Consider the following 365,814-nt stretch of genomic DNA (forward strand, 5'->3'; position numbering starts at 1 on the left):
CTCGGCCCAGAAGCCGTCACGGTCGGCGGCTGCCCGCTGGTAGAGGGTGGCATCGGCATTCGCCGCGGCAGCGAACTCCGCACTCGGCGGGTAGGAGCCCCCGTGGTCGGCGGTGGTTTCGGTCATCTCGTCTCTTCTTTCCACGTAGCCTGAGCACACGAATCAACGCAGCCACGTTCGACAGTAATCAACTCGAACCTGGGCCGCGTCGGGCGTGTCCGCCCGGGTTTCGATGCGGTCATGTTGTCGCGCGAGGCACATCCGGTGGTCGACCGTGGTGCCACCGTATGACCCAGGTAGAGGCAATACTGTGGTCAGTAGGTCATTTTTGTGCAAGATTTGGCGTGTTTCGGGGATGTTTCCGGACTGATACAAGTGGAATGAACTTGGGTCAGTTCAGTGACAGTTCTTGTTTCGATGGATACTCTGCGAACCATCTAAAGCGGATCGTGCCGGCGTGCGCTGATGGATTTCGTGCGCGTGTCGGCAGGTCCCCCCTTCTCGGACCGGGAGAATGCGTTGAGATTCCCCAGAGCAACGGCGCTGACCGCTGCTGTACTTCTGGCAACAGGCCTCGGGCTTGCCGCCTGCTCCTCGAATGACGGCGCCGACGCCGACCTCGTCACCGTGAACGGCGGCGAGCCACAGAATCCGCTGGTACCTACGAATACCAACGAGAACATGGGCGGGCGTGTGGTCGACCGACTGTTCGCGGGCCTGAAACACTACGATGCCAGCGGCACGGCGCACGACGAAGTGGCGGAGTCGATCCAGACCACGGATCGGCAGAACTATCGCGTCACCCTGCGGCCGAACTGGAAGTTCAGCGACGGCACCCCGGTCACGGCCGAGTCGTTCGTCAACGCCTGGAACTACGGTGCGCTCGGCACCAACGCCCAACTGCAGAGCTATGTCTTCGCCCCGATCATCGGCTTCGACGAGGTGTCTGCGGAAAACCCGACAGCACGGACGATGTCCGGCCTGAAGGTGATCGATGACCGTACCTTCACCATCGAGCTGAAGGCGCCGTCGATCGATTTCGAGTCCGAGCTCGGGTTCACACCGTTCTATCCGCTGCCAGCGGCGGCATTCAAGGACATGAAGGCGTTCGGTGAGAACCCGATCGGAAACGGTCCGTACAAGTTCGCTCGTGCCGGGGCGTGGGAACACAACGTCAAGATCGATCTGGTGCCCAATCCGGAGTACCACGGCGGTCGCCCGGCCAAGAACAAGGGCCTTCGATTCGTGATGTACCAGTCCTTCGATACCGCCTACGCCGATCTGCAGTCCGGCAATCTCGACGCACTGGACACCGTGCCCGACAGTGCCCTCACCTCCTACCGGCAGGACCTCGGCGACCGAGCGATCACGAAACCGACGGCACAGAATCAGCACGTCGGCATCCAGTCCAATGTCGCGCACTTCGCGGGCATGGAAGGGCTGCTGCGGCGCAGGGCGATTTCGATGGCGATCAACCGAGAACAGATCTGCGAGAACATCTTCCACGGCACCAGGATTCCAGCTCGCGACTTCACCGCGAGCACGCTTCCCGGCTTCGATGGGAACCTGCCCGGCTCGGAGGTACTGGTGTACAACCCCGACGAGGCCAGGAAGCTGTGGGCGCAAGCCGACGCGATCGCACCGTGGTCAGGACGCTACGAGATCGCTTACAACTCCGACGGCGGCCACCAGGCATGGATCGAGGCGGTGGCGAACAGCGTGAAGAACACCCTTGGCATCGATGCCGTCGGCACGCCGTACCCGACGTTCAAGAACGTTCGCGATGAAATCAACGCGCGCACCATCGGCAAAGCGTTCCGCTACGGCTGGCAGGGTGACTACCCCACCATGCTGCAATTCCTCACCTCGCAGTACTACAGCTATTCCGACACCAACAACGTCGACTACAAGAGCCCCGAACTCGACCATCTGCTCGACGCCGCCCAGGCCGCGCCGACGCAGCAGGAGTCCTACCGGATCGTCGCGCAGGCGCAAGCCCTGCTGATCAGGGACTTGGCCGATATCCCGGTGCTCGACTACGTCGCGGCCGCGGGTCGCTCGGACAAGGTGCGCAAGGCCGAACTCGCTTGGAACGGTCTGTTCGACTTCGAAAACATCGTGAAGTAGCCGCTCGGCGATCCGCGTCGCCTCGAGCTACGCGGATCGCCGCTCACCCAGGAGGCGAAATGGCCTGGTACGTCGTGCGGCGTCTGCTCCAGATGATCCCCGTGTTCCTCGGGGCAACGCTGCTCATCTACGCGCTGGTTTTCTTGATCCCCGGTGACCCGATTCACGCGTTGGCGGGCGATAAACCGATGACACCGGCGGTTGAAGCCCAGTTGCGGGCGCGTTATCACCTCGACCAGCCCTTTATTGTCCAATACCTGCTGTATTTGAAAGGGATCGTCACGTTGGACTTCGGCACGGCGTTCTCCGGAAGACCGGTGCGCGACGAACTCGCTCGTGCCTTCCCGATCACCATCAGACTCGGGTTGCTGGCGTTGCTGATCGAAGCCGTGTTCGGCGTGGTCTTCGGCCTGATCGCTGGGCTGCGCAAGGGAAAGCTCTTCGACTCGACCATGCTGGTGATCAGCCTGATCGTCATCGCGGTACCGGTTTTCGTCGTCGGCTTCCTCGCGCAGTTTCTGCTCGGCGTGAAATGGGGGATCGCGCCGGTGACCGTGACCGGGAAGGCGAGTATCGGCGAGTTGCTGGTACCCGCCTTCGTACTCGGTTCGCTGTCGTTCGCCTATGTGCTACGTCTGACGCGGAACTCGGTGGCGGAGAACATGTCTGCCGACTATGTCCGCACCGCGACTGCGAAGGGGCTCAGCAGACCGCGGGTAGTCACCGTGCACATCCTGCGTAATTCGATGATCCCGGTGGTCACCTTTCTCGGCGCCGATCTCGGAGCATTGATGGGCGGTGCGATCGTCACCGAGGGCATCTTCAATATCCCCGGCGTCGGCGGCACGCTCTACCAGGCCATCACCAGGGGCGAGCCACCCACGGTGGTCTCGTTCGTCACGGTGCTGATCGTGATCTTCCTGATCTCGAACCTGGTTGTCGACCTGCTGTACGCCGCACTCGACCCGAGGATCCGCTATGCCTGATCTGGATAACGGCGCCGGTCCGGAGCGCGGTGGGCAGCAGCACTTCGTCGCGCCACCCGACGAGGTCGAGGTGCTTGCGACCGACGTCGTGGTGGATTCCGGTGTGCCGACGAGCATCTGGCGGGACGCCTGGCGGCAGCTGCGGCGCAATCCGATCTTCGTCGTCGCGGCATTGCTGATCGCGTTCGTGCTGATCGTCGTGATCTGGCCGGGGTTGTTCACCGGCCAGGACCCGAGATACTGCAACGGCGATTTCAGCATGGACCCACGCGATGCCGGGCACCTGTTCGGTTTCGACAAGCAGGGATGCGATATCTACGCCCGAACCGTGTATGGCGCGCGGGCTTCGGTCTTGGCGGGTGTCGGTGCGACGGCGCTGTTCTTGCTGGTCGGTGGCACGCTTGGGGCGCTTGCCGGCTTCTATGGTGGGCCGCTGGACTCGATCGTGTCCCGGGTAGCCGAGATCTTTTACGCGATCCCGCTGATGCTGGCTGCCATCGTGCTCATGCAGTTGCTGGATTCGCGCACGATTTGGACCGTCATCGTCATCCTCGCATCGTTCACCTGGCCCCAGGCGGCACGGATCGCTCGTAGCGCGGTGATTCAAGCGAAGAACAGCGATTACGTCACGGCGGCACAGGCTTTGGGGGTCTCCCGAATACAGACACTGTTGCGTCACGTGCTGCCGAACGCGGCGGGACCGCTGATCGTGGTCACCACGCTGTGGCTCGGGGTCTTCATCGTCACCGAGGCGACGCTGTCCTACCTTGGTGTCGGCCTGCCGCGCACGGTCGTGTCCTGGGGTGCGGATATCGCCTCCGGACAGAAGGAGATCCGCACCTCGGCGATCCTGTTCTATCCGGCGACGGCGCTGGCACTCACCGTGCTGAGCTTCATCATGCTGGGCGACGCGGTGCGTGACGCCCTCGACCCGAAGGCGAGGAAGCGATGAGCGATGCGGCGCAGACGCAGGCACCGCTGCTCGAGATCACCGACCTGAATGTGGCTTTCACCGCCAACGGCGAGCGGGTCGCCGCAGTCCGCGATGTGAATCTGTCGGTGTATCCGGGGCAAACCGTGGCGATCGTCGGTGAATCGGGCTCCGGGAAGTCCACCACGGCGCACGCCATCATCGATCTGCTGCCCGGAACCGGTCGGATCACCTCCGGCTCGATCAAGTTCGACGGCACGGATCTCGCCGCGGCCTCGAGACGGGACATCGTCGCCATACGCGGCAGCGGTATCGGTCTGGTGCCACAGGATCCGATGTCGAATCTCAACCCGGTATGGAAGGTCGGCTTCCAGATCCGGGAAACGTTGGAGGCGAACGGCATCGCGAAAGGCAGGGCGGCACGACAGCGGGCTATCGAGCTACTGGCGGAAGCGGGGATGCCCGATGCCGAGCGACGGATGAACCAGTACCCGCACGAATTCTCCGGCGGAATGCGCCAGCGCGCGCTGATCGCGATCGGGCTGGCCTGTCGTCCCAAGCTGCTGATCGCCGACGAGCCGACCTCCGCGCTGGACGTCACCGTGCAGCGGCAGATCCTCGATCACCTCGACGGGCTCACCACCGAACTCGGCACCGCGGTCTTGCTGATCACACACGACCTCGGCCTCGCCGCGGAGCGGGCGGAACACTTGGTCGTGATGTATCGCGGCCGGGTCGTGGAATCCGGTCCAGCCCTGCGGATTTTGCGGGAACCGCGGCATCTGTATACCCAACGGCTGGTGAACTCGGCGCCGTCCCTGGCTTCGCAGCGGCTGTCATCGGTGCGGCGACGGGCCGAGATCCGCGCGCAGTCGGTGCAGGTCGCCGAACGGACGGCCGCGGCGGACGAGGACTTGGTGGTCGTTCCCGACGAGGTGGTGGTGGCCGAACATCTCACCAAAGTGTTCCGGATTCGTGGTGGCGCGCCGTGGAAGACGACCGATTTCGCCGCGGTCGACGATGTGTCGTTCCGGCTGCGGCGCGGCACCACCATGGCAATTGTCGGTGAGTCCGGGTCGGGCAAATCGACCGTCGCACAGATGGTGCTCGGGCTGCTCGAGCCGACCTCCGGGTCGGTCGGCTTCGACGGCAAGGAGGTGGCAACGCTGGATCGGCGCGGTGTCTTCGCATTCCGGCGGCGGGTGCAGCCCATCTTCCAGGACCCGTACGGCTCGCTGGATCCGATGTACTCGATCTACCGCACGATCGAGGAGCCGCTGCGCACGCACAAGATCGGGACGCCGGCGCAGCGCGCGGCGAAGGTCCGGGAGCTGCTCGACAAGGTGTCGTTGCCGTCCACCGTGCTGCGGCGCTATCCCAATGAGTTGTCCGGTGGGCAGCGCCAGCGAGTCGCCATCGCGCGGGCGCTCGCGCTACAGCCGGAGGTCGTCGTGTGCGACGAGGCCGTCTCCGCGCTCGACGTGCTGGTGCAGGCCCAGATTCTGCGGCTGCTCAATGACCTGCAGGCGGAACTCGGACTGTCGTATCTGTTCATCACCCACGACTTGGCCGTTGTCCGGCAGATTGCCGACGATGTGCTGGTCATGCAGCGTGGGAAGGTGGTCGAGGCGGCACCGACGAACGAGGTGTTCGACGATCCGAAGCAGGAGTACACCCGGCGGCTCTTGGACGCGATCCCAGGACGTGACCTGCTGGCCGGATAGGGCAGGCCATTCGATTCGCGCGGCCGCAAGTAGCCTCGTATGCCGTGACCGATCCGCTCCAGTCCCTCGTCGATCTGCCAGGTGTCCAGGACGCGGCCGACCGTGCCCGCGATGCCCTCGCCGAGGTGCACCGGCACAAGGCGAACCGGCGCGGGTGGCCGACCACGGCGGCGGAAGCTGCGGTGCGCGCGGCCCGATCTTCGGCGGCCCTCGACGGCGGCAGCACCGAACTGCCCGCCGACGGCCGAGTGGCTGATCCGGTTCTGGCCGGGGCTCTGCGGGTCGGGCAGGCATTGGACGGTGATGCGCTGCGGAACTTGGTCGGCACCTGGCAGCGGGCGCCGTTGCAGGCGTTGGCGCGGCTGCATCTGCTCGCCGCCGCCGACCTCGAGCCCAGGACGGACTCGCTCGGACGGCCGCGCAACGACCCGGGAGTGGCGCAGCGGCTGGATCTGCTGGTGCAGACGGTGCTCGGATCGAGTGCGCCCGCGCCGGTGATCGCCGCGGTGGTACACGGTGAGCTACTGGCGTTGCGACCGTTCGGAACAGCCGACGGTGTGGTGGCGCGGGCGGCCTCGCGCCTGGTTGCGGTGTCGAGCGGACTTGACCCGCACAGCCTCGGTGTGCCAGAGGTGTTCTGGTTGCGTCGACGACGAGCGTATGTAGAAGGAGCCGACGCGTTCGGGACGGGCGATCCAGATGCGGTAGGCGGCTGGGTGATCCTGTGTTGCGGCGCGCTCGAGGATGGGGCGCGCGAAGCAATCTCGATCGCCGATTCGGCGGCGGGATAACAAGTCCGTACACGTCAAAGCGGGCGGCGTTGTCTTTCGACCTCACCGCCCGCTGGCACGGACTACCCGGTTACCAAGCGTGCTGGGTGGGTTGTGTTCTGCGGCCTCGGCGACCATCCGGACGTCGCCGGTTCATCCCCGCAACCTGTGCGAGGCCCTCGCCGTCGAATACCCGGATTTCGCAGGCCCACAACGCTGTTGCCCTTGTCGCGGCGCGCTCCGCGTGGGTGCCTGGTGTCCGTGCACGGAGGGATGGATGGGAGACAGTACCTTCTCTTCCGGTTCTGCCTTGGCCTTCCGGCCTTCCGTAATTACAGTTTTACACTGTGACCGCACTCACATCAAGAGGTCGGGAAACATTCAATAACCGGCATGTTGTTCGGCATTTCGTGGTTAAATCCCTGGTCGCGCGGCCGTTGTGTGTCATCGGCAAACATTCGGCTGACACTATGCGGAGGCCGATGGGCACGTCGAACGTCAGCGCCGACGGCGCAGCAGCCGGTAGCTGATCGCACCGGCCAACACCGCGCTCACGCCGAGCGCGACCGTCGCCGCCAGCGTGGTGGATGACGGGGCTTGGAAACGTGCCCACAGCGATACCGGGTTGGAGAAGGTCAGGATCGGCCAGCTGCGTGCCGTGGCTTCGCGCCGGAGGTTGCGATCCGGATTGACCGCGGTGGGATGGCCTACGGCGCTCAGCATCGGGAGGTCGGTGATCGAGTCGGAGTAGGCGTAGCAACGAGACAGGTCATATCCCTCGTCGGCCGCGAGCTTTTCGATTGCGGCAACCTTGCCCTCGCCGTAGCAGTAGAACTCGACCGCACCGGTGTACTTGCCGTCCGCCACGACCATTCGGGTGGCCGCGGTGCGCGTGGCGCCGAGTGCTTCCGCGATCGGGCCGACGACCTCTTCGCCGGAGGCCGACACGATCACCACGTCGTGGCCGCGAATCCTGTGGTCGGCGATGAGATCGGCCGCCTCGGCGTAGATCAGCGGATCGACCAGTGCGTGCAGCGTCTCGGCCACAATGGATTTCACTTGTTCGACATCCCAACCTGCGCACATGTTCGTCAAATGGGCGCGCATCCGCTCCATCTGGTCGTGGTCGGCGCCCGACAGCAGGAACAGGAAGTGCGCGTAGCTGCTCTCCAGGACAGCCCGTCGGTTCAGGAGTCCCTGCGCGTAGAAGGGCTTGCTGAACACGAACGTGCTCGACTTGGCGATCACGGTCTTGTCCAGATCGAAAAAGGCGGCAACGCGTCCGTCGGCGGTGGCTGGATTGTCCACCCGACCAGGATAGGCATGCGCGAAATCCGACGGGGGATGGGCTGTGCTGAGCGGCCCGGGTGGCGAGTTTGCCCCACAGACGCCGAGGCCCTGATGGCCGCAAAGACCGCCTACGGCAGACTTGCGTTGTGGGCGGTGCTTGGGTGTAGTATTGCTGGCACCTGGACATAGTCCAGGCGCGTTCAGCCCGACCCCCCGGGGCTGAACCCGACGGCCCCAGCCTCCTCCCCCCCCGGCTGGGGCCGTCCTCTATTTCGGAGACGTTTGCGCGGCCGGAGGGGCGTCAAGTTTTCCACAGGCCGCGAGTTATCCACATTCGGCGCCCCGCGCCTTTTTTCTTTAATCGCGTTCAGCCACGCTGACCTGCATGAATATCGACGCTGCACCGACGGACGGTCCCGCACCGGCGCTCGTGCTCATCCACGACGATCGTCTGCGTGACGAAGTCCGGAGTGTCGCAGCCGCTGCCGTGCGGAGTCTCGACGAACGGCAACACCCGGTCGGCCGGCACGCGTGGACCGGGGCGCCGCTGGTGATTCTGGATACAAGCGCCGCACGGGACGCCGTGGCGACCGCCTACGGGCGCCGGGCGGGTGTGGTTTTGGTAACCGACGGTGAGCCAGGATTGCTCGATTGGCAGGCGGCGGCGGCGATCGGTGCGGAGCGGGTTATCGCGCTGCCCGGTGCCGCGGTGGGCCTGATCGAGATGTTTGCTGCGTACGGCGAACGCCGGGCGGGCGACGGGATCGTCGTCGCCATCGTGGGGGCGAGCGGTGGTGCCGGCGCGTCCACTCTGGCTGCCGCGACCGCGCTGCGCGCCGCCGCCGAGAGGTTCCGGCGCGACACGTTGCTGGTCGATGGCGCGCCTTTCGGGGGCGGTCTCGACCTGCTACTCGGCATCGAGACCACGGCAGGGACACGCTGGTCAGACCTGGTCGTCGAGGACGGCCGCGTGTCTGCCGCCGCACTGCACAGCGCGCTGCCCGCCGCCGCTCCCGGCCTGGTGGTGCTGTCCTGCGGGCGCAGCGGTGCGGGCAAGTTGCCACGGGAGCTCGGGCCGGCTGCCGTCCGCGCGGTGATCGAAGCAGGCCGCGCGGCGGGTGATTTGGTGGTGTGCGATATCTCGGCTGAGCGCGGACCGCATGCCGATCAGATGCTCGACGCGGCGGATCTCGTCGTTCTGGTTGTTCCGGCGCGGCTGCGAGCCGTCGCGGCCGCCGAGGCGGTGTCCGCTTACATCACGCGGCGAAACCCCAACCAGGGTTTGATCGTACGTGGGCCCGCGCCTGGCGGTCTGCGCGGAGCCGAAGTCGCCGAGGTGCTCGATCGTCCGCTGCTCGCGGCCGTTCCCGGCCAGACCGGACTCGCGCACCACCTGGAGCGCGGTGGGCTCTCGGTGCGCCGCAGGGGACCATTGCGCGATGCCGCCGATGCTGTGCTCGCAGTGCTGAGCGCCCCGACGGCACAGCGGCGGTGAACAGGCGATGACGAGTGCGTTGGTGACCGCCGAGCTGCTGGATCGGGTGCGGCAGCGATTGGCCACAGCGACAGGCGATCCGGATCCGGCGCAAGTTGCCGCCGCTATTCGGGCCGAGGCCGGCGGGGTACTCGGCGACACCGACTTGCTGCGCGCCCTTCGGTTGTTGCAGACCGAGATGACCGGCGCGGGTGTGCTCGAACCGCTGCTGCACGATCCGAACGTCGCGGATGTGCTGGTGACGGGCCCGGACGCGGTATGGATAGATCGGGGTCACGGACTCGAGAAGACCTCGATCAAGTTTCCGGACGAGAGCGCGGTTCGTCGGCTCGCGCAGCGGCTGGCGCTGTCGGCCGGGCGGCGAATCGACGATGCGCAGCCATGGGTGGACGGGAGACTGTCCGGGACCGGTGCGGCGCTGGGTGATTCGTTTGGGGTTCGCCTGCATGCGGTGCTCGCGCCGATCGCCCACAGCGGTACGTGTCTGTCACTGCGCGTCCTGCGTCCGGCCACCCAAGGACTTGCCGAACTAGCCGCCACGGGTGCGGTGACATACGACGCGAAACTGCTGCTGGAGCGGATTGTGCAGGCGCGCTTGGCTTTTCTCGTGGTCGGCGGTACTGGCGCGGGCAAGACGACGCTCTTGTCCGGCCTGCTCGCCACGGTGGGTCCGACCGAACGGATCGTCTGCGTCGAGGACGCGGCCGAACTCGCTCCTCCGCATCCGCATGTGGTTCGCCTGGTCGCCAGGACCGCGAACGTGGAGGGCGTCGGCGAAGTCACGGTCCGCGACCTGGTCCGGCAGGCGCTGCGTATGCGGCCCGATCGAATTGTGGTCGGCGAGGTGCGGGGAGCTGAGGTAGTCGACCTGCTGACCGCTTTGAATACCGGTCACGACGGCGGCGCCGGCACCGTGCACGCCAACTCGCCGCGTGAGGTGCCCGCACGACTCGAAGCCCTCGCGGCGCTCGGTGGAATGGACCGTGCGGCCCTGCACAGCCAACTCGCCGCCGCCGTGCAAGTCGTCCTGCATGTGCATCGCCGAGCGGATGGATCACGTGGGCTCCGCGAGATCGGCCTTGTGCGCCGCGACGACGCCGACCGCGTGCGGATCACTCCCGCCTGGGACGCTACCGGCGAGGCCCCGGCCGCCGCGGAGTTGTCCCGGCTACTAGCCGAACGGCTCGACCGATGAGTGCGGCGATGGTGTGCCTGGCACTCTCGGTGCTTGCGCTTCCGGCGTCGCCCGCACGCCGGCGGTTCACGCGAATGTCCACCGCACGCGAGCAGCATCGAAAGCCGCTACAGCGCATGGTGTTCGCAACAGTTCCGCCCGTGGGCGCCGCCGCGGTAATCGCTTTCGGGCTGGGGCCGGTTCTCGCGGCGGGGTTGATCGCGGGGACCGTGGGCCTTCGCGTCCACCGGGCGGCACGGGACCGGCGCGCGCACACCGAGTGTGGGTTCCTGCTAGATGCGCTGGAGGCCATGATCGGTGAGTTGCGGGTCGGTGCGCATCCGAGTGCCGCGGCGGAGATGGCGGCGAGAGAATCGCAGGGTGACTCCGCACGCATGTTCGCCGTCTGTGCCGCGCGCAGCAAACTCGGCGGTTCGGCCGCGGATGGTCTGCGGCAATCGAATTCGACCGTTGCGGTGGAGCTGTCCCGAATCGCCGATGCCTGGCAGGTCGCCGAACGGCACGGTCTTGCCCTGGCGGAATTGCTGTCCGCGGCACGCACCGATCTGGCGGGCCGCATAAGGTTTCGCGGTCGCACGACGGCGGCGTTGGCAGGTGCTCGCGCGACCGCCGCGGTTCTCGCGGGTCTGCCGTGTCTGGGGATCGCCCTGGGAGAGCTGATGGACGCGTCGCCCCTTCGTGTCCTCTTTGCCTCGCCGGCCGGGACGGTGTTGCTGCCGCTCGGCGCCGGCCTTGCCTGCGCTGGTCTGCTGTGGACGGACATGATAACTCGAAAGGTGCTGGTATGAGGGAATGTTCGTCGATGGTGTCACGCCGGGAACTGATGTGCGTCGGGCAGGTACGCGCGGTATCTCGTCGCCACCGAGCAGCATGCGGAACGGCCCAATCGGATGCAGGTCGAGATCGACGCGCCGATCACCGGTCAGGTCTGGTTCGCCGGGGAGTTCGGTCGTCGGCGCCCACGGGGCGCGCTCCAATCGATGGTCGATTGTGCAGTGTGCGAAGTATTTTCGCGCATCGGTTCTCGTGACGGGGGTTGGCGATGCAGTTCACCACAGAGAATTGGGCCTTGCCGCTGTTGTTGGCGGCGGTCGCCTCGGCGCTTCTGCCCGGACGGGTTGCGGTGAGTCGCCGCCTACATGCCCTCGGGCATCCAAATAGCGGACGGGACAAGTCGGCGCGCGAGGCAGGCCGGAAGACCGATGATCCGCTGACGGTCGCGTCGGTCTTCGACCTGCTGGCCGCCTGCCTACGGGCTGGGCTGCCGATGACGGCCGCGGCGCGAGCGGTGGCGCCCGTCGCGCCAGGATCACTGGGGGAGGCTTTGCGGCGGGCGGCAGATCTCCTCGCACTCGGCGCCGACGCGGCCACGGCGTGGGAACGAGTCGGCCGGGACGGTGTCGGGCGCGCGGGAGGCGAGGAGATCGAGTCGCTGGCGCGCATGGCACGGCGCTCAGCGCGATCCGGTGCCTCCCTGGCGGTCGCGGTCGGGGAGTTGGCGGAGCAGCGCCGGAGTGCGCTCGAAGACGTGGCCGCCGCGAAGGCAGCGCGGGCGGGGGTGTTGATCGGTGGTCCCCTCGGGTTGTGCTTCCTGCCCGCCTTCGTCTGCCTCGGCATCGTGCCCGTGGTAGTTGGACTGGCGGGCCGGGTGCTCGGAGGTGGTCTGCTGTGACGCCGCGGCGAACCTGCCGTACGGGAACGCGCTCGTGCGGAGGGACCGCGCGGGCCGGAGTGAGAGGGGAATCAAGTGCGAATCGATCGGGTCACCAGGTCCGCGGGCAAGGGGCTGCGGGCGGTATATGTGGGCTTGCGTTGGCGCGTACTGCGGGCTGCGGTCGCGGAGGACGGTATGAGCACAGCCGAATACGCGATCGGCACGATCGCGGCGGCGGCGTTCGGCGCCGTGCTCTACGGCGTGGTGACGGGCGACAGCATCGTGAACGCGTTGACGAAGATCATCGACCGGGCGCTCAACACGACGGTGTAGGTACCGGTGCGGGTGGCCGACAGCGCCGCGGTGGCTTCGAGCGCGCCGGGGAGCGTGGGGCGGTGACAATCGAGGCTGCGATCGCGCTCACCGCGGTCGTCGTAGCGATCGTGTTGTGTCTCGGTGCCCTGCTGGCGGCGTCGGCGCAGATCCGCTGTGTCGACGCCGCTCGCGAGGCGGCTCGCCTTACCTCCCGAGGTGATCGTGTGAACGCCGTCCCGGTAGCAGAACGTATTGCCCCGCCCGGTGCGGAGGTCGCTGTCCGCATCGAGAGCACCCATGCCTTGGCCGTGGTCTCCGTTCGTACTCCGTTACTGCCGCTACTCACACTTCGCGCCGAGGCCGTCGCAACCCTCGAGCCCGGGGTAACACAGTGAGCGCGAAATTCCGCGGCCATTCGGCAGCGGGCAGGCTCCTGAGCAGCGCCGTGAGTATGCACGTCACATCGATGGGCAGAGGTTCGGCTGGGCCGCGCGCGGACGTCGGTGATGGAGTGGATCACCGGAACGTCACAGTGAGCATGAACGACATTACGTCGATCGTGGGTGGTGTGGTTGGAGACTCGGTCGACCGAAGCGGCGTCGCTGCTGCTGACGCCGAGGTCGACGCCGAAGCCGAGGTCGAAGCCGAGGTCGACGCTGACGCCGACGCTGTAGCTGCGGCCGCCGGTGTTGCTGGCGTCGCTGTTGCTGTTGCTGTTGCTGGCGTTGACGCCGCCGCCGACGCGGCTCAGCACGCGCGACGGCGGTTTACGGCGCGAGCTTGGGCGGTGTCCGGGGAGGACGGCGTGGCGACCGTGTTCGTGTGTCTTGGGCTGGTGGCGCTGATCGCAGCGACGTTGACGATCGGAAACGTCGGGACCGTGGTGGTAGCACGACATCGGTCGCAGGCGGCGGCGGACCTGGCGGCGCTGACGGCGGCAGGAGCATTGGTGGATGGAGTGGAGATCGCGTGCGCCGAGGCGGAACAGGTGGCGTTGCGGATGCAAACCCGAATCAAGGTCTGCGAGGCCACGGAGTGGGACGTGACGGTCACTGTGGAACGGAATATACCAATAGGTCTGTATAGCGATCGGGTCGTTCGCGCAGTGGCGCGAGCGGGGCCCGCCGAAGAGTGAACAGAGTGCGCTGCCGCTCGAGTAGGTCGGTGTCGAACTAGCGGAAATCGGGAATTGCGCTGGCTGAATAAATGTGGGTCGCACAATTACCCGGGCGGGCGCGGACAGCCGAAACAAATGAATGCGCGTGTTCGCAAATCGCCGCGTGGCAATAGCCTAGTTAACATGAATATATTCCTTTTTATTCGGAAGGGGTGAAGTGGCTCCATTCCACTCTCGATCCACTCTCGAATCTGGTCGAGTTATCGCGACGACGTGCCGGTCGGATAGCAGCCGGCCGGGTGCGACGATCGCGTCGTCACCCGCTCTATTCAGCGGTTTCGCTCGACGTCAGTTCTGACAGCACCGCCGTGAGCAGGCGTGCCGAGCCGGCCTTGTCCAGCGGATGGTTCCCGTTGCCGCACTTGGGCGATTGGACGCAGGAAGGGCACCCGGCCACACACCCGCACGACTCGATGGCCGCGAGCGTCGCCGAAAGCCAGTGCCGCAGTCGGGCGAATCCACGCTCGGCGAAACCCGATCCCCCTGGCTGGCCGTCGTAGACGAAGACGGTGGGCAGCCCGGTGTCGGGGTGCTCGGCGGTGGAGACGCCACCGATGTCCCAGCGATCACAGGTCGCCACCAGGGGCAACAGACCGATTGCCGCGTGCTCGGCCGCGTGCAGCGTGCCGGGGACGTCGTCGAATTCGACTCCGGCCTGCGCCAACAACTCCGGCGTCACGGTGTACATGACTGCTCTGGTGTGCAGTGTCTGCGCGGGTAGGTCGAGTTCGACCAAGTCGAGTACCTCTCCGGTGACCAGCGTGCGCAGGTAGCCGACCACCTGGCTGGTGACCCGCACCTGGACCAGTGCAGTCGTCACGTGACCGTGGCTGTGTTGGTCGACCACCGCGTCGATGCCGATCGAGGTGACCTGCCGGGCGCTGGTGGTCCATCCTGGTTGGGCTGCCCGCACGAAGGCGACGCCGTCTTCGAGATCGAGGTCGTCGACCACGTACGTGTCGCCTTGGTGCAGGTGAACGGCGCCTTGGTGCAGGGTTGCCGATACTCGTCCCGCGTCTGCGGTGCCGAGCAACCTGCCGGTCTCGCCATCCACGATGGCCACGGGAGCCCCGATGCCGCCGCGCACGTCGACCGCGTCGTGCGGCTGCGTCTCGGCGGTCACGTACCACCGCCCGCCCTTCTTGCCGGCCCGCCACCGGATCAACCCTTGCGCGGCCAGGTCGCGCAGGACCGCGCGCGCGCCGAGTTCGTCCGCCTCGGTGTCGGTGAGCGGCAGTTCCAATGCGGCGCAGAGCAGTTGCGGCCCGAGCACATAAGGATTGCGCGGATCGGTGATGGTGGCCTCGACCGGCTTGTCCAGCAGCGCCGCCGGGTGGTGCACCAGGTAGGTATCCAGCGGATCGTCCCTGGCCACGAGCAGTACCAACGATCCCTGAGTTCGGCGGCCCGCGCGTCCGGCCTGCTGCCAGAACGACGCGACGGTGCCGGGGAAGCCGGCGATCACCACGGCGTCCAGGCCAGCGATATCGACGCCGAGTTCCAGGGCGGTGGTGGTCGCGGCGGCGAGCAGCGACCCGTCGGACAGCGCTGTCTCCAGATCACGCCGGTCCTCCGCCAGGTACCCCGCGCGATAGGACGCCACCCGCTCGGCCAGGGCCGGATCGATGTCGGCCAACAGCCTGCGAGTCTCCAGCGCAGTGAGTTCGGCGGCGCGCCGCGAACGCACGAACGTCAAGGTCCGTGCCCCTTCCGCCACCAGATCCGCCATGATCCGGGCCGCTTCCGCGGTGGCCGACCGGCGCACCGGCGCACCGTTTTCGCCGGCAATCGTGGTGAGCAGCGGTGGTTCCCACAGCGCGACGGTCCGAGCTCCTCGTGGCGAGCCGTCGTCGGTAACCGCGGTGCAGGGCGCGCCGATCAGCCGCGACGCGGCCGCCGCGGGTTCGGCCGTGGTCGCCGAGCACAGCACGAACACCGGGTCAGCGCCGTAGCGTGCGGCGATCCGCCGCAGCCTGCGCAACACCAGCGCCACGTGCGAGCCGAAAACTCCCCGGTAGGCGTGGCATTCGTCGACGACCACATAGCGCAATCTGCGCAATACGCGGGCCCAACGTTGATGCGACCGCAATATCCCCAGGTGAAGCATGTCGGGGTTGGTGCAGATCCAGCGCGCGTTGGCACGCACCCACTGCCGGATTTCGGCCGGGGTGTCGCCGTCGTAGCTCGCCGGATGGACATCACGCAGCGGCCCCTCGTGCGTGAGTGCGCCGAGAACGCGCAGCTGATCGGCACCAAGCGCCTTGGTCGGAGCCAGATACAACGCGGTGGCCTTCGGATCCGCCTGCAGCGCGGTGAGTACAGGAAGCTGGTAACCCAGCGACTTCCCCGATGCGGTTCCGGTGCTGACGACCACATGCCTTCCCTCGAAAGCCAGGTTCGCCGTCTCGATCTGGTGCGTCCACGGTGTATCGACCCCGCTGTCTTTCATCGCCGCAACCACTTCGGGCGATGCCCAGGTGGGCCAAGCAGTGACATCGGCGGCACGCGCGGCGAGTTCGACGACATGGGTCAACCTCGGATCGTTATCCGGGAGCCCGGCTCGGACACGATTCAGCAACGATGTCCCGTAGCTGGGGTCGGTTGGGGGTTCGGATCGGGGCGCAGACTCCGGTGGATTCATGAGGCGGGCTCCGCGATGCACCCGGATAGTGTGAAACGTGTGCGCTTGGGAAGTCCTACCTGCCATTTCGATACCCAATAGCGACCTGGGTCACAGCCTGTTTGCCGAACGCCGACTCGGTTATCAGGGGGCAAACGAACCTCAAGTCTGGATTCCGCCATTGTGTCCCTCACCTGCGCATTCGCAAGATCAAGTTTTTTGCAAATTGTCGGTAACGCGACTGTTGAATTGCCCGAAGACATGGTTCACTGGTTCCTGGTCGCAAGCTTCTGTGTTCGAGGGACGGATCCAAAGTCCAAACCGTCAGCAGGATCGATGTTGCGAACGCTGTGCTTGGTGCTTTCCTGCAGGGGGAACCAACAGTACAACGGTCGGAACGGACCCGGTGGACGAACCCAGTTGTCCGCCGTTCCGGTAAGAAAAGAGAAGGAACAGAATGGCACAGGGAACTGTGAAGTGGTTCAACGCGGAGAAGGGGTTCGGCTTCATCGCGCCCGAGGACGGCTCCGCTGACGTCTTCGTCCACTACTCCGAGATCCAGGGTTCGGGCTTCCGCACCCTCGAGGAGAACCAGAAGGTCGAGTTCGAGGTAGGCCAGGGCACCAAGGGCCCACAGGCCACCGGAGTTCGCGCGCTCAGCTGAGCGACGCAACTACTATTGCCCGTCCCTCACCACCGGTAACGGGGGTGAGGGACGAGCTATATCCGGGGTAGGAACACGACACGCGCAATCGGCGGAAACTCCCGCCGCGGATGCCGCGGCGTCGGTGTGGGCCACGAGACAAGGCATACTGACTCGAACCGACGCGCGTACGCTCAGTGGTTCGAGTCGCAAGCACTCGGCCGCATGCGGTGTCGAGGTATAAACGGTGTCTGGTGGCAACGTCCAGCCGTCGTAGCCGCTTGCCCCAGCCGCGCACAGCGCGAAACAACGCAGCGCGGGTCGATAAGGAAAGGTGTATTCGCCGGTGGCAACACGAGACCGCGGTGCAGCCGACCAGGGCCGTCCCCTGCGTCGTCTCGTGATCGTCGAGTCCCCGACCAAGGCCCGCAAGATCGCGCCCTACCTCGGTCGTAACTACACGGTCGAGGCGTCGGTCGGCCATATTCGAGATCTGCCGCGTGGCGCGGCGGATGTTCCGGCCAAGTACAAGGGGCAGTCCTGGGCGCGTCTCGGTGTGGACGTGGATAACGACTTCGAACCCATCTACGTCGTGAGTCCGGACAAGAAGGCCAAGGTCACCGAACTCAAAAGCCTGCTGAAGGACGCCGACGAGCTCTATCTGGCCACCGACCCCGACCGCGAGGGCGAGGCCATCGCCTGGCACCTGCTCGAGACACTCAAGCCCAAGGTGCCCGTCCGGCGGATGGTGTTCCACGAGATCACCGAGCCCGCTATCCAAGCCGCCGCCGCGGACACTCGCGAACTCGACAGCGATCTGGTCGACGCGCAGGAGACCCGCCGCATCCTGGACCGGCTCTACGGCTACGAGGTCAGCCCGGTGCTGTGGAAGAAGGTCATGCCGCGTTTGTCGGCGGGCCGCGTGCAGTCGGTCGCCACCCGCGTGATCGTGCGGCGCGAACGGGAGCGCATGGCGTTCCGCTCGGCCGAGTACTGGGACATCGCCGCGAAGCTGGATGCGGGCAACGGCGCCGACAGCGACGCCACCAACCCGAGGACTTTCGGCGCGCGGCTGGTCACCATCGACGGAGCCAGGGTCGCCTCCGGCCGCGATTTCGGCTCCGATGGACAGCTCAAGGTCAGCACCGGTGTAATCGTGCTGGACGAGGGGTACGCGCGGCGGCTCGCCGAGTCACTGGACGGCGCCGACCTGGTGGTGTCCTCCGCAGAGGCCAAGCCGTACACCCGCAAGCCGTATCCGCCGTTCATGACCTCGACGTTGCAGCAAGAGGCCGGGCGCAAGCTGCGCTTCACCTCCGAGCGGACCATGCGGGTCGCGCAGCGGCTGTATGAGAACGGCTATATCACCTACATGCGTACCGACTCCACCACGCTGTCGGAGTCGGCGATCGCCGCGGCGCGCGCGCAGGCGACGCAGCTCTACGGCGCCGAGTATGTGCACCCGACCGCGCGGCAATACAACCGCAAGGTGAAGAACGCCCAGGAAGCACACGAGGCGATTCGGCCTGCCGGCGATACATTCGCTACGCCGGGCCAACTGCATTCGCGGCTGGACAACGACGAGTTCCGCCTCTACGAACTCATCTGGCAACGCACCGTCGCCTCGCAAATGGCCGACGCACGGGGCACCACGCTGACGCTGCGCATCACCGGCGTGGCGGCCACCGGCGAGGAGTGTGTGTTCTCCGCTTCCGGCCGCACCCTCACCTTCCCCGGCTTCCTGAAGGCCTACGTGGAGAGCGTGGACGAGGAGGCCGGCGGTCAGTCCGACGACGCCGAATCCCGCCTGCCAGCGCTGGCGGAGGGGCAGGGCGTCACCGCCGTCGAGCTGAATCCCGATGGGCATAGTACGAATCCGCCGGCGCGCTACACCGAGGCGTCGCTGATCAAGACACTCGAAGAACTCGGCATCGGCCGTCCTTCGACATATTCGTCGATCATCAAGACGATCCTCGACCGAGGGTATGTGTACAAGCGCGGTAGCGCGCTGGTGCCGTCCTGGGTGGCGTTCGCGGTCATCGGCCTGCTGGAAGAGCATTTCGGCAGGCTGGTCGATTTCGACTTCACCGCCGCGATGGAGGACGATCTCGACGCCATCGCCGGCGGACGCGAGCAGCGCGGAAACTGGTTGTCCAGCTTCTACTTCGGCGGCGAGCACGGCGTGGAGGGTTCGGTCGCGCGGTCGGGCGGACTGAAGCGGATGGTCGGCGAGCGGCTCGATGACATCGATGCGCGAGAGATCAACTCGATCAAGCTGTTCAGCGATTCCGAAGGACGCGATGTCGTCGTCCGGGTCGGCAAGTACGGACCATACCTGGAGCGCCTGGTCGCCAACTCCGATGACCCCGAAGGGGATTCGGTATCGCAGCGAGCCAACCTGCCCGACGATCTTCCGCCGGACGAACTGACGCCCGAGGTAGCCGAAAAGCTGTTTTCGACGCCGCAGGAAGGGCGTTCACTCGGTGTGGATCCCGCGTCCGGGCACGAGATCGTTGCCAAGGAAGGACGCTTCGGCCCGTACGTCACCGAAATCCTGCCCGAGCCTGCCGTCGAGGACAGTTCAGCGCCTGCCAAGAAGACTACGAAGAAGGCCGCCGCGCCGAAACCCCGGACGGGTTCGCTGTTCAAATCGATGGACCTGGCGACCATCACGCTCGACGACGCGCTCAAACTGCTGTCGCTGCCACGCGTGGTCGGCGCCGACCCGGCGAACGGCGAGGAGATCACCGCGCAGAACGGTCGATACGGACCGTATTTGAAGAAGGGTACCGACTCGCGGTCGCTGAATACCGAGGACCAGATCTTCACGGTGTCACTGGAAGAGGCGCTGAAGATCTACTCCGAGCCGAAGCGGCGCGGCCGGCAGGCATCCAGTGCGGCTCCGTTGCGTGAACTCGGGGACGATTCGGCCACCGGCAAGCCGATGGTGATCAAGGACGGCCGTTTCGGCCCGTACGTTACCGACGGCGAGACCAACGCGACACTGCGTAAGGGTGACGAAATCGAGTCGATCACGCCCGAGCGGGCGATGGAACTGCTCGCTGATCGGCGGGCGCGCGGCCCAGTGAAGAAGGCGGCGAAGAAGACCGCGGCGAAGAAGACCGCCGCCAAGAAAGCCACCGCGAAGAAGACGACCGCGACCAAGGCGACCACTACGAAGACGGTGGCCAAGAAGACCACGGCCCAGAAATCGGCGGCGAAGAAAACCGGGGTCGGAAAGTCGTGAGCACTCGGCTGGTGGCATCGGCCATAACCTGATCGACTGGAAGTCGGTGCGCTGCACGGTACGGCACCTCTGGCGCACCCATTCCAGTCACGTCGATATCATCCGTACGGCGCTCGACGGCGCGACCAGCGCGTCAGCCTGCCTCGTAAACCGCATATCGGGTGTTCGCAACCAGGGCCGATGTCCGAACGGATGTGTCGGCGCAGACGGCTAGGGTGTATTGCGTGGCGGGTGTCTTCGATCGGTTGGTCGGCCAGGATGCGGTCGAGTCCGAGCTGACGGCTGCCGCGATCGCGGCCCGCAACGGCGTGGTCGAGGGGGCGATGACGCATTCCTGGCTGTTCACCGGCCCGCCGGGATCGGGCAGATCCGTTGCGGCACTGTGCTTTGCGGCCGCATTGCAATGCACCGACACCGGAACGCCCGGGTGCGGCAGGTGTCATGCCTGCACGACCACGATGGCTGCCACGCACGGCGATGTGCGTCGGGTGGTGCCAGAAGGGCTGAGCATCAGCACCAAGGAGATGCGCGAGATCGTGCAGGTCGCCTCGCGCCGTCCGAGCACAGGGCGCTGGCAGGTGGTGGTCATCGAAGACGCCGACCGGTTGACCGAGGCCGCGGGAAACGTGCTGCTCAAGGTGGTCGAGGAGCCGCCGGACCGGACGGTGTTCCTGCTGTGCGCGCCCTCGGTGGATCCGGAGGACATCTCGGTCACGCTGCGGTCCCGCTGTCGACATGTGCACCTGGTGACGCCGTCGGTCCCGGCCATCGCGCGGGTGCTCCACGAACGCGACGAATTGGACGAGGAGACCGCGAACTGGGCCGCAGCCATCAGCGGCGGACACATCGGTCGCGCCCGGCGGCTCGCCACCGACCAGGAGGCGCGCTCCCGCCGCCGGCGGGCATTGGCCCTGGTCGCCGCGGTCGGCAATCCGGGGGCGGTCTATGCCGCCGCCGACGAGCTGGTGCGCGCGGCCGACGACGAGGCCAAGCAGATGAGCGCCGCCCGGGACGAACGCGAACGCGAAGAACTCGCGACCGCGCTGGGTGCGGGTGGTACCGGCAAAGGCGCGGCCGGCGCTACCCGCGGTTCCGCGGGCGTGCTCAAGGACTTGGAGCGACGACAGAAATCTCGCGCCACGCGCACTGGACGCGATGCGCTCGATCGTGCCCTGATCGACGTGGCAGGCGTCTACCGCGACGCCTTGGCCGTCCGGTTCGGCGCCGCCCACAGCGGTTCCGGTGTCGCGCTCACCCACCCGGACCTGTCCGACCAGATCCACGGCCTCGCCGCACGAGTACCGCCCACCGGCCTGCTCGGCTCCATCGAGGCCGTCCTCGCCTGCCGCGAAGCCCTCGACCTGAACGTCAAACCCCGCTTCGCCCTCGCCGCCATGGCCGCGGCCCTGATAGCCGCCCAATCACGCTGACGATGACCACCCGTTTTCGCGATCCGGCGACGAGACGATAGACTCGCGTGGCCGAGAGGCACGCCGCCTTAGCTCAGTCGGTAGAGCGCTTCACTCGTAATGAAAAGGTCGGGGGTTCGATTCCCCCAGGCGGCTCCACTCGAAGGGCCTCTGACATGCGTAATCGTGTGCAGGGGCCGTTTTCATCAGATCAACCCTTGACAGGATCTGGTTGATCGGAAGGTTGGCGCCGCGGACCGCGAGGCCTCTCGCGACCGCTCTGTAATGCCGAATGGCGCGCGTTTCTCAGCGGTCATCTCCGAGCCGGCCACTACGGTCGTTCGGCTGATGGTGACGTTTGCTCGCGAGCGCCTTCGAGGGGAGCGTGCGTCGGTCGGTGATTCACGGTGCGACCGGCTTTTTCCGGCGGTCTGCCGAGTTGGAGACCGATTACGAACGCAGTGACTTCCGTACCCGCGCTGCCTCGCGGGTGAGGTGGTCGCGCTCCGGAATGCTGGTGGCCGCGCTGGATGCCGCCGCGTACAGTGCGGCGGCCTGCTCGAGGTCGCCGGCGCGTTCGAGGAGGTACGCGCGAACCGCAGCGTACCGGGGCAGGTCGGGGTCCGACTTGCTCAGTTCCGCCAACCCGGCCTGCGGACCGTCGGCCTCGCCGACCGCGACTGCGCGGTTGAGTCGCACCACCGGACTGCCTGTGAGGTCCAGCAGCTCGTCGTACCACTCCACGATCTGTACCCAGTCCGTCTCGGCGGTGCTCGGGGCATCTGCGTGCAGGGCGGCGATCGCGGCTTGCGCCTGATATTCGCCCAGCCGGTCGCGTGCCAGCGCCGCTTGCAGAATAACCACTCCTTCGGCAATAAGGCCGGTGTCCCAATGGGATCGGTCCTGCTCGGCGAGCGGAACCAGGCGGCCGCCCGGGCCCGTGCGCGACGCACGGCGAGCATGATGCAGCAGCATCAGCGCGAGCAGCCCCGCGACCTCGGGGTCGTCGGTCGAGGCGGCGAGCTGACGGGTGAGGCGGATCGCTTCGGCCGCCAGGTCGATGTCTCCGCTGTAACCTTCGTTGAAGACGAGGTAGAGCACGCGCAGCACCGTCGTCAGATCGCCGGGTCGGTCGAGTTGCCGCCCCGCGATACGCCGCTTGGCCCGGCTGATCCGTTGTGCCATGGTCGCTTCGGGCACCAGGTATGCCGTCGCGATCTGCCGTGTCGTCAAGCCGCCGACGGCGCGCAGCGTCAGCGCGACGGCTGAACCAGGGGACAGCGACGGGTGCGCACACAGGAAGTAGAGCCACAGTGAGTCGTCAGTGCCTGGCACCGGACCTCCCGCCGGCTCGACCTCCACGGCGAGTTCCCGTCCCCGCCGCGCGGTTTCGGCTCGGGCGGCGTCGAGGAACTTGCGCCAGGCGGCTGCGACGAGCCAGGCTTTCGGATCGCGCGGTGGATCGTCCGGCCAGCTCTCCAACGCGCGAATCAGGGCCTCCTGCACGGCATCCTCGGCCGCGGCGAAGTCGGCTCCGCGGCAGACGAGGACGCCGATCACCGCGGGTGCGAGTTCGCGCGGCAGCGACTCGTTCACTCGGTCACTGTGGGCATCGCGCTGAGGAACGGCCGTATCTCGAGCCACTCCTGGACCGGCTTCCCGCCCGCACCGGGCGCTGCGGACAGCTGCGCGGCCAGCTCGAGCGCCCGCCCGTAGGTCTCGACATCGATGATCATCCAGCCGGCGATCAGGTCCTTGGTCTCCGCGAATGGCCCGTCGGTGACCGGCGGGCGGCCCTCGCCGTCCGAGCGGACGAACGTGCCCTGCGGGGAGAGCGCCTGACTGTCGACGAACTCGCCGGTAGCCTCGAGTCGCGCGGCGAAATCCGCCATGTACCGCACGTGGGCCGTCAGCTCCTCCGGCGTCCACCGGTCCATCGACACCTCATTGACCGGTGTCGGCGCGCCCCGGTAGTGCTTGAGCAGCAGATATTTGGCCATGATGTTCTCCTCGGTTCGGTACGGCCCATTCTGGTCGCGTTGATCGGTTCAGGAGTGCTGACGCTCGGCCCGCTGCTGGATCAACTCCTCGACCGCGGTGGGGAGGGTGGTTTCGAAGTCGATGAGCTTGACCCAGGTCGGGGTGATGACGATCCGGACCATTCCGTCATAGAGCGAGCGGACCTCGGCCTCCCACTCGATGCGCTGCTCGGGAGTCATTTCGTAGCTGCCGTTCAGCTGTAGGTACTCCTCTGGGATGCCATCCACCACGTCCAACTCCGCTCGACCGCGGATGAGCAGGATCTTCGGAGGGTGTACAACGGTGTCGATCGTCAGCGCGACCTGGGGGTTGTGCCGCAGGGAGGGCAGTTTCGGGGCGTTCTTCGTGGTGCAGAGCACGATCTGCGATCCGTTCCAGGTGAACCCGATCGGGATGTTGCGGGGTGTGCCGTCCTTGGCAACGTAGGCCAAGCGGGTCAGGTCGCAGGCCAGCAGCTGCTGGCTGATCGGGTGGTTGAGGATCTCGGTGATCGCATGCTGTTCCATTGCTGTCTCCTGTGTCGGTGTCCGCGAGCGGTCCGTTCTCGGCTGCTCCTCCTCATGGGACGGAGCCGGTCCCGCATTCTCGACATCCGCGGCGACGAATTTTTCGGTTCTTTTCGGACCCGACGGAGCCGGAGCCTGAGGTCAACCGAGATGGCGCCAGGCAAGCACAGCTGCGACGCTGATTCGGAACAAGCTGACCGCGTCTGACCAGCGCGCACGCACTGCCGGATTGCACCGCTGATCGTTTGGAATTCGCTGAGGTCTGTTGCCGGACCCGGTTGCGCGGCGGCGGCGGATAATGAAACCCACCGCATCGCGGCATCACCCACGAGTCACGGTCGGCGCGATACCTACGCGGTGACCGTGCCGCGATGCGCAGACCGGGCTTTCGTCGCGATGGGTGGAACTGATTGCGGCCGGATGATGACACCCGGCATCGGTGAAGGTAGCGATTCCGGATCAATGTCGTTCGGTAGTCCGGTAATCCCTTGTCGCGCAGATCCGCGAGCTGGTGTTCGGCATGAACTGTTTGATTGTTCTACGATCCGGGTACGGTCTAGTACACCAGGAAGAGTATGCGCGGGACATCTATCGGCACGCGGCTGGTCGAAGCTGTCGAAGCGATCGACGCGGTGGAATGGGATGGCCTGGTTCCGGCTGGTGAACTGTTCTGTAGTCATGCCTGGTTGCGCCACCTCGATGAGGCGGCTGGCCCGCAACCGGTCCTGACGATCGGTACCGGTGAACGGATCACGGGCGCGACGGCGATCTGGGATGGTGAGCAAGCTTCCGGGTTGTTCTATTTGCCAGATTTCTTTCCCGAGTTGGCCGGGCCTTGGCAGCGCCCGTTCGTCTGGCTCGGCGCCCGTCGCTCGGTGCGCAACGGGCTGATCTGCACGACCGGGTCGCAACGGTCGGCGTCGTTGTCCGGCCTGCTCGCCGGCGCGCTCGATTATGCCCGGGAGCATGGGCGTGCCGGGGTGGTGATGCCCTATCTCCCGGTCAGTGCCGCACGAGAATTCGGGCGCGCGCATCCCGCTGCACACGTGCTGCTGCATTCGGCCGAGGCTACGGTGGCGGTCCCTGCCCAGGGAGCCGCCGAACTGCTCACGCGGTCGAGCGGGCACAACCGCAAGCGCCGACGGCGAGAACTCCGGGATTTCAGCGCCGCCGGCTTCACCCTGGAATGGGTCGACCTCACTCCCGAGATCGAGGCGGCGATCGCACCGTTGATCGCGGACAACCGCCGCAGATATGGCAATGGCGACGGTGTTTCGTGGATGCATCGTGTTTTTGCCGCCCAGCGGCGAGTGGGCCTGTTCGGCAACGCCAAGGTCTTGCTGTGCTCGCGAGACGGCGCGCTGGCCACCGTCGCGGTGTGTTACCGCCATGGCGACAGCCTGCACGGCCGGTATTTCGGCTCGCATGGTTCGGTGAGCAGGGACGGCTACCCGTATTTCGTCACCACCTGTTATGCCCCCATCGATTACGCCGCGCAGCACGGGTTCCGTCGACTTTTCCTGTCGACGTCCGCTCTGGAAGCGAAGATCCGCCGTGGTGCTGTGGTGGAACCGCTCGCCGCTGTGGTGCTGCTCGATGATGATGAACTCGACGGCGAACGCGTGCGCACGCACAATCGGGATCTGGCGCGCGGTTACCGCGACCGATTTCCCGGGTACTTGTCCTCGTTGAGCCATGACTGGCTCGAGTTCCTGTTCTGACTTCGAACGAAGGGTTCGGCGAATGCTCCATCTGGTCTACCGGTTTCGGCCGACCGCAAAGGCCCGAGCTGATCTGCCAGGGTTCTGGCGGTGGATCGCAGACCGCCAGCTCTGGTTCTATGCCGACCTGGACATGGTGCTGGGCACCCGGTGGTACACGGTGACCATCGGTGACGACGTGCACTGCCTCGAGCATCACGTCACGTTCGCCGATGAAGCCGAATGGGGCCGCTACCGCCGGGAAATCAGCGCGCGGTCGCGAGACCAGGAATGGGAGAAGCGGCGGACCGGTCAGGACGAGTGGTATGAGATCCTCGACGCCCGAATCCTTACCGACCCACCGCATCCAATCCCGCTCCCCACACTCGAGCCACCCGGCCCGCGATCGGATGCGGCGGTTCTCGCGCAGCGTAGCCGTGCCCTGCTCGATCGGGCCCGGTTCGTCAGCCTCGCCACCAGCGGGCCGGCCGGTCCGTGGTCGTCCACCGTCAACTACGTTGTGCTGTACCAGCCGCTGCGGCTGCTCTGGTATTCGTTGCGGGACGCCCGGCACTCGACGAATATCGCCCGCTCGCCGCAGGTCGCGGGATCGATTTTCCGGACCGGGCTGACCGGCTCCGACGCACCGTCGGGCATACCGATCGACGGAGCCCAGTTCACCGGCGAGTGCCGCGAGGTCACGGCCGAGGAACTGCCCGCCTATTACGACCGCTACTACGAATCGAACTTCCCGGATCCCACGGTCCGGGCCGAGTGGATGCTGCCGCTCGAGGAATTCCACACCGACGGTCCACGCCGGTTTTATCGCCTCGACATCGACCAATGGTGGCTCTACGACGCACAGCGCTGGACCGAGGACAAGCACGACACCAGGATCGAAGTCCCGGTCGCCGCCATCGACCGTTGACCGTCTCGGCATGGGCTACCCGGATCGGGCGCAGCGCCGATGCGCCTCCGGCGGTCGAGCCTCGGTGCCGCACCGGCTCCCGTGGTGACGGCGTCATCGCCGTCATGAAGGTGACACCCGTCCGGTTGTTCAGCCGCGATGCCGTCCTGGGCTGAGTAGAGGCTCGACAAACCACAAAGAATTTAGGTTAGCCTGTCCTGTATGACGGGAGTGGATGCGCGCGACGCGAGGCGCGCCGAGGCGCGCCGCGAGCCGTCGCCGCGGACGCTGATCGTCGGCCACGCGGACACGAACCGTCCCGTACGTCGTCGTCAGCGCGCACCGTTGCGTCGCGCGCTGATTGTGATCCACCGTTGGTCCGCACTGACTCTCGGTGTGCTGCTGGTTGTCCAGTGCACCTCCGGCGCGATACTGCTCTATCACGGGGAGCTCTTCCGGGCGAGCCACCGATCCTTCTATCAGCACACCGACGCCCAGACGGTCATCACGACCGAGCGAGCCGTCGACATCGTGCGTGCGGCGGACCCCGACTTCGATGTCGGGTGGGTCGGCTCTGACGGCGGTGTCATCGCCGTTGGTGATCACGCCCGCAGAACCGCCTACTCGGTGGACCCGGGCACCGGTCGAATCAACACGTATGCGGGAATCACCGAGGGCCCACTCGGCCTGCTCGTCAATCTGCACGACTGCGCGTTCGGCTGCCCGCGCTATGCGGGGATGGCGCCAGTGGTCACTGCGAAAGTGCCCGTCCTCGGCCTTACCTGGGCGCACTTGATTCTCGGCACCGTCGGATTGTTGCTGGTGCTGCTCGCGGTATCCGGCGCTTTCGTGTGGTGGCCCTCGCTGAAACGCTGGCACCACGGCCTTCGCGTCCGGACGAACAAAGGCCGCTACGCCCGTGACCGCGACCTACACAATGTCATCGGCATCATCAGCGTGCCGTTCCTGCTCATGTGGGGTGTCACCGGCGCCGCGTTCGAATTCCCTGTCGTGGAGCGGGTCTGGCTCGTTCTCACTGGCGGCGAAGCAGTCAACGCGATGCCCCAGGACTCGTTCACGCCTCGGCCGGCGGCACCGGGGCAGCCACCGGTGTCTGTCAGTGCCGCGAGCGCTATTGCACTACAACATGTCCCAGGTCGGCTCGCCTATCTGATGCTGCCGAGCGCCGACGCGGACTATTACCGGGCCGCGATAGCGGGCGCGTATTCGCCTTACGAAAACCGTGCCTTCTACAGCGGTGACATCTTCGTCTACATCAACGCCAAAGACAGCGCCGACGTCCAAGTCGTCGACTCCAGCCACGGCCGGCCGGTGGCGAACACCTTCTACGACAAAGTCTTCCGTCCCGCGCATTTCGGTTGGCTGGTCAACGGCTGGTGGCGAATACTTTGGTTCCTTCTCGCCCTCACGCCATTGATGCTCGCTATCACCGGTGCTTCGACCTGGCTCGTCGCACTGAGAACTCGACGAAAAGTGCGTCTCCGCCAGGGACCAGCGGCGTAGGCTGGCCGACACGTCGTGCTCGGGAGACTTACAGTCCGAGTTCGGTCAGGCCGGGATGGTCATCGGGGCGGCGCCCCTGTGTCCAGTGGTATTTGCGCTCGGCTACCTTGATCGGGAGATCGTTGATGCAGGCGTAGCGCACACGCATCAGCCCGTTGTCGTCGAATTCCCAGTTCTCGTTCCCATAGGAGCGGAACCAGTTGCCGGAATCGTCATGGCACTCGTATGCGAAGCGCACCGCGATCCGGTTGCCGTCGAAGGCCCAGAGTTCCTTGATGAGTCGGTAGTCGAGTTCCCGACGCCATTTGCGGGTGAGGAAGGCGACGATCTCGTCGCGTCCGTTGACGAATTCCGCACGGTTGCGCCAGCGTGAGTCCACGGTGTACGCGAGGGCGACCTTTTCCGGATCGCGGGAGTTCCAACCGTCTTCTGCCTGCCGAACCTTCTCGATGGCGGTTTCTCTGGTGAAGGGGGGTACGGGAGGGCGGGCTTCGTCCGTCATGTCATCTCCTTGGTCGGTCCTTTCGCCGTGGTATGGCCAAAGCGATGAGCACCATTCGTGGTCGATGGCAACCTCATATGAACGTTTGCTGGTGCGGAAGGAACGCGTTGACGACGTACCCGCCGGTCGCGTAGACAAACGATGCCGTGTGCCGTTTCCTCGCCACACGGCATTCCGGGGCCGGCGGTGCCTGTCGAGCAGCCGCTCGTCACGACGTCCAAGGGCCGATGCCGCCGATTTTGTCGATGCGGATGCGGGTGAGCAGGCCAGGGGGTGAGCCGGCGGGCGGAAATTCGACGTTCGAGTCGGTCAGCGTTTCGGCCAGCTCCGCGAGAAGTTCGGGTGCGCCGCCTTCGACGATGCGGGCGGTGCCGGTAACCGACAGGTAGGGCCGCATCGTCTCGCCGCGTTCGGGCGCGAGAATCGTCACCGCGACGCGGGGGTCGTGGCGGATATTGCGGACTTTCTGGTGTTCGGCGAGGTGGGCGGAGACGAGTTCGTCGCCGTCGGGTGTGGATTGCAGCGCTACCCACACGACGGATACCTGCGGGCTACCGTCGGGGTTGATCGTCACCAGCGTGGCTTCGGCGCCGGCACCGATGAGTGTGCGAGCTGCGTCGTCGAGTTCCATGTTCTGGTTCTACCGCCGGGACGGCCCTTTCATTCCCTGTATGCCGTCTCCATCGCCGACCCGGTCCGCTTTTCGTTCCTGCCGGTAAACCTCGCCGCGACGCGTCTTCGACAAGGGCCTGGCTGTGCTGCCCATCGGGCTCGCGCTGCGCGTCGTCCTCCGCCCGGCTGGGGCTGACTACGCGTCGATAAAGGTTCCCTTGCCGGGCACGTGTAGGAAGTTCGTCGCGAGCAACACCTCGAGTCGACCATGACCGGCATCGATGGTGATCGGCACCCACTGGCCGTCGGTGTTCTCACCAGTGGCGGTATTGTCGCCCACCGAGACGGGGCTCGCGGCAGCAGTGCCGATCGCATTGGTGTCATTGTTGCGCCAGTACAGGGTGACGTCCACGCTGCAGTAGCCGCCCGGGACGGTGGGAACGAAGGTGAATTCCGGCCGGATCCAGATGGTCGTCGTGCCGTCCAGGTTGCGGGCCGGGTCGAAATACGCCGCCACCGTTCCGCCGCCGAAACCGCCACCACCGCAGAGTGTCCGCGCCGGTGGGATTCCGATCGGAAGGGCAGACGCCGAGGTGGCCGTCACTGCCAGCGCGCCCACGGCCAGAAGCAGGGCCGATATACCGCGAAATACGTGCACTGTGCTCCGTTCGAAGAAACCGATCCGTCTGTCGGATCATCGGTTCACGGTAACTCTGTGTTAGTGCCGCGCGAATGGGCGCAGGCCGATCCGTTGGCCGGCGATGCTCCGCGAGTTCGACGAGACCGGATTCGGGTGGTCAGCGGCGGGCCGGGGCGATGCCGCTGAACTGGACGTCGATCACCGACTCGAAGCGTCTCGCGGATCAACCCGCAGCAGTGTTGTGCCTGTCGGCGCATCCGGCGATGCGCGCCAACTCTCGGTTGAAGAGATCGGCGGCTTCGATGTTGCCGAGGTGGCCGGTGGGCCATACGTGGTAGGCGGCAAGCTGACCGGTGTCGGTGAGTACGTCGGCGATGCGGCGCGACATACGTTCGGGCAAAAGATGATCGTGCGCGCCCGCGATCACCGTCGTCGGCACAGTGAGCTGTGCGGCGGCGCCGGTGAGATCCATGTCGGCGAGCGCGGCGGCGTGCCTGCCGCGGGTGAGTGGGCGACAGGACCGCACGATCCCGAGCGCGAAGTTCACCTCGTCCGCCGTCGCCGTCGCGGACATCACGCGCGCTTTGAACAGTGTGCTCACCGGCCAGCCTCCTGGCATCGGCACCGGGGCGGAGAGAATGGTTTCGCCAACGATCACCGGCATACGCACGGTGGCTCCGAGCAACGTGATCGGCCGGTTCGCCAGGGTCAGCGGTTTGTTCAGCAGCGGGAGCAGGTCGGTGTCGTAGCGAATGTTGCCCGAGGTGGTATTGAGCAGGATGACCGAGGCGGCGCGCCTGTCCACCTGCTCCGGATACCGTTCGGCCCACGCCTGCAGCGTGATTCCGCCCATGCTGTGACCCGCGAGCACCGCACGCTGTCCGGGGCGAAGTGTGGCGTCCAGAACGGCCGACAGATCCTCGGCCAGTGTCTGCTTGCTCGGGGCGAGACTGCCGAGTTCGCTGGCACCGTGCCCGCGCTGGTCGTAGCAGACCACCCGATACCGGTCGGCGAAGGTGTTGATCTGAGGATTCCAGTATTCGATACTGCAACTCCAGCCATGGATCAAGACGATGACGTCACCGTCGGCTGGACCGTAGGCATGCACCCGCAGGCGGGCGCCGTCCGAAGTGGTGACCGGGATGACCGCACACGGGGCAGTGGGGGCGTTCAATGACGTGGTCTGGTAAGTGCGGGATCGCAATCCGGCGCGGTATGCGGCAGTCAGCGCGCCATTACGCGCGTCGGCCAGCGTCCTCATCGACTTCACCAGCATCGAGCACTCCTTTGTGTCCACCGCCACACTACGTCGCAAGCTCGGGTGCTTGCTAGTGCAAGCACCCGAGGGTGAAATCCTGGCCGACACCCGGAATACCCCGAAATCAGTTCGGTCAAAGATCGAATCGCGAACCTAGGGGCGCAGGGAGCACTGCCCGGCGAATATGCGGCGCGAGATTGTCGAGACGGCTATCGCCGCGGGTCAGCCCGCCGAGTAGAGCGCTGCGGCGATGTCGGGCATCACCAGGCAGACCTCATCGTCGGGATGGAAATCGCCGGGTACGTCCCGACGATTGGGGACGCGAACAAAGACGACCAGCGACGATCCATCGCCGGGGTCGATCTCCACCGCGACGGTTCGCGCGGCGTCGTCGACCGCGTGATCACCGTCCTGGGGTGTACACCAGTGGCCCACCTGCCCGTACTCGAGCTTGCGGGCCGCACTGATCCCGAATCCGTCGAGCCAGGTACCACCAGCGGCATCCACGTCGACAAATTTTACGCGGCCAGCGAAAACGGCGGAGGCTTTCGATCTTGTCGGAGGGCTGGAGCCACGATCGTGGCGTGGCCACCGACGCAATCGGTTTCGCGTCACCCGATACCCGCGCAGCGCAGGCTCGATGACGCGTGGTCGCTCGGTTCCTGACGCGGCCGCCTCGGTTTCATCGGCGCCGGACCGCGGCCACAGGAGCGGCCCGGTACCCCGAACGCGGTGGCGGACGCGCATCGCGATTCGAGTTCATGGCAGTTGGGTGTGCGAGCGTGGCGGTACCGACCGGCCCGGGGCTACGGTTGATCTGTGGAATTCGCGCACATCGCCCCCGAAGCCGCGGCCGATCCGACGACGGAATCGAGGTCCGGGTGGCGCGGCGTGGCGGTGCCATCGCTGGTCGCGGGTGCCGGCATAGCGATCGGCGTGCTGCTGCACCTGCGGGATCCCCATGTCGACGGCTCGTACGGCACCTGTCCGGTCTACGCGCTGACCGGCTGGTATTGCCCTGGCTGCGGCGGCATGCGTGCGGTGCACAACCTGACCGACGGGCAACTCGTCGATGCGCTGCACAGCAATCTGCTGGCGATTCCGCTGGTTCTCGCGTTCGCACTGTGGGTGGGGGACTGGACCATCCGGGCCTGGCGTGGTCGGTCGATGCGACTGCCCACCGTCAGCCGCACGACGATGTGGACGTTCTTCGTTCTGCTGGCCATCTATACCGTGCTGCGCAATACGCCGTGGGGAACGCTGTTGACCCCGGTCTAGCGGCACACGCGAATTCCGCACGGCACCAATGCTCGACCGAATTCGGCTGGCCCGGGCGATCCGACCCGTCGTGGACCCGGCAAGCTGCCACTATGAGCGATTCACTGAAGGACAGGGTGCGAGCGAAGTTGCTGCGCCAGCTCGAAGAGGATGGCACTCCCGACTCCGAGCACGACGACCCACGGCAGATCGCCGTCGAAACCGATCTGGACACGCTGGAGAGCGTCGCCGACGACGACCCGCTGGTCGAAGAACTCGCCGTGCGCTATCTGGTGTTCTGATCAGCCGGCTACCTGCCGCCGTACGGCGGCAGCTGGGGTAACGGCTCGGCGAGTAGCCAGCTGTCCCAGAGCGGGCGTAGGGGCATCAGGCTGTAGTGCCCGGCCAGATCGGTGAATTCCTCCGTGGTCACCAGAGCGTGGCGAAAGCGCACCGTCCACTCCCGTAGCAACTCGAAGAAGCCGGTATCGCCCAGTTCCAGACGCAATGCGTGCAAGGTCAGCGCGCCACGCTTGTACACGCGGTCATCGAACATTCGGAGCGGTCCTGGGTCACCGACCACGATGTCCTGCGGCTCGCGTGCCAAATTGTGCCGCGCGGCCCTGGCCAGCTGATCAGCGCTCGGTCCGCCCGCCGCCTCCGACCAGATCCACTCCGCGTAACAGGCGAAGCCTTCGTGCAGCCAGATGTCGCGCCACTGCCGGATGGTCAGGCTGTTGCCGAACCACTGGTGGGCCAGCTCGTGCGCGACCAGCCGCTCGGCGCCGCGACGGCCGTCGCAATGGTTGGCGCCGAAGACGGAGATGCCTTGCGCCTCGATCGGGATCTCCAGTTCGTCGTCGGTCACCACCACCGTGTACCCCTCGAACGGGTAGGGGCCGAACTTGTCGGTGAAGACCTCGAGCATCTGCGGCTGACGGGCGAAGTCATGGTCGAAGTTGGCGCGGAGCCGGGGCGGGATGACGGCCTGCATCGGTACCGAGTTGTGCGGGGGGTCGATGCGATGCTTGCGGTAGGGGCCGATCTGGATAGTCGCCAAGTAGCTCGACATCGGCTCGGACTGCTCGTACACCCACGTGGTTTGGCTGGCCTTGGTCTGCTTCCGCAGCAGAATGCCGTTGGCCAGCGCGTAGTAGGGCGAGTCGGTGGTGATCGAAATCCGGTAGCTCGCTTTGGAACTCGGGTGGTCGTCGCAAGGGAACCAGGAGGCGGCGCCGTTGGGCTGATTCGCTACGAGCACGCCCTCGGTCAGCTCCTCCCAGCCGACCTCTCCCCATGGGCCGCGCACCGGTCGCGGGATGCCGCCGTACTGCACCACCAGCGACAGCACGCCACCCGCCGGAATCCGCTGCTGCGGTGTGATCACCAGCTTGCTGTGCTGGTGAGTGTATTTCGCCGCCTTGGCTCCATTGACGAGCACCTTCGAGACGACCAGCGACTGGGAAAGATCGAAGGCGAACCTCGGGCGCCCGGCGGTGGTCACCGCGGTGATCGTGGCACGGCCGGTCAGTCGGTTGCTGGTTACCTTGTAACTCAACTCGAGTTCGTACCGTGATACTCGATAGCCCCGATTGCCGTTCTGCGGTAGGTACTCATCGATGGGGGCCTCGTAGAACTTGCCCGGCATCAGCGTGCCCCGGGGTCGCCTGTGAACCAGGGCGCGATCGGGTTGCCCCACCAGCGCGTCGAGGCAGGCACCGCGTCGCCGCGCATGACCAGGGACGCGGGACCGATGGTCGCGCCGTCGCCGAGGGCGGACGCGGGCAGCGCGACACAGTGTGGACCGAGCGTGGCTCCCGCACCCAGGCTGACAGTGTCCATGGCCATGATTCGATCGTGAAAAAGGTGGGTCTGCACCACGCAGCCGCGTTCCACGGTCGCGCCGTCGCCGAGAGTCACCAGGTCCGCCTCCGGTAGCCAGTAGGACTCGCACCATACCCCGCGGCCGATCCGCGCGCCGAGACCGCGAAGCCAGAGGTTCAGCACGGGAGTTCCGGTCGCGGCGCGCGCGAACCACGGCGCGGCAACGGTTTCCACGAAGGTGTCGGAGACTTCGTTGCGCCACACGAACGAACTCCACAGCGGATGCTCCTCGGCGTGAATGCGCCCGACCAGCAGCCATTTCGCGGCTATCGCGCTCGCCCCGGCGACCGCACCGGCGGCGAGCAGCACCAGTCCGCTCAGTAGCCCGGCGGCCGCGTGGCCGAGGGCCTCCGCGAGCCAGGCCAGGGTGAACAGCACCCCGAGGCCGATGGCGAAGGTGACCAGAACCGGGATCAAGCGGCAGGTTTCGATGATGCCGCGGGCGACGCGCAGCCGCGCGGGCGGGTTGAACGTGCGCGAGGTGTCGGTGTTCTCCGCCGCGCGTCGAAGCCGGACCGGTGGGCTGCCCAGCCAGGACGAGCCCGCCTTCGCCTTGGACGGCGCCGCCGACAACACCGCGACCAGTCCGTTCTTCGGAACTCGGCGGCCCGGCGCGGTCATCCCGGAGTTGCCGAGGAAGGCGCGCTTGCCGACTTTCGCTTCGCCGACGCGCAGCCAGCCGCCGCCGAGTTCGTAGCTCGCGATCATGGTGTCGTCCGCGAGGAACGCCCCGTCGGCGACCGTGGTGAATTTCGGCAGCAATAGCACCGTGGACACCTCGACGCTCTTGCCGATCCTCGCGCCGAGCAAACGGAGCCACAGCGGCGTGAGCAGGCTCGCGTACAGCGGAAACAGGAATGTGCGTGCGGAATCGAGCAGTCGCTCGGTGGCCCAGGCCTGCCAACCGACCCGGCTGCGCACCGGGTGATACCCCTCGGCCAGACCGATACCGAGTAGTCGGACGGCGATGATGGTCACCACCGCGTAGACGCCGAGGCTGAGCAAGGTCGTGATCGGGAGAATCGCGAAGGCGCGCACCGAACCGTCCGCCAATGTCCGGGTGTCCCGGATGAACCAGGCGATGAACGCACCGCCCGCGCCGAGGCCGAGGATCGGCACCGCGGCCAGCAGTACCGACGTGACGCCGAAGATGCCGACCCAATGCGCGGCGCGGTCCGGCGTGGTCGGCGGCCAGCGATGTTGGGCCCTACCGACCTTCACGGCGGGCGAGCCGGCCCACTCCTGCTCGGCTTTCACCTTGCCTGACACCGCCGAGCCGGGTGCTATCTCGGCATTCTTGCCGATCTTGGTGCCGGGCAACAGGATTGATCGGGAACCGACGACCGCGCCTGGGCCGATGACGATCGGACCGAGATGGACCACATCGCCATCGATCCAGTAACCGGACAGGTCGACCTCCGGTTCCACGCTGCATCCGTCGCCGAGTTCGAGCATGCCGGTCACCGGTGGAAGGGTGTGCAAGTCGACGCCTTTGCCGATCTTCGCGCCGAGCGCGCGCGCGAACGGCACCATCCATGGCGCGCCGGAGAGATTCTCGGCGCCGCTGGCCTCCGACAGGCGGACCGCCGCCCAGAGCCGCAGATGGACCGAGCCGCCCCGACGATAACGACCGGGGTGGACGCCACGCAGCAGTAGCCTGGCGCCGCCCACACAGATCGCCATGCGGCCGGGCGGAGAGATGAACAGCAGGAACGCCGCTAGCGTCCACCACCAGGACAGCTGCGGCAGCCAGGGCAGCGAGCCGGACCAGCTCGCGACGTTGCCGACGATCGCAAGCCAGGTGAGCCACTGGAGACCGGTGAGGGTGGTCAGCGGGACGGTGGCCAATACCTGCGCGGTCTGGGCGAGTAGCGGCGTCGGGCGTACGACGCGCTCCGCGACGGCGACCGTGGGTGTCGTCTGTTCGAGCAGCTCGACGAGCGCGCCGAGGCGAGGATGGTCGTAGAGGTCGGCGACGGTGATTTGGGGATAGCGTTCGCGCAGGGCGGTGACCAGCTGGGCCGCCGCGAGCGAGCCACCACCGAGGTCGAAGAAGTCGGCGTCGAGGTCGCCGACCTCGGCCCCGAGAATCGAATCCCACAGCCCGCCGACCCAGTGGGCGGTGCCGGTCAGGTCGTTGTCGTCATCGTTGTCGTCGGTGTTGGGCAATGGCCATGGCAGTGCGTCCCGGTCGACCTTGCCGGAGGTCCGGGTGGGTAGCTTGTCGACCACGACGAGTCTCGGGACCAGTGCGGCCGGAAGTTGTTCGGTAAGCACGGCCCGGGCCGCTTTGCCGTCGAAGTCCGGCCCCGGCCCGGTCAGGTAGCCGACCAGAAGCCGGTTTCCCGCCTCGGTGGTGCGGATCGCGGCGGCGGCTCCGGTGACACCGGGGAGATGCTGCAACGCGCTGTCGATCTCACCGAGTTCGATTCGGCGGCCGCCGAGTTTGATCTGATCGTCGGCGCGGCCGAGAAAGACCAGTCCGGCGCTGTCGTTGCGGACCAGATCGCCGCTGCGGTAGGCGCGATCCCAGCCGACCGACGGTAGCGCGGCAAACTTCTGCGCATCCTTGGCCGGATCGAGATAACGCGCGAGGCCGACACCGCCGATGACCAGTTCGCCGGATTCGCCCTCGGCCACGGGGTTTCCCGACGCGTCCACGACGACCAGGTCCCAGCCGTCGAGTGGAAGCCCGATCCGAATCGGCCACCGACCGTTCAGCAGCGCCGCACAGGCGACCACCGTTGTCTCGGTGGGGCCATAGGTGTTCCACACCTCTCGGGGCGAATCACCGCTACCGGCGAGGCGTTCGGCGAGTTCGGGCGGGACGGCCTCGCCGCCGAAGATCAGCAGACGCACCGCGTCCAGCGCCTCGACCGGCCAGGTCGCGGCCAGGGTCGGTACGGTCGAGACGATGCTGATCTCGCGCCGCAGCAGCCAGGGGCCGAGATCGGCGCCGGTGCGGACCAGGTCACGCGGGGCGGGCACGAGGCAGGCGCCGTTGCGCCAGGCCAGCCACATTTCCTCGCAGGAGGCGTCGAACGCTACCGAGAGACCGGCGAGGACCCGGTCACCGGGACCGATCGGTGCGTCACGCAGGAATAGTTCGGCTTCGGCGTCGACGAACGCGGCGGCGTTGCGGTGGGTGACCGCGACGCCTTTCGGTGTCCCGGTGGAGCCCGAGGTGAAGATGATCCACGCGTCGTCGCCGGGGGCGGGCAGCGTGGTCCAGTTGTCCTCGCACGTGGTTCGTTGCGCGGCGCGGATGCCCGCCGCCGTGGTCTCGATGGCCTCGGTGGTCACGATCGCGGTGACTTGGGCTTCACCGAAGACCAGCTGGGCGCGCTCGTCCGGGTCGTCGGCGTCGACCGGCACGTAGGCGGCGCCGGTGTACAAGACCGCGAGGATGGTGACGTAGAGCTCGCGGGCGCCTGACGACATCCGCACGCCTACCCGGTCGCCCGGGCGCACACCCGCTGTGGCGAGCCTCGCCATGATCTTCTCGATCTCGACGACCAGCTCGAGGTAGGAGAGCACCACCTGACCGTCGTCGATGGCGGGGGCGTCGGGGTGCGCGAGCGCCGTGGCGGTCAGGATGTCGACGAGCGTGCGGGCCTCGGAAGCCTGGCCGCCCCGCAGCAGCGGGCTCGCCGTCGCGTCAACCTGTGGTTGGAGCATGGTGCTCTGCGCACCTCCCATCGACCTGCCTCGCGCTTCCGGTAGTTGTGTCATAGCGGGGTTACCAAAGGGCAAACACCACGGTGGCCAGTTGTCCACGGTACCCGCGGTGGTCATCGTCGGTAGTTCACCGAACCGGTTGCGGGACCATCTGGTGCCGTGTGCGGTCGGGTCGAGTTTCGACCCGCGCGGCCCGGTAAACGCCAGGTCGTCGCAGTTAACGTAAAGTTTGCCGAATGATCGCTGGATGCGTGGACAACGCACCCGATTCCGCCTCGATCGCCGCCGTGGGGCGGCGGTCGAGGTCGGTTGCCTCGTGAACAGCGCGCGCCGCACTTCGATGGCGAACCCAGTTGACAGTGCGGGGGCGCGTCTGCCAATCTCGGGTCAGGTCATGAGTGCCAGCGTGAAGCCCCGGCTTGCTGGCCGGCAACCCTCCTCCGCGGTGGGGTGCTCCGGGTGACGACCGGGCCGACGCCCGACTGGGTGCGGCAAGCGCGGACTCGACGAACACCATCGCGGGTCCCAGAACCGACGGGATTTACGTGATGACCTCTGCTGTCGACAACACTTGTGCCGTACTCGCCCGGGTCTCCGGTGACGACCTCCAGGTGCCGCTCGTGCAGGGCGGGACGACCACCTACGCCAACTTCGACTACGCGGCGAGCGCGCCCGCGCTGGCGCAGGTCACCGATCGGGTGCAGCAGCTGCTGCCGTTCTACGCGAGTGTGCACCGCGGCGCGGGCTACGCCTCGCGGATCAGCACCGAGTGCTATGAGGCTGCCCGCGGTTCGGTGACCCGGTTCCTCGACGCTGCCGACGATCAGGTGGTGGTGTTCACCCGCAACACGACCGACTCGCTGAACCTGCTCGCCGCGTGCGTTCCCGGCGAGACGGTGGTGTTGGACATCGAGCATCACGCCAATTTCCTGCCCTGGACCGAACACGGCCGCCGTGTCGTTCGGGCCGCCGACACCGTCGAAGACACCATCGGCAGGCTGGTCGCCGAGTTGTGCAGCAGGCCGGCCGCGTTGCTCGCGGTGACGGGCGCGTCGAACGTGACCGGTGAGGTGCTTCCGCTGGACCGGCTGGCCACCATCGCGCACCAGTGCGGTGCCCGGATCCTGGTCGACGCGGCACAGTTGGCGCCGCACCGGCGAATCAGTCTGCGTGAGAGCGACATCGATTATCTGGCATTTTCCGGACACAAGCTGTACGCGCCGTTCGGTGCGGGCGTGCTGGTCGGCCGCTGTGACTGGCTCGATGCGGCCGAGCCGTACCTGGCCGGGGGCGGGGCGGTGCGCGAGGTGAGTGCGACCGGCGCAGAGTGGGCGCCGGCTCCGCAGCGGCACGAGGCGGGGTCGCCGAACGTACTCGGCGCCGCCGCGCTGGCCGCCGCCTGTGACGCGTTCTGCACGATCGACGCCGAAACCCTTGCCGCCCACGAGCATCGGCTCGCCGACCGCCTCCGCGACGGCCTTGCCGCGATCGATGGTGTGCGCTTGCTGCGTATCTGGACCGATAGTCCCGACGTTGTCGGCATTGTCGCTTTCACCCTGGACGGATTCGTGCCAGGCCACGTCGCCGCCTACCTCTCCGCCGAACACGGCATCGGCGTCCGCGACGGACGCTTCTGTGCGCACCCACTGCTCACCCGCCTCGGGCTGGGCGGGGCCCTGCGCGCCAGCATCGGTCTCGGCACTACCGCCGCTGATGTGGATCGGCTCGTCGGGGCCGTCGCCGCTCTCGTTCGCACCGGCCCGGCCTGGGAGTACGCCGCCACCAACGGTTTGTGGAACCCCACCCCCGAAACACGCCCCTTCCGCTCCACCGCCCCTGCCGGCGCCGCCCCCTGCCTGATCGGCTGAGGGCCGCGGTGTCCCGATCAGGGCAATGCGAGCGGATATTATCGGCGTACTGGTACCCGACCTCGAGGTGGACGCATGAGCACGCTCCCTGCCTGGGCCGTCGACCCGGGTGCGCTTCTGATCACGGAGGAGGGCTACGCGGCGCTTCCGGACGACATCCAGCGGCAGATCGAGGTGGTCGACGGCCACGTAATCGTATGCCGCAGCGGAACCTTCCAGCACAACAATGTCGCCCGGCGACTGGCGAATGCCCTGGAGCGGGCAAGCCCGGCCGAGCCGTGCACCGGCGTCGTCACCGATTTCGAGATGCACTACCTCCGGAGTCGCCCGGCGAGCCCCGGGTTCTCGTTCCGCCGTCCGGATGTCGTGCTACATCGCTGCATCGAGGGTGACCGGAAGTTGACGACCGCGGACGTACTGCTGGTGGTCGAGGTGGTCTCGCCGGGATCCGAGTACACCGACACGGTGGACAAGTGTGCGGAATACGCGAACGAGGGAATTCCGATCTACCTGATCGCGCACTTGGACGCCGATCGAAAAGTGAAGATTATCCAGGAATACCGCCTGGATTGGGCCAGTCGCAGTTACCGGCTCTCGGAAACGCATCAGGACGTGCTCAGACTGACCGACCCATTTCCGGTCGAGGTCGACTTCGCCGCCTTGGACGGTGCCTGAGTCGGTCAGTCACCCAGCGACGTCGGGCGGTAATAGCGCCCGTCGTAGTAGAGCAGCGGGGCGGCGGCGGGCTTCTGATCGGTGTTGTCGTGCACTCGGGTCACCAGGCCGGCGACCACGGTGTGGTCGCCGATGGGGATGAGTCGGTGCACGGTGGCGCGCAACCAGATGGGGGTGCCGTGCAGGACTGGTTCGCCGGTGTCCAGCGTGGTCCACAGCGAGTGGTCGCTGAAGCGCTTCTCGGCGTTCCTGGAGAAGCGGTGAGCCAGGTGCTGCTGGTGTTCGCCCAGGAAGTGGATGACCACGGACTCGGCGTCCAGCAGTGCGGGCAGGCTGGAGGAGGTGTGTGCGATGTTGAACGAGACCAGCGGCGGCGCCAGTGACAGCGAGGCGAATGAGGTCGCGGTGAAGCCGATCGGGCCCCCCGGGGACGACAGCGTGACGACGGTGACGCCCGCGGGGTAATGGCGCATGGAGGTGCGGTACTGCTCGGCGGTGATTCCACTCAGATCATCGGGGATCTGGAATGCCGTCTCGGGCCGTGGTGCTTCGGTCACATGACGAAAATACTCGCGGACCAGGGCTGGTGGGCCGAGTACCTGGTCGTTCGGTGTCGCTGCCCGCGCGCCAACTCAATCCATGTCGATCGCAAGGCCCGCGGTGATCCGCACCAATTCGCGGAACGACGTGCGGAAAATGGTGTTCGGATGCCCGCCGGCCGCCCAGACCTCGCGGTGCGCGGACAGTGCGTTGTCCACCCAGGTCGGCAGGTTGGTCGGATGGCCGACCGGTGCGACTCCACCGATCGGCTGTGCGGTGACCGCACGGACCAGGTCTGCCGGTGCGCGGGTCAGCTTTCCTTCCAGGCGCGCGCCGGTGTTCGACAGGTCGACCTGGTGTGCGCCGGAGACCAGCAACAGCACCGGTTCGTCATCGAGCAGGAAAACCAGCGATTTCGTGATGGCCCCCACATCGACGCCGAGCGCCCGCGCGGCATCGAGCGCGGTATGCGTCGGCGTGGGTTGAGCGATGATGAGGCCGTGATGCCCACGGGCGATGAGGGTGTCCGCGACCCGGCAAGCTACCGGTGGCAACAACGACCTGCGCATGGCACCAGGGTAGAGCGATTGCGCGTCGGACGCCGGGTGCGCCTGAATGCCGGTCAGTAATCCGGGTAGCCCTCGACCGGACCGAGCATTCCCCCGATCCGGGTGCGGGTGACCCGTGCTAGTTCGGTCAGGTTGTGCTTCGAGACCCGTTCGTGCACAACCGCTTCGAACGCGCGGTCGATGTCCCGCTGGGACAGCGCGAGCAGTTCGACATCGGCCTTGCTCACCAGCGCGTCCCGGTTGGCGTAGGGCCGGGCATCGGCCAGCGTCGCCGCCCACGTCACATTGCTACAGCACTCGTAGAGCGCGTGCATCGCGCGACCGCGCGATATCTCGTTGAATCGGTCGAGACCGATTCCCTGGTGCAGCAGCATGGTCGTCTCCGAACCCGAGGATCGCGATGTGTTGACATCACCATGATCCGTCGCGCCGTGACCTGGAACCAATGCGTCGCTACGAATTTGCGCAGGATTTACACGCTCCGCGGTCTTCTTGGCGAGTCCGATACGACGGACGATCCCGGTAGCCGGGGTACCGGCGGCGCGCCGTCTCGATACGCTGTACGAATGACTGACTGGCAGGCTTTCACCGTCGAAGCGAAGGACCACGTCGCGCAGGTCACGTTGCTCGGTCCCGGCAAGGGGAATGCGATGGGCCCGGATTTCTGGCGGGAGTTGCCGGAGGTCTTCCAGGTGCTCGACGCCGACCCCGAGGTGCGTGCGGTGGTGTTGACCGGTTCGGGCAAGAACTTCTGCTACGGGCTCGACCTGCCCGCGATGAGCGGAACGTTCGGGCCGGTGCTTGCCGACCGGGCGCTGGCACAGCCGCGCACCACCTTGCTGCACGAGGTGCGCAAGATGCAAGCGGCGGTCACGGCGGTCGCGGACTGCCGCAAGCCGGTGATCGCCGCGGTGTCCGGCTGGTGCATCGGTGGCGGCCTCGACCTGATCGCGGCCGCCGATGTCCGCTACGCGAGCGCGGACGCCAAGTTCAGTTTGCGGGAGGCCAAGGTCGCGATTGTCGCCGACATCGGGTCGCTGCATCGGTTGCCCGGCATCATCGGGGAGGGGCATGTGCGCGAACTCGCCTACACCGCCAAGGACATCGACGCCGTGCGCGCGGAGAAGATCGGTCTGGTCAACGACGTCTTCCTGGACCAGGAAGCGGTCATGGACGCGGCGCACGCGACCGCGCGCGAGATCGCGGCGAACCCACCGCTGGTGGTGCAGGGCGTCAAGGATGTACTGGATCAGCGGCGTAAGGACGAGGTCGCCGCCGGGCTGCGTTACGTCTCCGCCTGGAACGCCGCGTTCCTCCCCTCCGAGGACCTCACCGAGGCGATCAAGGCGGTGTTCGAGAAGCGCGCGCCAGAATTCAAGGGCCAGTAGGCCGTCTCCAGGTTTGCCCCGGTACTGACCCCCTCGCATACTTGCGTCGCGCAACTAATCGATGGTGCAAATGAAGGTGTGATGGCGTGGATGCTGCGGATGATCAGTCGATCGACACGATCGCTGCTCAACTTATCCGGTTGGGTCGGATCCGTGACCGCACGGCGGCACAACTCAGCGGGCTGACCAAGGGAGGACTCGACCCGGCCGCGTTCGAGACCCTGTTCCGGCTGTTGTGCGACGGGCCGATGCGGTCGGGAACGCTGGCCGAAGCGCTATATTCCGACGCGTCGACGATCAGCCGCCAGGTGGCCCACCTGGTCGAGCGTCGGCTGGTCGAGCGGCAGGCCGACCCGGCCGACGGCCGCGCCACCGTGCTCGCCGTGACCGATCACGGCCGCGCGGTCGCCGAACAGATCCGTCGCCGCCGCAACGAGGGCCTCACCACTGTGCTGGCGGCCTGGAACCCGGATTCCAAAGCCGCCTTCGCCGATCTGCTGCGGCAGTTCGTCGACGACTTCGAGCTCGCCCGCCCCGGCATGGTGGCCGCGATGCGCCGCCGCTGGGCCGACCACAGCAGCACGGAGCCCGACTCGTGACCGGGTCGGACACCACACGGCACCGGCCGCCTTCACCCACCGGCAGATCATGGCGATCCTCGGCGGTCTAACGCTGGGCATGCTGCTGGCCGCGCTGGACCAGACGATCGTGTCGACCGCGATCCGCACCATCGCCGACGACCTCGACGGCTACTCGTTGCAGGCATGGGCCACCACCGCCGCCTACCTGATCACCGCGACGTTGGCGACACCGCTCTACGGCAAGTTGTCCGACATGTATGGCCGCAAACCGTTCTTGATGGCGGCCATCGCGATTTTGGGGCTCGGTCGTTGCTGTGCAACTTCGCGGAGTCGATGTACCAACTCGCGGCGTTCCGCGCGTTCCAGGGGCTCGGTGCGGGCGGACTGATGTCGCTGGCGCTGACCATCATCGGCGATATCGTCGCGCCGCGCGAGCGAGTGAAGTGCCAGGGTTACTTCCTCGCGGTGTTCGGCACCTCGAGCGTGATCGGTCCGGTGCTCGGCGGCTTGTTCGCGGGGCAGGCCAGCATCCTCGGCGTGAGCTGGCGCTGGGTGTTCCTGCTGAACGTGCCGATCGGCCTGGTCGCCCTAGCGGTCGTGTCCCGAGTGCTGACACTGCCCGAACGGGCACGGTCCACTGACCGGGTGGACTGGTGGGGCACGGCGGTTTTGGCGATCGGTCTCGTCCCGCTGCTCATCGTCGCCGGACAGGGGCGTGCCTGGGGCTGGGACAGTGGGCGGTCGGTCGCCTGCTATCTGATCGGTGTCTCGGTGTCCTCCGCTTCGTCCTGGTGCAGAAGACGCTGGGGGATGCGGCGCTGATCCCGCCGCGGATCTTCGGCAACACGACGTTCGCGCTCGGCGTGGTGATCTCGTTCGTGGTCGGCGCCGCGATGTTCGGCGGAATCTCGCTGCTGCCGCAGTATTTGCAGGTGGTACGCGGCGCAACCCCGACGCTGGCCGGTCTGGAGATGCTGCCGATGGTGCTCGGACTGATGGCGGGCTCGGTCGTTTCTGGACAGCTGATCTCGCGCACTGGTCGCTACCGTGCTTTCCCGCTGATCGGTGCGACGATGCTGACGGTCGGACTGCTCCTCCTGCACTACCTGGACGCCGACAGCCCGCTGTGGCTGGTCATGATCTTCATGGTGTGTATCGGCATCGGGCTCGGCAATCTCATGCAGCCGCTCACCCTGGCGATGCAGAACGCGTTGCCGCCCAAGGATATGGGAGTCTCGACCGCAGCCGCCACGTTCTTCCGGCAGATCGGTGGCACGTTCGGCGTAGCGGTGTTCCTTTCGATCCTTTTCGCGCAGCTGACCCCCAACATTTCCGCCGAGATGCGTTCGGTGGCCACTGATCCGACCTTCCAGCACGCCGTGCTCGCGGGCGCGCGCAGCGCGAACCCCGCCGATGCCGCGCTGCCCAAAGGGCTACTGGCGCACAACACTTCGGCGGCCGGAGAGGTGCTGCACGAAAGCTCGATCATCCAGGAGCTGAACCCGGATCTGGCTCGGCCTTCAAAATCGGTTTCGCCGAGTCGATGTCCACGGTGTTCTTGTCGGCGACCGGTGTCGCACTGCTCGGACTGATTCTGGTGCTGTTCTGGCGGGAGGTGCCGTTGCGTAAGGTCGGGCGGCGAACGGCGATGCCGACACGGCGCAGGACGGCGAGGGCGAAAGCTGATCGAGCGCGGTAGGACGCGGTGCGCCCGCAAACGACGGCGCGGGTAGCCGGAAAGTACCGGACTACCCGCGCCGCGCAGTTCGGGACGGTCAGTGTCCGCCGTGCTCCTTCAGCCGTTGGATCGATGCCTCGACCTCGGCCTCGGCCTCGGCGCGGCCCACCCACTCCGAGCCCTTGACGAATTTGCCGGGCTCGAGGTCCTTGTAGCGCTCGAAGAAGTGCTTGATCGCAGCCAGCTCGAACTCCGGGACGTCCTTCAGGTCCTGGATGTGATCCCATCGCGGGTCGCCCGCGGGCACACACAGGATCTTGTCGTCACCGCCTGCCTCGTCGGTCATCTTGTACATCGCGACTGGACGGGCCTCCACGATCACGCCGGGGAAGACCGAGTCGGGCAGCAGGACCAGCGCGTCCAGCGGGTCGCCGTCATCGCCGAGGGTGTTCTCGATGTAGCCGTAGTCGGCGGGATAGACCATGGAGGTGTACAGGAACCGGTCGAGCCGGACCCGTCCGGTTTCGTGATCGACCTCGTACTTGTTACGGGAACCTTTGGGGATCTCGATAGTGACGTCGAACTCCACGCCATCTCCTTCAATGCATCGGTGCCGAGTCCCGACGACTCGGCTTCTCATCGGCGGCTGTCGACTCGGCCGCTGTGGAGTGTGCCGACTCGCCAGGTTGTTCGGGGGAACGGTTGCGCAACGAGGATAGTGTGATCGGCGGGGACATGGGTGCGGCAGGCGGCTGCCGCGGAAATCAGGAGAGCAACGTCGACGTGTCTGGTCGGAACAAGAACATCGGTGGGCTGGCCGCCCGGCGGCGACGGAAGACCTGGATCGCAGGCGCGACCGTGTTGGCGGTGGTGCTCGGGGGCGGCATCGGAGCGTTACTCGCGCTGCGGCCGTGGACCGACGAGTTCCGCCACGGCGGACTGACTATTTCCGCACCGCCCGCGGCGGTCGAGTCATCCCCACAAGTCGGCCCGGCCCGCTCCAACGCGCCCGCACCGAGCCCCGCGGGTGTCGCGGCCGCGCTCGCCCTCGTGGTCGGTAACCCGGACCTCGGCGCGTTCGCGGGCCAGGTGACCGATGCCGCCAGCGCTACAGTGCTGTGGAGTGGTGACGCGAACACACCGATGATCCCGTCGTCGACCGCCAAGATTCTCACGACCGCGGCCGCGCTGCTGGCGCTGCCCGCCGATCACCGGGTGACCACTGCGGTGGTCACAGGGTCGGCACCGAACGAGTTGGTGCTGGTCGGCGGTGGTGATCCGACGCTCACCGCACAGCCCGACGGCAAGGGCTACTACCCGAACGGCCCACGGTTGTCCGATCTGGTGGCGCAGATCAGATCCGCGGGCCGCCCGGTGGACACGATCGTGGTCGATACGTCCGCCTACGAGGGCCCGACCATGGCACAGGGGTGGGACCCGGTCGACATCGGTGAGGGGTCCATCGCTCCGATGGAGTCGGTGATGATCGACGGTGGTCGCCTGCAACCGCTCGTGGAATACTCCCCGCGCACCGGGACGCCCGCCTTGGATGCCGGGCGGCGACTGGCCGGGGACCTCGGTATCGACCCGGCCCGGGTCAGGGTGGGGACCGCGCCGCCTGGCGCGGCCGAGGTCGCGAGCGTGCGGTCGGCACCGCTGCGCGACCGGCTGCGCGACACGATGGTTCACTCCGACAATGTGCTCGCCGAGGCGATCGGCCGGGAGATCGCGCTGGCGACCGGCGGCGAGGCGTCGTTCAGCGGCGCGGTCGACGCCACGAGCGCGGCGCTGAACAAAGCCGGTTTCGACCTGACCGGCCTGGTCATGCACGACAGCAGTGGGCTCTCGGTCGACGATCGGACTCCCGCGCGGTTGCTCGATCGAATCATCGCTACCGCGGCCGAGCCGAACGGCGCCACCGCGGTGCAACCGGTCGGCACGAAGGCCAAACCGCAGCGCGACCACCTCGCGACCACGCTGGCCCCGATGCTCGACTACCTGCCGGTCGCGGGCGGCACTGGCTCACTGACCAGCCGCTATGTCACCCAGAATCGCAATGGCGCCGGCTGGGTGCGCGCCAAGACCGGAACTCTGTCGGTGTCCAGCGCGTTGGTCGGGTATGTGCTGGACGCCGATGGGCGGGTGCTGACCTTCGCTCTGATGTCGAACGATCGACCGCCAGAGGCGAGTAGGCCCGCGCTGGACGCGATCGCAGGCACGCTGCGTAACTGTGGATGCTCATGACGGGTGGATGATCATGGACCAAGAAGGTTCCGACACAGCCGAATCCGGCCCCGTGGCTGCGCTGGAGCGGCACCAGGGACGGTCGGTTCTGTCCGGGGTGATCGACTGGCAAGTGGCCGCGAAAACCGGCTCGGCGCTGGTGCCCTCGGGGCCGCGCACCTCGCGCTACTCGGCCGAGCAGGTTGTCGCCGAACTGGCGGTCGCCTCCGAACGCGCCGAAGGACCCGTCCGTGCGGTGACCGGGCTACTGGACGACCGACCGGTGCCCGCCGCCAGGATCGTCGACCGGCCCGGCTGGATCGGGGCCGCCGCCGATTCCATGGCGCAGCTCACCGGAAGTGACACGGCGTCGGCGACACGCAAGCGGTTTGCGGGCAAACCCGCGGGTGTGCAGGCGGGCGCGATGCTCGCTTTCCTGTCGACCGCGATCCTCGGCCAGTACGACCCGTTCACCGGGCCGGACGGCACGCTGCTGCTGGTCGCGCCGAACATCGTGGCCGTGGAGCGCGCGCTCGGAGTGTCGCCGAGCGATTTTCGGCTCTGGGTCTGTCTACACGAGGTGACCCATCGGGTGCAGTTCTCCTCGGCGCCTTGGCTCGCCGACTACATGCGCGCCAATGTCGAGGTGCTCGGCGAAGTGGGTGACGAACCGCTGACGGAGATGCTCTCCCGGCTGGTCGCCGAAGTGCGCGACCGACGCCGCAGCGCTATCCCCGACGATCCGGCGGCGCGCGGCATAGTCGGACTGCTGCGCGCCAGTCAGGCGCCGCCGCAGCGCGAGGCGCTGGATCGCCTGCTCATGCTCGGCACGCTGTTGGAAGGGCACGCCGATCACGTCATGGACGCGGTCGGTCCGTCGGTCGTTCCGTCGGTCGAGCAGATCCGAACCGCCTTCGATCAGCGGCGCAAGCGTCCGACAAACCCGGTCCAGCGGATCCTGCGCGCCCTACTCGGTGTGGATGCGAAGGTCGCGCAGTACGTGCGTGGCAAGGCCTTCGTGGACGAGGTGGTCGGCAGCGTAGGCATGGCCCGGTTCAACACCGTGTGGACCGATGTCGACACGCTGCCCAGGGTCGACGAGATCGAGGATCCGCAGCGCTGGATCGGCCGGGTGCTGGGTAGCGGCAGGTAGTCGAGCTGCTGAGCGGGGATGCCTACGAACGCCTTCGCCGACGTCGTGCGCGGGGCGGGGACATACGGACGGCATCGCCGAGTGCGGGTACTCGAGGCGCCGGCCGGTCGGTAGGCTTCGGCGCATGGGTCGTGCGCCGAAAACCACACCCGGGCGCTTCGGATCGGAGGCCGGGTCGGCGGGGTCGGCCCGCACAGTGGAAGGCGTCAGCCGCCTGCCGGAGACCGCGGCGGTGCTCGCGGTGCGCAGGGCGGTGCGCGGCTGGCTGACCCGGTTCGGGCCAGCCGATCCCGACCCGCCCGTGGTCGCGGTGGCGCTGTCCGGCGGGGCGGATTCGTTGGCACTCACGGCCGCGGCCGTCGTCGAGGCCGCCGCGGTCGACGCGCTGGTGGTCGATCACCGATTGCAGCCGGCTTCCGCCGCGGTCGCCGCCGAAGCCGCGGCGCGGGCACTGGCTCTGGGGTGTCGGTCGGCACGAGTGCTCGCGGTCGACGTCGGAACCGACGGGGGTGTAGAGGCGGCCGCGCGCCGGGCCCGATACGCCGCACTGGACGCGGCGCGCGACGGACTTCCGGTGCTGCTCGGGCACACCCTCGACGACCAGGCCGAAACGGTCCTGCTGGGGCTGGCCCGCGGGTCGGGTGGCCGCTCGATTCATGGGATGGCGCCGTTCACCGAGCCGTGGGGGAGGCCGTTGCTCGGGGTGCGCAGAGCGACGACCGGGCAGCTGTGTGCCGACCTCGGCCTGGCGCCACATGCCGATCCGCACAACATCGCGCCGGAGTTCACCAGGGTGCGGTTGCGCACCGAGGTATTGCCGCTGTTGGAGGAGGTCCTCGGTGGTGGAGTGGCGCCGGCGTTGGCTCGCACGGCCGAACAGTTGCGCGAGGATGCGATCGTGCTGGACACGCTCGCCGACGAACTGCTGCGCAGCGCGACCGATGGCAGCACGCTCGTCGTCGAGACCCTCGCCACTGCCCCCGCAGCTTTGCGAAAACGGGCGATTCGGACATGGCTCTTGTCGGGTGGTGCGAAAGCGCTGACCAACAAGCACTTACAGGCAGTCGACGAGTTGATTACCGGATGGCGCGGTCAGGGCGGCGTCGCGATCGGAGGCGGAAGGCCGGGCAATAGGTTGGTCGCCGGGCGGGAACGTGGCAGGCTGACACTGCGGCTGGGTAATGACTGCCATCGGACCGATGACACATCCTGAGCCGGCCCACCGGGCTCACCACCCAGGAAGGAATTCAGCTGACGTGTACGGGGACGACATCGCGTCGGTGCTGATCACCGAGGACCAGATCGCCACGAAGACCCAGGAGCTGGCCGAACTCATCGCCAAGCGCTATCCCGCTGATGCGCCCGAGGGCGACCTACTGCTGGTCGGTGTGCTCAAGGGCGCGATTTTCTTCATGACCGATCTGGCCAAAGCCCTGCCCATTCCGACCCAGCTGGAGTTCATGGCGGTTTCCTCTTATGGCTCGTCCACCTCATCCTCCGGTGTCGTGCGCATCATGAAGGACTTGGACCGCGACATCGCGGGCCGCAATGTTCTGATCGTCGAGGACATCATCGACTCCGGGCTCACCCTGTCCTGGCTCAAGCGCAACCTGTCGACCCGCAACCCGGCGTCGCTCGAGGTGGTAACCCTGCTGCGCAAGCCGGACGCGCTGCGCACCCCGGTGGACGTCGCGCACGTCGGTTTCGACATCCCGAACGAATTCGTCGTCGGCTACGGCCTCGACTACGCGGAGCGCTACCGCGACTTGCCCTACATCGGGACCCTCGATCCCAAGGTGTACGGCGGCGCCTGAGCCCGGTCCGGCAGGATGCCGAAAATCGTTGCGGGCGAACCGGAACCGCCGCGGTACAGCGGTCCGCCCACCAGGATCCACGCGCCGGTGTCGGGTAGCGCGGCCAAGTCGGCCAGGCATTCCAGGCTGATTCGGTGGTCGTGGTAGAGCAGTTTCGATACCGTGTACGTGTCGTCGCTGCCCAGGTCCGGACCGAACGTGTCGATACCGAGTGCGCCGCGCCGGCCGAGTCTGCCGGTGTCCAGCAGCCACTTCACCGTGTCCACCGCGAAACCCGGCTGACGGCCCTCGAATTCGCCGGTGCCGACGAAATCCGCGGTGCCCCACTTGGCGTCCCAACCGGTCCAGGCGATCACCGCGGCGCCGTCCGGGATTCGGCCGTGCCGGTTCTCCCACTGCCGCAGGTCGGCGACTGTGATCGCGTAGTCGCGATCGTTCGCGCACTGCCGCCGAACGTCGATCTTCACCGCGGGCAGCAGCAGGTCATCCAGATCCAGCTCATCTGCGGCGAGCCCCTCGGAATGGAAGTGAATCGGTGCTCCCCAATGTGTTCCGGTGTGTTCGCCCTGCTGGAGGTAGCGCAGCTGGTAGCCATCGTTCGCGATCGTGGCGACGAGGTCGGTGCGGAATGTCGGGTCGCCGGGGTACCGCGGCGTGGTGGCCGGATCGTGCACATGCGACAGGCTCACCAGCCGCCCGAGCGGGCGCGGCGAGGTCATCGCTTCCGCTGGGGAATCGCCCTGGCGAGTGCGAGCAGATCGGCCTCTAGCAGCCGGAACATTCGGTAGGAGAGCACGAATGCCAGAATGCCACCTACGCTGAGCACCCGTACCGGAACGATCACCAACTCCAGATCGGCGGCGTTCACAAACGTCGCGCTCGCCACGCCGAGCAGCGGAACCGAGGCGGCGACACCGAGATAGAAGTTTCCCCGCCTGGCCAGGGCGCGCAACTGACGCGCGTCGTCGCGGCCGATGCCACCGCGCACCAGTAGCCGTGGATACACCGACCGCACCGAATACACCATGATCGGGAAGAACGGATAGGCGAGAGCGATCGCCGCGCATACCACCTGCGCGGCGAAGAAATGCAGGAAGGTCCCGGACGGGAGGTCCACGCCGGACGACGCCAGTCCCAGCGGCCAGATGATGCCCGCGACCAGCCAGAAGCCGAACGGCAACCACACCGCCCAGTCACCCATCAGCAGGGTGTCGCGGCGTGCTTTGGCCAGCGTGCGCGCGGAGAACGCGTGGCCGCGGTTCAGCCGGTAACCGACGGTGAGAGGTCGTCGGGTGAGCAAAAGCAGCAGCAGTGCGGCCACCGGGAAGGCGATCAGATTGTTGATCAGGCCGACCGCGGCGAACTTGTGCTGGTCGGCGGTCGACATCCGGTCGATGATCAAGGCCTGGTTCAACTGGATGTTATAGAAGCTCGCGAGCACGTTCGGCACACCGATACACAGTGTGGCGAGCGGGAGCAGCCAGCCGCGGGCTCGGTAGGCGAGACTGCGCGGCGAAGGATCGACCAGGCCCCGCGCGCGAGGATCGAGACAGAGGTCGAGTTGTGCTGCTAGTTCGGCACCATTGCGCCAACGCTGTTTCTGGTCGATATGCAGGCATTCTCGCAGCACCCGGAGCAGCGCGGGCGGTGTGTCCTCGGGCAGCCGCGACAGTGTCGCCGAGACGCCGCCGCGCCGCGCCGCGAGCGCGCCGGCGAACGTCTCGGTGGCGGCGCCGTGCTCGACGGAAGGCGGATCGACGAACGGTCCCGCACCTGTCAACATTTCCCAAAGCAGCACCCCGAGCGAGTAGATGTCACTGCTGGCGCCGGGCGTGGGCGTGGCGGGATCGAGCAGCTGTGCCAACTGCTCCGGTGAGTGGTAGCGCAGCGAATCCGCGTCGACGACGGTATGTTTCGGAATGGCCGTCCGCGCACCCGCCTCATGGATGGCGAAATCCGCCAGTTTTGGTATGCCCTCGGCGGTGAACAAGACGTTCGTCGGTTTGATGTCGTGGTGCAGCACGCCGTGGTGCTCGGCGTAGTCCAGCGCGTCCGCGAGCCGCCTGCCCACCCAGGCCACCGTTTCGGGCCAACTCAACCGCGCGATCTCGGCACGCACACTCGAATCCGAGGGGCGGATCTCGCCCCGGGCTTCCATAGCGGCGTCCACCGCGCGCAGTAGCAGCGCACCGCCGTCGGTGACCGGTCCACGGCGACGCTGTTCGAGTACGCCGGAGGCGGTGCCCCCGGGCAGATATTGCATGTAGACCAGGCGGGGGAGTGCGGCGCCCACAGTGGGTACAGCCGAGATATCCGCGTGCCGCTGTGGTGTCTGCGCAATGGTTCGTTCGTCGGCGAGGTTGCCGGCGGCGGTCGCCAATCGGTTGCCAGGTGGGCTCTCGATGGTGGCGGCGGGGTCGTGTGGTGTGGCTGTGGCGATTGTGGTGTCGGAGTTGTCGGGTGCCCGCGCGATGGTCGGATCTGCGTTCTCGTGCGTGGTCGGCGCGCCGCGGTCGCCGGTCGAACTCGAAACTGCAGGAGACTGCGTGTCACCGGCATGGAATATCAACTGGTCGAAGACCCGGACGATGTGCGGGTGGTCCAACTGCGCCATAGTGCGTGGCGCACCGGCGCGTCCCGCCGAAAACCGCACGGCGACAAGTCGTTGCATGGAACGTTGCCTGGCCAGGAAGACGCGGCCGAGTACGCCGCTGCCCAGGTCGGTGATCAGGTCGAAGTCATCGAGACGTTGCCCCGGTGCCAGGTCGGCCACCGCGGCGACGGCTTCGCTCGACTCCGCGGTCCCGATGCCCTCGACTTCCACGTCGGTGAACTCGGTGAGGCGCGTACGGATCTCGTCGGCCAACTCTGGATACTCGGAGAGGAAGTCCGCCATCGGCAGCGGACCGTTCCTGCGGCGTGCCAGGAATTCCTCGCACACCAGATCCACGAGTTCCTCGCTGAGTTCCATTTCTGGAAATTCCTTGCAGTACTCGGCGACCCGCTTGCCGAGCCCCGCCCGTTCCCAGCGCTGCCGCAGGTCGATCCGCAGCAGATCGGTGAGTACGGCCAAGCGCACCTGCGTCCCGTCGGGAACATAGTCCGTGATCTGTGGCGGGCGCCGGTCGTCCCGGAGGCTGTGCTGCCAATCGGCGGCGAACCGCGCGACGGCGTCGGTGCGCGAAGTTGTCACGTATCGGTCTCCGCCGCGTCCGCTTCCGCACGCGCCGACCGACCCGTGGACGCGCCCGAGCCGGTGGATGCTGGTGCGACCACCCGCTCCAGTGCGCGCAGATCTGCCTCCAGTGCGCGGAACAGGAGATAGGAGCCCACGAATGCGATTATGCCGCCGGCGCATAGCAGTCGCACCGCGAAGATCACCGACGGAATGTCGGTGGCGGGCAGGAAAGTCACACCTGCCACAGCCAGCAGCGGTACCGAGGCGGCGACGGCCAGATACCCGTTGGCACGCCGGTCCAACCCGCGCAGCCATACCGCGTCCTCGGGACTGATGTCCCCGTGCCGAAGGAAGAGCGGATAGACGCACCGCACCATGTAGAAGTTCAGCAGGAAGAACGGATACGCGACTGCGATCGCACCACATACCACCAGCGAGGCGAGGAAGTGCACTACGGCCGGTGTCGAGATGTCGCCAGTGGATATCTGTAGCGCGATCGGGAACACGATGCCCGCCAGTACCCACAGTGAGAACGCCACTGCGACAGAACGATCGCCGAGTAGTAGCGCGTCGCGTCTGGCTCGCCGCAGGGTGTCCGGGTCGTATCGTCGACCCTTGCGCAGACCTCGCGGCACCGTGATGACGTATCTGGACATATACAGCACGATCGCGATGCCGGTCGGGAAGAAGATCGAGTTCACCACGCTGGTAATGATGAGGAAGGTGTGCTGGGCATCCTCGGTCATCCGGCTGATGATCAGGGTTTCGTTGTGCTTGATGTTGTACAGCGAGGCAAGCACATTCGGAAGTGCCACCGACAGCAGCGCCACCAGCACGAAATGCGGCCGCAGCCGCCGCCGCCAGCTGTTCGGCGCAGGGTCGACCAGCTCCCGTGCGCGCGCGTCCTGGCACATCTCCAGCTGCCTGGCCAGGGTCGCGCCGCTGGACCAGCGCTCGGTCCGTTCCGGTGCGAGGCAGGTCAGCAGGACGCGGCGCAGCGCGGCCGGGCAGTCGGGGGGAACTCGTTGCAGTGCCGCCGCCTCCACGCCGGAGGTTCGGCGCTCCAGCATGGCTTCCAGGGTGGTGTCGTCGCTGTGGTCGCCCGCGCCCGCGGTGCTGTCGTCGAACGGCTTGGCGCCGGTGAGCAACTCCCACAGCACCACGCCGAGCGAGTAGATATCGGCGCGGGTGTCCAGGTCGGCGGCGCCGCGATCGAAACCGGGATGGCAGGCCTCCAGTTGCTCCGGCGACATGTAGGCCAGTGAACCGCCGAAGTAGGCGACCGGGCTGGTACCCGCCACGTTGCGGCTGAAACTGATGTTGAAATCAGCCAGTTTCGGCACGGCCTCAGCGGTGAGCAGCACATTGGCCGGCTTCACGTCACGGTGCAGCACGCCGTGCGAGGAGGCGTAGTCGAGTGCCTCGGCCAGCCTGCGCCCCAGCCAGGCGACCGTCTCCGGCCAGCTCAGCGCGGCGATCTCGGCGCGCACGCTGGAGTCGGTCGGCCGAATCTCGCCTTTCTCCTCCATCGCCGCGTCGACGGCGTCCAGCAGCAGCCTGCCACTGCGTTCGGCGGGCGGGGTGGCGCGCACCCAGCGCAGCACGCCCAGCAGTGTCCCGCCGGGCAGGAACTGCATGTAGAGCAGCCGCAACCGGTGCGCGGTGCCCGCGGCGTCCTCGAGCAGCCGCTGGTCGAACACTCGCACGATGTAGTCGTGGTCGAGTTGGGCCAGGGTTTGCGGCTCGGTGCCCCGGTCGGCGGAGACCTTCACCGCGACCAGCCGCTGCAACGAGCGCTGCCGCGCCAAGAAGACTCGGGCGAAGGCGCCGCTGCCCAAACCGGTGAGCAGGTCGAAATCATCTATCCGCTGGCCGATTTCGATCCGATCGAGCACGTTGGAACCACCTGGTTCTGTTCCGATCGTAGTGGGGACGACGGTGGCTGCCTCCGTGCGATCAGCGGTCGTTCTGGTCACCTCAGAACTACGAACTGCCTGGGTGGTTTGGTTCAATTCGGTAGGCACCGGAGTGGTTCGAGTGCGTGCGAGAGCGGTGCGCGTGGAATCATCCTGCACCGCACGGCGGGTGCTCTGGTCCACGTCGTCGGCGTTCAACAGGTCGCGGAGCTCCTGCGCCTGATGCGGATATTCCCGCAGACATTCGCGCGGATCCACGCGTTCTCCGCTGTGGCGGCGGATGACGAACTCCTCGTACACCAGACCCGCCGGGATATCGGCGGGGGAGAGTTCGGAAAATTCGGCGCAGTAATCGGCGAGGCGTTTGCGCATGGTCGGTTCGGGAGTGGTGCCTTCGCCCGCCGCGGGCGGGCGCAGCCAGCGATGTCGCAGATCGATGCGGATCAGGTCGAGCAGGGCATCTCTGCGCAAGGTGGCCGCGTCCGGCAGGTACTCGGCGATCTCCGGCGGGTGTTGCGTGGATTCCCAGGCCGCGGAGAAGGCTTTCACCGCGCTGAATTCACTCCACGACATGTCGTCGCGATAACCGGCACCGGAAGGGCGACCCGTGTCGGAATCGGAACTTCTCTCAGTGTTGGCACTCATTATCAGGCCTAGTGGTTCGGCGGACGCCGCAGAATCCGCACCGGTCGGTCGGTCGATGTGTCGGAGAAATTCCGCCACACCCCTCGCCATCATCCCCCGCGCAGTATTCGAAATGATAACTTGCGGCTCAACAGCGGATCACCCGATTTCGACAACGAAGCGACGGGGGACGACGAGCACATGCACGAGGATGCCGCAATGGCGGCGAACGGCTCGATCTCGACGAAAACCGCCGTGCCACCGACAGTAGTCCGGAACGCGAAGGCCGCCGATGCGGTGGCCGCGACCACGGACTCGACCGGTACCGACGATCTGCCCGGTCGCCGTAGGGAAACCGAAGCTGACCCACCGCGCGGCCCGGCTACGGCCATCGCGACCGGTGTTCGGGACGGCTCGCTCATCGCCACCCGGGTGGTGGCGGAGGCGGTGGCACGGATCTCGGCGGTGAATCGGAAGGCGAAAGTGTTCAGTGTCGTCCGTGCGGAAGAGGCGGTGGCCGAGGCTACCGCGCTCGAGCACGGGGCCGACCTCGATGTGCTGCCGTTGGCCGGTGTACCGGTCGCGATCGAGTCCGGCATCCCGATCGAGGGAGCGGGTGAGCCCACGGCGGTCGCGGACCATTCGCTGGTACGCAGACTGCGCGCCGCGGGCGCGGTGGTCGTCGGGCTCGCCGCGGTCACCGAACTCGGTCTGTGGGGCACCACCGGCGCGGATCGTCGTATCCGCAACCCGTGGAACCCCGCTCGCGGCGCGGGTGGCGCCTCCGGCGCGGCAGTCGCGGCCGGGCTGGTTCCGGTGGCGCACGGTTGCGACGGGCTCGGCTCGCTGCGCGGCGCGGCGGCCTGCTGCGGGGTATTCGGCATCAAGCCGGGTCGTTACACCGTGCCCGCCGAGTTCGGCTCAGACGCCTGGTCGAGCATGGCGGAAAACGGTGTGCTCGCAACGACGGTCGGTGACGCGGCGCTCGCGTTGTCGGTAATGGCGGCGCGTCCGGACCTGGCCGAGGTGGATCCACCAAGCCGACTACGGATCGGATTGGCCGTGGATCCACCGTCTCGTTTCTTTCGTGTCGACCGGCACTGGACCGCCGCTGCCCGCACGGCCGCGTCGATCGCCGCAGCGGCGGGACACCTCGTCGAACCGACCGTGCTGCCCTACGGCACCGCTCTGCTCTCGGTCTATCTACGTAAGCTGAACGCCGCTGCGCTAGCCGACGCCGAGTACCGGGGGCATACCCGCCCCTATCCGGGTCTAGGCCGGTTCGTGCAGCGGCTGCGCTTGGTGCGCCCGGCTCAGATCGATCGGGTGGAAGCGCGGCTACTGGAATTCTTCGACGACTACGACGTGGTGATCACACCTACGCTCGCCGCAGCGCCGCCGACAGTGCGGGCCTGGTACGCCCGCGGCTGGCTGGCCTGCGTGCGATTTTCCCCGTTCACCCCACTGTGGAACCTGGTCGGCTGGCCGGCCGTCTCCGTGCCGATGGGCATGCATCCCGGCGTCGGGACACCGGTGGCCGCGCAGGTCGCGGGCCCACCGGGCAGTGAATCCACCTTGCTGCGGCTGTCCGCGCAGCTGGAGACCGCTCACCCGTGGCAACGCACCGCGCCCTGATCCGGATCGTCCGGAGCGCATACCGACCGCGGGCTGATCCCCGACCCTGCGTGGACTGATCAGACGCTGACGGCGGACTGCGGGGTGGCGAATCCCCCCGCGACGGCGCGTCCGGCGAATTCGAGGATGGTCGGCCGGTTGTCATCGGCCCGCCACGCCACGGCGAGCTCGCACGGTGCGAGCCCGGACAACGGTCGCGCGGTCAGACCCGGCCAGCGGTACATCGGCACATTGTTCTCGGCGAGCAGACAGACACCCAAGCCGAGGCTCACCGCTTCCAGTTTGTCCTCGGGCGTCGCTGCCTCGGCGCCGATCTTCGGCGGGCGGCCGCCCCGTCCGTCGTTGCCGAGCCAGAAGTCGCGTACGGCGCCGGCTTCGGGGGGCAGCGCGATGAATGGTTCGTCGCGCAGATCGGTGAACTCGATGGTCTCCGAGCCGGCAAGCGGGTGGTTCTCCGGGAGCAGCACCCAGCGCGGCTCGGTGCGTAGCACCTGCCACCGGTAGCGGTTCTGGTCCGGCAGCGGAAGCCAGACCAGAGCGAGGTCGGCTTGGCGACCCGCGAGCCCGCTGGACGGGTCGGTCCAGGACGCCGCATGCAGAGCGAGGCGATGTCCGCTCGCGCTTTCCAGGTCGTTCAGTAGGCCGCGGCCGAGTGCGGACTGGATTCCGACCCGCAGCACCTCGCCGGCTTCCTGCAACGAGACGTTCGTGACCTCCCACAGCTCCAGGATCTTGCGGGCGCCTTCGAGCAATTCCTTGCCCGCGACGGTCAGTGCGACGCTGCGCTGGTTGCGGTCGAACAGGACCACGTCGAGCTGACGCTCCAACTGGCGGATCTGACGCGACAGGGTGGGTTGTGCGATGTGCAGCCGCTGAGCGGCGTTGGTGAAGTGCAGTTCCTCAGCGACGGCGACGAAATACCGCAGGTCGCGCAAATGCGGGTCCATAGCCCCTTGCTATCAGAATCAGTCCATATTTTCCAGCCTTATCAGGCCGAAAAGTTCGGATACGGTGACCGAAACGGTCGATGGGTTTGTTAATGACAGCATATTGCGTGCCGTGGTGTTGCGCACTGCCGAGTGGCGAATGTGTGGCACCTAACGGTCATTCCGAAGGTTTCGGATTATTGGGGGCTTGAACAGCGGAGATGGCAGTTGGCCTGCTGGGTCGGACGGCGATTGTGCGCACGTCGATGGTTGCTGAGTCGGCCGCGAATCAGCGCCGACCGACTAGGTGAAGTGACCGAGCTCTCTGGTGATCTTCGACACGATTCGGTTTATGGCGCTCGCGCGGTGTGTCGGCTGCCGCACCGCCGCGCCCGAGGCAGTCCCGGCCGCGGCGGCTGCCACAACAATCACCCGCGGCGAGCCCGCTCCTCGTAAGCTTTGCGCTTTTCGGCATCGACGTCGTCGAGGAACACGTGCCCGGAGCCGAGAGCTCGGCCGACGCGGTCTCCGAGCGCCTCCGGCAGCAGGCCGACCACTCGGGATATGAACCCGGCCAGCGCGGTCACCCGGACCTTCGATTTCGGCGAGATGATCAGCTTGACGACAGCGTCGGCGACCTCCTCCGGCTCCGCTGCGCGGAGCAGGGCGGGCGTGGTGACGCCCGAGCCGAGTTCGGTGTTGGTCAGCGTGGGCAGCACCGAAGAGAAATGCACGCCGCTGTCCCGGTACTCCTCGCGCAGCGTGTCGGTGAACCCCAGTACCGCGTGCTTGCTGGCGTTGTAGGTGGCCAAGCCCGGGACATGCGTCTCACCCGCGAGCGACGCGATGTTGATGATGTGCCCGCTCCCGCGCGCCAGCATTCGGCTCAGGACCAGCTTGGAGCCGAGGATCACGCCGAAGATGTTGATGTCCAGGATGCGGCGAGTCAACTGGTCCGGTTCGTCCACCAGCTTGCCGGTCGGCATGATGCCCGCGTTGTTGATCAGCACGTCGACCGGGCCGAGGGTGCGCTCCACCTCGTCGAGGAAGTTTTCGAACGAACTCGGATCGGCCACGTCGAGCTTGCCGCAGAACTCGAACCCGCGCGCGGCGCCCGACTCCTTGGCCGCGGCCTCATCGATGTCACCGATGGCGATCCGCGCGCCAAGGGCCTGCAGTGCGGTCGCGGTGGCCAGCCCGATGCCGCGGCCGCCACCGGTGATGACGACAACCTTGCCGCGAATCCTCGTCGATTCGGTCATTTCTCGTCCCCCTCGCGACTGCCCCCCTGGAGTTTCAAGATGGCGGAGAGGTCGATGCGGCGCAGGCCGCGCGCGCCCGCCGCACGCATGGCGCCGAGTGTGAACAGCAGCTTCGGCATCGAGTACGGGTACCAGAACAGTTCTTTCTGCTGCGTCGGCAGGATCGGTGTGGTAATCGCCTGCTGACGGCAGTACTTGCGCACGCCGTTCGCTCCGCCCCAGCGCGTGCCGACGCCGGAAAGGCCCCAGCCACCCATCGGCAGCGCGAAGCTGAACAGGTTGGCGAAGACATCGTTGATATTGACCGCCCCTGTGTTCAGCTGCCTGGCGATCCGTTCGCCGCGCTTCTTGTCGCCGGTCCACACCGACGCCGACAATCCGTAGCTCGAGTCATTGGCCAGCCGTACCGCTTCGACCTCGTCGGCGACCTTCATCACCGGAATCGTTGGACCGAAGGTCTCCTCGGTGACGCACGACATAGTGTGGTCGACATCGACGAGCACGGTCGGTTCGAACGCGGTGCCGAAACCGGCTCGCTTGCCTCCGGTCAGCACTTTCGCGCCCGCAGCGACGGCTTGGTCGACGTGACGCTGCACGATGTCGACCTGGTTCTCGTTGGCCAGCGCGCCGAGGTCGTACTGCGACTCGCGGCCGTCGAGGCCTTGGCGCAGCGCCTCGACGTTGGCAGTCAGTTTGGCGACGAAGTCGTCGTACACCGGTGCTTCGACGTACACCCGCTCCACCGAGATGCAGACCTGGCCGGAGTTGAACATGCCGCCGAACGCGATGCCGTGCGCGGCGCGATCGAGGTCGGCGTCGGCGAGCACGATGGCCGGGTCCTTGCCGCCGAGTTCGAGGCTGTAGGGGACCATCCGCTCCGCGCAGGCGGCGGCGATTTTGCGGCCGGTCGCGGTGGAACCGGTGAACTGGACGTAATCGGCGGTACCGACCACGGCTGCTCCGGTCGCACCGGCTCCGGTGACCACGGCGAAGACCGGCGGAGCGCCGATTTCGGCCCAGCCTTTCGCCAATTCGAGCGCGGACAACGGAGTCACCTCGGACGGTTTGAGGACGACCGCCGCGCCCGCAGCAAGCGCTGGGAATGCGTCCATCACCGGCATGGCCAGCGGAAAGTTCCACGGTGTGATGACGCCGACCACCGGATACGGTCGGTAGACCGTGGTCAGCTTCTTGACCCTGGCCAGTGGGCTGTGTGGCGACGGGTGGTCGTCGGCCAGAAACTTGGCGGCGCGGCGCGCGTAGTAACCGATCACGTCGGCCGCGAAGCCCGGGTCGATCAAGGCATCGACGCGCGGCTTCGCGGTCTCCGACTGCAGCACGGTGGCGAGACGGTCGGTGTTGTCGATCAGCCAGTCCTGAAATTTCAGCAGCCAGGCCTTACGGCCGTCGGGGCCGATGGCCTCCCATTCCGGCTGGTACATCCGCAGTTCGCGGACCGTGGCCGCGACCGCGTCCGCGGTTTCGTCCGCAACCGTGCCGACGACTTCGCCGGTGCCGGGATTGCGCACCTCGATGACGGCAGGGCCGTCCTTCGTCGTGGTCGTCTCGCGCGCCGGTTCCGTTGCGCGCGTCGACTCCGTCGTGGTGGCTGTGGTTGCGGCGGTCGCTGGTTCGGTGTTGGTCACTGCTGTTCTCCCACTGACATTGTGCGGTGCACTGCTGTGAATCAGATCACTGAACTATGATGGTGACACAATCGAATCAGACTTTCTTGGCCAAAATGGTCAAGGATCATCTCAAAATTTGTGCCCAAAGTACAAGCCATGCCGAGGGCCCGACGACAAGTGCCCGACTGCGAGCCGAAGGAGTCGAGGAATGACCGCCCCGCAGTCGTCAGGTGCCGCACCGCGCGCCAACCATGTCGGTCCAGACAGCGGTGACGTGCGGGACTGGCTGGCCGACTACGTCTCCGAGACGATGCGCACCGAAACGCTCGAACAGATCGTCACCCGGCTGGACGACGCGATCGTCGCGCGCATCCCCGAACTCACCGACCGCGATATGCGTCGCGACCTCGCGGCAAGTACGCGGGCGCACGCCAGGGTCGTGCTCAGCGGCCTGGCCAGTGACGCCTTCGGTTTCATGCTGCCGGAGGAGGCGCACACGTTCGCCCGCAGCGTGGCTCGGCGGGGATTCGAACTGCGGTTGTTGCTGCGCGTCTATCACGTCGGGATGGCGGCGGTGCTCGATTACATGACCGAGGTAATCGAGCACCGACAGGCGCCACACGAGATCGAGCGCGCTGTGCTGCTTCGATTGTTCGAGCGGGCGACGACGTGGATCAATACATCGGTCGAATTGCTCACCGACACCTACATGCAGGAGCGTGAGGGCGTTCTGCGTGCCGCGCTCAATCGTCGTGCCGAAACCGTCCGCGCACTGCTCGCGGGCGACGACCTGGATATCGAGCAGGCATCGGTGCGGTTGGGATACCGCCTGGCCAAGCAACACCTCGCCTTCGTGCTGTGGACCGACGAGCCGACCGGGGTCGACACCGAGGCGACCGGTATGCTGGACCGGGTCGCGGCGAAACTGGCGACGGCGCTCGGCAGCGGGCACGCGCTCACGGTTCCGTCGGGCGCCAGCGGTATGTGGGCATGGGCGGGGCTGGACGACGGTGTCCGCGCTGCCGAACTCGCGGTGCCCGCGGAGCTGCAGCGGTTGGCATCCGTCCAGGTGGAGGCCCCGGTCCGGGTCGCGTTCGGGGTGCCCGCCGCGGGGATCGCCGGATTCCGGCGCAGTCACCGTGAAGCGGTCGCCGCGCGGCAGGTCGCCGAGCGTGATCCCGCGCGCGGGCGTCGAATCACCGTGTACCGCCAGGTGGAGATCGCCTACCTGGTCGGTGCGGATGATCTGGCCATGGGTGGGTTGATCGAGCGCGAGTTGGGCGCGCTGGCGGGCCGAGACGCCACCGCCGCGCGGCTGCGCGAGACGTTGCACGCCTATCTGCGTAGCCACCGCAGCCCGGAGGCCGCGGCGAAATTGCTGGGCGTGCACAAGAATACGGTCCGCTATCGGATTCAGCGGATCGAGGAAGTGCTGGGATATCCGATCGAAGAGCGTGGTCTGCCGCTCGAGGTCGCGCTCGCCTGCGTCGCCGTCTATGGCGCGGACGCGCTGCCCTGAACCGTGCGGTTCGCTACCCTCCGGCAGCAGCGTCGCGCGCGGCGATGCGGCGTAGCGGGGGTTCGGTGGTCGGGGCGACCCTGCGGTCGGGCAGTTCCGCGAGCAAGGTCGTCGTCGCCGCCGCGATGGCCGCGACGGCCTTGTCGACGGCCGGTTTGGTGGTCGAGCTCAGGCCTGACACACCACCGACCTTGCGCACATACTGCAGTGCGGCGGCATAGATTTCCTGATCGGTAGCGGCAGGTTCCAGGCCACGCAAGACGGTGATATTTCTACACATGCGAGAACACTAGCTCCCGAGCGCGACATGCGTCAGGGCAAGAAACCGCCGATGCGACATACCGTTCGGCCGGTCCGTGCGACGGCGCCGCGCAGGAGACGGACACGCGGTCGTGTCGGTCATTACGTGGCCCGCTCCACGGTCGATGGGGAACAATCGGGGTATGCCTTCGCGCGGTGTACCCACCTTGACGACTTTTCCGTACGCGGAACTGGACGAGCGGGAGGAGGACCACTGGTCCGGCGCCGCGGTCTCCGACGACGAGTTGCGGGCGCTGGCCCTCGGTGCGTTCTACTCGTCACGCTGGGATGCTTTCCACGACGCGCTGCTCCTCGGGCCGGAACGCGAGCATCCGCTGGGTGACCGTCGCGAGCTGGCTATCGATACGCTCACCGGCGCCTGGGGCATCACCGACGGAACCGAGGCGCGGGCCTCGATGGAACAGCTGCTGGAGGGCATGCACGCCCCGTTGTACGCATTGGTCCATCCGCTCGTGACGGCATCGATCAATGCGAACGAGCGCGACCGCTTCGGCGAGCGGGCCGACCGGCACCGCGCGTTCCTGCGCCAGGTCGGCGCGTTCCGCGGGATGGACAATCCCGAAGCGCTGGTCCGCGACTACGACATCTGGTCGCAGGCGATCAAGATCGGATTCACCGATCATCTGGCCCGGCCGCTGCCCAGCGACATCCACGCCTGGGACCTGGCCAGGGTGGTCGCGGTGGCCAGGATGGCCTACACCGCGGGTTATCTCGAAGCCGACCTGGCTTGGGATTATCTGGCGCGCGCGTTGCCGCTGGCGCAGAGCAAATACCGCAACTGGCGCCAATTCGGCGACGCCTACCTGACCGGCTGGACCTACTGGCAGGCCTGCGAGGACCTGGCCGAACTGAAGAACGGCGGCGTCGACCGCCGCAAGGAGCTGCTTCGGCTGTGGCTGCGCCCGACCAGCCCGTGGCGACGGGTCACGCTGAACTCAGCTCCCGTCGGGGAGTGAGCGCAGGATGCCGCGGCCGTAGCGCTGGAACTGCGCGTCGTCCACCATCCCGAGCGAGTGTCGCTCGACGAGCAGCTCCCACTCCGAATATAGTTGGGCCACACCGGGGTCCGCGGGACCCGCGGCGCCATCGGCGGAATCGCGGCGCATCGCGAAGTTCAGCGCACAGGTGACCCGTTCGGTGTCGGCGCGGTCGGTGCCCGTGAAACGAAGCGTTCGATTGCCGTCGTGCACGTCGATGCCGGCGCTACCACGTGGCGCGCCGATCTCCCCGGGCCCGACAGCGGGGGTGTCGGTCGTGCGTGCCCACATGACCGCCGGAATGGGTAACTCGTGCGCGTACCGCTCGTCGTTGCCGACGGAGATGAACAGCAATCGCTCCGTGGTCGCGGCGAGCAGGCCGGAGCCAGTGCCGGCGGGCGGGTGCGCGATCGCGACCGCGGTCTCCAGCACGTACTCGTCCGGTGTCACATACCGATGCAGTGCGGCGATCGCCGCCTTGGCGTCGCGTCGCGGCGTCATCCTGCGAGTCGCCCGGTCCACATCCGCGCGCGTCGGGCCGATCCTGTGCCAGGAAGGGGTGGGCGGGCGCAGGTCAGGGGCCGCCACGTCGATGCGCTGAGTGGCCAGGATCTGGGAGTTGATCCGGTCGACGATCTCGGTGGCCGCGGGGAAGTCGTGCTCGGCGATCAGGACCGGAAGCGCCGTGCGGTCCGCCGGAACGCCGGTGAGCACCGGAGTCGGGTACCGCAGATAGATCTCGATGACGACGGCGTCGTCCGCACGCCGGTTCAGCCGAACTTTGAGCAGGTCCGAGACCGGCACATCGAGTACGCGCTCGCCCTCGGAACCCGGGCGCAGAACGATCAACCTGCCGCGACCGTGCCGCACTATCGCTGTGGGTGTCCGTAACTCGACTATGTCCATACCCCCTGCGCTCTTGTCTGATGTGCGGCGGCGCCGCCAGGGCCGTTCGTGGCTACGCGAGCTACCGCTGTCCTGCCCGTCGCGCGCCGCGCCGGTCGGTCTGATAAGCGGTATTTCCGGTGCCGTTCGTGGTTACGCAAGCTGTCGCCTCCGTGCCCGTCGCTCGCCCGCTCGGTCTGATGAGCGGTGTTCCCGGGGCTCTTCGTGGTTACGCAAGCTACCGCCTCCGTGCCCGTCGCTCGCCCCGCTCTATCCGATGAGCGGTGTTCCCGGGGCCCTACGTGGTTACGCAAGCTACCGCCTCCGTGCCCGTCGCTCGCCCCGCGATGTTGTGTCGTCGCTCACGATAGGCCGAACATGCCATGATTGTTGCCACTTGGAGTAAGCCGGACGGGAGACATCGGGAACCACCGTCGGTCCCCGGCCGTTTACCTTTTTAACTGCACCTGCAGCCGAACTGCGCGATGTATCGATTAGACCGTACGCGGTAACGTGACATGTCCGCATCCGAACCCCTCGCGGAACCGGAAGCGCCAGACGCATCGCTCGGCAAGAACCGGAGACACCGGAAAGGACTGGCCGCCCCGGCCGACGCTCTATGAACCGCAAGACTGTCTTTCGCACCCTGGCCATAGTGTCGGGCATTTTGCTCGTCATCTATGCGTTCAGCTACTTCGGCAACGACACGCGCGGCTGGAAGAGCGTCGATACATCGGTTGCTCTCAGCCAGCTGAACGACAAGAGCAATGTTCAGAACGTCCAGATCGATGACCGTGAGCAGCAGCTACGCGTCGAACTGAAGAATGGCAACGACGCCACCGGCGGCCAGGCCAAGATCATCGCGAAGTATCCGGGCGGCAGTGAAACCTCCGCGCAGATCTTCGACGCCGTGCGCAATTCCGGCGCCAGCTACAACACCGTGGTCAAACAGGAGAGCTGGTTTACCCAGATCCTGTTGTTCGTGCTGCCGATGGTGATCTTGCTCGGCCTGTTCATCTTCGTGATGGCGCGCATGCAGGGTGGCGGCCGCGGCGGCATGATGGGTTTCGGTAAGTCGAAGGCGAAGCAGCTGTCCAAAGACATGCCCAAAACCACGTTCGCCGATGTGGCGGGCGCGGACGAGGCGGTCGAAGAGCTGTACGAGATCAAAGACTTCCTGCAGAACCCGGTTCGGTATCAGGCCCTCGGCGCCAAGATTCCCAAGGGTGTTCTGCTCTATGGACCGCCGGGTACCGGTAAGACCCTGCTGGCCCGCGCGGTGGCCGGTGAGGCGGGTGTGCCGTTCTTCACCATTTCCGGTTCGGATTTCGTGGAGATGTTCGTCGGTGTCGGCGCCTCCCGGGTGCGCGACCTTTTCGAGCAGGCCAAGCAGAACAGCCCGTGCATCATTTTCGTCGACGAGATCGACGCGGTCGGTCGACAGCGCGGAGCCGGCCTCGGTGGCGGCCACGACGAGCGCGAGCAGACACTCAACCAGTTGCTCGTCGAGATGGACGGCTTCGGTGACCGCACCGGAATCATCCTGATCGCCGCGACCAACCGGCCCGACATCCTCGATCCCGCGCTGCTGCGCCCCGGCCGGTTCGACCGGCAGATCCCGGTCGGCAACCCCGACCTGGCGGGTCGGCGCGCCATCCTCCGGGTGCACTCGCAGGGCAAGCCCATCTCGCAGGACGCCGACCTGGAGGGTCTGGCCAAGCGGACCGTCGGGATGTCCGGCGCCGACCTGGCCAACGTGATCAATGAGGCTGCGCTGCTCACCGCCCGCGAGCACGGCGCGGTGATCACCAGCGAGCAGCTCGAGGAATCGGTGGACCGCGTGATCGGCGGCCCGCGCCGCAAGAGCAGGATCATCAGCGAGCACGAAAAGAAGATCACCGCCTACCACGAGGGCGGTCACACCCTGGCCGCTTGGGCGATGCCGGACATCGAGCCGGTGTACAAGGTCACCATTTTGGCGCGCGGTCGCACCGGCGGCCACGCCATGACGGTGCCGGAGGATGACAAGGGCCTGATGACCCGATCGGAGATGATCGCCCGGTTGGTCATGGCGATGGGTGGACGCGCGGCCGAGGAGTTGGTGTTCCATGAGCCGACCACGGGTGCCTCGTCCGACATCGACCAGGCCACCAAGATCGCCCGCGCGATGGTCACCGAGTACGGCATGAGTGCCCGCCTGGGTGCGGTCCGCTATGGCCAGGAACAAGGCGATCCGTTCCTCGGCCGATCGATGGGTATGGGTTCGGAATATTCGCACGAGGTCGCGGGTGCGATCGATGAGGAGGTGCGCAACCTGATCGAGGCCGCGCACACCGAGGCGTGGGCCATTCTCAACGAGTACCGCGACGTCCTCGACGTGTTGGCCACCGCGCTCCTGGAGCGAGAGACCTTGCATCGCAAGGATCTCGAACAGATTCTCGACTCGGTGGACAAGCGCCCGCGGATCACCGCGTTCAACGACTTCGGCGATCGCGTCCCGTCGGACAAGCCGCCGGTGAAGACCCCTGGCGAGTTGGCCGCCGAGCGCGGCGAACCGTGGCCGGCGGAGCCGGTCGCGCCGCCGTTGGCCGCAGCCGCGAAGCGTGAACCGCACGTCGGCAACGGCTACCCGCACGAGGGTGGTTACGACGCGCCGCCGCAGTACGGCCGCCCGACCCCGACCCAGGGCGGATACCCGGCGCAGCCCGTGCCTGCCCCGGCTTACCCGCGTCAGGGCACGCATGGTTCGCGGCCGGACTACGGTGCGCCCGCGGGCTGGTCCGCCCCCGGCTGGCCGCCACGGGACGAGCCGCAGCAGGGCCAGTCCGGCGGCTGGGGCGATGCCCAGCAGCCGCAGCAGGGGTACCAGCAGTGGGGTCCGCACGGCGGACCCGAGGGCGGCTATGAGCGGGGTGGTTACGGCGACCGTCCGGGCTATGACGAGCCGGGTCGCACGAACCCGAACGGCGAGGCCGAGAACGACTGGGATGGACCGAACGGTCGGCACTGACCAGTCACGATTACGCTCGACCTTCGGGGTGCCGAGTAATTGTCGGCACCCGAGATTTTGGAGGTGTCCTCGATTGTCGGCCAACAATCACGGCGGTGGCCACACCCTCGCCGAGTCGGATGGCGCCGGACGCAACGGTGTCGACATCAATGCGACCGAGTCAGCGCCCGTCGCATTGGAAACCGGTAGGTCGTTCGACCAGGCCAGGGCCGAGGCCGCCGTGCGGGAATTGCTGATCGCCATCGGTGAGAACCCGGACCGGCCCGGTTTGCTCGAGACACCCGCTCGGGTGGCGCGCGCCTACCGGGAGACGTTCGCGGGGCTCTACGTCGAGCCGGACTCGGTGCTCAACACCACCTTCGACGAGGGTCATCAGGAACTCGTCCTCGTCCGTGACATCCCGCTGTACTCCACCTGCGAACATCATCTGGTGTCGTTCCACGGTGTCGCTCATGTCGGCTATATCCCTGGCGAGCACGGCCGGGTCACCGGATTGTCGAAGCTGGCCAGGTTGGTCGACCTGTATGCCAAGCGTCCACAAGTGCAGGAGCGTCTGACCAGTCAGATCGCCGACGCGGTGATGCGCAAGCTGGATCCGCGCGGTGCGATCGTGGTCATCGAGGCCGAGCATTTGTGCATGGCGATGCGGGGCATCCGCAAGCCGGGCGCCAGCACCACGACATCGGCCGTACGCGGGCTGCTCCAGTCCAACCCCGCTTCGCGTGCCGAGGCCCTCGATCTCATTCTGCGGAAGTGACAGGGCCGGCGGTGTCGGGACCGGCGAACGAAGACGCCGCCACCATGGGCCGGCGCGCGACCCAGGCGGAGGCCGGGCGACAGGAAACGGCGCCCGCGGCCCGGTTGACCGGACATGGACGGATCAGCCCGCGTGACGGCCGCTCCTGCGTGGTGATGGGCGTGGTCAATGTCACCAGCGATTCGTTCTCCGATGGCGGCAAGTACCTCGACCCGGACCTAGCGATCGCGCACGGTGTGCAGTTGTACGCGGCGGGAGCGGACATCATCGACGTCGGCGGCGAGTCGACCAGGCCCGGCGCCGTACGAATCGATTCGGCGACCGAGATCGCGCGAGTGACACCCGTCATTCGCGGACTGGTCGCGGCAGGCGTTCCGGCCAGCGTGGACACCATGCGCGCCGCGGTGGCCGAGGCGGCAATCGCTGCTGGTGTCGACGTGGTGAACGACGTCTCCGGTGGCCGCGCCGACCCCGACATGGTGAAGGTGGTCGCTTCCGCGGACGTCCCGTGGATCCTTATGCATTGGCGAGCCGGCGCCGACTATCGGCACACCGGCCCGGCCGACCATTACCACGATGTCGTCGCCGAGGTACTCGCCGAACTGACCGCTCAGGTGGACTCGGCCGTCGCGGCGGGTGTCGACCCGGCCCGACTGATCCTCGACCCCGGGCTGGGTTTCGCGAAGAACGCCGACCACAACTGGGCCCTGCTCGGCGCGCTGCCCGAACTCGTGGCGCACGGGTTACCGATCCTGATCGGCGCCTCACGCAAGCGTTTTCTCGGCGCGCTGCTCGCCGACGACGCGGGGCCGCGCCCGCCGGACGGACGTGAAACAGCCACGGCTACCGTCTCCGCGCTCGCCGCTCTGCACGGTGCCTGGGGGGTGCGCGTGCACGACGTGCGCGCCTCGCTCGATGCCATCGCCGTCACCGCCGCATGGCAGAACGCCGCATGGCAGAACACCGCATGGCAGAACACCGCATGGCAGAACGCCGCCCGGCTCCGAGTCCCCGGGCACGACACGATCCGACCGAGTGCGCAAGGAGCTCACCGATGAGCCAGTCCCCCGTCCATGCCGAAAACGGTGCGCCGACACAGGATTCGCCGATTCGATGCGGCGCCGACCGGATCGAGTTGCGCGGTCTTCGTGCGTACGGGTATCACGGGGTGTTCGATCACGAGCGGCGTGCTGGCCAGGAGTTTTCGGTAGACGTGACCGTGTGGGTGGATTTTGCGGACGCGGCGGCCTCCGACGATCTGGTGTCGACTGTGGACTACGGCGCGCTGGCGGAGCGCGCGGTTCGGATCATCCAGGGTCCGCCACGCAACCTGATCGAGACGGTGTCCACGGAGATCGCCGACGACGTGATGACCGATCCGCGGATCAGATCGGTGGAGGTGGTGTTGCACAAGCCGTCCGCGCCGATTCCGCACACGTTCGCCGATGTCCGGGTGGTCACGACGCGCCACCGCCTGGGGTCCGCGAAATGAGCGATCGACACGGCCACGCGGCGTTCCTGATCGTGCTCGACCTGGCGGAGGCATGCCAGTGAGTCGCGCCGTGTTGTCCATCGGTTCGAACCTGGGCGACCGCCTCGGGCATCTGCGTAGCGTGGTGGACGGATTCGGCGATCGGGTGCGCGCGGTCTCGGCGGTGTACTCGACAGCGCCCTGGGGCGGGGTCGCACAGGATGACTTTCTCAACGCTGTTGTGTTGGTGGACGACCCGGCATTCGGATGTGCGGACTGGCTGGGTCGTGGTCGAGAACTGGAGCGCGCCGCGGGCCGTATCCGCGATGTGCGCTGGGGTGCGCGGACACTCGATGTCGACGTGGTCTGGTGCGCTGAGCTGTGCGACGGCAAGCCGGTTGCCTGTCGCAGCGCCGATCCGAATCTGACTCTGCCGCACCCGCGGGCGTCCAGCCGTGCTTTCGTGCTCGTCCCGTGGTTGGACGTGGCGCCGGATGCGGTGCTGGAGGTCGACGGCACACCGCATCCGGTGGCGGACCTGTTGGAGCGGCTCGATCCGGCTGAGCGCGCGGGTGTGCGGCGCACCGAGTTCGCACTCACCGGTGCGGCGTCATGAAGCTGAAGCCGACGCGCGTCCTCGATCTCGTCGCGAACGTTCTCATCGCGGCGATCGTGGCGTGGATCGCCACTCGGATGGCCTACGACAATTTCCCGCCGATCTCGGCCTTCGCAGGCGCCTCGCTCTATCCGGTGGCGGCTATCGAGGGCGCGCTCGCCTTCGTGATCCGGGCCAGGGTCGGCGACCATCAGATCGGGGACGCACGGCACCAGCTCCATCCGATTACCGCGGCACGCGCCGTCGCGTTGGCCAAGGCGTCCGTGCAGGTGGGTTCGATCGCCGCAGGTATCTGGCTCGGCTTCCTGTGCTGGGTGTTCCCGCAGCGCGGCACACTGCACGCGGCGGCCGCCGACAGCCCCGGTGCGATTGTCGGGATGCTGGCAGGGGTGGCTTTGGTTGCTGCGGCCCTCTGGCTGGAGTACTGCTGCCGGGCTCCTGATGATCCCACCGATGATCCGGCAACTACATAGCTAGTTTTATGAACTTAAGTAATCAACCACATTCTGGGTCCGGCTCGGCGTTCAAGCTACCCTGACTGGCATGGTGTCACCCTCCCGGAGCAGCACTTCCCGTACGCGGCGGGAAGAAGCGGGAAAATTCTTCCTCGGCGTCTTGATTCTGCTCGGTCTGGTTGCCAGCGTTTTTCTGGTCTTCAGTAACAGCGTGCAATTCGTACGGGTAGGTCTGGTCGCGGCGCTGTGGGCGGCGGCGATCGGCGCGCTGGCCGCGACGAAGTACCGCAAGGAAGCGACGATCGATAAGGCCAAAGTCCGCGATTTGCAAACGGTCTACGAGTTACAGCTGGAGCGGGAAGTCACTGCGCGGCGTGAGTACGAGCTCGGTGTCGAGGCGCGGGTGCGCGAGGAAGTGGGCGCCGATGCGGCTGAACTCGCGGCGCTGCGCGCGGAACTCAGCGTGCTGCGGCAGAGCCTGCAGCGGCTTTTCGACGGCGATCTGCCGATGGATCGCCCGGCGCTGCGCGCCGATTCGACCCGGATTCAGGAGCTGACCAGCTCGAGCACGGAATCGGCGAACAATAGCTCCGCGAATGCCGGGATGTGGTCGGTCTTCGCGGACCAGCAACCGCGCAGCAGTGTGACGCCGGTCTTCGTCCCGGAGCATCCAGAGCCGCCGGTCTTCGCCAGTCCGTTCGATGAGCCGGTCACCGCCGAGACCGCCGTCGTCTCGCTGGAGGACGAGGACGTCGATGCCGCCGAGTCCGAGGTGCCCGCCGACGAGGGCAGGTACCCCGAGCTACGAGGGTGGGCAGACGCTTTCACCGAGGCACCCGCCGATGAGCCCGCGACGCTGCCCGCGAAGCGCCCCGCTCCCCGCGCTGATTCCGCTCCCCGCGCTGATCCGGCTCCGCGCCCTGATCCGGCTCCGGACGCCGATCCGACTCCGCACCCTGATTCGGCTGTGCGTTTCGATCCGGCTCCGCGCCCGCATCCCGAGCCGTGGCCGACCCGGGAGCCCGCGGCCGGGTCGCAGAGCGCACGCAGACGCCGCAGGGCCGAGACTGCCGACGACAAACCGACGCGTCGACTCTCCGTCGCCGAGATAATGGCCAACCTGCAGTCCGAGGAGAGCGAACGGGACTGACCGGCACCGCGGTCGGACAGCTGCGTTCTACATCACGACGCCACCCCATGGCATCGGTGAACCGTGTCCCGATATTGTCGTGGAGTACCGTCCGGTACCCGCATAGCGGGACTGGAACGACGTCGAGAGGACAACGTTGACCTCGAGAAGCGTGAATTCCGATAACGCGACTTCGGGCTACCCCGGTTCCAGCGACCCCCAAGCAGTCGCCAGCGCTGACCCCGCGCCCGCCCGCCTGACGGTGGGCATCGTCTCCGCGGGACGTGTGGGTTCGGCCCTGGGCGCGGCGCTCGAACGCGCCGGGCACGTGGTGTTCGGTGTCGCCGCCATCTCCGATGCGTCGGTGCGCCGCGCGCGGACTCGGCTGCCCGACTCGCGGATCCTCCCGATCGAAGAGGTGGCCGCCCGCAGCGAACTGCTGCTACTCGCCGTTCCCGACACCGAGCTGCCTGGTCTGGTGCGCGGACTGGCCGAGACGGGTGTCGTTCGGGCTGGCACCATCGTGGCGCACACCTCCGGCGCGAACGGAATCGGTGTGCTGGCTCCACTCGCCGCGCTCAGCGCGTTGCCACTGGCGATCCATCCCGCGATGACCTTCACCGGACACGACGAGGACGTGTTGCGGCTGGGCAACGCCTGCTTCGGCATCACAGCCGCCGACGAGATCGGCTACGCCATCGCGCAGTCGCTGGTGATCGAGATGGGCGGCGAGCCGGTCCGGGTAGCTGAGCAGAACCGCACGCTATACCACGCCGCGCTCGCACACGGCAGCAATCACTTGGTCACGGTGATCGTCGACGCGCTGGCCGCGCTGCGGGTCGCGCTGGAGGGCCCCGGCCTGCTCGGACAGCAGGTCGTCGACGACCAACCGAACGGCCTTGCCGAGCGGTTGCTCGCCCCGCTGGCCTCGGCTGCGTTGGACAACGCGCTGCGCCGCGGCCCGTCCGCGCTGACCGGTCCGGTGGCCCGCAACGACGCCGATGCGGTGGCCGCCCACCTGGGTGCGCTGGCAACCGTCGATGCCCATCTTGCCGCGGGTTATCGCGCGTTGTCGCTGCGCACGGCGGAACGGGCGGGTGCCGACTCCGCCGTCATCGAGTTGCTGAAAGGGCGCTGATGTTCGACCCGAAATTGCGTGGCGCCTACCGGCCGGGTGAGCTGACCGTGCACCACGAGCCCGCGGTGCTCACCGCCGTCTCCCACGCGCTGCGCGGTGTCGGCCGCACTGTCGCACTCGTGCCGACCATGGGCGCGCTGCACGAGGGTCATCTGGAGATCGTGCGACTGGCCAAGCGGACCAACCAGGTCGTCATCGTCTCGATCTTCGTGAACCCCTTGCAGTTCGGCGCGAACGAGGATCTGGGCACGTACCCGCGCACCGTGGACGCCGATGTCGAACTGCTGCGCCGCGAGGGCGTCGAGCTGGTGTTCGCGCCGAGCGTGTCCGATATGTACCCGGACGGTCCGCGAACCACGGTGCACCCCGGTCCGATCGGCGCCGAACTGGAGGGGGCGAGCCGCCCGACCCATTTCGCGGGGATGCTGACCGTGGTCGCCAAGCTGCTGCGGATCGCGCGACCGACCGAGGCATTCTTCGGTGAGAAGGACTATCAGCAACTCACGCTGATCCGGCAGATGGTCCGTGACCTGAATTTCGACGTGCGAATCACCCCGGTGGCCACCGTGCGTGAGCCGGACGGCCTCGCGCTGTCTTCGCGCAACCGCTATCTCGATGCGGCGCAGCGTGAATCGGCTGTCGCGCTGTCCGCGGCGCTGTCGGCGGGCAGGCACGCGGGCGGTCTCGGCGCAGCCGCGGTACTCGCCGCCGCGCGCCAGGTGTTCGACGTCACAACCGGCATCGACCTCGACTACCTCGAGTTGCGTTCGGCCGATCTCGGCCCCGCACCGGCCGCCGGTAACGCGAGATTGCTGATCGCGGCCCGGGTCGGTGGCACTCGGCTCATCGACAACATCGCCGTCTCCCTCGGCGCTCCGATTGATGGCCACCCCACCGTCGCCGGTTCGCGGCCTGCCGCGGACGGCTCCCAGCCTGCTGCGGCGGTGTCCGATCCCGTCCGGCTCCCACCGGTGAATTAGAAAGGGCGACGCAATGCTGCGCACCATGATGAAGTCGAAGATCCATCGCGCCACGGTGACGCACGCCGACCTGCACTACGTCGGTTCGGTCACCGTGGACCAGGACCTGCTCGATGCTGCCGATCTGCTGGAGGGCGAACAAGTCTGCATCGTCGACATCGATAACGGCGCTCGTCTGGAGACGTATGTCATCGCGGGTGCGCGTGGTTCCGGCGTGGTCGGGATCAACGGAGCTGCGGCTCATCTGGTCCACCCCGGCGACCTGGTCATCTTGATCGCCTATGGTCAGATGAACGAGCAGGAGCTCGCGGCGTACGACCCGAAGGTGGTGTTCGTCGATGCGCGCAACCGCCCCGTCGAGCTGGGTTCGGACCCAGCTCACGCGCCGGAGGGCTCGGGTTTGACCTCGCCGCGCTCCCTGTCCTTCAGCTGACGGCCGGCGGGCCGAGTCATGCTACTGACCATCGATGTCCGTAACACCAGTATCGAGCTCGGTCTGTTCTCGGGCAGCGCGGCTCATTCGAAACTGGTGCGACACTGGCGAATTCACACCAATCCGCTGCTGACCGCCGACGAATTCGCTATGCAGGTGCGTGGGCTGGTCGGTGCGCAGCTGGACGAGGTGATCGGTGTCTCCGCGCTGTCCACGGTGCCGCCGGTGCTGCGCGAACTGCGCGGCATGCTGGCCCAGTACTGGAGCCACGTTCCGCACGTGCTGGTGGAACCCGGTGTGCGCACCGGTATTCCCCTGTTGGTGGACAACCCCAAGGAAGTGGGCGCGGACCGCATCGTGAACTGCCTCGCGGCCTATCAGCGCTACTCCTCGCCCGCGATTGTCGTGGATTTCGGCACAGCGATCTGTGTGGATCTGGTGTCGAACAAGGGCGAGTTCCTCGGTGGGATCATCGCGCCGGGTGTGGAGATATCCACCGAGGCGTTGGTGGAGCGCAGTGCACTGCGGCGGGCCGAGTTGACCAGGCCGCGTTCCGTGCTGGGGAAGAACAGCATGGAATGCATGCAGTCGGGCGCGGTCTTCGGTTTCGCCGGGCTGGTGGACGGGCTGATCGATCGGATTCGCGACGAGTTCGACATGTTCGCCGGCAACGACGTCGCGGTGGTGGCGACCGGCGCGACCGCGCCGCTGATCGTCCCGGAATCCGAGACTATCGAGGACCATGACCCACATCTGACGCTGACCGGACTTCGGCTTGTATACGAACGCAACCAGCGCCGCAAGGGGCATGCCTGAACTACCCGTGTCGGCTTCGTCGCACACCGGGCGCTTGCCAGCACCGTGCTCTGTGCTGTTAAACTCCGACTCGTGTATTTCCGCATGAACACCCAGGAGTGTTGTCGAGGCTGACATTGCCTCGACCGATCGAGGCTGCGTACCCGCCCTCGACCGATACCATTCCGTGGAGATTCGCTCATGCGTTCTTCTGTAATTCGCCCTTCTTCCGCGCGTGATCCTTTTTCGGCGACCCTGTCGAAAGGCCGCTCGGTGGCGCCCGCACTGCCGACCCGGCTGCGTCCGGCTGATCTGCTGCGGCTGACCGACGAAGGCGCGGAGGATGTGCTGGCGGGGCGCTACAACCATCTGCTTCCCGCGAACGATATGTGGCCGTCGGACGAGCGTTGGGCGGCCCGATTACGCGCTGACGACGAAGTCGATATCTGGCTGATCAGTTGGACGCCCGGAAAGTCCACTGAACTGCACGATCACGCCGGATCCCTCGGCGCGCTAACCGTGCTCAGCGGCGCACTCGCCGAATACCGCTGGACCGGGACGGAATTGCGTCTGCGCACCCTCACCGCCGGTGATCAGGCGTCGTTCCCGATCGGTTGGGTGCACGACGTGATGCGTGCGCCGGAGCTGTCCTTCGGTGACGGCGAATCCACCGGCCCGCTCGATCCGACGTTGAGCGTGCATGCCTATTCCCCGCCGCTCACCGCCATGTCCTATTACGAGGTCACCGCTAACGGAACACTGCGGCGCACCCGAACCGTTCTCACCGACGAGCCCGAAGGTGATATGTAATGTCCCGTTTGACGATCGATCAGATGCTCGACAACGCGCGGGCGCAGCTGGAGCGGATCTACGCCTTCGAATTGCCAGAGGCGCTGGACGGAGGCGCCATTCTGGTGGACATCCGGCCGCAGGCGCAGCGTGACCGCGAGGGCACTTTGCCCGGCGCTCTGGTGATCGAGCGCAATGTTCTGGAATGGCGGCTCGACCCGACCAGTTCTGCCCGACTGGCCCTGGCCGGCGATCACGACGTGGCGTGGGTGGTCGTCTGCTCGGAAGGCTTTACTTCCAGCCTGGCCGCCGCGGCCCTGCAACAACTCGGACTGCATCGGGCGACCGACCTGGTCGGCGGGTATCAGGCATTGAAGGCGGCTGGGCTGCTGAACGTTGCCGTGCGGGCTCCGCACTTCGCGCGCGCAGCCGACGCGCTCGCCGCACTGTAATTCTCTCGATCACTTCCATGTCGAATTAGTCGGGCGCTCAGGTCTTTTCGCGCACCTGATGATGTGTACCGGCTTTTTCGGCTGTCTGCGGTACCGGCAAACCGGCCCGCGGGCGGCCGGGGGACCGATGCTGATTCCTTACTCCGGAGTAGAGTGCGGGCGGCCCGCAAAACGATTTCCGGTGCACGCTAGGGTTGTTCGATGTGAGCCCTCGCAACCCCGCATCCTCCAGCGCATCCACATCGGATTCGCAGCCTGCTGTGGCGTCCGACGCCGGCGATGCTCCGGAGCAGATGCGGATTCGCCGGGAGAAGCGGGACCGGTTGCTCGCGGCCGGTGGTGAGGCATATCCGGTGGTCGTGCCACGCACACATGCCCTCGCTGAAATTCGGGCCGCATATCCCGACCTGGCCGCGGACACCAACACCGGGCAGCAGGTGGGTGTCGCCGGACGCGTCATATTCATGCGTAATACCGGCAAGTTGTGTTTCGCGACCCTGCAGGAGGGGGACGGCACCAAGCTGCAGGCGATGATCAGCCTGAACGGCGTCGGCGCGGACTTGCTTGCCACCTGGAAGACCGATGTCGACCTCGGCGACTTCGTTTACGTGCGCGGTGAGGTGATCTCGTCGCGAACCGGGGAGCTGAGTGTCATGGCCGATTCCTGGTTCATGGCGGCCAAGGCCCTACGCCCGCTACCGGTGGCGCATAAGGAGATGAACGAGGAGTCGCGAGTTCGGCAGCGTTATGTCGATCTGATCGTTCGTCCTGAGGCGCGGGAAATGGCTCGAACCCGTATCGCTGTTGTACGCGCGATGCGCAATGCGCTGGAACGCCGGGGTTTCCTCGAGGTGGAGACGCCGATGCTGCAGACGCTGCACGGTGGCGCGGCGGCGCGGCCGTTCGTCACCCATTCCAATGCGCTCGATTTGGACCTCTACCTGCGTATTGCTCCTGAATTATTTCTGAAACGCTGCGTTGTCGGTGGCTTGGAGCGGGTCTTCGAGATCAACCGGAACTTCCGAAACGAGGGTGCCGACTCCACGCATTCTCCGGAGTTCGCGATGTTGGAGACATACCAGGCATACGGCACCTATGACGATTCGGCGGTGATGATTCGGGAATTGGTGCAGGAAGTGGCCCAGGAGGTGTTCGGTACCCAGGTTGTGATGCTCGCGGACGGCACCGAATATGATCTCCGCGGAGAGTGGGCGACTGTCGAGATGTACCCCTCGCTGTCGGACGCGCTGGGTGTCGCGGTCACTCCGGATACGTCGATTGCGGAATTACGCGCACTCGCGGATCGGGTCGGTCTGGAAATTCCGGAGGACAAGGGCTTCGGACACGGGAAACTTGTCGAGGAACTGTGGGAACACCAGTATGGTGACAAGCTCTACGCACCGACTTTCGTGCGAAACTTCCCGGTGGAGACCTCGCCGCTGACCAGGCAGCACCGCAGTGAACCGGGTGTCACGGAGAAGTGGGACCTCTATGTGCGCGGCTTCGAGTTGGCCACTGGCTATTCGGAGTTGGTCGATCCGGTGATCCAGCGTGAGCGATTCGTCGATCAGGCGCGGCTGGCCGCGCAGGGCGACGACGAGGCGATGGCGCTCGACGAGGACTTCCTCGCCGCGATGGAGCACGGCATGCCGCCGACCACCGGAACAGGTATGGGAATCGATCGGTTGTTGATGGCCCTGACGGGATTGGGAATCCGAGAAACGATACTGTTCCCAATTGTGCGTCCGGTCACTCGCTGAGCATCGGATTGCATCGCAGCGACTCCGTCTTGGAATTTCCGGAATTCGAGGTATTCTTGCCTCGGGTAATCGGCCTAGTATGCGGGTCGCACGATTTCGAGAGGACGTTCATCTCATGGCAAAGAAGGTCACCGTTAGCCTGATCGACGATGTCGATGGTGAGTCCATCGCGGACGAGACCATCGAGTTTGCGATCGACGGTGTGTCGTACGAGATCGACCTGTCGTCGGCAAATGCGTCGAAGCTGCGCGACGGTTTGGAAGAGTGGGTTTCGAATGCGCGCCGGGTCAGTGGCCGGCGCCGGGTCAAGGCCGCCACGGCGGCGGCGGGCACCCCGAAGGGTCGGGTCTCCATCGACCGGGAACAAAGCGCCGCAATTCGCGAGTGGGCACGTCGGAATGGACACAAGGTGTCCGCGCGGGGCCGTATCTCCGCCGACATCACCGACGCCTACAACAAGGCCGCGAAGGGATAGTTGTATTTTTCGGCCGCCGTCCCGGCGAATCGTGCGACGTCGGGACGGCGGTCTTGTTTTGTGATAGGGCTTCGATATAGCTGCAGCACCGGATGGCACGGTGGCCACGGATAACGGACGAATCGGTCTTGCTCGCGGTAACCGAACGCGGCACCATGGAAACGTGCGATGGTCACTGGCGGTATGGAGAGGCGAGGTATCTGCGCAGTGACAGGATTCGTCGGATCATTCTTGCGGTTCATCGATGACACGGGTCGGCAGCAGGAGTTGACGCTCACCCCCGGCCAGGAGCGCGTCACGATCGGCCGTTCTCCGCACGCCGACTTGGCGCTGAGCTGGGACGCGGAGGTTTCGCGACTACACGCGGCGGTCGAGTACCTCGGCGCACACTGGACCATCGTCGACGACGGGCTTTCCCGCAACGGCACTTTCGTCAACGGCGACCGCCTTGTCGGCAGACGAAGGCTGATGGCGGGAGACGTCATCCGGGTCGGCACCTCGCGGGTTTCCTTCCACGACTTCGGCGGCGTCCACGACGACATCACGCGTACCTCGACCGGCTCGATTCCCACTGCCCGATCGCTCACCGACACGCAGCGTTCGGTGCTGATCGCGTTGTGCCGCCCGTACAAACACGGGGCGGGTTTCGCCACCCCCGCCTCCAACCAGCAGATCGCCGAGGAATTGTTCCTCAGTGTCGACGCGATCAAGACTCATCTGCGCGCGCTGTTCGCCAAATTCGGTGTGGAGGATCTTCCGCAGAATCAGAAGCGTGTGCGCTTGGCGGGTCTGGCCATGCAGAGCGGGCTCATTTCTGATCGGGATCTGTGAGGTCTGCGTCGTAGACGCTCGCGCAGCAGGCCGAGATTCTCGACCATGGAGCGTGACCGGGAAAGCGGCTTGACTCGGAGAAGAGCAGCCGGAGCGCCATCGACTCCGGCCGGTTTCCGAGCAGGAGGAAGTCATGACCGCCGCACGTCTCGCCGCACTGGTGCTTGCCACGCTGGCCACGGGCCTGATCGCCGGCCTTTTCTACGGGTACGCCAATTCGGTGCTGCCCGCGCTCGGACGCACCGATGATCGCGTCATGATCGACGTGATGCAGAAGATCAACGTGGTGATCATCAATCCATGGTTTATGAGCGGGTTCCTCGGCACTGTCGGCGGCACGATCGTGGCGGCGGCGCTACATCTGGGCAAGGAGCACCGCGGCATCCTGATCTGGATCGGGGTCGGATTGGTGCTCAACGTGATCGCCTTCGCGGTGACCTCCGGGTTGAACGTCCCGCTGAACGACCAGCTGGCCGCCGCGGGCGATCCCGCGTCGATCACCGATCTCACCACGGTTCGCGCCGATTTCGAATCCGCTTGGGTCCGTTGGAACATCATCCGTGCTGTGTTCCATACCTTGGCATTGCTGGCTCTATGCTGCGCGCTGTTCACGGCGGGCGTCCAGCACGGAAAATCGAGCATGGCGGGGGCTGCCGTCGCCGACCGTTTCGCGGCGTACAAGTACCCTGACCAGGTCGGCACGTCGGTACGTCAGCAGAATTAGTCTTACGGGCAACACGCCGAAATCGGCCCCGCCCGGGATACGCCCTGCGGTAGCTTCGCTGCAACCACATCTTCCGGACTTGGAGGCTATTGTGCGGCGTGTCTCAGGCTTGTCATTTCTGATCGTCCTGCTCGCCGCGATTTGCGCCGGCACGGCGAGTTCGGCGCACGCGGAGCGGTATCCGGTCGTTTACAACTTCTTCGAGGGCATCCCTGCGGAGCTGGCGAATCCCGGTGGTTCGCTGCCCGGCACCAACGACTGGTCGTGTCGGCCGAGCGCGGCGCACCCGAATCCCGTCGTCCTCGCGCACGGCACCGGTGGTGGCGCACAGACGAATTGGGGCGTGTACGCGCCTGTGCTGGCCAATGAGGGGTACTGCGTCTTTTCGGCCACCTACGGCGCCTACGACCTGCCGTGGCCCATGTCCGCTGTCGGCGGGATGCTGCCGATCGAGCAGAGCGCACCGCAACTCGCCGACTTCGTGCGCCGAGTGCGGGCCGCGACCGGCGCGGCAAAGGTCGATATCGTCGCCCACTCACAGGGCAACTTCATCGGCAACTACTTCATAAAGCGGCTCGGCGGCGCGGCCGAGGTGGACAAACTGGTCGGGTTGGCTCCGCCGTGGCAGGGCTCGAATGCCGGGGGTTTGGCCGAACTCGCTGAGTACAGCGCCCGGATGGGCGCGAAGCCGGCCTTCGACGCGGTCGCCGGGTTCGTGTGCCAGGCATGCCGCCAGGCTGTTCGGGGATCGGATTTCGTCCTCGCGATGAACTCCGACGGCGTCTACCACCCGAGCGTGGCCTACACGAATATCGCGACCGGTCTGGATGCGTCGGTGGTGCCGTACACCTCGGGGCTGGTTCCCGGGCCGAACGTGACGAATATCGTCGTCCAGGACGGCTGCGCCGCGGACCACTCCGATCATGTGGGCATCGCGGGAAGTCCGAGGGCCGCCGTCTACATGCTCAACGCCCTCGATCCCGTGCATCCGCGCCCGGTACCCTGCAGTTATATCGCGCCGTTCGCCGGGTGACCGCCGGCAGCGGCGGGCGGCACGGGCAGTGGCTGTCAGCCACCGCTGTTCGCTGAGGGCAAAACCCGGTCGGAAACGAATACCGCAATCCTCACGTTATGAGTGAATGACCGTGCTGTCGCCGGTCGGCATAGGGTGGACTGGCGGCGGCAACATTCCCCGCCAACTAGAGTGGAGGCGGGGGACGCAACCCCCGGGCTTCATGGCAGGTTGACGCCCACGGTTGTTACACAGCACACTGCGGCGTCTGTTGCCAGAATGTCGGAGCAGGAGAGTGAGGGAGCGATGTTCGAGAGGTTCACCGACCGCGCGAGGCGTGTCGTTGTCCTGGCCCAAGAAGAGGCCCGGATGCTCAACCACAACTACATCGGCACCGAGCACATCCTGCTGGGGCTGATTCACGAGGGTGAGGGCGTCGCGGCCAAGTCGCTCGAGTCGCTCGGCATTTCCCTGGAAGGCGTACGCAGCCAGGTGGAGGAGATCATCGGCCAGGGCCAGCAGGCTCCGTCCGGTCATATTCCGTTCACCCCGCGCGCCAAGAAGGTGCTCGAGCTGAGTTTGCGCGAAGCGCTGCAGCTCGGGCACAACTACATCGGCACCGAGCACATCCTGCTCGGGCTGATTCGCGAGGGCGAGGGCGTGGCGGCCCAGGTGCTGGTCAAGTTGGGCGCCGATCTCAACCGCGTGCGTCAGCAAGTCATCCAGCTGCTGTCCGGGTACCAGGGCAAGGAGCCGGTCGAGTCCGGTTCGCGTGGTGAAGCGGGTACCCCGTCCACCTCGCTGGTGCTCGACCAGTTCGGCCGAAATCTGACCCAAGCCGCGCTCGAAGGCAAGCTCGACCCGGTCATCGGCCGGTCGAAGGAGATCGAGCGGGTCATGCAGGTGCTCAGTCGCCGCACCAAGAACAACCCGGTGCTGATCGGCGAGCCCGGTGTCGGCAAGACCGCTGTGGTCGAGGGCCTCGCGCAGGCCATCGTCAACGGCGAGGTTCCCGAGACGCTGAAAGACAAGCAGCTCTACACCCTCGACCTGGGCTCTCTGGTCGCGGGAAGCCGGTACCGCGGTGATTTCGAAGAGCGCCTGAAGAAGGTGCTCAAGGAGATCAACACCCGTGGCGACATCATCCTGTTCATCGACGAGCTGCACACGCTGGTCGGGGCGGGCGCCGCCGAGGGTGCGATCGACGCGGCGTCGATCTTGAAGCCGAAACTGGCTCGTGGCGAGCTGCAGACGATTGGCGCCACCACTCTCGACGAGTACCGCAAGTACATCGAGAAGGATGCCGCCCTGGAGCGCCGGTTCCAGCCGGTCCAGGTGGGCGAGCCGACTGTCGAGCACACGATCAATATCCTCAAGGGCCTGCGGGACCGCTACGAGGCGCACCACCGGGTCTCCATCACCGACGGCGCGTTGGTAGCCGCCGCGACGCTGGCCGACCGCTACATCAACGACCGGTTCTTGCCGGACAAGGCGATCGACCTGATCGACGAGGCCGGCGCGCGGATGCGGATTCGCCGGATGACCGCTCCGCCGGACCTGCGCGAGTTCGACGACAAGATCGCCGACGCGCGCCGGGAGAAGGAGTCCGCGATCGATGCGCAGGACTTCGAGAAGGCCGCACGGCTGCGGGACAAGGAAAAGCAGCTCGTCGCCAAGCGGGCCGAGCGCGAGAAGCAATGGCGCTCAGGTGATCTGGACGTCGTGGCCGAGGTCGACGACGAGCAGATCGCCGAGGTGCTCGCCAATTGGACCGGTATCCCGGTGTTCAAGCTCACCGAGGAGGAGACGACCCGTCTGCTCCGTATGGAGGACGAGCTGCACAAGCGGATCATCGGTCAGGAGGACGCGGTCAAGGCGGTCTCCAAGGCGATCCGCCGTACCCGTGCCGGTCTGAAGGACCCGAAGCGGCCGTCCGGCTCGTTCATCTTCGCCGGGCCGTCCGGCGTTGGTAAGACCGAGCTGTCCAAGGCGCTGGCGAACTTCCTGTTCGGCGACGACGACGCGCTCATCCAGATCGATATGGGCGAGTTCCACGACCGCTTCACCGCCTCACGCCTGTTCGGTGCCCCTCCGGGCTACGTCGGCTACGAGGAGGGCGGCCAGCTCACCGAGAAGGTGCGCCGCAAGCCGTTCTCGGTCGTGCTGTTCGACGAGATCGAAAAGGCGCACCAGGAGATCTACAACACGCTGTTGCAGGTCTTGGAGGACGGCCGCCTCACCGACGGCCAAGGTCGGACCGTGGACTTCAAGAACACGGTGCTGATCTTCACCTCGAACCTCGGTACGTCGGATATCTCGAAGGCCGTCGGCTTGGGCTTCACGCAGAGCAACGCCGAGGGTTCGAACTACGAGCGGATGAAGCTCAAGGTCAACGATGAGTTGAAGAAGCACTTCCGGCCCGAGTTCCTCAACCGCATCGATGACGTCATCGTGTTCCACCAGCTGACGACCGACCAGATCGTGCAGATGGTGGACCTGATGATCAACCGTGTCGAGAAGCAACTGAAGAACAAGGACATGGCGCTCGAACTCTCCGAGCAGGGCAAGGCGCTGTTGGCCAAGCGTGGCTTCGACCCCGTGCTCGGTGCCCGGCCGCTGCGCCGGACCATCCAGCGCGAGATCGAGGACCAGCTGTCGGAGAAGATCCTCTTCGGCGAGATCGGCCCCGGCCAGACCGTCGTCGTCGATGTCGAAGGCTGGGATGGCGAGGGCTCCGGTGAGAATGCCAAGTTCACGTTCACCGGCAAGGCGAAACTGACCAAGGCTCCCAGTGCGGAGAAGCCTGAAGTCGTGCTGACCGGCGCGGCCGAAGGTCCCGTCGAGTCGGCGTCTGGCGAGTAAGTCATACGACAAGGCCCGTGCACACCGAATCGGTGCGCACGGGCTTTTTCGTGTCCAGGGCCGAAATCGCGGCGCGCAGAAGTCCGACCATGGGCGCCACCGGCCGTCGTAATGGTCGGTGGCGGGCGCGTACTGGCGTGCATCAGAGCGTCTGCTGACATCAGCCCGACCGCTCTGTCCTGTCCGGTGGTGTGTGCTATTGCTTCGCGGGCTGGTCGGATGCGCTTGGCTGCCCTGCGGCAAGGTGGTGCGGAGAGTTGTTCGGCGCCGTCGGTTTCGGCTCCGCCGCGTGCGCGGGCAGTCGGGCCGCGACCCGGAATCCGCCGCTCGGGCGCGGGCCCGCCGTGAGCGCGCCGCCGAGCGCGTGCGCCCGCTCCCGCATGCCGATGATGCCGTTGCCTCCGCTCGTGCCGGACCTCGGCGTTGGTGCTCCCGTAGGCCGGGCGTTGTCGACGGTGATGTCGATCGAATCCGCGGTGTAGCGCACGGTCACCATGGCGTCAGCGCCCGGCGCATGCAGTACTACGTTGGTCAGCGACTCCTGGATGATCCGTGCTGCTGCCACGTCGATCACGCTGGGCAGCGGCTGCGGAGTGCCGCGAACCTGGGCGCCGACCGTCAGGCCGGTCGCGCGGGGGAGTCGAAGCAACTGTTCCAGGTCGCCGATGCTCGGTGTGGGAGAACGTGGCGCCGGTGTGGGTTCGACGACCCCATCGCCCCGTCCAGCACGGTTGTTCGCGGTCGAATCTCGTTCGCTCGCTGCCGATTTGTTTCGGGTTGGTTCGGGGCCGCGGCGGGTGCGCCGACGTCTGACCTGCTCGTCCTCGGGGGAGTCGCGCGCCGACTCGTCCGCTGTGGCCACCGTTGCGGAACGGATCGTGTGCAGCAGCGAATGCATATCCGCCAGCGCATCGCGGCTCGCGGTCTTGATTGCCGTCAGTGCGGACTCCGCCTGCTCCGGTTTCTTGTCGAGCAGTTCCAGTGCCACCGACGATTGCACATTGATCAGCGAAAGGCTGTGTGCCAGACCATCGTGCAGCTCGCGCGCGCCGGCGAGACGTTCCTCGCCGGTCCGCCGTTCGCGCTGCGCGACCGCTTCCCTGCGCGCGGCCTCGGCCTGCTGCCTGCGTGCGACGAAGACCGCCTTGCGCTGGCGAACGACCTCGACCACCAAGACCAACACCGCCAGCCACGCCAACAGCGCGAATACCCGCCACGTGGTGGCAGATCGGCCCAGCAGGGCGGGCAGCGGCCAGATCAGAGCCAGAGCGCAGAGCGGGACGAGTGGGTAGGTCCACCAACGGGATCCGGTGCTCGCGGCAGTGAGAAACGCGGTGACCAGCGAGACGGCAATCGGCCCGTCCCCGTAGCCGAGCAGGACATATGTCAGGCACACCGCGAGGGCGACGACGAATACCGGCACCGGGTATGCCCGCCGCCAGATCAGCGCCACCGGCCCGGCAAGCAACAGCAGGTAGCCGATGATGTCGAGCGGCAGCACCCCGGTCTGCTCCATGTTCGCGAACGTGCCCCCGACCAGCTGAATCGCGGCCACGACAAGCGCGACTCCGCGGTCCAAGCCGACCGAACTCCGATCCGTCATCCCTGCCACCCGCACCCCAGTAGCCTATGCGGCTCGGCATTGATTCGAGGCCCGCCTCGAAACGTATTTCTCGGATATCTCAGGCGGCGCTGTCCGTTGGCATTGCTCGGCGGCGTTCAGTGGTATCGGCTTGATCGGCCTCGGCGTGTCATCGACGTAGGTCCAGCGCGGGCGCCCGTTCGCGCTGCCCTCGAAGACATCCTGCGGATCAGGGTGACGGATTCGCGGCGATCCGAGCGCGGCGGCGGTGTGGTCGGGCGTCGCCCGGAATTCGCTTGGTGTGCGCTGGATTTGCCGATGCGGGGTGATACGTGCGGAGTGGTCGATGCGGGACGGAGCATGCGAAGGATCGGTGCGGCTCGGCCGATGCGCCGGTGCGATCGACGTACCGGTGCGCCTGAGCGAGCCGACCAGGGTAGGTTCGAGGTGAATCGTCACACATCATCGGCGAAAGGACCGTGATGCCCACACGTACCGCTCGTACTGCTTGGACCGGCACTCTGCAGGAAGGTTCCGGACAGGTTGAGCTGGCCAGTTCGGGGGTCGGCAAGTACGACGTGTCGTTCCCCAAACGTGCGGCGGAGGACGCCGACGGCACCACCAGTCCGGAGGAACTGATCGCGGCCGCGCACTCGTCCTGCTACGCGATGGCCCTCTCGGCGCAGCTCGGTAACGCCGGCAGCACCCCGGAGAGCCTGGATGTCACAGCCGACGTGACCCTGGGCCCCGATCCGGCAGGCGGCTTCCGGATCAGCGGAATCAAGTTGACGGTTCGCGGGCGCGTCCCCGGCGTCGATGCCGAGGCCTTCCAGGCTGCCGCCGAAGCTGCCAAGGCCGGCTGCCCCGTGAGCAAGGCACTCGCGGGCGTGGACCACATCACCCTGGATGCGACCCTCGCGTAGTTCGCGCAGTTGTTTGGTTCTCCGCACACTCCGTGGGTGTGCGAGGAGCCATGCGGAAGTGCGAAGAATCAGCGTGAGTTGCGGGCCGCGCCGAGCGGTGTAGCGGGCGCGATGGCGATCAGGATGGCATTCGTCTTCGCCGATAGGCGCTGTCCGCGAGCAATGCAATGGCGAGACCGACGAACGCGACAAGAATGGCGGCGTCCGGCGACGGGGCTGCGCGGTAAGCGCGCAACGGTACGGGCCAGAACGAAAAAGGCAGCGCCGACACTTGCTGTTGCGATCCGGACGCCGATCAGCCTGGGGAAGCGACCGAGTCCCGTACCTGAGCGGCAGTCCGCGTCGCGAATTCGGTGAGGGCCGCGAAACCGAGGGTCAAGGCGGCCCATAGCGTGGCCGTCTCGGCCAGCGACGACACCCGGAACTGCCACAGTAGAGTGGCGGGGAACTCGTTGCTCACCTCGTTGACGCCGGGCAACAGGATGTAGCCGAGCGTCGTCACCGAGACGAAGCCGACGACGCCCCCGATCAGCCGCACCGTGAACAGTTGTCCGCGCAGCGCCTTGAATACGGATGTCGCCGCGGCGACGGCCACGATGCCGAGCAGCACCGCCGCCATCCAGAGCAGGGTCCGTTCGTTGATGGTGTCCGGATCACCCACGGCGGGTGGGTTGGCTGGGTATTTGAAGAACGGCACCGCAACGATCGCGAGCCAACCGCCGACGCCGAGTGTCAAGGCGAGTCTCGGCCCGGGCAGCGTGGTGTAGCGCCGCGCGACATGCGCGACCGAGGCGTAGATGGCGCCGAGGGCGAGGCCTGCCAACCCGAGTGCGAGAAATTGGCCCGCCTTCTGTCCGGTGCGGCTCACCAACGGCGCTTCTTCGGCACCGTGCGAATGCCCGCCTGACGGTTCGGAATCCTCGCTGTGCGCGTGTCCGCCCGCGGAGTGGGCTTCTTCGATGGCGATCGCGGCGTCGACCTTGGGCTCACCGACGAAATAACCTACCGTCGCGGCCAATAGCCCGGCGATCAGGCCGGCGAGTAGACCGCGCAACAGCAGGGACGTGAGCGAACCGGTCAGTGGCACGGAAGCCCCAGCAGGTGGCGTCCGTCATGCATCAGCTCATGCAGGTACATCCCGCTGCGCGAGATGGCGCCCTGGTCGAATCCGACCAGATACAGCGTGAGCAGTGCGAGAAGAACGACACCGACCGTGACGAGCACGGTGGCCAGGGAATCGGTTGCCCGGCTGGGTGAATGCGCGATGGCCATTCGAGTCCTCCTTGGGATGCGCGTCCCATCGGGTGGTGGCGCGACGATGCCGGTGTCTGGCTTTCCGGCACCGATTACCCGGTGCCGGCAATACAGTGGCGCGACCGCTCCGGAATCACACCGGAATTACCGCATCACCATCGCGTTTGTCTTTCGAACTGTGACACCTGCGGACGCCCGACGTCAATAGGATCGGGACGCCCGTACCACGGCGTCGGGCGAGTCGCCGGGCAGAGCGCGCTGCCCGGCGGTGGTATTCGGTATCAGCCCGCCGGCTTCGCGGCGACGTCGAGTACGACCTCGAACTCGAGCAGCGATGCGCCCGTCGAGACTGGCTTCTTACGCTCGCCCGCGTGTGCCTCGCGCGCGGGTCCGTCGCGCCAGGCCGCGAAGGATTCCTCCGAATCCCACTGGGTGACAACGAAGTACCGATTCTCTCCGGCGACCGGGCGCAACAGCTGGAACCCCAGGAAACCCGGCGAATTCTCGACCGCGTGCGCACGATGGGCGAAACGCTTCTCCAGTTCAGGACCCGCGCCCTCGGGGATCTCGATCGCATTGATCTTCACAACAGCCATGGAACCAAGCTAGCGGTTCGCGTCGAGTTGCCGCTCGGGGCCTCAGTATTGTCGAGCCGATGTTGCACGACGAGGGCGGAGCAGGCGCGCCGATCCTGCTGCTGCACGGACTGATGGGCAGTGCGCGCACCTGGCGCGATCAGCTGGGCTGGTTACGCGAGTACGGGCACGTCTACACCTTCGACTCGGCAGGACACGGCAGGCCCGCCCCCGACGAGCCGACCACCGAGGCGTTCGTGGCGGATCTGGCCGCAGGCACGGTGGAGATCGCCGAGCCGATGGTCCTGATCGGCCATTCGATGGGTGCGCTGCACGGCTGGGTATTCGCCGCGACGTACCCCGAGCGGGTGCGTGCGCTGGTGATAGAGGACATCGCACCGGATTTCACCGGCCGTACCGCCGCGGACTGGGCCGCGATGATCGAGGCATGGCCGCAGCCGTTTCCCGACGCCGAGGCCGTGCTGTCGTTCTTCGGCCCGGTCGCCGGGCCGTACTTCCTGAATTCGTTCGAGCATGGACCGGACGGATACCGGCTGCACGGCTCGGTTGCCGCTTTCCGCGAAATCTCCGAGGAGTGGGGCATCCGCGACTTCTGGCCGCAATGGCGCGCGATCCGGGCGCCTGCCCTGTTGCTGGAGGGCGAACATGGCATCACTCCGGCGGGGCAGATGCGGCAGATGGCCGCCACGCACCCTGGTGCCGACTACGTGCTGGTCCCGGACGCGGGTCATCTGGTGCACGACGACCAGCCGGAGCGCTACCGGGCGGAAGTCGAGCGCTTCCTGGATCGCGTATTCGGTGGCGGCTAGCCTTTCGACACGACACGACACGACACGACACGACACGACACGAGCCGTTTCCGGCTTTCGGTGGGTTGCCGGTTGCGCGACGGTCCGTGGTTATCCGGACCTACGGACCGATCGGTTCGATGTCATTCTGGGCGGATGACCTGACCGGCGCCCGCGAGGCGGTTCGTTCAGCCGGTGCGAGTGGCCCGGTGTGCCGTTGCAACGCGGGTGCCCGTCATGCGGTCTCCGTGCTGAGCCCGCCCTCGCCCGCGAGCGCGAACAGCCCATCCGGGGTCTGTTCGATCAAGCCGTCCACCAGCAGCGAATCCAGGGCGCGAGCGCGCTGGCCGGAGTCGCGGGTCCAGGCGAGATCGAGGCGTATTCGTTCGACCGGCCCGCTGGCGGCGCGCAGCACGTCCAGTAGGCGACCGCGCGCTTGGCGGTCGGTGCCCTCATACTTCTGGGTGCGGCGGACTACCTCGGTCACCGGGCGGCCCGCGTCGACCCAGGCGCATCGCGGCAGCGGGCAGCGCGAGCACACAGGGGTGCGTGCGGTACACACCGTCGCTCCGAGTTCCATCAGCGCCGCCGAGAACACCGCGGCGTGGTCGATCCGGCGCGGCAGCAGAGCCTCGGTCTCCGGCAAGTCGCGCGAGGACGGGTTCCCCGCCTCCGCGCGCCCGTGCACGGCCCGGGCGACCACTCGACGGACATTCGTATCGACCACCGGGACCCGCTGGCCGTAGGCGAAACAGGCGACGGCGCGCGCGGTGTACGCGCCGATGCCGGGCAGACCGAGTAGTACGTCCACCTCGTCGGGAACCGCGTCACCATGCTCGACCGCCAGCACTCGGGCGCACTCGTGCAACCGCAGCGCGCGGCGCGGATACCCGAGCTTGCCCCATGCCCGCAGCACCTCGGCCTGCGAGGAAGCGGCCATCGCGGAGGGGACCGGCCAGCGCGCCACCCACTCCCGCCAGACCGGTTCGACGCGCACCACCGGAGTCTGCTGCAACATGATCTCGCTCATCAGAATCTGCCACGCGGTGACACCGGGTCGGCGCCACGGCAGGTCGCGCGCCGTCTCCTGATACCAGTCCAGCAACGTGTCGGTGTCGATACCGTTGCGTGCGCCGTTCTGCACTGTCCTCACTATTCCTATCCCACCGCCGCGGTCGCTATTTGCCGACCTGTAACCGACCGAACTCGCTGGTAACACCCGTCACGTGCACAATGGTCGGTATGCCTGATTCCAACCCGATCAGCGCCTGGAAGTCCCTGCGGGAGGGCAACGAGCGCTTCGTCAACGGTGAGCTGCTGCATCCTAGCCAGGGTGCAGCCGACCGGGCCAAACTCGTCAGTGGCCAGCATCCGCACGCGATTTTGTTCGGTTGCGGTGACTCGCGAGTCGCGGCCGAGTTGATCTTCGACCAGGGTCTCGGTGACATGTTCGTGGTGCGCACCGCGGGCCATGTGGTCGACAGTTCGGTGCTCGGTTCGATCGAGTACGGGGTGCAGGTGCTCAACGTGCCGTTGATCGTAGTGCTCGGGCACGACAGCTGCGGCGCGGTGAAGGCGACCATCGACGCGCTCGACGGTGGCGAGGTTCCCGGCGGATTCATCCGCAGCGTGGTCGAGCGAGTCACGCCGTCCATTCTGATCGGGCGGCGGGAAGGCTTGTCCACCGTCGACGAGATGGAGGCCAGGCATGTGGTGGAGACCAGTCGCCTGCTCATGCAGCGGTCGATGATCATCTCGCAACGAGTCGCGACCGGTGAGTGCGCGATTGCCAGCGTGACGTACAAACTGGCCGAAGGCCGGGTGCAACTCCACCGTGTCGTCGGCAATATCGGCGAGCTGGCCTGACCAGGTAGCGCGAATTTTCCCAGCGTGTGAGCCAGAATCGGCTGAACCGAGTCTGCCCACCGCCGACACGCCGTGCCCCTGAGGCGTTGCACCCGACCGTGCCCTTACCGTTGAGTCGTGCTGGAACCGCATGGACCGCTGCCACCGGAGATCTATTGGCGTCGACGCGTATTCGCCATCGGTATCCTCATCTCGGCGCTCGCGCTGGTGATCTGGCTGGTGGCGATGGTCGCGCACGGCGGTAATTCGCCGGGCGACGGCACCGCGGCGGCGTCGAGTTCGACCACCGTGGCGCAGAAATCCGGTGGCGGTTCATCGGTCAAGTCGTCGAGTAGTTCGGAAAGCCCGAGGCCGACCGGCAGTGCCATCGCGACCCCGAGTGAAACGCCTGCCGTGGCCGCGGGGCAGTGTCCGGACCAGTCGCTGGCCGTCAAGATCAGCGTTGATCAGCCGTCCTACAAGGTCGGCGATCAACCGAATCTTCGGATCGTCATCACGAACATTTCCAGCACCCAGTGCCAGCGCGATATGAACCTGTCCTCCATCCAGGCGTCGGTGTTGTCACTGGATGGATTGCGCCGATTGTGGACGAGCTCGGATTGCTCGCCCACCGAGGAGTCCAGCACGCGGATCCTCAAGCCCGGCGAGCAGGCCTTGTTCACCGTGCAGTGGTCGGGTATGACCTCTCAGATCGGGTGTCGCGGTGAGCGCGTGCAGGTTCCACCGGGCGCTTATCAAGCCGTCGCTCAATTCGGCCCGGTGCGCAGCGCTCCCGAACCCTTCAACCTGACCCCCGCCTGACGCCCGGCGGGTGCGAGCGCGACCCCGTCCTGGCGGCTGAGCGCACGCACCTCCGACGATGCTCTCCGCACCGGGATGACGCCGCGTGTGACGAGCTGGCGGTTACTCGCTGGCCTCCGGTTTGGCGTACGGCGCGCGTAACTTGGCCATCCGGATTGCCGAGCCCACATCGGTGACCTCGTGAATCCGTATACCGCCGCCGCTGACTCGATCCAGCCCCGGTGGCACCAGGGCGGTGGTGAAGCCGAGCCGCTCCGCCTCGGCCAACCGGCGTGCCAGCCCGGTCACTTTACGCACCTCACCGGCCAACCCGACCTCGCCGAGTATCACCCAGCCCGCGGGGATCGCCCGATCGGTTGCGGCACTCGCGAGGGCCAGCGCTATGGCCAGGTCCGCCGCGGGCTCGACCAGCCGCATACCACCAACGGTGGCGGCATAGACGTCGTGCTTGCCCAAGTACACCTTGCTGCGGCTCTGCAGCACGGCGAGCACCATGGCGACCCGGTTGTAGTCGAGCCCGCTCACCGCGCGGCGCGGGGCCGGAATCTGGGTCTCCAGGGTGAGTCCTTGCACCTCGCCGACCAGTGGCCGCTTACCGTCCATCGCCACGGTGACGGCGGTGCCGGATACCGAATCGGTCCGGTGGTGCAGGAACAGGCCGGACGGGTCGTCGACGCAGGCGATGCCGTCCTCGTGTAGTTCGAAACAGCCGACCTCGTCGGCGCTGCCGAAACGGTTCTTGAGGCCGCGCACCATGCGCAACGTGGAGTTCTTATCGCCTTCGAACTGCAGCACTACGTCGACCAAGTGCTCGAGCGTGCGCGGGCCCGCGACATTGCCGTCCTTGGTGACGTGCCCGACCAGCAACACCGCGATACCGCTCGCCTTGGCCAGCGAGGTCACCGCGGCGGTCACCGCGCGCACCTGGGTGACGCCGCCGATAACGCCGTCCACGTCCGGGGCGAGCATGGTCTGCACCGAATCGACTACGAGCAGTGTCGGGCGAACCTGTTCGACATGTCCGAGCACGATCGACAGATCCGACTCCGCGGCGAGATAGACCCGATCGTGCACCGCGCCGGTGCGATCGGCGCGCAGCCGGACCTGGCCCGCGGACTCCTCCGCGGTGACGTACAGCGACTTCTCGCCGGTCTGGGTCGCCCAGCGGTGCGCCACCTCGAGCAGCAGCGTCGACTTGCCCACTCCCGGCTCGCCCGAGAGCAAGACCACCGAACCGGGTACGATCCCACCGCCGAGCACTCGATCGAGTTCGCTCACCCCGGTCGGCCTCGCTTTGGTGACCTGCGAATCGATCCCCGAAATCGGGGTAGCCGCCGTACTCGGCAGCATCGCCTTGCGACCAGGCGCCCCAACGGCTCCCGCCGAGACGACCACCTCGCTCACGGTGCCCCACGCGCCGCACTCGGAACACTTGCCTACCCATTTCGCGACTTCGTGCGCACACGCGGAACACCGAAAGATCGGCTTGGTCTTGGCCACACGCGCACCTTACGTACCGCATCCGACAAGCAAGACACGACGCCGAAAAATGGCCGCCGCTCCCGATGCGTCAAGAGGTCGACATGGCCTCACCCAGCGAAACGACGCCGAACTCGCCATTCCTCCGTTTCCGGCACCCCCGCTACCGGGACCGCTGCGCCAGCCGCCAGCCGCCAGCCGCCAGCCGATCGCGATCGAGGTGGTGGTCGGCTGGAGAGTAGCTACGTGATCTGGTGCTCGGCGTGCTGTGCGGCCGCGGCGGCCGAACGCCGGGCGAGTCGCGCCCGTGCTGAATGTCACGACGCCGACGATCGTCACGATGTCCAATCGCATGACCGAGTCCGGGCTGCCGAACAAACACAGCCGCACCCTCAGGATTCGTGCCGTTCGGTCTTTGTTCCGGCGTCGACTGGGACCTGGACCTGGACAGTGCCGTTCTGCTTGAAGTCGAACGAGACGCTGTAGGTCAGGCCGGGGATGATGTCTTTGTTCAGGCCGGTGATCTCGATCAGGATCGGGTTGGCTTCGGGGTCATCGGAGGCAGGTTGGGCGCCGTGGTTGCCCGCGTCGTGCGCGGAGGCCGCGGCCGGCGCGTTGTTCGTCGGCTCGGCGGTGGCGACCACGGTCTGCTGGGGGGTGACCTGGACGGTGGATTTGCCCGCCGTCGGGGTGATCTTCACCGTGCCGAGGTCGGTGTCGATGCCGGTCAACTCATCGGCGACGGACTCGCTGGTGTTGATGATGGACAGCGCGACAATCGCCTTGCCGCCTTTGCTGTTGGTGTACGCGCCGCCTTCGGAGGGAAAGACGATGTGCACGTTGCGCAGCGCGATGCTGTCGGCCTCGGCGTGGGCGCCGTTCACGGCGGAGGCCTGGTCCGCGGTCTGCGAGATCTGGCCCGCGCCGCAGCCGGACAGTGCGATCGCCGCTCCGGCGGCGAGTGCGGCAACTGTCACCATGCGACGTCGCGCCCCCTTGGGGGCGGTCACAGTTTTCAGGGCAGTCACGGGTTGTCCCTCCATGTCGACCGGGCTCGGCTCCACCGGGGAGCGTAGTAACTAGGGAGCGTAGTAGTTCTGTTCGCGGCTCGGGCGCGCGGGCTGTGCCAACTCGTCCCCCGCTGTCGCTCGTCTTCCGCGACCGCGCGGTTTGTTCCGAAATGCCGCGGGCGTGAAGTTGTGGCCAGTTCGGGCCACGACACCCCGGTGTTGGATAACAGTTCGGTCGAGCTTCGGAAGTGACACGGAAAACGCCCGGTCGCCGCAGGTGCTGTGACCGTGACCGAGCCTGCCGATAACTCGTTCTGGCACAACGTAATGCACACCGCCTAGCTTCTGTCAAGCCCCGCGGTTGCCTCGTTGTGGCCCTGACCTGCACAGTTGATCGCGCCGTTATCGAGTCGCATGTTAAACTGTGAACATCGAAAGGGGCACGGGACACATGATTTTTAAGGTCGGAGACACCGTCGTTTACCCCCACCACGGAGCGGCGCTGATCGAAGCAATCGAGACTCGCACCATCAAGGGTGAGCAAAAAGAGTATCTGGTCCTGAAGGTCGCCCAAGGCGATCTGACTGTTCGGGTTCCCGCGGAAAATGCCGAATACGTCGGCGTACGGGACGTCGTCGGCCAGGAGGGTCTCGATCGGGTCTTCCAGGTGCTGCGTGCGCCGCATACGGAGGAGCCGACCAACTGGTCCCGCCGCTATAAGGCCAACCTGGAGAAGCTCGCTTCCGGCGATGTGAACAAGGTTGCCGAGGTCGTTCGCGATCTGTGGCGTCGGGAGCAGGACCGCGGCCTGTCCGCTGGCGAGAAGCGCATGCTCGCCAAAGCTCGTCAGATCCTCGTCGGTGAGCTCGCGCTCGCCGAGGGCACTGATGATGGCAAGGCCGAGACGCTGCTCGACGAGGTGCTGGCAGCGGCTTCCTGACCGTGAACACACCTGACCACGGTGTCCGTTCTGACGGACCCGTCGTTGCTTTGGTGCCTGCCGCCGGTCGTGGCGTGCGTCTGGGTGAATCCATACCCAAGGCGTTCGTCACGGTCGGCGGCACGCCTATGGTCCGGCTCGCCGTCGAAGGCTTGATCGCCTCCGGCGTGGTCGATCGGATCATCGTCATGGTTCCCACCGAACTCGTCGACAGCGCCGTTGCCCTGCTGCCGCCTTCGGGTTCGGTGCAGGTGGTCGTCGGCGGCGCCGAACGTATCGACTCGGTACGGGCGGGTGTGGCCGCAGCACCCGACGCCGCCTATTTCCTCGTGCACGACGCCGCGCGTGCGCTCACACCACCCGAGCTGATCGCCCGGGTGGTAGCGGAGTTGCGCACCGGCCATCGCGCCGTGATCCCGGGTCTCCCGGTCACCGACACCATCAAGGCCGTCGACCCGACCGGCACGGTGACCGGCACGCCGGACCGCGCGCAGTTGCGCGCCATCCAGACACCACAGGGTTTCGCCGCCGAGCTACTGCGCTCGGCCTACGCGGCCGAGGGAGTCCAGGCGACCGACGACGCGGGACTCGTGGAGAGGTTCGGCGTCCAGGTCCGCACGATCCCGGGCGACCCGATGGCGTTCAAGATCACCACTCGGCTCGACCTGGTGCTCGCCAACGCGGTGCTGGACGGCGCGGGCATCCAGGCGGTGGCGCCGTGAGCATGCGCGTCGGCATCGGCAGCGATGTCCACCCGGTCGAGTCGGGCCGTCCCTGCTGGATGGCGGGTTTGCGGTTCGACGGTGAAGACGGTTGCGCGGGCCACTCCGACGGCGACGTCGCCGCGCATGCGTTGTGTGACGCACTGTTGTCCGCGGCCGGTCTCGGCGACGTCGGTGCGGTATTCGGTACTGGGCGTCCCGAATGGGAAGGCGTCTCCGGTGCGGCCATGCTGGAGGAAGTACGCAGGCTGCTCGGCGAGGCGGGCTTCGAGGTGGTCAACGCGGCGGTCCAGGTGATCGGCAATCGGCCCAAGATCGGGCCGCGACGCGCCGAGGCGCAGCAGGTGCTCGGGGAGCTGCTCGGCGCACCGGTTTCGGTCTCCGGCACCACCACTGACGGTCTCGGGCTGACCGGCCGGGGCGAGGGAGTTGCCGCGGTGGCGACCGCCCTGCTGCAACCCTGTCGTTGATCCAGCTCCCGCGGATCAGAGCCGGTCCGTGAACGCCCTTATATACCAGCTAGGATCGACTGCCGTGACTCTGCGCCTCTTTGACACCGACACGCGGACCATGCGCGACTTCGCGCCTTTGGTCCCCGGCCGTGCGTCGGTGTACCTGTGTGGCGCCACCGTGCAGGGGAAGCCGCACATCGGCCATGTGCGCAGCGGAGTCGCGTTCGACGTGCTGCGGCGCTGGTTGCTCGCGCACGACTACGACGTCTGGTTCATTCGCAACGTCACCGATATCGAGGACAAGATCCTGACCAAGGCCGCCGAGGCGGGCAGGCCGTGGTGGGAGTGGGCCGCTACGCACGAGCGCGCTTTCGACCGCGCGTACGAACTGCTCGGTGTGTTGCCTCCGTCCGCGGAACCCCGCGCCACCGGGCACATCACCCAGATGGTCGAGATGATGCAGCGGCTGATCGACCGGGGCCATGCCTATGCCGCGGCCGGCAACGTCTACTTCGACGTGGTCAGCTACCCGGGCTATGGGCAGTTGTCCGGCCACAAGCTCGACGACGTGCACCAAGGCGAGAGCGCGGGTACGGGCAAGCGCGACCCGCGCGACTTCACGCTGTGGAAGGCCGCCAAGCCCGGCGAGCCGACCTGGCCGTCGCCGTGGGGTCCGGGCCGTCCCGGCTGGCATCTGGAGTGCTCCGCGATGGCCGAGTTCTATCTCGGCCCGGAGTTCGATATCCACTGCGGCGGTATGGACCTGGTGTTCCCGCACCACGAGAACGAGATCGCCCAGTCGAAGGCGGCCGGGGACGACTTCGCCAGGTACTGGCTGCACAACGGCTGGGTGACCATGGGCGGTGAGAAGATGTCCAAGTCGCTGGGCAACGTGCTCTCGGTGCCGAACGTGCTCAAAAAGGTTCGCGCCGTAGAACTGCGTTTCTACCTGGGCAGTGCGCACTACCGCTCGATGCTGGAGTACTCGGACAAGGCGCTGTACGACGCCGCGCAGTCCTACCAGCGCATCGAGGCTTTCGTGAATCGGGTCATGGACCGGGCGGGCGATATCCCGGTGGGCAAGTGGACCGACGCGTTCGCGGCCGCCATCGATGACGATCTCGCGGTGCCGAAGGCGCTCGCCGAAATTCACCGGGTGACGCACGAGGGCAACAAAGCTCTGGAGGCGGGGGCGATCGACACGGCGTGCGACCTGGCCGGCCAGGTGCGCGCCATGCTCGGCATTCTCGGTGTCGACCCGCTCGATCCGCACTGGTACGCCCCTAGCGACTCGTCCTCCGCACTCGGTGCCCTGGATGTGCTGGTGCGTGCCGAACTCGACCGCCGTCAGCAGGCGCGGGCGGCGAAAGACTGGGCGAGCGCCGACGCCGCCCGTGACCGCCTGCATTCCGCGGGCATCGAGGTCACCGATACGGCCAACGGTCCCGAATGGGCGCTTGGCGCAGCGCAATCCGGAAAGGCCGACTGATGGCAGGCAATTCGCAGCGCAAAGGTGCGATTCGCAAGGGCGGAACCAAGAAAGGGGCTGTGGTCGGCTCCGGCGGCAAGCGTAGACGCGGGCTGGAGGGTCGAGGTGCGACCCCGCCCGCCGAGCAGCGCACCAAGCATCCCGCCGCCAAGCGAGCGGCCGTTAAAACCAAGGCTGCGCAGGGCCGTTCGACGGCTACGCGCGGTGGCGCGGGGTCTCGACCCGCGGGCCGCAAGGGTGACGACGGTCCGGAGTTGGTGCTGGGACGCAACCCGGTGGTCGAGTGCCTGCGCGCGGGTGTGCCCGCCACCGCGCTGTATGTCGCGGTCGGCACCGAGAACGATGACCGGCTGACCGAGAGCGTGCGGATCGCCGCCGACGCGGGCATCTCCATCCTGGAGGTGCCCCGCACCGACCTGGATCGGTTGAGTGCCAACGGGTTGCATCAGGGTGTCGCGCTGCAGGTGCCGCCGTATCGCTATGCCCATCCGGATGACCTACTCGCCGAAGTCCACAACTCGGGTAGCCCCGCGCTGCTCGTCGCGCTGGACAATATCTCCGATCCGCGCAACCTCGGTGCGGTGATTCGCTCGGTTGCCGCCTTCGGTGGCCAGGGCGTGCTGATCCCGCAGCGGCGCAGCGCGAGCGTCACCGCGGTGGCCTGGCGCACCAGCGCCGGCGCAGCGGCGCGGCTTCCGGTCGCCCGCGCGACGAATCTGACTCGTACGCTGAAGGATTGGGCGTCCAAGGGCGTGCAGGTCATCGGCCTGGACGCGGGTGGCGACACCACGCTGGACGAGTTCGATGGTCGCGGGCCCACCGTCATCGTAGTCGGTTCGGAGGGGAAGGGCTTGTCTCGCCTGGTCCGCGAGACCTGCGACGCGATTGTATCGATCCCGATGGCGGGACCGGTGGAATCGCTCAACGCCTCGGTCGCCGCCGGCGTACTGCTCTCCGAAGTCGCCAGGCAACGCCGGACCTGACCGCGTCTGTTCCACGTTCTGCGTGGAATCCGGACGTACCGATCGGGTGCGCATACGTCGTGTTCGGGTCCCGCGTCTGACGCCACTCGAGTTCCGGCCGTGTCGGATGAGTATCGTGTTAGCGGCGAAATCGGTTGTTGCGCATCAGTTTCAGTTGTGTCACGGATCTGCCGAGCGGGCGAAACGGGCGCGGCGCCTTGGCGTCGGGTCAACTCATCGGGTGCGCCCCGTGCTCGATCGGAACGCGTCCACCAGTTCGTGACGCACGCCTGGCGGCGCCGAACGAACGAGTGAAAAACGCGCGGCGGCAGGGGAGCCCGGCAAAATACGCGGAGAGGTGGGGGGAGCACCGTAGAATTCAGCTGGTGGTGATACCCAACCAGCCCATCGGCCAGACGATCGAGCATCCGAACGCGACGGCGGTGTTGTTCCTCGGCGCGGGGAGCCTGCTCTGCTGCGGAGTGCTCGGACCGGTGGCATGGGCACTGGGTAAGCGGGCGCTGGACCAGATCGATCACTCCGGCGGTGCGCTCGGTGGCCGCACCCAGGTGATGGTCGGGTATCTCCTCGGCATCATCGGCACCGTTCTGATGGTCATCTTCGCGGTGTTGTTCCTGCTGATCCTGTTCGGCGGCAACGCCTAGTCCAGACTGGGACGTTCCCGTTCACTCTGCACGTCCCACGCGGGCCATTCGGAGCTGATACTGCCGGTCCAGTTCGGCTGCCGACGTTCCCGGAACGCCGCCATCGCCTCGCCACCGTCGATGCTCTTGGTGACATGCTGGTTGAGGTCGGTTTCCAGCTGGCCGACCATGGTCGAACTCATCCCGATGCCCTCCCATAACAACCGCTTGGACAGCGCTACCGGTAACGGTGCCGACCCGCTGGCGAGGTCGTGCGCGACCGACAATGCCGTCGGTAGCACCTCGCCCGCGAGGAGGCAGCTGTTGGCCAGGCCCATCGCCTTCGCCTCCTCGCCGTCGAAGGTGCGGCCGGTCAACATGATGTCGGCAGCGTTGGCCATGCCGACCAGGCGCGGTAGCGTCCAGTGCGCGTAACCGTCGGCCATGACGCCGCGGCGGACCTGATTGAGGCCGTACACCGCGTCACGGGCCATGTACCGCAAGTCGCATTGCAGGGCAAGAGCGAGGCCGATACCGACCGCATGCCCGTTCACCGCCGCGATCACCGGTTTGCGCACCTGCCACGGCGGCGGGTCGATGGTGGCGCTGACCTCACCGACTCGATGGGACAGGTCCGCGCCCGCACAGAACGCGGGTGGGGTGCCGGTGATGACCACGGCACGAACGGCATCTTCCAGATCACAGCGCTGCAGTGCGGCACTCAGTTCGGCGGCCATCGTGGGGGTGAAGGCGTTCTGCTGAGCGGGCCGGTTGAGCGTGAGCACGGCGATGCTCCCAGAGACATCGACGTGCAGTTCCGAACTCATGCCAAAGGATGGTAGCCGACTGTGGCCGCCCAGGCCCCCGGGCGAAACCTCTGCCATCAACTATCCCCGCAGGACCTTGCGTCCGATCGCGTACTTGTGCACCTCGGTGGGCCCGTCGTAGAGCCGGAACGCACGCATGTCCCGGAAGATCATCTCGACCACGGTCTCGTCGCTGATCCCGATACCGCCGAGCACCTGAACACACCGGTCGGCGACCCGGAACAGCTCCTCGGAGACGAACGACTTGGCGATCGAACTCTCATGTCGTGCCTTCGCGCCGTTGTCCATCAGCCAGCATGCGTGCCAGATGGTCAGCCTGCATTGGTGCAGCGCGATCTCATTGTCGGCCAGCATGAACGAGACGCCTTCATGTTCGCCGATCGGCTTGCCGAACGCGGTGCGGGTCCGCGCGTGCTCGACCGCGATGCTCTGGGCCCGCTCGGCCGCGCCGAGCCAGCGCATACAGTGCGTCAGGCGGGCCGGCGCCAACCGCAACTGGGCATAGCGTTGCGCCTGGCCCGCCTCGCCGAGTAGCGCCCCCTTGGGCAGGACCAGGTTGTCGAAGCGGATCACGCCGTGCCCCGCGACGTAGTTGCGGTCCATCGTGTTCATCGTTCGTTCGATGATGATGCCGGGCTGGTCGCCGTCGGTGAGGAACAGGGTGGGGCCTTCGGGCAGGTGTGGGTTGGCCGCCAGCCGGGCCATGATGATCCAGGTCTTGGCGCCGTTCGCGCCGGTGATCAGCCACTTGCGCCCGTTGATGGTGAAGTTGGCGCCGTCGAAGGTCGCCTCGGTGGCCAACTGGGCGGGGTCGGAGCCCGCGCCGTCCGGTTCGGTCATGGCGAACACCGAACGCTGGTGACCGGCGACGACCGGGGCGAGGTATCGCTCGACCTGGCCTTGGTCGGCGACCCTGGACAGCAGCATCATGTTGCCCTCGTCCGGCGCCGCGCAGTTCATCGCGATCGGGCCGAGCGTGGACCAGCCCGCCGCTTCGTAGATCACCGCCTGCTCGACGTGGGTCAGCCCGCGTCCACCGAGTGACTCGGGTGCTTGCACGGTGAGCAACTTCTCGGCGCGGGCCAGTGCGACCAGTTCTTGCCGCAGGTCATCGGTCGGGCCATGCGCGGTCAGGCGTGCGTCCCGCTCGTACGGGACGATCTTGTCGATGACGAACCGGCGGACTCGGTCGCGTTCGGCGGCGAGTGCGGCGGGGATCGCGAAGTCGATCATCGTTGGTCACCATTCGTTCGGGGAACCGATGCGTCGAGCATACGAAACTGAGCGGCAGCGACTGATGTCGGCCGCCATCAAAATGTCAGGTGGACCGCGGAAACATCGTTCGGGCCGCGTTCCGGCGCACCGGCGATCCGACGTTGGCGCATCGACGTGCGCGACCTACTCGCGGCGGACGAGGGCGCGTTTCCGCGCTGGGTGGTGCGGTACCTGCGCAACGCCCGGCAGTCCGTGGTGTTCGGCGGTTCGATCCTGGTGTTCATCGCACTGCTCGCGGGCTGAACCCACGGGTACCGGCTCGGTGGCGCGGGATAACCGGACCGAGCCGAGCGGTCGGCGGGAGCCTGCCCTGCTCAGCGGGCGCGGGCGACCTGTCGTCGCCGGGTGCCGACCACCCGGCTGCCGAGGTAGATCAGGAACGAGATCGTGGTGACGAATGTCGATACCGGCACGCCGGGAGCCAGCGACAGCAGAATGCCGCCCACCGCGGCGATCTCGGCGAACACCACCGCGAGCACGGTCGCTCGCATCGGGTTCGCGGTGAGCTGTGCCGCGGCGGCCGCCGGGGTGATCAGCAGCGCGAGTACGAGCAGCGCCCCGACGATCTGCACCCCGAAGGCGGCGGTGATGCCGAGCAGCACGGCGAACACGATGGACAGCGCGCGCACCGGAACCCCGCGCGCCACCGCCACCTCCGGATCGGAGCTGGCGAACAACAGTGGGCGGTAGACGAACGCGAGTACCGCGAGCACGCCGGCGGTGCAGGCGGCAAGTAGTCCGAGGCCGTTGTTGCCGACGCTGACCACCTGTCCCGTCAGCAGCGAGAACTTCGATCCCGCGCGATCGGGGCCGAGCCAGAGAAACAGCACCGAAAGTCCGAGTCCGAACGAGAGCACCACCGCGATCACCGAGTCACGTTCCCGCGCGCGGGTTCCCAGCAGACCGAAGAGCACTGCCGCCACCACCGAACCCGCGATGGCGCCGAGCCCGACCCCGACTCCGGCCAACAGGGCGGCAGCGGCGCCGGTCAGCGACAGTTCGCTGGTGCCGTGCACGGCGAATGACATCTGTCTGCTGATGATCAGCGGACCGATCACGCCGGACAGTAGCCCGAGCAGCGCCGCGGCCAGGATCGCCTGCTGCACGAAGTCATAGGAGAGCAGGTTCACGGTGGTGGCCAGATCGAACATCTTCGTGACGATGCCGGAGAGCTTGTCGATCACGAGCGCACTCCGCTCGGATCCTGATCGACGTCTGAAAGCAACGCGGCGTCGATGGCTGCGGCTCCGGCACTGTCGAGCGGGCTTGCGATGAGGTCGTCGGTGCTGTCGGTGGGCAAAGGCGGCAGTGTGCCGTCCGCCGCGGTGACACCGGGCGCGAACCCGTCAACCGCCGCGCCGTGGCAGTGCCCGCCGGCCGGCCCCAGGGCGTCCATCGTGTCCCCGGTCCCGACGACCACCAGCCGCCCGCGCACCCGTAGCACGTCCACCTCGGTCTGATACAACTCCGAAAGTACCTGCGAGGTCATCACCTCGTCCGGCGTCCCGATCCGAAATTTGCCATCGACCAGGTACAGGACCCGATCCACCAGCGGCAGAATTGGATTGATCTCGTGGGTCACAAAAAGCACCGCGGTGTCGTGGGTGCGGCGTCGTCGATCGATCAGCTCCGAGACCAGGCGCTGGTTGGCCAGATCCAGGCTCAGCAACGGTTCGTCGCACAGCAGCACCTTCGGATCGCCGACCAGCGCTTGTGCTACCCGCAGGCGCTGCTGCTCGCCGCCGGACATGGATTCCAGTGGCGCGTGGGCGAATCGCTCCGCGCCGACGTCGGCGATGGCCGCCGCCACCTTGCGCTTGCGTTCGGCGCGCGAACGCAGCCCGAGTCCCCAACGGTGCCCGTCGACGCCGAGCCCGACTAGGTCGACGCCGCGTAACTGTACGCCCGCATCGATCGTCTTCTGTTGCGGTACATAGCCGATGTCCGGATTTCCCGTCCGGGCCGGGGCGCCCGCGATCTGTGCCGTGCCTGCGCTGAGGCCGAGCTGGCCGAGCAACACTTTCAGTAGCGAGGTTTTTCCGGACCCGTTCGGCCCGAGTACGGCGACGAATTCACCGGGGGCGACCGTGAGATGCAGCTCCTGCCAGAGCGTACGGTCGCCGAACGACAATCGGGCGGCATCCAGCCGGACGGCGGCCGAACCACCATCGAGGCTCGATGTCCGCCGCTGGTGCACTGCTTCGACGTGTTCGGTCAGCGCGGCTCCCTTGTTCATGGGTCAGTTCAGCGCGGCAGCGAGTGCCTGCGCGTTACCCGTCTGCCACTGAATGTAATCCAGCCGGTCGGGCAGGGTCTCGGTCACTTCGACCACGGTAATGCCCGCGCTCTGCGCGGTCGCGCGCAGATCTTTGGTGATCTTGTCTTGGGTCTGCACGTTGTAGACGAGTGCGCGCACCCGTTTGCCGGTCAGCAGATCTCGGGTCGTCGCGACGGCCGTGGGCGCCGGGTCGGTCTCCTGCTCGATGGCTTCTTGGAATTCGTGCGGAGTCAGATCCTCGGCCCCCGCGGCGACCAAGAGATAGTGCGCGAGTGGTTCGGTTTGCAGCACGGGTGTTCTGGGGTGTTCGGCGGCCGCCGCGGCGGTGATCGCGGTGATCGCGGTGAGTTGGTTCTTGAACGCCATCGCGCGTTCGGCGTAGGCCGCGGACTTGTTCGGGTCCAGTTCGCCGAGCTGGGCGGCGATCCGGTCGGCGACCACGCCGACGGTGCGCACGTCATACCAGACGTGCTCGTTCTCGTCGCTCTTGTCGATCCGCGACTCGAAGGCGTCGACGGTGCGTTTGTCTTTGCTCGTCACCGCCTTCTCGGCGAACTCGTCGTAACCGCCGCCGTTGTAGACCACCAGGTCGGCATCGCTGATTTCAGCCGACTCCACCGCCGAGGTTTCGTGCGAGTGCGGGTCAGCGGCCGGGTCCGCGATCAGAGATCGGACCGTGGCGTCCGGCCCCGCGATGGCGGCGGCGATAGTGCCCCAGACGTTCGTGGAGGCGACGATGATCGGCTGGTCCGAGTCTTTCGAGCCCTCGCAGGCGGTGACCGTCAGTGCGGTGGCTACCCCCACGGCGATGCCTGCGCATTTCATGGTGAATCGGGTTCTCACGCGGGGGTACTCCTGGCAGTGCTCTAGACCATAATGGAAATCGTTCTCGTTTGACTCTAGCAGTACCGGTTACCAGGTACGACTCGGCGCCGACCTCGAATAGGAACACGACGGGCCCGCGAACGATTCCCTGTTCGCGGGCCCGGTGTGGTTCACGTCGCTAAACCATGGCTCCCACCGGCTGTCCGAGCAGCTGCGCGCAGCGCAGCAGGCCGAGATGGCTGTAGGCCTGCGGGTGGTTGCCGAGCGAGCGTTCGGCAACCGGGTCGTACTCCTCGCTGAGCAGCCCGGTCGGGCCGGCTACATCGACCAGCTGGGCGAACAGCGCCTCGGCATCCGAGCGCTTCCCGATCAGCAGGTACGCCTCGACCAACCAGGCCGCGCACAGGTGGAAGCCACCCTCCCCGCCGGGCAGGCCGTCGTCGTGGTGGTACCGGTACACCGTCGAACCGCTGCGCAGCTCGGCCTCGGTCGCCACGACAGTCGCCGCGAAGCGCGGATCGGACGGGTCGATCAGGCCGCTCAACCCGATGTGCAAGGTCGCGGCGTCGAGGTCGGTGCCGTCATAGGCCGCTGTGTAGGACTGGACATCGTCGTTCCAGCCTTTGGACTTCACCTCGTCGGCGATGGTGTCGCGCAGCACCGCCCACGCCGGGTCCACCTGGCGGTCGAACTTCTGCGCCAGGGTGAGCGCCCGGTCGATGGTCAACCAGCCCATCACCTTCGAGTACACGTGGTGGCGCGGGTTGCCGCGGATCTCCCAGATGCCGTGGTCGGGTTCTTGCCAGCGCCGCTGTACCGCGGACACCATGGCGCGCACCAGTTCCCAGTCGGCGTCCGGCAGTGCGTGCGCCGGATCGCTGATCCCCTTCAGTTCTCTGGCGTGGGCCAGGCTCGCGATGAGATCGACGATCGGACCGAAGACGTCCAGTTGCACCTGCATGTTCGCCGCGTTGCCGACGCGCACCGGGCGCGACCCCGCGTAGCCGGGCAGCTGGTCGATCGAGGCCTCCGGCGGCAGCGTCTCGCCGTACAGCGTGTACAGCGGGTGCAGACGCTCCGGACCGGGCAGGGTCTCCAGCACTCGGTGCACCCAGCCGAGGAAGTTCTCCGCTTCGGCCAGCGAGCCGAGCGAGACCAGCGCCTGCGCGGTCAGCGACGCGTCGCGCAGCCAGCAGTAGCGGTAGTCCCAGTTGCGCACGCCGCCGATGTCTTCGGGCAGCGACGTGGTCGCCGCCGCGAGGATCGAACCGGATGGCGCGTGCACCAGACCGCGCAGCGTAAGTGCCGAGCGCTTCATCAGGTCCGGCTTCAGCGGCGGCAGCGTGAGCTGCGCGGACCACTGCGCCCAGTAGTTCTCCGCCTCCCGCCGCCGCTCCGGCTCACTGGTCATGGCGGGCGCGAGATCGTGGGTGCCGCAGCGCAATTCGAGCACGATGGGGCCCTGCGACGGGTCGACTACGGCCCGGGCGGACTCGTGCGTTCCGTCGGAGACGATTTCCCACCGCACGCCGGGCGAGCGCAGCACGATCGGATCGTTGGTGCCGTGCACCCGCAGCCCGGTGGCCTGCGCCTCGAGGTTCACCGGTACCTGACCGAATTCCGGCCGCGGTGCGAAGGTGACGACGGCCTTCGCGTCGCCGGTGATCACCCGGGTCAGGTCGGTGCGGTTCGACGCCACGTCGTGCGGCAGGTAATCGACCACTTGCAAGCTGGCCCACCGGGTTTCGACGGTCATCGTGCCGTCGACGTAACGCTGTGAGAGCGGAAGGCCCGGCCGCTCCGGCTCGATCGTGAAGTGACCGGCCTGCGGGCCGCCGAGCAGGTGCGCGAACACGGCGGCCGAATCCGGTTCCGGGTGGCAGAACCAGGTCACGGTCGCTTCCGGGGTGAGCAGCGCGACCGAGCGCGGACTCGACAGCATGGTCAGCCGCTCGATGCGCGGCGCGCTCGCGCCGGCCAGCCAGGTGCGCCGCTCCTCGAGCAGGAAGGCCAGTGCGTAGGCCACGTCCTCGGTGTTGTTCACCCGGAACTTGGCCATGCTGTCGCCATCGCCGACCTTGATGCCGACGTCGGGACCGGACAGCATCCGGAATGCCTTTTCGTCAGTGACGTCGTCACCGAAGAACACCGCCGCCGACGCGCCGGCCTGGTGCCGAACGGTGTCCAGCGCGGTGCCCTTGTCGGTCTGCACGACGGCGAGTTCGATGACGGCCTTACCCTCGGTCACCTGCACGCCGAACCAGCACGCGGGGCCCTGCCGGACCTGGGACAGCGCGCGATGTCCGATCTCGGGACTGGCGTTGCGCACGTGCAAGGCGATACTCGCAGGTTTGATCTCGACGCTGACGCCCGGATTCTCCGTGGCGATCTTGTTCAGTGCCGTCTGCACCTCTTGTAGCAGGTGCTTGGCGTCGCTGTCGATCGCGTGCACGAAGCCCACGTCGAACTCCGAGCCGTGGCTACCGATCAATTGCACCTCGACCGGAAGCCGGGACAATGCCGCGAGATCTCGCAGTGCCCGGCCGGAGATCACGGCGGCGGTAGTCCCGGTGAGGCCGGCGAGTGCGCGTAGCGCGCTCACCGACTCCCGATGGGGGAAGGCTTTGGCCGGCTCGGACACGATGGGCGCGAGCGTCCCGTCGTAGTCCGAGGCGACCAACAACCGTGGCACGCGCGCAACCGTCGACAGTGCACGGCGAAGTTCGAGGGGCAGATCCTGTGCGCTCACGCATCCAACCTAGTGATCGGAGGAGTTTTTTCCGGGGGCGGCCAAAACAATACTGTGTTGTATTGGCCGTGCAGAAGAGCGCTGGTCAGGCTACGCACAATATCGTACGACCGAACCGTTGCCGGGAAGATCCGTCCAGCCGACGGATTCGGGACCGGTACCGGCGAGCGGGCCGGCGCGGGCGCGCCGACCGGCCCCGGCCGGGTTGCCGTGACTCGAATTCGCTGGCGGTGCACCGGTGCTCAGGCGATCGTCAGCGACTGCGATCGCCCAGGAGGAGATCGACGGTCAACTCCAGTCGTTCGGTCACGTCGGTGGCCGAGGCGCGCCGGGTCAGCCAGGCGACCAGATTCGACAACCAGACGTCGCTGATCACCCGCGCGATGGCCAGTTGGCGCTCAGTGGGTTCACCATCGTTCATGGCGCGCGCGAAGACCCGGTCCATCACCCTGCCGACCCGGTCCACCTCGGCGGCGGCCGAGGCGTCGGCGAACATGAACGCACGGGTCATGGCCTCGGTGAGCAGCGGGTCACGCTGCATCATCCTGGTTATCTGGGTCAGCAACAGATGCATGCGTTCGCGCGGCGACTGTCCGGCCAGAGGCTTGCGTTTGCCCTCGATCTGCTCGAATTCGCGAGACAGCGCGGAGACCAGCAGATGTACTTTCGACGGGAAATACCGGTACAGCGTGCCGACCGCGACATCGGCGCGTTCGGCCACCGCTCGCATCTGCACCGCGTCGTACCCGCCCTTGGAGGCCAACGCCAACGTCGCGTCCAGGATTCGCTTGCGCCGGTCTCGTTGCGCCGCCGAACTCAGTTCGTCCTCACTGAGCGTGGTGACGGTGGCGGTGGGCGGTGCCGCGCTCGAGTCGGCTGGCTGCGATCGGGACGGGCTGGCCATTGATCGAGAGTCCTTTCCGGAAACGTCGGTGTGTTTGCTGCGCGGGCGGGTCGGCCGCGGCCGGGATCGTGTCTTGACTTCCGCCCAGCTAGGATATTAGAACATGTTCTAGGTGTGGGAGTCACGCCGGAAAGGCGGTATGGACTGTGACCATCGCCACCACTGACGAGCATAAAGCCGTCCAGGAGTCGATGCGCGGGTGGGCTTCGTCGGTCCGGCCGATTGCAACAATGCGGTCCGACCCGGCGAACTTCTGGCACGTGTACTGGCCCGCGTTGGCCGACATCGGGATCTTCCGGGTCGCGGTGGCTGAGGACGCGGGCGGTGCGGGCGGTTCGGTCGGCGATCTCGCAGTGCTGGTCGAGCAAGCGGCGCACGATTTGGTCGGCGGCCCGGTGCTGTCGACGGCTCTGGCCAATCTGATCACCGTGGGACGACTCGACGGGGATCGTCCCTGCGGCGTCGCGCTCGACTTCATCGTCGGTTCCGAGGTGAGCGCATTCGCCGCAGGCGAGGCGTTGGTGCTCACCGGTGTCTGGGATTCCGTGCTCGGTGGCGCGCCGGGAACCGCGGTTTTGCTTCCGGTGTCGACCTCGCGGGGGCGGCGTTGGTGCATGATCGCGCCCGATACCGTCGGTTTGCGGGTGGAACCGCTGGCGCCGCTCGATGTGAGTACACCGCTGGCTCGGGTGCACTGCACCGATCTGCGCGTGCCCGCCGCACAGGTGTTCACCGCGCCGCACGCGGCCGAGGATCTGCTCGTGGCGCTCGCCGCCGCCGAGCTGGCTGGACTGGCCGGCTGGTGCCTGGAAACCGCGGTCGAATACGCCAAGGTGCGTGAGCAATTCGGCCGCAAAATCGGATCTTTTCAAGCGGTCAAGCACATCTGCGCCTGGATGCTATGTCGGACCGAGCTCATCCGCGCCGTCGCGGCCGACACCGCGGCCGCCGTGGACGAGGGTGGAACGGAACTGCCGATCGCGGCGGCGATCGCCGCCGCGATCGCACTCGACGCGGCGGTTCGGACCGCCGAGGACTGCATCCAGGTGCTCGGCGGCATCGGCTTCACCTGGGAGCACGACGCGCACCTCTACCTGCGCAGGGCGGTGGCGCTGCGCCAGTTGCTCGGCGGCTCGGCGCGCTGGCGGGCCAGAGTCGCCGAACTCACGCGTGCGGGGCAGCGCCGTAGCACCGGTGCCGACCGGGTGTTCGCCGCCGACGGCGTGGCTGTGGATGGCGACAGCGCGCACGAACTGGCCACCGAGGTCGCGCGGATCGCGGCGCTGCCGGCCGACGAACAACAGGCCGCGCTGGTCGAGGCCGGACTGGTCATGCCGCACTGGCCGCGGCCCTACGGCCGCGCCGCGGATCCCAAGACCTGCCTGATGATCTCCGCCGAACTGCGTCGCGCCGGGCTCACCGCCCCGGACTTGGCCATCGGCGGCTGGGCGATCCCCACTCTGCTGCAACACGGCACGCAAGCGCAGATCGATCGGTTCGCCTGGCCGACACTGCGTGGCGAAGTGGTGTGGTGCCAGCTGTTCAGCGAACCGGAGGCGGGCTCGGACCTGGCCGCACTGCGTACCACCGCGAAGCGGGCTGATGGCGGCTGGGTGCTGCGTGGCCAGAAGGTGTGGACGTCGCTCGGCGACACCGCGAGTTGGGCGATATGCCTGGCCCGCACCGATCCCGACACGCCCAAGCATCGCGGCATTTCCTATTTTCTTGTCGACATGCGCAGCGTGGGTCTCACGGTCCGGCCCCTGGTGCAGATCACCGGCGAGGCGCACTTCAGCGAAGTATTCCTCGACGATGTGTTCGTGCCGGACGAGTGTGTGGTCGGCGCACTGAACAACGGATGGAAGATCGCCCGCTCAACCCTGTCGACCGAGCGCGTCGCCATGGGCGGCAACGGCATCGGCCCGATGCTCGAGGAGCTGATCGCGACATCGCCCGGCACGGGTGTCGGTGCGGAATTGGTGAACGACCGACTCGGCGAATTCGTCGCCGAATCGATTGCTGGACTATTGCTAGAGCAGCGCGCCGCGGCGAAGGTGCTTGCGGGCGGCGACCCCGGCGCGCAAAGTAGCGTACGCAAGTTGGTCGGAGTGCGTCATCGCCAGGCGGTCGCGGAATTCGCTGTCGAGATGGCGGGACCCTCCGGCGCGCGGGATGCCGGAGTGGCGAAGGAATTCCTGCTCACGCGCTGTTTGTCGATCGCTGGTGGAACCGAGCAGATTCTGCTGACCGTTGCCGGTGAGCGGATTCTCGGCCTGCCTCGTGACGCGGACAGCTAGTCGTCGAGACAACTGGGAGAAAACCGTGGACTTCACCAGAGACGAAGGCCAGGATGCTGTGGCCGAAGTTGTCGTGAGCCTGATGGAACGCGAGCTGGCGCGTGATATGGATCTGTGGCCGAGCTTGGTCGACTCCGGACTGTTGGCCCTCGCGCTGCCCGAGCGGCACGGCGGCGACGGTATGGGCCTGCAAGAGGTGTCGGTGCTGCTCACGGAGTTGGCTATGGACGCCGTCGCGGTGCCTGCTCTTCCGACACTCGGCTTCGGTGTCCTGCCGCTGCTGGCCTGTGCGCCGGAGAAGATCGTGGCACAGGTGCTGCCAGACGTCGCCAAGGGAACTGTGCTCACCGCGGCACTGAGTGAGCCGGCGGCACCGTTCACCATCAAGCCGGAGACCACCGCGGTCACCAGCGGCGACACGGTGCGCGTCACCGGGCGCAAGGTCGCCGTGCCCTATGCGGAGCAGGCGCGGTGGCTGCTCGTGCCGACCAGTTCCGGCATCGCCCTTGTCGATTCGGACGCCGACGGCCTCGTCAAGACACCGTCGCCGGTCTCCGGCGGGATTCCCGAATGCACCGTCCTGCTCGACGATGTGGAGATACCCGTTGCCCAGCTCTGGGCGACCGGGCTGGTCGAGTTGCACCGCCTCGCGCTTGCCTCGATCGGCGCGGTGGCTGATGGTTTGCTCAAGGGAGCGATCATCCTCACTGCCGAGCACCTGCGCACCCGCCGCCAATTCGGCAGGCCGCTGGCGGAATTCCAGGCTGTCGCCCAGCAGATCGCCGATCTGTATGTCGTCTCGCGCACCCTGCACGTTGCCGCGGTGTCGGCGAATTGGGCACTGGCGCAGAATGATTCGAGCCAGCGGCAGAGCGACCGCATCGATGACGACTTGGAGATCCTGGCCTACACCGTCACCGCGGAACTGCCGATGGCCATGCAGAAGTGCCATCACCTGCACGGCGGTCTCGGCGTGGACATGACGCACCCGATGCACCGCTACTACTCACAAGCCAAGGACATCGCCCGCTGGCTCGGCGGGGCGTCGTTCCGACTAGATCGATTGGGTGCCCGATGTTCATCGACCTGACGACCGAGCAACGCCGACTGCGTAACGAATTACGCTCGTACTTCGCCGATCTCGTGTCCCCCGCGGAGGAGGCCGAGATGGCGGTGAACCGGCACGGCGACGCCTACCGCGCGGTGGTACGGCGGATGGGGCGAGATGGTTGGCTCGGCGTGGGCTGGCCTAAGGAATATGGCGGCCAGGGTTTCGGGCTGGTCGAGCAGCAGATCTTCCTCAACGAGGCGGTCCGGGCCGATGTGCCGCTTCCGCTGGTGACCTTGCTGACGGTCGGGCCGACGCTGCAGCAGTTCGGCACCGAGGAGCAGAAGCGTCAGTTTCTGCCCGGAATCCTTTCCGGTGATATCCATTTCGCGATCGGTTACTCCGAGCCCGAAGCAGGCACCGATCTGGCCTCGCTGCGCACCTCCGCCGCGCGGGACGACTCCGGTGACTGGATCGTCAACGGACAGAAGATCTTCACCACGGGCGCGCACGAGGCCGACTACGTCTGGCTGGCCTGTCGTACCGGATCGGTCGAATCGCGTCACCGCGGTATCACCATCCTGATCGTGGACACGAAGGACCCCGGCTACTCGTGGACGCCGATCATCACCTGCGATGGTGCCCACCACACCAACGCCACCTACTTCGACAACGTACGAGTTCCGGCGAACATGCTGGTCGGCGCGGAGAACCGGGGTTGGCAGCTGATCACGACGCAGCTCAACCACGAGCGGGTGAGCCTCGGTCCGTCCGGCAAGATCGAGCAGCTCTACGACCGAGTGCGCGACTGGGCGCAGGTGCGCGGCGTGCTCGGTGAGATCGACGTGCGTCGCTCGCTCGGCCGCATACACGCCATGGTGCGGCTCAACGAGCTGCTGAACTGGCAGGTCGCCGCCGCGTCCGATCAGCGGCGTTCACAGGGCACCGCGTGGTCACGTTGGGCTACCGCCTCCGGGCCCGTCGCGACCGCCACTGCGTCCGATCAGCGGCGATCGCGGGACCCGGCGTGGTCACGTACTGCGTCCGTGGCCGGACGTGTGGCGCGCGTGACCGACGTCGACGGTGACCGGTCCCAGGTGATCGCGGACGCGTCGGCCACCAAGATCTACTCCACCGAATCGCTGCAAGAGGCGGGCAGGCTCGCGGAGGAGGTCATCGGGCGCTACGGCGACCCGGCCGAAGCCGGCACCGCGGAGCTGCTCAGGTGGCTCGACCGCAGGACCAAGCAGAACCTCGTGGTGACTTTCGGCGGTGGGGTCAACGAGGTCATGCGCGAGCTGGTCGCCTCGTCCGGACTGCGGTTGCCGCGAGTACCCAGATAACGAGCGAAGGAGCCGCGCGTGCCGGAAACCAGTACTCCGGAGGCGATCGTCGCCGCAGCCGAAGCAATTCGGGCGATGGGTGAGTGCGCGCCCCGTTTCGGCCGCGACCCGGTGAATCAGCCGATGATCCGAAACTGGGTGGAGGCGTTGGGGGATACCAATCCCATCTATGTCGAGCAGGAGGCGGCTCGCGCCGCGGGACATCCCGGCGTGGTCGCTCCGCCCGCCATGGCGCAGGTGTGGACCATGTTCGGGCTCAACGGTTCCCGACCTGCCGACGACCCGATGGGCGCGGCCACCGAACTACTCGACGCCGCGGGCTACACCTCCGTGGTGGCCACCGACTCTCAGCAGTCCTATCACCGTTACCTCACCATCGGGGAGGAGGTAGCGGTCACCACCAGGCTGTCGGATATCCAGGGGCCCAAGCGGACGGCGTTGGGGGAGGGTTGGTTCGTCACCTTCGAGACCAGTTGGCGCGTGCGTGACGAGGTGGTCGCCGAGATGCTGTTTCGGCTGTTGAAGTTCGCACCGTGCACCGGCGCGGTGGCGAAACCCGACGCTGGTGCCCGGGTCAAGCCGTTGGTTTCGCGGGACACCGAATTCTTCTGGGCTGGAACCGAGGTCGGCGAACTGCGCATCCAGCGGCTGCCGGACGGATCGCTGCGGCACCCACCGGTCCCCGCGATCTGGCAGGACAAGTCGAAGCCGACCGACTACGTCGTCGCCTCCGGGCGCGGCACCGTGTTCAGTTACGTCGTGCACCACGCGCCGCAGGTGCCGGGCCGGCAGCTGCCGTTCGTGGTCGCGCTGGTCGAATTGGACGAAGGCGTGCGCATGCTCGGTGAACTGCGCGGCATCGACCCGGCCGAGGTACGGGTCGGTCTGCCGGTCGAGGTGGGCTTCGAGAAGCTCGACGACGAGGCGACGCTACCGATCTGGCAGGCGAGCGGACCGGGCATGACCGGTCCGGGCCCGGAGGAGGTAACTCGCGTAGCCACGCCGGGCCCCACCGAGGTAGCTCGGGTGGCCACACCGGACCGTATCGCGAAACCAGGTGCGGCGCAGGTGGGCACAGTGCTACCGGAGCTGGTGATCACCGCTGATCCGACCTTCGTGATCAGTACCGCGCTGGCGACACGGGATTTCCAGGATGTACACCATGACAGGGACAAAGCCGTCGCGCGCGGTTCCGAGGACATCTTCGTCAACATCCTCACCGACACCGGGTTGGTGCAGCGTTTCGTCACCGACTGGGCGGGCCCGCGTGCGATCGTGAAGTCGATCGCGCTGCGCCTCGGCGTGCCACTGTACGCCGGCGACACGCTGACGCTGACCGGCACGGTGACCGCGCTGGCGGAGGACGACATCCACATCGACGTGGTCGGCACGGACAGCCTGGGCGACCACATCACGGCAACGGCCGTGATCGCGCTCCGGAGGGCCCATGACTGACCAGACCATGTCCGGCCGTGCGGCCATCGTCGGCATCGGCGCCACCGATTTCTCCAAGGACTCCGGCCGAAGCGAACTACGCTTGGCCGCCGAGGCGGTCACCGCGGCGCTCGGGGACGCTGGGCTCACCCCGGCCGACGTCGACGGCCTGACCACTTTCACCATGGACACCAACACCCAGGCCGCGGTCGCCAGGGCGGTCGGCATCCCGCAGTTGACGTTCTTCAGCCACATCGGATATGGCGGCGGGGCGGCCTGCGCCACCGTCCAGCAGGCCGCCATGGCGGTGGCCACCGGCATCGCCGATGTGGTCGTCGCGTACCGCGCGTTCAACGAGCGTTCGGTGTCGCGGTTCGGGCAGTTCGCGACGGCGCTGGCGACGGCGCCGACCTCCTCGGGTATCGACGCCGGCTGGTCCTACCCGCAGGGCCTGGGCACACCCGCCGCGCAGGTCGCGATGGTCGCCCGTCGCTACATGCATGTCTACGGCGCGACGAGTGCGGATTTCGGCCGGGTCGCGGTCGCCGACCGCAAGCACGCGGCGGTCAACCCCGACGCGTTCTTCTACGGCAAGCCGATCACGTTGGCCGACCATCAGAATTCGCGCTGGATCGCCGAGCCGTTGCACCTGCTGGACTGCTGCCAGGAATCCGACGGCGGCGTCGCGATCGTGGTCACCAGTGTCGAGCGGGCACGCGACCTACGGCAGCGGCCCGCCGTGATCGCCGCGGCCGCACAGGGTTCCGGCGCCGACCAGTACGTGATGACGAGCTATTACCGCGACGCCATGACCGGGCTTCCAGAGATGGGTCTGGTCGGTGACCAGCTGTGGGCGCAGAGCGGGCTGCGCCCACAGGACATGCAAGCCGCCATCCTCTATGACCACTTCACGCCGTTCGTTCTCATGCAGCTGGAGGAGCTCGGCTTCTGTGCCCGTGGCGAAGGGAAGGACTTCATCGCCGATGGCGCCATCGAGGTCGGCGGCCGTTTGCCGCTTAATACCCACGGCGGACAGCTCGGCGAGGCCTACATTCACGGCATGAACGGCATCGCCGAGGCGGTGCGGCAGATCCGCGGCACCTCGGTCAATCCGGTGGCGAGCCTGCAGCACATCGTGGTCACCGCGGGCACCGGCGTTCCGACCTCTGGACTCGTCCTCAGCGCCGACTGAGTGCCGCCGCCGTACGCTGGGTACGTCTTCGGCGGATCTACGCAGGTGCCCTGCGGCGTCTGTGCGGAGCTGACGGCCAGGCCTACGGTGGCGCCAGAAAGAGGAGGCCAATGACGGCTCGGCACCTGGTCGACGTCCATGTTCTGCTTCTTCGCGGTGACGAACTGCTGCTGAGCAAGCGCCGCAGCCACGACGAGTTCGACGGTTGCTGGCATCTTCCCGCGGGAAAGCTCGAAGCGGGCGAATCCGGTATCGCCGGCGCTATCCGTGAGGCGTGCGAGGAGGTCGGTGTGGTGATCGATCCGGCTGATCTCCGCCACATCCACACCGCGCACGTCATCGGCTCCGGCCTCGAACCCCGTCTCGGTCTCTTCTTCGAAACCCGTCACTGGTCCGGCGAACCGGTCAACCGCGAACCCGACAAGTCCTACGAGCTACGCTGGTTCGCGCTGTCCGCCCTTCCCGAAGCCACTCTCATCTCCTACTCGACGGCGGGGATCCGAGCCCACCTGACCGGCGCCACCTACAGCGAACAGGGTTGGCGCCGTTGAGCGGCCGATAACCGCGACACAAGGCGAGAGCGCCGCCATGGTGTGCCACCCGTCAGAGGCCACGCTGCGGGTTTGCCAGCACAAATTCGTTCGGCCGATCGATCTCCCGTTGATTGTGGTAGAAATCAGCCTGACGGTCTCAGAGTTCGCCGATCGTCCCAATACTCGAGGAATTCGCCTGACATGCTCGTAATCGATGACGACCTTGCCCTGGTGCCGGTTTACGACAGCCGACACGTCGCCGCGCACCTGCGACGCCACCGGCCGCTGCCGCAGGAGGTGTCGGTCCGATGAGCGTTCTGATTGTCGGCTCCGGCCATAACGCACTGGTAGCTGCATGCTATCTCGCTCGGGCAGGGCAGCAGGTGGAGGTGCTCGAGCGGGACGAGGTGCTGGGCGGCGCGGTGTCGACGGTGGAGCGTTTCCCGGGACATCTGGTCGACCGGGGCTCGTCGGCGCACCTGATGGTCCGGCATACCGGGATCATCGAGGACCTGGAACTGCATCGCTTCGGTTTGCGCTATATCGACTGTGACCCATGGGCCTTCGCGCCGGCACCGGCCGGGAGCGAACAGCCGCCGATCGTGTTCCATCGTGATCTGGATCGCACCTGCGCGTCGATCGAAGCCGCCTGCGGTGCGCGCGACGCCGACGCGTATCGCCGATTCGTGCGGATATGGGGCCCGCGCAGCCGGCAGCTGATGCGGTCGTTCTCGGGCCGGCCGGGACCGAGCGGGCTCCTGCGCGCGTTCTGGCGACTGGACATCCGCGGCGGCGACGGGGCGGTTCGCGGTCCTGCCGCCATGTCGCGGGATTTCCTGCAGACCGGGGATGCGTTGCTGGACAGCATGTTCGACGATGAGCGGCTGAAGGCTGCCCTGGCTTGGTTCGGGGCGCAGTCGGGACCGCCGATGTCGGAACCGGGAACCGCGCCGATGGTCGGGTTCGCCGCGCTCATGCACACCCTTCCGCCGGGGCGTGCGGTGGGCGGCAGCGGCGCGTTGAGCGCGGCGCTGGTCGCGCGCCTGAAGTCCGACGGCGGAACGGTCTCGGCCGGCGACGCGGTCACCGAGCTTCGGCGCGACGGCGACGGCTGGCGGGTGCGCACGGCGTCCGGACGAAACCTGCGCGCCAGCACCGTGATCGCGGGCGCCCACATCCTCAACACGTTGGACCTGCTGGAAAACGGCGGATTCGATGTCAACACGCTGGACGGCTGGCGCCGCCGCATCCGGGTCGGGCCGGGCATCGGCATGGTGGTCCGGGCGGCCACCGACGCCCTGCCCGTCTATCCCGGCGCCTCGGCCGCGGAGTCGGCGCATGGACTGCAGTTGCTAGTCACCGACCGGCGGCAACTGCGGCTGGCACACGGCGCCGCGTTGGCCGGCGATCTACCGCCGCGGCCGGTGGTGCTGGCCATGAGTTTCAGCGCGCTCGACCCGTCGATCGCGCCGGCCGGGCAGCATCAGCTGTCGCTGTGGGCGCAGTGGCATCCGTACCAACTCGCCGACGGCAGTGACTGGTCCGCGCACGCCGACCGCGAAGGTGATCGCATCATCGGCGAAGTCGACGCGCTCGCACCGGGATTCGCCGCGTCGGTGCGGGAGAGGTTCGTGCAGACGCCCGCCGACCTCGAACGGGAGATGGGGTTGCGCGGCGGCAACGTGATGCACGTCGAGATGTCGCTGGACCAGATGTTCTTCTGGCGACCGCTGCCGGAGATGTCGGGGCAACGGGTTCCCGGCGCGCCCGGGCTTTACCTCACCGGCGCCTCCACCCATCCCGGTGGCGGAGTGTCCGGGGCGAGCGGGCGCAGCGCAGCCAACCTCGTGCTGCGCGACCTGCGGCGCGGCCGGACACCCCGGCTCGGCCGGCGGTGACGGGTCGAATCAGCTATCGCGCCCCGCGCCGGTGAGATCGTCGATGGCGTCGAGGTCCGCGGCGGCCACCCAGCTGCCGTGGAACCCCGACGGCACCCGATGGGGCAGGGACACGACCGCGACCGGCGGGCCGGCGAAGTCGCGGGCATCGAGGATGACCAGATCGCTGCAGTCCCGCGCTGGGTCGTAGACGTAACTCATGACCCAGCCCTGACCTTCCTGCGGTCCGTCGGGCACGAATACCGGCTGGCTGGGTACCATTCCCGCGCCGAAGTCGTGGGTGAGCACGGCATTGGTGTCCAGATCGCGCTGCATGAGCATGACCGGGACGCTGAATCCGTCCGCGTCGTACCGGTCGCGGGGCCGGAACATGGCGGAGTACACGTACCGATGCCGCCGGCTCACCCGCCTGTCATCCACGGACGGAAGCTCCTCGTATCGATCGTCGAGCTGGGATTCGGCTACCGTGCCGGTGTCCAAGTCGAGCACCCAGCGCCAAGACACCGCTCCGCGGGCGATCGGATTGGGCGGGGCGTCGTCGAACATGCGGTCGTACCGCATGGCCTCGACAGTCACCTTCCGGCCGACCTCGTAGGCGTTGACGATGTGGAAGACGAAACCCGCGGACACCTCGAACCACCGGATGTCCTGTCCCCGTCCTTCGCGCGGCAGCACACCGAAACGGCTGGTGTGCTTGGGCTCCCAGCAATAGGGCACCCGCCCCAGAACTATCCGCGTCGGCTTGAATACCACCGGGAGGTCGAGTACCACGATATGGTTCTCGGTCAGCGCGAAATCGTGCATCATCGGCCGTTTCGGCACGTCGATTCGCTCCACCTTGCGGACCCGGCAGTTCGTGTCGACGATCAGATATTCGGCGTAGGACAGAATCGGGTTGTACGCGATCGCGAACAGCTCCCCGGTGACCGGATCGCGCTTGGGATGCGCGGTGAACCCGTGCGGCAGCGTCCCGCCGAAGTTCGTGTACTCGACGGTGTCCAGCGTGGTGGACAGCCGCGCGGGCATACATCCGCCTTCGACCAGTGCCAGCAGGCTGCCGCCATGCGCGATCACATGGGTGTTCACCGCATCGTTCCACACGCGACGCGGCGGCCCCGGTGGGCGAGACCCGCCGAGGGACTTCGTCACGGCCTTGGACCGAACCCACCGGCTGCGGTACCACTCGGCGCGGCCGTCGGACACACGCACACCGTGCAACATGCCGTCGTCGAGGAATCCGAGTATCTGGCGAGACGGGCCGGCATCGGGTAACCGATTGGGCCCGATCCGAACGAACAGCCCGTCGAGTTGTGGTGGAATCGTGCCGCGCACCGGCAAGTCGTATGCGGTCGTCTCCTTGTCCACCGGTTCCCAGGCTCCCCGGTAATACGGGCTCGTCTGTGTCATGTGCTGGTCTCGCTTCGAAATCTATTGTCGGACAATCTTTTTCGGAACAAATGTGCGCAGTCGCGCGGGCAATGCCGGATGGGTGGCGAGCACGAGACTGTTGACGATCAGCAGACTCGTGACAGCGAAGAACAGCGCTTCCTCGAGCGGAAGTCCCAGAATGCTGATTCCGGAGGTGTAGTCGGCCGAGATGTGCCAGGTCCCGGCGGCGATGGCGATCCGATCGGCGACCCACAGGTAGGCGACGACCGGCACCAGGGTGCGTAACCGAACGGCTCGCCGCATGCGCAGCAGATCCGCTCCCACCGCGCACTGGACGGCCAGCAGCGGACCGAACCACATCAGCATCGAACCCAAGTAGAGGCCATGCGAATTCGTCACGGCGACAAAGGCTCCGACCATGGCGGCGACGCTCCACGCGACGGCCCCCGCGATACGGCGAAGGGTGCCGTTGGACACGGCCGGTTCGAGTGCGTCGACGCGGCTGGTCTGCCACAGCGTCCACAACCCGGCAAGGCAGGTCTGCCCCGCCATGAACAAGTACTCTTCGAGCGGCACCCGGGCGAGGGTGGCGACGACCCCGCCCTCTGGATACGTCCAGACTCCGACTCGGATGATCCAGCTGTCCCACGGTGTCGTCCACACCCAGGCCACCAGCAGGAGCAGAGCGAGAATCCGCAGCCCGACATCGTACGGGCGGCGGGGGCGATCGGGTTGCCGCAGTGTGTATCTCGTGACCGCCAGGACGCCGATCAGGGGAGGCAGCAGAAAGATCGCCAGAAATTGCAGATATGTCATAGCTCTTCGTCGAATCCAGTGCGGGTTATGGTCTGCTCGTCCAAGCCCTGCGCGCTTGTGCGTAGGCCGGCACGGCGATCCGCAACCGGGTGGGAAGACTCACCGATACGCGGCGGCCGAGCACCTCGTATTCGGCGTCCTCGACCGCTTCGAGGATCCCGCCGTAGAGCCGATAGGCGACCTCGATGCAGGGCCGGCTGGCGGGGTCGAGCATTCGGATGCCGCCGACGGAGTATGCGTAAATCTTTCGGGTGCGGTCGATTTCGAATCGTACGAGTTCACGCACTGCCGAGTTGATTTGTGGCTGGGCGAGATCGTGCCGGGTGACGCCGAACTGCTCGAGATCCGTGCCCGGCAAATAGACCCGGCCGCGGACGAGATCCTCGGCGACATCGCGGATGAAGTTGGTGAGTTGAAAGGCCTCGCCCAGGGCTCTCGCGCGGGGGTAGGCCTCCTCGTCCAGCGGTCCGAGGATGGGCACCATCTGCAAGCCGATGACCGCGGCCGAGCCGTACATGTACCCTACGAGATCCTCGTAGGTCGGATAGTCGGTCACGGTGAGGTCGGCGGCCATCGAATCCAGGAAAGCGCGGACGGTGTCGAGCGGGATATCCCAGCGGGACAGGGTATGCCGCAGCGCCGCAGTGACCTGGCCACCCGGGGTGGTCGGGTCGGTTTCGGCGCTGTCGGCGAGCTGTGTGAGCACCTGCTTCGACCAGACCTCGAATTCGGCCGCGCGTGCGTCGGCGGGCCCGCTGTCGACGATTTCATCGGCGTAGCGGGCGAATCCATACAGCGCGTGCACGTACGGCCGCTTCCATGGCGGCAACAGCAGGGTCGCCAGATAGTACGTGCGTCCGTACTGCGAGTGCAGGCGGCGGCACCGAGCATACGCGCTGCGGAGCGCGGGATCGGTGATGCCGGCAGCATCGAGGAGACGGCGGTCGGTGGCGTTCATCGGGACACCACCGACCGAGTCCGCGTCCCCGGCTGTCCGGTGATCCGCTGGGTGGCGAGTCGGCCGCTGATCAGAGCCATGGGCACGCCGACGCCGGGATGTGTTCCCGCCCCGGCGAATACGATGTTCTCGCCGACCAGATTGGAGGTGCGAAAGGGGCCGGTCTGGCGCATGGTGTGGGCGGCGCTGAAGGGGGTGCCGGCCGGACAGTCGAGTTGCTGCCAGTCATCCGGTGTGAGCACGTGTTCGTACTGGGCATTCTGCGCGAGTTCGGTATAGCCGTGTTCGTTCAGGGTTTTCATGACCTGATCGCGATAGCGCGGCCCGTCTTTGGCCCAATTTTGCTGTCCGATAACGGAATTCGGAGTGGGGAAGAGCACGTAGTAGCTGTGGGATCCGTCCGGCGCCAGCCCGGGGTCGGTGACCGAGGGCACGCTGACCAGGAAGGCGGGATCGCTCATCAGTTCCCCGTCCCGGATGATCTCGTCGAAGCATTGCCGCCACGCGTCACCGAAATGGATGTTGTGGTGGGCCATCGCCGGCTTGTCGGTGTCACCCCGGGCGGCTCCTGCGAGAAGCAGGAAACACGAGGGCGAGTACTTGATTCGTCTCAGGCGGCGGGGCTCGCGACCGAGCAGCCGGGGAAATGCCAGCGCTGGGTCGGCGGTCACGATGACGGCGTCGGCGGGGATGCGTTCTCCCTCTCGGGTGATCACCGCGCGTGCCCGCCCGTGCAGCGATACCTCGATCCGCTCCACGGTGGTGTTGTACCGGAAGTTCACGCCGTGGTCGGCCGCCGCGTCCGCAAGTGCGACGGGCAGGGCGTGCATTCCGCCTTTGGGCAGGAATACTCCGGCTTGGGTGTCGAGGTAGGAAATGATGGAGTACAGCGCGCGCGCCTGATGCGGTGCGACGCCCGCGTAGAGCGCCTGGAACGAGAACAAGCGGATGGTGCGCGGATCGCGAAGATACTGCCGGACTTTGGCGTCCATGTTCCGGAACGCGCCCATCGCCGTGAGCCGGGCGATCGCCGGCAACGACAGGTCGAACGGCCCATCGATATTGCGATCGATGAAATCGGTGAATTCACAGTCATACAGGCGTTGCAGGAACGACACGAATTGCCGATAGCCGTCCGCCTCACGGGAGCCGCAGACCCGGGTGATCTCCTCGGCCATGGCATCGAGGTCGGTGAGGGCGTCCAAGGTCGACCCGTCGCTGTAGTGCGCCCGGTAGGCCGGGTGAACTGGGAGCAATTCGAGCCTGTCGCCGATATTCTCGCCGACAGCCGCGAAGGTATCGGCAATGAGATCCGGCATGGTGAGCACGGTCGGCCCGTTGTCGAACGAGTACCCGCCGGCGGTGAACACGCCCGCTTTGCCACCCGGTTGCGCACTCTGCTCGAGGACGGTGACCGAGCGACCCGCGCCGGCGAGGTGAACTGCGGCGGACAGACCGGCGAGGCCGGCGCCGACGATCACGACATTGTCGACGTGGCCGGCCACAGTACGTGGTGAGCGCATTGCGCCCTCCTCCAGGGAACAAGAACGCCGGGGTACTCCCCCGGCTGGTGATTTCACATAGTAGGGCGCTCGACGGTAGCGCGCTCGACGAGCCAGTGCCCCGTTCCGGCCGAACCGAACTCTGTTGCGGCTCACCTGTGCGAATCGTCATGGCGGCGCGAGTCCGACCCCGGTCGAGGCCGTCGCCGCGAAACCCGGCACCCGGCGCGGTGGGCCGCCGGTCCACCCGAGGACGGGTCCAAGTCACCGCCGTCGCCAATCAGCTAACAGGCAGGGAACTCCGGTACGCAGTACACTCCCCGTGATCGAGACAACGGGTCGCCGGCTGTCCAGGGCCCGCAGCCGGGCCATGAAGAGCCGCAGCTTCCCGATCACCAGCGAGAATTGAGACCGGACCGATGACGACGGTGCCCCTGACCACAGTCCCGGACCCCCACGCCACGGGCATCCTGGCCACGGCCCGCGCGGCGTGTGACCCACTGCTACGGCGTGTGGTATCCGAACTGCCGCAACCAATGCAACTCATGGCCGGATACCATTTCGGCTGGTCGGACCCGCAAGGACAACCGATTGACGGACCATCGGGTAAAGGACTGCGGGCCGCACTGGTGTTCGCTGTGACCGCCGCCTGTCGGGGCGACCGAGCTGCGGCAGCGCCCGCGGCAGCGGCACTCGAGCTGATGCACAACTTCACTCTGATCCACGACGACGTCATGGACGCCGACGAACTCCGCCACGGACGCGCCACCGTGTGGAAGGTCTGGGGCCGGGACGCAGCCATGCTGCTCGGAGATGCATTGCACGCATCGGCCATTCGTATGGTATTGGATGTCCCCGCGCCCGCGGTGGGCCAGGCGGTGGCTCGGCTCGAAGACGCCGCCATCGAGCTGTGCCGGGGACAATTCGAGGATTACACCTTCGAGTCTCGTCAACACGTCGACGTCGACGAGTACCTGCACATGGCGATGGGCAAGACCGGATCGCTGATGGGGGCCGCCTGCGCGCTGGGCGCACTCTGCGCGGGCGCCGACGCCGACCTCGTCGCTGCGTATGACACCTTCGGCCGCGAACTGGGCATGGCATTCCAATTTACCGACGACATCATCGGAATCACCGGAGACGCCGCGGTAAGCGGCAAACCAGTGGGCAACGACCTGGCACGACGCAAGCGAACCCTGCCGGTCATCGCGGGTTTGCAGACCGGCCATCACGCCGCGGCCGAATTGGCAGACCTCTACGCGTCCGGTAAACCCCTTGGCACCGAGGACATCACCTACGCCACCGAACTCGTCACAACCACCGGTGGTTTGCACCAGACCCAGCAACATGCCGACGCGAGAATGCAAGCGGCGATCGACGCTTTGCCTACCGCGCTCGCGACCCCGGAACTTTATGCGCTGACCCGAGCCATCACTCGCCGAGATCGATGAGAGCGCCGAAAGTCGGCGTACGCCTTCGTTGCGGAGACAGGTCTTTCGATTACACGATGCGCGAATGAATTTCGCGGCCTGTCTGACCACCGGATCGATTTCCGTTCAGGACTGCCGCATACACCACTACTTCGATGCTGTGACCGTGATCCCCGGCGGCGCCGACGGACTACCGCGCTTGCCTGACGAGTGCCTCTACCGGGCAGTAACGCTGCCGTCCTCAGGCCGGCAGGAAGCGCAGCGTGACGTCGCCGAGTATCGGTGCGTCGTCGCGTTCGACAACGGTCGCGACGAGGGTCAGTTCGTCGTCCTGCCGCCAGATCCGGGTCCGGATCGTCTCGCCCGGAAAGAGCACGCCCGCGAACCGGGCGCGGAAGCTGGCGACCCGGCTCGCGTCGGCGCCGAGCACGGTGTCGGTCGCGGTCTTGCAGACGATGCCGTAAGTGCACAGTCCATGCAGGATGGGTGCGGGAAACCCCGCGGCGCGGGCGAATTCCGGATCGGAGTGCAGCGGGTTGCGGTCGCCGCACAGTCGATAGAGCAGCGCCTGCTGCGGTAGCGTCGGCGTGCTGACGTCGAAATCCGGTGCGCGGTTCGGCAGTTCGGACTTGGTGCTCGGTCCCCGCTCGCCGCCGAAGCCGCCTTCGCCCCTGGCGAAGATCGACGAGCGCGTAGTCCACAGCGGTGCGCCGTCCGAGCCGGTGATGGTGTGCTCCTGCACGACCACCGCGGCCGAGCCCTTGTCCCAGATCTCCGAGATCCGCCCGGCGCCGGTCGCCTTTCCCGCCGCCGGGATCGGCCGGTGCACCTCGACCTCCTGGTGGCCGTGCACTACCTTCGCCAGATCGATGTCGATGCCGGGGAAACTCACCTTCGGGGGGCGGGTTTCATGCAGCGTGGGCGCTACAGTCGCGAAGCTCGGCAGCACCTGCGGTGCCCGATCGTCCAGGTAGCGCAACTCGGCCGCGTCGGTCCAGCGCGTGCCCGCGCCGAGACCGAGCTGGTAGAGCTGGACATCCGACGGTGTCCAAGCGAACTCCCTGCTCGGTAGTTCCGCGCCGAGCGCGATCTTCGGGTCGATGGGCATCAGCACTCCTTGTGCATGGTTGTGGACAGCTGGCAACTGTCCGCGCTGCGCCGCCGGATCGCGGCGGACATCGATGTCGCCGGAACCGACTGCGAAGCCGGGGTTCGCGACATCACGTCACGCCCCAGCCGAGGCCGCCGCGGGCTGCCGCTTCTTGCGATCGGCGATGTCGAGCACCGCCAGATAGCCGAAGGTGAGCGCGGGACCGATGGTGGCGCCGGGGCCCGCGTAGGTGTGACCCATCACCGGGGCGCTGGCATTGCCCGCGGCGTAGAGGCCCTCGATGACGGTCTGGTCCGCGCGCAGTACCCGACCCGCGGTGTCGGTGACCAGGCCGCCCTTGGTGCCGAGATCGCCGGGCACCATCTCGGCCGCATAGAAGGGTCCGGCCACCAGCGCGGCTAGACACGGGTTCGGCTTGACCGTGGGGTCGCCGTAGTACTTGTCGTAGGCGCTGTCCCCGCGGCGGTAATCGGCGTCTACGCCGGTGGCCGCGAAGCTGTTGAACCGTCGCACGGTCGCGGTCAGATTCTGCTCCGGCACACCGATCTCGGTGGCCAGTTCGGCCAGGGTCGCCGCCTGTACGATGCGACCGTTCTCCATCCACCGGGACGGAAACCGCTGACCGGGTTGCAGCCCCGCGAAGATGTAGCGGTCGCGGTAACGCTGATCGAACACCAGCCAGGCAGGCACGTTCTCGCCGGGACCCGCACCCTGCCCGTGCTCGCCGCCGTACATGGTGTGGACCGCCTCGACGTAAGGCGCCGACTCGTTGCCGAATCGCTTCCCGTCGGTGTTGACGATGATGCAGCCCGGCAGATTCCGCTCCGCAAGGCAGAACCAGGGTTTGCCGCCTTTGAAGATCGTCGGCCCCCACCAGGCGTCGGCCATGATGTCGACGGCCGCGCCGAGTTCCAGACCGGCGCGGATGCCGTCACCGGTGTTGGCGAGCGCGCCGGTGGTCCATTCGGTGGTGATGGGCTCGCGCTGGTAGGTGTGGCGCATCTCGTCGTTGTGCTCGAAGCCGCCGCTGGCCAGCACTACGCCATAGCGGGCGGTGAAGCGCACGGTCCGTCCCTCGTGTTCGGCTTCGACGGCGGTGACCCGGTCGTCCGCGACGATCAGCCCGGTCAGCGGCGTGTTCAGCAGCAGGGGCACCCCCGCGTCGAGTAGACCTTTGCGGAGGCCGGCGGCCAGCGCCTGCCCCATGCCGAGCAGATGCTTGCGGGTGAGCCGGGCCCACGTGGTGCGTGCGCCGACCCGCATCGCGCGCAGCATGCCGCGCGGGTGTCGTCTGATGAGGTTGAGCTGCTTGAAATCCGCCTGGGTGACCACGACGTTCAGCGGAGCCTTGCTGTAGGGCGGCTCCAGGTCGAAGCGCGCCGCGCCGAGGATCTTGGCGTCGAACGGTTTCGGTTCACACGAACGGCCCTCGGCGCGGCCGCCGGGCGCTTCGGGGTAATAGTCGGAGTAGCCGGGCACCCAGCGCATCTTCAGTGGGGTGTGGTCGAGCACGAAGTCGAACGCTTCGGCGCCGCGGTCGATATAGGTGTCGATCCGATCCTTGGGGACGACGTCGCCGATGATGCTGTGCAGGTAGGTCCGGGCGTCCTCGCGGTCGTCGGGCCGACCGGACGCCCGCAGCGCTCTGTTACCGGGGATCCACACGCCGCCACCGGACCGCGCGGTCGACCCGCCGTAGTGTGCGGCCTTTTCGATGAGTACTGCGCTCAGCCCATGGTGGGCAGCGGTCAGAGCAGCGGTCATGCCGGCGGCGCCACTGCCGACCACCACCACGTCGTATTCCCGATCAGTCATGTAGAACACGTTATAGAATGGACGCGCAATTGGTCTATGTTGTGTGGCAGAAGACTTACTCGGCGTGCCATTTGTCGAGGTAACTTGTTTCAATTTCGGACCGGAGAGAAGTATATGGGGCACGATTGGGACCTGACCACCGATGTTGTCGTGGTCGGATACGGCGCCGCCGGCGCGGCAGCCGCGCTGGAAGCGACCGCGGCGGGCGCACAGGTGCTCGTGCTCGAGCGGTTCGCCGGGGGAGGCGCGTCGGCGCTGTCCGGCGGTGTCATCTACGCGGGCGGTGGAACCTCGGTGCAACGCGCGGCCGGAGTGGAAGACACGCCGGAGGCAATGCTCGCCTACCTGGAGCGTGAGGTCGGCGACGCGGTGACACCCGAGACGCTGCGCCGGTTCGTCGACGAGAGCCCGGCCATGATCGAGTGGTTGCGAGGCCATGGCGTCCCGTTCGGGGCGTCGCTATGCCCGTACAAGACTTCCTATCCGAACGATCATTTTTACCTGTATTACTCCGGCAGCGAGATTTCCGGGGCGTTCCGGGACATTCCGGCCGCCCAGCGCGGACATCGGGTGAAGGGACGGGGCACCTCGGGCAAGAAGCTCATCGGCCCACTCACCGCTGCCGCGTCCCACCTCGGCGTACGGGTGGAAACTATGACGCGGGTAACGCGCTTGCTCACCGACAGCACGGGTGCGGTGATCGGCGTCGAGTGCCACACCCTGCGCGCGGCGCCGGGCCGGATCCGGGACCGATACACCCGCATGGCGCAGGTCGCGGCCAAGCCGGGCATCTACTATCCACGGCTACGCCGGGCATTGGAGCGGCGGCTCGCCAGGATGGAACGCCGGTACGGCACGACGATCCGGGTTCGCGCGCGCCGAGCCGTGGTGGTCAGCGCCGGCGGGTTCATCGCCAACCGGGACATGGTGCGCCAGTACGCGCCGCGGTACCGCGGTGGTCTCTTACTGGGGACCACCGGCGACGACGGGAGCGGAATCGTGATGGCGCAGCAGGCCGGCGCCGCCGTCGACCGGATGGACAACATCTCGGCGTGGCGATTCCTACAGCCGCCCAGCGCATTCACCAGCGCGTTGCTGGTCGACGCGGACGGCCGCCGAGTGATCGACGAGACTCGCTACGGCGCCGCGGTGGGCCACACGCTGATCAACGAGCACGAGGGCAAGGGCTGGCTGCTCGCCGACGACGCGTTGATGCGCACCGCCATCGGCCAGATCGGTAAGCAGGGCACCTGGTTTCAGCGCGGTCAGTTCGAGGCCATGCGACGCACCGCAGTTCGGGGCGGCACGCTCGAGGAAGTTGCGGCGAAAGCGGGGATCGATGCGCGCGGTCTGCGCGCGACGGTCGAGGCGCACAACTCCGCGATCGACAGTGGTGCACCCGATCCGGTCGGCAAGCCGGTCGAGTTCACCACCATGCTGCGCACCGGCCCATTCTGGTTGCTGGATGTGGGTGTCAAACCGAGTTTGACCAATCCGTGCGCGATGCTCACCCTCGGCGGTGTCCTCGTGAACGAGCGCTCCGGCGCGGTGAAATCGACCGAGGGAAGCGATATTCCGGGACTCTTCGCGGCCGGTCGGACCGCGATCGGCCTCTGCTCGAAGTCCTACGTCAGCGGCCTCTCGCTATCCGACTGCATTTTCTCTGGTCGCCGGGCCGGTCGGTCCGCGGCGGGCGAGCGGGTTCCGGCGCTCGACCGAACAACAGCGGAAGGAAACTAGCGTGCTGTCCGATGCGGTACGAATCGAACTGGCCGATGAGCTCGAACTCGCCGAACGCGACCGGGTGGCGGTCGATCCGCTGGCGGCCCGGTATCCGGGTATCGACGTGGTCGATGCCTATGAGATCCAGCTGATCAACATCCGGCGCAGGCTCGACGGCGGCGCCAAGGTGGTAGGTCACAAGGTCGGCCTCTCGTCGGAAGCCATGCAGCGGATGATGGGCGTGGATGAGCCCGATTACGGGCACCTGCTCGCGGAAATGGAAGTCCACGACAATGTTTCGGTCCCGGCGGACCGCTATCTGTTCCCGCGGGTCGAAGTGGAGGTCGGCTTCGTGCTCGGCGCCGATCTGCCCGGCACGGACTGCACCGAGCAGGATGTGCTCGTCGCGACAGTCGCGCTCGCGCCCGCGATCGAACTCATCGACTCACGGATCAAGGACTGGAACATCGGCCTGGTCGACACCATCGCCGACAACGCCTCCTCCGCCGGTTTTTTGCTCGGCGCACAGCGCGTCGCGCCGCGAGACATCGACATCAAGACGATAGACGCGGTGCTCACTCGTAACGGCGAGGTCGTCGCCGAAGGTCGCAGCGATGCCGTGCTCGGCGACCCGGTGATCGCGGTGGCCTGGTTGGCACGCAAGGTCGCCGGCTTCGGAGTCCGGCTGAAAGCGGGCGACATCGTGTTGCCCGGTTCCTGCACCCGCGCCATCGACGCCCGTCCGGGCGACGCGTTCCATGCCGAGTTCGCCAGACTCGGTTCTGTCCATCTGCAATTCAGCTAGGAGGCATGTCGTGTCCGTACCAGGGACCGTCGCCGCCGCGATCGTCGGGTCCGGCAATATCAGTACCGATCTGCTCTACAAGCTGCTGCGCTCAGCGACCATCGAGCCGCGCTGGATGATCGGCATAGATCCCGACAGCGCGGGTTTGCAGCGTGCCCGCGGGCTCGGGCTGGAAACCTCGCACGAAGGCGTCGACTGGCTGCTCGATCAGGGGGACCTGCCCGACCTGATCTTCGAGGCGACCTCCGCCGCCGTGCACCGTGCCGCCGCGCCGCGCTACGCCGAGGCGGGTATTCGCGCGGTGGACCTCACGCCCGCCGCCGTCGGTCCCGCCGTGGTGCCGTCGGTGAACCTGGATGCGAATCTCGAAGCGCCGAACGTCAATATGATCACCTGCGGAGGTCAGGCGACGATTCCGATCGTCGCCGCGGTGTCGCGGGTCGTCGCGGTGCCCTATGCGGAAATCGTCGCCGCGGTGTCGTCGGTCTCCGCCGGCCCCGGCACCCGCGCCAACATCGACGAGTTCACCAAGACCACCAGCCGTGGCGTCGAGACCATCGGGGGTGCGCAGCGCGGCAAGGCGATCATCATCCTGAACCCGGCCGAGCCGCCGATGATCATGCGCGACACCATCTTCTGCGCCATCCCCGAGGACGCCGATACCGACCTGATCGCCGACTCCATCCACCGAATGGTCGGCGATATCCAGCAGTACGTGCCCGGCTACCGACTGCTCAACGACCCGCAGTTCGATGAGCCGTCGGTGGTGTCCGGAGGCATGGCGAAGGTGTCGGTGTTCGTCGAGGTCGAAGGCGCGGGCGACTTCCTGCCGCCGTACGCGGGCAATCTCGACATCATGACCGCCGCGGCGACGCAGGTGGGCGAGGTCATCGCCGACCAGATCCGCGGCCGAGCGCACCGAGGCGACCAATCAGACACCGAAGCACGGGTGTGAGGAGCGAAACATGGCCTACTCAGCGGAACTCGACATCCGCGTCACCGACACCTCGCTGCGCGACGGTTCGCACCACAAGCGCCATCAGTTCACCACTACCGAGGTCCGTGCCATCGTCGCCGCGTTGGACGGCGCGGGCGTCCCGGTGATCGAGGTGACCCACGGCGACGGCCTCGGTGGCTCGTCGTTCAACTATGGCTTCTCCGGGACGCCCGAGCAGGCACTGGTCGCCATCGCCGCCGAGACAGCGAAACGGGCGAAGATCGCGGTGCTGATGCTGCCCGGCGTCGGCGTCAAAGAAGACATCAAGGTCGCCGGGGACAACGGGGCCGCCATCTGCCGCATCGCCACACACTGCACCGAAGCGGACGTGTCGATCCAGCATTTCGGGCTCGCCCGCGACCTCGGCCTGGAGACCGTCGGCTTCCTGATGATGTCGCACACCCAGCCGCCGGAGGTATTGGCCGGGCAGGCGCGCATCATGGCCGACGCGGGCTGCCAGTGCGTCTACGTGGTGGACTCGGCGGGAGCACTTGTCCTGGAACAGGTCTCCGATCGGGTCGCCGCCCTCGTCGCCGAGCTCGGTAGCGACGCTCAGGTCGGTTTCCACGGCCACGAGAACCTCGATCTCGCGGTCGCCAACTCCATCTGCGCCATTCGCGCGGGCGCAAGCCAGATCGACGGCAGCGCCCGCCGTTTCGGCGCGGGCGCGGGCAATACGCCGGTCGAGGCGTTGGTCGGGGTGTGCGACAAACTCGGCATCGAGACCGGCATCGATTTCTTCGCGATCGCCGATGCCGCCGAGGACGTGGTCCGGCCGACCATGCCGCGGGAATGCCTACTGGACCGCCAAGCGCTGATGATGGGCTATGCGGGCGTCTACTCCAGTTTCCTCGAGCACGCGCAACGTCAAGCCGAACGCTACGGCGTCTCCGCCGCCGAACTGCTCGTCCGCGCGGGCAAACGGAAGCTCGTCGGCGGACAGGAGGATCAACTGGTCGATATCGCGCTGGAATTGCGGCGGGAGCAGGCAGCAGTCTCTACCTGACCGGCCGTTGACCACGGGTCGGCACAGTGTGCGGCCACCGCTCACGCCCCGCCCGAAAGACGGCAGGTTTACAGGCTGAAAGCGATCGAGCGCAGGATCAGCGCCACGATGAACACCGCGGTGAACGCCAGATCGATCGACAATCCTCCGGCACGAACCGGAGGTAGTACCCGCCGCACCGGCGCGATCACCGGCTCCGTCCAGGCTCGAGTCAGCGAGCGCGCCCGACTCGCCCAGGGTGGGCTGTCGGCCATCACCCCTATCCAGTCGAGCACCATCCGGGCGATCAACAGCAAGATGAACACTGTCAGGGCGTACCCGAGCAGGGTTGCGATCAGGCTCATGCCAACTCCTTGTACCGCTGAACGTCTCACCATTCTCAACGCGGCAGATCGGGTCGAAAGTGTCGCCTGTGCAGTGTTCTCAGCCGACTATCAGGTGGCAACCAGCGCGGGCAACGTTGGTCTTCGACAACAGTGCGGACGCTCCGTATCGGTTAGACCGAAACGACCTCGACCATGCTTTCCAGCCCACGGAAGTCTCCGCTGTTGCGGGTGTACAACGGTAGTCCGCGTGGAAACACGCGGCCTTCGGCCCGAGGGCGCGCCGATCCACTACAGCCAGGTGTCGAGCGTGGTCGTGGTGAGGAAGTGCTCCAGATCGGCGCGCCATGGCGCCGGGGTGGTCTTGTCCGGCTCGATGGCGGTGTATTGGCCGCGGTAGAACAGCAGGGGACGGCCGGAAGCGGTCGATTCCGAGAGGGCTTGGACTCGGCCGATGACGATATAGTGGTCGCCGCCGTCCACGACGCTGTCCACCGCGCACTCGACGGTCGCCAGCGCGTCGTTCAGCAGCGGGAGTTCCAGGTCGGAGGCGTGCCAGGTGACTCCGGCGAACTTATCGGGCTCGCGGGAGCCGAAACGAGCACACAGCTCGCGCTGCTCCTCGGCCAGGACGTTCGCGCAGAAGCGCCCGGTTTTCTCGATCGCCGCCCAGGAGCGGGACGCCTTGGTGGGGCAGAACAGGACTAGCGGCGGTTCGAGGGAGAGGGCGGCGAAAGACTGACAGGCGAAGCCAATCGGGGCTCGGTCGCCGTCGAAGGTGGTGATCACGGTGATGCCCGTGCAGAACTGTCCGAGCACGGTTCGGAACTGCCGTGGATCGATCTCCGCGGTCATCGTTTCGCCAGCCCTCTCGGTCACTGCTGCCGCTGCCCGACGGAGAAGTCGTGGCCCCACAGGCTCACGGCGGTGGACTCCCTGGCAATCCACTCGGTGTCGTCCACGGCCAGGCCCTCACAGCCGAATTCGACATCGAAGCCACCCGGCGTCTTCATGTAGAAGGAGAGCATCTTGTCGTTGACGTGCCGGCCCAGCGTCGCCGACATCTTCACCTTCTTCCGCAGCGCGCGATCAAGACACAGCCCGACGTCATCGGCCTCGCCCACCTCGAGCATCAGATGCACGATGCCGCTCGGGGTCGGCATGGGCAGGAAGGCCAGCGAATGGTGGCGCGGATTGCAGCCGAAGAAGCGCAGCCACGCGGGCTCCCCGTCGGCCGGACGTCCGACCAGCTGCGGTGGCAGTCGCATCGAGTCGCGCAACCGGAAGCCGAGCACATCGCGATAGAACTCCAGCGCCGCCCTGTCGTCCTTGGTGCTGAGCACTACGTGCCCGAGCCCTTGCTCCTCGGTGACGAACCTGTGCCCGTAGGGGCTGACCACCCGGCGATGCTCCAGCGCGGCGCCATGGAACGCCTCCAGCGTGTTGCCGGAAGGATCGTCGAAACGAATCAATTCATGCACCCGGCGATCGGCCAGTTCCGCGGCGGCGCCTTCCTTGTACGGCACCCCCGCCGCCTCGAGCCGATTGCGGATGTCCTGAAGCTCTTCGGCGTCAGCGGTCTCCCAGCCGGACAGTTGCAACTGGTCCTTGGTGCCCGGAATGATCACCAACCGGGCCGGAAACTCGTCCATGCGCAGGTACAGCGATTCCGAGTCGGAGCCTTTGCCCTCGACCATGCCGAGCACCTTCAGCCCGTACTCTCGCCAGGCGGCCAGATCGGTCGCCTCGATACGCAGATATCCCAGTGAGCGGATTCCCATCACTTCTCCTCTGTCCTGCGGGTGTTCCCGCACCCCGTCGGCGCGATGAGGGCTGCGCGAGTATTTCTCATCGCGCCTCCTGTGTCCTGCGGGTGTTCCCGCACCCCGTCGGCGCGATGAGGGCTGCGCGAGTATTTCTCATCGCGCCTCCTGTGTCCTGCGGGTGTTCCCGCACCCCGTCGGCGCGATGAGGGCTGCGCGAGTATTTCTCATCGCGCCGCCTGGACGCCGGCGAGGAAATTGACGGCCAGCCGGTTGAATTCGTGGAATTTCTCCAGCTGTGCCCAATGTCCGCAGCCGCCGAAGACGTGCAGCTGCGCGCGGGGGATCACCTTCATCGCAACGAGCGCGCCGTCGAGCGGGTTGACCCGGTCCTCGCGTCCCCAGATCAGTAGCACCGGCTGACGCAAGGTGTAGGCGTCCCGCCAGAGCATGCCCTTCTCGAAGTCCGCGCCGGCGAACGACTTCCCCATCGCGCGACTCGCGGCCAGTGCTTCCGGCGTGCACGCCGCCGCGAACCGCTCGTCGATCAGCTCGTCGGTGATCAGCGACTGGTCGAAGACCATGATGCGTAGGAATGCCTCCAGATTCTGCCTGGTCGGCTCGACATTGAACTTGGCGAGCAGTTTCACGCCCTCGGTCGGGTCGGGCGCGAACAGGTTGGTACTCAGCCCACCGGGACCCATCAGGATCAGTTTTCCCGCCAGTTGCGGATAATCCAGCGCGAACCGTACGGCCGCGCCGCCGCCGAGCGAATTGCCGAGCAGATGCACGCGCGAGGTGATCTGCAGGTGGTCGAGCAGATCGTGCAGCGCCGAGGCACTGTGCACGAAGTACTGCGGATGCTCGGTCGGTTTGTCCGAGCGGCCGTACCCGGGCTGATCCACGGCGAGCACATGGAAATTCTCCGCCAGCACGGGGATGTTGCGGGCGAAGTTCGACCAGGAGGACGCGCCGGGCCCGCCGCCGTGCAACAGGACGATCGTCGGCCCGTTGCCGACCCCGGCCTCGTGATAGTGCAGCCGCAGGTCGGGGCGCACCTGCGCGTAGCGCGAGGTGGATTCGGCGGTGATGAGTTCCGCGATTGAGGTCATGATCTCCCTTACACCATGCCGTCGGTGACGGGCAGCCCGAACTCATGTGTGCCGTACATCAGGTACGCCCGCTCGGGATCGTTGGCCGCGTGCACCCGTCCCGCGTGCGCGTCGCGCCAGAAGCGTTGGAGCGGAGTGTCGTTCGCCAGCGCGGTGGCGCCGGAGCTTTCGAACAGCTTGTCGATGGCGGCGATCGAGCGTCCGGTGGCGCGCACCTGGTCGCGTCGCGCCCGCACGCGCAGGTCGAACGGAATCTCCTCGCCTGCCATCAGCAGCGCGTACTCATCGGCTACATTGCCCGACAGTTGCCGCCATGCCGCGTCGATATCGCTGGCCGCCTCGGCAATGCGCACCTTGGCGAACGGGTCGTCCTTGGCTTTCTCGCCCGCGTAGGCCGCGCGCACGCGTTTACCCTGGTGCGCTACATGCGCCTCGTACGCGCCGTATGCCATGCCGACGATTGGGGTGGAGATGGTGGTGGGATGGATGGTGCCCCAGGGCATCTTGTACACCGGATCGGTGTTCTTTTCCAGGCCAGGCGATTTCAGTTCGCTCATAGCGCGGAAGCTCAGAAACCGGTGCGACGGCACGAAGACATTGTCGACCGCGATGGTATTGGAGCCGGTGCCGCGCAGACCGACCACGTTCCAGACATCATCGATGCGGTAGTCGTCGCGGGGGATCAGGAAGCTGCCGAAGTCGACCGGCCTGCCATCCTTGATCACCGGGCCGCCGAGCACCGCCCAGGTCGCGTGGTCACAGCCGGACGACCAGGCCCACGCGCCGTTGACGAGGTACCCGCCGTCGACGACCGTGCCCGCACCCATCGGCGCGTAGGACGAGGAGATCCGTACCTCGGTGTCCTCGCCCCAGACGTCTTCCTGTGCCTGCTGAGCGAACAACGCCAGATGCCAGTTGTGTACGCCGACAATGCCGGACACCCAGCCGGTGGACCCGCACGCGCTGGCGATCTTGCGCACGATGTCGTAGAAGACCACGGGGTCTGCGGCATGGCCACCCCACTGTTTGGGCTGGAGCAACCGGAAGAAACCGGTCTCTTGTAACGCTTTCATGGTTTCGTCGGGGATGCGCCGCAAGTCTTCGGCTTCCTGCGCGCGCTCGCGCAGTGTCGGCAACAGCGCATCGACCCGTTCGGTCACTTCTTGCGTCATCTCGGGACCCGCTCCTGCCTGGTCGATGGATAACCCGGTAATCTCATTTGCTTCTGAGACTAGAACAGGTTCCTATTTCTGTCGAGAACCTGTGTTCACCCCAGTTCGTTGGTGGACTCATGCAGGAAGTGCGGTGAATCGCTGGCGTCCCGGGCGCTGGTTTTGTAACGTGTTCTAGTACAGAAGGAGGAGGATTCGCCATGGCAATTACCCCACTGCCGCCGAGCGACGGGCCCGCAGGCGGCAGCGTGCCCAACCACGGAGGGGCCCGCGCGGCGGCCGATCCGACGGCGCGCGGCGGTGCGAAGGTCCGGGATCTCGATGTCGGCACCGCACCGAGCCGGTATGCGCGGGGATGGCATTGCCTGGGTCTGGCCACATCGTTCCGGGACGGCAAGCCGCATGCGGTCACCGTGTTCGGAACCAAGCTCGTCGTCTGGGCCGACACCAACGGTGTTCTGCGGGTCCTCGACGCCTACTGCAGGCATATGGGCGGCGACCTGACCATGGGCGAGGTCAAGGGCGACGACATCGCCTGCCCGTTCCACGACTGGCGCTGGTCGGGCAGCAATGGCAAGTGCACCGCGATTCCGTACGCGCGCCGGGTGCCGCCGTTGGCCCGTACCAGGAAGTGGACCACGCTCGAGCGCAACGGTCAGCTGTTCGTCTGGCAGGACCACGAGGGCAGCCAGCCGCCGCCCGAGGTCACCATCCCGCACATCAAGGGCCCCTACACCGACGTGGATGGCAACCCCACCGAGGAACTCGACAGCGGCTGGACCGACTGGACCTGGAACTCGATGCTGATCGAGGGCGCCAACTGTCGCGAGATCATCGACAACGTGGTCGACATGGCCCACTTCTTCTACATCCACTTCGCCTTCCCGACCTATTTCAAGAATGTCTTCGAAGGTCACATCGCCACCCAGTTCCTGGAGACCAAGGGCAGGCCCGACATCGGAATGGCCGCCAAGTACGGCGGCGACACGCTGCTGAAGTCGGAAGCGTCGTACTTCGGGCCGTCCTACATGATCAACCCGCTGGTCAACATCTACAGCGGCTACGAGGTCAAAAGCGTCCTGATCAACTGCCATTATCCGGTCACCCAGGACTCGTTCGTCCTGCAATGGGGTATCACGCTGGAGAAGCCGCGAGGCGTCGACGGCGATATGGCCGACCGACTCGCGGAAAAGATGACCGAGGGCATCAGCGTCGGCTTCCTGCAGGACGTCGAGATCTGGAAGCACAAATCGAAGGTCGAGAACCCGTTGCTGTGCGAGGAAGACGGTCCGGTCTACCAGTTGCGTCGCTGGTATGACCAGTTCTACGTCGACCTGGCCGACGTGACCGAAAAGATGACTCAGCGCTTCGAGTTCGAGGTGGACACCACCAAAGCGAACGAGGTGTGGGAGGCCGAGGTCGCTGACAATCTGCGGCGCAAGCGCGAAGCCGAGGCAAACGCCTGATGGCGACCTGGGCGAAGGCGCCGGATTTCGCCGACCAGCCTGCTCGGCGGGCCGAAGTGCGTGCCCAGACCGTGATCGACAGGCAGCGTTACCTGGAAGACGGCCTGACCCCGCTGCGGTGTCACGCCTGCCGGAGTGAGGTGCTGGTGCGCAAGAGCAGTTCGCACCAGACCTCGGTGCAGTGGCTCGGCGATCCGGCCGAACGCTGCCCGGTTTTCGCCGAACTGAGGGCGAACGGGCTCGGACCGGGCCGTCCTGACTCCTGCCCGAACCTGGAGCGCACCATCGAAGGGGCGGTAGCGGAGGGCGTGCTCGAAATCGCTGAATAACTCAGTGCGGCACGATATTCGGATCATCGAAATGTCGGCCGAAGGCGCGCACGGGCACCGTGCTGTCGCGGCCATGCCCCGATCGGGCTACGTTGGCGGAAACAGACAGACCGGCGTGCCGGATCGGATCCGGCGCCGCAGGAGGGAGTTTCCGCGATGCTGGTTCGGCATCTGGACTGCGCGACGATGTGCCCGATCGGCGGGCGCGCGCTGCTCGGCAACGGTGGCCTACTGACCGGCGCGCTGGTCGGCCACTGCCTGCTCGTCGAGACCGTTGACGGGCTTGTGCTGGTAGACACCGGGTTCGGCATGGCCGATGTGCTCGATGCGAGCAGGCTCGGCGCCGGCGCGGGGCTGCTGCGGCCGCGGTTGCGTCCGGAACAGACCGCGTTGCACCAGATCCGATCGCTCGGCTATCGGCGCGAGGACGTCCGGCATATCGTGTTGACCCACCTAGATCTCGATCACGCGGGTGGGTTGTCCGATTTCCCGGACGCCGCCGTGCACGTCTTCGCCGACGAGCTGGACGCGGCGATCCAGCCTGCGACACTCGGCGAGAAGTTGCGCTATCGGCAGTGCCACTGGGAGCACGGCCCGCGCTGGCTCGCCCACGAAACCGGCGCGGACTCGTGGTTCGGCTTCACCGCGGTACCGGTGCTCGAGGACATCATGTTGATTCCCTTGATCGGACACAGCCGTGGACACAGCGGGGTCGCGGTCCGGCAGAGCGACGGTTGGCTGTTGCACTGCGGCGACGCCTACTTTCATCACCGGCAGCTGTACTCGGCGAAGACACGGCCGCCACTCGGGCTCGGAGTCTTCGAGGTGCTTGCGAGCACCTTGGGCCGGGCACGGGTGGAAAACCTAGAGCGATTGCGCACTCTGCGTGCCGAATTCGGTGACCGTGTGCGGCTGTTCTGCGCGCACGACCCGCACGAATTCGCCGATCTGGCTGCGGTGGCGGTGCGCTGAACTCCCGGGAAGCTCGGTGGGGATCTGTCGAGTCACAGTGCGGTATCCGGCGGCAGAACAGGCTCCCCGGCAACGCCCGGAGGGTCGGCGGAAACCGACTCCGCAACGAACGCACGCCGTGCTGTCATGATCATGTCGGCCGTGACAGCCGGATGGGCCAAGGCGATGGTGACCAGCGCCGCATCGGTATCCGGCCCTAATCCCACGTGCATGCGCAGCGGTCTGCCGGCGACCGCCGCCGCCAATTCGGTCTCGAATGTGTCGTGCTGCTCCGCCGCGGACCGCGCACCGACGAACCTCACGGCTGCGCCGTCGACGATACCCACGCCGTCTCGACGACCAAGCGGTGCAACACCTTCGCGGCCGGACTCGCGTCCCGCCCGTTCAGTTGGACCTCGGTGAACGCATCGGCCAGCGCCATCCCGGGATCGAAACGGCCGCTGTGCAGCCCATAACCACTCAACTGAGCACGCCATCGCTCGAATTCGGCCGTCGGCACGGTGGCCGAGTCTCCCTGTGCTCGAGTACCCCGAATTCGCGTGAACTCGGCGATCAGCACGTCCTGGGCCGCCGGTCTGGCGCGGAAACCCCCTGCGATATCCAGCGCATGTCCGAGTTCGCGGATCACTGTCGAATACACCGGTCGCCGATCCGATCCGCGCGCCAGCTTTCCCGACTGTGTTGCGTTGCGGACGAATTCGATGAACTTTCCCGGGCTGCGGGCGACAGCCGCGTCGAACACGATACGGCGGGTGAACGGCTCCGGACCCGCCGCTCCGGTGACCCAATCCCATTCCAGGCGTGTCGCCGCGTCCGCGGATTCGGCGATCGCGATCTGCCGCACATCGGCATGGGGGTACTGCGTGAGCACATCGTCGAGCGCAGCCGCAAGTTCGCGCACCGTGTTCCGGTCGATACCGGGGGTGTCGAACCCGATGACTTCCAGATCATGGCGCTCGGCTAGTTCCCGCGCGATCCGTATGTTCTCGCCGACGAGTGCGCTATGACTGGCCCATGGGTGATGACCGGTGGATTTCGATTCGGCACGGGGGACCTTCCCCGCCACCTGCTGCGCGGGCCGGCGATCGTGCCGTTCAGGAAAGGGTGGCGCGGACAGTCCCGAAAGGTTCGAGGGCACGCACACTTTGGGCGGAGCGCTGCCGGGCATCGATGCCTGCGGCGGGCTGTGCGATACAGCGGCGTTCGACGGGCTCAGGCCGGACACCCTTTTCGACCACGGCGTATCGGGCGGTTTTCGGGCGGCCGCCTGGACATCGGTGACGACGCGTGTGGAGGTGGCCGGCGTTGCGAAATCAGGTGCGGCCGTCGGTGCGGTGCCTACGAGGGTGAGTTGGGCGCCCGGCCGGCTCTCGCCGCTGCCGTACCCGTCTGTGGCGCCGACCGGATTGCTCGGTCCGGCAGCGTTGTCGGCGAGTCGGCTGATCAGGACAGTCAATTGGTCCGGCGGTGGGTAGTGCTGCCTGGATGTCTGGGCCGCACGGTCGTTATCCCACCAGTTTTCTTCGTGCCCGATCGCGGCTTTCAACTGATCGAGCAGACGCTGTGCTTCGGTGCCGATGTTCTCGAATTCCGCGACCATTGCCCGAAGCTGCTCTTGATCGACCCGCACCGACTGCCCCACACCGCCTCCTAGCGCCTCCCTGTGTCCAATTTCTCATGCCATGCAGATGAATTCTCAACATTGGGAAGTAATTTGTTGGCTCGCTGATTGCCATCGCCGCATGATTTGCCAAATCTTGGCAGTTCAGCGCTTAGGATGCGGAGTTTGCTATTTTGGGGCCGACGCGCTGGCAGTGAACCGCCCTTCCCGGTGCTGGGCATGTATATGGTGATCTTGGTGAATGGCCTGCTTACGCATCTCTAGGTATATTTCGTCGGGTTTTATAGGTGGCGGATTCGGCTATCTGTCGGGTGAAAAAAACGAACAATTATGTTCGCTGTGGAATGGATCTGATCGTCGATGCTGTGTCAGCGGACAAACCGACATGATCACATCGCGCTTTACCCAAAAATGGCCGGAATAAACACCGGCGCGCACGGCCCGGTGCGTGCGCCGAGCCGGCGGTGGTAGCGGTGCGCTGAGTTTCAATCCATTCGGAAGTCGGCGAAGTCGAACCCCGGCGAGACGATGCAGCTGACCAGCGCATAGTTCTCGCCAACCAGTCGAGCTGCCTGGCTGACACTGCCGGGCACCACGACTTGCAGCAACTGTCCGTGCTCCACGTCCGGGCCGAGTATCACCACCTCGCCGCCGATGCTCAGCGCCAGCGGGCCGCCGCGATGCCAGAGCCACAACTCGTCCGAGCGCACCGTGTGTGGTCGCGACTGCTCGCCTGGCAGCAGCAGGAAGTAAATTCCCGTCGCGCTCGCGCGCGGACCGACGTAGCCTTCCGGTACGAATTCCACAGCGCTGCGCCAGGTCTCGCGGTACCAGCCGCCCTCGGGATGTGGGGAGAGATCGAGTGCGACGGCGAGCGGCGGTCGGTTGACGGTCATTGCTCGACTACGCCCGCCGAGCCGTCCTCGATGCGCCAGGTGATTCCGAACGGTGCCAGCGCGTCGAGGAAACCGGTCGCGTCGAAAGCCTCGGCGACCGCGAGCGCCCCCGCTGCCGCCGATCCCTCGGCGAGTCGCATGGCGGTCTCCACCGCCATCAATGCCGAATCGCGGTAGGAATCGACGCCGCTGAGCACGCCACGCACCTTGCGGCCGTCGATACCGAACGCGTCCACGACGAGGTCGTAACTCAGATCGGAGTCGGGTTCGTCGGGCAGGGTCTCGATGATCTCGGCGGTGAATCCGCTGAGTGTGTCGAGGATCGACGTAGCCAGCACTCCCTCGACGTACGAGACGTCCGAGTGGCGCGGGATGGTCAGGACCGCTGGCTGCGGGAACTTGGCGACCGGTGTCGGCCGGGTGTCGCCGGGAAATGTCATCGCGTCGTGGCGTGCGGCAGTGCCGGTCCGCCACTCGCCGTCGGCGTAGTTCCAGCCGCCGCTGCGGAACCAGTGCAGGCTGGCGAGCACCGTCTCGGCGCTACCTTTGGAGCCGTTGCCGCCGCTGTTGCTCAGATGGCTCAGTGTCACCGCAGCCGGTCCGGCGACCCGGCGGGTGGTGAGGTGGCCGAGCAGGTCACCGGGCAGATTGCTGTCGGTGACGCCGGCGACCACGGTCACGCCCGCCGCTTCGGCGCGTGGTCCGAATTCGTCGAAGACCCGCCGTAGGAACAGCTGTTCGCCGGACATGTCGGTGTAATGCGCGCCCGCGTCGATTGCCGCCGTGAGCACCGCCGCCCCGTGATTCACGTACGCGGGCAGGCTGCTGATCACCGCGTCGACGCCGGTGAACGCCGCGACGAGAGCCCTGTGATCGGTCAGTTCCGCAACTCGCACCTCGGCATCCGGCAGGCCCGCGACGGCCGCGGCGGCTCGGATCCGATCGGCATCGCGGCCCACCAGGATTGGGGATGTGCCGCGGCGGCGCAGTTCGGTCAGGAGGTAGCCGCCGGTGTGGCCGGTGGCGCCGTAGACGGCGATGATCCGGGTGGATGTGGCTTTCTGCGATGTCATGGATGCGAATCTATTGCTACATGCGGAGTGGTTGAATGGCCGCAATGCGCAATTGAATGTCTGAAACGCTCAAGTGCGGAGTGTTACGGTAATCGGCGTGGACATTCTGAGCGAGGCTATCGCGGCCATCCGCACCGGCGGCCCGACCTCTGGTCTGTTCATTCGACACGCCCCCTGGGGCCGTCGATATCCCGTAGTCCCGGGCGCGGGCTTCCATGTGGTGCTACAAGGTTCGTGCTGGGTGGTGCCGCCGAACGGCGAACCGATGGCACTCGGCGTCGGTGACGTGTTGTTCATGCCGCGCGGCGCCGATCACGACCTGGTCGACAGCCTGGACAGTCCGGTCACCGAGCGGGCGCTGCCTGGGGAGCCGAGGGAGATCGTCGGGCCCGGCGTGCGGACCGTGCTGCTGTGCGGTGCGTACGAACTCGGCAGACGGCACAGTGTGGTCGGTCGTAGCCATCCGCTCCTGGATGAGCTGCCCGAATTCCTGCATCTCCCAGCGCGTCCCGGTCGGCATCCGGCACTGCGCGGCGCCGTCGATCTGCTGGCCGCCGAGATCGCCGAGCCACGGCCGGGCAGCGACGCCGCGGTGCCCGCGCTGTTGGAGATGCTGCTGCTGTTCATCCTGCGTGCGTGGTTCGACGAGCAGGCTGATGCCCGATCCACCGGCTGGGCAGGCGCTTTCGCCGACCCCGCGGTCGCCGCGGTACTGCGCGCGGTGCATGTGGAACCGGCGAGGGCGTGGACCGTCCCCGAACTCAGCGATGTCGCCGGTGTCTCGCGCGCTACGCTCGCCCGAAGATTCACCGCGACGGTCGGCGAGCCACCCCTGGCGTACGTGACCCGTTGGCGCATGCTCACCGCCGCTCGTCTGCTGCGCGAAACGGACAGCGGGTTGGGCGCGGTGGCCCGCCGAGTCGGCTACGCCTCGGAGTTCGCCTTCGCGAAGGCCTTCAAACGCGAATACGGGCTGGCTCCAGGCCGATACCGTCGCGCCGAGGACAACCCGCCCTTGGTCGCGGTCTGATCGTCGCTCGTGGACGTTTCCGTCGGCCCCGTCAGTTGAACGGGGTGCGTGGTCGTTCTTGAAGTTCGCCGTCGAGGTAGATGTCGACCTTTTCGTTGTAGAAGCAGGTCAATCCGGCGACTTTCTGGCTCTCCGGAAGCGGGGTGCGGTAGCCCCAGACGTAGTCGAGGTACTCCTTGTCGTCGATGCGGACTGTCCAGTAGTCGGCGGTGCCCTTGTACGGGCAACTACTGTGCGTGGCCGACGGGTGCAGCAGATCCATTCGGACGTCGGTCATCGGCAGGTAATACCGTGGCGGCAACCCGGTTTCGAAAAGGATGCGCGGCGAGTGCGAGTCGGCGACGGTCGTGCCGTCGATCTCCACCCGCACATGGCGGGAACTGGCCAGAATGTCGACCCGCGAGTACGGACTGCGTGGGTGGACGTACACCGGCTCGTCCTCTTCGAACCATTCGTCCATCGCGCTCCATTCCAGCCGGACCAGGTCGCGCAATTCGGTGAGCGGTGAATCGAGATACCGCAGTGCTGCTCCGCCGGCCGCGGTGCCATCGACGATGACGTCATAGCCGGTCGCGTCGCCTCGGCTGGGGGAATGCCGGGTGGTCCCGCTCGGTTCGAGCTTCGCGCGCAGATCTGCGACGGGCAGGTAATAGGTCGGATAGTGCGGGTTCTCCCACACGAGCACCGGCCTGACGGTGTCGGCCACCAAGTGCCCGCCCAGATAGACCCGCACCCTCTTATGGCCGGTCTCGACATCGACGCGGCCACGCTTCGATTCGGTCATACCTTTCGACCGTACTCCGCGCAGCGGCCGGCGCCAGTGCCGCGAAAGCGGCGATCGCCAGACCGGCCAGCAACGTCGTCCCGGCCCCCCGAAGCGGCTGAAGTCCACGCCGGTGATCAGCATGGCCGCGCCGGTCACCACCATGTAGCTGCTGAAGCCGATCGGCTCGAGGATCGGGGCCACCGGACGGATCCCCATGGACGCGACACGCTGGTGACCGCGACCGTCCACACGGCCTTCGGCTGCTTGGTGTCCTCATCCACCACACGGGTGCGAGCGAGAGCGCTCAGCGTTGTTCCCTTGGTGTCGGAACATGCTGTGGTGCAGCCAGTTTCAGGATATCCAACAATTCGTGCAGTTCTCCGTCCAACCGTGCGAGCCGCGCGGTGTCGAAACCGGGCAGGTGTGCGCCGATCGCGTTGGCGAAGGCTTGACGGGACCTGGCCAGGCGGGTGCGTCCGGCGGGGGTGAGTTCGACGACGACGGCCCGGGAATCCGCCGCGTCCTTGTGTCGGGTCGCGAATCCCTCCGAGACCAGCTTCCCGATCAGCGCCGTTGCCGCCGGCTGTGAGCATCGGTCGATCCTGGCGAACTCGCTGACCCGCACGGCGCCGTGTTCGTCGAGCACCGCGAGTGCGCGCAACACGGCACGTGGCAGGTCGTCGCCACTGATCACCCCGGCCAGCCGGGTCAGCCGGCCTGTGGTGACGAGAAGGTCGACGACGATGTCGTCCATTGCGTTCGTCTGAGCCCGCTGCACGGCGGTATTCTTACATAAACTAATTATCCATTGAGGGCGGGTTCGGCAGGCGGCCGCCGGGCCGCCCCGAACAACTGGGCATCGCCGTGCGCGCGCTTGAAGAACAAGTGCGCGTCATGCTCCCAGGTGATCGCGATGCCGCCGTGCAACTGGACGGTCTCGGCCGCGATGGTAGTGAGCGCCTCCGAGCAGTGCACCCGGGCGACCCAGACGTCTTCGGCCGCCGAGGGGCTGTTCGTCGCCACGGCGGCCGTCGCGGCCTCCGACACCGACCTGGCGGATTCCAGCAGCACATACATGTCCGCCATGCGGTGCTTGAGCGCCTGGAAGCTGCCGATCACCCGGCCGAACTGCACCCGAGATTTGGTGTATTCCACCGTCATCTCCAGGCAGCGCTCGGCGGCGCCGACCTGCTCGGCAGCTACTGCCGCCCAGGCGATGTCGCGCAACCTGGTGCGGACTGCCATCAGGTCGCCGGAGCCGAGGCGGCGGGCGGGCGCCGCCGCGAAGGTGATCTCGGCGAGCTTGCGGGTGGGGTCCATGGTCGCGGTGGTCCGTCGGGTGACACCTGTCGCGGTGGGCTCCACCTCGAAAAAGCCGGTCGGGGTCACCGCGACCAAGGTGTCGGCGGACATTCCGTCCAGCACGTAGTACGCGGTGCCGGTGACGGTTCCGTTCGTCTCGTGGATGTCCTGCTCATCCCAACCGCCCTCGCTCGCCCAGCAGACCGCGATCGTCCTGGTGCCCTCGGCGACATCGGGCAGCAGCCGCGCGCACGCTTCGGCATCGTCGGACAGCAGCACTGCCTGCGCACCGAGCACCGCCGAGCCCAGCATCGGCACGCCCGCGAGCGTTCGGCCCAGTTCGCCCACCACGGACAGGGATTCGACCAAGCTGGCGCCGAACCCGCCGAACTTCTCCGGAATGGCCAGCGCGCCGACCCCCATCTGCTGGGACAGCAGCCGCCACAGGGCAGGGTCGTAGCCGAGCTCGGTGTCCATCGCCGCGCGGACGGCGGCCGATCCGGCATGCTTGGCCAGCAGCGCCCGCACCGCTGTGGTGAACTCCCGTTGTTCGGGCGTGCTCATGCGGTGCCTCGCAGTGCGTGGGCGATCCGAGCACGATGCAGATCCGGTGTACCCCAGGCGGAACGCAGCGCCGTCACCTTGGTCAGCCACAGCGAGAGGTGGTATTCGGCGGTATAGCCGATTGCCCCGTGCACCTGCAGCGCCGCGCGCGCCGCGCGGTACGCCGCGTCGCCGCAGGCGATCACGGCGGCGGAGACGTCGCGACCGCGGGTCGGTTCGGTCATGGTCAGCGCGGCGCGGTAGACCAGTGGTTCGGCCAGATCCAGTGCGATCAGTACGTCGGCGAGTTTCTGCTTCACCGCCTGGAACTCGCCGATCGGTGTGCCGAACTGCTTGCGCTGCTTGGCGTATTCGACCGCAGCTTGCAGCAACGCGCGTCCCGCGCCGAGCAACTGGGCGCCGCAGGCCAGCGCGCCGGTGTCGAAGCCGACCGCGGCGGCCGCGCGTACCTGCTCGTCCTCGGCGACCACATCGTCGGCGATGACGGCGAACAGCCGGCGGGCGGGATCGACCGAGCGCACCAAGTCGGCGCGATGGCCGGTGCACAGCCGCGCGCCATCGGCGAGCAGCACGACCTCGGCGGTGTCGGCGTCCAGCGCGACGCTACTCCGGTCGGGTGTCGCGAAACTTACGGTGCCCAGCGCGACTCCCTCGGCGAAGCCGGGAAGCCATCGGTCGGCCAGGTTTCGGTCCGGAAGTGCTTGCAGCAGGGCGGGTATCGCGGCCGCGGTCTCCACGATCGGACCCGGCGCAGCAGCCCGTCCGATCTCCTGAAACGCTACGACCAGGTCGATCGGGTCGGCTCCGATGCCGCCGTGCTGCTCGGCGACGGCGAGACCGAGTACACCCACTTCCGCCAGCTGCCGGATCAACGCCCGACCGGGGCGGGGATCGCCGGCGGCCCAGGCCCGCGCGGCGGTCGGCGTGCGGCCCGCGTCGAGCAACTTGCGCAGGCCGGCGCCGAAGTCGGATTGTTCGGGACTGAGCGCGAATCTCATCGGCTGCTTCCCCTCGGTAGTCCGAGCAGCCGCTCGGCGATGATGTTGCGCTGAATCTCGTTGGTACCCGCGTAGATCGGTCCGGACAGCGCGAACAGGTATCCGTCGGTCCACGGCCCGGAACGCTCGGCCGCCCCGCCGAGCACCGCCAGTGCGGTCTCGTGCATGGCGATGTCGAGTTCGGACCAGAACACCTTGGTGAGGGAGGATTCGGCGCCCAACTTGCCGCCTTCGTCGAGCCGGGTGACGGTGCCGAAAGTGTGCAGGCGGTACGCCTCGCTGCCGATCCAGGCGTCGACGACCGCGTCGCGCTGTGCGGTATTGGTGTGGTCGCCCTTGTCCCGCCACAGATCGATCAGCCGCTGCGCGGTGGCGCTGAACCGGCCAGGGCTGCGCAGCGATAAGCCGCGCTCATTGCTGGAGGTACTCATCGCGACCCGCCACCCCTCGCCGGGCGCACCGATCACGTCGCGGTCCGGCACGAACACATCGTCGAGGAAGATTTCGGCGAAACCAGGCTCGCCGTCCAGCTGCGGAATCGGCCGCACCTGTACTCCGTCGGCGGTCAGGGGGAACATCACATAACTGAGGCCCTTGTGCCGCTCGGCCTCCGGGTCGCTGCGGAACAGCCCGAACGCCCAGTCCGCGAACGCCGCGCGCGAACTCCAGGTCTTCTGGCCGCGCAGCAGCCAACCGCCGGTGGTGCGCCGGGCGGTGGAGCGGATACCCGCCAAGTCGCTACCGGCCTCCGGTTCGGACCAGGCCTGTGCCCAGATGTCGTCGCCGCGGGCCATCCGCGGCATGATCCGTTCCAGCTGTTCGCGCGTACCGTGTTCGAACAGCGTCGGCGCCAGCAGGAAGATGCCGTTCTGGCCGACCCGTCCAGGCGCGCCCGCGGCGTAGTACTCCTGCTCGAACAGCACCCACTCCAGTAGCGATGCGCCGCGGCCGCCGAACTCCTCCGGCCAGGCGACCACCGAGAGGTGCGCGTCGGCGAGGGTGCGTTCCCACGCCCGGTGCGCCTCGAAGCCCGCTCTGGTGTCCATCGAGGGCAGCGGTGGGGTGGGTGTGCTCGCGGCGAGGAATTCGCGGACCTCCCGCTGGAATTCCTGGGTCACCAGGTCGAGGTCGAGATCCACTACGTCGTTCCGTTCTGCTTCTGCTCCGCGGTACTCGCCGTGGCTTTCATCGACTCGGCGGTCATGCCGCCCAGCGAATCGGCGCCCACCTCCGCGTTGTGCGCATGCGCGAAGTGGTGCAATCCGAAGACCGAGTCCATGCCCGAACGCATGCCCATCAAGTCTTCGGCCTGGTTGACCGCCTTCTTGGTCAGTGCGAGGCCGAATTGCGGCATGGTGGCGATCTTCTCGGCAAGCGCGAGGGTCGCGGCCTCGAGTTCAGCTCGGGGCACCACCCGGTTGACCATGCCCCACTCCTTGGCCTGCGCGGCACCGAACCGGTCGCCGGTGAACAGGAACTCCTTAGCCGCACGCGGGCCCATCACCCAGGGGTGCGCGAAGTATTCGACGCCCGGAATGCCCATCCGGACAACGGGATCGGAAAAGAACGCATCCTCGGAGGCGATGATCAGGTCGCACACCCAGGCCAGCATGAGTCCGCCCGCGATGCAGGCGCCCTGCACCATGGCGATGGTCGGCTTCGGGATCTCGCGCCAGCGACGGCACATGCCGAGATAGACTTCGAGTTCGCGGGCGAAACGCTGATCGCCGCCGATCCGGTCCACGTGGTCCCACCACAGCGTGGCCTTGTTCTGGTATCGCACATGGTGGTCGCGGCCCGGGGTGCCGATATCGTGCCCAGCGCTGAAGTGTTTCCCGTTGCCTGCCAGAACGATCACCCCTACCTCGGGGTCGTCCACCGCGCGCTCGAAGGCGGCGTCGAGCGCGTAGGTCATCACCGAGTTCTGTGCGTTGCGGTAATCCGGCCGGTTCATCGCGACAATCGCGACCCGCCCGCGACGCTCATAGGTGACGACGTCACCTTCGGGCTGCTGCTGCCCCTGTGCTCCAACGGAATTCACCGGTTCCGACATCGACGACATCTCCTCCCGCAGTTGACGCTTGAGCACTTTCCCGGCGGCGCTGTAGGGCAGTTGGTCACGGAATTCGATGAACCGTGGCACCTTGAAGTTGGCGAGCACGGTGCTGGCGTGCGCGAGCACCTGGTCGCGGGTGAGCGTCGAGCCCGGCTTGCGCACTACATATGCTTTGCCCACCTCGCCCATTCGGTGGTCGGGCACTCCGACGACCGCGGAGTCGGCTACTCCGGCCAGCCGGGCCAGCGCCTGCTCGATCTCGGCCGGGTACACATTGAAGCCGCCGCAGATGTACATGTCCTTGAGCCGATCGGTGATCGCGAGGTACCCGCGTTCGTCGAGCGTGCCGACATCGCCGGTGTGCAACCAGCCGTCGGCGTCGATGGCCTCGGCGGTGCTGTCCGGATCGTCCAGATAGCCGAGCATCACGTTCGGCCCGCGCAGCAAAACCTCGCCTGCCGCGCTGAGGCACAGTTCGAAACCCGCGATGGGTCTGCCGCAGGTGTTCGCGATGGTCTCGGCGTCGTCGTCGGTGCGGCACATGGTGCCGAAGCCCGCGGCCTCGGATAAGCCATAGGCGGTGATGACGACATCGAATTCGAGTTCCGAGCGCATCCGCTCGATCAGCACCACCGGCACCATGGCCGCACCGGTGACGGCCACCCGCAGCGTGCTCAGGTCGTAGCTGTCCCGGTCGGGGAAGTCGAGGATCGACTGATAGATGGTCGGCGGCCCGGGCAGTACCGTGACCTGTGCTGCGGCGACCAAGCGCATCGTCTCCGGCACATCGAATCTCGCCTGCGGGATGATCGTGGCACCGGTGACCACACACGCGAGGATACCCGCCTTGTAGCCGAAGTTGTGGAAGAACGGGCTCACCACGAGATAGCGGTCGTCGCCGCGGAGCGTGGCGCACGCGGCCCAGGCCCGCACCACCGACAGTGCCTGCCGATGCGCGATCAGCGTGCCCTTGCTGCGACCAGTGGTGCCGGAGGTGAACAGGATGTCGGAGATGTCGTCGGGGGCGACCGCGGCCGCACGTTCCTCCGCCGCGTCCACCGGCACCGGTTCGGCGACGGTGGCGAGTTCGGACCAGTCCAGCGCGGCGATGTCGGTGTTCTGCTCGCCCGCCTCGACGGGAATGACGACCACCGTGTCGATGGCGAGGTCCGGCGCGGCAGTGCGCAGTTCGGCCAGGCGGTCGCGGCCGAGAAAGTTCCCCGCGATGAACAGCGCCTTCGCCTCCACCCGGCGGAGCGCGTCGGCGGCTTCGTCGGCGACATAACGGGTGTTCAGCGGCACCAGTGCGGCCCCGACGTAGTGCGCGCCGAGCGCGGCGACGACCCAGTGGTGGGTGTTGGGCGCCCAGATCGCCACTCGGTCGCCCGCCCGCACACCGCGCGCGATGAGCGCCCGCGCCACCTCCTGGACGGCTCCCAGCAGCTGCGTCCAGTCCAGTCGAATCGTGCCGTCGACGACCGCGGGGGTGGTGCCGAACGTGCGGGCGGCGTGCTGCAATGCCCTCGGTGTCGTCTGTGCAGGGGGTGTCACGGTTGTCCTCACCGTCCGTGCGAGCCGCTGATGTCTGTGCTGGATAGATTCCGTGGCTGGATAGATTCGGGGCTCTACAAAGCAAGTGCTTGGTAGGTTATCCTACCGGCGTGGGTGCGATCCAGACCTCAGAATCCGGCACCGCCGCGCCGGACGGGCGGTTTTCCGCGGCGCAAGACGCACAATTCGCCGCCGAGGTGCGCGAGTGGCTGGCGCAGAACCTCGACGGAGAGTTCCGCGGGTTGCGTGGCCTCGGTGGTCCCGGTCGCGAACACGAGGCATTCGACGAACGTCTCGCTTGGGACCGCCACCTTGCCGCCGCGGGGTGGACCTGCCTCGGCTGGCCCGAGCAGTACGGCGGTCGTGCGGCGAGCGTGCGGCGGCAGGTGATCTTCCACGAGGAGTACGCCAAGGCCGACGCGCCCGCTCGGGTGTCCCACGTCGGCGAGGAACTGCTCGGGCCCACCCTGCTCGCCTTCGGCACCCAGGCGCAAAAGGATCGCTTCCTTCCCGGCATCCGCACCGTCGCCGAGCTGTGGTGCCAGGGCTATTCCGAACCCGGCGCCGGGTCGGACCTGGCCGCGATCAGCACGGCGGCACACTTGGACGGCGACGAGTGGTCGATCGACGGGCAGAAGATCTGGACCTCACTGGCGCACGTCGCGGACTGGTGTTTCGTCCTTGCCCGCACCGAGCGCGGCTCGAGCAGGCACAAGGGCCTGTCCTACCTGCTCGTTCCGATGAAACAGCCGGGTATCGATGTGCGTCCGATCCTCCAGTTGACCGGAACCTCGGAGTTCAACGAGGTCTTCTTCGACAACGCGCGCACCGCGGCCGATCTGGTCGTCGGCGCGCCGGGTGCGGGTTGGCGCGTCGCGATGGGCACACTGACCTTCGAGCGCGGCATCTCCACGCTCGGCCAGCAGATCCGGTTCGCGCGCGAGCTGGCCGGCATCGAGGCATTGGCTCGCCGTACCGGCGCGGCCGACGACCCGCTGATCGTCGACCGAATCGACCGCGCCTGGGTCGGACTGCGGGTGCTGCGCGCGCACGCTATGCGCACGATGGAGGGCGCAAACGTCGATGACGGCGGACAGGCATCGGTGGCGAAATTGCTGTGGGCCAGCTGGCATCGCGGTCTCGGCGAGCTGGCTATGGCGGTGCTCGGCGCCCGCGGCCTGGTGGCGGGTGTGGACGACCTCGACGAATGGCAGCGGCTGTACCTGTTCACCCGCGCCGACACCATCTACGGAGGTTCGAACGAAGTGCAGCGCAACATCATTGCCGAGCGAGTGCTCGGCCTGCCGCGCGAGACGCGTCCGTGACCGGGCCGCTGTCGGTCGCCCCCGAGCCTATCCCCGGGCATGGCCTGTTGACCGGACGCTGTGCCGTGATCACCGCCGCCGCGGGGACCGGCATCGGCTCGGCCACCGCGCGCAGGCTGCTCGCCGAAGGCGCCGACGTGGTTGTCTCCGATTGGCACGCGCGGCGTCTCACGGAGACGGCGACCACGCTTGTGGCCGAGTTCCCGCAGCGGCGAGTCGCCTCGATCGTGTGCGATGTCCAGCGCACCGACGAGGTGAACGAACTGGTACGCGGCGCGGCCGAAGTCATGGGCCGGATCGACGTCCTGGTCAACAACGCCGGGCTGGGCGGCGAGACGCCGGTGGTCGACATGACCGACGAGCAGTGGGCCCGGGTCCTGGACATCACCCTGAACGGCACCTTCCGTTGCACCCGCGCCGCACTCGGCTACTTCCGCGACGCGGGCCATGGCGGCGTGATCGTGAACAATGCCAGCGTGCTCGGCTGGCGCGCCCAGCACGGCCAGGCGCACTACGCCGCGGCGAAGGCGGGCGTGATGGCGCTGACCAGGTGCAGCGCGGTGGAGGCCGCCGAACTCGGCGTCCGGATCAACGCGGTAGCGCCGAGCATCGCCAGGCACGCCTTTCTGGACAAGGTCAGCTCGCCCGAACTGCTCGACCGCCTGTCCGAGCGTGAGGCGTTCGGCCGCGCCGCCGAGCCGTGGGAGGTCGCCGCGACGATCGCGATGCTGGCCAGCGACTACACCTCCTACCTGACCGGTGAGGTGGTCTCGGTCAGCAGTCAACGCGCCTGAGCTGTTTCGGCCGAGATGGGTTTCGTCCGCCCGCTTCGGCCTTGGTGACTTTCGGGCAATCGTCGGAATGTCACCCGGGCTGTGTGCCAACCGAGGGTTGCGCGCAGCATTGCGATCGCCTTCCGGCATACCGGCGAAGTCTGACGCAAGGGGGCTGATCAGGAGAAAAAGGCCGCGCCGGACCGGGGTCGGGTGTGCGATGCTGAGTGGGGTCGGATTTCGCACTCGCCAAGGGGGCGGTGGCTATGGACCAGGGTTGCCCATCTGCCCGCGAACAACTGGAACTCGATGTGGTGCGCGAAGTCGTGCTGGCCAGGCGCAGGCTGGACAGCTTGATACGTTCCGCGCTCGCGCTGGGCGCCGAACTCATCGAACACACCTCCGAACACGCGACCGCGATGCGGGCCGCGCAGATCCTGGAGCAGCACGCCGTCGACGAGACCGAGGTCGCACGCGACCCGCGCGGTGCGTTACGCGCCGATCTGCTGCGCGATCGAGAGCGTGCCAGACGTCTCGGGCTCAGCCCCGAGGCTGAAACGTCGGACATCGGGAACACGTCGGACATCGAGCGGTGCATGTCGGACACCGAACAATATCGGCGCAGACAACGTCAGACCGCGCTGTTGTGCGAAGTGCGCGCGGATCTGCTGGCGGTCATCGCGAAATGCCGGAATTTCCGGTTCGACCGGGCGGCCTTCGCCGACGAGATCGCACAGGGTCTGTGCGCTGCCACCGACAAGCTGGTGCTCGGCGCCGATAGGAACACCTACCACGCCTGGCAGCGCGGCATGGTGCTCAAACTGATCGAGGAACCGGTGCGCTACGGCCCACCGCGGGTGATGGCCACCGTCGACGCCGGACCCGATCGTGGCCAACTCACCGTCGAGTGGGACAGCTGCGAGCGCCGTCTCGCGCTCGTCGCGCGGATGGCAAGGGCCGGCCTCTCGCCCGTGGTGATCTGTGATCGGCTGCTGGCCGACCTATCGGTCACGTCGCCGCTACGCTACTCGGCGCGCTGAAAAGCGACTCGACCAAGCAAATGCTTGGTTGTATCATGGGGCCCGTGACCGCACCGGACCCCTCGAAATCAGCCCGCCGCACTGAACTGCTCACCGTGGCGGCCGAGTTGTTCGCCGAGCGGGGATCGCGCGCCACCACCGTGCGTGACATCGCCGACGCGGCCGGGATCCTCTCAGGCAGCCTTTATCATCACTTCGACTCCAAGGAGTCGATGGTCGACGAGATCCTGCGCGGCTTCCTGGACGATCTGTTCGGCCGTTACCGGGAGATCGTGGCCACCGGGTTGAGTTCCCGAGATACCTTGGAAGCCTTGGTACTCGCATCCTACGAGTCGTTCGACCGCTGGCACGCCGCGGTCGCGATCTACCAGGCCGAAGCCAAGCGGCTGCGCCGCACGGAGCGTTTCAGCTACATCGCCGACTACAACCGCGAATTCCGCGAACTCTGGCACCGAATACTGACCAACGGTGTGCAGGACGGCACCTTCCGGCCGGAATTGGATGTCGAACTGGCCTACCGGTTCCTGCGCGACACAGTGTGGGTCGCGGTGCGGTGGTATCGCCCAGGTGGCGCCATCACCGTCGATAATCTCGCGAAGCAGTATCTGACCATCGTGCTAGACGGACTCACCGTCCCTGACCGCACCACGTAGGAGTCCTTTACATGTCAGCACCTTCCGCGTCCCGCCGACCATATGCGCCACTGCGGGACGCCTACGTGATCGATGCGGTACGGACTCCGGTCGGAAAACGCGGCGGGGCGCTGGCCGCTGTGCACCCGGCCGATCTCGGTGCGATCGCATTGCGAGGTCTGTTGGACCGCAACCCGATCGACCCGCAGGACGTGGACGACGTCATCGTGGGTTGCGTCGACAATATCGGCCCGCAGGCCGGCAACATCGGCCGCACCATGTGGCTGACCGCGGGTTACCCGGAACAGGTTCCCGGTGTCACGGTGGACCGGCAGTGTGGGTCCAGCCAGCAGGCCATCAATTTCGCGGCCCAGGCCATCATGAGCGGAACCGCCGAGGTGGTCATCGCGGGCGGCGTGCAGAACATGAGCGCCATCCCGATCTCCGCGGCGATGCTCGCGGGTAAGGAGTACGGGTTCGAGTCGCCGTTCGTCGGCGCGCAGGGCTGGGACCACCGCTATGGCACCGGCGAGGTGTCGCAATTCCACGGCGCCCGATTGATCGCCGAAAAGTGGGGAATCAGCAGGGAAGACATGGAGCGCTGGGCGCTGCGCAGCCACGAGCGGGCGCGCGACGCCATCAAGAACGGTCGCTTCGACAACGAGATCGTGCCGGTCGGCGACTTCTGGATCGACCAAGGCCCGCGCGAGACCAGCCTGGCGAAGATGGCCGCGCTGCCCGCGCTCGTCGACGGCAGCCCCCTCACCGCGGCCGTGGCCAGCCAGATTTCCGATGGCGCGAGCGCCACGCTGCTCGCCTCGGACTGGGCGGTGCGGGAGTACGGCCTGCGGCCCAGGGCCCGCGTCCATCACCTCAGCGCCCGCGGCGCCGACCCGATCTGCATGCTCTCCGCACCGATTCCGGCGACCAAGTGGGCGTTGGAGAAGACCGGCCTCACCATCGACGACATCGACGTGATCGAGATCAACGAGGCCTTCGCGCCGGTCGTGCTGGCCTGGCTGCGGGAGACCGGCGCCGACCAGGAGCGGGTGAACGTGAACGGCGGTGCCATCGCCCTCGGCCACCCGCTGGGCGCAACAGGCGCAAAGCTTTTCGCGACGCTGCTCAACGAGCTGGAGCGAATCGACGGCCGCTACGGATTGCTCACCATTTGCGAGGGCGGCGGTACCGCCAACGTCACCATTATCGAGCGCCTGTCCGAGTGACCCGCACACGGCAAGGGCGTCGCGGTGAGCGGTACGGCCGATACGCGCTGTCGACCCGCCGAGTTGCCAGCGACCGCACCGGGGTGTCGCACGCGTGGTGTTGATCCTGACAGGCGAAGCATGTGAACTTCGGTTTGTGCGAGCCGCGCCGATTAGGGCATGTGGGGTACGCGGCTCGACGAACTGGGTATCGAGCACAGCGGCATTGTGGACGCGCGCTACGGCTCAGCAAGGAACTTCCGTGACCCGGATGGCATCGCACTCGAGTTCTTCGCGCCGCGTTCGTGAGGGGCGTCGTAGCAGCTGGTCGAGGCGGTTTCGGGCGATGTGGCCTGGAGGTGGCAGAGGGGCTGTGGCACAGAACTGGTCCACTACTAGAAACCATTGGGGAGACCTGATGTGGACCTACGAGCCGACAGTCCTGCCGCCCGGCTGGTGACGTAGTGCCACGGTTGATCGGCTGGTGCACCGCAACCTGCCGCGGCAGTGGACCGTTCGCTATCGCTGGGAGCGCAGGTATTCGTCATGCTCGCGGTCTTCGCGATAGTAGCGCTGAGTCAGGACGGTGAGGCGCTGTATTTCGGCCGCCATGACAGTGGATTGCATGGGTTTGGCGATGATGGGGTCGCCGGTTTTCACGTAGTAGCGGCCGTCCACGTAGTCCATCCACCAGAAGCCGCGCCCGAAGCCGGGACGAGCGTCGACGGCAGAGCCCGCGAACACGGTGATTTCGCCGAGGGCGAGGCGTTCGCGCTTGAAGATCTGGTCCAGCTGCGCGACGACGCCGATCTCGTACGGTCGGTGGATGTGACGTTCACGATCGGCGGTCACTTCCGCCCGTCGAACTTCGATCGGGGGATGAGTGCCGGCCGGCGCCTTGGGCAGGGCGGCAGCCGCATGTTCGGCGACTTCACTTGCAGTGCAACATCTTACGATCACATCACCGCCGGTGTCCGACGCGGTGCCCGGCAGCTGGATCGCGGTGGCGCCGATTCGGCCACGCACCGCCCCGTAAAATCGGAACACGGTCGACATATCCGCGCCGCCCATCGCTTTGGACTCGACGCGGACGTCCGGCTCGAGCAAGACATCGAGCGCCCGCTCCAAGTCGGCAGCGTATCGGCCGAGCAGTGCCGTTACCGCGACCTCACGCTGCCGCTTCAGATCGGCGAAATCCATTTCCTCGGGCCGATATCGAATCGGATACGGTAGCCGGTCGCGCCCGTACGCCGACCACAAGATCTCGAACTCTTGACCGGAGAAACGCCAGTCAGCCATGGTCGCCACCGATGACCGGAGGCACGGTCTTCGGCAACGAGTCCAGACCGGTGACCACCTCGCCATTGTACTGGTTGATCAGGTAATCCTTTGTGCCGGATTCGCCTTCGTCGCCCTTGCCTCGACCGGCCGCACCCGGCGCCGCCATTCCGGGCATCCCCGCGGCACCCGGCCGATTTGCCGCAGTGCTCGCGGCCGTCGCGGCGGGCACCGCACCCGGGTGCAGTGGACCGCCTGGAATGCCGCGGCCTGGTGCGCCGGGCGTATTCGAGGTGCTGGGAATGCCTGGGCGTCCAGGCACGTTCGGATTGCTCCCAGTGGAACGGCCCGGCATCGTCGGGGTCGGGGTCGGGGTCGGGGTCGGGTTGAGGTTCGGACTCGGAGCGTTGATGTTGCTCGGGGTGGTCGGTGTGCCGGGGGTTGTCGGCTGAGCGGTCGTCGGCTGATCCACTGCGGCCGGTGTGACCGATTGCGGTGTTGTCGCGGGGGGAATGCCGGGCTGCGGGCTGTCACTCGGTGGCACGGCGGTCGTCGGCTGCGCGCCCCGCGGCTCGATCTCGCCGGAGTCGGAGACCGGTTGTAGCCCAGTCGAATTCGGTACATCCGGCGAGGTGCCCGCTGGTTGCCCGGGGTCGGCGACGATTTGCGGTGCTGAAGGGAGGACAGGCACCCCGTGGTCGGTCTGATTCGCGACCTGGCCGTATACAGTGCGCAGAATCCGTCGCGCCTCCTGCGTCGCCTCCTCCTCGGTGTAATCGCCCGCCTTCATCACGCCGTCCTTCGGCAGGGTTTTACCGAGTAAGTCGGGGCGTTCGGCAACCTGCGGCATCAACGCCTGCGTCTGATTCAGGCCCGTATGCATCTCGGACAGTTTGAAACTCACCAATGACGCAGACGAAGCGAGAGCCTGCGACTGCTCGCTGTAATGGATGACCGCGTCCTTCGCCGCCTGACCGGACTGCCCGGTCCAGCCACTGTGCATGCCGTCACCGGAGAGGGTGCGAGCGAACTGCTGGTTGAACATCTCGATCGCGCCGGTCAAATTCATCCCAATATTCAGCCAAGCCTCAGACGCCTCCCGAACAGTACCCGGCCGCATCGCATCGACCGCATCAACCATCTGAGCCAGCGTCATGCTGTCGTAGTTGTCCGGGCCGGGAATGCGCGGTAGCTCGAACTCGCCATGGAAGCCCTCGGCCAACCTGGTGGTGAAGTCGTAGATGGTGTCGCGTTCGCGGTTCCACTGCTCCTGCGCGGCGATGATCCTGCTGCGGTAATCGTCGTAGGTCATGGTTGGGTGTCCAGGGCGGTGAATTGGTCGGCGTGTGATTGGTCTTGCTCGGTGAAGTTCGAGATGGACTTGGCGACGACTTCTTTTGCGGTCTTGACCGCATCGATGTGCTTCATCAAGATCGCATCAAGTGACTGATCGGTGCCTGTGGCCTTCCACTTGAACTTCTCTTGCAGGGCTTTTCCTGACGGGAATGGGCCGAAACCATCAACTATCTTCACTCGGTCCGCCAATCTTGAGATTGCGTCGAGCCGATCGAGATAGTCGTCGCACACCTTGTCCAGCCCTTTGCCGATTTCGGGATCCAGTCGTACGTGGCCAGAATTGGCCATGTCGAGAACTTTGCGCCATTCCGTTGGGTCGACACCTACATCCACAGTCCCCTCCTCAACCTTCAGGCAGGTACTTCGACAAATCGCTGGCATGGCGTAGGACCTCTACGCATGGATCGCCCTGCTTGCCGATCGAGTATCGAGTGGCAACGCGAAAGAGAATGGTGCCCTGCGGCGATTCGACCGCAATACTGCATTTAAGTTGCTTTGTGTCGCCAACATCGCGAAACTCGACTGCCTTACGGGCATCAATAGTCTTTACTACGAACGACTCAAAATCTGGACGCTGTTGGACAGCCTGGAGAGTGGGTGTCCCAGAGAAAACTGTCATGTCGTACCAGCGTGTGTCGGCTCGCCAGCCACAGACCTTCCATCCGGTGAAATCAACGCCGGCGACATCCTTCTCTTTGGTAGCCGGATCTAGGCCGGTTCCGGATATCGCAGACTCCGGCAGATCACACGGGTTCCACAGTGCTGCATCAGGATCGGCTGACCTCGTTGCAGCGGATGTTGTGAGCGCATCGGTGGCAATCGGGCTCGCCGCACCATCGGCCGAGTCTTTGCACCCGGTCAGCGCAAGGACAGCGCCGACCGCGAGCGCGGTACCGCGCAGAGTATTCCCCCAGCTCGTCATCGGTTCCTCGCCGCCGGTGCCGTGCCATAACGATGGGGGTCAGACCGGCTTCTCCGCCCCCTGCAAGCTGGTCTCGACGCTACTGGCCGGGTGTCAGCGGTGCAACCATCTCGGCGGGTCCGCACACCTTCTTGTCGCATCCACCGGGATGCGCTTCCGTGACTGCGGGACGGACTCACTGCCGGGTCGCAGGGTCGCCGTGCCGGTGGAGGTTTCGCCCGACTTAGTGAGATGGTGGCTCCGGCGGGCCTCAGAGCAGCCATTTGTGCACCGCCACCGTAGTTTTCGCGGGTGGGCGGTCCGCTGGGGGATCGGTGGTGGAGCGCTGTGAGTTGCCGAGTAGGCGGCGGTGGTCGGGAACTTCGTCTTTATAGTTCGTATCCGAGCCGGTGGGAGTGTCGCCCAACGTAGTGGAATGGTGGTTGCGGGCCGGTTCCGAGCAGCCGTTTCTCTACCGCCGCGGCTTGTGTCGAGGTGGGTGTGTCTAGGGGTAGGTGGCGGAGCGCTGTGGGTTGCCAGGTGAGTGGTGGTGGCTGGTCGTTACATTGTCTTTCAGGCTTTCGTGTCCGAGCCGGCAGGAGTGTCGCGCAACGTAGTGGAATGGTGGCTGCGGGAGGGTTCTGAGCAGACATTTCTCTACCGCCGCAGGGGTTGTCGAGGGTGGGTGCGCAGGTGCGCCGGTGGAGGAGCGCTGTCGGTTGCCCAGCGTCCGAGGCGCCGCACCCGGTTGTTGGCCAGGCGCGAAGTGGTCACGCACTGCGCGAGAATCTCTAACCGTCTGTCTCACAGATTGTTTCGATGGATCGGCATCGCCTGGACCGATCGACGGCGGTCCGGTCGAATACGCATTAATCGTGGACCCGTAACTGTCTGTCTCACAGCTATCTCGATGGAGCTGCCATGACGGCGCGAGTCGATCGCTCCGGGGAGACCGCACCGACAGTCGATCAGGGGGAGAAGCGCACGCTAGGTGCGTCCCCGTGAGTTTCTGTCTCACAGAATTTCCCGGTGCAGGGCGTAAGGTCGCCGTACTCGAGCCTGTGTCGGCTAGGCCACAGACCGACTGTCCCTCTCTGCCGTCACTTCAAACTCACTGTGCACGCGGCCGTCGCCGCTCGTTGCGCTTGGGGCAAGGCTTCTGGCAGATGGACTACGTGGCCGGCCGGCTGTGCCGCCGGCCGGCGCGGAGAGATCGATGACGTGCTCGCGGCGGTCGTCGCCTCCGAAGCGGTGGGCGTGACACCGAAAAGGTACCGGCGTTCCCGGGGATGCTGCCGAGACACCATCGCCGCGAGTGCGCCGCGCATTAAATTTGTTCGATACCACCATCTTCCGCGCGCATTGGTGTCAAATCTCCTTGAGCGACGGTGCAGTTGACCGATGTCACCAGTCAGGAGTTTGTGCGTGCCCCGTGAATTCGATTCCGCCGTCTTCCCGCATCTGGATGCGGACCTGGACCGCGTCCGTGAACTTCTCGGACCCATACGGTTCGAAGGCAGGCCAGAACTGACCGCCCTCACCGACGAAGGACCCGACACTTCGCGTCGGCTGGTCCGCCCCACGCTGACACTGCTGTCGTACTATCTGCTCACCGATCCCGCAGCCCCAGCCGACGACCGGGCTGTCCGGGCGGGCGCCGCCGTGGAATTGCTGCATCTGGGCTCGCTCTACCACGACGACGTGATCGATCACGCCTACCAGCGGCGCGGCCGTCCCAGCGCCAACGCGGTGTGGGGTCCGAATCTGGCGGTGCTGGGCGGCGACTCCGTGACCTCCGCCGGCACTCGTATGCTGGCCGAACTCGGCATGCGTGAAGTGCTCGCCGGGACTACCACGAGTGAGCAGATGTGCGCGGGGATGGTGATCGAGGCCGCCGACCGGTATGTGGTCTCCCGCAGCGAGCAGGCCTATTTGGACGCGATCGACGGCAAAACGGCGGCGCTGCTCGCACTGGCATGCCGGGTCGGCGCGATGCAGGCAGGACGGGAAGGCGATCAGGAACACGAGGCTTTGGCCCGGTTCGGCCGACACCTGGGCCTGGCCTACCAGCTGTATGACGACATCCTCGATTTGACCTCGACCGCTGAGGAAATGGGCAAACCGGTCAACTCGGATCTGCCCGAGGGCATTTACACACTTCCGGTGATCCGAGCGGCCGCCCGCGATCATGAACTCGGTCGGCTGCTGCGCAGCGGCATGACGCGGGAGCAAGCGGTCCGTGCGCGTGAACTCGTCATCGCCTCCGGCGCCGTGGTCGAAGCACAAGCGGTGGCCGATGAATTCATGGACCAGGCCGCCGGTCAGCTCGCCGTGGTGGCGGCCGACCCACGTGCTCGCCATGCGATGACCTCTTATGCTCGGTCCATTCTCGACCGGCGGACTCCGGCGCCCGCGGCTCGCCCGCCTTCGACGCAGCCACTCGGAGTCCACGGTGAGGCGTTCTCCCAGGAGGCGATGTCCTGGGTGCGGGGCTGGATGGCCGATACCGGCCTCGTCGTCTCGCTTGCCGAGGCGGACCACCACCGGTGGGTGGGTGCCTTGCGGATCCCGGCGCCGCAACTCGTGGCGCCAGCGGACGCGGCCCGAGAACAGACCGCCTGCGCCCTGCTGGTGCTGCTCGCCGTCTGGGATGACCTTTTCGAGGATCCGCGACTGGAGGATCCGCAGGCTGTCACCGCGCTGCGGCGGGGGCTGGTGGCAACCTTGCGCCAAGACCCGCGGGCGCCGTCGCGGCCCGGCGCGATCCCGACAGCATGGGCGAGTTTGTGGCCGCGTCTGCGCGAGGGCCGCAGCACTCGCTGGCAGGAGCGGTTCCTCGACAACCTCCAGGAGTGGTTCGAAGCCTGCGAGCGCGAGGCCCACCATCGCATCAACGGTTTTGTGCCCGCTGTCGCCGACTACTTGCCATTACGGAAGTCGACCGGGGCGTGGGACATCGGCCTCGCCGCCCTGGAGGTCCATCAGCATCGGGAGCTGCCGTCGAAACTGCGCAGCCACCCCGTGATCCGACGGCTCGAGGAGCTGCTCTTCGCCATGGCGTGCGCGGCCAACGACTTGGTGGGTTTGGCTCGAGACGAGGCCGATCGGGTCCCGTACAACCTGGTCAGGGCGATCCGGCAGGAGACGGGGTGTACCCGCGGCGAAGCCGTCGAGCAGGTGAACCGCCAGATTGCCGAGCAACTCGCCCAGGTCGACGCGGTGACCCGCTATCTCCCTGCGCTGTTCCGCATGATTCCGGGCCTGTCGGGGCAAGGAAAGAACGAGTACGAGTTGATCTACTCGAGCTTGACGCGCTGGGCGCTGCGGGCGAATGACGGTGAGCGATATACCCGAACCTCGTCCGCCGTACCGCCGGACTTGGAACGCTTGCGCCGCGAGATCTACCGCCCGGCCGCCGACCCAGCTCCCGCCGCACCATGAACTCGCAACCATTGCGCGGTGGGCATCGGGCACTGAAACCGCGCATCGTCGGCGAGTGCGATAAGCATGGTCGGGATCCGGCGGAAGCGAACCGATCGGTCGGACCGAATGTCCGGCTCCGGGTATCCGCTCGGTGAAGTCGCCCCTGACGGGTCCGGATCACCGGCTCACCGTGGTCTCTTCCCCGACCCGCGACAGCTTTTCGGGGTTGCGCACGACGTAGAGGCCGGTGATCAGGCCGTCGTCGATTCGCACCGCGACGACGTCGTCGATCTCGCCGTTGATGCGGACGATCAGTGCGGGGCAGCCGTTGATCTGTACCGGCTCGGTCGATACCGTGCCGTCGATCCTGGGCAGGCCGGCGGCCAGCAGGCGTCCCACCCGGTCGGCCCCCACAATGGGCCGCGGGACCGCCTGCACGACTCCGCCGCCGTCCCCCAGGAGAACGACATCCGGTGCGAGCAGGTCGAGCAAGCTCTGTAGATCGCCCGTTTCGATCGCTTGTCGAAATGCCTCCAGCGCGTCTCGGGATTGCGCCGGCGAAACGACTCCGCGCGGTCGGCGCGCGGCCACGTGCAGCCGTGCTCGGTGCGCGATCTGGCGAACGGCGGCCGGGCTCTTGTCGACCGCCTGCGCGATCTCCGCGTATTCCAGATCGAACACTTCACGCAGCACGAACACCGCCCGTTCGGTCGGTGCGAGCGTCTCCAGCACCAGCATCATCGCCATCGAGACGCTGTCGGCCAACTCGACATCGTCGGCCACGTCGGGCGAGGTCAGCAGGGGCTCGGGCAACCATGGTCCGACGTAGGACTCCTTGCGCCGGCTGAGGGTGCGCAGCCGGCTCAGCGCCTGGCGAGTGGTGATCCGGGCCAGGTACGCGCGCTGATCGTGCACCGTGTCGAGATCGACACCCACCCAGCGCAGCCAGGTCTCCTGCAGAACGTCCTCCGCGTCGGCGGCCGAGCCCAGCATCTCGTAGGCGACGGTGAAAAGGAGATTGCGGTGGGTGACAAACGCCGCGGTCGCGGGATCCTTCTCGCTCATCGGTGGCTCCCATCTGGTCGTTCCCACGCTGCCATGCACAAGACGCCGGGACCATCGGCTTTGTGACACTCACGATCGGTGGCGCACGTCACACCCGGTCCCGCTGTCACAAACGCACCATCACCGGCATCCCATGTTCGTCCACCGCTATCCGCACAACACGAGTGAGGACGACATCATGACTGCCCGATTCAACATGTTCGACAACGAGATCGCGACGAAGTTCGCCAAGCGGTTCGCCGCCGCCAGCCTGGTGATCGACGGATCACCGCTACCGAAGACCACCCGGGAGCTGGTCAGCATCCGGGCCAGCCAGATCAACGGTTGCGGTTTCTGCACCGACATGCACACCAAGGACGCCGCGGCCGCCGGAGCGACGCCGGTCCGGCTCCATCTGGTCGCCACCTGGCGCGAAGCGACTGTGTTCACCGCGGCCGAGCGGGCCGCGCTGGCACTCGCCGAGGAGGGTACCCGCCTCGCCGACGCCCACACCGGCGTGTCCGACGACACCTGGGCCCAGGTGTGCGAGCACTACGACGACGATCAGATCGCGGCGTTGATCTGCCTGGTCGCCTTGGTGAACGCGGCCAACCGGTTGGGCGTGATCACGCGCAACCCGGCGGGTTCCTACGAGCCCGGAATGCTCGCCTCGTTCAGCTGATCGGCGGGCGAACCCTGGCCAGCCCAGGACCATTCGATCCGGGCCGGGCTCGCGCGGGGACTCTCGAGCGTGCCCGAATCGCGACCCGTCGATGGGTGCTGGGTAATCGTGCACCGAGCGTTCGGGTCGATCATCGACTGTGACGGGTCGCGATCCGGTGGTGTGACGCGGACGGGTGTTCGGCGTGCTCTGGTGAAAGTCGCGTGAGGTCGCCGGCGCAGGCGCACTTGGTTGCGGTGTCGGGGTTCTGGGCCGACCGTGCCGTGGCGAAGTGCCATCGTCGGCGAACAGGACTGGTCATGCGCCCGCGAATCCATTGTGCGACAGCGGCCACGGCCGACACCACCGACAGCGCGCCGGCGAGCCACGCCGACGTGGTGAGGCTGGCGGTGGAGTAGGTCACCGGCCGTAGTCCCGGGATCGGGAAGGCGCCGTTGCCGGCGGCCCAGCGGATAGCCAGCCCGATCTGAGTGCCCATATCCCGATGGGATCCGGGCGTGACCATCGCCCGGATCTCTTCCAATTTGCTGTTCATGTGAACCACGGCGGTGACTGTGAACGCCGCGATGGCCAGCGCGGAACCCACCGCCACATGGGCAAGCACCGCAGTGCGTGCTCGAAGATTCAGCAGCACGGTGCAGAGGGTGACGATGATGGCGACGCAGGCGAGCACAGCCCATGTGCCCTCGACTTTCGCGGCGGGTGGTGGCGATCCCGACCAGATACTCGTGAGGTTGGAGCTGATTTGGAAACCCCCGAAAGCGTCGGCGAGGATCTTGCCGTCATTGGCGGAACCAACAGCCCACGGCTTGAATAGTAGGAACAGTGTGATGATGCTCCCGACTGCGGCGCACAGATAACCCACGTTGCCGCGCAGCGGGCCCGGCAGCGGCCGGGGTGCGGTCAGGACTTTCGCGACTTTGCCCCGCCGTCGCGGGGACACACCTGCTACCTGGCTGAGTGGGCCGGACAGTGACTGTCGAATTCTGCCTGCTTGCCAGGGAGTTGGCTGCACCATCGTCGCAGCGTAGGCACCGGAAGGCGGAAGTATTTCGGTCCTTAACGGTACCTTTTCGGTTCTTGACCATTTTTGACGGGACGTTGATGGGAGCGCGGGCATTCCAGCCGGCGATCCGATTTCGGTCACCCCCGTGGCCTTCTGACGACCGACCGCGACCGACCAGGTCCAGCAGCAGCATGTGGACGTCATCGACCGTCATGGTGGTGTAGCGGTTGCGCCGCTGCGCTGAAGACGGTATCGACTTCTCGCGTCACCCACGCGGTGCTGAAGTCGACGGAGTCCAACACTCGAGGCCAACCTATAACTGGCGTTCAACTGGCCTTATGGCGTCGATCGAGGTCATTCGACGGCGGTCGGAGCCGCAACGAGGTCGGGCACGGGAACACCGGGTGGGCTACAGCGCGTACTCGGATCTCAAGATGTCGGCAGCGCGTTCGCCGATCACCACGCAGGAAGCCATCGAGTTGCCGGTTGGCACGCGGGGCATGATCGAGCCATCCGCGATTCGAATTCCCTCCAGCCCATACACTTTCAGCTTCGAGTCGACGACGGACATCGGATCGCGGCCCATCTTGGCGGTGCACGTCTGATGGAAGTAGTCCATGGCCGCGTCCCGGACGAACCGCTCTAGGTCCTCGTCGCTGAGGTTTCCCGGCATGACTTCGCGTGTGAAATAGGGACGCAGCGGGCCGACATCGGCGATCTCGCGGCAGATCCGTACCCCCGCGACAGCGGCTTTCACGTCGTCGGGGTGCGTCAACATGTTCGCCTCGATCTGTACCGGATCCATCGGATCGCGGCCGGTCAGCGTGACCCGACCACGGCTGTGTGGGCGCACCAAACCCATGCACATCGTGAATCCGGCCGTCGGCAGCGTATACCTGCCGGCGTTCTCGGGGCTGCAAACCAGGGACTCGACCAGGCAGATTTGCACATCGGGGGTGTCGATGTCTGCTCGGCTCTTCCAGAAGAAGGTGGCTTCGCCGCCGTTGTTGTGCACGTTGACGAGGTCGGGGTCTGCTGGGTATTGCCACACGAGGTCGATCCGCGGATGGTCCTGGAAATTCTGTCCAACACCCGGCAGATGCTGCATGACCGGAATCTCCTGGCTGCGCAGCTGGGCCTGATCCCCTATCCCGGAGTACATCAGTACCTTTGGGGTGTTGATCGCTCCCAGGGATAGCACCACCTCGGCGCGAGCCCGGGCGCGGTACTCGGTGCCGTTCTGGCGGAATTCCACGCCGGTCACCCGGTGGCCTTCGATCACCAGACGACTGACCATCGCGCTGGTGAGTACAGTCAGGTTGGGCTGTCGCAAGATCGGCTCGACATAACCGCGATAGACCGAGTGCCGTAGTCCGGCCCGCATGATCAGATCGAACATCGCCGCTCCCGCGTCGTGCTCCATCATCGGGCCGTTGTTGCTGGAGAAGGTAGGAATACCCACCGAGCGGGCAGCATCCACCAGTGCGGGCGCGATGGGATGCGGATCGGAAGCCGGTTCGATCGACATCGGCCCGCCACTGCCGCGGTACTTCGGATCGGGTTCGCCGTGCCAGTCCTCGATCCGCCGATAGATCTCCAATACGGAGTCGTAACCCCACGCATCGTCGCCGGCTTCGGATGCGAAGAAGTCCCAGTCGCGCTGGTGTCCCCGGGCCCAACCCAACACGTTGATGCTCGACCCGCCGCCGAGCACCTTGCCCATCGACAACGGGATCGACCGTTGGTTCACCGCGGGACTGGGCTGGGACTGGAAGCCCCAGTCTCTGCTACTGCCCAAATTGGTAAACCATTGCGCCGGTTCCATCACTTCGGGGATGTCGTCGGTGCCGCCCGCCTCCAGCAGCAGCACCTTCACCTCGGGATGTTCGGCGAGGCGTCGCGCCACAACCGATCCCGAAGAACCGGAACCACAAACTACGAAGTCGTACTCCTGTGCGGTAGCCGACACGCTCTCCACTCCTGTCTCGTCGATCCGATCTGTTGTGCGAATTCGGACATTCGTCGATGGTTGGCCGCTCGCGAGAAGAGCCTTTCGATCGTCGGCGCCGCGCACATGCGGCTCCCCGGAATTCCGGCATCGGCACGTTTGTCGAACGGGTGGTACTACGGGTCGCGGCGAATTGTGGGTTGACGACCCAACTGTGGTCGAAGAGCACGGACATCCAGTCGGCGGCAGTCGCGGCCCGATATCTTGGCGTGACAACAGCGGATTGCCGGCCCGATGGCACTTCGGTTTCACCGTTGCCGGGTGGGTCGAACAACAGCGCATTGTCTTTCGCGGTGACGGAACAGAGGCGCCCCATGCGCATCCGTCATGAAAGAGTTCTCCTGATCTCATCACCGAACGGGACTGCGCGGCCGGTAATGCTCCGCACCTGCACCGTCACAGTCAGCTTAACGAAAGGCGCCACATTGTCGATCGACGTGTCTACAAATGAGAAAGTTTCACCCGCCGGCTTTCGCTGCCTGTGAGCAAACGACGCCGAGTGCTGATCGTCCGACAACCGATATGCCCGGCCGCGACTCGCGGATCTGTGGGCTGTGCCTACCTACCGCGACGTTCGTGTTCCTGCTTCTCGGCTCGGGAGCGAGCGTGATGCTCAAACCACGGGAACATGCTGCGGCCGGAGCGAGTCATAAGACCGATTCGGTTGTCAGCGCAGGCGCAGACGATGATGCCTGTTCCATGTCAGATACCGGCGGGCGTGCTCGGAGGGATTCCGAATCCGGATTCCCGTTCACTCACGTCGCGACGAGGTCGAACGTGTGTCTCGAGCCGGCGAGCGAGGCGCAGACGCGTGCGATGTTGTCATGCGCGGAATATCTTGTACCGCTTCATCATTCGGTGCGAGATATCGGTGATGTGGGTCGGTGAGTGAACCCGGTACGCGCCGAGTGGTGAGATCGGTGTGGCTTCGGTCCGTTGGCACTCTGCTTTGAAATCTTTCTTCGAAAGCGATGTGGTCCAGCTCCGCGTATATTGCCCGTGGACTTCTATAACGGTGAATCATCAGGAGATCGAAGGCCAGTTACGAATTGGTCGATGTGTTGACATCGCAATATGGCTGGGTAACATCGCTATTTGTACTGCTCTCGTATATGCCGCCGGCAAGTCGTTCCATATCTGTGGCACACGGTGCAAGAAAAGTTGTGTACGGACCAGACGACACATCGGGGGGCAGTGTGCGTGGTTTGTCGGTATCTGGCGGCCGAAGGAGCGGAGTACTTGTCATGAGCGCGAAATCGACTGTCCACAGTGTGACCTACGATTTGTTGAGGTCGCTCGGCCTCACCACCGTCTTCGGTAATCCGGGATCCACAGAGGAGACGTTCCTCCAGAACTTCCCGAAAGACTTCCGGTATGTGTTGGGTCTGCAAGAGGCATCTGTCATCGCTATGGCGGACGCCTTCGCCCAGACCACCCGCCGTCCGGCATTGGTGAATCTGCACTCCTCCGCTGGGCTCGGCAACAGCATTGGCAACCTGGTGGCGGCCTACCACGCGCACACGCCGCTGATCGTCACGGCCGGCCAGCAACATCGTGAGTTGCTGATCGGTGATCCATACCTGAGTAATCGGGACGCCGCGAACATGCCCAGGCCGTGGGTTAAGTGGTCCTACGAGCCGGCTCGTGCGCAAGACCTGCCCGAGGCGTTCATGCGTGCCTACGCGATGGCCGTGCAGCCGCCGGCCGGCCCGGTGTTCCTGTCCATCCCGCTCGACGACTGGAACCATCCGCTCGAGGGGCCCGCCGTCGTTCGCGACGTCAGCAGGATCTACGCGCCCGATCCCGAGCGGCTGCGGCACTTCGCCGAGCGCATCACCGCGAGTCGACGTCCTGCCCTGATTCTCGGGCCCGACGTGGACCGTGCCCGCGGATGGCAAGCCGGTGTCGAGCTGGCGCAGAAAATGCAAGCGGCGGTCTACAGCCCGCCGCTTGCCGACCGTGCCTCGTTCCCCGAGGATCACCCGCTGTTCCAGGGGCCGGTGGGGATGTCGGTCAAGGCGATCAGCGACCGGCTGGCCGGACACGATCTCGTTGTGGTCATCGGGGCCGAGGTCTTTCGCTACTACCCGTATGTGCCCGGTGACATCCTGCCCGCGGGGACCGAATTGCTGCAGATCACCGACGACCCGGCGGTCGCCGGTGCGGCCCGTGTCGGGGACAGCCTGCTCGGCGACTCCCGATTATCGATCGAACTGCTCACCGAGATGGTCGGCGACGGTAGTGGCCGTGCCAAGCCCGAACCCATGGCGCGACGGCACGAGCTGCCGGACACCGAGCGCAGCCCGCTGACGCCGGACGAGGTCTACGCGACGCTCAGCAGGGCCCGTCCGCACCATGCCGTCTTCATCAACGAGTCCACCTCGACCATGGCCCAGCATGCCGAGTGGCTGCCCGCCGTCGAGCCCGACTCGTTCTTCGCCACGGCCAGTGGTGGAATCGGCTGGGCGGCGCCCGCTGCCGTCGGCGTCGCCCTGGGTGACCGGGACCGTGGTGTCACGCGTCCGGTGATCGGGTTGATCGGGGACGGGTCGTTCCAGTACTCGGTCCAGGGTCTGTGGACGGCCGTGCAGCAGAACCTGGCGATCGTCTATGTCGTGATGCGCAACCACGAGTACTCGATCCTCAAATCCTTCGCCGAGTTGGAAGAGACGCCGGGCGTGCCTGGGCTGGATCTTCCGGGCTTGGACATTGCCTCGGTGGCACGAGGGTTGGGGTGCCATGCCGTCGACGTCACTTCGACGGGAGACCTCGAAAAGGAGTTCATCCTCGCGCTGGAATCCGGCACCACTACGGTGATCGTGGTGACCACACAACCGGAGAAGACCATGCTCTGACTGGGCGGTTGCCGTCTCGGCACCGGCAGAAGCCGTCGGTCGATGCCCGCGTTACGCCGAGCAGTGTTCGGTCCCCGCCGTTGCGCGTATCCGGCGCGTTCTGTTGCGGCCGCAGAATTCCGCATCACGACCCTCCACCTCAGGAGCAGATGTGCCCCTCTACACCTGCACCACCGCCCGGGGAACACTGAGCGCGGAAACCAAGGTAACGCTGGCCGATCAGATCACCGCGATTCACGCGGCCATAAACCATGTGCCGCCTTCCTACGTCAACGTGGTCTTTGTCGAACTGCCGCCCGACAGCGTCTTCGTCGGCGGGGAGCCGGGTGCACCCCTACTGATCACCGGCTGGGCGCGCCGCGGCCACCCGCAGGAAGAAACGACCCGTCTGGCACTCGAGCTGTCCGCGGCGGCGGCCCATATCGCTGGGGTGACCCAAGAGCGTGTCTTGGTCGTGATCCAGGACAGCCCGGCACGGTCCGCGGTCGAAGCCGGTCGGGTGCTGCCCGAGCCGGGCGCGGAGCAGAACTGGCTGGACGAGAGCGGACCATGAAATTCCGAACTTTCTCTCTGACCGGCGTCATGCTGCCTGTCGACGGCGGAGAACTGCGGATGCTCTGACCTGGGCGGCTGAGCAGGAGCCTTTTCGTCCGGGGTGAGTCCGTGCTGTCAGGGCGTACCGGATCCGTTCGACGGTGACCACCTGTCCGTATCCGACGGCGACCGGGCATAGTTCGCCATCGGCCCCAGTCCCACCTCGCTCATTCGGAGTTGCCCGCAGCGGAGTTCGCACGGTCGGCGAGCGCGCCGACCGCCTGGATCCGCGCGACCGCGTCGGTGACGATCCGGTCGATCAATTCCTGACAGGTGGGCAAATCCTCGATGATCCCGGTGACTTGGCCGGCCGCGAGCACCCCGGCCCGGGTGTTGCCTTCGACCAGGCCCGCACGCAACAGCATCGGCGTATTGGCGGCCATAACGGCCTGAGACCAGCTGAGGCCCGCGGTCTTTCGCATCGCGAGGCCATCGCGGACCAGGGTGGACCACTTCATGCCGGTCATTTTCTGGAATCGGGCGGCATTGGCCAGCGCTGCGGCTAGTCCACGCCATCGGCCCGAATGCTCCAGGCGCTGGACCAGTTCGGTGTTCAGCACGCGGTGTGGCATACCGTCGACTTTCAGCGACACCACGGTGTCGTGCAATTGCCTGCTCAAGTACTCCTGCTTTACCGCGTCGGGCACGGTGCTCTCCTGCGTGAGCAGGAAGCGGGTCCCCATCGCGACACCCGCCGCGCCATAGGCCAAGGCGGCGGCGAGACCGCGCCCGTCGAAGAATCCACCGGCAGCGACCACAGGGATGTCCACCGCGTCCAGCACCGAGGGCAGTAGCAGGGTGGTAGCCACCGGGCCGGTGTGTCCGCCGCCCTCGCCGCCCTGCACGATCACCGCGTCCGCGCCCCAGGACGCGACTTTGACCGCGTGTTTGGCCGCACCGACCGACGGGATCACCACCACGCCGGCATCTTTCAGCTTCGCGATCAGATCCTGCTTGGGTGCGAGCGCGAACGAGGCGACGGCTACCTTCGTTCGGATCAGCAGATCGATCCGTTCGGCGGCGTCGGTCGCGTCGGCGCGGAGGTTGACGCCGAAGGGTTTCGACGTGTGCGCTTTGGTTTTCGCGATCGCCGCCTCGAGTTCCGCGAAGGTCATGGTGGCGGAGGCGAGGATGCCGAGCCCGCCCGCCGCCGCGGTGGCCGCGACCAGGCTCGGGCCCGCGACCCAGCCCATCCCGGTCTGCACGATCGGGTGCTCGATGCCGACCAGGTCGGTCAGTGCGGTGCGTAGGTGCGCGGTCATGACGGGACCTCGATTTCGCGAATCTTGCCGGGATCGAGCACTTCTCGGATCAGCCGTAGTTCCTCGGCGGTCGGCAGCCGGGAATCGCTCGCGTCGGCGAGGCCGACGATCTCGAACGAGGTGTTCTCGGCAACCTCGTCGGCGGTGACCCCGGGGTGCAGGCTGCGGGCCCGCATGGTGTGGCCTGGACCCTCGAAATCGAAGACACCCAGGTTGGTCACTACGCGATGCAGGTGCAGGTATCGGAATGCGGGGTTGGTCCCGTCCACTTTGTCGTAACCGACGCCGGAGACGATATCGACCCGCTCGGTGAACACCCGCGTGGTGTGTCGCGAAACCCAATAGCTGGTGGCGTGATTGACGGTGTTGCCGGGCGCGCCGCGCACGCCGAACATCTGCCGGGTCGGCCGCTGCGGCGGGCCGAATGCCGAAATGTTCTGGTTGCCGAATCGGTCGATCTGGTTGGCGCCCATCACCACGTGCCTGCGGCCGGAGGCCACCACATCGAAGACTTTCCGGAACGGGATCCAGCCCTCGATCGGCGCTTTGCCGCCCAACGGGGGTGTCTCGGCGAGCAGCAGTGCCGCACCATCGGACAGCAGCAGATCCGGCTCGGTCGTGAGTTTGGCGAGGCGGGCGCCGAGGATGGACATCGGCGACATCGGGCTGGCCATGATTTCTCCCGCGCCGCGGAAGATCTCCGCGCAGGCGAGCGCGCAGACCTCGGCGCGAGTGATGGCTTCGGTGCTGGTCATCGTGACACCTCCAGTGTCATGCGGGACACTCGGTTTGCCCTCAGCACGCGCCGCCTCCCGTGAACTCACGCACGGCGTCCTGATACTGCTTCTCGGAGCCGGCCAAGTATCGATCGACGAATACCTGCCATGTCTCCGGAGACTTGGCGGCGTGGACGTAGTGTTGCTGAAACTTCTCATCCCGGCCGTAGCTGTCCTCGGCCAAGGTGAAGTGCGCGCCGTTCGGGGCCTCGACGACGCCGTCGACCATCATGCGATTGAGCAATAACGATTGCAGCGGAACAGTTTTCACCAGTTCCTCGGTCTCTACCACGCGTTCCACCGAGACATAGCGCCGCTGCGCCGCCAGGCAGAACAGGTCGTCGAAATAGGGGTCGACGCCGGTGTAGGCGGCGTTGCCGTGTGGGTCGCCGAGGTTCAGATGCACCAGCGCCGCATCGAGATCCAGTGCGGGCATGGCGATCAGCGTCTCCGGTACGCCGTCGGGACCGGGGTAGGGCGACTGGACCGTCCGCAGTTCGCCATCCCAGAAGTTCGGGACATCCGAGCCGAGACCGGCGCGGATCGGCAGAAATGGCAGCCGTGCGGACGCTGCCTTCAGCCCGCACTCGAGCATGCCCTCGTCCATCTCGCGGGCGATGAGCGTGCCGGCGGTGCGCGCCTTGGCGAACCACGGGTCATAGAACGGCGCCGAATCCAGCGATACGAAGCCGTAATACGCTGTGCGTACCTTGCCCGCGGAGCACAGCAGCCCGATATCCGGCCCGCCGTAGCTGACCACCGTGAGATCGGTGATATCCGAACGCAGGATGGCGCGCACGAGTGCCATCGGCTTGCGGCGCGAACCCCAACCGCCGATGCCGACGGTCATCCCACTGCGCAGTTCGCCGACGACCTCGTCGAGCGTCATCCGTTTGTCTCGCATGGCTTTCGCTCCCTTTCTGATTGGCGGCACTCCCCGGGCTCATCGCGGTGGCGTAGGCTGCCCGTCCGGCCCGTGGCTGGCGCCAGGTCTCACTGCCCGGCTTTGCGCGCCGCGAGATCGTCGTCGAACCGGGCGCGCATCTCATCGGCCACACCGGCGAGGTTGAGTTCGAAGGTGAAGCCCTGCTCGTATCGGTAGTCGCGGTGCACGTCCTGCGGGTCGATGCCGTTCAGCGCCAGCTTCGCCGCCCGGATCACGCTGCCGTCCTTGGCCGCGATGTTCTCGGCCAGTGCCATAGCCGCGGCGTCGAGTTCGGCGCGCGCCACCACCTGGTAGACCGATCCGTGGTGGTGCAACTGCTGTGCGGTGATGGAACTCGCGGTATAGAACAGCGCGCGCATCAGGTGCTGCGGCACCAGGCGGGACAGGTGCGTCGCCGCGCCGAGCGCGCCGCGGTCCACCTCGGGCAGGCCGAAGGTAGCGTCATCGGAGGCGATCACGATGTCCGCATTGCCGACCAGTCCGATACCGCCGCCCAGACAGAAGCCCTGTACCACCGCGATCACCGGTACCGGGCAGTCGTAGATCGCGCCGAACGCCTCGAAGCAACCATGGTTCGCGTCGATCAACGCCTGGTGGCCCGGCTTGCGCTGGATCTCTTTGATGTCGACGCCCGCGTTGAAGCCGCGGTTCTCGGCGCGCAGCACGACCACCCTGGTGCCGGGGTCGCGGCCGGCCGCCCGCACCTCGTCGGCGATCGCGAACCAGCCGTCGGTCGGGATGGCGTTGACCGGCGGGTAGTCGACGGTGATCACGGTGATGCCGGTCGATTCGGAGTGGCGGTTGATCCCCATCGCGAGTCCCCTCGTATGTTCCAAGGCGTCTTGGCGAAGCAAGCAGTTGCTTGGTAGGTTAGCACGGTGGCACTCGACATCGATCTGGCCGGACGCGTCGTTCTGGTGACCGGCGGCGTTCGCGGTGTGGGCGCCGGCGTGAGCAGGGCGTTTCTCGCCGCCGGCGCGACCGTCGTGGCCTGTGCGCGCCGGCCTGCCGAGGTCCCGGTCGACGTCGACGGGCGGGCGATCGAGTACCTGCCGTGCGATGTGCGCGACGCCGACGCGGTTCATCAGCTCATCGAGACCATCGTCGAGCGGCACGGCCGCGTCGACCATCTGGTGAACAACGCAGGTGGCGCCCCCTTCGCGCTCGCCGCCGAGGCCAGCAAGAACTTCCACGCGAAGATCGTCGAATTGAATCTGCTCGCCCCGCTGCTGGTGGCGCAGGCGGTCAACACGGTGATGCAGCAGCAGCCGGAGGGCGGCTCGATCGTGAACGTTTCCAGCGTCAGCGGGCATCGCCCGTCGCCGGGTACCGCCGCCTACGGCGCGGCGAAAGCGGGCATGGACAGTCTCACCGCCTCGCTGGCCGTCGAGTGGGCGCCGAAGGTTCGGGTGAACTCGGTGGTGGTCGGTCCGGTCGATACCGAGTTGAGTCGGCTGCACTACGGCGACCAGGACGGGGTCGACGCGGTGGGCCGCACCATCCCGCTCGGCCGCATGGCCCGCCCGGACGACATCGGCCGGTGTGCTGCCTTCCTCGCCTCCCCGCTGGCCGCCTACGTCAGTGGCGCGACGCTGCTGGTACACGGCGGTGGCGAACGGCCCGCCTTCCTCGCCGCCTCCACCGCGGCCGTCGGTCGACAGCAGCCCTGAACAACCCGGACCCCAAAGGACACAGGTATGAGCGTTCAGGCCCGGACGTCAGAGCGCAGCGTGACTATGGCGGGCCCCGCTGATGCCGGAAAGGACACAGCATGGACACCGAGCGGATCTGTGCCGGACGCACCGTCATCGTCACCGGCGCGGGCCGGGGCATCGGCCGGGCACACGCCCTCGCCTTCGCCGCCGCGGGCGCCCGCGTCGTGGTCAACGACCTCGGCTCGGCGCTGGACGGTGCGGCCACCGCGGAGACGCCCGCCGACCACGTCGTCGCGGAGATCGAGGCGCTCGGTGGCGAAGCCGTGGCCAACGGCGACGATGTCGCGGACTGGGCGGGTGCGCACAGACTGATCCGCCAAGCCGTCGGTACTTTCGGCGGTCTGCACGTCCTGGTCAACAACGCGGGTTTCGTCCGCGATCGGATGTTGGTCAACTTGGGTGAGGACGAGTGGGACGCGGTGATCCGGGTGCATCTCAAGGGCCACTTCGCCACCATGCGGCATGCGATCGAGTACTGGCGCGGGGAGTCCAAGGCCGGACGCCCGGTCGACGGCCGCATCATCAACACCAGTTCCGGCGCCGGACTGCAAGGTAGCGTCGGACAGGGCAATTACGGCGCGGCGAAAGCGGGGATCGCTGGTCTGACACTCACCGCCGCCGCGGAGTTCGCTCGTTACGGGGTCACGGTGAACGCGATCGCCCCGGCCGCTCGGACCAGGATGACGGAGACGGTGTTCGCGGCGGCGATGACGAAGCCCACCGACGGCTTCGACGCGATGGCGCCGGATAACGTATCCCCGCTGGTCGTTTGGCTGGGCAGCGCACAGTCCGCGGACGTGACGGGACGGATGTTCGAAGTCGAGGGCGGCAAGGTGGCACTGGCCGAGGGGTGGCGGCACGGGGTCGCGATCGACCGTGGCGCGCGGTGGAATCCGGTCGAACTCGGACCCGTGGTGGCCGACCTGATCAGGAAGGCGACCCCGCCGGAGCCGGTGTACGGAGCCTGATCCGGGGTGCGTTCGCCGCGCGTTCACGAATCGGCGCGGCTGGTGTCCAGGTCTCCCGGGGCCGTCCACGGTAGGAAATGAGCTGCCGCAAGGCGCTCAGCGGCTCGATTTTCTATCACCGGGTCCCCTCGCGGAGTCGACGCGATGTGCGTGGTCTACTTCGATCCGACCATGGTTGGCGCGGTGGTGTCCGCGGTCCGGGACGAGCGACGACGCGACGTCGAAAACATGAGTACGAGAGCAGGTGTCGACGTCTGCGGGCAGTGCTGGTTTTCCCGCCCGGAATCGACTGCATGGAATTGATCAATCCGACCGCAGCCTGATCGGAATGGTGCAATACTGATCGGCCGGTCTGATATTCGAGCCGACCGGTCCGACAACGAATCCGCTCCGGCGCGTGAAGTCGGACTCCGCGTCGCCCGAAAGCTGTTACATCGGTATGCGATCCATGCCGAATGGCTGAGCAGCATGCGAAGGGCCCGCATTATTCGGTCACGACGCGGCGGTGGTCGTGTCCTGCACCGCCTTACGGGCATATAACGCAGCACAGTGCGGCCCGCCGGGCCGCACTGTGCTGCCGTGCAAGAACCTATTCGGTGCCGTCCGGAGGAATTTCGGGCAAGCCTTCGCTGGCCCGCAACTTCTCCGCCATAGATGTGAGTAGATTCTGAGATTCTTCGGACAAGTCGAACGCTCTACTCGACAGCCGCCGCAGTCCGTAGCCCTGCAGCTGGGACAGCAGCTCGAGATCGTGATCGATCTTCGCGGCGTAGATGTCGTTGAAGAAGTAGTCCGGTTTGACCTTGAAGAACTTCGCCAGGGCGGCCACCGTCTCATCGGACGGGTTCGTCCGCTGTCCCGATCGCAACTGCGAGAGGTACGGTTTCGAGATCGGATGCCCGGAGGCTGTCAGCGCAGCCGCAACCTCCGCGTTGGTGTGCGGCTTACGCCCCGGGGGATGCACGGTTTCGAACAGCTTGTTCAGCCGCGCCGCGAAATCAGCCATTGTGAGCCGCCCAATTCCCTTCGCTGTACTAACACTTGTTATCTCGGATACGTATCATTGATATTAGCGGCTCAGTAACTGAAAACCTACGCCTGATTCAGGATTTCCTTGAAGCTTCTAGGCTCCAGGGCGGCGAAGACACTGGGATGGTGGCGTTTGCGGGTCGCCCCAAGGGCTCTCGAGAAGGCGCGGTGCAGGCCGGTTCTGGCCCGTCGTCGAGGTCTTGCCAGAACCCCCTATGGTAGCCCTAAGATAGCTGACATCTCATCGAGTTCGCGAAATCTGGACGTGTGTGGCGTACGACACGTTTTCGACTCTGGGGGATGAACGTTCAACAAAACGGCTCGAAATGGTTGAAGATCCTACAACCGTTCGATGATCGTTCCTGTCGCGAGTGCGCCACCGGCACACATGAGAACCATCGCGGTGCCGCGCCCGGTGCGCTCCAGTTCGTGCAAAGCCGTTGTGATGAGCCGAGATCCGGTGGAACCGACGGGATGTCCGAGCGCGATGGCGCCGCCGTTGACATTCACGCGATCCATGTCGGGCCGATGTGCCGACGCCCAGGACAGCGCGATCGATGCGAAAGCCTCATTGATCTCGAACAGCTCGATGTCGCCGATGGTCATACCGGACCGCTCGAGCAGTCGGGTGCACGCCTGCACCGGGCCGTCGAGGTGGAACTGCGGCTCCGAGCCCACCAGTGCTTGGCTGACGATCCGGGCCCGCGGCCGCAATCCGGCTCGCAGTGCGGCCTTTTCGTCCATCAGGAGGACCGCGGCCGCGCCGTCGGAGATCTGCGAGGAGGAGCCCGCGGTATGCACGCCACCTTCCAGGACCGGCTTCAGCGCGGACAGGCCCTCGACGGTGGTTTCGCGCAGGCCCTGGTCCCGTGTCACGTCCAGCTTCTCGCCCGTGAACTCGCCCCGCTTATCGACCACGGGTGCGGTGACGGCGAGTACCTCGCGGTCGAACCGACCCTCGGCCCACGCCTGAGCGGCGAGGCGCTGTGATCGGGCGCCGAACTCATCCACGTCGGCGCGGGTGATGCCGCGCCGCTTGGCAATTCGCTCGGCGGCCTCGAACTGGTCGGGTAGGTCGATGCTCCACGAGGCGGGTCTGCGCGGACCGGTGTGCTCGCCGACGTTGGCGCCCAGGGGAACTCGACTCATGGCCTCCACGCCGCAGGCTATGCCGATCTCGATCGCGTCGGTCGCGATGAGTCCGGCGATCAGGTGGTTGGCCTGCTGGGCCGAGCCGCACTGGGCGTCGATGGTGGTGGCGCCGACCTGCCACGGCAATCCGGCGTGCAGCCAGGCGACCCGGGTCACGTTGTTGGACTGCTCGCCCGCCTGGGTGACGCAGCCGCCGATGACCTGCTCGACCTGGTGGGGGTCAAGGTGGGCGCGCTCGAGTAGTCCGCGCTGTGCGAGGCCGAGCAGTTCGGCCGCGTGCAGGCCCGACAGCCAGCCGCCGCGCTTGCCGATGGGGGTGCGAGCGGCTTCGACGATCACGGGTGTGCCCATGTCCAACCTTTCCTGTGGAGCAGAAAACTGAAACGCGTTCATGATTCTTTCGCAGGCGGATCCATCAGGTTTCTTTCTTCGTTCTCGCGCCTGTGCTTCAATGATTATAGAACGTGTTTCAGTTTGTCGAAGGAGACATCTGGTGGTAGACACTCGGAGCGCTCGGCCGGATCTGCCGGCCGGGTTCGACGTGACGGACCCGGCCATCTACGCCGAGCGTGTTCCGATCGAAGAGTTCGCCGAACTACGCCGGACCGCCCCCATCTGGTGGAATCCGCAGTCGCCCGACGTCAGCGGATTTCATGACGACGGCTTCTGGGTGGTCAGCAAGCATGCCGATGTCAAGGAGGTGTCGCGGCGCAGCGACGTGTTCTCCAGTTCCGAGAACACCGCCATTCCGCGCTTCAACGACGACATCGCCCGCGAGAAGATCGAGTTGCAGCGGATTGTCATGCTCAACATGGACGCCCCTGAGCACACCAAACTGCGCAAGATCATCTCGCGCGGCTTCACACCGCGCGCGATCAACGGTCTGCGGGCCGAGTTGTCAGCCCGCGCCGAGTCGATCGTGCGGGCTGCGGCCGAATCGGGTTCCGGGGATTTCGTCGCCCAGATCGCCTGCGAGCTGCCGCTGCAGGCGATCGCCGAGCTGATCGGTGTGCCGCAGGAAGACCGGATGAAGGTCTTCACCTGGTCCAATGAGATGACCGGCTACGACGACCCGGACAGCGATGTCGACCCGATGGCGGCCACCGCCGAGATCTTGGGATATGCGTACCAGATGGCGGCCTCTCGTAAACAGTGCCCAGCCGACGACATCGTCACCACGTTGATCGAGGCGGACATCGATGGCGACAAACTCTCCGAGGAGGAGTTCGGCTTCTTCGTGATCATGCTGGCGGTCGCGGGCAACGAGACGACTCGCAACGCCATTTCGCACGGGATGATCGCGTTCCTGGACCACCCCGACCAGTGGGAGCTGTTCAAGAAGGAACGTCCGGCCACGGCCGCCGACGAGATCATCCGGTGGGCGACCCCGGTCACCTCCTTCCAGCGGACCGCGCTGGAAGACACCGAACTCGGCGGCGTGCAGATCAAGAAGGGCCAGCGGGTAGTCATGCTGTACCGCTCGGCCAATTTCGACGAGGACGTTTTCGCCCACCCGGAGACGTTCGACATCACCCGCGCGGACAACCCGCACCTGTCCTTCGGCGGCACCGGTGCGCACTTCTGTATCGGAGCGAACCTGGCCCGGCTGGAGATCGACTTGATCTTCAATGCGATCGCCGACCACTTGCCCGACATCACCAGGCTCGGCGACGCCCGGCGCCTTCGATCAGGCTGGCTCAATGGAATCAAGGAGTTCCCGGTCGACTACAAGACCTGTCCAGTCGCGCACTGACCCGAGCAGAAGGCCCTCGCACCCGGAGCGGTGCGAGGGCCTTTGCCATGGCGGGCGGGCGAGACCTCAGCTGACCGGTCGTGCCGTTGCCATGGCCCGTTCGACCTCCCAGAACGCGCGCAAGGCGGTGATCTTGCCGTCGTCGTCCACCCGGTAGGTGAACACACCGTCGGCGTCGATCCGATGGCCGCCGATCGTGCTGCGGATGGTGCCGGTGAAGGCGACCTCGTTTCCGCAGGCGAACGAGTCACCGAAGCGGAACTCGATCAGATCGGTCTTGGCGATCGCCTTGTCCCAGAACGTGGCAATGGCCTCGGTGCCGCGATGGCCCGTGCCTGCCGGGTCGAGGCCCGAAGAGCCGATCGGGTCTTCCACGACGCCGTCCGCGGCGAACAGCGCGAGCCACGCCTGCTTGTCGCGCGCCCGCACGGCGGCCTGGGAGGCCAAGCCCGCGGCCCTGGCCGGATGTTCGGTGCTGGTCATTCTCGCCTTCCTCGACCGACGGGCACGATGGGCGCCGTGATGTTCTGCTCCGCGAACTTGCGCAGCGAGTCCTGTTTGGCGGCGAGCTCGCCATCGAAGCCGATACCGTCGGCCAGCCAGGGCACCACGATCGCGTCGGTCACGCCCGCGTCGGCGAGTTCCTGGTACCCGGAGCGCCCGAAGCGGTCGATGCACACCGCCTGGATCTCGAACGGCTGCTCGGCCCTGCCGTACTCGGCACGCAACGCGTCGAGCTTGCCGATGGTGGCGCGCAGTTCGTCATAGGTCATCATGGCCGAGGTCCAACCGTCACCCACCCGGGCGGCGCGGCGCAGCGCGGGCGCGGTGTGCCCGCCGATGTAGAACGGCACCGGTTCGCTCGGCGCCGGGCTGATCTGCAGCGGATCGAAGTCGAAGAACTCGCCGTGGTACTCGACCATCCCGCCGGCCAGCACCAGTTCGAGGACCTCGATCATCTCGTCGACTCGAGCGCCCCGCCGCGCGAACGGCACGCCGCACCACTCGAATTCCTCAGGCGCCCAGCCGATTCCGATTCCGAATCCGAAGCGATTGCCGGACAGGTTCGCCACCGAACCGACCTGTCTGGCCAGCAGCAGCGGATTGCGCGAACCCAGCTTCAGCACGTTGGTGTAGAAGCGGATGCGGGTGGTCACGGCGGCCATCGCGGCCGCACCGATGAGCGGATCCACCCATGGCGTGTCCGGTCCCCAAAACCTGCTGCCGTCGGCGGTGTAGGGGTACTTCGCCGTCGCCGACTTCATGTAGAACAGCGAGTCCGGCAATGCGATCGACGAGAATCCACATTCCTCGGCGGTTTTCGCCAGCTCAGGCAGTTGGTTCAGTGGACTCAGTGCGATGCCCAGGCTGAACTTCAGCGCGTTCACGGTCGCTCCGATCCGACGACCCACATCGAAAAGTATTGTGATCCACCGCCGTACGCGTGTCCCAGCGCTCTGCGGGCATCTGGTACCTGGTAGTCGCCGGCCCGGCCCATGACCTGCTTGGCCGCCTCGGCGAAGCGGATGAGTCCGGACGCCCCGATCGGATTGGATGAGAGCACGCCGCCGGATGGGTTGATCGGCAGGGTGCCGCCGATCTCGGTTTCGCCCTTGTCTGTGAGCTTCCAGCCGTCACCCTGCGCGACGAAGCCGAGGTTCTCCAGCCACATCGGCTCGAACCAGGAGAACGGCACATAGATCTCGGCCACGTCGATTTCACTGAGCGGGTCGGTGATGCCCGCCGCCTGCCAGAGCGCCGCGGCGGCATCTCGGCCCGCCTGCGGATTGACCTGATCGCGTCCGGCGAAGGTGGTCGGTTCGGTGCGCATCGCGGTGCCGTGCACCCACGCGACTTTCTTGCCGGTGGCCTCGACGGCGCCGGCCGCGTCCGCGTCGCCGATCACGATCGCACACGCTCCATCCGAGGAGGGGCAGGTCTCGTCGAAGCGGATCGGATCCCACAGCATCTGCGAGGCGAGCACCGATTCCACCGTGATGTCGGGCTGCTTCAGGTGGGCGAGCGGGTTCTTGGCGCCATTGCGGCGATCCTTGACCGCGACCATCGCGCCGATATGGCTCGGCGCGTGCGAGCGCCGGATGTAGGAGCGCACGTGCGGGGCGAAGTAGCCGCCCGCGCCCGCGCCGACCGGCATGGTGAACGGCACCGGAATGGACAACGCCCACATGGCGTTCGACTCCGACTGCTTCTCCCATGCGATCGCGAGAACCCGTTTGTGTACGCCGGCTTGCACCAGGTTGGCCGCGACGATGCCGGTGGAGCCGCCGACCGAACCGGCGGTATGCACCCGCAGCAGCGGTTTTCCGGTGGCGCCCAACGCATCCGCGAGAGCCAACTCGGGCATCATGACACCCTCGAACAGGTCCGGCGCTTTGCCGACGACAACAGCATCGATGTCGGCGATGGCAAGCCCCGCATCGGCCAGCGCTCGATCGATGGCCTCCCGGCACATGCCGGCCATGGACACGTCGGTGCGTTTTGTCACGTGATGGGTTTGTCCGGTGCCGAGCACCGCGGCCGGGTAACTCATCGGATCTCCGATCCCAGGACAGCGACAAGGTTCTGCTGTAGTGCGGGTCCGCTGGTGGCATGGGCGAGCGCGCGATCCGCCGAGCCCGTGATGATCGCCTCGGCGGCGAAGCCGATGCGCTCCAGGCCGGCGGCGAACATGGGGTTCGCCGCGAGCGCGCCGCCGGACGGATTCACCGCGGTGCCATCGCGCAGACCGATCGCCTCGGCGAGGATCAGCTGCTGATGGCTGAACGGCGCGTGTAGTTCCGCGAGGTCGAAGCCGCCGATGTCGTCGCCGGTGGCCGCTCGAGCCGCGGCCGAAGTCGAGGGGGAGACGGTGAGGTCGCGCGCGCCGAGCATCGGGGTGTCCACCCGGTGCGCTATTCCGGTGATCCAGGCCGGTCGCTCACACAGTTCGCGAGCGCGATCGCCGACGGCGAGCACAATGGCGGCCGCGCCGTCGGTGATCGGCGCGACATCATGCGCGCGCAGCGGATTCGCGACATACGGCGCCGCCAGGAGACCGTCCACGTCATCGGAATCACCTGCGGCCACGGCGGCCATGTCACGCTCGGTCCAGCGACCGGCGTCGAGTCCCGCGCGGGCCTGTAGCCCGGCGATGGACAGCGCGTCCGGCCACAGCGGCGCGACCAGATACGGATCCAGCTGCAGGGTGAGGATCTGGTGCAGGGTCCCCGCCGAGGACTTGCCGAAGCCGTACACCAGTGCGGTATCCGCCTGTCCGGAACGAAGTTTCACCCATGCCTCGTACAGCGCCCACGCGGCGTCCATCTCCACATGCGATTCGTTGATCGGTGGTACCGCGCCGATGGCGTCGACCGCCGAGATGAAGGAGAATGCCCGTCCGGCGAGGTAGTCGGAGGAGCCGGAGCACCAGAAGTCGATATCGGACTTGGCGATGCCGAGTCGGTCGTAGAGCTGCTGGAAGCAGGGCGCCAGCATCTCGACACCGTTGGTGGTGCCGAAGGTCTCCGAGACATGCGGTGCGTGGGCGAAACCCACGACCGCGATGTCGGTGGCGTTGTCAGTCAACGTGCGCCTCTCTCAGAGGTGGTGCTGGTAGGTCTCGTAGTCGGCATCCGGCTCTCCGGTGGGGCGGAAGTGGTCCACGTTCTCCAGTCCGTAGCCCCACTCCTCGCGCGGCCGCCACACCGCTTCCACCCGCATGCCCATTCGGACTTCGCTCGCCTCGCACCCGAGCACCAAGTGCAGGAACGGGATGTCCGCGCCGTCGAGCAGGATGTAGGCCGCCACGTAGGGCGGCTTGATCCGCTGGCCCAAGAACGGCACGTTCACAATGCAGAATGTGGTCACGACGCCGCGGTCGGGCAGTTCGATGAAGTCGTCGGTCGGCCTGCCATCGGTCGGGTTCGCTCCGCGCGGCGGGAAGTACACCTTTCCCGCGGCGTCGGTACGCGCGCCGATCAGCTTGCCTTCGGCGAGCCCGCGCAAGTAGACCGACTCCTGCGGCGAGGCGGTGTGCTTGTAGGACAGGTCGACCGGGGTGGTGATCATCGTGATCGGCGCGGCTCCGTTGCCGAGTTCGGCGGCGGCGCCGGACTTCTCGCCCGGCTCGAAGCAGACGATGTCGTGAATGCTGCCCTGAGTGTCGACGGCCCACCGGGCAGTCACGCGCAATCCGGTCTGGATGTCATCGGAAGTGGCCACGTCGACCGCGTGCAGCAACGCGGTGTCCGCGCCGTCGAGCCGGATCAGCGCCCAGGCGAACGGGCGCTCGAACGGCTGACCGGGCAGCGGCTGGTGTACCCAGGTCCACGATTGGACGGTGCCGGTGTCGGCGACCTCGACGAATTCGGTCAGCGGTTCGGCGGTCATCGGGTCGTACTCCGGTGGCGGCACGATCACGCGCCCGTCGGCGCCGCGCACGCCGACGATCCTGCGGTCGCGCAGCGCGGTCAGGAAAGTTCCGATGGTGGTTCCGACGGACCGGGTGTAATCGAAACGCATCCGCAGCGGCGCGCTGAGTACCTCGGAGGCTGGATTCGATCGGCGGTGCTCCCGGGTCCCTTCGTGGTCGCCGGCTACCGCCTTCTTCGGGCTAGTCGTTCGCGCCGCGGTGTTCGATCCCGCGCCACTGCCACCGGCGATCGCCATGGATGCAGTATTCCGCTGAGTCACGTTATCGAGTAGAACAGGTTCTTATTCTGGTGGCAACCCGCAGTGCCGCCGAGGATCATGATTGATCGGAAAGGGGTCCGATATGAAGTTCGGATTGCAACTCGGGTACTGGATGGCACAGCCGCCCGCGCACGCCGGTGAGTTGGTGGCGGCGGCGGAAGAAGCCGGATTCGACGCCGTGTTCGCCGCCGAATCGTGGGGGTCGGATGCCTTCGGGCCGCTGACCTGGTGGGGCTCGTCCACGCGACGGGTGCGCCTGGGCACCTCGGTGGTGCAGATGTCAGCGCGCACGCCCACCGCCACCGCCATGCACGCGCTCACGCTCGACCATCTCAGTAGTGGCCGCGCGATCCTCGGCCTCGGTGTCTCCGGGCCGCAGGTGGTCGAGGGTTGGTACGGCCAGCCGTTCGCCAAGCCGCTGCAGCGAACCAGGGAGTACGTCGGGATCGTTCGGCAGGTTTTCGCGCGAGAGGCGCCGGTCACCAGCGATGGCGCGTACTACCCGTTGCCCTACACCGGGCCGGGTTCGGTCGGACTCGGCAAGCCGCTCAAGCCGATCGTGCATCCCCTACGTGCGGATTTGCCGATCTGGCTGGGCGCGGAGGGGCCGAAGAACATCGCGCTCACCGCGGAGATCGCCGACGGCTGGCTGGCCATCTACTATGCGCCGAGGCTGGCCGGGATGTACAACGACTGGCTCGATGAGGGGTTCGCGCGCGCGGGCGCGCGGCGCGGCAGGGACGACTTCGAGATCGCCGCGACCTGCCAGGTGGTGATCACCGACGACCCGGCGAGTGAGCTGGACCGAATGCGCTGGATCATGGCGCTCTACATCGGTGGCATGGGCGCGCCGGAGTTGAACTTCCACGCTCAGGTATACCGGCGCATGGGATACGAGCGGGAAGTCGACGAGATCGGCCGGCTGTTTCGGTCGGGCAAGAAGGCCGAGGCCGCCGCTTTGGTGCCGGACGAGCTGATTGAGGACACCGCGATCATCGGCGACGAAGAGCATGTCCGCAAGCAGCTCGGGGTATGGGCGGCCGCAGGCGTCACCATGTTGCTCGTGTCCGTGCCCGATCTCGCGCAACTGAGGTTGCTCGCACCCCTTGTCGAACAGTAGAACGCGTTCTAGATTCAATGGGTGACGACGCCTGAGCCAGTGAAAATTCTCGGTCTGTGGAATATCGCCGAAGCCGAACCCCATCGGATCGCGATGGTCGATCCATCTGGCCGGGACGTGACATATCGCGAATTGGCCACGCTCGCCGATCGTTACGCCACCGGCCTGCGTGCGCTGGGCCTGACAACGGGTGACGTACTGGTCAGCATGGTGCACAACTGCGTGGAGGCGATCGCCGCCTACTTCGCGGCCTATCAGGCAGGGTTGTACATCGTCGCGGTGAACTGGCACCTCACCGGGCCGGAGGTGGCCTACATCCTGTCCGACAGTGCGGCGAAGGCTTTCATCGCCAGCGACCGCTTCGCCGCGGCCGCCCGAGCCGCCGCCGAGGAGGCGGTACTGCCCGCGTCGGCGCGCTTCGCGGTGGGCGAGATCGACGGCTTCAAGTCGGTGGGCTGGCTCGGCGCCGCGGACACCGGACGTCCGTCCGACCGCAGCACCGGTGCGCCGATGCTCTACACGTCGGGGACCACGGGGCGTCCCAAGGGCGTTCGACGCCCACTGACCAACGCCGACCCGGATGTCGTCCCGCCGCACACCACCGCGTTCTTCAGTCTGTTCGAACTGGCGCCCTACGACGACCATGTGCACATCTGCGGCTCGCCCCTTTATCACACCGCGGTGCTGAACTTCGCCACCATCTCGATTCAGCTGGGTCACAAGCTCGTTCTGATGGATCGCTGGGACGCCGAGGACATGCTGCGATTGATCGACAAGTACCGGGTGACGCACAGCCATATGGTGCCGACCCAGTTCCACCGGCTGCTCGCGCTGCGGGAGGAGGTGCGCGCCAAGTACGACGTGTCCTCGCTGCGCAGCATGGTGCACGGCGCCGCGCCGTGTCCGCAGGAGACCAAGCGGAAGATGTTGGCATGGTGGGGCCCGACGGTCACCGAGTACTACGCGGCTACCGAAGGTGGCGGCACGGTGATCAACGGCGCCGATTGGCTGCGCAAGCCGGGCTCGGTCGGCAAGGCCTGGCCGTGGTCGGTGATCAAGGTGCTCAGCGAGAAGGACGGCTCCGAGGTCCCGGTCGGCGAACCGGGGCTGGTCTATATGCGGATGGGCGCTTCGAATTTCGAGTACCACCGGGACCGGGCCAAGACCGAGGAGGCGCGCGTCGGTGACCTGTTCACCGTCGGCGACATCGGGCACCTCGATGAGGACGGCTATCTCTATCTGCACGACCGGCGGTCGGATCTGATCCTGTCCGGTGGGGTGAACATCTACCCGGCCGAGGTGGAGAACGTGTTGATCACCCATCCGAAAGTCGCTGATGTCGCGGTATTCGGTATCCCACACCCGGATTGGGGTCAAGAGGTCAAGGCTGTCGTGCAGCCGGCGGCCGGTGTGGCGGGTAACGACGAACTCACCGCGGACCTGCTTGCCTTCGCCGCGACGCGGCTGGCCAAGTACAAGATGCCGAAGTCGATCGACTACCTACCTGAACTGCCGCGTGACCCGAACGGCAAGCTGTACAAGCGCACACTGCGCGATCGCTATATCCCCGCACCTTAGTTCTATTCGTCAGCTATGTCCGCCGATCGGGGTGCCGGACTCCGGCGTGGTAGCTCGGTGCGACCCGCGGCTTCAGACGGCGAGACTCGAATCGGACTGGTTGTACTCCGACAGGAGCCCCGCCGCGTACTCGCGCCGATCGTTGATGGTGGATCCGGAGCTCTTTTCGTAGTAGCGGTCGAAGGCCTCCGCGACCGCGCGGGGGTCGTTGCGGTTCGCGTTGACGGCGGTGTTGGCCCGCTGATAGTCGCCACCGCGCAATTCCTGAACCATGTAGTCGAGATGGGTGCGCCAGTCGCCGATATTCTCGCCCTCCTTGCTCGCGAAATCGTGCAGCCCGGACAGTCGACCGAAACGCCACTGGAACAGGCCTTTGGCCGTTCCGTTGTCGCCCGTGGCCGAAAGGTCGAAGCCCGATTCGAACTTCGCGTTGGCTACGATTCCCGCGGCTTGTGCCGGGGTGAAGTGGTATGTGTCGATGAGGTATTTCATCATCGACAGCGCGTCGGGCTTGTCCCCGGTGGGGATGATCGCCGTGCCCATCGAACCCGACCGGCCGGTCCACGGGGTGGTTCCGCTGTACCCCGACCCGGTGGTCCCCGACCCGGTGGACGTCGAGGTGGACGTCGAGATGGGCGTCGTACCACCGGTGGGGGTATAGGCCGGCTGGTCGCCGTCGATTTTGAGCGCCGTGGCCGCCGCCTGGTCCGAGACGCCGTTGACCTCTTTGTATGTTGTGTCCACCGTGCTCCAGACGCCCTTGAACAGGCCGTCGATGATCTCTTTCGGCAGTTCCTGGTGGGTTGTGCCGTCTTTGTCCGTGACGGTCCGCACGGCCTTGAAGGAGGCATCGATCTTCGTGTTGAGTTCGCCCACCGAGGTATCGATGGCACCGTAGGCATTCGTCACGGCGTCCCCGATTCCTGCGGTTTTCATTATGATGCCGTCGTCCTGCCGCTGGATACCCGACGTAGCCTTCTGCATCTCGTCCTGGTGATCCTTGTATTTGTCGATCATCACCGCCTGATCCTCGGGATTGGCGATTCCCTGGCCACGCAGCATCTCGCGCAGATCAAGAGCCTTGGACGGTGTGCCTGACCCGAGCAGCTGGATCTGTTCTTGAATGATGCCCTCGGATGCCTTGAACAGATCTTTCAAGCCCGCTGGCGCGCAGCCAGGAAGCTCGTGCAAATCGCCCAGTCGCTTGCTGTCATCGCCAGTCATCAGCGCCTCGCTCTCATCCAGGCAGGCAACGTCGACACAAGTCGATCATCGGATGTTCCCGGATCTGGGAATGTCCACGGGTCGACGATGCCCCGTCATGGCGCTCCAGCATCGCTACGACGGGTGTCTCAACTGGTTGCGATCCGTGCGGGGCCTGTGTCGGAATGAGTTGTGCCGCAAGATGTTCGACTTTTGGGTAATGAGTTGTCGAAACGTCTTGCGCCGGAGAAGTGGTGGGTTCTCGCCGAGCCGCAGCTTGCCGGAGTTCGCCGTGCACCCGCAGGGTGGTGGCACCGCCCCGGTCGAGGAGTGCGTGGCGTTCACTGCGGTGGTCTTCGTGCTGACCGTGTTGCGCGTGGCGGATGTTGCCGCCGTCGTTCGGTGTTCGACGCTGCTGACGCGCGTCGCCCGTCCAGTGTGTGAAATGGGGCGGCCGACAGTGGCCGGAAGGTCCAGACAGATGCGACAGGCTAACGCAGTTCGGGTGCCAGGCCGAACAGTGGAAATAGCTTCGCGGTGTCGAGGAAGAAGTTCAATCCGGCGATCGCGCCGCCCTGGAGCTCCAGCACGGTGATCGACCACGGCACCCACACACCCGGCTCGTCGCCAGGCTTGTAATGGCCGAAAGCGGGCAAACCGTTGGCGCCGTCCAGCCGGATCAGACGGGAATCGCGGCAGCCGCTTCCGGTGCCGAGCATGAACGCGGCCACATTCTCCGGACCGGAGATCCACAGCTCGAACGGCGGCATGGACAGTGCCACATCGGCTTTCAGTAGGGTGGTGAGCGTATCCATGTCGTAGGCCTCGAACGCCGTGACGAAGTTGTCTACCAGTTTGCGCTGGTTGTCGTCGGTCTCGTCATAGCTGTCCGTGCTGGACGGTTGGACCTTGGACATGGTGGCTCTCGCCCGTTGCAGGGCGCTGTTCACCGACGCGGGCGACATGGTGAGCGCCTCGGCGGTCTCGTTGGCGGAGAACCGCAGCACCTCGCGCATGATCAGGATCGCGCGCTGGGTGGCGGGCAGGTGTTGGCAGGCGGCGACGAAGGCGAGGCGCAGTGCGTCTTTGGCACTGGCATGTTCAGCCGGGTCCGCGCCGAAGGCGAGCGCGTTCGGAATGGGCTCGATCCAAACGTAGTCCGGCTGCGGCGCGGGCAGCGGGGAATCAGGTCGGGACGGGCTGGACAGATCCATCGGCCGCGCTCGGCGCTGTGGGCCGTCGAGCATGTCGAGGCAGACATTCGTCGTGATCTTGTACAACCAGGACCGTAGGCTGGCGCGCCCCTCGAAGGAGTGGTAGGACTTCCACGCCCGGGTGAAGGCTTCCTGTACCGCATCCTCGGCTTCGAACGAGGAGCCGAGCATTCGATAGGCGTATGCGCACAGCTCCCTGCGATGCGACTCGAATGAGGCGAGTACATCGGGAGCGAGGCCGACGGGGGAGCCGGACGAGTCGTTCATGGCAGTCACCCTGCCACAGGCCACCGACACACAACAGATGTTGTGGTCCCGTTCCGCCGGGCCTTAAACCTGTTGAAAATGTGCGTTCGGTCACGTCGTGTCGGGCGGTGACTTCGGCGCACACGGGTCGTCCTACTTAGCGAACCCACCTGGCATGCTCGAGAGGACGGCGCCCATGAGCAGCGCAATGATCTTCATCAATCTTCCCGTCGCCGACCTGAACCGATCGAAGAACTTCTATGCGGCGCTGGGCTGGAAAGTCGACCAGGAGTTCATCGACGACAGCGCCGCGTGCATAGTCGTCGACGACAATATCTGCGTAATGCTGCTGACCAGGGACTACTTCACTACCTTCGGCAAACGGCCGGTCGCCGACACCATCGGGACGGTCGGCGCCTGCTACGGACTCGCGCTCGGCAGTGTCGAGGAGGTGGACGGCCTCACCGTCGCGGCGCTCGCGGCCGGCGCCGTCGAAGAGGTCGACGAGGACAAGCGGGCGCAGGAGGCGCGGGTCGGCATGTACAGCCGAACCTTCCTCGACCCGGATGGTCATCAGTGGGAGCCGTTCCGGATGGACTGCGCGAAGGGTAGCTGAGGCCCGGGTGCGGATCGCCGCGTGCGCGGCGTTCTCAATTGCCGGTGAACGTGGGCTTGCGCTTCTCCGCGAAGGCCTTCGGGCCCTCCTTGGCGTCGGCCGACCGGAACACCGCCGTGCCGAGTTCGGCGTCGATCTTGAAGGCGTCCTCCTCCGGCATCGCCTCGGTCGCCCGGATCGTGCGCAGGATGGCCTGCACCGCGAGGGGGCCATTGGCGGCGATCTGTCCGGCGAGCTCGAGTGCCTTGTCCAGTGCCGTGCCGTCCGGCACCACGTGCCCGATCAGCCCGATCTCCTTGGCCTCGGCGGCAGTGACGTGCCTGCCGGTCAGCAAGATATCCGCGGCCACGGTGTACGGGATCTGTCGAACCAGCCGCACTGCTGAGCCGCCCAGCGGGAACAGGCCCCACCGTGCCTCGGAGACGCCGAATTTCGCGCTCTTGCCGGCTACCCGAATGTCGGTGCCCTGCAGGATCTCGGTGCCGCCCGCGATCGCCGGACCCTCGACCGCCGCGATCAGCGGCTTGCTCAGCCTGCGGCCCTTGAGCAGCGCCTCGATCGTGGACAGATCCCAGCCGCCGCCCGCGAAGGAGTCGCCGGGGTGTTGAGAGGTCATCGCTTTGAGGTCGGCGCCCGCGCAGAACGCGCCGCCCGCGCCGGTCAGGATCGCTACCCGGATATCCGGATCGTGGTCCGCCTGGTCCCAGGCGTCTCGCATGATCGCCATCATCTCCGCCGACAGCGCGTTGCGCGCCTCGGGCCGGTTCATGGTGACGATGAGGACATGGTCGCGCTTCTCGACGAGGCAGTGCGGCATTGCTGATTCTCCTGACTTCGAGCCTTGTCAGAAACAGTAACACGTTCTATTTTTATGCTGTGAGCTACAACATAGCGGACTTAGTCGAACATGCCATCGATCTGATGCCCGACCGTGTCGCGCTGGCCGACGACGGCCGCGAGGTCACTTACGCCCAGTTGGAGGTACGGTCCAATAAACTTGCTCACTACCTGCAAGATCGGGGAATCCAACCGGGCGACAAGGTAGGGATATACGCCCGCAACACGATCGAGGCCGTCGAGGCCATGGTCGCGATCTTCAAGGCGCGTGCCGTGATGATCAACGTGAACTACCGATACGTCGAGAACGAGTTGCAGTACATCTTCGAGAACTCGGATATGGCCGCGCTGGTCCACGAACGTCGGTACAGCGACAAGGTGTCCGCGGTTCGCCCGGAAACACCGAAGCTGCACACCGTCATCGTCGTCGATGACGATACGACCGGGACAATTCCCACCGCAGCGGATTCGGGGGAATACGAAGCGGTGCTCGAGCAGTCCTCGGGCGAGCGCGACTTCGGCGATCGTTCCCCCGATGACCTGTACATGCTCTACACCGGCGGCACCACCGGTAAGCCCAAGGGGGTGATGTGGCGCCAAGAGGACGTGTGGCGCGTGCTCGGCGCGGGCATCAATTTCCTCACCGGCGAATATGTCCAGGACGAATGGGAGTTGGCGAAGGTGGGTGCCGGCAGCCCGCCCATGGTGCGGTGCCCGATTCCGCCGATGATCCACGGCGGCGCGCAGTGGGCCATGTTCCACAGCCTGTTCGGCGGCGGGAAGATCGTGCTGCTTGCGGAGTTCTCCGGGCACGGCGTGTGGCAGGCCATCGCCAAGCACAAGATCAACCTCATCTTCATCACCGGCGACGCGATGGCACGCCCGATGCTGGACGCGCTGATCGAGGGCAACCCGGAAACCGGTGCGCCCTATGATCTTTCGAGTCTGTACGTGATGGCCAGCAGTGCCGCGCTGTTCTCGCCCGCGCTCAAGGATCAGTTCTTGGAACTGCTGCCCAACCGGATGATCTCGGACTCGATCGGCTCTTCGGAGACCGGATTCGGCGGGTTGTCGATCGTCGCCAAGGGGGCGACGCACACCGGCGGCCCGCGGGTGAAGATCGATGCGTCCACCGAGGTGCTGGACGAGGAGGGCAACCCCTTGCCGCCCGGTTGCGGTGCGGTCGGCATCCTCGCCCGGCACGGTCACATTCCACTCGGCTACTACCGGGACGAGGCCAAGACTGCGGCGACCTTCAAGGAATTCAACGGGATTCGCTATGCCATCCCTGGCGACTTCGCCAGGGTCGAGGAGGACGGCAGCGTCACCATGCTCGGCCGCGGGTCGGTCTGCATCAACAGCGGTGGTGAGAAGGTCTACCCGGAGGAGGTCGAGGGCGCGCTCAAGTCGCACCCGGAGATCTTCGATGCGCTCGTGGTCGGAATCGAGGACGAGCGCTGGGGCCAGCGGGTGGTCGCGGTCGTGCAGTGCCGCACCGACAACCGGCCCACCCTGGAGGAACTGCGCCCGATGCTGACGCACGAGATCGCGTCCTACAAGTTGCCGCGCAGCCTGTGGTTCGTCGACGAGATCAAGCGCTCGCCCGCGGGCAAACCGGACTACCGCTGGGCCAAGGAGCAGACCCAGGCACGGCCCGCGGACGACCACGCCGAGGCGAGTTCGAAGTAGGACCTGTGAAGTGGTCGGCTGTTGCACAAGGAGATCGGCCCAGCCCCGTGCTGCGTTCGGGTCGTGCAACCACTTCGGATGTGTCGATGCGTGTCGGCGCGGTTCAGCGGTTCGCCAGTTCGGCGAGTTGGAAGGCCAGGCGGTAGCGGAAGGCGGGGATTCGGGCCAGCGTCGAGAGCATCAGATTGCGCAGCATGCGTGCCGGACGCGGACGCACGGTCGCCATTGTCGTCATTCGGTCGGTGAACGAGACAACGCTGAGTGCGATGGGACGGCGGATGGTTTCATAGGTGTCCAGCAGCGTGTCCGGCTCGCCCGTCAGTACGCGCGCCAGCAGCGGGCCGAGCGTAGCCGCGTCCTGGATGCCGGTGTTCATACCTTGGCCGCCCGCCGGGCTGTGGACATGTGCGGCATCGCCCGCCAGCAGGATGCGGCCCGCGCGGTAGTGGTCGGCCACCCGGTGGTGCACTCGGAAGCGTGAACTCCACAGCACCTCGCGAACTTTGCCATCGCTGCCGGGGCCGCGCAGGTCCAGGATGGCTTGGATGTCCTCGACGGTCGGGTTTTCGGGAGCCTCGTCGACGGTCGCCACGACGCGGTAGCGGTTCGGCTCGGTGTCGTCGGGCAGTGGTGCGACTACCATGACGCCCTCCGTCGAAAGATACAGCGCCACTTCGTCACGCGCGATCGGCCAGTCCATTCGCACATCGGCGAGTACGAACGAGGCCGGGTAGGTGTCACCGGTGAATCCGATGCCCGCCTGCTCGCGGACGATGCTGTGCATACCGTCGGCGCCGATCACGTAGTCGGCCCGCAGGCTGCCCGGCACACCAGCGCCATCGGTGTATTCGACTGTGACGCCGTTGTTTTCGTCGGCGATTCGAGTCACTCGATAGGGTCGGCGCACCTCGCCGCCCGCCTTGTGCAGCCGGTCCAGCAGTACGGACTCGGTGGTGTCCTGCGGCGTCATCAGGGTGTATGGGTACCTGGTCGGCAGTCCGCCGAACTCGATGGCGGCCAACGTGCGCGGTCCGTCGTGCACCGTGAACCGCGGCACCACGATGCCGGCGCCGATGAGTTCGTCTGCGATGCCGAGTTCCTCCAGTACCTCCAGGGTCCTGGCGTGCACAACGGCGGCACGAGACGTGTTGGCGCCTTCGGCCAGCCGGTCCAGCACGACGAAGTCGACACCCGCGTCGGCCAGCGTGACGGCCGCGGTCAACCCCACGGGCCCGGCGCCGACGATCACTACCGCGGTGGTGTCCGGTAATGGGTGGTTCGGGGTGGCACTCATGGGAACTCCTCAGGTCAACATCTGTAGGCCAACGCTTGTTGGCATAACCGTAGCCAGGGTTCGAATCGAAAGTCAACAGCTGTTGGCCTACGCTTGTTGGCATGACTGCCGAGTCCAACCACATCGCGGTTCGCCGCTCCGATGCGACGCGCGCCGCGATTCTGCAGGCCGCACGCGCCCGTTTTGCCGCCGAAGGCTTCCGTAAAGCGACCATCCGCGCCATCGCGGCCGATGCCGATATCGACCCGTCCATGGTCATGCGTTATTTCGGCAACAAAGACGGCTTGTTCGCCGCCGCGGTCGACATCAGTCTCGATCTGCCCGACCTGGCTGCCACGGATCAGCGCGACCTCGGTGAGCTTTTGGTCCGCCGATTTCTGCTGCTGTGGGAGGGGCAACCGAACAATGCCGTCCTGCTCACCCTGTTGCGTTCCGCTATCACCGACGAGGCCGTCGGCGAGCGCTTCCGCACGGTGTTCGCCGAGCAGGTGCTGCCCGCAGTCCTACACTGCGGGGATCCGGTCGATGCCCCCCGGCGCGGCGGCCTCATCGTCACCCAACTGCTCGGCGTGGCCCTCTGTCGATACGTCCTGCGGATTCCGCCGGTCGTCGCCATGACCGGCGACCAGCTCGTCGCCGACGTGGCTCCCACGCTCCAGCGCTACTTGACGTCGATTCCGGCCGAGTAGAGCCGATCCGTATTACGCGGAACCAAGCGATATCGTCGAGCGATGTCCAATCGGAACATCCGGTTTTCCGGCGAGGAGCTGGTTGCCGTGCGCGCGTGGCGGAGGTAGCACTGTGCAGCAGTTCGTTCACGATGCCGTCATCAAGTCGATGAACGAGCATTCCAGACTGTTCGATGAGGCTGCTGACCATGTCTTGCGCGTCAGTGCGGAGTTGAGCCAGAGGCTGGCCTGATGGCGTATCCGACGCTGCCCCAACTGCTGATCTCGCTGACCGCTCAGGTGTTCCGGCGGCTGGTGGGCGCGATCAGTTCGACGGTCGGGAAATAGCCGCGGTATCGTGCGACGTCCCGTGTCAGCAATCGGTAGCCCGCCACTGCAGCGTGTGCTCCGATATAGAAGTCGGGAAGCGGTGAGCGCTTCTCACCGCTGTTGCGGCGATAACGCTGATACGCCTTACCCGCCAGGAAGCCCGCTCGAAACGGCAGCGCTTCACGCTCGAACTCGTCGAAGGGCAGCAGATGATCCAGTTCTTCGACTGTGTCGTACCCTACCGAGACCTCCGCGTAGATAACCGGATTGATGACGACCCGGCCGGAGTCGAGTGCGTCGGTGATCTGATGTGCCGACCATTCCGCCCAGTGCTTGTCATTGGTCATTACGTCCAGCAGGACGCAGGAGTCGATCAAAATGGCACGTCCACGGATTGGCGCCGGGCTACTCACCACGAAGCAGATTCATGATCTCGTCAGTGCTCATGCCCTCGATGTCCTTGCCGTCCGCAGTGCCCCGCAGACGGCGGACGAGCCGTTGGCCGCGAGTCGGGGCGCCATCGGCCCGCACGATCCGCAATGCGCCACCGACTTCGATAATCTCGACCTCGTCGCCCTCGTGAAGATTGTGCTTGGCGCGAAGGTGGGCCGGGATGGTCACCTGCCCTTTGCTGTTCAGCAGCATCGCCGCCTCCATATCGCCCGTAGTACACGTATTACGTAATACTACTCCGGGCGGGAAGCTGTCCCGTTCAGCTCGGGGTCCCGGCCAATAGTGCGCCGAGTGCGCGCAGGTGATCGGTGCCCGCGCCGAGGGCGAACTCATTGTGCTTCGCCGCGGTGAAGTAGTTGTGCACGATGTGGTCCCGGTCGATACCGACACCGCCGTGCACATGGACGACGGTGTGCGCGACACGATGGCCCGCGTCGGCGGCCCAGATCTTGGCGGTGTGTACCGCCTCGGCCGCGGGCAAGTTTTCCGATAGCAGCCAGGCGGCCCGGGTGACAGTCAGGCGCAGGCCTTGGACGTCGATATAGGCGTCGGCCAGGCGCTGTGCGACGGCCTGGAAGCTGCCGACCGGCCGGCCGAACTGCTCCCGCTCCCTGGCGTAATCGGCGACCAGCTGGAGTGCCCGTTCGACGGTCCCGAGTTGCAGGGCGCTCAGGCCCAGCCAGGCGCGGTGCAGGATCCAGTCCAGGATCTGCGCGCCGTCCGCCACGGTGCCGACCAGTTCGGCAGGCGTGTCGGTGAATTCGACGGCGAACTCTGGGCTTCGGTCGACCACCTGCTGGGCCGTCACCATCGCGGCGGCCGGATCGACCAAGAAGACCGCCGTGCTGCCGGACACCGTGGCGGGAACCACCATTCGCTCGGCGCGATCGGCGAACGGAACAGTGGTCTTGGCGCCGGTCAATCGCCACCCGCCGGGTGTCTCCACCGCGGCGGTGAGCGGCTGGGCGGGCTCCCAGTTGCGCTCCTCGGTCAGTGCCGCGGTGAGAATGACGCCGCCGACACCGGCTCGCTCGGCCAGATTCTGTTGCGCCGCGTCGCCGAAGCGAGCCAGCGCGCCCGCGCTGACCACGATCGACCATAGATACGGCACGGCTGCGACGTGCTTGCCCAGTTCACGCAAGATGGCGGTGTGTTCGAGCGGACCAAAGCCACTGCCACCGACGGACTCGGGCAAGGTCGCCGCGAGCACGCCGGTTTCGCCCAGCGCGCGCCACAGCGTCTCGTCGAATCGGTCGGTGTTCGTTCCCGCCTCGCCGGCGGAATCCAGTTCGCGCAGCCGGTCGGCGGTGACCAGTTTCCCGCAGACCTCGCCGGTCAGCCGGGCAAGGTCCAGTTGGGCTTCGGTGGGAGTGAAATCCATAGTGGTCTACCTGCTTTCGTTCAGCGCGCCGAGGCAGGCTGCGCGAGGGCGGTCATAGCGATGATGTCGCGTTGGATCTCGTTGGTACCGCCGCCGAAGGTCAGGATGAGCGCTGCCCGGTGCATCCGCTCCAATCGTCCGTGCAGTTCGGCGCCTGGGGAGTCTTGGCGCAGGTACGCCTGCGGTCCGAGGACCTCCATGAGCAGCCGGTATGCCTCGGTGGCCAGCTCGGTGCCGTACACCTTGCAGGTCGATGCGTCCCACGGCCGCGGCGCCGCGTCGCCGCCCGCGTCGGCCCGGCTGGCGATCTCCCAGTTCATCAGCTGGAGGTACTCGACCTTGGCATGCACCTTGGCGAGATTGAGTTGCGCCCATTCGCGGTCGATCACCCGGGAGCCGTCGCCGGCCTTGGTGTCGCGCGCCCACTCGACGGTCTGGCGCAGCGCGAGCGCCAGCGGCGCGGCCGACGTGAGCGCGACGCGCTCGTGATTGAGTTGGTTGGTGATCAGCGCCCAGCCGCCGTTCTCCTGGCCGACCAGCGCGCTCGCGGGCACCCGGACGTCCTGGTAGTAGGTCGCGCTGGTGTCCGGGCCTGCCATGGTGCGCACCGGGGTCCAGGAGAAGCCCTCGGCGGTGGTCGGCACGATGAGCATGCTGATGCCTTTGTGCTTCTTGGCGGTCGGGTCGGTGCGCACGGCCAGCCAGACGTAGTCGGCGTAGGCGATCAGGCTCGTCCACATCTTCTGGCCGTTGATCACGTAGTCGTCGCCGTCGCGCTCGGCTTTGGTGCGTAGGCCGGCCAGGTCGGTACCCGCGCCCGGTTCGGAATAGCCGATGGCGAAGTGCAGTTGACCGGCCGCGATCTTGGGCAGGAAGAACTTCTTCTGCTCCTCGCTGCCGTAGTGCATGATCGTCGGGGCGACCGAATTGATGGTCAGGAACGGCACCGGCGCGCCGGCGAGCGCGGCCTCGTCGGTGAAGATCAGTTGGTCCATGGTCGGTCGATCCTGGCCGCCATACTCCTCCGGCCACCCGAGCGCCAACCAGCCGTCTTCGCCCATCTGTCGGACGACCTCGCGGTAGACGTTGCCCTGCCCGTACTCGCCGGTCTGTGCGTTCAATGCTTCGCGGCGCTCCGGAGTGATCAGCCGCGCGAAGTACTCGCGCAACTGCGCGCGTAGTTTCTCCTGCCGCGGCGTGTACGCGATGCGCATGGCACTACCTCATACCTTCGTCGGTTCGGGTTCTCCCGATCATTGCATATCGACTGAAACATGTTCCAGTATTGAGAGTGGAGCCGGTGGGAGGCGCACCGGGCGGTCGGGTCGGCTCGGCAGGCTCCGATCACAGCGGCGGTAAAGGAGTTCTCATGAAGGTCAGCGTCGATCCTGATCAATGCGAAGCGAACGGAATCTGTGTCGGAATCGCCCCCGACGTGTTCGAACTCGATGACGATGACGAGCTGCACATCGCGGAGGGCGAGGTGGCGGCCGATCGGCTCGCCGAGGTCGAGCAGGCGGTCGCGCAATGTCCGAAGGCGGCGCTACGTCTCCAGTAGTCGCCTCTTGCCGAACGTTGGAACACGTTCTAAAGTCGGCCGCGTGCGCAAAGAGGTGAGCTTGGCCGGCCGGGTGGCGATCGTGACCGGCGGCGGTGCCGGACTCGGACGGGCCGAAGCGCTCGCACTGGCCGGTGCGGGTGCTTCGGTGGTGGTCAACGACCTGTCGGAATCGGAGGCTGTGGCCGATACCCTCGCGGAGATTCGCGCAGTGGGTGCGAAAGCCGAGTTCGTCGCCGGCAGCGTAGCCGAGCGCGCCACCGCGGATGCCTTGATCCACACCGCCCACGAATCCTTCGGCGCGGTCGACATCGTGGTCAACAATGCGGGGATCACTCGCGACCGAATGCTGTTCAACCTGTCCGACGAGGACTTCGACGAGGTGCTCGCGGTGCACCTGCGCGGCCATTTCCTGTTGTCGCGCAATGCCGCCGCGTACTGGCGCGGCAAGTCCAAGCAGGCGGGCGCGCCGGTCTACGGCAGGCTCATCAATACCTCCTCGGAGGCGGGGTTGCTCGGGCCGGAGGGGCAAGCGAACTATGGCGCCGCGAAGGCGGGCATCACCGCGCTGACCCTCTCGGCCGCGCGGGCGCTGTCGCGCTATGGCGTGCGGGCGAACGTGATCGCGCCGCGCGCGCGGACCGCGATGACCGAGGCGGTGTTCAGCGCCGCCCCGGACGGTGTGGTCGACCCGCTGTCGCCCGATCATGTGGCCCGGCTGGTCGCCTACCTGGCTTCGCCCGCCGCCGAAGGGGTCAACGGGCAACTGTTCGTGGTGTACGGCGGGATGGTCGCGCTGATGGCCGCGCCGGTCGTCGAGCGTCGGTTCGACGCCGCCGGCGGGCAGTGGTCGTCGGATGACTTGGCCGACACGCTCGGCGACTATTTCGCCGGCCGGCCGGCCGGGCAAACCTTCTCGGCCTCCTCGCTCATCGATCTGGAGTGAGTCGCTACGCGGCGACGACCGTCGCCGATGTGCTGCTGATCAACAGTCAAACCGTTGATCAGTGGTTCGGCACTTGGTAGACATGGTGCTGCAGGGTGTGTGACGCCGCACGAAGGTGGGAGCTTTCCGCATTTGACACCGGTTCTAAATTGATGCGCCGAAATTGAGAATAGGTGCACTTCAAAAGTGGCAAAATGCTTACGACGACACGATGAACATGTTCTAATCGTTGCGGCGGTGTGGCCACGGCGGACATGAGCGCCGTGAGCTGCACATGCCGGTTGAGCAAGGAGGATCGCGATGAACGAGGTCCTTGCTGTGCCGTTGCGTGCTGTCGGTGGGTTCTTCGAACTCACCGCCGAGGTTGCGCGTTCCAGCATGCGGAGACCATTTCAATGGCGTGAGTTCATCGACCAGTCCTGGTTCATCGCGAGCGTATCCATTGTTCCCACATTATTGGTCGCCATTCCATTCACCGTGCTGGTCAGCTTCACACTGAACATTCTGTTGCGCGAGATCGGAGCAGCAGACCTGAGCGGCGCGGGCGCGGCATTCGGTTCGGTCACCCAGGTCGGACCGATCGTCACCGTCCTCATCGTCGCCGGCGCGGGCGCCACCGCGATCTGCGCGGACCTCGGTGCCCGCACCATTCGCGAGGAAATCGACGCGATGCGGGTGTTGGGCATCAATCCGGTACAGCGCTTGGTCGTGCCGCGCGTGCTCGCCTCGATGTTTGTCGCGCTGATGCTCAACAGCATGGTGTGCACCATCGGCATTGTCGGCGGGTTTCTGTTCTCGGTATATCTGCAGGATGTGAACCCGGGCGCGTTCGTCAATGGCATCACGTTGCTCACCCATCTGCCCGAACTGATCATTTCCGAGGTGAAAGCCGGTTTGTTCGGGCTGATCGCCGGGCTGGTGGCATGTTATCTGGGCCTGAATGTCAAAGGCGGGCCCAAGAGTGTCGGTGATGCGGTGAATCAGACCGTAGTCTTCGCATTTATGGCCTTGTTCGTAGTGAACGTGGTGGTCACCGCCATCGGTATCAAGTTCACGGTGCGGTGACGCGATGGCCTTCGTGATCGAGTCCCGCTTTCCGCGGACCGTGCGCCGCGTGCGCCGGATGTCGGACTCGTTCGATGCGATAGGCAGACATGCCGTGTTCTACGCGCAGACGCTCGGCTCGCTGCCGCGCGCGATCATGCATTACCGGACCGAGACGATCCGCCTGATCGCCGAGATCAGCATGGGTACCGGTGCTTTGGCAGTGATCGGAGGCACCGTGGTGATCGTCGGCTTCCTCACTTTGTTCGCGGGCGGCACTATCGCGGTGCAGGGCTACAGTTCGCTCGGCAACATCGGCGTCGAAGCGCTCACCGGGTTCTTCGCGGCATTCATCAACGTCCGGATCGCGGCGCCGGTGATTTCCGGCATCGGCCTCGCCGCCACCATCGGAGCGGGCTCCACCGCGCAGCTCGGCGCCATGCGGGTGGCCGAGGAAATCGACGCTCTGGAGTCGATGGCAATTCGGCCGGTGCCGTATCTGGTCGGTACCCGGGTGCTGGCCGGGATGATCGCGATCGTCCCGCTCTACGCGCTCGCGGTGATCGCCTCCTTCCTCGCCAGCCGATTCGCCACCGTGGTGATCTACGGGCAGTCGGCGGGCGTGTACGACCACTACTTCTCCACCTTCCTCATCCCCAGCGACATCCTCTGGTCGTTCGCCCAGGCGATCTTCATGGCCTTGGCGATCATGATGATCCACACCTACTACGGATTCAACGCCGCGGGCGGGCCGGTCGGCGTCGGTGTCGCGGTGGGTAACGCGGTGCGAACCTCGCTGGTCGCGGTGGTCACGGTCACTCTGCTGATCTCGCTGGCCATCTACGGCACCTCCGGCAACTTCCATCTCTCCGGATGAGCGACATGGCGGAAGTGCGGCGAGCGGGAGGCGGCCTGACGAAGGCGCTGCGCGGCGGACTCGGCCTGAAACTGGCCGGGGCCGCGATGGTGCTCGTGTTGGTCGCCGTCGTCGCCGTGGCGCTGACCATGTTCGTCGGCGGGTTCACCTCGACGGCCACCGTGACGGTGCAGGCGCCGCGCAGCGGTTTGGTTCTCGACCCGGACGCCAAGGTGAAGATGCGTGGTGTGGAGATCGGCCGGGTGGCGGCCGTTGACTACACCACCGACCACGCCGAACTGCGGCTGGCCCTCGATCCGGAACAACTGCATCTCGTGCCGTCGAACGCGAACGTCGATATCCGGTCCGCCACTGTGTTCGGCGCGAAGTACGTCAACTTCACTGTCCCCGAGCGCCCTTCGTCGACCTCGCTACAACCGGGCGCGACGGTGACAGCGCAGCGGGTGACCGTCGAGTTCAACACGCTGTTCCAGCATCTGACCGACGTGCTCGCCAAGATCGAGCCGGAGAAGCTGAACGCGACGCTGTCCGCGCTGGGCACGGCGTTGGAGGGCCGGGGCAAGAAGCTCGGCGACCTGCTCGACCAGAGCGACGCCTACCTGCGTGACATCAACCCGTACCTGCCCGCGCTGCGCCAGGACCTGGCCGCGACCGGTGATGTCACGAACCTGTACGCGGACACGTCGAACGATCTGCTGCGCACCTTGCACAACGCGACCGTTACCAGCACGACTCTCGTCGAGGAGCGCGACAGTCTCGACGATGTGCTGATGAACCTCATCGGGTTGGCCGACACAACCGGTTCGGTGTTGCGCGACAATGAGAATCAGCTCGTCACGGCGCTCGACCTGCTCCGTCCCACCGCCGGACTGCTCGAGCAGTACGCACCCGCGCTGTACTGCCTGATCGGCGGTCTCGGCAAGGCGCTTCCGTTGGGTGAGGCGGTCTTCGGCGGCCTGCAGGAAGGCGTCGCGTTGAACACCGGTTTCATGTACGGCGCAAAGCCTTACACCGATCCGGAGGATCTGCCGAAGGTGAACGCGACCGGCGGCCCGCAGTGCGCGGGGTTGTTGGATCGGATGCCCGGCAGCCACGCCGACTATCTCGTCACCGACACCGCGCAAGGCCATGTGTACACGCCATCGACGACGTTGACTGTCAACCCGCCCAAGATCTTCCAGCTCCTGTTCGCCGGACTGCCGGGGGTGCCGCGCCCATGAGGAACACCGCGACAACCGTCAAATTGGCCGTCTTCACCCTGGTGATGTCCCTGGTCTTCACCGGATTGGCGATCGTGTTCAGCCAACTGCGCTTCGCGCGCGCGAACGCCTATCACGCGGTGTTCACCAGTTCCTCCGGCATATTGCCCGGCGCGAAGGTTCGCATCGCCGGCGTCCCGGTCGGATCGGTCGGTTCGGTGAAAGTCGGCAAGGACTACCTCGCGCACGTCGACTTCGACGTCGATCGCAAGTACGCACTGATGACCAGCACCCGCGCGATGATCAAATACGAAAATCTGGTGGGCGACCGATATCTCGAACTGGCCGAGGGGCCCGGGTCGAACCGGGTGTTGCCGAAGGGCGGCACCATCGGTCTGACACAGACCGCGCCCGCGTTGGATCTGGACATGCTGCTCGGCGGGTTCAAGCCGCTGCTGCGTGGCCTCGATCCCGACCAGGTCAACGACCTCACCAATGCGCTGCTACAGATCTTCCAGGGCCAGGGCGGCACGCTGGTGTCCCTACTGAACAGCGGTGGTTCCTTCGCCAAGACGCTGGCCGATCGGGATGCGCTGATCGGCAGCGTGATCGACAACCTGAATATCGTGCTGCGGACCATCGATGAGCGTGGCGACCAATTCGCCACCACGATCGACGAGTTGCAGCGGCTGATCAGTGAATTGGCCGCCGACCGGGACCCGATCGGCGACGCGATTCCACGCATCGCGGGCGCCACCGGTGATCTGACCGACCTTCTCGCCCAAGCCCGCCCGGACTTGAGAAGCACCATCGAGCAGACCGGGCGACTCGCCACCAACCTGGACGCGGGCTCCGACACCATCCAGTGGGTGCTGGATCGGCTGCCTTCGACCTATCGGCAGCTGATCAGGATCGGTTCCTACGGCTCTTTCCTCCAGCTCTACGTCTGCTCGACGAACTTCCTGGTGGACGGTCCGAACGGGCAGACAATGAAGATCAACATGCCCGCCGCCCAGACGACCGGAAGGTGTGCCGACGACCGATGAACAAGCAGCGATCACCCTCCATCACCCTCGGCATCGTCGGCCTCGTGCTGGTGGTGGCGGTGGCGCTGGCGGCACTGCAATTCGACCGACTCCCGTTCATCCGGTCCGGCGCGACGTTCACCGCCTACTTCGCCGACGCGGGCGGCCTGGTGCCCGGCGATCCAGTTCAGGTCGCGGGCGTGCGCTCCGGTCGGGTGGACGACGTCGGCCTCGACGGCGCCAAGGTGCTGGTCCGGTTCACCCTGGCCGAGTCGATCGTGCTGGGGCAGCAGACGTCGGCGGCGATCAAGACCAACACCGTGCTCGGCCGCAAGTCGCTGGAGGTGACCCCGTCCGGGGCCGGCGCGTTGCGCGCCCAGGACACGATTCCGCTGGACCGCACCACTTCGCCGTACTCGCTCAACGAAGCCCTGAGCGACCTGGCGGGCACGGTCGGCCGACTGGACCTGGACAAGGTCGACCAGACGCTCGACGCACTCTCGGCGACCTTCGCCGACACCCCCGCGCCGCTGCGGTCGGCACTGGACGGGATCACCGCGCTCTCGCGCAGCATCAACGTGCGGGACGAGGCATTGTCGGACCTGTTGCGGCGGGCGCAGAACGTCACGAAGATTCTCGCCGACCGCGGCAACCGGATCAACGCGCTGCTGCTGGACGGCAACGCGTTGCTCGGCGAACTGGACCGGCGTCGCACCGCGCTCGGCCAGTTGATCGTGTACGTGAACAGCTTGACTCAGCAGTTGTCCGGGCTGGTCGCCGACAACGAGGCACAGCTGAAACCGGCCCTGGACAAGCTGAATTCGGTGCTGGCCCTCTTGCAGCGCAACCAGCAGAACCTCGCCGACGCGCTCGATGGACTGGGTCCGTTCTCGGCCGCGCTCGGCGAGCAGGTCGGCAGCGGCCCCTACTTCCAGGCGTATGTGGTCAACGCGTCGAGCAAGTTGTTGCAACCGTTGGTGGACGCACTCGTGTGGCCGAACCATCTGCCGGACGATCTGCGTAGCTACCTGGAGCCGTTCCCCTCGATCGAGCCCGCGACCCAGGAGCCGCCGCGATGAGCGCGCGATACTCCCTTTCCGACCCGTTCGGAGGGGTCGATGGCGCGGCCCCGACGGTGCTGCAGTCGTGTTCGGGGGGATGTGCATGAGCGCGCTGAACGCGATACGGAATGTGCCCCGCTGGGTGCTCGTACTGGTTGGCGTGCTGGTCGCCGCCCTCGTGGCGGTCGGTGCGTGGAAGAGTTTCACCCGGATCGCAACGACCCGTGTCACCGCCTATTTTCCGTCCACCTCCGGGCTGTACCAGGGCGACGATGTGCGGGTGCTCGGGGTGAAGGTCGGCAGGATCGATTCGATCGAACCAGGCGGCGACCGAGTCGAGGTGAAACTGACGATCGATCGCGGCATCGATGTCCCCGCCGACGCGCGGGCGGTGATCATCTCGCCCTCGCTGGTCTCGGCGCGATTCATCCAACTCGCGCCCGCCTACACCGGTGGACCGAAGCTGAACGACGGTGGCGAGATTCCGATCGAGCACACCGCCGTGCCGGTCGAATGGGACGACATCAAGGCGGAATTGTCCAAGTTGGCGACCGCGCTCGGCCCGGTCGGTGACGACAAGCAAGGCTCGTTCGGCCGCTTCGTCAATACCGCCGCCGACAATCTCGACGGTAACGGGCAGCGGTTCCGCGACACGCTTCATGAGCTGTCCGCCACGCTGAACACGCTGTCCGACGGGCGAACCGACCTATTCGGCACCATCCGCAACCTGCAGAAGTTCGTCGAAGTGCTCTCCGCGAGCAACGAACAGATCGTGCAGTTCGGCGGTCGACTGGCGTCGGTGTCCGCGGTGCTGGCCGGTGTCTCCTCGGAGCTCGGTGCGGGACTGGACAATCTGGACGCGGCGCTGGTCGACGTGCGCCGGTTCCTCGACGGCAGCGGCACCGAGCTCACCGAGGGCTTGCAGCGGCTCGCCGACGCGACCCAGGTGCTGGTCGACAAGCGGCCCGCGCTGGAACGGGTGCTGCATTCCGGGCCGACCGCCCTGGCCAACTTCTATCAGATCTACAAACCCGCCCAAGGCACCCTGACCGGCGCGATCGCCCTGAACAACACCGCCGACCCGCTCGGTTTCCTCTGCGGCTCGGTGCGCGCGCTGGAGACCAACGACTCCGAGCGCAGCGCCGACCTGTGTGCCCAGTATTTGGCGCCGGTGCTCAACACCCTGGGGATGAACTACCTGCCGATCATGCTGAACCCGGCCAGCGGTGTGACCGCATTTCCGGATCAGCTCAAATACTCCGATCCCGGACTGGCCGGGCAGGTGGCGAGTCAGACGCAGACGCGGCAACGGTCCACGTCGGTGAGTGTGCCGAACGGTATCGCCGGACTGGCGATTCCGGGGGGCGGGCGATGATGCCGAGACGACTACGCAGAACTGCCGCCCTTGCGGTGGGCCTCGCCGTGGCGCTCGGTGTGTCCGGTTGCGAGTGGGACGGGCTGAACTCGCTGCCGATGCCCGGCACCGAAGGCACCGGGCCCGGGTCCTACCAGGTGCGCATCCAGATGCCGAACGTGACCACGCTGACCAGGAATTCGCCGGTGCGGGTGCACGATGTCACGGTCGGAACGGTGTCGAAGATCGAGGTGCAGGACTGGCACGCACTGGTCACCGTCAGCCTGAATTCCGACGTGCGCCTACCCGCCAACGCGACTGCCAGGATCGGCCAGACCAGCCTGCTCGGCTCCAACCACGTGGAACTGGCCGCACCGACCGACCAGGCACCCGAGGGCGAGCTGCACCCCGGCGATGTCATCCCGCTGGCGCGCGCCGGCGCCTTCCCGACCACCGAGCAGGTGCTGTCGTCGCTGTCGGTGGTGCTCAACGGCGGCGGATTTTCCCAGTTGGAAACCATTACTCGTGAACTGAATTCCGCCCTCACCGGCCGCGAGGACGCGATCCGGGATCTGCTGCCGCAGTTGAATGAACTGACCACGAACCTGGACCGCCAGACCGGCGACATCATCCGCGCGATGAGCGGACTCGACCGACTCAGCGGCCAGTTTGCGCAGCAGCGCGACGTTGTGGCGGGCGCGCTCGAGCAGATCCATCCCGCGTTGACCGTACTGGCCGATCGCCGGGCGAACATCACCCGGGCGCTGACCGCGCTCGGCGAGCTCAGCGACGTGACCCACCGGATCATCGATGCAGGCGGTAACAATCTGAAAGCCGACCTGCGCAGCCTCGCACCCGCGTTGCAGTCTTTGGCCGACACCGGCAACAATCTCACCGAGGCGCTGAAGATCGTGCTCACCTTCCCATTTCCGATGAAGAACCTCGATCACGCGATCAAGGGCGACTACCTCAATCTGTTCATGACGGTTGACCTGACCGGCCGGCGGCTGGACTCGAATTTCCTCACCGGGACGCCACTGGGCGGGAGATTCGGCGGCGTCGAGGGCGCGCTCGGCCGCTTCGCGCCAGGAACGGCCGCCCAGAACGGCAACCCGGCGACCGGGCCGCTGCAGGCGCCACCACCGCCCGCCGTGAGCACGCAGCCGACGCCGACCATCCCCGGCCTGCCCGCGATTCCCGGGTTGACCACGCCCATGCCGGAAGGCGCTGCGCCGCAGGGAGGGTCGGGACAGTGACACTGACGCGTTTCGTCCGCACCCAACTGGTCATCTTCTCCGTGCTCACCGTGATCAGCTTGGTCGTGATGGGCGGGATGTACGTGAAGTTGCCCGCGATGTTCGGTATCGGCCGCTACGCGGTCACCGTCCGACTGGCCGCGACCGGCGGCCTCTACCCGACCGCCAACGTTGCCTACCGAGGCACGAATGTCGGTGTGGTGAAAGAGGTTCGGCTCACGCCGGCGGGAGTCGACGCGCAGCTGTCCATCAACAGCGACTTCAAGATCCCCTCCGACGTCGAAGCCTGGGTGCGTAGCGTCTCGGCAGTCGGCGAGCAGTACGTCGATTTGGTTCCCGCCGAACACCGAATTAGCGGGAACCTGCACGACGGCAGCGTGATCCCGGTGGATCGCACCAAGCTGCCGCAGGATGTCGGGTCGATGCTCGACCAGACCGACCGGCTGCTGTCCAGCGTCGCGGACACCCGCCTGCGGCAGGTCATCGACGAGGCCTTCCTCGCGTTCAACGGTGCGGGGCCGGATCTGCAACGGTTCATCGATTCCGCGGCATTGCTGGTGCAGGAGGCGCAAAACAGCGCGGAACCGACCAAGCGGCTGATCGATCAGATCGGGCCGTTGCTGGACACCCAGACCCGTTCGGACGCCGCGATCCGTTCCTGGACCGCTGATCTGGCGACTGTCACCGATCAGTTGCGCGGCCACGATCCCGCCTTGCGTGGTGTGCTGCGCGAGGGCCCCTCCGCGATGCAGCGGGTGAGTACGTTGTTCAACGATCTGCAGCCGACCCTGCCCCTGCTGCTGTCCAATCTGATCAGTGTCGGCCAAGTCGCCGTCACCTATCACGCGGGGCTGGAACAGATCCTGGTGATCTACCCGCCGCTGGTCGCGGCGCTGCTCACCGCAGTCCGCGGTCCACTCGAATACGGCGCGCTGGTCGACTTCATGGCCGTGGTCAACGACCCGCCGGCCTGCACTACCGGCTTTCTCCCACCGGACCAGCGCCGCTCCCCGAGCGAATTGGACACCGTGGACACGCCGCCGGGCTTGTACTGCAAGGTCCCGCAGGGCGCGCCCGAAGCGGTGCGCGGCATTCGCAACACGCCGTGCGTCGAGGTGCCCGGTGTGCGCGCCCCGACGCCCGAACTGTGTCGGACCGGGTACGTTCCGTTGGGTAACAACCCGCCGTTCGGCCCGCCACGGCCGGTCGCGCCGGCGGCCGCACCGCCCACGCAGGAACCCGCGGGCGCCGTACCCGCGGGCTATGGCGGCACACCGGCCGCCGCGCGAGCCTACGATCCGGAAACCGGTGTCTACATCGGCACCGACGGGCGCACATACCGACAGGGCGATATCGGACCCGGCGGTTCGGGAACGGTACCGTCGAGCTGGCAGGCGATGCTCGAGGAGCAGCAACGATGAGTGATATCAACGGAAACGGTCGCCGCACGCGGCGGCGTGCGGTGCGCTCGGCAGGTCCTCCGGTCGACGAACTCTCGACCAGCGCCGCGAACTCGGTCACCGAGGTCGGTTCGACGCGCGTGGATCTCGGCGCCGGAACATCCGGTATTCGTGCGGGTGGCGCGCCTGCTTCTGTTGACGCGGCGAACACTTCTGCTCCGTCGGGGTCGAACAAGAAGGATGCGACTGCCGACAGCGCTGCCACGGCCGAGCAAGGGTCGGTCGTCCTCGCGAAGGCGAAAGCCGCTGCCGTGCCGGGCGCCGATGAACAGACATTCGAGGACAAGACCGCCGACGGGAGACGCGGTCGTGGCCTCTCCCGAATCCTCGCGCTCGCCGCGACCGCACTTGTGGTTCTCGCGCTCGTCAGCGGTGCGACCGTCTCCGTGTTCGCGCTGCGCTCCGCGGACCAACGCGACGCGCGGCGCGAGGACTACCTGCGGACCGCCCGGCAGGCGATCGTCAATCTCACCACCATCCGGGCGGATTCGGCCAAGCAGGATATCGACCGGATCCTGTCGCTGGCCTCGGGACAGTTCAAGACCGAATTCGACGGACGGGTCGACCCGTTCACCAGCATCGTGCAGCAGGCCAAGGTGGTCTCCCACGGCGAGATCGTGGCGGCCGCGCTGGAAGGCGACGACGACCGCTCAGGACGCGTCCTGGTCGCGGCCAAGCAGACGCTGACCAACGCGGGCCAGGCCGAACCGCAGACTCGGTACTACCGGTTCCGGGTGACCGTCGCCCGCGGCGATTCCGGTATGAGCGTGTCCAACGTGGAGTTCGTGGCATGACGGGGATTCGGGGCAAGGTCCTGCTCGGCATCGTCGGCGTGGTGGTCGCGGCCTCGGTGGTCATCGGGGGTGTCAACGGTTACCGCTACTGGGACGACCGGCAGGTCGAGCAGTCGCGCGAAGACGCGGTCGCGACGGCCGGCCGCACGGTCGAGGCGATGTTCACCTACAACCCGCAGACCGTCGACACCGAACTGCGCAAGTCCGCCGACAACCTCGGTGGCAGTTTCCACGACGACTACCTGACGTTGATCGACAAGCAGATCGCGCCTGGCGCCAAGGAGAAGCAGCTCACCGTCACGGCGACCACCCAGGCCAGCGGTGTCATCTCCGCCGATCGCGACCGCGCCGAAGTCCTGCTGTTTCTCAACCAGGTCATGACGAGCAAGGACACGCCGCAGGGCACCACCACCGGCAGCCGGGTCCGCGTGGTCTTGGCGAAGCAGGACTCTCGATGGTTGGTCGAGGCGGTCGATCCGGTCTGATCGCCGAGATCGCGCGGCCGGGTGCGTTTCGGCTACTCCGAAGGTGACGGCGTTCGACGGGGCAGACGCACCGTGAACGTCGTTCCCTTGTCCGGTGCACTGCGCACGTGCACCGTGCCGCCGTGCGCGCTGACCAAGGCCTGCACGATGGGCAAGCCGAGTCCGGTGCCGCCGCTGGCACGTGCGCGGGAAGTATCGGTGCGATAGAAGCGCTCGAAAATTCGCTCGGCCTCCTCGGGCGGCAGGCCGGGTCCGGTGTCGACCACATCGAGTGCCACGTGGTCGGGGTCGGGAGTCAGCATGACCGTCACCACCGCGTCGGGCGCGGTGTGCGTCACCGCGTTGTTGAGCAGGTTTGCCAAGATTTGGCGCAGCCGCGCCTCATCGCCGACCACCTCCAACGTTCCCTGGCCCGGTTCGACTTTCAGTTCGATGGTGCGCGAGGGTCCCTCGGTATGCGCGGCGGCGACCACCGCCCGCGCATTGTGCACGGCGTCGCTGGCGACGGCGAGCAGGTCCACCGGTCCGAGCTCCAACGGACGCTGCGCATCCAGTCGTGCCAGCATCAGCAGATCTTCGACCAGCACACCCATCCGCTGGGATTCGTGCTCGATGCGATCCATGAACATTCCCGGGTCGGCCGTGGCGCCCTGGCGATACAGCTCGGCGAACCCGCGGATAGTCGTGAGCGGTGTGCGCAGTTCGTGACTGGCGTCGGCGACGAACCGGCGCATACGTTGCTCGGACCGCCGTGCCGCTTCCTCCGACGCCGCGGTCGCGGTGAACGCGCGCTGGATCTGCGCCAGCATGCCGTTCAGCGAGCGCGACAGCCGGTCTACCTCGGTATTATTGCCGCGCACCGGGACTCGGCGATGCAAGTCGCCTTGCGCGATCGCGGCGGCGATGTTCTCGACCCGGCGCAGCGGCCGCAGGCTGCGCCGAACCACGAAGTACGCGATCACCGCCAGCGCGCCGAGCACGATCAGTCCAACGACCAGTTCCAGCATCAGCAACCGGTGCACCGTGTCGGTGTTCTGCGTGAGCGGCAGCGCCACAGTGGTGGTCCGGTCCGGTGTCCGTACCGTCAGTACCCGCCAGTCGATCGGGCCGCCGTTCACGGAGCCGACCGTGACGGGTCCGGCCGGCGGCGGGTCCGGCACGGCGGGTTCGGCGTCGACGCCGAATGCCTGGATGACGAACGACCGTCCGTCGGTGCTGTGCACCCGGACGTAGAACTGGCTCGGCGCGTGGCGCGGGTCCGGCGGCAGCACCGGCGGTGGCGGTGTCCGCCGCCGGGACCACTCGACCGCGCCCTCGCGTAGTTGCTGGTCGGTGCGGTTGGTCAGCTGCTGCTCCATGCTGGAGGTGACCACCATGCCGGAGATGAGCAGGCCCAGGCCCGCGGTGAGGACCAGCAGCACCATCAGCGTCACCCGCAGCGGGATCGCGGACAAGCGGCTGGAGGCCTTCGCGCGGGCCGTCGCGATCCGACCCGGGATCATTTACCGCCCGACCGGCTGCGGTTCGGTGCGCGCATGACGTACCCGACGCCGCGTAACGTGTGGATCAGGCGGGTGTCACCGGTGTCGACCTTCTTGCGCAGGTAGGAGACATAGGTTTCGACGACGCCGACCTCACCGCCGAAGTCGTAGCGCCACACGTGGTCCAGGATGCGCGGCTTGCTCAGCACCGTGCCCGCGTTGACCATGAAGTAGCGCAGTAGCGTGAACTCGGTGGGGGATAGGGCGACCGGCTCGCCCCCCTTCCACACCTCGTGGGTGTCGTCGTCCAGCTCGATGTCTTCGAAGCTGATCCGCGCGCTTTCCCGTTGTGGTGCGCCGTGGCCCGCGCGGCGCAGGATGACCCGCAGCCGGGCCACCACCTCTTCCAAACTGAACGGTTTGGTGACGTAGTCGTCGGCTCCGAGGGTGAGGCCGGTGATCTTGTCCTGGACGTCGTCGCGGGCGGTCAAGAAAAGCACCGGTGCATCGATACCGTCGGCGCGCAGCCTGCGCAGCAGACCGAAGCCGTCCATCCCCGGCATCATCACGTCGACGATCAGCGCCTGTGGCCGGAAGGTGCGGGCCTTGTCCAACGCTTGTGCGCCGTCGGCCGCGGTGTCGACCTCGAAGCCCTGGTAGCGAAGGCTCACCGCGAGTAGTTCGACGATCATCGGCTCATCGTCGACCACCAACACCCGTGCCTCGGGTGTGGGCTCGGCAGGCACACCAGTCATCGCTACATGGTTCAGCACACTGCTGCGAAGTTCCTGGACACAAGCTGGGTGTTTCCTGTGAAGCGCAGGTCAGCGTGACGGTGTGCGAGATTCCGGATAGATGTCCTCATCGGTCAGCAACGCGCTGCCCGCGACCTGGTCCTGTGCCAGCGCGTCGAGGAACGCTCGTGCCCAACGGTCCACGTCGTGGGCGAGCACCTGACGGCGCAGCGAGCGCATCCGCCTCCGCCTGGTGTCCCTGTCGTCCTCCAGCGCGGCGACGATCGCGTCCTCCACACTGTCCAGATCATGCGGGTTGCAGAGATAGGCCTGACGCAATTCGGCTGCGGCACCGGTGAATTCGCTCAATACCAGGGCGCCGTTGAGCCCGCTGTGCGAGGCCACGTACTCCTTGGCGACCAGGTTCATGCCGTCGCGCAGCGGCGTCACCAACATGACGTCGGCGGCCACGAAGAACGCGATGAGTTCGTCGCGCGGGATCGGTCGGTGCAAGTAGTGCACCACCGGGTAACCGACCCTGGCGAATTCGCCGTTGATCCGGCCGACCTGACGCTCGATATCGCCGCGCATCTGGATGTAGCTCTCGACGCGCTCGCGGCTCGGGGTGGCGAGCTGGACCATGACCGTCTCCGTCGGATCGACCCGGCCGTCGGCCAGTAACTCCTCCAACGCGTTGAGCCGGATATCGATGCCTTTGGTGTAGTCCAGCCGGTCGACGCCGAGCAGGATGTTCTTCGGATTGCCCAACTCGGCCCGAATCTGCGCGGCGCGCTCACGCACCGACCTGCGCCGGGAGTGCTCGTCGAGTTCGGCCGAGGAAATCGAGATCGGGAACGCGCCTACCCGGACCGTGCGGAACCCCACCTGGACGACACCGAGCTTGGACCGAACGCCGACGGAACCGCGCGACGTCGGCTGGCCGGCCAGTCGACGTGCCAGGTAGAGGAAATTCTGCGCTCCGCCGGGCAGGTGGAAGCCGATCAGGTCGGCACCGAGCAGGCCCTCCACGATCTCGGTCCGCCACGGCATCTGCATGAACAGCTCGACCGGCGGAAACGGGATATGCAGGAAGAAGCCTATGGTCAGATCGGGGCGCAACATGCGAAGCATCTTGGGTACGAGTTGCAGTTGGTAGTCCTGCACCCACACCGTGGCGCCCTCGGCGGCCACCTTCGCGGTGGCCTCGGCGAAGCGTCGGTTCACCGTGACGTAGGCGGCCCACCATCGCCGGTCGTAGACCGGGCGCACGATGACGTCGTGATAGAGCGGCCACAGCGTGCCGTTGGAGAAGCCCTCGTAGTAGTCGCTGACCTCTTGCGCCGACAGCGGGACGGGATGAAGCTCCAGACCATCCTCGATGATCGGGTCGACGTCGACGTCCGGGACCCCCGCCCAGCCGATCCAGGACCCCTTGTTGTTGCGCAATACCGGTTCCAACGCGGTCACCAGGCCGCCTGGACTGCGCTTCCATCGGCTGGTTCCGTCGGACAGGCGTTCGAGGTCGACCGGGAGTCGATTGGCGACGACGACGAAACCGGAACCCGATTCGGACGGGCCGGCGGCCGCTGCCGCGGTCTCAGTGGGTGAAGTGGATCTGGCGTACTCGGAGTCGTCGGCCGGGTTCATTTCACTCACGCATCCTTTGCGCGTTCGCGCGTTGCTGTATCCCCGCTGGAGTTGTGCCACCGACGTCACCGTTGACGTCGGAGATCAGGCTATTCGCCGCGCGTGCTCGGTCCGATCCCCAACATGGACAACAGCATCCGGCATTCGTCGGCATCCTCGGCGTAGGCCGCGACCACCCGCTGCGCCTGCCGCGCGGTCTCGTCGGCGAGCGGCTCCAGATCGTCGTCCGCGATGTCGTTCGTGCTGCCTTTCGCGCCCATATTCAAGTCCTCCCGGCTCAATGCGCTCGTACGTGCAAGTAGTCAATGGTATGCGACGCCCGGACGTTGGGTATGCGACGCCTGGACGTGCGTCCGTCCGGGCATCTGGCAGCGACGCGCCGCGATCCGGGCACCCCGGCCGGTGTGCTCGCCCGATGGGCCCCTATACCGTGGAGACGCAGCACCGACTCCACGAAAGGGGCGACATGCCGCTGGCCACGGTGAACGGAATTTCCCTCAACTATCAGGTGAAGGGCGACCGCACGAGGGGCACCGACATCAAGGGCTCCGCGCCACTCGTGGTGATGATCATGGGCACCGGAAGCCCGGGGCGAGTGTGGGAACTGCACCAGGTCCCCGCGCTGGTCGCGGCTGGTTACCGGGTGTGCACATTCGATAATCGCGGGATCGCGCCCTCGTTCGAGGCTGCCGCGGGCATGACCATCGAGGAATTGGTCGCCGACACCGCCGCGTTGATCGAATTCCTCGACGAGGGCCCCGCGCTGGTGGTGGGCACGTCGATGGGCGCGCGGGTGGCTCAAGAACTGACGCTGGCCCGTCCTGACCTGGTAAGCAAGGCGGTGTTCATGGCGGGCCACGGGCGGCTCGACCAGTTCCAGCGGACGCTTTCGCTCGGGGAGCACGAGTTGGACGCCAGCGGCGTACAACTACCGCCGAAGTACGAGGCCGCGATCACCGCGGTGATGAATCTCTCGCCCGCGACCATGGCCGAGCCGAACGCGGCCCGCGACTGGCTCGACCTATTCGAGTTCACCGGCGGGCCGGTGCCGGCGGGCATCCGCGCCCAGCGCAAGATGGACCACGATTTCGACCGCGTGCAGGCCTACCGGGCGATCCGCGTACGGTGTCTGTCGGTCGGGTTTGCTGATGACCGGATGATCCCGCCCTACCTGTCCAGGGAGATCGCCGAGGTCATTCCGGGCGCGCGGTACCAGGAGGTGCCAGATGCCGGACATTTCGGGTATCTGGAAAGGCCGGAGGCGGTCAACAAGATTCTGCTCGACTTCTTCGCGAGCTGAGGCGAGTCGGTCGAGGGAAGAGTCGAGGCAACCGCCCAGGCGTAACGTTCTGCTTGCTAGGGTCGAAATAACGCTCGAGGTCCGTCGGCGCTCGCGGTTGAAGTAACCCGGCGCCGTGCGATCCTTGAAGCGATCCCGTACATAGTGCCAGTATCCAGTGAGGTGAAATGAGCACCAACCCCTTCGATGACGAAGACGGCCGCTTCTTCGTTCTGGTCAACGACGAGGAGCAGCATTCGCTGTGGCCGGCGTTCGCAGAGGTTCCGGCCGGATGGCGAGTCGTGTTCGGCGAGGAAAGTCGCGCCGCCTGCGTCGAGTATGTCGAGAAGAACTGGACCGACATGCGTCCGAAGAGCCTGCGCGACGCGATGGCCGCGGACGACGCGGCCCGTCAGGCCGCACAACAGTCCTGATCTGCGGTAGCCGATACTGCGCCGGGACCGCCGCTGCGTGATGCCGTGAATCCGGTGTCACGCAGCTGGCGTGTCCGGCTATGATGGCAACCGCTTTTCCGCCTCCTTAGCTCAGTGGTAGAGCACTCGCCTTGTAAGCGAGCGGTCGTCAGTTCAATCCTGACAGGGGGCTCCACTATTGACCTTGCCGCGTTGGCTACCCGGCAGCGAATTGCCGGGTGCGGCCGTCGCGGTTTGTCGGAGACGTGGTCAACGGCGAGTTGGACTGATCGATGAACATGTTCGCCGACCGGGTCGACGGTGTCGGCGAGGGGTGTCATAGAACCCGCGCAGGGACGAAGTGCTTCGCCGCGATCAGCACCTCCATGGCGGCGCGTTTGGCCGCGCAGCTGTCGGCGTCGCAGTCGATGAGGTCCTGCATCACCTCGTGGGCCTGCTGCAGGCTGTAGATTCGCTCGGGCGCAGTATGGCAACCACCGAAGTGGTCCAACGCGTACGGAAGGCCGACGAAGATCACCCAGCCGAGGAACGCTACCGCTGCGACGACGATCAGAAGTGTGACGTGTTCGGACATCTCGTACCCCTGGTGCGATCTGGTGTGGTTGGTGGGCACCCGACGCCGAGGACTCAGCGTTCAACCCGGCACCGGGTACTGGATTCAGGTTCAACATTCCGATCCGAGCGTTGCGGACCGAGCTGGAATCCCATCTGGCGAAGGAAGTTACTGAGCACCTTGTGAACTCGGGCGGACTGCACTCGCGCGGATTCGCCGCATGGTGTGGTGTCGGTCGGTAGCGCCGCGACTCTCGCACCAGATCGCCGCGGTGCGGCGGCGTCAGAGTGCGGATTTGGTTGGTTCGCGTCGTGGCTGGGATCGTCGCTGTGGCCCCAGTTGATCCCCGCCGTTTCGGTTGTCAGAACGCGGGATTCACTCCGGTTCGGTCGGGGTCGTGCTGAGTGAGCAGATCTGCCACCCACGATGGCCGCTTCGCTTTCTGCGGTTGTGCCAGAGCCTGTTCGATGAGGAGGGTCTGCAAGACTTCTTCCAAGTCTGACCGCGCGTACTGTGCTTCGGCGGCCGCGATGGCTGCTGTGAAGGTGTTGCGGAGTTCTGGTGGGCCGTACTCGATCACGACGCCTCGTCGCAGATAGTGGGCGATGGGGCCGCGCCGTTCGGCAATGCCCGGCGAGGTGTGCAGCGCGATCGCCTCCCAGATGGGATCGACCCTCGCCGCACTCCAACCACGTTGCTGCAGGAACTCGGCCGCAGCGTCGGCGCCCTCGATTTCGAATCGGGAGGGGCCGTTGTACAGGTCAGCGGTACCGGAATCGTGGAACAGTGCGGCAAGGCACAGCGATTCGGCATCGAGCTCGGTCGCTCCGTCACGCCGAGCTGCTTCCCGACCCAGCAAAAACGTGCGGACACTGTGGTTGTAGATCTGTGGATGCACGACCGCTCGGATGTGTGCGGCGGCGTCCTCGACATGTCCGGAATCGGGTATCGAAGTATTCATGAATTGCGCTCACAAACTTCCGTGTTCGATGGCGGCCAGCAGCTGATGCAAGGCCACGGCGTCGCTGAAGGAAGGGGCTTCGGCGGTGCCATACTGCTGGTCGTGGGCGAATGCTCGGTACAGGTTCGCCACATTCTGCGCCGGACCAGCCAGTCCGAGCTCGGGATAACGGTCCGGCGTGTCGATCGGAACGACTCGTGTCGCGGCGCCGTTCGCGCCGGCCAGCACCAATTCGATTGCCTGCAGGTTGCCGTTGGGCAAGGGGCTGGACACCAACAGGTCACCGTCGGTGCCGTTGACTTCCCAGCGCAGATCGCCGGCCCGGGACAAGCCACCCCGATAGAAGACCGAGGCGACCGCGCCGCTGCGCAGCCCGGCGGTGATAGCGATCTGATCGGGAGCGGTCACCGGAATGACAGCATCGTCGCCGACGCGAACGGTGTCGCGTCCCACCGCGATGGTCGAGGTGATCGAGTCGATGTCACCGAGCACATGGGTCACCGCGTCGAGGGCGTGGCCGATCGACACGGACAAGGTGGTGGCGCCATTGCGCGCGTCGAACAGGTACGCGTGCGCGCTGTCGGTGCTGGGACCCCATGCTTGTCCGGAGCCGATGAGTGTGGTTGCCAGTACTCGTCCGATGTACCCCCGCTCGATGAGCTCACGCATCGTGCGCACTGCCGGGGCGAATCGCGCTTGCAGGCCGATGAGCGTCGCAACGCCGGCCGTCGCGGCCGCGTCGGCCAGATCTTGGGCTTGGTCGAGGCCGACGCCGAGCGGCCACTCGCTGAAAAGCATCTTGCCGGTGGACAGTGCTCGGCCGAGGAGCTCGTGGTGATCGGTCACCTTGACGGCGACTACGACCAGATCCACGTCGGGATGCTCGATGAGGTTGCGCGCGTCGTCGAACGCATCGACTCCCCAGAGGTCGGCGGCACGCTGAGCCGACGACGGCCGACTGGTCGCCACGGCGCGTAACTCGTACTCCGGCAGCGCCCGCAGAGCGGGAACGTGCGCCGCCGCCGCCCACCCGCCGTCCGGGCTCGCGCCGATAATCCCTACCCCGATCGGTCTCATGATATTTCCTTTCCTGTCGTCAGTCGAAGAGCAAGACGAGCCTGCCGCGGATACCGCCGGCTTCCAGTGCGCGGTGCGCCGCGGCTGCTTCGGCCGCCGCGTACGTTCGCGCCACTCGAAGGGTCAACTTTCCCTGTTCTGCCTGAGATCTCAGCTCGTCGAGTTTGTCGTGGGCATGGGTATAGTCCGGTACCCACACCTCCCGAACGGTGATGTCGCGCGCTTCCCGCAGCGGTGCGTTGCCTCGCTCTGCCTTTCCGCGCACCACCGCGATCTGCCCACCGTCGCGCACCGCGGGCACGACATCGTCTCCCTGTAGTGCTGCGTCTATGACCGCAGCGACACCCTCGGGCCACCACTGCCGGATACGTTGTCCCACATCGGGGCCGCGAGCGACGATTTGATCAGCGCCCAGTGTGGCCACCAAGGTCTCGTCGGCAGCGGCGGCATCGGCGATCACTCGCAGCCCGTCCGCTTTCGCCAATTGAACGGCGTACCCGCCGACTGATCCGGCAGCGCCGGTGACTGCCACTGTTTCCCCAGGACGCAGATGCAACATGTCCAAGGCCCGGCGAGCGGTCAGCCCGTTCATCGGCAACGTGGCGGCCTCGGCGTGCGTGGCGCCGGCCGGTGCCAGGGCGACCTGGTCGGCCTCGACGACAAGGTATTCGGCGTAGGCGCCACCGGTGGCGTCGATGGGCATGACGACGGCCATCACGCGGTCGCCGACGCGCAGATCGGTCCGGGCGCCGGGCCCGATCTCGTCGACGATGCCGGCAGCCTCCATACCAGGGCGATAGGGCGGGACGAGAGGCGCCGCGCGCAGCAGTTCGTCGAGATCACCGGCGCGGAGCAGCGTGTCCCCCGGATTCACTGTTGTGGCGTGGACACGGATGCGGATCCGGCCTGGGCCGGTACTCGGTCGGGGAACGTCGACAAGCTCGAGGACGTCGGGACCGCCGTACTCGGTGACAGCGACCGCCTTCATTGTCGGCGCGGTCATGCCGTTCGGGTCCGCAGTGTGTCGCGGCTGGTGAGCTGGAGCATTGCTACTGCCTCCTACGTCGGTGTTCGGTAGTCATCGCGGATGTCGGAGACCGAGGTCGCTGCGACCCGAATGTCCCTGAGCCGGGGTTGGTCGTTGCCGCGGCGCAACCTGCCGCCGGTGGTGATCGCGGCCCCTGTGAGAGACCGGTACCGACGACGTCGAACCGAGTCGGTTAGATCGCGTGATCTCTCTAGTCATCTTCGCGGCGGACCGGCATCAGCGGATCCGCCACCGGACAGTCCGACTGGCCAGTCTCGGGTGCGGCGGTACTGCTGTCGGGCGTCGGAGCAGTGCGTCGACCCACGCTAGCCGGCTCGCTCCGCGGGCAGCGCACGGTCGAGTTGGCCACGCGAACTGATGCCGAGCTTGGCGAATACCTTGCTCAGGTGGTACTGGACGGTGCGGGCGCTGATGAACAGGCGACCCCCGATCTCCGGGTTGGACAATCCCGCGCGGGCAAGCCGTGCCACCTGGGCCTCCTGGGCGGTGAGTTGTTTATCGTCCACGGCGTGCGCGCTTGCGCGCATCGTGTCGCCGGTCGCGTTCAGTTCGCGCCTGGCTCGCTCGGCGAATGCTGTCATGCCCATCGCGACGAACAGGTCATGGGCGGTACGGAGCTGTGCGCGGGCATCGGTACGGCGGCGTTCTCGGCGTAGCCATTCCCCGTAGACCAGGTGGGCGCGGGCCAGTTCGGCGTGCATTCGGGTTCGATCGAGCCGGACAATCGATTCGCGGTACAGACGCTCGGCGGTAGCCCCAACGCTCAGCAGCGCGCGCGAACGCGCCCCAATGCCCAGCGCCCATTCGGTGCCGCTGGCACTGGTCATCTCGCCGAGTCGGCTGAGGGCATCAGCGGCCACCTCGCTCGCACCACTTCGGGCAGCGGCCTCGACGAGCTCCACGAGGGCCCAGTTCGTCGCCGCCAGCTCGGGGGCGAACGCGGCGGCGCGTTGGGCGGCGTCGAGGGCTCTTCGGTAATCGCCGGTACCGTTGTACAGCACCGATTCGGCCCACCACGCGACACTGACGCCGTTTCCCTCACCGCGCGCGGTCACCTCCCGCACGGTGGCTTCGATCAGCGCTGATGTTTTCTTCTGCTCGCCGCGCAGTGCCGCCAAACCCAGCGCCGCGTAGGGCGCGAGGCTGCTCCTGGTCGCGTCCTGCGCGGCCTGTAATTCCTCGACCGCTGCCGCCGCGCCGAGCAGGTCCCCTTCGAACAGCAGCGCGACACCGTACGAGCTCAGCGCGACCGGAACGTCGGTAAGTGCGCCGGTGCCACGGGCAAGCTCCACATAGCGATGGGTGAGCAGGTGTAAGCGCTCGTCGTCCCACGCACTGTAGGCGGCGGTGGCCGCGAAAAGCACCAACCTCAGCTGCTCCGCCGCGGACATGTCGTCGAAAGCGGCCAGAGCGCTGCGCAGCGCGGGCATGGCGAGCACGTATCCCTCGGTGTAGTGCGCGGTCAGCCAATCGAGTAGCAGATCAGGAGGACTCGGGGCCCCGTGTGGGCGTGGCGCCGAGGCCGCCGCACGAGCAACCTCCAGCACGCTGGCACCGACAGCAAGGCGGCCGGCGAACATGGCGGCCAACATCGCGTCCAAGTAGGTGGCTCGCGACGCGGCGACATCGATCGACTCGAGCCGCTGGGCGGCCTGCAAAAGCAGTGGCGCGGCAGCGCTTCCGCGGTTGGTGACGAACGCGAGTCGGGCTCGCAGGACGTCGGCGCGGGCTCGCTGGAAATCGCTGAGTGATTCGGCCTCCGCCATCGCCAGCAGATCCAGCGCCCCATCGAACGCACCCGCCTGGATCTTGGCGGACGCGGCGCCGAGAGCCCGTTCGGCTCGCTGCGCAGGGTCGACAGTGAGTGTCGCCGCACACTCGAGAAATGCGGCTGCCGCGCCCACGCCACCGCGGGCCTGTGCCCGGCCGGCCGAGCGGTCGAGTTCTGCGGCGACGTCGTCATCGGGACCCGAGGAGGCGTGTGCTCGATGCCATGCCCGGCGGTCGGGGTCCAGTTGCGGATCGGTGACCTCGGCCAGGGCGTGGTGCACCTGCTGCCGGTCGCTCAGCGATCCCGAACGATAGGCCGCCGAGCGAACCAGTGGATGCCGGAACCGTACTCGGGTGGTGAAAGCGGCCAAATCTGCCTCGACCGCGCGCGCCGCTGCCTCCGGGCCGATTCCGAGCCGGCCGGCCGCACGCCACAGCAGCGCGGAATCACCGGTCGGCTCAGCTGCCGCGAGCAGCAACAGAAGCCGGGCCCGAGCCGGTAGCGCGTCGATCCGCGCGCGGAAGGTCTGTTCGAGGTCAGCCGAGAGCCGAACCGCGCCGGGAAGTCCGAACCCGCCGGCCGACTCCTCGGCCGTCAGCCCGTGCGGCAACTCCAGCAGGGCCAGGGGGTTGCCGCGCGTTTCGGCGACGATCTGGTCGCGGACCCGCGGATCCAGCGGTCCGGTCCACACCGCATCGAGCAATACCCGGGCCTCAGCTGCCCGCAATCCCCGGACGACCAGCGTCGGCAATCCAGCAAGCGCTTGGCTGGGTTCGCTGGCGGCGAACACCAATCCCACCGACTCCGCACCGAGGCGGCGCGCGACGAAGGCCAGGACCTGCGCCGATGCGCGATCGAGCCACTGCTCGTCATCCACAAGGCACAGCAACGGCCGCTCCTCGGCCACATCGGACAGCACAGTGAGCACCGCCAGCCCGACGAGGAAGAGGTCCGGCGCCGGTCCCGCGGTCATGCCGAACGCCGTGCTGAGCGCATCGCGCTGCGGCGTCGGCAGCTGTTCCAGCCGATCCAGCATCGGCAAGCACAGCTGGTGCACGCCAGCGAAGGCCAGTTCCATCTCCGCCTGGACACCGCCGATGCGCGCGATGCGGCACTGCGCGGCCCTGCGTGCCATGTACTCCAAGAGCGCGGTCTTGCCTACGCCCGGCTCTCCGCGCACCACCAACGCCCGGCTCGTACCAGCACAGACGGCGTCGACGAGTCGGTCGAGAATCGCGAGTTCGTCACGACGCCCGACCAACTCCACCGCAGGCCCACCTGCGGGAACACCGCTAGGCTGCACAACGCTGACGCTACCCGAGGGCTGACGGGTCGGCTGTCGAGTGCGGCCGACCGGGGTCGGGCCGACGCTCTGAACGAGGACCCAGCCGGCCGTGAGTTGGGGTCGGTCGTGCTTCCACATCTGTCCGGACCACTGCCACGCGACAGCACCTCCGAGACAGCAAGGTGCGGAATCCGCGGACCCGAGCCCGTTCGAGTCCGGACGGGATGCGGGTGAGCAGGCCGTGGATGCGTTGCCGGGACACAGCGCGGGCGTCGGATTGGTCGACCACGATCGACAGCGGCCCCTGGGCCGAGATTCGGCGGAACACCACCCGCAACCGAGACTCGCGGTCGGGCAGTGCCCTTGTCGTACAACCGGTTGCCGACCGTGTCGACACCGACCGTGTGATGCTCGTCTTTCACCTCGGCGCCGCAGAACTCGGTATACGACTGTGCCGCTTCGCAGCTCTCATCGCGCGAATTCATCGAACGGCCCGACTGATCCGGCCTCCACACCAAACTGCGGAAATATCGCTGGGCACAGCGCCGATCGTTCTGGATTCAGGCGGCCGAAACAGCCGGGCGCGCACTGCGCATCCGTCCCGCAGCCGGTCGGGCCGGCCGACGCGCACGGTGTCGACGACAGCGGCACCGACAACATCACGCGTGAATACCGGATCGGACACTTCATCAAAACTTCGGCATCCCCTGCGCGCCCCGCGCCGAATCATACGGTGTCGGGGCTGTTCCTCTGCCGAAAGTATTGAGATGTACACAGATAACGCGCTTGTGCCGACGCGCACGCGGACTCATACGAGGACGGTGTGCGATGCCTGAGCTGATCGACTTCTCCGCCGCGTTGATCGACCCGCAGGCGATCAAGGATGCCGGATATGCCGGTGTCATCGGCTACTTCAGCGATTCCCGACCGGGTACGAATTTCGGCGCCAAGCCGCTGACCCGTGAATACTGCGACCGACTGCGCGCCATCGGGCTAGAGGTGGTGAGCAATTATCAGTACGGCAAGGGCGACACGGCGGACTGGAAAGGGGGATTCGACGCGGGCGTCCAGCATGCCCGGATCGCGCTCGGCTACCATCTCGCCGCCGGGGGGCCACGGTTGCGGCCGCTGTACGCCCCGGTCGACGCGAACCCCTCGCTAGCGGAGTGGAACTCGTTGATCGCCCCGTTCTTGCGGGGCTGGGCCTCGGTGGTCGGCCTCGAGTGGACCGGCGTCTACGCCAACGCGCGCTGCATCGACTGGGCGCTGGAGGACGGCGTCGCGACCTGGTTCTGGCAACACAACTGGTCCGGCGACACCTCGATCAACGGGGATCATCCGTCTGCGCACCTGCACCAGATCCGCATCGACCGGGACGTGGTCGGCGGAGTCGGGGTCGACGTCGACAAGATTCTCGCGGCCGACTACGGGCAGTGGTCGAAAGCAGGGGCGCCGCAACCCGATCCGGACGCCGACAACAGGCCGAATTACCTCGAACTCGATCGAATGGGCAATTCGGCGTCGAGCCGCCACGGTGCACGAATCGTGAACTTCATACTGCACACGCAGGAAGGGAATGGGACCGCGGAGAGCCTCGCGAATTATCTCAACGATCCCAGCCATGGCGTGAGCTATCACTACACCCTTCGTGACGGCGTGGTCGTCGATGTCGTCGACACCGATTTGGCCAGCTGGTCTGTACTGGACGCGAATCCGTACACCATCAATCTCTGTTTCGCGGGCAGTCGCGCCGCGTGGAGCCGCGACCGGTGGCTGTCCATTCGCGACGATCTCCGGATCGCGGCATGGCTCGCGGTCCAGGATGCCCGCAAGTACGGTTTCGACACCTATGTCATCGCACCGCCCTATCAGCGGCGTTCCGGAATTTCCGACCACAAATATGTGACGGAGTGCCTTGGGATCGGCACGCACACCGATGTCGGCCCGAACTTTCCGTGGGATGTCTTCGCGCTCGACGTGCAGGCTTTTACCGCCGGCGAACCAGGCGGGTCACAGCCGAACGCGATCAACGATTGCGCCGCGGCGAGTCCATGGCTGGGCGCCCGGATCACTGTCGGCGAGATCGCGACTGCGGACGGCGTGGGCCGATTCGCCGAATTCGAACACGGTTCCATCTATTGGCACCCGTCGACCGGCGCCCACGCCATCCCGGAAACACTGTGGGGGAAATTCGAGGAACTGCGCTGGGAATCCGGTCCGCTCGGCTATCCGGTCACCGACCGCACCGTCCTGAACGGGCCGGACGGCGCGTGGTGGGGTGAGGTGCAAGGTTTTCAGGGCGGTGCGCTCTACCGCCGGGAACCGAACGAGGACGCCTTCTGGGTGCACGGTGCGATCGGCGACCGCTGGAGCCGCTCGGGCTACGAGAATGGTCCGCTCGGCTGGCCGAGCAGCGACGAAATCCCCTGGGATACCGGCGCTTATCAGGATTTCGAGCACGGCAGGGTGTTCTGGACTCCGCGCCAGACATTGGCGACGGTCTCGATCGGTGGTGTCGATCGACCCCTGCACGACCCGCAGGGGTGACATCAGGGAGGTCAACCGGTCCGGCCGCTTGTCGCCGCCGGATCGGTTCGCGTCAGGTCGACATCGAGTTCAGTCGGGGACGTTGGCGCCGTAGCCGAGGTCACGCAGCGCCCGCTTGATCTTGGTGTGGGCTTCGTCGAGAGATTCGGGGGTCGGGTTGTGGTCGGCGCCGGAGATGTCGAAGTTGCCCATGGTGAACGCCGGGAACACGTGGACGTGCAGGTGCGGGACTTCCAGACCGGCGATCAGCAAACCGGCGCGCGGTGCGTCCCACGCTGTGCGTACCGCCTGGCCGATCTTCTGGGCGACGCTGGTGAGCCGACCGAAGAGGTCCGCGTCGATGTCCTGCCATTGATCGATCTCTTTACGGGGGACCACCAGCGTGTGGCCCGGAGTGACCGGTGCGATGGTGAGGAACCCGACAAACTCTTCGTCCTCCCAGACGAACCGTCCTGGGAGCTGACCGGCGATGATCGCGCTGAAGACAGAAGCCATATCCCGCAGACTAGACCGGTTCGTTAGCGCGGGCGCCCGCGCCGCACCCCGCGTTACACCGCCACGAAGTGCGACAGGATGCCCTGCACCTCGTAGATGTCCACCTGTCGGTTGAACCTTTTCTGCAGCGGCTCGTCGGTCCCCGAGATCCAGATGGCCAGTTCCGCGTCCAGATCGAAGGTGCCCGCGGTCTCCACCGAGAAGTGGGTGATCGCGCGATAGGGGATGCTGTGGTAGCTCACCTTGCGACCGGTGACGCCTTGCTTGTCGATCAGGATAAGGCGGCGGTTGGTGAACAGCATGGCGTCGCGAACCAGCAGATACGCGGCGTAGATCTGTTCCCCGTCGCCGAGGAGTCTGGTGTACTCCTGTTGCGCCTGACCCGGATCGATCCGTCCGGCATTGCCCATCAGTCCGTCGATCAGACCCATCGTCAGCACATCCTTCGGGTACTCCGGTGTGATCGGTGCGAGCGGTGCGCGCCCACATCCGTTGTCCCACCCATCATCCCCCGGGCCAGGGCCGGTAGCGGGTAACCAGGACAACCGGCTCGTTTAGGCTGTCTGCCGTGCGCGTACTCGTCATCGGTTCCGGAGCCCGTGAACATGCCCTCGTCTTGGCACTGCGCCGGGACCCCGCGGTGAGCGCGCTCTTCGCCGCCCCCGGTAACGCGGGCATCGCCCAGCACGCGCAGATCCGCGCGGTCGACCCGTGTTCCGCCGAGGCGGTGGTCGGGCTGGCCACCGAGGTGGCGGCCGACCTCGTGGTGATCGGGCCGGAGGTTCCGCTGGTGCTCGGCGTCGCCGACGCGGTGCGCGACGCGGGCATCACCTGTTTCGGTCCGTCGGCCGCGGCCGCGAGGATCGAGGGCTCGAAGGCGTTCGCGAAGGATGTGATGGCCGCGGCGGGTGTGCGCACCGCGCACAGTGAGGTTGTGGACAACCCGGCCGACCTCGATGCCGCACTCGACCGTTTCGGCCCGACCTGGGTGGTGAAGGACGACGGCTTGGCCGCGGGCAAGGGCGTCGTGGTGACCACGGACCGCTCGGCGGCGCGCGACCACGGTGCCGAACTGCTCGAGCAGGGCCATCCGGTCCTGCTCGAATCGTTCCTGGACGGACCGGAGGTGTCGCTGTTCTGCCTGGTCGACGGCGAGACGGTGGTCCCGTTGCTGCCCGCGCAGGACCACAAGCGCGTCGGCGACGGCGACACCGGACCGAACACCGGCGGTATGGGCGCCTACACCCCGCTGCCCTGGCTGCCCCAGGAGACGGTCACCGCGATCGTCGACGACGTGGTGAAACCCGTTGCGACCGAACTCGTGCGGCGCGGCAGCGGATTCTCCGGCCTGCTCTACGCGGGTCTCGCGATCGGCGCGGCCGGTCCCGCGGTCGTCGAATTCAATTGCCGCTTCGGTGATCCCGAGACTCAGGCGGTGCTCGCGCTGCTCGACAGCCCGCTCGGCGAACTGTTGAACGCCACCGCCACCGGTACGCTCGCGCAGCTGGCACCGCCGCGCTGGCGCGACGGTTCCGCGATCACCGTGGTGCTCGCCGCGGAGAATTATCCGGGCCGCCCGCGGCTCGGCGACGCCATCGCAGGTGCGGCCGACGGCGCGCTCGACGCCGACGCCGCCGTCCTGCACGCCGGAACCGCGCTGCGCGACGATGGTGCGCTGGTCTCGGCGGGCGGTCGGGTGCTCAACGTCGTCGGTGTCGGCGCCGATCTCGCCGAGGCCCGCACGCGTGCCTACGACCGCATCGGCGCGATCAAGCTGCCCGGCAGCCACTACCGCACCGATATCGGCCTGGCCGCCGTCGAGAACCGCATCACCGTCTGATGCCGTCGCGGGTCGGTAGCGGCGCGGGCGCCGAGGGCCGCTGGACGGTATCGAACGCGCCGCTCAGCTGACGCTCAGCCCGCGCAGCGCCAGCCACTGCTGTGGATCGACATGCTGCCCGCCCTCGATCACCTCGAAATGCAGGTGCGGGCCGGTCGAATCACCACGGTTGCCCATCCGGGCGATCTGCATGCCCGCGGGCACTCGTTCGCCGACCGAGACGAAGAAGTCGTACATGTGGCCGTACACGGTGACGCTGCCGTCGTCGTGCCGGATCCGGACCCACAGGCCGAAGCCCTCGGCGGGGCCCGCGTCGATGACCGTGCCGTCAGCGACGGCGTAGATCGGGGTGCCGATCGGGCCCGCGATGTCGATGCCGTTGTGGAACGTGCCCCACCGAGAGCCGAAGCCGGAGGTGAAGAGGCCCTTGGTGGGCAGAACGAAGCCCCCGATACCGGGTGGGCGGGTCCCAGGCCGCACCGGTGCGCTTCCGGTCATCCATGGTTGGCGCTCGCCGGCGACCGCGGCGGCCGCTTCGGCCTTGGCGCGTTCCAACGTCGCGCGCGTGGCGGTGGCGACGACCGCCTGCTCGCGCAGCTGCTCGCCACGCGCGATCGCATTCAGCATCCGGTGCGCCGACGGCGGACTGTTCTGGATATGCGGGGGATAGGCGACGGCGACCCGCTGGGCCCGGCCCGGCGCAGGGGTGCGATCGGTGACCATCCCGGCGAATGACGTGTCGCTCGCGGCGAACACCGCGGCCGCCGCGAAACCGGCCAGCAGCACCTTGTGCTCGCGCAGCAGCTCGAGCACCATGGCGCTGGTGGGTCGCCGCCGCCAGATCGCACGCGGGTCGGGCCTGCGTTCCCACCGCTGGACCAGCAGCGCCCTGAGCGCCTTCGGTTCGGCTTTTCCGCTGGTCCCGACCAGCCGGTTCCCGGTGCGTTTTCGGTCACGCCATCGGTGTACAACGACGCCGACGCCGCCCACTCCACGCGCTCGGTCCAGCCCGGGTTGTCGAGCTTTCTCAAGCATTACGCCGACCATAACCCCGACCGCAGCGGATCGGGTGCTCTACCGTCTGTCGAGTGTCCAGAGAATCTCGCCGGTCGACCATTCCACCTTTCTACGTGATGGATGTCTGGAAAGCCGCCGCGCAACGGGCCCGAACACACGGTGATGTGCTCGTTCTCGCGGCCGGACAGCCGTCTACGCCGGCACCCGCGCCGGTGCTGCGTGCGACGAAACTCGCGATCGAATCCGAGTTATTCGGCTATACCGAGACTTTCGGCATTCTGCCGCTTCGCGAAGCGATCGCCGAGCATCACCGCGAGACCTACGGCTACCCGGTCGACCCGGACGACGTCGTGATGACGACCGGCTCGTCCGGCGCGTTCTCGCTGATCTTCCTCGCCGCGTTCGACCCCGGCGATACCGTCGTGGTCGCCCGCCCCGGTTATCCGGCCTACCGCAACACCCTCACCGCACTCGGTTGCCGTGTGCTCGAACTGGACTGCGGCGCCGAGACCAGATTCCAGCCGACCGTCGCCATGCTCGACGCCCTGCCGGAACCGCCCGCCGGATTGGTGGTGGCCAGCCCGGCCAACCCGACCGGCACGATGATCGCGCCGGCGGAGTTGGCCGCACTCGCCCGCTGGTGTGATGAACATGGCACCCTCTTGATCTCCGATGAGATCTACCACGGCATCACCTACGGCAGCGCGGGCGCGGACGACAGAACCTCCTCGGCGTGGGAGACCTCCCGCGAATCTGTGGTGATCGGCTCGGTCTCCAAGTACTTCTCGATGACGGGCTGGCGGCTGGGTTGGATGCTGGTGCCGAGCGGACTGCGGCCCGCGTTGCAGCGGTTGGCGTCGAATCTGACCGTCTGTCCGCCGGCCATCTCGCAGTACGCGGCGTTGCACGCGTTCGGCGCGGAGGCGAAGGAAGAACTCGACGGGCACGTCCGGCGCTACGCGATGAATCGGCAGTTGCTGCTGGACGGGCTGCCGAAGCTCGGGATCACCGACCTGGCTCCGGCCGACGGCGCCTTCTACGCCTACGCCGACATCGGCCATCTCACCGACGATTCCCGCGAGTGGTGCGCGGATGTGCTCGCCCACACCGGTGTCGCGCTCGCGCCCGGCATCGACTTCGATACTGTGCACGGACACCGCACGGTGCGCTTCTCGTTCGCCGGCGCCACGGCGGACATCGAGGCGGCGCTGCTGCGTCTAGGGCACTATCTCGGTGTTTGATCCGCCTATCGGGCAACAACTTTCCGCAGTTCGGCACCGTGGCCGCGCGGATGCGGTAAAACAACGGTGGTTGCTTTTCCTCGCTGATTTCCCCTGGAAGAACTGATGATGACTGGCACGATGGCACGGTGATCACCGCGACGACCCCGAAAGGTGAACGGCGTCGCCAGGCTCTGGTAGCCGCAGCCGCCGAGTTACTACTCGAAGGTGGATTCGATGCGGTGCGGCATCGTTCGGTGGCGACGCGGGCGGATCTGCCTTTGGCGTCGACCACCTACTACTTCGAATCGCTCGACGATTTGATCGCGCGGGCGGTCGAATTCAGCGGTAACGCGGAGTTGGACGCGATGCGCCGCCGGGTCGGCGAGGTGAGTCACCGCCGCCGCGGCGCCGAGGCCACGGTCGATCTGGTGCTGGATCTGCTGGTGGGGACCGACGGTCCCGATGAGGGCGCGCGCGGGCAGCTGATCGCCCGTTACGAGCGTTCGGTGGCCTCGGCGCGGCACCCCGAGCTACGCGAGGTCCAGCTACGCCTACGCGCGCAGCTCGACGAGCTGCTGGCCGACGTGTTGCGCCGTTCCGACCGCATGGTGCGCCCGGAACAGCTACGCAGGCTGGTCGCGGTGGTGGACGGAGCGGTGGTCGCGACACTCACCGAAATGGACCCCGAACCGCGGCGGATGGCCCGCGGCGCACTGCTCGAAGTGATCGATATCGTCGCCCCGGCGACGCCACAGCAAGCGGATCGGTTCCGGGCACTAGACTGACCGGCCGTGAGGCGGCGAAGCGAGCGAACCATCAACCCAGCGCCCGAGGGCGCGACGGAGCCGAGTGTCAGCGAGGCGCAGTCGTGAGTCTCGTCCCCAATGTCCTTGCCACCCGTTACGCCAGTCCCGAACTGGTGCACCTGTGGTCGCCGGAACACAAGATCGTACTCGAGCGACGGCTGTGGCTGGAGGTTTTGCGAGCGCAGTCGGAACTGGGCGTCGAGGTGCCCGCGCGAGTCATCGCGGATTACGAGCGGGTGCTCGAACAGGTCGACATCGCCTCGATCGCCGAACGCGAGCGGGTCACCAGGCACGACGTGAAGGCTCGCATCGAGGAATTCAACGCCCTGGCCGGCCATGAGCATGTGCACAAGGGGATGACCAGCCGCGATCTCACCGAGAACGTGGAGCAGTTGCAGATCCGGCTTTCGCTCGTGCACGTCTACGAGCACGGTGTCGCGATCGCCGCGCGCCTGGCCGAACGCGCCGCCGAGTACCGGGCATCGGTGATGGCGGGCCGCTCGCACAACGTCGCCGCGCAGGCCACCACACTCGGCAAGCGGTTCGCCTCCGCCGCCGATGAGCTGCTGATCGCGCTGACCCGGCTGCGGGAACTGATCGACCGCTACCCGCTGCGTGGCATCAAGGGCCCGATGGGTACCGCCCAGGACATGCTGGACCTGCTCGGCGGCGATTCGGCCAAGTTGGCGCGGCTGGAACAGCAGGTGGCTCGGCATCTCGGGTTCGCCACCGTGCTCACCAGCGTCGGCCAGGTGTACCCGCGCTCGCTCGACCACGACGTACTCTCGGCACTGGTGCAGGTCGGCGCCGGTCCCTCGTCATTCGCACACACCATCCGGCTGATGGCGGGCCACGAACTGGTCACCGAGGGCTTCCAGCCGGGTCAGGTCGGCAGCTCGGCGATGCCGCACAAGATGAACACCCGTTCCTGTGAGCGCGTCAACGGCTTGCAGGTGGTCCTGCGGGGGTATGCCTCGATGACGGCCGAGTTGGCGGGGGCGCAGTGGAACGAGGGCGACGTGTTCTGCTCCGTGGTGCGCCGTGTCGCGCTGCCGGACGCTTTCTTCGCCATCGACGGCATGATGGAAACCTTCCTCACCGTGCTCGCGGAGTTCGGCGCCTATCCTGCCGTCATCGCCCGTGAACTGGATCGCTACCTGCCCTTCCTAGCCACCACCCGCATCCTGATGGCGGCGGTCCGCCTCGGTGTCGGCCGCGAAACCGCGCATGAGGTCATCAAGGAGCACGCCGTCGCTGTCGCGCTCGCGATGCGGGAACAAGGCCGGGAACCCGACCTGCTGGACCGGCTCGCCGCCGACGATCGCCTCCCGCTCGACCGCGCCGCCCTGGACGCCGCGCTGTCGGACAAGTCCGTCTTCATCGGCGCTGCCGAAGACCAGGTCGCCGACGTGATCGGTCAGGTGCAGAAACTGGTCGAACTGCACCCGGACGCAGCTCGCTACACGCCGTCGCCGATCCTGTAGCGGGAGCGGGACTTCGCGAATCGGTTCTCGGAGTGATCGCCCACCTCGGGCGGTGCGCGTGCGCACATTCGTGGACAGCCGGCGAGCCGCTTAGGCTGCGGGTCGTGAATCCGTACACGATTTTCGCCGATATCGTTGCCGGGCGGGCGCCCGCGAGCCGGGTGTACGAGGACGACGATGTAGTGGCGTTCCTGGATATTCGGCCGATGACGCCGGGGCACCTGTTGGTGGTGCCGAAGGTGGCGGCGCGCAGTCTCGCGGAGCTGGATCCGGTCGTCGGGGGGAAGTTGTTCCAGGTGGGGCAGCGGCTGGCCGCGGCACTGCGGGCCAGTGTGGTGGACTGCGATGGCGTCAACTTCTTTCTCGCCGACGGGGTGACGGCGGGTCAGGAGGTGTTCCACGTACACCTGCACGTCATCCCGCGCACGCCCGGCGACGGGTTCGGGTTGCGCGGTCGTCCGACCAGCCCGCCGCGCGCTGATCTGGACTATCTCGCCGACTCGGTTCGCGGCGCGCTCGCGGAGCGCGAGTGATGGGCACCATGGTCGATACCCGCGAGCTAACGCGCGAGGGCACCCGCCGCCCAACTCGGATAGTCGGTGTATCCCTCCGCAGTACGTCCGTACAGCGTCTCTTCGCGAATCGGCGCAAGCGGTAGATCGTGCCGGAGACGATGAACGAGGTCAGGGTTGGCGATGAACGACCGGCCGAAGGAGACCAGATCGGCGTGACCGTCGGATAGCGCGCGCCGCGCGCCTTCGGCCGCTGTCGGTGCGCGGTTCTCGCCGATGTTGGCGATGAGCGTGCCGTGCCAGCGCGGGCGCAAGTCGCTCAACGCGGGGTACCGGTCGTTGTCGGCGAGGTGCAGGTAGGCGAGGTCGCGGCGGTCGAGTTCGGCGACAAGGGCCCGGTAGAGCGGCGCCGGATCGTTTTCGATCATGGCGAACTGCGGGTTGCCCGGGGAGAGCCGGATGGCGGTGCGCCGGGAACCGATGGCATCGGTCACTGCGTCGACGAGCGCCAGCGGCAATCGCATGCGGTTGCCGATCGAGCCGCCGTACTCGTCATCCCGCAGGTTGGTGTTGTCGGCCAGGAATTGGTGCACGAGATAGCTATTGGCGCCGTGGATTTCGACGCCGTCGAAGCCGGCCGCGACGGCGTTGATCGCGGCCATGGCGTGTTGGCGCACGATGGCCGCGATGTCCGTGTGGTCGAGTGCGTTCGGGTTGATCGGGTCGGCTGTGCCTCCGTCGATGAGATGTACCCGGTCGTCGTCCAGGACGGCCGATGGCCCCGCCGGCCAGGAGCCGTCGATCCGCGCCAGTGGATGGCCCTTGCGTCCACCGTGCATGAGTTGGGCGAAGACACGCCCGTCGCGCGTGTGCACGGCCTCGGTGACCCGCCGCCATGCCCGGACGTGCGCGGGTGTCTGCAACCCGGGCACCCACGCTTCGCTCTGCCCGGTCGAATGCGGCCAGATGCCCTCGGTGATGATCAGCCCTGCGGTTGCCCGCTGGGCGTAGTAATCGGCGACGTCGGCGGTCGGTGAGCCGTCGGGCAACGAGCGCAGCCGCGTCATCGGCGACATGACGATGCGGTTGGGCAGGTCGAGCACGTGGTTGCGGTATTCGGTCAGCAGCATGGCTGTACCGTAAAACCTGACATCAATGTCAGGTCAAGGAGTGACTGTGCGCATCGGTGAACTGGCCGCCCGGACCGGTGTGAGCGTCCGATCCCTGCGGTATTACGAGACGAAGGCTCTGCTGGGCTCCGAGCGGACCTCCGGCGGGCACCGGGACTACTCGGAGGCCGCCGTCGAGCGGGTTCGGCGGATCCAGGAGATGTTCGCCGCAGGGCTGCACAGCGACACCATCGGCGAGTTGCTGCCGTGCATCCACGACGCGGATGGCACCCCCAACGCGCGGGCAACGCCGTTTCTGGTGCAGAAGCTCACCGAGGAACGCGCCAGGATCGACCGCGCCATGCAGGATCTGCGCCGGACCGGCACGGTGCTGGACGGCATCATCCGGGCAGCGGGCGGCGAGGCACCCGAACAGTAGGGTGTAGGCCATGGCTCTCGACAGCGGAACGATCTCCGAACCCGGCAGCGGAACTCCCGTCTCGGCGGCGCCGATCGCCAAGACGGTGCCCACCGAGCGTGTGCATCACGGTGACGTGTTCATCGACGAGTACGAATGGCTGCGGGACAAGGAGAATTCCGACGTCGTCGCCTACCTCGAGGCGGAGAACGCCTACACCGAGGCACAGACCGCGCACCTGGGCGGGCTGCGCGACTCGATCTTCGACGAAATCAGGGCACGTACTCAGGAGACCGACCTGTCGGTGCCGACCCGCATGGGCGAGTACTGGTACTACTCGCGCAGCTTCGAGGGCAAACAGTACGGCGTGCACTGCCGGTGCCCGATCGCTGCGGCCGCCACCGGGATCGACGCCTGGACGCCACCGCAGCTGGAAGTCGGGACAGAGGTTCCCGGCGAACAGGTGCTGCTCGACAGCAATGAACTGGCCGAGGGCCACGATTTCTTCGCGCTCGGCGCTTTCTCCGTCAGCCACGACGGCAACCTGCTCGCCTACTCGGTGGACATCTCCGGCGACGAGCGATACGTGCTCCGGTTCAAGGACCTGCGCACCGGAGAGCTACTCGGCGACGAGATCGCCGGAACCGCGCCGGGTGCTACCTGGTCGCTGGACGGTACGCACGTCTTCTACCAGACGGTCGACGGATCGTGGCGGCCGGACACGGTGTGGCGGCACCGGCTCGGCGCTACCGATCCCGACGTCAAGGTGTTCCACGAGCCCGATGAGCGGTACTGGGTGAGCATCGGTGCGACTCGCTCGGAGAAGTACTTGGTGATCTGGGTAGGCTCGAAGATCACTACCGAGGGGTGGGTCCTCGAATCCGACAACCCCGAGGGCGAATTCCGGGTGCTGCTGCCGCGCCGTGACGGCGTCGAGTACTCCGCCGAACATGCGGTGATCAGCGGCGAGGATCGATTCCTCATCCTGCACAACGACGTCGTGGACGGGGTGAAGGCGGAGAATTTCGTGCTCGCCGAAGCGCCGGTCGACGACCCGTCGGCCATGACGTTGCTGATCGGGCACCGCGACGATGTGCGACTCGAGGATGTCGACCCGTTCCGCGACCACCTGGTGCTCAGCTACCGGCGCGAGGCGCTCACCCGGATCGCGGTGTGGCCGCTGACCGAATCCGGTTACGGCGAGCGCCGGGAACTCGAATTCGGCCTGGAGCTCTTCGCGGTCGGCACCGGCGCCAATCCGGAGTGGGAGCAGCCGACCCTGCGAATCGGCCTGACCTCGTTCATCACGCCGATGCGGGTATTCGACTATGTCCCAGCCACCGGTGAACTGCTGTTGCGCAAAGAGCAGCCGGTGCTCGGCGGCTTCGACGCGAACGACTATGAACAGCGTCGAGAGTGGGCGATCGCCGAGGACGGCACCCGCATCCCGATCTCGCTGGTGCGCAGGAAGAACGCGGCAACTGCCGCGCCGAAGCCGTTGCTGCTCTACGGTTACGGCTCGTACGAGGCGAGCATGGACCCTTCGTTCTCGGTGTCGCGGCTGTCACTGCTGGACCGCGGCGTGGTCTTTGCTGTCGCGCATGTGCGCGGCGGCGGCGAGATGGGCAGACTCTGGTACGAGAACGGCAAGACGCTCACCAAGAAGAACACCTTTACCGACTTCGTCTCCTGCGCCCGGCATCTCATCGAGTCCGGCATCACTGCCGCGGACCGGGTGGTTGCCGACGGAGGTAGCGCGGGTGGCCTGCTCATGGGCGCGGTGGCGAATCTGGCACCCGAACTCTTCGCGGGCATCCTGGCCAATGTCCCGTTCGTCGACCCGCTCACCTCGATCCTGGACCCGTCGCTTCCGCTCACCGTCATCGAATGGGACGAATGGGGAAACCCACTGGCGGACAAGGATGTCTACGAGTACATGAAGTCCTACGCGCCCTACGAGAACATCGAGGCCAAGGACTACCCGGCGATCTTGGCCATCACCAGCCTGAACGACACCCGCGTGCTCTACGTCGAGCCCGCTAAATGGATCGCCAAACTGCGGGCCACCAAGACCGGCGACTCGCCGCTGCTGCTCAAGACCGAGATGAGCGCGGGCCACGGTGGGGTCAGCGGACGCTACGAGAAGTGGAAAGAAGTGGCGTTCGAGTACGCCTGGGTGCTCGACAGGGTGGGTCGCGCCGACACGTAAGCACGGGAACCGGTGGTGGTCGGCGGTCGAGGTGTCGGAGAGAGTTCGTCGCGTGGTCATGCGGGCTGCACGTGGCAGACATGTGCGGCCGGCACCGTTGGTTCATGAACGCTGAGCTGATCGTGTCGGTATCCGGGATCAGGGATACCACCCGGGACACAGCGATGGGATTCGCCGAGGAGATGGATCGGCGCGGTGTGCCGCTGTCGCTGCTGGTCGCGCCGCGATTGAAGGGCAAATACCGGTTGGTCGACGACCCGGCGACCCAGGCGTGGTTGCGCGGGCGCCGGGCCCGTGGCGACGCGATCGTGCTGCACGGTTATGACCAGGCGGCCACCAAGCGGCGTCGAGCCGAGTTCGCCACTGTGCCCAAGCATGAGGCGCGGCTGCGGCTGACCGCGGCCGATCGGGTGCTCGAGCAGGTAGATTTGCGGACCCGTCTGTTCGCGGCCCCTCGCTGGGATGCCTCGACAGGCGCGCTGGACGCGCTGCCGGAGGTCGGTTTCCGGCTCGCGCTCGGCCGTACTTCGATCCTCGATCTGCAGCGCAATACGGCGCAGAAATCCTGGGTGTACGGCATCGGGGAGGGCTTTCGCGCCGAGCCGTGGTGGTGTCGCGCGCTGGTGCTGGGCGCCGCCCGCACCGCCCGGCGTGGGGGTGTGCTGCGCCTGGCTGTTTCGGCCGCGCAACTGGCCCGTTCCGGCCCGCGCCAAGCCATGCTCGACGCGGTCGATCTCGCGCTGTTTCACGGCGCGGCCCCCCAGACCTACCGTTGGGAGCCTTTCGCGGTGCTGCGAGCCGCTTGAACAACCCATTGCCGCCGATATCACGGGGCACGGGAACTGTCTGTGGCGGATCGACACGCCGTAGGCCGCCGATCGGCGTCGCCGCCCGAAACGGCGTAATCGGGCGGCGACGAGCGATCGTGGGTCAGCGCGGCGGGGTCGACGTGGTCGGTACAGCGGCCGTGGCGTCGTGGGTGAAGCCGCCGGCGTCCTCGCGAGTGAGCGATGTCGAGAATGGGCGCCGCTGCAACTGGTTCATGCAGCGAACCAGGTCGGCGAGCAGCAGATCGGCCATGTCGATGGTGAAGCCGTGCCGCAGCACCGCGCGCATGATCGTCTCGTCGTCCCGGTCGGCGGGCAGCGGATACGCGGCGATCAGCCAGCCCCTGGTGCGCAGCCGATCGGACAGGTCGTAGAGATTGAACCCGGGATCCTCGCTCAGCCGCCAGGACACCGCGGCGATGCCACGCTGCGGGTCGCCGTCGTGGATCATCTCGAAGATCCCCAGCCCGCGTAAGCCGGCAGCCAGGTGCTGTGCCACCCGGTAGGTCGCGGACTGCACCCTGGCGTAGCCGGTCCGGCCGAGCCGGATGAATTCGTAATACTGCGTGATCGCCTGCCCGCCCGGTCGGGAGAAATTGAGGTTGAAGGTGGCCATGCTGCCGCCGAGATAGTCGACGTTGAAGATCAGTTCCTCGGGCAGGTCACTCGCCTCGCGCCAGATCGCCCAGCCCGAGCCGAGCGGCGCGAGCCCGGTCTTGTGGCCGGAGGCGTTGATCGACTTGACCCTGGCCAATCGGAAGTCCCAAATCAGGTCCGGCGCGGTGAACGGGGCGAGAAAGCCGCCGCTGGCCGCGTCGACATGGAGCGGGACGTCCAGGTCAGTGGTCTCCTGCAGTTTGTCCAGCGCTGCGCTGATTGCGGCGACGTCTTCGTACAGTCCGGTGAAGGTTTGGCCGAAGGTCGCCACGACCATGATGGTGTTGTCGTCACAGTGGGCGGCGATGTCGTCGGGATGCATGGTCAGGCGGTCGCCCCGCAGCGGAATCTGTCGAATCTCGACGTCGAAGTACCGCGCGAATTTTTCCCAGCAGACCTGAACCGGCCCACAGACGAAGTTCGGCGTTCCGGTGCCGCCGCGCTTTCGCCACCGGAATTTGGCGGCGAGCCCGCCCAACATGGCCGCCTCACTGGACCCGGTGGTCGAGGTGCCGTGCGTCGTGGCCGGATCCGGCGCGCGCCACAGGTCGGCCACCATCCGGACGGCTCGGCGCTCCAGCTCGGCGGTCTGCGGGTACTCGTCCTTGTCGACGATGTTCTTGTCCAAGGACTCGGCCATCAGCCTGCGAGCCTGGTCATCCACCCAGGTGGTGCAGAAGGTGGCCAGGTTCGTCCTGGAGACGCCGTCGAGCATCAACTCGTCGTGCACGATCTCATAGGCGACCTGCGGGACCAGTTCGTGCTCCGGAAATCCGCGCTTCGGTGCGGTCCGGCTCAGCCCTGGGAGCGCGAAAAGGTCGTCGGGTCCTTCGGTGTCGGGCATGGGTACGGCCTCCCGATTCGGCTTGTCTGGTATGCCTGTGCGGGCGCCGGAATCGGGGATCGGTTCCGGCAGGGCTTGCCGTGCGTTGATCGACTTTCGAGGATGCCGGTTGGTCGCCGACACTCGGTGAGATCAGCTTGACACAGTGCGGTCGGGTCGCGGCCTGGTTCCTGTATTCGCGGGACAGGCTTCCTCACCCAATATCCGGTGCTTCGGTGGATGCGATGTCTGTTACGCCGGTCCATCCTGCTTGCTGTCGACGAATGCGTCTGCGCTCTCGGCCTCGGATGTCGCTACGGGATTCCATCCCGCCATCTGCCACTGTCCTCCGTTGCGTTCCAACCAGGACAGCAGCGGTTCCATGCTGTCGAGGGCCAAATCCATCTCGTGGTCGAACACGGCACGAGTCTCGGACGGGACTCGGAACAACAGGACGACCGTGTCGGTGTCGGTGCTGCTCACCGGGAAGCTTTCCTGGCCCGGGCCCAGCCCGGGTAGCGCGTCGTGTCTTTCGGTGTCGGGCATGGGTACGGCCTCCCGATTCGGCTCGTCTGGTGTGCCTGTGCGGGCGCCGGAATCGGGTATTCGGTTCCGGCAGGGCTTGCCGTGCGTTGGTCGACTTTCGAGGATGCCGGTTGTTTGCCGACATCTGGTGAGATCAGCTTGACACAATGCGGTCGGATCGCGGTCGAGCTTCCTGCGTTCGCGGGTCGGGCTGTCTGATTCCGGCCGTCTGGAGTCCGATCGACGAAGGATCGTCCAGCCGAGGTGAGTGTGCCCGAGCGTGACTGTGCCGAAGTTCGCTGCGAATGGCGCGGCAGTGGTCGAAATCCGGTTTCTGGTGGATACGCTCGGCGCCAACCGGGGATTGGTTGCCCGTGTTCGCCGCCTCTGTTGATCGAATAGTGGAAGCGGGACGCCGGCGGTGGTCGGGCAGACCATTGCCGCACTTGTCTGGACCAGGCGCACGACAATGACATTCGACGATGTGAAGAATCGAGGCGAGGCATGATCGATGATCCGCGCACCGCGGACCTGCGCGACAAGGTCGCCGCATTGATGCCGCAGGCGAAAAGGGACCTCGCCCAACTCGTCTCGTTCCGATCGGTCGCCGATTTCAGGCAGTTCCCCGCAGAGGAGTGCGAGCGTGCCGCGCAGTGGGTCGCCGATGCGTTCGCCGGGGCCGGACTGACCAAGGTCGGCCTGCACGAAACACCGGACGGCAGTAAGGCCGTCATCGCCGCCCGTCCCGCGCCGCACGGCGCACCGACGGTGTTGCTCTACTGCCACTACGACGTCCAGCCGCCGATGGACGAGGCGGCCTGGCGGACCCCACCCTGGGAACTCGCCGAGAAGGGCGGGCGGTGGTACGGCCGAGGCAGCGCCGACTGCAAGGGCAACATCGTCATGCATCTGACGGCGTTGCGTGCGCTGGGCCCCGACTTGCCGCTGGGGGTGACGCTGGTCGCCGATGGTTCCGAGGAGCAGTGCACTGACGGACTGGAGCGCTTCGTCGAGGCCAACCCGGACCTGCTGCGCGCGGACGCGATCGTGGTGGGGGAAAGCGGTAATTTCGCCGTCGGCGTGCCGACGTTCACCGAGACGTTGCGCGGCAGCGTGAACGTCGTGGTCACCCTCGAAACCCTCGCGGGGCCGATGCATTCCGGCATGTTCGGCGGCGCGGCCCCGGACGCGCTCGCGGCGCTGATCCAGCTGCTCGCCTCGCTGCGCGACAAGCGCGGCAACACCACCATCGCCGGTCTGCGCACCGACCAGGTCTGGTCGGGTGTGCAGTATCCGAGCGAACAGTTCCACGCCGACGCCCGCGTGCTCGGCGGTGTCGAGCTGACCGGTGACGGCAGCGTTGCCGACATGCTCTGGGCGCGACCGGCCCTGACGGTGCTCGGCATCGACGCTCCCGCGGTGGCCGGGTCCGCCGCCGCGATCCAGCCGATCGCCCGCGCGCGCCTGAACCTGCGCATTCCACCCGGCATCGACCCGAGGTACGCCCACAAAGCGCTCGTCGCGCACCTCGAGGCGAACACACCATGGCAGGCGAAACTCACGATCGAACTCGAATCATTCGGTGCGCCGTTCGAGTCGGGCACCGGCGGCCCGGCCCGGGCCGCCATGGAGGCAGCACTCGCCGCGGCCTATGGCCGCCCCGCGACCACCCAGGGCCAGGGCGGGTCCATTCCGCAGTGCAACGTCTTCGCCGACACGTACCCGGACGCGGAGATCATGCTGCTCGGGGTGGAGGAACCGAGCTGCCTGATCCACGCGCCCAACGAGAGCGTCGACCCGAAGGAGATCGAGCGGATGGCCTTGGCCGAGGCGCTGTTCCTGGCGACTTACCGGCGCGGGAGGCTACAACTCGGTGGCGTCCTCCGGTTGGAGTACCCGGAATTCGGTTCCGGTGGGCGCCATCTCGACGAGGCGGCCGAAATAGATGCCGTGTGCCTCCGGACGGATGATGCCGTAGTGGATGGGCAGGGCGGTGCGCGGATTGACCGCGCGTAGATAGTCGACCGCCTCGCTGATCCGCATCCACGGCGCGGCGGCCGGTGTGGCCAATACGCCGACCGGCACCGGCGGCACCCACAGCGAGTCACCGGGGTGTACGAATTCGGCCGGATCGTCCGCGGTGCCCAGCTGGAAGACAGTGTTGTCGATCACCGGGATCTCGGGGTGGATGACCGCGTGCCTCCCGCCACCTCCGGTGATCTGGAGGTCGCCGAGGGTGAGCACCGTGCCCGCGTGTATCGCCTCCCACTGCCCACCACGTTGCTCGGCGGTTTGTGGATCGCACAGCAGCCGGGCGCCGGGGTTGGTCTCGATCAGCGCGTCGACTCGGACCGGGTCGATATGGTCGGGATGCTGATGCGTGACCGCGATCGCGTCGAGTCCGGTGATGCCCTCGAAGCCGTGCGAGAAGGTTCCCGGGTCGAACAAGATCTTCTTACCGCGCAACTCGACGAGCAGACAGGAGTGACCGAAGTGGGCTATGCGCATGTCGCCATGCTAGTGCTGAATTCGCTCTCCGCGACGCGGCGGGTTGGTTTTGTCCGACCCCGCGGATGCCGCTTGCGACCAGCGCAACTAGGCTGCTGAGGTAACCCCCCAACCACACATGAGGAGCAACGCGTGGCACGAGTCGTGGTCGAGGTGATGCCGAAGGCCGAGATCCTGGATCCCCAGGGACAGGCCATCGTCGGCGCGCTCCCGCGCCTGGGATTCGAGGGCATCTCGGATGTGCGGCAGGGCAAGCGGTTCGAACTCGTCGTCGATGACGGCATCGATGACGCGGCACTCGAGCAGATCGCCGAATCGCTGCTGTGCAACACGGTGATCGAAGAGTGGAAGGTGGTCCGCCTCTCATGAGCGCGCGGATCGGGGTCATCACGTTTCCCGGCACGCTCGACGACGTCGATGCCGCACGGGCGGTGCGCTCGGCGGGCGCCGAGGCCGTCAGCCTGTGGCACGCCGACGCCGACCTGAAGAAGGTCGACGCGGTGATCGTGCCGGGCGGTTTCTCCTACGGCGACTACCTGCGCGCCGGGGCCATCGCCAGGTTCGCCCCGGTGATGGGCGAGGTCGTGCGCGCGGCGAACGCCGGACTTCCGGTGCTCGGCATCTGCAACGGTTTTCAGGTGCTCTGCGAGGCCGGTCTCCTGCCCGGCGCGCTGACCCGCAACGAGGGCCTGCACTTCGTCTGCCGCGACGAGTGGCTGTCGGTGGAGTCGGTGTCGACAGTGTGGACCTCCCGCTTCGAGCCGAGCGCCCAGATCCTGGTCCCGCTCAAGTCCGGTGAGGGCCGCTACCAGGCCTCGCCCGCGGTGCTCGACCAACTGGAGGGCGAGGGGCGGGTGGTGTTCCGCTACGCGGGCGACAACCCGAACGGGTCACAGCGCGGTATCGCGGGTATCGCGTCGGCCAACGGTCGCGTCGTCGGCTTGATGCCGCACCCGGAGCACGCTACCGAGGCACTGACCGGACCGAGTGACGACGGCCTCGGCCTGTTCCTCTCCGTACTGGACACGCTGGTTTCCGCGTAGCATCCCGCCGAGCGAGGCCAGGTGATTCGATCGACGACGTCGCGATCGGCAGCACCGCGGCAAACCTCGTTTCGCCGCGAGTGGATTGCCTCGACGGCGTCGCGGTCCGCACCGCGCACGGCGCTGTCGGATATGCCGGCGTGAAGAAGCTGGATGCCACGTCGGAGTCGGCGCCGGACCCGGATATCGGCAGCGCGAACTCATGTGCGCCCCGGCTTACCCGCCACTGAGCAGAACCCGCTGGTGGCCGGGTACTGCTCAGGCCCCGGGTCGGGCGTGTCCCCCGTAGCTGACCGCGAACAAACAGTGCGAACGTTGGCAGGCGGTTGCCCGCGCGCTACCGCACTGCCGTGTGCCAGCCGAGGGTGTGTGCCCGGTCGGTGGCCGGAGACGCCGCGACCTCGATGACGACCTCGCCGGGCCGCCCGGCGTCGATATTCATCGTACGAATTTCGCGACCGAGAATTTCACGGCCGCGGTCGATTCCATCGACAACCGAGGAATTCACGTGCGGCGCATACGACTAAATGATACCGACCGGTCCCCGCATGGAACCCTACTGTCGGCCTGGATTGTGGGCTACGGGCCGTCGCCGAACGCTCGCATTCGGTACGCTTCTCCTCGTTCGGGCGAAATTCAGCGCAGGCGGGAAGTAATGACAGCCATTGTAAGCGGATATTCCACGCTGCATGGTGCACTGCGTGCCGCGGAACGCGGTTGGCTGCGGCATCTGGACGCCGCATTGTGCGCCAGGCAGCTCTCGGCGGATCAGTGGTCGATGTTGTCGAATCTGGGCGACGGCTCCGGAATCACCATGTCCGAACTCGCGGCCAGGTCACAACTCGCCCCGTCCTCGGCGACCAGGCACGCCGACTACCTGGCCGAGCGCGGTCTGATCTTCCGGCTCGCGGCGCAGGACGATCGGCGGCGTATCCTGATCGGTCTCAGTAAACTCGGGTCCGAATTGGTCGCTGCGGTGCGTGCGGAAGAGGCGCGCGCCGAGCATGAGTTGCGGGGGCGAATCGGCGCGCGCCGCTATGCGGAACTCATGCGGGCACTGGATCTGGTTTCCATCGATCCGGAGTAAACGTCGAAGTAAGCCGAGCCGGGCTCATCCGATGAATGTCCCGATTGTCTCGAAGGTGCGATCCGTCGGGATGCAAACCATTCACGTTGTTATGTTCGAATGGAACGAATTCGGTTCGAAGGTCATTCGTCTGCCGGGCATCGCGATGTTCGGTGAATGGCGGCTCGACGTAGCGGGGGCAATGCGCGCGCGTCTTCGAGACGGGGGAGCAGAGCTGAACCAGATGTTTGCCTAGGATCGCAGACATGCCCGTATCCATCACTGACGCCAGTGCCACGGGGTTGTGCGCGTTCATCGACGCGTCGCCCTCGCCGTTCCACGTCTGCCGAACAGTCGCGGGCGAGCTGGATGCCCGCGGCTTCACCCGACTCGCGGAATCGCGGCCCTGGCCCTCGGACGGCCCGAGCAGACACTACGTGGTGCGCGGCGGATCCCTGGTCGCCTGGGCCACGGCGGACGCTTCGGGCGCAACCCCGTTCCGGGTGGTCGGCGCGCACACCGACAGTCCGAACTTGCGTGTCAAACAGTATCCGGACCTGCTCTCGGCGGGCTGGCAGCTGGTCGGTTTGGAGCCCTACGGCGGTGCACTGCTGAACTCTTGGCTCGATCGCGAACTCGGCGTCTCCGGGCGGCTGAGCGTTCGCGATGGAAACACGGTGCGTGAACGGCTGATACGCATCGATGAGCCGATCCTGCGCGTTCCGCAGTTGGCCATTCACCTGTCCGAGGACCGCAGAAGTATCACGCTCGACCCGCAGCGGCATGTCAATGCGGTATGGGGCATCGGATACGAGTCGGCAGCGTTCGTCGATTTCGTGGCGGGCCGGGTCGAGGTCGACCCGGACCAGGTCCTCGGCTGGGAGTTGATGACCCACGACCTGACACCGAGCAGGCTGGTCGGGCGCGACCAGGACCTGGTCAGTGCGCCACGCCTGGACAACCAAGGCACTTGCTTCGCTGGCCTGCGGGCGTTTCTGGCGGCGATCGACGATCCGGGCGCGGCCATCCCGGTGCTGGCCATGTTCGACCACGAGGAGGTCGGCAGCCAGTCCGATCGCGGCGCGCAGTCGGACCTGCTTCCCACGGTGCTGGAACGCATCGTGCTCTCGCGTGACGGTGGACGCACCGATTACCTGGCCGCACTGGCCGGTTCGGTGTGCGCGTCCGGCGACATGGCGCATGCGACACATCCCAACTACCCGGATCGGCACGAGCCCGCGCACCGGATCGAGGTGAACGGCGGGCCGGTGCTCAAGGTCAACCAGAACCTGCGTTACGCCACCGACGCGGCAGGCGCGGGCGAGTTCGCGCTCGCCTGCGCACAGGCGGGAGTTCCGTTGCAGCGCTACGTGCATCGCGCCGATCTGCCCTGCGGCTCGACCATCGGTCCGATGACCGCGGCCCGCACCGGCATCCCGACGGTCGATGTCGGGGCGCCGCAGCTGGCGATGCACTCGGCGCGCGAGCTGATGGGCGCGGCCGATGTCCCGTCCTACGCCGCTGCCTTGGCCGCCTTCCTCACACCCGAGACCTCCGGGCGGTAGGTGGCGACCGCGACCACGAACACTCCGAGAGTGGCCAGCACGTAGCTACTTCCGATGATCTGCTGCCACCAGGCCCAGTCCAACTCGCGGTCGGTGGAGTGCGGCAATAACCAGTGCGGGCCGATCAGGAACAGGACGGTGCCCGCCGCGACGGCGCCGACCAGTCGTCGACCGCGCGTGCCACGCACCATCATGTCGGCGGTGACCACCAGCGCGGGCGCGATCCACACCCAGTGGTGCGACCAGGACACCGGCGAGACGAGTAGCACCGCGGCGGCGTTGACCAGCAGCGCCGCCACGGTCGCGCCCGCGTCGATCAGCCTGCGCATCCACACCGCGGCGAGGGCGATGGCGACCAGCGAGAGCGAGAGCCACACCAGGGTGGCCACCGAGTCGGTGACGTCGAGGCGGAATGCCATGCCCTTGAGGGATTGGTTACCCGCGAAATAGGGCGGCCCGATCCGATCGGTGTCAGCGAGCGTGTGGAACCAGTACTCCATCGAATCGCCAGGGAACATGACGAATCCGATGCCGATCGCCGCGATCGCGGCGGCCACGAGCGTGCCGGCCGCCTTCCAGTCCTTGCGGAGCAGGAAATACAGCAGGTATCCCCCCGGGATCAGTTTCACCGACACCGCGATGCCGATCAGCATGCCGCGCGGCCACCGCGGTGTGCGCGCCAGGCAGTCCAGGGCGATCGCGGCCATCAGCACGAGGTTGATCTGGCCGAAGCCGAATGTCTGGCGGATCGGCTCGAAGAACTGTGCCAGTGCGACCGCACCGATGACCAGCGTCAGCACGGTGCGCCGGGACAGTTCGGGGCGGATGCGCACGAGCACCAGCCACAGCGTGATCCCCAGGCTCAGCACGGAGGTGACGACCACCACGAACTCGGCGATCGGCAGTGGCAGCATGGCAAGTGGAGCGAAGAACAGCGCGGCAAGCGGGGGGTAGGTGAACGGAAGCCCGATCCCGGCGACCGGCGGCATCGGCCCGTACAACTCACCACCGTCCAGCCAGACCCGAGCGCCGTTGCGATAGACCTGGAGATCGATGTAGCCGTTCCACCAGTGCACCAACAGCGACACGAGTGCCGACACGGCAAACATCGCGATGGCAGCAATCAGCCAGCGCATCTGTAGCGGGGAAAGGTTCAGCGCCGGGGCGCGGGTGATCGTCCGGGCCTCGGCGTTCCCGGGGCGCGCGGCGTCCGTGGCGACCGACCGCTCGCTCGGATTCGCAACCCCCGCTCCTTCATTCACCGGCTCAGAGTAGCCGGTCAGTTCGGTCGGTCGGCTGGTCGACCCGCGTGCTGATGCCTGCCCGAGGCGCCGCCGCGCGCACGGTCGCGCGCCGGGCCCGGTGCTGCTGCCGCGCCCTCACCTGCACGCCCCATACCCACTGCCTCTAGACTTACACGCAGGCATCTCGCCGCAACCCAGTGACAATGCTCGTCGCTTCACAATGCCCGGCCGAAAGGACCCTGGTACTCCGTGACTCCGCAGGTCGACACCGTCAGCGCAGCCGCAGCAAACCCGAACGTGCCGCAACCCTACAAAGAACTAGGCCTCAAGGACGACGAGTACGCCCGGATCAAGGAGATCCTCGGTCGCCGGCCGACGGACGCCGAGCTGGCGATGTACTCCGTGATGTGGAGCGAGCACTGCTCCTACAAGTCGTCGAAAGTGCATCTGCGCTACTTCGGCGAGACCACCACCGACGAGATGCGCAAGTCCATGCTCGCCGGCATCGGTGAGAATGCGGGCGTGGTCGACGTCGGCGACGGCTGGGCGGTCACCTTCAAGGTGGAAAGCCACAACCATCCTTCCTACGTCGAGCCCTACCAGGGTGCGGCTACCGGCGTCGGCGGCATCGTGCGTGACATCATGGCGATGGGCGCGCGTCCGATCGCGGTGATGGATCAGCTCCGCTTCGGAGCGGCCGACGCGCTCGACACCCGGCGCGTGGTGGACGGCGTGGTGCGCGGCGTCGGCGGCTACGGCAATTCGCTCGGCCTACCGAATGTCGGCGGCGAAACCGTCTTCGACGCTTCCTATCAGGGCAATCCGCTGGTGAATGCGTTGTGCGCCGGCGTGATGCGGGTCGAAGACCTGCATCTGGCCTTCGCCTCCGGCACCGGTAACAAGATCATTCTGTTCGGTGCGCGCACCGGCCTGGACGGCATCGGCGGCGTCTCGGTGCTCGCCTCGGATACCTTCTCCGGCGACGAGTCCGGGACCGGACGCAAGAAGTTGCCCTCGGTGCAGGTCGGCGACCCGTTCACCGAGAAGGTGCTCATCGAGTGCTGTCTCGAGTTGTACGCGGCCAAGCTCGTCGTCGGCATTCAAGATCTCGGCGGTGCCGGATTGTCCTGCGCCACTTCCGAACTCGCGGCGGCCGGGGACGGCGGCATGTACATCGAGCTGGACCGGGTGCCGCTGCGCGCGAGCAACATGACCCCCGCCGAGGTGCTCTCCAGCGAATCGCAGGAGCGTATGTGCGCGGTGGTCACCCCGGAGAACGTGGACGCGTTCATGGCGGTGTGCCGCAAGTGGGACGTGCTGGCCACGGTGATCGGCGAGGTCACCGATGGTGACCGGCTCGTGGTCACCTGGCATGGTGCGACCGTGGTGGACGTGCCGCCGCGCACCGTCGCGCACGAGGGCCCGGTGTACGAGCGCCCGGTCCGGCGTCCCGACGAGCAGGACGCCCTGATCGCCGATACCCCGGACAAGCTGGCCCGCCCCAAGACCGCCGACGAGTTGCGCGCGACGCTGCTACAGATGATCTCTAGCCCGCAGCTGTGCAGCCGGAAGTGGATCACCGAGCAGTACGACCGGTATGTGCGCGGCAACACCGTGCTGGCCGAGCACGCGGACGCGGGCGTCCTCCGGATCGACGAGGAGACCGGCCGAGGCATCGCGTTGGCCACCGACGCCTCCGGCCGCTACACCAAGCTGGATCCGTACACCGGCGCGCAGCTCGCGCTGGCCGAGGCATACCGCAATGTCGCGACCACCGGTGCGACGCCGAAGGCGGTCACCAACTGCCTCAACTTCGGTTCGCCGGAGGATCCGGGCGTGATGTGGCAGTTCCAGCAGGCCGTGCGTGGTCTCGCGGACGGCTGTGTGGCGCTGGGCATCCCGGTCACCGGCGGGAACGTGAGCTTCTACAACCAGACCGGACAGACGGCGATCCTGCCGACTCCGGTGGTCGGCGTACTCGGCGTGCTCGACGACGTGCACCGCCGCATTCCGACCGGACTCGGCCTGGAACCGGGCGAGACGCTGATCCTGCTCGGCGAGACCCGCGACGAGTTCGGCGGTTCCATCTGGTCCCAGGTCGCGCACGACCACCTCGGCGGCCAGCCGCCGAAGGTCGACTTCGCCCGGGAGCAACTGCTCGCCGAAGTTCTGACCGCCGGTTCGCGCGACGGCATGATCAGTGCGGCACACGACCTTTCGGAGGGTGGGCTCGCGCAGGCGGTCATCGAAGCCGCACTGGCAGGCGAGACCGGTTGCCGCATCCTGCTTCCCGAGGACGCCGACCCGTTTGTCATGCTTTTCGCCGAATCGGCCGGTCGGGTGCTCGTCGCCGTTCCGCGCTCGGAGGAGACCAGGTTCACTCGTATGTGCACGGCGCGCGAACTGCCGTGGGTGCGCATCGGCGTAGTCGATCAAGGGGCGGATTCGGTCGAGGTGCAGGGTCAGTTCTCGGTCCCCATGGCCGAGCTGCGCGCCGCGCACGAGGGCACGCTGCCGAAGCTGTTCGGGGCGGGCACGGTCTGACCGGGCCGGCTGGAAGGCCGCCCCGGCGACCGCGTGAATGCCCACCTGGGCGGGCCAGGACCCCTCGATTGCCGGGCCCGCCAGGTGCGCTCGGTCACGCGACCGAGGTGAACGGATCGTGCTCGGCCAGTAGTTTTTCCAGCCGCGCCTGGTCGACACGACCGTGTACGGAGGCGGCCTCGTGCTGGTCGCGCACCACCTTCGACAGCGTGAAGGTGCTTGTCACCAGGAACAGCATGGACATCGCGAGGAAACCACGCTGCCAGATATCCAGTGGCAAATAGAGAATGCCGACGCCCGCCCCGAAAAAGCTGACGCCGAACGCGATCGCGGCCTGAGCGACGAAAGCCGAGGTGGCCTTCGGCTGTGCGGTGGTTGTGCTCATGGATACCAATTCTGCGGACCAGGCGGCCCGCGCGACCGCGTACAACTACTCGAGCGGACTGGGTAATTGCCGTGCGGCGGAAGAACTTCGATGCGGTTGCTCATTGTGCCGTGGGCTGGTGATCGCGTGGTGTCGGTCGCGATTGTCTGGTCCGCGGGTGCCTGATCTGGGACGTTACTCCCGGTTGCGTGCCGTGGGCTGCTCGGCCACCACTCGCTGCGCGGGCGTCGGTCGCGGTCGAGCGTCTGCGCCGTTCCGAGCGTCGACTGGCTGACCTGCTGTCCCGCTCCGGTGTGATCGGCCGGTGTTCGGTGTGATGCCGAGGGAATCCGTGTCGCGGATGGGCGACGTGCCGGGCCGCGGGTGCCGAGCGCCATACTGTTCGAGTGCTCGAGACGACCACGACCTTGCGGAGGCTGCGTACGCGCGTCATCGTGGTCGTTCGACGCGCCGAGGAGATCATCGACCTGAACTATGTCGGCCTTGTGGTCGCGACCGTGTTCTTCGCGTTGTCGGTGACGCCGTCGCTGCTGCCGCGGGACTGGCTGTTTCAGGGGTTGATCAGCGGAATCAACGCCGCACTCGGGTACGGCGTCGGCTGCCTGCTGGAATGGTTGTTCCGGCTGTGGGTGCGACCGCGCCTGAGGATTTCCGCGCCGCCCACATGGATGCGCTACGCGATGAAGTCGGCCGTCTTGGGCACCGCCGCGCTGAGCGCCGCCCTGATGCTCGTACAGTCGGCGCGCTGGCAGCGCGCGATCACCGCGCTGATGGGGATGGAGGGCACCACCACGCCCGCCTACCTGCGCACCGGGCTGCTCAGCATGGCGATCGGCGTGGTGGTGGTTGCCGTCTACCGGACCATGCGCGAGATCATCCTGTTCCTGGCTCGGCTGCTCAATCAGTGGGTGCGGGTGCCGCGTGAGCTCGCGCCCGCCGCCGGGTTTCTCGTGCTGGTCGTGCTGGCGGTGACGATCTTCAATGGCGTCGCCTCGCGGGCGTTCTTCGCGGTGGCCAACTCGGCCTTCAGTGTGCGCAACGACTACACCTCGGAGAACGCGGTGCAGCCGCAGCAGGCGGAGCGCTCCGGCAGTCCCGCTTCGCTGGCGCGCTGGGAGACGCTCGGTTTCGAAGGGCGGTGGTTCGTCTCGCACGGCCCGACCGCCAGCCGCATCACTTCGATCACCGGTCGGCCCGCCAAGGAACCGATCCGGGCCTACGTCGGCCTGGAATCGGTCGACGGTGGCGAGGAACCGGCCGATCTCGCGGTGTCCGAACTGGAACGGACCGGGGCGTTCGACCGGAAGGCGCTGGTGGTGGTCACCACCACCGGGACCGGGTGGGTCAACTCCATGGCGGCGGGAGCGATCGAGTACATGTATGGCGGCGACACCGCGATCGTCGCCACGCAGTACTCCTATCTGCCGAGCGTGCTGTCGTTCCTGGCGGACCGGAGCAAGGCGACCGCCGCGGGCAAGCAGTTGTTCGACGCGGTGTACCAGCATTGGACGGCACGACCGCCGCAGCAGCGACCGAGGCTGCTGGTATATGGGGAGAGCCTGGGGTCGGAGGGGTCCGAGGCGGCCTTCGACGGTCTTGCCGACCTACGGGCTCAGGTGGACGGAGCGCTGTGGGTCGGCCCGCCGAACTCGAATCGGCTGTGGCAGCAGTTCGTCTCGCGCCGTGATCCTGGCTCGCGACAGGTCGAACCGGTGTACGCGGACGGGCTCGTGGTGCGGTTCGCCTCCGATAGCGCCGATCTGGCGCGGCCCTCGACCGAATGGCGGCCGCCGCGCATCGCTTATTTGCAGCACGCGTCCGACCCGATCGTGTGGTGGTCGCCGGATCTGATCTTCTCGCAGCCGGATTGGTTGTCCGAACCGCGCGGTGCGGATGTGTCCGCGCATATGCGCTGGTGGCCGTTCGTCACGTTTTGGCAGGTCGCCGCTGACCTCACCAACGCACAGGGCGTCACCGACGGTCATGGGCACCGCTATGGCAGCCTGGTACTGGACGCTTGGGCGGCCATCGCGGCGCCACCGGGCTGGACCGCGGAGATGTCCGAGCGGATCCGGGGCGAGCTGGAGGCCGCGGAGGAATACGAGCGGAAGACCAAGTGAGCCCAACCCGTGTCGCGGGAACGGCCGCGGCCATCGTCGTTCCGCCGGCCTGGAACAACTGGATCCTGCCGCGGCTGCGGCTCGGCATCCGTGGCCGGACTGCCGCCAACGCTGGTTTCGCCGTCGGATACGCGCTTGTGCTGCGCGGCAAGCCGAACTGGGGCGCGCCGCGCGGCGTCCGCTGCGGGCTGGTTTCGGCCTCGATAGTGGCTGCCGGCTACGCGGCCCTTCTCGCCGTTCCGTGGGTGCGGCGCCGCCTGGGGGAGTACGCCGACCGTGGGCCTGAGGTGTCGGCGGTGGAGTGGGTCGCCGTGCACATCCCGGTCGGCACGGTCTATAGCGAGGAACTGGTCTTCCGCGCCACCTTGGACCCGTTGCTCGACAACGCTTTCGGTGCCCGCGCCGGTGCGCTGCTCGGCGCGGTGACGTTCGGACTATGGCACATCGCGCCCGCGCGTGCGGCGGGTGACAGCGTGCCCGCGACGGTTGCCGCGACCTCGGTGGGCGGTTTCGTGTTCGGCTGGTTGCGCCGCCGCACCGACAGTGCCGTCGCTCCCGCGCTGCTGCACCTGGCCGTCGATGTCGGCGGTGGGATCGCGGTGCGTGTGGCCCGTCGCCTCGTGTCGTCCCGTCGCGACTGAGCCGACCCCCTCGCTCGCACGCCGGAGTGTATATCCGTTCCGCCGTAACCTTGCCGATGACAAGCGCCGCGGACGTCCTAGGGGCGTTTGGTGATCACCACTGGTTTGATCTCCCCCGGAATGTCCGCGAACGCCGATACGGGCACACCGAATACGGTGGCGAGGACATCGCGAGGCAGCGAATTGAAGGCGGCCACGATGCCGATGTCGTCATAGGTCTCATCTGCGCTGGTATTGAATACGATCAATACTTGCAGCGGATCGGCGGTACCGGCATTTTCGAAGTAGTGGAAGAATCCCTGCGGCACGAAGACGAGATCGCCCGGACCGGCGTCGAAGACATCGTTGCGGTAGGCCCCGTCCGGGTGCGTGCCCAGTACCGTCCATTTAGCTCGGCCGGCGATGACGAAGTTCATTTCCCACGCCGTGGGATGCCAGTGCGGTTCGCGCATCCCACCGACATCGAGATGAACGAAATAGACTGCGCCGTTCTGGCCGCGCAGCACCGGGAACGTGTCTTCATTGGCACCCCGGAGTGTCCCGCCCTGATAGACGGTGGGATCGGCCGCGGTGAGTTTGAACAGATGCGGAGCTTGGTTGAGATTACGGTTGATGTCACCGGTGGTATCCGTGTGCTGCGGCGTCGTGTCCGAACGGGCAGCGTCGGCGATCAGTGCGCCGGCGAGCACACCACCGCCAACGGTGCCGGCGCCGATGGCGGCCCGGCGATTCAGCAAGTTTCGCTCGGGAGTCGCCGAGCTGTCATCACTTCCCGAGTTGGCTTCGTCCGACACCGTCAATCCTTCCGTGCAGCGTCCGCGAAGACCTCGGAATCCGTTGTCATCACACCCTCGTTCCACTTGTCGGGAAACGTGTCTGAACAGCGAAGAATAAGCCGACAGTGATGTTCTATCCGGGCCGACACGCGGCACATATCGCTGCCGACTCGTGCCGCGTCTATCGCGTGCTCGAACGATTACGCCGAGCGCCGACCACCCCTCTCGGGGAGGGGAGGCCGGCCCAGTCCATCAGCGTTCGACTATGTCCCGATCACCATTTATAGGAGGTGTGATGCAGGGTATTGATGAGCATTCCGATGTGAGTGCGGTAGTTGAGAACGCTGAACAATAAGAAGAACAGGCCGGATATGATCCACGCCCACCGGATCACGTGGAAGGCCCAGATCCGGTCGGAGCGGTAGAGCGGCATCGCCAGGCATCCGACCGCCGCGATGAGATATACGATCGCGAAGGTCGTGTTCTCCCACCCCTGGAATTGACCCGATATCGGCTCCTGGGGCGGGGCGTCGCCCATCAGATTATACGAGAAGATGGCCGACGAAATGGATAGCAGGACAAGCCCTACCGCGCCGATCACCCAGGTCAGGGGTGCCGTGAAAGTGGCGTCGGGGCGAAAGCGGCCCTTCGCGAGGATACCGCCGCCGACGAACGCGAGCACGCCGAGCATCAGCCCTGGCTCGGCGAAAGCGATATTGATCGGCGGATTCACTGTCAGCGGCCAGGTCACCGCCATCACGGCGCTGAGAAAGGTCAGTGGCGCTCCGACGACGAGCAACGCCACTCCGGTGCCGGCCAGCGCCGCACCCTCGGCCTCGGTCTTGTGGATTTTGGTGAGCGCGTCGGCGCAGAGCAGTATCACCAGCCCGGCGCACACCCCCATCAAGGTGTTGAACAAAATCACGTCTGTCCTGCCTACCTATGGCATGCCCTGTCGACCGCTCGCGATGTGCGCAGTGCGTCTGACCGACGGAATCGAGCGGGTCGACAGGGAGATTGAGCGAAACATCTGTTTTGTACCGATTCGTCCACCGCATGCACAAGACCTAGGGAAAGAACGGCGGATAACGTTTTGATGACGCCATTTCGCTATGTCGGCGACCTCGTCACCCGGGGCGGTCATGCCGCTACGAGTGGCTCGGCGTTTCCGGGCAGGTCGATTACTTGGCTTATTTCGATCCGGAACGATACGTGGGTATGCGCGGAGTTATATTCCATTCGCCCGCAAAGCTTTACAGCCGTGCAGTCCGCGCGATGCTCGGGCGACACATCTATTTTTGAGCCGCAATTCCGATGGAATAGTTTGGCGCACAGTGCATTCGGAATGTCGCATCGCCGCGCGTAATCGCCGCCGCGTTTCAGGACTGCGAACGCGAAACCGTTCGCAGCCAGCGGCGCCTTGTCGCCGACTCGGTGCCGACTGTGCTGCCGGGTTCGTCACCACCGAGTGCTGCTTCGTCGGGATGCGTCACCCTCAAACGGTCGAATTGCCTGATCCGCGCCCGGCACGAGCGGTCGGGTCGTTCCCGTCGATGCTTGCCGAAGGGGTGTCACCGCCGCGAAGTAAGGTCGGCCGAGTGGTACGACGAGGGGCAGCGGATCCTGCGCAGACGCGCGCGGCGGTGGCGGCGGTGAGCGCGTGGCTGCGCGACGAATCGGTCGGCGCGCCCGCTCGCACCGAACTCGCGGCAGCCGTGCGGAGCACCGCGCGTTCGCTGGCGGCGTCGGCGCCCGGGCACTCGGTGGAGGTGCGGGTGCCACCGTTCGTCGCGGTGCAGTGCATCGAGGGTCCGCGGCATACCAGGGGAACCCCGCCGAACGTGGTGGAGACGGATCCGCGTACCTGGCTGCTGCTGGCCACCGGATTACTCGACTTCGAGGCAGCGGCGAACTCCGGTGCGATCAGCGCCTCCGGGAGTCGAGCGGCCGAGGTGGCGCACTGGCTGCCGATCGTCCGGCTCGGCACCGACTGAACTCGAACGCACACCGGCGGGTGCGCGCAATCCGCGCGGTCGCACCGTCCATCCCGCTGCCCGCTGCCCGCTGCCCGCGGGTCACGGACGAGCGCGATTGCCGCGGTTCAGCCCCTTACGGTCGTAGTAGCGGGTGATCACCGCGCCGAACACCAGTCCGACGGCGAGTCCGAAAAGCGTCATCCACAGTGCGCGGGTCAGGCCCGCGTCGGAACCGGCGTCGAAGTACAGAATCGACCGCGCACCGAGGAATACCTGATGCATCGGCTCGAACGAGGCCAGCCAGCCGAAATACTTCGGCGTCGCCTCGATCGGCACGGTGCCGCCGGACGAGGGCAGTCCGAGGATGACGAACAGGATCAGGTTCACCAGCAGACCCGCCGAGCCGATTGCCGCGAGCAGGGACAGTCCAGTCACGCCCACCGCGATGATCGCGAGCGCACTGTAGAGGTACAGCGCGAGCGGATGGTCGATCGGCATGTCCAGCATCTCGCCGACGATCAGGAACACCGCCGAGACGATGTTCGCGGCCACGATGAGCACGCCCCACTTGATCAGCAGCGTCTTGACGCGGGAAATCGGCGTCGGCGGATAGTGCACGTACCACGGACCGTATTCGGTCGGGACGAAACCGAGCTGGGCGTCGATCATGGTGTGGATGACCATCGCGCCGACCATGCCGGCCAACAGCAGCAACAGCGCGTAGAAGAACGCGGTGAGGCCCTGACCGGTGCCATGGGGCAGCGGGTGGTACTGCTGAGTTACCACCTGTACCGGGTCCGCGAGCGCGACCCGGGCGGCGCCGGACAGCGTGGGCGCGGGCGCGCCGCCGGGTTTCGGCGCCAGCTGTGCGTTCACCTGATCGGCCAGCTGCTTGCCGACCTGCTTGTTCACTTCGGTCAGCGCCTCGTTGCCGACCCGTAGCACGATCTGGGTGCCGAACGCGCCGGCGCGCGGATTGGTCTGCAGCGTGATGATCGGTCGTTGGATGTCTCCGGGTATGACACTGCCCACACCGAGAATGCCGAGCCGCTTGCTGAAATCGCTCGGAATCACGATGGCGCCGTAGACCTGGCCGGACTGCAGTTGTCGCTCGGCCGCATTGATGCTGATCACCCGTAGGTCGATCTTGTCCGTCGGTATGCCGTTGGCCAGCGCGGCGGTGATCTGGTTGCCGAAGTTCACCTGCTGCTGCTTGTCCGCGGTCGTGATGGTGTCGCCGACATCCTGGTTGACCAGGGCGATCGGGAAGTCGTGCAGGTTCTTCTCCGGATCGGCGACATAGTCGAAATACATGATGCCGAGCAGTGTCGTCAGCAACGTCAGCACGCCGATCGGAAAGAGCAGCATACGTGCCCATGACCTGCGCGCCGGGGCGGTAGTCGACCCCGTCGTGCCCGCGTCGTCCGTAGTCATCACGGACCGCACCGTAACAGCTGCCGGCGCTGGAATTTCGCGGCTTCGCCGCGTGGATTGCCGCCCGAACGCGGTGGCGGTGACCATCGTCGAGCGTGCACCCGTAGAATGAAACTTGCCCCCAGCCCGCCCGAACAGGGAGCACACGGTGACCAACGCCGAATTGCCGGTCGACAGCACTTCCACCAGCTCGTTTTCCGCCAACCCGGACGTCGACGAGAACGAGCCACGCGAGGAGTGTGGCGTTTTCGGAGTCTGGGCGCCGAGCGAGGATGTGGCCAAACTCACGTATTACGGCCTGTATGCGCTGCAGCACCGTGGGCAGGAGGCAGCCGGGATCGCGGTGTCGGACGGATCCCAGATCCTCGTCTTCAAAGATCTGGGCCTGGTCAGCCAGGTGTTCGACGAGCAGACGCTCGCCGCCATGTCGGGCCATATCGCCATCGGGCATTGTCGTTACTCCACGACTGGCGGAGTGACCTGGGAGAACGCCCAGCCCATCTTTCGGACCACCGCGGTCGGCTCCGGGCTTGCGCTGGGGCACAACGGAAATCTGGTCAATACGGCCGAATTGGCAAGCCGTGCGCGGGAACTGGGCCTGCTCGGCGCGTCGGTCCGCAGCGGGCGCCCGCAGCCGGCGGCGGCGACCTCCGACTCGGATGTGGTAACCGCGCTGCTCGCGCACGCCGCCGCGGACTCCAGCATCGAGCAAGCCGCCATGGAACTGCTGCCCACGCTGAAGGGCGCGTTCTGTCTCACCTTCATGGACGAGCACACGCTGTACGCCGCGCGTGATCCGCACGGTGTTCGTCCGCTGTGTCTCGGCAGACTCGAGCGTGGCTGGGTCGTTGCCAGTGAGACCGCCGCACTCGACATCGTGGGCGCCGCGTTCGTCCGCGAGATCGAGCCGGGCGAACTGCTGGCGATCGATGCAGAGGGCGTGCGCTCGATGCGCTTCGCCAATCCGGAGCCGAAGGGCTGCGTCTTCGAATACGTGTACTTGGCCAGGCCGGACAGCACGATCTCGGGCCGGTCGGTGCACGCCACCCGGGTGGAGATCGGCCGCCGGCTCGCGAAGGAGCATCCGGTCGAGGCGGATCTGGTGATCCCGGTGCCGGAGTCCGGGACCCCGGCGGCGGTCGGATTTGCGCAGGGTTCGGGTGTTCCGTACGGCCAGGGTCTGATGAAGAACGCCTATGTCGGGCGTACCTTCATCCAGCCGAGCCAGACCATCCGGCAACTGGGCATCCGACTCAAGCTGAACCCGCTACGCGAGGTCATCCGCGGCAAGCGCTTGATCGTCGTGGACGACTCGATCGTGCGTGGCAATACCCAGCGCGCGCTGATCCGGATGCTGCGCGAGGCGGGCGCACTGGAGATCCATGTGCGGATCGCCTCGCCGCCGGTCAAGTGGCCCTGCTTCTACGGAATCGACTTCGCCTCGCGGGCGGAACTGATCGCCAACGGCGCGGGCACGGAAGGCGGCTTCGAGGACATGGTCGAGGGCGTGCGCCGCTCGATCGGCGCGGACACCCTCGGCTATATCTCCACCGACGGCATGATCGCGGCGACCGAGCAGCCGCGTTCGCGGCTGTGCAGCGCGTGCTTCGACGGTGACTACCCGATCCCGCTGCCCACCGAGGCGGCTATCGGCAAGAACGTGCTCGAAGGCATGTTGACCGGGCAATCCGAGGCCGCGCTGTTGAGCGACAACGCGAATGCGAGCGCGCTGAGCCGTCCGTGAACGCAGAGTCGGAGTCCGGCTGAATGTGGTGAACGGACGTCGATGACCGGAGTCGATGTCGTCGGCGAGTCGTTTCGCGTCTGATCAAGGACAGTGTGCCGTCCTGCGCGGTAGTTGTCCCGATGGGCCTGTCCGCGATTTCCTGAGCCCGCGTGTTCTGGCGGGGTGTCGTGGTCACGCCACGGCTGTCCGTTGTCGGACGTGGCGTCCTCGAGACATCGCCGCGGTGACTGACTCCGGAACCTCGACGTCCGAGCGCATTTTCGCCCACCTCGTGCGTTATGTGCAATACGTGCGATTGTTCGACTTTTTTTCTTCGCGAAAGCAACGTCACGGAAATATTTCATGGGTACGGTGCCCGGTGGATCAGAAGTTCACTGTGTCTGTACCGATCCTGTGATGAGGGAAATATGGTGCGGCACTCGAGAAGTAGGGCCGGGATGTTGATTTCAAGGAGACCTGGGGGAAGAGCCGGTACGCGACTCATCGCGGCTGTCAGCCTTGCCACGCTGGCGGCATCGGTGCTGGCGGGCTGCGGTTCCGGGCGGACCGGAGCTGGTGGTGACGGCGTGGGCCTGCTGGCGGGAACCACGGACAAGATCTTCTCGCTCGACCCCGCGGCCGCGTACGACAACGGGTCTCTGGTCGTCGAAACGCAGATCTATCAGTATCTGCTGAACTTCGCCCCCGGCGACGCGACGCCGAAGCCGGATGCGGCGCAGAGTTGCGAATTCACCGCGCCAACGGTCTACACCTGCACCCTGAAGGCGGGCTTGAAGTTCGCCAATGGGAATCCGCTGACCGCCACCAGCGTCAAGTTCTCCTTCGACCGGATGCTGCGGATCAACGATCCGAACGGGCCGGCGTCGTTGCTCGGCAACCTCGAGAAGACCGACGTCGTGGACGAGCGAACCGTCGCGTTCACCCTGAAGGTCGCCGACGACCAGACCTTCCCCGCGATCCTGCCCACCCAGGTCGGACCGATCGTCGACGAAAAGGTGTACTCGCCGGACAAGGTGATGACCGACGAGGACGTGGTGCGGGCCAAGGGTTACTCCGGCCCTTACACCATCGCCAGCTACGACAAGAACAAGCTGGTCGAATATCAGGCGTTCCCCGGCTACAACGGCATTCTCGGCGCCCCGAAGACCAAGACGGTGTCGACGAAGTACTACGCCACCACCGACAACATGAAGCTCGACCTGCAAAACGGGTCGCTCGATGTCGGTTACCGCTCCTTCACGCCCACCGACATCCAGTCGCTGCGCAACGACAGCAAGGTCACCGTGCACGAGGGTCCAGGTGGTGAACTGCGCTATGTCGTGTTCAACCTGAACACCATGCCGGGTGGAACACCGGAGCAGAAGTTGGCCGTGCGCAAGGCGGTCGCCTCTACCGTTGACCGGGCCGCGCTAGCCGGCGGTGTCTACAAGCAGACCTATCTGCCCGCGTATTCGTTCGTGCCGCAGGGAACGCCGGGCGCGGCGGAGCCGTTCAAGGACATCTATGGCGCGCAGCCGAACAAGGATCAGGCGGCGAAGTTCCTTGCCGACGCGGCAGTCGCGACGCCGGTCGAGTTGAACCTGCAATACAACCCGGATCACTACGGTTCGAGCAGCTCCGAGGAGTACGCGGCGCTCAAATCGCAACTCGAGGCGAGCGGGTTGTTCCGCGTCAACCTGCAGTCCACCGAATGGGTCACCTATCAGAAGGAACGGGCGCGTGACGCGTATCCGCTGTACCAGTTGGGCTGGTTCCCGGACTTCCCGGACGCGGACAACTACCTGGCCCCGTTCTTCGGCCCGAACAACTTCCTGCAGTCGCACTTCGAGGACGAAGGGATCTCAGCGCAGCTGATTGCCGAGGCCACACAGCCCGACAAGGACAAGCGGATGGAGCAGATAGCACAACTGCAGCGTGACCTCGCCCAGAATTTCCTGCCGACTCTCCCGCTGTTGTCCGGTAAACAGATCGCGGTCACCGGCACCGGTGTACACGGTGTGGAGCAGACGCTCGATGCGTCGTTCAAGTTCCGCTACACCGTGCTGAGCAAGTGAGTTCGAACAACTCAGCGGGGCCCGGCACGGTAACTGTTCCGGACGCGAAGCCGGTGGCGGTCCGTGCCGGGCGCCGCGGCCTGCCGCGAATCGGCAAGGGCGGTCGCGATTCTCGCCAGCTCGCGCTACTGCGCTATCTCGGCGTCCGCCTGCTGCTGATTCCGGTGACGGCATGGATTCTGGTCACGGTCGTGTTTTTCCTCATGCGGGTAGTCGGCGACCCGATCAGCGCGGCGTTGGGTGGGCGCATGACCCAGGAGCAGATCGAGTCGCGCAAGGAGGCGGCCGGGCTCAACCGGCCGATCCTGTCGCAGTACTGGGACTACCTGTCCGGGCTGCTGCATGGTGATCTCGGTCACTCGCAGGACAATCGGCAAATCAGTGAGGTCGTCGTCACCTACGGCGCGGCCTCGCTGGAGCTGGTGTTCTGGGCGCTGATCGTGGCGTTCGCGGTCGGCATCCCGCTGGGCAGATACGCCGCCACGCACCGTGATTCGGCTGCCGACACCGGCCTGCGCCTGTTCGCCATCCTCGCGTACGCGGCGCCGGTGTTCTTCGTCGGCCTGCTGCTCAAATTGGTGTTCGCGGTGCAACTGGGCTGGTTGCCCGTGGCCGGAAGGGCCGCCACCAACGTCGAACTGCAGCTGCAACACGTCTCGCCGAAGACCAACATCATGGTGATCGACGCGATCCTGTACGGCGACCCCGGATATCTGGTCGACGTGCTGAAACACGCCGTGCTGCCGGCCGTCGCACTCGGGCTGCTGACCGCGGGCATCTTCGTGCGGCTGGTGCGGATCAACCTGATCCAGACGCTGCGGGCGGACTATGTGGACGCCGCGCGGGCCCGCGGTTTATCCCAGCGGGTGGTGACCGGACGACATGCTTTCCGCAACGCGATGATCCCGATCGTCACAGTGATGGGCATGCAGATCGCCACGATGCTGGGCGCCTCGGTGCTCACCGAGACCACGTTCGAGTGGAAAGGGCTCGGCTACCAGCTCGCGTCATATCTGTCGGCACGCGACTTCGTCGCCGTGCAGGGCATTGTCGCGTTCATCGCATTGATCGTCGCGGTGATGAGTTTCTTGGTGGATGTCCTCGTGGCGCTGATCGATCCGAGGGTGAGGTTCTGATGACCGCTCCGGAACTGCTGAACGAACCGGTGATCGTGCCTCCGATGCCACCGTCGGTGCGTCGGGGAGTGCCCGGCCTGCGCTTGTTCTCGATGACCGCGGGATTACAGCGCGCAACCCTGATCTTCGGGCTCGGCCTGGTCGGGATCTTCGTGCTCGCCGCACTGTTCGCACCACTGATCGCGCCGTACGAATTCGCCCAGAGCGCTTCCGACGGTGTCGATTTCGTCCGCCAGCAGGCGCCGTCGGCGCAACACTGGTTCGGCACCTCGGTGCGCGGCGAGGATGTGTTCTCCCGGGTGATCTATGGCGCGCGCACCGCGCTCTGGGTCATCGCGATCTCGCTGCTGTTGTCTTTGCTGGTCGGGGTGCCGCTCGGGCTGCTATCGGGGTATATCGGTCGCTGGCTGGACCGGGTGCTCGTGCTGTTCATGGACGCGATGTACGCGTTTCCGACGTTGTTGCTCGCGATCGTGGTGTCCATTGTGGTAGCAGGCGGCCGCTCGACCAGCTTCGGCGGCGTACTGTCCGCCGCGATGGCCATCACCGCCGTCTTCGTGCCGCAGTACTTCCGGGTGGTGCGTAACGCCACCGTGGCGGTGAAGCAGGAGCCGTATGTGGATGCCGCGCGGGTGACCGGGGCGTCGACCACGCGAATCCTGTTCCGGCATATCTTCGCCAACGTCACTCAGTCACTGCCGGTGATCGTCACGCTGAACGGATCGGAAGCCATCCTCACGCTCGCCGGTCTGGGTTTCCTCGGCTTCGGCATCGAGCCCACCCAGGCCGCCGAATGGGGCTTCGACCTGAACAAGGCGCTGTCGGACGTATCCAACGGCATCTGGTGGACCGGCATTTTCCCCGGTGTCGCCATCGTGCTCGTCGTGCTCGGCATGACGCTGGTCGGCGAGAGTCTCAACGAAGTGCTCAACCCAATCCTGCGCACCCGCCGTGCCGTTTCGGTGGCCGCAGGCGCCGGCATCGCCGACCCGGCCGATCGGCCGGACAGCGCTGCTGCCGCGGGCCTACCCGCCGGCCAGGACATCGGAGGAAAGGACACCACCCATGGCTGAGTCATCCATGGCAGAGCGGGAACGCCCGGCCTTGTCCATCGAATCGCTGTCGGTCACCTTCGCCACCGATGCCGGGCCCGTGCACGCGGTCACCGACGTGTCCTACCAGGTCTACCCCGGTGAGGTGCTGGCCATCGTCGGGGAGTCCGGTTCGGGCAAGTCGGTGAGCTCCCGCACGGCGATCGGGCTGCTGCCGCAGACCGCGCGGGTGCACGGCCTGGTCACCCTGGGCGCCGACACGATCACCTCGATGAGTGAAAAGCAGCTCACCGCACTGCGTGGCGGCGCGGTCTCGATGGTCTTCCAGGAGCCAGGGCGCGCCCTAGACCCCTTGTTCACCGTCGGCTTCCAGATCGGTGAGGCGCTGCGCGCGCACGGCGACCTGAGCAAGAAGGCCGCGAAGGCCCGCGCGGTGGAGCTGCTGCGCATGGTCGGCCTGCCCGATCCGGCGCACCGGGTGGACTACTACCCGCACCAGCTCTCCGGCGGGCAGAAGCAGCGGGTGATGATCGCCATCGCGATCGCCTGCGAGCCGAAGGTGATCATCGCCGACGAGCCGACCACCGCGCTGGACGTCACGGTGCAGGCCGAGATCTTGGCGTTGCTGCGCGACCTGCGCGATCGGATCGGTAGCGCGATCGTGCTCATCACGCACAACATGGGCGTGGTCGCCGACCTGGCCGACCGGGTGGTGGTGATGCGCGACGGCAAGGTGGTCGAGCAGGCGCTGGTCGACGAGCTTTTCGGCGACCCCAAAGCGGATTACACCCGCGCGCTGCTCGCTGCGGTCCCGCATCTGGGCACCGGTCAGGTCGAGCACGGTCCGACCGTTCACGCCGAGGCCGACAGCCAACCGGTGCTCGAGGTGCGCGATCTGGTGGTCGAGTTTCCCGGGCCGTTCGGTCGTCCATCGTTTCGCGCGGTCGACGACGTGAGCTTGCGTATCGGTCCTGGTGAAACAGTGGGTCTGGTAGGAGAATCCGGCTCGGGCAAATCGACCATCGGTCGCTGCGTCGCGGCTTTGCAACGACCGACCTCCGGTGCGGTGCGGGTGCGTGGCCAGGATATCGCCGGCCTGTCCCAGCGAAAGTTGCGGCCGATCCGGCGACGATTCGGATTCGTCTTCCAGGACCCGGCCAGCTCGCTGAACCCGCGGCTCACCGTGGGCGACTGTGTGGCCGAACCGCTGATCGTGCACAAGACCGGCAGCATGGCGGAGATTCGTGCCCGAGTGCGTCGGCTGCTCGACGATGTGCAGCTACCCGCCGGCGCCGAACGCAGGTACCCCCATGAGCTGTCCGGCGGCCAGCGCCAGCGCGCCAGCCTGGCCCGCGCGCTGGTGCTCGACCCGGACCTGTTGGTCGCCGATGAGCCGACCAGCGCGCTGGACGTCTCGGTGCAGGCGTCGGTGCTCGAACTATTCGGACAGTTGCAGCGTGAATGCGGCTGGGCTTGTCTGTTCATCAGCCACGATCTTGCGGTGGTCGACCAGCTGGCCGACCGAATCGTGGTGCTGCGCAACGGCGCTGTGGTCGAGCAGGGCGATCGCGATCGCATTCTGCGCGCGCCGCAGCAGGAGTACACGCGGCGTCTGGTGGCCGCGGTGCCGGTGCCCGACCCGGTCGAACAGCGTCGCCGGCGGGCACTCGCGGCCGGATTGTTCAGCGCGGACGAGGCGGGCTGATGGACGGCGTTGCGGTTGGCTGCGCCATTGTCAAGAGGGTGAGCCAACACCGGTGCGGGGTCGTTATCCGGCTCGGGTAGCGTGAGCAGGCATCTATCCGCCGATTCGGTTTGGAGCTTTCCCCGAAAATGACTGAACAGACCCCCAGTGGTGGTGCCTCGTACGCCGCGGCCGGCGTGGACATCGAGGCAGGTGACCGCGCAGTCGAGTTGTTCGGGCCATTGGCGAAGAAGGCGACCCGGCCCGAGGTGCAAGGCGGCCTCGGCGGTTTCGCCGGACTGTTCGCGCTGAAGGGTGGCTACCGGGAGCCCTTGCTTGCCGCCTCGACCGACGGCGTCGGCACCAAGATCGCGGTGGCGCAGGCGATGGACAAACATGACACCATCGGCCTCGACCTGGTCGCGATGGTGGTGGACGACCTCGTGGTGTGCGGCGCGGAACCGCTGTTTCTGCAGGATTACATCGCCATCGGCAAAGTCGTCCCGGAGAAGGTCGCTCTGCTGGTCTCCGGTATCGCCGAGGGATGTGTGCGCGCGGGTTGCGCGCTGTTGGGCGGCGAGACCGCGGAGCACCCCGGCCTGATGGACCCGGAAGACTACGACCTCTCCGCGACCGGCGTGGGCGTGGTCGAGGCCGATGCGGTGCTCGGCCCGGATAGGGTCCGTCCCGGCGACGTCGTGATCGCGATGGGTTCCTCCGGCCTGCACTCGAACGGCTACAGTCTGGCGCGCAAGGTCTTGCTCGACATCGATCGGATGTCGCTCGCCGGCCACGTCGAGGAGTTCGGCCGGACACTCGGCGAGGAGTTGCTCGAGCCGACCAGGATCTACGCCAAGGACTGTCTCGCGCTGATCGCCGAGACCGATGTGCGCACCTTCGCACACGTCACCGGCGGCGGACTGGCGGCCAATCTGGCTCGCGTGCTGCCCGCCGGCATGGTGGCAGAGTTGGATCGCGGCACCTGGAATCCGGCGCCGGTGTTCAAGATGATCGCGCAGCGCGGCCGGGTGGAGCGGGCCGAGATGGAGAAGACGTTCAACATGGGTGTCGGCATGGTCGCCATCGTCGCCCCCGAGGATGTCGACCGAGCGCTCGCCGTCCTGACCGCACGGCATATCGAGTGCTGGACGCTGGGCACGGTCAAGAAGGCCAAGGATGCCGACGCCGCCCGCGCCGTCTTGGTGGGTGACCACCCGCGGTTCTGACCGCAGCGAAGGCGCACCACAGTCCCGCATCGTCCGATGCGGGACTGTGGTGCGTTGCAAGCCCTTCGGCGGCTGTCCGTCAACCCGCGACAACGTCTGAAGGGGGAGGCCCGTCGGCCTCCCCCTTCAAACAGAAATCCGAGTCAGCGGCGCCAGTCGTCGTTGTCATCCTCGTCCCAGCGGGACAAGGAGTCGTCCGCGTCGTGCTCATCGGACAGCACACCACCACTCCGCTGGGAGTTGGGGCTTCCCGAAAGCTCGCGCTGAAGGCTCGTGAAGTCGGTCGAAGGCGAGCTGTACTTCAGCTCGCGCGCAACCTTGGTCTGCTTTGCCTTAGCCCGGCCACGGCCCATGGCTGACCCCCTCGCGTCACTGCGGGGCGGCCTGGGGTTTGGTTGGCGGCCCCGTTCGAATTAATACTCTTCCTGACACACACTTTAGCGTGTGTCAGACGGTCTCGCTTCCAGGAGTGGGTGAAGATCTCCCGAACCGGTGCCGTTTGCCCGGTTGTCGCCCCGAACGGAATCCTTACACGACCCCGGGAATCGCGCGGATCACGCCGACTCGCGCACCGCCGCCGAGTACCGCCGGGGCAGCCAGCTCGGTATGCGCATCGGTCCAATCGACCCCCATTCGATGCAGAATGGCCAGCGTCAGCGGCATTCGGGCCCGGTCATGCCCGTCTTCGATCTTGTACGCGAATGCCGATCCGTCCGGTAGCGCACCAGCGTGTACGCCGTCCGCACCGATCTTGCAGACCAGTCCCGGGGTGGCCCGCATGGTGAGCAGGTCGGGGCCGTTCGTGCCGGAAATCACTCGTGGATGGGCGCGGATGGCATCGGCCACCCGGCGTTCTGGAGAGCCGGGGTCGGACGTGGCCATGGTCGCGAACACCCGGGCCAGGTTCACCAACGAAACCGGAATGATCGGCAGTCCGCAGCCGTCTATGCCGAGATCGGCCTCCGGTTCACCGGTCAGGTCAGCCACCGTGGCGATGACCGCTTGCTGTAGCGGATGGGCCTGGTCCAGATAGCCCTCGGTGGGCCAGCCGTTGATCGCGCAGGTCGCAAGCATCGCGGCGTGCTTGCCGGAGCAGTTCATGTAAATTCGGCGCGGCTCTTGTGCGCCGGCGAGGACGGTGGCACGGGCCCGTTCATCCAACGGCAGATCGGGTGGACACGCGAGGGCGTCCTCGTCGAAACCGAAGCGGTCGAGCAGTCTGCGCACCAGTGCGACGTGGTCGGGTTCGCCGTAGTGCGAGGCGGTCGCGATGGCGAGTTCGGCGTCGTCGACCGGCTCGAAACCATTGCGCAGCAAGGTGATTGCCTGCATCGGCTTGTTCGTCGAGCGCGGAAAGATCGGTAGGTGCACCGCACCCAGCGCGAGGCTCGGTTCGCTCGCGGCGTCCAGTACCACCACCGTGCCGCGGTGCACGCACTCGCGGAAGCCGGATCGGACGACTTCGACCAGTTCCACACTCACCGTCGCGCTCCCGTGCCGAGGTGGTCGGTGTCGGGCGCCGCACCTCGGCGCTCGGCGGCCCGTGCGGCGTTGTTATGCCTGCGTGCGTGCCGTTCGGCCTGTATGCGCACGTCGTCGGAGAGGGTCGGCTCGTCGGCGAGCAGGATCGCGAGCAGGTCGGGGTCGGTACCGGTGAACAGGTCGCGGACGGTGATGCCGTGCGTCGGGACGTACTCCACCGATACCTGGTCACCGGCGCCGATCGTGCCCTCGGTGAGCACCCGCAGATAGGCGCCCGTGTCGCTGCGCAGCGTGAACCGCTTCACCCACTGCTGTTCTCCGCTCCACTGCTGGAATGTTGCGCACGGCACCCGCGGCGCGCTCACCTCGAGCACGGTGTCCCCGATGGACCAGCGCGCGCCGATCACCGCGTCGCTGACCGCGAGTCCGGCGAGGCGCAGGTTCTCGCCGAACCAGCCCGCGGGCAGTTCCCTGCCGAGTTCCGCGCCCCAGCGGGCAGCGTCGTCGTCGTCGTAGGCGTAGACCGCTTGATGTGCGCCGCCGTGGTGTTTGGTATCGCAGACGTGGTCACCGGCCAAGCCGAGTGTGCGCACCGCGACCCGCCCCGGGACCGGCCGCTTGTCGATCGCGGTTCGACCGACCCGGCCCGGCGCCGCCAGTTCGGCATGCACCACACAGACGGCGCGGACTTCTCCGCAGTCGCCCACTCGCATGGACGCTCTCGTGGTTGAGGCCGGGCGGGGCTCGGGGGTGCGGCTGCCGACGAGCGCTCCGCTTCGGTCGATGGTGTCCATCGGTGGATCAGCGCCCGCGTAGCCGGTCGACCGCGACCCGGCCGGGCTGTAACGCGTCGTCGACGGGAACCGAATCGGGATCGATGGCCGCCGCGACCGGGCCGACCGACAGCGTGGTGTCGGCCGGGACCGCCCGCTTGATCAGGGCGAGTGCGATGGGGCCGAGTTCGTAGTGGTCGACCACCGTGCCGAGCCGGCCGACCGCGCGACCGCCCGCGGTGACATCGTCGCCGATGGCCGGGCGCTCGTCGGCCGAGCCGTCCAGATGTAGCAGCAGCAGCAGCCGCGGTGGCTTGCCGAGGTTGTGCACCCTGGCGACGGTCTCCTGGCCGCGATAGCAGCCCTTGTCGAGATGGACTGCTCCGTGCTCGGCGACGCCGCCGATCCAGCGGGCCTCGTGCGGGATGGTGCGCTCGTCGGTGTCGAGTCCGATCCGGGGGCGCACGGCCGCGACGCGCAGCGCCTCGAACGCCCACATGCCCGCGGGCGCGGCGCCTGCCGTGGTCAGCGTGCTCCACAGGTCCGGTAGGTGGTCGCGGGGGATCACCAGATCGAACGAGTCCGCGGTGGGCCAGGGCATCCGGCGTAGGAAGCCGCCGCCGGGCAGCGGCGTCGCCGCGTAGACGTCGGGCAGGTCGGCGACACCGAGTGCTTCGGTGAGGTCGGCGACCCGCGGTCCGAGCAGGCTCAGCACGGCGTGATCGGTGGCCTCGACCGGCTTGGCCTCGGCCCAGAACACCATCTTCTGCAGGAACGCGAGCAGATCGGGCCCATGCTCGGCCTCGGTGTCGATCCATACGGTGCCGTCCAGGTCGGTGAGCACGAAGTGGTGCAGCACCCGGCCGTTCAGGTCGAGGTCCAGGTTCTCCGCCGAACCACCGTTGCCGAGGGCGGCGACATGTTGGCTGGAAATGGTGTGCAGCCAGGTGAGGCGCTCGCCGCCGGTGATGCGCAGCACGAAACGATGCGAGCGGTCCACGACGGCTATTCGGTCGACAGCGGCGCGCTGTTCACCGAACGGATCGCCGTAGTGCCATGCGACGGCGGCATCGGGTGAACCCGGCGCTCCCGCGACGGCTCCCGACACGCTGAGAATGGGGCTGGGCGCAACGACCACGGACACCCCCCCACTCTAGGCGTGGCTGCACCGCGGTGTGCGAACTGGGCTGTCGACCCGGTATTTCGGGATGGTCGATCGACACCGGACAAGCATCGTGTGGTGGCGGTATGGGTAATCGGGAATAAAAGGTTCTGCGAACTCGGCCGTGCGATAGGCGCGGTTCCCTCCCACCGCCTACGCTCGACCCATGGTGGATCGAGTTCTTGTCACACTCGATGGCGTCGTCCAGGATGTGGACGCGCCGTTGTTATTTGCGGACGATATCGGCGTATTGCGCGGTGACGGTATTTTCGAAACGGTGCTCGTGCGTGCGGGAAACGCGTGCGCGATCGAGTTTCATCTAGGCAGACTGCGCCGCTCCGCGCAGGCGTTGGATCTGCCCGAACCAGAATTGGGGAAATGGCGCGAGGCGGTCGAGACCGCCGCGAAGGAGTGGGGCAGCGACCGTGAGGGCCTGATGCGGCTGGTGCTCACCCGCGGTCGCGAATCCGACCTGTCCGGCACGCTCGACAAGGTGAAGTCCGGTGATCTCGCCGCCGCGGTGCCGGTGCCGACGGCCTTCGTGCTGCTGCTCCCGGTTCCCGATCGGGTCGAGAAGGCCCGCGCCGAAGGCGTTTCCGTGGTCTCCCTGTCCCGTGGGATCTCGATCGATCTCGCTCAGGCGGCGCCATGGCAGCTGCTCGGCGCAAAGACGCTGTCCTACGCGAGCAATATGGCCGCCCTCCGGTTCGCTGCGCGGATGGGCGCCGATGATGTGATCTTCACCAGCACCGAGAATCGGGTGCTGGAGGGCCCGCGGTCCACTGTGGTGATCGCGCGCGACAAACAGCTGATCACGCCGCCGGCGAAGAACGGCGTGCTGCCCGGCGTCACGCAGCGTGCTCTGTTCGTCGAGGCGAAGAAGGCGGGCTGGGAGTGCCGCTACGATTCGCTGTTCACCGCTGATCTACTCACCTGCGACAGCGTCTGGATGCTGTCGAGTATCTCGCTCGCGGCGCGGGTGAACTCGCTGGACGGTCTGCGGATGTCCGCGCCGGACAATGCAAACGAGATCATCGGACTGGTGAATCGTGGCATCGAGCGCGCGGGAGCCGTCGGCGACTGGTGACGGCCGTCGCTCGCCGGTGAGCCGCCGACCGCGGTGCGATCGGTAGAAGTAGCCTCGCCCACGCCGCCGCCCCGTGATCTCCGTCCTACTCGGACGGGCACGGGGCGGCATTGTGCATGGGAAACGTGGCGCTACCTGCCGAACCCCCCGGTGTGTCGCGGACTGGGGATTGTCGTCTTCGGTCGGCTCCGACGTAGGCTTACTACGTAACGTCGTAGATCGACAGGAGGTCGGCGTGGACGCCTTGGATATCTCCCGATGGCAGTTCGGCATCACGACGGTTTATCACTTCCTGCTGGTGCCGCTCACCATCGGTCTCGCGCCGCTGGTGGCCGCCATGCAGACGGCGTGGGTGATCACCGGCAAGGAGCATTGGCTGCGGCTGACCAAGTTCTTCGGCAAGCTGTTTCTGATCAACTTCGCACTCGGCGTCGCGACCGGCATCGTGCAGGAATTCCAGTTCGGGATGAACTGGAGCGAGTACTCCCGATTCGTCGGTGACGTCTTCGGCGCCCCGCTCGCCTTGGAAGGCCTGGTCGCCTTCTTCATGGAATCGACCTTCCTCGGACTGTGGATCTTCGGCTGGACTCGCCTGCCGAAACTGGTGCACCTGGGCACGATCTGGATGGTCGCCATCGGCGTCAACGCCTCGGCGTACTTCATCATCGCCGCCAACTCATGGATGCAGCATCCGGTCGGCGCCAGGTTCAACCCGCAGACCGGACGCGCGGAACTCGACAGCATCGTCGCGGTGCTCACCAACAACACGACGATGGCGGCCTTTCCGCACGTCGTCGCCGGGTCTTTCCTGACCGCGGCCACTTTCGTCGTGGGCATCGCGGGTTGGTGGATGGTGCGCAACGCGCGCGGTGGGGACGCAGGCAAGCTCGTGGAGGCGCGCAGCATGTGGCGACCAGCGGCGCGGGCGGGCATCTGGGTGATGCTGGTATCGCTTGCCGCGCTGGTCTACACCGGCGACGTCCAGGGCAAGCTGATGTTCGAGCAGCAGCCGATGAAGATGGCTTCGGCGGAATCGTTGTGCCACAACGCACTCGACCCCGACTTCTCCGTGCTCACGGTCGGTACGCACAACAACTGCGACAGCGTCACGCATGTGCTCGAGGTGCCGTATGTGCTGCCATGGCTGGCCAAGGGCACGTTCACCGGCGTGCAACTCGACGGCGTCATCGATCTACAGAAGGTATACAACGAGCGGTTCGGTGTCGGTGACTACCGGCCGAACCTCTTCGTCACCTACTGGTCCTTCCGCGCCATGATCGGCCTGTCGGCGGGCGCTGCGCTGCTGGCTCTCGCCGGGCTGTGGCTCACCCGTCGCGGTCGGGTACCGGACCAGCGCTGGTTCTCCTGGCTGAGTCTGCTCGCCATCCCTACGCCGTTCCTGGCCAACAGTGCGGGCTGGGTGTTCACCGAGATGGGCCGCCAGCCCTGGGTTGTCGCACCGAACCCGACCGGCGATCCGAATCTGCGCCTGGTCGTGCAGCAGGGCGTCTCGAACCATTCGCCCGGCGCGGTGCTGTTCTCGCTGATCACCCTCACGCTGTTGTACGGCGCGCTCGCGCTGGTGTGGTTCTACCTAATGCGCCGATACGTGATCCACGGCCCGGACCCGGTGCCCGAGTCGGCTGGCAAGGGCGGTGATTCCGGCGGTAGATCCGTGGAAGAACCTGCTGTCGAACAACTTTCGTTCGCTTACTAGGAGCCGGCGATGAGTGTGCAAGAGTTCTGGTTCGTGCTGATCGGCGTGCTGTTCACCGGCTATTTCATGTTGGAGGGCTTCGACTTCGGCGTCGGCATGCTCATGCCGATCCTCGGCCGGGGATCCGACGCGCGACGGCGCGTGGTACTCAACACGATCGGGCCGGTGTGGGACGGCAACGAGGTCTGGCTGATCACCGCGGCCGGCGCGATGTTCGCGGCGTTCCCGGAGTGGTACGCCAGCCTGTTCTCCGGTTTCTACCTCGCGCTGCTGCTGGTGCTCGTCGCGCTGATTCTGCGCATCTGCGCCATCGAGTACCGCGGCAAGATCAACGATGCGCGCTGGCGGGCCCGGTGCGACCTCGGCATCGGCATCGGGTCCTGGATACCGGCGCTCGCCTGGGGCTGGGTGTTCGCCAATGTGGTGCGCGGGGTTCCGTTGAACGAGAAGAAGCAGTTCGCGGGCTCGGTGTGGGATCTTTTCGGGCCGTACGCCTTGCTCGGGGGTGTGACGACCGGACTGTTGTTCGCCTTGCACGGTGCGATGTTCCTGGTGCTCAAGACCGGCGGGGAGGTGCGTGATGACGCGCGGCATACCGCCCGACTACTGCTGGCGCCGACCGCGGCCGTAGTCTGCGCGTTCGGTCTGTGGACGCAGTTGGCCTATGGCGCCGGATGGACCTGGGTTCCGTTCGCGCTGATGCTGCTCGGGCCGGCCACCGCGGCCGCGGCTGACATCGTCCACCGCGACGGATGGGCATTCACCGGGACCATGGTGACCGTCGCGGCCGCCACCGCCCTGCTGTTCGGGTCGCTGTTTCCGAATGTGCTTCCTTCGAGCCTCGATTCGGCGTTCGACCTGACCATCCACAACGCGTCCTCGACCCCCTACACCCTGAAAGTGATGAGCTGGGCGGCGGTGCTCGTCACCCCTGTCGTGCTGATCTATCAGGGCTGGACGTACTGGGTGTTCCGCAAGCGGATCACGGTCGAGCAGATCCCGGCCCCGATCGGCCTGCCGCCGGGCTCGGTGCGGGACTGACACCATGGCCCGCCCGCCGATCGACCCACGCCTGTGGCGATACGCCCGCTCGGCGCGCAACTACCTGGCGCTGAGCGTCGCACTGTCGCTGGCGATCACCGGCTCGATCGTGGTCGCGGCGGTCATGCTCGGACGGGTGCTCAGCGGAGTCGTCACCGACCAAGGCCGCCGCACCCTCGGCGCGTGGACGGCCGAATTGACCATACTCGCGCTGGCGATCGCGGGCCGAGCGCTGGCCACGTGGATTCAGTCCAGGCTGGCGCACCGGGCGGGTGCGAGCGTCGTCGCGGAGCTGGAAAACGCGGTGCTCGCGTCAGGCGCGCGACTGACCCCGCGCGAACTCGACACGCGCCGAACCGAACTGGCGGTGGTCGTCGGTACCGGGCTGTCCGGGTTGCGCGGCTACCTTGTCGGCTACCTGCCTGCCCTACTGCTGGCGGTGCTCGTCCCGCCGATCGTGCTGACGGTGATCGCGCTGCACGACCTGACCTCCGGCCTGATCGTGCTGCTCACGCTGCCGCTGATTCCGGTGTTCATGATCCTCATCGGGTTACTGACCCAAGGGCGGGCCGAGGCCACGCTCGCTGCGACGACCCGGCTTTCGGATCAACTGCTCGACCTGTTCGCGGGCATGCCGACGTTGCGAGCGCTCGGCCGCGAGACGGAACGTACGCACGAGGCGGCGACGTGTGGTGGCTCTTCGACGAGTTCCCCTGGCAGCGCCCCGGGTCCAGGGACAAGCACCATGCAGCATCGCGTGCGCGATCTCGGCGACGCGCTACGCAGGCGCACCATGCGTGCCCTGCGTCTCGCCTTCCTGTCCTCGATGGTGCTGGAGATGCTAGCGACGTTGAGTGTGGCCCTTGTCGCGGTTTCCATCGGCCTGCGCTTGGTGTTCGGCGAGATGAGCCTTTACGCGGGTCTGGTCTGTCTCGTACTGGCTCCCGAGGTGTATCTGCCGCTTCGGATGGTCGGTGAACGTTTTCATGCCGCGCAGGACGGAATGGCCGCTGCGGACCGGGCTTTCGCGGTGATCGGGCCGGCGTCGGTCGCGGCAGGTAGGTCTGTCGGTTTCGGGTCGGGCGATTCGGCGGAGGGCGCGGTCGGATCGACGATATTCGCCGCACCGGACTCGGCGCTGGACGCGGCCGGCCGGCCCGGTGGTCCAAGGTCCGACGATTCCGCGGGCGATGGGGCTGGATCGATCGAACTGCGCGCCCTCTCGGTCCTGGCGCGAAACGGATTCGCGCCATCGGGGTTGTCGGCGGTCTTGCGACCTGGGTTGGTCACTGTGCTGGCCGGGCCGAACGGCAGCGGTAAATCGACAGCGGTGCAGGCGATCCTCGGTCTCGTCGCGCCGGAGCACGGCTCGGTGACTTTCGACGGCATCGACGTGCGCGAGCTGGATTGCGACCGCTGGTGGGCGCGTGTGGCGTGGCTTCCGCAGCGACCGGTCCTGGTGCCCGGCACTCTGCGGGACAACCTCGAACTGCTCGGCGCGCCTGCCTGCGGCGTTCTCGACGACCTCGAAGCCACCTGTGTCGCGACCGGTTTCGACACCATATTGGCTGAACTGCCGGAGCGGTGGGACACCGTGGTCGGGCCGGGCGGCGTGGGTTTGTCGCTCGGCCAGCGCCAGCGCCTCGCGCTGACCAGGGTGCTTGCCACCGACCGACCGATCCTGCTGCTCGACGAGCCGACCGCGCACTTGGACGCCGAGAACGCGGCCACTGTGCTCGCCGCGCTGCGGGAGCGGGCACGCGCGGGCGCGTTGGTGGTTGTCATCGGCCATCACCCCGCGGTGCTCGCCGCGGCCGACCATGTCGTCCGCGTCCGTGCCGACCACTCGGCGGTGGCGAGATGAGCGGCCCACCCACCCAGGAAACCCGTGGTGACGCACGTGTCGTCGGCGCGGAGGTCAGGGATGCGAAGGACAGGGATCTGGCGCTGTGGCCGGATGTCGGCACGGGGAAAAGCCGAGCTGTGACAACAGACTCGCAGGAGGCGAGCACGACGCTGCGTGGTGACCTGCGCCGGATGTGGGCGCTGCTCGAGCTGTCCGGCTGGCAGGTCACGGTGGCGATTGCGTGGGGCGTGGTCGCGTTGGGCAGTGGGCTCGGCCTCGCGGCGCTGGCGGCATGGCTGATCGCCCGCGCCTGGCAGATGCCGCCGGTACTCGACTTGAGTATCGCGGTAGTCACGGTCCGCGCTCTCGGCATCGCCCGTGGTTTGTGCCGGTACCTGGAACGCCTCGCCACCCACGACGTCGCGCTGCGCGCCATGACCTCGGCGCGCACGACGGTGTACCGAACACTGGCCCGGTCGGACTTCTGGCTGCTGCGGCCGGTGTCTTCGAGCAATGCCGCCGACCGGTTGTCCGGATGTGCGGATCAGTCTGCTCCGGATGACTTGCGTACCGGCGGCGCGGACCGATCCGGCAGCGCCGGTCGCACTCCGCCGCGCCGCGGTGATCTCCTGGTCCGGGTCGGTAGCGATATCGATGATCTGGGCGCGGTGGTGGTGCGCGTGTTCGTGCCGGTCGTGGTCGCGCTGGTATTGGCTGTTGCGGCCGTCGGCCTGCTGGCCACGATCTCGACGGGCGCGGCGGTGATTCTGGCCGGGACGCTTGCGCTGTCCGGACTCGTCGGGCCGTGGTGGTCGGCCAGAGCGGCCCGCGACGCCGAACATGCCGTGCGCGCGGACCGTGCCGAGTTCACCGCGCGAGCCCTGACTGTTCTCGACCACGCGTCCGAGCTCCGTGTCGCGGGTCGCCTCGACGTCGCCTTGGCCGCCGCCGCGGATTCCTCGCGCCGGGCGGTCGCCGCGGAGGACACCGCGGCCACACGAAGCGCATGGGCGGCAGCGGCGACGCCGCTCTCGATCGGCGTCAGCGCACTCGGCGCCCTGTTGATCGGCATCACCCGCTACGGCCCCGACGGTGGCACAGCGGGCGCGATGACCCCGATGGCGCTGGTGGTGCTCGTCCTGCTGCCGCTGTCGGCGTTCGAGGCGGTCGCCGCGCTGCCGGCGGCCGCGCAAGCGCTGACAACTGCCCGCGCGGCGTTGCACCGTCTGGTCAGGTTCGAAGGCGAACCAACCGCGCACGACGTTTCGCTCATCGGTTCGCTGTGGTCCGGCCGGTCGCGGAGTGCGGGCGTCGGGTCGAACAGCGGAATCGACACGGCGAGGGTTCCGCGGCTGTCGGAAGGATGCCAGGCCGGGGTCGTTGGTGCACCGGACAGTTCGACAGGCACCGTGACGTTTTCCGCTGTGCCGGAGTTGCCGGAGGGGCGGCGGATCGCGGTCGTCGGCCCGAGCGGCGCCGGGAAGACGACTTTGTTGATGGCGTGGGCGGGGCTGTTCGGCAGCCCTCGTCGTGATGTCACCTTCTTCGCGGAGGACGCGCACCTGTTCGGGACCTCTGTCTTGGAGAATCTGCGAGTCGCCCGTGGTGATCTGGTCGAGGACGAGGCCGAAAGCGCGTTGCGCGCAGTCGGTCTCGGCGACTGGCTGGATGCCCTGCCGGACGGAGTGCACACCGACTTGATCGGGGGAGCGGCCGCGGTCTCGGGTGGCCAGCGCCGCCGCATCCTGCTCGCGCGCGCCCTTGTCGCACCAGCCCGGGGACTGCTGCTCGACGAGCCGACCGAGCATTTGGAGGCGGACGCGGGTGACCAAGTACTGCGCGACCTGTTGGACGCCGAGAGCGGTCTCGTCGGGCCGGATCGAATCGTCGTGGTCGTCACACATCACCTGCCGCCGGATCATCGGGCCGACGCGGTCGTCCAGGTTGACGCATCAGGCCTGGTGACAACCGTTTTCCCGGCCAAAGGCGCGCATGTTTGCGCCCACCGAGAAATTACGTTGCCCAGCCTCTGACACCTCGCTAGATTCATTGGTACACGAGGAAGGAGGTGGTTCGAAGAATGGTTATTCATAGGACACGTGAGGTGGCTGTCCGCTAGCGCCACCGCTGCAGGTGGATTCGCCCGCGCGAGCGCTGAGCGTAATCCAGGCAGTCACCCGGCCCCCGAGCCCCGGTCTGTCCGACCGGACCCGTGCGAGTAACACCGCACAGGTATGGCTCGGGGGCCGTTTCCTTTTCGGCGGTGGCGCTGTAGACAGGGCACGTGTACTGGCACCGGAGCCCGGAGAATCTATTTCCAGCGCGGTGCGGTCGACCAACAGCGGCCGGGGGAGGGTGCACAGATACGCGCTACTCCGTGTGCCCGACCACAATGTTTCGGACGCACGGAGTACAGCAAGAACGCGGAGCCGGCTCGCGCCGCTTCAGCCGATGTAGCGCTGGAGACGGGCCGAGAGGCGGGGTTTGAGCGGGCCGTCGGCGACGACCCGTTCCTCGACATAAGCCAAATCGCCACCTTCGACGATGCCGTAAAGGCGCTTGGCGCCGCCGACGACGTCGCCGGACTGGCTGCGGATCACCACGTCGGTGGCCAGTTCCCACGAGGACTGGGTGAGGGCTTGGCCGTAGAACAGTTCGACGATGCCGGTGCTGTGCGCGAGCAGCAACTCGATGACCTCGTCGTTGCCGTCGTTGCCGACCCGCCAGAAGCCGCTTTCACGCAGATCCGGGCCGTCGTAGTTGCCATCGGCGTCGATGACCCAGGAACGGGAATCCCAGGCGAGATAGTCGCCGCCATCGTGCGAGACGACGATCTGCTGACCGAAGCGGTAGTCGCCACGCTCGGCGGAGTTGCCTTCACCGTCGCCGCGCCACACGCCGACCAACGGCAGCAGTGCGAGCATCGAGGAACTCAGATCCGGTCCGAGTCGTAGATTGGCGGTGTCCTCGGGTAACGGAAGATCCGGCAGGACCGGAATATTCCGGGTGCCGGTCGCTTTCGCCCGTTCGGCGGCGTCGGCAACTGCCCGGTCGCCACCACGACGTGAAGCGGCATCGGCCGGAGCGTTGCCGTTCATGTGTTCACTCGCTCGCTCGGCCGGATCGGAACCTTCGCTCGCGAGTTCGCTCATGACTCGGTGAACAGCCGGTAGAAGACGTAGAGGCCGAACCAGCCGATCAGCACGGCCACGGCCACCAGCAGAATCTCGAAGAAGAGGACCACGGTCGAAGTCTAACGACCTTCGTGCCGCCACACGCACACGGCCCCGGTGCCTCCCGTCACAGCGAGAAGCGGCCGGGGCCGGGTGCGGGCGAACGGTTGCGTTACTTGGCGACCGCGACCTCGACGGCGTGGATGCCGGCGCCCTCCGGGCGTACCTCCGCGGATCCGTTGCCCGCCGCGGACAGTGCCCGGACCGTCCACGCGCCAGGCGCGGCGAAGAACCGGAAGTCGCCGGTCCCAGAGGCGACGACCTCGGCGGTGAAGTCACCATTGCCGTCGAGCAGACGCACGAACGCGCCGCCCACCGGCTGGCCGTCGATACTCAGGACACGTCCGGTGATGACCGTCTCCTTCTCCACGTCGACGCCCGCCGGAATGGCCTGACCTTGGGTAGGTGCTGCACACATATTGATTACGCTCCCAACTCGATCGGCGCGCCGACGAGGGAACCATATTCGGTCCAGCTCCCGTCGTAGTTCTTGACATTCTGGTGGCCGAGCAGTTCCTGCAGCACGAACCAGGTGTGCGAGGAGCGCTCGCCGATCCGGCAGTACGCGATGGTTTCCTTCTGGCCGTCCAGACCGGCTTCGGTGTAGATCTCGGTCAGTTCGGCGTCGGACTTGAAGGTGCCGTCCTCGTTCGCGGCCTTGCTCCACGGCACGTTGATGGCGGTGGGGATGTGGCCGGGACGCTGGCTCTGCTCCTGCGGCAGGTGGGCGGGAGCCAGGATCTTGCCGGTGAACTCGTCGGGCGAACGGACGTCGACCAGGTTCTTGGTGCCGATGGCCGCGATGACCTCGTCCCGGAACGCGCGGATCGTCAGGTCGGGTGCGGCGGCCTTGTACTGGGTGGCGGGGCGGTTCACGGCTGCGGTCGAGAGCGGGCGGCCCTCGAGCTCCCACTTCTTGCGCCCACCGTCGAGCAGCTTGACGTTGTTGTGACCGTACAGCTTGAAGTACCAGTAGGCGTACGCGGCGAACCAGTTGTTGTTGCCGCCGTACAGCACGACCTCGTCGTCGTTCGAGATGCCGCGTGCCGAGAGCAGATCAGAGAACTGCTCCTGGTTCACGAAGTCGCGACGAACCTGATCCTGCAGGTCCTTCTTCCAGTCGAGCCGGACGGCACCCTCGATGTGACCACCGTCGTAGGCGGAGGTGTCCTCGTCGACCTCGACGAAGACGACGCCGGGGGCGTTGAGGTTCTCTTCGGCCCAGTCAACGGAGACCAGGACATCGGAGCGAGCCATTGTGTTCCTTTCAGAGATGACGTGCAGGGTCAGTTCGATGCCGGGGACCCGGCGGTGTGCGCGTCCGAACCGGAAGCGCCTGCTCGCGAAACCACCGAGGGCTCGCGAACACCGCCGATCGGACCGGTCCGACGAAGGCGGGCGACCAGCGGATAGATCTGGCAACCCAGGCAGATCCCGAACGCCGCGTTCAGGAACGCCGCGAACAGGGCGAAGCCGGCGAATATCGTGCCGACGACGGTGACGCCGAGCGCGAAGCCCAGCAAGCTGACGGCCGCGAAGGCGAAGCCGAGCAGTTGTGCGAACCGCAGCGGAGCCACGGGCTCGGTCTCGCTGGTCGGGGCACGGCGCGGCGCGACGAAGGTGGCGTAGATCCGGCCGTATGGGTGACGGCGCGGACCAGCGGCGGCGCCGACGGCGAAGACGACCGCCTGCACTCCGATCAGCACCGCGGCGACGACGGGCGAAAACGCGGCGGCCACGAGAACCAGAACGAGGACAGCGGTGGTGATCCAGGCGGTGAATCGAGGACCGCGGACATCGACCTGATCGACGGAAGTGGACGAAATTTGGGAACTATTACGGGTCTGAGTGGACATTGGGCGTACTCCTGCGCTGAATATGTCAAATGACTGGAAATTTGCCAGCTTGCCGGGGGATCGTGTGATCACGCACGCGGCAGACAGCGGTCGGCGTCAGGAAATCCGAGAAAGCCGACCAATCAGCGGCACAGGCAGCAACAACCACCGAGCCGACACAGATCCACTGTGCGGCGTCGGGTGAGCATCAGCTCGTGGTTGTCAAGCACGGGAGTAGTTTACCCAATTCGGCCGGAGAAATGGACCCCGGGGTCGTCACATCCGTCAGGGGGGCTTGTCGCCGCAGTTCAGGCGGCCGCGGTGAGCGGTTCGACCGCGGAGTGCAGATCTGCGGCCTTGGGTACGCCGGAGATCCGGAAGCGCTCTCTGCCTTCGGCATCGAAGACGAAAGTGGTGGGCAGCGAGAGAACGTTCAGCTCGCGCGCCAGTGCCGGTTCTGCATCGATGTCGACTTCGATGTCCAGCGGTGGCTGTGCCGAGTGCGCCAATTGCTCTGTGACATTGGCGACTACCCGGCGAACGGCGGAGCACGGCCCACACCATTCGGCGGAGAAATGCAGCACCGCAGGACCGGAACCGGTCACGCCGACGGTCGCGAGCAGCTCGGCGCGTGCCGATTCGGAGGTCTCGAGGACGGCCGCCGAGCGCACCGTGCCCTCTCGGCGGCGCAGCACCATGCCTACCGCGAGCGCGGCGAGCAATGTCACCGCCAGGATTATGAACTGGATCATGGTCGCTGCAATCGGTCGAGGTCGATCGTGACGTTCACGCCTTTGCCCTCCACCACGATCTGTCCACCCTGGGCGGACACTTTGGTGGGCCGGACTCCGAACGGCAACTCTTTGGTGTCGATGGTACGGGTGAACCGGGCGAGCACAGCGGGTCGATCCGCCTCGGTGATCACCGCGACCGGCGTTGGCTCGGTGCCAGGGCCGCCGCGATAGAAGCCGGTCGCGACGATCTTCACCTGGTCGTCGTCGAGCAGCAGATCAGCCTGCACGCTCACCTTTTCGCCGCCGAACTGGGTTCCGGGGGTCTCGGGCAGGGTGCCGGTGAGTACCAGCGCACCTGTCGTGGTCATGCCGGATCCACCCGACCCGCCGGTTCCATCGGACTTGTCCGCCGGACGCGAGTGCACCTGCAGATCGGGGATGTTGAACAGCCTGCCGAGTTCGGTCGGTTCCACCCGCAGCCTGCTGTCCACCCGCTCTACCGGTACGCCGCGCAGGCTGCCTTCGACCAGCTCGCCCAGCGGAAGTCGCACGCCGGTCAACGTCGCCTCCAGCGCGATCTCGCCCGGAATGTCCAGTCGCTTCGCGCGTGCCCGGATCTCGACATAGTCGTAGCGGCTGTCCCAAGCCTGGCCGATGAACGGGAAGCCGTGGATCGTCACCTCGGGGTCGGCGGTGAGATCCGCGCCGTCGCGCAGCGCGCGCGAGACGCGGTACTCCGAATATGCCGCGGTGCCGAAGTCGACGACGACCGCCAGTCCCGCCAAACACAGCAGGCCGATGATCAACTTGCGCATGCGCTAGGCCACCTCTCCGCATTTCTTGCCGACCATGGGTGCCGCGAGAACTGCGTAGCGGGGTGGCGGCTGGGTTTCGGCAGTACTCGGTGAGTTACCCATGTAGGCACGATATCTGCCGTCGCGCTGTGCAGTGCCCTGGAGTCGCCCGGAGTGGGTTGAGCACCCGGAACGCGTGGTCATACGGGGTAACGCGCTAATCTTGCATCCAATCACCTGTGATCGGCGCTGTGGCTGCGGCGGTGCTGCCGTTGTCCGCGGAGCTACGAGATGGGAGGCGGGCCTGTGGAGCTGCTCCTGCTTACCTCCGACCCCAACCCCGAGTCGGTATTGCCCTCGTTGGCGTTGCTCGCGCACCACGTGCGCCCGGCGCCCACCGAGGTGGCATCGCTGCTCGAGGCAGGCGCCGCGGACGTTGCCTTGGTGGATGCGCGCACCGATCTGGCCGCTGCCCGCGGCCTGTGTCGGCTGCTCGGCAGCACCGGTTCGTCCGTGCCGGTCGTCGCGGTGCTCACCGAGGGTGGCTTGGTCGCGGTCAACGCCGACTGGGGCCTCGACGACATTCTGCTGCCGAGTACCGGCCCGGCCGAACTCGATGCCAGGCTGCGGTTGCTGGTCGGGCGCAGTGGCGGCGTGGCGAGCCCGGAGAACGCCGGCAAGATCACCCTCGGCGAACTGGTGATCGACGAGGGCACCTACACCGCGCGGCTGCGCGGGCGCCCGCTCGATCTCACCTACAAGGAATTCGAGCTGCTGAAATACCTCGCGCAGCACGCGGGCCGGGTGTTCACCAGGGCACAGTTGCTGCAGGAGGTATGGGGCTACGACTTCTTCGGCGGCACCCGTACGGTCGATGTGCACGTCCGCCGCTTGCGTGCCAAGCTCGGCAGCGAGTACGAGTCGCTGATCGGCACGGTGCGCAATGTCGGTTACAAGGCGGTGCGGCCGTCCCGGGCCACGGGAAAGGGCGAACCGGTCAGTTTCTCGGATGGCGACGCCGAGGCCGCAGACGACTCGCCGCTCGCACCGACCCACAATTCGGCGCAGTGAGCTGAGGCGGTTTCCCGCGCGGTCTGTGGTGGCGGCAGCCCGCAATGTACGTGCTCGGTCATCCGGAAATGTGGGCCGCCTCGATGACGTTGCCCGAAAGATAACCTGGACTTGGTCCGATGGCGTGAGGAGCGGAGGCCGATGAACGGCGTGACAACACAATGGACCGACCGGCCCGACGCGAAGACGGCGAGAGGGATTCGGGACCTGCTCGAGCGTGCCGCCGGCACCGACGGGGTCGCCGCGGTTTCCGAGCAGACGGTGTTGTCGCTGACCTCCTCCGACCCTGCGGTCGCCCGCCATCTGCTCGCTTCGCGCGCGGGTGTGCTCGTCGGCTACGCGAATCTCGTTCCGGCACACGGAGATCACCCGGCGATGGCCGAAGTGGCCGTGGACCCACCCGCTCGCGGACACGGCATCGGAACCGATGTGGTCGCCCGCGCGCTCGCGGCGGGCGGACCGGGTACTCGAGTCTGGGCCCATGGCGATCGGGCGGCGGCCAAGGCGGTCGCGGCCCGGCTCGGCTTGCGCACGGCACGCGAGTTGTGGCAGATGCGGCGATCGCTGGTGACGCCGGAACTCCCGGAGTTGGTCGTGCCGGACGACACAGTACTGCGCACGTACGCCGGACCCGCCGACGACGCGGAGTTGCTGCGAGTGAACAACGCCGCCTTCCACTGGCATCCGGAACAGGGCGGCTGGACCGAACGGGACATCGAGGCTCGCCGGGCCGAGTCGTGGTTCGACCCGAAGGGCCTGTTCCTGGCCGTCGACGCCGCCGACCCCGGTCGCGTCCTCGGATTCCATTGGACCAAGGTGCATTACGAGCAGGATCCGCCGATCGGTGAGGTGTACGTGGTCGGCATCGATCCGGCTGCGCAAGGCCGTGGAATCGGCCGGTCGCTCACGGTGGCCGGGCTGCGCCACCTGCGCGACAGCGGCCGCGTCGAGGCGTTGCTGTACACCGAAGCCGACAACATCCCCGCGGTGCGGACCTACACTCGCCTCGGATTCGCCCCAGCGCACATCGACGTCGCCTACGCGGTGGCGGAGGCCGAATAGCGGTACCCGCCGAGTAATACTGGGGCAGACATCACACCCGCCAGGCGCATTAGCGCCGGGCTGTTCACTCACCGTTCATCCAGGTTGGTCGAACTGTCAACCACGTGACTTTAGGTTGAGTGAGGGCAGCACATGCTGCTGCCTGGTGCGCGAGTTCCCCGCGAACAGCACCACAGCACCCGTCCGGGCCGGTGAGGGACCGGACGAGTAGGACGCGATTCCGGAGGAATAGTGAATCTCAAGCGCAGCAGCGCCCTAGTGGGTGTGCTGGCCGTCGGCGCCATGGCGCTCGCCGCCTGTGGCAGCGACGACAACAGTGCGACCGACACGAGCAACGTGGCCAAGGTGGATGTCGCGTGTGGCGGTAAGGAGGCCCTCAAGGCCAGCGGCTCGTCGGCGCAGAAGAACGCGGTGGAGCGTTTCATCGCCGCCTACGAGAAGAATTGTGACGGTGCCACGCTCAACTACACGTCGAGCGGGTCCGGTGCCGGTGTGAGCGAGTTCCTCGGCGGCCAAACCGATTTCGGCGGCTCCGACTCGCCGCTTAGTGCCAAGAAGGACGAGCCGGCCAAGGCCGCCGAGCGCTGCGCGTCGGCCGCGTGGAACCTCCCGACCGTGTTCGGCCCGGTCGCGATCACCTACAACATCGATGGCGTGACCGACCTCGCGCTCGATGGTCCGACCGCCGCCAAGATCTTCAACGGCACCGTGACCACCTGGGACGCCCCGGAGATCAAGGCACTGAACCCGAACGCCCAGTTGCCTTCCGAGCCGATCGCGGTGCTTTTCCGCAGCGACGAGTCGGGCACCACCGACAACTTCCAGCTCTATCTCGACGCCGCTTCCGAGGGTGCGTGGGGCAAGGGCGCGGGAAAGGCGTTCGCGGGTGGCGTCGGCGCGGGTTCGAAGGGCAATGAAGGCACCTCGGCCGCGGTGAAGAGCACCAAGAACTCGATCACCTACAACGAGTGGTCCTTCGCGAAGGCGCAGAACCTGTCCATCGCGCGGATCATCACCTCGGCGAGCAAGGATCCGGTGACGCTGAGCGTCGCGTCGGCAGGCAAGGCGATCGAGTCGGCGAAGATCTCCGGTCAGGGTAACGACCTGGTCATCGACACCTCGTCGTTCTACAAGCCGTCGGTGGCGGGCGCGTACCCAATTGTGATGCCGACCTACGAGATCGTGTGCTCGAAGTACAGCGACGCCGGTACGGCCAAGGCGGTCAAGGCATTCCTGACCACTGCGGTCGGCAACGGACAGCAGGGACTGGACGAGGCCGGGTACATCCCGCTGCCCGAGCAGTTCAAGACCAAACTGACCACCGCCATCAACGCCATTTCCTGATCGCATACCCATGACCGTGCACGACGAAGTTACCGCCGCTGGCCAGCCGGACTCGACCGGCCAGCGGCTGGGCGGAGATACTGCGCTCATGCCGAGCAAGCCGAGCAAGCCGAGCACCGATACGGCCGTCACCGGCGGTCGCCGTCACAGTCAGCGAGCGGAGATCATTTTCCGCTCGCTGGCCACGACGGCAGGCGCGATCATCGTCGCCGCCATCGCCCTGATCGCGTTATTCCTGCTGATCCGCGCGATGCCTTCGGTGCTGGCGAATAACGCGAACTTCTTCACCAGCGCCGAGTTCAACACTTCGGACGCCAACCACCTGCGGTTCGGTATCCGGGACCTGTTCATGGTGACGGTGCTCAGTTCGCTGTTCGCGTTGGTGCTGGCTGTTCCGATCGGCATCGGCATCGCGCTGTTCCTGACGCACTATGCGCCGAAGTCGCTCGCGCGGCCCTGCTCGGTGCTGGTCGATCTGCTCGCGGCGGTACCTTCGATCGTGTTCGGTCTGTGGGGGATTCTGGTGCTGGCTCCGCGACTGGAGCCGGTACAGAACTTCTTCAACGACTCCCTCGGCTGGCTGTTCCTGTTCTCGGACGGGAACATTCCGCTCGCCAGCGGTGGCACCATCTTCACGGCCGGCGTCGTTCTCGCCGTGATGATCCTGCCCATCATCACCTCGGTCAGCCGTGAGGTCTTCACTCTGACGCCGCGGGCGCACATCGAGGCGGCACAGGCGCTCGGCGCGACGAAATGGGAAGTCGTCCGGATGACCGTGCTGCCGTATGGGCGAAGCGGCATGATCGCCGGCGCGATGCTCGGCCTCGGCCGAGCACTCGGTGAGACGATCGCGGTCCTGATCGTGCTGCGGACGGCCGCGCAGGCCGGACACTGGTCGGTCTTCGACGGCGGCTACACCTTCGCCTCCAAAATCGCCTCGGCCGCGGCGGAATTCAGTGAACCGCTGCCGACCGGAGCGTATATCGCGGCAGGCTTCGTGCTGTTCGCGTTGACCTTCGTCGTGAATGCGCTGGCGCGGTTCGCCGCGGGCGGAAGGGTGAACGGGTGATGACCACCTCGACGTTGGACCGACCGATCAAAGCTCCGACCTTCCGCACGGTGAGCATGGCGCGCCGGATGCGCAACAACCTCGCGACCGGATTGGTCTGGCTGTCGTTCGGTATCGCGCTCGTGCCGTTGGGCTGGGTGTTGATCATGGTGGTCAGCAAAGGCTTCCACGCGGTGGTCCGGGCGAACTGGTGGCAGAACTCCATGAAAGGCGTACTGCCCAACCAGTTCGCGGGCGGCGTCTACCACGCGATCTACGGAACGATCGTGCAGTCACTGGTCGCGACGGTTATCGCGGTGCCGCTCGGCATCATGGCCGCGGTCTATCTGGTCGAGTACGGCCGTGGGCTGCTGGCCAAGACCACGACCTTCATGGTCGACATTCTGGCCGGTGTGCCTTCCATCGTCGCGGCGCTGTTCATCTTCGCGCTGTGGATCGCGACGCTGGGCTTCCCGCAGAGCTCGTTGGCGGTATCGCTCGCCTTGGTGCTGCTGATGTTGCCTGTGGTGGTCCGCAGCACCGAGGAAATGCTCAAACTGGTGCCGGACGAATTGCGCGAAGCGTCCTACGCACTCGGCATTCCCAAGTGGCGGACGATTCTGCGGATCGTGGTGCCCACCGCGCTGCCCGGCATGATCAGCGGCATTCTGCTGGCCATCGCCAGGGTGATGGGCGAGACGGCTCCGGTGCTGGTGCTGGTCGGCTACAGCAAGTCGATCAACACGAACATCTTCGACGGCAATATGGCGTCGCTGCCGTTGCTGATCTACCAGGAGCTGGCCAACCCCGAAGCCGCCGGACGGGAGCGGGTCTGGGGCGCGGCTCTGACGCTCATTCTCATCATCGCCTTCCTGTACTTGGCGGCGGCAGTCCTCAACCGGCTGCTGACGCGGAACCGATAGAGCGGAACGGATTACCGAAATGGCCAAGCGGATCGACGTCAAAGATCTGAACATCTACTACGCCAAGTTCCATGCCGTATCCGATGTTTCGCTGACTGTGCTGCCGCGCAGTGTGACCGCCTTCATCGGACCCTCCGGCTGTGGCAAGTCCACCGTGCTGCGTTCGCTCAACCGTATGCACGAAGTGACCCCCAACGCTCGTGTCGAAGGTGCGGTGCTGCTGGACGGCGAGGACATCTACGGCACCGAGATCGACCCGGTCGGTGTGCGTCGCACCATCGGCATGGTGTTCCAGCGGCCGAACCCGTTTCCCACCATGTCCATCAAAGACAACGTGGTCGCCGGGCTCAAGTTGCAGGGCGTGCGCGGCAAGAAGGAACTCGACGAGGTCGCCGAGCGCTCGCTGCGCGGCGCCAACCTGTGGAACGAGGTGAAAGACCGGCTGGACAAGCCGGGCGGCGGCCTCTCCGGCGGTCAACAGCAGCGTCTGTGCATCGCACGGGCCATCGCGGTCTCACCCGACGTGTTGCTGATGGACGAGCCCTGCTCGGCGCTGGACCCGATCTCCACGTTGGCGATCGAGGACCTGATCACCGAACTGAAGAAGGACTTCACCATCGTCATCGTCACCCACAACATGCAGCAGGCCGCGCGCGTCAGTGACCAGACCGGCTTCTTCAACCTGGAGGCTCAAGGTAAGCCGGGCAAGTTGATCGAGATCGACGATACCGAGAAGATCTTCTCCAACCCGTCCCAGAAGGCCACCGAAGACTACATCTCGGGCCGCTTCGGCTGATTCGCTCGACGAGTAGCGTTGGCGACAATGAAGTCCTGGGCGGGTATCGAGCCGCCCAGGACTTTTTATTGCCGACGTGAACCGAAAGTCTGGCCGGTGGAACAGTCGGTCATCCGCGACTGCGCGGAAGTCTCGATCACTCGGTGTCAGGGTCAGGGGGAAGGACTCCGGTGACCAGGAAGATGACGCGGCGGCCGATTTCGACGGCGTGGTCGGCGAAGCGCTCGTAGTAGCGGCCGAGCAACGTGATGTCCACTGCCGCGGCGACACCGTATTTCCAGTCGCGGTCCATCAGTAGCGTGAACAGATGACGGTGCAGGTCGTCCATCGCCTCGTCGTCCTCGTTCAGCTGGGCGGCGCGCTCGGGGTCGCGGGTCTCGAGGACCTCCTTGGCGCCGGCGCCCATATTCACCGCGATACGGCCCATCTCGGCGAAGTAGCCATTGACCGCTTCGGGGAGCGCGTGGTTCGGATGGCGCCTGCGCGTAACCTTCGCGACGTGCAGTGCGAGCGCGCCCATGCGGTTGACGTCACCGACGATCTGGATCGCGCTCACTACTTGGCGTAGATCGCCCGCTACCGGCGCTTGCAGTGCGAGCAGGGCGAAGGCTTTCTCTTCGGCGTCCTGGATCAGCTCGGCGATCCGATCGGATTCGCCGATCACTTGCTCGGCCAGAGCGAGGTCGGCTTGGAGCAGCGACTGGGTGGCCCTGTCCATCGCCGACCCGGCCAGATCGGCCATCTCGCCCAGCAGATGGGCGAGATCTGCCATTCGCTCGTTATAGATCACACGCATGAGGTCAGACCCTAGTTCTCGGCGCTGACCAAGTCACTAACACGGGGTGAATGGCCGGGTATCCGAGGTTTGCGATCGTATTGCCGCAGGCGCGACCGTCGGCGGATACGTCGAGTTCAGGCGGCGGTCGCTACTGGCAAACCTCCTCGGCAGCGTTGACGTGCTCCAAGTCGGACGGCAGCGTGACCGGCGCCGCGCTGGACGGGCTCATGGTCACATTGGTGATCGGATCGCCGACCTGTACCGGGCTCGTCACCGTGCCCGTGAAGTCGGTACCCAGCACCACCTCGATGATGCCGCCGAGATCGGTGGCCTGCTCCAAGGTCGCGCCCGGAATCGCGCTGGCGACCGTGGCTGCCTCCGCTTCGTAGCCCGCCGCGTAGCGAACCTTCGAGGTCGACGAGGTGCCGTGCGAATAGTTAGCCGTGTTGTAGATCTGGAAACCCTGGTTGTTCAGCTTTGTCGAAGCTTTGTTGGCCATGCCCGGGATCTCGGTGGCGTTGGACACCAACAGCGACACTGTGCTCGGATCCACCGCGATCACGCGTGGCGCGGGCGCAGGGGCGGCGGGCGACGGTGTGTCCGTGACCGCGGGCTTCTCACCCGGCAGCGGACGGTCGTCGCGAATAGCCGAGAAGATCGCCTTGATATCGGATTCACGGGGGATCTCATTGCCGTAAGACGTCGTACCCGCGGTGGGGATCGTGAGGAAGGTCACGGCGCCCGCATCCACCTTCTGTAGCGACCGCCCCAACATCAGCAGGTCGTTCGATTGGACCCCATCCATCCACGCGTGCTTCTGGAACGCCTGAATGAAACCGTTCAACTTGCCTGGATCGAAAAGAATTCGGCTGGAAAGGGTGCTGCGCAGCAGCGAGGCCAGGAACCGCTGTTGCCGGTTGATGCGGTCGTAGTCGCTGCGCTCCTCCCCGATGACCTTGCGCGCTCGCACATAGTTCAGCGCCGTTTCCCCGCTGATCCGCTGTTTGCCGGCGCCCGCGAGAACGGTACCCAGCTCTCCGTCGATGAGCGGCTTGGTCGCGCAGACCTCGACGCCGCCGACCTCGTTCACCATGGACTCGAATCCGGCGAAGTCGATGGCGACGAAGTGGTTGATGCTGAGCCCCGTCATCTTGGAAATGACGTTGAACAGGCATTTCGGCCCGCCCAGCGCGTAGACGGCGTTGAGCTTGTCACCGGCGGCCGCGGGGAATTTCTCGCCGGTGTAGTCGGCCTTGTCGTTGTCCCAGCCTTCGCAGACTGGGCGGGTGACGTCGAGGTCGCGCGGGAATGAGACCAGAACTACCCGTTGGCGCTCTTTGGGCACGTGCACGAGCATGACTGTGTCGGCGCGGGCGCCCTCGGCGTCGTCCAGCGTGCCCGCACCGACCGTCCCGTTGGCGCCTGCCCTGGTGTCGGTACCGACGAGCAGGAAGTTCTCGTCGCCGAGTTGCGCGCCCGCGTCGACGACGTCGGTCGAATTGTTATCGATCGCGGAGACCTGGGTGAATCCATTGTTGATGGACCGCAGGTAACTCCAGCCACCGCCGGTGGTCAGCAGGACGATAACGGCGGACACCGTCAGCGCTGCTCGGCCCGCGGCGCGCAGGCGCTTGGCCCGGCGCTGGCGCGCGGCCTCCAGGCGCGTTTGCGCTGGCGCGCCCACGGCCTTGGGTACGGCGCCGCTTTCCTTGGTGGGCCAGCCGGAACTCTTGCGCTTGGCGCGGGTGGGCTCGGTGAGCGGGGGAAGAATGTCGGTGACTTCTTCGGCCGGTGCGGGCACGGGGCGCTCGCTGGGGCGACGGCCGGTACCGCGTGCGGTCTGAGTCGCCTGTTCGCCCGTGATGTCTTGCACTACCGGCGAAGCTCCGGTCTGCCGTGGCGCGGGCGTGTCAGGGGCGCGTCGGGGGCCCGCCGCGGCACCGCGGCGATCGGCGGTGTCCGGTGGGCGACGGGGGGCCGGTTCGGCGGGCCGCCGCGCAGCTTCCATCGGGCCGGACTCGGCTCGGCGCCCCCGGCTCGGTGCCGGATTCGCGTTCGGTGGCGGCTCCGCGCGCCGCCCGCTGCGCCCGACCCGCTCGTTGTCGACCTTCTGGACGAGATCCTGCACTGTCAGCGGTGCGGAAGAATGGTCTGGTGGTGCCTCAGGGTGGCGCGAGCGTCGGGGCGCTCGGGCCGCGTCTCGTTCCGGGTATTCCTCCGTGGGATAGCGCTCCCACGGGGCGCGACCTCCGGGCCGTGGCGAATGCCCGTGCCGATCGTCACCCACCAACGAACCTCGCTTTTCGTCTTGCTTTCCGCCTCGGGCCGTATTCGACCGGCAGCACCGATGCCGCAATGATAACGATTCCGCCACGGTGGGCCACCCCAGGCGAAATCGAACCGGTCACAGTACCGCTGGGATATTCAGTTCGCTGAAAGATTGCCAGATTAGCCGCCGCTGTGCATCACATCGGCTCCGCGTGGCACCGCCGGATCGTCCGGATCGTCGAGCCAGCCGTGCGGCAGGGCGACCTTGCCCGGCGAGCCCTGTCGGCCGCGTGGACCTTCCGCGTCCTTCGGGAATGGCGCGGTCGGATCGAGTTGTCCGACGAGGTCTTCCAGTTCGGTGAGACTGGAGACGGTGGCGAATGCCCGACGCAGGTCGGCGCCGACCGGGAAGCCCATCAAGTACCAGGCCATGTGCTTGCGCAGATCGCGCATGGCCTTGTCCTCGCCCAGATGCTCGGCGAGCAGCGCGCCGTGTCGGTACAGTATCGCGCCCACCCTGCCGAGGTCGGGCGTGTCGGGCAGCGGCTCGCCGCGCAACGCGGCCTGGAGTTCGGCGAACAGCCACGGTCTGCCCAGACAGCCGCGGCCGACGACCACGCCGTCGCAGTTGGTCTCGTCCATCATTCGAACGGCGTCGGCGGCGGAGAAGATGTCGCCGTTGCCGAGCACCGGGATCGAGGTGACGGCGTCCTTGAGCCGCGCGATCGCGGTCCAATCGGCCTGGCCGGAGTAGCGCTGTGCGGCCGTGCGGGCATGCAGCGCTACCGCACGCACGCCTTCGGCTTCCGCGATGCGGCCCGCGTCCAGGTAGGTGTGGTGTTCGTCGTCGATGCCGATCCGGAATTTCACGGTCACCGGGACACCCGCCGGTTCGGCGGCGCCCACCATAGCTGCCACGATGCGCCGGAACAGCGTCCGTTTGTACGGCAGCGCGGCGCCACCACCGAGCCGAGTGACCTTGGGTACCGGGCAACCGAGGTTGAGGTCGATATGGTCGGCCAAGCCTTCGCCCACGATGATCCGGACCGCCTCGCCGAGCGTGGCTGGGTCGACGCCGTAGAGCTGCATCGACCGCGGATGTTCGTCCGCGTCGAACGACATCATGTGCAGGGTCTTCTCGTTGCGTTCCACCACCGCGCGCGCGGTGATCATTTCGCAGACGTAGATCGAGGTCGGGCTGCCGAATTCCCGGCATAACTTGCGAAACGCCAGATTCGTGATGCCCGCCATCGGCGCGAGCACTACCGGCGGATCGACCGGATAGGACCCGATCCGCAGCGTTGCCGTCGCCTCGGTAGTCATCGTCACGCCGACAGTGTCTCATTTCCGCACGTAACTCGGCGTGTCCGGGTAGTGGGCTTCCTGCCATGACCGACCCGGAGCGGATGTCGGACGTTCGCGAACGAATGTTCCGGACCACGTCCCGGTTGTTCGTGCGCGCGCTATCGGCGGGTACTGCGCGAAGGGGGCTGTGGCAGCACAGTGCCGCGCGGGCCGTGTCGATGGTGAGGTGGGCGGTCGGTCTGATCGACCGGGCGCGCATCCGGTCTCGTGTCCCGCGCGCACCGGCCTGCTGGATCGGATCAGAAACGAATTCGAGTGCTTTGCCGATCGGTTGCCCCGTCATCCTGTCTGGGTCCGCGGACCGGCAGAAACGACGTTGTGGCGCATCATATTTCAAGCAGAATGATCGGCACGACCGACGATTGACAGCGCATGGGAGGCGCTCAGCGCGCACCGGTCGACGGTCCGACGGCGCCTCGCCGAGTGGTGCTGCGCGGTATTTATAGTGCCGGCTGCGGCACGGACGGTCACAAGGCTCCTCGATCACCCGTGCGGGCATCTTGCGCCACGCAGTCCCGGCGCAGGATGCCCGAGGCGACCGTCGCCGGCGAACCAGCACGGTAAACGCACGGCGCCGCCGTCCGGACGGACGGCGGCGCTGTTGTGCCAGGGGTCGCGCGGTCAGCCTGCGGAGCTGCCCGCCATCTCGCGTTCACGCTTGGCGGCTTCGCGGGCGAGCATGCGGTCGCGCTGCTCCTCGAACTTGATCACATCCTTGGCCAGCTTCTCCAGGAAGAGGCCGAGCCGCTCGCGGACCGCCTCACCGCGCGCGGTGAAGTCGGTGCGTTCGAAGATGTTCCATTTCTTCAGCACCGGCTGGACGACTTCCTCCAGGTGCTGGCGCAGGTCGTAAATGCCGTGCTTGGCCATGAGCACGCCGTTGCGGCGGAAGTTGGGCATGCCGGCACCAGGCATCTGGAAGTTCTCCAGGATCAGGGTGATCGCCTCGAGAGCCTGGTCCGGGGTCAGGTCGAGGGCGGCGCCGCACATGTTGCGGTAGAAGATCATGTGCAGGTTCTCGTCAGCTGCGACGCGCTGCAACATGCGGTCGGCGATCGGATCGTTGCAGACTCTGCCCGTGTTGCGATGACTGACGCGGGTGGCGAGCTCCTGGAACGTGACATACGCGACGGAGTGCAAGAATCCGGCATCGGCTTCGGTAGGCGAGGCGAAGCCATTGGTCATGTGGATCATCCTGGCCTCTTCGAGGGCGACCGGGTCGACGCCACGAGTGACCACGAGGTAGTCACGCATCACGATGCCGTGCCGGTTCTCCTCCGCGGTCCAGCGGCCCACCCAGGTGCCCCAGGCGCCATCCTGAGAGAAGTTCTCAGCGATCTCCCGGTGGTAGGAGGGCAGGTTGTCCTCGGTCAGCAGGTTGGTGATCATGGCCGCCTTCGCGACCTCGTTCAGATTCGACTGCTCCGGGTCCCAATCGCTGCCCCCGAGCGCGGCGAAATTGCGGCCTTCGTCCCACGGGACGTAGTCGTGCGGGTGCCATTCCTTTGCCAAGGAGATGTGCCGATTGACGTTTTCTGCGGCAACCGGCTCCAACTCCGTCAGAAGCTCGAGTTGAGTCAGATCCCTTGCCATGTATGAACCCTTCAGTGTGTGTCCGGTCGTGCAGGTCGTCCCCACGGTAAAGCGATGCCGATGCGGCCATACCTTACGTCACCGTAGGTGTGATGTGAAACGCATCTGTTAGACAACTGATGCCTTCGTGATGCGGGTCTTACGCCTCTTCGGCGTTCGGCGACGCTCGGCGATCACCACGATTGTATGGCTTCGAACCGTAATGAGTGGACTATCGCCGCGGGTCGAGGTCCGTCAGACCGGTATGTCGTATCGCACAGCGTGTCGGAATAGCGTGTCTTCGCCGTCGCGGACAAGCCGGAACTACCAGTCGGGGCCTGCTCGCTTTTACGACCGAACAGCCCGCTGAGCAGGGCGTTACCTGTGTTTTGCGCAGTGCGAGGTCCGCGGGCGCCAATGCTGACGGGGCGGATGTCGCCGAACTACCGTCATGATTGACCGAGTCCGCGATGCGATGGGGGTGTCGTCTTCGATCATCTGCTTGTTCGGAGCGACAGAATGGTCGGAGCCGGGAGCTCAGCGTCACGTCGCGATCAGGGCGTTATCTGCGCTGCCGCAGTGGTGCCGATCACCGATCAGCGTGTCCTCGTCGTTGCCGAAAACGTTGTCGGCGATCCCCCGATGCCCGCAAATGCCCGCAACGATCGCTCTCGCCGCGACCTCCGCGGGCGATCCCACTCTTTTGGGTAGTCCTGCTGTTGGGCCCGCACCGACGGAATTCGCAAGACAGTGGACCACCCGCTCCGGTCGATATGTCGGATGAACAGGCGGGCGATATCGCTCTTATCGACGCCACGGGGGTTGATCGGAAACTCGCCGGGTTCGTGGTCGGAATGGTGGTGTCGACGACGCATCCGGATGACGTGGCCACGTGGTGATCCCCGAAACCTCGGCAGTGACGGTCGAGTCAGCGCACACCGAGCGCCGTGAGGATCATCGGCCGCGCGGTCGCGAGCGCTTGCTGCCAGTACGGCCAGGTGTGCGTTCCATTGACGATGTCGACGCGCGCGGCGATTCCGAGCTCGGCGATGCGATCGCGGAACATCTGGGTGGCCGTCATCGTCATCGCCTCGAGGCTCATCGCGTTCACCGTGTTGCCGACTCCGTACGGCAAATCGAGCGGACCGGGCAGACCGTTGCCCGTCGAGACGTACATCGGCAGCCCGCGCAGTAATTCTGCCTGCACGGTGGCGTCGTTGCGGTGCCACGCGGGGTCCGCGGCCGGACCCCACATATCGTCGACATTGAAGTTGCCTTCATCCCACATGGCGGCCCGCATCGCTTCGTTCCAGAGCGGAAACGTGGGGTGTACGAAGCCCGAGAAAGATCCGGCGAAGGTGAACTGGTCGCGATGGTGGCCGGCCAGCATCAGGGCGGCATTGCCCCCCATGGAGGCCCCGACGATGGCGTTGTTCGTTCGCGACACTCCGAACCGTTGCAGAAATGCGGGCAACTCCTGGGTGAGGAAGGTCTCCCACTTGTACGTTGTCGCCTGACGGTTGGTGCTACTCGGTCGGTACCAGTCGGTATAGAAGCTGGAGCGACCACCGACCGGGAACACCAGCGTGACATCGTCTCCGGCGAATTGGCGCAGCGCGTCGGTGTCGGTCGTCCATTGACTGTGGTCGGCCGGAGCGCGCAGACCGTCGAGCACATACAGGGCCGCGCTCCCGCCGCGAGCGGCCCACTGCACCTGGACTTCGATCGACCCCATGCTCGACGGCACGGAGAGTTTGTCCGCCCCGCCCGCTGGGGTGCGAGATATCGGCGCCTGGACCGGGGCGGCGGCAGCCACCGCGACACCGACCGACGAGAGCAACGCAGCTGTTGCGATGACGGTGGCCGTTTTCCTCAGCCAACCACGAATTACCCGCTGGTCCCCAGATCGCGCTGCCGTGCCCACGCCGCATACCTCCTACCTCGTCCTCGGTCAGCGACCGGGGAGACCCGAATGTGGCTGTCGCTCAGGCTGAGTCACCACCTGTGCGCTCGCGGCTGCGCCGCGCCCGGGATCGGAAGACCATCATAGATTGCGCCGCAATCGTTCCAGAGTCGCCTCGACGCCATGACCGAGTGGTGACGGGTGACATGTCGTCGATGTCGCGCCGTCCGACACTGCTGTGGCCTTTCTCACAAGCCGAGGCTGGGCGGCCTTTCGTTCGCGCCCACGTCGGCCGGTCGGCGCCAGCTGGAGTCGGTGAGTTGCGCTCGTCTACTTCCGCATATGCGACTTCCCGCCTCGTCTCCGTCTTTCGAGCGCGACGGTGACGCCTCGCTTGCTTCGGCCGGCGTCGACGGCAGATTTTTTTCGCCCCGCGTCACCGGGTCGGTGTCGCTCCAATCGGTTCGTGCCCTACAGACCCGGTCGGCTATGCTTTTGAGCCGAGCCCCTTTAGCTCAGTTGGTAGAGCTGGTGACTTTTAATCACTAGGTCGTAGGTTCGAGTCCTACAGGGGGCACTCATTTCGATGCCGGGCTGCGAGCATGCGCGCCCCACATTCGTCGCGCGATCCCGATGTTCCCGCTGGCGGGAAGGTCCGACGTGTGAATTCGAGTCGGTGGCTGCCTCGACCGCCGAAGGGGCGCGGACAGGCGGTGTCGTGCGACCGGCGTCTGATACCGGGTTCGGGAGATGGTGCCGTGGTCAGCGGAGCCGGCCGTCCTCTGGTGCGTCGAGATCGGCGCCGTGTTCAGTGGCGGTCAGGCTGCGGCCGGGCCGTATGGCCGTACGGGTAACGCGCCGTTCCTAACCGACGATGCAGCCGGTGAATATCTGGTACCCACCTTTGTTCAATTCGCCGGAACCTGGATATCATCCAATAGTGTTGGCTAGCAAGGATTTTGGATTCGCTGAGCGTGGTGGGCCCGAGGGCGTCGCGGCTCGTGGGGCGGCCTGGCGGGCGTGGCGTGGTCGGTGGCCGATCGGTCGGCCGGTTGGCCGGCTCGGGTGAACGCCGCTGGGCTGCTGTCGAATTCGCGGAGCCGCTGGACGAGGGGATATGGTTGCGAGGTACTTGCCGTAACAGAAAGTGGAGCGCGATGGCTACCTGACTCTACGGTTTGCCGCGTGTCGCATCGGGTTTCCGGGTACGGTGCGCCTTGGTGAATTCCGGAAGAATCGCCGACTCGCCTGGCGCTGCGGAATTCAGCGTGTCGTTGATGTGCCCGAGGGGGTTGTGGTCGATCCGGCCGGTCCCGGCACGGCGGAACTCGATGCCGCAGGAGGAGGCAGGTCCGAGACGAAGAAATGCCCGGGTGCGCACCCCCTGCGGCGCACCCGGGCAAGGAAACTATACCAGCTGATGTATTTCAGGTTTTTCGCAAGTTTTCGTACCGAAAGTTTGAAACTGGGCGAGAACCCGGTTTGAAGTATTGATAAAACTCATAACTTCGCGCCGAGAGCTGTTCCTTTGGGTTCGGCTGTTCGGCGGCGAGTAGGCTTCGGAGGCGTTTCGAGCATGGCACGGCAGCAAGAGCGGGCCCGCCGAACACGTGCGGCGATTATCAGGTCCGCCGCCGTTGAGTTCGGGAAGAGCGGCTATGCCGCTGCATCGCTCAACCGCATATTGGAAGGGTCGCGCGCTACCAAGGGGGCGATGTACTTCCATTTCGATTCCAAGGAAGATCTCGCCCGCGCGGTCCTGGAGACCGCGGTGGAACGGTATCGGGTCTCCGCTGAGCGCTGGCTCGCGCGAACGGATCTCAGCCCGTTGGACATCCTGCACGGGATGGTCGATGAGATCGCGTTGCGGCTCGAACACGACATCATCGTGCAGGCCGAGTATCGATTGATCATCGAGCCGGATTTCTCGCGCGACGTCCAGGCCGGCGGCGGTCGTATCCTCGGCCGCACGACAAGGGTGCTGACCGTACGCGCCATCGACCACGGGCAACTGCGTGCGAACGCCGACCCCGACCGATTCGCTCGCACGCTCGCCGCAGCGTTGGCTGGCCAGCGGTACATGATCGATCTGATCGGAGCTCCGGTCGATCTGCGGACACGGTTCGAGGAAGCGCTCGAGGTGGTGATCGAGGCGATGGCGACACCGGACTGGCTGACGAAGTTCCACACTGACGGCTGGCGTGCCCAGGCTCGGCTGGAGGAGCTTGGTTTGGCGCTCTGACCAGCTGGTTTGGGGATCTGGTCCGGTCTGTCATAAGCTATCCCAGCTCCCAACGGACAGCCGTTGAAGCCGGTCCGGAGAAATCCGGGACGAGCCCCCTTCGTCTAGCGGCCTAGGACGCCGCCCTTTCAAGGCGGTAGCGCGGGTTCGAATCCCGTAGGGGGTACGATCTTCGGATCGTTGGTAGCAGAGCATGGCCCTGTGGCGCAGTTGGTTAGCGCGCCGCCCTGTCACGGCGGAGGTCGCGGGTTCGAGTCCCGTCAGGGTCGCAAGTAAGCGCCGGAGTAATCCGGCGTTTCGCGTATGGCATTCACTTCGGGTGCCTGCGGCCAGGTAGCTCAGTTGGTACGAGCGTCCGCCTGAAAAGCGGAAGGTCGCCGGTTCGATCCCGGCCCTGGCCACGTAGAATCCCCCCGAATCTCCTGTGTCGGGGGGATTTTCGTGTTCAGCAACGCTGCGTCGCGGTGGTTTTGCTCCCGATACCATCAGATGCCGAGTGGTCGACGCGACGGTGGTGGGGCGGGTATCACGCGTCTCCGCATCGCTGTGGTCGAGACCTCGGACCGGCGGGACCGGAGTTCGCCGTCGCCCCTCGACGCTGTGCCTGTGGCGTCTGCTCCGGCCTCGAATATTTGTGGGTCGTACTTGCGTGGACATCACAACTCGCCACCTGATCGGCCGCCGCGCTCTGGATCGCCCGAAATTCGCCCGCGTCGGACAGGCCACACATCGCGGCCGGTTTATCGAAGGCGGTTCGCATTCTCGCCCGGTATTGCCCGACCTCCGTACGTGACTTGTTCGGGTTTGCGGGCCGGCTCCGGTTTCGGACACAGTCCGCTATTGCCGGAGCCCCGTAGGGCTACGCGTAAATTCTCCCGTCGTGGTCGTCTCGACGGACGGAGAAATTCGAACCGGTGGCGGTGTTCGGTGGGATGCTGGAGTTATGGCTGAACGCTGGTATTACTGCTTGAAGCACAATCGGGCCGAGCGCGGACGGCAGTGCTGGTTCCGCGATCGAATGGGGCCGTATCCGGATCAGTCGACGGCCGAGCGGGCGCTGGAGATCGCGCACGCGCGCAACGAGCGGGAGGACGCCAGGGACCGGGCCTGGCGGGAGGGTGATTGAGGGGCGGCCGACCGCGGGATGTACTGTGCGGCAAAGGCTTTCACCCGGCATACGCCACCGATCCGCCTCGAGCCGATGTGTGGGAACAAGCTTGGTGACGTCCGTCGACGGGCTGGGACGCGACCGACGGGATGTTCCCTGGCGCGGTGAAGTCGATCTCCAGCCGCTGGTCGGCGTGCCGACCGCGGCGCCGCGTGACGCGGCCGCTCATCCCGCGGTCAGGTTCATCAAGTACCGTTCTCCAGAAATCAGACGAAGGCTCGGTGGTCCTGGCGTGGGCTGCGAGCGGAAACCAGGATCAGCAGGGAGGGCGACCCTTGAGGGTTACCGTTGTTGTGCCGACCTACAACGAGCGGGAGAATCTGCCGGTTGCGGTGGAGCGGCTGACCGCACTGCCGGTGCCCGACCTGCACGTGCTGGTGGTGGACGACAGCTCGCCGGACGGAACCGGCGAGGTGGCGGACAAGTTGGCCGCGGAGCTGCCGAACGTGGTCGGTGTGCTGCACCGGACCGAGAAGGACGGCTTGGGGCGCGCGTACGTGGCAGGCATCACGCGGGCGTTGGATGAGGGCGCGGACGTGGTCATCCAGATGGACGCCGACCTATCGCACCCGGCCGACGTGATACCGGCCATGCTGGAGAAATTGCAGACCGCGGACACCGGCGTCGTGCTCGGCTCGCGCTACGTGCCAGGCGGCTCGACCGCCACCGAGTGGAAGTGGTATCGCAAGGCACTCTCAGCCTGGGCCAACTTCTATGTGAACCTGATTCTGCGCCTCGGCGTGCAGGACGCTACGGCGGGCTTCAAGGCGTGGAAGGCCGACACTCTGCGTGCCATCGACGTCGCCTCGATCCGCAGCAACGGTTACTCCTTCCAGGTCGAAATGAATTACCGCACGATCAAGAAGGGCATCTCCATCGCCGAAGTCCCGATCCGGTTCGAGGAACGGACGCTGGGCGCCTCCAAGATGAGCGTCAAGGTGCAGGTGGAGTCGGCACTGATGCCATGGAAACTGCTCTTCGGCCGCGCCGTCTGAGGGCTGGGCTCCGGACCTGGTATCCGTAGGATGCGTGGTTTCGCGGCGCTACGGCGCAGCGACCTGCCATCTCGTTGTGCATCGCCGCCAGGCCACTCGGCCGCGAACGCGCCCACGCGATGATCACTTGGGCCAGTCCAGCAGTGTGTCGATGAACAACTGTCGTACGCCCGCGACGTCGTCGTCCAGGTTGTCGGGGTTCCACCCCGAAACGTCGATCGGATCGAGGATCGCCACGTCCACTGTTCCGGGGCGAGCGACCATCGCATTACGCCAGCAGATCTCGCCCGCGTTGCGAATCACAACCGGGATCACCGGCACTCCCGCCTGGATCGCGATGTGGAAGGCGCCCTTCTTGAACGGACCGACCTCCGGGGTGTAGGAGCGAGTTCCCTCGGGGGCCACCGCGATCGACAGCCCGTTGCGCAGTGTCTCGACGACCGGTCGAAGCGCCGCTTTGGCCTGCACGGTGTTCGAGCGATCGATGAACGTCACCCCCACGAAGCGCATGAGCGGCCCGAAAATCGGATTCTTGGTCAACTCCTTCTTGCCGATGGCAGTGACACCACCGCCGAGCACCTCGGGCACGATGATGATGTCGAACTGGCTCTGATGGTTGAACAGAAACACCGCCGGCCGTGGCGCTTTCGCATTCTCGGAGCCGGTGATCCGCAGTTGGACGCCCACGATGCGCAGGGTGTTGCCCGCCGCGTGCGCCATCAGAGCATCGGCCATCTGCCTGCGGTCTCTGGTTGGCGACTTCGCCGCGATACCGACGAGCGCGCCGCCGAGTAGCCCGGCGAATCCCGCCGCGGTGCGCAGGTAATCCCTCGCGCGCGCCGCGCGGCGCCGCCGCGGTCGTAGCCGAGTCCAGGGCCGCGGGGTGCTGCGCTCGGCCGGCGAGCCCTCGGGGTGCACAGTCACCGGATAGCCGACCAGGGCTAGCAACGGAAGGTCGACGACCGCGTCGGCGTAGGCGTAGCTGAGGGAGAGGTCCACGTCGTGCGCGGCAGCGAACTCGCGGACCGCCTCGGCCTTGCCAGCGCGCCACAGTGTCTTCCCGTCGCCGGCTCCGGTGCGGGCGGCCATCGGCGTGCACAGAACGTGTTGGATGCCGAGTTCCGCCGCCGCGGGTGCCACGTGGAACCGGGTCAGCGAGCTGACCAGCACGACCGTGTGCCCCGCCGCATTGTGTGTCCGGATCAACCGCCACGCTTCGGGATACAGGTGACCGTAAATGGTGCGCTTGAACAGGCGGGTACCCAGTTGGTCCAGTTCCTGTTCGGATCTTCCCGCGAGCGCTGACGTCAACAGGTCGAGGTACCGGCTGTACTCGCTGTCGGTCATATCGTCGCGGATGCCCCCGAGCAGTATGTCTTCGAGTCCGCGGCGTCGTCTCCTGCGCAACGGACCCGGCCGGGCGAACCCGTCGACGACAGCGCCGAAGTCGAAGACCGCGGCGACGGCGGGGCCTTGCGGCCCGGAGCGAATCGCGGCGACGGCGGCGTCGAGGTCAGCGCGCTCGTCGGTCATCGGACCTCCTGTGTACCGCGGGTATGTCTCTGGTTCGTCAGATCACCCGACAGGGCCCGCGGCGCGATGCGCGCGCGTCGAGCGCTCACCGAGTGTCCATGTTGGACGGGTCTAGTGCGGCGGCTCGGGCGATCCGGTTTCCGATGGTGCGCAGGCGCGCGGCGAATTCCTGTCTCCGTTCGGTCAGTTCCGTTCTGCGCGCGACCGCGTCGGGCGGCGCCGTATCGAGCAGGCCGTAGTTGTCGGCCAGTTTCAGCGCGCTGGTGAACAACTCGGTGGAGACCGATTCCGGGCTGTGCAACCGCTGTTGCAGCATCATCTGCTTACCGACGGCCACGGCTTCGGCGATGAACGCTTTGCGGTCGATCTCGTCGCCCGCGGCGCGCGCGGCCAGCCGCTCGGCCACGACCAGCTGCGCGTCGATGAAGGAGCGCAGCACGCGGTGGGCCATCATGAATCCGGAGGTGGTGAGGTTGGTCAGGATATCCGAGCCGAGGGTGTCCGCACGGGTGCGGCTGTGCCAGTCCGGATCGATCAGCAGCATCTCCGCGACCATATGCTCGGCGAATTCGGCTCGCTCGGGGAAGAAGAACTCGAACTTCAGCAGATCGCGCAGCCGGAACGCCTCGTGCCAACCGGTGCGCAGCCCGTCGGTATCGCCGCTTTCCACCGCCGCGAGGATGGACAGTTCGAGGATGGCGCGGTTGACGAACCAGTGCACGGCGCTGTTGCGGTAGAAGGCGGCTTCGAGATGTGCGCCCGCCTCGATCGAGTACACCGGTTCCAGCCCGCCGCGGTATACGGTGACGACCTTGGCCAGCGAGAGCTGTTGCAGCACGACGGCAAGGCTCTGCTCGTCACGCAGGGCGTCGAGTTCGCCGCGCGGTAGATCACGCTTCTCGATATAGCCGAGCACCGGCGCGAGTACCGCGCGCACCTCACCGAGTGTGAGGGCGCGCCCGTGCACGCCGAGTAGCGCGAGGGTGACCAGCGCATTGACCGTCACCGGGGTGACCGCGTTGATTCCGACCGCGACCTCGAAGGCCAGCCGTTGCACCGCCTTGCGCTCCAGTTCGGCGACCTCCGGCGGACTGCTGTCGACGGTCCCTGCCTCGGTGCGGCTCGGTGGGATCGGTTCGATGTGGTGCAGTGGGATGGTCAGCGGCGGAGTGGTGAGCGGATCGCCGAAGGCCGCGAGGCGATCACGGGCGGAAAGCGGTTCGCCGAACCGCACGTACACGTGCCCGGCCGAATGCTGTTGGCTGCGGACGTATCGGGCCAGCCATTTCAGCCCTTCTGGTTTCTTCGTGCCACCTGCTTGCTCGGAAGCGATGGCGCCGAGTTCGTTGAGCCGCTCGTAGGTGATCGAGACCGGAACCAGCATGACGTCATCGATCCGGTTCGAACGTACCGCCGCGGCAAGATAGTTCAGCAACCCATAGCGCGGCGGGCGCAGTTTGCCGGTACGGGTGCGACCGCCTTCGAAGTACCACTCCAAGTTGAAGCGTTTGGCCAGCAAATAGGCGAAGTACTCCTCGACGGCGGCTTTGTATACCTCGTCGTCGCCGAAACTCCGCCGGATGAACACCGTCCCGGTGCGCCGGGCGATCGGGCCCATCGGCCAGAAGCTCAGGTTCGCGCCGCCGATCACATGATTCGGCGGAAAATCGTTGCGGGCCAGTACGTCTCCGAGTACGAAGGCGTCGACGTAGGAGCGGTGCGAGGGCAGGAATACCAGTGGGAACCGGCGATTGAGATCGCGGAGCGCGGCCAGTCCGGAAGGATCGGAGTCCACCTTCCAGGTCGAGGCGTGTACCGGCCGCATCGCCTGGGTGAACAGGTCGGAGACCAGCCTGCTCTGCGCGGCGACGAGTTCGCCGAGCGCCTTCTCCGCGCGACGGTATACCTCGTGCGGGCTCGCGCCGATCTGGTCGGCGATCAGTTCCAGCCTGCGCAGGAAATCGGGGGAGTCGAGGATCTCCTCGGCCACCAGGCGGGGCACTTTGTACCGGTCGCCGATGATGGTGCGCTCGGCGCGTTCCAGCGCCACCACTGCCGCGCGCACAATGGCACGGGCGAACGGCTCGGTGGTGCCCTTGGTGAACAGCGCCGAGGCCTCGGGGTTGTTCGCGCGCAGCTCGCTGAGCAGGGCGGGCGCGCCGGTCAATACGACGTGCCGGTCCGGCGATTGCAGGAGTTTCCGCTGCACCAGCCGGTTCGGCTTGCGTGGGTTGGTCAGCAGAGCCAGATCGGCGAACGTCATGCGGCGGACCCCATCGCGTTCCGGTGGCAGCCACAGCACCCGCACCGGTACCACCAGCGGATCGTCCTGCCGGCCGACCAGCCGGGCGGCGACCGCGCCCGCGTCCAGGTCCAACTGGGTGACCGGTGCGTCGGAGCCGAACTCCTTGGCGATCCCGCCCTCGGCCAACCACGCGCCGACGAGTTCGCGTTCCACCCCCGACGCCGCATCGATCAGGGCCACCACCGATTGTGGCGCGGTCCCGAACCTGGCTGTCGCGGGCGAACCGCCCCGGTGATCGATCATCGATGTTCTTCCCTCTGCAGGTGACGCACCCCCCTATTGAAGCCCGCCGGGCCGCCTGCGCGCAGGCACTCGGCACAGCGAGTTCGGTTTAGGCTGCGCAGATGGACTGGGCGTTGCGCGCGTGCGGCTGGCATGGCCACTACACCTACGCACCGGATGAGCAGGGGCTGGCCGACCGACTGCGGGTCGAGACGGTCGCCGGAGTGGCCTGGCGTTGCCTGCGCTGTGGAACGTTTGTGCCTGGAAATCCGGTAGGGTCCGGGCCTGCCGACCATGCGCCCGAGATGCCTCGCGGACGCTTGCTGCGCGACCGCTGGCTGATGCGTGTGCTCGCGATCGAGCGGTTGCTGCGCGGATTGCTGCTGGTGGTCGCGGGGGTGGCGGTGCTGAAGTTCCGGTCGTCGCGGGAGACGATGCGGGCGGCGTTCGACCAGGACCTGCCACTGCTGCGTCCATTCGCCGACCAGATCGGCTGGGACATCGACCGATCGAAGATCGTGCACCTGATCGGCGAGGCGTTCTCGCTGTCGAACACAGTCTTGCTGTGGGTCGCGATAGGCATCTTCGGCTACGCCGGGTTGCAGAGGATCGAGGCGCTCGGCCTGTGGCTGATCAAGCGCTGGGGCGAGTATTTCGCCGTCGTCGCGACCAGCGTGTTTCTGCCGCTGGAGATCTATGAACTGACCGAGAAGGTGACCGTGCTGCGGATCGGCGCGCTGGCGGTCAACATCGCCGCCGTGATCTGGCTGGTCTACAGCAAGCGCCTGTTCGGCCTACGCGGTGGTGCGACGGCCTATCATGCCGAACATCATGCGGAGAGTTTGCTAAGTGTCGAACGCGCCGCGTTGGCGACGGAGTTCGGCTGATCGGTCGCGACCCTGTTTCGTGAGCGACAAACACCCTGACGGTAGTCAGGTAATGCTAACCTTAGCTCCTTGAGTTAGGCCAGCATTACCTTGGAGGATAGTTGTCGACCACGGAACGCTTGCGAGTCGAGTATGTGACCGATCCGGCGGCAGCGATGTCCCGGCTGGCGGGAGCCGATCGGTTCGGCGAGTACGTCATGTATGAGCGTCCTGGAGAGTGGGTGTTCGCCGCCGATCCGATCGGCAGTGTCGAACTGGACGTGCGGGAGTTACGCGTGGTCTGGGCAGGGCAGACCAGCACAAGTCGATGGGAGGGCAACCCGGCGCGGGTACTCGATCGTGCGCTCGCCGCGCTGCCGATGGCGGACCGAAACGCCTACGGCTGGGTCGGCTTCGAGTTCTGTGCGTGGGCGCTCGACGCGACAAGACATGTGGATCAGCGAAACACTTTGGCGCATATGATGATTCCGCGTATCGAGGTGCGGTTCGGGCAGTTCGGCGTGCAGGTCTCCGGCGCGACGCCGGCGGAGACCGGTGATATTCATGATCTGATCGCGCAGTCGCAGAACACCGAACTTCCACAGGCGCACCCGGCCGACGTTCGCATCGATCCGACCGGATACCGGGACCGGGTGGCCGCGGCGGTCGGCGAGATCAAGGCCGGGCGGTATCAGAAGGTGATCTTGTCCAGGAAAGTCGATCTTCCGTTCGTGGTCGACATCCCGGCCACCTATCGGCTCGGGCGCGCGCACAACACCCCGGCGCGGTCATTCCTGCTGCGCCTCGGCGGGTTGGAAGCGGCGGGGTTCAGCCCCGAACTGGTCGCGTCCGTGGACGACGATCGCGTGGTCACGACCGAACCACTGGCGGGCACCCGCGCGTTCGGTCGGGGTGACACAGCCGATCTCGCCGCCCGCATGGATCTGATCACTGATCCGAAAGAGATTGTGGAGCACGCGATCTCGGTGCAGACCTCCTTCGCGGAGATCTCGGCGGTCGCCGATCCCGGCACCCCGGCGGTGTCGGACTTCATGGCGGTGCGCGAGCGCGGCAGTGTGCAGCACCTCGCCTCCACCGTGCGTGGGCGGCTCGCCGCCGACCGGTCCAGCTGGGACGCGCTCGAGGTGTTGTTCCCTTCGGTGACCGCGTCGGGCATTCCCAAACGCGCGGGCGTCGACGCGGTGTTTCGGCTCGACCACGATCCGCGCGGACTGTACTCCGGTGCAGTGGTGACGGTTTCGCCGACGGGTGCGTTGGAGGCGACGCTCGTGTTACGCGCGGTATATCAGAACACCGAGGGCGCCTGGTTGCGTGCGGGCGCGGGTGTCGTCGGTCAGTCGGAGCCGGAGCGGGAATTCGAGGAGACCTGCGAGAAGCTGGGCAGTGTCGCGCCGTATGTGGTGCGGGCCTAGGTTCCGGGAAACGGGCAGCGCATCGATGGTGCGCTGCCCGTCGGCGATTTCGGTCCGACCGTGCGCCAACGGTCAGTTCTCGGTGCGCAGCGCCTTCTTATCGATTTTGCCGACCGCCGTAATCGGAAGTCTGTCCCTACGGCGAAGCAGGTCCGGCAGCTTATAGGTGGCCAGGCCACGGGCGGCCAAGAACGCCTTGACCTCGGCCAGCGTTGGCATCTCGCCATCGACGACGAGGACAGCACAGACTTTTTCGCCGAGCGCCGCGTCGGGCAGGCCGACCGCCGCGGCATGCCGGACCGCGGGATGGGCGAGCAGGTGCTCCTCGAGTTCGTCGCAGGAGATGTTCTCGCCGCCGCGGTTGATCACGTCCTTGATCCGGCCGGACACCACGAGATGGCCGCTGGGTAGGCGGCGCACCAGGTCGCCACTGCGGTAATAGCCGTCCGGGGTGAACGCGCGCGCGTTGTGCTCGGGCGCCCGATAGTAGCCACGAATCGTGTACGGGCCCTTGGTCAGCAGTTCGCCCTCCGCACCGGGCGCTACGTCGTTGCCCTCGCTGTCCACCACGCGAACCTGGTCGGACGGCGACAATGGCCTGCCCTGGGTGGTGTGCAGTAATTCGGCGGGATCGTCGAGCCGGGTGTAGTTGAGCAGGCCCTCTGCCATACCGAACACCTGCTGCAGGGTGGCGCCGAGCGCGGGTGTCACGTCCTTGGCGTTGACCTCGGCCAGCCGGGCGCCGCCCACCTGAAGCAGGCGTAACGAACTCAGATCGGCATCTTCCCATTCGGTGGCGGCGCACCAGAGTTGGGCCAGCGGCGGCACCACCGCGGTGACCGTGACCCGATGCCGCTCGATCGCGGCGAACGCGTTCTCCGGGCTCGGATCACCGGCGAAGGCGACTGCGCCACCGACGCCGACGGTGCCGAGGATGCCGGGGCAGGCCAGCGGAAAGTTGTGTGCGGCGGGCAATGTCGCGAGGTACACATCCGCTTCGGTCAGGTGACATACTTCGGCGCTCGCACTCGCGTTGTAGACGTAATCATCGTGCGTGCGCGCGATCAGCTTCGGCAGACCGGTGGTGCCGCCGGAAACGAGCATCAGGGCGATGTCGGTCGGATCGATCTCGGGCAGTTCGCCCCCGTCGCGGGGAATCGAGGCAAGGTCGGTGAACGGACCGGGATCGCCGACCACGAGCACGTGCCGCAGCGTGGGCACTGCCGAGCGCACGGTGGTCGCCAACTCGCGGTAGTCGAAATCGCCGGACCGATCGGCCGCGATGTAGCCGACGGCGTCGGAAAGTCGCGCCAGATGCTCGATCTCGGCCCGGCGATGTGCGGGCAGGGTGAGGACCGGAATGATTCCGGCGCGCAGCAGCCCGAACAGCACTGTCACGAACTCCGGCACGTTGGGTAGCTGGACCACCACGCGGTCACCGGGCGAGATCCCCAGTGCGAGCAGCCCATGGGCCATTCGATCCGCCGCGGCGTCGACCTCGGCGTAGCTGTGGGAGCCGGTGTCGTCGAGTAGTGCCGGCCGATGCGGGTGCGCTCGCGCGCTCGCGCGCAACAGATCGCCGAGCGGTCGTCCGGCCCAGTATCCGGCGGCTCGGTACGCCGTCGCGGTCTGTGTGGGAAAAGGCACGTAACCGTCGCGATGCGGGGAGGACGTGGTGGAAGTCGAAGTCACGGTCTGCCTCACAGATAACCCGAGCCGAGCTCGGAGTTTCTTCATATAGGTTAGGCAACCCTATCTCATCGACCCGCTATGGCGCTGCTCGCCGCGAAAAGGATCGGCGAGGCGCCGAAACCGGGGCGAGTGTTCGGGAATAGTATCGAACAAAATAGTATTGAATAAGATAGTTAGGAATGCAACAGATGGAGGCGACAAGGAGGCGATCATGGACGTATATGAGGCGGTCAGAAGCCGACGCGCGGTGCGCGGATACACCGACGAGCGCGTATCGAGGGAGGTGCTACAGCGCGTACTGTCCACCGCGGCCTGGTCGCCGTCCGGATCGAACCTCCAGCCGTGGAACATCTATGTGCTGACCGGTGCGCCGCTGGCCGAGTTGAAGAAGCGCGCCGTCGAGCGCGTGGCCACCGGCGTCCCCTGGGATGAGCCGGAGTTCGCGATGTACCCGTCCGCGCTGAAGTCCCCGTATTGCGATCGCCGATCGGCATTCGGTAAGCAGCGCTACGGTGCACTCGGCGTGGCGCGCGAGGACTGGGAGGCGCGCCAACGGGCGGCCATTGCCAACTGGGACTGTTTCGGCGCACCCGCCGCCCTGTTCTGCTACATCGACCGTGACTTGGGTCCACCACAGTGGGCCGACGTCGGGATGTATCTGCAGACCGTCATGCTGCTGTTGCGCGCCGAAGGGCTGCACAGCTGCCCGCAGATGGCGTGGGCGAGGTGCCACGAGTCCGTCGCGGAGGTCCTGTCACCCCCAGAAGGGCTGATCCTATTTTGTGGCATGTCGATCGGGTGGGAAGACTGCGCGGTGCGTGATGTCCGTACCGGCCGGGCCCCGCTCGACGAGACGGTCACGTTCGTCGACGGTTGATTGCCCGCTTTTCACGGCAATTTAATGTTGAATGATACCGTATCAAGTGATGTCAATTGCTGGTAATATCGCGGCATGACCGCCGACGTTCCTCGGCGAGCGACCGATCATCCCGGAAATCCCTCGCCTTTCGCTCTTGGATTGCTGCTTCGGCAGGCGCACTGGCGCGCGGCAGCGGTGATGACGGAAGCGCTTCGGCCACTCGGCATCGAGTTGCGACATTTCGCCGTGCTGATCGTTCTGGTCGATCGCGGGCCGACGGAGCAGCGGGGCCTGGTGGACGCGACCGGCTCGGACAAGGCGGGGATCATGCGGGTCGTGGACGACCTGGAGCGCAAGGGGCTGGCCGTGCGCAAGTCCGTTCCGGGGGATCGTCGGGTGCGGGCGGTGGAGATCACCCCTAAGGGTCGCGACCTTTTCGACGCCGCGCACGTCGCCGCGGAGCCGCTGGCCGGGCGCCTTGTGTCCATGCTGAGCCCTGCCGAGGCCGATCAACTGACGGATCTGCTCACCCGATTCACCGCTCAGGCCGACGACTAGGCACCCTGCGGCGCGAAGTCGGCTACCGGCGCTCGCCTGCATGTCGTCGGGCGTGGCGGTACTTCTGCCTAGTCTGCCGTGGCTGGGATTCGGTGCCGGATGATTCGCCTCCGAGCTGCTCGTCGCTCTGCCTCGATGGACAATCCAGTTGAAAATGCTGTAGCGCAACACCATTGACGTGTCGGAGGTGCGCACACCGCGATCGGCAGGTGCGTTGGGTGGCCGGGCGGCACGCAAGGAGTTCCTCTCTACCGCGGGTTGTCTGCGCTGCCCCAAAGGAGTGATCGTGTCCGGGTTCAGCGGATTAGACTGCCGATATGAGCAGGTGGGACAGCTCGGATTTGCCGGATCAGGGCGGCCGGACGTTCATTGTCACCGGGGCGAACAGCGGCTTGGGGGCTGCCACCGTGCGTGCGCTCACCGCGGCGGGCGCTGAGGTCGTGCTCGCCTGCCGCACTGTGGCCAAAGGCGAACAGCTGGCCACGGAACTCGGCGAACGAGTCCGGGTGCGGAAGTTGGATCTGGCCGATCTCGCCTCGGTGCGCGAGTTCGCTGCGGGAACCGACGGGGCCGACGTGCTGATCAACAACGCCGGCGTGATGGCGGTGCCGGCGGCGCGCACCGCTGACGGATTCGAAATGCAGATCGGCACAAATCACCTCGGCCATTTTGCGCTGACCGGCCTGCTGTTGGACAAGATCTCGGAGCGGATCGTCACCGTCTCCAGCATCGCTCATCAGGTCGGCATGATCGATCTGGACGATTTGAACTGGGAGCGGCGCAGATATCAGCGCTGGACCGCCTACGCGCAGGCCAAGCTGGCCAATCTGTTGTTCGCCCGCGAGCTGCAGCGCAAACTGACCGCCGGGGGCGCGACAAAGATCTCGGTCGCCGTACATCCCGGCTACGCCGCCACCGGGCTGCAGTCGCACACCGAGTCGATCCAAGACACGCTGATGGCGCTGGGTAACCGGCTGCTGGCGCAAAGCGCCGAGATGGGCGCGCTTCCGTCGCTGTACGCCGCGACCGCCGACGTCCAGCCGGGCGGTTACTACGGCCCGACCGGGTGGGGCGGCATCCGCGGCTACCCGGGCCTCTCCGGTTCATCGAAGGCATCCAGGGACGAGAAGGTCGCCGATGAACTCTGGGAGCTCTCGGAGAAACTGACCGGCGTCACCTACGACTTCGTCGGTTGAGCAGGCAGTTCGTCACCCTCGTTTAGCCGTGACCCAGTTCACTATTCGCGACGTCACACTTCGCTGCGCCGCGTCGTCCTTCTAGTGAACTCAACGGCAACGACGAAGGACGGACACCATGGAATCCCGCATCAACCTTTTCACGAACCCGGTCGCTGGCAGCTTCGTCAAACGACTCACCATGGCTTCCAAAGTGATCAGCGACTCCACTCTGCCCGCCGCCACCCATGAGCTGGTGAAGATCCGCGCCAGCCAGATCAACGGCTGTGGCTACTGCACCGACATGCACACCAAGGATGCCGCGCACGCGGGCGAAACCGCGCTGCGACTCAACCTGGTCGCCGCGTGGCCCGAGGCCACCGTCTTCACCGAAGCGGAGCGGGCCGCGCTGGCGCTCACCGAGGAAGCCACCCGGATCGGCGACGGTCGCGCGGTCAGCGACGAGGTGTGGCAGGAGGTGCGCAAACACTATGACGATGACCAGATCTCGGCTTTGATCGCCGCCATCGCGACGATCAACGCCTGGAACCGGATGAACGTCATCGCCCGCACGCCGGCGGGGGACTACGAGCCCGGCCAGTGGGGGTGAGCGGGACCGCCACAGCCGAGCGTGCCGTCCGGCACCATGCGTTCATCGCATGGTGCCGGACTGGTACTCTGCCTGACGTGCAGCGTGTCTATTTCTGGTTTAGCTTTGGCAAGCCGGCCCTGGGTGGGCTGGTCTGCGGCGACCACATGCGCTGACGACATTCCACCCCGAGCCGGACGATGGACCGGCTCGACGGGTTTGATGTCCGTGGGTCGGCCCCGAGAAAAGGAACCCACGACATGACAACCGCAGCTGACGTCGACGCGCGGCATTCCGATCTGGATGATCAACGCACTCTGAGCATCAGCCCGCTGCGTTCGCCCGCCGAGGTACGCCGGGTCCACCCGATCACCGACGCGCTCGCGGACACCGTGCGCGCGGGACGCAAGGCCACCGTCGACGTGCTGAACGGTGCCGACGACCGTCTCATGGTGATCGTCGGCCCCTGCTCCGTGCACGATCCCGCCGCCGCGCTGGACTACGCACGTCGCCTGGCCGCCCTCGCCGCCGAGTTCGACGATCGTCTGCACGTGGTGATGCGGGTCTACTTCGAGAAGCCACGCACCACCTTGGGCTGGAAGGGACTGATCAACGACCCGCATCTGGACGGCTCGTTCGACGTCAACACCGGACTCGGCTTCGGCCGCAAGCTGCTGGTCGACATCACCGCGCTCGGACTTCCGGTGGCCTGTGAGTTCCTGGATCCGATCACCCCGCAGTACATCGCGGATCTGGTGTCCTACGGCGCGATCGGCGCCCGCACCGCGGCCAGCCAGGTGCACCGCCAGCTCAGCAGCGCGCTGTCGATGCCGGTCGGCATCAAGAACGGCACCGACGGCGACGTCCAAGTGGCGGTGGACGGCGTACGTGCCGCGGCGGCCAGCCATGTGTTCCCCGGCACCGACCTCGATGGTCGCTCGGCGCTGATCCGTACCACCGGCAATCCGGACTGCCACGTGATTCTGCGCGGTGGCAGCACCGGACCCAACTACGACGCGGCTTCGGTAGCCGAGGCATGCGCTCGGCTGGAGAAGTCGGCGTTGCCACAGCGGCTCGTGGTGGACGCCAGCCACGGCAACAGCAACAAAGACCACAACAAGCAAGTCGACGTAGTCACCGATCTCGCGGGGCGGCTGGCGGCGGGCACACCCGGCGTGGTCGGTGTGATGCTGGAGAGTTTCCTGGTCGCGGGTCGACAGGATCTGACGCTCGGTCATGCGGACGAGCTGATCTACGGGCAGTCCATCACCGACGCGTGCCTGGACTGGGACACCACAGCCGGTCAGCTGGAGCGGCTGGCCGACGCGGTGCGGCGACGGCGCGAGGGCTGATATTTCCGCGTCCCGCGCAGGTGTCGACGCGCACCGGGTGCGCGGGACGCGGAGGGTTACTCGGCGAGCCGATCGCGTCGGGCGTGACGGCGCGCGTCGAAACGGCGTCGATCAGGTGCTCGGCGCGTCGGTCTCTCGCCGGTTTCGGACCGATTGGTTTCGCTGCGATGGCTGCGGTGTAACCGTGGGATGGCGGTGGTCGAACTCGACGGGCCAGCCCATTGCCGGTCCGGGTGGGTCGGTGGCCAGCCGAGCGGCGTGCCAGTGGTCGTGGCGCTCACCGCGCTGCACGCCGCCCAGGCGCGACCTACCCTCGTATCGGAATCCGGCTCGCCGCGCGACCGCCGCCGAGGCATAGTTGCCGACGATCGCGCGCCAGCTGATCCGGGTCAGGTGCAGGCCATCGGTGTGGAAACCGAAGCCGCAGACCAGGTCCACGGCTTGGGTCGTCAGGCCGCGGGAACGGTGTGCCGGGCTGAGCCAGAACCCGATCTCGGCCGCGCTCTTGTCGTTCTCGGCGAGGCTGATCATTCCGATGACCGGTCCGTCGACCCGCACCCGCATCGCCCAGGTCGGGCTGCGGCCCGCCCAGCCGGGGTCGACGATGTCCGTGATGAAGGTTTCGGCGTTCGCTCGCTCGTACGGAACCGGGACGGTCGTCCATTTCCCGATGGATGGTTCCCGGCAGCATTCGGTGATTGTGTCGATGTCGTTCGTCGTCGGCGCCGACAACCAGACCGTTCCGTTCGACAGCACGCAGTGATCCATCTCGTCATGCTGGCACGGAGCAGGCCGTCGGAGCATCCGGATTTCGCTCCGCTCGACCGCTGGTACCGCACGGGGACGGTTCTTCCGCTGACCGTAGACTGCGCGGTGATGGTTGCCTCGCTGCTTTCCGACCTGTTCGAATCACACCGGGCTCATCTGCTCTCGGTCGCCTATCGGCTGACGGGCAGTGTCAGCGACGCCGAGGACGCCGTCCAGGAGAGCTGGTTGCGTCTGGCTGGTGCGCGCCAGTCCGAGATCGAGGATCTGCGGGCCTGGCTGACCACCGTGGTGAGTCGGATCTGTCTGGACCGCTTGCGCAGCGCGGCCGTCCGCCGAGAACGCTATGTGGGGCAGTGGCTGCCGGAACCCGTGGTCACCGCCCGGGGTCCGTCGAGTGCGCCGGACCCGCTGGAGACCGTGGTCCGCAAGCAGGAGTGCCGGTTCGCGGCGTTGGTCGTGCTGGACGGCCTCACGCCGCCACAGCGGGTCGCCTTCGTGCTGCACGAGGGGCTTTCGGTGCCGTTCGACGAGATCGCCGATGTTCTCGGCGTGTCCGCCGACGCGGCACGGCAGCTCGCGGTGCGGGCGCGCAAGGCCGTGGCGCACACTCCCGCGCCGGTGTCGGACGCCGAGCACGACACCGCGGTGCAACGCTTCCTCATCGCGCTGAGCGCCGGTGACGTGCACGCGGTCGCCGCGGCGCTGCATCCGGATTCGGTGATGATCGGCGACGCGAACGGAACTACCGCCACCGCGGTCAACATTCTGCACGGCTCGGATCCGATCGCCCGCTTCTTCCTTGGGTTGGTACGCAAGTACGGATTGACCGAGGACCTGTCGTCTGCCTACGAGTTCGCGTCGGTCAATGGGCAACTCGGCCTGGTTGTCGCCGCGCGTCCCGCGCAGGAAGGCAAGGCGGGATTCCCGGCGCGGGCGATCGGGTTCACTGTGCGTGACGGATTGGTCTGGGGCACCTACGACCTCGCCAACCCCGCCAAGTTGAGCGGCGTTCGGCTGGGCTGAGCCAGGCTTGCCGAGCGGGCGGGCAGGGCACCGGTTCGGCGCAGGCGTACCGGGCTTGATTCCGGATCGTGGTTCGAGAAGTTGAGGATCAAGGTCGCTTGTGACCGATAACGGCGAGGCTCGCGTGTGCGAGGGGAAGGCAATTCTGGAGGTAGAGCGCCAGGTAAAATGTGAAACATAGCTTTCCGCTATTTTATGGCAATCAAATTGGCCGCTGGCATAATCTCCGAATATGCCCTCGCAACCCCCGACCGTTGCCCGCCTGCGCCCCTTCGCCTCAACGATCTTCGCCGAGATGACCGAGCTCGCCGTCCGATACGACGCGGTCAACCTGGGCCAGGGATTTCCGGACACCGACGGACCGACGGGCATGCTCGACATCGCCCGGCGCGCGATCGCCGACGGCCTCAATCAGTACCCGCCGGGCCGCGGCATGCCGGTCCTGCGCCAAGCCGTCGCCGCCGACCGGGCTCGACGCTATGGGACCGAGTACGACCCGGACTCCCAGGTGTTGGTGACGGTCGGCGCGACCGAGGCGATCAGCGCCGCAGTGCTCGGCCTGGTCGAGCCCGGTCAGGAAGTCGCGCTGATCGAGCCGTACTACGACAGCTACGCTGCCGCGGTCGCCTTGGCCGGCGCGCGGCGGCGCACGGCCAGGTTGGTCGCCGATGGCGACCGGTTCGTGCTCGACCTGGACAGTCTGCGCGCCGCGATCACGCCGGCGACCCGAATGCTCATCGTCAATTCGCCGCACAACCCGACCGGTACCGTGCTGGGGCGCGCCGATCTACAGGCGATCGCCGACATCGCCCGCGAGCGCGACATTCTGGTGCTCACCGACGAGGTCTACGAGCACCTGGTCTATGACGGCGCCGAGCACATCAGCCTGGCGACCCTGCCTGGCATGGCCGAGCGGACCATTGTGGTGTCCAGTGCGGCAAAGACGTTCAGCGTCACCGGGTGGAAGACCGGTTGGGCCTGTGGTCCAGCCGATCTGATCGACGGTGTGCTCGCGGCCAAACAGTTTCTGACCTTCGTCGCCGGCGGCCCGTTCCAGCCGGCGGTCGCGCACGCGATCAACCATGAGCTCGATTGGGTCGTCCGGCTACGGGATTCGTTGTCCGAGCGGCGGCTGCGCCTTTCGGCCGCCCTCGCCGACACCGGTCTCGGCGTGAAGGCCAGCGCGGGCGGCTATTTCGTCTGCGCGGACATCAGCCCGCTCGGCGCCGCCGACGGTCTCGCCTACTGCCGGGAGCTGCCGAAGCGACTTGGTGTCGCGGCGGTTCCGGTGAGCGTTTTCGCCGACGACGCGGCCGCGTGGAGTCACCTGGTGCGTTTCACGTTCTGCAAGCGCGACGAGACGCTCGACGAAGGAGTGCGCCGACTCCGCGCCGGCGCCCGCCTCGGTTGATGCATCGAACCTGCCGGGCCCACCGGACGACGAGCGATAGCGGTCGAGACCGCTTCCCCGCGCTACGCCACTCGTCCGGTCACGCGGGACTGGGTCGGGCGCGGTCCGTGGCGAGGAGGACGGCGATGGTACCGAGGACGGTGCCCATGAGATATCGCTGGGTGCGCAGCCAGAGCGGCCGGCCGGTGAGAAAAGTGGCGAGGCCCCCTGCGCCGAGCACGATCAATCCATTCCCGGTCAGGGCGACCGCGATCTGTACTGATCCCAAGCAAAGGCTCTGCAACCAGACCCGGCCGTGCTCGGGCGTCACGAACTGCGGGATCAGCGCCATGTACATGATCGCGATCTTCGGGTTCAGCACGTTGGTGACCAATCCCATGGTGAAAAGCCGCCGAGGCGGATCGGCGGGTAGCGCCGTGGGCGCGAACACCGAAACTCCGCCCGCCCGCACCGCTTGCCAGGCCAGCCAGCCCAAGTACCCGGCGCCGGCCAGCTTCACCACCAGATATAGCCCCGGCACCACCGCGAATACCGCGGTGATCCCCGCGGTGGCCGCGGCCAGGTACACCCCGAATCCGGCTGCCACCCCACCGAGCGACACCAATCCCGCCCGCCGCCCCTGCGACACGGTCCGCGACACCAGATACATCATGTTCGGCCCGGGCGTGAGCACCATCCCCAATGCCGCCGCCGACACCCCCGCCACCGCCGCCATCTCGATCATGCTCCGATCCTCACCCGAAGCGCGCGCCGCTGTCTCGGTCCAGTTGACGGTCGCTGGCCACGCGCTACGGCGTGCGCGGCGCACGGCTCGGGAAGACACCAGTCCCCTGCGGTGTTGCATACGGTCGCTGCCCGAACCAGGCACCGCCATTGCAGAACCGCCGGTCACCTGCGGGGTTGTCGGTGGGGTCGGGGAGAATGGCCGGCGAGCCGATAGGAGGAGTGGCTGTGAACGACGGTCCGCTGATTGTGCAGAGTGACAAGACGCTGCTGCTGGAGGTCGACCACGAGTTGGCCGGCGCGGCGCGACAGGCGATCGCCCCCTTCGCCGAGTTGGAGCGCGCACCGGAGCATGTGCACACCTATCGGGTGACACCGCTGGCGCTGTGGAATGCGCGGGCGGCGGGGCATGACGCCGAGCAGGTGGTGGACGCGCTGGTCAGTTTCTCCCGGTACGCGGTGCCGCAGCCGTTGCTTGTCGACGTCGTGGACACCATGGCGCGATACGGCAGGTTGCAGCTGGTCAAGCATCCCGCCCACGGCCTGACGCTGGTCAGCCTCGATCGTGCGGTGCTGGAGGAGGTGCTTCGGCACAAGAAGATCGCCCCCATGCTCGGCGCGCGCGTCGATGACGACACGGTGGTGATACATCCGTCCGAGCGTGGTCGAATCAAGCAGACGTTGCTGAAGATCGGCTGGCCGGCGGAGGACCTCGCGGGCTACGTCGACGGCGAGGCGCACGCGATCGAACTCGACTACACCGACGACAAATGGCATCTGCGCGACTATCAGGAGATGGCCGCGGACTCGTTCTGGGCGGGTGGCTCGGGCGTAGTCGTGCTGCCCTGTGGCGCGGGCAAGACAATGGTCGGCGCCGCGGCCATGGCGCGGGCGAAGGCGACCACGCTGATCCTGGTCACCAATACGGTGGCGGGCCGGCAGTGGCGCCGCGAGCTGCTCGCGCGCACCTCGCTGACCGAGGACGAGATCGGCGAGTACTCCGGCGAACGCAAGGAGATCCGCCCGGTCACCATCGCCACCTATCAGGTGATCACCCGCCGCACCAAGGGTGAGTACCGGCACTTGGAACTGTTCGACAGTCGCGACTGGGGCCTGGTCATCTACGACGAGGTCCATCTGCTGCCTGCCCCGGTCTTCCGGATGACGGCCGATCTGCAATCTCGTCGCCGCCTCGGTCTGACCGCGACCCTGGTGCGCGAGGACGGTCGCGAGGGAGACGTGTTCTCGCTGATCGGCCCGAAGCGTTACGACGCGCCGTGGAAGGACATCGAGGCCCAGGGCTGGATCGCGCCGGCCGAGTGCATCGAGGTGCGGGTCACACTGACCGACGCCGAGCGGATGACCTATGCGACCGCCGAGCCGGAGGAACGCTACAAGTTGTGCTCCACCGCGCACACGAAAATCGCCGTGGTGGAGTCGATCCTGGCCAAGCATCAGGATGCGCCGAGCCTGGTCATCGGCGCCTACCTGGAGCAGCTGGAGGAGTTGGGGGCCGCGCTCGACGCCCCGGTGATCCAGGGCTCGACGAAGACCAGAGAACGCGAAGAGCTTTTCGAGTCGTTCCGGCGCGGTGAGATACCGGTGCTGGTGGTGAGCAAGGTCGCCAACTTCTCCATCGATTTGCCGGAAGCTTCGGTGGCCGTGCAGGTTTCGGGCACCTTCGGTTCGCGTCAGGAGGAGGCGCAGCGCCTCGGCAGGCTGCTGCGTCCGAAGCACGACGGCGGCCAAGCCCATTTCTACTCGGTGGTCGCGCGCGACACCCTCGACGCCGAATATGCCGCGCATCGTCAGCGTTTTCTGGCCGAACAGGGGTACGCGTACCGCATCACCGACGCCGACGACTTGTTGGGACCGGCCCTCGGATAAGTGGAGGCAATTCCTCCGAAAACTGTGCTAGTAATAGGGATGTGCGACGCTTCGAGTTTCCGCTCGACCGCGAACATGCCCACGCGGTCAACGAAGTCTTCGCCGACCTCCGACGACTGCGCGTGATGGCGATCGCCGCGGCAGTCGTCGCGGCTACCGGTGCGGCTTATCTGATCTGGTTGAACCATCCGTGGGCGTATCTGCTCGCGGTCGCCTTCGCGCTGGGTGCGGCAACCGCACTGTGGGTGGCACTGTGGACGCCGAGGCATTCCGCCATCGACAAGCTCTACACCGATGGTGAGCTTGTGCCCGCGGTGATTTCGGAGACCTCCCCGACCGGTGTCCTGCTGCTTGCCCTTGTCGATATCTCCGCGCCTGAGGCAACTTCCCCGCGCTACGCCCTGGTAACCAGGAAGGTCCGCGCAGTGCCCGGTCATCAAGCGGAGGTGGGGGAGCGGGTGCCCTCGGTCGCCGTGCGCACCGACTGGGCGCCGCGGCAGGCAGGTGAGCGCTGGCAGTCGGTGAGCGCCATGCCGATCGCGTGGGGGACCACGGACGGTTCGGTCATCGACCGCGCCCGCGCCGCTATCGGCGAAGGCGAATGGCGGCTGCTCACCGACAACCTCGCGCTGGCCGCAAAAGTACGGCGCACCGCGACCAAACGGTTGTTGCTCGACCCGGACCAGCTGCCCGGCGACCTCGGCTCCTGAATTCGGCTGCGCCGGCCGGTGTGCGCATAGGCTCGCAGGATGGTTCCAGTGTCCGCCTTGCTGCCCTTCATCGCCGCAGCGCTCGTCATCATTATCGTGCCAGGGCCGGGCGTGCTGTTCACCATCGGTCGCGCGCTCACGCTCGGCCGGCGGGCGGCGCTGCTGTCGGTGCTCGGGCACAGCGCGGGCGTCTATCTCGCCCTGATCCTGGTCGCGATCGGTGTCGGCACACTACTCGCGGCGTCGGCGCTGGCGCTCACCGTGGTCAAGTTCGCCGGCGCGCTGTATCTGATGTATCTGGGAATCCAGGCGATCCGTGAGCGTAAGACGTTGCATGCGGCGCTGGGCGCCCCGGTCGAACCCACTCCGCATACGCGGGTGCTGCGCCAGAGCGCGGTCGTAGGACTCACCAACCCGAAGGCGATCGTCTTCTTCTCCGCCGTGCTCCCGCATTTCGTGGACCCGGCCGCAGGCTCGATGCCCGTGCAGTTCCTGATTCTCGGCACGATCTTCCTGGCCATGGCGATCGTCTCCGACAGCACCTGGGCGCTCCTGGCCGCCTCCGCGAGGTCGTGGTTCGCGCAGTCACCCCGCAGGCTCGAGGCGGTGGGTGGCGCGGGCGGCACGATGATCCTCGGCGTCGGCGCGTCGGTGGCGCTCACCGGAAGCGGCGACTGACGCGACTACCATCCAGCACGGCCGGTACCTGAGGTAACGACAAGTTTCGGGCGAAAGGGTGGTCGTCGAATGAGGTTGTCCGGCTGGATGTGCGCGGCGGTCGCGGGTGCCTGCATCGGGGTGTGCTCCGTGCCCGCGAACGCCGATCCGTTCGCGGACCCCTTCGTCGGCGCTCCCGGCCTCGGCGACCCGTACTACCCGATGGACGGCAACGGCGGCTACGACGTAGGCCACTACGACGTCAGCATCGACTATGACCCGCCCAGCCGCTGGCTCACCGGCACCACCCGGATCGAGGCGACCGCCGGCCAGACGCTGCGCACGTTCAACCTCGACTTCGCCGGGCCGCAGGTGCAGATGGTATCGGTGAACCATTTGCCCGCGGCGTTCATCCGCAACGGCGAGCACGAGTTGACCGTGGTGCCGCTGCTTCCGTTGCTTCCCGGCCTTCCGTTCACCATCACCGTCGATTACGCGGGTCCGGCGATGGATTCCGAGGGAGCGGGCTGGACCATTTCCCCCAGCGGCGGCGCGTTCGTCGCGGGTGAGCCGCATTCGGCGACGACCTGGTATCCGCTCAACGACACGCCCCAGGACAAGGCCACCTTCGCGCTGCACGCCGCCGTCCCCGCGGAATGGGAGGTGATGTCCAACGGGGTGCGGACCGACGATGTGCTGCACGGCGACAAACGAATCGTCAGCTGGGCGATGACCGAACCGGTGGCCGGCTATCTGACCACCGTCGCGATCGACCGGTTCAGTTATCTCGAGCAGCGTCGTGCTGACGGGACTCCGCTGCTGAGCGCGTTCGCGCCGAACGCGGAAGGAAACAGGGAGACCGAGCAGCGGCTGCCGGAAATCCTCGACTTCGCTGAAACGCTGTACGGCCCCTACCCCTTCGAGGCTGCGGGCGGTATCTATGTTGACGCCGACCTCGAGTTCTCGCTGGAAACCCAGACCCGTCCGATCTACGCGCCGTGGACCGATCTACAGACCGTGGTGCACGAGATCGCACATCAGTGGTGGGGTGATTGGGTGTCGGTGCGCCACTGGTCGGACATCTGCCTCAACGAGTGCTTCGCCAGCTACACCGCCGACTACCTCTGGCCGGAGCGGATGGAGGACAAGAATGTCGATGATCAATACCGCAGGACCATCCAGAAGTACCGTGACGACCCGAAGTTCTGGAACATTCCGCTGGAAAACCCCGGCGTCGGACAAGTATTCACCTCCGTGTACTACCGGGGCCCGCTGTTCCTGCACGCGCTGCGCAAGCAGATCGGCGACGAGGTCTTCTTCGGCGCCGTCCGCGACTTCCTGGCCGCGCACGCCTTCGGCAATACCTCGATGCCGGAGTTACGTGAATTCATCCAGTCTCGGGCGCGGACCGATCTGACCGGCTTCTTCGACGCGTGGCTGAACCGAACCGCACCGCCGCCGGAGGAATACCTGTTTCCAGAAAGTCTGCGCAGCTGAAGCTCGGCAACGGCTATCGTCCGTCGAGGCGCTGGCGAGCCCGCGCCACCCGGCGTTCGGCCCGATCCAGCTGTCGCTCGGCGGTGTGCAGCCGGTCCTTCGCCGACCGCTCGGTTGCCCTGCTGAACTGCCGCTGCTGTTCGGCGTGCGCGAGCTGGTCGTGCAACGCGGTAATCCTGGTTTCGACGTCGAGCAGCCGTCGGGATGCGTCATCCAGCTGCGCTCGTGCCGAAACACTCGCTGCGCGGGCCGATTCGAGCGCTTCCACCGCGTCCTCCAGTTCTTTGCGCTGGGTGCCCTCCGGCTGCGGTTTCGGTGCGACGTGCTCGGTCGGCGCGGCTACGGCGGCCAGGTTCGGTCCGTCCGGCCCGAAGCCCGCGTAGGTCGCCGCCGTGGCGAGCGTTCCGGTGTGCACCCGTTCGGCCACTTCGGGGTCGGCCAGCGCCGCCGTCAACGTCTGCCCGACCTCGCGCAATACGCTGTCGCTGACCGGGTGCCCGCGCTCGGCTGCCAACGCACTCGCCTTCTTGGCCAGCGCGTTGACCAGTTGCTGTCGCTGAGCGGTCAGGTCGCGCAACTGGCCGGCGGACAGTTCCCGCTGCGCCGCGGCCAACGCCGCGCCCAGTTGTAGCAGTGCGTTCACATCGTCGGGCGCGGCGCGGGCGAGCAGGTTCGTGGTCCAGGCGGACAGGGTGGGTTTGCGTAGCTTGCCGACAGCGGCAGCGAGCTCCTTGTCGCCTGCCTGCTTGGCCGTTTCGATCCGGGCGGTGCGCGCCGCCATGAACTGCGCGGGCGTCAGCCCGTACAGCTCACCCGCGACGTCCTCGAGCGTCATGCTGATCGAGCGTAATGACTCGGCCGCGCGGATCGACCGAACCCCTGGATCCGGCGAATGTCCACCTCGAACGAAATGCGAAAACCCGAAAACGATTGCCGGTGACTACGCGAGGTTTCGATTGTCGGCGGGTCCGCGTCGCACCGATCTGCTGCTCATGGAGGCGATGGCCCCGCACGTACGGCGGGGGTGCCGCGCGCGAAGCTGATGCGGCCGCCATGGTGCTGCGGGTATCCTCACCGCGTTCACGAGTCCGTGAACGCGTTCGGTGAGAGAGGTTTTCAGGTGAAGTTTCCAGGAGCGAGGCTGCTGGCACGGATTGTGCTTGCCCTCGTCGCGGTGGCCGCGGTGGCGGTCACGCTGGCCGGCTGTTCGTTGGTCGAGGACGCAAGCAAGTCGGATACGGCCAAGGCCGCGGTCGGCGACTGCATCAACGTCATCGAGAGTTCGGCGGTCGATTCCAAGACCGAGCCGGTCGACTGCTCGTCCGACAACGCGGTGTACAAGGTCGCGCAGTCCTATGACAAGAAGACCGAGTGTGCGGCCGACTACACCTCGTACGAGGAGATGCTCGGCGGCGGTACCACCGCGTTCCTGTGCCTCGCGCCGAACTTCAAAGAAGGTAACTGCTACAACGAGAGCCGCGTGTCCGGATACAAGCACGTGGACTGCGGTTCATCGGAGGCGACTTTCCGCGTGCTGAAGCGGATTGATGGTAAGGCCGACGAATTGCTGTGCGGTGAGGACGCTACCGGCTTCCATCTCATCGAGGAGGACCCCAAGGCCACCTTCTGCACTGGCAAACCGAAGGCCTGATCACTCCAGCAGGGCAACCGACGCGATCCGGTGCAGCGTGAAGTGCCGCACCGCACCGGTCACCGGATCCAGCGCGTCCAGTTGCCCGTTGCCCACTTTCAACGGTTCCACCACCCGCTGCGTCGCGACGCCTTGGGCGTCCACGTAGCCGATGTTCACCGACCGCCGCACCCGCGCCGCCAGCTGAAGCAGGGCGAGGGTCGCGGCGGTATTGGTGCGGGTGCCATCCGGACGCACCGACTGACCGGAGCGGGCGCTCGCGGCACGTTCGCCCGCGCGCAGTTCCGTCACGAGCGACTCCAGCTGTTCGGCGCTGGGTGGCGCCGGTCGATACGGTTGTCTGGCGCCGGGTCGAACCGCGATCCGCGCGCCGCGCGGGCGCAGGTCGACGATCGTTCCCGCCGAGTCTTCGCCCGCGGGCGCGAAGCCGGCTGCCCGCAGTTGTTCCAGCAGTTCACCGAGCGGCGCGTGCGCGATCGCGACGGTCGGGGCGATAGCCCGCAACGCCAACGCGCTGGCCACCGGTGCGGACAACACTTGAGCGAGCAGCGCGGGGTCATCGCTGCGGACGAACGACTGCGCCATGCCCGCCCGCAGCTGGCCGTGCCGTCTGGCGACATCGTCGATCAAGTAGGTCAGGGCCTGCGGGATCGGTGTCCGGGAATGCCTCGCGAACACGCCGTGCAGTTCGGCCGCGGTCAGCCCGGCATCGAGGGCGCGGCGCACGGAGGTCTCGCCGATCCGGTACACCGTTGCCGCACCCGCGGACTCGACGTCGGCGACCAGCGCGATCCGCTGCTGGAGGTCTGTTGTCAGCGGGCCGGGCGCGATCACCGTCAGATCCGCTTGGACCAGTACGTGATCCACCGGTGCGGGCAGCGCCGCCTCCATTTCGGCCTCGGCATCGGCCGTGCTGGTCGCCGCGTGGTGCAGCAGCGCCCGCGCCGCCGAGCCGAGTGCGCCTCGGCCGATGAAACCGAGCGCGGCCGCTTCCGCCATCGTCTGCTCGACCACCTCCGGCCGGAAGTGCCTGCGCCAGCGGGGTCGGCGCCAGGCAAGTACCCGGCCGACGTCGGCCGGGTTCAGCGCGGTGCCCGAGGGGTATTCCGCGAGCAAGCGCAGAATCGCGCGCCGGTCGCGGGGCGCGTGCGGGGTACGCAGTTCCTGCGAAAGGGCAGCCAGCGGTTTGTCGTTGTCGTCGCGCATGCCGATCATCCACGGCATGCGGTCCAGGTCGAGCCAGGCGCGGGCGAGCGCGGCCCACCGGCGGGCGGGCGGCGCCTCCAGCCAGGCGTCGACACCGCGCGTGGGTGCCCAGAAATCGTCGGTCGCGTCGAATACCGGTGGTGGGTCCGGCATCCCTTTCTCCAGGAGTTTCGCCGACGCCAGCAGTTCGACCAGCAAGCCGGCCCTCGGCTCGTCGACGCCGATCTGCTTGGCGATTCGGCGCAGTTCCCGCACGCCGAGGCCACCCGCGCGAAGGGCAGGCGCCGGTGCCTGTCCGAGCACCTCCAGCACCCCGGCGCAGTGCCGTAGCAGCTCGCCCACCTCGCCCGCGGCGACCGCATTCACCTCGGCGGGGGTGTGCTTGGTCGAGTGCGGGTGTGGCGGGGTGAGCGCATGCGGATGGGTGACCGGTTCCCGGCGCAGCACTTGGCCGACCGTGACGGGAAGTTCGACGGTCTCGTCATCGACCCAGCGCAGCAGCCTGCGCGCAAGTAGGCGTTGGATGGGGCGTTCGGGCGGGGTGTCCGGCGCGGCGTCCCTGGTGCGGCCACGGGGGCCTGTCGTGGCCAGCTTGTCGAGCAGGGCGCGTTCGGCGGGGGGCAGGTCGGGAAGAGCGGCAACTACCTCGGGCTCGGTCAACGCGTCGGGGATCTCGGTCGCGCTGCCGATCGGCCACGGGAGCGCTTCGGCGGCCGTCGGAACGAGGTGCAGTTCGTCGTCGACGGTCCAGACCAGTGCGCGAGCGAGCAGGCGCTCGAGCGCGTCATCGATCGCGGCGGAAGGCACCCGATCACTCAGTTGCATGTGCAGCTGAGTGTTGGCCAGCGGCGGGTCATCGCGGTCGGTGCGCGTCTTGCCGTGCACCGCAAGAGTTTCCAGAATGGCGAGTTCGAGCGTATTCAGGTCTTCGGTGGCACGCAGCACCGACGCGCGCTGTGCGGCGCGGGCGGCAAGCACCGCCATCGAGGAAGGCAGTGGTACAGCCAGGTCGGGCCGCAGTTGCAGCAGTGTAACCAGCTGGGCATCAGTGCGGGCGCCGAGCCATCCGGCTAGGGAGTCGGTCGCGGTCATCTCCTCCACCCTACGATGCCGGGGGCCGGGTGATCGGATCCGTCACCTACCGACTTGTTTCGTCAGTACAGGGGTAACTCGCGGGGAGCGCCCGAACTCAGCTGACCAGTCGACAGCCAGTCCGCAACGATACTCGTCACACACCCACGACCGGCGAGAAACGCGAAGCGGCAGGTTAGCATGGGGCGGTGGTGAACAAATCGAAGAAACCCTACGTGGACAACGGTTGGCCGAAGGTCGCCGATGGTGATTCCGCGGTTACCGAACTCTCGTCGGCCCGCTCCGGTGGCCTCTCGCCGTACGGTGAGGACACTGAATTTCCGGTTCCCGCCGAGCAGTTGCCGTACATGCACCCGAGCACGGTGATCAACCCCTGACCGCCCGGCCGGAAAGTTCCCGGGTACGAAGAAGGGCCCCGCATCCTCGTTGATGCGGGGCCCTTCTTCGGAACGTGGCGGTCAGGAAGGGATCAGACCCTTGTTCGCCTCGTAGAAGTTCACGATCGTGGGGTCGAGCACGCCGCTCGACTTGGCGGCGTTGAAGAAGTCGAGCGCTTCCTTGGGTACCTGCACGCCTTGGCCCTGCACAACTTCGAGGGCGCGGTCGACAGCAGAGAAAACCTGCTTGGAACTGTCCACCGGGGCGGCCTGAGCGGCTTGCGGTGCGGGGTTCCAACGCGGGGTCTCGTCAGCCGGGGCAGGCGCGGAGCGATGGGATGGTGCGCTGCTCAGGCCGAGTGAAGACGAGCAAGAGGGCCAGGCGCCCCAGCCCTGCGACGCGAGCACCTTCTCGGCGACAACGATCTGCTGTTCGCGGCTGGCCTGGTTGGCAGTGGCGGCGTAATCCTGGCCGCCGTGCGCACGCCAGGTGCTCGGGGAGAACTGCAGCCCGCCCTGGAAACCGTTGCCCGTGTTGATGCCCCAGTTGCCGCCGGCTTCGCACTGAGCGAGCCGATCCCAGTCGGAGTCGGGTGCCGCGCTGGCGTTGCCTGCGAGAGCCACGCCGGCAGTGCCGATCATGGCGCCGGTGACGGCAACCTTGGCTACCGTGCGGCCGGTCGAGCTTGGCTTGCGATGGCGTCCACTCATATCGGGTTCGTCTACCTCTCGACGCACCTGCGAGGTCTTCGGTTCGGGTTCGGACTGAGAGGTAGTCCGTATCCGCCCTCGCCCCTACGTTTCCGTCGGGGTTCCGGTACCCGCGGGGCGAGGTTCGGTGCGGCGGGCCGGTGGTTGCCGGGTGTCCCGGCTGGGTATGACCGTACGTCGATCGGCGCGAAAAATCACCATTTGGTAACCGGCGTGTACCGGCGGGTCTCGGCGCGGTATCGATACGGCCGGAACGGCTTCCGCGCAGCTAGGAGCGTCGCTGATGGCTCGATGACGGTCCGTCACCGGGCTGTGACCTTCTCGTAATGTGACGAGGATCACATGTTGGCGTGGGTAATGATCGCCCGGGGTATCCAGCCGTGACGTAACGGAGGCGTGCCTTCCGTATCAGCGCGACCTCCGACCGGACCGCAGCGCGAACACGACAGCCAGCGCGAAACCCAACGGCGCGAGCAGTGCCCCGAAGTAGAGCCACAGTCCCGGCTCGCCGTCGGAGAACACCGGTGTCAGAAAGATGGCGAGGATAGCCAGCAGGCCCAGCGCGAACAGACAGAGCGCGAGCAGCAGTAACCAATCGCCGCGCTTGCGCGGCGCGCCACCAGATGGGGGCCCAGCGGAACGGTTCGTCACCGCTCGACCGTAAAACTGGTGTGCTTGCGTTATTCGCACCGGGGTAGACTCGACGAGCATCGCGTCCCGCAATCGTGCTGGGCGCGTTCTTTTCGCACAGAAAAAGGACTGGTCGTGGCACCGCCGCGGGCAGGTCCGACAAACGGATGTGCTCGGGCCGATGGGGTTCCGAGTTTTCGATGATGAACGGGTGAGCGCAGTGCCGACCGGCAGGGTTAAGTGGTACGACGTCGAAAAGGGCTTCGGCTTCCTTTCCCAAGACGAGGGTGAGGACGTCTACGTCCGTTCATCCGCGCTGCCGCAAGGTGTCGAGGGTCTCAAGCCGGGGCAGCGCGTCGAGTTCGGAATGGCCGCAGGCCGCCGCGGTCCACAGGCGCTCAGCCTCAAGCTGCTCGAGGCGCCCCCCTCGGTCCGGCAGGGACAGGAACGCAACGCGCGCAAGGACGCCCCTGCCCGCAGGCACACTCCCGACGAACTGCACGGGATGGTCGAGGACATGATCACCCTGCTCGAGGCCACGGTGCAGCCCGATCTGCGGAAGGGTAAGTACCCGGATCGCAAGACCGCGCAGCGCATCTCGGAAGTCGTCCGTGCGGTAGCGCGCGAACTCGATCACTGAATCGTTTGGCAGCGCCTGCGGCGCTGCGTGTTCGCGGGTCGTCTGGCGACGACTCGCCGTTGTCGTGACCCGGGAAATGAGACATCGGGGTCGACCGAGACGCCCCCACGCTGATCGGCCACGATTCACGACCACGCGGCCGACCAGAGCTCGCGGCGTTCTCGACCGTTAGCTGTCGATCTCCGGGTAGGCGAGCGGCCTCGGTGCACTCGGTGGCGTCGCTGGTGCGCTGATCCGGTGATGGCTTGTGACCGTTCGATCGGTGTGAACGGGTCTACGGCAAGTTGGGGGGTGCTGTTGGTCGGTCTACGCGGTGCTGATCGACCAGGCGGCGTGCGGGAGGTAGAACTCGTTACCGGTCTCGTCGCGCGCCAGAATCGGCAACTGCAGTTCGACGCCGATCAGGCGTAGGTCGGGCTCCGGAGCCGAGTCGATGGTGAGTGCGAGGGCGCGGTCTGGGTAGTCGTTGCGGCTGATCACCCGGTCCACCTGTTCGCCGGATGGCAACGCGTAGACCAGTTGTGCGATCCAAGGGGCGTCCGCGATCTTCTTCGGCAGCGACAGCTGCAACGGGTAGCCGGCGGGGACCTCGAGTTCAGCGGTTCGGCCGCGATGGCAGTCCGGCGTCTCCGGTTGACAGGTCAGCGTGGCGAACACCGTGCCATCCACCTTGCCTTCGGGCAGGATGCTGCAGTGCTGCATGGTCACCGCGCAATAGCTGAATGGCCGGACGGTGACCGTCTTGCCGTGCGCGTACGCGCTGATCGTGACGTCGGGTTCCTCGGCGTTGCGGACCAGTACCGCTAGAACACCGACAAAGGCGACGGTGAGCACCAGCAAGGCAGCCGCGGCCAGCGCGACGATCGTGCGTGCGTTGAGTTTGCTCACCAGAGGGGATCTCCTTGCCCTTGTCGGATGCGTGTGGTGTCGCCGGGCCGAGGCCCGTCGGGGCCGTCCTGGCGGCTCGCGCTCGCGGACTGTCCCGCCGGGACCTCCTGGTCCGCGTGCTGCGGACGGTTGCCGCCGAGCCCGGGCAGCAGCGAGTGCCCGCGGAAACTGACGAAGGTTTGCACGAGGCCGATGACGACCACCGCGGTGATCACCGCGAAACCCTTCCAGTAATCGGTCGGCAGCAGGACGCCTGCCGCACCACCGACCACCCAACTGAGCTGCAGGACGGTCTCGGAGCGGCCGAAGCCGGAGGCGATCGATTCGGGGGGAAGGTCGTCCTGGATCGCGGCGTCCAGCGATACTTTGGCCAGCGCGCTCGTTCCGGCCGCGACCAGGGTGGCCAGCGCCGCGCCGAGCAGATTGTTCGCGAAGGTGGCGAACAGCGCGACCAGCGCACAGGCAGCGGTGCAGCCGAGCACGATCAGCGCGGGCTTGCCGAGCTTGAGTCGGGCGCCGGTCGCGTTGCCCGTGAAGTTGCCGATCGCCGCGGACGCGCCGACCACGCCGAGCATGGCGGCCTGCTGTACTGGCCGATGCTCGGTCGCCTTGGCGACGAATGCGACATAGAAGGTGAGGAACCCGGTCAGTACTCGGATGGCGCTGTTGCCCCATAGACCGGTCACCACCGCGCGGCCGAGTGGCTGCCTGCGCTTCCGGGGCGGCACTGCCGATTCCTTGTCGACCGCCAGTATCCGGGTGGTTGCGTCCGGGCCGTGATAACTCAGCGTCGCGGGCACCTCGCCCTCGGTGACCTCGACCCAGGACGGAATGCGCAAGCTCAGATACGTTCCCGCGCACGCAATCAGCATGGCGAAGACCAGCGCGCCGTGCGAACCGGCGATAGAGGCGGCGAGCGCGGCGAGCGCTCCAGCGCCGATGGTGCCGCCGACCAGGCCGAACACCGTCAGTCGGGAGTTGGTGCGAACCAGATCGATGTCGGGCGGCAGAACCCGCGGCGTCACCGCGCTCTTCAGCACGGAAAACGATTTGCTGCCGATCATCATGCACAGCGCGAGCGGATACAGCGCCCAGGTGTCGAACTGGAGGATCAGCACCACCGCGACCACCGCGCGCAGTGCGAACGAGGTCGCAAGCGCCAGTCGTCGGCCGCGTTGTAGGCGATCGAGCATCGGGCCGATCAGGGGTGCGATCACGGCGAAAGGCGCGATCGTGATCAGCAGATACAGCGCGACCTTCGTCTTGCTCTCGGCGGTGGCGCTGGCGAAGAACAGCGTGTTGGCCAGTGCCACCGCGATGGCCGCGTCGAGGGCGAAGTTCGCCATGGTCGCATAGGTGAGTGCGGTGAGACCCGACTTGTCCGCGCCGTCCGCCTTGGCCGCGCGCTGGAAGGTCGCGATGCCCTTCTCGGTCAGCTGCCTGCCGCGCATGGCGGCGACCCGGGTGACTGTGAGCTTGCGTGGGATGCGCTGCGCGCCGGGCGGAGCGGGGGCTTCGCGGGGTTCCGGTTCGCTCGATCGCTGGTCGGGGGCGGGCTCAGGCTCGGCCGACTGCTGTGTCGGGTGGCGCCCGAGGTCACGGTGCGACGCGGGGGTGTGTTCGGTGTCCCGCCGATCGGTCGGCAAGCGCCGCGTCTCCGGATACTCGGAACCGTGCGGCGTGTCGTTGCGCCGGACGTCTGCGTCCTGAGTAGCCCTCCGGTCATCGTAGGCAGGCGGGACAGGGTCCGGCTCCGGTCCGAGGGGTGGCAGTGGCCTGCGGCGCCGCGGCGCATTGGGTGGCGGATATCGGACGAAGCCGGGGTGACGTTCGATCGGCGGGTACTCCTCGCCTTCCCACCGATCACGGTCGGGACCGGAAGGTTCGCGGGGAGTAGTCACGCCTCCAATTCTGTCGTACTTCCGTGCTGATCGTTTACTCGCGCTCGTTGCCGCCGGCGCCCGTGACCGCAGTGAAGCGGACTTCGAACATCGTCGGCCAGTTCTTGCCGGTGACGAGGAACCGGTCGGTGCCGGGGAGTTGGGCGATGCCGTTGAGTACGTCGGTGCCCACCCGGGCGTTCGCGGGGAGCAGACCCGCGGCATCGACGGTCGCGAGCACATGACCGGAGTCCGGGTCGATGCGCAGGATGGTGTCGGTGGGCCAGTCGTTGGCGTAGATCGAACCGTCCGCTGCGCAATCGAGTTCGTTGAGGCGTGCGGTGTGGTGACTGGTCAGTCGCACCGAGCCGGTCGGCGCGAAGGTCACCGGATCACGGAAGGTCAGCTGGTCGGTGCCGTCGCTCATTACCAACCGGTCCGATCTCGTACACAGGCCCCAGCCTTCGCCCTGATAGGACACCCTCCCACGCTCGGCCAGCGTGTTCGGGTCCCTGGCGATGGCCACCTGGTCCTTCCAGGTGAGCTGCCAGAGCGTGCCCCCGGCGAGGGTGATGCCTTCGCCGAAGTAGGGGACCGGCAGTGGCGCCACGGCCAGGACACCGCCGGTCGTGAGGTTGGACGCGCGTACGGTCGACGCGACCGGCAGACCGGTGCTTTCGTAGAGGGTGTCTCCGGCGATTTCCAGCCCCTGGGTGAACGCCGTTCGGTCGTGTGGCCTGGTGCCGACCACCTCGATATTCATCTTGGTTGCCATGTCATCGGGGTCTTGGCATCCGCTCAGTATGAGCACACCTACCAGCACACCGACAGCCAACGAACGACGATTGCGTTCCATACGGCAAAATGTAAGCCGTGAGCGCAGTATCTGTATCGGAGTCCGGCGTACGGCCCATTCTGGCTGATGCCGTTGACCTGGCCCGCCGTGCGCTCCTGGAGTTGGAGCCCGCGGGGGTCGGTGCACATTTGGGTGTGGCCGCCGAGGGGGAGAGCGCGGCGACGCATCGGTTCGAGGCGACGTTGCCCGGTTATCGCGGGTGGCAGTGGGCGGTCGTGGTGGCGGCCGCACCGGAGGCCGAGTACGCGACGGTCAGCGAGTCGGCGCTGCTGCCAGGCCCCGATGCTCTGGTCGCGCCCGCCTTCGTGCCCTGGGAGCAGCGGATCAGGCCCGGTGATCTCGCGCCGGGCGATCTGCTTGCCCCGCCCGCTGACGATCCCCGCCTGCTACCCGGCTACGTCGCGACCGGTGACCCGGTAGTCGACGAGGTCGCCTACACGGTCGGCCTCGGCCGGGCCAAGGTGATGAGCCGAGAAGGTCGCGCGGAGGCCGCCGAGCGCTGGTACGCCGAGCGCGGTCCCGATTCCGAGATGGCCAAAGCCGCGCCGTCCACCTGTGGCATGTGCGGTTTCTACCTGCCGCTGGCCGGGGCGCTGCGCGCCGCCTTCGGCGTCTGCGGCAACGCCATGGGCGCCGACGGACTCGTGGTTCACGTCGCCTACGGCTGCGGCGCCCACTCCGACACCATCCTTCCCGGCGGCGGCGGTTCCCCGATCTACCAGGCGTACGACGACGACGCCGTCGAGATGATCGCCCGCCAATCGGACCGGGTCCTGCCCGCCTCCGAGGGTTCCACGGCCCCCTCCGAGATTGTGACCGCCGTGTCGACCCCAGCAGGCGACGATTCCGAGCAGATCACCGGCGATGCGAAGGTCGGCGCTGCGTCGGCGGCCGATCCCGCCGCGGCGGGTGATATCGCAACGGGTCTCGCCGAGCCGACCGCGAACTCCGCTCCGACTTCGGGCGCGCCGCAGCGCTCCGACGCCGTGACGGGCGGTGACCGTGAACCGGTCTCAGAGAACGCGGAATCGGCGCCGGTCGCCGCGCATCTCGCGGTGACCGAGTCAGCTACCGGCGAGTCCGGCACCAGCCGATCGAACACCGCAGGGCTGGACATCGACGGCCCCGGCGCCGCGGCAGCCTCGGTGCCGCCGGGCGACGCCGCGCATCCCACCGGCCCGGAATCGGTAACCGACGAAACCGCGGATGCCGAACCCGCTGGGACGGGCGGACCAGTAGCGGCGGGTTCGGCGGGCGAGCAGGCAGTCCATGACGAGTCGGATTCCGCGGCGCGGCCGGAGTTCCCGTCATCGCCGCGGAGCTGACCGAGACCGCCGATCCGTTCGGCACATCGGTACTGCGCGCGGCAGTCCTTGCCGCATGGCGTGATTCGCCGACTCGGCTGCGTGAGGACGCCGCCACCGAAGCCGATCTGGTGCGCGCCGGATACCGCGACCGGTTGCTGACCGAGTTGGCACAGAACGCCGCCGATGCCGCGGGCAAGGCGGGCGTCGCCGGTCGGCTCGCCGTCCGGCTCGACGGTAGCGACCTGCACATCGGTAATACCGGTGTGCCGCTGGATCTCTCCGGTGTACACGCGCTCACCGCGCTGCGTGCGTCGGGGAAGTCCGATACCGGTTCGGTCGGCCGGTTCGGTGTCGGCTTCACCGCGGTGCTCGCGGTAAGCGAGGACATCGAGGTGCGCTCGACGTCCGGATCACTGCGATTCTCCCGCGCTCTGACTCGAGATGCCCTGTGCCACAGCGGTATCCCGCTCCCCGGCACCGACCTCGGCGAGTTCGTCCCGCCGACGCTGAGGTTGGCTTGGTCGATCGAGTCGACACCGACACCAGGCTTCGACACCGAAGTCGTGCTCCGCCTGCGCGATGACGTGGACGCCGACGCGCTCCTCGCCGGAATGCGCGCCGAAGCTGTCGACCTTCTGCTGGAACTGCCCGCCTTGCAACGTATCCGCATCGGCTCCGATGAATACGTGAGCAGTGCCGAAGACATGGGCGACGGACTGCACGAGGTGTACGTCGACGGTCCAGGCGATGAGCAGCGGACATGGTGGCAGTATCGTGCGCCGCGCGCCCGTTGGCTGCTGCCCGTGCGCGACGGTAGGCCGGTGGCCGCGGCGCCGGATGTGCTGCGTGCGCCGACCAGATCCGACGAAGAGCTTTCCCTGCCCGCCCTGATCATCGCGGACATTCCCATGCAGCCGGATCGCCGCAGGCTGTTGCCTGGCGCCCGGCTCGCCGAACTGGCCGAGGGCTATGCGGATTTCGCCCGTGTGCTCCCGGCCCGCGACCGTCTAGTGCTCGTTCCGGCGCCCGGTTTCGCGCGCAGCGAGGCCGATGGCCTGCTCCGCGAAGCTCTGGTTCGCGAACTCCAGACCCGACCATGGCTGCCTGTCGTGGTACCCCCGCGCCCCGCGTCCGGGCACGTCGTCGGCGGCGAACCGCATTCGGCGGGGGACGCGTTGGGCGGTGGATCGCGTGACAGGTCGGAGGGTGAACCGGCATACGCCCTGGACGACGCGCAGGTGGACGTCGGTCTGTCGGATAAGGCCTTCGGCGGTTCGCCATTCACCGCGAATCCGTCCACGTCGCCGGACATCGCGGTGCCCACCCGCGCGCAGGTATTCACCGGTCTCACACCCGAACTGGCTACCCTGCTCGCCGACGTAATCGGCCCGTTGGTGATCCCGGAGCTCTCTGGTGGACTACACAGCGAGGCGATGAACGTGCTGGACGCGCACCGGCTCGGGTTGGCCCGCCTCGCGGAGCTGTCCGGTGGCCTGGATCGACCGCCGTCGTGGTGGTCGTCGCTGTACGCGGCGCTGGAGCCGTTCGTCGTGGATCCGCTCGCGGCGGAGGAGTTGGGCGCGTTGGCAGTTCCGCTGGCCGACGGCCGGGTGGTCACCGGCCCGCGCACGGTGGTGCTGGACGATCAACTCGAAGTCGCGATCCCGGTGCACTGGGCCAGGCTCGCGCATCCGGAGGCGGCGCATTCGCTGCTGGCCCGGCTCGGCGCGCGTTCGGCCACCGCCGAGGACCTGTTGAGCGACCTCGCATTACGTGCCGATCTGGAGGATCGCCCCGGCGATCCAGACACCGCCGACGCCGTTCTCCGGCTTGCCGCACATGCCGATCCGGTCGCGTTGCCGTCCTGGCTCAGTGCGCTCGAATTGCTCGACACCGGAGGCGAATACCTACCCGCCGACGAACTGCTGCTGCCGGGTGCTCCGTTGCGTGATCTGCTGGTCGAGGATGCGCCGTTCGGCACGGTGGACCCCACTCTGGTCGATCGCTATGGCGCGGACGCCTTGCGTGCCGTCGGCGTCGGCTGGGACTTCAGCGTGGTCGTCGAGGCCGATCCGACCGGCCCGGACCACGATCTGGACGACGAGGACCACTGGTGGGCGAGCCTGCGGGACGATCCGCCGGAGTTGGCGGCCGTCCGCGACCTCGAACTGGTTGCCGATGCGGCATGGCCGGAAGCGTTACGGCAGTTGGCCGCCGCGCCGCGCACCTACCGGCTGCTCGCGGACGTCGACGGTTACACCGCGTGGTGGCTGCGCAGATATGCGCAGATCGACGGCACGGCGCTCGGGCTGCTTCGTCACCCCGCGGACACCGAGTTCGTCGGTTTGCTGCCCACGTTCGCCGTAGCCGATCTCGACGCCGATGGCTTCCGTGCCGTTCTCGCCGATCCGGAAACGATCACCGCGGACCTGGCGGCCGCGCTGCTGGCTGCGCTCGCCGATCCGGCGAAGACACCCGCGGGGGACGTGGTGTCGCGCACGCACTCCCGTTTGGCGGCCGCCGTTGCCGCGGATCGCCTCGACCTGACCGACCTCGATCCGCCCGACCGGGTCCGCGTGTTGTCGGGCGCCGTGGTGGATCCCGGTGACGCTTTCGTCCTCGACCAGCCCTGGTTCGGCCTGGCGGTGCCGCCGGACCGCTTGGTGGCCGGTGCCGCCGAAACCGCGTCGGACCTGGCCACGTTGCTCGATCTTCCGCTGGTGTCCGATTCGGTCACCGCCGAAGTGGTCGGCGAAGGACGGCGCACGAGCTGGACGACGGAACCGCTGGGAGTTGTGCTGCGCCAACTGTTCACCCTGCCCTCGCAGGAGGGCGAGTTGGTCGTGCACGACGATCTGCTGGTGCGCCTCGGTGGCGCGATCGTGAGCACCGTAGCCGTGTCCTGGTGGCGGGACGGCTCGACGGTCCATGTCCGCGCGCCGCGCACGCAGGACTGAAGCGCGGCTACTCGGCCGCGTACCCCGTGAGTATTTCGCCCAGCAGATCGAGCTGCTCGCGCACGCTTTCGCTGTCGTCGTCCACCAGCCAGCGCAGCACGACGCCATCGATCACATTGAGCGTGAACCGGCTCAGCGTCTGCACCGGGACCGACCACTGATTCCCGGTCGCGTCGCGGGCGTGTTCCAGGATATCGGCGACGGTGGAGTCGTTGAAGTTGTATTGCTCGCGCGCGATCGCGAGTTTTGCGGGGGTTTGTTCCCCTTCGCGTAGTGCGTAAGTCGTCGTTTCGTAAGTGAGCAGTTGCCGTTCCGGAGTGGCTTCGATGTTGAGCCACATGAGTTCCAGTCCAGCGCGGATCAATTTTTGAAGGGCTTCTTTTCCACTTCCGACGTCTTGCCATACCGTTTCGTTTGCGTCCACGGAATCGCGCAATTCCATCGATAGCGCTTTGACCAGCTCGGTCATCAGCGCGTCCTTGTTTTCGAAACAGTAATGCACCACACCGAGCGAGACACCGGCTGCTTGGGCGACATCGCGCGTGGTCACGCCCGCAACGCCCTTTTTCTCGGCAAGGCCTATCGCGGCCTCGATAAGGTGAGTCCGTCGTTCTTCAACGCTCAATCGGGAGGACACCCAAGGGAGTTAAGCGCCCGCGGCGCGTGCAGTCAATTCACTGGTACGAAAATCTTGACTGGACAAGTGACCAGTTTTGTGGTCGGCTGCCATCGGACCGAAGGGAGGCGGGTGTGCGGGTATCGCGCAGAACTGTTCTGGCCCGGACCGTGATCGGTTCCGCGACGCTCGCCGTTGCCACGGCGCCGGGTATGGGCAGCGCGCTCGGCCATCCGGCAGGTGCCGCATCAGGGTCGGACGGCTACGAGATCGGCGCCGGACTTTCCGATATCACCGGCCCCGCCGCCGAATGCGGAATGATGGGCTACGCACAGCTCGAGCAGCAGACCGCGGGTATCCACCTGCGTCCCCGGGCTCGCGCCTTCATCCTCGGTGGCGGTGGGCGGCGGATCGTCTTCGTGGCAGCCGAGAACGGCATGATCTTCCAGTCTGTGCACCGCGGCGTGCTGGCCGAGTTGGCCCGCCGCTTCGGTGATCGCTACACCGAGCAGAACGTGGTGCTTACCTCGACGCACTCCCACGCGACCTGCGGCGGATCCAGTCACGACTACGCCTACAACCTGTCCATCCTCGGTTTTCAGCAGCAGGTGTATGACGCGGAGGTGAACGGTATCGTCGAGGCGATCGCGGCCGCGCATGACGACATCGGCCCCGGCACGCTCGCGCTGGGCCGCGGCGAGTTGCACAACGCGAGCGTGAACCGCTCGCGAGTGGCCTGGGAACGCAATCCGCCTGCCGACAAACACTATTTCCCCGACGCCATCGACCCCGCGGTGACGGCCATGGCCCTGTTCAAGGGCGGCAGACAGATCGGGGCGATCACGTGGTTCGCCACCCACAACACCTCGATGACCAACGAGAACCACCTGATCAGTTCGGACAATAAAGGTTACGCGGCGTTCTGCGCCGAGCACATCGAGCACGGTGTGCGCTACCTCGACGGCACACCGGATTTCGTCGCGGCCTTCGCGCAGACCAATGCGGGCGATATGTCCCCGAATCTGAACCTGCGGCCCGGTTCCGGGCCCACCGAAGACGAGTTCGAGAACACTCGAATCCTCGGCGAGCGTCAATACCTGGCTTCGAAAAACGCACTGTCCCACGCGGAGCCGGTCGACGGTCCGGTGCAGGCGATGCTCTGTTATATCGACCTTGCCGATCTCGCGGTGGACGGCCGGTTCACCCCTGACGGCCGCCCGCGTCGCACCGCGCCCGCCGCGGCCGGGGTTTCCCTGATCGCGGGCAGCGTCGAGGACGGTCCCGGCCTGCCCGGCGGCCCGATACCGGAGGGCGTGCGCAACCCATTTCTCGACTCGCTCGGCGATCCGGGGCGCGCACCCGGCTGGCTGACCGATGCGCAAGCACCCAAAGCGATCGCGATCCCGCTCGGCCTGCTGCCGCCGGTGGCATGGGTCCCGAATGTGTTGCCTATCCAGCTCGTTCGCCTCGGCGCGCTCTATCTGGCGGCCGCGGGTGCGGAATTCACCATTACCGCGGGTCTGCGCATCCGCCGCGCGGTCGCGGCGGCGCTGAATGTTCCGCTGGAACAGGTCCTCATGCAGGGGTATGCGAACGCGTATCACGAATACGTCACCACTCCGGAGGAGTACGACTCCCAACAGTACGAGGGCGCCTCGACGCTGTTCGGCCGGTACACGCTCTGCGCCTATCAGCAGGAGTTCACTCGGCTGGCATCGGCATTCGCCGCCGGTCAGCCGGTGCCGCGCGGTCCGGCCCCGCGTGACGTATCCACCCTGCAACCGAACTTTCAGCCGGGGCCGGGGATTGACGCCACGCCGCCCGGGCGTGGATTCGGTGACGTGCTGCTTCAGCCCGCGCCGTGCTACGCCCGCGGCGACCGAGTCGCGGCCGAATTCGTCTCTGCCCATCCGAAACACGACACTCGCCGCAACCGCACCTTCCTGGAAGTGCAGTTCACCAACGCGTCGGGTGCCTGGATGCGGACGGCCAATGAAGGCGAATGGGCCGTGAAGTTCTTCTGGAGGTGGCACGGTGGCGCCGTATCGGTAGCCCGGTTCACCTGGGATGTCCCGGCCGACGCCGCGACGGGCCGCTACCGGTTCCAGCACTACGCGACCAGCCTCGGCCCCGATGGCACGCTGACGCCGTTCACCGGGACAACCGATGAATTCGAGATCGCCTGAGCGCAACCAGCGCCTGCTACAGACCCGTCTGCGCGCCTTTGTCGCCCCGACGTGCACCCCGGCGCTGAATCAGGAAGATCCCCAGTGCGAGGATGCCGACCACCAGGCCCATCAGGCAGACCGGACGCGCCGACTCCCACCGATCGCCACCCGCCCACACCACCGCGGTGGCGATGGACCACAGCGCGCTGCCGACCGCGAGCACGGGGCGCGGATCGGTCAGGCGCGGCGGAATCTGTGGGACTTCAGGCGTCACGGGCCCAGCCTAGCGGCGATAATCCGCGTCCGGCAGGTAGTCGGTCCCGTATCGTTTGCCACTGTGACAACGCCCTCGGATGTCCGAGCCCTTGCTGGTGAGCTCTCGCTGGCGGTCGTTCGGTTGACGCGACACCTGCGCGGTCGCCGTGCCAACGCGCAGATCTCGCTGACCCAGCTCTCGGCCCTTGCCACCCTCGCACGCGACGGCGCGATGACGCCGGGTGCGCTCGCCGCGAAGGAGCGTGTTCAGCCGCCGTCGATGACTCGGGTCATCGCCTCACTGACCGATCTCGACTTGGTCGAGCGAAAGCCGCATCCCACCGACGGCCGCCAGATCATTGTCTCGTTGTCCGCCGCGGGCCGCGCGCTCATCGCCGACGAAACCAGCGCGCGCGAGGAGTGGATGACCGAACAACTCGCGACGCTCACCGGCGATCAGCTGGTCGTGCTGACCCGAGCCGTGGCGATCATGAAGCAGATCGTCACGGAATCCGAGTAGGGCCACGGCCGCAAGGGAATTCGCGACTCGCGCCGTAGTCGGCACCCGGTACCGAACGGCCGCTCCCGCTCAGTGTCGCGTTCTATTGAACCGGATGACGGTGTCGACACCCCACCACAGCAGGCTGCCGGCGATCAACAGATAGAGGATGAAAGCCAGGTAGACCAAGACCGCGCCGTAGTCGCCTGCCCATCCCGGCAAGCGGTTGAGCTGGGTACCCGCGACAACGAGTAGCAGCAACCCGAGCGTGATCGCGATCGGTGCGAGGGGCGCGGTGCCCGGGTCGCCGGCCGGTCGTGCGGTGCGATGGGCCATGGACGAGTTCTCCTGGTGCAGTCGGTTAACTGCGGAATCGGGGCGCCGAAGACGCCGTCGATATCAGTTACTTTCTAGTTAACTTTCGCACGGGAGAGTGGCAGCGTTAACGGATGTGATGCAGATCACTATCTAGTGGAAGTCGCGAACGGTTGATCGCTGTCCACGATCTCGCGTCCGAGCGGGAACAGCGAGAGCGGGATGAGCTTGAGATTCGCCCATCCGAACGGGATGCCGATGATCGACAGGAACAGCGGAATGCTGGTGAACAGATGGCCGAGAGCCAGCCACCATCCGGCCACGATGAACCAGATGATGTTGCCGATCAGCGAACCCGCGCCCGCGCCGGGCTTGTCCACCGTCGTCCGGCCGAACGGCCAGAGGACGTATGCCGCGATCCGGAACGACGCGATCCCGAACGGGATCGTGACGATCAGGATGAAGCAGACGATCCCCGCGGCAATGTAGCCCAGTGCGAGCCAAAATCCCGCGAAGACCAACCAGAGGACATTGAGCACCAGCTGAATCGGCTTCATATAACCAGCATGCCAGCCCCCACGCCGAAGCGGACATTTCTCCCGACCCTGCGCCGGCGGACACCGGGACGACGTCAGAAGAACCAGCCGAGCATCGCATCCCGCTGTGTGCGGAAAGCGTCATCGATCGCGCGTAGTCGCGCGGGGTTCGCGACGGCTATTCGGTTGGCCGCCGCGAACACCCGCGCCGGATACGCGCCCAAATACATGCTGCTGAGCACATCGATGCCGAGTTCGATATCGGCCGGGCCGGTTGTCGGTTCGCAGTCCGCCTGCCCGTCCCGCACACGCAAGGCGAACGTGCCGCCCGCGCTGCGGAACGGGTCGGTCACGGCGAGCACCAGATCCAACTCACTCGAGTAGGACCGTGCCGACAGCGCGGCGGGAATGTCCATGAGCCGTAACCACAGTCCGTCGGAGCGAGCCGTCGTGCGGACCAATCGGGGGTCGGTCAGCAGGTAGGGCAGCGAGTCGTGGTCGGTGAGTGTGGCCGCCACCTGCTGCACCAGATCCAGTCCGAGCAGGGCACGCCACAGCGCGGCGGCGGCTACGGCGGTGACCGCTCGCAATTCGACCACGTCGGCCGACTTCACCTGGCCCTGGGCGTGGTACCGGTACAGCGCGTAGCCGTCGGCGTGCACCAACGCGAAAAGGTCGGTTCCGCCGCCGCGGAAGCGCGGTGCGTCGTCGAACAGCATGTCCCAGCTCGCCTCCGGCCGTGTTTGGGCGCCCGGCACCATTGCGCGCCAGCGGTCATAGACCGCCGCGATGTCACTGCGCACCTCGCTCGGTACCTGCAGCGTGACCCCGCCCGGGTCCGGTGTCGACGGCAGGAACTCGGCGAAGCGGCGATCGATGCCGACCGTGTTCTGGCGTGTCGCAGGACCGTAACCGAACCGGCCGTAGAGGCCGCCGACGCTGGCGGTGAACATGGTCAGCGGCAGTCCGGCGGCTTCGATGCGGCGGTGTTGTTCGGTGTACATGGCGCGCAGGATGCCTCGGCGCCGATGCGTCGGCGCCACACCGACGCCCGCGATGCCGCACACGTCGACGGCCCGACCGCCGGGCACGGTCACCGCCATCGTGGTGGACTGCACGTGGCCGACGACCTGATCGCCCTCGACCGCGACGATCGCCTCCTCCAGCGGGAACAACCGGAGAACCTGGCCAAGTTCCGCAGGGTCGTAGCGAGTGCCGAAGCACGTCTCCACCAGCGTCCGGATCGCGGACGCGTCCTCGGCGGTGGCAGACCTGATGGTGATTCCAGGAACGGTCATGCCTCGACCATCCCACGCCGGAGCGCGCGTCGGCACCGGGTTTTCGCCCGTGCGAGGGGGCGCTCACGACGATGAGGCGACCACCGGTGGCGGCGCGGGCGGGCCGCCCGGCAGGATATAGCGGTGGCCGAAGTGATCGATATCGATGATCCCGCCGATCCACGGGTCGATGACTTCCGTGACCTCAAGTCCGCCGACCGTAGGCCCGATCTTCCCGGGCGCAAGGGATTGGTGATCGCGGAGGGCGTCGTCGTGGTCCAACGCATGTTGGATTCGCGGTTCACGCCGACCGCGCTGCTCGGCGTGGAGCGAAGGCGCACCGAGCTCGCCGCCGACCTAGCCTCGGTCGACGTGCCGTACTACCGCGCCTCGGCGGAGGTGATGGCCGAGGTGGTCGGGTTCCATCTCAATCGTGGGGTGCTCGCCGTGGCCCGTCGTCCCGCCGAGCTCGGCGTGGATGAGGTCACCGAGAAAGCGCGGACCGTCGTCGTGCTCGAGGGCGTGAACGACCACGAAAACCTCGGTGCGATGTTCCGCAATGCGGCCGGACTCGGTGCCGATGCGGTGTTGTTCGGCGATCGGTGCGCGGATCCGCTGTACCGCCGTGCGGTGCGGGTGTCGATGGGACATGTGCTGCGGGTTCCGTTCACATCCGTGCCGGACTGGCCGAGTGGACTGGATATGCTGCGGCGCAGGGGGTTCCAGATCATCGCGCTCACTCCCAATCCGGCCGCGACGAACTTGGCCACGGCGATGACAGGGGAACGTGTGGCGTTGTTGCTCGGAGCCGAGGGACCAGGACTGACCGAGGAGGCGATGCGGGCCACCGACCTACTCGCGCGCATCCCCATGTCGCCGGGCACCGATTCGCTCAACGTCGCGACAGCGGCGGCGATGGCCTTCTACGAGCGGGTCCGGACCGCATGACCGGCCAATATCGGTCGTACCAGTCGTATCAGGACCCGACCCCCTGGGGTGCGGGGCTCACCGTCGCGATAATGGTGGCGTTGTTGTCCGCGGCCGCGGTGTATGCCTTCGGCGCCGCGCTGGCCGAGGTTCACCCACTGCTCGCGGTGGCGGTGAATGTGATCGCGGTCGGCGGCGCGGCGCCAACCGCGTGGCGGTGGCGCTTCGCCCCGGTGACCCGGTGGGTGGTCGGCGGCGGTGCGGCCGGTGTGCTGCTCGGATGGATCACGTTGCTGCTGAGCGCGCTGGCAGTCTAAGAGACGTGGTCGTGCCTGCGCAGCCAGCCGAACAAGCCGCGTTTGCGTTGGGCCGCCGAATGGTCGTCGGCCCGTAACGGGCGCGTCGCAGGGTCGGGCGCCTGGCCCTTCGGGTAGAGCGTGAATCCGCACACCGCGACGTCGCCCGGCACAAGCGCGCCGTTCGCAGCCGGTTCGCGGTAATGGAAGCCGAGCCATTCGTTGTTGGCGGCATCGGCGAAATCGGGGGGATCGAACGGCAGCGTCTGGGGGTCGGGCAGTTCGCCGGCACGCCACCGCACCGGGTGCTCGCCCGCCCAGTACGGCCGTTCCCACACCAGCGGGAGGCCGTCGTCCTCCAGGATGTTCACCCGGGTAGAGCTGAACGCCCGACGGAATTCCCCGCGCTCCCAATGCGCGAACGCGCCCCAGCCGTGCGCTGCGTCGAACGACACCAAGTAGGTGTGCTCGGAGGCCAGCGGACGCACCAGCAACTCCGGGATCTCGGTCGGGTGGACCCGCGAGGCCTGGGTCGAGCACACCACGGTCACGCCGGGGTAGCAGCCGATATAGACCTCGTCGACCTCGGGGCCAGCGCAACCGGCCAGGGTGCCGACCATGATTGGCAGCACGTCGTGGTCGCTGTGCAACTGCTTCGCGAGAGCCAGGGCGGCCGCCGGGTCCGGGTCGTGGTTCGCGCGCAGCACCGCCCACGGGTCGGGGGCGTCGATGTACCAGAGGGTTGACGCTTTCGATAGCACTTCCGGCACCTCCCGATAGTTGCACGAATCATCTCCGCGAACTTCGAGCAACGCACGGTGGTTCGAACGACCCACCGTCTGCGTGATCCGCTCGACGCCGACGTACGTCGTCGACCACATCGAAAATCTACTCGCTCGGTGCCGCCCGGCGTGGACCTTCCGCTCGTGAACACGCCAGCAAGCACCAGAATTCATTGTTGATCGCGGACTCGACCACTACGAGGCATTGCTGATCAGGTTCGACGGCGGCCGGACGCGGACAGCCGCCGGAGCGAGGATCATTCGGTCGTGACCGGACCGCGAAACGGTGCCGCGGCAGCCGAAATCAGTGCCCCGAGCTGCGTACCCCGAGCAGCACGTCCTCCCACGATGGCATCGGAGCTTTGCCACGCTTGGTGCGACTCGGCTTCACCGGAGACTTCGCGGGGGGCTTCGGGGGCTCCTCAGCGGGAGTCGTCGACGCGGCGGCGGGCGGGGCGGCGGAGGGCGGGGTAGCCGCGGTGTCCGTGGTGGCCACGGAAGTCGCTGCGGAGGCGGCGACATTCGGGGGCGCAGTGGTACCGACAGGCGGGGGCGGCGTGCTCACCGCGGGGGGTGGCGTACTGGCGGAAGTGCTCGTCGTGATCGCGGCGGCACTGCCGCCAGCCGCGACAACGCGCTGATCGTAGTACTCGTCGAGGGTGGGCTGGTCCTGCTGGCGGCTCGCCGGGCGAGTGGGCGGGGCGGCCGGCACCGGACGAGGTTCCACCACCGGTTCCGGCTGCGGCGCGGGCTGTTCCGGCTCGGGCGGCAGGATCGTTGCCAATCCGCGCAGTGCGCGGCCGAAATCCGGATCGATCAGATCGGAGGCCGGATCGTCGAGCGGGGAGACCGAACCGCCGTGCGCGTCCGGCTGGTAGCGCCAATGCGCGGCGATTTCGGAACGTCCGTTCTGCCACTGCAACTGGGCGACCCAGTAGCCCTTCTCATCCTTCCAGGCATCCCATTCCGCGCCCTCGATGTTGTGTCCGCGCTCGGTGAAGGCGGCGGTGACCACATCGATGAGAACGTCTACTGCGGGGCCGTCGGGGCGGACCGGGTGCGCCTTCTGGGCGAGTTCGGCGGCACGAGCTCGCTCGAGGAGGACCGGATACGCGAACCGGTCGACACGACTGGCCGGCATACCGGATTCTGCGGTGACCTGTTCGACGGAGGCACCGGCGCGAATACGGGCCTGAATATCGCGGGGACGCATAGTTGCTTCCATTTCGATCTCGATCTGGCCGAATCGGGCAAGGTCTCCGCGCGCAGCGGCTCGTAGTTTGTCATCGGCGGGAAGCCGGAACTTCTGACCGGACTCGGTGTCGATACACACGATGTGCGTGGAGTCGGGCGTCACCCCGATCACTCGAAGCTCACGCACCGTTACCTCCTTATCGCGTCGACTCGCGACACCGCCCACTTTTCGAAACAGTAGTGCACATCTGTGATTCGTGGGGCAGGACACGCGGCACGGAAATCTCCGGGGAGACTACCGTGCCCCGCTAATCTGCTCTATTCGGTGTGGCGCGCCTTTTGTCGCGGCGTGTCTAATTCGGGCGTGTTGCGGCGGTCAGCCGAGATTCTCGACGACCCAGTCGATGGAACGGATCAGTTGACTGACGTCCTCGGGATCGATCGCCGGGAACATACCGATGCGCAGTTGGTTGCGGCCGAGTTTGCGATAGGGCTCGGTGTCGACGATGCCGTTGGCGCGCAGCACCTTCGCCACCGCGGCGGCGTCCACCGAGTCCACGAAATCGACGGTGCCGACCACTTGCGAGCGGTGCGCCGGGTCCGCGACGTACGGCGTGGCGTATTCGCTCGACTCGGCCCACGCGTACAGCCGCGACGACGAGTCCAGCGTCCGTTTGACCGCCCAATCCAGACCGCCGTTGCCGTTGAGCCACTCGATCTGGTCGGCGAACAGCAGCAGAGTGCTCAGCGCCGGGGTGTTGTAAGTCTGGTCCTTGGTGCTGTTGTCGATGGCGATCGGCAGCGAAAGGAATTCCGGGGTCCAGCGACCGGACGCCTTGATCTCCTCGACCCTGGCCAAGGCGGCCGGGCTCATCAGCGCGATCCACAGGCCGCCGTCGGACGCGAAGCACTTCTGCGGTGCGAAGTAGTAGACGTCCGCGTCGGCGATGTTCACCGGGAGACCACCCGCGCCGGAGGTGGCGTCGATGGCGATCAGCGCGTTCTCCGAGCCCGCGGGACGCTGCACCGGGATGGCGACACCGGTGGAGGTCTCATTGTGTGCCCAGCCGATCAGATCTACCGACGGATCCGAGACCGGCTCGGGGGCGCTGCCCGGATCGGCCGAGACCACGATCGGGTCGCCGATGAACGGGTTGCCCTTGGTCACCGCGGCGAACTTCGAACTGAACTCACCGTTGGTCAGGTGCAGCGAGCGCTCCCGGATCAGGCCGAACGCCGCGGCGTCCCAGAACGCGGTGGTGCCACCGTTGCCGAGCACCACCTCGTAGCCGTCGGGCAGGTCGAACAACTCGCGCAGACCCGAGCGCACCCGTGCGACCACGCTCTTCACCGGCTTCTGTCGATGCGAGGTTCCGAACACCGAGGCTCCGACGTTGACCAGCGACTGCAACTGCTCCGGTCGCACCTTGGAGGGGCCACAGCCGAACCGTCCGTCGGCGGGCTTGATGTCGTCGGGAATGGTCGGGAACGCAGTGGTCATGCGGTACAGGGTAGACGGTGGTAATGCTGTGTCGCGGACCACACTCCAGCTAACGTAGATGTCCATGAGCATGCCGTCGGCCAACTCGGGGTGGTTATCGCGCGGTCGGGCGGCGCGAAATTTCGGATTGCGATTCGGATCGGTGTCGGACGCGGCGCGGCGTGAGTTGCTCGTTCGCGGGGCATCGGGTTCGGCGACGATCCTCGGCGTGCGGCCGCGGCGCACCGAACCGGGGCACGTGTTCTGGGTTCGGGTGCAGCTGGACGGCGAGTTCCCCTACGAGGCCAGGGTGCGGCAGCGGATGACGAAAGCCGACCTGAAGTGGATGCAGCCGGGCGACGTCGTGGGCTGCCGGGTCGACACCGACGATCGCGACCGCGTGGTGCTGTACGTGCCCGATCCCGAGGTGTCGGGACGGGCCGGTATCGCGAAGATCCTGTCCGACGGCCGTCGCGCCGACGCCACCGTGCTCGCCGCCGCGCCGGTCGCCGCCGACTACAGCGGCCGGGACGATCCCGTGCTGCGCCTCGACCTCGAACTACGTGCCTGGGACGAGCCGAAGCCGTGGCGGGTTCGGCTGGTCCAACCGGTTCCGCTGGCCGCGCTCGGTCTTGTCGACCTCGGTCAGCATCTCGAGGTGGCCTTCTTCACGGTCGACCGCGGCGAATCCGTCGCTATCGACTGGGTCGCCTCGCTCGACGACGAATAATTCCGCCGCGGAACAATTCGAGCGTCAGCCGGTCGTACGACGAAGGTGAAACGGTAGTAAGGGCGGCCCGCTGGTTCGCGAATGTCCGCACCGGTCCGCAATTGCGGGCGCTTCGTTTGTCCGAGCGAAATAGCACCGGCTCTGCGGTATTGATCGTGGATTGCACCTGGGTGGCCGATACGTCGCGCTGAAACTCGGCGGTGCTGCTGGAACGGATTCGCGCACGCACATCGCGACATCGTCGTAATGCGCGGTGCCCGCAAGAAAGAATCGCGATGTTCCGTCCGCCGAAGTGGTCAACTGCCGATTTGTCGGCGGCACGCCGTCGATGGCCCGTGCCGAGGTTGCGCCGGCGACGCCGGAGGCGGTAGGTCCGGGTCGCGGCCGGACCTCGCGGCGGTCGGTGGACTACGCGTGCGCGACCACGGACCAGCCCGCGACCTCCTCGGGCTTGCGCGGACCGGGCCCGGTGTAGATCGCGGCCGGGCGGACCAGTTTGGCCAGCCGCTTCTGCTCCATGATGTGCGCACACCACCCCGCGGTGCGGCCACAGGTGAACATGGCGGGCATCATGTGCGCGGGCACCTCGGCGAAGTCCAGGATCACGGCGGCCCAGAACTCGACGTTCGTCTCGATGGCGCGGTCCGGACGGCGCTCGCGCAGTTCGGCGAGCGCGGCCTGCTCCAACGCGACGGCGACTTCGTAGCGCGGGGCGGCGAGCCGCTCGGCGGTGGCACGCAACACGCGGGCGCGCGGGTCCTCGGCCCGGTAGACCCGGTGGCCGAAGCCCATCAACTTCTCCTTGCGGTCGAGGATGCCCTTGACCAGAGCCCGTGCGTTGCCGGTCCGCTCGACCTCTTCGATCATCGGGAGCACGCGCGCGGGCGCGCCGCCGTGCAGCGGGCCCGACATGGCGCCGATCGCACCGGACAAGGCCGCCGCGACGTCCGCTCCGGTCGAGGCGATCACCCGGGCGGTGAAGGTCGAGGCGTTCATGCCGTGCTCGGCGGCGGAGACCCAGTAGGCGTCGATGGCGTCGGTGTGCTTCGGATCCGGGTCACCCTTCCAACGAGTCATGAAGCGCTCGGTGACCGTGGCGCATTCGTCGATCTTCTTCTGCGGCACCGCGGGCTGGTAGATGCCACGCGCGGACTGCGCCACGTAGGACAGCGCCATCACCGAGGCGCGGGCCAGGTCCTCCCGTGCGGTCTCGTCGTCGATGTCCAGCAGCGGCTGGTAGCCCCAAATCGGGGCGAGCATGGCCAGACCGGCCTGCACGTCGACGCGCACGTCGCCGGTGTGTACCGGCAGTGGGAACGGCTCCGCGGGGGGAAGGCCCCTGCCGAACGATCCATCGACCAGCAACGCCCACACGTCACCGAAGGTCACCTGGCTTCCGACCAGGTCCTCGATGTCCACGCCGCGGTAGCGCAACGCGCCACCGTCCCTGTCCGGTTCGGCGATGTCGGTGGTGAACGCCACCACGCCCTCGAGGCCGCTGACGAAATCGCTGGGTACGGTGGCCTGACCACCGGAAACCGCACGGCTGGTAGTCATGGTGCGACTCTCCTTGCACTCCGGGTCGCATATTCTCGTCATTGGGAAGTTCTCGAATTTGACGAGTACATGCCGATCACCAAACCATAGCTCGTTGCTACCCCGGAGTAACGTCTGGCCCATGCGCGACCTGGACAATTCACCCCGCGGACCGGAAACGGCGGAATTCCTGCCGACCAGCGATCTCGCCGCCATGCGCGCGGACTACGGCGGAGTGCCGTACGGCAGCGGCGAGGACGTGGACCTGGACGAGAACTGGCTGGCCGGTGGCTGGGAACCGCTCCTGCGCCACTGGATCGAACAGGCCACCGCGGTCGGCATCCCCGAACCCAACGCCATGGTGCTGGCCACCGTGTCGCTGGTCGGCGGCACGCCACGCCCGGTCGCGCGGACCGTGCTGTGCAAAGGGCTCTCGCCGGAGGGTGTGACTTTTTACACGAACTACGACTCGGCCAAGGGTGTCCAACTGGCCTCCGTCCCGTTCGCCGCGGTCACGTTCGTCTGGCCCGCGCTGGGCAGGCAGGTGCACGTGCGCGGCGCGGTCGAGCGCGTCGCTGCCGAGACGACGGCGGTCTACTGGCGATCGCGGCCGCGGGACTCGCAGCTGGGTGCGTGGGCCTCGCAGCAGTCCGAGCCGATCGGGTCACGGGCGGAGCTGGATCGCACGTTGGCCGAGGCGACCGCGCGGTTCGCCGAGGTGGACGAGATTCCGGTGCCGCCGCACTGGGGCGGTTTCCTGCTTCGCCCCGACGAGGTCGAGTTCTGGCAGGGGCGCCGCGGCAGACTGCACAACCGGATCCAGGTCACCGTCGCGGAAGGAACGATGACGGTCCGACGGTTGCAGCCATGAGCACTCCCGCGCCGTAGGTGAGAAATATCGCGTCGAGCCGTAGCGGGCGACTCGATACGCTGCGGCCGGTGAAAGTGCTCGCCGACACCGCCCCGCTCCGTCATCGGGATTTCCGTCGCCTGTGGACCTCCGGAATCGTCACCATGATCGGCGCGCAGCTGTCCATCGTCGCCGTGCCACAGCAGATCTTCCAGATCACCGGTAGCTCCGGCTATGTCGGGCTGGCCGGGTTGTTCGGTCTCGCGCCGCTGATCGTGTTCGGCTTGTGGGGCGGCGCGCTCGCCGACGTTATGGACCGGCGCACCTTGATGCTCGTCACCAACTCCGGCACCGGGCTCACCGCGCTCGCCTTCTGGATCCAGGCGGCCGCCGGGGTGGACAACGTGTGGGTGGTGCTCGGTCTGTTCGCGGTGCAGCAAGCGTTCTTCGCGGTGAACCAGCCGACACGCAGCGCGACCATCCCGCGTCTGCTGCCGGAAGGCCAACTGGCCGCGGCGAATTCGCTGAGCATGACGGTGATGCAATTCGGCGCGATCGCGGGACCGGTGCTGGCCGGCGCGCTCATCCCGATGATCGGCCTGGCCACGCTCTACCTGATCGACGCGATCGCCCTGCTCGCCACGCTGTGGGCGGTCTGGCGACTGCCCGCGCTGCCGCCCACCGGGTCGGTGCGCAAGGCCGGATTCCGAACCGTGCTGGACGGTTTCGGCTACCTGGCGACTCAGCGGGTGCTGCTCGCTTCCTTCGCGGTGGATGTGATCGCCATGGTGTTCGGCATGCCGCGCGCGCTGTTCCCGCAGATCGCGCATGAGACCTTCGGCGACCCGGCCACCGGTGGCGCCGCGCTCGGCTCGCTGTTCGCTTCGATGTCGGTGGGCGCGGTGCTCGGCGGCGTGTTCTCCGGCTGGATCCCGCGTATCCGTCGTCAGGGGCTCGCGGTGCTCGTCTGCATCGTGCTGTGGGGATTGGCCATGATCGGGTTCGGCGTGGCCGTCGGCTACACCGGGCATGGGCTCGGCCTGGGCCTCGGACTGTGGATCGCGTTGGCCTGCTCGGCCTTCGGCGGGGCGGTCGACATGGTCTCCGCGGCGCTGCGGATCACCATGCTGCAGACGGTCGCCACCGACGATCTGCGCGGCCGGCTGCAGGGTGTGTTCATCGTGGTCGTGGCGGGTGGACCGCGCATCGGTGATGTTGCCCACGGTTTCGCGGCGGCGAGCCTGGGTACTGCTGTAGCCGCGGCCGGGGGAGGAGGGCTGGTGGTGGTCGGCGTAGTCGTCGCGGCCGTCGCCTTCCCTGCTTTCGCGCGTTACCGTGGCGGTCGCGTCCATGCCGAAATACCAGCGTGATGAGCAGGGCGAGCGAAGGACGGCGACGACCGGGCGTGCCGGCGAACCGCACCAGGCCAGGAGGAGATTATGAGCTGCCGCGGGACTACCCCTCAGTATTTGCCCGTATGAGCGTACGGCTAGCGTTGAGGCAAGGGCATCGTGCGCCACCGCGCCCGGTGCCTATGGTTCTAACCTGAGAGGGATCCTTCCGTGCCCGCTGAGAACATCATCAACATCGACGACGATGCCAAGCCGGTCCTTTCCTACCCTGGCGGGGAATTCCCGATGACGGTCACCAGGGCCGCCGAGGGCAACGACGGGATCGAGCTGGGAAAATTGCTGGCCAGCACCGGGTACGTGACGTACGACCCGGGTTTCATGAACACCGCCCCGACCAAATCGGCGATCACCTACATCGACGGTGAAGCGGGCGTCCTGCGCTACCGCGGCTACCCGATCGACCAGCTCGCGGCGTCGTCCACCTTCATCGAGGTCAGCTACCTGCTGATCTACGGTGAGCTGCCTACACAGGCCGAGCTCGAGGATTTCACCGACCGGATCCGCAGGCACACTCTGCTGCACGAAGACCTCAAGCGCTTCTTCGACGGCTTCCCGCGCAACGCGCACCCGATGCCGGTGCTGTCCTCCGCGGTGAACGCGCTGTCGGCCTACTACCAGGACTCGCTGGACCCGCGCGACCCCGAGCAGGTCGAACTGTCCACCATCCGACTCTTGGCCAAGCTGCCGACCATCGCGGCCTACTCGTACAAGAAGTCGGTCGGCCAGCCCTTCCTCTACCCGGACAACTCGCTGAGCCTGGTGGAGAACTTCCTGCGGATGACCTTCGGCTTCCCCGCCGAGCCCTACGAGGTCGACCCGGAGATGGCCGCGGCGCTGGACATGCTGCTCATCCTGCACGCCGACCACGAGCAGAACTGCTCCACCTCGACCGTCCGCCTGGTCGGCTCATCCGACGCCAACCTGTTCACCTCGGTGTCCGGCGGAATCAACGCTCTGTGGGGTCCGCTGCACGGCGGCGCGAACCAGGCCGTGCTGGAGATGCTCGACGGCATCAAGGCCAACGGCAGCGACGTCAAGGAGTTCATCCGCAAGGTCAAGAACAAGGAAGACGGCGTGAAGCTGATGGGCTTCGGGCACCGCGTCTACCGCAACTACGACCCGCGCGCCTCCATCGCCAAGAAACACGCCGACGCCATCCTGAGCAAACTGGGCGGCGCCGACGAGCTGTTCGAGATCGCCCAGGCTTTGGAAGAGGCCGCACTCACCGACGACTACTTCGTCGAGCGGCGCCTGTACCCCAACGTCGACTTCTACACCGGCGTCATCTACAAGGCGCTGGGCTTCCCGACCCGCATGTTCACCGTCCTGTTCGCGATGGGCCGGCTCCCCGGTTGGATCGCGCACTGGCGTGAGATGCACAGCGAGCCATTGAAGATCGGCCGTCCTCGGCAGATCTACACCGGCTACGGCGCCCGCGACTACCACGAGATCACCAACCGTTGACGAATTTCCATCCATCCATCTATCGAAGGGGATAGCCGAATGACCAAACCGGAAATCGAGTTCCAGGAAGGGCCCGCGCCCACCGAACTGGTGATCAAGGACATCATCGAAGGCGAGGGCACGGAAGCCGTGCCCGGCGGCACCGTCGAGGTGCACTACGTGGGCGTCGAATTCGAATCCGGCGAAGAGTTCGACTCGTCGTGGAACCGTGGTGAATCCATCACCTTCCCGCTGCGCGGCCTGATCCAAGGCTGGCAGGACGGAATCCCCGGCATGAAGGTCGGCGGACGCCGCCAGCTGACCATCCCACCGGAACTGGCCTACGGCCCGTCCGGTTCCGGACACCGACTGTCCGGCAAGACACTGGTCTTCGTGATCGATCTGCTGAACGCGCAATAGTTTTGGCAGCGCCTGCGGCGCCGCGTGTTCGCGGCCCCTGGGTGGCTCGCGTCCGAGCGACCGCTGCTTGCGACTTCGTCGCGGACGCAGCGGTCACTCGGACACGAGCCGGGCCGCGAACGCGGAATGGTCGGTCTCGCTTCGCTCGGAAGTGGGGGTGAGCCGATGGGGATATTTGTGGGGTCGTGTGCGGTGTTTGTCAGTGTTCGTGGCGGTCGGGAATACGGGCCCTTGGGGGTTGGACGCGAGACGCGGCGTGAACGGGGAATACTTGGTCTCGCTGACACGGCGACCGAGGAATGCTTGGTCTCGCCGGCGCGAAGTAGCGAATTCCCCACCCGCGGCGGCACTCGCAGCGCCCCCCGACCAGCTTCACTCGGAACATCCACGCCGGGGCGCGCAGCACTCTGACCTGCTTCGCTCGGAATGTGACTGTGCTGATTCGGTGGATGAGTTCGCTATTTGTATCGGTCGGCGGCCGCGGAGTTCGTACAACTATCGCGTGATGGTCGATTGTGGTGGTGGCCCATGTCCCGCACTGAGGGATACGGGCCACCGTCGTATCTCGCCTATTCCTTGACGATTTCGACCGGGTCGGTGAGTGCGAGTGCGAGGGCGGATTGCTGGGTGCTGCTGCGTTGCGGGAGCGTGGCAACAGCTTTGTCGGTCTGGGTGCTCAGGTTGTTGACAATGCTCTGCATCTGGCTGACACCCGCGGTGAGCTGGCTGACAGCGCTGACCAATTGAGCGCCACCCTGCTCGGCGAGTTGCGGCAGGCCCTCGGCGAGCTTCGCACCTGCAGCCAACTGTGTGCTGGCGCTGGACAAACGGTCCACGACGGTGCGGAGCAATGTGCCGAGATCGGTGTTCGGGTCGACCGCGTCGCCGACCAGCGAGCCGAGACCGGTCAACTGCGAGCCTGCCTGGCCGGACACGTCGCGCAGCGCTTCCAGTTTGCCGATGATGTCGGCCAGCGCCGGATCGTCCGCGAACGGCAGCGCGCGCAGCAGCGGAAGAATCTGGTCGAGTCCTCCGCCGACCGCACTCGCCGTCTGCTCCACCTGAGCGATGGTCACGCCGGTCGAATCCAATGCGGCAGCGAGCTGATTCGCCTGCGACGTTGCGCCGGCTACCGTCGAGTTGAGCAGAGCGATAGCCGAAGTCAACTGGGTGGAGCCCTTTTTGGCGAAATCCAGGAAACCCAACATCTGTTCGGCGCCGGAGCTGAACTGGCCGGCGCCTGCCACTGCCGTATTCACTCCCGCGCTGAGCAGCTGAGTGGTGAACTGGACCTGTGACATCTGGGAACGGGCTTGCGAGACCGCGGCCAGCGCAGCGTCCACACCCGCCGCGCCGATCCGATGCGTCACCGCGCCCACCGCGCCGTTCACCAAGGTGACGTCGGCATCCGCGTGCGTGGCCACGGTGACCTTCGCCCGCTTCGGCTGCACGCCGGCCAGGGTTGCCATGGACTCGGTGAGATCGGTGGGCAGCGTGATCACCGCGGCATAGTCGGCGGTGCTCGCCTCGCCAGGTTTCGCGACAGTCCATTCATAGCCGCCGCTTTCGCGCAGCGCCTCGACCACGCGTTCACCTGTTGGACCGGTATCGGCGTTGACCAGTGCGATACCGATTGGACTGCGGTCCGAACGGCTGCACCCGCTGATGCCAGCGCCAACCGACCCGGACACGACGAGGGCTACGGCGAGAAGTGCCGCGCGGGAGCGTTTTCCGATCACGCACGCAGACCCTAGGCGCTGGTTATGGCCCGAGCATTGGCGATTCTCTGAGAATTGGATAAGGGATGTGTTTGTTCGGCAGTGCCTGCGGCGCTGCGGGTTCGAGTCCCCCTATGGCTCGTGTCGGATGACGACCTCGGTCTTGCGCAAACCGATGATCGACTCCGTTCGCCCTCTCCGGGTTCGCAATCCGGAGAAGTCCCGCGCGGCTACGGGAAGGAAGGCTGAAATCCGGCTTCCTGCCCGCGGCGAGCAAACCGGCGAAGAAGAATGACCAGATGGTTTCGAAGCTTCCGACGAACCAACCGGCCACTCATCAGTTCGTCCACGGTCCTATATTGGTGCCGGATAGCAGTCGATCGACATTCATGGCTCTGCTCTTGACCTGCATTGCTGCCCGCAGAACGGCCGGATCGTTCGGGTTTGCCATCACGTTGTCTGCGTGTAGTTCCATATCCAAGGCGAGCCGGTTTCCGATGTAGAGGCGAGTGTCCTCGTCGGCTCTGGCGAAGTTTTCGATGGCGCCTTCTCTCCCTCCAGAGCCGGGGACTCTGCGCATGTTGCCGTTGGCGTCGGCCACGTCCACGTAGGCGCTGCCCACAGCGGTCAGGAAATCCTCATACGTTGCGTGATTCCGCATGACCGCGTGGACCAGTGAGCCATCTTCGCCGTCGCCGTAGTCGCGCTGGAGGTTCGAGGGTGGGCGGGTGCGACGGCGGAACAGACCTGCCTCTTCTGCGGCGCGAGCTCGGTAGGCCTCGCCTCTCGCATCGGTGAAATGCCCGTTGCGACCCGCGAGGTCCAATGCCGCGGCGGCCTGAGCCAGGGGGGCGTACATTGCCGGGTTGTCCTCGGCGCCGCTCGCTGTTTGTATTGCCGCTCGGCCTGCCCGTCTGATCTGGTCGCTCGTCCAACCGCCGGAACCGCTCCTGGCGCTGACGGCGGACATAGCGCTCATGGCCTCGGCCACACTGCCGCCGAGGTCGCGCACCCTCGTGACAGCCACTGCGGCGGAGCGTGCGTTGAATCCTCCCAAATTGGCGATCTCCGAGGCGGCCAGGGCAGCATTGTCGTGCGCTCGTGCGACCGCGATATTCCTGCCCGGGAATCCTGATATAGCCCGTTCCGGCACCTCACCCAGAAGCATTTGGTAACTCAGATAGTTCATGTCCTGCAGAGACTTCGAGTAGTACATGAACGGGTTCTGCCGCCGGAAAAGCCAGGAGGTCGCGGGGTTTCCGTTGATCTCCGCGAGGAGACTCAGTGATCTTCCGATGGCGTGGCCGGGTGACAGGGCGTAGCGGAGAGATCCCTGGCCTGTTGTGTCACCGGCGAAGGTCGGGACCGGCCTGCCCTCGAGTATTGCGCGAATCTTCTCGGAAATCCGGCTCTCGCCACCGATCAGGTTCAGGTCGAGACGGCGCAACAGCACAAAGCCCGCGATAAGCACTATGCCGCCGACGAAGATCACCGCTATACCGCTCTCGGGCGCGGACCGGAAAACGCTGTCCAGCACCAGAATATAGCCGCCTTCGAATGAGAACAGAACAACCATCGAAAAGGCATCGGCGGCCATGCCGACGAGGTTGCGGACCAAGAACGCCTGGGTGGGACCGTATATGAATCCGCCGGCGGCGAAACCGAAAATGGCCAGGAGGCCATGAAATATCGACGAGAGTGCGGCGAGGAAGATCTTGATCGAGAGGTAGGCCAGGAATATCAGTAGAATCGTCCCGAAGATCAACAGCACCAAGCCGGTACCGACCTGTCCGAATGTGGGGTTCTCTATTCTGCCGCGAGCTGCGGAGTTGCCGCACTGCCGCATACCGTCCGCAAGCTGTGATTCACTGCCTGCCAGGACCGCCGATGTCCATGCTGCGCGGCAGCTGGGCGAATCGTCGACAACTTGGCCGAGATTCCACACCTGCACCGGATGCCGCGCGAAATTGTCCGCCAAGGTCGTGCTGAATCCCTCGACTATCGATGTCGGATTCGGATTCGACTGGCCGTTCAAACCCGCGGCGACCGCTATACCGACATCGCGTCCTTGGGCCAGGAGGCCATGCGACGACAGCACATCGGCCATCGGGTTCGCAAGATATGCGGCCCCGGACAAGGCGACGATAAACATTGCAGTGACCTGCACGACAGCTTTGGCGGGGTTTCCGCGCAGAATGAACACCGCTACGAAGACCCCGCCGATCGTGACCGCCACGACCAACATGAGTGGGGTGGCCAACGTGGCAGTGAGGCCGTCGGCGACCGCGCTAAACGGTTTGCCGAGCCAATTCAGCCAATCGAAATTCGCCACGAACAGGGCGATCCAGATGGCGCCGATCACCAAGACCATGAAGATCGCGAAGAGAAGCCCCAGTATTATCGACACCCCGCCGCCCTTTACGTTGAAAAGGCTCGGCTGGGTAGCGAAGATGTAGCTCGACAACGGAACGCCGGACGAGTCCTTGATGCCGGTCCAGGCGAGTCCGTCGATGGTAGATGTGCTTCCAGCCAAGGCGACGGCGTCGGCCGCGCCGCTGGCGACGATCGTGGCAGCCAGGAGAAGCAGCAAACTGACCAGGACGCGGACGGTGACGTGTCGTCGACGGGTGGCGCGCGCCCAGTCACGGCATCGCTTCACTACAGCTCGCAGGGACCAGTCCATGTCCCACGCGCTCGAGATGTTGAGGCTGGAGTCCGGTTCAAGCTCGATGAACAGCGGCATACATTTTTGTCCCACAACCGGAATCCAGATCGCGTCTAGGCTACATCTTGGTTGGTACACTACCAAACGTGCCGTTAGTTGTCGGCGTGATTCGTGGTGACGTAGTGGATAGATAACGGTTGAACTGCGGCGTCACGCCGCCGCACCGGCGAGCGTCAATCGGCTGTGGGATCGGGAAGTTCCAGGATCAAGCGAATTCCGCCCAGGGTGCCCTCGTCGAAATAGGCTCGGCCGCCGTGTAATTGGGCCTGCTGGGCGACCAAGGCGAGACCGAGGCCAGAGCCGCCCTTGCTCGCTCGGCTGCCGCGGAAGAAACGGTCGAAGACGGCTTCGCGTTCGTCAAGTGGGATGCCGCGACCGTTGTCATCGATGGCGATGACGATGTGACCGTTCGGGGCGCGGTACGCGGAGACGAGAGCCTCGGTGGCTCCGCCGTGCTTCACCGAGTTGGCCAGAGCGTTGTCCACCGCGAGGCGTAGCCCGGCGGGCAGGCCGCGGGTCACCAACTCGGCATCGGAGTCGATGCGTACCGTGAGGCCGGGAAAGTGACGCATGGCGTCGTGCGCGGCTTGATCACACAGATCGCCGACGTCGGTGGCGACATGGTCGCGTTCGTTGGTCAGGTCCCCGGTGGCCAGGCGCTCCAGCGCCATGAGCGTAGTTTCCACCCGACCCTGGCTGCGTTGCAGGTCATCGAGGATCTCGGTGCGCTGCGCCTCATTCAGATCGAGGGTGCGCAGCACCTCGAGGTCGGTGCGCATCGCGGTGAGCGGGGTGCGCAACTCGTGTGCGGACACGGCGGCGAAGTCACGCGCGGTCTCCAGCGCGGCAGCGGTCTGTGCCTGAGCCTGGTCCACTCGATGCAGCATGGTGTTCACCGCGTCCGCCAACTTTTCCGCCTCGCGCACGCCGGAACCCTCCACCGGTGGCTGCGCATCGCGGGGATCGGGGAATGCGCTGCGCGCGCCGACCTGTCGGGTGAGCCGGACGATCGGGCGCACCGCGGCGCCCGCGAGCAGCCAGCCGAGCGCCGCCGCCGCGGCAATGGCAAGTAGTGCGCCGCCGAGCACCCAACGCTGCTGTTCGGCAGTAGCCTCGGCCGCACTCGCGGCGGGTATGCCGAGCGAAACCATGCGTCCTGCCGGTTGGTTCTCGGTGGTCGTGAGGATCCGATACGGCGTACCGCCCACCGGGAGGGTGCGCGATCCGGGTGGCAGCGCCGGTAATTCGGTGGCCGTGCTCGCCGTGCTCGTGCCGTCGTCGCGGACCGTGACGGCCATGCCGTTGTTGAGACCGGTCAGGCTGATGAACTTGACCGCGATGACCGGTTCGATCAGCACGATCCGCGCCGCGATGGCGAGCTGCTGATCGGACTGCTGCACGTTGTTGCGCTCGATAGCGCGGATGCTGATCACGCTGATCAATGTCACGACGACGATCGCGCCCGCCGCCGTGGCGCCCGCGACCCTGGTCCGCAGCGAAAACGACCGCCGCCGCCTGGCGGTCGAGACGGTTGCCCGGCCCGGTCGCGCGGTGTCCGGCGCGGGCTCGGTCATTTCGGCGCTCGCAGCACGAACCCGACGCCGCGGATTGTATGCAGCAGCCGGGGCGCGTCGTCCACCTCGAGTTTGCGGCGCAGGTAGCCGACGAATACATCCACCACGTTGGTATCGGCCGCGAAGTCGTAGCCCCACACCAATTCCAGCAGCCGCTCCCGGCTCAGCACCACACCGACGTTGCGGGCCAGGGTGGACAACAGTTCGAATTCCCTTTTGGTGAGATCGATCTCGCGGCCGTGCAGCAATGCGCGGTATCCCGCGACATCCACCTCGAGTGCACCGATGGTTATCGCGCCGGGAGTCGCCGAAGTCGCAACATCCGAGCGCCTGCGTAGCAGCGCGCGGATCCGCGCCACCAACTCCGCGAGTACGAACGGCTTGACCAGATAGTCGTCGGCGCCGGACTCCAGCCCGGAGATTCGGTCGTCCACCGACGCCCGGGCGCTGAGAACACAGATCGGCACCTCGTTGCCCATTGCGCGTAGGGCGGTGACCACGCCCGCACCGTCGAGCACCGGCATGTTCATATCCAGCACGATGGCGTCCGGGGCGTGCTCGTTCACGCTGCGCAGTGCCTGTGCGCCGTCCCGGGCAACCAGCACGTGAAACCCGGACAGCCGCAGGCCTCGTTCGACCGACGCCAGCACATCCTCGTCATCGTCGACAACGAGAACGGTCGGGGTCGAGGTCGTCGTCACGTCATCCATTGTGCCGCCACTTTGTGCAGGGCTCGGTTAAGTGACCTGCTGATTTCGGAGGAGCAGGGGTTCTGGCCGAGTACGCTCAAGACGCGGGTCGCATCGGATGCGGGACCTGAACGCGAGCGCGGACTACCCGACTGTTGGTCGGGACGTCACGGAACCGCTGATCTCGCAAGAACATGGGTAACTCGCCGGGTACGTCCAGAACTCGAGCGGCACCCCCACGGAGGACATGAACGCAAAGTCCGTGTCACCTGACGATTACGGCCTGAGTACCGGGGAGGCGGAACAGGGCTCAATAGTTGTGGCAGGTCTCGGCCACGGTACGGATGGTGTCGCGCAGTTGCGCGGTGCGGGGATCGTTCTCCGCATCGCGTGCCGCCTGCGGATTCTCGTCGATGGCCCGGCGCAACTCGGCCCGGCGTTGGGCGACCGGCTGATCGAATTTGCGCCGCAGTTCTGCCTTCTGCGTCGGGTTGGCGTCGAGCATGGACGCGAGCTGCGGCGCCTTGTCGTGCAGTGCGGAGTCGACCTGGGCGAAGGAACAGTCCGAATCCAATAGTGGCGCGCCCAGTTCCATCGGGTCAGCCGTCGCGATCGCGGGGCTGAGGAACATCGCGACCGTCGCGAATCCGCCGACGCCGAGTGCGGCGATTCGGTCTACGGAACGTGGCATGGGGTGCTGCCTCCATATCGTCGAGGGGTTTCGGGACAGTCTCGAGGTTATTGCGATGAACTGGCGCACGGGTGAACGCTCTCTGAGGATGCTCTGAGGAGCGTGTCCGACCCGCGACATCACGACGGCGCCACCCGATCGACGTCGGGCTGCACCACGTCGTCAGGATTCTCGGTACGCTGCGGCGCGGACTCGTGCTGCGCCGACCGCGCGGCGCGGATCTGGTTCGACAGAGTCACCAGCATGGCGGGATCGTCGATGGTGGAGGGCACCTCGAACGCCTCGCCCGAGGTGATCTCCCGGATGGTCTTGCGCAGGATTTTGCCGGATCTGGTCTTGGGCAGCGAGGTCACGATAACGGCGTCGTAGAGGGTAGCGATCGCGCCGATCTGGGCGCGCACCCGCGCGATCAGCTCGTCGCGCAGCTGTGCCCGATCGATGTCGACGCCGGACTTCAGCACCACGTAGGCGAGCGGCCGATGGCCCTTGAGTTCGTCGGGCAGACCGATGACCGCGCATTCGGCGACGGCCTCGTGCCCGGCGATGGCGGCCTCGATACTGCCCGCCGAGAGTCGGTGCCCGGCCATGTTGATGACGTCGTCACTGCGTCCGAGGACGTACAGGTAGCCGTCCTCGTCGAAGTAACCGGAGTCACCGGTGAGGTAGTGGCCCGGATACACGGAGAGATAGGAGCGTATGTAACCGGCGTCGTCGCGCCACAGACCGGTGAGCGTGCCGGGCGGCAGTGGCAGCCCGATGACGATGGTGCCCTCGACGTTCGGTGCTACCGGATTGCCGGAGGAATCGAGCACACGGAGTCGATAGCCGGGTACCGGCACCGAGGCCGACCCGGGCTTGATCGGGAGTCGTTGCAGGCCGAGTGGGTCCGCGCAGATCGGCCAGCCGGTCTCGGTCTGCCACCAGTGGTCGACCACAGGGCAGTCGGAGCGGTCACCGAGCAGGATCTCGTCGGCCCACGCGTAAGTGGCCGGATCCAGCCGTTCGCCCGCGCAGAAGAGTGCGCGCAGTGTGGAGAGGTCGTAGTCGTGTGCCAGTTCGGCGTCCGGGTCTGCCTTGCGGATGGCGCGCAGCGCGGTCGGCGCCGTGAACAGCACGTTGACCTTGTGTTCGGCGATCACCCGCCAGTACGCGCCCGCGTCCGGTGTGCCGATCGGCTTGCCTTCGTACAGCAGCGTGGTGGCGCCGACCAACAGTGGCGCATAAACGATGTAGGAGTGCCCGACCACCCAACCGACGTCGGACGCCGCCCACATCACCTGGCCCGCGCCGACGTCGTAGATATTGCGCATGGACCAGGCGAGGGCCACCGCGTGCCCGCCGTTGTCGCGGACCACGCCTTTCGGCCTGCCGGTCGTGCCCGACGTGTAAAGGATGTACAGCGGGTCGGTCGCGGCGACCGAGACCGGATCGGCGAGCGGCGCATCGCGGACCGCGTCATCCCAGTCGAGCCATCGCGCCGCGACCCCGCGTGCGGAGTTCGATAGGTCGTCGGTGTCGGGCACGGGCGCGGGTACCGAGAGACTCGAGAACTGCGGCCGGTGTTTGACGATCACAGTGCGCGGTGCGGTGGTTTCGGCAAGATCCAATGCCTGCGAGACGATCGGCGGATATTCGATTTTCCTGCCCGGCTCGAGCCCGCCGGACGCTGTGACGATCAACACCGGCTCCGCGTCGTCGATGCGCGCGGCCAATTCCGGAGCATTGAAGCCGCCGAACACCACCGAGTGCACCGCGCCGATGCGCGCGCAGGCCAGCATCGCGATCACCGCCTCGGGAATCATCGGCAGGTAGATCAGCACACGATCGCCCATCGAGACGCCGAGCCCGGCCATCGTTCCCGCGAACCGGGACACCTGCTCGAGCAACTCGGTGTAGGTGTAGACCGCTCGGGCGCCGGTCATAGCGGAGTCATATATCAATGCCGGCTGATGCGCGCGGCTCTCCCCTTCTTCGGCACCCGCGTGCACGTGCCGGTCAAGCGCGTTGACGGAGGTATTGAGGCGAGCGTCGGGAAACCATTTGGCTACCGGGCGAGCGCTGGTGTCGACGATCTGCGTTGGTGGCACGTCCCAGTCGATCGCGGCGGCCGCGTCGGCCCAGAACTCAGCGGGATCCACCAAGCTGGTCTGGTAGGCCGGTCGGTACTCGCGCCGCACGTTCAACCCCGTGACTCCCTAGCCTCGCCTCGATGCCCGCCTCGATAGATCTGGTTGATTGTGGCAGACTTCACGCGACGTCCGGGTGGGCGTCGCGACCTTTGGTTTTGCCTGGAATTGGCAGGTCACCGATCGCGAAGTTACGCTGAGTCCCCCAAGAAGTTATTGATCCGTTAGAATCTGGTGTCACTTATTTGGGCCGTCGTAGACGCAATTTCTCGGCCAGCCGCAGCTCTCGGCCAGCTCCACCTGTCGAGCCAAGCACGCGATTGTGGAGGTTCGGTTGATGGCGCGTGGTAGGGGCCAGTTTGGAAAGTGAGTGGGAGATGCGTGACGCCGCTAGGTCCGGCAGTAAGCGCTGGGCGCTCGGCAACTGGGACCTGCGCTGGAAGGTAACGGCGGTCCTCGCTGTGCCGCTGGCGGTCGCGGTCGGACTCGGCGTGTCCAGGATCTCGTCGCAGTTCGCGGAATCTAACCAGCTCGCCGACGTCGCCAACAACATCACCGCCATCCCGGTGGTCACCGCGCTCAGTGCGCAGACCGCGACCACCGCGAGTTCCCAGATGGTCGCGCTCGCGCCCAACACCTCCGTGGTCACCGATCAGAACCTCGCGGATCTGGACAAGGCGATCGCCAACGCCGAGAAGTCGGCCGACCGGCTCAGCAGCGTGCCCGGCGCGCGCGAGGCCTTCGACGACATGATCACTCAGGCCAAAGCCGTGCGCGGTCAGGGCAAGGCGGTCGCCACCAGCCCGAGCGCGGACACCATCGCGATGATCGACCGGGTCCGCAACAACAGCGTGCGCATCGTCGAGTCCACGGTCGGCCAGGTCAGCGACAGCGCGGTCGACGCGGCCAAGCTACGGCTGGTCGACTCGCTCAACACTCGTGCCGCCTTGGTCAGCGCAGTCGCGGCGTTCCCCGACGTGCTGCGTAATCCGCAGACCGGTGCGCAGGGCTTCCTCGTCGCGGCCAACACCGAGCGCTCACTGCTGAACGTGCTGGCACACCGCTTCTCCGACGGCGACACCTCGATCGCCGACCTGCGAGCGGGGATCGACACCAGGATCGCACTGCTCAGCAGTCCGCAGGCGCAAGCTGGTCAGATCCCGATCGGTGACCTGAAGAAGTCGCTCTCCGACAGCCTCTCGGTCTATGAGCTCGTCGTGAGCAAGGCGACCAAAGATATCGATAACTCGATGACCTCGTTGGTGTCCTCGGCCCAGGGCGGCGCGTGGACCTACACCGCGGTCGTCATCCTGACCATTCTCGCGGCGCTCCTACTCGCCGTGTTCGTCGCCCGCTCGATGATCGTCCCGCTGCACCGGCTGCGTCTGGCCGCGTTGCGCGTGGCCGAGAGCGATATGCCGCAGGAGGTCGCCCAACTGCGCAACGGCGCCTCGCCGGAAGAGGTTCCGCTGGAGCCGATGCCGGTGCGGAGCACTGAGGAGATCGGTCAGCTTGCCCGCGCCGTCGACGACATCCACGGCCAGGCGCTGCGCCTGGCCAGCGATCAGGCGAAGATGCGCTCGCAGGTCAACGACATGTTCGAGACCCTCGCCCGCCGGTCCAAGTCGCTCGTCGACCACCAGCTCAGCCTTATCGAGGCGATGGAGTACGACGAGAAGGACCCGCGCCTGCTGGAGAACCTGTTCCGGCTGGACCATCTCGCCGCGCGTATGCGCCGAAACGGCGACAACCTGCTCATTCTCGCGGGCACCAGACAGCGCCGTGCCAAGTCCGCTCCGGTCGAGATCGGCGACGTGCTGCGCGCCGCGATCTCCGAGGTCGAGGACTACGAGCGCGTGAAGCTGGGCGCCACGCCGCGCGGTTCGCTCATCGAGCCCTCCGCCTCCGACCTCGCGCACCTATTCGCCGAGTTGTTGGACAACGCGCTGCGGGCATCGCCGCCGGAGACCGACGTCAAGTTCACCTTCGCGCAGGCGCACGATCAGGGCATGCTCATTGAGGTCGCCGACCGAGGCATCGGCATGCCGCCGGCCGAGATGGCCGAGATCAACCGGAGGCTCGAGCAGACCGCGGAGCCCGGCCCGGACACAGCCCGCCACATGGGTCTTTTCGTGGTCGGCAGGCTCGCGGAGCGGCACGGCCTCACAGTGCGACTACGACCGACCTTTGACACCGCCCGCGATCCCGGCGTGACCGTCACCGTGCACGTACCGATCGGCCTGATCGTCGCGGGTAAGCCGATCGTGGCGCAACCCGTCACCCCGCAGCCGTCTCCGCCCCCTGCCACGCCGCAGCGTCCATCGGCACCGCCGTCCATGCAGATGCGGGCGATCACGCGGACCCCCGGGGGCAATGTCATGGTCACGGTCGATCCGGGGGTGAACGGCGCGACTCCGGCCGACAATCCCACACCCAATGCACCGTCGAGTGGACCGATTCCGGCTGGACCTGGCGGTCTGCCGCAGCGCCAGCCGGGTACGTCGATGTCTTCCGGTTCGCGTTCGGACGCCCCGCAGTCGAACTCCAGCCTGCGCTCCGCGGCGGGAGCACCCGGCCAGTCGCCGAATGGACCGCAGCGTGGCAAGCTCGCCGCGGCCAACCTGCCCAAACGTAACCTCAACCCGGGCGGTCCGCCGCCGCGTGGGCCCGATGCTCCGTCCGAGCCGTCCAGCGCAGGTCTTCCTGCCCGCGAGCCGAGTTCGGGCGAACTGCCGGTGCGCCAGCCAGGCACCAGTGGGGTTCCGCAACCGAGTGTCGGTTTGCCACAGCGCCAGCCGGGCGCGAATGGTATTCCGCAGCGTGAGCCGGGCGTGGGTGGTTTGTCGCAGCGTGAGTCGGCGTCGGGTGGTATTCCGCAGCGTGAGCCGGGCGTGGGTGGTTTGCCGCAGCGTGAGCCGGGCGTGGGTGGTTTGCCGCAGCGTGAGCCGGGCGTGGGTGGTTTGCCGCAGCGTGAGCCGGGCGTGGGTGGTTTGCCGCAG

At 66.6% G+C, this 365,814-nt stretch carries 321 protein-coding genes, 6 tRNA genes, 7 pseudogenes and 2 riboswitches; of the genes and pseudogenes, 184 read left to right on the plus strand and 150 right to left on the minus strand.

Features of this window, described 5'->3' with window-relative positions; all coding sequences use genetic code 11:
• The first annotated feature begins 519 nt into the window (after positions 1 to 519).
• From AB0C34_RS11555 to AB0C34_RS11575, 5 genes are read left to right on the plus strand one after another with little or no spacing between them, the layout of a single operon-like run.
• Complete coding sequence (locus AB0C34_RS11555; protein ID WP_357070170.1) at positions 520 to 2,127, plus strand: ABC transporter substrate-binding protein; 1,608 nt, start codon at positions 520 to 522, stop codon at positions 2,125 to 2,127.
• A gap of 59 nt (positions 2,128 to 2,186) precedes the next feature.
• Positions 2,187 to 3,113: an ABC transporter permease gene (locus tag AB0C34_RS11560; RefSeq protein ID WP_357070172.1), complete on the plus strand. Its 927-nt coding sequence runs from the start codon at positions 2,187 to 2,189 to the stop codon at positions 3,111 to 3,113.
• Complete coding sequence (locus AB0C34_RS11565; RefSeq protein WP_357070174.1) at positions 3,106 to 4,065, plus strand: ABC transporter permease; 960 nt, start codon at positions 3,106 to 3,108, stop codon at positions 4,063 to 4,065. The genes AB0C34_RS11560 and AB0C34_RS11565 overlap by 8 nt, the downstream gene beginning before the upstream one ends.
• On the plus strand, positions 4,062 to 5,768 hold the full coding sequence (locus AB0C34_RS11570) for an ABC transporter ATP-binding protein (RefSeq protein WP_357070176.1): 1,707 nt from the start codon (positions 4,062 to 4,064) through the stop codon (positions 5,766 to 5,768). Before AB0C34_RS11565 ends, AB0C34_RS11570 begins: the two co-directional genes overlap by 4 nt.
• Before the next feature lie 44 nt (positions 5,769 to 5,812).
• Positions 5,813 to 6,559 (plus strand): oxidoreductase, encoded by a 747-nt coding sequence (locus AB0C34_RS11575; RefSeq protein WP_357070178.1) that lies wholly within the window; start codon positions 5,813 to 5,815, stop codon positions 6,557 to 6,559.
• Between the two features lie 477 nt (positions 6,560 to 7,036).
• Here the strand turns inward: AB0C34_RS11575 and AB0C34_RS11580 are convergent, their stop codons facing one another.
• Complete coding sequence (locus tag AB0C34_RS11580) at positions 7,037 to 7,846, minus strand: HAD-IB family hydrolase (protein WP_357070180.1); 810 nt, start codon at positions 7,844 to 7,846, stop codon at positions 7,037 to 7,039.
• A 367-nt stretch (positions 7,847 to 8,213) separates the two neighbouring features.
• On the opposite strand from AB0C34_RS11580, the gene ssd reads away from it, so the two are divergent.
• The 7 genes from ssd (at position 8,214) to AB0C34_RS11615 (ending at position 13,622) form a co-directional block, all read left to right on the plus strand.
• The gene (ssd, locus tag AB0C34_RS11585) at positions 8,214 to 9,323 is read left to right on the plus strand and encodes a septum site-determining protein Ssd (RefSeq protein WP_357070182.1); all 1,110 of its coding nucleotides are present in this window, start codon (positions 8,214 to 8,216) and stop codon (positions 9,321 to 9,323) included.
• A gap of 7 nt (positions 9,324 to 9,330) precedes the next feature.
• On the plus strand, positions 9,331 to 10,518 hold the full coding sequence (locus tag AB0C34_RS11590; RefSeq protein ID WP_357070184.1) for a TadA family conjugal transfer-associated ATPase: 1,188 nt from the start codon (positions 9,331 to 9,333) through the stop codon (positions 10,516 to 10,518).
• Positions 10,515 to 11,306 carry a type II secretion system F family protein gene (locus tag AB0C34_RS11595; protein WP_357070186.1) on the plus strand — a complete coding sequence of 264 codons (792 nt, stop codon included), beginning with the start codon at positions 10,515 to 10,517 and terminating at the stop codon, positions 11,304 to 11,306. The genes AB0C34_RS11590 and AB0C34_RS11595 overlap by 4 nt, the downstream gene beginning before the upstream one ends.
• A 254-nt stretch (positions 11,307 to 11,560) precedes the next feature.
• Positions 11,561 to 12,190, plus strand: coding sequence for a type II secretion system F family protein (locus AB0C34_RS11600; RefSeq protein ID WP_357070188.1), 630 nt, complete (start codon positions 11,561 to 11,563; stop codon positions 12,188 to 12,190).
• A 114-nt stretch (positions 12,191 to 12,304) separates the two neighbouring features.
• Positions 12,305 to 12,505 carry a DUF4244 domain-containing protein gene (locus AB0C34_RS11605; protein ID WP_357071261.1) on the plus strand — a complete coding sequence of 67 codons (201 nt, stop codon included), beginning with the start codon at positions 12,305 to 12,307 and terminating at the stop codon, positions 12,503 to 12,505.
• Between the two features lie 62 nt (positions 12,506 to 12,567).
• Positions 12,568 to 12,882: a TadE family type IV pilus minor pilin gene (locus AB0C34_RS11610; protein WP_357070190.1), complete on the plus strand. Its 315-nt coding sequence runs from the start codon at positions 12,568 to 12,570 to the stop codon at positions 12,880 to 12,882.
• Positions 12,883 to 13,025: 143 nt separating this feature from the next.
• Positions 13,026 to 13,622, plus strand: a complete 597-nt coding sequence (locus tag AB0C34_RS11615) for an Rv3654c family TadE-like protein (protein WP_357071264.1) — start codon at positions 13,026 to 13,028, stop codon at positions 13,620 to 13,622.
• Positions 13,623 to 13,929: 307 nt separating this feature from the next.
• Here the strand turns inward: AB0C34_RS11615 and AB0C34_RS11620 are convergent, their stop codons facing one another.
• On the minus strand, positions 13,930 to 16,305 hold the full coding sequence (locus tag AB0C34_RS11620) for a DEAD/DEAH box helicase (RefSeq protein ID WP_357070192.1): 2,376 nt from the start codon (positions 16,303 to 16,305) through the stop codon (positions 13,930 to 13,932).
• A gap of 436 nt (positions 16,306 to 16,741) precedes the next feature.
• Between AB0C34_RS11620 and AB0C34_RS11625 the strand changes: the two genes are divergently transcribed.
• From AB0C34_RS11625 to AB0C34_RS11640, 4 genes are all read left to right on the plus strand, one after another.
• Positions 16,742 to 16,948 (plus strand): cold-shock protein, encoded by a 207-nt coding sequence (locus AB0C34_RS11625; RefSeq protein WP_011206895.1) that lies wholly within the window; start codon positions 16,742 to 16,744, stop codon positions 16,946 to 16,948.
• A 379-nt stretch (positions 16,949 to 17,327) separates the two neighbouring features.
• Positions 17,328 to 20,174 (plus strand): type I DNA topoisomerase, encoded by a 2,847-nt coding sequence (topA, locus tag AB0C34_RS11630; RefSeq protein ID WP_357071267.1) that lies wholly within the window; start codon positions 17,328 to 17,330, stop codon positions 20,172 to 20,174.
• A gap of 224 nt (positions 20,175 to 20,398) precedes the next feature.
• Positions 20,399 to 21,604 carry a DNA polymerase III subunit delta' gene (locus AB0C34_RS11635; RefSeq protein WP_357070194.1) on the plus strand — a complete coding sequence of 402 codons (1,206 nt, stop codon included), beginning with the start codon at positions 20,399 to 20,401 and terminating at the stop codon, positions 21,602 to 21,604.
• 62 nt (positions 21,605 to 21,666) lie between these two features.
• Positions 21,667 to 21,742: transfer RNA gene (locus AB0C34_RS11640), tRNA-Thr, on the plus strand.
• A gap of 291 nt (positions 21,743 to 22,033) precedes the next feature.
• Here AB0C34_RS11640 and AB0C34_RS11645 read toward each other — a convergent pair.
• The 3 genes from AB0C34_RS11645 to AB0C34_RS11655 are packed head-to-tail and all read right to left on the minus strand — an operon-like array spanning position 22,034 to position 24,129.
• Positions 22,034 to 23,179 carry a DUF6596 domain-containing protein gene (locus AB0C34_RS11645; RefSeq protein WP_357070196.1) on the minus strand — a complete coding sequence of 382 codons (1,146 nt, stop codon included), beginning with the start codon at positions 23,177 to 23,179 and terminating at the stop codon, positions 22,034 to 22,036.
• Positions 23,176 to 23,583 (minus strand): YciI family protein, encoded by a 408-nt coding sequence (locus tag AB0C34_RS11650; RefSeq protein WP_357070198.1) that lies wholly within the window; start codon positions 23,581 to 23,583, stop codon positions 23,176 to 23,178. The genes AB0C34_RS11645 and AB0C34_RS11650 overlap by 4 nt, the downstream gene beginning before the upstream one ends.
• A 48-nt stretch (positions 23,584 to 23,631) precedes the next feature.
• Positions 23,632 to 24,129, minus strand: coding sequence for a pyridoxamine 5'-phosphate oxidase family protein (locus tag AB0C34_RS11655; RefSeq protein WP_357070200.1), 498 nt, complete (start codon positions 24,127 to 24,129; stop codon positions 23,632 to 23,634).
• 575 nt (positions 24,130 to 24,704) lie between these two features.
• Between AB0C34_RS11655 and AB0C34_RS11660 the strand changes: the two genes are divergently transcribed.
• The 3 genes from AB0C34_RS11660 to AB0C34_RS11670 all read left to right on the plus strand — a co-directional run bounded on the left by AB0C34_RS11660 (position 24,705) and on the right by AB0C34_RS11670 (position 28,260).
• Positions 24,705 to 25,850, plus strand: coding sequence for a peptidogalycan biosysnthesis protein (locus tag AB0C34_RS11660; protein ID WP_357070202.1), 1,146 nt, complete (start codon positions 24,705 to 24,707; stop codon positions 25,848 to 25,850).
• 22 nt (positions 25,851 to 25,872) lie between these two features.
• Entirely contained in the window at positions 25,873 to 26,757 is an 885-nt protein-coding gene (locus AB0C34_RS11665; RefSeq protein WP_357070204.1) for a pyridoxamine 5'-phosphate oxidase family protein, read from the plus strand.
• 201 nt (positions 26,758 to 26,958) lie between these two features.
• Positions 26,959 to 28,260: a PepSY-associated TM helix domain-containing protein gene (locus tag AB0C34_RS11670; RefSeq protein ID WP_357070206.1), complete on the plus strand. Its 1,302-nt coding sequence runs from the start codon at positions 26,959 to 26,961 to the stop codon at positions 28,258 to 28,260.
• A gap of 28 nt (positions 28,261 to 28,288) precedes the next feature.
• Here the strand turns inward: AB0C34_RS11670 and AB0C34_RS11675 are convergent, their stop codons facing one another.
• The 5 genes from AB0C34_RS11675 to AB0C34_RS11695 form a co-directional block, all read right to left on the minus strand.
• Positions 28,289 to 28,762, minus strand: a complete 474-nt coding sequence (locus AB0C34_RS11675) for a nuclear transport factor 2 family protein (protein ID WP_357070208.1) — start codon at positions 28,760 to 28,762, stop codon at positions 28,289 to 28,291.
• Positions 28,763 to 28,970: 208 nt separating this feature from the next.
• The gene (locus AB0C34_RS11680) at positions 28,971 to 29,393 is read right to left on the minus strand and encodes a PPOX class F420-dependent oxidoreductase (RefSeq protein WP_357070210.1); all 423 of its coding nucleotides are present in this window, start codon (positions 29,391 to 29,393) and stop codon (positions 28,971 to 28,973) included.
• 177 nt (positions 29,394 to 29,570) lie between these two features.
• Complete coding sequence (locus AB0C34_RS11685) at positions 29,571 to 30,032, minus strand: hypothetical protein (protein ID WP_357070212.1); 462 nt, start codon at positions 30,030 to 30,032, stop codon at positions 29,571 to 29,573.
• Positions 30,033 to 30,237: 205 nt separating this feature from the next.
• Positions 30,238 to 31,290, minus strand: a complete 1,053-nt coding sequence (locus AB0C34_RS11690) for an alpha/beta hydrolase (protein ID WP_357070214.1) — start codon at positions 31,288 to 31,290, stop codon at positions 30,238 to 30,240.
• A gap of 204 nt (positions 31,291 to 31,494) precedes the next feature.
• The gene (locus AB0C34_RS11695) at positions 31,495 to 31,779 is read right to left on the minus strand and encodes a hypothetical protein (protein ID WP_357070216.1); all 285 of its coding nucleotides are present in this window, start codon (positions 31,777 to 31,779) and stop codon (positions 31,495 to 31,497) included.
• Positions 31,780 to 32,091: 312 nt separating this feature from the next.
• On the opposite strand from AB0C34_RS11695, the gene AB0C34_RS11700 reads away from it, so the two are divergent.
• Both AB0C34_RS11700 and AB0C34_RS11705 read left to right on the plus strand, forming a co-directional pair.
• On the plus strand, positions 32,092 to 32,550 hold the full coding sequence (locus tag AB0C34_RS11700) for a DUF2752 domain-containing protein (RefSeq protein ID WP_357070218.1): 459 nt from the start codon (positions 32,092 to 32,094) through the stop codon (positions 32,548 to 32,550).
• 92 nt (positions 32,551 to 32,642) lie between these two features.
• The gene (locus tag AB0C34_RS11705; protein WP_357070220.1) at positions 32,643 to 32,831 is read left to right on the plus strand and encodes a hypothetical protein; all 189 of its coding nucleotides are present in this window, start codon (positions 32,643 to 32,645) and stop codon (positions 32,829 to 32,831) included.
• An 8-nt stretch (positions 32,832 to 32,839) separates the two neighbouring features.
• On the opposite strand, the gene AB0C34_RS11710 is transcribed toward AB0C34_RS11705, so the two are convergent.
• Both AB0C34_RS11710 and AB0C34_RS11715 read right to left on the minus strand, forming a co-directional pair.
• Positions 32,840 to 34,177, minus strand: a complete 1,338-nt coding sequence (locus tag AB0C34_RS11710; protein ID WP_357070222.1) for a M1 family metallopeptidase — start codon at positions 34,175 to 34,177, stop codon at positions 32,840 to 32,842.
• A complete protein-coding gene (locus tag AB0C34_RS11715; RefSeq protein WP_357070224.1) occupies positions 34,177 to 38,091 on the minus strand; it encodes a Pls/PosA family non-ribosomal peptide synthetase in 3,915 nt (1,304 codons plus the stop codon). The genes AB0C34_RS11710 and AB0C34_RS11715 overlap by 1 nt, the downstream gene beginning before the upstream one ends.
• Before the next feature lie 390 nt (positions 38,092 to 38,481).
• Positions 38,482 to 38,595, plus strand: a riboswitch (SAM riboswitch).
• Between the two features lie 44 nt (positions 38,596 to 38,639).
• Between AB0C34_RS11715 and AB0C34_RS11720 the strand changes: the two genes are divergently transcribed.
• Entirely contained in the window at positions 38,640 to 39,959 is a 1,320-nt protein-coding gene (locus AB0C34_RS11720; protein WP_357070226.1) for an aminotransferase class V-fold PLP-dependent enzyme, read from the plus strand.
• A gap of 75 nt (positions 39,960 to 40,034) precedes the next feature.
• Positions 40,035 to 40,634, plus strand: coding sequence for a Uma2 family endonuclease (locus tag AB0C34_RS11725; protein ID WP_357070228.1), 600 nt, complete (start codon positions 40,035 to 40,037; stop codon positions 40,632 to 40,634).
• Between the two features lie 5 nt (positions 40,635 to 40,639).
• Here AB0C34_RS11725 and AB0C34_RS11730 read toward each other — a convergent pair whose 3' ends face one another.
• From AB0C34_RS11730 to AB0C34_RS11740, 3 genes are all read right to left on the minus strand, one after another.
• Complete coding sequence (locus tag AB0C34_RS11730) at positions 40,640 to 41,191, minus strand: flavin reductase family protein (RefSeq protein WP_357070230.1); 552 nt, start codon at positions 41,189 to 41,191, stop codon at positions 40,640 to 40,642.
• 75 nt (positions 41,192 to 41,266) lie between these two features.
• Entirely contained in the window at positions 41,267 to 41,743 is a 477-nt protein-coding gene (locus tag AB0C34_RS11735) for a YbaK/EbsC family protein (protein ID WP_357070232.1), read from the minus strand.
• A 53-nt stretch (positions 41,744 to 41,796) separates the two neighbouring features.
• The gene (locus AB0C34_RS11740) at positions 41,797 to 42,117 is read right to left on the minus strand and encodes a 2-oxo-4-hydroxy-4-carboxy-5-ureidoimidazoline decarboxylase (RefSeq protein WP_357070234.1); all 321 of its coding nucleotides are present in this window, start codon (positions 42,115 to 42,117) and stop codon (positions 41,797 to 41,799) included.
• A 192-nt stretch (positions 42,118 to 42,309) separates the two neighbouring features.
• Between AB0C34_RS11740 and AB0C34_RS11745 the strand changes: the two genes are divergently transcribed.
• The 3 genes and pseudogenes from AB0C34_RS11745 to AB0C34_RS11755 all read left to right on the plus strand — a co-directional run bounded on the left by AB0C34_RS11745 (position 42,310) and on the right by AB0C34_RS11755 (position 45,411).
• Positions 42,310 to 43,131: a crotonase/enoyl-CoA hydratase family protein gene (locus AB0C34_RS11745; protein WP_357070236.1), complete on the plus strand. Its 822-nt coding sequence runs from the start codon at positions 42,310 to 42,312 to the stop codon at positions 43,129 to 43,131.
• 86 nt (positions 43,132 to 43,217) lie between these two features.
• Complete coding sequence (locus tag AB0C34_RS11750) at positions 43,218 to 43,730, plus strand: MarR family transcriptional regulator (protein WP_357070238.1); 513 nt, start codon at positions 43,218 to 43,220, stop codon at positions 43,728 to 43,730.
• Between the two features lie 49 nt (positions 43,731 to 43,779).
• Positions 43,780 to 45,411: pseudogene (locus AB0C34_RS11755) on the plus strand (MDR family MFS transporter).
• Positions 45,412 to 45,487: 76 nt separating this feature from the next.
• Here AB0C34_RS11755 and AB0C34_RS11760 read toward each other — a convergent pair.
• The gene (locus tag AB0C34_RS11760; protein WP_357070240.1) at positions 45,488 to 45,979 is read right to left on the minus strand and encodes an inorganic diphosphatase; all 492 of its coding nucleotides are present in this window, start codon (positions 45,977 to 45,979) and stop codon (positions 45,488 to 45,490) included.
• 146 nt (positions 45,980 to 46,125) lie between these two features.
• Here AB0C34_RS11760 and dacB point away from each other — a divergent pair, with 146 nt between their 5' ends.
• The 4 genes from dacB (at position 46,126) to hpt (ending at position 50,580) form a co-directional block, all read left to right on the plus strand.
• Positions 46,126 to 47,634, plus strand: a complete 1,509-nt coding sequence (gene dacB, locus AB0C34_RS11765) for a D-alanyl-D-alanine carboxypeptidase/D-alanyl-D-alanine-endopeptidase (RefSeq protein ID WP_357071270.1) — start codon at positions 46,126 to 46,128, stop codon at positions 47,632 to 47,634.
• Between the two features lie 13 nt (positions 47,635 to 47,647).
• Complete coding sequence (locus AB0C34_RS11770) at positions 47,648 to 48,766, plus strand: zinc-dependent metalloprotease (RefSeq protein ID WP_357071273.1); 1,119 nt, start codon at positions 47,648 to 47,650, stop codon at positions 48,764 to 48,766.
• A 124-nt stretch (positions 48,767 to 48,890) separates the two neighbouring features.
• Positions 48,891 to 49,979, plus strand: a complete 1,089-nt coding sequence (gene tilS, locus AB0C34_RS11775; RefSeq protein WP_357070242.1) for a tRNA lysidine(34) synthetase TilS — start codon at positions 48,891 to 48,893, stop codon at positions 49,977 to 49,979.
• A 43-nt stretch (positions 49,980 to 50,022) separates the two neighbouring features.
• Positions 50,023 to 50,580, plus strand: coding sequence for a hypoxanthine phosphoribosyltransferase (hpt, locus tag AB0C34_RS11780; RefSeq protein WP_357070244.1), 558 nt, complete (start codon positions 50,023 to 50,025; stop codon positions 50,578 to 50,580).
• Here the strand turns inward: hpt and AB0C34_RS11785 are convergent.
• The 3 genes from AB0C34_RS11785 to AB0C34_RS11795 are packed head-to-tail and all read right to left on the minus strand — an operon-like array spanning position 50,538 to position 56,247.
• Positions 50,538 to 51,299 carry a cyclase family protein gene (locus tag AB0C34_RS11785; protein ID WP_357070246.1) on the minus strand — a complete coding sequence of 254 codons (762 nt, stop codon included), beginning with the start codon at positions 51,297 to 51,299 and terminating at the stop codon, positions 50,538 to 50,540. The genes hpt and AB0C34_RS11785 overlap by 43 nt on opposite strands.
• Positions 51,296 to 53,773, minus strand: coding sequence for a protein kinase (locus AB0C34_RS11790; RefSeq protein WP_357070248.1), 2,478 nt, complete (start codon positions 53,771 to 53,773; stop codon positions 51,296 to 51,298). The genes AB0C34_RS11785 and AB0C34_RS11790 overlap by 4 nt, the downstream gene beginning before the upstream one ends.
• Positions 53,770 to 56,247 (minus strand): serine/threonine-protein kinase, encoded by a 2,478-nt coding sequence (locus AB0C34_RS11795; protein ID WP_357070249.1) that lies wholly within the window; start codon positions 56,245 to 56,247, stop codon positions 53,770 to 53,772. The genes AB0C34_RS11790 and AB0C34_RS11795 overlap by 4 nt, the downstream gene beginning before the upstream one ends.
• Positions 56,248 to 56,439: 192 nt before the next feature.
• On the opposite strand from AB0C34_RS11795, the gene AB0C34_RS11800 reads away from it, so the two are divergent.
• Positions 56,440 to 57,933: an amidase family protein gene (locus AB0C34_RS11800; RefSeq protein WP_357070251.1), complete on the plus strand. Its 1,494-nt coding sequence runs from the start codon at positions 56,440 to 56,442 to the stop codon at positions 57,931 to 57,933.
• Positions 57,934 to 57,992: 59 nt separating this feature from the next.
• On the opposite strand, the gene AB0C34_RS11805 is transcribed toward AB0C34_RS11800, so the two are convergent.
• The 3 genes from AB0C34_RS11805 to AB0C34_RS11815 all read right to left on the minus strand — a co-directional run bounded on the left by AB0C34_RS11805 (position 57,993) and on the right by AB0C34_RS11815 (position 61,656).
• On the minus strand, positions 57,993 to 58,880 hold the full coding sequence (locus AB0C34_RS11805; RefSeq protein ID WP_357070253.1) for a LysR substrate-binding domain-containing protein: 888 nt from the start codon (positions 58,878 to 58,880) through the stop codon (positions 57,993 to 57,995).
• Between the two features lie 407 nt (positions 58,881 to 59,287).
• Complete coding sequence (locus AB0C34_RS11810) at positions 59,288 to 60,121, minus strand: SDR family oxidoreductase (RefSeq protein ID WP_357070255.1); 834 nt, start codon at positions 60,119 to 60,121, stop codon at positions 59,288 to 59,290.
• A complete protein-coding gene (locus AB0C34_RS11815; protein ID WP_357071276.1) occupies positions 60,118 to 61,656 on the minus strand; it encodes an aldehyde dehydrogenase family protein in 1,539 nt (512 codons plus the stop codon). Before AB0C34_RS11815 ends, AB0C34_RS11810 begins: the two co-directional genes overlap by 4 nt.
• Before the next feature lie 301 nt (positions 61,657 to 61,957).
• Here AB0C34_RS11815 and AB0C34_RS11820 point away from each other — a divergent pair, with 301 nt between their 5' ends.
• On the plus strand, positions 61,958 to 63,268 hold the full coding sequence (locus AB0C34_RS11820) for a helix-turn-helix domain-containing protein (protein ID WP_357070257.1): 1,311 nt from the start codon (positions 61,958 to 61,960) through the stop codon (positions 63,266 to 63,268).
• Between the two features lie 13 nt (positions 63,269 to 63,281).
• Here the strand turns inward: AB0C34_RS11820 and AB0C34_RS11825 are convergent, their stop codons facing one another.
• Positions 63,282 to 63,548 (minus strand): DUF2277 domain-containing protein, encoded by a 267-nt coding sequence (locus AB0C34_RS11825; RefSeq protein ID WP_357070259.1) that lies wholly within the window; start codon positions 63,546 to 63,548, stop codon positions 63,282 to 63,284.
• A gap of 163 nt (positions 63,549 to 63,711) precedes the next feature.
• Between AB0C34_RS11825 and AB0C34_RS11830 the strand changes: the two genes are divergently transcribed.
• On the plus strand, positions 63,712 to 64,545 hold the full coding sequence (locus tag AB0C34_RS11830) for a DUF1266 domain-containing protein (RefSeq protein ID WP_357070261.1): 834 nt from the start codon (positions 63,712 to 63,714) through the stop codon (positions 64,543 to 64,545).
• Here AB0C34_RS11830 and AB0C34_RS11835 read toward each other — a convergent pair.
• Positions 64,525 to 65,472: a hypothetical protein gene (locus AB0C34_RS11835; protein ID WP_357070263.1), complete on the minus strand. Its 948-nt coding sequence runs from the start codon at positions 65,470 to 65,472 to the stop codon at positions 64,525 to 64,527. The two genes, AB0C34_RS11830 and AB0C34_RS11835, sit on opposite strands and share 21 nt — an antisense overlap.
• 598 nt (positions 65,473 to 66,070) lie before the next feature.
• Between AB0C34_RS11835 and ftsH the strand changes: the two genes are divergently transcribed.
• The 19 genes from ftsH (at position 66,071) to AB0C34_RS11930 (ending at position 85,140) form a co-directional block, all read left to right on the plus strand.
• A complete protein-coding gene (ftsH, locus tag AB0C34_RS11840; RefSeq protein ID WP_357070265.1) occupies positions 66,071 to 68,461 on the plus strand; it encodes an ATP-dependent zinc metalloprotease FtsH in 2,391 nt (796 codons plus the stop codon).
• 145 nt (positions 68,462 to 68,606) lie between these two features.
• On the plus strand, positions 68,607 to 69,218 hold the full coding sequence (gene folE / locus AB0C34_RS11845) for a GTP cyclohydrolase I FolE (protein ID WP_357071280.1): 612 nt from the start codon (positions 68,607 to 68,609) through the stop codon (positions 69,216 to 69,218).
• Positions 69,219 to 69,373: 155 nt separating this feature from the next.
• Positions 69,374 to 70,276, plus strand: a complete 903-nt coding sequence (gene folP / locus AB0C34_RS11850; protein WP_357071283.1) for a dihydropteroate synthase — start codon at positions 69,374 to 69,376, stop codon at positions 70,274 to 70,276.
• On the plus strand, positions 70,273 to 70,710 hold the full coding sequence (folB, locus tag AB0C34_RS11855) for a dihydroneopterin aldolase (RefSeq protein WP_357070267.1): 438 nt from the start codon (positions 70,273 to 70,275) through the stop codon (positions 70,708 to 70,710). Before folP ends, folB begins: the two co-directional genes overlap by 4 nt.
• Positions 70,711 to 70,768: 58 nt before the next feature.
• On the plus strand, positions 70,769 to 71,305 hold the full coding sequence (folK, locus tag AB0C34_RS11860; RefSeq protein ID WP_357070269.1) for a 2-amino-4-hydroxy-6-hydroxymethyldihydropteridine diphosphokinase: 537 nt from the start codon (positions 70,769 to 70,771) through the stop codon (positions 71,303 to 71,305).
• Positions 71,302 to 71,778 carry a DUF3180 domain-containing protein gene (locus AB0C34_RS11865; RefSeq protein ID WP_357070271.1) on the plus strand — a complete coding sequence of 159 codons (477 nt, stop codon included), beginning with the start codon at positions 71,302 to 71,304 and terminating at the stop codon, positions 71,776 to 71,778. Before folK ends, AB0C34_RS11865 begins: the two co-directional genes overlap by 4 nt.
• Before the next feature lie 70 nt (positions 71,779 to 71,848).
• A complete protein-coding gene (locus tag AB0C34_RS11870; protein ID WP_357070273.1) occupies positions 71,849 to 72,910 on the plus strand; it encodes a DUF6779 domain-containing protein in 1,062 nt (353 codons plus the stop codon).
• A 151-nt stretch (positions 72,911 to 73,061) separates the two neighbouring features.
• Entirely contained in the window at positions 73,062 to 74,027 is a 966-nt protein-coding gene (locus AB0C34_RS11875) for a DUF2520 domain-containing protein (protein WP_357070275.1), read from the plus strand.
• Positions 74,027 to 75,007 carry a pantoate--beta-alanine ligase gene (panC, locus tag AB0C34_RS11880; protein ID WP_357070277.1) on the plus strand — a complete coding sequence of 327 codons (981 nt, stop codon included), beginning with the start codon at positions 74,027 to 74,029 and terminating at the stop codon, positions 75,005 to 75,007. The genes AB0C34_RS11875 and panC overlap by 1 nt, the downstream gene beginning before the upstream one ends.
• Positions 75,008 to 75,020: 13 nt before the next feature.
• Complete coding sequence (panD, locus tag AB0C34_RS11885; protein WP_357070279.1) at positions 75,021 to 75,440, plus strand: aspartate 1-decarboxylase; 420 nt, start codon at positions 75,021 to 75,023, stop codon at positions 75,438 to 75,440.
• A gap of 18 nt (positions 75,441 to 75,458) precedes the next feature.
• Positions 75,459 to 76,256 (plus strand): type III pantothenate kinase, encoded by a 798-nt coding sequence (locus tag AB0C34_RS11890; RefSeq protein WP_357070281.1) that lies wholly within the window; start codon positions 75,459 to 75,461, stop codon positions 76,254 to 76,256.
• 180 nt (positions 76,257 to 76,436) lie between these two features.
• Positions 76,437 to 77,045, plus strand: coding sequence for a cysteine dioxygenase family protein (locus AB0C34_RS11895; protein WP_357070283.1), 609 nt, complete (start codon positions 76,437 to 76,439; stop codon positions 77,043 to 77,045).
• Positions 77,046 to 77,053: 8 nt separating this feature from the next.
• A complete protein-coding gene (locus AB0C34_RS11900; protein WP_357071286.1) occupies positions 77,054 to 77,476 on the plus strand; it encodes a rhodanese-like domain-containing protein in 423 nt (140 codons plus the stop codon).
• Positions 77,477 to 77,769: 293 nt separating this feature from the next.
• Positions 77,770 to 79,236 (plus strand): lysine--tRNA ligase, encoded by a 1,467-nt coding sequence (gene lysS, locus AB0C34_RS11905; protein ID WP_357071289.1) that lies wholly within the window; start codon positions 77,770 to 77,772, stop codon positions 79,234 to 79,236.
• A 115-nt stretch (positions 79,237 to 79,351) separates the two neighbouring features.
• Positions 79,352 to 79,711: an Lsr2 family protein gene (locus AB0C34_RS11910; RefSeq protein ID WP_357070285.1), complete on the plus strand. Its 360-nt coding sequence runs from the start codon at positions 79,352 to 79,354 to the stop codon at positions 79,709 to 79,711.
• 183 nt (positions 79,712 to 79,894) lie between these two features.
• Positions 79,895 to 80,542, plus strand: a complete 648-nt coding sequence (locus AB0C34_RS11915) for an FHA domain-containing protein (RefSeq protein ID WP_357070287.1) — start codon at positions 79,895 to 79,897, stop codon at positions 80,540 to 80,542.
• Between the two features lie 133 nt (positions 80,543 to 80,675).
• The gene (locus AB0C34_RS11920; RefSeq protein ID WP_357070289.1) at positions 80,676 to 81,266 is read left to right on the plus strand and encodes an anthrone oxygenase family protein; all 591 of its coding nucleotides are present in this window, start codon (positions 80,676 to 80,678) and stop codon (positions 81,264 to 81,266) included.
• 91 nt (positions 81,267 to 81,357) lie between these two features.
• Positions 81,358 to 82,299 carry a lipase gene (locus AB0C34_RS11925; RefSeq protein ID WP_357070291.1) on the plus strand — a complete coding sequence of 314 codons (942 nt, stop codon included), beginning with the start codon at positions 81,358 to 81,360 and terminating at the stop codon, positions 82,297 to 82,299.
• Between the two features lie 285 nt (positions 82,300 to 82,584).
• Positions 82,585 to 85,140 (plus strand): ATP-dependent Clp protease ATP-binding subunit, encoded by a 2,556-nt coding sequence (locus AB0C34_RS11930; protein ID WP_357071292.1) that lies wholly within the window; start codon positions 82,585 to 82,587, stop codon positions 85,138 to 85,140.
• Positions 85,141 to 85,336: 196 nt separating this feature from the next.
• Here the strand turns inward: AB0C34_RS11930 and AB0C34_RS11935 are convergent, their stop codons facing one another.
• Complete coding sequence (locus AB0C34_RS11935) at positions 85,337 to 86,743, minus strand: histidine kinase (protein WP_357070293.1); 1,407 nt, start codon at positions 86,741 to 86,743, stop codon at positions 85,337 to 85,339.
• A 461-nt stretch (positions 86,744 to 87,204) separates the two neighbouring features.
• On the opposite strand from AB0C34_RS11935, the gene AB0C34_RS11940 reads away from it, so the two are divergent.
• Positions 87,205 to 87,645 (plus strand): OsmC family peroxiredoxin, encoded by a 441-nt coding sequence (locus AB0C34_RS11940; protein ID WP_357070295.1) that lies wholly within the window; start codon positions 87,205 to 87,207, stop codon positions 87,643 to 87,645.
• 295 nt (positions 87,646 to 87,940) lie between these two features.
• On the opposite strand, the gene AB0C34_RS11945 is transcribed toward AB0C34_RS11940, so the two are convergent.
• The 3 genes from AB0C34_RS11945 to mhuD all read right to left on the minus strand — a co-directional run bounded on the left by AB0C34_RS11945 (position 87,941) and on the right by mhuD (position 89,495).
• Positions 87,941 to 88,732 (minus strand): CbtA family protein, encoded by a 792-nt coding sequence (locus AB0C34_RS11945; RefSeq protein ID WP_357070297.1) that lies wholly within the window; start codon positions 88,730 to 88,732, stop codon positions 87,941 to 87,943.
• Positions 88,723 to 88,917: a CbtB-domain containing protein gene (locus AB0C34_RS11950; protein ID WP_043685997.1), complete on the minus strand. Its 195-nt coding sequence runs from the start codon at positions 88,915 to 88,917 to the stop codon at positions 88,723 to 88,725. The genes AB0C34_RS11945 and AB0C34_RS11950 overlap by 10 nt, the downstream gene beginning before the upstream one ends.
• 29 nt (positions 88,918 to 88,946) lie before the next feature.
• Positions 88,947 to 89,101: riboswitch (cobalamin riboswitch) on the minus strand.
• A 79-nt stretch (positions 89,102 to 89,180) separates the two neighbouring features.
• Complete coding sequence (gene mhuD / locus AB0C34_RS11955) at positions 89,181 to 89,495, minus strand: mycobilin-forming heme oxygenase MhuD (protein WP_357070299.1); 315 nt, start codon at positions 89,493 to 89,495, stop codon at positions 89,181 to 89,183.
• A gap of 59 nt (positions 89,496 to 89,554) precedes the next feature.
• Between mhuD and AB0C34_RS11960 the strand changes: the two genes are divergently transcribed.
• Entirely contained in the window at positions 89,555 to 90,304 is a 750-nt protein-coding gene (locus AB0C34_RS11960; RefSeq protein WP_357070301.1) for an alpha/beta hydrolase, read from the plus strand.
• A gap of 214 nt (positions 90,305 to 90,518) precedes the next feature.
• Here AB0C34_RS11960 and AB0C34_RS11965 read toward each other — a convergent pair whose 3' ends face one another.
• Complete coding sequence (locus AB0C34_RS11965) at positions 90,519 to 91,439, minus strand: A/G-specific adenine glycosylase (RefSeq protein WP_357071295.1); 921 nt, start codon at positions 91,437 to 91,439, stop codon at positions 90,519 to 90,521.
• 86 nt (positions 91,440 to 91,525) lie between these two features.
• Here AB0C34_RS11965 and AB0C34_RS11970 point away from each other — a divergent pair, with 86 nt between their 5' ends.
• Positions 91,526 to 92,149, plus strand: coding sequence for a carbonic anhydrase (locus AB0C34_RS11970; RefSeq protein ID WP_357070303.1), 624 nt, complete (start codon positions 91,526 to 91,528; stop codon positions 92,147 to 92,149).
• Between the two features lie 117 nt (positions 92,150 to 92,266).
• Entirely contained in the window at positions 92,267 to 92,950 is a 684-nt protein-coding gene (locus AB0C34_RS11975) for a hypothetical protein (protein WP_357070305.1), read from the plus strand.
• Positions 92,951 to 93,052: 102 nt separating this feature from the next.
• Here the strand turns inward: AB0C34_RS11975 and radA are convergent, their stop codons facing one another.
• Both radA and AB0C34_RS11985 read right to left on the minus strand, forming a co-directional pair.
• Positions 93,053 to 94,450, minus strand: coding sequence for a DNA repair protein RadA (radA, locus tag AB0C34_RS11980; RefSeq protein ID WP_357070307.1), 1,398 nt, complete (start codon positions 94,448 to 94,450; stop codon positions 93,053 to 93,055).
• A gap of 371 nt (positions 94,451 to 94,821) precedes the next feature.
• The gene (locus AB0C34_RS11985; protein ID WP_357070309.1) at positions 94,822 to 95,457 is read right to left on the minus strand and encodes a hypothetical protein; all 636 of its coding nucleotides are present in this window, start codon (positions 95,455 to 95,457) and stop codon (positions 94,822 to 94,824) included.
• Positions 95,458 to 95,890: 433 nt separating this feature from the next.
• On the opposite strand from AB0C34_RS11985, the gene carD reads away from it, so the two are divergent.
• The 6 genes from carD to AB0C34_RS12015 all read left to right on the plus strand — a co-directional run bounded on the left by carD (position 95,891) and on the right by AB0C34_RS12015 (position 100,669).
• Complete coding sequence (carD, locus tag AB0C34_RS11990) at positions 95,891 to 96,379, plus strand: RNA polymerase-binding transcription factor CarD (protein ID WP_011206964.1); 489 nt, start codon at positions 95,891 to 95,893, stop codon at positions 96,377 to 96,379.
• A gap of 2 nt (positions 96,380 to 96,381) precedes the next feature.
• Positions 96,382 to 97,101, plus strand: coding sequence for a 2-C-methyl-D-erythritol 4-phosphate cytidylyltransferase (ispD, locus tag AB0C34_RS11995; RefSeq protein ID WP_357070311.1), 720 nt, complete (start codon positions 96,382 to 96,384; stop codon positions 97,099 to 97,101).
• 2 nt (positions 97,102 to 97,103) lie between these two features.
• Positions 97,104 to 97,571 (plus strand): 2-C-methyl-D-erythritol 2,4-cyclodiphosphate synthase, encoded by a 468-nt coding sequence (gene ispF / locus AB0C34_RS12000; RefSeq protein WP_357071298.1) that lies wholly within the window; start codon positions 97,104 to 97,106, stop codon positions 97,569 to 97,571.
• A 64-nt stretch (positions 97,572 to 97,635) separates the two neighbouring features.
• A complete protein-coding gene (gene cysS / locus AB0C34_RS12005) occupies positions 97,636 to 99,042 on the plus strand; it encodes a cysteine--tRNA ligase (RefSeq protein WP_357070313.1) in 1,407 nt (468 codons plus the stop codon).
• Complete coding sequence (gene rlmB, locus AB0C34_RS12010; protein ID WP_357070315.1) at positions 99,042 to 100,025, plus strand: 23S rRNA (guanosine(2251)-2'-O)-methyltransferase RlmB; 984 nt, start codon at positions 99,042 to 99,044, stop codon at positions 100,023 to 100,025. The genes cysS and rlmB overlap by 1 nt, the downstream gene beginning before the upstream one ends.
• 365 nt (positions 100,026 to 100,390) lie before the next feature.
• On the plus strand, positions 100,391 to 100,669 hold the full coding sequence (locus tag AB0C34_RS12015; RefSeq protein ID WP_357070317.1) for a DUF4190 domain-containing protein: 279 nt from the start codon (positions 100,391 to 100,393) through the stop codon (positions 100,667 to 100,669).
• On the opposite strand, the gene AB0C34_RS12020 is transcribed toward AB0C34_RS12015, so the two are convergent.
• Together AB0C34_RS12020 and AB0C34_RS12025 are read right to left on the minus strand one after the other, a co-directional pair.
• A complete protein-coding gene (locus tag AB0C34_RS12020) occupies positions 100,666 to 101,475 on the minus strand; it encodes an enoyl-CoA hydratase-related protein (protein ID WP_357070319.1) in 810 nt (269 codons plus the stop codon). The two genes, AB0C34_RS12015 and AB0C34_RS12020, sit on opposite strands and share 4 nt — an antisense overlap.
• Positions 101,476 to 101,535: 60 nt before the next feature.
• Positions 101,536 to 102,708, minus strand: a complete 1,173-nt coding sequence (locus tag AB0C34_RS12025; RefSeq protein WP_357070321.1) for an acyl-CoA dehydrogenase family protein — start codon at positions 102,706 to 102,708, stop codon at positions 101,536 to 101,538.
• A gap of 156 nt (positions 102,709 to 102,864) precedes the next feature.
• Here AB0C34_RS12025 and AB0C34_RS12030 point away from each other — a divergent pair, with 156 nt between their 5' ends.
• Positions 102,865 to 102,993 carry a hypothetical protein gene (locus tag AB0C34_RS12030; protein WP_357070323.1) on the plus strand — a complete coding sequence of 43 codons (129 nt, stop codon included), beginning with the start codon at positions 102,865 to 102,867 and terminating at the stop codon, positions 102,991 to 102,993.
• 71 nt (positions 102,994 to 103,064) lie between these two features.
• On the opposite strand, the gene AB0C34_RS12035 is transcribed toward AB0C34_RS12030, so the two are convergent.
• The 5 genes and pseudogenes from AB0C34_RS12035 to kstR form a co-directional block, all read right to left on the minus strand.
• Entirely contained in the window at positions 103,065 to 103,934 is an 870-nt protein-coding gene (locus tag AB0C34_RS12035) for a metal ABC transporter permease (RefSeq protein WP_357070324.1), read from the minus strand.
• A gap of 185 nt (positions 103,935 to 104,119) precedes the next feature.
• A pseudogene (locus tag AB0C34_RS12040) lies at positions 104,120 to 104,986 on the minus strand (ATP-binding cassette domain-containing protein); the annotation flags it as partial.
• A gap of 3 nt (positions 104,987 to 104,989) precedes the next feature.
• Positions 104,990 to 105,853, minus strand: a complete 864-nt coding sequence (locus AB0C34_RS12045; RefSeq protein WP_357071301.1) for a zinc ABC transporter substrate-binding protein — start codon at positions 105,851 to 105,853, stop codon at positions 104,990 to 104,992.
• Between the two features lie 178 nt (positions 105,854 to 106,031).
• The gene (otsB, locus tag AB0C34_RS12050) at positions 106,032 to 108,602 is read right to left on the minus strand and encodes a trehalose-phosphatase (RefSeq protein ID WP_357070326.1); all 2,571 of its coding nucleotides are present in this window, start codon (positions 108,600 to 108,602) and stop codon (positions 106,032 to 106,034) included.
• Between the two features lie 253 nt (positions 108,603 to 108,855).
• Positions 108,856 to 109,506, minus strand: a complete 651-nt coding sequence (kstR, locus tag AB0C34_RS12055) for a cholesterol catabolism transcriptional regulator KstR (protein ID WP_357070328.1) — start codon at positions 109,504 to 109,506, stop codon at positions 108,856 to 108,858.
• Positions 109,507 to 109,652: 146 nt separating this feature from the next.
• On the opposite strand from kstR, the gene AB0C34_RS12060 reads away from it, so the two are divergent.
• From AB0C34_RS12060 to AB0C34_RS12090, 7 genes and pseudogenes are all read left to right on the plus strand, one after another.
• Positions 109,653 to 111,803 (plus strand): acyl-CoA dehydrogenase, encoded by a 2,151-nt coding sequence (locus AB0C34_RS12060; RefSeq protein ID WP_357070330.1) that lies wholly within the window; start codon positions 109,653 to 109,655, stop codon positions 111,801 to 111,803.
• A gap of 25 nt (positions 111,804 to 111,828) precedes the next feature.
• A complete protein-coding gene (locus AB0C34_RS12065; protein ID WP_357070332.1) occupies positions 111,829 to 112,893 on the plus strand; it encodes an acyl-CoA dehydrogenase family protein in 1,065 nt (354 codons plus the stop codon).
• Positions 112,878 to 114,194, plus strand: a complete 1,317-nt coding sequence (locus tag AB0C34_RS12070) for an acyl-CoA dehydrogenase family protein (RefSeq protein ID WP_357070334.1) — start codon at positions 112,878 to 112,880, stop codon at positions 114,192 to 114,194. Before AB0C34_RS12065 ends, AB0C34_RS12070 begins: the two co-directional genes overlap by 16 nt.
• Positions 114,195 to 114,269: 75 nt before the next feature.
• A pseudogene (locus AB0C34_RS12075) lies at positions 114,270 to 115,091 on the plus strand (MaoC family dehydratase N-terminal domain-containing protein); the annotation flags it as partial.
• 550 nt (positions 115,092 to 115,641) lie between these two features.
• Entirely contained in the window at positions 115,642 to 116,820 is a 1,179-nt protein-coding gene (locus AB0C34_RS12080) for a lipid-transfer protein (protein ID WP_357070336.1), read from the plus strand.
• A gap of 110 nt (positions 116,821 to 116,930) precedes the next feature.
• Positions 116,931 to 117,371 carry an NUDIX domain-containing protein gene (locus tag AB0C34_RS12085; protein WP_357070338.1) on the plus strand — a complete coding sequence of 147 codons (441 nt, stop codon included), beginning with the start codon at positions 116,931 to 116,933 and terminating at the stop codon, positions 117,369 to 117,371.
• A gap of 290 nt (positions 117,372 to 117,661) precedes the next feature.
• Entirely contained in the window at positions 117,662 to 119,251 is a 1,590-nt protein-coding gene (locus tag AB0C34_RS12090) for an NAD(P)/FAD-dependent oxidoreductase (protein WP_357070339.1), read from the plus strand.
• 9 nt (positions 119,252 to 119,260) lie between these two features.
• On the opposite strand, the gene AB0C34_RS12095 is transcribed toward AB0C34_RS12090, so the two are convergent.
• The 4 genes from AB0C34_RS12095 to crtI are packed head-to-tail and all read right to left on the minus strand — an operon-like array spanning position 119,261 to position 123,937.
• Positions 119,261 to 120,658 carry a carotenoid oxygenase family protein gene (locus AB0C34_RS12095; RefSeq protein ID WP_357070341.1) on the minus strand — a complete coding sequence of 466 codons (1,398 nt, stop codon included), beginning with the start codon at positions 120,656 to 120,658 and terminating at the stop codon, positions 119,261 to 119,263.
• Positions 120,659 to 120,679: 21 nt separating this feature from the next.
• Entirely contained in the window at positions 120,680 to 121,456 is a 777-nt protein-coding gene (locus AB0C34_RS12100; RefSeq protein WP_357070343.1) for a lycopene cyclase domain-containing protein, read from the minus strand.
• A 25-nt stretch (positions 121,457 to 121,481) separates the two neighbouring features.
• Positions 121,482 to 122,414 (minus strand): phytoene/squalene synthase family protein, encoded by a 933-nt coding sequence (locus AB0C34_RS12105; protein WP_357070345.1) that lies wholly within the window; start codon positions 122,412 to 122,414, stop codon positions 121,482 to 121,484.
• The gene (gene crtI, locus AB0C34_RS12110; protein WP_357070347.1) at positions 122,411 to 123,937 is read right to left on the minus strand and encodes a phytoene desaturase family protein; all 1,527 of its coding nucleotides are present in this window, start codon (positions 123,935 to 123,937) and stop codon (positions 122,411 to 122,413) included. The genes AB0C34_RS12105 and crtI overlap by 4 nt, the downstream gene beginning before the upstream one ends.
• Positions 123,938 to 124,335: 398 nt before the next feature.
• Here crtI and AB0C34_RS12115 point away from each other — a divergent pair, with 398 nt between their 5' ends.
• On the plus strand, positions 124,336 to 125,367 hold the full coding sequence (locus tag AB0C34_RS12115) for a polyprenyl synthetase family protein (RefSeq protein ID WP_357070349.1): 1,032 nt from the start codon (positions 124,336 to 124,338) through the stop codon (positions 125,365 to 125,367).
• A gap of 220 nt (positions 125,368 to 125,587) precedes the next feature.
• On the opposite strand, the gene AB0C34_RS12120 is transcribed toward AB0C34_RS12115, so the two are convergent.
• Positions 125,588 to 126,454, minus strand: a complete 867-nt coding sequence (locus tag AB0C34_RS12120) for a MaoC/PaaZ C-terminal domain-containing protein (RefSeq protein WP_357070351.1) — start codon at positions 126,452 to 126,454, stop codon at positions 125,588 to 125,590.
• 117 nt (positions 126,455 to 126,571) lie between these two features.
• Positions 126,572 to 128,272, minus strand: coding sequence for a 3-oxosteroid 1-dehydrogenase (gene kstD / locus AB0C34_RS12125; RefSeq protein ID WP_357070353.1), 1,701 nt, complete (start codon positions 128,270 to 128,272; stop codon positions 126,572 to 126,574).
• A 114-nt stretch (positions 128,273 to 128,386) separates the two neighbouring features.
• Here kstD and AB0C34_RS12130 point away from each other — a divergent pair, with 114 nt between their 5' ends.
• The 4 genes from AB0C34_RS12130 to dmpG are packed head-to-tail and all read left to right on the plus strand — an operon-like array spanning position 128,387 to position 132,802.
• Entirely contained in the window at positions 128,387 to 130,012 is a 1,626-nt protein-coding gene (locus tag AB0C34_RS12130) for an FAD-binding protein (protein WP_357070355.1), read from the plus strand.
• A gap of 1 nt (position 130,013) precedes the next feature.
• On the plus strand, positions 130,014 to 130,799 hold the full coding sequence (locus tag AB0C34_RS12135) for a 2-keto-4-pentenoate hydratase (RefSeq protein WP_357070357.1): 786 nt from the start codon (positions 130,014 to 130,016) through the stop codon (positions 130,797 to 130,799).
• A gap of 10 nt (positions 130,800 to 130,809) precedes the next feature.
• Positions 130,810 to 131,754: an acetaldehyde dehydrogenase (acetylating) gene (locus AB0C34_RS12140; RefSeq protein ID WP_357070359.1), complete on the plus strand. Its 945-nt coding sequence runs from the start codon at positions 130,810 to 130,812 to the stop codon at positions 131,752 to 131,754.
• Between the two features lie 10 nt (positions 131,755 to 131,764).
• Positions 131,765 to 132,802, plus strand: a complete 1,038-nt coding sequence (gene dmpG / locus AB0C34_RS12145) for a 4-hydroxy-2-oxovalerate aldolase (protein ID WP_357070361.1) — start codon at positions 131,765 to 131,767, stop codon at positions 132,800 to 132,802.
• 68 nt (positions 132,803 to 132,870) lie between these two features.
• On the opposite strand, the gene AB0C34_RS12150 is transcribed toward dmpG, so the two are convergent.
• The 5 genes from AB0C34_RS12150 to hsaA form a co-directional block, all read right to left on the minus strand.
• The gene (locus AB0C34_RS12150; protein WP_357070363.1) at positions 132,871 to 133,146 is read right to left on the minus strand and encodes a YggT family protein; all 276 of its coding nucleotides are present in this window, start codon (positions 133,144 to 133,146) and stop codon (positions 132,871 to 132,873) included.
• A 270-nt stretch (positions 133,147 to 133,416) separates the two neighbouring features.
• Positions 133,417 to 133,980, minus strand: coding sequence for a 3-hydroxy-9,10-secoandrosta-1,3,5(10)-triene-9,17-dione monooxygenase reductase subunit (hsaB, locus tag AB0C34_RS12155; protein WP_357070365.1), 564 nt, complete (start codon positions 133,978 to 133,980; stop codon positions 133,417 to 133,419).
• Between the two features lie 20 nt (positions 133,981 to 134,000).
• Positions 134,001 to 134,906: an iron-dependent extradiol dioxygenase HsaC gene (gene hsaC, locus AB0C34_RS12160; protein ID WP_357070367.1), complete on the minus strand. Its 906-nt coding sequence runs from the start codon at positions 134,904 to 134,906 to the stop codon at positions 134,001 to 134,003.
• A 209-nt stretch (positions 134,907 to 135,115) separates the two neighbouring features.
• A complete protein-coding gene (gene hsaD / locus AB0C34_RS12165) occupies positions 135,116 to 136,000 on the minus strand; it encodes a 4,5:9,10-diseco-3-hydroxy-5,9,17-trioxoandrosta-1(10),2-diene-4-oate hydrolase (RefSeq protein ID WP_357070369.1) in 885 nt (294 codons plus the stop codon).
• Positions 136,001 to 136,008: 8 nt separating this feature from the next.
• On the minus strand, positions 136,009 to 137,172 hold the full coding sequence (gene hsaA, locus AB0C34_RS12170) for a 3-hydroxy-9,10-secoandrosta-1,3,5(10)-triene-9,17-dione monooxygenase oxygenase subunit (protein WP_357070370.1): 1,164 nt from the start codon (positions 137,170 to 137,172) through the stop codon (positions 136,009 to 136,011).
• Between the two features lie 200 nt (positions 137,173 to 137,372).
• Between hsaA and AB0C34_RS12175 the strand changes: the two genes are divergently transcribed.
• The 3 genes from AB0C34_RS12175 (at position 137,373) to AB0C34_RS12185 (ending at position 139,939) form a co-directional block, all read left to right on the plus strand.
• Positions 137,373 to 138,638, plus strand: a complete 1,266-nt coding sequence (locus AB0C34_RS12175) for a Rieske 2Fe-2S domain-containing protein (RefSeq protein ID WP_357070372.1) — start codon at positions 137,373 to 137,375, stop codon at positions 138,636 to 138,638.
• Positions 138,638 to 138,967 carry a hypothetical protein gene (locus tag AB0C34_RS12180; protein ID WP_357070374.1) on the plus strand — a complete coding sequence of 110 codons (330 nt, stop codon included), beginning with the start codon at positions 138,638 to 138,640 and terminating at the stop codon, positions 138,965 to 138,967. Before AB0C34_RS12175 ends, AB0C34_RS12180 begins: the two co-directional genes overlap by 1 nt.
• A 156-nt stretch (positions 138,968 to 139,123) precedes the next feature.
• Positions 139,124 to 139,939, plus strand: a complete 816-nt coding sequence (locus tag AB0C34_RS12185; RefSeq protein WP_357070376.1) for an MBL fold metallo-hydrolase — start codon at positions 139,124 to 139,126, stop codon at positions 139,937 to 139,939.
• A 32-nt stretch (positions 139,940 to 139,971) separates the two neighbouring features.
• Here AB0C34_RS12185 and AB0C34_RS12190 read toward each other — a convergent pair whose 3' ends face one another.
• The 4 genes from AB0C34_RS12190 to AB0C34_RS12205 form a co-directional block, all read right to left on the minus strand.
• Positions 139,972 to 140,241, minus strand: coding sequence for a hypothetical protein (locus AB0C34_RS12190; protein ID WP_357070378.1), 270 nt, complete (start codon positions 140,239 to 140,241; stop codon positions 139,972 to 139,974).
• Complete coding sequence (locus AB0C34_RS12195) at positions 140,238 to 141,581, minus strand: hypothetical protein (RefSeq protein WP_357070380.1); 1,344 nt, start codon at positions 141,579 to 141,581, stop codon at positions 140,238 to 140,240. The genes AB0C34_RS12190 and AB0C34_RS12195 overlap by 4 nt, the downstream gene beginning before the upstream one ends.
• A gap of 464 nt (positions 141,582 to 142,045) precedes the next feature.
• Positions 142,046 to 142,456 carry a cupin domain-containing protein gene (locus AB0C34_RS12200; protein ID WP_357070382.1) on the minus strand — a complete coding sequence of 137 codons (411 nt, stop codon included), beginning with the start codon at positions 142,454 to 142,456 and terminating at the stop codon, positions 142,046 to 142,048.
• Positions 142,453 to 143,529 carry a saccharopine dehydrogenase NADP-binding domain-containing protein gene (locus AB0C34_RS12205; protein WP_357070384.1) on the minus strand — a complete coding sequence of 359 codons (1,077 nt, stop codon included), beginning with the start codon at positions 143,527 to 143,529 and terminating at the stop codon, positions 142,453 to 142,455. The genes AB0C34_RS12200 and AB0C34_RS12205 overlap by 4 nt, the downstream gene beginning before the upstream one ends.
• 97 nt (positions 143,530 to 143,626) lie before the next feature.
• Between AB0C34_RS12205 and AB0C34_RS12210 the strand changes: the two genes are divergently transcribed.
• On the plus strand, positions 143,627 to 144,559 hold the full coding sequence (locus tag AB0C34_RS12210; RefSeq protein ID WP_357070386.1) for an AraC family transcriptional regulator: 933 nt from the start codon (positions 143,627 to 143,629) through the stop codon (positions 144,557 to 144,559).
• A gap of 31 nt (positions 144,560 to 144,590) precedes the next feature.
• On the opposite strand, the gene AB0C34_RS12215 is transcribed toward AB0C34_RS12210, so the two are convergent.
• From AB0C34_RS12215 to AB0C34_RS12245, 7 genes and pseudogenes are all read right to left on the minus strand, one after another.
• Complete coding sequence (locus AB0C34_RS12215; RefSeq protein WP_357070388.1) at positions 144,591 to 145,343, minus strand: DUF427 domain-containing protein; 753 nt, start codon at positions 145,341 to 145,343, stop codon at positions 144,591 to 144,593.
• 286 nt (positions 145,344 to 145,629) lie between these two features.
• Complete coding sequence (locus AB0C34_RS12220) at positions 145,630 to 146,103, minus strand: MarR family transcriptional regulator (protein ID WP_357070390.1); 474 nt, start codon at positions 146,101 to 146,103, stop codon at positions 145,630 to 145,632.
• A gap of 23 nt (positions 146,104 to 146,126) precedes the next feature.
• Positions 146,127 to 147,191, minus strand: a complete 1,065-nt coding sequence (locus tag AB0C34_RS12225; RefSeq protein WP_357070392.1) for an acyl-CoA dehydrogenase family protein — start codon at positions 147,189 to 147,191, stop codon at positions 146,127 to 146,129.
• Entirely contained in the window at positions 147,188 to 148,189 is a 1,002-nt protein-coding gene (locus tag AB0C34_RS12230) for an acyl-CoA dehydrogenase family protein (protein WP_357070394.1), read from the minus strand. The genes AB0C34_RS12225 and AB0C34_RS12230 overlap by 4 nt, the downstream gene beginning before the upstream one ends.
• Complete coding sequence (locus AB0C34_RS12235) at positions 148,186 to 149,328, minus strand: acyl-CoA dehydrogenase family protein (protein ID WP_357070396.1); 1,143 nt, start codon at positions 149,326 to 149,328, stop codon at positions 148,186 to 148,188. The genes AB0C34_RS12230 and AB0C34_RS12235 overlap by 4 nt, the downstream gene beginning before the upstream one ends.
• On the minus strand, positions 149,328 to 150,251 hold the full coding sequence (locus AB0C34_RS12240; RefSeq protein ID WP_357071304.1) for an enoyl-CoA hydratase: 924 nt from the start codon (positions 150,249 to 150,251) through the stop codon (positions 149,328 to 149,330). The genes AB0C34_RS12235 and AB0C34_RS12240 overlap by 1 nt, the downstream gene beginning before the upstream one ends.
• Positions 150,252 to 151,796: pseudogene (locus AB0C34_RS12245) on the minus strand (FadD3 family acyl-CoA ligase); the annotation flags it as partial. It abuts the gene before it with no gap.
• A gap of 110 nt (positions 151,797 to 151,906) precedes the next feature.
• Here AB0C34_RS12245 and AB0C34_RS12250 point away from each other — a divergent pair.
• The 6 genes and pseudogenes from AB0C34_RS12250 to AB0C34_RS12275 form a co-directional block, all read left to right on the plus strand.
• Positions 151,907 to 153,121, plus strand: a complete 1,215-nt coding sequence (locus AB0C34_RS12250) for an acyl-CoA dehydrogenase family protein (protein ID WP_357070398.1) — start codon at positions 151,907 to 151,909, stop codon at positions 153,119 to 153,121.
• On the plus strand, positions 153,118 to 153,915 hold the full coding sequence (locus tag AB0C34_RS12255) for an SDR family oxidoreductase (RefSeq protein ID WP_357070400.1): 798 nt from the start codon (positions 153,118 to 153,120) through the stop codon (positions 153,913 to 153,915). The genes AB0C34_RS12250 and AB0C34_RS12255 overlap by 4 nt, the downstream gene beginning before the upstream one ends.
• 206 nt (positions 153,916 to 154,121) lie before the next feature.
• Positions 154,122 to 154,934 (plus strand): hypothetical protein, encoded by an 813-nt coding sequence (locus tag AB0C34_RS12260; protein ID WP_357070402.1) that lies wholly within the window; start codon positions 154,122 to 154,124, stop codon positions 154,932 to 154,934.
• A gap of 35 nt (positions 154,935 to 154,969) precedes the next feature.
• Positions 154,970 to 155,587 (plus strand): TetR/AcrR family transcriptional regulator, encoded by a 618-nt coding sequence (locus AB0C34_RS12265; protein ID WP_357070404.1) that lies wholly within the window; start codon positions 154,970 to 154,972, stop codon positions 155,585 to 155,587.
• A 50-nt stretch (positions 155,588 to 155,637) separates the two neighbouring features.
• Positions 155,638 to 156,792 carry an acetyl-CoA C-acetyltransferase gene (locus tag AB0C34_RS12270; RefSeq protein ID WP_357071307.1) on the plus strand — a complete coding sequence of 385 codons (1,155 nt, stop codon included), beginning with the start codon at positions 155,638 to 155,640 and terminating at the stop codon, positions 156,790 to 156,792.
• Between the two features lie 119 nt (positions 156,793 to 156,911).
• Positions 156,912 to 157,080, plus strand: a pseudogene (locus AB0C34_RS12275) (VOC family protein); the annotation flags it as partial.
• 210 nt (positions 157,081 to 157,290) lie between these two features.
• Here the strand turns inward: AB0C34_RS12275 and AB0C34_RS12280 are convergent.
• The 4 genes from AB0C34_RS12280 to AB0C34_RS12295 are packed head-to-tail and all read right to left on the minus strand — an operon-like array spanning position 157,291 to position 160,327.
• Entirely contained in the window at positions 157,291 to 158,136 is an 846-nt protein-coding gene (locus tag AB0C34_RS12280) for an ESX secretion-associated protein EspG (RefSeq protein ID WP_357070406.1), read from the minus strand.
• Positions 158,063 to 159,361, minus strand: a complete 1,299-nt coding sequence (locus AB0C34_RS12285) for a hypothetical protein (RefSeq protein ID WP_357070408.1) — start codon at positions 159,359 to 159,361, stop codon at positions 158,063 to 158,065. Before AB0C34_RS12285 ends, AB0C34_RS12280 begins: the two co-directional genes overlap by 74 nt.
• Positions 159,358 to 159,738: a hypothetical protein gene (locus AB0C34_RS12290; RefSeq protein WP_357070410.1), complete on the minus strand. Its 381-nt coding sequence runs from the start codon at positions 159,736 to 159,738 to the stop codon at positions 159,358 to 159,360. The genes AB0C34_RS12285 and AB0C34_RS12290 overlap by 4 nt, the downstream gene beginning before the upstream one ends.
• 10 nt (positions 159,739 to 159,748) lie before the next feature.
• Positions 159,749 to 160,327 carry a DUF3558 domain-containing protein gene (locus tag AB0C34_RS12295; protein ID WP_357070412.1) on the minus strand — a complete coding sequence of 193 codons (579 nt, stop codon included), beginning with the start codon at positions 160,325 to 160,327 and terminating at the stop codon, positions 159,749 to 159,751.
• A 1,404-nt stretch (positions 160,328 to 161,731) separates the two neighbouring features.
• Here AB0C34_RS12295 and AB0C34_RS12300 point away from each other — a divergent pair.
• Positions 161,732 to 163,747: a polyprenyl synthetase family protein gene (locus AB0C34_RS12300; protein WP_357070414.1), complete on the plus strand. Its 2,016-nt coding sequence runs from the start codon at positions 161,732 to 161,734 to the stop codon at positions 163,745 to 163,747.
• A gap of 159 nt (positions 163,748 to 163,906) precedes the next feature.
• Here AB0C34_RS12300 and AB0C34_RS12305 read toward each other — a convergent pair whose 3' ends face one another.
• The gene (locus AB0C34_RS12305) at positions 163,907 to 164,794 is read right to left on the minus strand and encodes an RNA polymerase sigma-70 factor (protein WP_357070416.1); all 888 of its coding nucleotides are present in this window, start codon (positions 164,792 to 164,794) and stop codon (positions 163,907 to 163,909) included.
• A gap of 178 nt (positions 164,795 to 164,972) precedes the next feature.
• Between AB0C34_RS12305 and AB0C34_RS12310 the strand changes: the two genes are divergently transcribed.
• Positions 164,973 to 165,455, plus strand: coding sequence for a carboxymuconolactone decarboxylase family protein (locus AB0C34_RS12310; RefSeq protein ID WP_357070418.1), 483 nt, complete (start codon positions 164,973 to 164,975; stop codon positions 165,453 to 165,455).
• Positions 165,456 to 165,585: 130 nt separating this feature from the next.
• On the opposite strand, the gene AB0C34_RS12315 is transcribed toward AB0C34_RS12310, so the two are convergent.
• Together AB0C34_RS12315 and AB0C34_RS12320 are read right to left on the minus strand one after the other, a co-directional pair.
• Positions 165,586 to 166,473 (minus strand): hypothetical protein, encoded by an 888-nt coding sequence (locus AB0C34_RS12315; RefSeq protein ID WP_357070420.1) that lies wholly within the window; start codon positions 166,471 to 166,473, stop codon positions 165,586 to 165,588.
• A gap of 397 nt (positions 166,474 to 166,870) precedes the next feature.
• Positions 166,871 to 168,430 carry a GMC family oxidoreductase N-terminal domain-containing protein gene (locus AB0C34_RS12320; RefSeq protein WP_357070421.1) on the minus strand — a complete coding sequence of 520 codons (1,560 nt, stop codon included), beginning with the start codon at positions 168,428 to 168,430 and terminating at the stop codon, positions 166,871 to 166,873.
• A gap of 1,283 nt (positions 168,431 to 169,713) precedes the next feature.
• On the opposite strand from AB0C34_RS12320, the gene mdlC reads away from it, so the two are divergent.
• Positions 169,714 to 171,324, plus strand: a complete 1,611-nt coding sequence (mdlC, locus tag AB0C34_RS12325; RefSeq protein WP_357070423.1) for a benzoylformate decarboxylase — start codon at positions 169,714 to 169,716, stop codon at positions 171,322 to 171,324.
• A gap of 151 nt (positions 171,325 to 171,475) precedes the next feature.
• Entirely contained in the window at positions 171,476 to 171,877 is a 402-nt protein-coding gene (locus tag AB0C34_RS12330) for a tautomerase family protein (RefSeq protein ID WP_357070425.1), read from the plus strand.
• 208 nt (positions 171,878 to 172,085) lie between these two features.
• On the opposite strand, the gene AB0C34_RS12335 is transcribed toward AB0C34_RS12330, so the two are convergent.
• From AB0C34_RS12335 to AB0C34_RS12350, 4 genes are all read right to left on the minus strand, one after another.
• Positions 172,086 to 173,180 carry a nitronate monooxygenase gene (locus tag AB0C34_RS12335; protein ID WP_357070427.1) on the minus strand — a complete coding sequence of 365 codons (1,095 nt, stop codon included), beginning with the start codon at positions 173,178 to 173,180 and terminating at the stop codon, positions 172,086 to 172,088.
• Positions 173,177 to 173,935, minus strand: coding sequence for a CoA-transferase (locus AB0C34_RS12340; protein WP_357070429.1), 759 nt, complete (start codon positions 173,933 to 173,935; stop codon positions 173,177 to 173,179). Before AB0C34_RS12340 ends, AB0C34_RS12335 begins: the two co-directional genes overlap by 4 nt.
• Before the next feature lie 40 nt (positions 173,936 to 173,975).
• Positions 173,976 to 174,860 (minus strand): CoA-transferase, encoded by an 885-nt coding sequence (locus AB0C34_RS12345; protein ID WP_357070431.1) that lies wholly within the window; start codon positions 174,858 to 174,860, stop codon positions 173,976 to 173,978.
• Between the two features lie 89 nt (positions 174,861 to 174,949).
• Complete coding sequence (locus AB0C34_RS12350; protein ID WP_357070433.1) at positions 174,950 to 175,714, minus strand: enoyl-CoA hydratase family protein; 765 nt, start codon at positions 175,712 to 175,714, stop codon at positions 174,950 to 174,952.
• A gap of 66 nt (positions 175,715 to 175,780) precedes the next feature.
• On the opposite strand from AB0C34_RS12350, the gene AB0C34_RS12355 reads away from it, so the two are divergent.
• Positions 175,781 to 176,572: an SDR family oxidoreductase gene (locus tag AB0C34_RS12355; protein WP_357070435.1), complete on the plus strand. Its 792-nt coding sequence runs from the start codon at positions 175,781 to 175,783 to the stop codon at positions 176,570 to 176,572.
• 101 nt (positions 176,573 to 176,673) lie between these two features.
• Positions 176,674 to 177,585, plus strand: a complete 912-nt coding sequence (locus AB0C34_RS12360) for an SDR family oxidoreductase (RefSeq protein ID WP_357070437.1) — start codon at positions 176,674 to 176,676, stop codon at positions 177,583 to 177,585.
• 589 nt (positions 177,586 to 178,174) lie between these two features.
• Here AB0C34_RS12360 and AB0C34_RS12365 read toward each other — a convergent pair.
• Entirely contained in the window at positions 178,175 to 178,591 is a 417-nt protein-coding gene (locus AB0C34_RS12365) for a helix-turn-helix domain-containing protein (RefSeq protein ID WP_011207048.1), read from the minus strand.
• A gap of 362 nt (positions 178,592 to 178,953) precedes the next feature.
• The gene (locus AB0C34_RS12370) at positions 178,954 to 180,117 is read right to left on the minus strand and encodes a steroid 3-ketoacyl-CoA thiolase (RefSeq protein WP_357070439.1); all 1,164 of its coding nucleotides are present in this window, start codon (positions 180,115 to 180,117) and stop codon (positions 178,954 to 178,956) included.
• A 100-nt stretch (positions 180,118 to 180,217) separates the two neighbouring features.
• Here AB0C34_RS12370 and AB0C34_RS12375 point away from each other — a divergent pair, with 100 nt between their 5' ends.
• A complete protein-coding gene (locus AB0C34_RS12375) occupies positions 180,218 to 181,519 on the plus strand; it encodes a cytochrome P450 (RefSeq protein WP_357070441.1) in 1,302 nt (433 codons plus the stop codon).
• Between the two features lie 66 nt (positions 181,520 to 181,585).
• Here the strand turns inward: AB0C34_RS12375 and AB0C34_RS12380 are convergent, their stop codons facing one another.
• Genes AB0C34_RS12380 through AB0C34_RS12400 form a run of 5 tightly spaced genes read right to left on the minus strand, consistent with a single transcriptional unit; the run spans position 181,586 to position 186,040 of the window.
• The gene (locus AB0C34_RS12380) at positions 181,586 to 182,002 is read right to left on the minus strand and encodes a nuclear transport factor 2 family protein (RefSeq protein ID WP_357070444.1); all 417 of its coding nucleotides are present in this window, start codon (positions 182,000 to 182,002) and stop codon (positions 181,586 to 181,588) included.
• Positions 181,999 to 182,898 carry a TIGR03619 family F420-dependent LLM class oxidoreductase gene (locus tag AB0C34_RS12385; RefSeq protein WP_357071310.1) on the minus strand — a complete coding sequence of 300 codons (900 nt, stop codon included), beginning with the start codon at positions 182,896 to 182,898 and terminating at the stop codon, positions 181,999 to 182,001. Before AB0C34_RS12385 ends, AB0C34_RS12380 begins: the two co-directional genes overlap by 4 nt.
• A gap of 5 nt (positions 182,899 to 182,903) precedes the next feature.
• Entirely contained in the window at positions 182,904 to 184,070 is a 1,167-nt protein-coding gene (locus AB0C34_RS12390; protein ID WP_357070447.1) for a thiolase domain-containing protein, read from the minus strand.
• Positions 184,067 to 185,104 carry a thiolase domain-containing protein gene (locus AB0C34_RS12395; protein ID WP_357070450.1) on the minus strand — a complete coding sequence of 346 codons (1,038 nt, stop codon included), beginning with the start codon at positions 185,102 to 185,104 and terminating at the stop codon, positions 184,067 to 184,069. Before AB0C34_RS12395 ends, AB0C34_RS12390 begins: the two co-directional genes overlap by 4 nt.
• A gap of 12 nt (positions 185,105 to 185,116) precedes the next feature.
• On the minus strand, positions 185,117 to 186,040 hold the full coding sequence (locus AB0C34_RS12400; protein ID WP_357071313.1) for an OB-fold domain-containing protein: 924 nt from the start codon (positions 186,038 to 186,040) through the stop codon (positions 185,117 to 185,119).
• A 253-nt stretch (positions 186,041 to 186,293) separates the two neighbouring features.
• On the opposite strand from AB0C34_RS12400, the gene AB0C34_RS12405 reads away from it, so the two are divergent.
• Together AB0C34_RS12405 and AB0C34_RS12410 are read left to right on the plus strand one after the other, a co-directional pair.
• Complete coding sequence (locus AB0C34_RS12405) at positions 186,294 to 187,331, plus strand: LLM class F420-dependent oxidoreductase (protein WP_357070453.1); 1,038 nt, start codon at positions 186,294 to 186,296, stop codon at positions 187,329 to 187,331.
• A 21-nt stretch (positions 187,332 to 187,352) separates the two neighbouring features.
• A complete protein-coding gene (locus AB0C34_RS12410) occupies positions 187,353 to 188,909 on the plus strand; it encodes an acyl-CoA synthetase (RefSeq protein ID WP_357070456.1) in 1,557 nt (518 codons plus the stop codon).
• Positions 188,910 to 188,981: 72 nt separating this feature from the next.
• Here the strand turns inward: AB0C34_RS12410 and AB0C34_RS12415 are convergent, their stop codons facing one another.
• The gene (locus tag AB0C34_RS12415; protein ID WP_357070460.1) at positions 188,982 to 190,133 is read right to left on the minus strand and encodes a phage tail tip lysozyme; all 1,152 of its coding nucleotides are present in this window, start codon (positions 190,131 to 190,133) and stop codon (positions 188,982 to 188,984) included.
• A gap of 204 nt (positions 190,134 to 190,337) precedes the next feature.
• On the opposite strand from AB0C34_RS12415, the pseudogene AB0C34_RS12420 reads away from it, so the two are divergent.
• Positions 190,338 to 190,519 (plus strand): annotated as a pseudogene (locus AB0C34_RS12420) (IS5/IS1182 family transposase); the annotation flags it as partial.
• Between the two features lie 84 nt (positions 190,520 to 190,603).
• Here the strand turns inward: AB0C34_RS12420 and AB0C34_RS12425 are convergent.
• Entirely contained in the window at positions 190,604 to 191,593 is a 990-nt protein-coding gene (locus AB0C34_RS12425; RefSeq protein ID WP_357070463.1) for a sigma-70 family RNA polymerase sigma factor, read from the minus strand.
• A gap of 175 nt (positions 191,594 to 191,768) precedes the next feature.
• Here AB0C34_RS12425 and AB0C34_RS12430 point away from each other — a divergent pair, with 175 nt between their 5' ends.
• Positions 191,769 to 192,188, plus strand: coding sequence for a VOC family protein (locus tag AB0C34_RS12430; protein ID WP_357070466.1), 420 nt, complete (start codon positions 191,769 to 191,771; stop codon positions 192,186 to 192,188).
• A 34-nt stretch (positions 192,189 to 192,222) separates the two neighbouring features.
• Here AB0C34_RS12430 and AB0C34_RS12435 read toward each other — a convergent pair whose 3' ends face one another.
• A complete protein-coding gene (locus AB0C34_RS12435) occupies positions 192,223 to 193,005 on the minus strand; it encodes a crotonase/enoyl-CoA hydratase family protein (protein ID WP_357070469.1) in 783 nt (260 codons plus the stop codon).
• A gap of 59 nt (positions 193,006 to 193,064) precedes the next feature.
• On the opposite strand from AB0C34_RS12435, the gene AB0C34_RS12440 reads away from it, so the two are divergent.
• Positions 193,065 to 194,714, plus strand: a complete 1,650-nt coding sequence (locus AB0C34_RS12440; protein ID WP_357070472.1) for an acyl-CoA synthetase — start codon at positions 193,065 to 193,067, stop codon at positions 194,712 to 194,714.
• A gap of 103 nt (positions 194,715 to 194,817) precedes the next feature.
• Here the strand turns inward: AB0C34_RS12440 and AB0C34_RS12445 are convergent, their stop codons facing one another.
• Positions 194,818 to 196,008: an FAD-dependent monooxygenase gene (locus AB0C34_RS12445; RefSeq protein ID WP_357070475.1), complete on the minus strand. Its 1,191-nt coding sequence runs from the start codon at positions 196,006 to 196,008 to the stop codon at positions 194,818 to 194,820.
• Between the two features lie 101 nt (positions 196,009 to 196,109).
• Here AB0C34_RS12445 and AB0C34_RS12450 point away from each other — a divergent pair, with 101 nt between their 5' ends.
• Complete coding sequence (locus tag AB0C34_RS12450) at positions 196,110 to 196,697, plus strand: TetR family transcriptional regulator (protein ID WP_357070477.1); 588 nt, start codon at positions 196,110 to 196,112, stop codon at positions 196,695 to 196,697.
• Between the two features lie 275 nt (positions 196,698 to 196,972).
• On the opposite strand, the gene AB0C34_RS12455 is transcribed toward AB0C34_RS12450, so the two are convergent.
• From AB0C34_RS12455 to AB0C34_RS12470, 4 genes are all read right to left on the minus strand, one after another.
• Positions 196,973 to 197,422 carry a type II toxin-antitoxin system VapC family toxin gene (locus tag AB0C34_RS12455; RefSeq protein ID WP_357070480.1) on the minus strand — a complete coding sequence of 150 codons (450 nt, stop codon included), beginning with the start codon at positions 197,420 to 197,422 and terminating at the stop codon, positions 196,973 to 196,975.
• The gene (locus AB0C34_RS12460) at positions 197,412 to 197,651 is read right to left on the minus strand and encodes an AbrB/MazE/SpoVT family DNA-binding domain-containing protein (RefSeq protein WP_357070483.1); all 240 of its coding nucleotides are present in this window, start codon (positions 197,649 to 197,651) and stop codon (positions 197,412 to 197,414) included. The genes AB0C34_RS12455 and AB0C34_RS12460 overlap by 11 nt, the downstream gene beginning before the upstream one ends.
• Positions 197,652 to 197,718: 67 nt before the next feature.
• On the minus strand, positions 197,719 to 198,840 hold the full coding sequence (locus AB0C34_RS12465) for an acyl-CoA dehydrogenase family protein (RefSeq protein WP_357070486.1): 1,122 nt from the start codon (positions 198,838 to 198,840) through the stop codon (positions 197,719 to 197,721).
• A 20-nt stretch (positions 198,841 to 198,860) separates the two neighbouring features.
• The gene (locus AB0C34_RS12470) at positions 198,861 to 200,054 is read right to left on the minus strand and encodes an acyl-CoA dehydrogenase family protein (RefSeq protein WP_357070489.1); all 1,194 of its coding nucleotides are present in this window, start codon (positions 200,052 to 200,054) and stop codon (positions 198,861 to 198,863) included.
• 155 nt (positions 200,055 to 200,209) lie between these two features.
• Here AB0C34_RS12470 and AB0C34_RS12475 point away from each other — a divergent pair, with 155 nt between their 5' ends.
• The 12 genes from AB0C34_RS12475 (at position 200,210) to AB0C34_RS12530 (ending at position 211,899) form a co-directional block, all read left to right on the plus strand.
• The gene (locus AB0C34_RS12475; protein WP_357070492.1) at positions 200,210 to 200,398 is read left to right on the plus strand and encodes a ferredoxin; all 189 of its coding nucleotides are present in this window, start codon (positions 200,210 to 200,212) and stop codon (positions 200,396 to 200,398) included.
• Positions 200,399 to 200,441: 43 nt separating this feature from the next.
• Positions 200,442 to 201,344: a 3-oxoacyl-ACP reductase gene (locus AB0C34_RS12480; RefSeq protein WP_357070495.1), complete on the plus strand. Its 903-nt coding sequence runs from the start codon at positions 200,442 to 200,444 to the stop codon at positions 201,342 to 201,344.
• 300 nt (positions 201,345 to 201,644) lie between these two features.
• Positions 201,645 to 202,409: an ABC transporter permease gene (locus AB0C34_RS12485; RefSeq protein ID WP_357070497.1), complete on the plus strand. Its 765-nt coding sequence runs from the start codon at positions 201,645 to 201,647 to the stop codon at positions 202,407 to 202,409.
• 4 nt (positions 202,410 to 202,413) lie between these two features.
• Positions 202,414 to 203,265 carry an ABC transporter permease gene (locus AB0C34_RS12490; RefSeq protein ID WP_357070500.1) on the plus strand — a complete coding sequence of 284 codons (852 nt, stop codon included), beginning with the start codon at positions 202,414 to 202,416 and terminating at the stop codon, positions 203,263 to 203,265.
• An 86-nt stretch (positions 203,266 to 203,351) separates the two neighbouring features.
• Positions 203,352 to 204,485: an MCE family protein gene (locus AB0C34_RS12495; RefSeq protein ID WP_357071316.1), complete on the plus strand. Its 1,134-nt coding sequence runs from the start codon at positions 203,352 to 203,354 to the stop codon at positions 204,483 to 204,485.
• Positions 204,482 to 205,510: an MCE family protein gene (locus AB0C34_RS12500; protein WP_357070503.1), complete on the plus strand. Its 1,029-nt coding sequence runs from the start codon at positions 204,482 to 204,484 to the stop codon at positions 205,508 to 205,510. The genes AB0C34_RS12495 and AB0C34_RS12500 overlap by 4 nt, the downstream gene beginning before the upstream one ends.
• Positions 205,507 to 206,568, plus strand: coding sequence for an MCE family protein (locus AB0C34_RS12505; RefSeq protein WP_357070506.1), 1,062 nt, complete (start codon positions 205,507 to 205,509; stop codon positions 206,566 to 206,568). Before AB0C34_RS12500 ends, AB0C34_RS12505 begins: the two co-directional genes overlap by 4 nt.
• 85 nt (positions 206,569 to 206,653) lie before the next feature.
• Positions 206,654 to 207,925, plus strand: coding sequence for an MCE family protein (locus AB0C34_RS12510; RefSeq protein ID WP_357070509.1), 1,272 nt, complete (start codon positions 206,654 to 206,656; stop codon positions 207,923 to 207,925).
• The gene (locus AB0C34_RS12515) at positions 207,922 to 209,160 is read left to right on the plus strand and encodes an MCE family protein (RefSeq protein WP_357070512.1); all 1,239 of its coding nucleotides are present in this window, start codon (positions 207,922 to 207,924) and stop codon (positions 209,158 to 209,160) included. Before AB0C34_RS12510 ends, AB0C34_RS12515 begins: the two co-directional genes overlap by 4 nt.
• The gene (locus AB0C34_RS12520) at positions 209,157 to 210,581 is read left to right on the plus strand and encodes an MlaD family protein (protein WP_357070515.1); all 1,425 of its coding nucleotides are present in this window, start codon (positions 209,157 to 209,159) and stop codon (positions 210,579 to 210,581) included. Before AB0C34_RS12515 ends, AB0C34_RS12520 begins: the two co-directional genes overlap by 4 nt.
• Complete coding sequence (locus AB0C34_RS12525; protein WP_357070518.1) at positions 210,578 to 211,414, plus strand: hypothetical protein; 837 nt, start codon at positions 210,578 to 210,580, stop codon at positions 211,412 to 211,414. The genes AB0C34_RS12520 and AB0C34_RS12525 overlap by 4 nt, the downstream gene beginning before the upstream one ends.
• On the plus strand, positions 211,411 to 211,899 hold the full coding sequence (locus AB0C34_RS12530; RefSeq protein ID WP_357070521.1) for a h domain protein: 489 nt from the start codon (positions 211,411 to 211,413) through the stop codon (positions 211,897 to 211,899). Before AB0C34_RS12525 ends, AB0C34_RS12530 begins: the two co-directional genes overlap by 4 nt.
• Positions 211,900 to 211,931: 32 nt before the next feature.
• On the opposite strand, the gene AB0C34_RS12535 is transcribed toward AB0C34_RS12530, so the two are convergent.
• The 4 genes from AB0C34_RS12535 to AB0C34_RS12550 form a co-directional block, all read right to left on the minus strand.
• On the minus strand, positions 211,932 to 213,401 hold the full coding sequence (locus AB0C34_RS12535; protein ID WP_357070524.1) for a HAMP domain-containing sensor histidine kinase: 1,470 nt from the start codon (positions 213,399 to 213,401) through the stop codon (positions 211,932 to 211,934).
• A complete protein-coding gene (locus AB0C34_RS12540; protein WP_357070527.1) occupies positions 213,398 to 214,135 on the minus strand; it encodes a response regulator transcription factor in 738 nt (245 codons plus the stop codon). Before AB0C34_RS12540 ends, AB0C34_RS12535 begins: the two co-directional genes overlap by 4 nt.
• A 69-nt stretch (positions 214,136 to 214,204) precedes the next feature.
• The gene (locus tag AB0C34_RS12545) at positions 214,205 to 215,761 is read right to left on the minus strand and encodes a trehalose-6-phosphate synthase (RefSeq protein ID WP_357071319.1); all 1,557 of its coding nucleotides are present in this window, start codon (positions 215,759 to 215,761) and stop codon (positions 214,205 to 214,207) included.
• Between the two features lie 89 nt (positions 215,762 to 215,850).
• Positions 215,851 to 216,021, minus strand: a complete 171-nt coding sequence (locus AB0C34_RS12550; RefSeq protein WP_357070530.1) for a hypothetical protein — start codon at positions 216,019 to 216,021, stop codon at positions 215,851 to 215,853.
• A gap of 206 nt (positions 216,022 to 216,227) precedes the next feature.
• On the opposite strand from AB0C34_RS12550, the gene AB0C34_RS12555 reads away from it, so the two are divergent.
• The 3 genes from AB0C34_RS12555 to AB0C34_RS12565 all read left to right on the plus strand — a co-directional run bounded on the left by AB0C34_RS12555 (position 216,228) and on the right by AB0C34_RS12565 (position 217,649).
• Complete coding sequence (locus AB0C34_RS12555; RefSeq protein ID WP_357071322.1) at positions 216,228 to 217,061, plus strand: alpha/beta hydrolase; 834 nt, start codon at positions 216,228 to 216,230, stop codon at positions 217,059 to 217,061.
• A 167-nt stretch (positions 217,062 to 217,228) separates the two neighbouring features.
• A complete protein-coding gene (locus AB0C34_RS12560; RefSeq protein ID WP_357070533.1) occupies positions 217,229 to 217,474 on the plus strand; it encodes an MbtH family protein in 246 nt (81 codons plus the stop codon).
• A 100-nt stretch (positions 217,475 to 217,574) separates the two neighbouring features.
• Positions 217,575 to 217,649: transfer RNA gene (locus AB0C34_RS12565), tRNA-Thr, on the plus strand.
• A gap of 141 nt (positions 217,650 to 217,790) precedes the next feature.
• On the opposite strand, the gene AB0C34_RS12570 is transcribed toward AB0C34_RS12565, so the two are convergent.
• The 5 genes from AB0C34_RS12570 to AB0C34_RS12590 form a co-directional block, all read right to left on the minus strand.
• Positions 217,791 to 218,048, minus strand: coding sequence for a hypothetical protein (locus AB0C34_RS12570; RefSeq protein WP_357070536.1), 258 nt, complete (start codon positions 218,046 to 218,048; stop codon positions 217,791 to 217,793).
• 340 nt (positions 218,049 to 218,388) lie between these two features.
• The gene (locus tag AB0C34_RS12575; RefSeq protein WP_357070539.1) at positions 218,389 to 218,988 is read right to left on the minus strand and encodes an HD domain-containing protein; all 600 of its coding nucleotides are present in this window, start codon (positions 218,986 to 218,988) and stop codon (positions 218,389 to 218,391) included.
• A 9-nt stretch (positions 218,989 to 218,997) separates the two neighbouring features.
• A complete protein-coding gene (locus tag AB0C34_RS12580) occupies positions 218,998 to 220,065 on the minus strand; it encodes a Gfo/Idh/MocA family oxidoreductase (RefSeq protein WP_357070542.1) in 1,068 nt (355 codons plus the stop codon).
• A 19-nt stretch (positions 220,066 to 220,084) separates the two neighbouring features.
• Entirely contained in the window at positions 220,085 to 221,053 is a 969-nt protein-coding gene (locus AB0C34_RS12585) for an NADP-dependent oxidoreductase (RefSeq protein ID WP_357071325.1), read from the minus strand.
• A 365-nt stretch (positions 221,054 to 221,418) separates the two neighbouring features.
• Complete coding sequence (locus AB0C34_RS12590) at positions 221,419 to 224,187, minus strand: AAA family ATPase (protein ID WP_357070545.1); 2,769 nt, start codon at positions 224,185 to 224,187, stop codon at positions 221,419 to 221,421.
• Positions 224,188 to 224,997: 810 nt separating this feature from the next.
• On the opposite strand from AB0C34_RS12590, the gene AB0C34_RS12595 reads away from it, so the two are divergent.
• Positions 224,998 to 226,716, plus strand: coding sequence for a glycoside hydrolase domain-containing protein (locus tag AB0C34_RS12595; RefSeq protein WP_357070547.1), 1,719 nt, complete (start codon positions 224,998 to 225,000; stop codon positions 226,714 to 226,716).
• Between the two features lie 69 nt (positions 226,717 to 226,785).
• On the opposite strand, the gene AB0C34_RS12600 is transcribed toward AB0C34_RS12595, so the two are convergent.
• Entirely contained in the window at positions 226,786 to 227,211 is a 426-nt protein-coding gene (locus AB0C34_RS12600; RefSeq protein ID WP_357070549.1) for an HIT family protein, read from the minus strand.
• A 53-nt stretch (positions 227,212 to 227,264) separates the two neighbouring features.
• A complete protein-coding gene (locus AB0C34_RS12605; RefSeq protein ID WP_357070552.1) occupies positions 227,265 to 227,642 on the minus strand; it encodes a PH domain-containing protein in 378 nt (125 codons plus the stop codon).
• Between the two features lie 137 nt (positions 227,643 to 227,779).
• Here AB0C34_RS12605 and purD point away from each other — a divergent pair, with 137 nt between their 5' ends.
• Complete coding sequence (gene purD, locus AB0C34_RS12610) at positions 227,780 to 229,051, plus strand: phosphoribosylamine--glycine ligase (RefSeq protein WP_357070555.1); 1,272 nt, start codon at positions 227,780 to 227,782, stop codon at positions 229,049 to 229,051.
• 63 nt (positions 229,052 to 229,114) lie between these two features.
• On the opposite strand, the gene AB0C34_RS12615 is transcribed toward purD, so the two are convergent.
• Positions 229,115 to 230,086 (minus strand): M23 family metallopeptidase, encoded by a 972-nt coding sequence (locus tag AB0C34_RS12615; protein WP_357070558.1) that lies wholly within the window; start codon positions 230,084 to 230,086, stop codon positions 229,115 to 229,117.
• Between the two features lie 53 nt (positions 230,087 to 230,139).
• Between AB0C34_RS12615 and AB0C34_RS12620 the strand changes: the two genes are divergently transcribed.
• From AB0C34_RS12620 to AB0C34_RS12635, 4 genes are all read left to right on the plus strand, one after another.
• Positions 230,140 to 231,309, plus strand: a complete 1,170-nt coding sequence (locus AB0C34_RS12620) for a pyridoxal phosphate-dependent aminotransferase (RefSeq protein ID WP_357070561.1) — start codon at positions 230,140 to 230,142, stop codon at positions 231,307 to 231,309.
• Positions 231,310 to 231,437: 128 nt separating this feature from the next.
• The gene (locus tag AB0C34_RS12625) at positions 231,438 to 232,076 is read left to right on the plus strand and encodes a TetR family transcriptional regulator (RefSeq protein ID WP_357070564.1); all 639 of its coding nucleotides are present in this window, start codon (positions 231,438 to 231,440) and stop codon (positions 232,074 to 232,076) included.
• An 83-nt stretch (positions 232,077 to 232,159) separates the two neighbouring features.
• On the plus strand, positions 232,160 to 233,581 hold the full coding sequence (purB, locus tag AB0C34_RS12630; RefSeq protein ID WP_357070567.1) for an adenylosuccinate lyase: 1,422 nt from the start codon (positions 232,160 to 232,162) through the stop codon (positions 233,579 to 233,581).
• Between the two features lie 104 nt (positions 233,582 to 233,685).
• Positions 233,686 to 234,114, plus strand: coding sequence for an HIT family protein (locus AB0C34_RS12635; protein WP_357070570.1), 429 nt, complete (start codon positions 233,686 to 233,688; stop codon positions 234,112 to 234,114).
• Between the two features lie 26 nt (positions 234,115 to 234,140).
• Here AB0C34_RS12635 and AB0C34_RS12640 read toward each other — a convergent pair whose 3' ends face one another.
• Positions 234,141 to 235,223, minus strand: a complete 1,083-nt coding sequence (locus AB0C34_RS12640; protein WP_357070573.1) for an alkene reductase — start codon at positions 235,221 to 235,223, stop codon at positions 234,141 to 234,143.
• A 46-nt stretch (positions 235,224 to 235,269) separates the two neighbouring features.
• Here AB0C34_RS12640 and AB0C34_RS12645 point away from each other — a divergent pair, with 46 nt between their 5' ends.
• From AB0C34_RS12645 to AB0C34_RS12655, 3 genes are all read left to right on the plus strand, one after another.
• Positions 235,270 to 235,641, plus strand: coding sequence for a MerR family transcriptional regulator (locus AB0C34_RS12645; protein WP_357070576.1), 372 nt, complete (start codon positions 235,270 to 235,272; stop codon positions 235,639 to 235,641).
• Positions 235,642 to 235,651: 10 nt separating this feature from the next.
• Positions 235,652 to 237,829: a S9 family peptidase gene (locus tag AB0C34_RS12650; protein WP_357070579.1), complete on the plus strand. Its 2,178-nt coding sequence runs from the start codon at positions 235,652 to 235,654 to the stop codon at positions 237,827 to 237,829.
• A gap of 104 nt (positions 237,830 to 237,933) precedes the next feature.
• Positions 237,934 to 238,635: a DUF2334 domain-containing protein gene (locus tag AB0C34_RS12655; protein ID WP_357070582.1), complete on the plus strand. Its 702-nt coding sequence runs from the start codon at positions 237,934 to 237,936 to the stop codon at positions 238,633 to 238,635.
• Positions 238,636 to 238,759: 124 nt separating this feature from the next.
• On the opposite strand, the gene AB0C34_RS12660 is transcribed toward AB0C34_RS12655, so the two are convergent.
• Together AB0C34_RS12660 and AB0C34_RS12665 are read right to left on the minus strand one after the other, a co-directional pair.
• Positions 238,760 to 240,157 (minus strand): glutamate decarboxylase, encoded by a 1,398-nt coding sequence (locus AB0C34_RS12660; protein ID WP_357070585.1) that lies wholly within the window; start codon positions 240,155 to 240,157, stop codon positions 238,760 to 238,762.
• A gap of 231 nt (positions 240,158 to 240,388) precedes the next feature.
• Positions 240,389 to 240,682 (minus strand): hypothetical protein, encoded by a 294-nt coding sequence (locus AB0C34_RS12665; RefSeq protein WP_357070588.1) that lies wholly within the window; start codon positions 240,680 to 240,682, stop codon positions 240,389 to 240,391.
• A 483-nt stretch (positions 240,683 to 241,165) separates the two neighbouring features.
• Here AB0C34_RS12665 and AB0C34_RS12670 point away from each other — a divergent pair.
• Positions 241,166 to 242,503: pseudogene (locus AB0C34_RS12670) on the plus strand (dipeptidase); the annotation flags it as partial.
• 21 nt (positions 242,504 to 242,524) lie between these two features.
• On the opposite strand, the gene AB0C34_RS12675 reads toward AB0C34_RS12670, so the two are convergent.
• Entirely contained in the window at positions 242,525 to 243,169 is a 645-nt protein-coding gene (locus tag AB0C34_RS12675; protein ID WP_357070591.1) for an MBL fold metallo-hydrolase, read from the minus strand.
• 132 nt (positions 243,170 to 243,301) lie between these two features.
• On the opposite strand from AB0C34_RS12675, the gene purS reads away from it, so the two are divergent.
• The 5 genes from purS (at position 243,302) to AB0C34_RS12700 (ending at position 246,843) form a co-directional block, all read left to right on the plus strand.
• Positions 243,302 to 243,538 carry a phosphoribosylformylglycinamidine synthase subunit PurS gene (gene purS / locus AB0C34_RS12680; protein WP_357070594.1) on the plus strand — a complete coding sequence of 79 codons (237 nt, stop codon included), beginning with the start codon at positions 243,302 to 243,304 and terminating at the stop codon, positions 243,536 to 243,538.
• Positions 243,535 to 244,212, plus strand: coding sequence for a phosphoribosylformylglycinamidine synthase subunit PurQ (purQ, locus tag AB0C34_RS12685; protein ID WP_357070597.1), 678 nt, complete (start codon positions 243,535 to 243,537; stop codon positions 244,210 to 244,212). The genes purS and purQ overlap by 4 nt, the downstream gene beginning before the upstream one ends.
• 655 nt (positions 244,213 to 244,867) lie before the next feature.
• Complete coding sequence (locus AB0C34_RS12690; protein ID WP_357070600.1) at positions 244,868 to 245,299, plus strand: MarR family transcriptional regulator; 432 nt, start codon at positions 244,868 to 244,870, stop codon at positions 245,297 to 245,299.
• Positions 245,300 to 245,330: 31 nt separating this feature from the next.
• Complete coding sequence (locus AB0C34_RS12695) at positions 245,331 to 245,534, plus strand: hypothetical protein (RefSeq protein ID WP_357070603.1); 204 nt, start codon at positions 245,331 to 245,333, stop codon at positions 245,532 to 245,534.
• 10 nt (positions 245,535 to 245,544) lie between these two features.
• Positions 245,545 to 246,843: a M18 family aminopeptidase gene (locus AB0C34_RS12700; RefSeq protein ID WP_357070606.1), complete on the plus strand. Its 1,299-nt coding sequence runs from the start codon at positions 245,545 to 245,547 to the stop codon at positions 246,841 to 246,843.
• Here the strand turns inward: AB0C34_RS12700 and AB0C34_RS12705 are convergent.
• Positions 246,792 to 248,105, minus strand: coding sequence for a glycosyltransferase 87 family protein (locus tag AB0C34_RS12705; protein ID WP_357070609.1), 1,314 nt, complete (start codon positions 248,103 to 248,105; stop codon positions 246,792 to 246,794). The genes AB0C34_RS12700 and AB0C34_RS12705 overlap by 52 nt on opposite strands.
• 231 nt (positions 248,106 to 248,336) lie before the next feature.
• Here AB0C34_RS12705 and purL point away from each other — a divergent pair, with 231 nt between their 5' ends.
• Positions 248,337 to 250,631, plus strand: coding sequence for a phosphoribosylformylglycinamidine synthase subunit PurL (gene purL / locus AB0C34_RS12710; RefSeq protein ID WP_357070612.1), 2,295 nt, complete (start codon positions 248,337 to 248,339; stop codon positions 250,629 to 250,631).
• A 94-nt stretch (positions 250,632 to 250,725) separates the two neighbouring features.
• Here purL and AB0C34_RS12715 read toward each other — a convergent pair whose 3' ends face one another.
• A complete protein-coding gene (locus AB0C34_RS12715) occupies positions 250,726 to 251,016 on the minus strand; it encodes a YiaA/YiaB family inner membrane protein (RefSeq protein WP_357070615.1) in 291 nt (96 codons plus the stop codon).
• A gap of 386 nt (positions 251,017 to 251,402) precedes the next feature.
• Between AB0C34_RS12715 and AB0C34_RS12720 the strand changes: the two genes are divergently transcribed.
• On the plus strand, positions 251,403 to 253,136 hold the full coding sequence (locus AB0C34_RS12720) for an alpha/beta hydrolase (RefSeq protein ID WP_357070618.1): 1,734 nt from the start codon (positions 251,403 to 251,405) through the stop codon (positions 253,134 to 253,136).
• Positions 253,133 to 253,777 (plus strand): CPBP family intramembrane glutamic endopeptidase, encoded by a 645-nt coding sequence (locus AB0C34_RS12725; protein ID WP_357070621.1) that lies wholly within the window; start codon positions 253,133 to 253,135, stop codon positions 253,775 to 253,777. The genes AB0C34_RS12720 and AB0C34_RS12725 overlap by 4 nt, the downstream gene beginning before the upstream one ends.
• Positions 253,778 to 253,854: 77 nt before the next feature.
• Here the strand turns inward: AB0C34_RS12725 and AB0C34_RS12730 are convergent, their stop codons facing one another.
• On the minus strand, positions 253,855 to 254,466 hold the full coding sequence (locus AB0C34_RS12730) for a cupin domain-containing protein (protein WP_357070624.1): 612 nt from the start codon (positions 254,464 to 254,466) through the stop codon (positions 253,855 to 253,857).
• A 361-nt stretch (positions 254,467 to 254,827) separates the two neighbouring features.
• Positions 254,828 to 255,478: a DUF981 family protein gene (locus AB0C34_RS12735; protein ID WP_357070626.1), complete on the minus strand. Its 651-nt coding sequence runs from the start codon at positions 255,476 to 255,478 to the stop codon at positions 254,828 to 254,830.
• Positions 255,479 to 256,151: 673 nt separating this feature from the next.
• On the opposite strand from AB0C34_RS12735, the gene AB0C34_RS12740 reads away from it, so the two are divergent.
• A complete protein-coding gene (locus AB0C34_RS12740; protein ID WP_357070629.1) occupies positions 256,152 to 256,547 on the plus strand; it encodes a sterol carrier family protein in 396 nt (131 codons plus the stop codon).
• A gap of 81 nt (positions 256,548 to 256,628) precedes the next feature.
• Here the strand turns inward: AB0C34_RS12740 and AB0C34_RS12745 are convergent, their stop codons facing one another.
• Entirely contained in the window at positions 256,629 to 257,897 is a 1,269-nt protein-coding gene (locus AB0C34_RS12745) for an ABC transporter permease (protein ID WP_357071328.1), read from the minus strand.
• 214 nt (positions 257,898 to 258,111) lie between these two features.
• On the opposite strand from AB0C34_RS12745, the gene purF reads away from it, so the two are divergent.
• The 6 genes from purF to purM all read left to right on the plus strand — a co-directional run bounded on the left by purF (position 258,112) and on the right by purM (position 266,862).
• Positions 258,112 to 259,707, plus strand: a complete 1,596-nt coding sequence (gene purF / locus AB0C34_RS12750) for an amidophosphoribosyltransferase (RefSeq protein ID WP_357070632.1) — start codon at positions 258,112 to 258,114, stop codon at positions 259,705 to 259,707.
• A 440-nt stretch (positions 259,708 to 260,147) separates the two neighbouring features.
• Positions 260,148 to 261,764 (plus strand): ABC transporter substrate-binding protein, encoded by a 1,617-nt coding sequence (locus tag AB0C34_RS12755; protein ID WP_357070635.1) that lies wholly within the window; start codon positions 260,148 to 260,150, stop codon positions 261,762 to 261,764.
• A gap of 89 nt (positions 261,765 to 261,853) precedes the next feature.
• Positions 261,854 to 262,900 carry an ABC transporter permease gene (locus tag AB0C34_RS12760; RefSeq protein WP_357071331.1) on the plus strand — a complete coding sequence of 349 codons (1,047 nt, stop codon included), beginning with the start codon at positions 261,854 to 261,856 and terminating at the stop codon, positions 262,898 to 262,900.
• A 44-nt stretch (positions 262,901 to 262,944) separates the two neighbouring features.
• Complete coding sequence (locus tag AB0C34_RS12765; RefSeq protein WP_357071334.1) at positions 262,945 to 263,973, plus strand: ABC transporter permease; 1,029 nt, start codon at positions 262,945 to 262,947, stop codon at positions 263,971 to 263,973.
• Positions 263,966 to 265,657, plus strand: coding sequence for an ABC transporter ATP-binding protein (locus tag AB0C34_RS12770; protein ID WP_357070638.1), 1,692 nt, complete (start codon positions 263,966 to 263,968; stop codon positions 265,655 to 265,657). Before AB0C34_RS12765 ends, AB0C34_RS12770 begins: the two co-directional genes overlap by 8 nt.
• A gap of 128 nt (positions 265,658 to 265,785) precedes the next feature.
• Positions 265,786 to 266,862, plus strand: a complete 1,077-nt coding sequence (gene purM, locus AB0C34_RS12775; protein ID WP_357070641.1) for a phosphoribosylformylglycinamidine cyclo-ligase — start codon at positions 265,786 to 265,788, stop codon at positions 266,860 to 266,862.
• Positions 266,863 to 267,005: 143 nt separating this feature from the next.
• Here purM and AB0C34_RS12780 read toward each other — a convergent pair whose 3' ends face one another.
• From AB0C34_RS12780 to AB0C34_RS12795, 4 genes are all read right to left on the minus strand, one after another.
• Complete coding sequence (locus AB0C34_RS12780; protein WP_357070644.1) at positions 267,006 to 267,215, minus strand: DUF3073 domain-containing protein; 210 nt, start codon at positions 267,213 to 267,215, stop codon at positions 267,006 to 267,008.
• 175 nt (positions 267,216 to 267,390) lie between these two features.
• A complete protein-coding gene (locus AB0C34_RS12785) occupies positions 267,391 to 268,344 on the minus strand; it encodes an asparaginase (RefSeq protein WP_357070647.1) in 954 nt (317 codons plus the stop codon).
• Positions 268,341 to 269,057: an MOSC domain-containing protein gene (locus AB0C34_RS12790; protein ID WP_357070650.1), complete on the minus strand. Its 717-nt coding sequence runs from the start codon at positions 269,055 to 269,057 to the stop codon at positions 268,341 to 268,343. Before AB0C34_RS12790 ends, AB0C34_RS12785 begins: the two co-directional genes overlap by 4 nt.
• 88 nt (positions 269,058 to 269,145) lie before the next feature.
• Positions 269,146 to 270,261, minus strand: a complete 1,116-nt coding sequence (locus AB0C34_RS12795; RefSeq protein WP_357070653.1) for a folate-binding protein — start codon at positions 270,259 to 270,261, stop codon at positions 269,146 to 269,148.
• A 184-nt stretch (positions 270,262 to 270,445) separates the two neighbouring features.
• On the opposite strand from AB0C34_RS12795, the gene AB0C34_RS12800 reads away from it, so the two are divergent.
• From AB0C34_RS12800 to cydC, 5 genes are all read left to right on the plus strand, one after another.
• Entirely contained in the window at positions 270,446 to 271,366 is a 921-nt protein-coding gene (locus AB0C34_RS12800; RefSeq protein WP_357070656.1) for an aminodeoxychorismate lyase, read from the plus strand.
• A gap of 235 nt (positions 271,367 to 271,601) precedes the next feature.
• Positions 271,602 to 273,083 carry a cytochrome ubiquinol oxidase subunit I gene (locus AB0C34_RS12805; RefSeq protein WP_357070659.1) on the plus strand — a complete coding sequence of 494 codons (1,482 nt, stop codon included), beginning with the start codon at positions 271,602 to 271,604 and terminating at the stop codon, positions 273,081 to 273,083.
• A gap of 9 nt (positions 273,084 to 273,092) precedes the next feature.
• The gene (gene cydB, locus AB0C34_RS12810; RefSeq protein WP_357070661.1) at positions 273,093 to 274,124 is read left to right on the plus strand and encodes a cytochrome d ubiquinol oxidase subunit II; all 1,032 of its coding nucleotides are present in this window, start codon (positions 273,093 to 273,095) and stop codon (positions 274,122 to 274,124) included.
• Between the two features lie 4 nt (positions 274,125 to 274,128).
• Positions 274,129 to 275,988, plus strand: a complete 1,860-nt coding sequence (locus AB0C34_RS12815) for an ATP-binding cassette domain-containing protein (protein WP_357070664.1) — start codon at positions 274,129 to 274,131, stop codon at positions 275,986 to 275,988.
• Positions 275,989 to 276,161: 173 nt separating this feature from the next.
• Positions 276,162 to 278,003, plus strand: a complete 1,842-nt coding sequence (gene cydC, locus AB0C34_RS12820; protein WP_357071337.1) for a thiol reductant ABC exporter subunit CydC — start codon at positions 276,162 to 276,164, stop codon at positions 278,001 to 278,003.
• Between the two features lie 411 nt (positions 278,004 to 278,414).
• On the opposite strand, the gene AB0C34_RS12825 is transcribed toward cydC, so the two are convergent.
• The 6 genes from AB0C34_RS12825 to AB0C34_RS12850 all read right to left on the minus strand — a co-directional run bounded on the left by AB0C34_RS12825 (position 278,415) and on the right by AB0C34_RS12850 (position 282,587).
• Positions 278,415 to 279,122, minus strand: coding sequence for an FABP family protein (locus AB0C34_RS12825; RefSeq protein ID WP_357070667.1), 708 nt, complete (start codon positions 279,120 to 279,122; stop codon positions 278,415 to 278,417).
• A gap of 193 nt (positions 279,123 to 279,315) precedes the next feature.
• Positions 279,316 to 279,621, minus strand: coding sequence for a DUF1416 domain-containing protein (locus AB0C34_RS12830; RefSeq protein WP_357070670.1), 306 nt, complete (start codon positions 279,619 to 279,621; stop codon positions 279,316 to 279,318).
• A gap of 5 nt (positions 279,622 to 279,626) precedes the next feature.
• Positions 279,627 to 280,460, minus strand: a complete 834-nt coding sequence (locus AB0C34_RS12835; protein WP_357070673.1) for a sulfurtransferase — start codon at positions 280,458 to 280,460, stop codon at positions 279,627 to 279,629.
• Positions 280,461 to 280,489: 29 nt separating this feature from the next.
• Complete coding sequence (locus tag AB0C34_RS12840; protein WP_357071340.1) at positions 280,490 to 281,029, minus strand: DUF4395 domain-containing protein; 540 nt, start codon at positions 281,027 to 281,029, stop codon at positions 280,490 to 280,492.
• Positions 281,030 to 281,346: 317 nt separating this feature from the next.
• Positions 281,347 to 281,790: a thioredoxin family protein gene (locus AB0C34_RS12845; RefSeq protein ID WP_357070676.1), complete on the minus strand. Its 444-nt coding sequence runs from the start codon at positions 281,788 to 281,790 to the stop codon at positions 281,347 to 281,349.
• Entirely contained in the window at positions 281,787 to 282,587 is an 801-nt protein-coding gene (locus tag AB0C34_RS12850) for an LmeA family phospholipid-binding protein (protein ID WP_357070679.1), read from the minus strand. Before AB0C34_RS12850 ends, AB0C34_RS12845 begins: the two co-directional genes overlap by 4 nt.
• A gap of 285 nt (positions 282,588 to 282,872) precedes the next feature.
• On the opposite strand from AB0C34_RS12850, the gene AB0C34_RS12855 reads away from it, so the two are divergent.
• The 6 genes from AB0C34_RS12855 (at position 282,873) to pstB (ending at position 288,810) form a co-directional block, all read left to right on the plus strand.
• On the plus strand, positions 282,873 to 283,637 hold the full coding sequence (locus AB0C34_RS12855) for a response regulator transcription factor (protein ID WP_357071343.1): 765 nt from the start codon (positions 282,873 to 282,875) through the stop codon (positions 283,635 to 283,637).
• 141 nt (positions 283,638 to 283,778) lie between these two features.
• On the plus strand, positions 283,779 to 284,699 hold the full coding sequence (gene mshD, locus AB0C34_RS12860; RefSeq protein WP_357070682.1) for a mycothiol synthase: 921 nt from the start codon (positions 283,779 to 283,781) through the stop codon (positions 284,697 to 284,699).
• 231 nt (positions 284,700 to 284,930) lie between these two features.
• Positions 284,931 to 286,043, plus strand: coding sequence for a phosphate ABC transporter substrate-binding protein PstS (gene pstS / locus AB0C34_RS12865; protein WP_357070685.1), 1,113 nt, complete (start codon positions 284,931 to 284,933; stop codon positions 286,041 to 286,043).
• An 88-nt stretch (positions 286,044 to 286,131) separates the two neighbouring features.
• Positions 286,132 to 287,112 carry a phosphate ABC transporter permease subunit PstC gene (gene pstC, locus AB0C34_RS12870; RefSeq protein ID WP_357071346.1) on the plus strand — a complete coding sequence of 327 codons (981 nt, stop codon included), beginning with the start codon at positions 286,132 to 286,134 and terminating at the stop codon, positions 287,110 to 287,112.
• Positions 287,112 to 288,014 (plus strand): phosphate ABC transporter permease PstA, encoded by a 903-nt coding sequence (pstA, locus tag AB0C34_RS12875; protein WP_357070688.1) that lies wholly within the window; start codon positions 287,112 to 287,114, stop codon positions 288,012 to 288,014. Before pstC ends, pstA begins: the two co-directional genes overlap by 1 nt.
• Before the next feature lie 19 nt (positions 288,015 to 288,033).
• The gene (gene pstB / locus AB0C34_RS12880; protein WP_357070691.1) at positions 288,034 to 288,810 is read left to right on the plus strand and encodes a phosphate ABC transporter ATP-binding protein PstB; all 777 of its coding nucleotides are present in this window, start codon (positions 288,034 to 288,036) and stop codon (positions 288,808 to 288,810) included.
• 136 nt (positions 288,811 to 288,946) lie between these two features.
• Here the strand turns inward: pstB and phoU are convergent, their stop codons facing one another.
• From phoU to AB0C34_RS12910, 6 genes are all read right to left on the minus strand, one after another.
• Positions 288,947 to 289,606, minus strand: a complete 660-nt coding sequence (gene phoU, locus AB0C34_RS12885; protein ID WP_357070694.1) for a phosphate signaling complex protein PhoU — start codon at positions 289,604 to 289,606, stop codon at positions 288,947 to 288,949.
• A gap of 130 nt (positions 289,607 to 289,736) precedes the next feature.
• On the minus strand, positions 289,737 to 291,389 hold the full coding sequence (locus tag AB0C34_RS12890) for an LCP family protein (protein ID WP_357070697.1): 1,653 nt from the start codon (positions 291,387 to 291,389) through the stop codon (positions 289,737 to 289,739).
• A 647-nt stretch (positions 291,390 to 292,036) separates the two neighbouring features.
• A complete protein-coding gene (gene dusB / locus AB0C34_RS12895) occupies positions 292,037 to 293,179 on the minus strand; it encodes a tRNA dihydrouridine synthase DusB (protein ID WP_357071349.1) in 1,143 nt (380 codons plus the stop codon).
• Positions 293,180 to 293,842: 663 nt separating this feature from the next.
• Positions 293,843 to 294,814 (minus strand): acyl-ACP desaturase, encoded by a 972-nt coding sequence (locus AB0C34_RS12900; protein WP_357070699.1) that lies wholly within the window; start codon positions 294,812 to 294,814, stop codon positions 293,843 to 293,845.
• A 522-nt stretch (positions 294,815 to 295,336) separates the two neighbouring features.
• Entirely contained in the window at positions 295,337 to 295,492 is a 156-nt protein-coding gene (locus tag AB0C34_RS12905) for a hypothetical protein (protein ID WP_357070702.1), read from the minus strand.
• 229 nt (positions 295,493 to 295,721) lie between these two features.
• Entirely contained in the window at positions 295,722 to 296,717 is a 996-nt protein-coding gene (locus AB0C34_RS12910; RefSeq protein WP_357070705.1) for an alpha/beta hydrolase family protein, read from the minus strand.
• A gap of 483 nt (positions 296,718 to 297,200) precedes the next feature.
• On the opposite strand from AB0C34_RS12910, the gene AB0C34_RS12915 reads away from it, so the two are divergent.
• The 7 genes from AB0C34_RS12915 to AB0C34_RS12945 all read left to right on the plus strand — a co-directional run bounded on the left by AB0C34_RS12915 (position 297,201) and on the right by AB0C34_RS12945 (position 301,101).
• Positions 297,201 to 297,273, plus strand: a tRNA-Lys gene (locus AB0C34_RS12915).
• A 999-nt stretch (positions 297,274 to 298,272) separates the two neighbouring features.
• Positions 298,273 to 298,938: a TetR family transcriptional regulator gene (locus AB0C34_RS12920; RefSeq protein ID WP_357070708.1), complete on the plus strand. Its 666-nt coding sequence runs from the start codon at positions 298,273 to 298,275 to the stop codon at positions 298,936 to 298,938.
• A gap of 93 nt (positions 298,939 to 299,031) precedes the next feature.
• Positions 299,032 to 299,104, plus strand: a tRNA-Glu gene (locus tag AB0C34_RS12925).
• A gap of 29 nt (positions 299,105 to 299,133) precedes the next feature.
• A tRNA-Asp gene (locus tag AB0C34_RS12930) sits at positions 299,134 to 299,207 on the plus strand.
• 58 nt (positions 299,208 to 299,265) lie between these two features.
• A tRNA-Phe gene (locus tag AB0C34_RS12935) sits at positions 299,266 to 299,339 on the plus strand.
• A gap of 542 nt (positions 299,340 to 299,881) precedes the next feature.
• The gene (locus tag AB0C34_RS12940; RefSeq protein WP_357070711.1) at positions 299,882 to 300,064 is read left to right on the plus strand and encodes a hypothetical protein; all 183 of its coding nucleotides are present in this window, start codon (positions 299,882 to 299,884) and stop codon (positions 300,062 to 300,064) included.
• Between the two features lie 317 nt (positions 300,065 to 300,381).
• Positions 300,382 to 301,101, plus strand: coding sequence for a polyprenol monophosphomannose synthase (locus tag AB0C34_RS12945; RefSeq protein ID WP_357070713.1), 720 nt, complete (start codon positions 300,382 to 300,384; stop codon positions 301,099 to 301,101).
• A 123-nt stretch (positions 301,102 to 301,224) separates the two neighbouring features.
• Here the strand turns inward: AB0C34_RS12945 and AB0C34_RS12950 are convergent, their stop codons facing one another.
• Positions 301,225 to 302,634 carry a 1-acylglycerol-3-phosphate O-acyltransferase gene (locus tag AB0C34_RS12950; protein WP_357070716.1) on the minus strand — a complete coding sequence of 470 codons (1,410 nt, stop codon included), beginning with the start codon at positions 302,632 to 302,634 and terminating at the stop codon, positions 301,225 to 301,227.
• A gap of 85 nt (positions 302,635 to 302,719) precedes the next feature.
• Positions 302,720 to 305,182 (minus strand): glycerol-3-phosphate 1-O-acyltransferase, encoded by a 2,463-nt coding sequence (locus AB0C34_RS12955; protein WP_357070719.1) that lies wholly within the window; start codon positions 305,180 to 305,182, stop codon positions 302,720 to 302,722.
• Positions 305,183 to 305,283: 101 nt separating this feature from the next.
• Between AB0C34_RS12955 and AB0C34_RS12960 the strand changes: the two genes are divergently transcribed.
• Both AB0C34_RS12960 and AB0C34_RS12965 read left to right on the plus strand, forming a co-directional pair.
• A complete protein-coding gene (locus tag AB0C34_RS12960; protein ID WP_357070722.1) occupies positions 305,284 to 306,048 on the plus strand; it encodes a DUF2127 domain-containing protein in 765 nt (254 codons plus the stop codon).
• 101 nt (positions 306,049 to 306,149) lie between these two features.
• A complete protein-coding gene (locus AB0C34_RS12965; RefSeq protein WP_357070726.1) occupies positions 306,150 to 307,460 on the plus strand; it encodes a salicylate synthase in 1,311 nt (436 codons plus the stop codon).
• Between the two features lie 72 nt (positions 307,461 to 307,532).
• Here the strand turns inward: AB0C34_RS12965 and AB0C34_RS12970 are convergent, their stop codons facing one another.
• On the minus strand, positions 307,533 to 309,152 hold the full coding sequence (locus tag AB0C34_RS12970) for an AMP-binding protein (RefSeq protein ID WP_357070729.1): 1,620 nt from the start codon (positions 309,150 to 309,152) through the stop codon (positions 307,533 to 307,535).
• 211 nt (positions 309,153 to 309,363) lie between these two features.
• Here AB0C34_RS12970 and AB0C34_RS12975 point away from each other — a divergent pair, with 211 nt between their 5' ends.
• The 5 genes from AB0C34_RS12975 (at position 309,364) to AB0C34_RS12995 (ending at position 313,685) form a co-directional block, all read left to right on the plus strand.
• The gene (locus AB0C34_RS12975) at positions 309,364 to 310,029 is read left to right on the plus strand and encodes a nitroreductase (protein WP_357070732.1); all 666 of its coding nucleotides are present in this window, start codon (positions 309,364 to 309,366) and stop codon (positions 310,027 to 310,029) included.
• Between the two features lie 75 nt (positions 310,030 to 310,104).
• Positions 310,105 to 310,569: a MarR family transcriptional regulator gene (locus AB0C34_RS12980; protein ID WP_357070735.1), complete on the plus strand. Its 465-nt coding sequence runs from the start codon at positions 310,105 to 310,107 to the stop codon at positions 310,567 to 310,569.
• A 317-nt stretch (positions 310,570 to 310,886) separates the two neighbouring features.
• Complete coding sequence (locus tag AB0C34_RS12985) at positions 310,887 to 311,765, plus strand: oxidoreductase (RefSeq protein WP_357070738.1); 879 nt, start codon at positions 310,887 to 310,889, stop codon at positions 311,763 to 311,765.
• A gap of 118 nt (positions 311,766 to 311,883) precedes the next feature.
• Complete coding sequence (locus tag AB0C34_RS12990; protein WP_357070740.1) at positions 311,884 to 312,354, plus strand: carboxymuconolactone decarboxylase family protein; 471 nt, start codon at positions 311,884 to 311,886, stop codon at positions 312,352 to 312,354.
• Positions 312,355 to 312,593: 239 nt separating this feature from the next.
• Positions 312,594 to 313,685 carry a 3-deoxy-7-phosphoheptulonate synthase gene (locus AB0C34_RS12995; protein ID WP_357070743.1) on the plus strand — a complete coding sequence of 364 codons (1,092 nt, stop codon included), beginning with the start codon at positions 312,594 to 312,596 and terminating at the stop codon, positions 313,683 to 313,685.
• A 111-nt stretch (positions 313,686 to 313,796) separates the two neighbouring features.
• Here the strand turns inward: AB0C34_RS12995 and AB0C34_RS13000 are convergent, their stop codons facing one another.
• On the minus strand, positions 313,797 to 314,453 hold the full coding sequence (locus AB0C34_RS13000; protein WP_357070746.1) for a GNAT family N-acetyltransferase: 657 nt from the start codon (positions 314,451 to 314,453) through the stop codon (positions 313,797 to 313,799).
• A gap of 108 nt (positions 314,454 to 314,561) precedes the next feature.
• On the opposite strand from AB0C34_RS13000, the gene AB0C34_RS13005 reads away from it, so the two are divergent.
• Complete coding sequence (locus tag AB0C34_RS13005) at positions 314,562 to 315,476, plus strand: sigma-70 family RNA polymerase sigma factor (RefSeq protein ID WP_357071351.1); 915 nt, start codon at positions 314,562 to 314,564, stop codon at positions 315,474 to 315,476.
• 232 nt (positions 315,477 to 315,708) lie between these two features.
• The gene (locus AB0C34_RS13010) at positions 315,709 to 316,887 is read left to right on the plus strand and encodes a pyridoxal phosphate-dependent aminotransferase (protein WP_357070749.1); all 1,179 of its coding nucleotides are present in this window, start codon (positions 315,709 to 315,711) and stop codon (positions 316,885 to 316,887) included.
• 79 nt (positions 316,888 to 316,966) lie between these two features.
• Here the strand turns inward: AB0C34_RS13010 and AB0C34_RS13015 are convergent, their stop codons facing one another.
• On the minus strand, positions 316,967 to 317,611 hold the full coding sequence (locus AB0C34_RS13015) for a LysE family translocator (RefSeq protein ID WP_357070752.1): 645 nt from the start codon (positions 317,609 to 317,611) through the stop codon (positions 316,967 to 316,969).
• A gap of 227 nt (positions 317,612 to 317,838) precedes the next feature.
• Here AB0C34_RS13015 and AB0C34_RS13020 point away from each other — a divergent pair, with 227 nt between their 5' ends.
• The 4 genes from AB0C34_RS13020 (at position 317,839) to AB0C34_RS13035 (ending at position 322,361) form a co-directional block, all read left to right on the plus strand.
• Entirely contained in the window at positions 317,839 to 319,497 is a 1,659-nt protein-coding gene (locus tag AB0C34_RS13020) for a DNA repair helicase XPB (RefSeq protein ID WP_357070755.1), read from the plus strand.
• Between the two features lie 41 nt (positions 319,498 to 319,538).
• The gene (locus tag AB0C34_RS13025; RefSeq protein ID WP_357070758.1) at positions 319,539 to 320,207 is read left to right on the plus strand and encodes a DUF3239 domain-containing protein; all 669 of its coding nucleotides are present in this window, start codon (positions 319,539 to 319,541) and stop codon (positions 320,205 to 320,207) included.
• 39 nt (positions 320,208 to 320,246) lie between these two features.
• On the plus strand, positions 320,247 to 320,885 hold the full coding sequence (locus AB0C34_RS13030; RefSeq protein ID WP_357070761.1) for a LysE family translocator: 639 nt from the start codon (positions 320,247 to 320,249) through the stop codon (positions 320,883 to 320,885).
• Between the two features lie 129 nt (positions 320,886 to 321,014).
• Positions 321,015 to 322,361, plus strand: coding sequence for a M1 family metallopeptidase (locus AB0C34_RS13035; RefSeq protein WP_357070764.1), 1,347 nt, complete (start codon positions 321,015 to 321,017; stop codon positions 322,359 to 322,361).
• A 13-nt stretch (positions 322,362 to 322,374) separates the two neighbouring features.
• On the opposite strand, the gene AB0C34_RS13040 is transcribed toward AB0C34_RS13035, so the two are convergent.
• Entirely contained in the window at positions 322,375 to 323,196 is an 822-nt protein-coding gene (locus AB0C34_RS13040) for a hypothetical protein (RefSeq protein ID WP_357070767.1), read from the minus strand.
• Positions 323,197 to 323,481: 285 nt separating this feature from the next.
• Between AB0C34_RS13040 and AB0C34_RS13045 the strand changes: the two genes are divergently transcribed.
• Positions 323,482 to 324,012: a hypothetical protein gene (locus tag AB0C34_RS13045; protein ID WP_357070770.1), complete on the plus strand. Its 531-nt coding sequence runs from the start codon at positions 323,482 to 323,484 to the stop codon at positions 324,010 to 324,012.
• Here AB0C34_RS13045 and AB0C34_RS13050 read toward each other — a convergent pair whose 3' ends face one another.
• Positions 324,013 to 326,310, minus strand: a complete 2,298-nt coding sequence (locus AB0C34_RS13050) for a helicase-associated domain-containing protein (RefSeq protein WP_357070773.1) — start codon at positions 326,308 to 326,310, stop codon at positions 324,013 to 324,015.
• Between the two features lie 188 nt (positions 326,311 to 326,498).
• On the opposite strand from AB0C34_RS13050, the gene AB0C34_RS13055 reads away from it, so the two are divergent.
• Complete coding sequence (locus AB0C34_RS13055) at positions 326,499 to 326,687, plus strand: hypothetical protein (protein WP_357070776.1); 189 nt, start codon at positions 326,499 to 326,501, stop codon at positions 326,685 to 326,687.
• Between the two features lie 81 nt (positions 326,688 to 326,768).
• On the opposite strand, the gene AB0C34_RS13060 is transcribed toward AB0C34_RS13055, so the two are convergent.
• The gene (locus AB0C34_RS13060; protein WP_357070779.1) at positions 326,769 to 327,398 is read right to left on the minus strand and encodes a transglycosylase family protein; all 630 of its coding nucleotides are present in this window, start codon (positions 327,396 to 327,398) and stop codon (positions 326,769 to 326,771) included.
• A gap of 408 nt (positions 327,399 to 327,806) precedes the next feature.
• On the minus strand, positions 327,807 to 328,049 hold the full coding sequence (locus AB0C34_RS13065; protein WP_357070781.1) for a hypothetical protein: 243 nt from the start codon (positions 328,047 to 328,049) through the stop codon (positions 327,807 to 327,809).
• A 199-nt stretch (positions 328,050 to 328,248) separates the two neighbouring features.
• On the opposite strand from AB0C34_RS13065, the gene AB0C34_RS13070 reads away from it, so the two are divergent.
• On the plus strand, positions 328,249 to 328,668 hold the full coding sequence (locus tag AB0C34_RS13070; RefSeq protein ID WP_357071354.1) for a cold-shock protein: 420 nt from the start codon (positions 328,249 to 328,251) through the stop codon (positions 328,666 to 328,668).
• 306 nt (positions 328,669 to 328,974) lie between these two features.
• On the opposite strand, the gene AB0C34_RS13075 is transcribed toward AB0C34_RS13070, so the two are convergent.
• Genes AB0C34_RS13075 through AB0C34_RS13085 form a run of 3 tightly spaced genes read right to left on the minus strand, consistent with a single transcriptional unit; the run spans position 328,975 to position 332,292 of the window.
• Complete coding sequence (locus AB0C34_RS13075; protein ID WP_357070785.1) at positions 328,975 to 329,556, minus strand: DUF2771 domain-containing protein; 582 nt, start codon at positions 329,554 to 329,556, stop codon at positions 328,975 to 328,977.
• The gene (locus AB0C34_RS13080) at positions 329,553 to 331,457 is read right to left on the minus strand and encodes an MFS transporter (protein WP_357070788.1); all 1,905 of its coding nucleotides are present in this window, start codon (positions 331,455 to 331,457) and stop codon (positions 329,553 to 329,555) included. The genes AB0C34_RS13075 and AB0C34_RS13080 overlap by 4 nt, the downstream gene beginning before the upstream one ends.
• A gap of 34 nt (positions 331,458 to 331,491) precedes the next feature.
• A complete protein-coding gene (locus AB0C34_RS13085; protein ID WP_357070791.1) occupies positions 331,492 to 332,292 on the minus strand; it encodes a glutaminyl-peptide cyclotransferase in 801 nt (266 codons plus the stop codon).
• 17 nt (positions 332,293 to 332,309) lie between these two features.
• Between AB0C34_RS13085 and AB0C34_RS13090 the strand changes: the two genes are divergently transcribed.
• Complete coding sequence (locus AB0C34_RS13090; RefSeq protein ID WP_357070794.1) at positions 332,310 to 333,617, plus strand: DUF3027 domain-containing protein; 1,308 nt, start codon at positions 332,310 to 332,312, stop codon at positions 333,615 to 333,617.
• Positions 333,618 to 333,727: 110 nt separating this feature from the next.
• Positions 333,728 to 336,556: an ATP-binding protein gene (locus AB0C34_RS13095; protein WP_357070797.1), complete on the plus strand. Its 2,829-nt coding sequence runs from the start codon at positions 333,728 to 333,730 to the stop codon at positions 336,554 to 336,556.
• 7 nt (positions 336,557 to 336,563) lie between these two features.
• On the opposite strand, the gene AB0C34_RS13100 is transcribed toward AB0C34_RS13095, so the two are convergent.
• The gene (locus tag AB0C34_RS13100; RefSeq protein WP_357070800.1) at positions 336,564 to 337,181 is read right to left on the minus strand and encodes a TetR/AcrR family transcriptional regulator; all 618 of its coding nucleotides are present in this window, start codon (positions 337,179 to 337,181) and stop codon (positions 336,564 to 336,566) included.
• 125 nt (positions 337,182 to 337,306) lie between these two features.
• Here AB0C34_RS13100 and AB0C34_RS13105 point away from each other — a divergent pair, with 125 nt between their 5' ends.
• Positions 337,307 to 339,358 (plus strand): neutral/alkaline ceramidase, encoded by a 2,052-nt coding sequence (locus AB0C34_RS13105; protein WP_357070803.1) that lies wholly within the window; start codon positions 337,307 to 337,309, stop codon positions 339,356 to 339,358.
• A gap of 16 nt (positions 339,359 to 339,374) precedes the next feature.
• Here the strand turns inward: AB0C34_RS13105 and AB0C34_RS13110 are convergent, their stop codons facing one another.
• The gene (locus tag AB0C34_RS13110) at positions 339,375 to 339,614 is read right to left on the minus strand and encodes a DUF2530 domain-containing protein (RefSeq protein WP_357070806.1); all 240 of its coding nucleotides are present in this window, start codon (positions 339,612 to 339,614) and stop codon (positions 339,375 to 339,377) included.
• Positions 339,615 to 339,677: 63 nt separating this feature from the next.
• Between AB0C34_RS13110 and AB0C34_RS13115 the strand changes: the two genes are divergently transcribed.
• The gene (locus tag AB0C34_RS13115) at positions 339,678 to 340,115 is read left to right on the plus strand and encodes a MarR family transcriptional regulator (protein WP_357070810.1); all 438 of its coding nucleotides are present in this window, start codon (positions 339,678 to 339,680) and stop codon (positions 340,113 to 340,115) included.
• Between the two features lie 69 nt (positions 340,116 to 340,184).
• Here AB0C34_RS13115 and AB0C34_RS13120 read toward each other — a convergent pair whose 3' ends face one another.
• The 3 genes from AB0C34_RS13120 to AB0C34_RS13130 all read right to left on the minus strand — a co-directional run bounded on the left by AB0C34_RS13120 (position 340,185) and on the right by AB0C34_RS13130 (position 342,243).
• Positions 340,185 to 340,430 (minus strand): hypothetical protein, encoded by a 246-nt coding sequence (locus tag AB0C34_RS13120; RefSeq protein WP_357070813.1) that lies wholly within the window; start codon positions 340,428 to 340,430, stop codon positions 340,185 to 340,187.
• A gap of 128 nt (positions 340,431 to 340,558) precedes the next feature.
• A complete protein-coding gene (locus tag AB0C34_RS13125) occupies positions 340,559 to 340,966 on the minus strand; it encodes a YccF domain-containing protein (RefSeq protein WP_357070816.1) in 408 nt (135 codons plus the stop codon).
• 74 nt (positions 340,967 to 341,040) lie between these two features.
• Positions 341,041 to 342,243, minus strand: a complete 1,203-nt coding sequence (locus AB0C34_RS13130) for a GNAT family N-acetyltransferase (RefSeq protein WP_357070819.1) — start codon at positions 342,241 to 342,243, stop codon at positions 341,041 to 341,043.
• Between the two features lie 123 nt (positions 342,244 to 342,366).
• Here AB0C34_RS13130 and AB0C34_RS13135 point away from each other — a divergent pair, with 123 nt between their 5' ends.
• Both AB0C34_RS13135 and AB0C34_RS13140 read left to right on the plus strand, forming a co-directional pair.
• Positions 342,367 to 343,170, plus strand: a complete 804-nt coding sequence (locus tag AB0C34_RS13135; protein ID WP_357070822.1) for an RNA methyltransferase — start codon at positions 342,367 to 342,369, stop codon at positions 343,168 to 343,170.
• Positions 343,167 to 343,466 (plus strand): DUF2537 domain-containing protein, encoded by a 300-nt coding sequence (locus AB0C34_RS13140; protein ID WP_357070825.1) that lies wholly within the window; start codon positions 343,167 to 343,169, stop codon positions 343,464 to 343,466. Before AB0C34_RS13135 ends, AB0C34_RS13140 begins: the two co-directional genes overlap by 4 nt.
• Here the strand turns inward: AB0C34_RS13140 and AB0C34_RS13145 are convergent.
• From AB0C34_RS13145 to serC, 3 genes are all read right to left on the minus strand, one after another.
• Positions 343,463 to 344,215 carry a hypothetical protein gene (locus AB0C34_RS13145; protein WP_357070828.1) on the minus strand — a complete coding sequence of 251 codons (753 nt, stop codon included), beginning with the start codon at positions 344,213 to 344,215 and terminating at the stop codon, positions 343,463 to 343,465. The genes AB0C34_RS13140 and AB0C34_RS13145 overlap by 4 nt on opposite strands.
• Before the next feature lie 316 nt (positions 344,216 to 344,531).
• Complete coding sequence (gene sepH / locus AB0C34_RS13150) at positions 344,532 to 345,608, minus strand: septation protein SepH (RefSeq protein ID WP_357070831.1); 1,077 nt, start codon at positions 345,606 to 345,608, stop codon at positions 344,532 to 344,534.
• Positions 345,609 to 345,797: 189 nt separating this feature from the next.
• Positions 345,798 to 346,922, minus strand: coding sequence for a phosphoserine transaminase (gene serC / locus AB0C34_RS13155; RefSeq protein WP_357070834.1), 1,125 nt, complete (start codon positions 346,920 to 346,922; stop codon positions 345,798 to 345,800).
• Positions 346,923 to 346,986: 64 nt separating this feature from the next.
• Between serC and AB0C34_RS13160 the strand changes: the two genes are divergently transcribed.
• Positions 346,987 to 347,631: a hypothetical protein gene (locus tag AB0C34_RS13160; RefSeq protein WP_357070837.1), complete on the plus strand. Its 645-nt coding sequence runs from the start codon at positions 346,987 to 346,989 to the stop codon at positions 347,629 to 347,631.
• Positions 347,632 to 348,039: 408 nt separating this feature from the next.
• Here AB0C34_RS13160 and AB0C34_RS13165 read toward each other — a convergent pair whose 3' ends face one another.
• Positions 348,040 to 349,188: a citrate synthase 2 gene (locus AB0C34_RS13165; RefSeq protein WP_357070840.1), complete on the minus strand. Its 1,149-nt coding sequence runs from the start codon at positions 349,186 to 349,188 to the stop codon at positions 348,040 to 348,042.
• Between the two features lie 121 nt (positions 349,189 to 349,309).
• On the opposite strand from AB0C34_RS13165, the gene pdxH reads away from it, so the two are divergent.
• The 4 genes from pdxH (at position 349,310) to AB0C34_RS13185 (ending at position 353,292) form a co-directional block, all read left to right on the plus strand.
• Positions 349,310 to 350,038, plus strand: coding sequence for a pyridoxamine 5'-phosphate oxidase (gene pdxH, locus AB0C34_RS13170; RefSeq protein WP_357070843.1), 729 nt, complete (start codon positions 349,310 to 349,312; stop codon positions 350,036 to 350,038).
• A 68-nt stretch (positions 350,039 to 350,106) separates the two neighbouring features.
• Positions 350,107 to 351,387, plus strand: a complete 1,281-nt coding sequence (locus tag AB0C34_RS13175) for an MFS transporter (RefSeq protein ID WP_357070846.1) — start codon at positions 350,107 to 350,109, stop codon at positions 351,385 to 351,387.
• Between the two features lie 192 nt (positions 351,388 to 351,579).
• Positions 351,580 to 352,893 carry a citrate synthase gene (locus AB0C34_RS13180; RefSeq protein ID WP_357070849.1) on the plus strand — a complete coding sequence of 438 codons (1,314 nt, stop codon included), beginning with the start codon at positions 351,580 to 351,582 and terminating at the stop codon, positions 352,891 to 352,893.
• 39 nt (positions 352,894 to 352,932) lie between these two features.
• Positions 352,933 to 353,292: an FKBP-type peptidyl-prolyl cis-trans isomerase gene (locus tag AB0C34_RS13185; protein ID WP_357070852.1), complete on the plus strand. Its 360-nt coding sequence runs from the start codon at positions 352,933 to 352,935 to the stop codon at positions 353,290 to 353,292.
• A 569-nt stretch (positions 353,293 to 353,861) separates the two neighbouring features.
• On the opposite strand, the gene AB0C34_RS13190 is transcribed toward AB0C34_RS13185, so the two are convergent.
• The 6 genes from AB0C34_RS13190 to AB0C34_RS13215 form a co-directional block, all read right to left on the minus strand.
• A complete protein-coding gene (locus AB0C34_RS13190; protein WP_357070854.1) occupies positions 353,862 to 355,031 on the minus strand; it encodes a hypothetical protein in 1,170 nt (389 codons plus the stop codon).
• A 316-nt stretch (positions 355,032 to 355,347) separates the two neighbouring features.
• Complete coding sequence (locus AB0C34_RS13195) at positions 355,348 to 357,753, minus strand: hypothetical protein (protein WP_357070857.1); 2,406 nt, start codon at positions 357,751 to 357,753, stop codon at positions 355,348 to 355,350.
• A gap of 155 nt (positions 357,754 to 357,908) precedes the next feature.
• Positions 357,909 to 359,309, minus strand: coding sequence for a HAMP domain-containing sensor histidine kinase (locus AB0C34_RS13200; RefSeq protein ID WP_357070860.1), 1,401 nt, complete (start codon positions 359,307 to 359,309; stop codon positions 357,909 to 357,911).
• Entirely contained in the window at positions 359,306 to 360,019 is a 714-nt protein-coding gene (locus AB0C34_RS13205; RefSeq protein WP_357070863.1) for a response regulator transcription factor, read from the minus strand. Before AB0C34_RS13205 ends, AB0C34_RS13200 begins: the two co-directional genes overlap by 4 nt.
• A gap of 289 nt (positions 360,020 to 360,308) precedes the next feature.
• Positions 360,309 to 360,689 (minus strand): hemophore-related protein, encoded by a 381-nt coding sequence (locus tag AB0C34_RS13210; protein WP_357070865.1) that lies wholly within the window; start codon positions 360,687 to 360,689, stop codon positions 360,309 to 360,311.
• A 119-nt stretch (positions 360,690 to 360,808) separates the two neighbouring features.
• Positions 360,809 to 362,872, minus strand: coding sequence for an AMP-binding protein (locus AB0C34_RS13215; RefSeq protein WP_357070868.1), 2,064 nt, complete (start codon positions 362,870 to 362,872; stop codon positions 360,809 to 360,811).
• Between the two features lie 320 nt (positions 362,873 to 363,192).
• Here AB0C34_RS13215 and AB0C34_RS13220 point away from each other — a divergent pair.
• The coding region (locus tag AB0C34_RS13220; protein WP_357070870.1) for an ATP-binding protein at positions 363,193 to 365,814 on the plus strand (2,622 nt) is incomplete at its 3' end.

The organism is Nocardia sp. NPDC049220, from assembly GCF_040647855.1.
In the GTDB taxonomy this organism is placed as follows: Bacteria; Actinomycetota; Actinomycetes; order Mycobacteriales; family Mycobacteriaceae; genus Nocardia.

Bases quoted from the DNA above. Each gene is read 5' to 3' on its own strand.
- AB0C34_RS11560 (WP_357070172.1), top strand. From the start codon at position 2,187: ATGGCCTGGTACGTCGTGCGGCGTCTGCTCCAGATGATCCCCGTGTTC.
- AB0C34_RS11565 (WP_357070174.1), top strand. From the start codon at position 3,106: ATGCCTGATCTGGATAACGGCGCCGGTCCGGAGCGCGGTGGGCAGCAG.
- AB0C34_RS11570 (WP_357070176.1), top strand. From the start codon at position 4,062: ATGAGCGATGCGGCGCAGACGCAGGCACCGCTGCTCGAGATCACCGAC.
- ssd (WP_357070182.1), top strand. From the start codon at position 8,214: ATGAATATCGACGCTGCACCGACGGACGGTCCCGCACCGGCGCTCGTG.
- AB0C34_RS11590 (WP_357070184.1), top strand. From the start codon at position 9,331: ATGACGAGTGCGTTGGTGACCGCCGAGCTGCTGGATCGGGTGCGGCAG.
- AB0C34_RS11595 (WP_357070186.1), top strand. From the start codon at position 10,515: ATGAGTGCGGCGATGGTGTGCCTGGCACTCTCGGTGCTTGCGCTTCCG.
- AB0C34_RS11600 (WP_357070188.1), top strand. From the start codon at position 11,561: ATGCAGTTCACCACAGAGAATTGGGCCTTGCCGCTGTTGTTGGCGGCG.
- AB0C34_RS11615 (WP_357071264.1), top strand. From the start codon at position 13,026: ATGAACGACATTACGTCGATCGTGGGTGGTGTGGTTGGAGACTCGGTC.
- AB0C34_RS11620 (WP_357070192.1), bottom strand. From the start codon at position 16,305: ATGAATCCACCGGAGTCTGCGCCCCGATCCGAACCCCCAACCGACCCC.
- AB0C34_RS11625 (WP_011206895.1), top strand. From the start codon at position 16,742: ATGGCACAGGGAACTGTGAAGTGGTTCAACGCGGAGAAGGGGTTCGGC.
- AB0C34_RS11650 (WP_357070198.1), bottom strand. From the start codon at position 23,583: ATGGCCAAATATCTGCTGCTCAAGCACTACCGGGGCGCGCCGACACCG.
- AB0C34_RS11655 (WP_357070200.1), bottom strand. From the start codon at position 24,129: ATGGAACAGCATGCGATCACCGAGATCCTCAACCACCCGATCAGCCAG.
- AB0C34_RS11660 (WP_357070202.1), top strand. From the start codon at position 24,705: ATGCGCGGGACATCTATCGGCACGCGGCTGGTCGAAGCTGTCGAAGCG.
- AB0C34_RS11665 (WP_357070204.1), top strand. From the start codon at position 25,873: ATGCTCCATCTGGTCTACCGGTTTCGGCCGACCGCAAAGGCCCGAGCT.
- AB0C34_RS11670 (WP_357070206.1), top strand. From the start codon at position 26,959: ATGACGGGAGTGGATGCGCGCGACGCGAGGCGCGCCGAGGCGCGCCGC.
- AB0C34_RS11675 (WP_357070208.1), bottom strand. From the start codon at position 28,762: ATGACGGACGAAGCCCGCCCTCCCGTACCCCCCTTCACCAGAGAAACC.
- AB0C34_RS11680 (WP_357070210.1), bottom strand. From the start codon at position 29,393: ATGGAACTCGACGACGCAGCTCGCACACTCATCGGTGCCGGCGCCGAA.
- AB0C34_RS11690 (WP_357070214.1), bottom strand. From the start codon at position 31,290: ATGCTGGTGAAGTCGATGAGGACGCTGGCCGACGCGCGTAATGGCGCG.
- AB0C34_RS11705 (WP_357070220.1), top strand. From the start codon at position 32,643: ATGAGCGATTCACTGAAGGACAGGGTGCGAGCGAAGTTGCTGCGCCAG.
- AB0C34_RS11710 (WP_357070222.1), bottom strand. From the start codon at position 34,177: ATGCCGGGCAAGTTCTACGAGGCCCCCATCGATGAGTACCTACCGCAG.
- AB0C34_RS11715 (WP_357070224.1), bottom strand. From the start codon at position 38,091: ATGCTCCAACCACAGGTTGACGCGACGGCGAGCCCGCTGCTGCGGGGC.
- AB0C34_RS11720 (WP_357070226.1), top strand. From the start codon at position 38,640: ATGACCTCTGCTGTCGACAACACTTGTGCCGTACTCGCCCGGGTCTCC.
- AB0C34_RS11725 (WP_357070228.1), top strand. From the start codon at position 40,035: ATGAGCACGCTCCCTGCCTGGGCCGTCGACCCGGGTGCGCTTCTGATC.
- AB0C34_RS11735 (WP_357070232.1), bottom strand. From the start codon at position 41,743: ATGCGCAGGTCGTTGTTGCCACCGGTAGCTTGCCGGGTCGCGGACACC.
- AB0C34_RS11740 (WP_357070234.1), bottom strand. From the start codon at position 42,117: ATGCTGCTGCACCAGGGAATCGGTCTCGACCGATTCAACGAGATATCG.
- AB0C34_RS11745 (WP_357070236.1), top strand. From the start codon at position 42,310: ATGACTGACTGGCAGGCTTTCACCGTCGAAGCGAAGGACCACGTCGCG.
- dacB (WP_357071270.1), top strand. From the start codon at position 46,126: ATGGGTGCGGCAGGCGGCTGCCGCGGAAATCAGGAGAGCAACGTCGAC.
- AB0C34_RS11770 (WP_357071273.1), top strand. From the start codon at position 47,648: ATGGACCAAGAAGGTTCCGACACAGCCGAATCCGGCCCCGTGGCTGCG.
- tilS (WP_357070242.1), top strand. From the start codon at position 48,891: ATGGGTCGTGCGCCGAAAACCACACCCGGGCGCTTCGGATCGGAGGCC.
- AB0C34_RS11785 (WP_357070246.1), bottom strand. From the start codon at position 51,299: ATGACCTCGCCGCGCCCGCTCGGGCGGCTGGTGAGCCTGTCGCATGTG.
- AB0C34_RS11795 (WP_357070249.1), bottom strand. From the start codon at position 56,247: ATGTCGTGGAGTGAATTCAGCGCGGTGAAAGCCTTCTCCGCGGCCTGG.
- AB0C34_RS11805 (WP_357070253.1), bottom strand. From the start codon at position 58,880: ATGGACCCGCATTTGCGCGACCTGCGGTATTTCGTCGCCGTCGCTGAG.
- AB0C34_RS11810 (WP_357070255.1), bottom strand. From the start codon at position 60,121: ATGACCGAATCGACGAGGATTCGCGGCAAGGTTGTCGTCATCACCGGT.
- AB0C34_RS11820 (WP_357070257.1), top strand. From the start codon at position 61,958: ATGACCGCCCCGCAGTCGTCAGGTGCCGCACCGCGCGCCAACCATGTC.
- AB0C34_RS11825 (WP_357070259.1), bottom strand. From the start codon at position 63,548: ATGTGTAGAAATATCACCGTCTTGCGTGGCCTGGAACCTGCCGCTACC.
- AB0C34_RS11830 (WP_357070261.1), top strand. From the start codon at position 63,712: ATGCCTTCGCGCGGTGTACCCACCTTGACGACTTTTCCGTACGCGGAA.
- AB0C34_RS11835 (WP_357070263.1), bottom strand. From the start codon at position 65,472: ATGGACATAGTCGAGTTACGGACACCCACAGCGATAGTGCGGCACGGT.
- ftsH (WP_357070265.1), top strand. From the start codon at position 66,071: ATGAACCGCAAGACTGTCTTTCGCACCCTGGCCATAGTGTCGGGCATT.
- folP (WP_357071283.1), top strand. From the start codon at position 69,374: ATGGGCGTGGTCAATGTCACCAGCGATTCGTTCTCCGATGGCGGCAAG.
- folB (WP_357070267.1), top strand. From the start codon at position 70,273: ATGAGCCAGTCCCCCGTCCATGCCGAAAACGGTGCGCCGACACAGGAT.
- AB0C34_RS11865 (WP_357070271.1), top strand. From the start codon at position 71,302: ATGAAGCTGAAGCCGACGCGCGTCCTCGATCTCGTCGCGAACGTTCTC.
- AB0C34_RS11870 (WP_357070273.1), top strand. From the start codon at position 71,849: ATGGTGTCACCCTCCCGGAGCAGCACTTCCCGTACGCGGCGGGAAGAA.
- panC (WP_357070277.1), top strand. From the start codon at position 74,027: ATGTTCGACCCGAAATTGCGTGGCGCCTACCGGCCGGGTGAGCTGACC.
- panD (WP_357070279.1), top strand. From the start codon at position 75,021: ATGCTGCGCACCATGATGAAGTCGAAGATCCATCGCGCCACGGTGACG.
- AB0C34_RS11890 (WP_357070281.1), top strand. From the start codon at position 75,459: ATGCTACTGACCATCGATGTCCGTAACACCAGTATCGAGCTCGGTCTG.
- AB0C34_RS11895 (WP_357070283.1), top strand. From the start codon at position 76,437: ATGCGTTCTTCTGTAATTCGCCCTTCTTCCGCGCGTGATCCTTTTTCG.
- lysS (WP_357071289.1), top strand. From the start codon at position 77,770: ATGCGGATTCGCCGGGAGAAGCGGGACCGGTTGCTCGCGGCCGGTGGT.
- AB0C34_RS11910 (WP_357070285.1), top strand. From the start codon at position 79,352: ATGGCAAAGAAGGTCACCGTTAGCCTGATCGACGATGTCGATGGTGAG.
- AB0C34_RS11915 (WP_357070287.1), top strand. From the start codon at position 79,895: ATGGAGAGGCGAGGTATCTGCGCAGTGACAGGATTCGTCGGATCATTC.
- AB0C34_RS11920 (WP_357070289.1), top strand. From the start codon at position 80,676: ATGACCGCCGCACGTCTCGCCGCACTGGTGCTTGCCACGCTGGCCACG.
- AB0C34_RS11930 (WP_357071292.1), top strand. From the start codon at position 82,585: ATGTTCGAGAGGTTCACCGACCGCGCGAGGCGTGTCGTTGTCCTGGCC.
- AB0C34_RS11935 (WP_357070293.1), bottom strand. From the start codon at position 86,743: ATGACGGATCGGAGTTCGGTCGGCTTGGACCGCGGAGTCGCGCTTGTC.
- AB0C34_RS11940 (WP_357070295.1), top strand. From the start codon at position 87,205: ATGCCCACACGTACCGCTCGTACTGCTTGGACCGGCACTCTGCAGGAA.
- AB0C34_RS11950 (WP_043685997.1), bottom strand. From the start codon at position 88,917: ATGGCCATCGCGCATTCACCCAGCCGGGCAACCGATTCCCTGGCCACC.
- mhuD (WP_357070299.1), bottom strand. From the start codon at position 89,495: ATGGCTGTTGTGAAGATCAATGCGATCGAGATCCCCGAGGGCGCGGGT.
- AB0C34_RS11960 (WP_357070301.1), top strand. From the start codon at position 89,555: ATGTTGCACGACGAGGGCGGAGCAGGCGCGCCGATCCTGCTGCTGCAC.
- AB0C34_RS11970 (WP_357070303.1), top strand. From the start codon at position 91,526: ATGCCTGATTCCAACCCGATCAGCGCCTGGAAGTCCCTGCGGGAGGGC.
- carD (WP_011206964.1), top strand. From the start codon at position 95,891: ATGATTTTTAAGGTCGGAGACACCGTCGTTTACCCCCACCACGGAGCG.
- ispF (WP_357071298.1), top strand. From the start codon at position 97,104: ATGCGCGTCGGCATCGGCAGCGATGTCCACCCGGTCGAGTCGGGCCGT.
- rlmB (WP_357070315.1), top strand. From the start codon at position 99,042: ATGGCAGGCAATTCGCAGCGCAAAGGTGCGATTCGCAAGGGCGGAACC.
- AB0C34_RS12020 (WP_357070319.1), bottom strand. From the start codon at position 101,475: ATGAGTTCGGAACTGCACGTCGATGTCTCTGGGAGCATCGCCGTGCTC.
- AB0C34_RS12025 (WP_357070321.1), bottom strand. From the start codon at position 102,708: ATGATCGACTTCGCGATCCCCGCCGCACTCGCCGCCGAACGCGACCGA.
- AB0C34_RS12045 (WP_357071301.1), bottom strand. From the start codon at position 105,853: ATGAAATGCGCAGGCATCGCCGTGGGGGTAGCCACCGCACTGACGGTC.
- kstR (WP_357070328.1), bottom strand. From the start codon at position 109,506: ATGGCCAGCCCGTCCCGATCGCAGCCAGCCGACTCGAGCGCGGCACCG.
- AB0C34_RS12070 (WP_357070334.1), top strand. From the start codon at position 112,878: ATGTTCATCGACCTGACGACCGAGCAACGCCGACTGCGTAACGAATTA.
- AB0C34_RS12080 (WP_357070336.1), top strand. From the start codon at position 115,642: ATGACTGACCAGACCATGTCCGGCCGTGCGGCCATCGTCGGCATCGGC.
- AB0C34_RS12085 (WP_357070338.1), top strand. From the start codon at position 116,931: ATGACGGCTCGGCACCTGGTCGACGTCCATGTTCTGCTTCTTCGCGGT.
- AB0C34_RS12090 (WP_357070339.1), top strand. From the start codon at position 117,662: ATGAGCGTTCTGATTGTCGGCTCCGGCCATAACGCACTGGTAGCTGCA.
- AB0C34_RS12095 (WP_357070341.1), bottom strand. From the start codon at position 120,658: ATGACACAGACGAGCCCGTATTACCGGGGAGCCTGGGAACCGGTGGAC.
- AB0C34_RS12100 (WP_357070343.1), bottom strand. From the start codon at position 121,456: ATGACATATCTGCAATTTCTGGCGATCTTTCTGCTGCCTCCCCTGATC.
- AB0C34_RS12105 (WP_357070345.1), bottom strand. From the start codon at position 122,414: ATGAACGCCACCGACCGCCGTCTCCTCGATGCTGCCGGCATCACCGAT.
- crtI (WP_357070347.1), bottom strand. From the start codon at position 123,937: ATGCGCTCACCACGTACTGTGGCCGGCCACGTCGACAATGTCGTGATC.
- AB0C34_RS12115 (WP_357070349.1), top strand. From the start codon at position 124,336: ATGACGACGGTGCCCCTGACCACAGTCCCGGACCCCCACGCCACGGGC.
- AB0C34_RS12120 (WP_357070351.1), bottom strand. From the start codon at position 126,454: ATGCCCATCGACCCGAAGATCGCGCTCGGCGCGGAACTACCGAGCAGG.
- kstD (WP_357070353.1), bottom strand. From the start codon at position 128,272: ATGACTGATCGGGAATACGACGTGGTGGTGGTCGGCAGTGGCGCCGCC.
- AB0C34_RS12130 (WP_357070355.1), top strand. From the start codon at position 128,387: ATGGGGCACGATTGGGACCTGACCACCGATGTTGTCGTGGTCGGATAC.
- dmpG (WP_357070361.1), top strand. From the start codon at position 131,765: ATGGCCTACTCAGCGGAACTCGACATCCGCGTCACCGACACCTCGCTG.
- AB0C34_RS12150 (WP_357070363.1), bottom strand. From the start codon at position 133,146: ATGAGCCTGATCGCAACCCTGCTCGGGTACGCCCTGACAGTGTTCATC.
- hsaB (WP_357070365.1), bottom strand. From the start codon at position 133,980: ATGACCGCGGAGATCGATCCACGGCAGTTCCGAACCGTGCTCGGACAG.
- hsaC (WP_357070367.1), bottom strand. From the start codon at position 134,906: ATGGGAATCCGCTCACTGGGATATCTGCGTATCGAGGCGACCGATCTG.
- hsaD (WP_357070369.1), bottom strand. From the start codon at position 136,000: ATGACCTCAATCGCGGAACTCATCACCGCCGAATCCACCTCGCGCTAC.
- hsaA (WP_357070370.1), bottom strand. From the start codon at position 137,172: ATGACGCAAGAAGTGACCGAACGGGTCGATGCGCTGTTGCCGACACTG.
- AB0C34_RS12175 (WP_357070372.1), top strand. From the start codon at position 137,373: ATGGCAATTACCCCACTGCCGCCGAGCGACGGGCCCGCAGGCGGCAGC.
- AB0C34_RS12180 (WP_357070374.1), top strand. From the start codon at position 138,638: ATGGCGACCTGGGCGAAGGCGCCGGATTTCGCCGACCAGCCTGCTCGG.
- AB0C34_RS12185 (WP_357070376.1), top strand. From the start codon at position 139,124: ATGCTGGTTCGGCATCTGGACTGCGCGACGATGTGCCCGATCGGCGGG.
- AB0C34_RS12200 (WP_357070382.1), bottom strand. From the start codon at position 142,456: ATGACCGTCAACCGACCGCCGCTCGCCGTCGCACTCGATCTCTCCCCA.
- AB0C34_RS12205 (WP_357070384.1), bottom strand. From the start codon at position 143,529: ATGACATCGCAGAAAGCCACATCCACCCGGATCATCGCCGTCTACGGC.
- AB0C34_RS12215 (WP_357070388.1), bottom strand. From the start codon at position 145,343: ATGACCGAATCGAAGCGTGGCCGCGTCGATGTCGAGACCGGCCATAAG.
- AB0C34_RS12225 (WP_357070392.1), bottom strand. From the start codon at position 147,191: ATGAGCACGCCCGAACAACGGGAGTTCACCACAGCGGTGCGGGCGCTG.
- AB0C34_RS12230 (WP_357070394.1), bottom strand. From the start codon at position 148,189: ATGAGATTCGCGCTCAGTCCCGAACAATCCGACTTCGGCGCCGGCCTG.
- AB0C34_RS12240 (WP_357071304.1), bottom strand. From the start codon at position 150,251: ATGTCGTCGATGTCGGAACCGGTGAATTCCGTTGGAGCACAGGGGCAG.
- AB0C34_RS12265 (WP_357070404.1), top strand. From the start codon at position 154,970: ATGGGGCCCGTGACCGCACCGGACCCCTCGAAATCAGCCCGCCGCACT.
- AB0C34_RS12280 (WP_357070406.1), bottom strand. From the start codon at position 158,136: ATGGCGAGGTGGTCACCGGTCTGGACTCGTTGCCGAAGACCGTGCCTC.
- AB0C34_RS12285 (WP_357070408.1), bottom strand. From the start codon at position 159,361: ATGACCTACGACGATTACCGCAGCAGGATCATCGCCGCGCAGGAGCAG.
- AB0C34_RS12295 (WP_357070412.1), bottom strand. From the start codon at position 160,327: ATGACGAGCTGGGGGAATACTCTGCGCGGTACCGCGCTCGCGGTCGGC.
- AB0C34_RS12305 (WP_357070416.1), bottom strand. From the start codon at position 164,794: ATGAGCGAGAAGGATCCCGCGACCGCGGCGTTTGTCACCCACCGCAAT.
- AB0C34_RS12310 (WP_357070418.1), top strand. From the start codon at position 164,973: ATGACTGCCCGATTCAACATGTTCGACAACGAGATCGCGACGAAGTTC.
- AB0C34_RS12315 (WP_357070420.1), bottom strand. From the start codon at position 166,473: ATGGTGCAGCCAACTCCCTGGCAAGCAGGCAGAATTCGACAGTCACTG.
- mdlC (WP_357070423.1), top strand. From the start codon at position 169,714: ATGAGCGCGAAATCGACTGTCCACAGTGTGACCTACGATTTGTTGAGG.
- AB0C34_RS12335 (WP_357070427.1), bottom strand. From the start codon at position 173,180: ATGACCGCGCACCTACGCACCGCACTGACCGACCTGGTCGGCATCGAG.
- AB0C34_RS12340 (WP_357070429.1), bottom strand. From the start codon at position 173,935: ATGACCAGCACCGAAGCCATCACTCGCGCCGAGGTCTGCGCGCTCGCC.
- AB0C34_RS12345 (WP_357070431.1), bottom strand. From the start codon at position 174,860: ATGCGAGACAAACGGATGACGCTCGACGAGGTCGTCGGCGAACTGCGC.
- AB0C34_RS12350 (WP_357070433.1), bottom strand. From the start codon at position 175,714: ATGGGGATCAACCGCCACTCCGAATCGACCGGCATCACCGTGATCACC.
- AB0C34_RS12360 (WP_357070437.1), top strand. From the start codon at position 176,674: ATGGACACCGAGCGGATCTGTGCCGGACGCACCGTCATCGTCACCGGC.
- AB0C34_RS12365 (WP_011207048.1), bottom strand. From the start codon at position 178,591: ATGGCTGATTTCGCGGCGCGGCTGAACAAGCTGTTCGAAACCGTGCAT.
- AB0C34_RS12370 (WP_357070439.1), bottom strand. From the start codon at position 180,117: ATGGGCACACCCGTGATCGTCGAAGCCGCTCGCACCCCCATCGGCAAG.
- AB0C34_RS12375 (WP_357070441.1), top strand. From the start codon at position 180,218: ATGATTATAGAACGTGTTTCAGTTTGTCGAAGGAGACATCTGGTGGTA.
- AB0C34_RS12380 (WP_357070444.1), bottom strand. From the start codon at position 182,002: ATGACCAGCACCGAACATCCGGCCAGGGCCGCGGGCTTGGCCTCCCAG.
- AB0C34_RS12390 (WP_357070447.1), bottom strand. From the start codon at position 184,070: ATGAGTTACCCGGCCGCGGTGCTCGGCACCGGACAAACCCATCACGTG.
- AB0C34_RS12400 (WP_357071313.1), bottom strand. From the start codon at position 186,040: ATGCGTTTCGATTACACCCGGTCCGTCGGAACCACCATCGGAACTTTC.
- AB0C34_RS12405 (WP_357070453.1), top strand. From the start codon at position 186,294: ATGAAGTTCGGATTGCAACTCGGGTACTGGATGGCACAGCCGCCCGCG.
- AB0C34_RS12415 (WP_357070460.1), bottom strand. From the start codon at position 190,133: ATGACTGGCGATGACAGCAAGCGACTGGGCGATTTGCACGAGCTTCCT.
- AB0C34_RS12425 (WP_357070463.1), bottom strand. From the start codon at position 191,593: ATGAACGACTCGTCCGGCTCCCCCGTCGGCCTCGCTCCCGATGTACTC.
- AB0C34_RS12430 (WP_357070466.1), top strand. From the start codon at position 191,769: ATGAGCAGCGCAATGATCTTCATCAATCTTCCCGTCGCCGACCTGAAC.
- AB0C34_RS12435 (WP_357070469.1), bottom strand. From the start codon at position 193,005: ATGCCGCACTGCCTCGTCGAGAAGCGCGACCATGTCCTCATCGTCACC.
- AB0C34_RS12445 (WP_357070475.1), bottom strand. From the start codon at position 196,008: ATGAGTGCCACCCCGAACCACCCATTACCGGACACCACCGCGGTAGTG.
- AB0C34_RS12450 (WP_357070477.1), top strand. From the start codon at position 196,110: ATGACTGCCGAGTCCAACCACATCGCGGTTCGCCGCTCCGATGCGACG.
- AB0C34_RS12460 (WP_357070483.1), bottom strand. From the start codon at position 197,651: ATGCTGCTGAACAGCAAAGGGCAGGTGACCATCCCGGCCCACCTTCGC.
- AB0C34_RS12465 (WP_357070486.1), bottom strand. From the start codon at position 198,840: ATGGATTTCACTCCCACCGAAGCCCAACTGGACCTTGCCCGGCTGACC.
- AB0C34_RS12470 (WP_357070489.1), bottom strand. From the start codon at position 200,054: ATGCGCATCGCGTACACGCCGCGGCAGGAGAAACTACGCGCGCAGTTG.
- AB0C34_RS12475 (WP_357070492.1), top strand. From the start codon at position 200,210: ATGAAGGTCAGCGTCGATCCTGATCAATGCGAAGCGAACGGAATCTGT.
- AB0C34_RS12485 (WP_357070497.1), top strand. From the start codon at position 201,645: ATGAACGAGGTCCTTGCTGTGCCGTTGCGTGCTGTCGGTGGGTTCTTC.
- AB0C34_RS12490 (WP_357070500.1), top strand. From the start codon at position 202,414: ATGGCCTTCGTGATCGAGTCCCGCTTTCCGCGGACCGTGCGCCGCGTG.
- AB0C34_RS12495 (WP_357071316.1), top strand. From the start codon at position 203,352: ATGGTGCTCGTGTTGGTCGCCGTCGTCGCCGTGGCGCTGACCATGTTC.
- AB0C34_RS12500 (WP_357070503.1), top strand. From the start codon at position 204,482: ATGAGGAACACCGCGACAACCGTCAAATTGGCCGTCTTCACCCTGGTG.
- AB0C34_RS12505 (WP_357070506.1), top strand. From the start codon at position 205,507: ATGAACAAGCAGCGATCACCCTCCATCACCCTCGGCATCGTCGGCCTC.
- AB0C34_RS12510 (WP_357070509.1), top strand. From the start codon at position 206,654: ATGAGCGCGCTGAACGCGATACGGAATGTGCCCCGCTGGGTGCTCGTA.
- AB0C34_RS12515 (WP_357070512.1), top strand. From the start codon at position 207,922: ATGATGCCGAGACGACTACGCAGAACTGCCGCCCTTGCGGTGGGCCTC.
- AB0C34_RS12525 (WP_357070518.1), top strand. From the start codon at position 210,578: ATGAGTGATATCAACGGAAACGGTCGCCGCACGCGGCGGCGTGCGGTG.
- AB0C34_RS12530 (WP_357070521.1), top strand. From the start codon at position 211,411: ATGACGGGGATTCGGGGCAAGGTCCTGCTCGGCATCGTCGGCGTGGTG.
- AB0C34_RS12535 (WP_357070524.1), bottom strand. From the start codon at position 213,401: ATGATCCCGGGTCGGATCGCGACGGCCCGCGCGAAGGCCTCCAGCCGC.
- AB0C34_RS12540 (WP_357070527.1), bottom strand. From the start codon at position 214,135: ATGACTGGTGTGCCTGCCGAGCCCACACCCGAGGCACGGGTGTTGGTG.
- AB0C34_RS12545 (WP_357071319.1), bottom strand. From the start codon at position 215,761: ATGAACCCGGCCGACGACTCCGAGTACGCCAGATCCACTTCACCCACT.
- AB0C34_RS12550 (WP_357070530.1), bottom strand. From the start codon at position 216,021: ATGGGCGCGAAAGGCAGCACGAACGACATCGCGGACGACGATCTGGAG.
- AB0C34_RS12555 (WP_357071322.1), top strand. From the start codon at position 216,228: ATGCCGCTGGCCACGGTGAACGGAATTTCCCTCAACTATCAGGTGAAG.
- AB0C34_RS12560 (WP_357070533.1), top strand. From the start codon at position 217,229: ATGAGCACCAACCCCTTCGATGACGAAGACGGCCGCTTCTTCGTTCTG.
- AB0C34_RS12570 (WP_357070536.1), bottom strand. From the start codon at position 218,048: ATGTCCGAACACGTCACACTTCTGATCGTCGTCGCAGCGGTAGCGTTC.
- AB0C34_RS12575 (WP_357070539.1), bottom strand. From the start codon at position 218,988: ATGAATACTTCGATACCCGATTCCGGACATGTCGAGGACGCCGCCGCA.
- AB0C34_RS12580 (WP_357070542.1), bottom strand. From the start codon at position 220,065: ATGAGACCGATCGGGGTAGGGATTATCGGCGCGAGCCCGGACGGCGGG.
- AB0C34_RS12585 (WP_357071325.1), bottom strand. From the start codon at position 221,053: ATGAAGGCGGTCGCTGTCACCGAGTACGGCGGTCCCGACGTCCTCGAG.
- AB0C34_RS12595 (WP_357070547.1), top strand. From the start codon at position 224,998: ATGCCTGAGCTGATCGACTTCTCCGCCGCGTTGATCGACCCGCAGGCG.
- AB0C34_RS12600 (WP_357070549.1), bottom strand. From the start codon at position 227,211: ATGGCTTCTGTCTTCAGCGCGATCATCGCCGGTCAGCTCCCAGGACGG.
- AB0C34_RS12605 (WP_357070552.1), bottom strand. From the start codon at position 227,642: ATGGGTCTGATCGACGGACTGATGGGCAATGCCGGACGGATCGATCCG.
- AB0C34_RS12615 (WP_357070558.1), bottom strand. From the start codon at position 230,086: ATGCTTGAGAAAGCTCGACAACCCGGGCTGGACCGAGCGCGTGGAGTG.
- AB0C34_RS12640 (WP_357070573.1), bottom strand. From the start codon at position 235,223: ATGCTGCTGACCGAATACCGCAACCACGTGCTCGACCTGCCCAACCGC.
- AB0C34_RS12650 (WP_357070579.1), top strand. From the start codon at position 235,652: ATGGCTCTCGACAGCGGAACGATCTCCGAACCCGGCAGCGGAACTCCC.
- AB0C34_RS12655 (WP_357070582.1), top strand. From the start codon at position 237,934: ATGAACGCTGAGCTGATCGTGTCGGTATCCGGGATCAGGGATACCACC.
- AB0C34_RS12660 (WP_357070585.1), bottom strand. From the start codon at position 240,157: ATGCCCGACACCGAAGGACCCGACGACCTTTTCGCGCTCCCAGGGCTG.
- AB0C34_RS12665 (WP_357070588.1), bottom strand. From the start codon at position 240,682: ATGCCCGACACCGAAAGACACGACGCGCTACCCGGGCTGGGCCCGGGC.
- AB0C34_RS12675 (WP_357070591.1), bottom strand. From the start codon at position 243,169: ATGCGCATAGCCCACTTCGGTCACTCCTGTCTGCTCGTCGAGTTGCGC.
- purQ (WP_357070597.1), top strand. From the start codon at position 243,535: ATGAGCGCGCGGATCGGGGTCATCACGTTTCCCGGCACGCTCGACGAC.
- AB0C34_RS12690 (WP_357070600.1), top strand. From the start codon at position 244,868: ATGACAGCCATTGTAAGCGGATATTCCACGCTGCATGGTGCACTGCGT.
- AB0C34_RS12695 (WP_357070603.1), top strand. From the start codon at position 245,331: ATGAATGTCCCGATTGTCTCGAAGGTGCGATCCGTCGGGATGCAAACC.
- AB0C34_RS12700 (WP_357070606.1), top strand. From the start codon at position 245,545: ATGCCCGTATCCATCACTGACGCCAGTGCCACGGGGTTGTGCGCGTTC.
- AB0C34_RS12715 (WP_357070615.1), bottom strand. From the start codon at position 251,016: ATGAGCACAACCACCGCACAGCCGAAGGCCACCTCGGCTTTCGTCGCT.
- AB0C34_RS12745 (WP_357071328.1), bottom strand. From the start codon at position 257,897: ATGCTGCTCTTTCCGATCGGCGTGCTGACGTTGCTGACGACACTGCTC.
- AB0C34_RS12755 (WP_357070635.1), top strand. From the start codon at position 260,148: ATGTTGATTTCAAGGAGACCTGGGGGAAGAGCCGGTACGCGACTCATC.
- AB0C34_RS12765 (WP_357071334.1), top strand. From the start codon at position 262,945: ATGCCACCGTCGGTGCGTCGGGGAGTGCCCGGCCTGCGCTTGTTCTCG.
- AB0C34_RS12770 (WP_357070638.1), top strand. From the start codon at position 263,966: ATGGCTGAGTCATCCATGGCAGAGCGGGAACGCCCGGCCTTGTCCATC.
- purM (WP_357070641.1), top strand. From the start codon at position 265,786: ATGACTGAACAGACCCCCAGTGGTGGTGCCTCGTACGCCGCGGCCGGC.
- AB0C34_RS12780 (WP_357070644.1), bottom strand. From the start codon at position 267,215: ATGGGCCGTGGCCGGGCTAAGGCAAAGCAGACCAAGGTTGCGCGCGAG.
- AB0C34_RS12790 (WP_357070650.1), bottom strand. From the start codon at position 269,057: ATGCGAGTGGGCGACTGCGGAGAAGTCCGCGCCGTCTGTGTGGTGCAT.
- AB0C34_RS12800 (WP_357070656.1), top strand. From the start codon at position 270,446: ATGGTGGATCGAGTTCTTGTCACACTCGATGGCGTCGTCCAGGATGTG.
- cydB (WP_357070661.1), top strand. From the start codon at position 273,093: ATGAGTGTGCAAGAGTTCTGGTTCGTGCTGATCGGCGTGCTGTTCACC.
- AB0C34_RS12815 (WP_357070664.1), top strand. From the start codon at position 274,129: ATGGCCCGCCCGCCGATCGACCCACGCCTGTGGCGATACGCCCGCTCG.
- cydC (WP_357071337.1), top strand. From the start codon at position 276,162: ATGTGGGCGCTGCTCGAGCTGTCCGGCTGGCAGGTCACGGTGGCGATT.
- AB0C34_RS12825 (WP_357070667.1), bottom strand. From the start codon at position 279,122: ATGAGCGAACTCGCGAGCGAAGGTTCCGATCCGGCCGAGCGAGCGAGT.
- AB0C34_RS12830 (WP_357070670.1), bottom strand. From the start codon at position 279,621: ATGTGTGCAGCACCTACCCAAGGTCAGGCCATTCCGGCGGGCGTCGAC.
- AB0C34_RS12835 (WP_357070673.1), bottom strand. From the start codon at position 280,460: ATGGCTCGCTCCGATGTCCTGGTCTCCGTTGACTGGGCCGAAGAGAAC.
- AB0C34_RS12845 (WP_357070676.1), bottom strand. From the start codon at position 281,790: ATGATCCAGTTCATAATCCTGGCGGTGACATTGCTCGCCGCGCTCGCG.
- AB0C34_RS12850 (WP_357070679.1), bottom strand. From the start codon at position 282,587: ATGCGCAAGTTGATCATCGGCCTGCTGTGTTTGGCGGGACTGGCGGTC.
- mshD (WP_357070682.1), top strand. From the start codon at position 283,779: ATGAACGGCGTGACAACACAATGGACCGACCGGCCCGACGCGAAGACG.
- pstC (WP_357071346.1), top strand. From the start codon at position 286,132: ATGCCGAGCAAGCCGAGCAAGCCGAGCACCGATACGGCCGTCACCGGC.
- pstA (WP_357070688.1), top strand. From the start codon at position 287,112: ATGACCACCTCGACGTTGGACCGACCGATCAAAGCTCCGACCTTCCGC.
- pstB (WP_357070691.1), top strand. From the start codon at position 288,034: ATGGCCAAGCGGATCGACGTCAAAGATCTGAACATCTACTACGCCAAG.
- phoU (WP_357070694.1), bottom strand. From the start codon at position 289,606: ATGCGTGTGATCTATAACGAGCGAATGGCAGATCTCGCCCATCTGCTG.
- dusB (WP_357071349.1), bottom strand. From the start codon at position 293,179: ATGACTACCGAGGCGACGGCAACGCTGCGGATCGGGTCCTATCCGGTC.
- AB0C34_RS12900 (WP_357070699.1), bottom strand. From the start codon at position 294,814: ATGGCAAGGGATCTGACTCAACTCGAGCTTCTGACGGAGTTGGAGCCG.
- AB0C34_RS12920 (WP_357070708.1), top strand. From the start codon at position 298,273: ATGGCACGGCAGCAAGAGCGGGCCCGCCGAACACGTGCGGCGATTATC.
- AB0C34_RS12940 (WP_357070711.1), top strand. From the start codon at position 299,882: ATGGCTGAACGCTGGTATTACTGCTTGAAGCACAATCGGGCCGAGCGC.
- AB0C34_RS12950 (WP_357070716.1), bottom strand. From the start codon at position 302,634: ATGACCGACGAGCGCGCTGACCTCGACGCCGCCGTCGCCGCGATTCGC.
- AB0C34_RS12955 (WP_357070719.1), bottom strand. From the start codon at position 305,182: ATGATCGATCACCGGGGCGGTTCGCCCGCGACAGCCAGGTTCGGGACC.
- AB0C34_RS12960 (WP_357070722.1), top strand. From the start codon at position 305,284: ATGGACTGGGCGTTGCGCGCGTGCGGCTGGCATGGCCACTACACCTAC.
- AB0C34_RS12975 (WP_357070732.1), top strand. From the start codon at position 309,364: ATGGACGTATATGAGGCGGTCAGAAGCCGACGCGCGGTGCGCGGATAC.
- AB0C34_RS12980 (WP_357070735.1), top strand. From the start codon at position 310,105: ATGACCGCCGACGTTCCTCGGCGAGCGACCGATCATCCCGGAAATCCC.
- AB0C34_RS12985 (WP_357070738.1), top strand. From the start codon at position 310,887: ATGAGCAGGTGGGACAGCTCGGATTTGCCGGATCAGGGCGGCCGGACG.
- AB0C34_RS12990 (WP_357070740.1), top strand. From the start codon at position 311,884: ATGGAATCCCGCATCAACCTTTTCACGAACCCGGTCGCTGGCAGCTTC.
- AB0C34_RS12995 (WP_357070743.1), top strand. From the start codon at position 312,594: ATGACAACCGCAGCTGACGTCGACGCGCGGCATTCCGATCTGGATGAT.
- AB0C34_RS13000 (WP_357070746.1), bottom strand. From the start codon at position 314,453: ATGGATCACTGCGTGCTGTCGAACGGAACGGTCTGGTTGTCGGCGCCG.
- AB0C34_RS13005 (WP_357071351.1), top strand. From the start codon at position 314,562: ATGGTTGCCTCGCTGCTTTCCGACCTGTTCGAATCACACCGGGCTCAT.
- AB0C34_RS13010 (WP_357070749.1), top strand. From the start codon at position 315,709: ATGCCCTCGCAACCCCCGACCGTTGCCCGCCTGCGCCCCTTCGCCTCA.
- AB0C34_RS13015 (WP_357070752.1), bottom strand. From the start codon at position 317,611: ATGATCGAGATGGCGGCGGTGGCGGGGGTGTCGGCGGCGGCATTGGGG.
- AB0C34_RS13030 (WP_357070761.1), top strand. From the start codon at position 320,247: ATGGTTCCAGTGTCCGCCTTGCTGCCCTTCATCGCCGCAGCGCTCGTC.
- AB0C34_RS13040 (WP_357070767.1), bottom strand. From the start codon at position 323,196: ATGACGCTCGAGGACGTCGCGGGTGAGCTGTACGGGCTGACGCCCGCG.
- AB0C34_RS13050 (WP_357070773.1), bottom strand. From the start codon at position 326,310: ATGACCGCGACCGACTCCCTAGCCGGATGGCTCGGCGCCCGCACTGAT.
- AB0C34_RS13060 (WP_357070779.1), bottom strand. From the start codon at position 327,398: ATGAGTGGACGCCATCGCAAGCCAAGCTCGACCGGCCGCACGGTAGCC.
- AB0C34_RS13085 (WP_357070791.1), bottom strand. From the start codon at position 332,292: ATGGAACGCAATCGTCGTTCGTTGGCTGTCGGTGTGCTGGTAGGTGTG.
- AB0C34_RS13120 (WP_357070813.1), bottom strand. From the start codon at position 340,430: ATGGCCCATCGCACCGCACGACCGGCCGGCGACCCGGGCACCGCGCCC.
- AB0C34_RS13125 (WP_357070816.1), bottom strand. From the start codon at position 340,966: ATGAAGCCGATTCAGCTGGTGCTCAATGTCCTCTGGTTGGTCTTCGCG.
- AB0C34_RS13130 (WP_357070819.1), bottom strand. From the start codon at position 342,243: ATGACCGTTCCTGGAATCACCATCAGGTCTGCCACCGCCGAGGACGCG.
- AB0C34_RS13140 (WP_357070825.1), top strand. From the start codon at position 343,167: ATGACCGGCCAATATCGGTCGTACCAGTCGTATCAGGACCCGACCCCC.
- serC (WP_357070834.1), bottom strand. From the start codon at position 346,922: ATGACCACTGCGTTCCCGACCATTCCCGACGACATCAAGCCCGCCGAC.
- AB0C34_RS13160 (WP_357070837.1), top strand. From the start codon at position 346,987: ATGAGCATGCCGTCGGCCAACTCGGGGTGGTTATCGCGCGGTCGGGCG.
- AB0C34_RS13165 (WP_357070840.1), bottom strand. From the start codon at position 349,188: ATGACTACCAGCCGTGCGGTTTCCGGTGGTCAGGCCACCGTACCCAGC.
- pdxH (WP_357070843.1), top strand. From the start codon at position 349,310: ATGCGCGACCTGGACAATTCACCCCGCGGACCGGAAACGGCGGAATTC.
- AB0C34_RS13185 (WP_357070852.1), top strand. From the start codon at position 352,933: ATGACCAAACCGGAAATCGAGTTCCAGGAAGGGCCCGCGCCCACCGAA.
- AB0C34_RS13195 (WP_357070857.1), bottom strand. From the start codon at position 357,753: ATGCCGCTGTTCATCGAGCTTGAACCGGACTCCAGCCTCAACATCTCG.
- AB0C34_RS13200 (WP_357070860.1), bottom strand. From the start codon at position 359,309: ATGACCGAGCCCGCGCCGGACACCGCGCGACCGGGCCGGGCAACCGTC.
- AB0C34_RS13205 (WP_357070863.1), bottom strand. From the start codon at position 360,019: ATGGATGACGTGACGACGACCTCGACCCCGACCGTTCTCGTTGTCGAC.
- AB0C34_RS13210 (WP_357070865.1), bottom strand. From the start codon at position 360,689: ATGCCACGTTCCGTAGACCGAATCGCCGCACTCGGCGTCGGCGGATTC.